General features: G+C 50.9%; 431 protein-coding genes, 9 tRNA genes, 3 rRNA genes, 8 pseudogenes and 2 riboswitches (2 of these 453 cut by a window edge). Of the genes and pseudogenes, 280 read left to right on the top strand and 171 right to left on the bottom strand.

The genetic code is table 11. From position 1 onward, the window contains the following. The 4 genes from E3U44_RS18495 to E3U44_RS18480 all read right to left on the bottom strand — a co-directional run. On the bottom strand, positions 1–1,578 hold the 5' portion of the coding sequence (locus E3U44_RS18495) for an AsmA family protein (protein ID WP_134359512.1). The gene continues 843 nt to the left of window position 1, outside the view; 1,578 of the gene's 2,421 nt are visible here — the first part of the coding sequence; its start codon is at positions 1,576–1,578; its stop codon lies off the left edge, out of view. A gap of 21 nt (positions 1,579–1,599) precedes the next feature. Beyond that, positions 1,600–2,640 carry a hypothetical protein gene (locus E3U44_RS18490; protein WP_240761658.1) on the bottom strand — a complete coding sequence of 347 codons (1,041 nt, stop codon included), beginning with the start codon at positions 2,638–2,640 and terminating at the stop codon, positions 1,600–1,602. A gap of 194 nt (positions 2,641–2,834) precedes the next feature. Beyond that, complete coding sequence (locus E3U44_RS18485; protein WP_134359510.1) at positions 2,835–4,157, bottom strand: HlyC/CorC family transporter; 1,323 nt, start codon at positions 4,155–4,157, stop codon at positions 2,835–2,837. Positions 4,158–4,305: 148 nt separating this feature from the next. Beyond that, positions 4,306–5,145, bottom strand: a complete 840-nt coding sequence (locus E3U44_RS18480; protein WP_134359920.1) for a cytochrome C assembly family protein — start codon at positions 5,143–5,145, stop codon at positions 4,306–4,308. Between the two features lie 279 nt (positions 5,146–5,424). Here E3U44_RS18480 and ffh point away from each other — a divergent pair, with 279 nt between their 5' ends. From ffh to E3U44_RS18435, 9 genes are all read left to right on the top strand, one after another. Beyond that, the gene (gene ffh, locus E3U44_RS18475) at positions 5,425–6,783 is read left to right on the top strand and encodes a signal recognition particle protein (protein WP_134359509.1); all 1,359 of its coding nucleotides are present in this window, start codon (positions 5,425–5,427) and stop codon (positions 6,781–6,783) included. 84 nt (positions 6,784–6,867) lie between these two features. Continuing rightward, the gene (rpsP, locus tag E3U44_RS18470; RefSeq protein ID WP_134359508.1) at positions 6,868–7,110 is read left to right on the top strand and encodes a 30S ribosomal protein S16; all 243 of its coding nucleotides are present in this window, start codon (positions 6,868–6,870) and stop codon (positions 7,108–7,110) included. 16 nt (positions 7,111–7,126) lie between these two features. After that, a complete protein-coding gene (gene rimM, locus E3U44_RS18465) occupies positions 7,127–7,654 on the top strand; it encodes a ribosome maturation factor RimM (protein WP_134359507.1) in 528 nt (175 codons plus the stop codon). Between the two features lie 30 nt (positions 7,655–7,684). Beyond that, positions 7,685–8,443 (top strand): tRNA (guanosine(37)-N1)-methyltransferase TrmD, encoded by a 759-nt coding sequence (trmD, locus tag E3U44_RS18460; RefSeq protein ID WP_134359506.1) that lies wholly within the window; start codon positions 7,685–7,687, stop codon positions 8,441–8,443. Next, complete coding sequence (gene rplS, locus E3U44_RS18455; RefSeq protein ID WP_134359505.1) at positions 8,440–8,787, top strand: 50S ribosomal protein L19; 348 nt, start codon at positions 8,440–8,442, stop codon at positions 8,785–8,787. Before trmD ends, rplS begins: the two co-directional genes overlap by 4 nt. Before the next feature lie 73 nt (positions 8,788–8,860). Beyond that, the gene (locus E3U44_RS18450; protein ID WP_134359504.1) at positions 8,861–9,352 is read left to right on the top strand and encodes a methylated-DNA--[protein]-cysteine S-methyltransferase; all 492 of its coding nucleotides are present in this window, start codon (positions 8,861–8,863) and stop codon (positions 9,350–9,352) included. Then, entirely contained in the window at positions 9,324–10,256 is a 933-nt protein-coding gene (gene xerD / locus E3U44_RS18445; RefSeq protein WP_134359503.1) for a site-specific tyrosine recombinase XerD, read from the top strand. Before E3U44_RS18450 ends, xerD begins: the two co-directional genes overlap by 29 nt. 77 nt (positions 10,257–10,333) lie before the next feature. After that, positions 10,334–10,816 (top strand): YajQ family cyclic di-GMP-binding protein, encoded by a 483-nt coding sequence (locus E3U44_RS18440; protein WP_134359502.1) that lies wholly within the window; start codon positions 10,334–10,336, stop codon positions 10,814–10,816. A gap of 11 nt (positions 10,817–10,827) precedes the next feature. Then, a complete protein-coding gene (locus E3U44_RS18435; RefSeq protein ID WP_240761656.1) occupies positions 10,828–11,568 on the top strand; it encodes a DsbC family protein in 741 nt (246 codons plus the stop codon). A gap of 4 nt (positions 11,569–11,572) precedes the next feature. Here E3U44_RS18435 and lpxH read toward each other — a convergent pair whose 3' ends face one another. After that, positions 11,573–12,328: a UDP-2,3-diacylglucosamine diphosphatase gene (lpxH, locus tag E3U44_RS18430; RefSeq protein ID WP_134359501.1), complete on the bottom strand. Its 756-nt coding sequence runs from the start codon at positions 12,326–12,328 to the stop codon at positions 11,573–11,575. Between the two features lie 15 nt (positions 12,329–12,343). After that, positions 12,344–12,937 (bottom strand): peptidylprolyl isomerase, encoded by a 594-nt coding sequence (locus E3U44_RS18425; protein WP_134359500.1) that lies wholly within the window; start codon positions 12,935–12,937, stop codon positions 12,344–12,346. Positions 12,938–13,078: 141 nt separating this feature from the next. On the opposite strand from E3U44_RS18425, the gene gltX reads away from it, so the two are divergent. Continuing rightward, positions 13,079–14,506: a glutamate--tRNA ligase gene (gene gltX / locus E3U44_RS18420; protein ID WP_134359499.1), complete on the top strand. Its 1,428-nt coding sequence runs from the start codon at positions 13,079–13,081 to the stop codon at positions 14,504–14,506. A gap of 107 nt (positions 14,507–14,613) precedes the next feature. Beyond that, positions 14,614–16,068 carry a cysteine--tRNA ligase gene (gene cysS / locus E3U44_RS18415; RefSeq protein ID WP_134359498.1) on the top strand — a complete coding sequence of 485 codons (1,455 nt, stop codon included), beginning with the start codon at positions 14,614–14,616 and terminating at the stop codon, positions 16,066–16,068. A 173-nt stretch (positions 16,069–16,241) separates the two neighbouring features. On the opposite strand, the gene folD is transcribed toward cysS, so the two are convergent. After that, complete coding sequence (folD, locus tag E3U44_RS18410; protein ID WP_134359497.1) at positions 16,242–17,096, bottom strand: bifunctional methylenetetrahydrofolate dehydrogenase/methenyltetrahydrofolate cyclohydrolase FolD; 855 nt, start codon at positions 17,094–17,096, stop codon at positions 16,242–16,244. Between the two features lie 175 nt (positions 17,097–17,271). On the opposite strand from folD, the gene E3U44_RS18405 reads away from it, so the two are divergent. The 9 genes and pseudogenes from E3U44_RS18405 to E3U44_RS18365 all read left to right on the top strand — a co-directional run bounded on the left by E3U44_RS18405 (position 17,272) and on the right by E3U44_RS18365 (position 26,266). After that, positions 17,272–17,348, top strand: a tRNA-Pro gene (locus tag E3U44_RS18405). Positions 17,349–17,408: 60 nt separating this feature from the next. Continuing rightward, positions 17,409–17,485, top strand: a tRNA-Arg gene (locus tag E3U44_RS18400). A gap of 62 nt (positions 17,486–17,547) precedes the next feature. Beyond that, positions 17,548–17,623, top strand: a tRNA-His gene (locus E3U44_RS18395). Between the two features lie 13 nt (positions 17,624–17,636). Then, positions 17,637–17,712 (top strand) — tRNA-Lys (locus E3U44_RS18390). A gap of 297 nt (positions 17,713–18,009) precedes the next feature. Next, positions 18,010–20,459: pseudogene (locus tag E3U44_RS18385) on the top strand (type I restriction-modification system subunit M). Positions 20,460–20,470: 11 nt separating this feature from the next. Further along, on the top strand, positions 20,471–21,697 hold the full coding sequence (locus E3U44_RS18380) for a restriction endonuclease subunit S (protein WP_166805126.1): 1,227 nt from the start codon (positions 20,471–20,473) through the stop codon (positions 21,695–21,697). Then, a complete protein-coding gene (locus E3U44_RS18375) occupies positions 21,694–22,401 on the top strand; it encodes a DUF3800 domain-containing protein (RefSeq protein ID WP_134359495.1) in 708 nt (235 codons plus the stop codon). The genes E3U44_RS18380 and E3U44_RS18375 overlap by 4 nt, the downstream gene beginning before the upstream one ends. Beyond that, positions 22,398–22,886 (top strand): hypothetical protein, encoded by a 489-nt coding sequence (locus E3U44_RS18370; protein WP_134359494.1) that lies wholly within the window; start codon positions 22,398–22,400, stop codon positions 22,884–22,886. The genes E3U44_RS18375 and E3U44_RS18370 overlap by 4 nt, the downstream gene beginning before the upstream one ends. A gap of 311 nt (positions 22,887–23,197) precedes the next feature. Then, a complete protein-coding gene (locus E3U44_RS18365) occupies positions 23,198–26,266 on the top strand; it encodes a type I restriction endonuclease subunit R (protein WP_134359493.1) in 3,069 nt (1,022 codons plus the stop codon). A gap of 218 nt (positions 26,267–26,484) precedes the next feature. On the opposite strand, the gene E3U44_RS18360 is transcribed toward E3U44_RS18365, so the two are convergent. The 3 genes from E3U44_RS18360 to E3U44_RS20455 are packed head-to-tail and all read right to left on the bottom strand — an operon-like array spanning position 26,485 to position 27,544. Then, entirely contained in the window at positions 26,485–27,210 is a 726-nt protein-coding gene (locus E3U44_RS18360) for a DCL family protein (protein WP_134359492.1), read from the bottom strand. Beyond that, entirely contained in the window at positions 27,192–27,320 is a 129-nt protein-coding gene (locus tag E3U44_RS20460) for a hypothetical protein (protein ID WP_276321948.1), read from the bottom strand. Before E3U44_RS20460 ends, E3U44_RS18360 begins: the two co-directional genes overlap by 19 nt. Then, positions 27,317–27,544 (bottom strand): carbon storage regulator, encoded by a 228-nt coding sequence (locus E3U44_RS20455; protein ID WP_134359491.1) that lies wholly within the window; start codon positions 27,542–27,544, stop codon positions 27,317–27,319. The genes E3U44_RS20460 and E3U44_RS20455 overlap by 4 nt, the downstream gene beginning before the upstream one ends. A gap of 588 nt (positions 27,545–28,132) precedes the next feature. Between E3U44_RS20455 and E3U44_RS18350 the strand changes: the two genes are divergently transcribed. After that, positions 28,133–29,020 carry an IS982 family transposase gene (locus E3U44_RS18350; protein WP_134357379.1) on the top strand — a complete coding sequence of 296 codons (888 nt, stop codon included), beginning with the start codon at positions 28,133–28,135 and terminating at the stop codon, positions 29,018–29,020. Positions 29,021–29,282: 262 nt separating this feature from the next. Here E3U44_RS18350 and E3U44_RS18345 read toward each other — a convergent pair whose 3' ends face one another. The 7 genes from E3U44_RS18345 to E3U44_RS18315 form a co-directional block, all read right to left on the bottom strand. Further along, entirely contained in the window at positions 29,283–29,498 is a 216-nt protein-coding gene (locus E3U44_RS18345; RefSeq protein ID WP_134359490.1) for a type II toxin-antitoxin system HicB family antitoxin, read from the bottom strand. A 10-nt stretch (positions 29,499–29,508) separates the two neighbouring features. Next, positions 29,509–29,694, bottom strand: a complete 186-nt coding sequence (locus tag E3U44_RS18340) for a type II toxin-antitoxin system HicA family toxin (protein WP_134359489.1) — start codon at positions 29,692–29,694, stop codon at positions 29,509–29,511. A gap of 209 nt (positions 29,695–29,903) precedes the next feature. Further along, positions 29,904–30,188: a hypothetical protein gene (locus E3U44_RS18335; RefSeq protein WP_134359488.1), complete on the bottom strand. Its 285-nt coding sequence runs from the start codon at positions 30,186–30,188 to the stop codon at positions 29,904–29,906. Next, positions 30,178–30,471 (bottom strand): BrnT family toxin, encoded by a 294-nt coding sequence (locus E3U44_RS18330; protein ID WP_134359487.1) that lies wholly within the window; start codon positions 30,469–30,471, stop codon positions 30,178–30,180. The genes E3U44_RS18335 and E3U44_RS18330 overlap by 11 nt, the downstream gene beginning before the upstream one ends. 1,598 nt (positions 30,472–32,069) lie before the next feature. Further along, on the bottom strand, positions 32,070–32,747 hold the full coding sequence (locus E3U44_RS18325; protein ID WP_134359486.1) for a hypothetical protein: 678 nt from the start codon (positions 32,745–32,747) through the stop codon (positions 32,070–32,072). After that, positions 32,737–33,159, bottom strand: coding sequence for a hypothetical protein (locus E3U44_RS18320; RefSeq protein WP_240761655.1), 423 nt, complete (start codon positions 33,157–33,159; stop codon positions 32,737–32,739). The genes E3U44_RS18325 and E3U44_RS18320 overlap by 11 nt, the downstream gene beginning before the upstream one ends. A gap of 280 nt (positions 33,160–33,439) precedes the next feature. Further along, positions 33,440–34,372: a J domain-containing protein gene (locus tag E3U44_RS18315; RefSeq protein WP_134359484.1), complete on the bottom strand. Its 933-nt coding sequence runs from the start codon at positions 34,370–34,372 to the stop codon at positions 33,440–33,442. 519 nt (positions 34,373–34,891) lie between these two features. Here E3U44_RS18315 and E3U44_RS18310 point away from each other — a divergent pair. Continuing rightward, complete coding sequence (locus E3U44_RS18310; RefSeq protein WP_134359483.1) at positions 34,892–35,854, top strand: transposase; 963 nt, start codon at positions 34,892–34,894, stop codon at positions 35,852–35,854. 1,057 nt (positions 35,855–36,911) lie between these two features. After that, positions 36,912–37,799 carry an IS982 family transposase gene (locus tag E3U44_RS18305; protein ID WP_134359482.1) on the top strand — a complete coding sequence of 296 codons (888 nt, stop codon included), beginning with the start codon at positions 36,912–36,914 and terminating at the stop codon, positions 37,797–37,799. Positions 37,800–37,816: 17 nt separating this feature from the next. Here the strand turns inward: E3U44_RS18305 and E3U44_RS18300 are convergent, their stop codons facing one another. The 7 genes from E3U44_RS18300 to E3U44_RS18270 all read right to left on the bottom strand — a co-directional run bounded on the left by E3U44_RS18300 (position 37,817) and on the right by E3U44_RS18270 (position 42,661). Continuing rightward, a complete protein-coding gene (locus E3U44_RS18300) occupies positions 37,817–39,181 on the bottom strand; it encodes a DNA primase family protein (RefSeq protein ID WP_166805125.1) in 1,365 nt (454 codons plus the stop codon). Next, on the bottom strand, positions 39,114–39,686 hold the full coding sequence (locus tag E3U44_RS18295; protein WP_134359480.1) for a bifunctional DNA primase/polymerase: 573 nt from the start codon (positions 39,684–39,686) through the stop codon (positions 39,114–39,116). The genes E3U44_RS18300 and E3U44_RS18295 overlap by 68 nt, the downstream gene beginning before the upstream one ends. Before the next feature lie 17 nt (positions 39,687–39,703). Further along, complete coding sequence (locus E3U44_RS18290) at positions 39,704–39,925, bottom strand: helix-turn-helix transcriptional regulator (protein ID WP_013032097.1); 222 nt, start codon at positions 39,923–39,925, stop codon at positions 39,704–39,706. Between the two features lie 154 nt (positions 39,926–40,079). Beyond that, entirely contained in the window at positions 40,080–40,820 is a 741-nt protein-coding gene (locus E3U44_RS18285) for a hypothetical protein (protein ID WP_134359479.1), read from the bottom strand. Positions 40,821–40,992: 172 nt separating this feature from the next. Continuing rightward, entirely contained in the window at positions 40,993–41,193 is a 201-nt protein-coding gene (locus tag E3U44_RS18280; RefSeq protein ID WP_134359478.1) for a DUF2283 domain-containing protein, read from the bottom strand. After that, on the bottom strand, positions 41,190–41,462 hold the full coding sequence (locus E3U44_RS18275; RefSeq protein WP_134359477.1) for a DUF4258 domain-containing protein: 273 nt from the start codon (positions 41,460–41,462) through the stop codon (positions 41,190–41,192). The genes E3U44_RS18280 and E3U44_RS18275 overlap by 4 nt, the downstream gene beginning before the upstream one ends. Continuing rightward, positions 41,459–42,661: a tyrosine-type recombinase/integrase gene (locus tag E3U44_RS18270; RefSeq protein WP_134359476.1), complete on the bottom strand. Its 1,203-nt coding sequence runs from the start codon at positions 42,659–42,661 to the stop codon at positions 41,459–41,461. The genes E3U44_RS18275 and E3U44_RS18270 overlap by 4 nt, the downstream gene beginning before the upstream one ends. 799 nt (positions 42,662–43,460) lie before the next feature. Here E3U44_RS18270 and E3U44_RS18260 point away from each other — a divergent pair. From E3U44_RS18260 to E3U44_RS18250, 3 genes are all read left to right on the top strand, one after another. Continuing rightward, entirely contained in the window at positions 43,461–43,658 is a 198-nt protein-coding gene (locus tag E3U44_RS18260; protein WP_134359475.1) for a helix-turn-helix transcriptional regulator, read from the top strand. 88 nt (positions 43,659–43,746) lie between these two features. Beyond that, complete coding sequence (locus tag E3U44_RS18255; protein ID WP_134359474.1) at positions 43,747–44,250, top strand: IS630 family transposase; 504 nt, start codon at positions 43,747–43,749, stop codon at positions 44,248–44,250. A 5-nt stretch (positions 44,251–44,255) separates the two neighbouring features. Beyond that, entirely contained in the window at positions 44,256–44,804 is a 549-nt protein-coding gene (locus E3U44_RS18250) for an IS630 family transposase (protein ID WP_134359473.1), read from the top strand. Here the strand turns inward: E3U44_RS18250 and E3U44_RS18245 are convergent. The 4 genes from E3U44_RS18245 to E3U44_RS20205 are packed head-to-tail and all read right to left on the bottom strand — an operon-like array spanning position 44,801 to position 48,452. Beyond that, positions 44,801–45,388 (bottom strand): HNH endonuclease family protein, encoded by a 588-nt coding sequence (locus E3U44_RS18245; protein WP_166805124.1) that lies wholly within the window; start codon positions 45,386–45,388, stop codon positions 44,801–44,803. The genes E3U44_RS18250 and E3U44_RS18245 overlap by 4 nt on opposite strands. Continuing rightward, the gene (locus tag E3U44_RS18240; RefSeq protein WP_166805123.1) at positions 45,388–46,653 is read right to left on the bottom strand and encodes a DUF262 domain-containing protein; all 1,266 of its coding nucleotides are present in this window, start codon (positions 46,651–46,653) and stop codon (positions 45,388–45,390) included. Before E3U44_RS18240 ends, E3U44_RS18245 begins: the two co-directional genes overlap by 1 nt. After that, the gene (locus E3U44_RS18235; RefSeq protein WP_134359470.1) at positions 46,650–48,200 is read right to left on the bottom strand and encodes a DUF262 domain-containing protein; all 1,551 of its coding nucleotides are present in this window, start codon (positions 48,198–48,200) and stop codon (positions 46,650–46,652) included. The genes E3U44_RS18240 and E3U44_RS18235 overlap by 4 nt, the downstream gene beginning before the upstream one ends. 9 nt (positions 48,201–48,209) lie before the next feature. Beyond that, positions 48,210–48,452 carry a Rap1a/Tai family immunity protein gene (locus E3U44_RS20205; protein WP_240761654.1) on the bottom strand — a complete coding sequence of 81 codons (243 nt, stop codon included), beginning with the start codon at positions 48,450–48,452 and terminating at the stop codon, positions 48,210–48,212. A 516-nt stretch (positions 48,453–48,968) separates the two neighbouring features. Between E3U44_RS20205 and E3U44_RS20200 the strand changes: the two genes are divergently transcribed. The 3 genes from E3U44_RS20200 to E3U44_RS18220 all read left to right on the top strand — a co-directional run bounded on the left by E3U44_RS20200 (position 48,969) and on the right by E3U44_RS18220 (position 51,349). Next, positions 48,969–49,550 (top strand): endonuclease/exonuclease/phosphatase family protein, encoded by a 582-nt coding sequence (locus E3U44_RS20200; protein ID WP_240761653.1) that lies wholly within the window; start codon positions 48,969–48,971, stop codon positions 49,548–49,550. Continuing rightward, a complete protein-coding gene (locus E3U44_RS20515; protein ID WP_338040798.1) occupies positions 49,450–50,004 on the top strand; it encodes a lamin tail domain-containing protein in 555 nt (184 codons plus the stop codon). The genes E3U44_RS20200 and E3U44_RS20515 overlap by 101 nt, the downstream gene beginning before the upstream one ends. Positions 50,005–50,383: 379 nt before the next feature. Beyond that, positions 50,384–51,349: a Na/Pi cotransporter family protein gene (locus tag E3U44_RS18220; protein ID WP_134359469.1), complete on the top strand. Its 966-nt coding sequence runs from the start codon at positions 50,384–50,386 to the stop codon at positions 51,347–51,349. A 58-nt stretch (positions 51,350–51,407) separates the two neighbouring features. On the opposite strand, the gene E3U44_RS20815 is transcribed toward E3U44_RS18220, so the two are convergent. Both E3U44_RS20815 and E3U44_RS20810 read right to left on the bottom strand, forming a co-directional pair. Beyond that, complete coding sequence (locus E3U44_RS20815; RefSeq protein WP_134359468.1) at positions 51,408–51,536, bottom strand: helix-turn-helix domain-containing protein; 129 nt, start codon at positions 51,534–51,536, stop codon at positions 51,408–51,410. A gap of 6 nt (positions 51,537–51,542) precedes the next feature. Continuing rightward, a complete protein-coding gene (locus tag E3U44_RS20810; protein ID WP_206054845.1) occupies positions 51,543–51,644 on the bottom strand; it encodes a hypothetical protein in 102 nt (33 codons plus the stop codon). Positions 51,645–52,055: 411 nt separating this feature from the next. Here E3U44_RS20810 and E3U44_RS18205 point away from each other — a divergent pair, with 411 nt between their 5' ends. From E3U44_RS18205 to E3U44_RS20750, 3 genes are all read left to right on the top strand, one after another. Beyond that, complete coding sequence (locus E3U44_RS18205) at positions 52,056–52,643, top strand: EF-hand domain-containing protein (protein WP_134359467.1); 588 nt, start codon at positions 52,056–52,058, stop codon at positions 52,641–52,643. 63 nt (positions 52,644–52,706) lie between these two features. After that, a complete protein-coding gene (locus E3U44_RS20755) occupies positions 52,707–53,249 on the top strand; it encodes a hypothetical protein (RefSeq protein WP_134359466.1) in 543 nt (180 codons plus the stop codon). Next, positions 53,192–53,563 (top strand): hypothetical protein, encoded by a 372-nt coding sequence (locus E3U44_RS20750; RefSeq protein WP_134359465.1) that lies wholly within the window; start codon positions 53,192–53,194, stop codon positions 53,561–53,563. The genes E3U44_RS20755 and E3U44_RS20750 overlap by 58 nt, the downstream gene beginning before the upstream one ends. A 26-nt stretch (positions 53,564–53,589) precedes the next feature. Here the strand turns inward: E3U44_RS20750 and E3U44_RS18190 are convergent, their stop codons facing one another. Continuing rightward, on the bottom strand, positions 53,590–53,952 hold the full coding sequence (locus E3U44_RS18190) for a hypothetical protein (protein WP_134359464.1): 363 nt from the start codon (positions 53,950–53,952) through the stop codon (positions 53,590–53,592). A gap of 186 nt (positions 53,953–54,138) precedes the next feature. Between E3U44_RS18190 and E3U44_RS20180 the strand changes: the two genes are divergently transcribed. After that, the gene (locus tag E3U44_RS20180; RefSeq protein ID WP_166805121.1) at positions 54,139–55,488 is read left to right on the top strand and encodes a hypothetical protein; all 1,350 of its coding nucleotides are present in this window, start codon (positions 54,139–54,141) and stop codon (positions 55,486–55,488) included. Here E3U44_RS20180 and E3U44_RS18180 read toward each other — a convergent pair. The 4 genes from E3U44_RS18180 to E3U44_RS18165 all read right to left on the bottom strand — a co-directional run bounded on the left by E3U44_RS18180 (position 55,485) and on the right by E3U44_RS18165 (position 57,195). After that, positions 55,485–56,255, bottom strand: a complete 771-nt coding sequence (locus tag E3U44_RS18180; RefSeq protein ID WP_166805120.1) for a PD-(D/E)XK nuclease-like domain-containing protein — start codon at positions 56,253–56,255, stop codon at positions 55,485–55,487. The two genes, E3U44_RS20180 and E3U44_RS18180, sit on opposite strands and share 4 nt — an antisense overlap. 87 nt (positions 56,256–56,342) lie before the next feature. Beyond that, complete coding sequence (locus tag E3U44_RS18175; RefSeq protein WP_134359462.1) at positions 56,343–56,588, bottom strand: hypothetical protein; 246 nt, start codon at positions 56,586–56,588, stop codon at positions 56,343–56,345. 2 nt (positions 56,589–56,590) lie between these two features. Continuing rightward, positions 56,591–57,004 carry a hypothetical protein gene (locus E3U44_RS18170; protein ID WP_134359461.1) on the bottom strand — a complete coding sequence of 138 codons (414 nt, stop codon included), beginning with the start codon at positions 57,002–57,004 and terminating at the stop codon, positions 56,591–56,593. Continuing rightward, entirely contained in the window at positions 56,950–57,195 is a 246-nt protein-coding gene (locus E3U44_RS18165; RefSeq protein ID WP_134359460.1) for a hypothetical protein, read from the bottom strand. The genes E3U44_RS18170 and E3U44_RS18165 overlap by 55 nt, the downstream gene beginning before the upstream one ends. Before the next feature lie 612 nt (positions 57,196–57,807). On the opposite strand from E3U44_RS18165, the gene E3U44_RS18160 reads away from it, so the two are divergent. Next, positions 57,808–58,083: a type II toxin-antitoxin system HicA family toxin gene (locus E3U44_RS18160; RefSeq protein WP_134359459.1), complete on the top strand. Its 276-nt coding sequence runs from the start codon at positions 57,808–57,810 to the stop codon at positions 58,081–58,083. Positions 58,084–58,087: 4 nt separating this feature from the next. After that, entirely contained in the window at positions 58,088–58,432 is a 345-nt protein-coding gene (locus E3U44_RS18155; protein ID WP_134359458.1) for a type II toxin-antitoxin system HicB family antitoxin, read from the top strand. A gap of 4 nt (positions 58,433–58,436) precedes the next feature. Here E3U44_RS18155 and E3U44_RS18150 read toward each other — a convergent pair whose 3' ends face one another. From E3U44_RS18150 to E3U44_RS18120, 6 genes are all read right to left on the bottom strand, one after another. After that, a complete protein-coding gene (locus E3U44_RS18150; RefSeq protein ID WP_134359457.1) occupies positions 58,437–58,655 on the bottom strand; it encodes a hypothetical protein in 219 nt (72 codons plus the stop codon). Positions 58,656–58,670: 15 nt separating this feature from the next. Continuing rightward, positions 58,671–58,859, bottom strand: coding sequence for a hypothetical protein (locus E3U44_RS18145; protein WP_134359456.1), 189 nt, complete (start codon positions 58,857–58,859; stop codon positions 58,671–58,673). Further along, on the bottom strand, positions 58,856–59,359 hold the full coding sequence (locus E3U44_RS20805) for a thermonuclease family protein (RefSeq protein ID WP_240761841.1): 504 nt from the start codon (positions 59,357–59,359) through the stop codon (positions 58,856–58,858). The genes E3U44_RS18145 and E3U44_RS20805 overlap by 4 nt, the downstream gene beginning before the upstream one ends. Positions 59,360–59,477: 118 nt before the next feature. Next, on the bottom strand, positions 59,478–59,801 hold the full coding sequence (locus E3U44_RS18130) for a hypothetical protein (RefSeq protein WP_134359455.1): 324 nt from the start codon (positions 59,799–59,801) through the stop codon (positions 59,478–59,480). 70 nt (positions 59,802–59,871) lie between these two features. Continuing rightward, positions 59,872–60,081 (bottom strand): hypothetical protein, encoded by a 210-nt coding sequence (locus tag E3U44_RS18125; RefSeq protein ID WP_134359454.1) that lies wholly within the window; start codon positions 60,079–60,081, stop codon positions 59,872–59,874. Positions 60,082–60,909: 828 nt separating this feature from the next. After that, positions 60,910–61,512, bottom strand: a complete 603-nt coding sequence (locus E3U44_RS18120; RefSeq protein ID WP_134359453.1) for a hypothetical protein — start codon at positions 61,510–61,512, stop codon at positions 60,910–60,912. Between the two features lie 94 nt (positions 61,513–61,606). Between E3U44_RS18120 and E3U44_RS20170 the strand changes: the two genes are divergently transcribed. The 5 genes from E3U44_RS20170 to E3U44_RS18095 all read left to right on the top strand — a co-directional run bounded on the left by E3U44_RS20170 (position 61,607) and on the right by E3U44_RS18095 (position 64,036). Beyond that, positions 61,607–62,038, top strand: coding sequence for a hypothetical protein (locus E3U44_RS20170; RefSeq protein ID WP_240761652.1), 432 nt, complete (start codon positions 61,607–61,609; stop codon positions 62,036–62,038). Next, positions 62,035–62,307: an XRE family transcriptional regulator gene (locus E3U44_RS18110; RefSeq protein WP_134359452.1), complete on the top strand. Its 273-nt coding sequence runs from the start codon at positions 62,035–62,037 to the stop codon at positions 62,305–62,307. The genes E3U44_RS20170 and E3U44_RS18110 overlap by 4 nt, the downstream gene beginning before the upstream one ends. A gap of 113 nt (positions 62,308–62,420) precedes the next feature. After that, complete coding sequence (locus E3U44_RS18105) at positions 62,421–63,122, top strand: Rha family transcriptional regulator (protein ID WP_206054843.1); 702 nt, start codon at positions 62,421–62,423, stop codon at positions 63,120–63,122. A 17-nt stretch (positions 63,123–63,139) separates the two neighbouring features. Next, positions 63,140–63,499, top strand: coding sequence for a hypothetical protein (locus E3U44_RS18100; RefSeq protein ID WP_134359451.1), 360 nt, complete (start codon positions 63,140–63,142; stop codon positions 63,497–63,499). A 168-nt stretch (positions 63,500–63,667) separates the two neighbouring features. Continuing rightward, on the top strand, positions 63,668–64,036 hold the full coding sequence (locus E3U44_RS18095) for a helix-turn-helix domain-containing protein (protein ID WP_134359450.1): 369 nt from the start codon (positions 63,668–63,670) through the stop codon (positions 64,034–64,036). Here E3U44_RS18095 and E3U44_RS18090 read toward each other — a convergent pair. Continuing rightward, positions 63,984–64,643, bottom strand: a complete 660-nt coding sequence (locus tag E3U44_RS18090) for an IS630 family transposase (protein ID WP_134357485.1) — start codon at positions 64,641–64,643, stop codon at positions 63,984–63,986. The two genes, E3U44_RS18095 and E3U44_RS18090, sit on opposite strands and share 53 nt — an antisense overlap. Continuing rightward, positions 64,622–64,933: pseudogene (locus E3U44_RS18085) on the bottom strand (helix-turn-helix domain-containing protein); the annotation flags it as partial. The gene E3U44_RS18090 and the pseudogene E3U44_RS18085, both read right to left, overlap by 22 nt. Positions 64,934–65,072: 139 nt before the next feature. Between E3U44_RS18085 and E3U44_RS18080 the strand changes: the two are divergent. The 4 genes from E3U44_RS18080 (at position 65,073) to E3U44_RS19445 (ending at position 66,930) form a co-directional block, all read left to right on the top strand. Next, entirely contained in the window at positions 65,073–65,678 is a 606-nt protein-coding gene (locus tag E3U44_RS18080; protein WP_134359449.1) for a hypothetical protein, read from the top strand. Next, positions 65,675–66,313 carry a glycine-rich domain-containing protein gene (locus tag E3U44_RS18075; protein ID WP_134359448.1) on the top strand — a complete coding sequence of 213 codons (639 nt, stop codon included), beginning with the start codon at positions 65,675–65,677 and terminating at the stop codon, positions 66,311–66,313. Before E3U44_RS18080 ends, E3U44_RS18075 begins: the two co-directional genes overlap by 4 nt. A gap of 52 nt (positions 66,314–66,365) precedes the next feature. Beyond that, positions 66,366–66,707 carry a hypothetical protein gene (locus tag E3U44_RS18070; RefSeq protein WP_134359447.1) on the top strand — a complete coding sequence of 114 codons (342 nt, stop codon included), beginning with the start codon at positions 66,366–66,368 and terminating at the stop codon, positions 66,705–66,707. A gap of 82 nt (positions 66,708–66,789) precedes the next feature. Beyond that, positions 66,790–66,930, top strand: coding sequence for a hypothetical protein (locus E3U44_RS19445; RefSeq protein WP_166805119.1), 141 nt, complete (start codon positions 66,790–66,792; stop codon positions 66,928–66,930). A 100-nt stretch (positions 66,931–67,030) separates the two neighbouring features. Here the strand turns inward: E3U44_RS19445 and E3U44_RS18065 are convergent, their stop codons facing one another. Beyond that, positions 67,031–68,752, bottom strand: coding sequence for a mechanosensitive ion channel family protein (locus tag E3U44_RS18065; protein ID WP_134359446.1), 1,722 nt, complete (start codon positions 68,750–68,752; stop codon positions 67,031–67,033). A gap of 580 nt (positions 68,753–69,332) precedes the next feature. Here E3U44_RS18065 and E3U44_RS18060 point away from each other — a divergent pair. Next, positions 69,333–69,536, top strand: a complete 204-nt coding sequence (locus E3U44_RS18060; protein WP_134359445.1) for a type II toxin-antitoxin system HicB family antitoxin — start codon at positions 69,333–69,335, stop codon at positions 69,534–69,536. Beyond that, positions 69,533–69,760, top strand: a complete 228-nt coding sequence (locus E3U44_RS18055) for a type II toxin-antitoxin system HicA family toxin (protein WP_134359444.1) — start codon at positions 69,533–69,535, stop codon at positions 69,758–69,760. Before E3U44_RS18060 ends, E3U44_RS18055 begins: the two co-directional genes overlap by 4 nt. 60 nt (positions 69,761–69,820) lie before the next feature. On the opposite strand, the gene E3U44_RS18050 is transcribed toward E3U44_RS18055, so the two are convergent. Continuing rightward, positions 69,821–70,411 (bottom strand): ORF6C domain-containing protein, encoded by a 591-nt coding sequence (locus E3U44_RS18050; RefSeq protein ID WP_166805118.1) that lies wholly within the window; start codon positions 70,409–70,411, stop codon positions 69,821–69,823. A 17-nt stretch (positions 70,412–70,428) separates the two neighbouring features. Continuing rightward, positions 70,429–70,734, bottom strand: a pseudogene (locus tag E3U44_RS20735) (BRO-N domain-containing protein); the annotation flags it as partial. Between the two features lie 401 nt (positions 70,735–71,135). On the opposite strand from E3U44_RS20735, the gene E3U44_RS18040 reads away from it, so the two are divergent. The 4 genes from E3U44_RS18040 to E3U44_RS18030 all read left to right on the top strand — a co-directional run bounded on the left by E3U44_RS18040 (position 71,136) and on the right by E3U44_RS18030 (position 74,436). Continuing rightward, a complete protein-coding gene (locus E3U44_RS18040) occupies positions 71,136–71,552 on the top strand; it encodes a TIR domain-containing protein (protein ID WP_134359442.1) in 417 nt (138 codons plus the stop codon). Between the two features lie 7 nt (positions 71,553–71,559). Continuing rightward, complete coding sequence (locus E3U44_RS18035) at positions 71,560–72,486, top strand: caspase family protein (protein ID WP_134359441.1); 927 nt, start codon at positions 71,560–71,562, stop codon at positions 72,484–72,486. 320 nt (positions 72,487–72,806) lie between these two features. Continuing rightward, positions 72,807–73,370, top strand: coding sequence for a hypothetical protein (locus E3U44_RS19730; RefSeq protein WP_206054842.1), 564 nt, complete (start codon positions 72,807–72,809; stop codon positions 73,368–73,370). Next, positions 73,333–74,436: an AIPR family protein gene (locus E3U44_RS18030; RefSeq protein WP_206054841.1), complete on the top strand. Its 1,104-nt coding sequence runs from the start codon at positions 73,333–73,335 to the stop codon at positions 74,434–74,436. The genes E3U44_RS19730 and E3U44_RS18030 overlap by 38 nt, the downstream gene beginning before the upstream one ends. Positions 74,437–74,673: 237 nt before the next feature. On the opposite strand, the gene E3U44_RS18025 is transcribed toward E3U44_RS18030, so the two are convergent. Genes E3U44_RS18025 through E3U44_RS18015 form a run of 3 tightly spaced genes read right to left on the bottom strand, consistent with a single transcriptional unit; the run spans position 74,674 to position 75,379 of the window. Beyond that, complete coding sequence (locus E3U44_RS18025; RefSeq protein WP_134359440.1) at positions 74,674–74,892, bottom strand: hypothetical protein; 219 nt, start codon at positions 74,890–74,892, stop codon at positions 74,674–74,676. Positions 74,893–74,939: 47 nt separating this feature from the next. Then, on the bottom strand, positions 74,940–75,167 hold the full coding sequence (locus E3U44_RS18020; protein ID WP_134359439.1) for a DUF4258 domain-containing protein: 228 nt from the start codon (positions 75,165–75,167) through the stop codon (positions 74,940–74,942). After that, positions 75,164–75,379 (bottom strand): type II toxin-antitoxin system HicB family antitoxin, encoded by a 216-nt coding sequence (locus E3U44_RS18015; RefSeq protein WP_134359438.1) that lies wholly within the window; start codon positions 75,377–75,379, stop codon positions 75,164–75,166. Before E3U44_RS18015 ends, E3U44_RS18020 begins: the two co-directional genes overlap by 4 nt. 220 nt (positions 75,380–75,599) lie before the next feature. Between E3U44_RS18015 and nhaA the strand changes: the two genes are divergently transcribed. Next, positions 75,600–76,928, top strand: coding sequence for a Na+/H+ antiporter NhaA (gene nhaA, locus E3U44_RS18010; RefSeq protein WP_134359437.1), 1,329 nt, complete (start codon positions 75,600–75,602; stop codon positions 76,926–76,928). 225 nt (positions 76,929–77,153) lie between these two features. Here nhaA and E3U44_RS18005 read toward each other — a convergent pair whose 3' ends face one another. Beyond that, positions 77,154–77,879, bottom strand: a complete 726-nt coding sequence (locus tag E3U44_RS18005; protein WP_134359436.1) for a response regulator transcription factor — start codon at positions 77,877–77,879, stop codon at positions 77,154–77,156. 983 nt (positions 77,880–78,862) lie between these two features. On the opposite strand from E3U44_RS18005, the gene E3U44_RS18000 reads away from it, so the two are divergent. The 4 genes from E3U44_RS18000 (at position 78,863) to E3U44_RS17985 (ending at position 81,839) form a co-directional block, all read left to right on the top strand. Continuing rightward, positions 78,863–79,270: an IS630 transposase-related protein gene (locus E3U44_RS18000; RefSeq protein ID WP_134359435.1), complete on the top strand. Its 408-nt coding sequence runs from the start codon at positions 78,863–78,865 to the stop codon at positions 79,268–79,270. Then, entirely contained in the window at positions 79,251–79,814 is a 564-nt protein-coding gene (locus E3U44_RS17995) for a transposase (protein WP_134359434.1), read from the top strand. Before E3U44_RS18000 ends, E3U44_RS17995 begins: the two co-directional genes overlap by 20 nt. 134 nt (positions 79,815–79,948) lie before the next feature. Further along, positions 79,949–81,124: a type I restriction enzyme subunit R domain-containing protein gene (locus tag E3U44_RS17990; protein ID WP_134359433.1), complete on the top strand. Its 1,176-nt coding sequence runs from the start codon at positions 79,949–79,951 to the stop codon at positions 81,122–81,124. Continuing rightward, a complete protein-coding gene (locus E3U44_RS17985) occupies positions 81,114–81,839 on the top strand; it encodes a M48 family metallopeptidase (RefSeq protein ID WP_134359432.1) in 726 nt (241 codons plus the stop codon). Before E3U44_RS17990 ends, E3U44_RS17985 begins: the two co-directional genes overlap by 11 nt. Before the next feature lie 120 nt (positions 81,840–81,959). On the opposite strand, the gene E3U44_RS17980 is transcribed toward E3U44_RS17985, so the two are convergent. Then, entirely contained in the window at positions 81,960–84,479 is a 2,520-nt protein-coding gene (locus E3U44_RS17980) for an EAL domain-containing protein (RefSeq protein WP_134359431.1), read from the bottom strand. Positions 84,480–85,750: 1,271 nt separating this feature from the next. Here E3U44_RS17980 and E3U44_RS17975 point away from each other — a divergent pair. Both E3U44_RS17975 and E3U44_RS17970 read left to right on the top strand, forming a co-directional pair. Then, complete coding sequence (locus tag E3U44_RS17975; RefSeq protein WP_134359430.1) at positions 85,751–85,954, top strand: hypothetical protein; 204 nt, start codon at positions 85,751–85,753, stop codon at positions 85,952–85,954. A gap of 148 nt (positions 85,955–86,102) precedes the next feature. Further along, complete coding sequence (locus tag E3U44_RS17970) at positions 86,103–86,720, top strand: histidine phosphatase family protein (RefSeq protein WP_240761651.1); 618 nt, start codon at positions 86,103–86,105, stop codon at positions 86,718–86,720. 153 nt (positions 86,721–86,873) lie between these two features. On the opposite strand, the gene E3U44_RS17965 is transcribed toward E3U44_RS17970, so the two are convergent. Continuing rightward, on the bottom strand, positions 86,874–87,641 hold the full coding sequence (locus E3U44_RS17965) for an NAD(P)-binding domain-containing protein (protein ID WP_134359429.1): 768 nt from the start codon (positions 87,639–87,641) through the stop codon (positions 86,874–86,876). 89 nt (positions 87,642–87,730) lie between these two features. Next, positions 87,731–87,938: riboswitch (cobalamin riboswitch) on the top strand. 115 nt (positions 87,939–88,053) lie between these two features. On the opposite strand from E3U44_RS17965, the gene E3U44_RS17960 reads away from it, so the two are divergent. From E3U44_RS17960 to hemH, 3 genes are all read left to right on the top strand, one after another. Then, the gene (locus tag E3U44_RS17960; RefSeq protein ID WP_134359428.1) at positions 88,054–89,985 is read left to right on the top strand and encodes a TonB-dependent receptor plug domain-containing protein; all 1,932 of its coding nucleotides are present in this window, start codon (positions 88,054–88,056) and stop codon (positions 89,983–89,985) included. 293 nt (positions 89,986–90,278) lie between these two features. Continuing rightward, positions 90,279–90,908 carry a hypothetical protein gene (locus E3U44_RS17950; RefSeq protein WP_134359427.1) on the top strand — a complete coding sequence of 210 codons (630 nt, stop codon included), beginning with the start codon at positions 90,279–90,281 and terminating at the stop codon, positions 90,906–90,908. An 83-nt stretch (positions 90,909–90,991) separates the two neighbouring features. Further along, the gene (hemH, locus tag E3U44_RS17945; RefSeq protein ID WP_134359426.1) at positions 90,992–92,098 is read left to right on the top strand and encodes a ferrochelatase; all 1,107 of its coding nucleotides are present in this window, start codon (positions 90,992–90,994) and stop codon (positions 92,096–92,098) included. Positions 92,099–92,134: 36 nt separating this feature from the next. Here hemH and E3U44_RS17940 read toward each other — a convergent pair whose 3' ends face one another. Next, complete coding sequence (locus tag E3U44_RS17940) at positions 92,135–92,542, bottom strand: secondary thiamine-phosphate synthase enzyme YjbQ (protein ID WP_134359425.1); 408 nt, start codon at positions 92,540–92,542, stop codon at positions 92,135–92,137. Positions 92,543–92,568: 26 nt separating this feature from the next. On the opposite strand from E3U44_RS17940, the gene E3U44_RS17935 reads away from it, so the two are divergent. Further along, positions 92,569–93,426: an isoaspartyl peptidase/L-asparaginase family protein gene (locus E3U44_RS17935; RefSeq protein WP_134359424.1), complete on the top strand. Its 858-nt coding sequence runs from the start codon at positions 92,569–92,571 to the stop codon at positions 93,424–93,426. Between the two features lie 133 nt (positions 93,427–93,559). Here E3U44_RS17935 and E3U44_RS17930 read toward each other — a convergent pair whose 3' ends face one another. Further along, entirely contained in the window at positions 93,560–94,423 is an 864-nt protein-coding gene (locus E3U44_RS17930) for a M28 family peptidase (protein WP_134359423.1), read from the bottom strand. Between the two features lie 151 nt (positions 94,424–94,574). On the opposite strand from E3U44_RS17930, the gene E3U44_RS17925 reads away from it, so the two are divergent. From E3U44_RS17925 to E3U44_RS17910, 4 genes are all read left to right on the top strand, one after another. Next, positions 94,575–95,240, top strand: a complete 666-nt coding sequence (locus E3U44_RS17925) for a protein-L-isoaspartate(D-aspartate) O-methyltransferase (protein WP_134359422.1) — start codon at positions 94,575–94,577, stop codon at positions 95,238–95,240. A 30-nt stretch (positions 95,241–95,270) separates the two neighbouring features. Continuing rightward, positions 95,271–96,155: a Clp1/GlmU family protein gene (locus tag E3U44_RS17920; RefSeq protein WP_134359421.1), complete on the top strand. Its 885-nt coding sequence runs from the start codon at positions 95,271–95,273 to the stop codon at positions 96,153–96,155. Positions 96,156–96,216: 61 nt separating this feature from the next. After that, positions 96,217–97,572 (top strand): MFS transporter, encoded by a 1,356-nt coding sequence (locus E3U44_RS17915; protein ID WP_134359420.1) that lies wholly within the window; start codon positions 96,217–96,219, stop codon positions 97,570–97,572. Positions 97,573–97,897: 325 nt separating this feature from the next. After that, the gene (locus tag E3U44_RS17910) at positions 97,898–98,782 is read left to right on the top strand and encodes an IS982 family transposase (RefSeq protein ID WP_134359419.1); all 885 of its coding nucleotides are present in this window, start codon (positions 97,898–97,900) and stop codon (positions 98,780–98,782) included. 62 nt (positions 98,783–98,844) lie between these two features. On the opposite strand, the gene E3U44_RS17905 is transcribed toward E3U44_RS17910, so the two are convergent. From E3U44_RS17905 to E3U44_RS17895, 3 genes are read right to left on the bottom strand one after another with little or no spacing between them, the layout of a single operon-like run. Further along, a complete protein-coding gene (locus E3U44_RS17905) occupies positions 98,845–99,891 on the bottom strand; it encodes a succinylglutamate desuccinylase/aspartoacylase family protein (protein WP_134359418.1) in 1,047 nt (348 codons plus the stop codon). A gap of 3 nt (positions 99,892–99,894) precedes the next feature. Next, positions 99,895–100,800: a 30S ribosomal protein S6--L-glutamate ligase gene (gene rimK / locus E3U44_RS17900; protein WP_134359417.1), complete on the bottom strand. Its 906-nt coding sequence runs from the start codon at positions 100,798–100,800 to the stop codon at positions 99,895–99,897. 13 nt (positions 100,801–100,813) lie between these two features. Then, positions 100,814–101,323, bottom strand: coding sequence for an ATP-dependent zinc protease family protein (locus E3U44_RS17895; protein WP_134359416.1), 510 nt, complete (start codon positions 101,321–101,323; stop codon positions 100,814–100,816). 224 nt (positions 101,324–101,547) lie between these two features. On the opposite strand from E3U44_RS17895, the gene ptsP reads away from it, so the two are divergent. Continuing rightward, a complete protein-coding gene (gene ptsP, locus E3U44_RS17890; protein ID WP_240761650.1) occupies positions 101,548–103,896 on the top strand; it encodes a phosphoenolpyruvate--protein phosphotransferase in 2,349 nt (782 codons plus the stop codon). Positions 103,897–103,935: 39 nt separating this feature from the next. On the opposite strand, the gene E3U44_RS17885 is transcribed toward ptsP, so the two are convergent. The 5 genes from E3U44_RS17885 to E3U44_RS17865 form a co-directional block, all read right to left on the bottom strand. Continuing rightward, on the bottom strand, positions 103,936–106,110 hold the full coding sequence (locus tag E3U44_RS17885) for an amylo-alpha-1,6-glucosidase (RefSeq protein WP_134359415.1): 2,175 nt from the start codon (positions 106,108–106,110) through the stop codon (positions 103,936–103,938). 29 nt (positions 106,111–106,139) lie between these two features. Beyond that, complete coding sequence (locus E3U44_RS17880) at positions 106,140–107,192, bottom strand: glycosyltransferase family 4 protein (RefSeq protein WP_134359414.1); 1,053 nt, start codon at positions 107,190–107,192, stop codon at positions 106,140–106,142. Between the two features lie 191 nt (positions 107,193–107,383). Further along, on the bottom strand, positions 107,384–109,012 hold the full coding sequence (groL, locus tag E3U44_RS17875) for a chaperonin GroEL (RefSeq protein WP_134359413.1): 1,629 nt from the start codon (positions 109,010–109,012) through the stop codon (positions 107,384–107,386). Between the two features lie 65 nt (positions 109,013–109,077). After that, a complete protein-coding gene (groES, locus tag E3U44_RS17870) occupies positions 109,078–109,368 on the bottom strand; it encodes a co-chaperone GroES (RefSeq protein WP_134359412.1) in 291 nt (96 codons plus the stop codon). 202 nt (positions 109,369–109,570) lie between these two features. After that, positions 109,571–111,490, bottom strand: a complete 1,920-nt coding sequence (locus tag E3U44_RS17865) for an acyl-CoA dehydrogenase family protein (RefSeq protein WP_134359411.1) — start codon at positions 111,488–111,490, stop codon at positions 109,571–109,573. A 204-nt stretch (positions 111,491–111,694) separates the two neighbouring features. Between E3U44_RS17865 and E3U44_RS17860 the strand changes: the two genes are divergently transcribed. After that, on the top strand, positions 111,695–112,063 hold the full coding sequence (locus E3U44_RS17860) for a DUF6567 family protein (protein ID WP_206054840.1): 369 nt from the start codon (positions 111,695–111,697) through the stop codon (positions 112,061–112,063). Positions 112,064–112,101: 38 nt separating this feature from the next. Here the strand turns inward: E3U44_RS17860 and E3U44_RS17855 are convergent, their stop codons facing one another. The 4 genes from E3U44_RS17855 to E3U44_RS17840 form a co-directional block, all read right to left on the bottom strand. Continuing rightward, positions 112,102–113,115 (bottom strand): ribonuclease Z, encoded by a 1,014-nt coding sequence (locus E3U44_RS17855; RefSeq protein WP_134359410.1) that lies wholly within the window; start codon positions 113,113–113,115, stop codon positions 112,102–112,104. A gap of 107 nt (positions 113,116–113,222) precedes the next feature. After that, positions 113,223–113,621, bottom strand: coding sequence for a TraR/DksA family transcriptional regulator (locus tag E3U44_RS17850; RefSeq protein ID WP_134359409.1), 399 nt, complete (start codon positions 113,619–113,621; stop codon positions 113,223–113,225). Positions 113,622–113,888: 267 nt separating this feature from the next. Further along, on the bottom strand, positions 113,889–114,458 hold the full coding sequence (locus tag E3U44_RS17845; RefSeq protein WP_134359408.1) for a c-type cytochrome: 570 nt from the start codon (positions 114,456–114,458) through the stop codon (positions 113,889–113,891). 306 nt (positions 114,459–114,764) lie between these two features. Next, positions 114,765–114,839: transfer RNA gene (locus E3U44_RS17840), tRNA-Glu, on the bottom strand. A gap of 298 nt (positions 114,840–115,137) precedes the next feature. On the opposite strand from E3U44_RS17840, the gene pcnB reads away from it, so the two are divergent. The 9 genes from pcnB to E3U44_RS17790 all read left to right on the top strand — a co-directional run bounded on the left by pcnB (position 115,138) and on the right by E3U44_RS17790 (position 122,180). Continuing rightward, positions 115,138–116,406: a polynucleotide adenylyltransferase PcnB gene (pcnB, locus tag E3U44_RS17835; protein WP_276321993.1), complete on the top strand. Its 1,269-nt coding sequence runs from the start codon at positions 115,138–115,140 to the stop codon at positions 116,404–116,406. A gap of 5 nt (positions 116,407–116,411) precedes the next feature. Next, positions 116,412–116,888: a 2-amino-4-hydroxy-6-hydroxymethyldihydropteridine diphosphokinase gene (gene folK / locus E3U44_RS17830; protein WP_134359406.1), complete on the top strand. Its 477-nt coding sequence runs from the start codon at positions 116,412–116,414 to the stop codon at positions 116,886–116,888. After that, entirely contained in the window at positions 116,885–117,679 is a 795-nt protein-coding gene (panB, locus tag E3U44_RS17825; protein ID WP_134359405.1) for a 3-methyl-2-oxobutanoate hydroxymethyltransferase, read from the top strand. The genes folK and panB overlap by 4 nt, the downstream gene beginning before the upstream one ends. Beyond that, positions 117,679–118,530 carry a pantoate--beta-alanine ligase gene (panC, locus tag E3U44_RS17820; protein ID WP_134359404.1) on the top strand — a complete coding sequence of 284 codons (852 nt, stop codon included), beginning with the start codon at positions 117,679–117,681 and terminating at the stop codon, positions 118,528–118,530. The genes panB and panC overlap by 1 nt, the downstream gene beginning before the upstream one ends. A gap of 66 nt (positions 118,531–118,596) precedes the next feature. Beyond that, entirely contained in the window at positions 118,597–118,977 is a 381-nt protein-coding gene (panD, locus tag E3U44_RS17815; protein ID WP_134359403.1) for an aspartate 1-decarboxylase, read from the top strand. Between the two features lie 146 nt (positions 118,978–119,123). Then, complete coding sequence (locus E3U44_RS17810; RefSeq protein WP_134359913.1) at positions 119,124–119,393, top strand: acylphosphatase; 270 nt, start codon at positions 119,124–119,126, stop codon at positions 119,391–119,393. 506 nt (positions 119,394–119,899) lie between these two features. Beyond that, a complete protein-coding gene (locus tag E3U44_RS17805; protein WP_134359402.1) occupies positions 119,900–120,412 on the top strand; it encodes a multicopper oxidase domain-containing protein in 513 nt (170 codons plus the stop codon). A 444-nt stretch (positions 120,413–120,856) separates the two neighbouring features. Then, the gene (locus E3U44_RS17800; RefSeq protein WP_206054839.1) at positions 120,857–121,282 is read left to right on the top strand and encodes a multicopper oxidase domain-containing protein; all 426 of its coding nucleotides are present in this window, start codon (positions 120,857–120,859) and stop codon (positions 121,280–121,282) included. Between the two features lie 460 nt (positions 121,283–121,742). Then, positions 121,743–122,180, top strand: a complete 438-nt coding sequence (locus tag E3U44_RS17790; protein WP_206054838.1) for a cupredoxin domain-containing protein — start codon at positions 121,743–121,745, stop codon at positions 122,178–122,180. A gap of 94 nt (positions 122,181–122,274) precedes the next feature. Here the strand turns inward: E3U44_RS17790 and E3U44_RS17785 are convergent, their stop codons facing one another. Together E3U44_RS17785 and pdxR are read right to left on the bottom strand one after the other, a co-directional pair. After that, positions 122,275–122,871 (bottom strand): cytochrome P460 family protein, encoded by a 597-nt coding sequence (locus E3U44_RS17785; protein ID WP_134359401.1) that lies wholly within the window; start codon positions 122,869–122,871, stop codon positions 122,275–122,277. Between the two features lie 52 nt (positions 122,872–122,923). Beyond that, a complete protein-coding gene (gene pdxR, locus E3U44_RS17780) occupies positions 122,924–124,489 on the bottom strand; it encodes a MocR-like pyridoxine biosynthesis transcription factor PdxR (RefSeq protein WP_134359400.1) in 1,566 nt (521 codons plus the stop codon). A gap of 550 nt (positions 124,490–125,039) precedes the next feature. On the opposite strand from pdxR, the gene E3U44_RS17775 reads away from it, so the two are divergent. The 4 genes from E3U44_RS17775 to E3U44_RS17760 are packed head-to-tail and all read left to right on the top strand — an operon-like array spanning position 125,040 to position 129,270. Then, entirely contained in the window at positions 125,040–126,782 is a 1,743-nt protein-coding gene (locus E3U44_RS17775) for a multiheme c-type cytochrome (protein WP_134359399.1), read from the top strand. Positions 126,783–126,809: 27 nt separating this feature from the next. Continuing rightward, on the top strand, positions 126,810–127,838 hold the full coding sequence (haoB, locus tag E3U44_RS17770; protein ID WP_240761648.1) for a hydroxylamine oxidation protein HaoB: 1,029 nt from the start codon (positions 126,810–126,812) through the stop codon (positions 127,836–127,838). A 30-nt stretch (positions 127,839–127,868) separates the two neighbouring features. Beyond that, the gene (locus E3U44_RS17765; RefSeq protein WP_134359397.1) at positions 127,869–128,591 is read left to right on the top strand and encodes a cytochrome c family protein; all 723 of its coding nucleotides are present in this window, start codon (positions 127,869–127,871) and stop codon (positions 128,589–128,591) included. Between the two features lie 19 nt (positions 128,592–128,610). After that, complete coding sequence (locus E3U44_RS17760) at positions 128,611–129,270, top strand: NapC/NirT family cytochrome c (RefSeq protein ID WP_134359396.1); 660 nt, start codon at positions 128,611–128,613, stop codon at positions 129,268–129,270. 77 nt (positions 129,271–129,347) lie between these two features. Here the strand turns inward: E3U44_RS17760 and E3U44_RS17755 are convergent, their stop codons facing one another. Together E3U44_RS17755 and E3U44_RS17750 are read right to left on the bottom strand one after the other, a co-directional pair. After that, entirely contained in the window at positions 129,348–129,905 is a 558-nt protein-coding gene (locus E3U44_RS17755; protein WP_134359395.1) for a lytic transglycosylase domain-containing protein, read from the bottom strand. Continuing rightward, on the bottom strand, positions 129,905–131,629 hold the full coding sequence (locus E3U44_RS17750) for a proline--tRNA ligase (RefSeq protein ID WP_134359394.1): 1,725 nt from the start codon (positions 131,627–131,629) through the stop codon (positions 129,905–129,907). The genes E3U44_RS17755 and E3U44_RS17750 overlap by 1 nt, the downstream gene beginning before the upstream one ends. Before the next feature lie 291 nt (positions 131,630–131,920). Here E3U44_RS17750 and ndk point away from each other — a divergent pair, with 291 nt between their 5' ends. From ndk to pgi, 6 genes are all read left to right on the top strand, one after another. Then, a complete protein-coding gene (gene ndk, locus E3U44_RS17745) occupies positions 131,921–132,352 on the top strand; it encodes a nucleoside-diphosphate kinase (RefSeq protein WP_134359393.1) in 432 nt (143 codons plus the stop codon). A gap of 20 nt (positions 132,353–132,372) precedes the next feature. Beyond that, on the top strand, positions 132,373–133,488 hold the full coding sequence (gene rlmN, locus E3U44_RS17740) for a dual-specificity RNA methyltransferase RlmN (protein ID WP_134359392.1): 1,116 nt from the start codon (positions 132,373–132,375) through the stop codon (positions 133,486–133,488). Then, positions 133,485–134,423, top strand: coding sequence for a type IV pilus biogenesis/stability protein PilW (gene pilW, locus E3U44_RS20165; RefSeq protein ID WP_240761647.1), 939 nt, complete (start codon positions 133,485–133,487; stop codon positions 134,421–134,423). The genes rlmN and pilW overlap by 4 nt, the downstream gene beginning before the upstream one ends. A gap of 2 nt (positions 134,424–134,425) precedes the next feature. After that, a complete protein-coding gene (locus tag E3U44_RS17730; RefSeq protein ID WP_240761840.1) occupies positions 134,426–135,382 on the top strand; it encodes a RodZ domain-containing protein in 957 nt (318 codons plus the stop codon). An 87-nt stretch (positions 135,383–135,469) separates the two neighbouring features. Then, a complete protein-coding gene (hisS, locus tag E3U44_RS17725; protein WP_240761839.1) occupies positions 135,470–136,702 on the top strand; it encodes a histidine--tRNA ligase in 1,233 nt (410 codons plus the stop codon). A 21-nt stretch (positions 136,703–136,723) separates the two neighbouring features. After that, on the top strand, positions 136,724–138,385 hold the full coding sequence (gene pgi, locus E3U44_RS17720) for a glucose-6-phosphate isomerase (RefSeq protein WP_134359911.1): 1,662 nt from the start codon (positions 136,724–136,726) through the stop codon (positions 138,383–138,385). Between the two features lie 2 nt (positions 138,386–138,387). Here the strand turns inward: pgi and glgB are convergent, their stop codons facing one another. Continuing rightward, positions 138,388–140,646: a 1,4-alpha-glucan branching protein GlgB gene (gene glgB / locus E3U44_RS17715; protein WP_134359389.1), complete on the bottom strand. Its 2,259-nt coding sequence runs from the start codon at positions 140,644–140,646 to the stop codon at positions 138,388–138,390. Between the two features lie 87 nt (positions 140,647–140,733). Here glgB and glgC point away from each other — a divergent pair, with 87 nt between their 5' ends. From glgC to gcvPA, 4 genes are all read left to right on the top strand, one after another. Then, complete coding sequence (gene glgC, locus E3U44_RS17710; RefSeq protein WP_134359388.1) at positions 140,734–142,005, top strand: glucose-1-phosphate adenylyltransferase; 1,272 nt, start codon at positions 140,734–140,736, stop codon at positions 142,003–142,005. Between the two features lie 292 nt (positions 142,006–142,297). Continuing rightward, positions 142,298–143,746 (top strand): 4-alpha-glucanotransferase, encoded by a 1,449-nt coding sequence (malQ, locus tag E3U44_RS17705; protein ID WP_134359387.1) that lies wholly within the window; start codon positions 142,298–142,300, stop codon positions 143,744–143,746. A 30-nt stretch (positions 143,747–143,776) separates the two neighbouring features. Further along, positions 143,777–144,169 carry a glycine cleavage system protein GcvH gene (gcvH, locus tag E3U44_RS17700; protein WP_134359386.1) on the top strand — a complete coding sequence of 131 codons (393 nt, stop codon included), beginning with the start codon at positions 143,777–143,779 and terminating at the stop codon, positions 144,167–144,169. A 42-nt stretch (positions 144,170–144,211) separates the two neighbouring features. Further along, positions 144,212–145,570, top strand: coding sequence for an aminomethyl-transferring glycine dehydrogenase subunit GcvPA (gene gcvPA, locus E3U44_RS17695; RefSeq protein WP_134359385.1), 1,359 nt, complete (start codon positions 144,212–144,214; stop codon positions 145,568–145,570). Here the strand turns inward: gcvPA and E3U44_RS17690 are convergent. Together E3U44_RS17690 and E3U44_RS17685 are read right to left on the bottom strand one after the other, a co-directional pair. Continuing rightward, complete coding sequence (locus tag E3U44_RS17690) at positions 145,534–146,664, bottom strand: anhydro-N-acetylmuramic acid kinase (protein WP_134359384.1); 1,131 nt, start codon at positions 146,662–146,664, stop codon at positions 145,534–145,536. The two genes, gcvPA and E3U44_RS17690, sit on opposite strands and share 37 nt — an antisense overlap. A gap of 14 nt (positions 146,665–146,678) precedes the next feature. Beyond that, complete coding sequence (locus tag E3U44_RS17685) at positions 146,679–148,127, bottom strand: OapA family protein (protein WP_240761646.1); 1,449 nt, start codon at positions 148,125–148,127, stop codon at positions 146,679–146,681. A 446-nt stretch (positions 148,128–148,573) separates the two neighbouring features. On the opposite strand from E3U44_RS17685, the gene tyrS reads away from it, so the two are divergent. From tyrS to E3U44_RS17640, 8 genes are all read left to right on the top strand, one after another. Continuing rightward, positions 148,574–149,791: a tyrosine--tRNA ligase gene (tyrS, locus tag E3U44_RS17680; protein WP_134359383.1), complete on the top strand. Its 1,218-nt coding sequence runs from the start codon at positions 148,574–148,576 to the stop codon at positions 149,789–149,791. A gap of 404 nt (positions 149,792–150,195) precedes the next feature. After that, a 16S ribosomal RNA gene (locus tag E3U44_RS17675) occupies positions 150,196–151,740 on the top strand. 298 nt (positions 151,741–152,038) lie between these two features. Further along, positions 152,039–152,115, top strand: a tRNA-Ile gene (locus E3U44_RS17670). A 64-nt stretch (positions 152,116–152,179) separates the two neighbouring features. Next, positions 152,180–152,255 (top strand) — tRNA-Ala (locus E3U44_RS17665). Between the two features lie 196 nt (positions 152,256–152,451). Beyond that, positions 152,452–155,356, top strand: a 23S ribosomal RNA gene (locus E3U44_RS17660). Between the two features lie 68 nt (positions 155,357–155,424). Then, positions 155,425–155,539: ribosomal RNA gene (gene rrf, locus E3U44_RS17655) — 5S ribosomal RNA — on the top strand. The 16S, 23S and 5S rRNA genes sit together here with 2 tRNA genes alongside, the layout of an rRNA operon. 80 nt (positions 155,540–155,619) lie before the next feature. Next, positions 155,620–156,147, top strand: coding sequence for a SixA phosphatase family protein (locus E3U44_RS17650; protein WP_134359382.1), 528 nt, complete (start codon positions 155,620–155,622; stop codon positions 156,145–156,147). A 1,092-nt stretch (positions 156,148–157,239) separates the two neighbouring features. After that, complete coding sequence (locus tag E3U44_RS17640; protein ID WP_134359380.1) at positions 157,240–157,998, top strand: class I SAM-dependent methyltransferase; 759 nt, start codon at positions 157,240–157,242, stop codon at positions 157,996–157,998. A 257-nt stretch (positions 157,999–158,255) separates the two neighbouring features. On the opposite strand, the gene E3U44_RS17635 is transcribed toward E3U44_RS17640, so the two are convergent. Then, the gene (locus E3U44_RS17635; RefSeq protein ID WP_134359379.1) at positions 158,256–159,128 is read right to left on the bottom strand and encodes a hypothetical protein; all 873 of its coding nucleotides are present in this window, start codon (positions 159,126–159,128) and stop codon (positions 158,256–158,258) included. 216 nt (positions 159,129–159,344) lie between these two features. Next, positions 159,345–160,010, bottom strand: a complete 666-nt coding sequence (locus E3U44_RS17630; protein ID WP_134359378.1) for a rhomboid family intramembrane serine protease — start codon at positions 160,008–160,010, stop codon at positions 159,345–159,347. A 48-nt stretch (positions 160,011–160,058) separates the two neighbouring features. Between E3U44_RS17630 and tsaB the strand changes: the two genes are divergently transcribed. The 3 genes from tsaB (at position 160,059) to E3U44_RS17615 (ending at position 162,988) form a co-directional block, all read left to right on the top strand. Next, positions 160,059–160,736 (top strand): tRNA (adenosine(37)-N6)-threonylcarbamoyltransferase complex dimerization subunit type 1 TsaB, encoded by a 678-nt coding sequence (gene tsaB, locus E3U44_RS17625; RefSeq protein WP_134359377.1) that lies wholly within the window; start codon positions 160,059–160,061, stop codon positions 160,734–160,736. A 97-nt stretch (positions 160,737–160,833) separates the two neighbouring features. Then, a complete protein-coding gene (gene arsS, locus E3U44_RS17620) occupies positions 160,834–161,802 on the top strand; it encodes an arsenosugar biosynthesis radical SAM (seleno)protein ArsS (protein WP_134359376.1) in 969 nt (322 codons plus the stop codon). 61 nt (positions 161,803–161,863) lie between these two features. Beyond that, the gene (locus E3U44_RS17615; protein ID WP_134359375.1) at positions 161,864–162,988 is read left to right on the top strand and encodes a methyltransferase domain-containing protein; all 1,125 of its coding nucleotides are present in this window, start codon (positions 161,864–161,866) and stop codon (positions 162,986–162,988) included. A 37-nt stretch (positions 162,989–163,025) separates the two neighbouring features. Here E3U44_RS17615 and mutS read toward each other — a convergent pair whose 3' ends face one another. Next, positions 163,026–165,608, bottom strand: a complete 2,583-nt coding sequence (mutS, locus tag E3U44_RS17610) for a DNA mismatch repair protein MutS (RefSeq protein WP_134359374.1) — start codon at positions 165,606–165,608, stop codon at positions 163,026–163,028. A gap of 264 nt (positions 165,609–165,872) precedes the next feature. Between mutS and pncC the strand changes: the two genes are divergently transcribed. The 9 genes from pncC (at position 165,873) to E3U44_RS17565 (ending at position 173,331) form a co-directional block, all read left to right on the top strand. Next, entirely contained in the window at positions 165,873–166,361 is a 489-nt protein-coding gene (gene pncC, locus E3U44_RS17605) for a nicotinamide-nucleotide amidase (protein ID WP_134359373.1), read from the top strand. Continuing rightward, positions 166,339–166,878: an RNA 2',3'-cyclic phosphodiesterase gene (gene thpR / locus E3U44_RS17600; RefSeq protein ID WP_206054837.1), complete on the top strand. Its 540-nt coding sequence runs from the start codon at positions 166,339–166,341 to the stop codon at positions 166,876–166,878. The genes pncC and thpR overlap by 23 nt, the downstream gene beginning before the upstream one ends. 106 nt (positions 166,879–166,984) lie before the next feature. Further along, positions 166,985–168,013, top strand: coding sequence for a recombinase RecA (gene recA, locus E3U44_RS17595; RefSeq protein WP_134359372.1), 1,029 nt, complete (start codon positions 166,985–166,987; stop codon positions 168,011–168,013). A gap of 8 nt (positions 168,014–168,021) precedes the next feature. After that, on the top strand, positions 168,022–168,474 hold the full coding sequence (locus tag E3U44_RS17590; protein WP_134359371.1) for a regulatory protein RecX: 453 nt from the start codon (positions 168,022–168,024) through the stop codon (positions 168,472–168,474). 24 nt (positions 168,475–168,498) lie between these two features. Then, entirely contained in the window at positions 168,499–171,120 is a 2,622-nt protein-coding gene (gene alaS / locus E3U44_RS17585) for an alanine--tRNA ligase (RefSeq protein ID WP_134359370.1), read from the top strand. An 84-nt stretch (positions 171,121–171,204) separates the two neighbouring features. Beyond that, a complete protein-coding gene (locus E3U44_RS17580) occupies positions 171,205–172,446 on the top strand; it encodes an aspartate kinase (protein WP_134359369.1) in 1,242 nt (413 codons plus the stop codon). 259 nt (positions 172,447–172,705) lie between these two features. Next, the gene (gene csrA / locus E3U44_RS17575; RefSeq protein WP_134359368.1) at positions 172,706–172,963 is read left to right on the top strand and encodes a carbon storage regulator CsrA; all 258 of its coding nucleotides are present in this window, start codon (positions 172,706–172,708) and stop codon (positions 172,961–172,963) included. 41 nt (positions 172,964–173,004) lie between these two features. After that, positions 173,005–173,097: transfer RNA gene (locus tag E3U44_RS17570), tRNA-Ser, on the top strand. Positions 173,098–173,254: 157 nt separating this feature from the next. Then, positions 173,255–173,331: transfer RNA gene (locus E3U44_RS17565), tRNA-Arg, on the top strand. Positions 173,332–173,455: 124 nt separating this feature from the next. Here E3U44_RS17565 and E3U44_RS17560 read toward each other — a convergent pair. From E3U44_RS17560 to E3U44_RS17525, 8 genes are all read right to left on the bottom strand, one after another. Beyond that, the gene (locus E3U44_RS17560; RefSeq protein ID WP_134359367.1) at positions 173,456–174,079 is read right to left on the bottom strand and encodes a hypothetical protein; all 624 of its coding nucleotides are present in this window, start codon (positions 174,077–174,079) and stop codon (positions 173,456–173,458) included. Between the two features lie 24 nt (positions 174,080–174,103). After that, positions 174,104–174,889: a hypothetical protein gene (locus E3U44_RS17555; protein ID WP_134359366.1), complete on the bottom strand. Its 786-nt coding sequence runs from the start codon at positions 174,887–174,889 to the stop codon at positions 174,104–174,106. Beyond that, positions 174,886–176,511 (bottom strand): YfjI family protein, encoded by a 1,626-nt coding sequence (locus E3U44_RS17550; protein ID WP_134359365.1) that lies wholly within the window; start codon positions 176,509–176,511, stop codon positions 174,886–174,888. The genes E3U44_RS17555 and E3U44_RS17550 overlap by 4 nt, the downstream gene beginning before the upstream one ends. Then, positions 176,508–177,410 (bottom strand): toprim domain-containing protein, encoded by a 903-nt coding sequence (locus tag E3U44_RS17545; RefSeq protein WP_134359364.1) that lies wholly within the window; start codon positions 177,408–177,410, stop codon positions 176,508–176,510. The genes E3U44_RS17550 and E3U44_RS17545 overlap by 4 nt, the downstream gene beginning before the upstream one ends. Beyond that, a complete protein-coding gene (locus tag E3U44_RS17540; protein WP_134359363.1) occupies positions 177,403–177,582 on the bottom strand; it encodes a hypothetical protein in 180 nt (59 codons plus the stop codon). Before E3U44_RS17540 ends, E3U44_RS17545 begins: the two co-directional genes overlap by 8 nt. A 12-nt stretch (positions 177,583–177,594) precedes the next feature. Next, positions 177,595–177,837 (bottom strand): helix-turn-helix transcriptional regulator, encoded by a 243-nt coding sequence (locus tag E3U44_RS20510; RefSeq protein WP_134359908.1) that lies wholly within the window; start codon positions 177,835–177,837, stop codon positions 177,595–177,597. A gap of 200 nt (positions 177,838–178,037) precedes the next feature. Continuing rightward, positions 178,038–178,217 carry a hypothetical protein gene (locus tag E3U44_RS17530; RefSeq protein ID WP_134359362.1) on the bottom strand — a complete coding sequence of 60 codons (180 nt, stop codon included), beginning with the start codon at positions 178,215–178,217 and terminating at the stop codon, positions 178,038–178,040. Further along, on the bottom strand, positions 178,214–178,777 hold the full coding sequence (locus tag E3U44_RS17525; RefSeq protein WP_134359361.1) for a hypothetical protein: 564 nt from the start codon (positions 178,775–178,777) through the stop codon (positions 178,214–178,216). Before E3U44_RS17525 ends, E3U44_RS17530 begins: the two co-directional genes overlap by 4 nt. 443 nt (positions 178,778–179,220) lie before the next feature. Here E3U44_RS17525 and E3U44_RS17515 point away from each other — a divergent pair, with 443 nt between their 5' ends. From E3U44_RS17515 to E3U44_RS17490, 6 genes are read left to right on the top strand one after another with little or no spacing between them, the layout of a single operon-like run. Then, entirely contained in the window at positions 179,221–181,353 is a 2,133-nt protein-coding gene (locus tag E3U44_RS17515; protein ID WP_134359359.1) for a type I restriction-modification system subunit M, read from the top strand. Beyond that, on the top strand, positions 181,353–182,156 hold the full coding sequence (locus tag E3U44_RS17510; protein WP_240761838.1) for a restriction endonuclease subunit S: 804 nt from the start codon (positions 181,353–181,355) through the stop codon (positions 182,154–182,156). Before E3U44_RS17515 ends, E3U44_RS17510 begins: the two co-directional genes overlap by 1 nt. Continuing rightward, positions 182,138–182,743, top strand: a complete 606-nt coding sequence (locus E3U44_RS17505; RefSeq protein WP_134359357.1) for a restriction endonuclease subunit S — start codon at positions 182,138–182,140, stop codon at positions 182,741–182,743. The genes E3U44_RS17510 and E3U44_RS17505 overlap by 19 nt, the downstream gene beginning before the upstream one ends. Further along, complete coding sequence (locus tag E3U44_RS17500) at positions 182,740–183,270, top strand: ATPase (protein WP_134359356.1); 531 nt, start codon at positions 182,740–182,742, stop codon at positions 183,268–183,270. The genes E3U44_RS17505 and E3U44_RS17500 overlap by 4 nt, the downstream gene beginning before the upstream one ends. Beyond that, the gene (locus E3U44_RS17495) at positions 183,267–183,452 is read left to right on the top strand and encodes a hypothetical protein (protein WP_134359355.1); all 186 of its coding nucleotides are present in this window, start codon (positions 183,267–183,269) and stop codon (positions 183,450–183,452) included. Before E3U44_RS17500 ends, E3U44_RS17495 begins: the two co-directional genes overlap by 4 nt. A gap of 20 nt (positions 183,453–183,472) precedes the next feature. Continuing rightward, positions 183,473–184,744: a type I restriction endonuclease gene (locus tag E3U44_RS17490; RefSeq protein WP_240761644.1), complete on the top strand. Its 1,272-nt coding sequence runs from the start codon at positions 183,473–183,475 to the stop codon at positions 184,742–184,744. 568 nt (positions 184,745–185,312) lie between these two features. Here the strand turns inward: E3U44_RS17490 and E3U44_RS17485 are convergent. Further along, positions 185,313–186,449 carry an SGNH/GDSL hydrolase family protein gene (locus tag E3U44_RS17485; protein ID WP_134359354.1) on the bottom strand — a complete coding sequence of 379 codons (1,137 nt, stop codon included), beginning with the start codon at positions 186,447–186,449 and terminating at the stop codon, positions 185,313–185,315. 710 nt (positions 186,450–187,159) lie between these two features. Further along, positions 187,160–188,920 carry a hypothetical protein gene (locus E3U44_RS17480; RefSeq protein WP_134359353.1) on the bottom strand — a complete coding sequence of 587 codons (1,761 nt, stop codon included), beginning with the start codon at positions 188,918–188,920 and terminating at the stop codon, positions 187,160–187,162. A 1,048-nt stretch (positions 188,921–189,968) separates the two neighbouring features. On the opposite strand from E3U44_RS17480, the gene E3U44_RS17475 reads away from it, so the two are divergent. The 3 genes from E3U44_RS17475 (at position 189,969) to E3U44_RS17465 (ending at position 191,798) form a co-directional block, all read left to right on the top strand. Continuing rightward, positions 189,969–190,349, top strand: coding sequence for a hypothetical protein (locus E3U44_RS17475; protein ID WP_134359352.1), 381 nt, complete (start codon positions 189,969–189,971; stop codon positions 190,347–190,349). Between the two features lie 266 nt (positions 190,350–190,615). Then, positions 190,616–191,200, top strand: coding sequence for a cation efflux transmembrane domain-containing protein (locus tag E3U44_RS17470; protein WP_240761643.1), 585 nt, complete (start codon positions 190,616–190,618; stop codon positions 191,198–191,200). 313 nt (positions 191,201–191,513) lie between these two features. Continuing rightward, positions 191,514–191,798, top strand: a complete 285-nt coding sequence (locus E3U44_RS17465) for a HigA family addiction module antitoxin (RefSeq protein WP_134359029.1) — start codon at positions 191,514–191,516, stop codon at positions 191,796–191,798. 388 nt (positions 191,799–192,186) lie between these two features. Here E3U44_RS17465 and E3U44_RS17460 read toward each other — a convergent pair whose 3' ends face one another. Beyond that, on the bottom strand, positions 192,187–192,516 hold the full coding sequence (locus tag E3U44_RS17460; protein ID WP_134359350.1) for a hypothetical protein: 330 nt from the start codon (positions 192,514–192,516) through the stop codon (positions 192,187–192,189). Positions 192,517–193,069: 553 nt separating this feature from the next. On the opposite strand from E3U44_RS17460, the gene E3U44_RS17455 reads away from it, so the two are divergent. The 6 genes from E3U44_RS17455 (at position 193,070) to E3U44_RS17430 (ending at position 200,594) form a co-directional block, all read left to right on the top strand. Beyond that, a complete protein-coding gene (locus E3U44_RS17455; protein ID WP_134359349.1) occupies positions 193,070–193,513 on the top strand; it encodes an Hsp20/alpha crystallin family protein in 444 nt (147 codons plus the stop codon). An 18-nt stretch (positions 193,514–193,531) separates the two neighbouring features. Then, positions 193,532–193,927 (top strand): Hsp20/alpha crystallin family protein, encoded by a 396-nt coding sequence (locus tag E3U44_RS17450; RefSeq protein ID WP_134359348.1) that lies wholly within the window; start codon positions 193,532–193,534, stop codon positions 193,925–193,927. Positions 193,928–194,200: 273 nt separating this feature from the next. Beyond that, a complete protein-coding gene (locus E3U44_RS17445) occupies positions 194,201–195,136 on the top strand; it encodes an ABC transporter ATP-binding protein (RefSeq protein WP_134359347.1) in 936 nt (311 codons plus the stop codon). Positions 195,137–195,141: 5 nt separating this feature from the next. Next, a complete protein-coding gene (locus E3U44_RS17440; RefSeq protein WP_134359346.1) occupies positions 195,142–198,057 on the top strand; it encodes a Gldg family protein in 2,916 nt (971 codons plus the stop codon). Positions 198,058–198,069: 12 nt separating this feature from the next. Beyond that, positions 198,070–199,062, top strand: a complete 993-nt coding sequence (locus E3U44_RS17435) for a DUF4340 domain-containing protein (protein WP_240761642.1) — start codon at positions 198,070–198,072, stop codon at positions 199,060–199,062. A gap of 104 nt (positions 199,063–199,166) precedes the next feature. Continuing rightward, positions 199,167–200,594, top strand: a complete 1,428-nt coding sequence (locus tag E3U44_RS17430) for a DegQ family serine endoprotease (protein ID WP_134359345.1) — start codon at positions 199,167–199,169, stop codon at positions 200,592–200,594. 110 nt (positions 200,595–200,704) lie between these two features. On the opposite strand, the gene E3U44_RS17425 is transcribed toward E3U44_RS17430, so the two are convergent. After that, positions 200,705–200,932, bottom strand: coding sequence for a hypothetical protein (locus E3U44_RS17425; protein ID WP_134359344.1), 228 nt, complete (start codon positions 200,930–200,932; stop codon positions 200,705–200,707). Between the two features lie 179 nt (positions 200,933–201,111). Here E3U44_RS17425 and E3U44_RS17420 point away from each other — a divergent pair, with 179 nt between their 5' ends. After that, positions 201,112–202,740 (top strand): IS1634 family transposase, encoded by a 1,629-nt coding sequence (locus tag E3U44_RS17420; protein ID WP_134359343.1) that lies wholly within the window; start codon positions 201,112–201,114, stop codon positions 202,738–202,740. Positions 202,741–202,921: 181 nt separating this feature from the next. Here the strand turns inward: E3U44_RS17420 and E3U44_RS17415 are convergent, their stop codons facing one another. Genes E3U44_RS17415 through E3U44_RS17400 form a run of 4 tightly spaced genes read right to left on the bottom strand, consistent with a single transcriptional unit; the run spans position 202,922 to position 206,403 of the window. Next, positions 202,922–204,064 (bottom strand): sulfotransferase, encoded by a 1,143-nt coding sequence (locus tag E3U44_RS17415; protein ID WP_206054836.1) that lies wholly within the window; start codon positions 204,062–204,064, stop codon positions 202,922–202,924. 11 nt (positions 204,065–204,075) lie between these two features. After that, entirely contained in the window at positions 204,076–204,783 is a 708-nt protein-coding gene (locus tag E3U44_RS17410) for a hypothetical protein (protein WP_134359342.1), read from the bottom strand. A 21-nt stretch (positions 204,784–204,804) separates the two neighbouring features. Continuing rightward, positions 204,805–205,044: a hypothetical protein gene (locus E3U44_RS17405; protein ID WP_134359341.1), complete on the bottom strand. Its 240-nt coding sequence runs from the start codon at positions 205,042–205,044 to the stop codon at positions 204,805–204,807. 3 nt (positions 205,045–205,047) lie between these two features. Next, positions 205,048–206,403: an arylsulfotransferase family protein gene (locus E3U44_RS17400; protein ID WP_134359340.1), complete on the bottom strand. Its 1,356-nt coding sequence runs from the start codon at positions 206,401–206,403 to the stop codon at positions 205,048–205,050. A gap of 145 nt (positions 206,404–206,548) precedes the next feature. On the opposite strand from E3U44_RS17400, the gene E3U44_RS17395 reads away from it, so the two are divergent. The 3 genes from E3U44_RS17395 to sixA all read left to right on the top strand — a co-directional run bounded on the left by E3U44_RS17395 (position 206,549) and on the right by sixA (position 207,812). Beyond that, on the top strand, positions 206,549–206,746 hold the full coding sequence (locus E3U44_RS17395; protein ID WP_134359339.1) for a hypothetical protein: 198 nt from the start codon (positions 206,549–206,551) through the stop codon (positions 206,744–206,746). 70 nt (positions 206,747–206,816) lie between these two features. Beyond that, the gene (locus E3U44_RS17390) at positions 206,817–207,335 is read left to right on the top strand and encodes a type 1 glutamine amidotransferase domain-containing protein (RefSeq protein ID WP_134359338.1); all 519 of its coding nucleotides are present in this window, start codon (positions 206,817–206,819) and stop codon (positions 207,333–207,335) included. Between the two features lie 12 nt (positions 207,336–207,347). Continuing rightward, entirely contained in the window at positions 207,348–207,812 is a 465-nt protein-coding gene (sixA, locus tag E3U44_RS17385) for a phosphohistidine phosphatase SixA (RefSeq protein WP_134359337.1), read from the top strand. Between the two features lie 413 nt (positions 207,813–208,225). On the opposite strand, the gene E3U44_RS17380 is transcribed toward sixA, so the two are convergent. After that, positions 208,226–209,335, bottom strand: coding sequence for a DUF2333 family protein (locus E3U44_RS17380; protein WP_134359336.1), 1,110 nt, complete (start codon positions 209,333–209,335; stop codon positions 208,226–208,228). A 416-nt stretch (positions 209,336–209,751) separates the two neighbouring features. Here E3U44_RS17380 and E3U44_RS17375 point away from each other — a divergent pair, with 416 nt between their 5' ends. From E3U44_RS17375 to E3U44_RS17365, 3 genes are read left to right on the top strand one after another with little or no spacing between them, the layout of a single operon-like run. Continuing rightward, on the top strand, positions 209,752–211,662 hold the full coding sequence (locus E3U44_RS17375) for a DCC1-like thiol-disulfide oxidoreductase family protein (RefSeq protein ID WP_134359335.1): 1,911 nt from the start codon (positions 209,752–209,754) through the stop codon (positions 211,660–211,662). 34 nt (positions 211,663–211,696) lie between these two features. After that, positions 211,697–212,326, top strand: coding sequence for a hypothetical protein (locus tag E3U44_RS17370; RefSeq protein ID WP_134359334.1), 630 nt, complete (start codon positions 211,697–211,699; stop codon positions 212,324–212,326). A gap of 48 nt (positions 212,327–212,374) precedes the next feature. Beyond that, positions 212,375–213,727, top strand: coding sequence for a Na+/H+ antiporter NhaC family protein (locus E3U44_RS17365; RefSeq protein WP_134359333.1), 1,353 nt, complete (start codon positions 212,375–212,377; stop codon positions 213,725–213,727). 86 nt (positions 213,728–213,813) lie between these two features. On the opposite strand, the gene E3U44_RS17360 is transcribed toward E3U44_RS17365, so the two are convergent. Then, complete coding sequence (locus tag E3U44_RS17360) at positions 213,814–214,350, bottom strand: phosphatase PAP2 family protein (protein WP_134359332.1); 537 nt, start codon at positions 214,348–214,350, stop codon at positions 213,814–213,816. A 184-nt stretch (positions 214,351–214,534) separates the two neighbouring features. Beyond that, the gene (locus tag E3U44_RS17355) at positions 214,535–214,855 is read right to left on the bottom strand and encodes a hypothetical protein (RefSeq protein WP_134359331.1); all 321 of its coding nucleotides are present in this window, start codon (positions 214,853–214,855) and stop codon (positions 214,535–214,537) included. A gap of 215 nt (positions 214,856–215,070) precedes the next feature. Between E3U44_RS17355 and E3U44_RS17350 the strand changes: the two genes are divergently transcribed. Continuing rightward, on the top strand, positions 215,071–215,808 hold the full coding sequence (locus E3U44_RS17350) for a TVP38/TMEM64 family protein (RefSeq protein ID WP_206054835.1): 738 nt from the start codon (positions 215,071–215,073) through the stop codon (positions 215,806–215,808). A 14-nt stretch (positions 215,809–215,822) separates the two neighbouring features. After that, positions 215,823–216,509 (top strand): endonuclease/exonuclease/phosphatase family protein, encoded by a 687-nt coding sequence (locus E3U44_RS17345; protein ID WP_240761641.1) that lies wholly within the window; start codon positions 215,823–215,825, stop codon positions 216,507–216,509. A gap of 19 nt (positions 216,510–216,528) precedes the next feature. Here the strand turns inward: E3U44_RS17345 and E3U44_RS17340 are convergent, their stop codons facing one another. Continuing rightward, positions 216,529–217,404: a RibD family protein gene (locus tag E3U44_RS17340; RefSeq protein WP_134359329.1), complete on the bottom strand. Its 876-nt coding sequence runs from the start codon at positions 217,402–217,404 to the stop codon at positions 216,529–216,531. A 140-nt stretch (positions 217,405–217,544) separates the two neighbouring features. Here E3U44_RS17340 and E3U44_RS17335 point away from each other — a divergent pair, with 140 nt between their 5' ends. Genes E3U44_RS17335 through E3U44_RS17315 form a run of 5 tightly spaced genes read left to right on the top strand, consistent with a single transcriptional unit; the run spans position 217,545 to position 221,471 of the window. Further along, positions 217,545–217,730 carry a hypothetical protein gene (locus E3U44_RS17335; protein ID WP_134359328.1) on the top strand — a complete coding sequence of 62 codons (186 nt, stop codon included), beginning with the start codon at positions 217,545–217,547 and terminating at the stop codon, positions 217,728–217,730. 49 nt (positions 217,731–217,779) lie between these two features. Next, positions 217,780–218,046 carry a DUF211 domain-containing protein gene (locus E3U44_RS17330; RefSeq protein WP_134359327.1) on the top strand — a complete coding sequence of 89 codons (267 nt, stop codon included), beginning with the start codon at positions 217,780–217,782 and terminating at the stop codon, positions 218,044–218,046. 56 nt (positions 218,047–218,102) lie between these two features. Next, on the top strand, positions 218,103–218,354 hold the full coding sequence (locus E3U44_RS17325; protein ID WP_206054834.1) for a hypothetical protein: 252 nt from the start codon (positions 218,103–218,105) through the stop codon (positions 218,352–218,354). Then, positions 218,347–221,052: a cation-translocating P-type ATPase gene (locus tag E3U44_RS17320; protein ID WP_134359326.1), complete on the top strand. Its 2,706-nt coding sequence runs from the start codon at positions 218,347–218,349 to the stop codon at positions 221,050–221,052. Before E3U44_RS17325 ends, E3U44_RS17320 begins: the two co-directional genes overlap by 8 nt. Before the next feature lie 44 nt (positions 221,053–221,096). Beyond that, positions 221,097–221,471 carry a hypothetical protein gene (locus E3U44_RS17315; RefSeq protein ID WP_206054833.1) on the top strand — a complete coding sequence of 125 codons (375 nt, stop codon included), beginning with the start codon at positions 221,097–221,099 and terminating at the stop codon, positions 221,469–221,471. A 180-nt stretch (positions 221,472–221,651) separates the two neighbouring features. Here E3U44_RS17315 and E3U44_RS17310 read toward each other — a convergent pair whose 3' ends face one another. Further along, positions 221,652–222,134 (bottom strand): hypothetical protein, encoded by a 483-nt coding sequence (locus tag E3U44_RS17310; protein ID WP_240761640.1) that lies wholly within the window; start codon positions 222,132–222,134, stop codon positions 221,652–221,654. Positions 222,135–222,405: 271 nt separating this feature from the next. On the opposite strand from E3U44_RS17310, the gene E3U44_RS17305 reads away from it, so the two are divergent. Next, positions 222,406–223,257 carry a DUF4743 domain-containing protein gene (locus tag E3U44_RS17305; RefSeq protein WP_134359325.1) on the top strand — a complete coding sequence of 284 codons (852 nt, stop codon included), beginning with the start codon at positions 222,406–222,408 and terminating at the stop codon, positions 223,255–223,257. Between the two features lie 375 nt (positions 223,258–223,632). Here the strand turns inward: E3U44_RS17305 and E3U44_RS17300 are convergent, their stop codons facing one another. The 5 genes from E3U44_RS17300 to E3U44_RS17280 form a co-directional block, all read right to left on the bottom strand. Continuing rightward, on the bottom strand, positions 223,633–224,286 hold the full coding sequence (locus E3U44_RS17300) for a pre-peptidase C-terminal domain-containing protein (RefSeq protein WP_134359324.1): 654 nt from the start codon (positions 224,284–224,286) through the stop codon (positions 223,633–223,635). 662 nt (positions 224,287–224,948) lie between these two features. Continuing rightward, positions 224,949–225,024, bottom strand: a riboswitch (cyclic di-GMP riboswitch). Between the two features lie 170 nt (positions 225,025–225,194). After that, a complete protein-coding gene (locus E3U44_RS17295; RefSeq protein ID WP_134359323.1) occupies positions 225,195–226,361 on the bottom strand; it encodes an ABC transporter permease in 1,167 nt (388 codons plus the stop codon). 2 nt (positions 226,362–226,363) lie between these two features. Further along, entirely contained in the window at positions 226,364–227,524 is a 1,161-nt protein-coding gene (locus tag E3U44_RS17290) for an ABC transporter permease (protein WP_134359322.1), read from the bottom strand. A 27-nt stretch (positions 227,525–227,551) separates the two neighbouring features. Beyond that, entirely contained in the window at positions 227,552–228,247 is a 696-nt protein-coding gene (locus E3U44_RS17285; RefSeq protein ID WP_134359321.1) for an ABC transporter ATP-binding protein, read from the bottom strand. 4 nt (positions 228,248–228,251) lie between these two features. Continuing rightward, positions 228,252–229,475 carry an efflux RND transporter periplasmic adaptor subunit gene (locus E3U44_RS17280; protein WP_134359320.1) on the bottom strand — a complete coding sequence of 408 codons (1,224 nt, stop codon included), beginning with the start codon at positions 229,473–229,475 and terminating at the stop codon, positions 228,252–228,254. Between the two features lie 199 nt (positions 229,476–229,674). On the opposite strand from E3U44_RS17280, the gene pssA reads away from it, so the two are divergent. The 5 genes from pssA to E3U44_RS17250 all read left to right on the top strand — a co-directional run bounded on the left by pssA (position 229,675) and on the right by E3U44_RS17250 (position 234,359). Continuing rightward, positions 229,675–230,187 (top strand): CDP-diacylglycerol--serine O-phosphatidyltransferase, encoded by a 513-nt coding sequence (gene pssA / locus E3U44_RS17275; protein WP_134359319.1) that lies wholly within the window; start codon positions 229,675–229,677, stop codon positions 230,185–230,187. Between the two features lie 65 nt (positions 230,188–230,252). Then, on the top strand, positions 230,253–230,690 hold the full coding sequence (locus tag E3U44_RS17270; protein ID WP_134359318.1) for a universal stress protein: 438 nt from the start codon (positions 230,253–230,255) through the stop codon (positions 230,688–230,690). A gap of 193 nt (positions 230,691–230,883) precedes the next feature. Then, positions 230,884–231,774, top strand: a complete 891-nt coding sequence (gene prpB, locus E3U44_RS17260; protein WP_134359317.1) for a methylisocitrate lyase — start codon at positions 230,884–230,886, stop codon at positions 231,772–231,774. Further along, entirely contained in the window at positions 231,771–232,895 is a 1,125-nt protein-coding gene (gene prpC / locus E3U44_RS17255) for a bifunctional 2-methylcitrate synthase/citrate synthase (RefSeq protein ID WP_134359316.1), read from the top strand. Before prpB ends, prpC begins: the two co-directional genes overlap by 4 nt. A 12-nt stretch (positions 232,896–232,907) precedes the next feature. Next, positions 232,908–234,359, top strand: coding sequence for a bifunctional 2-methylcitrate dehydratase/aconitate hydratase (locus E3U44_RS17250; RefSeq protein WP_134359315.1), 1,452 nt, complete (start codon positions 232,908–232,910; stop codon positions 234,357–234,359). A 166-nt stretch (positions 234,360–234,525) separates the two neighbouring features. On the opposite strand, the gene E3U44_RS17240 is transcribed toward E3U44_RS17250, so the two are convergent. The 4 genes from E3U44_RS17240 to E3U44_RS17225 all read right to left on the bottom strand — a co-directional run bounded on the left by E3U44_RS17240 (position 234,526) and on the right by E3U44_RS17225 (position 238,925). Further along, positions 234,526–235,650, bottom strand: coding sequence for a dihydrolipoamide acetyltransferase family protein (locus E3U44_RS17240; RefSeq protein ID WP_134359314.1), 1,125 nt, complete (start codon positions 235,648–235,650; stop codon positions 234,526–234,528). Continuing rightward, a complete protein-coding gene (locus tag E3U44_RS17235) occupies positions 235,647–236,627 on the bottom strand; it encodes an alpha-ketoacid dehydrogenase subunit beta (protein WP_134359313.1) in 981 nt (326 codons plus the stop codon). Before E3U44_RS17235 ends, E3U44_RS17240 begins: the two co-directional genes overlap by 4 nt. After that, positions 236,620–237,696 (bottom strand): pyruvate dehydrogenase (acetyl-transferring) E1 component subunit alpha, encoded by a 1,077-nt coding sequence (pdhA, locus tag E3U44_RS17230; RefSeq protein WP_134359312.1) that lies wholly within the window; start codon positions 237,694–237,696, stop codon positions 236,620–236,622. The genes E3U44_RS17235 and pdhA overlap by 8 nt, the downstream gene beginning before the upstream one ends. A gap of 113 nt (positions 237,697–237,809) precedes the next feature. Further along, positions 237,810–238,925, bottom strand: coding sequence for a Leu/Phe/Val dehydrogenase (locus tag E3U44_RS17225; RefSeq protein ID WP_134359311.1), 1,116 nt, complete (start codon positions 238,923–238,925; stop codon positions 237,810–237,812). A gap of 186 nt (positions 238,926–239,111) precedes the next feature. Here E3U44_RS17225 and E3U44_RS17220 point away from each other — a divergent pair, with 186 nt between their 5' ends. The 8 genes from E3U44_RS17220 (at position 239,112) to E3U44_RS17185 (ending at position 246,859) form a co-directional block, all read left to right on the top strand. After that, positions 239,112–239,975, top strand: coding sequence for a tryptophan 2,3-dioxygenase (locus E3U44_RS17220; RefSeq protein ID WP_134359310.1), 864 nt, complete (start codon positions 239,112–239,114; stop codon positions 239,973–239,975). Beyond that, a complete protein-coding gene (locus E3U44_RS17215; RefSeq protein ID WP_240761639.1) occupies positions 239,962–241,170 on the top strand; it encodes an aminotransferase class V-fold PLP-dependent enzyme in 1,209 nt (402 codons plus the stop codon). The genes E3U44_RS17220 and E3U44_RS17215 overlap by 14 nt, the downstream gene beginning before the upstream one ends. A gap of 131 nt (positions 241,171–241,301) precedes the next feature. Beyond that, positions 241,302–242,357, top strand: coding sequence for a 4-hydroxyphenylpyruvate dioxygenase (hppD, locus tag E3U44_RS17210; RefSeq protein ID WP_134359308.1), 1,056 nt, complete (start codon positions 241,302–241,304; stop codon positions 242,355–242,357). Between the two features lies 1 nt (position 242,358). Next, entirely contained in the window at positions 242,359–243,477 is a 1,119-nt protein-coding gene (locus E3U44_RS17205; protein ID WP_134359307.1) for a homogentisate 1,2-dioxygenase, read from the top strand. 97 nt (positions 243,478–243,574) lie between these two features. Next, positions 243,575–244,552, top strand: a complete 978-nt coding sequence (locus tag E3U44_RS17200; protein WP_134359306.1) for a fumarylacetoacetate hydrolase family protein — start codon at positions 243,575–243,577, stop codon at positions 244,550–244,552. Continuing rightward, complete coding sequence (gene maiA, locus E3U44_RS17195) at positions 244,546–245,193, top strand: maleylacetoacetate isomerase (RefSeq protein ID WP_134359305.1); 648 nt, start codon at positions 244,546–244,548, stop codon at positions 245,191–245,193. Before E3U44_RS17200 ends, maiA begins: the two co-directional genes overlap by 7 nt. A 161-nt stretch (positions 245,194–245,354) precedes the next feature. Further along, complete coding sequence (locus tag E3U44_RS17190) at positions 245,355–246,290, top strand: hypothetical protein (RefSeq protein ID WP_134359304.1); 936 nt, start codon at positions 245,355–245,357, stop codon at positions 246,288–246,290. 65 nt (positions 246,291–246,355) lie between these two features. After that, positions 246,356–246,859 carry a PaaI family thioesterase gene (locus E3U44_RS17185; RefSeq protein ID WP_134359303.1) on the top strand — a complete coding sequence of 168 codons (504 nt, stop codon included), beginning with the start codon at positions 246,356–246,358 and terminating at the stop codon, positions 246,857–246,859. Positions 246,860–246,924: 65 nt separating this feature from the next. Here the strand turns inward: E3U44_RS17185 and E3U44_RS17180 are convergent, their stop codons facing one another. Continuing rightward, a complete protein-coding gene (locus E3U44_RS17180; RefSeq protein WP_134359302.1) occupies positions 246,925–248,625 on the bottom strand; it encodes a SpoIIE family protein phosphatase in 1,701 nt (566 codons plus the stop codon). A 161-nt stretch (positions 248,626–248,786) separates the two neighbouring features. Between E3U44_RS17180 and E3U44_RS17175 the strand changes: the two genes are divergently transcribed. Further along, positions 248,787–249,566, top strand: a complete 780-nt coding sequence (locus E3U44_RS17175) for an alpha/beta fold hydrolase (protein ID WP_134359301.1) — start codon at positions 248,787–248,789, stop codon at positions 249,564–249,566. Positions 249,567–249,692: 126 nt separating this feature from the next. Here E3U44_RS17175 and E3U44_RS17170 read toward each other — a convergent pair whose 3' ends face one another. After that, positions 249,693–251,777: a putative bifunctional diguanylate cyclase/phosphodiesterase gene (locus tag E3U44_RS17170; protein ID WP_134359300.1), complete on the bottom strand. Its 2,085-nt coding sequence runs from the start codon at positions 251,775–251,777 to the stop codon at positions 249,693–249,695. Between the two features lie 655 nt (positions 251,778–252,432). On the opposite strand from E3U44_RS17170, the gene E3U44_RS17165 reads away from it, so the two are divergent. The 3 genes from E3U44_RS17165 to lpxB are packed head-to-tail and all read left to right on the top strand — an operon-like array spanning position 252,433 to position 255,688. Further along, positions 252,433–253,383: a Gfo/Idh/MocA family protein gene (locus tag E3U44_RS17165; RefSeq protein ID WP_134359299.1), complete on the top strand. Its 951-nt coding sequence runs from the start codon at positions 252,433–252,435 to the stop codon at positions 253,381–253,383. A 30-nt stretch (positions 253,384–253,413) separates the two neighbouring features. Beyond that, entirely contained in the window at positions 253,414–254,517 is a 1,104-nt protein-coding gene (locus tag E3U44_RS17160) for a DegT/DnrJ/EryC1/StrS family aminotransferase (RefSeq protein ID WP_134359298.1), read from the top strand. After that, on the top strand, positions 254,507–255,688 hold the full coding sequence (lpxB, locus tag E3U44_RS17155) for a lipid-A-disaccharide synthase (protein ID WP_134359297.1): 1,182 nt from the start codon (positions 254,507–254,509) through the stop codon (positions 255,686–255,688). Before E3U44_RS17160 ends, lpxB begins: the two co-directional genes overlap by 11 nt. On the opposite strand, the gene lpxA is transcribed toward lpxB, so the two are convergent. The 9 genes from lpxA to ispH form a co-directional block, all read right to left on the bottom strand. Then, complete coding sequence (gene lpxA, locus E3U44_RS17150; protein WP_134359296.1) at positions 255,655–256,425, bottom strand: acyl-ACP--UDP-N-acetylglucosamine O-acyltransferase; 771 nt, start codon at positions 256,423–256,425, stop codon at positions 255,655–255,657. The two genes, lpxB and lpxA, sit on opposite strands and share 34 nt — an antisense overlap. A gap of 261 nt (positions 256,426–256,686) precedes the next feature. Continuing rightward, on the bottom strand, positions 256,687–257,085 hold the full coding sequence (smbP, locus tag E3U44_RS17145; protein WP_134359295.1) for a small metal-binding protein SmbP: 399 nt from the start codon (positions 257,083–257,085) through the stop codon (positions 256,687–256,689). A 227-nt stretch (positions 257,086–257,312) separates the two neighbouring features. After that, complete coding sequence (locus E3U44_RS17140) at positions 257,313–258,104, bottom strand: hydroxyacylglutathione hydrolase (protein WP_134359294.1); 792 nt, start codon at positions 258,102–258,104, stop codon at positions 257,313–257,315. 3 nt (positions 258,105–258,107) lie between these two features. Further along, the gene (locus E3U44_RS17135) at positions 258,108–259,253 is read right to left on the bottom strand and encodes a flavodoxin/ferredoxin-dependent (E)-4-hydroxy-3-methylbut-2-enyl-diphosphate synthase (protein ID WP_134359293.1); all 1,146 of its coding nucleotides are present in this window, start codon (positions 259,251–259,253) and stop codon (positions 258,108–258,110) included. Positions 259,254–259,357: 104 nt separating this feature from the next. Further along, positions 259,358–260,374, bottom strand: coding sequence for an HpnL family protein (locus E3U44_RS17130; protein ID WP_134359292.1), 1,017 nt, complete (start codon positions 260,372–260,374; stop codon positions 259,358–259,360). A 147-nt stretch (positions 260,375–260,521) separates the two neighbouring features. Further along, positions 260,522–263,203, bottom strand: coding sequence for an MMPL family transporter (locus E3U44_RS17125; protein ID WP_134359291.1), 2,682 nt, complete (start codon positions 263,201–263,203; stop codon positions 260,522–260,524). Positions 263,204–263,228: 25 nt separating this feature from the next. After that, entirely contained in the window at positions 263,229–263,843 is a 615-nt protein-coding gene (locus tag E3U44_RS17120; protein WP_134359290.1) for an HpnM family protein, read from the bottom strand. 266 nt (positions 263,844–264,109) lie between these two features. Continuing rightward, the gene (hpnH, locus tag E3U44_RS17110; RefSeq protein ID WP_134359288.1) at positions 264,110–265,225 is read right to left on the bottom strand and encodes an adenosyl-hopene transferase HpnH; all 1,116 of its coding nucleotides are present in this window, start codon (positions 265,223–265,225) and stop codon (positions 264,110–264,112) included. 30 nt (positions 265,226–265,255) lie between these two features. Next, a complete protein-coding gene (gene ispH / locus E3U44_RS17105) occupies positions 265,256–266,218 on the bottom strand; it encodes a 4-hydroxy-3-methylbut-2-enyl diphosphate reductase (RefSeq protein WP_134359287.1) in 963 nt (320 codons plus the stop codon). A 304-nt stretch (positions 266,219–266,522) separates the two neighbouring features. On the opposite strand from ispH, the gene dxs reads away from it, so the two are divergent. The 7 genes from dxs (at position 266,523) to E3U44_RS17070 (ending at position 279,612) form a co-directional block, all read left to right on the top strand. Beyond that, complete coding sequence (dxs, locus tag E3U44_RS17100; protein ID WP_134359286.1) at positions 266,523–268,445, top strand: 1-deoxy-D-xylulose-5-phosphate synthase; 1,923 nt, start codon at positions 266,523–266,525, stop codon at positions 268,443–268,445. A gap of 86 nt (positions 268,446–268,531) precedes the next feature. Beyond that, positions 268,532–268,924, top strand: coding sequence for a copper resistance CopC family protein (locus E3U44_RS17095; protein WP_240761637.1), 393 nt, complete (start codon positions 268,532–268,534; stop codon positions 268,922–268,924). 13 nt (positions 268,925–268,937) lie between these two features. Then, a complete protein-coding gene (locus E3U44_RS17090) occupies positions 268,938–270,581 on the top strand; it encodes a copper resistance D family protein (protein ID WP_134359285.1) in 1,644 nt (547 codons plus the stop codon). A 13-nt stretch (positions 270,582–270,594) separates the two neighbouring features. Next, the gene (gene glgX / locus E3U44_RS17085; protein ID WP_134359284.1) at positions 270,595–272,703 is read left to right on the top strand and encodes a glycogen debranching protein GlgX; all 2,109 of its coding nucleotides are present in this window, start codon (positions 270,595–270,597) and stop codon (positions 272,701–272,703) included. Between the two features lie 121 nt (positions 272,704–272,824). Further along, entirely contained in the window at positions 272,825–275,116 is a 2,292-nt protein-coding gene (metE, locus tag E3U44_RS17080) for a 5-methyltetrahydropteroyltriglutamate--homocysteine S-methyltransferase (RefSeq protein ID WP_134359283.1), read from the top strand. Positions 275,117–275,687: 571 nt separating this feature from the next. Beyond that, a complete protein-coding gene (gene hpnR, locus E3U44_RS17075; RefSeq protein ID WP_134359282.1) occupies positions 275,688–277,217 on the top strand; it encodes a hopanoid C-3 methylase HpnR in 1,530 nt (509 codons plus the stop codon). A gap of 142 nt (positions 277,218–277,359) precedes the next feature. After that, a complete protein-coding gene (locus E3U44_RS17070) occupies positions 277,360–279,612 on the top strand; it encodes a serine/threonine protein kinase (RefSeq protein WP_134359281.1) in 2,253 nt (750 codons plus the stop codon). Here E3U44_RS17070 and mgtE read toward each other — a convergent pair. The 3 genes from mgtE to E3U44_RS17055 form a co-directional block, all read right to left on the bottom strand. Next, a complete protein-coding gene (mgtE, locus tag E3U44_RS17065) occupies positions 279,589–280,956 on the bottom strand; it encodes a magnesium transporter (protein WP_206054832.1) in 1,368 nt (455 codons plus the stop codon). The genes E3U44_RS17070 and mgtE overlap by 24 nt on opposite strands. Before the next feature lie 88 nt (positions 280,957–281,044). Beyond that, complete coding sequence (locus E3U44_RS17060; protein WP_134359279.1) at positions 281,045–281,857, bottom strand: inositol monophosphatase family protein; 813 nt, start codon at positions 281,855–281,857, stop codon at positions 281,045–281,047. Positions 281,858–281,873: 16 nt separating this feature from the next. Then, complete coding sequence (locus tag E3U44_RS17055) at positions 281,874–282,824, bottom strand: LysR family transcriptional regulator (RefSeq protein ID WP_134359278.1); 951 nt, start codon at positions 282,822–282,824, stop codon at positions 281,874–281,876. 336 nt (positions 282,825–283,160) lie between these two features. On the opposite strand from E3U44_RS17055, the gene E3U44_RS20445 reads away from it, so the two are divergent. Continuing rightward, on the top strand, positions 283,161–283,304 hold the full coding sequence (locus E3U44_RS20445; protein WP_276321945.1) for an SEC-C metal-binding domain-containing protein: 144 nt from the start codon (positions 283,161–283,163) through the stop codon (positions 283,302–283,304). A 20-nt stretch (positions 283,305–283,324) separates the two neighbouring features. Here the strand turns inward: E3U44_RS20445 and E3U44_RS17045 are convergent, their stop codons facing one another. The 3 genes from E3U44_RS17045 to E3U44_RS17035 form a co-directional block, all read right to left on the bottom strand. Continuing rightward, positions 283,325–283,789 (bottom strand): DUF2269 family protein, encoded by a 465-nt coding sequence (locus tag E3U44_RS17045; RefSeq protein ID WP_134359277.1) that lies wholly within the window; start codon positions 283,787–283,789, stop codon positions 283,325–283,327. 1 nt (position 283,790) lies between these two features. Next, positions 283,791–285,068, bottom strand: coding sequence for an NAD(P)H-binding protein (locus E3U44_RS17040; RefSeq protein ID WP_134359276.1), 1,278 nt, complete (start codon positions 285,066–285,068; stop codon positions 283,791–283,793). 170 nt (positions 285,069–285,238) lie between these two features. Then, positions 285,239–285,631, bottom strand: coding sequence for a cupin domain-containing protein (locus tag E3U44_RS17035; RefSeq protein ID WP_240761636.1), 393 nt, complete (start codon positions 285,629–285,631; stop codon positions 285,239–285,241). Between the two features lie 80 nt (positions 285,632–285,711). On the opposite strand from E3U44_RS17035, the gene E3U44_RS17030 reads away from it, so the two are divergent. Then, positions 285,712–286,293 carry a DJ-1/PfpI family protein gene (locus E3U44_RS17030; protein WP_134359275.1) on the top strand — a complete coding sequence of 194 codons (582 nt, stop codon included), beginning with the start codon at positions 285,712–285,714 and terminating at the stop codon, positions 286,291–286,293. Between the two features lie 47 nt (positions 286,294–286,340). On the opposite strand, the gene E3U44_RS17025 is transcribed toward E3U44_RS17030, so the two are convergent. The 3 genes from E3U44_RS17025 to E3U44_RS17015 all read right to left on the bottom strand — a co-directional run bounded on the left by E3U44_RS17025 (position 286,341) and on the right by E3U44_RS17015 (position 287,805). Beyond that, positions 286,341–286,592 (bottom strand): hypothetical protein, encoded by a 252-nt coding sequence (locus E3U44_RS17025; RefSeq protein WP_134359274.1) that lies wholly within the window; start codon positions 286,590–286,592, stop codon positions 286,341–286,343. 468 nt (positions 286,593–287,060) lie between these two features. Then, a complete protein-coding gene (locus E3U44_RS17020; protein ID WP_134359273.1) occupies positions 287,061–287,516 on the bottom strand; it encodes a hypothetical protein in 456 nt (151 codons plus the stop codon). Positions 287,517–287,529: 13 nt separating this feature from the next. Then, positions 287,530–287,805, bottom strand: a complete 276-nt coding sequence (locus tag E3U44_RS17015) for a cyanase (RefSeq protein ID WP_134359272.1) — start codon at positions 287,803–287,805, stop codon at positions 287,530–287,532. Positions 287,806–288,099: 294 nt separating this feature from the next. Here E3U44_RS17015 and E3U44_RS17010 point away from each other — a divergent pair, with 294 nt between their 5' ends. Then, on the top strand, positions 288,100–288,474 hold the full coding sequence (locus tag E3U44_RS17010; RefSeq protein ID WP_134359271.1) for a YajD family HNH nuclease: 375 nt from the start codon (positions 288,100–288,102) through the stop codon (positions 288,472–288,474). A 144-nt stretch (positions 288,475–288,618) separates the two neighbouring features. Here E3U44_RS17010 and E3U44_RS17005 read toward each other — a convergent pair whose 3' ends face one another. Beyond that, positions 288,619–289,149 carry a YchJ family protein gene (locus E3U44_RS17005; protein ID WP_134359270.1) on the bottom strand — a complete coding sequence of 177 codons (531 nt, stop codon included), beginning with the start codon at positions 289,147–289,149 and terminating at the stop codon, positions 288,619–288,621. A 232-nt stretch (positions 289,150–289,381) separates the two neighbouring features. Between E3U44_RS17005 and E3U44_RS17000 the strand changes: the two genes are divergently transcribed. The 3 genes from E3U44_RS17000 to E3U44_RS16990 all read left to right on the top strand — a co-directional run bounded on the left by E3U44_RS17000 (position 289,382) and on the right by E3U44_RS16990 (position 291,202). Then, positions 289,382–289,627 carry a hypothetical protein gene (locus E3U44_RS17000; protein ID WP_134359269.1) on the top strand — a complete coding sequence of 82 codons (246 nt, stop codon included), beginning with the start codon at positions 289,382–289,384 and terminating at the stop codon, positions 289,625–289,627. 341 nt (positions 289,628–289,968) lie between these two features. Next, a complete protein-coding gene (locus tag E3U44_RS16995; protein WP_134359268.1) occupies positions 289,969–290,367 on the top strand; it encodes an IS607 family transposase in 399 nt (132 codons plus the stop codon). Further along, positions 290,357–291,202, top strand: a complete 846-nt coding sequence (locus E3U44_RS16990; protein ID WP_134359267.1) for a group II intron maturase-specific domain-containing protein — start codon at positions 290,357–290,359, stop codon at positions 291,200–291,202. The genes E3U44_RS16995 and E3U44_RS16990 overlap by 11 nt, the downstream gene beginning before the upstream one ends. Positions 291,203–291,272: 70 nt before the next feature. On the opposite strand, the gene E3U44_RS16985 is transcribed toward E3U44_RS16990, so the two are convergent. After that, complete coding sequence (locus E3U44_RS16985; RefSeq protein ID WP_134359901.1) at positions 291,273–291,560, bottom strand: HigA family addiction module antitoxin; 288 nt, start codon at positions 291,558–291,560, stop codon at positions 291,273–291,275. Between the two features lie 9 nt (positions 291,561–291,569). Continuing rightward, positions 291,570–291,848, bottom strand: coding sequence for a type II toxin-antitoxin system RelE/ParE family toxin (locus tag E3U44_RS16980; RefSeq protein ID WP_134359266.1), 279 nt, complete (start codon positions 291,846–291,848; stop codon positions 291,570–291,572). A gap of 357 nt (positions 291,849–292,205) precedes the next feature. Between E3U44_RS16980 and E3U44_RS16975 the strand changes: the two genes are divergently transcribed. From E3U44_RS16975 to E3U44_RS16950, 4 genes are all read left to right on the top strand, one after another. Further along, positions 292,206–292,478: a type II toxin-antitoxin system Phd/YefM family antitoxin gene (locus E3U44_RS16975; protein ID WP_134359265.1), complete on the top strand. Its 273-nt coding sequence runs from the start codon at positions 292,206–292,208 to the stop codon at positions 292,476–292,478. After that, the gene (locus tag E3U44_RS16970) at positions 292,459–292,728 is read left to right on the top strand and encodes a Txe/YoeB family addiction module toxin (protein ID WP_134359264.1); all 270 of its coding nucleotides are present in this window, start codon (positions 292,459–292,461) and stop codon (positions 292,726–292,728) included. The genes E3U44_RS16975 and E3U44_RS16970 overlap by 20 nt, the downstream gene beginning before the upstream one ends. Positions 292,729–293,488: 760 nt before the next feature. Beyond that, entirely contained in the window at positions 293,489–293,713 is a 225-nt protein-coding gene (gene relB, locus E3U44_RS16955) for a type II toxin-antitoxin system RelB family antitoxin (RefSeq protein ID WP_013033471.1), read from the top strand. Beyond that, positions 293,697–293,972 carry a type II toxin-antitoxin system RelE family toxin gene (locus E3U44_RS16950; protein ID WP_240761635.1) on the top strand — a complete coding sequence of 92 codons (276 nt, stop codon included), beginning with the start codon at positions 293,697–293,699 and terminating at the stop codon, positions 293,970–293,972. The genes relB and E3U44_RS16950 overlap by 17 nt, the downstream gene beginning before the upstream one ends. 206 nt (positions 293,973–294,178) lie before the next feature. Here the strand turns inward: E3U44_RS16950 and E3U44_RS16945 are convergent, their stop codons facing one another. The 6 genes from E3U44_RS16945 to E3U44_RS16920 form a co-directional block, all read right to left on the bottom strand. Continuing rightward, positions 294,179–295,012: an ion transporter gene (locus E3U44_RS16945; RefSeq protein ID WP_134359263.1), complete on the bottom strand. Its 834-nt coding sequence runs from the start codon at positions 295,010–295,012 to the stop codon at positions 294,179–294,181. A gap of 141 nt (positions 295,013–295,153) precedes the next feature. Further along, positions 295,154–295,735 (bottom strand): Cap15 family cyclic dinucleotide receptor domain-containing protein, encoded by a 582-nt coding sequence (locus tag E3U44_RS16940; protein ID WP_134359262.1) that lies wholly within the window; start codon positions 295,733–295,735, stop codon positions 295,154–295,156. After that, complete coding sequence (locus tag E3U44_RS16935; protein WP_134359261.1) at positions 295,732–296,172, bottom strand: hypothetical protein; 441 nt, start codon at positions 296,170–296,172, stop codon at positions 295,732–295,734. Before E3U44_RS16935 ends, E3U44_RS16940 begins: the two co-directional genes overlap by 4 nt. Beyond that, a complete protein-coding gene (locus E3U44_RS16930; RefSeq protein WP_134359260.1) occupies positions 296,159–296,755 on the bottom strand; it encodes a Cap15 family cyclic dinucleotide receptor domain-containing protein in 597 nt (198 codons plus the stop codon). Before E3U44_RS16930 ends, E3U44_RS16935 begins: the two co-directional genes overlap by 14 nt. A 1-nt stretch (position 296,756) precedes the next feature. Then, positions 296,757–297,647 (bottom strand): nucleotidyltransferase domain-containing protein, encoded by an 891-nt coding sequence (locus E3U44_RS16925; protein WP_134359259.1) that lies wholly within the window; start codon positions 297,645–297,647, stop codon positions 296,757–296,759. A gap of 35 nt (positions 297,648–297,682) precedes the next feature. After that, a complete protein-coding gene (locus E3U44_RS16920) occupies positions 297,683–297,931 on the bottom strand; it encodes a hypothetical protein (RefSeq protein ID WP_134359258.1) in 249 nt (82 codons plus the stop codon). A 377-nt stretch (positions 297,932–298,308) separates the two neighbouring features. On the opposite strand from E3U44_RS16920, the pseudogene E3U44_RS16915 reads away from it, so the two are divergent. After that, positions 298,309–299,274: pseudogene (locus E3U44_RS16915) on the top strand (integron integrase). Between the two features lie 169 nt (positions 299,275–299,443). Here the strand turns inward: E3U44_RS16915 and E3U44_RS16910 are convergent. Continuing rightward, positions 299,444–301,618 (bottom strand): RelA/SpoT family protein, encoded by a 2,175-nt coding sequence (locus tag E3U44_RS16910; RefSeq protein ID WP_240761634.1) that lies wholly within the window; start codon positions 301,616–301,618, stop codon positions 299,444–299,446. After that, positions 301,603–305,529 (bottom strand): ATP-dependent RNA helicase HrpA, encoded by a 3,927-nt coding sequence (gene hrpA / locus E3U44_RS16905; RefSeq protein WP_134359257.1) that lies wholly within the window; start codon positions 305,527–305,529, stop codon positions 301,603–301,605. Before hrpA ends, E3U44_RS16910 begins: the two co-directional genes overlap by 16 nt. 62 nt (positions 305,530–305,591) lie before the next feature. On the opposite strand from hrpA, the gene E3U44_RS16900 reads away from it, so the two are divergent. The 4 genes from E3U44_RS16900 (at position 305,592) to E3U44_RS16885 (ending at position 309,869) form a co-directional block, all read left to right on the top strand. Further along, positions 305,592–305,861 (top strand): hypothetical protein, encoded by a 270-nt coding sequence (locus E3U44_RS16900; protein ID WP_134359256.1) that lies wholly within the window; start codon positions 305,592–305,594, stop codon positions 305,859–305,861. Positions 305,862–306,487: 626 nt separating this feature from the next. Further along, complete coding sequence (locus tag E3U44_RS16895; RefSeq protein WP_240761633.1) at positions 306,488–306,970, top strand: hypothetical protein; 483 nt, start codon at positions 306,488–306,490, stop codon at positions 306,968–306,970. A gap of 335 nt (positions 306,971–307,305) precedes the next feature. Next, complete coding sequence (locus E3U44_RS16890; RefSeq protein ID WP_166805117.1) at positions 307,306–307,551, top strand: hypothetical protein; 246 nt, start codon at positions 307,306–307,308, stop codon at positions 307,549–307,551. A gap of 29 nt (positions 307,552–307,580) precedes the next feature. Further along, positions 307,581–309,869: a Tex family protein gene (locus E3U44_RS16885; RefSeq protein ID WP_134359253.1), complete on the top strand. Its 2,289-nt coding sequence runs from the start codon at positions 307,581–307,583 to the stop codon at positions 309,867–309,869. 173 nt (positions 309,870–310,042) lie between these two features. Here E3U44_RS16885 and E3U44_RS16880 read toward each other — a convergent pair whose 3' ends face one another. Beyond that, positions 310,043–310,315, bottom strand: a complete 273-nt coding sequence (locus E3U44_RS16880; RefSeq protein ID WP_134359252.1) for a DUF2024 family protein — start codon at positions 310,313–310,315, stop codon at positions 310,043–310,045. A gap of 314 nt (positions 310,316–310,629) precedes the next feature. Here E3U44_RS16880 and E3U44_RS16875 point away from each other — a divergent pair, with 314 nt between their 5' ends. The 5 genes from E3U44_RS16875 to E3U44_RS16855 all read left to right on the top strand — a co-directional run bounded on the left by E3U44_RS16875 (position 310,630) and on the right by E3U44_RS16855 (position 316,317). Then, entirely contained in the window at positions 310,630–312,456 is a 1,827-nt protein-coding gene (locus tag E3U44_RS16875) for an assimilatory sulfite reductase (NADPH) flavoprotein subunit (RefSeq protein WP_134359251.1), read from the top strand. 13 nt (positions 312,457–312,469) lie between these two features. Further along, on the top strand, positions 312,470–314,209 hold the full coding sequence (gene cysI / locus E3U44_RS16870; protein ID WP_134359899.1) for an assimilatory sulfite reductase (NADPH) hemoprotein subunit: 1,740 nt from the start codon (positions 312,470–312,472) through the stop codon (positions 314,207–314,209). 86 nt (positions 314,210–314,295) lie between these two features. Beyond that, positions 314,296–314,934, top strand: coding sequence for a peroxiredoxin (locus E3U44_RS16865; protein ID WP_134359250.1), 639 nt, complete (start codon positions 314,296–314,298; stop codon positions 314,932–314,934). Positions 314,935–315,233: 299 nt separating this feature from the next. Further along, positions 315,234–315,755 carry a hypothetical protein gene (locus E3U44_RS16860; protein ID WP_206054831.1) on the top strand — a complete coding sequence of 174 codons (522 nt, stop codon included), beginning with the start codon at positions 315,234–315,236 and terminating at the stop codon, positions 315,753–315,755. Positions 315,756–315,774: 19 nt separating this feature from the next. After that, positions 315,775–316,317, top strand: coding sequence for a cytochrome b (locus E3U44_RS16855; protein WP_134359249.1), 543 nt, complete (start codon positions 315,775–315,777; stop codon positions 316,315–316,317). Between the two features lie 7 nt (positions 316,318–316,324). Here the strand turns inward: E3U44_RS16855 and E3U44_RS16850 are convergent, their stop codons facing one another. The 10 genes from E3U44_RS16850 to E3U44_RS16805 all read right to left on the bottom strand — a co-directional run bounded on the left by E3U44_RS16850 (position 316,325) and on the right by E3U44_RS16805 (position 329,299). Further along, entirely contained in the window at positions 316,325–317,149 is an 825-nt protein-coding gene (locus tag E3U44_RS16850) for a M48 family metallopeptidase (RefSeq protein ID WP_134359248.1), read from the bottom strand. A 235-nt stretch (positions 317,150–317,384) separates the two neighbouring features. Then, positions 317,385–320,036: an aminopeptidase N gene (gene pepN, locus E3U44_RS16845; protein ID WP_134359247.1), complete on the bottom strand. Its 2,652-nt coding sequence runs from the start codon at positions 320,034–320,036 to the stop codon at positions 317,385–317,387. Positions 320,037–320,158: 122 nt separating this feature from the next. Next, positions 320,159–320,434, bottom strand: a complete 276-nt coding sequence (locus tag E3U44_RS16840) for an RNA recognition motif domain-containing protein (protein WP_134359246.1) — start codon at positions 320,432–320,434, stop codon at positions 320,159–320,161. A gap of 276 nt (positions 320,435–320,710) precedes the next feature. Then, positions 320,711–321,787 (bottom strand): 2-aminoethylphosphonate aminotransferase, encoded by a 1,077-nt coding sequence (locus E3U44_RS16835; RefSeq protein WP_134359245.1) that lies wholly within the window; start codon positions 321,785–321,787, stop codon positions 320,711–320,713. After that, on the bottom strand, positions 321,784–322,935 hold the full coding sequence (gene aepY / locus E3U44_RS16830) for a phosphonopyruvate decarboxylase (protein ID WP_134359244.1): 1,152 nt from the start codon (positions 322,933–322,935) through the stop codon (positions 321,784–321,786). The genes E3U44_RS16835 and aepY overlap by 4 nt, the downstream gene beginning before the upstream one ends. Continuing rightward, positions 322,932–324,605 carry a phosphoenolpyruvate mutase gene (gene aepX / locus E3U44_RS16825; protein ID WP_134359243.1) on the bottom strand — a complete coding sequence of 558 codons (1,674 nt, stop codon included), beginning with the start codon at positions 324,603–324,605 and terminating at the stop codon, positions 322,932–322,934. Before aepX ends, aepY begins: the two co-directional genes overlap by 4 nt. A gap of 42 nt (positions 324,606–324,647) precedes the next feature. Further along, positions 324,648–325,409, bottom strand: a complete 762-nt coding sequence (locus E3U44_RS16820) for a phosphocholine cytidylyltransferase family protein (protein ID WP_134359242.1) — start codon at positions 325,407–325,409, stop codon at positions 324,648–324,650. A 15-nt stretch (positions 325,410–325,424) separates the two neighbouring features. After that, on the bottom strand, positions 325,425–326,189 hold the full coding sequence (locus E3U44_RS16815) for a phosphorylase family protein (protein ID WP_134359241.1): 765 nt from the start codon (positions 326,187–326,189) through the stop codon (positions 325,425–325,427). Beyond that, the gene (gene shc / locus E3U44_RS16810) at positions 326,189–328,165 is read right to left on the bottom strand and encodes a squalene--hopene cyclase (protein WP_134359240.1); all 1,977 of its coding nucleotides are present in this window, start codon (positions 328,163–328,165) and stop codon (positions 326,189–326,191) included. Before shc ends, E3U44_RS16815 begins: the two co-directional genes overlap by 1 nt. Before the next feature lie 33 nt (positions 328,166–328,198). Then, complete coding sequence (locus tag E3U44_RS16805; RefSeq protein ID WP_134359239.1) at positions 328,199–329,299, bottom strand: phytoene/squalene synthase family protein; 1,101 nt, start codon at positions 329,297–329,299, stop codon at positions 328,199–328,201. 173 nt (positions 329,300–329,472) lie between these two features. On the opposite strand from E3U44_RS16805, the gene E3U44_RS16800 reads away from it, so the two are divergent. The 21 genes from E3U44_RS16800 (at position 329,473) to E3U44_RS16705 (ending at position 350,615) form a co-directional block, all read left to right on the top strand. Continuing rightward, positions 329,473–330,318, top strand: a complete 846-nt coding sequence (locus E3U44_RS16800; protein ID WP_134359238.1) for a hypothetical protein — start codon at positions 329,473–329,475, stop codon at positions 330,316–330,318. Positions 330,319–330,370: 52 nt separating this feature from the next. Continuing rightward, entirely contained in the window at positions 330,371–330,982 is a 612-nt protein-coding gene (locus E3U44_RS16795) for an ANTAR domain-containing response regulator (RefSeq protein WP_134359237.1), read from the top strand. Position 330,983: 1 nt separating this feature from the next. Beyond that, a complete protein-coding gene (locus tag E3U44_RS16790) occupies positions 330,984–332,540 on the top strand; it encodes a sensor histidine kinase (RefSeq protein ID WP_240761631.1) in 1,557 nt (518 codons plus the stop codon). 462 nt (positions 332,541–333,002) lie between these two features. Further along, positions 333,003–333,812 carry a tyrosine-protein phosphatase gene (locus E3U44_RS16785; RefSeq protein ID WP_134359236.1) on the top strand — a complete coding sequence of 270 codons (810 nt, stop codon included), beginning with the start codon at positions 333,003–333,005 and terminating at the stop codon, positions 333,810–333,812. Between the two features lie 58 nt (positions 333,813–333,870). Beyond that, on the top strand, positions 333,871–336,192 hold the full coding sequence (locus E3U44_RS16780) for a GumC family protein (protein ID WP_134359235.1): 2,322 nt from the start codon (positions 333,871–333,873) through the stop codon (positions 336,190–336,192). A 9-nt stretch (positions 336,193–336,201) separates the two neighbouring features. After that, positions 336,202–337,749: a DnaJ domain-containing protein gene (locus E3U44_RS16775; RefSeq protein ID WP_134359234.1), complete on the top strand. Its 1,548-nt coding sequence runs from the start codon at positions 336,202–336,204 to the stop codon at positions 337,747–337,749. Positions 337,750–337,762: 13 nt separating this feature from the next. Continuing rightward, positions 337,763–339,064, top strand: coding sequence for a tetratricopeptide repeat protein (locus E3U44_RS16770; protein ID WP_134359233.1), 1,302 nt, complete (start codon positions 337,763–337,765; stop codon positions 339,062–339,064). A gap of 73 nt (positions 339,065–339,137) precedes the next feature. Next, positions 339,138–339,686 (top strand): FecR family protein, encoded by a 549-nt coding sequence (locus E3U44_RS16765; protein WP_134359232.1) that lies wholly within the window; start codon positions 339,138–339,140, stop codon positions 339,684–339,686. Positions 339,687–339,878: 192 nt separating this feature from the next. After that, on the top strand, positions 339,879–341,387 hold the full coding sequence (locus tag E3U44_RS16760) for an O-antigen ligase family protein (RefSeq protein ID WP_134359231.1): 1,509 nt from the start codon (positions 339,879–339,881) through the stop codon (positions 341,385–341,387). 248 nt (positions 341,388–341,635) lie between these two features. Then, complete coding sequence (locus E3U44_RS16755) at positions 341,636–342,592, top strand: Rpn family recombination-promoting nuclease/putative transposase (RefSeq protein WP_134359230.1); 957 nt, start codon at positions 341,636–341,638, stop codon at positions 342,590–342,592. Between the two features lie 320 nt (positions 342,593–342,912). Beyond that, positions 342,913–343,329: a type VII toxin-antitoxin system MntA family adenylyltransferase antitoxin gene (gene mntA / locus E3U44_RS16750; protein ID WP_134359229.1), complete on the top strand. Its 417-nt coding sequence runs from the start codon at positions 342,913–342,915 to the stop codon at positions 343,327–343,329. Beyond that, on the top strand, positions 343,316–343,513 hold the full coding sequence (locus E3U44_RS16745) for a HepT-like ribonuclease domain-containing protein (protein WP_134359228.1): 198 nt from the start codon (positions 343,316–343,318) through the stop codon (positions 343,511–343,513). The genes mntA and E3U44_RS16745 overlap by 14 nt, the downstream gene beginning before the upstream one ends. Positions 343,514–343,758: 245 nt before the next feature. Beyond that, positions 343,759–344,133, top strand: a complete 375-nt coding sequence (locus tag E3U44_RS19725; RefSeq protein ID WP_206054830.1) for an RpnC/YadD family protein — start codon at positions 343,759–343,761, stop codon at positions 344,131–344,133. Further along, positions 344,036–344,755 carry an RpnC/YadD family protein gene (locus E3U44_RS16740; protein WP_206054829.1) on the top strand — a complete coding sequence of 240 codons (720 nt, stop codon included), beginning with the start codon at positions 344,036–344,038 and terminating at the stop codon, positions 344,753–344,755. The genes E3U44_RS19725 and E3U44_RS16740 overlap by 98 nt, the downstream gene beginning before the upstream one ends. A 478-nt stretch (positions 344,756–345,233) precedes the next feature. Beyond that, a complete protein-coding gene (locus E3U44_RS16735; protein ID WP_134359227.1) occupies positions 345,234–345,485 on the top strand; it encodes a hypothetical protein in 252 nt (83 codons plus the stop codon). A 183-nt stretch (positions 345,486–345,668) separates the two neighbouring features. Then, positions 345,669–346,769 (top strand): polysaccharide biosynthesis protein, encoded by a 1,101-nt coding sequence (locus E3U44_RS16730; protein WP_134359226.1) that lies wholly within the window; start codon positions 345,669–345,671, stop codon positions 346,767–346,769. 5 nt (positions 346,770–346,774) lie between these two features. Beyond that, the gene (locus E3U44_RS16725) at positions 346,775–347,923 is read left to right on the top strand and encodes an NAD-dependent epimerase/dehydratase family protein (RefSeq protein ID WP_134359225.1); all 1,149 of its coding nucleotides are present in this window, start codon (positions 346,775–346,777) and stop codon (positions 347,921–347,923) included. A gap of 14 nt (positions 347,924–347,937) precedes the next feature. Then, entirely contained in the window at positions 347,938–348,162 is a 225-nt protein-coding gene (locus E3U44_RS16720; RefSeq protein WP_134359224.1) for a four helix bundle protein, read from the top strand. Between the two features lie 39 nt (positions 348,163–348,201). Continuing rightward, the gene (locus E3U44_RS16715) at positions 348,202–349,227 is read left to right on the top strand and encodes an IS5 family transposase (RefSeq protein WP_134359223.1); all 1,026 of its coding nucleotides are present in this window, start codon (positions 348,202–348,204) and stop codon (positions 349,225–349,227) included. A 114-nt stretch (positions 349,228–349,341) separates the two neighbouring features. After that, positions 349,342–349,572 carry a four helix bundle protein gene (locus E3U44_RS20730; protein ID WP_134359896.1) on the top strand — a complete coding sequence of 77 codons (231 nt, stop codon included), beginning with the start codon at positions 349,342–349,344 and terminating at the stop codon, positions 349,570–349,572. Continuing rightward, positions 349,569–350,615, top strand: coding sequence for an NAD-dependent epimerase/dehydratase family protein (locus tag E3U44_RS16705; RefSeq protein ID WP_134359222.1), 1,047 nt, complete (start codon positions 349,569–349,571; stop codon positions 350,613–350,615). The genes E3U44_RS20730 and E3U44_RS16705 overlap by 4 nt, the downstream gene beginning before the upstream one ends. A gap of 298 nt (positions 350,616–350,913) precedes the next feature. On the opposite strand, the gene E3U44_RS16700 is transcribed toward E3U44_RS16705, so the two are convergent. Further along, positions 350,914–351,801, bottom strand: a complete 888-nt coding sequence (locus tag E3U44_RS16700) for an IS982 family transposase (RefSeq protein ID WP_134357379.1) — start codon at positions 351,799–351,801, stop codon at positions 350,914–350,916. Between the two features lie 128 nt (positions 351,802–351,929). Between E3U44_RS16700 and E3U44_RS16695 the strand changes: the two genes are divergently transcribed. The 15 genes from E3U44_RS16695 (at position 351,930) to E3U44_RS16630 (ending at position 369,332) form a co-directional block, all read left to right on the top strand. After that, on the top strand, positions 351,930–353,285 hold the full coding sequence (locus E3U44_RS16695) for a flippase (protein ID WP_240761625.1): 1,356 nt from the start codon (positions 351,930–351,932) through the stop codon (positions 353,283–353,285). Between the two features lie 93 nt (positions 353,286–353,378). After that, the gene (locus E3U44_RS16690; RefSeq protein ID WP_134359221.1) at positions 353,379–354,371 is read left to right on the top strand and encodes a sulfotransferase; all 993 of its coding nucleotides are present in this window, start codon (positions 353,379–353,381) and stop codon (positions 354,369–354,371) included. An 86-nt stretch (positions 354,372–354,457) separates the two neighbouring features. Continuing rightward, complete coding sequence (locus E3U44_RS16685) at positions 354,458–355,708, top strand: O-antigen ligase family protein (protein WP_166805116.1); 1,251 nt, start codon at positions 354,458–354,460, stop codon at positions 355,706–355,708. A 628-nt stretch (positions 355,709–356,336) separates the two neighbouring features. Continuing rightward, positions 356,337–356,858 (top strand): glycosyltransferase, encoded by a 522-nt coding sequence (locus E3U44_RS19440; RefSeq protein WP_166805115.1) that lies wholly within the window; start codon positions 356,337–356,339, stop codon positions 356,856–356,858. Between the two features lie 242 nt (positions 356,859–357,100). Continuing rightward, the gene (locus E3U44_RS20440; protein ID WP_276321944.1) at positions 357,101–357,226 is read left to right on the top strand and encodes a hypothetical protein; all 126 of its coding nucleotides are present in this window, start codon (positions 357,101–357,103) and stop codon (positions 357,224–357,226) included. A gap of 328 nt (positions 357,227–357,554) precedes the next feature. Then, positions 357,555–358,454 (top strand): hypothetical protein, encoded by a 900-nt coding sequence (locus E3U44_RS16675; protein WP_166805114.1) that lies wholly within the window; start codon positions 357,555–357,557, stop codon positions 358,452–358,454. Between the two features lie 62 nt (positions 358,455–358,516). Next, a complete protein-coding gene (locus E3U44_RS16670; RefSeq protein WP_134359217.1) occupies positions 358,517–359,653 on the top strand; it encodes a glycosyltransferase family 4 protein in 1,137 nt (378 codons plus the stop codon). Between the two features lie 379 nt (positions 359,654–360,032). Continuing rightward, positions 360,033–360,929 carry a class I SAM-dependent methyltransferase gene (locus tag E3U44_RS16665; protein WP_134359216.1) on the top strand — a complete coding sequence of 299 codons (897 nt, stop codon included), beginning with the start codon at positions 360,033–360,035 and terminating at the stop codon, positions 360,927–360,929. 50 nt (positions 360,930–360,979) lie between these two features. Beyond that, the gene (locus E3U44_RS16660; protein ID WP_134359215.1) at positions 360,980–362,737 is read left to right on the top strand and encodes a carbamoyltransferase family protein; all 1,758 of its coding nucleotides are present in this window, start codon (positions 360,980–360,982) and stop codon (positions 362,735–362,737) included. A 553-nt stretch (positions 362,738–363,290) separates the two neighbouring features. Continuing rightward, entirely contained in the window at positions 363,291–364,577 is a 1,287-nt protein-coding gene (locus tag E3U44_RS16655; protein WP_206054828.1) for a glycosyltransferase family 4 protein, read from the top strand. A gap of 370 nt (positions 364,578–364,947) precedes the next feature. Then, on the top strand, positions 364,948–366,024 hold the full coding sequence (locus E3U44_RS16650) for an MraY family glycosyltransferase (RefSeq protein ID WP_134359214.1): 1,077 nt from the start codon (positions 364,948–364,950) through the stop codon (positions 366,022–366,024). Between the two features lie 261 nt (positions 366,025–366,285). Continuing rightward, positions 366,286–366,486, top strand: a complete 201-nt coding sequence (locus tag E3U44_RS16645) for a DUF2281 domain-containing protein (protein ID WP_134359213.1) — start codon at positions 366,286–366,288, stop codon at positions 366,484–366,486. A gap of 474 nt (positions 366,487–366,960) precedes the next feature. Further along, positions 366,961–367,548 (top strand): Uma2 family endonuclease, encoded by a 588-nt coding sequence (locus E3U44_RS16640; RefSeq protein ID WP_134359212.1) that lies wholly within the window; start codon positions 366,961–366,963, stop codon positions 367,546–367,548. A 1,095-nt stretch (positions 367,549–368,643) separates the two neighbouring features. After that, positions 368,644–368,880 (top strand): type II toxin-antitoxin system Phd/YefM family antitoxin, encoded by a 237-nt coding sequence (locus tag E3U44_RS16635; protein ID WP_134359211.1) that lies wholly within the window; start codon positions 368,644–368,646, stop codon positions 368,878–368,880. A 2-nt stretch (positions 368,881–368,882) separates the two neighbouring features. After that, a complete protein-coding gene (locus tag E3U44_RS16630) occupies positions 368,883–369,332 on the top strand; it encodes a PIN domain-containing protein (protein WP_134359210.1) in 450 nt (149 codons plus the stop codon). A gap of 112 nt (positions 369,333–369,444) precedes the next feature. On the opposite strand, the gene E3U44_RS20435 is transcribed toward E3U44_RS16630, so the two are convergent. Further along, the gene (locus E3U44_RS20435) at positions 369,445–369,837 is read right to left on the bottom strand and encodes a type II toxin-antitoxin system Phd/YefM family antitoxin (protein ID WP_276321992.1); all 393 of its coding nucleotides are present in this window, start codon (positions 369,835–369,837) and stop codon (positions 369,445–369,447) included. Here E3U44_RS20435 and E3U44_RS16615 point away from each other — a divergent pair. From E3U44_RS16615 to hypF, 20 genes and pseudogenes are all read left to right on the top strand, one after another. Further along, the gene (locus E3U44_RS16615; protein WP_276321991.1) at positions 369,747–369,944 is read left to right on the top strand and encodes a type II toxin-antitoxin system VapB family antitoxin; all 198 of its coding nucleotides are present in this window, start codon (positions 369,747–369,749) and stop codon (positions 369,942–369,944) included. The genes E3U44_RS20435 and E3U44_RS16615 overlap by 91 nt on opposite strands. Next, on the top strand, positions 369,941–370,348 hold the full coding sequence (vapC, locus tag E3U44_RS16610) for a type II toxin-antitoxin system VapC family toxin (RefSeq protein ID WP_134359207.1): 408 nt from the start codon (positions 369,941–369,943) through the stop codon (positions 370,346–370,348). The genes E3U44_RS16615 and vapC overlap by 4 nt, the downstream gene beginning before the upstream one ends. Before the next feature lie 453 nt (positions 370,349–370,801). Beyond that, positions 370,802–371,203, top strand: a complete 402-nt coding sequence (locus E3U44_RS16605; RefSeq protein ID WP_206054827.1) for an endonuclease domain-containing protein — start codon at positions 370,802–370,804, stop codon at positions 371,201–371,203. A 569-nt stretch (positions 371,204–371,772) separates the two neighbouring features. Then, positions 371,773–372,894 carry a GDP-mannose 4,6-dehydratase gene (gene gmd, locus E3U44_RS16600; protein WP_134359206.1) on the top strand — a complete coding sequence of 374 codons (1,122 nt, stop codon included), beginning with the start codon at positions 371,773–371,775 and terminating at the stop codon, positions 372,892–372,894. A 9-nt stretch (positions 372,895–372,903) separates the two neighbouring features. Further along, positions 372,904–373,827: a GDP-L-fucose synthase gene (gene fcl, locus E3U44_RS16595; protein WP_134359205.1), complete on the top strand. Its 924-nt coding sequence runs from the start codon at positions 372,904–372,906 to the stop codon at positions 373,825–373,827. Positions 373,828–374,410: 583 nt separating this feature from the next. Continuing rightward, a complete protein-coding gene (locus E3U44_RS16590) occupies positions 374,411–375,013 on the top strand; it encodes a polysaccharide biosynthesis/export family protein (protein ID WP_240761623.1) in 603 nt (200 codons plus the stop codon). Positions 375,014–375,176: 163 nt separating this feature from the next. Next, entirely contained in the window at positions 375,177–377,690 is a 2,514-nt protein-coding gene (locus E3U44_RS16585; protein WP_240761621.1) for a hypothetical protein, read from the top strand. Positions 377,691–378,351: 661 nt separating this feature from the next. Further along, positions 378,352–380,331: a GMC family oxidoreductase gene (locus E3U44_RS16580; RefSeq protein WP_134359203.1), complete on the top strand. Its 1,980-nt coding sequence runs from the start codon at positions 378,352–378,354 to the stop codon at positions 380,329–380,331. Positions 380,332–380,459: 128 nt separating this feature from the next. Continuing rightward, positions 380,460–380,960, top strand: a pseudogene (locus E3U44_RS20725) (hypothetical protein); the annotation flags it as partial. 558 nt (positions 380,961–381,518) lie between these two features. After that, positions 381,519–383,690 (top strand): hypothetical protein, encoded by a 2,172-nt coding sequence (locus E3U44_RS16570; RefSeq protein WP_134359201.1) that lies wholly within the window; start codon positions 381,519–381,521, stop codon positions 383,688–383,690. A gap of 13 nt (positions 383,691–383,703) precedes the next feature. After that, positions 383,704–385,029, top strand: coding sequence for an NADH:flavin oxidoreductase (locus E3U44_RS16565; protein WP_134359200.1), 1,326 nt, complete (start codon positions 383,704–383,706; stop codon positions 385,027–385,029). Positions 385,030–385,090: 61 nt separating this feature from the next. After that, positions 385,091–385,258 (top strand): hypothetical protein, encoded by a 168-nt coding sequence (locus tag E3U44_RS19430; RefSeq protein WP_166805112.1) that lies wholly within the window; start codon positions 385,091–385,093, stop codon positions 385,256–385,258. Between the two features lie 24 nt (positions 385,259–385,282). Further along, the gene (locus E3U44_RS16560) at positions 385,283–386,803 is read left to right on the top strand and encodes a c-type cytochrome (RefSeq protein WP_134359199.1); all 1,521 of its coding nucleotides are present in this window, start codon (positions 385,283–385,285) and stop codon (positions 386,801–386,803) included. A 34-nt stretch (positions 386,804–386,837) separates the two neighbouring features. Further along, the gene (locus E3U44_RS16555) at positions 386,838–387,254 is read left to right on the top strand and encodes a hypothetical protein (RefSeq protein ID WP_134359198.1); all 417 of its coding nucleotides are present in this window, start codon (positions 386,838–386,840) and stop codon (positions 387,252–387,254) included. A gap of 14 nt (positions 387,255–387,268) precedes the next feature. After that, entirely contained in the window at positions 387,269–388,720 is a 1,452-nt protein-coding gene (locus tag E3U44_RS16550; protein WP_134359197.1) for a c-type cytochrome, read from the top strand. A gap of 13 nt (positions 388,721–388,733) precedes the next feature. Continuing rightward, a complete protein-coding gene (locus tag E3U44_RS16545; protein WP_240761613.1) occupies positions 388,734–389,807 on the top strand; it encodes a lipoxygenase family protein in 1,074 nt (357 codons plus the stop codon). A 23-nt stretch (positions 389,808–389,830) separates the two neighbouring features. Further along, the gene (locus tag E3U44_RS16540; protein WP_240761611.1) at positions 389,831–391,492 is read left to right on the top strand and encodes a patatin-like phospholipase family protein; all 1,662 of its coding nucleotides are present in this window, start codon (positions 389,831–389,833) and stop codon (positions 391,490–391,492) included. A 45-nt stretch (positions 391,493–391,537) separates the two neighbouring features. Further along, positions 391,538–391,867 (top strand): hypothetical protein, encoded by a 330-nt coding sequence (locus E3U44_RS20160; RefSeq protein ID WP_240761605.1) that lies wholly within the window; start codon positions 391,538–391,540, stop codon positions 391,865–391,867. Between the two features lie 340 nt (positions 391,868–392,207). Further along, a complete protein-coding gene (locus E3U44_RS16535; RefSeq protein WP_134359196.1) occupies positions 392,208–393,257 on the top strand; it encodes a class I fructose-bisphosphate aldolase in 1,050 nt (349 codons plus the stop codon). 90 nt (positions 393,258–393,347) lie between these two features. Continuing rightward, the gene (gene hypF / locus E3U44_RS16530) at positions 393,348–395,720 is read left to right on the top strand and encodes a carbamoyltransferase HypF (protein ID WP_134359195.1); all 2,373 of its coding nucleotides are present in this window, start codon (positions 393,348–393,350) and stop codon (positions 395,718–395,720) included. Positions 395,721–395,998: 278 nt separating this feature from the next. Here the strand turns inward: hypF and E3U44_RS16525 are convergent, their stop codons facing one another. Continuing rightward, positions 395,999–398,353 carry an NADP-dependent malic enzyme gene (locus tag E3U44_RS16525; protein ID WP_134359194.1) on the bottom strand — a complete coding sequence of 785 codons (2,355 nt, stop codon included), beginning with the start codon at positions 398,351–398,353 and terminating at the stop codon, positions 395,999–396,001. 279 nt (positions 398,354–398,632) lie between these two features. Here E3U44_RS16525 and E3U44_RS16520 point away from each other — a divergent pair, with 279 nt between their 5' ends. From E3U44_RS16520 to hypE, 10 genes are all read left to right on the top strand, one after another. Then, positions 398,633–399,121 carry a phytanoyl-CoA dioxygenase family protein gene (locus E3U44_RS16520; protein ID WP_240761603.1) on the top strand — a complete coding sequence of 163 codons (489 nt, stop codon included), beginning with the start codon at positions 398,633–398,635 and terminating at the stop codon, positions 399,119–399,121. Between the two features lie 44 nt (positions 399,122–399,165). Continuing rightward, positions 399,166–400,053 (top strand): IS982 family transposase, encoded by an 888-nt coding sequence (locus E3U44_RS16515; RefSeq protein ID WP_134359193.1) that lies wholly within the window; start codon positions 399,166–399,168, stop codon positions 400,051–400,053. Next, the gene (locus E3U44_RS16510; RefSeq protein ID WP_240761601.1) at positions 399,974–400,399 is read left to right on the top strand and encodes a phytanoyl-CoA dioxygenase family protein; all 426 of its coding nucleotides are present in this window, start codon (positions 399,974–399,976) and stop codon (positions 400,397–400,399) included. Before E3U44_RS16515 ends, E3U44_RS16510 begins: the two co-directional genes overlap by 80 nt. Before the next feature lie 274 nt (positions 400,400–400,673). Next, a complete protein-coding gene (locus tag E3U44_RS16505; RefSeq protein ID WP_134359192.1) occupies positions 400,674–401,813 on the top strand; it encodes a patatin-like phospholipase family protein in 1,140 nt (379 codons plus the stop codon). A gap of 496 nt (positions 401,814–402,309) precedes the next feature. Further along, positions 402,310–402,651, top strand: coding sequence for a hydrogenase maturation nickel metallochaperone HypA (gene hypA / locus E3U44_RS16500; RefSeq protein ID WP_134359191.1), 342 nt, complete (start codon positions 402,310–402,312; stop codon positions 402,649–402,651). Continuing rightward, complete coding sequence (gene hypB, locus E3U44_RS16495; protein ID WP_134359190.1) at positions 402,651–403,511, top strand: hydrogenase nickel incorporation protein HypB; 861 nt, start codon at positions 402,651–402,653, stop codon at positions 403,509–403,511. The genes hypA and hypB overlap by 1 nt, the downstream gene beginning before the upstream one ends. A 71-nt stretch (positions 403,512–403,582) precedes the next feature. Continuing rightward, entirely contained in the window at positions 403,583–403,879 is a 297-nt protein-coding gene (locus tag E3U44_RS16490; protein ID WP_134359189.1) for a HypC/HybG/HupF family hydrogenase formation chaperone, read from the top strand. Continuing rightward, positions 403,872–404,567 carry a D-sedoheptulose-7-phosphate isomerase gene (locus E3U44_RS16485; RefSeq protein ID WP_134359188.1) on the top strand — a complete coding sequence of 232 codons (696 nt, stop codon included), beginning with the start codon at positions 403,872–403,874 and terminating at the stop codon, positions 404,565–404,567. Before E3U44_RS16490 ends, E3U44_RS16485 begins: the two co-directional genes overlap by 8 nt. Continuing rightward, positions 404,564–405,718: a hydrogenase formation protein HypD gene (gene hypD, locus E3U44_RS16480; RefSeq protein ID WP_134359187.1), complete on the top strand. Its 1,155-nt coding sequence runs from the start codon at positions 404,564–404,566 to the stop codon at positions 405,716–405,718. Before E3U44_RS16485 ends, hypD begins: the two co-directional genes overlap by 4 nt. A gap of 3 nt (positions 405,719–405,721) precedes the next feature. After that, a complete protein-coding gene (hypE, locus tag E3U44_RS16475; protein WP_134359186.1) occupies positions 405,722–406,759 on the top strand; it encodes a hydrogenase expression/formation protein HypE in 1,038 nt (345 codons plus the stop codon). 101 nt (positions 406,760–406,860) lie between these two features. Here hypE and E3U44_RS16470 read toward each other — a convergent pair whose 3' ends face one another. Further along, positions 406,861–407,082, bottom strand: coding sequence for a hypothetical protein (locus E3U44_RS16470; RefSeq protein WP_134359185.1), 222 nt, complete (start codon positions 407,080–407,082; stop codon positions 406,861–406,863). A 224-nt stretch (positions 407,083–407,306) separates the two neighbouring features. Here E3U44_RS16470 and gpmA point away from each other — a divergent pair, with 224 nt between their 5' ends. The 4 genes from gpmA to E3U44_RS16445 all read left to right on the top strand — a co-directional run bounded on the left by gpmA (position 407,307) and on the right by E3U44_RS16445 (position 414,163). Next, a complete protein-coding gene (gene gpmA / locus E3U44_RS16465) occupies positions 407,307–408,029 on the top strand; it encodes a 2,3-diphosphoglycerate-dependent phosphoglycerate mutase (protein WP_134359891.1) in 723 nt (240 codons plus the stop codon). A gap of 83 nt (positions 408,030–408,112) precedes the next feature. Further along, entirely contained in the window at positions 408,113–409,231 is a 1,119-nt protein-coding gene (locus E3U44_RS16460) for a S1C family serine protease (protein ID WP_134359184.1), read from the top strand. Positions 409,232–409,526: 295 nt separating this feature from the next. Continuing rightward, a complete protein-coding gene (locus E3U44_RS16450) occupies positions 409,527–410,579 on the top strand; it encodes a metallophosphoesterase (RefSeq protein ID WP_134359182.1) in 1,053 nt (350 codons plus the stop codon). Between the two features lie 80 nt (positions 410,580–410,659). Continuing rightward, on the top strand, positions 410,660–414,163 hold the full coding sequence (locus E3U44_RS16445) for a pyridine nucleotide-disulfide oxidoreductase (RefSeq protein ID WP_134359181.1): 3,504 nt from the start codon (positions 410,660–410,662) through the stop codon (positions 414,161–414,163). 71 nt (positions 414,164–414,234) lie between these two features. On the opposite strand, the gene E3U44_RS16440 is transcribed toward E3U44_RS16445, so the two are convergent. Beyond that, positions 414,235–415,005 carry a hypothetical protein gene (locus tag E3U44_RS16440; protein WP_240761599.1) on the bottom strand — a complete coding sequence of 257 codons (771 nt, stop codon included), beginning with the start codon at positions 415,003–415,005 and terminating at the stop codon, positions 414,235–414,237. Between the two features lie 128 nt (positions 415,006–415,133). On the opposite strand from E3U44_RS16440, the gene E3U44_RS16435 reads away from it, so the two are divergent. Further along, entirely contained in the window at positions 415,134–416,780 is a 1,647-nt protein-coding gene (locus tag E3U44_RS16435) for a MutS-related protein (protein ID WP_134359179.1), read from the top strand. A gap of 97 nt (positions 416,781–416,877) precedes the next feature. Here E3U44_RS16435 and E3U44_RS16430 read toward each other — a convergent pair whose 3' ends face one another. Further along, positions 416,878–417,543 (bottom strand): ferredoxin reductase domain-containing protein, encoded by a 666-nt coding sequence (locus E3U44_RS16430; protein WP_134359178.1) that lies wholly within the window; start codon positions 417,541–417,543, stop codon positions 416,878–416,880. Positions 417,544–417,696: 153 nt separating this feature from the next. On the opposite strand from E3U44_RS16430, the gene E3U44_RS16425 reads away from it, so the two are divergent. The 5 genes and pseudogenes from E3U44_RS16425 to E3U44_RS20155 all read left to right on the top strand — a co-directional run. After that, on the top strand, positions 417,697–418,872 hold the full coding sequence (locus tag E3U44_RS16425) for a M20 metallopeptidase family protein (RefSeq protein ID WP_134359177.1): 1,176 nt from the start codon (positions 417,697–417,699) through the stop codon (positions 418,870–418,872). After that, positions 418,856–419,995, top strand: coding sequence for a carboxylate-amine ligase (locus E3U44_RS16420; protein WP_134359176.1), 1,140 nt, complete (start codon positions 418,856–418,858; stop codon positions 419,993–419,995). The genes E3U44_RS16425 and E3U44_RS16420 overlap by 17 nt, the downstream gene beginning before the upstream one ends. A gap of 273 nt (positions 419,996–420,268) precedes the next feature. Next, entirely contained in the window at positions 420,269–420,511 is a 243-nt protein-coding gene (locus tag E3U44_RS16415; protein WP_134359175.1) for a hypothetical protein, read from the top strand. A gap of 130 nt (positions 420,512–420,641) precedes the next feature. Further along, positions 420,642–420,848 (top strand): annotated as a pseudogene (locus E3U44_RS16410) (transposase); the annotation flags it as partial. A gap of 602 nt (positions 420,849–421,450) precedes the next feature. After that, positions 421,451–421,779: pseudogene (locus tag E3U44_RS20155) on the top strand (transposase); the annotation flags it as partial. Between the two features lie 271 nt (positions 421,780–422,050). Here the strand turns inward: E3U44_RS20155 and E3U44_RS20800 are convergent. Then, positions 422,051–422,188 (bottom strand): hypothetical protein, encoded by a 138-nt coding sequence (locus E3U44_RS20800; protein ID WP_476703569.1) that lies wholly within the window; start codon positions 422,186–422,188, stop codon positions 422,051–422,053. 254 nt (positions 422,189–422,442) lie between these two features. Here E3U44_RS20800 and E3U44_RS16395 point away from each other — a divergent pair, with 254 nt between their 5' ends. From E3U44_RS16395 to E3U44_RS16375, 5 genes are all read left to right on the top strand, one after another. Then, complete coding sequence (locus E3U44_RS16395; RefSeq protein ID WP_134359172.1) at positions 422,443–423,891, top strand: ATPase domain-containing protein; 1,449 nt, start codon at positions 422,443–422,445, stop codon at positions 423,889–423,891. Between the two features lie 17 nt (positions 423,892–423,908). Further along, positions 423,909–424,274 (top strand): response regulator, encoded by a 366-nt coding sequence (locus E3U44_RS16390; RefSeq protein ID WP_134359171.1) that lies wholly within the window; start codon positions 423,909–423,911, stop codon positions 424,272–424,274. A 51-nt stretch (positions 424,275–424,325) separates the two neighbouring features. Further along, positions 424,326–426,080, top strand: coding sequence for a putative bifunctional diguanylate cyclase/phosphodiesterase (locus E3U44_RS16385; protein ID WP_134359170.1), 1,755 nt, complete (start codon positions 424,326–424,328; stop codon positions 426,078–426,080). Positions 426,081–426,311: 231 nt separating this feature from the next. Beyond that, positions 426,312–426,578 (top strand): hypothetical protein, encoded by a 267-nt coding sequence (locus E3U44_RS16380; RefSeq protein WP_134359169.1) that lies wholly within the window; start codon positions 426,312–426,314, stop codon positions 426,576–426,578. Between the two features lie 20 nt (positions 426,579–426,598). Further along, a complete protein-coding gene (locus E3U44_RS16375; protein WP_134359168.1) occupies positions 426,599–428,326 on the top strand; it encodes a DUF885 domain-containing protein in 1,728 nt (575 codons plus the stop codon). Between the two features lie 236 nt (positions 428,327–428,562). Here the strand turns inward: E3U44_RS16375 and E3U44_RS16370 are convergent, their stop codons facing one another. Next, positions 428,563–429,111, bottom strand: a complete 549-nt coding sequence (locus E3U44_RS16370) for a DUF4184 family protein (protein ID WP_134359167.1) — start codon at positions 429,109–429,111, stop codon at positions 428,563–428,565. A gap of 300 nt (positions 429,112–429,411) precedes the next feature. Here E3U44_RS16370 and E3U44_RS20720 point away from each other — a divergent pair, with 300 nt between their 5' ends. Continuing rightward, entirely contained in the window at positions 429,412–429,666 is a 255-nt protein-coding gene (locus tag E3U44_RS20720; protein ID WP_134359166.1) for a DUF2845 domain-containing protein, read from the top strand. A gap of 21 nt (positions 429,667–429,687) precedes the next feature. On the opposite strand, the gene E3U44_RS16360 is transcribed toward E3U44_RS20720, so the two are convergent. The 5 genes from E3U44_RS16360 to E3U44_RS16340 all read right to left on the bottom strand — a co-directional run bounded on the left by E3U44_RS16360 (position 429,688) and on the right by E3U44_RS16340 (position 435,116). After that, positions 429,688–430,686, bottom strand: a complete 999-nt coding sequence (locus E3U44_RS16360; RefSeq protein WP_134359165.1) for an XdhC family protein — start codon at positions 430,684–430,686, stop codon at positions 429,688–429,690. Further along, the gene (locus tag E3U44_RS16355; protein ID WP_166805109.1) at positions 430,683–431,450 is read right to left on the bottom strand and encodes an SDR family NAD(P)-dependent oxidoreductase; all 768 of its coding nucleotides are present in this window, start codon (positions 431,448–431,450) and stop codon (positions 430,683–430,685) included. The genes E3U44_RS16360 and E3U44_RS16355 overlap by 4 nt, the downstream gene beginning before the upstream one ends. A 33-nt stretch (positions 431,451–431,483) precedes the next feature. Then, complete coding sequence (lon, locus tag E3U44_RS16350) at positions 431,484–433,823, bottom strand: endopeptidase La (RefSeq protein WP_134359163.1); 2,340 nt, start codon at positions 433,821–433,823, stop codon at positions 431,484–431,486. A 1-nt stretch (position 433,824) separates the two neighbouring features. Beyond that, positions 433,825–434,175 carry an Hsp20/alpha crystallin family protein gene (locus tag E3U44_RS16345; RefSeq protein ID WP_240761598.1) on the bottom strand — a complete coding sequence of 117 codons (351 nt, stop codon included), beginning with the start codon at positions 434,173–434,175 and terminating at the stop codon, positions 433,825–433,827. A 158-nt stretch (positions 434,176–434,333) separates the two neighbouring features. After that, complete coding sequence (locus tag E3U44_RS16340) at positions 434,334–435,116, bottom strand: class II glutamine amidotransferase (protein WP_134359161.1); 783 nt, start codon at positions 435,114–435,116, stop codon at positions 434,334–434,336. Between the two features lie 139 nt (positions 435,117–435,255). On the opposite strand from E3U44_RS16340, the gene folE reads away from it, so the two are divergent. Continuing rightward, positions 435,256–435,897 (top strand): GTP cyclohydrolase I FolE, encoded by a 642-nt coding sequence (gene folE / locus E3U44_RS16335; protein ID WP_134359160.1) that lies wholly within the window; start codon positions 435,256–435,258, stop codon positions 435,895–435,897. A gap of 153 nt (positions 435,898–436,050) precedes the next feature. On the opposite strand, the gene E3U44_RS20715 is transcribed toward folE, so the two are convergent. Further along, positions 436,051–436,299, bottom strand: a complete 249-nt coding sequence (locus tag E3U44_RS20715; RefSeq protein WP_420812598.1) for a hypothetical protein — start codon at positions 436,297–436,299, stop codon at positions 436,051–436,053. A 385-nt stretch (positions 436,300–436,684) separates the two neighbouring features. Here E3U44_RS20715 and E3U44_RS16325 point away from each other — a divergent pair, with 385 nt between their 5' ends. Then, positions 436,685–436,984: a DUF5132 domain-containing protein gene (locus E3U44_RS16325; protein ID WP_134359159.1), complete on the top strand. Its 300-nt coding sequence runs from the start codon at positions 436,685–436,687 to the stop codon at positions 436,982–436,984. Positions 436,985–437,055: 71 nt separating this feature from the next. Here E3U44_RS16325 and E3U44_RS20430 read toward each other — a convergent pair whose 3' ends face one another. Then, a complete protein-coding gene (locus E3U44_RS20430; protein ID WP_276321943.1) occupies positions 437,056–437,187 on the bottom strand; it encodes a hypothetical protein in 132 nt (43 codons plus the stop codon). Positions 437,188–437,211: 24 nt separating this feature from the next. Between E3U44_RS20430 and E3U44_RS16320 the strand changes: the two genes are divergently transcribed. The 4 genes from E3U44_RS16320 (at position 437,212) to E3U44_RS16305 (ending at position 438,728) form a co-directional block, all read left to right on the top strand. Beyond that, positions 437,212–437,454 (top strand): hypothetical protein, encoded by a 243-nt coding sequence (locus E3U44_RS16320; RefSeq protein WP_134359158.1) that lies wholly within the window; start codon positions 437,212–437,214, stop codon positions 437,452–437,454. Positions 437,455–437,546: 92 nt separating this feature from the next. Then, entirely contained in the window at positions 437,547–437,753 is a 207-nt protein-coding gene (locus tag E3U44_RS16315; RefSeq protein WP_134359157.1) for a hypothetical protein, read from the top strand. Between the two features lie 199 nt (positions 437,754–437,952). Next, positions 437,953–438,351: an HMA2 domain-containing protein gene (locus E3U44_RS16310; RefSeq protein ID WP_134359156.1), complete on the top strand. Its 399-nt coding sequence runs from the start codon at positions 437,953–437,955 to the stop codon at positions 438,349–438,351. Positions 438,352–438,446: 95 nt separating this feature from the next. Continuing rightward, positions 438,447–438,728, top strand: coding sequence for a transposase (locus tag E3U44_RS16305; RefSeq protein WP_134359155.1), 282 nt, complete (start codon positions 438,447–438,449; stop codon positions 438,726–438,728). Between the two features lie 129 nt (positions 438,729–438,857). On the opposite strand, the gene E3U44_RS16300 is transcribed toward E3U44_RS16305, so the two are convergent. Continuing rightward, positions 438,858–439,244: an STAS domain-containing protein gene (locus tag E3U44_RS16300; protein WP_134359154.1), complete on the bottom strand. Its 387-nt coding sequence runs from the start codon at positions 439,242–439,244 to the stop codon at positions 438,858–438,860. A 348-nt stretch (positions 439,245–439,592) separates the two neighbouring features. On the opposite strand from E3U44_RS16300, the gene E3U44_RS16295 reads away from it, so the two are divergent. After that, on the top strand, positions 439,593–440,000 hold the full coding sequence (locus E3U44_RS16295) for an EF-hand domain-containing protein (RefSeq protein WP_134359153.1): 408 nt from the start codon (positions 439,593–439,595) through the stop codon (positions 439,998–440,000). Between the two features lie 223 nt (positions 440,001–440,223). Here E3U44_RS16295 and metK read toward each other — a convergent pair whose 3' ends face one another. The 6 genes and pseudogenes from metK to thiD form a co-directional block, all read right to left on the bottom strand. Then, complete coding sequence (gene metK, locus E3U44_RS16290) at positions 440,224–441,408, bottom strand: methionine adenosyltransferase (RefSeq protein ID WP_134359152.1); 1,185 nt, start codon at positions 441,406–441,408, stop codon at positions 440,224–440,226. 4 nt (positions 441,409–441,412) lie between these two features. Beyond that, positions 441,413–442,558, bottom strand: coding sequence for a cation-translocating P-type ATPase (locus tag E3U44_RS19720; RefSeq protein ID WP_206054823.1), 1,146 nt, complete (start codon positions 442,556–442,558; stop codon positions 441,413–441,415). A 53-nt stretch (positions 442,559–442,611) separates the two neighbouring features. Further along, the gene (locus E3U44_RS19715) at positions 442,612–444,588 is read right to left on the bottom strand and encodes a cation-translocating P-type ATPase (protein ID WP_206054821.1); all 1,977 of its coding nucleotides are present in this window, start codon (positions 444,586–444,588) and stop codon (positions 442,612–442,614) included. Between the two features lie 276 nt (positions 444,589–444,864). After that, positions 444,865–445,107, bottom strand: a pseudogene (locus tag E3U44_RS16280) (zinc ribbon domain-containing protein); the annotation flags it as partial. 99 nt (positions 445,108–445,206) lie between these two features. Beyond that, positions 445,207–445,869 carry a class I SAM-dependent methyltransferase gene (locus tag E3U44_RS16275; protein WP_134359151.1) on the bottom strand — a complete coding sequence of 221 codons (663 nt, stop codon included), beginning with the start codon at positions 445,867–445,869 and terminating at the stop codon, positions 445,207–445,209. Between the two features lie 117 nt (positions 445,870–445,986). After that, complete coding sequence (thiD, locus tag E3U44_RS16270) at positions 445,987–446,790, bottom strand: bifunctional hydroxymethylpyrimidine kinase/phosphomethylpyrimidine kinase (RefSeq protein WP_134359150.1); 804 nt, start codon at positions 446,788–446,790, stop codon at positions 445,987–445,989. 180 nt (positions 446,791–446,970) lie between these two features. Here thiD and moeB point away from each other — a divergent pair, with 180 nt between their 5' ends. Continuing rightward, on the top strand, positions 446,971–448,389 hold the full coding sequence (moeB, locus tag E3U44_RS16265) for a molybdopterin-synthase adenylyltransferase MoeB (RefSeq protein ID WP_134359149.1): 1,419 nt from the start codon (positions 446,971–446,973) through the stop codon (positions 448,387–448,389). Here moeB and E3U44_RS16260 read toward each other — a convergent pair. Then, on the bottom strand, positions 448,386–449,255 hold the full coding sequence (locus E3U44_RS16260) for an RNA-guided endonuclease InsQ/TnpB family protein (protein WP_134359148.1): 870 nt from the start codon (positions 449,253–449,255) through the stop codon (positions 448,386–448,388). The genes moeB and E3U44_RS16260 overlap by 4 nt on opposite strands. A gap of 377 nt (positions 449,256–449,632) precedes the next feature. Here E3U44_RS16260 and E3U44_RS16255 point away from each other — a divergent pair, with 377 nt between their 5' ends. The 6 genes from E3U44_RS16255 to E3U44_RS16230 form a co-directional block, all read left to right on the top strand. Beyond that, positions 449,633–451,453, top strand: coding sequence for a thiamine pyrophosphate-binding protein (locus E3U44_RS16255; RefSeq protein ID WP_134359890.1), 1,821 nt, complete (start codon positions 449,633–449,635; stop codon positions 451,451–451,453). Further along, entirely contained in the window at positions 451,450–452,250 is an 801-nt protein-coding gene (locus E3U44_RS16250; protein ID WP_134359147.1) for a citryl-CoA lyase, read from the top strand. Before E3U44_RS16255 ends, E3U44_RS16250 begins: the two co-directional genes overlap by 4 nt. A 43-nt stretch (positions 452,251–452,293) precedes the next feature. Beyond that, a complete protein-coding gene (locus E3U44_RS16245) occupies positions 452,294–453,094 on the top strand; it encodes a citrate synthase family protein (protein WP_134359146.1) in 801 nt (266 codons plus the stop codon). Between the two features lie 167 nt (positions 453,095–453,261). Next, a complete protein-coding gene (locus E3U44_RS16240; protein ID WP_240761596.1) occupies positions 453,262–455,400 on the top strand; it encodes a TonB-dependent receptor plug domain-containing protein in 2,139 nt (712 codons plus the stop codon). A 134-nt stretch (positions 455,401–455,534) separates the two neighbouring features. After that, a complete protein-coding gene (locus E3U44_RS16235; RefSeq protein ID WP_240761594.1) occupies positions 455,535–456,431 on the top strand; it encodes an ABC transporter substrate-binding protein in 897 nt (298 codons plus the stop codon). A 9-nt stretch (positions 456,432–456,440) separates the two neighbouring features. Beyond that, positions 456,441–458,555 carry the start of an EAL domain-containing protein gene (locus E3U44_RS16230; protein ID WP_134359145.1) on the top strand. Its footprint extends 2,385 nt past the window's final position, so only the first 2,115 of its 4,500 coding nucleotides appear in the window; the start codon lies at positions 456,441–456,443; its stop codon lies off the right edge, out of view.

Here is a 458,555-nt window from a genome sequence, read left to right as displayed (position 1 = left end):
CTCTTTGGCTTCCAAGGTAATGCGGATACCTTCGCTGTGAATACCACTGGCAATAAGCTCGCCTATCTTTAATGTCCCGCTGGCATTGAGGGCCTGTAAAGTCTCTAGGGGGAGTTCCCCCGCACCGGTTGCCGCGCCAGCGCCAGGAGAGACAGGAGGCTTGGGTTGGGATGCCTCCTCGGAAGATGGCGGCAGGTAGCGATCCAAGTTAATGGTGTCGAGGGCCAGGTCGAAGTGGATGGCTGGCTGTTGGAAGTTGTGTACGCTCATCGCTCCCTTCAGAGTGCTGTCATCTAATTTGAGTACTAGCCCCTGGGCGTCGAAATCCTGGGGTGAGGCGGAGAATTTCAGCGCCAAACGGGCCTGGTTGAGGGCTGATTCATCCGCGGTGGGAGGAAGTTCCAAGGCTAGCGCTTCCGCCGTACGACGAGGATTGAATTGGTTGCTGACAAGGCGGCCACTGAAACGAGGTTCAGTCAATATCTGGGTGCCATCCATATGGCCGTTTAGATTAATGCCGAGGGTGGCTAGGGCGAGGTCTTGTAGGGTTAAGGTTCCTTTATTGAGATCCATATTCGCCGTCGTGGCCAGGGTAGCGCTCACGGGCTCGGGAAATTGGGGAGTTTTAACCTGGGTTTCTAGCTGGAGGCCCTGGAAACGATAACGTTGGGCTGCAAGATCCCCTTCCAGGGAAGTGTTCAGGGCAAGTTGCACTTCTTGCGGTCCTTTCACTTGACTGGTGAGTTTGAGATCGCTCACGGTCAATTGCTGTTTAGCCAGTAAGGCGTCTACGTTAGCCCCTAGCTGTAGCGCCAGTTGTTCAATAGGCAGCGCTGGGCCGGCAGCGGTGAGCTTGAGATCCGTATCTTGGAGACGGTAATGGTTAGTTTCCATATCGGCCATCACTTCGCCACCAAAATCCAGGTGCCCATGGACTGCCGGCTGACTTAAGTCAAAGTCAAATGCCAGTTTCATCTGGGTCGGTTCCCCGGGCACCAGGGGATCGGTGGTTAAGTTCAGTTGCTTGATGGTATAGCGGACATCTTTCACCTCGTCACGCCAATGGATGCGGGCCGCTTCGACTTTGAGACCGGCGATGGCAATGCCTGCAAGAGGAGGCGGGGTTCCTCCCTCTTCGGGAGGTTTGGCCTCGGGGGGCGCTTCCTGGGGTTTCTCTGCCAGCAGATCCTCCCAGTTGGTTTTCCCTTGGGCGTTACGAGCGAGGTTGAGATCAAGGTCGCGCAGCACTACCGTGTCCATTACCACGCGCTTTTCCAGCAGGGGCAACAGCTTGACCCGAACTTCCATATCCGCCGCTTTAGCAAAGGAGGCTTTTTCAAAGCTGGGAGGGTTACTGAGACTGACATCTTTAAGGGCGACTCCTAGCCAAGGGAAGAGGCTGAGATCGATATCGCCCCCGAGGGTAAGTTCTCGACCTGTGACTTTTTTAACCTGGGCGGTAATCTGCGGTTTGAAATCATTGGGGTCAATGATAAAAGGTAGAACGGCAGCTGCAATCACAATGAGTAGAATAATCACAAGGAAGGTCGAGAAGAGAAATTTTAAAAATTTCTTCATAAATTAATTCCTTATAAATTCCTAGTTGGGTAATGACTTACCCGGGGAGGGGCGTTGGTAGGAGGCATTGAGATAAGGCGCTAGATGTCGCAGCAACTGGACATCTATTTTGGGCATTCGTTGGGCTGAGGGGTGTTCAGCCTGATGCAGCAATTCCCCCACCTTACGAAGTAGGGAATAGGTGTTAAAAAGGCGGAGGTTTTGGTTTTCTGAAGTAAATCCATGAGGGACTAAGGCCCTAGGAGGATGATCACTGTTGAGATCAACGATAAAGCAGCACTTTCTTTCGAGCCCTTCAAGAGGTCCGTGAGGGGGAGAGATTTCCACATGGGTTAATAACCGCTCTAGTAATTCATAGGTCGATAGAATTTCTCTTTCGGATAGCCGGGATGGATCAATAATAGCTAACAGCATCAAACGCTTATAGATCGTGGCGATATCTTTGTCAATGCCAGCCCGTGTGGCGGCATGGGGTAGCTGGTACAGAACTTGGTGGTGTTCAGCGTAGCGATAGAGCTGATTAAGTTCAAGATAGAGCTGGGGGGGGACTGGGTGAGCGATGCGAAATAGATGTAACAGGGCATAGCCTAGTTGTTCGCAGGCTCGGATGGCGGCGAGCAGTAGTGTTTTGTTCTTACTCGGCCTGTGATCTAGCTGATATCCTTGTTTAACAACCGTTTTATAGCCGTTTGCCAACATTAGGGGGAGCTGAGCGATATTTTGGGCAACTTGCTCCCGTTTTGCCAAGGGGACAGGGAGTTGGCGTAAGTGCAATGGATCAAAGCTAAGCAGCATAGTATTGATAGGAATGCGGTAAAGGTCGAGTAGTTGGACCCGGTGTTTCTCTTGGAGGGGCTGTTCATTTAATAAAGTCAGCCCATCTAGCAGGGCCCGGCTAGAGTGAAGCAAATTCATCACCGGCAGTTTACGGATCCATTGTCTTACTTTGCTTTCACGGGTCTCTACCAGCGGATTTTTATCATCCAACAACTGGGGAGTGGACAGCAGAAACGGGTCAGAGGAATCTGATGTCTTGGAACTGGGTTGGGGCTTGGCTTTCATTTCGAAATGGAATCCAAGCCCAGTCAGCCGAAAATTTTCCCTCATTTCACTGGACTACCATAATATTCTGACTTCAGTCAGGAGTTGTTTACAAATTCTCTTATCCCGCATTGATTTAGAGATCACTTGATTTGTTCGGTCTGGAGGGGAAAATCATGAGGGGCTCGATTGAGAAATGAGGTTATTCTATAAGTCTAGGCCTGAGGGGAATCGGAAGGGGGTGCGGGAGGGTTGCTTTCAACATCTTTTCCATTTTCATCTTGGGGAGGCCGTATCCGGGCGGTACGTACTGCATTTCCACTGGTTTGGACAATGTCAATAAAGTACCGGCCAAGGCGTAAACTGATCCCCGGATTGGGAATAGTCTCCAGATACTCAATAATGAGACCATTTAAGGTTTTTGGCCCGTTGGTAGGGAGGTCCCACTGCATGGTGCGGTTTAATTCCCGGATATTGCTGCTGCCAGCAATCAAATAGCTGCCATCAGGTTGAGGGTGTATTTCTCGTTCACTGCCAATGTCATCCACAGTGAATTTGCCCACAATCTCCTCCAGAATATCTTCCAGGGTAACCAAGCCCAAGATATCACCGTACTCGTCCACAACTAAGCCAGTCCGTCGTTTGCCTCGTTGAAAATTCAATAGTTGGAGATTTAAGGAAGTCCCTTCAGGGATGAAATAGGGTTCCTTAATGATGGCCCGCAAGCTTTCTTTATTAAAATTATTATTGGCGATGAGGTGTAACGCCTTTCTCAGGTGCAGAATACCAACAACATGGTCAATATTGTCTTGGTAGACATACAAACGGGTGTGGGCGCAGTGAGTCAGTTGATTAACAATCGTCTCTACCGGGCTGTTGATGTCGATGCCATCGATTTCGTGGCGTGGCACGATGACGTCATTGACGGTCATTTTCCCCAAGTCGAGAATACTCAGTAGCATACGCTGATGTCGCTTAGGTACGAGTAACCCGGTTTCGCTCAGAATTACCCGCAGTTCTTCTTGGTTCAGAGTAGTCGTCGTCCCCCTGTGGGGATGGACGCCGAATAGGCCAAGCAAGGCATTAGCGATGACATTGATAAGCCAGACTAGAGGATAAAGCAGTTTCAGTAAAGGGCCTAGGACATAGGCGGCGGGAAAGGCCACTCGTTCTGGGTGTAAAGCAGCCAAAGTTTTAGGGGTGACTTCGGCGAACAGTAGTACCACTATAGTGAGGACGATGGAAGCTACCGCAATTCCTTCATCCCCCAATAGCCGCACAGCGATGATAGTGGCAATTGAGGCGGCCAGGATGTTGACAAAATTATTGCCGAGAAGAATGAGGCTGATAAGCCGATCGGGACGCCTGAGTAAGCGGGCAACGCGTATTGCCCCTGGATGTTGGGCTTCTTCTCGGTGTCGCAGCCGATAGCGATTGAGGCTCATTAATGCTGTCTCTGAGCCGGAAAAACAAGCGGAGATCAGCAATAGCACTGCCAGTGCAGCAAGCAGAAGCCCTAGGGGGATTTCATCAAGCATCTACCAAGAAACTAAGACTTGTCACAAGAGGCTAAGTGGTAACGAGCGGCAATGATATAGGTTGGTTGTGTTTGTTCTCTACAAGGGTGCACCGCCGTATCCTTAAACGGTGGTGCTTACCATTATCCAATCTACAGCGATCATAAGACTAGGTGCGTTGTAATACAATTTCTAGTACCAATTTGCTGCCAAAATAGGCCAACATTAGAAAGAAAAAACCGCTAAGAGTCCAGCGGATCGCCATAGGTCCTCGCCAGCCGAAGCGCCAACGCCCCCAGAGCAAGATCCCGAACACCAGCCAAGCAATGATTGAGAATACGGTTTTATGAGCCAGATGTTGGGCAAATAAATCTTCTAGAAAAAGAATGCCGCTAAAAAGACTCAGTGAAAGTAGTACAAACCCCACCGCGAGAATCTGAAACAGGAGATTTTCCATTGTCTGCAATGGGGGCAGGGCACGGATAAAACCGCCTGGGTGCTTGTTTCGAAGTTGCTTATTTTGGACTGCCAGCAAGATGGCCTGTACGGCCGCCAAAGCAAAGAGGCTATAGGCCACCAGGGATATTAAGATATGGATTTCTAGCGGCTTGACCATGTTGGCTTCAGTCCCGAATTCAATGACAATATGCTGGGACGGAAATAGGTTTTGTACCCCTAACGTAATTGCCGCAAAAGGATAAACGGCAATACCCATGTTCTCTATAGGTTCTTTGAGGCTAGTGGCTAGTAATAGCAGGGCCATCAGCCAAGCTGCGGCGGATAGGGCATCAGTAAAACTAAGGTTGATGCCGGACGCCGTGAAGAGGCGGTTCGCTAGCACGACACCATGAAAAACGACGCCACTAAGCCCCAACAGAGCTGCTAGCCGTTTGCTAGCATTTCGCTTGCTTTTCTTGGCATTTACATTTAATAAATACCAGCCTACGGTGATGCCTGCAGCGCAATAGCAGAGAATTCCAAGCAGGCTTTCTATCGGTATCGGCAACATCTCAATCGGGTTTATTAACCAGGAAAGTCCCATCATCCCATAACGCTCGGCTTCCTTAAAGGGAACCGTTCCTTGTCATGAAGGCTTCTATATAAATGGTAAATAGCTAAATTCAAGCAGGGGTCAGCAGTCGTTTCAGTTTGAATTTTTATGAGGTCGGAGTTAACTGCTTACGTGTTGCAATTATGGAGAACTCCAATGCCTGTTGGATAAGAAATATTCACGCTATAATTATACCTCTTTTTTAAGGTTTTATAGACATTTTTATGGGGTTGTTTGATGTTTGATAACTTGACGGAGCGTCTTGGCCAAACTCTGAAACGGTTACGAGGCCAGGCGCGCCTCACCGAAGACAATATCAAAGACACCCTACGTGAGGTGCGCGTTGCTTTACTGGAGGCGGACGTCGCTTTACCCGTGGTGCGGGATTTTGTCGCTAAGGTTCGGGAACGGGCGATTGGACAGGAGGTTCTGCGCAGCCTGACACCGGGCCAGGTATTTATCAAGATCGTCCATGAAGAACTGATGGCGGTCATGGGGGAGGCTGCAGAAGGCCTGAATCTGGATGTTCGTCCTCCTGCCGTTATCTTAATGGCGGGTTTGCAGGGGTCGGGGAAAACGACCAGCGTAGCCAAGCTTGCCCGGTGGCTGAAGGAGCGGCAAAAGAAGTCGGTGCTGGTGACTAGTGCTGATGTCTATCGGCCAGCAGCGATTCAGCAGCTTGAGACCCTAGCCAAGGAAGTGGAGGTGGAATTTTACCCTAGCGAAGCTAGCCAAGACCCAGCCATTATTGCCCAGCGTGCGCTTCAACAGGCTCGTACTCGGTTGTTTGATGTGCTCATTATCGATACGGCGGGTCGTCTCCATGTGGATGATCAGATGATGGCAGAGATCAAGCGTTTACACGGGGCAGTAGAGCCGGTTGAGACACTCTTTGTGGTGGATAGTATGACCGGGCAGGATGCGGCCAATACGGCTCGGGCTTTCAATGATTCCCTGGCGCTAACGGGCGTTATTCTCACCAAGGTCGATGGTGATGCCCGCGGGGGGGCGGCTTTATCTATCCGCCAAATTACCGGCAAACCTATCAAATTTTTAGGGGTAGGGGAGAAAACGGTTGCCCTTGAGCTCTTTCATCCGGACCGCTTGGCTTCCCGCATCTTGGGTATGGGGGATGTCCTCAGCTTGGTGGAAGAGGTAGAGGAGAAGCTTGATAAAGATAAGGCGGAGAAATTTGCCAAAAAGCTGAAGAAGGGTAAAGGCTTTGATCTCGAGGATTTCCGTCAACAGTTACAGCAAATGAGTAAAATGGGTGGAATTTCCAGTTTATTGGATAAACTCCCCGGAGTTAATTTACCTGCAGGTGCCGCTGAACAAGTTAATGATCGGGATCTGGCCCGTCTGGAGGCGATTATTAATTCCATGACCCCAAAGGAGCGTCAACGGCCAGAGATTATTAAAAGCTCTCGTAAACGCCGTATTGCAGCTGGTTCGGGTACCCAAGTCCAAGAAGTCAACCGTTTACTCAAGCAGTTTACTCAGATGCAAAAAATGATGAAGCAGATGTCCCGTAAAGGAGGGATGGCTAAGTTAATGCGGGGGATGAAAGGAGGGATGCCGCCAGGGATGCCCTTTTGAACCTATGCTTCTCAAGCCTGTAAATTTCCCGTAAAATCTGTCGGTTTTCAGTAACAATAGAGTGCAAACGAGGCAAGACGTGCAATGGTAACAATCCGCTTGGCAAGAGGGGGGGCGAAGAGACGTCCTTTCTACAGTATCGTGGTAGCTGATAAACGCAATAAGCGCGATGGGCGCCATATTGAGCGGCTAGGTTATTTCAACCCCGTTGCCAGTGGGGGAGAAGTTCCTTTGCAGATCGATATGGAGCGGGTCAACTACTGGCTATCCCAGGGGGCCCAACCTTCCGAGCGGGTCGCCCATTTGATTAAGTCCCACTCGTCCTAAGAGAGCCCGCTTATCGGTGGAGCTAGTGCAGGGCCCAGCCGACGATAACTGTTATCTTTTCGTCGGGCGTATTTCGGGGGTATACGGAGTCCAGGGCTGGGTTCGGGTCTATTCCTATACGGAACCTCGGGATAATATTCTCCGTTATGGGCCCTGGTATTTGCAGCAAAACGGAGAGTGGATAGCGCGGCGACTGGTTGAAGGGCGTGCCCAAGGTAAAGGGATTGTGGTTGCCCTAGAAGGTATCGACGACCGGGATGCGGCAACCCAGTGGATAGGTTGTGAAATTGCCATCCATCGGGATCAGTTGCCTCCCCCCGAGGAAGGTGAATATTACTGGGCTGACCTTATTGGGCTGCAAGTGAGCACAGTACAAGGGGTTGAGCTGGGTCGGGTCGAGCGTTTACTTGAGACGGGAGCAAACGATGTGCTCGTTGTTCAGGGAGAGCGGGAGCGATTGATTCCCTTTCGAAAGGATACCATCATCAAGCAAGTAGACCTAGAACAAGGGCTGCTGCGGGTCGACTGGAATCCGGATTTCTGATTTTTTAATACCCTGTGAGGATAGTCAGCGGTGCGTCTCGGCGTGGTCACCCTCTTCCCCTCCATGTTCCATGTATTGTGGGATTCTGGGGTGACGGGGCGTGCATTGAAGCGGGGGATCGTGGGATTAAATTTGTGGAATCCAAGGGACTTTACCCATGATCGACATCGTACCGTGGATGATCGGCCCTATGGCGGAGGTCCCGGTATGGTGATGGGAGTTCAGCCTCTCCGCGATGCCATTCACGCCGGACGTGCCGAATTAGGAGAGGGATGTCGCGTCCTATATCTTTCCCCCCAGGGGCGGCGATTAGATCAGGCCGGATTGGAGGCATTAGCAACCCAAAAGGCCCTACTTTTCGTGGCGGGACGCTACGAGGGAGTAGATGAGCGCCTCGTCGATGTGGAAATCGATGAAGAATGGTCCATCGGGGATTATGTCCTAAGTGGCGGAGAACTGGCAGCTATGGTGATGATCGATGGCTTGGTGCGGTTATTGCCTGGTGCGCTGGGTGCAACGGAGTCGGCGCAGCAAGACTCCTTTGTGAATGGTTTGCTTGATTGTCCCCATTACACCCGCCCGGAGGTGATTGAGGGGCGTCGGGTGCCGTCCGTATTACTGAGCGGCAACCATGAAGCTATCCGCCGTTGGCGGTTAAAGCAAGCACTGGGTCGGACCTGGCTGAAGCGGCCAGATTTGTTAAGCGGGCGGATATTGAATTTAGAGCAGCAACACTTGCTTGCTGAATTTATTCGGGAGTATCAAGCAGAATATGGGGAATCAACATGAGTAACAATGTCATTAAGGCGATTGAAGCGGAACAGCTAAAGCAAGATTTACCGGAATTTAATCCAGGGGATACGGTTCAGGTGCAAGTTCGGGTGACGGAGGGTAATCGGGAGCGCCTACAGGCCTTCGAGGGAGTCGTGATTGCCAAGCGTAATCGTGGCCTCAACTCTTCATTCACCGTGCGCAAAATTTCCCATGGGGAGGGGGTTGAGCGCGTCTTTCAAACCCATAGCCCTACCCTGGCAGGCATCCAGGTCAAGCGTCGGGGCGATGTGCGTCGTGCTAAGCTTTATTATCTGCGGGGACGGACGGGTAAGGCCGCCCGTATTAAGGAAAAAATTTAACGCTAAATTGGATAAATGAGATCAAAAAGGCACTTCAACCTGAAGTGCCTTTTTGATTTTGGAGTAAGGCTATATGGCTAGGGCAGATTCTGGTTATGGAGCAATTATTACTACTCCTCTTGGTAAGTTGGGATTATTGGCTTCCGGGAATGTTTTGACTGGACTGGATTTTCTAAAGCCAGACATTCCAGAATGTCTTCCCTGTGATCCAGTTATAGAAGCAGCCCTCACTCAACTTCAGGCCTATTTTGCCGATTCTAAGAGCATGTTTACATTATCCCTCCTCCCCCAGGGGTCGTCATTTCAAAAGCGAGTCTGGCAAGTTTTGCGTACCATACCCTCAGGTTCGACGGTGAGCTATGGCATGCTGGCTAAAGAATTAAACACCAGCGCGCGGGCCATAGGCGGTGCTTGCTGCGCAAATCCTTTACCCATTTTTATCCCCTGTCACCGGGTGGTTTCTAGGCAAGGTTTAGGAGGCTACAGCGGAGCGATGGAAGGTCCTCAGTTGGATATTAAGGCATGGTTGTTACAGCATGAGGCCCAGGGTGCCCGGAAATCTTGAAAGGTCGTGTCTATCGGCTGACCAAAGACAACTAGAATGTTTTCTGGATGCCCTCTGGTTAGAGGAAGGGTTGGCTGAGAACACCTTAGCGGCTTATCGCCGGGATCTAGAGGGCTTTTCCCGGTGGTTGTACCCCCAGGGGCGGACCTTGGTTGAGGCGCAACGAGAGGATCTGCTGGCCTATTTAGCACACCGTTTGAGAATGAGTAGCAAAGCTCGGAGTGCGGCCCGTTCGGTTTCTAGCTTGCGTCGTTTTTATCGCTATCTGGTGCGGGAAAAAGTCCGCGATAGCGATCCGAGTGAGCGGGTTGAGGCCCCTCGGTTGGGGAGACCTTTGCCCGAGTCATTGAGTGAAGAAGAAGTGGAAGCTTTGCTGACTGCGCCAGAGGTCAACTGTAATCTAGGGTTGCGGGATCGGGCAATGCTGGAAACCCTCTATGCCACCGGGCTGCGGGTTTCGGAGTTGGTCCATTTAACCTTGCCTCAATTGAACCTCCGGCAGGGAGTCGTGCGTTTAAGCGGTAAAGGCAATAAAGAACGCCTCGTGCCTTTAGGTGAAATAGCATTGAGTTGGCTTGAGCGTTATTCTCGCGAAGCGCGCCCGGAGTTACTCAAGGCTCAGGTGAGCGAAACCTTATTCCTTACCCGGCGTGGGAGTGCCATGACCCGGCAAGCTTTCTGGTATTTGATTAAACGCTATGCTCGCCAGGCCGGTATTCGGAAAGCGCTCTCACCCCATACTTTGCGCCACGCCTTTGCGACTCATCTTCTCAATCATGGGGCGGATCTGCGGGTGGTGCAGATGTTGCTTGGGCATGCGGATCTTTCCACCACCCAGATCTACACTTATGTGGCGAGGGCTCGTTTACAGCAGCTCCATCAACAGCACCATCCCCGCGGATAAAGACCATCATAGGGTACCTAATGGGCTCAGTGCTATACTGCAAGATGAAGTTAACCCATTTCGAGGAGGAAATTTAAATGCCCTCATTCGACGTGGTTTCTGAAGTCGATAAGCACGAATTGCAAAATGCTATCGACCAGGTTAATCGCGAAATTGGCACTCGCTTCGATTTTCGTGGAACCGAGGCTCGGATCGAGGGGTCAGAGGAGGAGCTCACACTGATTGCTGAAAGTGATTTTCAACTTCAGCAGATGCGGACCATATTGGATACTAAGCTCGCTAAGCGAGGGGTGGACGTGGGTTGTTTGGATGCTCAAGAGCCGGAAATCTCGGGGAAACGTGCCCGTCAGTCTATCCGAGTCCGCCAAGGTATTGATAAAGAGACTGCCCGCAAAATTATCAAAATGGTGAAGGAGAGTAAACTCAAGGTCCAGGCTGCCATTCAGGGAGAGCAGGTGCGAATTTCAGGCAAGAAACGAGATGACTTACAGCAAGTGATTGCCTTATTGCGAGAGGCTAATTTGGAGTTACCATTGCAGTACGTGAATTTCCGCGATTAACTTAGGATGTAATGATGGGAAAAAAAATACTAGGCTTTCTGTTCGCAGGGGTATTGGTAACCCTTTCCTTTTCTGCGGCAGCGGATGAAGAGAAAGAGGTGGTTCGGGCATCCCTACAAAAGTGGGCACCGGGGGTGCAGCCTCAGAGTATCAAAGCTGCGCCCATTCCTGGCATTTATGAGGTAGTGGTAGAGGGGCAGGTTTTTTATATCAGTCAGGATGGCCGTTACGCCATGCAAGGGCAGCTGCTTGATCTAGCGAATCGAACCAATTTGACCGAGGAACGGTTGAAAGTGATGCGGGCTGAAGCCATTGAGGGCCTTGATGAGCAAAATATGATTGTGTTTGGGCCTGAGCAGGCAAAGCATACGGTGAACATCTTTACCGATATTGACTGCGGTTACTGCCGCCAATTGCACCGGCATATCGACGAATATAGTGAATTGGGGATCAAAATCCGCTATCTAGCTTTTCCCCGAGCCGGTATTGGCTCTTCATCCTATGACAAAGCGGTAGAGGTATGGTGTGCCAAGGATCGCCATCAGGCCATCACCCAGGCCAAAGCAGGCAAGCCGGTGGAGAATACCGCTAAGTGCGATAATCCCGTGGCTGAGCAGTTCAATCTCGGCCAATCATTAGGGGTCAACGCCACTCCCACCTTGATTCTGGAAGATGGTTCCACATTACCAGGTTTCGTCCGCCCCCAGGCTCTCGCTAATCTCTTGGAGCGAAAAGTAGCGGCTCACCCTTAAGCGGTTAAGCGGTGAGAAGATGATTGAATCGGGGTTTTGGTATCTGGGGATCAAGGAAGTGAAAACCCTCCCCAGTGCAGGTTAGGATGCTCTTCCCCCGGTCCCAATCCCCAAGCACGATACGTTGCTTGGGATGGCTATCCACAGAAAAGTAGTGTACTGCCGGGCGGTGGGTATGGCCATGGATGATTCGTTTGGCCCCGTGGGCCTGAAGGGCTGCTTCAACCGCAGCTTGATTAGCATCCATGATGGTCAAGGACTGCTGTTGGGTGTGTGCCTGGCTCTGGCGGCGTAGGTGCCGAGCAATGGCGCCGCGCCAGGATTTAGGCAGCGCCAGATAGGTGCGAAGGAATAGGGGTCGGCGCAGCCGGGCCCGGGCTCTTTGGTAGGCCACATCATCAGTGCAGAGCATATCCCCGTGGGTTAATAGAGTAGGAACTCCGTAAAGGTCGATAAGGGTAGGGTCTGGCAGGATCCGGCAACCGCTTGCTTGAGCAAAGGCCCGACCGACTAGGAAATCCCGGTTTCCAGGGATGAAATAGAGGTTGACTCCTGTATCAGATAAGCGGCGGAGGGCCTGGGTAATGGCCAAGCCCTCCGTGGTGGGTGCGTCGTCTCCAATCCAATAGTCAAACAGATCGCCTAGGATATAGAGCTCCTCTCCATGAAGTGCCTCTTGGGAGAGGAACTCTAGGACCTGGGATTGAATCTCAGTCTTACCCGATCCTAGGTGGAGATCGGAAATAAAAAATGTGGCCACGCAATCCTTTAATTATCAATCGGCCACAATGGTAGCTTGTTCGATGATTACCGGTTCCAATGGTACGTCCCGGTGGTGTCCCTTGGCGCCAGTTTTCACTTTCTTGATGGTATTGACCACCTCCATGCCTTCCACAACCCGGCCAAAAACAGCATAGCCCCAACCTTGACGGTCTTTGCTGCGATGGTTGAGGAAATCATTGTCGGCAACATTAATAAAGAACTGCGCGGTTGCTGAATGGGGATCAGAGGTTCGCGCCATGGCGAGAGTCCCTTCTTCGTTCTTAAGCCCGTTATCTGCTTCATTTTGTATGGGGGAATGGGTTGGCTTGGGCTTAAAATCGGTATCGAAACCGCCGCCCTGAATCATGAAATTATCAATCACCCGGTGAAATAAGGTGTTATCGTAAAAGCCTTCGCTGACATAGCGGAGAAAATTTTCCACCGAAACAGGAGCCTTTTCTCGGTTGAGTTCGATCATAATATTACCGAAGTTGGTTTGCAGTTTAACCCGGGGCTGCTTTTGGGCAGTTGCACCGCCGCCAGCTTCGGCTGCTAATGTAAATACACCGAGCAGAAGGAAAGCAAGTGTTTTTTGGGAAGCGTACATATGCGTAGACCTATTATTGAAGTTGAACATTTCAATCAAATTTCAGTCAGCGGTTATACTACGCGAATATTGCTATGGTGAGCAAAATCCCAAATCAATAACTTTTGTGGCGGATCGGTTTTTCTATTACTATGCCATATCATGACTAAATTGAAGACTCGTTTTGCCCCTAGTCCTAGCGGTTTGTTGCACCTGGGGAATGTGCGTACCGCTTTGTTTAATGCCTTACTGGCCCGCCGCAACCAGGGTATATTCCTATTGCGGATTGAAGATACGGATCAAGAACGGAGTGCCGAGAAATATGTGGAGGCACTTATGGAAGATCTGCGCTGGTTGGGTTTAGGGTGGCAGGAAGGGCCGGAAGTAGAGGGAGAAGTAGGGCCTTACCGCCAGTCTCAGCGGGAGCCTATCTATCGAGCCTATTTCCAGCGCTTGGAGGCTGAGGAGTTGGCTTATCCTTGCTTTTGTTCCCCGGAGGAATTAGAGCGGGTGCGCAAACGACAGTTGGCGGCAGGTCAGGCACCCCGCTATGCGGGCACCTGCGCTCGGCTGGCTCCAGAAGAAGTGGAAAGCAAACTAGCTGCAGGTTTAAAGCCTACCCTGCGCTTTCGGGTGCCACTCCTGGCTACGGTTGAATTCGAGGATTTGGTCCGGGGTCCTCAACGCTTTGCGACAGGCGATATTGGCGACTTTATTATTCGGCGCGCCGATGGTTCGCCGGCGTTCTTTTTCAGCAATGCTTTGGACGATGCCTTGATGGGGGTGACCCATGTCTTGCGGGGAGAAGATCACTTAACCAATACGCCCCGTCAAATCCTGTTACTCCAGGCCTTAGGGTTGCCGGCTCCCCGCTATGGGCATATTGCCATGATTGTGGGCAGCGATGGTGCGCCCTTATCCAAGCGTCACGGTAGCCGTAGCCTTCAGGAACTGCGAGAAACCGGCTATCTGCCAGAGGCACTGTGCAATTATCTGGCCCGGTTAGGACATCATTATGAGGATACGGATTTTCTGGACCTAGATGCCCTGGCCGCTAAATTTGACTTGGACCGGCTCGGGCGAGCACCCGCTCGTTTTGATCTGCAACAGCTCCAGCACTGGCAGCGGGAGGCTTTGGCCCACCGGGATGTTGATACCTTAGGACAGTGGTTAGCGCCAGTGGTCGCTCAGCAAGTACCGGCAGATAAATACCAGGACTTTGTTGAGGCGGTACGGCCCAATGTGGTTTTGCCTGAAGACGCCCGCCATTGGGCGAGGGTGCTTTTTGGTGAAGAGCTGGTGCTCAAGAACCATGTTCTCCCCATCATCCAAGAAGCTGGTCCTGCATTTTTTACCCAGGCGCTAGCCGCCGTTGACAACTGTGGTACTGATTTCAAAGCGCTCACCATCCAGCTAAAACAAACCACAGGGGCCAAAGGCAAGTCGCTTTTTCTCCCTCTGCGGGCCGCTCTCACTGGAGAGCTAGACGGCCCAGAACTGGCCCGTTTGCTCCCCTTGCTGGGGACAGGACGGGTACGGCAGCGGCTGCAGAACTGCATGCACCCCGAGCATTCGCTCACAACTTATTGATAACCAAGCTTCTTACGTTCTTTGCTGGGGCATTGCCGCCTTGGCGCCAAAGTGCAGTACAATTTATAGAAAATTGGTCGCTTGCTGAATATCTTAGGAAACCCCTTATGTTGCGTATCTATAATAGCCTGACCAGGAGAAAAGAAGAGTTCGTTCCCATCGAACCAGGCAAGGTGCGCATGTATGTGTGTGGCATGACGGTCTACGATCTGTGCCATGTGGGTCACGCCCGAGTCATGGTGGCCTTTGATGTGGTGGCCCGCTATCTGCGAGCCAGCGGATTTGAGGTAACCTATATCCGGAACATCACCGATATCGACGATAAAATCATTCGTCGCGCCCATGAACGGAGAGAGAGCATTCAGGCACTGACTGCCCGTTATATTGAGGCCCTCCATGAAGATGCGAAAAGCCTCCAGATATTACCCCCGGATGGAGAGCCACGGGCTACGGAATCCATGGAAGTCATCATTGCCATGGTGCAGCAGTTGCTGGATCAGGGCTATGCCTATCAAGCGGAAAATGGGGATATCTATTATGATGTCAGCCATTTTGAGGGTTATGGTGCCCTCTCTGGAAAGCAATTAGACGAATTACGGGCCGGCGAACGGATCCAAGTGAGCGAAGCCAAGACCGATCCCTTGGATTTTGTCCTGTGGAAGGCCGCCAAACCCAATGAGCCCGCCTGGGGTTCTCCCTGGGGGCCGGGACGTCCCGGCTGGCACATTGAATGCTCGGCCATGTCCACCCAAGCATTAGGCCCTCATTTTGACATTCATGGGGGGGGGCAGGACTTGCAGTTTCCTCACCATGAGAACGAGATTGCCCAGAGTGAGGCGGCCACGGGCTGCAAATTTGTCAACTATTGGATGCACAACGGCTTCGTGCGAGTGGATGATGAGAAAATGTCCAAATCCTTGGGCAATTTTTTCACCGTACGTGAAGTTTTGGAGCATTATCATCCCGAAGTGCTGCGCTACTTTATTCTCTCTAGCCATTATCGCAGCCCTTTGAATTATACTGAGCAACAACTGGATACTGCCCAGGCAGCCGTTACCCGCTTATATACAGCCCTGCGGGGGATGCCGTGGGGGGACGTCCCCATACCAGCTCAAGGGGCGGGAGGAAAATTAGCCGAGGGGGATGATCCTTTTGTCCAACGCTTCCGTGAGGCCATGGATGATGATTTTAATACCCCTGAGGCCCTGGCCCTATTAAATGAAATCCGGCATGAGCTTAACCGCGCTCGCGAGGAGGGGGATAAGGATAAGGTGCGATATTTGGCGAGGTTGTTGCCATCATTGGGTGCCATTTTAGGATTGCTAACCCAGGATCCCGAGCAGTTTCTCCGCGATCCCCGACAGGCCGATGCACCTAGCATTGTCTCAGCAGAGGGAGAAGCCGTCTTTTCCGATGATGACATTGAGCAATTGATTGCCCAGAGAACTGCCGCCCGTAAAAACAAAGACTGGGCGGCAGCAGACCGTATCCGTGAAGTTCTGAAAAACCAGGGAATTACCCTGGAGGATGCGCCGACAGGAACCCTCTGGCGGCGGGGCTAGCCCCAATAATTCGCGAAACCACCACAAAGGCATGAAAAACCCAAAGAAATCAAAAAACTTAAATATATTAAAATAGTTTACTTCCACCTTCGTGTTCTTTGTGTCCTGGTGGTGAAAAATCTCGGCTAGAGCTTTCATACCGCCAGAAGCCGTTATTGGGGAGCGTAGGATTATTAGTTATGCAGTTGCTCTGCGGCATAAAGGGTATTTTCCAGTAAGGTCGCTATGGTCATTGGGCCTACTCCTCCCGGAACCGGGGTGATCCAAGCCGCTCGTTCGCGGGCTGCTTCAAACTCCACATCGCCACTTAAGGTCCCGTCTGGTTGCCGAGTAAAGCCCACGTCAATGACCGTGGCGCCGGGCTTGATCCATTCTCCCTTGATTAAATGGGGTTTCCCAGCGGCAGCAACTAGAATATCCGCCTCTGAGACGTGCTTTAATAAATCCCGAGTCCAACGGTGGCAGACGGTCACTGTACAGCCAGCGAGTAATAGCTCCAGGACCATGGGTCGTCCCACGATATTGGAAGCCCCTACCACCACTGCTTCTAAGCTCTTGAGGTCTTGTTCTGTGGTTTTCAAAAGAGTAATGACCCCATGGGGCGTACAGGGCCTAAGAAGAGGGAGGCGCAGAGTCAGTCGACCAATGTTGTAGGGATGGAAACCATCCACATCTTTATCAGGATGGATCTGTTCAATGACTCGCTCGGGATCAATATGCTTTCCAAGGGGCAACTGAACCAAAATCCCGTCTACGGTTGAATCAGCATTTAATTGGTCAATCAGGGTGAGCAGCTGAGATTGGGGGGTTTCTGCTGGCAGATCATAGGCCAAGGATTTGAAACCCACTTCTTCACAGGCGCGCCGTTTATTACGGACATAGGCCCGGGAGGCCGGATCGCTACCAAGAAGTATCACCGCCAGTCCTGGAGGGCGTAGTCCAGCCGCAATCCTTTCTTGAACCCGTTTTTTGATAGTTTGTCGAATGTTGGTGGCGATGGCTTTACCGTCAAGGATTTTAGCGCTCATGAATGATCCTTAATTTTTTAATAATTCAGTAATAGAAGGCGTAATTTGTTATTATAATTCCATAGAAGGAAGGGCCGCTAAATAAAGACAGGTCCCTCTGCAGAAAGTCATAAGGAAAGAAGGCGGGTGGATATGGATTGACGCTTCGCTTGGCTGGCCTTAATATCAAAGGTTTCGGGGTATAGCGCAGCCTGGTAGCGCATCTGCTTTGGGAGCAGAGGGTCGGGGGTTCAAATCCCTCTACCCCGACCAATTTATATAAAGGAGTGGCGTACGTTGGCCCGCCTGTGGGTTGCGAGGATGCCATTCCATGCGCCTGTAGCTCATTCGGATAGAGCATCGGCCTTCTAAGCCGAGGGTAGTAGGTTCGAATCCTACCGGGCGCGCCATGTATTGCAATTTAGAGGCTGCACCTTACCGCATAACTGCGGTATAATTATTGGCTTTTATGGTGGGCGTAGCTCAGTTGGTAGAGCGCAGGATTGTGGCTCCTGTGGTCGTGGGTTCAAATCCCATCGCTCACCCCAAATTTTAGTGTTGGGGCCATTAGCTCAATTGGTAGAGCAGCTGACTCTTAATCAGTAGGTTCAAGGTTCGAGTCCTTGATGGCCCACCAGAGAAATCAAAGGCTTACCATCATGTGGTAGGCCTTTTTTATTTTCTGGGTATACTTTTGGGTATACTTTGGCAGGTTTCATTAAAGAAAAGGGTAGCCGTGACGATTATCCCAGAAGCTGGTAATTGACCGTCTATCTGCAAAATGTCCTCTATGCCCTCTTTGGTTCCTCCCTAGTCTGTTAAGCGTGCACTGTAGTCTAGATAAAACTAGAATCGGGCCTCGATGCGGCTTTCCCTCTAAGCACTGTTAGCGTTATTGTTCCCCTAATTATCACCAGAATAAGACCACCCACGCATGGCCATTAAAAAATCCGAACTCTATAGCTCCCTATGGCAAAGCTGCGACGAACTGCGTGGCGGCATGGATGCTTCCCAGTACAAGGATTATGTGCTCACCCTGCTGTTCGTCAAATCGTGTCCGACAAATACGCCGGCAACCGCAATGCCCTGATTGTGGTGCCCGAGGGCGGCTCCTTTGCCGACATGCTCAAGCTCAAAGGCGATAAAGAAATCGGCGACAAGATCAACACCATCATCGGCCGCCTGGCGGAGGAAAACGATCTCAAGGGCGTCATCGACGTGGCCGACTTCAATGACGAGGATAAGCTGGGCCGAGGCAAGGAGATGGTGGACCGGCTCTCCAAGCTGCTCGCCATTTTCGATGGCCTCGATCTGCGCGCCAACCGGGCCGAGGGGGACGATCTGCTAGGGGACGCCTACGAATACCTGATGCGCCACTTCGCCACCGAATCCGGCAAGAGCAAAGGGCAGTTCTATACCCCCGCCGAGGTCTCCCGCATCATGGCCAAGGTGCTGGGCATCAGCCGTGACACCCGCCAGGATCAAACGGTTTACGATCCTACCTGTGGCTCGGGATCGTTGCTGCTCAAAGTCGCCGACGAAGCGCCCCGGGGCCTGTCCATCTTCGGTCAGGAAATGGATAACGCCACCTCCGCCCTGGCCCGTATGAATATGATTTTGCACGATGCGCCCACGGCGGAGATCTGGCACGCCAACACCCTGGCCAGCCCCCATTGGAAGCACAAGGACGGCAGCCTCAAGACCTTCGACTTCGTGGTGGCCAATCCCCCCTTCTCCCAAAAGAATTGGACCAGCGGCCTGGACCCGGCCCATGATCCTTTTGGCCGCTTCGAGCTGGGGGTGCCTCCGGCCAAGAACGGGGATTATGCTTTCCTGCTGCATATCATCAAATCCCTCAAGAGCACCGGCCAGGGCGCGGTCATTCTGCCTCACGGAGTATTGTTCCGCGGCGGCGCCGAGGCGGTGATTCGCAAGAACCTGATTCGGCGCGGGCTCATCAAGGGCATCATCGGCCTGCCCCCTAACCTATTCTATGGCACCGGCATTCCCGCCTGCATTATTGTCATCGACAAGGAACAGGCCCCGGCCCGCACCGGCGTCTTCATGATGGACGCCAGCAAGGGCTACATGAAGGACGGCAACAAAAACCGCCTGCGCAGCCAGGATTTGCACAAGATCGTCGATGTATTCACCCGACAGATCGACAGGGATCCCAAATACGCCCGACTGGTCAGCCTCCAGGAAATTGAGGCCAATGAGTTTAACCTCAACATCCCCCGCTATATCGACAGCTCCGCGCCGGAAGACCTTCATGACCTCAACGCCCACTTGAACGGGGGTATTCCCGACCGGGATATCGATGCCTTGGAGGACTATTGGCAAGCCTTCCCCACTTTGCGCCCGGCGCTCTTTAAGCCCAGCGACCGGGAGGGTTGCTGCTACGCCCGCGTCCCCGCCCAGGAAGTGAAAACCACCATCCTGGGGCGGCCCGAGTTCACGGCTTTCTCCGAGCGGGTACTGGCCATTTATCGGGCCTGGCGGGAGCGGCATTGGTCCACCCTCCAGGGACTCCATATCGGCGCCGAACCCAAGGCCCTCATTCACGCCCTCTCGGAAGATCTGCTGGAACGGTTTGCCCAGGCCGAGCTGGTGGATAAATACGATGTCTACCAGCATCTGATGGACTACTGGGCCGAGGAAATGCAGGACGATGTGTACGTCATCGTCCAGGACGGTTGGCTGGAGGCCGCCAAGCCCCGCTTGCTGGTGGAGGAAAAGGGCAAGAAGACCAAGGAGACCCCGGATCTGGTCATCCACAAAAAGAAATACAAGACCGAACTCATCCCTCCAGCCTTAATCGTCGCCCGCTACTTTGCCCCGGAACAGGCGGCCATCGACGAGCTGCAAGCGGCCAAGGAGGCCCTCGCCCAGGAACTGGACGCTTTCGTTGAAGAGCACAGCGGCGAGGAGGGGCTGTTGGAAGAGGCCAAGAGCGACAAAGGCAAGGTTACCAAAGCCAGCCTCAAGGTGCGCCTTAATGAGATCAAGGGCATGCCCGATGGTGACGATGAATGGCAAGTGCTCCAGCGTTGCCAAAAACTGCTGGAACAGGAATCTGCTACGGACAAACAGGCCAAGGAGGCTCAGAAGGTCCTGGAGGAAAAAGTCTTCGCCCAATACGGCAAACTGGATGAGGCCGACATCAAGCAGCTGGTGGTGGAGGATAAATGGTTGGCCGCCATCGAAGCCCAGGTGCGGGCCGAGGTGGAGCGGGTCACCCAAACCCTCGCCGGTCGGGTCAAGGCGCTGGAAGAACGTTACGCCGAGCCGCTGCCCCAACTCACCCAGGAAGTCGAAATGTTATCGGCGCGGGTGGATGAGCATCTGAAGCAGATGGGGCTGGTGTGGGGTAGCGGCGTATGAGTAAGGAGGGGGTGGCGGTTGAGGAAGCGGCTGTAAGCTATTCCGGATTTACGGCAAAGCATGATTTGCTTTGGGGATATAAGCAGACTGAGATTGGAGTAATTCCGAAGGATTGGGAGGTGAATCGGCTTGATGAGCTAGCTGATATTGATCCTGATAATCTACCGAGCAATACAGATCCTAGCTATGAGTTTAAGTATGTCTCTCTTGAGGATGTTAACGAGGGTACCTTAGCGGGCTTCTCCGAAATCAAATTCCGCGATGCCCCATCAAGAGCAAGAAGAAAACTGAGAAAAGGAGATATTTTAGTTTCGACGGTACGTCCCAATCTCAAATCGCATTTTCTATTTGATCGCGATGAATCTAACTGGATTTGTTCTACTGGCTTTTCAGTTGTTCGGTGCCATGAAGGAAAATCGTTACCCCGTTTTGTCTTCTTCCATCTATTTGACGGCAGTGTACCAAAGCAGATAGATGCTTTGCTTACAGGTTCGAATTACCCGGCAATCAATGGCAGTGATGTGAGGGCATTGGAGATACCTGTACCGTCAACACTTGAAGAACAAACCGTCATTGCCACCGCCCTGTCGGACGTAGATGCCCTAATCGCCGCGCTGGACAAACTCATCGCCAAAAAGCGCGCCATCAAAACCGCCGCTATGCAGCAACTCCTCACTGGCAAGCAGCGACTGCCGGGGTTTGAGGGAGAGTGGGAGGTGAGGCAATTGGGAAATTTATGCGAGAGGATCACTACAGGGAAACTCGATGCAAACGCGATGGTGGAAGGTGGTGAGTACCCATTTTTTACCTGTGCCAGGGAACACTACTGGATCGATAAATACGATTTTGATACAGAGGCGCTTTTGGTTTCCGGAAATGGAGCCAATGTAGGTTACATTCATTACTATAAAGGAAAATTCAATGCTTATCAGCGAACCTATGTTCTAAGTGGGTTCAACTGCAATATTCACTTTCTGAAGTTATTTATGGAACGTAAGCTTCAAGATCGAATTCGAACGGAGGTAAACGCAGGTAATACACCATACATCGTAATGGGTACTCTCATGGAAATGAATATCTCTTTGCCTTCGAGAAAAGCCGAACAAACCGCCATTGCCACCATTCTCTCCGACATGGATGCTGAAATCACCGCCCTAGAAGCCCGCCGAGACAAAACCCAGGCTATCAAACAGGGCATGATGCAGGAACTCCTCACTGGCAGGATACGACTGGTATGAATGGACTGATTCACCTCTATTGCGATGAATCCTGCCATTTAGAAAAGGATAGGCAGAATGCCATGGCGCTAGGTGCGGTGTCTTGTCCGGCGGATGTTCGCAAGCGGGTGGAGCGGGCCATCAAGTCACTTAAAAAAGCCTATGGCATTCCAACAAGCCGAGAGATTAAGTGGGCGCAAATATCGCCGTCCAATTTGGCATTTTATCGTAAGCTCATTGAGCTTTTCTTCGATGAGTCGAGGCTTGGCTTCCGCGGTGTAGTGGTACCAGATAAAAACACACTGGAGCACGCACGCTTCGATCAAAGCCATGATGATTTTTACTACAAGATGTGGTGGTTGTTGCTGACACGGATGATTGATGACGAGCACGGATTCCGAATTTTTGTCGACATCAAGGACACACACAGCGCGCTAAAGCTCACCAAGCTGCATGAGGTGTTGTGTAATGCCCATTACGATTTCGACAACAGCCGGATCAAGAGCATCGAAGCGGTACATTCCCATGATGTTGTGCTCGTCCAGATGGCCGATGTTCTCGCGGGCGCGCTATCTCATCTTTTCCGGCGTATTGATGGCAGTAAAGCCAAACAGGCGCTTATCGCGCATGTCCAGACAAGGAGCGGGCTGACCCTTACGAAATCGACGCCGCCTGCAGTTAGGAAATTTAATCTATTCATCTGGCAACCACAGGAGAGGGCGTGATTGACCCGCCGGCGCTACTGCCGTTTCAAGGAGATTGGGCTGCATATGAAGATGCGGTCTATGAGGCGTTTCTTGCAAGTTTTGTCCGTGCGGAAGTGCGCTTCAGGGAAGTACGGGTTAAAGCGCAATACCGACCCGAAACTCGGGGCAAGGGATATAGCTTTTGGCATGTCATTTCCGAAGCCCCTCATCCTGGAAACCGAAATGAAGAGGATCGGATACCGGATTTCAACCGCTGTGCGCGGATTCGCTGGATTGCCTGGGCTATTGAGCAGGCCTCCAATGGCACAGAGGAGGGGTTCAGTTGGTGGGAAAATCGTCGCGGCCGGGAAACTCGCGTGGTAATTTGGGCGGAATTGTGGGATTTCGCCGTGATTCTGAGTAAGCGCCGGGATTATTATCTACTCAAGACGGCTTATTGCGATCTAAAGCCTCACCGCCGTAGGAGCTTTGAAAAGGAGCGGAAGGAATTCTTGAAGCTTTAGAAAGGCTGAAGCCCCGCGACATTGCTGCCGAAGGGCTTCGGATGCTCCTTCCACATCAGGTGGATGAGACTGCTTATAAATATAGCATCCACAGGGCGAGAAAATCAAGTTTATTTGTGGCGCGGCAATAGGAAATAGGACGAAGGCTCTAGCGAGAAGAATCTGCGGCAGAGGGGGCCGTTTGCCAAGCGGTTACCGGATGAGGAGATTGTCGTATCGCTGGTACGACAATTGACTTGGATGCACATTATCGCCTCGGCGCGCCGCCGCTTGGAACAGAAAGGCTTAGAAGCAGAAAAAGACGAGGAGACATGAGCACCGTCGGCCAAAAAGAACGCCAAACCCAAGCGCGGGTCATCCAGTTCTTCCGGGAGCAACTGGGCTACGATTTTCTCGGCAATTGGAGCGAGCGGGAAGGCAATCGCAATATCGAAGAGGGCCTGCTGCGGCCCTGGCTGGCCAAGCGGGGAGTCTCCAACGCCCTTATCACCCGCGCCCTCCATCAGCTCGGCAAAGCCACCGCCTTGGGGGAGGGAAAACACCTCTATGACGCCAACCGGGCCGTGTATGACCTGCTGCGCTACGGGGTGAAGGTCAAGGAAGGGGTGGGGGAGCACCACCAGACCGTGTGGCTCATTGACTGGAACCACCCGGAGCACAACCACTTCGCTATTGCCGAAGAAGTCTCTATCCGGGGCGAGCATACCAAGCGTCCCGACATCGTGCTCTATGTCAACGGGATTGCCCTGGGGGTGCTGGAGCTGAAACGCTCCACGGTCGCGGTGAGCGAGGGCATCCGCCAGAATCTGGATAACCAGAAAAAAGCGTTCATTCGCGGTTTTTTTACCACCCTGCAACTGCTCATGGCGGGCAATGAGACTGAGGGGCTGCGCTACGGCACCATCGAGACGCCGGAAAAACATTACCTGAGCTGGAAAGAAGAGAGCGACATTGAGAACGCCCTGGACCGGCCGTTGCTTCAACTTTGCAACAAGCCCCGTTTGCTAGAACTCATCCATGACTTCATGGTCTTTGACGCCGGGGTCAAGAAGACTTGCCGCCACAATCAGTACTTCGGGGTCAAGGCGGCCCAGCAGAGTGTCCGCAACCGGCAGGGGGGGATCATTTGGCATACCCAAGGCTCCGGCAAATCGCTGACCATGGTGTGGCTCACCAAATGGATACGGGAGCATATAGCAGATGCCCGGGTGCTCATCATCACCGACCGCACCGAACTGGATGAGCAGATCGAGGGGGTGTTCCTGGGAGTGAACGAGGCTATCTACCGCACCCAAAGCGGCGCCGATCTGATGGCCCAACTCAATGCCACCACGCCCTGGTTGCTATGCTCCCTCATCCATAAGTTCGGCGCCAGTGAAGAGACGGCCACCGAGGCCTTTATCGAGGAATTGAAAGCGAGCTTGCCCTCTGATTTCCAAGCCAAGGGCCAGATCTTCGTATTCGTGGACGAGTGTCATCGCACCCAGTCCGGTAAACTTCATCGGGCCATGAAGGCCCTGCTGCCCCATGCCCTGTTCATCGGTTTTACCGGCACCCCCTTGTTAAAAGCCGATAAGCAAAAAAGTATCGAGGTCTTCGGCCCTTACCTCCATACCTACAAGTTTGACGAGGCGGTGCGCGACGGCGTGGTGCTGGACTTACGCTATGAGGCCCGAGATATCGATCAGAACTTGACCTCGCCCCAGCGGGTGGACCAGTGGTTTGAGGCCAAGACTCGGGGGCTCTCGGATCTGGCCCGGGTCCAGCTCAAGCGGAAATGGGGCACCCTGCAAAAGGTGCTCAGCTCCCAGTCCCGCCTGGAGAAGATTGTGGCCGACATCCTCTTCGACATGGAGACCCGGGACCGGTTGATGAGCGGCCGGGGCAATGCCCTGCTAGTCTCCAGCAGCATTTACCAGGCCTGCAAGCTCTATGAATTGTTCGCCCAGACTCCCTTGGCGGGACAATGCGCCATTATCACCAGCTATAAGCCTTCGCCTAACGATATCAAGGGCGAGGAGAGCGGCGAGGGGCTAACGGAGAAACTGCGCCAGTATGACATCTACCGAAAAATGCTGGCCGATTGGTTCGAGGAGCCCGAAGACCAGGCCATGACTCGGACGGAAGAATTTGAAACAGCAGTCAAGGAAAAATTCGTCAAAGCGCCGGGGCAGATGAAGCTCCTTATCGTGGTGGACAAGCTCTTGACCGGCTTCGACGCCCCCTCGGCCACCTATCTTTATATCGACAAAAAGATGCAGGACCATGGCCTGTTCCAGGCCATCTGCCGGGTGAACCGGCTGGATGGGGAGGACAAGGAATACGGCTATATCATCGACTACAAGGACCTGTTCAAGTCCCTGGAGGGGGCCATTGGCGACTACACCGGCGGCGCCCTGGAGGGCTATGACCGGGCGGATGTGGCGGGCCTGCTGGAAAATCGCCTGGAGAAGGGGCGGGAACGACTAGAAGAAGCCCGGGAGGCGGTTAAGGCCCTTTGTGAACCGGTAGCGCCTCCCAAAGACACGGGGGCTTATCTGCATTATTTCTGCGCCGCTGATACTCTTGACCAGGCGGCCCTCAAGGACAACGAGCCCAAGCGGATCGCCCTCTACAAAGCCGTATCTGCTCTGGTGCGGGCCTTTGCCAATCTGGCCAATGAGATGCCGGACGCAGGTTACCGCAATACTGAAATCGAGGCCATTCGGCAAGAGGTGGGCCACTACGAGAAAGTCCGCCATGAGGTGAAGCTTGGCAGCGGCGACTACGTGGACATGAAAGTATTCGAGCCCGCCATGCGCCATCTGCTGGATACCTATCTCCAGGCCGAGGACAGTGAAGTGATTTCCGCTTTCGATGATCTGGGCCTGGTGGAGCTGATTGTGGAGCAGGGGCTAGGGGCCTTGGATAAGCTGCCCAAAGGGATTCGCGACAACCCCGAGGCCATGGCCGAAACCATCGAGCACAACGTGCGCAAGTTGATTATCGATGAGCAGCCGGTGAATCCCAAATATTACGAGAAAATGTCCCACTTGCTGGATGCCTTGATTCAGGAGCGCAAGGCCCAGGCGTTGGCATACCAGGAATATCTTAAAAAGCTGGTGGAACTGTCCGGCAAAGTGAAAAAGCCTACCGCGACTACCGCCTATCCCACCTCCCTGAACACCCCGGCCAGGCGGGCCCTTTACGATAATCTTGACTACAATGAGGCATTGGCGGTCAAGATCGACACTGCGGTGCGCTACACTAAGAAGGACGACTGGCGGGGCAACCGCTTCAAGGAGCGGGAAGTGGAAAACGCTATTCGGGAAGAACTCGGCGAGTATGCAGTGAAAACACCCGAGATCTTTGAGCTAGTGAAAAATCAGCGTGAATACTAACCCTCCTGGCGCCTGCGGCATGAGGAGTTGAACCAAATACCATTGGGACATGAGCATTGGGGTTAAGAGTACTAGATACCGGACGGAAATACTACGCTAGCAAAGAACTGGGCCGCCGCCCAAAAGCGGGCGACGGCGTCCCCATCGCTATGAGAGCTGGCTACTTACTGGCACCTCCTGGATTTCGATTTGCCAGACAACTCAGAAAATAAAGCTCATCACAAACCCGTGGGAATTACCACCGGACAGAGCGAGGGCGTGATTCTCTCCGCGCCTCCCAGGCTGAGGTTTAATCCGGCCTGAATGATTCTCAGCTCCGCTATCTTGTGATGAAAGTGTCTAAATTTCTCCTTGAGGTCTACATCAACGAAGGCTGTTTGAAACTGTCCATCTTGATGCATGGACAGCATCTCCCGTGTGATTTCAATCTCATGGGCCCCCATAAACGTTTGGACTAAGGTTTGAAAAGTCAAAGGCTTTTTATGGTCGAGATGACTTTCATGGAAAGCGATACGCTCCCCGGTGATATCACATTTCACTTTCCCCTCGGCATCGGCATGGATAGCAAAATGGTTCTGCTTCATGAGGCGCAAATCCTCATCCACCGCTTGGCGGCAGGCTTCTGCGAATTCTTGATATAAGGATTTTTCTTTGGCTCGGATCGCTTCTCGATAGGAGAAATCGGTCACGGTGCCATCCTGGCGTTCTATCCAAAAGCAGCGGGTGGTTTTCGTGGTTTTATCTTTATAAAGCCGCTTGACCCCACCACCTATTTTTGTCACTGCCCGGGGATGCCGCTCAAGCAGGGCAAGCAACATTTCAAAATCCTTGCCGAGGATCTCTTCCCCGTCTCGATACCTTCCCAGCATCGCGCGGAAATAGGTGATGGCGTCTTGTTGTGAATGAAATGGGAGACTATTAATTATCAGTGGCTGACGTGCCATAGTGGATTGACCTCATCGTGGTTGTTAGACCATAGGTAATGAGCGACACCTTCTTCCCCCGTAATGGGGGAGTCGGTGTGTAAAGCAAGAATTAATGGAGGCTCTCTCATTCTCTCGACCTCTTCAGGGGACGAGGGGAATGGATTGCCCCCGCCACTGGGGAATGGGATCGATTCTTGGGGTGTTTGCTTTTCGCCTCTTCCCGAACGATCGGAGTTGTTTTGGGGGCTTTAATCCCTATCCTCACTTGTCCGCCATGGATCTCCAGGACGGTAAGCTGGATATCCTGGCCAATGACAATGCTTTCTAGGGATCTGCGGGTCAGTACTAACATGGTTTTTTTCCTTTTTTGAATAAAAAAAGTGATGCACCTAAGGTGCTAAATCACGGTGGAACAGAGACAATGCCGCGAGCCTCCCGAGAGGCACTGGAGAAGTGCCCATCAAGGGCAAGGCAGGCATTGCAGGGTAAAAAAATGGAAAGGCTTCCGAGGCATTTGCTGTTTCACCCGAGAGACCTTCTGTGCTTTTAGGCAGCATGAAGTCATGCGACTTCGCTGCGCCGTTCGACGCACGTCATAGTGCATCTTTGGGGGGATTGCCTTTGAATAGGCAATAGAAATCACAGCCACCACCTCGTCTTGAGGTGGTAGCAAGCCTTCGTTATTTCGTTTATGGGCGTTTGCTGTTGAGAAGCACGGCGGGTGGAGCCGTTACACTATTTTGCTTTTCGGCACTGCCACTATGGTATGTCGGGTAGGTGGGTTGCTTTGCTACACCAGGTACTCATTTGCCCGGTGCTGAGAGCGTCGCGGCTTCGTAGAGACGTCAGTTCGACATAAGCGGGGGGCTGTTTTCATAGTCCTGGGTAGGAGATAGGATGTGCCTGTTCAGAGGGTTATTCAAAGAAGCAGGTGAGGGTCATGATAGATTTAGAGCGGGTTTTTTGTGAGGTCGATGATTTCTGCCAAGCGTTTGAACCCCAGTGGCATCAGCAGCTTCTACACTCAGGCGAGAGAAAGCGGCGAAAAACCTCAAGCCTGTCACTGAGTGAGGTGATGACGATTATCATTGCTTTCCATCGCTCGAACTATCGCACCTTTAAGCACTATTACACCGGCTATGTGGCGAAATACTGGCGGGGAGCCTTTCCTATGCTGGTCAGTTATCCCCGCTTTGTGGAACTGATGAGCTCGGCGTTGATTCCCTTGTGCAGTTATCTGCACACCCGTAAAGGCCAGGTCAGCGGTATTGGTTTTATTGATTCTACGCCCATTATCGTCTGCCATCGCCAACGGGCTCCTACCCATCAACTCTTTAGAAAAAAGTCCCACTGGGGCAAGAATTCCATGGGATGGTTTTATGGATTTAAGCTGCATTTGATCATCAACGATGAAGGGGAACTGCTCGCTTTCAAGCTGACCCCGGCGAATGTCGATGACCGCCAACCCGTTCCCGAGATGACCCGAGGGATGTTTGGAAAGCTCTTCGGGGATAAGGGGTATATTTCTCAGCCCCTCTTCGACCTCTTGTTTGAGCGGGACTTACAACTTATCACCAAGCTCAAGAAAAACATGAAAAACAAACTTCTTCCCTTGTTTGATAAGATCCTCACCCGAAAACGGGCCCTCATTGAAACGGTCAACGATCAGCTCAAAAATATCTCCCAAATTGAGCACACCCGCCATCGCAGCATCGCTAATTTTATGGTCAATCTAGTGGCCGCCCTGATTGCCTACACCTATCAGGACAAAAAACCCTCTCTTCACCTTCGCTTTCACCCCGATCAATCCTTACCCATCGGGATCTAGCTTATGTCGAACTGACGTCGTAGAGAAGGGCGAAGGGCTTCGGCTGCCTTTCGCGCCTGGGTTGGTATTGGCAGCTTCCGCCACTAGAAGGAGCTGGGTCCCGCGCCCCTAACGTACACGGTGCTTCTTCAGTAGAGACAGTGGAACAACGCGTTCACGGGCAGTGTTACATCGCGGCTAGAGTGAATTTATTGGCCCCTTTAATTCGATTGACCTGCCCGCGAAAACAGAAGAGTTCCCGCTTCCTAATGGACGGAAAGAGCTAGATAGCGGACACCTCCACATAGCTCGCCTCCGAATGGGGCTCGGGGAGGGGTTCGCCGTCCGCTCTAAGCTCTTCCAAGTGAAGTTCAATGGCCCCTTGGATAAGCTCTAAAACCTCCTCTTTCGTCTCCCCTACAGCGGCACAGCCGGGAAGATCGGGCACATACGCGCCCCAACTCTTGGGGCCTCGCTCAATCACGACCCTATCTCTCATCCTCTGCACCTCACTTTAGACCCGCCTGCTTCAGGATAGTGTTGAGCGTCCCCGGCGGAACATCCACGCTGGGTTTGCCGGCCACGGTGACTTTTCCGGGCTTTTTGGGATGCTTGAACTGGCGGTGGCTACCTCGTACCTGAACAAGATACCCACCCTCGTACTCAAGCATTGGAATGACCTCCTCTACTTTCATTTTTACCCTGTTCTGTCAAACGGGGGCTTTGCCGACTTTCACCTGAATATTAAAGTAGTCCTAGCGGTAAGTGGCCATCACCCATTTTGAAGGTAGCTCTCCTTACCGGGCTCTTTAAGACCTAGAGGAAGCATCCCGTTATAGACCCATATACAAAATGATGCGGGAACCCAAGAAAAAAATTCCTCAGGAGAGGTCTACACGATGACTTACCCGTGAGTGGCCTCAGTTAAAGCTTCTTCTATTATTTCTTCGCTGACACCCCGGCGTCTCAGACTCGCCACTAAGGCCGAGACTGTCTCGTTCTCGAGCCTCTCTAAATCTTCTCTGAGGCCTTGACCGATGTAAGCGCGAATCAAAGGTTGATAACCCGAAAAGCCGAGTAAGGGCGCAACACGCTTCAAATCTTCAACCACATCTTCCGGTATACGGAGCGTCACCATAGTCATCGGCCGGTTCCGATCAAGCCGTTTCTTCAGTTGCTCAATTTTCATAAAACTGTCTTTTCGTTCGAGTCGCTTTACGCGCAGAAATGATTCTAATCTTATCTTCTTCCAGAAGAACGTGAACGACAAACAGCAGATTCCATCGTTTATCCATCCCAATCAGGGCATCGCGGGCTTCTTCATGACGACTGGCATCTACAACCCGAACGAAGGGATCAAAGAAAGCCTCTGCGGCTTGTTTAAAAGCCACCTTGTGCTTGGCACGATTGGCGCGGGCCTTCTCTTGGTTCCAGATAAACTTGATCCCATTCAGTTCGAAGTCTTCGTCCATACTTAAAAGAATAAGCAGAGCGTATTGATATTGTCAATACACACCATAAGGGCATCACAAGGTAGTAGAAAAGCCCTAAAAGGCTTGATTTTAAGTGGCTTTTTAATAATAAAGCTTCAGAGGTGGATTTCACCTGAGCAACACGAAAGCCATCGTTTCTGAACTTTCGCCACTTGTGGGTGTTATTTTTCGGTTTATCATCCCAGGGCTAACGCATGAAAAAACCAGAAGCTAATTGAATCAGTTGATTATCAACCCACCTCAAAACTGGCGGTTATGGGTAATATATTGAGAAATATAGCTTCTCAGAATTTCATGCGTTAGCCCTGTTTATCATCCACCCACAGAATGGATTTATGCTTGGGCATTGGGGGGAGTTCGGAGGGTTTCAGGTCCGTTACTGCCGTGTTAGGAAGTAGGGCGGCAACTTGATTTCTGCAAATCTTCAATTTGCCAGCGTCACTGATCCGAGGCGTCCTGCACCGTCAACTCGGCGTCGCCCAATTTAATAGTAAAATTTCTAGACTCGATAATAGTTCGAAGCATTGGCCACAATTTAATAAATGCAATTCCTAGCAATGTGGGCCATGCTAGGGCGGCGAGTGCATTTAATACTTCGGCCAGTCCATTCATGATTTACTGGCAACCTAATGGGGTGTTAATCGATAGAAGGGTTCTTAGTAAAAAGCATGCGCTATCTTTCATGAGTGAGTGCTAAGGAACCATCTTCCGGCTAATACCTTGCGTTCCCATGTGCTTTCCTTAAGCAGATAGATCTCTTGCCATTTCCTTGGCGCAACCACCACCTATGAATAGCATCATTAATAACACCATTACATATATATATATATTCACCATCTTTTTACATAAAAATTAACCCAATATATTTATTCAAAGATAATAGCGCGGCTTATCACCGTGCCGACGCCGCCCTTCGCTCCCACGCCCCTTGAACGGAGCCCCCGCGAACCTCGCTGCCAAGCCGCACCACACTTCGCCATCTCGTGCCATTGATCGAAGTCACTGCGTGCCCAGTAAACAATAACCTTTACCCAGGCACAAGGTGATTGCGCTCTTAGCGACCTTGCCACATCGTCACGTCGAGCGCCGTCCAGTGTTCCTAGCCACCGAAACACTTTATCTATGAAATAAAGAGACAATGTGACTTCGTGCTTTGCAGCGAAGTCACTCGGTACCCAGCGCGAAGAACGGAGTACGAGGGGCGAAGTTCCTTGGAACCCCCACAAGGGTTATTACTTTGGGAAAAAGGTTGAGTTGGAGTGGTAGGGTGCTAGGTCTTGAGTGCTGATATTAAAGCACTTTGCGCTTCGCACGTGGGTCTTCATCTCCTCTTTCCTCTGGTTTGGATTAGGTGTATTTTTCTATGGGGCGGCGAGGGACGAGCGGCCTGGGAGAGATTGGCGAAAAATTTGGAAAAGTTTGTGGCGCTTGGGGCCCCCCGGCGGAGATCTGAAAAAGCAAAATCCGAAGGGGGGTGGCTTTCTGGGAGGCCGGGGGGAGGGGCCCAGAGGCGGTAGGAAACTAAAATTTTGTTATTGGGTTCTGCGTTCAGAATACAGCGGGACTCCTCATCTAAATCATAAATCATCATCTAGACTATAATTCTCAAACTCCTCATATTGTCTCTCTAGATCTTCATCATCTGGACCACCTAAAATCACTTCCCAGTCATTCGAATCTAAATCATTAGCTTCTCCGCCCCATTCTTCAGCTTGGTAACTGCTTTGGTATTCGTCTAAGTACGGTTGATTTAAATCATATTCTGATAGTTCATAGTCTTCGTAGTATACGGTTTCATAGTCATCTATCTGATAACTACCTTCCTCCCCTTCTTGATTTAAATCATTACTTGGATCGTAATAGCTTTGTTCAGCCCTTAAAAAATCTTCTTCATGGCGCCACTCAATCACTGTATTATTAATGTCACTAACTAACAGGCCAAGCTTTTCAAGGCGAGAGCGAATAGCACCTTTTGTTCGCAGATGCCTGCTTGATAATTCCCCAATTGATATTCCGTTTTCAAATGAACGCCTGAGGAATAAGTCCTCTTTATCCGACCAAGGTTGTCCTGCTCTTGCAAGTGGGATTTTAGTGTTATCAAAATGTATGTTATTTATTGCGAAAAGCAGAGAAAAAAGAGCGCGAACAGTATCGGGATAATGATAGGGACTATCTTCTGGAAATGGTTCTCCTGTTTTAGGATCTATACCATCAGCAAGCGATTTGATTATTCTTATTGCTTCTTCAAGTTCCATAATTTGCTGGCGCCATATTGGCGCGGTTAACCTGGTAGCTAGCTAACCAAAATTCAACATCTTTCCCTACCTCATTCACTGTGGGAAAATAATAACTTTCCCACGCGGAGCAGTCCTCTACCTGAGAAATTCCAAGCCGCTTTGACAGCCAACCAAGATGAGTGTTTATTGTGCCAGATGTGCTTGCTGAGAAAATTAGCATGAGAGTGTTTTTAGCATGAGAAGGGCGAAGTTTATCGTTGATGTCTCGAATAACACTTGGAATTTCCTGCTCACCCTTAGAGCTCATCCACCGCTTCATTTCGATAACTGCAAACCACTTAGATGCATCGTCTGGATATTTAAGTATAAGATCGTGTGATTTGATTTCAACTTCGGCGGTAAATGGAAAAGACGATACAAGGGCACGCAAGATAATAAACTGGTAGTAGCGTTCATTGTTGATTCTTAAAATTCCGCCTTTTCCGCTGGGGTAGGCAGTTTGGTTTTTCGCAATAGCTTCACGTAGAAACCTGTCTTCAGCTTCGAGAGCAGTGCCAGAGATTTTGATCAGGCGTTTTAATTCACTGTTAATTTTAATGTCTTGCAGATTTTAAAAGCGACACTTTGATAAGAAGAAGAAAATGAGATCAAATTAATTATTAGTAGCTTATTGTTGTTCTTACAGGAACTAGAATCCCTTCATTCCCTGATTAACGGGCTTGTGGTGGTGTAATCCCGCACGCCCGGTAATCTCTATCTGTCATAACGGATTTAAGCTCGCAATTGCGTCTTCCTGGGGTGCTTTCAATGGACGGGGTATGAAAGGGCAATTGTGTTTTCTCTGCCTGAGGCGAATTGATTTTGGGATATCTTCTTTCATAGTCTACAAGCAATTTATCATAGGAGGGCTGTGTGGAAGTGAATGTCTTCTGGCTAGGCCCAACCACGTACCGTACTCCAACGATGGTTGTACACACGAGGACAGTACTAATGAACACCATGCTTGAATACCTCGGCCCGCGTGTACCAATGAAGAAACGTCCTATTCCAAACAGCAAGAGACCTAGTATCATCCCGATAGCTAGCGCAGCGGCAGTAATGTCGATAGACTGCTGGGAATTAATTTGAAAAGTCAAATAACCGAATATAGCAAGAGTGGCTAGCGTCGCTCCCATATTAGCAAGGGTTACTAGAATCGCTCTCACATTGTTAAAACCTTTGCCTGCTGCCCTCCTCTCATACTCACGTACTACCGCTTGCTGACTTTGTAGCTTTTCCAGCTCTATCTGTCTTTCCCGCTCTTGCCGTGCTCTTTCCCTTTCTATTTCTTCTTGTGTTCGTTCGCTCTCTTCGTGCTCTTGGTTTTCCCCTTTATTTTCTTCCTTTTTACCTTGTGCGGCCTCTTGCTTTTTCCGTTGCTCGTGAATCCACTCGTCATGCGCTCGGCGCTTTTCAGGATCTGATAAGACCTCGTATGCCGCATTTATAATGCGCAAAATTTTTTCAGCTTTCTCACGACACTCTGGATTTTTATCAGGATGCCATTTTTGGGAAAGATACTTATACGCACCCTTGATTACTTCATCGCTAGCATTTTCAGTAACCTGGAGATTATCGTAATGAGTTCGTAGCTTATTCTTCATGACAATAGCCGTAGTATTATGCTAAATTTTTTGATGCATACCACTGATACAACCTCTGCTAGGTAAGAAAATCTGCTACCAAGATTGAACAAATATATATCTTGAAGCTCTGCTATTACACTGTTTAATAGTTAAGCTTTTTATTGGCTTTACGCTAATCCATTAACACGGCTCTGTTAATGGCTAGTTTAGACGCCTTACTTCATAAGGATCTTATAAGCTTGGTCGTTATAGCTCACATGTCTATGCATTTATATGTGCAAGCGCGCCTGCCCTGCGTGCAGAGCATGCCTAAAAATAACGGCATCAACACTGAAAACTTAAGAGTGTAGGTCTTCCTATAGGGGGATATTTTTGAGAGGGATTTATAGCAAATGCACAGTAGATGAAAGTTTGAACGCTCAACAAAACTAATCAGTTAGGGGGAGCGCACCGATTTCCTTATACTGGAAGTTAGACTCATAACTCCAGGAGGAAAATCGATGCACTCACCCCGGACTATGATGACGCCAAAGGAGGATGTATGGCCATGCGGCTGGGATGCTGTTGCCGCATTTAGGTTGGCGAGATTTGGGGCCGAAGTGTACGGTCAGCGCGTTGCTGCACCTCTTGTTCTATGCTGCCGCGCAGGTGCGTTCGTTGGCTGCGGCCTGTTCACGACTACGCAGTGCGCCGAGTGACCAGGCCACCCGTAATGCGCTGGTGAAGCTGTGTGGGGAGGTAGAACAAGTGGAGCGCCAACTCAATGCCAGCTTTGCGGCCCAACTGCCCAAGGCGGTGCTCAAGAAAGGTCGCTGCCGCTTAGCGGTAGATTTGAATCTGGGACCCTATCACGGTCAGCCGTATCGTAACCGCCAAGAGATTTACCGCAGCCAAGCTAAAAGGGGGACGAGCCATTTTCACGCCTACGCCACGTATTATCTTGCGAACAACAGCCGACGTTATACTGTAGCCCTGACGCGGGTTGCCCAAGGGACCTCCATGAAGGAGGTGCTGAAACGTTTGCTACGCCGCGCGGCCGAGGCCGGGGTTAAGCCCCGTTTAGTGCTGTTGGACCGCGGCTTTTACAGTGTGGAGGTCATCTATTACCTGCAGGCCGCGCGCCTGGCGTTTTTGATGCCGGTGATCTGCCGAGGACGCAAAGCCAGTGACCCTCGCGGTCCAAGCGGCACACGTCTCTTTGCGGTTCAGAAACGTAGCGGTTGGGCGCGCTACACGCTGACCCATGCCGCTCAGCGAAAAATCCGTATCTCGATCTGCATTCACTGTCGTAACGGGCAAGGTCGTCGCCGGCGCCGTGGCCGACAAACATTGCTCTATGCCTTCTGGGGGATCCGACCGAAAACCACCCCATGGGTCTATCAAACCTACCGGCTTCGGTTTGGGATTGAAACGAGCTATCGGCAAGTCAATGAAGCCTGCATCAAAACCACCACCCGTCATCCGGCCTTGCACTTGTTATTTGTCGGTATCGCACTGTAGCTACGTAATCTCTGGGTCTGGGTTCACTGGTCCTCTCTGGCAACGCCTCGGCGCGGCGGGCGGCGGCTCAATCTCGGCAAGCTGCCCTTTAGAACTTTGCTGATGTGGCTGGCTGACCTTGCTCAAGAAACATTGGAAATCATTGACGTTGTGATCGTTGAGCAATCCTATTCAGCTACAGTATGAACTTGGAACTACTGAATGCAGAGTAAAATGGGGATTTTAGCGTGGAAAGATCTGACAATGTGGTTTGAGGAGCTATTAGTTGGTTGGAAGGATGGGCATGGACTAGGAAGGCAGACACAAGGTCTCTATCTGGTCAGTATCGGGAACATGGATCAGTGGCATTCTTGAGAAAAATAATAATATTAACCCTAAACTACAACTAACATAATAGACCGATCTGCCAGTAGCAATAAGCAAGAAAATGTATCCTCGCCCCCAGCGACCCCGTCCCTCGTTTTGAGGAGCAAAAATCCCAAACCCCCCCCTTTTGGGCTTCACATTGGGGAGAATAAATCCAAACCCTACGCTTAACATGCTTTACTGAGGCAAACAGGGGGTCTTCATTATGCCGCGGGGGGAGGAGACCGTTTTCTACTTTGCCTTTTTGAGGGTTGTGGACATTAAGGACATTAAACCCCTTTTTAAAAACTTTCTCTAGTGAAATTAACCACCAAAAAGTTCTTAAAAAGCCCCTTTGATGTCCTTAATGTCCAATGGGGGGGTTACACCCCCCGACTGGACAACTCAAAGAGGCTAGGCCGCCCCCTTCCGGGCGTTGCGGAAAAAGCTCCTCTCCCCGGGGTCTAAGTTTTTGCGGGCGATGCCTTGAAAGCCGCGTCCTCCTTGGATCTTAATGCGGTTAAACCCCTTGGCCGCGAGTTTTCGCCCAAAGATCCGATGGTCAAGGCAGTGCTTTCTCCCTTTAATCCCATATTGATCCTCGCTCCAATCTAACGTCAGTTCGACATAAGCGGGGGGCTGTTTTCATAGTCCTGGGTAGGAGATAGGATGTGCCTGTTCAGAGGGTTATTCAAAGAAGCAGGTGAGGGTCATGATAGATTTAGAGCGGGTTTTTTGTGAGGTCGATGATTTCTGCCAAGCGTTTGAACCCCAGTGGCATCAGCAGCTTCTACACTCAGGCGAGAGAAAGCGGCGAAAAACCTCAAGCCTGTCACTGAGTGAGGTGATGACGATTATCATTGCTTTCCATCGCTCGAACTATCGCACCTTTAAGCACTATTACACCGGCTATGTGGCGAAATACTGGCGGGGAGCCTTTCCTATGCTGGTCAGTTATCCCCGCTTTGTGGAACTGATGAGCTCGGCGTTGATTCCCTTGTGCAGTTATCTGCACACCCGTAAAGGCCAGGTCAGCGGTATTGGTTTTATTGATTCTACGCCCATTATCGTCTGCCATCGCCAACGGGCTCCTACCCATCAACTCTTTAGAAAAAAGTCCCACTGGGGCAAGCATTCCATGGGATGGTTTTATGGATTTAAGCTGCATTTGATCATCAACGATGAAGGGGAACTGCTCGCCTTCAAGCTGACCCCGGCGAATGTCGATGAGCGCCAACCCGTTCCCGAGATGACCCGAGGGATGTTTGGAAAGCTCTTCGGGGATAAGGGGTATATTTCTCAGCCCCTCTTCGACCTCTTGTTTGAGCAGGACTTACAACTTATCACCAAGCTCAAGAAAAACATGAAAAACAAACTTCTTCCCTTGTTTGATAAGATCCTCACCCGAAAACGGGCCCTCATTGAAACGGTCAACGATCAGCTCAAAAATATCTCCCAAATTGAGCACACCCGCCATCGCAGCATCGCTAATTTTATGGTCAATCTAGTGGCCGCCCTGATTGCCTACACCTATCAGGACAAAAAACCCTCTCTTCACCTTCGCTTTCACCCCGATCAATCCTTACCCATCGGGATCTAGCTTATGTCGAACTGACGTCAATCTAAGTAATCCTGATAGAGGTCAGCGGTTTTGGCTTTATGCTCCGCTCCCTGCACACAGCGCTCCTCTAACCACTCTCCCAAGAGGTCCATCTCGCTCCGGTACTCCCGCGTCGCTTCCTCAACCACCTGCGGGGAGTTAAGACCCTCTTTCTGCCAGTCGAGGCACCCCTGGATGGCCCAGTTCAGAATCCCGGGCAATTCCTGCAGCAGGGCATGGCTAAGTCCCTTGTCCTGCTTTTTTCCCGCAAACGTCTGCTCAAAGGGAATCAGCTTGACTCGCCGCCAGATGGCATGGTCATCCCCGCGGATGATGGGTTTATGGTTGGTTGCCATCCAAGGCGTGAATTGAGGCCGAAACTCAATGCTCGCTTTGCCATAGGGCACCCGTCCCGTAAGGGTATCATCGCCGGTCATCCGCTTGACCAGGTCCTCATTTAGGATTTCGCCTTCCCCCAGTTCGGTGGTCAACACCATGCGGGCGTCCTTGAGCCGGACAATATCCTCCCGGGGGCCTCCCTGATTTTGGAACCGGTTGACGGTAAACAGCGCGTTTTCCGCTGCTCGCGCATAGGAGCCCATCAAGGTCTGGATAATCCTAAGGAGGGTGGACTTCCCGTTGGCCCCCTGCCCATGGAGTATCAATAGTACTTGGTCCGGGTTGCCCGCCACCAGGGTGGTTCCCACCGCCCGTTGCAGGAATGACACCAGTTCCTTATCCTCGCCCATGACTTCCAGAACGAAGTGCTCCCACCGGGGGCATTGGGCCTCGGGCTGGAAGACCACGTGCCCGTATTTCGTCAGGTAATCAGCCGGATTGGGCGGGCGCAGCTGCCCCATTCTGAGGTTCACCACGCCGTTCTCCACGCCAAAAGCGTAGGGGTCCGCATCCAATTGGTGGGGGGCGAGGGCGATGCCCTCCAGGGTAGCGGTTAGGCTGAGCATGTTGCTGATCGCCGTCTTTCGCTCCGAGTTCCGCCCGTGTTTTATCAGACTTTCTTTCCGGGCGTCGTCGGTCTCAGCGTCGGCTTCCACTTTGATCCCTCGGACCACAGCGTGGGCCAACCGCTCAATTTCCCCCTTTTCGGACATCTGCCAGTGGGTACCATTCCATAGGAGCCAGTGGTGATAGGCAGGGACGTAGCGAATCTCTTCCCCAAAGCGGTCCACGAGCCGCTCCGCATTGCCTAACTCCGTCAGTGGCCTTTGGGGAGTGGAAGAGTAGCGCCCATAGGCCGAGTCGAGGCACCGAAGGGCCTCATCCTCTGGCAGGGGCGGTTTGCAATCCCCCGCTTTATGGAGCACAAGAAGCTTTGCCTCTTCGAGGTCCATCCCCTGGTACCGTCGGCTTTGGCCCCTCATGGAGGAGTTCCAGCAGCCAATCCGGGGCCTCTGCCAGAGGCGTGCCTTCATTCAGCCAGCCATAGGCCTTCCCTTCCACTATGGAAGGCGCCACCAGCACATACCCCCCATCACCCCGAATATCAAGGCCGGGACGAAAATTGGCGCGGTTGCCGAGCCGCCCGCCCGGATGCCGGAAAAAGTAATGGAAGCCCCCGGTCGGTGTTTTGGCCTTTAACGTTTCGGGAAGTACTCCATATTCCGATTCTAGTTCCTCAAGAGATTGCTCCCCCGGCGCGTCCTTCTTGACGTCCACATCCAGGACGAAGCAACCACTGTCTTCCCCGGTGGCCAGACCAATATTGGCCTGGGGATACTGTCGCCAATAGTCTTCAAGAATTGCCGGATCCCGCGTGGCTTTTTTTGTCCATTCCTTCAGGAAAGGCACCTTGCTGTTAGGCTTAACGGGTAAGAGGCGATAGCCCTGTTGAGCATAGGTAATAGCATGACTAAGTTTCGTATCCATACGAAAAAATCTCCGTGTTACTTTTGATTACACTTTAAGGGAACAGTCTCTTCACTGTGATAAGAGACGATAGGTCGAGAGGCGCACCAGGCCTCGATTTCTTCCTCTAGCCACGCCACCGCATTGGGTCCAATTTTCCGAGGCGCTGGAAAGCGGTTGGCCCTCACATCTCGCCAGATGGAGGTGCGGCTGCGGGCAGTCCGTTTCGAGACTTCGGGGAATCGAAGATATCGTTGCATATGAAGCTCCTTTTCAATAAATTCCAATTGTTTGCAGTTGATTCCAATCAACTACAGCCATAAGCATACACGACCCCGCAGAAAAGAAAATGGGAGTAAATTCAGGTAAATAGAGCGTAAAATAGGGGGAAATCGTAACCTGGTTACCCCTATTTTAGACGGGGAAAAGTTGCTCTAAGGTATTGTTTTTTCGGGATCTTGTGCCGGGCTGGAAGCGGAGGCCAATGGCATGTAAATCGTCGGCAAGCGTGCTTTCTTTTCGTCGGGATATCTTGGGGTGGACTCGGAAGAAGACATCAAGGAAGTCCTTCTTCGTCACCGGAATATCGTCCTCTCGAATCGGACGATGCCCCTTTTCCTCCGCCCGCTTTTGGGCTTCCTCAAAGAACTCTCGGAGTTTTTGCCTACGCTCAGCCTTAGTGGTTTGCCTGGCCTGAATCGCGGCAGCATTGCGAGGCGAACCGGCCCGGGGCTCCGGACCCTGTTGCCGTGCCTGTCGTTCGAAGGTGCTTTTGGGAGGGAGACAGGCCGGATAAGGCACCTGGTGGCGCTCGCAAAAATCGAGGACCTGCTCTAGAGCGATTTCATGTTGAGCGAACCCATCTGGGAGGAATCTTGCAGAATAAAACTCGGCCTCATGAAGTTCCCTGACGCGAGCATTCGATTCGGGCCTATTCATGGGAGTAAAAAAGCGCGCCACATTAGGGTCGTATTCGATAAAGTCCCCCCGAGCATCTAGATATAGTATGACCGTCATGATATCCGCCTCTCCCTGAACCTCGCGAGCCCATGCTTCGATGATTCGCTTAATAGAGAAAGTTTGGTCTGATAGCGATTGGGACTCGTTATGCCAAAGGGTATCGGCGGAAGAGTGGAAGGTCGATTTTTCTTGCATTAGGCCAATCTTGGAGATGGGATTAAAGATGGTTCATGTGGATGGAGATATCGGCAGAAGTTTACGATTTTTAAGAACATGGCAGAATTGAACGGCGGTATCTCTTCACTACATCAGTGAAAAAACCAAAAAAAGCGGCTTTTCAGGAGCGTTTAGGCTTGGATGAAGAGCTCTAAGCGATGTGGGTTTCGACCTTATCAAACTGGACGGGATAGTAGCCCGCCTTGCGGGCTTCCAAAATGGTAATCTCACCGATGCCATCTCGGGTATAGCCAATATTGATATTCCAGTTTACGGATTCATCTCTAACAATTTTCCCCTTGCTCAGCTCAATAAAAAGGATGTCATCATCCTCGTAGTAGGTAATCTTCATGGGGCTTTCTCTCTTAACGTCCAATTCACCATGATGGTTTTCACAATGACTGCTTGTTCCACGATTACGGCAGCACAGATCAAATTATCAGTACGCTCTGGATAGCCTTTGAATATCCAAGCGTGGGCGCCTTCCTGGGGCTTAATCTCTCCCGTTTCTATCAAATCAAGCACCGAATCGAGCACGACACCGCGCTTGGCCATGGATTCAATGGCATGGTTAGTTAACCATACTTGGCGCTTGAATCGATGACTGTACCAATTGTTCATCGCACTGCGGCGAGTGAGGCAGGATTGCTTTCCTTACCCCTGATAATGGCTTCTAATTTCTTCCCCCAAGCCTCCAGTGCCTGCCGTTTTTCTGGGTCGTAGCTATGGCGATCATAGACCGCCGTGACGCCGTTTTCCGCATGATTGAGGATTTTGGAGACGACTAGACGCGAAATCCCCATACCGGTCATGTGGCTGGCGGCAGTACGGCGCAGGTCGTGGGGAGTAAAGGGAGTGATTCCAAGCACATCAAGGTTTTTACGAACCGCATGGTCAATAGAGGTATCCAAGAGAGGCTTCTCTCCATTTCTGGAGGGAAACAGGAAAAGAGGATGGAATCCCCGGAGTCCCTCGATCGATTCAAGGGCGAGGGGGGAGAGTGGCACTCGGTGTGCCAGGTGATTTTTCGTTCTCTCGGCGGGGATCGTCCACCAGCCTGAGGCGAAATCAAAATGTGACCACTCCGCCCTGATAAGCTCTCCTTTGCGCTGTGCAGTGACAAGCTGCAGCTGCAGGGCAAGCCGGATCGGGAGTAATATTCGAGCTTCCTTGAGTCCATGCCAAAAGGTTCGAATCTCCTCTTCATTTAATACCCGATCACGTTTTCGTTCCTTACCGGGCATTTTGACGGCAGAGCAGGGATTCATCTCAATGAGACTGCGCTCAAGGGCATAATTAAACATCTTACGTACGCAGGCAAGCGTTCGATTGGCGACAATGGGAGAGCCCCGGTCGATGATGTCATCGAGCAGCATTACCACGTCGCGCCGGACAATATCCTTCGCTTTGCGGTGACCCCAGCGGGGAAGGACATCTTTCTTTAGTAGGCGCTCGTCCTCGCGCCAGGAGCGTTTCTTTGCCTTAGCGTAGCGCTCAAGGTAGAGTTCAGCAAGCTGCGCCATTGTTGGAGCTTGGCGTTCCTCCTCTTTGTGGGTCCGCTCAATGTGCGCGGGGTCAAGCCCTCGGTTGAGAAGGGATCGGCGCTGACTGACTTCTTCACGCGCCTGGGCAAGGCTCATCTCGGGATAAACCCCTAAGGTAATTCGATTGAGTTTACCGCCCTTGCGGTAGGTGAAGAGCCAGGATTTGCGTCCCGCTGTCGATACTCGCAGACGTAGCCCTGTGCGCCCATCCTCGAGTACTTCATATCGTTGATCCTGTGATTTTAGCGCCCGGATGGCGCGATCGGTAAAATTCATATACAACTATTCCTCTGCTTGGGTATACTTTGGGTATACTTTTGTACTTAGCAACAGATGAAATAGTCTGAATCACTGTGGAACAGAAATCAAGATAAATTGCTGTTATATATATGTTTACACTGATATCTTTGAAGAGTCCTGAAACAGGGTGAAAAGGGTTTAGGCCTGACTCTTAATCAGTAGGTTCAAGGTTCGAGTCCTTGATGGCCCACCAGAGAAATCAAAGGCTTACCATCATGTGGTAGGCCTTTTTTATTTTTGGCTAGCAGTATGGCTAGCATTTTGGTGAAAGATACCCGTATAGCTTTGCCTCATAATTACTCAGCACAAAGTGGTTTAATTATTTAATACTCAACCAATACCAAGTGTTGGTTGGAACCTTCTTTGGCGGCATCTATGATCGCCACAGTTATGACTCCGAAAAGCGACAAGCCCTGGAAGCGTGGAAGTATCGGCTTAGGGAAATAGTAGATGGCAAGCAAAGCAGCAACATAGTGGCACTACTATTCTCGCGCTTGACAAGCGACAGAATATGATAATATTTTATTAAGACGCTTTTATGGACAAAGGCTAGAGCACTAACGTCACCCGGTAACGGGGGCGTTTAGTCCGCTGGCAAGGGAAGTCGGGAGCCCCTCTCCTGTGGTTGTGGTATTCCCGATGCGCGAACTCCGCCTAGGCGGCCAGCCCTCTTAGGGAAGCGCACCCCCCAGCGCATAGGCCACCTCTCCTTGAGGTGAAATATCCTGTGCGTATGGGGTCACCTCCTTACGCACTTAGCATGAGGATTTTTATCATGCCGAGTGTAGATCCACTCAAAATTCGCCGTATTGGCCAAACCTGTAAATGCCTAGGAGTCTCCCGCTCAACCTTGTGGCGTTGGGTGCAGGCGGGCAAGTTTCCCCAACCTATTGAACTCACGCCCGGCGGTGCCAAAGGCTTCCGCGAGTCGGACATTGAGGCCTGGCTGGATGGCCGGGCAAAGGGGGAGTAATACCAATTCTAAATTTTGTAGTTCCAAGGAGGGTGGTGACAAGGTATTGTGGTAGGACAAAGGGAGGAGGAACTGGAGACCTAGAACGATGCCTGCTTTGATAGAGTTGCCTGAGAGATTATATGCGCACGATTTTGCTGAATTGGCTCGAGGGGAGTTGGACGGTCGGGTCCGGGTACGATGGTTGGCCTTGGCGCATCTTCAGGAGGGGCGAAGCCCTCGGGAAGTGGGGATGATGCTCAAGGTCCATGAGAAGACGGTGCTAAAATGGCTCAGGCGTTTTAGGGCCGGGGGTGTAGAAGGACTGGCCGAGCAGCCGGGTGGTGGAGCAAAACGGCGGTTGAAAGCCGAGCAGGAGCCCCAATTGAAGGCGCTTCTTGCCCAAGCGCAGGCGAAGCGCTCAGGCGGACGGCTGAGGGGAGAGGAGATCCGGGCCTTACTTGCTGAACACTTTGGAGTGGAGTACTCGCTTAGCGGGGTGTATGTGGTACTGCATCGGGCCGGGTTGTCCTGGATCAGCGCCCGCTCCAAGCACCCCCAGCGAAATCCCCAGGCACAAGAGAGGTTTAAAAAAACTTCGCTGAGCAGGTAGCCGCGGTGCTGCCCGAGGGTGTGGAACGGACCCAGGTCGATATTGGGTTTCAGGATGAGATGCGGGTAGGCCAGCAAGGCACGCTCACCCGCCTTTGGGCGCCCCGTGGCACCCGCCCGCGGGTGGTCCGTCAACAGCAGTCCGCTTACACCTATGTCTTTGGCGCGATGTGCCCGGCCCGTGATGAAGCCGTGGGGCTCGTGTTGCCGGTGGCAAACACCGAGGCGATGGCCCTCCCCTTGCAGGCGATTTCGGAGCGGGTAGCTGAAGGTCGTCATGCGGTCGTTGTGGTCGATGGGGCGGGCTGGCATGGTGAGCGGGCGGCCGAGGGGAGGAACAACCTTTCGCTGCTAAAACTTCCGCCCGCTTCGCCGGAACTCAACCCCGTGGAGTTGCTGTGGCAACACCTTCGCCAGCGTGACCTCGCTAACCGGTGCTTTAAGGATAATGAGGACCTTGTGCAGGCCTGTTGCGAGGCATGGAATGCGTTCACGGCTCTCCCCGGTACGCTCCAACGATTGGGCACGCGCTCGTGGGCGACTTTGGAGCCCTAATTATTAGGAATGGTATTATTTCTTTCCCGAAACCTCTCACGCTTCTCCCTGAAGGGCTTGTTGCCATATTCCGAGTTTATGCTCCGTGAGACCAGTGCCAGATTGCCAAAGGTGTCCAATACCTCCTCGGATACGGTGTTGGAATCCACCTCCTGGGCAGTCTGGGGCGAGATATGTTCCACCGAGTTCTTCGCCGTCATGCGGAAGTTATCCCACCTGGGATCCTTCTCCTTCATCTGGGGAGATTTCAGATACCACAGCACAAACTCCATTTTGTAGAACCAATAATGGGGAAAACGAGTGCCCAGGTTTTCTTCTAGAAGACGGCAATCCAGGGGATTGCGGTGCCAGGGATTGTCCAGAAAGTCCCGGGTGCGCTCAATCAGGGAACGCTCATCGGCGGCGCAAAGCAGATGGTTATCCAGATGGCGCAGGTAAGCATAATGCTGCGACGGCTTGCCCGGGTGACGATGGAGCCACGCCAGCAGCGGGGTTAGCCAATAATGGGTAGTAATTTGCTGGGAATGGTAGAGCATGCTTTGCAGCAGGGCAAAGCCCTCATTCCCCTCGGGCTGATCTCGCACTAAGCTGCAGGACGGGCCTGGACTTTTCCGTAGCCGCAAATGAGCTGTCGTTCCTCCTCGCCGGTATTCACCCATTTGATCACCGACTGGTCAAAGCAGTAACGGATCTCCCAGAGCAGCTCGATAAACGACTTGACCTGGGCTCCCGAGGCGCCCTCTTGCAGAAAATGGGCGTCAAACAGCCTTAATAGCTCTTTATCCAAAATCCTCGGTAAATCGGCCTTACCCTGACGCTGAAGCCAAATTCTCAAGGTATGCTGGAGCAGCAGGGGAAAACTGATGATGCTGCGCACCTCATCCGACTCATAGTGTTCATCATCCACGGCCGGCGGGGCACTGTCCTTATTTTGGCGCGACCCCGTGGGGCCTTCAAGGATGGCAGCCAAACTCAACGGCTCGTCCTCTTCCGCGGTGGCCTGGGGACCGGCGAGTGCCTCGAGCACTTTCTCGGCGCTGGCCAAGTCTTCCCGACCCTCGGCCCCCGCCTTATCCTCATAGAGGGCGGAAACCTTAAAGGAGGGGTTGTCCTGGGTGAGGTCCTTGAGGTTTTTCTCCACATAGCGACCCATATCCGCACAGGCCTCCCAGAGCAAGGCATAGCGTTGCCGCTCCGTGGTGTCCAACCAACTCAACAGGCGGGCCTTGAGAATCTGGTGGTGCTGTAATTGAAGGCCCCGGTGATTGATCACCTCGAATAGCTTGTTGAGATCCGTGTGGGGAGGGACCTGAGTGAGCACCAGTTTCACCTTCTCAAACAGAAACCGAGTGAAACGAGGGAGATCGAGCCCTGGCTCTCGCGCCTCGACAAAGGACTCGAGGGTGGCGAGCGCATCCTCGATGGGGGGGCTGCCGACACACCTGCTCTCCTTGCCCTCGATGCGCTCGGCAAAGAAGGTGTTGATGTCTTGTCGAATGGCAAAAGTGATGCGGGGCCGTTTGGCAGGGCCTTTAGAACTGTCCTGGTGGTACAAAAACCGCTGCATCGCCTCCTGCTCCCGCCACACCAGGCTCATCATCCATAGGGTGTGCTGTCCATCGATGAGATCAAAGGTGGTGCCGGTTTCGTTGCTCTCCCGCTCCACCACGAGGGTCGTGCCCAGATAGAGCATCTCTTCTCCCTGCTGGTAAGCCGCCAGCACATCCTCCAGTAGAGTGTCTATCTGGTCCTCGCTCCACACATAGAGGCGCTGATAGAGGGGCACCGTAAAAAAGTAACGGTGCTCGTCAATGTCCTGCAGGGTCAGCAAGCGAGAACGGAGGGTCATGACAACTGCTCCCGAATAAAGTCTTCGGTGATCCATGTCGCTTTGCCTTTCAGGCTGCCCTGCCTGCCGTAATATTCCAGCACCCGTTCTTTGTAGCGGCCCCGCACGCCCTCTCCCGGGTTGATGTCCTCCACCTCCTCGCGCTCATAGATCGTCGGTGGATCCGCCTTGAGATAATCGATCACTTGCTCGGGCCGAAAGGCGCTGGCGATTACATCCAATAGGTTGAGGGGGTTGTCCCGCAGGTAAATCAGGGGCGCTTGGGCAAAAATCGCGCGCTTTTCAAACCGGATGGCCCCCAACACATGCTCGAGCCACAGGGCAAAATGCAGCAATTGGCGATACCCGAATTGATCCACATACATCACACTGGCCAGCAGGAACAACTCGCGCAGGTATAGCGATAGGTGGGCGATCACCGCTTCATACAGCTTCCTGAAGGCTTGCACCTCCGCCGGGTGATCCTCTTCCTTGAGTAGCTGCGTCAGCATGCGGGTGTATTTATCGGCATAGAGGAAAAAACCCAGGCCTTTGCTGATCGGCTGACGAAGCGCAAAGGGCAGTTCCGCAGGATGAGTGGTGAGCGCCAAAGAGTGGGGCAACAAGCGAAGCTCCCCCTGGGGCGTTACCGCGAGCGCCGCACCCAGGCAGTTGTAACGTGTGGGATAGAGGGGGACCTGCTCCGGCGTCTCGGGGGGGAGGGTGTCCTCCTGAAACTCCTGGAGGATATCCTCATAGGATTCGTGGGCAATCAACTTCTGCCCGGTCCAACGCCGCGCCCGCCACAGAAACTCATGAAAGAGGGTCGGGGCGAAATCGGCCCCATGGCCAAGGATCGGCGGAGTCCGCTGCAAGCGCTCCCAGCGCCCAGCACAGTCCTCTTGCAAGCGCTCGGTACGACTGTGCTCTCCTGGAATGGCCCGGAGGTGATAGGCTTTCAAGAGATCGGTGGCATTTAAGGGGACCCCCCGATGGTTTTGGGTATCGAAGAAGGTAAAGGCCAGATCTTCTGATGCCACCACGATTACGGTGAAACAGATCCGTTCGAATACATCACGGACCAGGGCATTTAGATCCGCGTCGGCCAAATAGGCCTGGGCCCGTTGGATATGGGTGACCGACTGGAAGGATCCATAGCGGAGCGCATGATGGGGGGGTAACTCTCCCCTCAGGACATGATGCAGTACCGACAACGCGGTGAGACGCTGCTGACCATCAATCACGAAAAGCCGGCCCTCTTTCCGATTCCTGTGGAGCAGCACCGTGCCCATATAATACTCCAGAGAAGGGTTCTCCTGACGCTCCCGGCTGTAGTCCCGCAAATCGGTGACCAACTGTGCGATCTTGTTCGTCTCCCAGACAAAAGGCCGCTGATAACTGTCGATCGCCAGGGGCAGCGTTGCATTCTCAAAGAGCGCGGTAAAGCGCTGTACCGAGACTTCGACGCTTGCCGTCATCGGAGTCTTAGCGGGTGGGGGATTCGTCCGCCGCTCCTCTCTGTCAAAGAAGGTCGCGGAGTGGGCCGAAGGGTAAGCAGAAAAAGGCATCACAACTCCCTAGGGACAAGGATAATGGTGTCTTAAAATCTTCATGACGGCTCCGGGGTAGCCAGCCTGAGGGCTCTGCGGGTGAGCTTTCAGGGCCTCGACCACGCCCCGCGTTACGGCTTCAAGGCTTTCCTCTTGGGGAATACACCAGAGCTGGCGGCCCCAGAGTTCCGGCCGCGTGACCAAATCATTGGCGACTTCGCCCGCATGCCGCAGGCCTTCGAGATAGCCATAGCAATAGCCGCTGGTCAAGGCCGTTTGGGGGGTGTCTGCCTTTGGGGTGAGAGCCTGTTGGCAGGCATTCAGAAACCCGCCCTGATCAAGGGTATCCTCACTGGCTACACGGGGAGTGGCCAGTACCCCCCCACAAGAGGAGCGGCAGGCCTCCCAGCCATCGATAGTCTTTCATAGGTCCATCGGGCTTCCACTAGATTGGGTAAGACTTTCTTGTTGTCGGCTTCAGGCCCGTTTTCTTCAATCCTGCCAGCTCATGGACTTCCGTGAGCGGCGTAGGGGGGGTTCTCCGGGATGATTCGGCCCGGTAAAACGCGAGCCCTATTGCACCCCTTAAGGCGTGCTATCCTGCGGATTTGAAATGCTTTTCCCTTGAAATCGGCTCGATAAAGCCGACCGCGGCCTCGGGGAAGTCCTTCAGAGTCACCGCCTCGCGCCCGCTATTTCTAAATTAAAACTCACACTAAAGGACAGCGCCGATGGGTCAACGACTCTTCCTGCTCTTTTTTCTTGGCCTACTCGGGACCTCAGCCCATGGCGAGCTGGAATGCCAAACATTTGGGATGGGGGAACCAGCGGGACTGGGCGGCCACGGCCGCCGTGGTGGCGCCCTATGATTTCGTTGCCCTCCAGGAAGTGATGAACGAGGCGGCCGTCCAGCATTTGGTTGAAATTCTGGAGCAACACACCGGGACGGATTGGTCTTCACTGGTTTCGGAGACCAGCGTCGGGCGATCCAAGCGCTACCAAGAATTTTATGCTTTCATTTGGCGTGAAGAGACCGTCGACTATAGAGGCGGCGCCGTGGTCTATTTGGACCCGGGTGATCTCTTTGCCCGGGAGCCTTTCGCCGCACGCTTTCAAAGCGACGATGGACAGTACCGCTGGACGGCGGCCACCGTCCACGTCATCTATGGAAAGAGCCGGAATGGGCGCCGTCGAGAAGCGCGACAGCTGGATGAGTATGTCCGCTGGCTGGAAGAAGCCGTCGCCGAGGGGGATCCAGTCATTACTGATGGGGGATTTCAATTTGCCCCCGGGCTCGGCGGGATTCCGAGAACTGGCCGGCGTTCTAAAGCCGGCTATCCAGGAGGGGGCGAGCACTTTATCGACTAAAGAGGGCCGGTATGCCCATCTCTACGATAATCTCTGGTACCGGCCAGAAGCCTTGAAAATCCAGGAAGCTTGGATCGATCGTTTCCCTCAGCGCCTTGGAATCAGCCATCAGCGGGCGCGAAAGACGGTCAGTGACCACGCTCCGGCGGTAATGGCCCTGGGTGAGCCGGTTTCTCCACCAGAAGCCTTAGAGGAGGGACACCCCCCCGCTTCCCCCGATAGAAAGGCCATGCTGGCAATAGTTTGTGTGCATCCCGATGCGCCGGGCAATGATAATCACCACCTGGCAGGGGAGTGGATCGAGCTCAAGAATGTGAGCCCCCGGCGTGTGGATTTGACGGGTTGGATAGTGGCGGATGAAGCCGGCCATGAAATTGCCCTCAAGGGCAGTCTCAATGCAGGCCAGACCCTGCGGGTGGATTCGACAGCCCTAGGGCGTCCTCTATGGGGTTGATGCCAACAAAGGTACGTAACGCGACATAGAAATTTCTCTAGGTAACTAAAATTTGTAGAAATTTTGATTTATCTCAGCCCCCCAATTTTGGCCGCAAAATATGGTTAAAATTTAGGAATGACAAAATGGCTGAAAATATAATTTCATCATAAGCTTATCAAATATCTTGTGTCGCGTTTCGTACTTTTATTGGAACAAAACCGTTAACATATGAAAATTCCGGCTCCAAATACATTAATGAATTATATTTAAATGTAAAAGCATTTGGTCATCGTCACCACATATCCAAAATTATGGATTAAAGATTTCAAAAGCTACTCCATACGTTAGCCCTAGAGATTGTCCTGGCTTTGAGAGAGTGCCTTCCAGAATAGCCCCGATGCTGTGGATGAACAAAATAGAATTTATTCTAATTACCTTGGGTTTCCTCACAGGGATTGCGTCGTTTATCTATGGTGTGACTCTTACCTCTAGGGGCTTAAGGGCAGTCGGTAGTGCAAGGATGAAAAATATTCTTGCCACATCAACGAGAAATGCTTTTATGGGTGTGCTCACCGGAGCACTAGCCACCGTCGTTTTAGAGTCCTCTTCTGTGACCATCATTATGGTCATTGCCTTAGTCAATGCAGGGCTTCTTACTTTCGAACAGTCATTGGGAGTCATACTGGGTGCCAACATCGGGACAACTATTGGAACTGAGATTATCGCCCTCGATATTACCACCTATTTAGCGATTCCCATGCTGTTGATCGGAGGCCTCATACTTCGTGCTAAAAAGACCAGAATAAGGCAAGTTGGAATAAGCCTTCTTGGGATGGGCTTGATATTTTTTGGACTTGCAGTCATGAGTGGCTCCCTTAACCCCTTAAGAGATTATCCGCCACTGATTGAATCCCTGTCCAAACTCGAGGATCCATTCTGGGGCGTACTATCGGGAGGATTGGTAACGCTGATGATCCAGTCTTCATCGGCCACCTTGGGAATCATCATTTCCTTAGCAGACCAGGGATTGATTACCCTGTCAGGCGCTGTTGCGGCAATACTCGGAGCGGAAATCGCCACGTGTTCAGATACGCTTTTGGCCACCATAGGTAGATCGCGGGAAGCGGTAAGGGCAGGTATTTTTCATCTATTCTTTAATATTTCTACCGTGACCTTGGGAATCTTGTTTTTCTTTCCATTTTTAGAGTTGGTTGAGTGGATTTCACTCGATGCGAGCCTACCTAGGCAAGTAGCTAATGCTCAAGTACTCTTTAATCTCCTGGGGGTGCTGTTATTCATTCAGTTTATCCCGCTGATTGCGAAAATTATAAATACCGTGATACCCAATAAATATGGCCTATAAAGGAAGTGAATCCAGTAGCATATCTGGGGTCACTCCATAGAACGGAAAATATTACACGCTAAGCCTTAAGCACTTGCTTGCCGTTCTCTCTGAGATCCCCATTGGGACCGATGTAGCGATAGAGTGTCGTTCGGGTGATCCCTAGTTCTTTGCAGAGGTCACTGACTTTAGTATCACGGTTTCCCATGGCTGCCTAAGCCAGCCGGATTTGGGCCTTGGCCAGCTCAAACTTTCGTCCACCTTTGCGCCCACGAGCGCGAGCAGCCGCCAAACCGGCCTTGGTACGTTCCCGCATCAACTCCCGTTCAAACTCTGCCAGGGCGGCGGCCCCGGCGTGGAAATTTTTCTACCGAACGGTGCCGTGTACGCGCTGCCCTATCACCAGGTCATGGAGACCGTCACCAGCCCGGAATCAACTTTGCTGGTCATCCATTGCAACACGGGCAATCTGTTTGCCGTGCATGGCCGCCATCTCGGCCCGCTGCGTACTTCTCTCATGCTGGGCCGCGTGCGAGGCACATGCCGAAGGCCCGGAGAATATCGCCATTCAGGATATTACCCTTGAACAGCCAAGCCCCGCGGAATGAGCGTGGACTATCAATAGGGGCTCTTTCCCCAAGAGATACCTTGATTCATCCCCACCTTCCCGACGCGAACGCTCTATAATTAGGTAATTAGGCCCAACAATTCCAAAAAAGGACTGCAGATGAAGCTCTCAAACAGGATTATCGCGTTGGCAGCCATCCTTGGCCTGCTTGCAACAGGATGCACGACCACGCGCAACATTACAGGATTCATCGGGCGTGACACGGCATTCAACAAGCTGGACGCAGATGGCGACGGCGTCATCAGCGAGCAAGAGGCCCTGAAGCTTCCGGCGTTGTACACTTCGTTTTCACGGGCAGATACCGACCAGGACAACAATCTCAGCAAGGCAGAATTCAAAGCATTAACCACGAGGCTCACCGCCATTGAATTCAGCCGCGCCGACTTTAACGGAGATGGTGCCATCAGCGAGCGCGAAGCTAACGCCGTGGGACCTTCCCTCAAGGAGGCTTTCGATCGCGTCGATGCAGATAATGATGGTGGCGTAAGCCAGAGCGAGTATCGCGCTGCGACGGTTAATCTGCTTAAGGACACGCAGCTCTCGGAGTTCGATCAGGATAAAGATGGCGTGCTCGACAGGGATGAGGCCAAAAACAACCCTTTCATCGCCGATAATTTCGACAGCCTTGATATCGACGGTAACGGTCTGATCAGCGCCGAGGAGTATCGTTGGGCGCAGCAAGATTGACGATCTGACCGCGCCGCTAGTCGGCGCACACGGGTTGGTTCCCATGATTGAGAAGAATGATGCTTGGGGCAGAGGCAAAAGGGAATCTATCGTGCCCGGCATAAACAGGGGCACTTCGAAGTCATTGCCGACAAGAGTGTATTGGCCTTCGAACGCGACCAGGAAGAAGGCGCGCCAGCGCCGGCCGGAAAGCGGTTTGCCTTCGTTCGAACCTTCGACACCCAGCCCAAACGGCGGGTAGTTGAGGTGCTGCGGTCGCAGGACCTGCAGGCGAACCCGCAGGTGACTTTTCTCTCTGACGGCGGCGAGGACGTCCGCAACCTGCCGCTCTACCTGAACCCCCAGGCCGAGCATATCCTCGATGGGTTCCCTGTGACGATGCGCCTCACCACGATGACCCAGACGGCCAAGGGACTGCCGGCAACCTTCGGCGAGGGCGCGGAGGCACTCGAGCTGCGGGATGAGGTGCCGGACGCGCTCGAGAGCATCAAAGGGTCTCTCTGGCACGGCAATGTCTTCCGGGCGCTGCAAGAGACCAATCCGTCGAGATGGACATGGAGGCAGCAACGTTCGACAGCCAGAACGGAACCGCACGCAAGCTACTGAAAATGTTCGAGGAATTCGACACATACCTCCAGAACAACCGCCCCTTCATTCCCAACTACGGAGAGAGGTTTCGCCAGGGCGAGACCCTCTCCACGGCGTTCGTCGAATCGACCGTCAACCAGGTGGTCAGCAAGCGGGTGGTGAAAAAGCAGCAAATGCAGTGGAGCGAGCGGGGCGCGCATCTGCTGCTGCAGGTCCGCACCCGCGTGCTGGATGACGATCTGGGGGATGTCTGCCGGGGCTGGTATCCGGGATTCCGGCCGCCAGATTCACGCCAATCACAGCCACAGGAGGTCGGACCCCCCACTTTTTAGCGCTCTCCTATATCTACCGTATCGGGTTATAAGGGTTTTTCACTTGCCCCTAATTTATGTTTAGTCATAAAGTCATCGAGACTTTGCTTGTTCCACTCTAAACCCTCATCAGTACGGTAACCATCATTATTCAAGAGACCGACTATGTCATAACGGTTGTATCCTTTCCGCAGGAGGGCATTAATAGTGTCTATTGTGACGTTAGTATCAAATGGCTTGATGGGCTTTGGATTTATCAATGAATTAAGAGTGTCTTCAGTGAACTCAAAGCCATTCTGATCCGTAAACCCTAGTTTGTTTAGGGTTTCTACCATATCCACCGTGGAGGGCTTTGAGTTCTGCGCTGAGAGCACTTTCACGTATTCTAAGATCTTGTCTCTGTCGAACATAGGATTCCAGTCCAGAATAAAAAACACCCTATATATATAGACTCCCAAAATTGCAAAAAAATTTTGTCGCGCATGCCCATGGGCTTTGTTCGTAAGAGTGCCATAGAGTCTTCAATACACGACTTGGAAAGTTAACTGCTTAAGAGGGATGATAGGGGGAAGAACAACTGAAGAAAATGCATAGAGATGTGGCTACCGTTAGTCGGTGTTCCCAGCCTAATAAAGGAGGGTCTTGAGCCTTACCGAGAGTTCTTTTGTCGGGACGCCGGGTTTGAGCATGTGAGTCGCTATATCACGGGATTGTTGCTCAGTCCCAATAAGACGCTGCAAGGGATTGACGCCCAGCAGGTTTGGGCGAAGGCTGGAGGGGTGAGCCGACGAGCGATGCATGCGGCGGTGTTTGAAGCCGGCGGGGATAGTGAGGGGTTGCTGGCGCGCCATCGAGCGGTGGTCGCAGGCGAGCATCGAGGACGGGGCTTGGAAGTCATGGTTCTGGATTGGACCTACGTACATCATGACCGGGGACCTGAGATTTACGCCACCAAGCGGGCTTATGACCCCGTCGAAGGTCGGATGAGTACCTACCCGACGCTGGTCACGGCGGTAGTGGCCCATGCCGATAGGGTCGATGGTTTAGCGCTAGAGGTTCAGTTTCCCAACTCTCAAGCCGAAGAGTTAGGCTATTTGAACATGACGGCCCAAGAGGACTACACCGCTCTGGAGCAGGCGCGAGAGCGATTTATCGACTTGCTGCATTATCAGAAGAACCGTCTGTCGTATCGCAAACGCACCGAAATCGCTGTGGAGATGGTGCGCCAACTCGAAGCCGAGGGCCATTTTCCGCAGGCACCTTATGCCTTTGATAATGGGGTGCTCTCGTTACCGTTAATCCAGCTCATTGAACAGCAGGGGAAGCATTGGGTTTCGGAGCTGGAAAGCTCTCGGCTCATTCAATGGCAGGGGCAATGGCGGCGGGTCGATGAGATCGCCGCCGAGTTGCGTCAGCAGCATCCCGAGAGCTTTCGTCGCGTCAACGTGAAGCGGCGTAGCGGTGAGGAAAAAGCGTTCTGGGCCTTTACCAAGACGGTGCGGTTGAAGCGCTATGGGCGCAAACGCCTGGTCATTGTTCATGAGCAAGCCGATCTCAGTGATACTCCTCGGTTTCTACTCACCGATGCCCTGCACTGGGAAGCAGGCCGGGTGATTCGGGTCTGGAGCGATCGCTGGCCGGTGGAGATCTTTCATGAGTTCTGCAAACAAGCCGTGGGCCTGGAAGCGTCTCAGGTACGTAAGGAGGAAGCGCTCAAACGCCACTTCCGCTTGAGTGGCGTAGCGCAGTCGTTGCTTCAGCGGACCCCGGCGGGTGGCAGAAAATCAGAACGATTTGCCTTTGCTGAAGATAATCAGCAAACCGTCGCTCAGAAGCTCTATACCCTCACCCGTGATGCCTTGAGTCAGTGGGTGCAGTTGGCACAGGGCCTCTTCGCTCAGGGGCAATCTTATCAACAGGTTTTGGAGCGACTCATGTCCGTCTAAATCAAGCCCGCTCTCAGCATGGGGAGGGTAACGTTCCAAGTCGTGTAAGTGTTCAGATCTCGCCGGTAGAGTTCCCGGCCCAAATCCACCGCGGCGGGCTCCAGGACATAGCAGGCCACGGCATGGGGCGGGGTGTTCTCCACGCAAATAAAGACAAAGTGTTCCACTGGGCAACCGAGTGCTTTCAGTCCATCTCGGTACCATCCGTCTTGGACGTGATAGCGGTAGTTGTTCACGGCACGGGCAAACGCCCCAGGGCTGGCACTGGCGCAGGTTTTCAGGTCCGCGACCAGCGTCATCTCCTCGTTCAGGAAATCCGGCCGGCACCGGCAAAGGAGGCCCGTGTCCCGGTCTTCCCAATAGGCGGTAACTTCTCGATGTCCGCCGGTGAGTAGGGCGGAGGCCGCAGGGTGTGTGCACACGCCCTCGGCCATGCGTCTCACCTTTTCATGTTCATCCGGATTGAGCAGGATTTTCCCTTCGTTTTCTTCTATGTAGGCCTCCCATCGCGCTTTACCTTCCTTGGTGCGTCGGTCTACCGTGATAAGCGGTGCATAGTCCTCTGCGAAGCGATGAGGCTCCAGGACCGCACAGTGCAGCGCTCGCCCCATTCTCAAGGATTGGGTATCTGCATCTTCTTTGTTGATAAAGTGAAAAGGGCTTTTGGCAATAAGGTCCAGCCCGTGCTTACTCATGCCGGGCCCCTGCAGGTATTCTTCGAAGGGGATATCGGCATAGAGCCCTGGGCTGAATTCATTATTCAACATGGGCTTTCTCTCCGCCGTGCAATGCAAGAATACAAAGCGAGGCGATCTCGTCCATGGTGTCGCTGACTGCATTGACTCTACCGTCGCCTAACTCTGAAAGTTTTGTTTCCTCTCGGTGATCTCTGGCGCCGCTTCACAAAGACAGCGCATCGCGTCTAACGTGATACGTGTCTTAACAAAGTAGCTGTCGATATCCTGGACTCGGAGGGTATCCCCTTCTGTCGGTATCGTGTTGATTGCCCGCAGTAGCTCCTCGATGGTGTGCTGATAAATCCGCTCCACCTCGCTCTGGGGGATCTCATCCATATCAACGACGGGTAATCTTGCATTCATAATCACACCCCCCACATATCCAACCGATAGCCATTGATCCGATCCCGCAGGTCATGCTCGTCCTCCTTGTCCGGCTCGCTCTCCATGGACTTATAATCTTCATAGGCTTCTGCCAGAGCATCAATTATGAATTGACCCAATTTCTCGGGGGTAAATAGAAGGTCTGCAAGCTTGCGGCTGTCCATGTCATGGAGGACATCAAAAACGATTTCAGGCGTATTCCTCACCCACTTCTGAAACTCAATATTGGTTTGGGGAATAACTTTGTAGCCCCGCTCTGAACGCGCCATTTTTTTCGCTAAATAGACGGCACAGCCGTCACCCTCCTGGGGTTTCTTTATCCCGATTTTCCGGGCTTCTTTCAGTCCCTCAGAGAGAAGCTGTTGGATTCTTTCGTTTCGGGTTTTGGCTGACATAAATCTGCCTCCATGTCTTGCAGTAACTTTTTCATGCGCTGAATGTGCAGCGTCATGGCGTTTTGGGTCATCACCAAACGGGCCGCCAGGCAACCGATCATGGCCTCACTATTTGGGTTAAGCTCGCGGGCCTCGGCGATGACTTGTTTACATCGTTGCTTGAAAGTGGGTGGGCCTTCTTTTTCCATCATTTTTCTTCTCCTTCCAGGCACGCTACTGCCAGGCGGGTGTCTTTGTGGTGCGTCGATAGGAAGAGATTATTACTGTTATGGTAATATTGTCAACACTAAAATGGTAATAATTGAGCAAAAAGACACGCCAACTCCACCCAACTAGGCCTCAGCCAAACATCTCTCAATTAAAGCTCAATAAATCCTCGCCGAATTAAAAGAAGAGGAAAGCGCCGTTTCCAGCAAGAATAATGATCAGCTTTATCTAGCTGTGGTGCTCGAGCCTAATCCTAATTGGGAGAAGGTAGGGGCCTTAGAACCTTGGGGCATCCGTAAACAGACCCGGCAAGCCATAGAGCCCGTCTAAGCGGGCTCACCCCAGCCACGCCGCATACTAAATAGCGGTTTACGAGTAAAGACTAAATAAGATCGTGCTGCTATTTAGTCATAAACCGCTATTTAGTATTAGGTCGCTATTTAGCGACAGCCTACTTACCTTCTAAGGCTCCACAATATCTAGGGGTTCACCCTAGCCGCTACCGGGCCGGGAAGGGGGGTGAGGGGTTTAGAGGGTAGAGTTTTGTTAAAGCCTCTATTCAGTACTATAATTTAGTACTGAATTTAAGCAGTGCTATGAAGCTCAATAAGAAACAAAAACGAACGCTTGAGGCTATCTTTGCTCGCCCAACTCCCCATCTACAGATTGTCTGGCAGGATATTGAACAGCTGATACTGGCCTGCGGTGGGAGAGTGTTAGGAGGGAGCGGTTCGGCGGTGCGCTTGGTATTAGGCGAACGGCGCGCTTATTTGCATCGCCCCCATCCTCATAAAGAGGTCAAGGCCTACCAAGTCAAAGCGGTTAGGCATTTGTTAGAGGCAGCGGGCATCACGCCGGCCACAGTGAGGTAAGTTGATGAACAGGCTTTTTCATAAAGGTTATTACGGGAGTGTGGAATACAGCACCGAGGATGATGTGCTCCATGGGCGCGTGCTCAATATCAACGATATCGTGACCTATGAAGGCATAACAGTATCCGAAATTAAGGCCAGCTTTGTGGAGGCCGTGGAAGGCTATTTACAGATGTGCGCCGAGCTTGAAGAGCTGCCAGATAAGCCCGCCTCGGGCAAATTTAACGTGCGCATCGATCCAAACTTACACCGCAGGGCTCAGGAAAAGGCGGCGGCGTTGGATGTGAGCCTCAATGATTTGGTGGCTAAGGCTTTGCGGGAGTATATCGAGGATAGCCGTCCAAAGTGAAAGCCTATCTTACCCAATTATTGTTGATACGCTCATCTATTTCGAGATCCGCGCTGTATGCCTTCTGGAATGCTCTTCTAGCACGTATCCGATGGTTCACGCACTCGACCATATGCTTATCTGATTTCCAGTGCTCACATTCTTCAGGAGGTTTATAAGCAGCCATAAATGCATTCTCAAATTCTTCCTTGCGGCGCACCTCTGACCGCTCTGCATCTGTCATAGCAGGTTCAACAGGTTAAATTTTATGAGGTCTGACAAGAGCCTGTTGCGCCTGAGACTGAATGCGACGGGCATTTTCAATAGCGTGTTCCCCCATTCTCTCTCCAACACGGGCTACTGTTTTATATAAAACTTCCTGACTGGCTGCTATTGCTACTGCCGATAAGACCGTCCACCCAATAATATTTCTCCATGGTTTTCTCATAGCTTATTACCTACATAGCGCCTCACACGGCACTCCGTCCCCATCGCCATCCAACCTGGTGAGGCCACACTGTCCAAGTAAAACCGGGCCTCCGCGCAATGTGCCATCTGCTTGCAATAGCGCTTGGCACCACAGGTGGAGGTCTGTGATGATTTCTGGAGCTGGGGTGATGCCCTTTGCTTCTTACCTTGCCGCCGCCATTCCCAAGGCGGTACCCGTTGCGCCTCGGGCAGGGACCACAGGCCACGCTTAGCCGATCTAGCTTCTGCCTCTACCTCTAGCAATGTCCTATCCTGTAGGTATTGCCGATATACCCAGGCAGCGCCCTGGCGTATCATCTCTCTATTCACATAGATATCACCCACATATACCCGGCCCACGGTGCGCCCATAGCGGTCCACATCCTGCACCTCCACGCGGGCTTGCTTCTTAAAGGCTAAGTCGGAAAGGACCTGCCGGGAGCGGGTGCCGTAGGGCTGCCGCTTCTCGGGTGTGTCGATCTCGGCTAGTCGGCTAGGGTAGTAAGGGGGAGAAATAGAAACAAGGCTAGTGTTTTCTTCATGGTACCTCTACAAAAGAAACCCCCGCCAGGGCGAACCGTAGCGGGGCGTGTGGGTTTTAGGCTTCCGTCTCGGCTAACTCTCTTTTCATAACCTCCAAGCGGTTTTTCTCTTCTTGAATAGCAACCCTCAGAAAGGCCCCCTTGATATCATCCGGGCATCGATAGACTGACCCAAAACCTTCAAACTTTTTAGACATTTTGTTGATCTTTGTCCTCGCAAGGTGAATATCTTGATTGCTGCCTAACAAATCATCTAGCACTAGAATAGTTTTCTCAGTTAGCGTTATTTTCGCCATCAAATCTTCATGGCTACGCTGTTGCTCGTAGCGCTTTTCTGACTCACGCTTTTGGTTTATCCGTGTGGATATATCTGTAATCACCTATTAACCCTCCGTCTTATAATTGAAAACCCCGCCAGGGCGGGACCATAGCGGGGTATGTGGGTTAAACTTACTCTATCGTCTCTCCTGTCCTCAAAACCGCAAGATCCTCGGCCAATTCATCAATTATGCAATTGCTTGCTATAACAAAATTATTCTCATCAGTTATGTAATATTCTCCTAGCTTCAAGTGCCCTTTGGGGTTCTTGTGCAGCATTTCACCGTCAAGCGCCAATGCTCTCCTAACCCTATCCTCTAACACTTTCACCGATACTTGCATGATTTAATCCTCCGCCTCTTCCAGTTTATTCAAAATCCCGTTCATTTCCCGTTTAATTCCCTCTAGCAGGAAATCAGCCGCGCTTTCCCCTGGGTAGTGCGTGCAATCCGGGAACTTGGATTTGCTGAGTAGCTCTTCCAGGGAGTGGAGTATATACTCCCCCTTCTCTTTAAAGGGATCTATTATCAGCAGCTGTGAATAAAACAAAAGCCCCCGCGGGCTCTGTTCTTGCAATCCCTTCACCACCCGCCCTCGGCGCTTTGTGGCGCCGGACTCTGACTGTCTTAGAATTGGATTATGAGGATATTACTCCATCTCTCCCCTCGTATCCTCAAGGATATCGTATGTCAATGCTGATAAGGTGCCCGTGGCCATTTCGGGCTGTTTTGTAACGGCACCGGCATACCCGCGCGCAGTTCGCTCTCCTTTGTAAATAGCTGCAAAAGCAATACCCACGCACTCACCTGAGCGGACCCTGTCCTCCAGGTAACGAAGTGCCGCGATCATATCATTGGAGGTGATTTTTCGTATTTGCCATTAAATTTCTTGGTGATCTTCAGATCTTTTTGGTCATTCTCAGACATCATAATTCCCCTCAAGCGCGCCCTTATTGTCTCTTTCTCCTGGCATGCATTAATAGCTCTTGATCAAGCTGCCGGAGAGCGCCCAGGGCAAAATTGGGGTCTTGCCCAGCATAGCCGGACCAACCCTTCACTACTCGTCGCCCTCTCGCAACTCCTAATAAAAGCAATTCCTATAATACGCCCCTGTTCTGCAGCTTTAAGAAGTTTTTTTAGGGTATCAACGGTTCCTTCTGATCTATGTTGCTCATTCAAAGTCGTTATTTTGGCTTTGCTGACCGTCTTCTTCTCCAAAAATGTCCTCCAAGGATTCTCCAGGGCCAAGGATTACACCTTCATCGTCTCTACGGTCTAGTCCACTCCTGCGCTCAAAGTCCACTTCATGGACATTTTTCCGTCTGTCACTTGAATGGTTACGGCGATCAGGCGCAACCTCCTTAATTTTCTCGCTTAATTTTTTGTCTATCCCAAGCAGGGTTAGCATCGCCTTAATTCTTTCTGGCGGTGCCTCTGCAATAGCCTGGGCTAGACGAATAACGTTCTGAGGCAGGTAAACAACCTCTCCCTCTTCTTCGCCATCCTCCTTTCGCCTGACCCGAGCTTTTGGGCCAACCCCATGCTGCGCCCATAACTGCTGGTGCTTTTGATCTAGCCAGCCGTGCGGTTTACTGAAAGCACCCTCAATCTCTCGCGCCGCATTATTGCCAATATTCTTCGGGCTTTTTGTTTCCCCGATCCATCTACTTACCAAAGACTGAGGTTTATCCAGCTGTTCTCCGAACGCAACTGGGCCTCCTGCTATCGCTGATAGCATCCTGGCATTTATCCGGCGGACTTCGTACACATCCATGTGCCTATCTAACAGGACAACTACCTTTTTGGTAAATGCTCTCTTTGGTAATATTTGTTGACTATGAATTACCATTTCAGTAATTTATCTCTCTATGGATACTAAATTCAGACAATTTTTCTTGGGTCTGCCTGGAGATGCGCAAGAAGAATATGCCAAGCGGGCTGGAACAACCGCGTACTACATCCGCGTGCACTTGATTTCTAAGCCGCCACGCAGAGTTCCTAGGCCCCCGTTGCTGAAGGGCTTGGCAGAGGCTAGCAACGGGCAACTGTCTTTCAATGACATTCTCGATCACTTTCTACCAGCGTTCCAGAGACCAAGCCGCATGACTCCCACCTGCCAGCACTGCCGCCACGCCAAGCCCTGGCTTGTCCATGGCGGGGTCCACGTCGAATGCCTGGCCAAAGACGAGCGGGGCTATGCCTGGGATATTGAGCGGCAGTGTGGGCAGTTTGAACGCAAGTCATTGGAGTCTCCTGATGTTTCACACGCACGAATTAAAGCCCATGGATGGGGGGGATGACAGGGGATCGCGCGGGATTTATTACCGAGGCGGATTTGCTGCGCCGGATCGCCATGACTCGCCAGAACGTCATCTCGGAGCGCACGGGCTTGAGCGACAGCCAAGTCAACCGGATAGTCTCCAGCCAGTCGGGGTTGACGTTGGGCAAGGTGGTGCCTTTTCTCTGCGCCATAGGCTACGAGGTCATCGAGAGGGAAGGGGATATGGTCAGTGTGCCCAGGGAGGAATACGAAGCCATGCGCACGTTGGCGAGGAAGGCGCTCGGATGAACAGATTACAGATTACTCACCGCCATCCCCGGGGCGGCAATGCCGGGGACACCGACGGGACCTTTGGGCTTGGCAGGAGTGGCCAGGCCCGTTTTTTTTGTGGAGGGGTGTAGGTGAAAGAATTAACCAGAACCCATTTGACGATGAGTTCCCTTGAGATTGCCAAGCTGTGCAAGAAGCAGCATGGCCATGTGATGAGGGATATTAAGGAGATTGATAAGCAGGGAATTTTATGTGCCTCCAAATTTGGTGGCACATACCAGGTAAAAGGGCCCCGGGGTGGAGCAAGGAAAGAGCCTTGCTATCACCTCCCCAAAAGGGAATGCATGATTTTAGTCAGCGGCTACAACGCCAAATTGAGAGCGGCGATTGTTGATCGCTGGTTAGAGCTCGAAGCTGGGCAATTAACCCCGGAGTTGGATGCCAAGCTTTGGAAGATTGCTCGTGAGCAAGGAAAGCTCGCCCGCCGTGAAGTCACCGACACTATCCAAAGGTTTGTCTCTTACGCCGAATCCCAGGGCAGCAAAAACGCCCGGTTCTATTACACCAACATCACCAAGGGCACTTACAAAGCGCTGTTCATGTTGGAGCAGGGCGGAAAGTGGAAGGGATTTCGTGAGCGCTTATCGAGCCTAGAACTCAATCAGCTGGCAACCGCCGAGTTCATTGCCCAGAAGCACATCGCCGAAGGGATGGAGACAGGCGCTCACTACACGGATATCTACAAAATCGCCATAGCCAAGGTAGAGGAGTTAGCAACAATTCTGGGGCGTCCAGCAATTGAAAGTAACAACATTGCCAAGCTGACTCAATGATTCCAGGAGGAAAAGAAATGCTATTAGCAGACCATCACCTCGTTGACCCGCCCACCCTCGACACTCGACGCAACGACTTCATGTGCCAAGTCGGTTACACCGTCTGCAAGCAATGGCAGGAGGGGATGTGGCGAGACATTTTACCCCATTCCGAGCGACCCCATTCGGGAATGCGGGCTTCTTATGTGTTCGGGCCCAACCTGAACGACATCGCGCGCCGGGAGTTCGCTGAAGGCTGGGATAAGCGTATCGAGGAGACCCGGGAGCGGAGGAGGCCCGTACAGGCGGCGAGGGACCGAGAGGAAAAACGAAATTTACTGGCGCTGCTGTTGGGCTGCGCTTTGTTTTGGGGAGTTGTTTTTAGGCTGATTTTTTGAGGACGAATATGGGCCACATGGGCATACAAGAAGCGATTGTTGAGGGCGCCATGTTATGGGGCGTGAAGGCCGTTGCCGTTATTGGCGTGGTAGGGCTTTGTGCGTGGGTTTGGAAGCTGTTGAGGTCCAGGCACGGGCGCGGCAATTAGGCATCGTGAGAGATAAATTATGAGTGTTAAAGCCATTTCATGGGCATGGGAGCAACCGCTGAAACCAGGAGAGAAACTGGTTTTGCTTGCGATTGCCGATCATGCCGATGGGGAAGGAACTTGCTGGCCGGGTTATGAAGGTGTTGCCGAGAAATGCGGAATGTCGCGCAGGGCTGTGATTAAGCATATCAAGTCCCTAGAGGCTGAGGGTTATATTGCGATCAAAAGGCGGCGTAATGGCAACCATCAAGGTAGCAATATTTACAGCATTTCCCGTTTAGGTCGACACTTTAGTCTGGAGAATAAAGAAGCCCATCGCGCCTTTGCGTATGAGGTTAGTCCCGGATGCCCACATGCCCCAAATAGGCTTTGGCCTGCTCTGGCGTAAGGGTGTGGAGGGCCTGAGCGAGGGCCTCATATAAGGCTTTTTTGGTTCGCGCTTGGGCTTTTCGGAGCCGGTGTTTCACCTGGGACCAGGCCATTTCAATGGGGTTAAGATCAGGGGAGTAGGGAGGTAAATAAAGGAGTTCAGCACCGGTTTGCTCAATGAGTTCAGCGACCCCCTCGACGTGATGGGCGGCGGCATTATCCAAAATCACACACTGGCCTGGTTTGAGTTGGGGGCACAAGAAATGCTCTAAGAAATAGAGAAAGACGGCCCCGTTTAAAGTGCCCTCAAAGCACATGGCCGTGACCAGCCCCGGGGAGGAAAGCGCCCCGAGGGTGCTAATGCGTTGCCCCCGAGAAGTGGGTTTTTCCCCATAGGCCCGCTGACCTTTGGGAGCCCAACCGTATTCTAAAGTCAGGTTTAACACCGCCCCCATTTCATCGAGAAAAATCAGCTCTTCGGGGGCATACGCGCAGAGGCGTTCTTGATGGGCGGCCCGCTGTCGTTGGACCGGCTCGCTCTCGCGCGTGGGCTCATAGAACGTCTTTTTTTTCGCGTGAGGTTCAGCCGCTTCAACGCGCGGTCCATAGCACTTCGGCTCATCGATACCCCAAAGTGGCGCTCATAGCGTTCACACAGCTGCACCAGCGTTAACTCCGGCCGCGCCTTGAGCCACGCTCGGATTTGAGCCCCCCCGGCTTCATCGACCTTCGGCTCCACCCAGCCCCCCATCGGCTCCGGAGCAATGCGCTCACGTTCCTGGTAGCGCTTCCACCACCGCTTGAAGGTCCTCACCGAAACCAAAAACCGTTTCGCCACCGCCTCCTGGCTCAGTTCTCCCTGCTCATAGCAGGTGATCAGTTTTTGACGTAAATCATTCGAGTAAGGGGCGGGCATTTTCACTTCCTCCTAGGTCACTGGGTATTCAATAGATAAAAAGCTAACCTCTCCCCCTTGTCGTGTCAACTTAAACGCGCATAGCAATATCCAATCCGAAATACAGCGACGTGACGTTACAAGTGGAGGGATTCTAACTATGGCCGCGCCAACAATAACCGCGCTCCCTGATGCACCCGAGAGGGGGGAGTCGTTTTCTACATTCACATCTAAGGCTAATAGTTTTGTTGATGCCTTATCAACATTCGTTAGCGAGACCAATACCGTAAGCGAACACGTTGAGGATAAAGGAACGACTGCCGAGAATGCTGCTAGTGAGGCTACCGCTTCCCGCGATGCCGCATTAGCCGTCGCTAACTTTGAGGGAGAGTGGGCCGATTTAACGGGTTCGCTTAGTGTTCCAGCGGCGGTAAGGCATGACAATATTTATTGGATGTTGCTGAATGACTTGGCGGACGTCACAGCTTCTGAACCTGCTGCTGGAAATTCTGACTGGGGTTTTATTCTCAATAATCTTTTTGATGATGTGACGGATTTTTCGATCACTTATGATGGTAATGATCGGGTAGATACGATCACAGAAACACTAAATTATGGGGCTCGAACGGTTGAGTATGCTTACAACGGAGATGGGACGGTGAATACCGCAACGATTACCGTGGCAGGAAGACAGAGAGTGGAAACCTTATCTTATTCTGGGAAGAAGGTTACTGGTATGAGTTCAACCGAAGGAGATGCGCCATGAGCTCCACATTAATTGCCCCAATTTATGGTGAATTAATGAATAAGGGGGCGAAGTCCGAAGAGTTCCTCAGTTCCGGCACCTGGACCCGCCCTCGCGGGGTGAATTGGGTCTGGGTACTATTGGTGGGCGGAGGTGGTTCAGGTTCGGTTTCAGTCGGAAGCACCAACGCCGCCGGTGCCCATGGGGGTGAGATCGTGTTTCTTCCGGTGCGCGTGACCGGGGATGTGACCGTCACCATTGGCGCGGGGGGCGCTTCCAAATCGGGCGGCGGCTATGGCAATGATGGCGGAGACACGACCTTTGGATCGCTGGCGACCGCTCGCGGGGGATTGGGCGGCAACAATACTAGCGCCCGGTTCAGCGCCGCCCCGTGGGCTTTCTGCGGTCTCATGGCCAAAGGCGGGGACTCCTCGAATAATGGCGGAGAAAGCATCCCTGGATTCGGCAACGGGGGGGCCAACGCCAATAGTTCTCTCGGCGGCGGAGGCGCTTCCGGGGGGGATGGTACTGATGCTTCCACGACGAGTTCAAGCAATGCGGCGGACAACTCAGGCGGCGGCACGGGTGCAGGCGGCAATGGGAATAGTTCCGGCGCTGGCGGCTCAGGCCGCGCTTATGTCTTTTGGATGGAGTAAGTTATGGCACAGTTTGCAATTATCAAAAACAACGCAGTAAAAAACGTGATCATTGCTGATCCTAGTTTCTCCATTCCCGGCGAATCCCTGGTTAATATCACCAATTAGTCCTCCGGCGCCACCACCGAGCCCGGCTATTCTGACGATTACCCTAGATAAAACTCTAGCAACGACAGGGGAGACAATTACTGCAACGGCGGAGATCCGTCAAGATGGTCAACTGGTAGATAAAACCGGCACCTACTATGTGCCGGTGCTGGATGTGTCGGGTAATACCGCTTTACTGCTATCGGTGACATTCACAGGCGGCCAGGGCTCGGTGAATTTTAGCTTTCCCAATGAAGGGACTCCATTGACATGGACAAGATTTGCCCGGTGCCGACCTCGCAATTAGTGGCCCCGCCTGAGATTATTGTGTCTGGCTAGGAAGCGAAATAAAAACCCCGCTAGTTGGGGTTGAGGGTAAGAACCCAACGGTGGCTATTCCCTCGAAGGCCTTGAAGAAGGCACTGAAGGCATGGGTGCGGGCATCTGGGCAGGTGCAGCATGGGATCATCCTTTCCAAGAGCCTGCAGGGATTAGAGCGGGAGGTGCGGTTTGCGTTGATGGGGAGTTAAACTCATTCTTTCTTCGCTGTTAAAGATAAAAAACTGTTGGACAATTTGATGAAGAGCGATTATAAACCAAATAAATTAAAACCAATCCCTTTGAGAAGGCCTATTTGCTGAGAATAGCTTCTAAGTTCTGGGTTCTGGTTTGTTCAAACTTATCGGCATCATGGGATTGAGGGGGCGTTCTCCAATTTAATGTTCTTTGGGGGAATGGAATTTCAATCCCGAGTTCATCAAAACGGTTTTTGAGCCGCCGCCGGTATTCCCGAGCCACTTCCCACTGTTTACTGGCTAGGGTTTTAAAACGGCAGCGAATAGTGATGGCTGATTCTCCAAAGTTTTCTAGGCCAAACATTTCAAATTCCTTGATTAGCCGCCCATATTTTGTAATCTGGCGCATTTCCTCCGCCACCGCTTTCATCACTTCCATGACCTGGTCAACATTTTCTTTATAGGCGACGCCAATGTCGAGAACCATCCGTCCATAACCTTTGGTAAAATTAACCACGGTTTTAATTTCCCCGTTGGGAATATAGATGGCTCGTCCCTCCAGATCCCGTAATTGGGTATGGCGTAAGTTCACCCTCTCGACGATTCCCACAAACTCACCGATCTGAACGATGTCATTCACGTTGTATTGCCCTTCTATCAGAATAAAAATGCCGTTAATGATATCTCGGATCAGGTATTGTCCCCCAAAGCCAAGAGCAAGACCTACAATGCCGACGCTGGCCAAAACTGGCGCCATATTAATCCCGAATTCATCCAGGATAAGATAACCGGCGGTAAGAATAATGAGAATGGTGCCTAGCCAATTGAGCAACAATACCAAGGTTCTCAATCTGGAGCTGCCTTCTTGGACTTCCTCTTTTTTAGCCGCAGCGCTTTCAAACCGATTGACGGCGAGTCTTTTTAGAAACCAAACAATCAGGGCCACTAAAATAATCCAGGCTGCAGTCGTTGCTTTCTCAAGAAAAGTCCGGCTTGCGGCTCTTTGCTTCCTTAATTCAGCAAATTCTTTGCGGAGTTTTTCAATTTCAGTTTCAGTAACCGTCGCCTTTTCTTGGGCGGCTTGCTCTTTAGCCTCCAGGGCGGCCAGCCTTTTTTTCTCAGTGGCGGCGGCTTGTTCAAGTTTTTCTGCGGCTTGCGCGAGTTTTTCAACGTCTTCTTGGTCCGCGAAATCTCCCGTCGCCTGAGCCTTGGCTTTTGCTGCCTCTAATTGTTGCTTGGCGGCCATGGCCGCTTGTGCTTTTTTTTCCACCTCCTTTTGTAGCGCTGCTTTCCCGGTGGCCGCTTGTGTGGCTTCCCGTTTAGCTTTCTCAGCGGCTTTTTTGGCCTGTTCTATTTTTCCGTTGGTTTCTTCCGCTTTCTTTTCTAGTGTCTCCACTTCAGCTTTTCTTCCCTGTGCTTCTACTGCCTGTTTTTCCTGCCCTATTGCGGCAGGAGGTTTGACTTTAAAGCTGAAGGGGGCGGAGTTTTGGCCATCTGGGTGGGTCACTTGCCCTTTCCAAGTAGAGGGTCCCGTGGAGACGTTGGCGTAAATCGCCAACTCCTCATCGTTAAGCCATTTCGTTCGTTCAGGAGGGATGGGGAAAATTCGCTCCCCAAGCTGCAGCGTAACCCTTGAGCCCGAGCTGAAGCCTGAGCCGATGATCCTGATCCATTGCCGTTGCTGAGCGCCGATAACGGGATTGGGTTTAACTGCCGTGACCGTCGGAGAAGTCCCCGCTTTTGTTACCGCCTTCGGGGAGGTTAGGGACTCTTCAGCCTGACTATTTGCCATCGTCAAAAAAATGGCAATGAGTAACAAGATCCGCCAATATCCCATTGGAAAACTTCTCCTTTATCTGAAGTTTTTACAACGTTGTATCAATAGCTTAGGAATAACCAACAGCTGGGGATTATCATCTGTAGCCAAATTTTTTATTGGTTTTAATTAATAGGGAGTACGTTGGCATTTTCTTGTAGATTTTACGAGAGTGTCTCGACTGCTTGTTGGTGATATATAAAGTTTTTGGTGATTATATTCTGGAATGGGTTTGAGTAGATAAAAGGTGAGGGCCACCAGAAACACTTCATTGCGCAGATAGAAGAGGAAAGTGGCGGCCCTCAAAAGGGAAACGCTTTTTAAATTTATAGAAAACAATAGACGCTGAGGGCTCAAATTTTTGAGAACTCGTTCACATTTTGGCTGATTGCTTGATGGCATTAGCCCCGCCACCTTAGCAGCGGGGGCGTTTTGATGATTTCTACTTCTCCTCCTCTTCCTCCTCGCTCAGCAGCCTTTTCAATTCTTGAATCTCCAGCGGAAGGATTGCTTGGCCCTTAATCTTAGCTCGCTAGTGCTTATAAATAAGATAAGGGCTGGTAATATGATGCAGTGCTCGTGAGTGTCTATGGAGGATGGTATGAAATTGACGGTTATTCTTGAACCCAGCGAGGAAGGGGGTTACACCGTATACGTTCCCAGTCTTCCTGGCTGTATTAGCGAAGGTGACAGCAAAGAGGAAGCGCTACTCAATATTAAAGAGGCTATCGAACTTTACCTTGAGCCTGTGGAAGATGATATGGACTACGGCCCGGACTCGGAAATTGCAGAAGTCGCTCTATGAGCAAGGTTCCGAGCCTGCCCTATGAGAAGGTGGTCGCCGCGCTGAAAAGAGACGGTTGGGTGGTTGTCCGTCAGCGGGGAAGTCATATTCGGCTCCAGAAACATACACGTACCGAGATATTGAAACTCACAGTGCCGGCACATCGGCCAATCAAGCGCTCTACCCTATCGCATATTCTCAAACAGGCCGATCTCTCTGTGGAGGCGTTTCAGGATTTGCTGTAGCTCAATCAGGCGGGGTGCCCATCAGCCAGACACCCCTGCCTATGGTGATTAATTCAAGAACTACTCCTCCTCTTCGCTCAATAACCTCTCTAACTCCTGAATCTCCAGCGGGATGGCGCTGAAACGCCGCTCGAAGAACCCTGTCTCTAGCTCCATCACGGCGGACTTGAACGCTGAGGCGGCTTCCTGGATATCATTGAGGATTGCCCTGGCTTGTTCGTAGCGGCTGGCGGGAATTTTGGCCGCGGACTCGGCAAAGAGCTTTTCCCGTAGCGTCGCCCAGGCGGTCCATTGGGCGGCGTTTTGGTAGTGGAAGCACGCGCCAATCAGATAGACCAGGCGCTTGAGTTCGTAGTATTGGGTGTGGGAAATGGCTTTCTCGGTGGTTTGGCGCTTTCCTGTTCTGATTTCCATCCCCGTCACATAGAGGATGGCTTCGGTGAGTTGGGTGCGGGGTAGTTGGCTGTAGCGGGCCACCCGGAATTTACGATGAACCCGGCTCCAGATTTCGGCGAGGACTTTGCCTTGAAGCTCGCCATATCCCTCCGCCCGTTTGTGGACGATTTCAGAGAGGGTTTGCTGTTCGGAGGGGGTGAGGGTTTCTTCTGCATTGTTTGGCAGTTGTGCGGTGTACTGATCGAGGATATCCAATCGAGGATATCCAATACCCAGCGGCGGAATTCAGCGGCCAGTTTAGTGCGGGCGAACATGCCGATAAGGTGAGCGCCCCGTAGGGAGAAGATGCGGACTAATTTCTCGCTATTACCGGCACCAAACCCCTTGACCCTCAATTTGGTGGTCAAGGTCATCGAGTCAGTAAATTCGTCTTTATTCCGAGTGTAAATTTCCGTTACCTTGTCGGCACGGCTGTAACCTAATGCTTGAGCAATTTCAGCAGCGGTAAGCCAGGGTTGGCCATCGCGGATGACGGGATGAAAGGTAGTATTACGAAAGGTGAGTGCTGTTGCGGTCATGGCAATATCCTGTAATAGCGGGTTATCTTTCCGCTTCCCCAATGCCAATTAGGGCGGGCGGAACCGTACGGGTTGGCATACCGGCCTACAGGAAACCGGCGCTCCCGAAGGAGCCCCGCACGGCTCGCCCATAAAGGGTTGCCATGCGCCGGACACAAAAAAACCGCACTGGTGGCGGTATGTCCGCCTGTAGATCTCGGGATGCCAAGCCCGGCAACGGATTTTGCCGTTGCGCTTTTAAAACTAGCGGAAAGTAGGGGGTATGTCAACTCAAGGATGGAGGAGAGGTGTCGATGACTTCCTGAATTAGCTTGTTTTTAGCATAAAAAGCGTCGTTTAGGACGTCTACTTTCTAGATCGGGATAACACAGGATAACACCGCTAATTAAGGAGAGAAATTTATGCCTCAGGTAAAAATATATCGGTTATTTATTAGCCACTCATGGGCATATGGTGATGCATATGACAAGTTGGTTTCATTCTTCAAAAAGCACTCGAACTTTCAATGGGTAGACTATTCTGTGCCAAAGAATGATCCAATCCATAATGCTCCTAACGATAAGGCACTATACGAGGCAATCAAGAATCAGATGAGATTCGCAAATTGTGTTGTGATATTGGCTGGTGTATATAGCACATATTCAAAATGGATAAACAAGGAAATTGAAATAGCAAAACAGGTCTTTTCAAAGCCGCTAATCGCAATTGAACCTTGGGTGTCGGAAAAAACATCAAAAATCGTCAAAGATAATGCCGATTCCATTGTTAAATGGCAAAGCTCATCAATTGTAAATGCAATTCGAAATCATTCAGTTTAGGTGGCATGTGAAAAAAGCATTAGTTATTGGAATTGATTATTACGAAAGAGTTGGCCGTTTACATGGATGTGTAAACGATGCGTATGCCGTAAAAAATGTACTTGAAAGACATGGAGACGGTTCGCCTAACTTTGGAGTTAATGCAATTGTCGCATCAGATGCAGCATCGAAAATAGAAAGAAGGCAATTTAAAGATATGATCATCGAACTATTTAAAGATGATGCTGATATTGCCCTCTTTTACTTTTCTGGGCATGGATATATCGAATCAACAGGTGGGTATCTAATTACATCAGAATGCACTGATGGAGACGATGGATTTTCAATGGATGAACTTCTTACTATTGCAAATTCCTCCCAAGCAAAAAACAAAGTTGTTATTTTAGACTGCTGTCACTCTGGAATGGCCGGAAGTCCAGCAAACACTCAGGATAAGGCTTTCTTAAGTGAAGGTGTAACAATTCTCACAGCATCGGCAAGGGATCAGTATTCACTCGAATCGGGTGGGTCTGGTGTTTTCACCACATTATTTGTTGATGCTTTGAATGGTAGCGCCGCAAATCTTGTTGGCGATATTACACCAGGTAGTGTTTATGCTCATATCGACCAATCCCTTGGGCCTTGGGAACAAAGACCAATTTTCAAGACAAACGTTAAGAGATTTATATCGTTACGAGAGGTACAGCCACCAATAGCACTGGAAGAATTAAGGCAGATAGATAAGCTATTTCCTGACCCAACATATAACTTCCCACTTGATCCAAGCTTTGAACCTACTGCTGATGTGCCAAATGAGCAGAATACCGAAACTTTTTCATTGCTACAGAAGTACAACCGTATAAATCTAGTGAAACCAATAGATGAAGAGCATATGTATTATGCAGCAATGAATTCTACTGGCTGCAAGCTAACTGTGCTCGGCGCACATTATTAGAATTTGGTACGCAAGAAGTTGATCTAACGATCACATGCACGTCCTTGAGGTCCATCCCAGTGGTCAACAGGCGCCTCAAAAAGGATCAAGCCTTGTCTGTTGCTACCTAAATATCAAACCCCCAGAGAAGCACTGAATAAAGCCAGCCATTCACCTCGTGGGGATCCAAGGGGTATCTGCGCTGCTACACCCCAAGCTGCTTGCAATCAGGAGGATGTCAACTGCCTTGGAGAGTTAAGGGGGATGGTAGAATGTGGATAGGTAAGCATGTTTGAGTTTGTAAAAAATCTACTTAATATTAGATATAATGTGAGGACAGTATGAGCATTCTTCATGTACAACAAATTCAGCGTAAAATTGAAGAGCTTTTTTCTGTCCTAGTTGATAATAGTGATATCTCGAGAACGGACTTAGCACGAGATAAAAAAATACTGACCCGTTGCTTAGCAGCGTACGCGGTGTACACCACAGTAGATTGTTCTATGAAAGAAGCCGCGGCTGCAGTCACTGATGGAGCAGACGATAATGGTATTGATGCGATTTTTTATTCGCCCATTCAAAATCAATTAATTATTGTACAATCCAAATGGATGCAGTCGGGATCCGGAGAACCTGATAGCGCTGGTGTTAGCAAATTTTGCGATGGGGTCAAGGACCTATTTAATTTAGCCTTTGACCGCTTTAACTATAAAGTCAATAATAATAGGGCAGCGATAGAACGTGCACTTGGGGAGTACGATACGCGGTATCTTCTGATTTTGGCTGACACTGGCGATCGCGAGCTTTCCGTTCACGCACAACGTCGAATAGATGATTTGCTCAAATCAGGGGCGCCTCCATTCTTCCTTGGCATTGTCGGTAGCGTCAGATCCAATAGACGTTGAGATGGGACTCAGCCAGTGGGGCAGAATGGAACAGCCGCACATGGCTTATTACGGTATGCTCGCTGGAGAAGAAGTAGCGCAATGGTGGATGAAGTATGGTCGCCGGCTGTTTGAGCGCAACATTCGACAAGTATTAGGTCCCACGGACGTCAATGAAGAGATTCGTCAAACGCTTGCAACCAATCCTTCAAACTTTTGGTATTTCAACAACGGAATCACCATTGTAGCCAATCGAGTACAAAAATCTATGGTAGGGGGTAGTAGCCGAGGACAAGGAATCTTCTCTCTTCAAGGTGCTCAAATTGTGAACGGCGCACAGACTGTAAGTTCCATCGGAAGATACTACGAAAGCGGTGGTGACGGACTGGACGAAGTATGGCTTAGCGCCCGAGTTATTTCTTTGGAAGAGGCACCCGCGGGATTTGGCCTGCAAGTAACCCGCAATAACAACCGTCAAAACAGGATTGCGAGTCGAGACTTTGTTTCCCAGGATCAGGAGCAGATTCGAATCAAAACCGAGTTGGCAATTGATGGCATTGAATATAATATTGTTCGTTCCGAAACCTTTAAGAGTTCAGCAAAATCATTTGACTTGCAAGAAGCAACAGTAGCATTAGCATGCGGTACCGGAGATGCGGTATACGCGGTACAAGCGAAAAGGGAAATCGGTAAATTCTACGAGGATTTATCTGGAAATCTGTACCGACGGCTCTTCAACACTGGTGTTGTAGGAGTTTACGTTTACAATATGGTCCGCATAGTACGTATTGTTGACGAATTCTTGGAAAATGAAATACGTAAGCTGCAGAAAAAAAGCGGTCGTTGGTACGGGTTGCTGGTGCATGGAAATCGTATGGTGGCTATGCTGGTAATCCTAAAGTTAGGATTAGAGACTAAAGCAAAGGACTCGGAATTCAAGCCTGATCAGGATCAGATTAAAGAATCGGCGGGGGATGTAACAGGGATAGTCTTCCATTATTTAGAAAATAATTATCCAGATAGTATGTTAGGCACTTTATTTAAGAACGCCGGCAAGTGCAAGAACTTAGTAAGAAATTGTGCCTAGCATTGAGGCTCATGGTTATCAATTGCGTGTGGCCAACTCGCCGGCGTTCAAATGCTCAGCTCCGATATACCCCAATCTGATTGCAAATATTCACGGAAACAATCCTTGCCTACTGCCACTTGTGGTTTACGGCAATATCCAGCTCACGAGCCGCACTTTAACCACCATTCCTGCCTCAGGTAAGTATCAAGTTCCTAGGGAAGCACTGAACAAGACCCTTCCCGATAATTATTTAGTCTATTGATGTGCCACGGGCCGAAGCTCATAGATTCGGCCATATCGCGAGGCCAAAGCTAAATCACCTCGACGGAGCGCACCGCGTGCATCATCCAGCTTGTAGGCGTCATCCACACTAAGATAGGGAGACCACTCACTCTCATCCTCTATCAGTTCGACGTCTACTTCGGCCACGTACCGCCCTTCATGCACGTATTTGGTTTTCTTTCGCCGTTTCATCGTAATTATTACACTGGACAATTATTGAACTTGTGTAAGTATTATAGCTATTGTCTCTGCAGGAAGCTTTCATCCCACCGCTCCGGATCCGGCCGGTACGCTGTGACCAAAACGGCTGGTTTGCCATATCCTTTCGGGATACCCCACACCACATGAACGGGCTGACCTGAGCGGTCTTTCTGCAATAGCAGGGCACATGGGCCCTTTGGATAATCCGGATATTCTTCCACAACTACTATAAGCTTCTTGCCTGTGATGCTAGGGAGCTTACTCATGCATTAACTGTCACCCGCTGAACCCCGACAAAGTTAAGCGGCTCGGGTGGTATGCCTTCAACTTCTAGGCAAAGCTCGATGGCCTCACGGATACGTTCCATAAGCGTATCCAGTGATTTTGCTTGCGTATGACAACCTGGTAACGAAGGCACGGAGGCTATGAAATAGCCTTCCTCATCGCGTTCAATAATGACATCAAACTGAAGGGCCATAAGCTATACCTCAACAAATCTTGCCGTTGCAGGGCTAGAAGTAGCGGAAAGTAGGGGGGTTGTCAACTGCCTTGGAGAATTAAGGATAATGGTAAGATTAATATAATCAAAAAGCAGGCGAAAATCCTGGTTCAGCAAAATTAGGCGGATCAGCTTGAAATATACCCGTAGTGATCTGCAGAAAATTTTACAATGGAATATTTTCCAGTAGCAGCAAATTATGAATGAAGAACAGCAAGCAGGTACAGGAAGCCCTCGTCTTCCTGCAGAGCTCATTGATTGGCTGACTAAGCCAATTGGGCGATTTTTGTACATTGAGGCTGCTGCTGGCTTAGTTCTTCTACTGTTTACTATTGTTGCGTTGGTGCTATCCAATTCACCATGGAGCCATCCTTTCTTGGGGGTTTGGGAAACACCGGTGGGTATTCAGATTGGTTCGCTGGAATTCACCCGCTCTCTACGTGAATGGATCAATGAGGCTTTAATGACCTTGTTTTTTTTTCTTATCGCCCTAGAACTCAAGCGGGAACTGGTGCTTGGCGAATTGCGACGTCCCCGGATGGCTGCGTTGCCCATCGCGGCTGCTTTGGGTGGTATGTTCGTGCCTGCTGTCCTCTACTTAATATTACAGCTAGGCCAGCCTGGTCAAAATGGTTGGGGCACAGTGATGGCAACCGACACCGCGTTTGTCATTGGGTGTCTGGCGCTACTGGGATCGCGTATTCCTCAGAGTCTGCGCGTGTTTATGCTGTCGTTGGCAATTGTGGATGACATTGGTGCTATTCTGGTGGTGGCTATTGGCTATGGTGGTCACCTCCGTTGGGAAGCGCTCGCTTTGGCCGTAGTGGGTATCGCCCTCGTACGCGGAATAGCTCTGCTTGGCGTACGCAACATTATGATCTATTTCCTTGTAGGTGGCCTGATTTGGCTTGCGGTGGATGCATCTGGGATTCATGCAACCGTTACCGGAGTGATCCTCGGCCTAATGACACCGGTCAGCACATGGGTAAGCGATAAGCGTTTGCGTGCTATTTTAGATCAGGTTGTGGCGTATCCACCCGGTGAACACTGGAGTGGTGACTCTGAGGATCGCAAGGCATTACGAATGGCGGAGGTTGCGGCGCGTGAAGCGCTGTCGCCAGTTGAGCGGCTTGAGATGATATTGCACCCCTGGGTTGGATTCGTGATCATGCCGCTTTTTGCATTTGCCAACGCTGGGGTGCCGATATCTTTCGCTGACCTTGGAAACTCTGTCACCGTGGCTGTGTTTGTGGGATTTGCGCTTGGCAAACCGGTGGGAGTTTTTGTCTTTAGTTGGTTAGCGGTGCGTACCGGCATTGCAATACGTCCTCCGGATCTTGATTGGATGTTTCTGGCCGCCGGCGGTCTACTCGCTGGCATCGGCTTCACGATGGCGCTGTTTATTGCCAACCTGGCTTTCAGTTCCAGCCTAATCAACGCCGCCAAATTAGGCATCTTGTCAGCATCGGTTTTTTCCGCGGCAGCGGGTATTGCGCTGTTGAGTAGATGGGCGCTTCGTGGCAAGTAATCTAGGGATCAAGCCTTGCCACTTGCGGGTTTGCGCTAATACCCGGCTTATAAACCACTTGTAATCACCATTCCTGTATCAGGCTAAATATCAGGCTCCCAGAGAAGTACTGAGGAAGCCTACCCTGGCCGACAGGCCAAAAAAAGACGGCAAGGGAAACCTCCCATGACCGCCAGAGGGCATCGGCACTGACTTGTGCCGGAAGAAGGGAACCCACCACTCTCCCTAAGAGGCACGGTCTTTTGTTGGGGGGAACTCTTGAAGCCTTTCTCTCTGAGAAAGCATAAGGTTAATGAGCTCGGCGCAATTTCTGGCCTGGAGTTTTTTCATCACCTGCGCCCGATGGATTTCCACGGTTTTGGAACTAATGTTCCACTCAAAGGCCATCTGCTTGTTCAGTTTGCCCGCTATCATCCCTTCCATGACTTCCCATTCACGCCGGGTTAACTGGGCCAGCCGAGCGGCGATTTCCGCCTCTTTTTTTTGTGCGATTTGGTTTTTCAAGGCTTGGGCGAGACAGGTTCCAAGGCGCATCTCAAGTAATTCGGTGCCATCGAAGGGCTGGATAATAAAGTCCACGGCCCCCGCCTGCATGGCCTGGACGGCTTCAGGGACCGTCGCTTCTGCTGAGATGAAGAGCAGCGGAAGGCGACTATCCCGATGCTGGAGTTGTTGCTGCAGTAGTAAGCCGCCCATATGAGGGACGTGCACATCGAGCAGCAGGCAACCGGGGAGGGTGGGGTCAAAGTCCGCTAAAAATGCTTCAGCCGTGGTATAGATAGAACAGGGGGCGCCCAGGGATTCACTGATTCGGCGTAGCGCCTGGTTCATCCCGTTATCGCCACTAACAATAAAGACAGTGGCCGGTAGACTCACAGCTTCCGGGGCATCGGCCAAGCCCCGTCGGTACTGAGTAAGGTCGATGATGGGTTTTGGATAGGACTCGCTCATGGAACACCTCCGCGCTAAGGTGAAGTTTGACTGAAGGGATTAAAAGCCGCCTCTTACTAGCCGGAGCGGAGGTGAGTGTGCGCGGTAGTGAGCGGGGCGATAACGGGCCCACCCTGACTGCAGAGCACGTGGGAGAGGCCACTCCAGGCATGCCTCTCTAATAACATTACAGTCTCCTTAGCTGATAAAGTATTCGGTGCCTCAGGACCGGCTGTGCTTACTTTATCAATTAGAGCCCTTAAATCCCATTTTTTGATACCAGGCCCACTCGTTTTCCCCAATATCTTGGGAGGAAACCTCTAGGAGGCTACTCTTTATTAGGGGGGTTTGCAATATTTACTAATAAAGTAAAGCCCAACAAATTTTGATGTACCTGATAATGAGTGAGATAAAGGAAGCGTGGATGACCCCGTGACTGATTTGGGAGAATGTGCGCGGCCAACTCATCCAGGCCGGGGAGGGCATACTGCCTTTCTGGCCACACTCCCGATAGTCTTGCAGAGCGCCAGTGGAGAGGAAGGGAGTGTCAACCATCGCTCCTCGAACGAGCCAAAAAAATTCCAAATATTGCGCCAAATGCTTTTGTAACCTATTGATTTATAAGATTTAGTGTCGAAGGTGATATTTGGCAAAATAGCAGCTTAAGCAGTTGATTTATTAGGGTTTTCCTCACAGTCTCTTAATCAGTAGGTTCAAGGTTCGAGTCCTTGATGGCCCACCAAGGAAATCAAAGGCTTACCATTATGTGGTAGGCCTTTTTTATTTTCTGGGTATACTTTGGCGGGTTTCGTTAAAGAAAGGGGTAGCCGTGACGATTATCCCAGAAGCTGATAATTGACCGTTTATCTGCAAAATGTCCTCTATGCCCTCTTTGGTTCCTCCCTAGTCTGTTAAGCGTGCACTGTATAGCAATTCCCGTTTTCATTAGGCACAATATTAAAATAGCTTGTTTTCTTCAACCCGATTGAAGGGGTTTAAATGCGATGCCTGCGCCGTATTCATTAGACCTACGCCAAAAAGTCATTGAAGCCTATGCGAACAAAGAAGGATCAATCCGTCAGTTAGCGCAACGGTTTAAACTCTCGAAGAACACGGTCAGCGGTTTTCTGAGGCGCTTTCGGGAGACGGGGACGGTCCATCCCAAGCGCCGAGAAGGGGTGGGGCATCCGGCAAAAATTGATGAGCCAAGGGCCCAGTATTTGACCGAGGTTCTCCAGGGAGCGCCCGATCTCACGCTCCACGAATTGTGCCAGCGATTTGAAGCCCGCTTTGGTGAAACGATAAGCACCTCGGCCATGGATCGAGGGCTGAAAAAGCACCGGATCACTCGAAAAAAAAACGTTCTACGATCCCAAAAAACACACGCCCCGGGTGAAACAACGCTGGCTTGAGTATTGGGTCGAAGTGAGCCTGTGTTCCCCCGAAGACTTCATTGTGCTCGAGGAAACCGGAGCGGTGTTGAATCTGACCCCGGCGTATGGCCGGGCCCCTCAAGGGCAAAGAGCCTATGGAAAAAAACCGACGACCCAAGGCGAACGCATTAGCACCATCGGGGCCCTATCCAGGGACGGAGTCCTGCCTGCGATGTGTTTTGAAGGCACGCTCAATGGCCCGGTTTTCCTCTATGATGTCGAGCATTTCCTCTGGCCTCACCTCCACGAAGGGAAGGTGGTCATTTTAGACAATGCCGCCGCTCACCGAGATGAAGAGGCGATTGAGCGAATCGAGCAGACCGGCGCCAAAGTGGTCTTTTTACCGCCCTATCCTCCTGAACTCAATCCCATTGAATACGCCTGGTCCAAGCTAAAACATGTCCTAAAGAAAAAAGCCGCCCGGACAAAAGAGCCACTTTATCACGCCCTCAGCGAAGCGCTCACGCTAATTTCCCCCCAAGACTGTCAAGCCTATTTTAAACATTGCAGACTCTGTCCCTAACTTAAGCGAGAACCGCTATATTAGGCTGGGAACACCGACTAACGGTAGCCACATCTCTATGCATTTTCTTCAGTTGTTCTTCCCCCTATCATCCCTCTTAAGCAGTTAACTTTCCAAGTCGTGTGGACAAGCTCTTGACCGGCTTCGACGCCCCCTCGGCCATCTATCTTTATATTGACAAAAAGATGCAGGACCATGGCCTGTTCCAGGCCATCTGCCGGGTGAACCGGCTGGATGGGGAGGACAAGGAATACGGCTATATCATCGATTACAAGGACCTGTTCAAGTCCTTGGAGGGGGCCATTGGCGACTACACCGGCGGCGCCCTGGAGGGCTATGACCGGGCGGATGTGGCGGGCCTGCTGGAAAATCGCCTGGAGAAGGGGCGGGAACGACTAGAAGAAGCCCGGGAGGCGGTTAAGGCCCTTTGTGAACCGGTAGCGCCTCCCAAAGACACGGGGGCTTATCTGCATTATTTCTGCGCCGCTGATACTCTTGACCAGGCGGCCCTCAAGGACAACGAGCCCAAGCGGATCGCCCTCTACAAAGCCGTATCTGCTCTGGTGCGGGCCTTTGCCAATCTGGCCAACGAGATGCCGGACGCAGGTTACCGCAATACTGAAATCGAGGCCATTCGGCAAGAGGTGGACCACTACGAGAAAGTCCGCCATGAGGTGAAGCTTGGCAGCGGCGACTACGTGGACATGAAAGTATTCGAGCCCGCCATGCGCCATCTGCTGGATACCTATCTCCAGGCCGAGGACAGTGAAGTGATTTCCGCTTTCGATGATCTGGGCCTGGTGGAGCTGATTGTGGAGCAGGGGCTAGGGGCCTTGGATAAGCTGCCCAAAGGGATTCGCGACAACCCCGAGGCCATGGCCGAAACCATCGAGCACAACGTGCGCAAGTTGATTATCGATGAGCAGCCGGTGAATCCCAAATATTACGAGAAAATGTCCCAATTGCTGGATGCTTTGATTCAGGAGCGCAAGGCCCAGGCGTTGGCATACCAGGAATATCTTAAAAAGCTGGTGGAACTGTCCGGCAAAGTGAAAAAGCCTACCGCGACTACCGCCTATCCCACCTCCCTGAACACCCCGGCCAGGCGGGCCCTTTACGATAATCTTGACTACAATGAGGCATTGGCGGTCAAGATCGACACCGCGGTGCGCTACACTAAGAAGGACGACTGGCGGGGCAACCGCTTCAAGGAGCGGGAAGTGGAAAACGCTATTCGGGAAGAACTCGGCGAGTATGCAATGAAAACACCCGAGATCTTTGAACTGGTGAAAAATCAGCGTGAATACTAAACGCCATTTTATTGAGGTCAGCGGCCTTCGGGTGGAAGTGGTCCGCAAGGCCATCAAAAATCTGCACCTGGGCGTCTATCCGCCGGTTGGCCGGGTCCGGGTAGCGGCGCCCCTGCGAGTGGATGACGAGGCTGTTCGCCTGGCGGTGATCTCTAAGCTAGGTTGGATTCGTCGCCAGCAGGCCCGTTTTCTCGAGCAGCCGCGCCAGTCCCCGCGGCAGATGGTCACCGGCGAAAGCCACTACTTTCAGGGGCGGCGCTATCGTCTCCACGTTGTCGAGGAAAATGCTGCCCCTAGGGTGCAGTTAAAAGGGAATACCGCCCTGGAATTGTACGTGCGGCCTGGGAGCGATGCCACCAAGCGCCGAGCGATTCTCAATGAATGGTATCGCCGGGAGCTGAAAGCCTTAGTGCCGAATCTCATTATCCAGTGGGAACCGGTGATAGGCGTTCAGGTGGCCGAATGGGGTGTAAAAAAAATGAAGACTAAATGGGGGACTTGCAATATCGCTGCGCGGCGGGTTTGGCTTAACCTGGACCTGGCTAAGCACCCCTTCCGGTGCCTGGAGTATATCCTTGTTCATGAGATGGTACATCTGCTGGAGCGATACCATAACGACCGCTTTCGGCATTTGATGGACCAATTTCTTCCCTCCTGGCGCCTGCGGCATGAGGAGTTGAACCAAGGGCCATTGGCCCATGAACATTGGGATTAGGAGTAAGGTCAGGCGCTGGATACGGGATCGGAGCTCCTGTTTCTACTTTTTGGAAGAAAATGCACTCGGCGTGAAAGCGTACGAAGAGCAGCAGCAAAACTTATGGCTGGTTTATATGCATTACCCGTTTTTCGCCCGTTGCCGTAGGATGTCGTGGAATAAGAAGGCTACCCGAAGGGCTGCCTTTAAATTTTTTTCTGAGATCGGTTTGTCGATAAATTTAAAGATAGCTCCCTGATTGATGGCCTCTACCTGGGTGGTTTTACTGCTTTGGTGAGTGAGCAAAATGCGTACGGTTTGAGGGTAAATTTCCCGTGCCCGGCGGAGGAACTCAGTGCCCTCCATCTTAGGCATGCGCTGGTCTGCCATCACGACGTCAACCGGATAGCGAGCGAGCAAATCCAGGCCTTCCAAAGCATCGTGGCAGGTCAACAAGCGGTAAGGCTCCTCGCGCAACAGCCGTTGCACAGTGGCTATCGCCAGGGGGTCGTCGTCCACCAGCAGGAGAGTGGGGGTATGGCTAGCGCCATTGTCAGGCACTTGCACCAAGCATCTATTTTCCCGTACCCAATGGGCAAGCTGCTCTGGCGGTAGGGGGCGGCTCACATAATAGCCCTGAATGGCATGGCAGAATTTTGTCCGCAGGAAGGCCACTTGGGCTTCGCTCTCCACGCCTTCGGCCATTACTTCCAGCTTCAGACTATGGGCTAAGGCAATAATAGCCTGGGCGATGGCCGCATCATCCGGTTCCCGAGTGATATCGCGGATAAAAGCGCGGTCAATTTTTAACTGGTCCAGCGGAAAGCGTTTGAGGTAATTGAGCGAGGAGTAGCCGGTGCCAAAATCATCGATGGCCAACTGGAGCCCTCGCTCCTTGAGGGCGTGCAAAGTAGTAATCGCCCTTTTGAGATCCTGCATCAAGAGACTTTCGGTGATTTCCAGTTTTAGGGCCGTGGCTGCCAGATCGCACTGGCCTAAGATTTGGTCGATTTGTGCAATGAAATTGGCCTGTAGAAATTGTCGGGCTGAAAGATTGACGGCAATGGTCAGGGGCAGCCCTTCTGTGGTCCGCCAAGTTTTTGCCTGGGCGCAGGCGGTGTTGAGCACCCACTCGCCGATAGGCACAATCAAGCCGTTTTCTTCGGCTAGGGGGATAAACTGGGCGGGGGAAATCCACCCCCGGTGCGGGTGCCGCCAGCGTAGCAAGGCCTCCACCCCCGTTACCCGGCCACTTTCCAGACTGACTTGGGGTTGGTAGTGGAGTTCTAGCTCCCCTCGATCTAAAGCATAGCGCAAGCTGTTTTCTAGAGATAAGCGCCGGGTGGTTTCCGTGCTCAGCGCCGGGGTATAGTATTGTAGACCGCGCCCGCCTTGGGTTTTGGCCTGGTGGAGGGCGATGTCGGCCTGGTTTAACAACGTGCGGGCTTTTTTCCCATCCTGGGGAAAGAAACTCACGCCGATACTGGCGCTGATAAAAAATTCTCGATTCTCTAACTGAAAAGGCGCCTCCAGAGTGTCAAATATCCGTTGGATAGTGGGTTCCACCGCCGCTTTCTCCGGCAGGTCCTCCAGCACCAAGACAAACTCATCCCCGCCAAGGCGGGCGGCTGTATCCCCCTCTCGGAGGCAGGCGCTTAAACGGGTGGCGATGACTTGAAGGAGGGCGTCACCGATAGAATGGCCCAGGCTGTCGTTGATTAACTTGAAGCGATCCAGATCCAACCCTAGGACGGCAATCCACCGGCGAGTCCGGTGGGCACGGGCAAGGGCATGAGAGAGCCGATCTTGGAGAAGATTTCGGTTCGGCAGCCCAGTCAGGGTATCGTAATTGACTTGGCGCTCCAGTTGGGCCTCATAGGCCTTGCGTTCGGTCACATCTTTTCCAATCCCAATCCGGCTGCCATCGGAGAGCCTGACATTGGCCCAGCGGGTTTCTAGCCTCCGCCCACTGCGCAAACGGATGCGAAAATCCCCCCACTGGGCGTGGGCGCTCTGAATGAAGGCGAGCGCTTTCTGATAATCATGGGGGTCAGGATAGCATGCGGCCAAAATATCTATCTGTTTGGCTTCTTTCAAAGACCAGCCCAACACTTGCTCAGCTTCCCGGTTAAGCCATTGCAGTTGGCCTTGGGGATCAAAGTGAGCAATCATGACAGGAATACGGTTGAGAATGGTTTGTAGGAATTCTTGATGTTGCTTAAGGGCGACCTCGGCTTGTTTGCGCTCGGTAATATCAATCCAATAGCCCACAATCTCTAAGGGTTGTCCATCCGCAGCGCGCACCAGGCGCTGCTCGTCATGCATCCAGCAGTAATGTCCATCCCGGTGCTGGAAACGGTATTCATAGCAGAGTTTATCGTGCTGGAAGAGGGCTTTTAGTTCGGTGAGGATTCGGTCCCGATCCTCCGGATGTACCCGGTTAAGCCAGAAATCAGGGGTGTCTATGAAATCCTCAGGTCTATACCCCATCTGTACCTGAAGGTTGTCGCTGACAAAAGTCGTCGCATAGGGAGGCCGGGGCATGCAGCTGTAAATAACAGCGGGGCTGGCGGTCAGTAGATGCTGCAGTCGCGTCTGTGCTACTTTCGCAGATGCCTGCGCTTTCTGGGTAGTTTTTCTTTTTTTGCGATAATTTTGCATAGTTGGCAGCTGCCGAATTAATCCAAAGGTTCAACTTAGCCAGTATCCCTACCGGGTGGTGTATTCTAGCCATTAAAGTACTTCGTCCTAATACCTGAGTCCTTTAGTATGGTTTTTCAATATAATTTTTCTTCTAACTATGGTTGGTCCATGAACATTGGGATGGTGAGCAAGGTTAAATACTCCGAGAGCGCCTAGATGGGGTAGGTCACCCTCCAGAAGCTTTTTCTCTTAGCGTCCATTTCTCCCGTTTTTATTGGGTAAAACACCGCTAATATTGGCTTAACCAATCCATTATCAGTCTGTAAGAAATAAATAAGGCTAACCCGGTGGTTAAGATAAATAACAACCCAAGTACTAAAAACCAAAATCGATATAATCGAACTTTGATTCGGCTAAATAGCCGATCTTCTGGTTCTATCTTTCTTGGAATTTCTTGAAAATTCGTTATCAATACATAGATGCAGAGAAACCACAAAAAGCCCACGAGAGAAGGTATCAATAGGATATCTTCATCAGGCGAGCTCGAACTGATCGTTATAGTCACTGCGGCCACTAATGAAACAATTGAAATTATTAGCGCTGGCCATTTTAATGGGCTAATAAAAACTGCGATTTTATTTAATTTCTCAATCACTTATCTCATCTCCCTGAATGAGGGCTGGGGGGCATTCAGGCGTTAAACCCTGGCCCTCTAGTAAGTACTAGTAGTTAAACTCTGCGCTTGATATTCGAGCAAAGACAAAGTAGGTGCAAGCTCTGATCTGAGCCTTACTCTCCTTATATGCTATCCCTGCTTCCGATCGCACTATGTTATTGAAAAGCTAACAGGGGGGCGCTGCTGTGTTTTTTGACAGACAACTTTTTAATAGCGTCGCTGTGGCAACAGATTCATTGCTTTTTCTATAAAAAAATACAATTCAGAAAGTTAAATTTTAAGTCGGAGGAGTTGGCATACCGGTTGCCTATGATCTCAAGTAAGTGCGGGCAATGGCTTCAAAGGCGAGAGCCAAAGCATGGCGCTTGAGTTAACAGCTTTGATGTTCACCCATTAAGGAGGACAAATCATGACTCATTTGGTAATCAAAGACCTAGCGAGGAACGAAGCACTTGATAAAAAAGCAATGGCCCTTGCTATCAAAGGCGGTAAAGGGAGAGTGTCTAGCATCATCTATCCTCGTCCGGGACCCACGTTTCCTAATCCCGGGCCTATTTTTTGATATCTAGGCCCCAGATAACGAATATTTTTGCCAAGCGAGGAGGATACGGCAATGACATGTTTAATTGTTCAAGATTTGGAACGGCACGAGGAACTTGATAACAAGACCATGGCCAGCATGCGAGGAGGGTCTCTCGCCATAGGCGGCCTGGTGGGAGGGATAACTGCGGCAGCGTTAGGTGAGAAAGTCGGCGAAACAGCCGCCAAACTCTGGCTTCACTATGGGGAAGGCAAAGAATGGGAAGACCTTCCTTAATCTTCTATCCCCACGAAAAATCTGATCAAAAAAGCCCTGTTCCTTTGGACGGGGCTTTTTTTTTGATCCTGGCCAATAGTGGAGTAATTTTCGTGATGGTTTGATAAAGTAAGGCCAACACTGTACAGAGCCTAATGCTGGAGGAGGGGTGTTGCAGTCAAATTCTATTCCAACGCTTGTTGATCTGATCCGCCATGGCGAGCCGGTGGGAGGGCGCCGTTACCGAGGGCATCTGGATGACCCTCTGAGTGAAAAGGGTTGGTCCCAAATGCGGGCTGCTGTCGGCGAGCATTGTCCTTGGGATCGGATCATTAGTTCTCCTCTTAAGCGCTGTGCAGAATTTGCTTATGAACTTAGCCAGCGCCATGGGCGGCCTTTGCAATTGGAGGAGCGGTTGAAAGAGATTAGCTTTGGCGCTTGGGAAGGGTACACCGCTGCTGAAGTTATGGCACGGGAGGCCGAGGCTTTTCGTCGCTTTTATGAAGATCCCGTGCAGCATACGCCGCCGGGCGCAGAACCCCTTTTGAGATTTCGAGATCGGGTTATTGCCGCTTGGGAGGAATTGCTGAGCCGCTATGGTGGAGAGCATTTGCTGGTGGTTGCCCACGCGGGGGCGATGCGGATGGTGATACGCCATGTGCTGGGCATGCCCCTAGAAACCCTCTTTCGCATTCATGTTCCCAATGCCGGCATCAGCCGGATTCAGATCGGGGGTAATGGGCCGAGAGCGGGGTCGCAGCTGATATTTCATGCGGCTAGCCTTTAGCCGAATAGAAGGGAGGAAAAACGGGTTTGCGGAACACCACCGGCTCGCTCCTAAAACACCTCATTCATAGGTAATTACAAGCCGACAAGTAGCGTGCGCTTAGCGCACGAAGAGGAAGGATGAGAGGCAGGAAAACCAACCCCTCACCGGTTGTTAAATTCGCTGGTGGGCAATTTCACGCAAAGTGGCGACTTCTAGCCCAGCTTCTCCCGCCAATTGTAAGGCCCGTTCCAGGCGGGCAGGCGCTGAGCGGCCTGTACATTTATGCTGGGGGTCCGCCTCAATAGCGGCTACCATGCCTTCAATAAGCCGTTCTCGGGGAAGGGAGGTCCCCGCTAGCCACTCCTGAAGGTCCAGGACATCCTTCGCTACCCTTTTGGCCAGGCCCTGATGCTGATTCCAGAGGGTGGCCACATCGCCTCCGGTGATGAGCCCAGCAATGTTCACCGTCAAGATATAGACATTCTTGCGCACTAGCTCAAAGAGGAGTTCTGCTTCTGTGGTCAGAACCTGGGCGGGGATGGCCAATGCCTTTAAGGCCGAGGCCAGCAGGGGGGCTCCCGGGCCATGGGCCGGAGAAGGGAGCAAAACTTTGACATCTTGCCCTGCTTTTTTCTCAAACCAGACTGAAATAATGGTCAAGTCAGCAAAAGGGTAGGGTTGCCAGTCCCGGGGTAGAAGCTCGTTTTGCAATAGGGCTAGCCGGTTTTGCCAGGACTCCGGTATCTGCTTTAGTACCGGGTGGAGATCCCCTTCTGCAACGGCGACCAAGACCAGGGCTGGGTAAGGCACTTCTTGGGCGACTTCCTCCAGGGCTAAATTCCGAGGAATGGGGTAAACCGGATGCCCCAAGCGCAGGAAGCCCCGGGCGAATACTCCGCCCATTTCGCCAATGCCGATGATAACAATAGGTGGTTTCATTGTTTTTTTAACTCTCATCCTGAACTAAATCTCTTTTCATGATAACGGTATGGGCGATAAATGTTGACAGTGAGGCACCATTTCCCTAAATTGCCCACCTCACTATAGGTGCCCCGATCCTGACCAAGGGTTAAACGGGAAGTCGGTCAAAAGCCGACGCTGCCCCCGCAACGGTAGGCAAGATTGAGGCTGATTAATAAGCCACTGCGGATTTTCGCGGGAAGGCGATCAGTCTGGCGGAGATGGTGATCTCCGTTACTTGCGAGCCCGGAGACCGGCCTAGAGTGCCATGCGATGTTGCGGAGGGCGACGGTGCTGGGCGACTCCCTTTAGTCCCTCCTGTTGTCTTCCTCTTCACCGTGCCTGCAATGACTACCGTGCGGGTGTGCACGGTCCCAGAGGAGAGAGACCGTTGAAAATATTTTCAGCGTTTGGGTTAGGCAGTTTAGTGATTTTGGGGTCCCCTGCCTATGCCGATGAGCTGCCAACCCAAAAAATATTAGAACCGATCGTGGTGACGGCAACCCGTACCCAAACTCCAGTGCGCCAGATAGGGAGCGCCATGAGCATCATCACCGCCGAAGATCTCGCCCAGCGGCAAAGAATGCCGGTATTAGACGTATTGCGGGGTTTGCCGGGAGTCGATGTGGTCCAAAGTGGGGGTTTAGGACAGCAGACTTCGGTATTCCTCCGGGGAGCTAATGCCAACCATACTTTGGTACTCATCGATGGAGTAGAAGCCAATGATCCCAGTAATCCCGGCGGACTCTTCGATTTTGCCAACTTGCTAACGGATAATATTGAGCGCATTGAGATTTTGCGAGGGCCGCAAAGCACCCTTTATGGTTCTGATGCCATTGGCGGGGTGATCAATATTATTACCAAGAGGGGGAGTGGCAAGCCCCAGCTAACAGCGCGTGCCGAAGGCGGTTCTTTCAGTACCTTCAAGGTGACCGGCGGCATCAGTGGAGGGGATGAACTGATTAATTACAGTTTGACCTTAGCCCGCCTTGAAAGTGAAGGCATTTCAGCGGCTGATTCCCGGCTAGGCAATTCTGAAGAGGATGGCTATCGGAATACTACCATTGCAGGGCGCTTGGGTCTGGCTCCTAGACCGAATTTTTCCCTTGATGTCACTTTGCGCTATAACGATGCACATACGGAAATTGATGGCTCCACAGTCGATGCCAGGGGCCGCTTTTTGCCCATTGATGATCCGAATTCAACTCTGGATACGGCGCAGCTCTTTTTTCGAGGCCAGGGGCGGCTCACTCTATTTGAGGGATTATGGGAGCAAATGCTAGGGGTCTCTTTTACCCACCACGATAGGGAAAACAAGGATCGGCCGGATCCCCAGAATCCCTTCCCCTTTCCAGGTACCTTTAACGGTGAGAAAGTTAAAGTGGATTGGCAAAACAATGTCTATCTGTCTAGGGGCCATACTTTGACTTTGGGTATTACCACAGAAGAAGAGCGACTGGAGATCGAATCACCAACTTCGACACTTCCTCGGAAAACCGCCCACACCACCGGGTACTATCTGCAAGAGCAACTGGATTTATGGGACAGGCTATTCCTTACTGGAGGGGTGCGCCTGGACGACCATAATCGTTTTGGTTCCAAAATCACCGGGCGGGTGACCGCTGCACTGGTATTAGACCCTCTTGGCACCAAGCTCAGAGGCAGCTACGGGACGGGCTTCAGAGCCCCTTCTTTGTCCGAACTGTTTGATGATCGTTTCAATACCACCACCATGGGCACTCAATTTGAATTTAATAACCCAGACTTGGGCCCCGAAGAAAGCGAGTCTTGGGAAATTGGGGTGGAGCAATCCCTTTGGGGCGATCAGCTGGTCTTGGGAGCGACTTATTTTGACAGTGAATTTACTGATCTCATCCAATTTAGCCACGTGGCTTCTGAAAAGTTCCAGTTGATTAACATCGCCGAGGCCGAAGCTCAAGGCTGGGAGGTTTTTATGGCTTTGACTCCTCTTGAAGGGCTGACCGTGCGGGGAGACTATACCCAGATGCGAACCAAAAATAAGCAAACCGGCGAGTTCTTGGTTCGGCGTCCTGAACACAAGGCGGCTGTCAATGTGAATTACCATTTTCTCGGCAAAGCGAATTTTCATCTCCAGGTGCTTTATGTGGGCAGCCGGCAAGATGTCGGAAACATTCCCTTATCCAGTTATACGGTGGTCAATCTGGCTGCTTCCTACGATTTAACCGACAATTTTCAGCTGTTTGCCCGGGTGAATAATCTCCTGGATAAGCAATATCAGGAAGTTTTCGGATTCGGCACACCGGGTATTTCCGGTTTTGGCGGTATTAAGCTTTCTTTTTGACCGCTTTAGCGGCAAAAATTGCCGGTTTGCTTGCCAAGGAGGGGCTGTTTCTTCGGCTGACAAAGGGGATTGGGCCGTGTTTTAAATGGGGAGAATTTAGCAAATGAAGGGGAGGCAAGCCTATCCGTTTCGGGCAATGACCTTGCCGGAAACGGCCTCAAGGCCTTATTCCGGCCTACAAGGAGGCGCTAATAAACAGCCCGTAGGCTGGATTAAGCGTCGCGTATCCGGCAAAACAATAGTTGGTATGTAATTTGCCAATAGCCTTATGGTTACATTCGGAGAATTTCGTGATGCCAATCCCGGTCGTAATGAACCCGCTCACCACTTCCGCTTTTCCCCAGGCCAAGGAGCCCGCCCAGGAGATTTATTCGAATCCGGAATTTAAACCCTTTGGAGAGGATGGGTTGACTTTTGGTGATCTGCTGGATGTGGTCAATCCTTTGCATCATTTGCCGGTAGTTGGCAGTCTTTACCGCGAGCTTTCCGGGGATACTATTGATCCGGCTTCCCGGGTAGCGGGTAGTGCCCTATTGGGCGGTCCCATTGGGGCAGCGGTGGCCGCCGCCAATGTGGTTCTTGAGCACTTTAGTGGCGATGATATTGAAGGACATGTGGTCGCTCTCTTGCACCAGGAGTCAAGAGAAGAGGCTTTGCCAAAGGTGGTATCAACGCACCCGATGGCCGCTTCTTCCCTGGATATCAACCCGGCTAAATCGCAGGGACAAGAGGAAAGTCTCACCGCAGGATTGGAAAACTCCTCTGTCCAAGAGCCGAGCCGGGGGATTGCCCCGGCTAATGAGCGATATAGCCATCGCCCTGGAGGGTGGCTGGTCGGTGCCGCCCATGCCGGGATTGATGCCTACCGTGAGGTGCTGACGGCGAAGAAAGAGGACCTGCTTACCATTAATAAGACGGTTTGAGTTGTGGGTATAATATAAAAATTAATGTTTTTATCTTCCCTTTAGGGGGAGTACTTCACGACCATGATAGCAGGGGTTAACACGTGGATTTTAAAGGTAATTCGGATTATCGCCATGATGTGCCTGGTTGCACAGGCGTATTAGTGACTAGCTTAGGGACTCCTGAAGCCCCGACGGCTCCTGCGGTACGGCGCTTTTTGGCGGCATTTTTGTCCGATCCTCGGGTAGTGGAGATACCTCGTCCCCTGTGGTGGTTGATTCTCCATGGCATTATCTTGCGGGTCCGCCCCTCCCGGGTGGCGCGTCTCTATCAAAGTGTCTGGCGTGAGGATGGGGCTCCGTTACTGAGCTTTGCCCGACGGGTGGGCAGTGCTCTGCAGGAGGAACTAGATACCCGGGGTGGTCCCCTCAAGGTGGGCTTGGGAATGCGCCATGGCACCCCTTCGATTGAAGAAGCTTTGGAACAATTGCGTCAAGCTGGGGTCCAGCGGCTGTTGGTTTTTCCCCTTTATCCCCAGTATTCGGGCAGTACGACCGGTTCCGCCTTTGATGCAGTAGCCCAGGTCCTTTCCACTTGGCGTTGGATACCGGAGCTGCGGATGATCACCCATTATCATGATCATCCTGGCTATCTGGAGGCCTTGGTGGAGACTATTCGGCGCAGTTGGGAGGAAGCAGGGCGTGGAGAGCGTTTGCTCTTTTCCTTCCATGGTCTGCCGAAGCGTTATTTATTGGCCGGCGATCCTTATCATTGCCACTGCCATAAGACCGCCCGCCTGTTGGCGGAACGTCTAGGATTGAAAGAAGGGGAGTGGCAAGTGGCTTTCCAATCCCGTTTTGGCCGTGAAGAATGGCTCAAACCTTATACCGATCACCTCTTGCGGGAGTGGGCTGAGGGCGGAGTGAAGCGGGTGGACATCGTCTGCCCAGGTTTTGCGACCGATTGCTTGGAAACCCTGGAGGAGATTGACCAACGGAATAGGGAGTTATTTTTAGAGGCGGGAGGGAAAGAATATCATTACATTCCAGCCCTTAACGATGAGCCTGCTCATATCCGCGCTTTGGCCGACGTGGTTGAGCAGCATATTCAAGGGTGGCCAGAGGCAAGTTCGCTTTGGGATCAGGAGGCGGTGGCGCAAGCGGCTGAGATAAGCCGCCAACAGGCCTTGGCCCTGGGGGCCAAACAGTAATCGAAAAGGGACGAGCGGGGTACCCAACAGGGCAGGTTAGGGATCACGGATAAGGGTGCATATCAGGGTTCGCTTTTTCCGTGGTCCATCGAATTCGCAAAAAAAGATATTTTGCCAGGTTGATAATCCCAGTTCCCCCTCGATAATAGGAATAGTTTCTGAAGGACCGATAAAACCGGCCTTGAGATGAGCATCACCATTGCCGTCTTGGCGATCATGTAACCACACTCCCCGTGGGATTAGTTCCTGGAGGCAGTGAATCACATCGGTGCGTACGCTGGCATCCCAACCTTCCTGAATCATCAGCGCTGCAGTCGCCCCTTGAGCATACAGTGCTGCAAGGCCATTGTCAATACCGCTTTCTTTCACTGCCCGTTTGACATCTTCAGTGATATCTACCAACTCTTCTCGATGATGAGTCGGGAACTCTATCAGCCGTCGCATGTTCAATACCTCAGTGTGATAAAAACATGAAGTATACATTCCCTGCAATCATCGTCCATGGGGGAGCAGGCCGGGTGGCTCATCACCAGGTAGAAGCAAGCCAGGTGGGATGCCAAGAAGCGGCGCTCGCCGGTTGGCGTCTGCTTCTAGAGGGTGGCTCGGCCCTAGATGCGGTCCAGATGGCTGTTGAGAGTCTAGAAAATAACCCCCTCTACAATGCTGGGACAGGGGCAACACTCAATGCTGCTGGGGAAATTCAAATGGATGCTTCCATCATGGAGGGCTCCACCCTGGCTGCTGGAGCAGTCGCAGCAATACATGGTATCCGCAATCCTGTTCGGCTTGCCCGTAAGGTGCTTGACAGGAGCCAAGAGGTGCTCTTAGTCGGAGAGGGTGCCTTGAGCTTTGCTAGAAAAGCGGGCATTGAACTATGCGCTAATGCTGAATTGACTGTGGAACACCAGCGCCAGCGCTGGGAGAAGATGCATGGTACGGTGGGGTGTGCTGCTGTAGATCAGGCAGGGCGCAGTGCGGCGGCCACTTCAACGGGTGGTTTATTCGATGCTTTACCTGGCCGGGTCGGCGATTCGGCTTTGATTGGTTGTGGGACCTATGCCAATTACTTCGGTGCTGTGTCTTGTACCGGTATTGGGGAGGCGATTATTCGCACTGCCTTGGCACGGACGGCGATGGGGGATCTACAGGCGGGTTATCATCCCATGGTTGCAGTTCAACGCACCTTGGCTGTTCTGGTGAGAGGAACCCAGAGTGAGGCGGGTCTTATTGTCATTGATCGTAAGGGAAGGGTGGGCTATGCCCACAATACCCTCCATATGCCCGTCTGTTGGTTGTCCAATGACGGTCAATTGGGTCTGGATATTTAATGGGCTGAACTTACGCAGTTTGTTATTCCCCCATAGTAGGGAATCTAAATAATTGCCTGAAAAAAAAGATATTCACCTTCGCGGGTAGGACAACTCTGGGCCTTTTGTGTAAATCCTGATGGGATTATTTTTATTAATTGGCGAGATCAGCAAAGGCCATGAAAAGACCATCAGTGAGGTGGGTGAGGGCCTCGAAACAAACCTTTTCCGGCGTATCCTGAGCACTGTGATAGTAGGCATAGCGATAAGGCGCGGTATCGGTGATCATGAAAGCCCGGTAACCGAGGTGCCAAAAGGACCAGTGATCGCTCCAACTAACGCCGGGGATGTTGGCGAAGGTGGCGGTATATTCGAGGGGAAATTGAGAATGCCGACGGAAAGCTTGAGCGGCCTGACGCATCACCTTACGAGAGCGGAAATTAGAGATAAAAGCAATAAAATCGCCTCGGTTAGGGTAAAAGAAGTTGAAGAGCGGAGGATAATGTTGACTGCCAGGCGCACTGTTGAAATAGCCAATGGTTTCCAGCGAGACCATCAAGCGAATCTTATCTTGACGGCGGTGGGCGGTTTGTGCATAGACCAAACTGCCCATATGTTTTGAGGTGAAAAAAGGAGGTTCCTCATTGGAAAAGGCAACAAAACGCACCGTATTACGGGGCGTTAAGGTAGTAAACAGCCGTGAGATTTCTAGCAGGGCAGCAATACCACTGCCGTTATCATTAGCTCCCGGGCTTCCCACGACGGAGTCATAGTGGGCACCAATGAGAATAATGTCTTCCGGAAAGATAAGACCCCGTTGGCTAATTTCTAAGTTGGCACAGGATATGCCGTTGACCTCGTAATTTTGAGCAGCGACTTGATAGCCCTGGTTCTGCCACTCTTGGGTAATGTAATCTGCTGCAGCGTGGAGTGCCTGGGGCCGAAACAGGTGACGTTCACCGATTTCGCTAGCGAGCGTTTGGACATGGGATCTAAGTCGCTCTTTAGTGGCTTTCATCCCAGAGGATCGTCTGCCGATATTAATGTTATTAATAGAACTAGCTAGTATAGCTATAGTTAGTGACCCTTGCTTCAATTAGATAGGGTGCATCTTTTTTACTTCAATTTTATGGCGTCCTTTTGGGTGGATTTTGCATAGGTTAGTCACAATGAGAGCTCGTCGGCAAATGTTACAGGAAATTCAACGGGAAGTTGAAATTACCCAGCGCTGGATTGGTAAAGGAGCTCTTGACGAGCGAGTTATGGAAGCTATAAAAGCAGTGCCGCGCTATGAATTTGTGCCGGATGAGCTACGTCCCTATGCCTATGATAATGGCCCCCTCGCCATTGGGCATGGTCAGACCATTTCCCAACCTTATATTGTCGCTTTAATGACTGATCTTTTAGGACCCACCCCCAATGATATCATCCTGGAGGTAGGCACAGGTTCGGGCTATCAGGCGGCGGTTCTCTCTAAACTAGTCAAAAAAGTTTACACTATTGAAGTTGTTGAGGAATTAGCCCAACAAGCAGCGGCTCGGTTGCAGCGGCTTGGTTATACTAATTTTGAAGCTCGAGTCGGCGATGGTTATTTTGGATGGCCGGAACAGGCTCCCTTTGATGGAATCATAGTGACGGCGGCGGCACCTTCTATTCCAGCGCCATTGATTGAGCAACTCAAGGTAGGTGCACGATTGGTGCTTCCCCTGGGGGTTGTTTTTAATCAAGAGCTTATGGTGATAGAAAAGAAGGAAAATAACGAAATCGATACGCGCAGTGTTCTGAGAGTATCTTTTGTGCCTTTAACAGGAGAACATCAAGAACATTCCCCCTAGTGTGGGGGTGAAAAGGCCCCAAAATAGGCAATGTCTGCCATCGATATCCCGGCGTCTTGGCGAACCGCTGCCGAGCAGATCTTAAAGCAGCAATGGCATCGAATCCTGGTGATTGGGGCGACCGATCGGGGTAAAAGCACCTATTGTGGTTTTCTTGGGCAGACCCTGTCTGCGGCGGGATTGAAGGTGGCCTTTGTGGATGCCGATGTGGGGCAGAAAGATGTTGGCCCACCAGCGACCATTTCCCTCGCCTATTTTGATGAGGCTCTTGAACTCAGCCAGACACCACTGGCCGCCCTCTATTTTGTGGGGGCTGTTTCTCCCATAGGGCATTTTCTGCCGGTGGTGGTGGGAACCAAACGAATGGTAGAGGCCGCACAAGCTTCCTTTGTGATCATCGATACTTCGGGTTTGGTCACGGGCAGTGGCAGGGTACTTAAGGCCTTCCAGATTGATTCCTTATGCCCCCAGGTTATTGTGGCGCTAGAAAAAGAACAGGAGCTGGGTCCTATTATTAGGGCTTGCCGCAATTATAATATGATCCGGCTCCGTTCCTCGCCCCAGACAAAAGCAAAGCCTATTCACATCAGAAGGGCGGCCCGCGAACAGGCTTTTCGAACCTATTTTAAAGATGCCAAAGAGCATCGCTTACGGTTAAGGCAGTTGGTGATTCAGCGAGGCGTCGTTTCCACTAGGCTTGCTAATCACCTGCTTTGCGGGTTGGCTGATTCTCAAGGGGAGGGGCTGGGATTGGCTATCGTTCGGAAGGTGGATTTTCGCCGCGGTACGGTTTCACTCCTAACGCCTGTTGCGAGGCAAGCAATTCGCATACTGCAATTTGGGGATCTTTATCTTAGGGCTGACGGGAGTGAATTGCCTTCATCTTCCCAGGGTGCTAGGTCATCGGCTAAGTGAAAAATTAAATAGCTAGAAGAAAGTTGGTATTCAGTGAACAAATCAGGTAAAGCGCTGCAACATGGTACGTGAGCTACAATCAATCTCTTCGCTGCTTTTCGGCATCGCCATTGTGCTATTGGGATCGGGCCTGTTAGGCACATTAATCGGTGTACGAGCCAATCAGGAGCAATTTGGTCCGGCGACTATTGGTCTCATCCAATCTGCTTTTTTTCTGGGCTATGTGCTTGGAACCTTCTTTTGCCCCCCTTTGATTAAACGAGTGGGGCATATCCGTGTTTTTGCCACCATGGCGGCCCTAGGCTCAGCAGCAGCGATGGGCTTTGCGCTATGGGTTCATCCCTTTTGGTGGGCCATCTTGCGAATTATTTCGGGTATCTCCATCGTGGGCCTTTACATGGTTGTTGAAAGTTGGCTCAATGAGCAGTCTTCCCACCATCGTCGGGGTCGGATTTTTGCTATTTATATGAGTATCACCCTGGTGGCTTTGGGGCTGAGTCAATTCCTCCTCTTAATAGAAGATAGCCGGGGTTTTATCCGCTTTGCTTTGGCCACAGTATTCATTTCTCTGGCGCTGATCCCCGTGGCATTGACTCAAATGGTAGAGCCAAAGCCGGTTCCCGCACCTCGATCAAACCTTAAAGCCCTTTATTCTGTCTCCCCCTTAGGGGTCGTGGGGGCCTTGGTTGCCGGTCTTGCGAGTAGTGCCTTCTGGGGAATGGGGGCCGTTTTCGCCCAGAGTATTGGGCTCTCAGTCTCTGGGACCTCTGCTTTCATGAGCGCAGTTATCTTTGGAGGTGCGCTGTTGTTATGGCCAGTGGGGCATTTGTCAGATCGCTGGGATCGCCGTGATGTGCTCATCGTGGTCAGCTTTGCCAGTGCCGCGATTGCCTTAGGTGCCTTCATGAGCTTAGATGGTTCGGTGGTTGTGTTGCTGCTGCTTGCTTTTCTTTACGGAGGCGTTTCTTTTCCGGTGTACGCGCTGGCTGTGGCCCATTTAAACGATCACCTTAAGCCAGGGGAAGTACTTGAGGCGACCCGAAGTATCTTATTGGTCTATGGTGCCGGTTCTGCCCTAGGGCCGGTGGTTGCCGGCTTTTGTATGGCCGCTTGGGGAGCGCCCACTTTTCTAGGGTATTTGGCAACAATCCTAGCATTGCTTGGACTATTTGGCTTTTACCGCACGCGACGGAGTGCTCCTATACCGGCTGAGGAACAGGGGGAGTTTGTTCCCATGGTACGAACTTCTCAAGCTGCCCTTGAAATGTATCCGGGAGCCGATTTGGAGCCAGAATTGGATCTAACACCAGGCGCCGGCCATGAAGAGGAATTCACAATTGATTCCCAGTCGAATTTTTCTAGGACTAACTTAGTCGATTCCTTGTCCTATGAGCAAAAGGGGAATAAGTACCTATGAATAAAATATGAGGTGTTTTAGGAGCGAGCCGGAGGTGTTCCACAAACCCGTTTTTCCTCCCTGAAAAACGGGTTTGATGCGCGCCCTCCCTGGCGCGCCCCCTGAGGGGCCTCCTGCGGATGTCCCGATTCGCTCCCGGCGAATCGGTGCGGGGACTTCCCTGTCCCCTGGCTCCACGCCACCGGCTCGTTCCAGGAATACTGCAAAACTTTTACTGAGATACTTAACTAACCTGAGTTCTGGATAAGAGAGGGGTGTCTCCCGGGCCAGGAATCTGAAAGACTCCTGGTAAGGAATAAGAGAAAACAACCAGGAGACACCTGCGATGAGCTTAGAGGCTTTATTTTGCGATGTCGATGATTTTTGCCAAGTCTTCTTACCCCAATGGGAACGAGAGCAGCTGGTTTGCGGAGAGCGGCAACGACGGCGCCCCGCCCGCCTGTCGGTGAGTGAAATGATGACAATCATCATTCATTTCCATCAGTCCCATTATCGGCATTTCAAAGGCTATTATCTGGGCTATGTCCGGCCTCATCTCAAGCGCGCTTTTCCCGGGTTAGTCAGCTATCAGCGCTTTGTGGCCTTGATCCCTTCAGTACTCATTCCCTTATGTGCTTATCTCCAGCAGCGTAAGGGTCCAGCCACGGGAATCGCCTTTATTGACGCTACGCCCATCACCGTTTGCCACAATCGGCGCATCAACCGCCATCGGGTATTCAAAAAAATCGCCAGGCGGGGCAAAACCTCCATGGGTTGGTTTTATGGCTTTAAACTTCATTTGGTGGTTAATGACCGGGGCGAACTGCTCGCTTTCCACGTGACCCCCGGCAACGTCGATGACCGCCAACCCGTGCCCCATCTCACCCAGGGCCTTTCCGGAAAACTCTTCGGCGATAAGGGTTATATTTCTAAATGCTTATTTCAGACCCTCTTTGAAAAGGGCCTCCAGCTCATGACCCCCATCCGCAAAAACATGCACAATCGGCTCTTGACTCTATTCGATAAGCTCTTACTGCGCAGGCGCGCTCTCATTGAAACTATCCATGATCAACTTAAAAATATCTCCCAAATTGAACATAGTCGTCATCGCAGTATTGGCAATTTCATGGTCAATTTAGTCGCTGGACTGATTGCCTACACTCACCAGCCTCTCAAACCCTCCCTTAACCTGACCCACCCTCAACTTATGCTCTTGAATAAGCCCAGATAGTTATCCAGAACTGACGTTAACTAGGGTGTTGCCTAAAATCACCACTGGCGGGGGGCTGAAGTTCAAGTAATCGGAGGTTCTTCGGGAAGGGGAAGACTATTTTCCGGACTATGTTCTAACTGAAAGGCTTCTAGGGCCTCGGCAACCGTTTCCGGTTTTCCAAAGCGGGCTAGATGGTAGAGGGCTTCGCCTTCGTGGACCAAGGGCAGATTAGTGCATCCCACTACAATTCCTGAAAAAGGGGCAATGACGGCTTCGGTCTTTTCCCCAAAGGGATCGGCAATCATTGCTATGGTATCCCCTTTTTTGACATGATGACCCAGGGCGGTAGGGGAATGCAAAATGCCGCTCTGGGGCGCTCTCACCCAGCTTGAAGAGCGGGCGACTACGGGCTCGGCCCGAGGTTTTTTCCTTCGGCGTGAGGGTAGCATTCCCAATTCCCGCATGACAGAGACAATCCCATTCACGCCGGCGCGGATAGCAAACTCGTTAAAGCGTAATGCTTCCCCCGCTTCATACAACAAGACCGGGATACCCTGGTCGGCCACCGCTTGGCGTAATGAGCCGTCCCGCAGATCGGAATTGAGAATGACGGGGGAGCCGAAGGCCTGGGCTAACCGTTTGGTTTCCGTATCATCCACTAAGGCCCGGATCTGGGGCAAATTGTCCCGGTGAATCGCTGCGGTGTGCAGATCAACTCCGTGGGTACAGCGGGCGACGATTTCTTCCATAAAAAGATGGGCTAAGCGGGCGGCTAGGGAGCCGGTTTTAGAGCCTGGGAAGGAGCGATTAAGATCCCGCCGATCGGGAAGATAGCGGGATTGATTGACAAAGCCGTAAACATTGACCACCGGCACGGTGAGCAAAGTTCCTCGAAGCCGCTGCAGGGCCGGAAGCTCCACTAAGCGGCGAATGATTTCAATCCCGTTAATTTCATCCCCATGGATGGCGGCGCTGACGAACAATTTGGGCCCCGGGCGTTTCCCATTAATGACTTGGACTGGCATGGAGACGGCAGTATGGGTGTAAAGGGGGGGGACGGTAAGATCAAGGGTTGTCCGTTCCCCCGGACTTACCTTATGGGTTCCGATCTGAAATGTGTGGTCCATGGCTCAGCCTTTACCGCGGGTTCGGGTTCGGCCTCGAGTAGCATTTTTTTCAATAAATTCAATTATTTTTCCGGCAATGTCCTTGCCAGTTGCAGCCTCAATGCCTTCGAGGCCCGGGGAGGAGTTGACCTCCATGACTAAGGGGCCATGGTTGGAGCGCAAGACATCAACCCCGGCCACATTTAAACCCATGGTTTGGGCGGCGCGGATGGCCGTGGAACGCTCTTCTGGGGTGATGCGGACGAGGGTGGCACTACCTCCCCGGTGGAGGTTCGAGCGAAATTCGCCTTCTGGAGCTTGTCGTTTCATTGCTGCCACGACTTTATCACCAATGACAAAACAGCGGATATCAGAACCTGCGGTCTCTTTAATGAACTCTTGCACTAAAATGTGAGTTTTAAGTCCCATGAATGCTTCAATGACGCTTTGAGCTGCTTTTTTGTTATCGGCAAGTACGACACCAATGCCTTGGGTGCCTTCCAGTAGTTTGATAACAACCGGCGCGCCCCCCACCATTTTCAGCAGATCATCGATATCGTCTGGAGCATGGGCAAACCCGGTCACTGGTAGTCCAATACCCTTCCGCGCCAGAAGTTGCAATGAGCGTAACTTATCTCGGGAGCGGGTGATAGCCACGGATTCACTTAAAGGATAGACTCCCATCATTTCGAATTGACGCAGTACGGCGGTGCCATAAAAGGTGACTGAAGCCCCCAGTCGGGGAATGACTGCATCAAAGCCAGTCAGATCTTCACCTTTATAGTGAATAGAGGGCCTGTGGGAGGCAATATTCATATAACAGCGCAAAACATCCAGGACGCGGACCTCGTGTCCCCGCTCTTTCGCTGCTTCTATTAACCGTCGGGTTGAATACAGTTTGGCGTTGCGGGAGAGGATCGCAATCTTCATGAGCGGTACTCCATTAGTTATCTTTGGGTTTTTTATGGCGATGGGGTTTTGGAGGATATTGGTGGGCCAGGGAAGGACCTGCGATATAGGAAGCGCCTGGGGCTATTTTTGTCCTCCCTGCTACCAGTGCAGTGCGTCCCAACAGCATGCGGAATTGCATGGTATCACGATTGGTGAGCGTGATTTCGATAGGCCACTGTTGATCTCCAATTTGAACTGGAGTTTGGATGACGTAGCGCTTTTCCCGGTGCCCCCCAGAATCTGCCACCACCCGTTCGTCAACGATTTCAGCGACACAGCTTAGTTCCACATCGACCCGGCCCTGAAGGGGATGCAGTCCAAAGCGGACTTTATTTTGGCGGCCTTCTTGGAATGGCTCTAGCCAAAAGGCGTGTAAAGCCGAGGTACGCGCACCCGTATCGATTTTTGCTTTAATGCCGGGGATTCCTAGTTCTGGTAGCCTCACCCACTCCCGCCATCCGAGTAAAAGCTCTTCTCTGTCTGGTTCTTGTTTTGTGGTCATTAGTTTTCCTGAATGTTAAAAGACCCTATGCAGTACTTTCTGGCTGCAAGAAAAACCTAGGAACCTTAAGAATATATAAAACCTACCGACAAATGCACCCCAAGCCTAGAGGGGAAAAGACTGTTTTTACGTTTCCTTAAACTTCTTCCAATCCATTCGGTGTAGTCATAAATTCGATTACACTTAATATCAGGTGTTATTAATAGTGTGTAACAGAGGGAGCAATGAACCCAAGCGGTGGTAAAAATACGACAGGGACCTCAACCGAGTTATCTGGTTTGAGTACCGGGTCGCCAAGTTCCCATACCCTCGACTCCCTCAGCCGTATTGTTCGGGAGGTTAGCCTTGCCGCCAGTCTGGAAGAGGTGCTGGAAGTCATCGTGGTGCAAACCCGTAAGGTGATGGCAGTAGACGTGTGTTCTGTTTATCTCACGGAGAGTGATGGTAGTCATGTTCTCATGGCCACACAAGGATTGCACCCTGAAGCGGTGGGGCAGGTGCGGCTTATTCTGGGAGAGGGATTGGTGGGGTTAGTCGCAGAACGAGCTGAACCCGTGAATCTAGAAAACGCCGCCGCCCATTCCCGTTTTAAGTTTATTCCTGGCTCAGGTGAAGAACCTTTCCGGGCATTTTTAGGCGTACCTGTACTCCACCAACGGGAGTTATTAGGGGTGTTGGTGGTGCAACAGCAAGCGGCGCGCCAATTCACTGAAGCGGATGTGTCTTTTTTATTTACGCTAGCCGCCCAACTCGGTGGCGTCATCGCCCATGCAAGGGCCAGTGGCGTCCTGCAAAAGTCACCAGGTGGCCCGAATGCGAATGCTTCTGAGCGATACCTCACCGGTATCTCCGGGGCTCCAGGCGTGGCCCTTGGCAGAGGTGTTGTCATTTATTCTGCAGCCGATCTAGAGACCGTGCCGGAGCGCCAAGCGGCAGATGTCAGGGAGGAAGAGAGGATCTTTCGATTAGCGGTAGAGCATGTCTCTCGAGAGATGCAGTCTTTAGGAAATCATCTGGAGCGGTCATTGGCAAATGAATACCGGGCTTTGTTTAAAGCCTATGCCATGATTGCGGGTAGCCAAAGTCTGGTGGAAGCCACGGTAGAACGTATCCGTGCCGGTGAATGGGCGCCAAGCGCCTTAAGTGCCGTTATCAAAGAACAAGCTAAACGTCTTGAGACGATGGAAGATCCTTACTTGCGGGAGCGAGCAAATGACCTGCGGGAGATCGGCCGGCGTATTTTGGCCTATTTGCAGAATGCAGCGCCTGTAAGCCCAAAATATCCGGAGAACACCATCTTGGTGGGTGAAAATTTAACTGCCATGGATCTTGCCGAAGTGCCCATTGAACGCCTGGCGGGAGTGCTCTCGGCCCATGGATCGGGCTTCTCCCATGTGGCAATTTTAGCCCATGCCATGGCTATCCCCGCCATTATGGGCATCAATACGGGAAACCTCGGTCAGCTTGACCAGCGAGAACTGATACTAGACGGATACCAAGGCCGGGTATATCTGGAGCCAAGTGCGCCAGTACGTCGAGAATTTACTCGCCTTGCCCGGGAAGAACGGCAGTTCACAGAAGATCTCAAACGTTTGCGAGAATTGCCCGCCAAAACGCCAGACGGTTTTCAGGTTCATTTATATGCCAACGTCGGCCTGCTGGCGGATACGGAAATTTCTCTTGCTGCCGGTGCTGAGGGAGTGGGACTCTACCGGACTGAGTTGCCATTTATGGTGAGGGATCGGTTCCCTACTGAAGAAGAACAATATGCGATGTACCGGCAACTTCTCCAAGCTTTTGCTCCCTCTCCAGTAATTCTGCGGATTCTTGATGTGGGAGGAGATAAATTTTTACCTTATTTTTCGATCCGGGAAGCCAACCCATTTCTCGGGTGGCGAGGAATCCGGGTTGTGTTGGATCACCCCGAAATCTTTTTAACGCAAGTGCGAGCAGCTCTCCGCGCCGCTGAAGGGTTGAATACCCTTAGTCTGTTGTTGCCTATGATTAGTAGTGTCTCTGAGGTAGAAGAGGCTACGCGCCTAGTGAGGCAGGCTTATGAGGAGCTCAAGAATGAAGGCATTGAGGTCGCTTGGCCGTGTATGGGGGTTATGATTGAGGTTCCTGCGGCGGTCTATCAGGTGGAAGCTTTAGCGCGGCGGGTGGATTTCCTCTCTGTGGGAACTAATGACTTGGCTCAATATCTGCTGGCGGTAGATCGGAGCAATGAACGGGTCGCGGGGTTGTATAACTCTCTCCATCCCGCTGTTTTAGCAGCTATTCTCAAGGTAGTTGAAGCCGGGCATCGACAGCACAAGCCCGTCAGCGTCTGTGGTGAAATGGCAGGGGAGCCTACGGCGACCATACTATTGCTTGGTATGGGGGTAGATAATCTCAGCGTGACTGCGGGTGATTTACCTCGGGTCAAATGGGTCATCAGAAATTTTAGCCAGCAGCACGCAAAAGAATTGCTGAACCGTGCTTTGCAAGAAGAGAAGCCAGAGCCCATCTACCAGATGTTATGCCAGGCTCTTGATGCCCGTGGGTTAGGGGGGCTCATCCGGGTGGGAAAATAAGGCTGCCTGAGCAGGATAGATCAAGGCGGAGACCTGTTCTCAAAGGATGACCGCAACTTCCACATCGCCCTCCTTGCGCAGCACATTAACCCCCACATCATGCAAGTGGCGCCTCAGTGTGAGGTCAATCACGGCATTGCCAAAGCGTAAGTTTGTGATTTCAAGGCGCTGAATATAATCCGGCAGCCGGGGGTGATGAAACCGCAATTGGGGTTTTTCTTCAGAGCAGGTTAAGCCGAGACAGGCTTGAAGCAGATAAAATACCGTACCACTTGCCCAGGCTTGGGGTAGGCAGGCGACCGGATAAAGGGTCGGCCCTTGACTAGGTTGGCGGTCAAAACCACAAAATAATTCAGGTAGATGGTGCAAATCCATCATAATACTGGCGTCGAATAAGCCCGTCAGAACCCGTAATGCCTGCGCTTTAAATCCATAGCGGGCTAGCCCCATGGCGATGATGGCATTATCGTGGGGCCAGATAGAGCCATTATGGTAGGACATGGGGTTGAAACGGCATTCAGTGCTGGCAAGGGTGCGGATACCCCAGCCGCTGAAAGAAGCCTCGTTAAGCAGCGTTTCCGACAAGCGTCGTGCATATTCAGGATTAGCAATTCCACTAAAAAGGGTATGGCCCGCATTGGACGAGATGACTTTGCAAGGACGCTTATCGCTGTCCAGCGCTAGGGCAAAGGTGCTTATCTCCTCGCACCAGAAGACTTGGTTGAATTTTTCCTTTAGTTTTTCTGCCTGTTGTGCCAATTCTACAGCGCGGTCTGTTTTACCGAATAAAGCAGCCAGTTTGGCGGCTGTTTTTTTGGCTTTATAAACATAACCCTGCACTTCACATAGTGCAATGGGGCCTTGTGCAGGGCTGCCGTCTTGGTGGAAAACTGAATCATCAGAATCTTTCCATCCTTGGTGGGTCAGACCGTCAGCGCTATGCCGCCCATACTCTACAAAGCCATCCCCATCGCAATCGCCATAACGGTCGATCCAATCAAGCGCCCGTTCTATATTAGGCCAAATAGTCTCCAAAAAGAGTCGGTTGCCGGTACGCTGGTAATAGGCTCCCGCCAACACGATAAACAAAGGTGTGGCATCTACACTGCCATAGTAGCGCCAAAAAGGCACTTCATGGAGCGCTGCCATTTCTCCTTGGCGGGTCTCATGGAGAATCTTTCCGGGTTCAGCATCCTGGGCCGGATTGGTTTCTTTTGCTTGAGTTGCCGCAAGAAAACTTAAGACTCCCCGGGCTAACTGGGGGTTGATCCATAAATATTGTAACGCTGTGATAATCCCGTCTCGGCCAAAAGGGGTGCTGAACCAGGGCACACCGGCATAAGGATAATCGCCTTGGCCGGTGCGGGTAGTTAGCATTTGTAGGTCCGCTGTTGATCGATTAAACCAGTCATTGAACTGCTCGTTACTGGTAAAAACGTGGCCTCTCTCCTTGCTAGCGGTGGCTACCTCATTATCATTACGGGTGAGTGCTGTTTTATAATCTAGAATTGAAGACTTTCTATTTTCCGTTTCGCAAGCGATAGTAAAATAAAGCAGCTTTTCCTCTTTGGGTGATAACTGAACAGAAAAGTGAACTTTGCCATTATTATCCTGTTTAAGTGGCGGCTGACTGAAGAGAATACGGGTATGGCGTGTTTTCTTATCCAGGCCTTGATAACCAAATACGAGTTCTTGCTTGGCATGCTGCACGGGCAGATCGTGGCCACGCTTTAGGCGTTTACTTCCCCGGACTTCGAAGATATCCGCATAGTCAGCACCAAAACGAAAATCTAAGTTGAGAGTGAGGGGCTTGTCTCCATAATTGAAAAGACACATATGCTCATAATGCACGCCATCCCACAGTAGCTTGCTACGCAAGATATGTATGATTCCTTTGTGAATGACAAGCTGGTCATTTTCGTAGAGGTCCGGTGTGGTGAGATCCACCGCCAAGAGGGTATTGTCTTGTTTAACGGTGGAATTGAGGAGCAGTGGTCGCCGCCCATTAATGTTGAATTCAAAGTAAGAGAGAAAACGGGTGTCTTCATGGTAAATTCCCTGCTCCCCTAAGCCTAGGTGTTGAATGTCGCCATAACGGTCAAGCACCGCGAAAGTTTCGCCGTGTTTGAGCACGGAGGTACGCTCATCGGCCCGTGATGAGTTAGCAAGGACGTACCATTGATCATTGATGCGTATAACATCATGTACTTGCATAGTTTGCCTTAGCCTATGTACGAATGAGTCTAGCTTACCAATCTAGGCTGGAAGACAGGTGCCTCGAGAATGGCCTGATATACTTCAAGGTAATCTTTGGCCATGCGTCGCGTAGAAAACCGTTTTTCAAATACTTGACGGCAACGCAGGCGACTTATTTGACCGATTCTCTCTACTGCCGTTAATGCTTCATCTAAATTTTCCACAATAAAGCCCGTTTCACCATCTTGCAGCACTTCGGGGACAGAACCTCGGCGGTAGGCAATCACAGGAGTGCCACAAGCCATCGCCTCAATCATGACTAAGCCAAAGGGTTCAGGCCAATCGATAGGGAACAGCAATGCGTACGCTTGGCCTAGAAAATCATTTTTTTCCTTTTCGCCAATTTCTCCAATGTAGTGGACGAGGGGGTGGGCTAGCAGGGGTTTGATTCGTTCTTCAAAATACTCTTTATCGGCTTTGTCTACTTTGGCCGCAATGCGGATTTCCATGCCGGTACGGATGGCGATTTCGATGGCCCGGTCCACGCGTTTTTCTGGTGAGATACGGCCAAGAAAGGCGAGGTAGCCTTTGGAATACGGGCGAAAAGTATAGAGGTTCTCGGGTAAACCATGATAGACAGTGGCTTGCCAATTCGCCAAAGGCAAGGGACGCCGTTGGTCTTGGGAGATGGATACCAAGGGCATGTCTGGAAAACTCTGGTATAAGGGAGCCAGGTCGGGGATATCGAGTCGTCCATGGAGAGTCGTAATATGAGGAATTTGAAGCGCTCGGGTCAGGGGAAAATGTAAGTAGTCGATGTGAAAGTGAACAATATCAAAGGTGGGCGCTAGCTTTGCGACCTTATCCACCAGGAGAACATGGTGTACCGAAGGATCCTGACAGCGCTGATCAAGCCGTAACGCACGGTCTACTATGGGGTAGAGCTTGGCTTTGGTGGTAGAGTCACCACTGGCAAAGAGGGTAACCTCGTGTCCTTGGTTCACAAGTTCTTCGGTTAGATAAGAGACGACTCGCTCTGTTCCTCCATAGTATTGCGGTGGAACACTTTCATAAAGGGGGGCAACCTGGGCAATTTTCATGATTTTTAATCCTGTTAAAAAATATACCTTGGTCAGGTTTCCACAGTATAGTTAACTAGAAGCAGTCTCTCCTTGCTAGATTTTATTTAATAACAGTATTTGAGAAAAAAGCTTGGGGGCTTTAGGGAACTGGAGCCTAAGCCCTGCCATAAGCAGGGCTTAGAGAGCTATCAAATCATGTGCTTTACAAATTAAAATTCTTCCATTTCACCTCCAGGCATACCTGCTCCGGCTTTTTCCTTCTTAGGCAGTTCTGCCACCATGGCTTCGGTGGTAATCATTAAACCGGCAATGGAGGCGGCGTTTTGCAAGGCGGAACGGGTGACTTTGGTAGGGTCCAGGATACCCATTTCGATCATATCGCCAAACTTATCGGTGGCTGCGTTGTAGCCAAAGTTATCCTTGCCCTCGGCGACCTTTGCCAGGATAATGGAAGCTTCCCCACCGGCATTAGAAATAATTTGCCGCAGGGGCTCTTCCATGGCGCGGCGGGCAATATTGATTCCCACCTCTTGGGCACGGTTGTCACCTTTTAGGTCTTTGATACCCTTTAACGCTCGAATGAGGGCAACACCTCCACCAGGGACAACACCTTCTTCTACGGCTGCCCGGGTAGCATGCAGGGCATCCTCAACGCGGGCTTTCTTTTCCTTCATTTCAACTTCGGTCGCGGCGCCCACCTTAATTACCGCCACCCCACCAGCCAGTTTGGCTAGGCGCTCTTCCAGCTTCTCCCGGTCATAGTCTGAGGTGGTCTCTTCTATCTGTTTGCGGATCTGGGCCACCCGGCCAGCGATGTTGTCTTTCTTGCCCGCACCGCTAACAATGGTCGTATCTTCCTTAGTGATCTGGACTTTTTTGGCGTTGCCCAAGTCATCCAGGGTGGCCTTTTCTAAGCTAAGGCCCAATTCTTCGGCGATAACGGTTCCTCCGGTCAGGACGGCAATATCCTCTAACATGGCTTTGCGCCGATCCCCAAAACCCGGTGCTTTGACTGCCGCTACCTTGAGAATACCGCGGATGGTATTCACCACCAGCGTTGCTAGGGCCTCCCCCTCTATATCCTCAGAGATGATCAGCAGTGATTTACCCGACTTGGCTACGGCTTCGAGAACAGGGAGCAGATCGCGGATATTGGAAATTTTCTTGTCGTGCAACAAGATGTAGGGATCTTCCAGCTCGACGCTCATGTTTTGCTTGTGGTTGATAAAGTAGGGGGAGAGATAGCCCCGATCAAATTGCATCCCTTCCACCACCTCCAGCTCATTTTCCAGGCCGGAGCCTTCTTCCACGGTGATGACCCCATCTTTGCCTACTTTTTCCATGGCATTGGCAAGGATTTTGCCTACAGATTCATCAGCATTGGCGGAAATCGTGCCCACTTGGGCAATGGCTTTGCTGTCTTCGCAAGGTTTAGAAAGCTTTTTTAATTCTGCTGCCGCTGCTTCCACCGCTTTGTCGATACCCCGTTTAATGTTCATGGGGTCGATTCCTGCCGCTACGGATTTCAACCCTTCGCGGAGTAGGGATTGCGCCAAGACGGTAGCGGTAGTGGTGCCGTCACCCGCCACATCAGCAGTTTTGGAGGCCACTTCCTTGACCATCTGGGCGCCCATGTTTTCAAATTTACCTTTAAGCTCAACTTCTTTGGCTACAGTAACGCCATCCTTCGTGATGGTAGGCGCGCCAAAAGCTTTTTCCAGTACCACGTTGCGTCCCTTGGGGCCTAGGGTTACTTTGACCGCATTAGCAAGAACATTGACGCCATGCAGTAGACGATGGCGCGCATCCTCACCGAAATCAATCATCTTAGCAGCCATGTTTGCTTTTACCTCGCAGCACTTAGCTTAATAATTCCAGGGTTTAGTGTAATCATTTCAGTTGCTTAACCTTCGAAGACAGCGATGATGTCATCTTCGCGCATGACCAGCATTTCCTCGCCGTCAATTTTGACTTCGGTACCCGCATACTTTCCAAACAACACTTGGTCGCCGGTTTTGACTTCCAATGGACGGAGCTGCCCCTCATGGAGAACTTTACCGTTGCCTACGGCAACGATCTCACCGCGGATAGGTTTTTCGGTTGAGGTATCCGGGATCATAATCCCACCTGGGGAGATATGTTCTTTTTCAGAACGCTTGACAATAACCCGATCGTGCAATGGTCGGATATTCATGAAATCACCCTCGAAAAATGATTTAGGACCATGTTTCTAATAAAAAAATGTTTTGGATTTAGCACCCTGTAATGGAGAGTGCTAAATAAATATAAGGTCTTTTTTGAGGGTGTCAAGGGGGAGTTATAAGTTCCCCAGGAAAAGTTTTGAGGGTGGGTTTTTCTGGCTTCTCATCCCCGCCGGTATCAATTAGTTTTTTCGCCTAGGGAGTGAACCGGCCTGAGCCGAATTGCTGGATAGGGGATTGATCGGGCTGACGGCCGGTCCCCTGTGCTTCTTTGACTGGGGTTTTTTCTGGGAGCACGTAGTCGGCGTTTGGGAGCTGGTCGACTTGGCGCAAAGCGGCTTGAGCTGCGGCATGGAGGGTTCCGTCTGGATTCTTTTCTAGGGTCTGGAAATTTTGTTCAATGGCCCGGCTGGCCAAATCAAAGAAATGTTCGACCATTGCCCTTTGAGGACCGATGTGCTCGCTTTTCGTTCCTAATCGAAAATTTCGGTCCAGATAAGACAGGCTGCAACTCATGGCGTAGAGCCAGATGGCAATCCAACTTAGCCGTGCCTGGAGCAGTTGCCGGGTGATAAGCTTTTCCCGGTGTTTATGGAACATGCGCTTGGTTTGATGGGAGAGCTGCTGGGTATAGTTTTCCAGCTTCTCTTTCAGGGGCGCTAGGGAGGGGTGAACACAGGTGATTCTCGGCCGTTGTTTTTTTATTCTTAGGAAAAGCTCGACGCTTAACTGCAGTGCCTGACCCAAATGCTTTATAGGATTTTCTGCAATTTTTAAGAGGGAATCGCCGAGTTGTTTCGAGCCATAGCCAAAAATAAAACTTAGCATCACCTCGTTAGCTCCCTCGACAATGAGGTTGATCCGGCTATCTCGCCATAGGCGTTCGATTTCGTTCTCGGTCATATAGCTTTCGCCTCCCATGACTTGGAGGGCTTCATCAATGACCCGGTAACCCATCTCCGAGCAAAAGACCTTGCAAATCCCCGTCTCTAGCATGATGTCCTCATCATGGCGATCTAGCATGCCGGTCGTCATGTAGAGCATGGCCTCCATGGCATAACAATAGGCCGCCATGGCAGCGATTTTGGCTTGAATTTGTTCAAATTCAGCCAGAGGACGGCCAAACTGATAGCGGTATTGAGCCCACTTTACCGCTTGCTCGTAGGCCATGGCAGCTGCCCCCACCATTCCAGCCGACAGGGTACAGCGACCATAATCTAGGCAAGTGAGAGCGACTTTAAGCCCTTTTCCTTCTTGGTGGAGAAGGTTTTCCTTAGGAACCCTGACGTTGTGAAAGCGGATTCTAGCTTGCCAGCTCCCTCGAATTCCGCACTTGCTGCGATTGCGGGAGTAGATATCAATGCCTTCCATATCCGGAGTGCAGATGAGGGCAGTGATTTGCTCTTTTTCTTTTCCGGTTTGTGGGTGCTGGATCTTTTGTTTGGCCAGGACGGTAAAGAGGCCCGAGAGGGCGGCGGAGGAAGCCCATTTTTTTTCGCCATTGAGGATATAAAATTGACCATCCTCAGAAAGCTCGCAGCGGGTTTCTTGACCACCCGCATCGGAGCCCACATTAGGTTCGGAAAGGCAAAAGGCGCTGAGATAGTCCTGGGCCATGGGGGGAAGGAAGCGTTTTTTTTGTGTTTCTGTCCCAAACAGGATGATAGCGCCGCAACCAATGGATTGGTGGGCAGAGACCACTACTGCGGTTGAGCCGCAATGCCGCCCAATCCGGGAGAGTACCCGATTATAGCTGGTAATTCCAAAGCCACCGCCTCCATACTCCTTAGGGACGATCATCCCCATGATTCCCATGCTGAACAGACGCTTGATCACCCACTCTGGGATTTTTTGCTCCTGATCAATGGCGATAGCAGGGTGCTCATTTTGCAGATACTCTTCCAACTCGCTAAGGAGTTGCTCGCAACGAGCGGTTTCCTCTGGATTGACTTCGGGGAAGGGGAAGATCAATTCTTCCCGGAAATTTCCCCAAAAGAGGTTTTTCACAAACCCCATGCGTTCAGGCTCTGGTCCTAGCATTGCCTGGGTTGCTTCGATTTGTTGGCGATCGGCCTCGGAAAGGCCCTTTAGACGTCCCAGTGCGCCGTTAGCCATTGATCTTCTCCTAAGGTGCGTATCAAAAATCTAACAATCCAAGCAATGAACTATAGTAGCAAGTAAAGCTTAACCCAGGCGCTTGAGGCAAATAGGATGAAAAAATACTTTGTAGTGCTGTTAACCCCTTTATTGTTCACGGGCTGTCCTTTTCCTGCCACTATGTCCGCAATGCCCCTTACCTCGGCTTCTTCTCCCACGCCCATGTGGACAGTAACCTCTGTAAATTTGTCTAAGAAGAACTATAGAATTGTGAAGGCCGATGTGACGGGTAGCAGTTGGGGGTTTAAGTTATTGGGTTTAATTACGCTAAAGCCGGTGAGTTATGCAAATGCAATAACAGAGCTTTACCAAAAGGCTGGCGTTTCTACAGGAAAAGCCCAAGCCCTTGCCAATGTGAGCCAACAGAAAAGCTCACCCTTTTTCATTCTTTTCTCTATTCCTAGAATTACTTTCCGTGCCGATCTAGTGGAATTTACAGAGGGTTTACCGCCGGAAGGTGAAATGGGTCCCTCCTCCAGGGCAAAAGAGCAAAGTTTGGGTGGAAAAGCCAATCCGTCAGCCCTCGAATAAGGCCTGTTGCTGGAGGTAAGCATTTTTTTATCCCATGGTTATCTCCATCTCCCAAATGCTTCTTGGGCTTCTGCTATTAGCTCTTGCCGCTGGTCAGAATAGCGGGGTGAGAAGTTGATGGGGATAAGTTGTTTGACTCTCGCCTCTCGGGCAATCCAGCCGGCCTGTCGGGCGGTAAGGTGATATTTTTCTGCTGCCATTTTTGCATCTTTATGGAGAAAAGTGGTTTCGATGAACAGGAGATGAGAGTCCTGAATCAATTCCACTACCTTTTGGAGGTTACTCTCTGAATAGCCTATATCCACGATGTAGCTGATTTTTTGCCCTGGTGCGATATGCAAAACACGTTGTTTGAGTAAGCCAAGGGACAGGAACTTTGGGTGCTCTTCTTTATTTTTCTGCGCCCAAATCCTTATGGGGGTTTCATCAGGCTGTCCGGTTAAGATGGCCTGTTTTAAATCCCGTAGCCAGGGGCCTACAGATAGCCCCATCTCTTCCAGACGGTTCTTCCATATGTTGATATGCTGGCTCTCCTCAACCGCAAAGCCTAGACAGGGAATGCCGTGGTCTAGGACCTTGGCACGTACCCTAAAGCTAGGTTCATCCACTAGTATACCCGCGAGAAGTTCTGGATCTTCTTGATGCTCCTGGGCAAAGGCCCGGCGACAGCGAAAAATTGCCTGCCGACCGGTTTCCTCAGGGTGTAGTTCGGTGACGATAAGGTCTAGGTTATTCTCGTAGTTATGGACTAGGTTCCAACTGTAGGCCCCCAGCTTATGTTTGAGATGGTCGATAAAACCAGGGGGGCCGAATAGCCGTAATCGCTTCTCCCTCCCCAGAACCAACCGTAATAACCAGTCAAAATCTGCAAAATGGTCCATATGGGTGTGGGAAACGAAGATCTCACTAAGGCGGAGAATCTTTCGTGCAGGAAGAGCTCGGATATCTCCTAGGTCAAACAACAGGGCTCGTTTCTCAAAGAGAAAGTCCAGATAGAGGACGGGATCATCAAAGGGATCGTTGACGACCAAAGGTTGTAGTAGGGGTTTCATTACCTATCGGCACTGGGTCTGTTGCAGCCTTGGTCAGGAAAGGAAAGAAGAAGGCTAAAATAAGCGGGGCCTGACTGCACTTCCCCGGGGGAGAAGCAGTAGCTTAGTTATAGGGTTGGATGAGCTTTTTCCGCGTGGGTCTGCTCGTGCTTGGCTTGACAATCAAGACATCGTTTTGCCGCTGGATTAGCTTGAAGGCGCTGATAATCTATGTTGGTGCCGCAATCGGTACAGGTGCCATAACTGCCCATGGGAAAGCGCATCAGCGCATGCTCAATGTCCCGAATTTCCTCAATGTGAAGGTCAATTATGGCCAGATCGAGATCTACGAGGAGATCAGCAAGGGAGGCCTCTTCTGGATCATGTACTTTACCGGCAAGCTCAATGTAGTGTTTATTGTCGCTCTCCCGAAGTTCCTGTCGTACCTGTTCCCGCAGTTCATCAAACCGCTGTTGTAGCTTTTGCTTAAGTTCACTGCGTTGTTTGTTTGAAAGGCCCTGTGCCATGGCTGCTCCTGTGAAAAACCCAGTTCTATCAAATAATTATATCTTTCCTAATAGCGATTAACCCCTTTATCTACTAAACAGTAAAGTGTAGTTATGAGTAAGTGTCAATAAGCTCCCTGCAAAATTGCAAAAGGGTTGGGGTAAAAGCCCTAGGGCAGTCCATAATTGGGCGCTTCCTCCTCGGACAGCAGTCCGAGGTTTCCGCGCTTGTGCCAAAGGGACAAATTCCGGCCCTTTTGGAGGTGGGGGTCATTGGCTATCCAAATCTTAGTGTCCGTGCTCTTGCTTATGCCCATGATCTTTTTCCGAAGCATTAGTTTCGGAATGTCCATGATCATGCTCATGCTGATGGTGATCTTCTGCCTTCATGCCTTTTTCCGAGGTGGCAGTGAGGGTGGGTAAAAAGCTTAATAGTGCCCAAATCTCCTTATCAGTCAGAATACCGTCGAAGGAGGGCATAGTTGATCCCGGGATACCATGTTTGATGGCCCAGAAAATTTCTCCTTCGCTATGATGTAACCAGGTAGGATGTGCTTGGAAATTGCGCGGAGGAGGATCTAGCTCGGCAGCCATGGGTCCATCTCCTGCGCCTGTTTGCCCATGGCAATTGGCGCACCCGCCTTTACCTTCATAAATTTTCTTACCCTTTGCGATGGCATCGGGCGATTTAGGTAAAGGATTTTCCAGAGCACGGATTTCCTCGACTTTATCGGCAGGGAGGTTTCCGAGGAGATTCCTGTGGGCAGCATGTTGATGTTGCTGTTCTGCAAAAAGGGGAAGGGCAGTAGAAGATGCAATCACCGTTGAGATTAGCAAGAGGTGTTTTGATTTCAGCACAATTAGGATCTCCTAATTACAAAGCTACAATGAGCAAAAAAGTAATTTGAGGAAGCTTATCCCTACCCCCGCCTAGAAGAGTTTCTATTCACTATGGCAGCAGCTTCTTGGAACCGAAACAACACTAGTCCCCCTATGGAGGGGAGCAAGTATGCTCAATATATTTGGATTACATTAGTTCCGCCGTAGCCCCATATTAATGGGATACTGGAGGTAAGGACTACCTTGCTGATGTTAAGGCAGATAGGGTGTGATGGTCAATTCTGGAGTATAAAACAATGATAGTAGTTAGTGACTATATATAAATGGCGCTCCCAAGGGGAATCGAACCCCTGTTACCGCCTTGAGAGGGCGGTGTCCTAACCGCTAGACGATGGGAGCTAACGACAGCAAGTGTCCAGAGTAAAAAACTGATATTATACATATCCTCGCAGGCTGCTCAAGCAGAGATTGATCTTGGGAGGGCAAATATCTATGCGTAAAATACCTATATTTCAAAGGGTGCTGATAGTGTAGGCTAGAGTCCGGGAAGGTATTTGCAAGCCTGTTAACTGAAGAGGCGAAAAATTAGGGGATTAAATGCCCTTCCATATACCAATACCAAGCGCCTAAGGACCTAATTTATTTTAATTTTTAACTTGAAAATTATAAACGAGCTATAGCTATTGATTCGCCCATAATTATTCCTCGTTCTGAGCATGTGATCTCGCGCGCCAATATTAGCGAGCCTGCTCTCAATGTGTTATATCGTTTGAAAAAAGCAGGCTTTAGCGCCTATTTGGTTGGAGGTTGCGTGCGCGATCTGTTGCTTGGCCATGAACCCAAGGATTTCGACGTAACCACAGATGCTAGGCCAGAGCAAATCCGAGATCTATTCCGCAGTTGTCGGCTGGTTGGACGCCGGTTCCGTTTAGCCCATGTCCGCTTTGGACGGGATATTATTGAGGTGGCTACTTTTCGCGGCCCTCCAGGGAAAGGGTTGAGTGAGAATGGGCGTATCGTGAGCGATAATGTTTACGGAACTCTGGAACAGGATGCCTGGCGGAGGGATTTCTCGGTTAACGCTTTATACTACAACATCAGGGATTTCTCTGTGGTGGATTACACAGGGGGTATGAAGGACCTTAAAGCCGGTCGATTGCGCTTGATCGGTGATCCGGTGACTCGTTACCGGGAAGATCCGGTGCGGATGTTAAGAGCAGTTCGGTTTGCCGCTAAGTTGGGCTTTACCTTCCACCCTGAAAGCGAGAAGCCCATTTGGGAACTTGCCCCTTCCCTGCAAGAGATACCTTCGGCGAGGTTATTTGAAGAAGTATTGAAACTATTTCTTGGAGGTTGCGCTGTACAGACTTTCGAGTTACTTCGCCATTTTCATTTGTTCCAATGGTTATTTCCGCAAACTGAGGCCTGTTTAGCTGAAGAGGAAAAGGGTTTTCCTCGAATTTTTTTAGTTCAGGCGCTGAGCAACACGGATGTTCGAATTGAAGAGGGTAAGCCGGTGACACCCGCATTTTTATTTGCGGCTTTACTATGGGAACCTACCCGAAAGCTCACCGAGCGCTATCAGCAAGAAGGGATTCCGGGGGCTCAAGCGATGCGCAACGCAGCGGAAGTTGTGTTAGCCAATCAGGCCGTCCATGTGGCTTTGCCCCGGCGGTTTTCGTTGCCCATGCGCGAGATCTGGTATTTGCAGCCGCGCTTTGCTTATCGACGGGGTAAGCGACCCTTGCGCCTACTGCAACACCCACGCTTTCGGGCTGCCTATGATTTCCTCTTGTTGCGGGCACAGTCGGGTGAAGAGCTGGCAGAGCTTTGTCAATGGTGGACTAAAATTCAAGAGATGGGGGAAAAGGAACGTTTGCGCTATGTTAAGATTGTGACAAAGTCCCGCCATCGCCGGAAGCCGAGGAAGCGTGTGGGTAAGTCTGCGACCCCAACGGAGGCTTAAGGATCATGGTTCGAGCTTATATTGGGTTAGGCAGCAATCTTAACCAGCCTCAGGAGCAAGTTTGTCAAGCCCTGGCTGAGCTCGCTGCTCTGCCTCAAACCCGCCGTGTAGCCCATTCTAAGCTCTACCGAAGCGCTCCGATGGGACCTCAGGATCAACCGGATTATATTAATGCAGTTGCGGTCCTGGACACGGAGTTGGGACCTTTTGATTTGCTAGCTAAGCTGCAAGCTATTGAGCAGAGCCATCATCGAGTGCGCAAGCGCCACTGGGGTGAGCGCACTTTGGATCTCGATTTGCTCCTATACGGTGATTTAGAGATTGCTACGGAGAAGTTGACCCTACCCCATTCCCAATTGCATGAGCGGGCCTTTGTGCTCTATCCCTTAGCAGAAATTGCCTCCCATGTGGTGGTCCCAGGGCGAGGAAGGGTGATTGATCTTGCCCAATGCTGTTCCCCTCAGGACTTACAACGGTTATGAGCCGCTTGACTTTAACTAAATTACGGAAAATGAAACAGCAGGGCGAGAAGATCGCCATGCTGACAGCCTATGATGCCAGCTTTGCTGCCTTGCTGGAAACTGCCGGAGTGGAGGCATTGCTCGTAGGTGATTCCTTAGGCATGGTCGTCCAGGGACAAGAGAGTACATTACCGGTCACTATGGATGACATGGTTTATCATTGCCAGAACGTCGTGCGAGGCAGCCACCGGGCTTTTATTCTGGCAGATATGCCATTCATGAGTTACGCCACTCCCACTCAGGCGGTTGATAACGCTGCCCGACTGATGCGTGAAGGGGGGGCGCAAATGGTAAAACTCGAAGGAGGACGCCTGCTACGCAAGACTGTGGAGCAACTCACTACACGGGGTATTCCCGTCTGCGCTCACCTAGGACTGCTGCCCCAATCGGTGCACCGGATTGGGGGTTATCGCGTACAGGGCCGGCAAGAGAATTCGGCCCAAGAGATTCACGAGGATGCGGTAATTTTGCAGCAGGCGGGGGCAGATATGTTGATTTTGGAATGCGTCCCCGCTCGCCTTGGCAAGGAAATCACACAGGCATTAGAGATTCCCGTCATTAGTTGTGGTGCTGGCCCTGATTGCAATGGCCAAGTATTGGTACTTTATGACCTGTTGGGCATTAGTCCTGGTAAGCCCCCAAGCTTCAGCCGGAATTTTCTTGATGGGGCAGATAGTATTCCAAATGCAATTCAGGCCTATGTCAGTGCGGTAAAAAAGGGTCAGTTCCCTACTCTTGAGCTGAGTTACTAATGCAAACCTTACGAACTATTGCCGCAGTGCGCAGTGCTGTAGAATGCTGGCGGGTTTCCCGGGAACGGCTAGCATTGGTGCCTACCATGGGTAATCTTCACGCAGGCCATTTGGCTCTGGTTGCACGGGCCGCTCAATTGGCGGATCGGGTCGTTGTCAGTATCTTCGTTAACCCTCTCCAATTTACTGATCAGGATGATTATGCTCGTTATCCCCGGACCTTTGAAAAAGATCAGCAATGGTTAGCCGAGCATGGGGTTGCGGTGCTCTTTGCCCCTTTGCTGGAAGATATCTATCCGCAGCAGTTGGAAAATGTCACGCGGGTTGAAGTACCCGGACTTTCAGATATTTTGGAAGGCGCTTCCCGGTTAGGACATTTCCGGGGGGTGACTACTGTGGTGACCGCATTATTCAATATTGTACAGCCTCATGTGGCGGTATTTGGAGAAAAAGATTACCAGCAACTGCTTGTTATCCGGCGCATGGTTGCCGATCTGGCGATGCCTGTAGATATTGAGGGCGTGGCTACGGTGCGGGATAAAGATGGTTTGGCATTAAGCTCCCGCAATAACTATCTTACGGAGGAGGAGCGGGCAAGGGCTCCCGCCCTCTTTGGCGCCCTCAGTAACGCTGCGGAAGTGGTGAAGGGTGGAAGATGCGATTTCTCGACTTTAGAGGAAGAAGGCTGGCAAATATTGGCAAGCGCAGGTCTTCGCCCTGATTATTTTTGTATCCGAAGGGCGGAGGATCTAGCTGAGCCGGTAGGGGGTGAAGAAAATCTGGTTATTCTAGCCGCCGTATACCTAGGAAAGGCTCGTCTTATCGATAACGTGTCTGTTCGGTTGAAGTGAATTGGCTAAGACGTATAATTATAGAAGATACATTGGGCTTTTTATCGTTAGAAGGATTGTTAATTCATGTACTTGACTCTACTCAAGTCCAAGTTACATCGCGCTTGCGTGACCCACGCCGAGTTAGAGTACGAGGGCTCTTGTGCTATTGATAGCGCTTTGCTAGATGCCTCGGGTATTCACGAGTATGAGCAGATTCATATCTATAATCTAAATAATGGGGAACGCTTTGTCACATATGCAATACAGGCTGAGAACGATTCCGGTATTATTTCAGTAAACGGCGCTGCGGCCCATAAGGCTTGTCCTGGCGATCGGCTCATTATTTGTGCCTATACGATGCTCGAGCGCTCTGAAATGAGTTCATTTAAACCACTCTTAATTTACTTGGACGATCAAAATCGTATCACTCATACCCGGAATACTATTCCTGTTCAAGCCGCTTGAGCCGTTATTTTTCGTTCTGGCACTCTTCTTGACATATCTGCCCTGGATAGAAGATTATCGTTTTTATACGCTCGTAAGACAAAATGCTATTGAGTTTATCTAGGGGTGCCTATTGAGGGCCATGAAAGGTACAGCGGGAGGTCATGATGGTGGCTTGCGTCCGATGTCTCATTGATGGTCGGGTTCAAGGAGTATGGTTTCGCGCTTCTACTCGGGAAAAAGCAATGGAGTTAGGGGTTCGGGGATGGGTGCGTAATCTTCCTGATGGTAGGGTTGAAGCTCTTTTGCAGGGAGAAGAGGAGGCAGTTGAAGCGCTTAAGCAGTGGCTGTGGCAGGGGCCAACCTTAGCAGAGGTGGCTGATATCCAGTGCGATACGGTAGAAGTTCCTGAGATTCAAGCGTTTGAGGTGCGCTAGGCAGCTAGCATACCATAACGGTTATCCATCTTTGCTGACTGTCTCATTTTACTACCCAGTGATCTTCATCATTGTTTCCGCGGGGAGGTGGTTCGCTAGCACCCTGCTCCCGAGACCATAATTAATAGCAATTAAGTGGGCAGCTTCCGCAAGCACGTGGAATTCTGAAGCTAGTCTGTTGGCAACTTGCTCTTGCCCCAATCTCCACGAATCCCTTTGCAAGGCATTAAGCTGTCGCAAGAAAATAAATTTTCTTGACATTTCTTTTAAGGGAAGATATAAATATCTTAAAGATGTATTTGATATACATATTTACCAATAAACATACATATTAAATACATCTTTTTATTTATCTATAAAGATGTAAATAAAATATATTTTATAAAGGATAAGCCACCACAATGGGATTTTAGATCGATAAATTTTTTGCCTCGGTTTTCTATGGGCCATTGTGAGGCGAGCACGATTTAGGTGATTGTGGCGTAAGCAAAAGAGGAGGTAATCAGATGAAATTTTTCAACACTTGGCAAAGTAATACCCCCCAGCCTAGATACCGCTTCTTGGCTTGGTTTGCTTTGTTTTTGCTAGGGGTAGTTTTGTCTCCCCAACAAATTCTAGCGAAAGATTGGGAGTTTGATTTTCCCATTGGCGAAATGAGTACGTTTTCTTCCGAGGAGCGGATTCAGGGACCACTTATCCATGTTGATGAAGGCGATGATCTCGTTGTTCATGTAAAGAACAATACGCCTTTTAAACATACCATTCGTTGGCATGGTGTCTATCAAATGGATAGCTGGCACAACGATGGTATGTCTGAAATGAAAAAAAGACTCTTGTCTATACAAAAGGCTGTCGAAGCAGGTGAGAGTTTTACCTATCGCTGGAAAGCAGAGAAAACAGGTACCTTTTGGTACCACTATCATATCAATGTCAACGAGCACGATGGAGTGCAAGGCGTGGCGGTGGGTTCTAAAGGGGCCATGGAACAAGAAAGCCCTAGGGCGCAGGAAGGCGCATGATGTTTTGGAGGAAAAAGCAACTTATTCTATGGCTCAAATTTTTGGTGATAGCAAAAAGTACTTAACGCTTAGACAGGAAGTTTGAGTATTTTTGAAGTAGTTCAGAGGCACGAAGACAGGTGACAAGGATGTCCCTGCAAGCCTTATGGAAGTAAATACCCTAGCCGAGCATAAAGATATTTAGTCTCGGGGGTAATAACAAAAAAATAAATGGGTATAACCAAAAAGACGCATTTTAAATGCATATTAATGAGGTAAATGGTTTGAGCGGAACGCCAGCCCGGAGGTGCTTTACCTTAGTATTGGGGCCGTTGCTCGGCTGATCCTTAATAAGTAAAGGAGGAAGGATTGCATGAGTTTTCTTGAAGTATGGCAGAAGAATGCTAGACAACCCAGACGTTAATTTCGAGACACACGGTTGCATTAATCCTGTTAGGGGTATTCTTGCCGGCTCACCAACTTTGGGCGGAAGAGCGAGAATTTGAGATCACTATTGATGAGATAAGTATGAAGGTAGCGCCTGGTCTGGACTATCAGGTATTTGCTTTTAACGGCCAAGTTCCAGGGCCGCTTATCCATGTCAGGGAGGGGGATGACGTCATCGTTCATGTAGTGAATAACACTTCTCTCAACCATACCATTCATTGGCACGGCATCTATCAAATAAATAATTGGCGTAATGATGGTGTGCCGGAGGTAACCCAGAATGCCATCGAGGCGGGGGAAACTTTTACCTATCACTGGAAAGCAGAAAAGACCGGCACGCTTTGGTATCACTGCCACGTTAATGTCAATGAACACGTGGGGATTCGTGGTATGTGGGGCCCCATTGTGGTAGACCCTAAAGAGCCGGCTGAACTAGAAATATGAATTTCCTGAGCCGCCCAGGCCAGGCAAGCGAGGAAGAAAATCTACTAAGGGCAAACCCATCGCTAAATTAAAAGATATGGCAAAGGATGCTGGTCAAATTCCGATGTGATTGCGTTTGTCAGACGATCCATTTGGGCTGCAAAGTTTTTTTCAAACTCAAAATCAACTGATAAAAGCATAAAATTGCCACGCCAAGAACTTGACTTTTTGATAAATCAGCTAGTTATGGCTGCTTAGCGTGGCCAAAGTCGAGATTGATCACCATACCACTAATAACGGGAAGTTCCCTGGCGGCCCTATGACCATTATCGAATGATTGGTATGTCTGGCAAGACAAACAATATGATCCAAACTTTTTCTACGGCGAGTCTATGCAGAAACCTTATGGCATGCATAACCATGACGGCTTTAAAGGTAAATCGTTATTGAGCGAGCGCCAGCATAGGAGGAGGCAATAAGTATGCACATGGGAGATGCGATGATTGAAAACCGTAATTGGACAGCTTCCCTTATCAACGGCAAGATCTTTCACTACGATCCAGTGCATGATGAGAACGCTACCTTGACATTACAATCCGAGCCAGGTGAACGGGTCCGAATTTACTTTGTAAATGCCAATATTAACATGCCGGTGGCCCTGCACCCCATCGCGGGTATTTGGGACCGGGTCTATGTCAATGGTAATCCGAAGAATGTGCTCTACGGAGTGCAAACCCATAATGTCGCAGTGGCAACAGGGGATATGTTGGATATTGTTTCTCCAGCCGACCGGTCAACGAATAATGCCATTGTTGATCACACCATGAGCGCTGCCATGCGTGGCGCCATTACTTTGTTGATGAACGCTCCTGGAGTGGATCCGACACTGGGAAGAGGGAATAAGATCCTCTTGCGGTAGGAAAAAAAGAGGCGCTAAGCGCCCCTTTTTTTCGTGGGTAATTACGCTTTGGTTTCTACCCCCATGAGGATGTCAAAGTATTTCCTTGCTATCCCTATTTCTTAGGTTTTGCAGCCTGAAGGACAGGATAATATTGAGTGAAAACCCAATCGTCCTTGGCATTAGCTTCATGGCATGAATTGCACTCAGCAGTGGGTTTGGGTGCAGCTTTACGAGCTAAGGGATATTCCATTCCAAACATGAAATAAGCCCAATTGCCTGGTTCGTCAGGAAACCGTTTTGAATCTTTGACTGCTGCTTCCAAACCAGTGAATTCACCCATGAAGTAACCATTACCCGTCAATGCCTTTTTGGCGCCCACGCTGAGAAGTTCTTTCACTACCATGGTCCCGTCTCGGAACTCGCCAGTTTTCTTCCAGTGAGCAAATCCTTCCGGATCGATATAGATGTTATGAAATTCAGGCACGATAGCCTTACCATCATTCATGTCATTAGGGGTGACCGGTGTGCCGACATAGACCCACTCTCTATAGTCTTTGGGTTGGAGAAGTTCGTTGTTGACATTAAAGAGGGCGGGAGATGAATCTGCCGCGTAGGCTAAGGTATTGAGGGTGACATAGCCTACAAAGGCAAAGCTGACAGCTTTCCGAAAATATTGGTTTTTTTGACGTTTAGAATCGGACTGCTTCATAGGATACCTCTTAACAAAAATTTATAGACTTTCTTTGTTGATATAATTGCAATTAGTTTGAAAGCACTTTAGATTTTGGCGAAGGGCGGCCTTTGCTTTGGCCAGCATTCGGACTGTCTGGGTGGTATTGTTTCGAATGGCCCAGAGTGTTTGTTAGTGCTGTTGCCACCCTTGCGATTCCCTCGCGAATTTGAAGCTCAGGAAGGGACGAATAACCCAAGACTAGCGTGCGTTCACTGTATTCCTTGTAGCCGTAATCGTAGGCGCCTCCGCTTTCTAGAGTGTAAATCCCAACGCCCACTTCTTGGGCAATGGCCTGTATTTCGGCAGCGGTAGGGAAATTCGGAGGTAGGTGCCAGACAACATGCATTCCTCCCTCCAAACCGGACAGAGTAACTTCCCCAAAATGTGACTTTAGGGCGGCTATAAGACAATCGCGGCGGCGCAGGTACATACGTCGGATTTGCCGCAAATGCTTAGCGTAGCTACCGCTGGAGATGAGATCGGCCAGGACGGCTTGATCAAGCCAAGGATTGCCGCTATCCAGCAAAGCCTTGACTGTTTTTGCAGGTTCCACTAGCTCTCCAGGGACTACTACGTAACCAAGGCGCAGCCCGGCACCAATCGATTTTGACACTGTTCCCATGTAAATCACGCAGCCATAAGGGTCCAACCCCGCTAGAGCCGTCAAGGGAGATCCATTATGCCGGAAATCGCTGTCATAATCATCCTCAATCAAGTACGCCCCCACTTGTCCAGCCCAGTCCAGTAGTTGGACTCTCCGTTTTAGGGATAGGGTTGATCCCATGGGGTATTGATGAGACGGGGTGACATAAGCCAAACTTACCGGTGTGGGGGGGAGTTTCGAAACTTGTAATCCATATTTATCCACCGGCACGGGATGGAGTTGGGCGCCATAGCTTTCGAATACATAAGCGGCTCCCTGGTAGCACGGGCACTCTGTAACCACCCGTGTTCCTTGGCCTACCAATAAACGGGCGACGATGTTCAACGCCTGTTGGCTACCACTCACGACAATGACTTGCTCCGGGGTAACAGCAATTCCACGAGCGGGTCCTAAGTGGTTGGCGATGGCCTCTCGCAGTGCCAAAATACCAGCAGGATCTCGATATTCTGTCAGGTTAGACCCGCCTGCACTCAAATGGCGTAAAATTAAACGTCGCCAGGTTTTGACCGGAAAAGAATGAGGGTCTAAACGTCCCACTCGAAAATCCATGGCAAGGCGATTTCGTTGAGAATTGGCCACTTTTTGGGCCCGGCCTCGAAACAATACTGGATGCCGTCTTGCCTGAGGTTTTTCAGGAAGTACCAGCGGTTGTGTTGGTGCTTTGAGGACCAAGGAGTCCATGGGTAAATGGGAATTGACATAGGTGCCTACGGCTTCCTGGGTCTGAAGGTAGTCCTCAGCAATAAGACGGTCATAAGCTAGAAGTACCGTATTGCGGGAGACCCCCAACTGTTCGCTTAAAGAACGGGTAGCAGGCATAGGCGTGCCCGGTTTCAATTTACCGCTCAGGATCAAGCCGCGAATTTGTTCGAAAAGCTGACTTTGTAAAGTCTGGTTGCTCCGGCGCTCTAGCTTCAGCGGTAGTTGCATAGGCCTTAACTCTAGTGCTTTTTTAATTAAAGACAGTTAATCTGGACCCATTATAAATCTATTTCTTGATGTTTACTATAGAACCAGTAGAGATGCCCTTGTTAGTACCATTTTTAGTGGTACATATACTTACGTTTAGGACCACAGCAAGTCTAGGTGACTCAATCTGATACCCCCTCTCCAGGGCTTTATTGCAATGATCTGTTTTGTTGTTATACTCACGCCAGTTGCAGGTGCGATACTGAGGCTTTGCTGTCCTAGATTACAGTCCTCACTTGCTCGTTTGTAAGCGGTTTGAAGGATTATATTTTCTAGGTTATCAGTTGCTGAGTTGCTCCACCCGCAGCTATTCTGGCACTGAATAGGCGCGATCATTGGTGCCATGCTGTGATACCAAACTGGCCCTAATGGTCTTTTTATTTTTTCACTAAGCGGTACTTTCCATTGAGGCCAGTAAACCCTATAACCACAAAAAACTATAGTATTTATGCTTTACGACCCCGGGTGTGAAGGAGGTCAATGTGAGTGACAGTGCAATTAGAGGTCAATTATGAGTGACAGTATAATTGGAAGGCTTTTGCGAGCCACTGCCGCGGTAGTCAGTGCAAGTCTGCTGTTCGCGGGCGGTGCCAGTGCGGATATTCCGGATGAGCTTTACGAAGCTCTAGGACTAGATAAGTATAAAACTTCGCCTAAAGAGCTATATGAGGCAGTAACAGAGCGTTATTATGATCCAGGGCAAGGACATGGAGAAGGCAAATATGCTGAATACTGGGAGCCTGTCCCGTTCAGTCAATATATGGATCCTTACTCCTACTACAAGCCGCCGAGTTCACCGGCCAAGGTCGCTACCCGCGAGGAGTGTGTCGAATGCCATGAAGATGAAACTCGGGGTTGGGTCCATGCCTGGAAAAAAAGTGTCCACGCGAATTTAGATGAAATCCGTAACCTGCCAAAAGACGATTCCCGCTATTACAAGAAGAAGCTGATAAAGGAAGTCGAGGATAACCTTCGGTCCTTGGGTAAGCTTGGAGAGAACGAAGAACTCAAAGAGGTTGGTTGTATTGATTGCCACGTTGGCGTTGGCGCTAAAAAAGGTCACCACAAAGAAGATCTTCGCCTACCTGATGCAGCCATCTGTGGAACTTGCCACCTGAAAGAGTTCGCCGAGCGAGAATCGGAGCGTGATACCATCATCTGGCCAACCACGGATGCGAAGGGTAATAAGATGGATCCGGTTTGGCCGCCGGGACGTCCATCCCACGCCCTGGATTACCAAGCTAACGTCGATCTAGCCACTTGGGCGGCAATGGAGGATCGGGAGGTTGCAGAGGGTTGCACCATGTGTCATATCAACCAGAACCGCTGCGACACTTGTCATACTCGCCATCAGTTTTCAGCGGTAGAAGCCCGCAAGCCAGATGCTTGTGGTTATTGCCATAATGGGGCTGATCACAACGAGTATGAAAACTACTTATTCTCTAAACACGGTGCTGTCTATCTGATGCTAGGAGATACCTGGGACTGGGAAGTACCGCTTAAGGATGCAATCGCAGAAAATGGGCAAACTGCGCCGACCTGTGCTTTTTGTCATTTTGAGTATAAAGGGCGGTTTGGTCATAACGTGGTTCGCAAAGTGCGGTGGGGCTTCAATCCCCAGGAAAAAATCGCCAACAATCTAGAGCATGAGTGGTATGAGGATCGTCAGGATGCCTGGGTAGAAACCTGTAACAATTGCCACTCACCTACCTTTGCCGAGGCTTATCTAGAATTCATAGATAATGGGATTATTTCTGGTCTTAAGAAACAACTCGAGGCGAAACATATCCTTGAAGGCTTATACGAGGATGGATTGTTGCCTGGCCAGAAAACTAACCGTCCTGCTCCACCGAAGCCGGAGCATGATGCCCCCGGTGAGTTCTTCCAGCTCTTTATTGCAAAGGGCAACAACCCTACCGCGGTTGAACTGCAGTATGCAAAAATGTGGGAGCAGGATTTACTCAAGCATTATAAAGCGCTTGCTCATGCAAACCCTGGATTTTGGACTTACACCGAAGGCTGGGGTCCGTTGCTGGAGCGTTACACCAATATCCAGGATGCTAATACCCAGCTTAGGGAGTTTGCCAAGCTAAAAACCAAGGTCGCCATGATGGAAGGCGATATTAAAGCTGCCGGCGTATTAGACCTGGATAATCAGGTAGAGCGCGCTGTTGTGGGTGGCCTTGGCGGCGGTATGGTGCTTGCTGGCGTGGGTTTAGTGGCTTGGCGTCGTAAGCAACAGGCGGAAGGCTAGTCCTCAGTGTCTGTGGCTGAAAAAACCATGCCATCTTCTGCAAAAGGAGTAAGCAGAGCTCCCCTGTTTATCGGGGTAATCCTGATAGCAGGGGGGCTTCTCCTCTTAGGCTGGCTGGGATGGGCAATTCTCCATTCAGCCGGCGATGGGGAAGCGCCATATCAATACAAAAAGGTGGCAGAAGGTGGGGTAGAAAAATTCCCTGATTTGGGCCTTGAGGCCTATGGGGGGATGACTATCCGTAAGTACGAATTACTTGCAGAAGAAGTACAAAAAGAACCCTTGGTAGAGTTTTATACCGGGTCTAAGGAAGATCATGCTCCCGTATTGTTGGAGTGGAAAAATAATCTGATTGAACCCGTATTAACGGTTAGCGGCAACATTAAAGATTTGACCAAATTGGCTCGGGGAATTGCTGAGCATGTGCCGCCTGAAGCGGTGGTATTGGGTTGGTGGGATACTTCCCGTCAGCTTGAGTTACTTGCTGGAGCGAACACCTTGTTTGACGAGAATCTGGCTCAACCGCTGCTTATACCTGATCCGTGGGCCAGTCAGCGGAAAGCGATCGAAACATTCGAGCACGAATTTTGGCAGGTCACTGACTCAAGCGAAGCAAAAGCTCGCCAAGAGCGTCTTGCGGAAGCGCTATTGGCTGACGAAGTGGCAGGTGCATCAATACTGAGAGAGTTGGCTGGGGGCCGTGAAGCCTATGTTGTTGTTCACTGGGCGGATGCCTACAAATTGGGGGCCATGGCGCCCGAGCGCTTTGGTATTGGCTATAATGATTTTCCCGGCAGCAAGCGGACTCATGCCTTAATTCCTCATGTCAAGGAGTGGATGGAAGAGAATGGCTATGAGGCCTACCTGGTTCAACACCAGGAGGAAGATACGGTTCGCGCTTATTTTTTGACCGATAGTGCTCATAAAGATACTTTGATAGCCAAAATGTTACCTTTTACCACCTCAAATCCGACAGAGCTTGAAAAGCTCAAACTGGTTGCTCAGTATGGAGGTTACTGGGTCTACTCCCTGCCGCCTGCTAATGATGCTGGTTAATTTTGGGTTTTCCTTCGAAGGAGAAAATTTATGAACCAGATAATTAGACATTTTTGTTTTTATGCTCTGCTTGCAGTTGCCATGGGAACAACGTGGGCCCAAGAGGAACCCCCCTACGATGGGCTCAAAAAATGCAAAAGTTGCCATGAACCCCAGTATGATTCATGGCTCGAAACGGCTCATGGGCAGGCGATGCAGTCCTTAGAGCCTGGTGAGAAAGTGGAGGCTAAGGAAAAAGCGGAGTTAGATCCGGATGAGGATTACACCGAAGATCCTGATTGTGTTGGCTGCCATGTAACGGGGTTTAGAAAGGATGGGGGCTATGAAATTGATCTCCCAAGGCGCCTAAAAAAATATTTGCAGGGTGTCGGTTGCGAATCCTGTCATGGTCCTGGATCTGAATACAAGCATATTCATAAAGATGCGGCGGATAAGTTTGAAGAAACCCAGGAAACTACTCCACGGGAAGAGCTAGCGGCTGCGGGGCAGGTCCTTACGGATAAAGAATTTGAAGAGCGCTGTAATGCCTGCCACCTCAACTATGAAGGCTCCCCCTGGCCCCATGCCAAAGAGCCTTATACCCCTTTCACCCCCGAAGTGGATCCGAAATACGAATTTAAATTCAAAGAAGCAGTGCAGAATGATGAGGCGATGCACGAGCACTATAAGCTAGAGGGCGTTTTTTCTGGTGACCCGGTGGCATCGTTCCATGAGGAATTCCAAAAGCACGCTACGCCGCCGAAGAAGAAGTAAATGCTAGGAGTAAAATAATATGCTGTCTAAATTAAAACAATGGTGGCAAGCCATTCGTGAATATTTTAAAGTTCATTGGCGCCCGATCTCAGTTGGGGCGGGTGGTTTATTCGCTCTGATCGTTATCATTTTTGGTGGTGAGGCGGCTTTGTCGACCACCACTTTTTGCACCAGTTGCCACTCTATGTCTTATCCTTATGAGGAATTGCAAGAATCTGCCCATTATGGTTCGTTTGGATTAGAACCCCAGTGTAAAGATTGCCATATTCCCCAGGGCTTAGGGAATTTCCATAAGGCGGTTTATACCCATGTGGTGGATGGGGCGCGAGAACTCTATCTAGAATTTACCAACGATTATTCAACGCTTGAGAAATTCAATGAGCGGCGGTTGGAAATGGCCCACCATGCCCGTATGAACCTCAGGGGTTGGGATAGCGTCACTTGCCGGGATTGTCATAAGGATCCACAACCCGTGGCTAAATCTGGCAAACGAGCTCACAAAAAGCTCAACGAAGGATGGACATGCATTGATTGCCATCAGAATCTAGTGCATGCACCCGTAGAGCATACTGATCTAGATGCCAGTGAGCGACGGGGTGAGATGGTCATTAGGGAAGAAATAGATTGGACAGACCGTAACCCATTGGCCTCCGTGGAGACTCGTTCAGTAAGGAATTAGCAGCAAAATAACGAGAATATTTTATTAAAAACCCCGGCCTTGGTCGGGGTTTTTAATAAATAGGATGTGAGCTGGTGTTATCGCCAACGGCGAAGGGCTTTATAAACCCGGCTTGGGTACCAGATTTTTCCAATACTGCCATTATAACGGGCTAGGGCTCGAGTAAGATTGCCTTTTTCTTGGTCAATATAGTGACGAAGAATAGTGCAACCAAAACGCAAATTAGTTGCAATATCCAAGAGATTATCTTCCCTATGGCCAATTTCTTTGCGCCAAAAAGGCATAATTTGCATAAGGCCTCGAGCTCCGGCCTCAGAAATGGCAAAGCGGTCAAAGTTACTTTCTACTTCAATGACTGCTAATACCAGTTCAGGAGGTAAACTTGCCCGGACCGCTTCGCGGTGAGCTAGGCGTAGGATTGCCAGGCGTTCTTTAAGATTAGGTAACCGGGTTTTAAGGCGGTATTCCATATCTAGCAACCAAACCTGGGCATGGAATCGATCTTTAAAACCATCCTTCATGCCCACAACGGCGATAAGTTGTTGCCTCAACTGGGTATCAAATCGCTCAGTAGTGGCCGCACCCAAGAAGGTAGAAAAGCAAGCTAGGATAAACAGTAAGCTGTAACGATTCATCACCTCCCAGGTATCGGAGTTTCTAATGCGGACTTGAGGGCGGGAATCAAGTTGTCTAACTGAATTGTGCTTGTCTTACCATCTCGGCGCCGCTTGTATTCGATAGTACCAGCATCTAATCCTCGGTCGCTAATTACCAAGCGGTGGGGGATGCCAATCAAATCCATATCAGCGAATATCACTCCGGGGCGTAATTGGCGATCATCGAGTAATACTTCGAAGCCTGTTGCTTGTAACTGGCTATAGAGTTGGTCGGCTGTTTCCCGTACCCGTACTGACTTATGGGCATTAATCGGTACGAGAGCCAACTGGAAGGGGGCAATAGGATCAGGCCAGATAATGCCGTGCTCATCATGATTTTGTTCAATAGCCGCAGCAACCACTCGAGAGACCCCAATACCATAGCAGCCCATTGTCAAGATAATAGCCTGGCCCGTTTCATCGAGTACCGTGGTATTCAGGGCCTGGCTGTATTTTTCGCCAAGCTGGAAGATATGACCGACTTCGATACCGCGGGCGATGGAGAGAAAACCTTTTCCATCGGGGCTGGGATCTTTATCAACTACTTTGCGGATGTCAGCTGTTATGGGCTCGGGTAAATCCCGTTTCCAGTTAGCCCCGGTAAAGTGCTTACCTTTCTGATTGGCTCCGCAAACGAAGTCTGTTAAATGGGCGGCGCTATGATCTGCAATAAGAGGAATGTCCAGGCCTATGGGGCCTATGGAACCGACATCTGCATTGCAGGTTTCCCGCACCTGCTCGGGAGTGGCAAACTGAAGAGGGCTAGCCACTTGGGGAAGTTTTTGTGCTTTTACCTCGTTGAGTTCATGGTCCCCCCTTAGTGCAAGGGCCACAAATCCTCCCTCGCTGCCCTCTACTAATAGGGTTTTTACGCAACGTGAGGGGGGGATGTTGAAAAATTGACTGACCTCTTCAATGGTGCGTTGCTTTGGTGTCTCTACTAAAGATAATGTCTCTTTGGGGGAGGCTCGCTCGCCGGTAGGGGGAAGGGCCGTTGCCAATTCCACATTAGCGGCATAGGGACTTTTATCTGAGAAAGCAATGGCATCTTCACCAGAGGCAGCGAGTACATGGAATTCATGGGAGGTTTGGCCACCAATGGCGCCAGTGTCCGCTTGCACTGCTCGGAAGGTCAGTCCAATTCGCTCAAAGATACGAGAATAAGCCTCGTACATTTGTCTATAGGTTTGTTCCAATGAGGTTTGGTCCAAGTGAAAAGAATAGGCATCCTTCATTAAGAATTCCCGTGCCCGCATGACGCCAAAGCGGGGTCGGATTTCATCCCGGAATTTCACCTGAATTTGGTAGAAATTGGCTGGTAACTGTTTATAACTTCGTATTTCACGGCGGATGAGATCGGTAATGACCTCTTCGTGGGTGGGACCAAAACAGAAAGGCCGTTGATGGCGGTCGGTAAAGCGCAGTAATTCAGGTCCATATTGCTCCCAGCGTCCCGTTTCCTGCCATAGTTCCGCAGGTTGCACTGCAGGCATTAAAACTTCCTGGGCCCCGGTCCTCTCCATTTCTTCACGGATAATGCTTTCAACCTTGCGGAGTACCCGTAGGCCTAAGGGCAGCCAGGTATAAAGGCCAGCCGCGAGGCGACGGATGAAACCTCCTCTAAGCATTAACTGATGGCTAATGATTTCCGCATCGGCTGGGGTTTCGCGGGTAGTCGTAAGCAAGTATTGAGAAGTACGCATGTTTAATCTCGTCAACCGTTTTATTAGCCCAAATTAGGTCATGAACTGACTATTACCAAAATTGTTTAACTTATGATGTTGGCTTGGAACTAGTTGGCTCCCTATTAAGGTAGCATGGAAGCGCTTTTTAGGTGGTTGGGGTGTTCAATTGCAATTTACATTAACAATTATTGCTGATCTTGATATTGCTCTAGGCATAAACCCTGACTAAGATGATATAATTTCTCCCCAAAAATCTCTTCTTCTTACTTATCTTTTTCTGTTTTTCAGTAAATAAGGAGCATAATATAAATGGCGATTGAACGCACCCTCTCTATCATTAAGCCAGATGCCGTCGCTAAAAATCTCATCGGGGAGATTTACACCCGCTTTGAGAAAGGGGGGCTGCGAATTGTGGCAGCCCGAATGCTCCACTTGTCCAAGGAACAAGCTCAAAGATTTTATGCTGTTCACAAAGAACGGCCTTTTTATAATGATTTAGTTGAATTTATGACCTCTGGGCCGGTCATAGTGCAGGTTTTGGAAGGAGAGGATGCCATTGCCAAAAACCGCGAGTTAATGGGGGCAACTAATCCGAAGGAAGCGGCTCCAGGGACAATTCGCGCTGATTTTGCGGAAAGCATTGACGCTAATGCGGTCCATGGTTCTGATGGGCCAGAGACGGCGGAGCAGGAAATTAACTTTTTCTTTAAGCCAGAAGAAATTTGTCCGCGGATTAACTAAAAACCGAAATCGTTTAGATAATGACCGATTCCAGAATCAATTTGCTTAATCTGGATCGGGTCGGGTTGGAAGCCTTTTTTACCCGCCTCGGTGAAAAACCTTTTCGCGCCCGCCAGATGCTTCGTTGGATCTACCAGCGGTTTGTCACCGACTTTAGCGCTATGACCGATCTTAGCAAGTCGCTACGGGGGCGCCTGGCAGAGACCGCAGTGATCGCTTTCCCGGAGATACTCCATCAGCACCATTCGGCCGATGGGACGTGTAAATGGTTGCTACGGGTATCCGGGGGTAATTGTATTGAAGCGGTATTTATTCCTGAGGAGGACCGAGGCACACTCTGCGTTTCATCCCAGATAGGTTGTATCTTAGATTGTTCTTTTTGTGCCACGGGGAAGCAAGGATTTAATCGCAATTTGGGTGTGTCGGAGATCATTGGCCAGCTATGGTTGGCGAATAAAGCCCTAGGTCGGGATCCCAAAGGTGAGCGTATCATTACTAATGTGGTGATGATGGGCATGGGAGAGCCTCTTGCTAATTTTAATAACGTAGTCGCTGCCATGAACTTGATGTTAGATGATTTTTCCTATGGACTATCTTGGCGTCGAGTGACTCTCAGTACGGCCGGGATGGTTCCCGCAATGGATCGGCTGCGCGCCATTTGCCCGGTGAGCCTTGCGGTTTCACTCCATGCCCCCACAGACGAACTTCGCGATGAACTTGTCCCACTGAACAAACGGTATCCTATTGGGGCGTTGTTGGCGGCATGTCGGCGTTACGTTGCCGGGGATAGAAGGCGTGCTGTGACTTTCGAGTATGTCATGCTGGCTGGAGTAAACGATTCTCTGCAACATGCCCGGGCTTTATTACGGTTATTACAAGGTTTGTCCGCTAAGGTTAACCTCATTCCTTTTAATCCTTTTCCAGGCAGTATTTACCGTTGTTCTGATATTGAGACCATTAATCGTTTTCGAGAGGAATTGCTACGAGGAGGGCTCATGACGGTTACCCGCAAAACTCGTGGTGACGATATTGCAGCTGCCTGTGGTCAGTTGGCGGGTCAAGTTCAAGACCGGACACGCCGTACTTTAAACCAACAGCGTATAGCGGGTTCTTTACCGCAGTCCTTGTCAGCATGAGGAAATTGGTATTTACGGGAGTACTGGCTATTATTTTGCTTGGTCTTGGTGGTTGTGCTTCAACTTCTTCTTCTCAAGCCCAAGCCTCTGGCCCCTCGGTTGATACGGCCAGGGCGGCCCGAATTAATGTCCAATTGGGAGTGGAATATTTCAAGCAAGGGGAGTTGGAACAAGCACTAAAAAAACTGGAGCGCGCAATAGGACAAGATCCTAATCTGCCCAGTGCCCATAATGCTTTGGCCTTACTCAAGCAACGTTTGGGTCAGATAGAAGAGGCGGAAAAACATTTTCAGCGAGCTATAAAACTAGATCCTAGTTATTCGGAAGCCCAAAATAACTATGGGGTTTTCCTTTATAGCCAAGGACGTTACCGAGAAGCGGAAACACATTTTTTGGAGGCGGTTAAAAATCCTTTATATGGCACGCCGGAATTGGCCTATGAGAATGCCGGCAGGGCTGCCCAAAAGCAATCCGAGCTTAATAAGGCGGAAAAATATTACCGCAAGGCTTTGCAAATCCAGCCAAGACTCCCTAAGTCCTCGTGTCGCATGGCTGAAATAAATTTTAATAAAGGGCATCTCCAGAAAGCCCAAAAATATTTACAAGATTGCCCGGAAGTCGTTGTTGTTCCGAGCGCATTAGCTTCTGCGTCAATCAAACAATTTTGCGCAGCAGAGTGGCCTAGTGACTATCGAATGCAAGAACATTGTGTAGAGCGTCAACATTCTTCAGCGCGCCGTATTAAAGAATACATGGACCGGTACAACATCAAGGAAGGCTCCAGTGGCCCCTATGCCCGGATTCTTGCCAAGTGTTTGGACGAGTGGAAAACATCAAAAGGGACCAATTACCGGATGGTCGACCATTGCGTTGAGCGTCAGGTTCAATCTTACAAAAATTTGCAATTGCGGGAGAGTATGGAAAGGCAACGGTGATAATGGTAGCCTCCGAGGAAACAACCCCCGCCCCCACCCCTAGGGAAGAAATTTCTCCGGGTGAGCGGTTGCGTCGGGCGCGGGAAGCACGTGGCCTTGAGCTTACCGAAATTGCGGCGAACCTTCGTTTACGATTGGATACGGTCCGAGCTATGGAAGAGGGCCGCTGGGATTCCCTGCCAGGAAAAGCGTTTGTTCTGGGGTACGTGCGCTCCTATTGTAAGTTTCTTGATGTGCCTCCGGATCCTTTATTGGCACAAATCCTTGACGAATGGGAACCAGAGGACTCACCTACCCTAACGCCCCGGACAAATGCTAAACCTGTTAAGCGCGGTCATGGGGCCATCTGGGGTGTGACCTATCTGCTGATAGGGTTGTTAGGTATTTTAATAATGATGGTTTGGGAGGGAAATATCCCTTTTTTTTCCAATGAGCTTCTGACGGATGAGGTTTCCACGGAGCAGGAAAAAAGTGTAGGGGAGGAAATGGTCACTCCCCTCACAGCGTCAGAAATTAATAATTCCAAGGCAAAGGAAAGGCCAATGGTCTCTCCGCAACGCCTAAATCCAGCCTCCAGGGTATCGGCAGAGGAACCAGAGTCGCTAGGGGAAGATTTCAACGAGAGGTTAGCAGAAACTGCTTCTTCCGTGGCTCCCGCTCCCATTACAGAAGATCATCCGGCGGGGGAAGAAGTCCAAGGTGTGGGGGGTTCTGTTCCTGCTCAGCTGTCCCTGCACTTAAGGGGTGATAGTTGGGTGGAGGTCTTTGATAGCACGGGTGAGCAACTTGTGTACAAACTGCTAAAGGCTGGCACCACCCTAGAGTTAACAGGCACTGCCCCTTTACACGCCATCATAGGTAATGCTCTGGCGGCAAACGTGGAGTTTAATGGTCAACCTTTGGATTTGGTGCCCTATACACAGGGAAACGTAGCTCGGTTCACGGTCGGTGAAAACTGACAGGGGAGAGGGGGGCTGTGCCTTGAGGCTTCTTCTCTGAATAAACAAGGTTTGGGTGTAGTGAAAAAGATACAAGCTATTCGGGGGATGAACGATATCCTCCCGAATCAAACCCCCCATTGGCAAATGGTGGAGGATACTTTACGCAGCGTATTGGCCAGCTATGGCTATCAGGAAATCCGCCTACCCCTATTAGAGCCCACGGAGTTATTCCAGCGCTCCATTGGTGAAGTCACCGATATTGTTGAGAAGGAGATGTATACCTTCACCGACCGGAATGGAGATAGTTTAACTCTGCGGCCAGAAGGCACGGCAGGTTGTGTGCGATCTGTCCTGCAACATGGTTTGCTCCCTCCTCAGCGCCTTTGGTATTACGGTGCCATGTTCCGCCATGAACGGCCCCAGAAAGGCCGTTATCGGCAGTTTTACCAGATTGGGGTGGAGGTTTTGGGTCCTGAAGGGCCTGATGTGGATGCTGAGCTCATCTTGATGACCGCCCGCTTCTGGCGTCAGTTAGGACTAAAGGGTCTGCGCTTGCAGCTCAATTCTCTCGGCTCCCCTGCCGCACGGGCAACTTACCGGGAACGCCTTGTGGACTTTTTTACAGCCCATCAGGACTGCCTGGATGAAGATAGCCGCCGCCGGCTTCACAGTAACCCTTTACGTATTTTGGATAGTAAAAATCCGGCATTACAGGAAATGATTGAGCAGGCTCCCCGGCTTCTCGATTATCTAGATGAGGATTCACGGGATCATTTTGAAGCGTTGCAAGATCTGCTTGATATCGCCGGTATTACTTATGAAATTAACCCCCAGTTAGTCCGGGGCTTAGATTATTACACCCGAACCGTCTTTGAATGGGTCAGTGATCAGCTAGGCGCTCAGGGGACTGTTTGTGCGGGTGGGCGCTTTGACGGTCTGGTGGAACAGTTAGGCGGGCAACCCACACCAGCGGTGGGTTTTGCCCTGGGTTTGGAACGCTTGATTACGTTGCTGGGTGAGCAAGGCTGCTTGAAAGAGCCGGCTATGGTCGATCTCTATTTGGTCGCTGTTGGCCCCCAGGCAGAACGCCAGTCATTGTTGCTTGCTGAGCATTTGCGGGAGGCCATGCCAAGTGTGCGGCTGCAGATCAATTACGGTGGTGGCAGCTTTAAAAGTCAACTGAAACGAGCTGATCGCAGCGGTGCCCGTTGGGCGCTTATCCTGGGGGAAGATGAGGTGGTCCAGGGGACGGTTAGTGTTAAAGATTTACGTAAAGCGCAGCCCCAGCAATCTATGTCTCAAAGCAAACTACCTGACTATATTCGGCAACAGCACTAAAGACAATATTTGAGAAAAATGATGAAACTTTCCCTGGTGCACTCTCCCTCTTGGGCCGCTCTTCTCCAGCATCATGGCCGCATGGGAAAGCAGCATATGCGAGATTTATTCGCGGCCGAGCCCCAGCGGTTTAATAAATTCTCATTAACTTTCAAAAACATCCTTTTTGATTATTCTAAGAACCGGATTACGGAAGAAACGCTGAAACTGCTCCTTGATCTGGCTCGTGAGCGAGGGCTCGAGCAATGGATTAAGGGGATGTTTGCCGGCGAGCCCATTAATAGTACGGAAGATCGTCCGGTTTTGCACATTGCATTACGCAACCGCTCAAATCGCCCCATTAAGGTAGGGGGTCAGGATGTAATGTCTCAGGTGAATGCTGTTTTGAGACGTATGGGGGCGTTTTGCGATGCCGTGCACAGCGGTCAGTGGCGGGGGTTTAGTGGCGAACGTATAACGGATATCGTCAATATTGGGATCGGTGGCTCTGATTTAGGCCCTGCCATGGTGACAGCAGCCCTACGTCCCTATGCTAAACCCGGCATTCGGGTCCATTTTGTCTCTAATGTGGATGGGACTCAATTGGCCGAAACCCTGAAAGTCATTCGACCTGAGACCGTCTTGTTCGTGATTTCGTCGAAGACCTTTACTACTCAAGAAACTTTGACCAATGCCCATAGTGCCCGGGAGTGGTTTCTTCGTGGGGCGCCTAGTGAGAAGGCGATAGCTAAGCATTTTGTTGCGGTTTCCACCAACCGAGCCGAAGTGGAAAAATTTGGCATTGATCCCCATAACATGTTTGAGTTTTGGGATTGGGTCGGTGGTCGTTATTCCCTTTGGAGTGCTATTGGTTTATCCATTGCGCTTTCCCTGGGCATGGATAATTTCGAGCAATTGCTTGAAGGGGCTCATGGGATGGATGAGCATTTTCGGGAAACGCCTTTCGAGCAAAATATGCCGGTAATTGCCGCTATGCTAGGAGTCTGGAATATCAATTTTATAGGTGCCCAAAGCCATGCTATCCTGCCTTACGATCAGTATTTAGAACATTTCCCTGCTTATTTACAGCAATTGGAGATGGAAAGTAATGGCAAGAGTGTAACTCGCGGTGGAGAGGCGGTGGACTATACCACAGGTAATGTCATTTGGGGTGAACCGGGTACCAATGGCCAGCATGCTTTTTTCCAGCTCTTGCACCAAGGGACTCTCTTGGTAACGGCAGATTTTCTAGCGCCGATTGAATCCCATAACCCTCTTGGAGAACATCACCGGATATTGCTATCAAATTTCTTTGCCCAGACCGAAGCCTTAATGAAAGGAAAAACGGAGGTGGAGGTGCGAGCAGAGCTGGAAGGGGCAAACCTGAGTCAGGAGAGATTGGAGCAATTCATTCCCCACAAGCTTTTTGAAGGCAACCGCCCCAGCAATTCTTTCCTCTTCCCCAAGCTAACCCCTTGGACTCTGGGGGCACTGATTGCATTTTACGAGCATAAGGTATTTGTCCAGGGGGTGATCTGGGACATTAATTCATTTGACCAATGGGGAGTAGAGCTGGGCAAGCAGTTAGCCAAGACTATCTTACCGGAGCTACAAGCCTCCGGAGAGGTCAGTAGCCATGACTCCTCCACTAATGGGCTGATGAATTACTATAAGCGCATCAGCAATACCCATTCCAAGGAATAAGCCTAAGGGCTTGATTTTTTGGGATTGAAGGAGGGGGTAGGGAGCTCCTCCTTGGTGGGAGGTTTCGGTTGCAAGACGATTCCCGCTAAGGGAGGCACCGTAATATTGATAGAATAGGGACGTCCCATCCAGCTAATCTCATCGGCTTGGATATCTTGGCTATTGCCCATGTTGCTGCCGCCATAGTAGCTAGAATCCGAGTTGAAGTACTCTACATAGACGCCGGCTTTAGGGACCCCGAGACGGTAATTAGCGCGGGGGACGGGAGTAAAATTTAATACCACCACGACAAAATCGTCCTCTTTTAGGCGCAGGTAGCTCAAGACCGATTGGGCAGAATCATGGCAGTCGATCCATTCAAAGCCTTCCCTCTCGAAATCCTGATAATGTAAGGCAGGGAGGCTACAATAGAGGCGGTTGAGGTCTCTGATGGTCATCTGCACTCCTTGGTGGAAAGGATATTCCAACAGGTACCAGTCCAGGGTTCGGGACTCGTTCCACTCCTCACCTTGTCCAAACTCACCGCCCATGAATAACAACTTTTTGCCTGGATAGGTAAACATCATGGTATAGAGCAGGCGGAGATTAGCAAATCGTTGCCACTCATCCCCAGGCATTTTGTAGAGTAAAGATTTTTTACCATGAACCACTTCGTCATGGGACAGGGGCAACATAAAGTTTTCATTAAAGGCATATAGTAGCCCAAAGGTCAAGGCATCGTGATGGTAATGGCGGTGAATGGGATCTTTACTCATGTAGAGTAGGGTGTCATTCATCCAGCCCATATTCCATTTAATGGAAAAGCCCAGGCCCCCAAGATAGACTGGCCGCGAAACCATAGGCCAAGAGGTGGATTCTTCAGCGATGACCAAGGCGCCTGGATGCTGTTCATGAAGTACTGTATTCAGCTCTCGTAGAAATTCGATAGCCTCAAGGTTTTCGCGTCCCCCATACTGGTTAGGTATCCAATCCCCTTCCTCTCGAGAGTAGTCTAGATATAACATCGAAGCCACTGCATCTACCCGTAGGCCGTCAATATGGAACTCTTCGAGCCAATAGAAGGCGGAAGAAAGCAGGAAATTTTTTACTTCATGCCGGCCGTAGTTGAAAATAAGCGTTCCCCAGTCTCGATGTTCTCCACGACGGGGATCTTCATGTTCGTAGAGAGCACTGCCGTCAAATCGGGCTAAGGCATGGGCATCCTTGGGAAAATGTCCAGGCACCCAATCCATGAATACGCCAATGCCATGGAGGTGACAATAATCTACAAAGTATCGGAACTCATCAGGTGTGCCAAAGCGACTCGTTGGCGCGAAATAGCCCGTTGTTTGATAGCCCCAAGAAGCATCCAAGGGGTGTTCAGTCACTGGCAGAAGCTCAATGTGGGTAAACCCCATTTTTAGGACATAATCCACTAGCCGCCAGACTAGCTGGCGATAGTTGAGGAATTTGCCGTTTTCATCCTGTTGCCAGGATCCTAGATGGACTTCATAGACCGAAATTGGCTGATGCAGCCAGTTGAATTTCTTGCGCTGAAGCATCCATTTTTTGTCCCGCCACAGGTAATTGCTTTTTGCCTCGACAATGGCGGCTGTATCAGGACGTAGCTCGAAATGTTGTGCATAAGGGTCGGATTTAAGATGAATAGAGCCGTAATTCCGATTACGGAGTTCGTATTTATAGAGGGTGCCTGGCTTCAGACCAGGGATAAATAACTCCCAGACTCCGGTTAGCCCCCGAAGCCGCATGGGATGGCAACGACCATCCCAGCGGTTGAAATCTCCTACTACGCTTACCCGTTCAGCTTCGGGTGCCCAGGTAGCAAACAAAATACCACTGATGCCATTCACAGTCACCGGATGAGAGCCCAGAATACGATAGGCGTGCCAGTGTTTGCCTTCCCTGAAAAGGTGGAGATCGTAATCAGAAAGCTGTGGAAGGAAGCAGTAGGGATCGTACTGGCAATAAGTTTCTCCTCTCTCATCCTTCCATAGAATTTGATAGGGTAGGGAAAGGTCTTTGACCTCGCCATGCCATTCAAATAAATGCGTTGTTGAAGATCGTGCCATTTCACGAGTGCCGTCGGTTCCAACCCAGGCTTGAGTTGCATGGGGGAGATAGGCCCGTACCACAATGCCTTTTCCGTGGGGATGGCAGCCTAGTACCTTAAAGGGATCGGGGTGGCGAGCTTTTACAATCTTTTCAAGGGCCTCTGAGAGTTCAGGAGCCATCGGTTGTGCAGAATACTGAGAATCGGTCATGGTATATCTTATTTTTAAGGTCGTACGCTATACTATACAGTTAAAGTCTACAGGCCAGTTCTGCCCTAGCTAAGGTTTTTTTTTACTATGGCAAAAAATTATAGTGCCCGTTTCGTAAGCCGTCTTACCCGTGACACTTTAGCGCTAATCCTTGCGGGGGGGCGAGGTTCCCGGTTGAAGCATTTGACCGCTTGGCGAGCTAAGCCAGCAGTACCGATAGGAGGTAAATTTCGTATCATCGATTTTCCTCTTTCCAACTGCGTTAATTCGGGTATCCGTCGTATCGGGGTATTAACCCAGTATAAGGCCCATTCGCTGGTCCGCCATATTCAGCAAGGTTGGGGGTTCATGCGGGGCTACCTTGGCGAATTTGTAGAGTTATTACCGGCCTCACAGCGAATTGAGGACTCTTGGTATGCAGGCACTGCCGATGCGGTTTATCAGAATCTTGATATTATCCGCACCCATAATCCAGATTATGTACTCGTTTTAGCGGGCGATCATGTCTACAAGATGGATTATGGGGATATGTTGGCCTACCATGTGGAGTGTGGAGCCGATATGACAGTCGGTTGTATCCATGTCCCCCTCAAGGAGGCCAAGGCATTTGGTATCATGAGTGTTGATGAAAATCTCCGGGTGATAGAGTTTATTGAAAAACCGGAGCATCCCAAACCCTCTCCAGGGCGATCTGGCGAGACATTAGCCTCTATGGGCATTTACATCTTCAATGCGCCTTTCCTTTATGAACAGCTGATCAAAAATGCGGATACTTCCAGCTCTTCCCACGATTTTGGTAAGGATATCATTCCTTCTATGCTACGTAGCAATTATCGAGTGGTTGCTTTCCCCTTCCGTGATGTCCAGGGCGGGGATCCTGGCTACTGGCGTGACGTGGGGACGGTGGATGCTTTTTGGAAAGCTAATCTGGAGTTAATTGGGGTGAGTCCAGAACTCAATCTTTATGATGAAGATTGGCCGATATGGACCTACCAAGCTCAACTGCCTCCTGCGAAGTTTATTTTCGACAACGAGGATCGTCGGGGGATGGCGGTGGATTCTATGGTCTCCGGGGGGTGCATCATTGCCGGTGCCCGGGTCCGTCATTCGTTATTGTTTTCCAATGTACGCGTGGAGTCCCATACCGAGGTGGCTGAGAGTGTGGTATTGCCGGATGTGACGATAGGGAAGCATTGCTATATTAGGAAAGCGATTTTGGATAAGGGGTGTAAAGTGCCTGATGGTATGGTGATTGGTGAGGATTTGGAAGAGGACAAAAAGCGTTTTTACGTCACGGAGGAAGAGGTCGTTTTAGTCACCCCAGAGATGTTGGGCCAAAAATACCGTTATATCCGTTGACGGTCGGCAGGGCGCTGCTTATCCTGTACTTTCGGTTTTGATGCTAGGGTGCAGAAAAGGCACTGCCCTCGATCTAGTTTCTCTCTTTATTTTTAAATCCTTAAATTGATGTCGTGGTAAACAGCTTGGCCCTTAGGGCGACAGGCGGCCTTAATTTACTGGTCAAAAAGGGGAGCTAATCGGTGCCGATTAATGGATCAGTTAATGAATAGTCCTATTACCCTTTCATGAGAGGAATTGGCGGCTTGTTGATCTTCTACTGTGGCACCCAACCCATTGAGGGGATGTTGACGTGGTAAAGGCTGAGCCATTTCGGCAGCGGCATGGGGGAATTCTACTTCATATCACGTCTTTACCGGGTAGCGATCTAGGTGCAGATGCCTACCGTTTCGTGGATTTTCTAGCGGAAGCGGGTATTACGGTTTGGCAGGTCCTTCCCTTAGGGCCGACTCACGAGGATCTATCCCCCTACCAATGCCTCTCGGTTCATGCCGGTAATCCGAAATTAATTTCCTTGCAGGCCCTGGTTGAGGAACCTTGGTTTGGGGCCTGTGAGGTCGACTTGGGCGACCGCAAGGCGGTGCTGCAACAGGGGTGTCGCCGCTTTGCTATTTATGCAAATCAGGCGATGCGGGCTGAATTTGCAGCATTTTGCCGTGATCAAGCTTTTTGGTTGGAGGACTACGTTCTATTTCAAGCTTTGCGGGAAACCTATGGTCATACCCCTTGGTTTGAATGGCCCCGCAAGCTGTTTCGGCGGGAAGGGCAGGTGCTTAAGGCCGCAAGCCAAGAGCTAGGGGCGTTAATGGATCGTAACCGTTTTGAGCAATTTATCTTCTTTCGACAATGGTCCAGGCTCAAAAATTATGCCAACTGGCACGGGGTATTGATCTTCGGTGATATGCCCATTTTTGTTGCCCACGATAGTGCTGATGTCTGGGCTCAGCCAGAATATTTTGCTTTAGATAAGGATGGCCAGTTGACGGTGATAGCGGGAGTGCCTCCTGATTATTTTTCGGCAACCGGTCAGCGTTGGGGAAATCCTCTCTATCGTTGGGATCGCATTGAAGCCGATGGATTTCGTTGGTGGCTAAGGCGAATGCGCACCCAGCTAAGGTTATGCGATATCATCCGTGTTGACCATTTTCGTGGCTTTGAAGCCTACTGGGAAATCTCTGCCAGTGCTGAAACAGCGGTTAAGGGGCATTGGGTAAAAGCGCCTGGCGAATCCTTGTTTCACACCCTGGAAGCTTACTACGGAGCTCTGCCATTGGTCGCCGAGGATTTAGGCACCATTACCCCAGAAGTAGAGGTGCTGCGAGATCAATTTCATCTACCTGGGATGAAGGTTTTACAATTTGCCTTTGATGGCGGGCCTGATAACCCTTATCTTCCTGAGAATCATGTAGAAAACTGCGTTGTGTATACGGGCACCCATGATAACGATACCATTCTGGGTTGGTTTAATAGCTTGTCTGAAGATAAACGTCACTGGGTCTACGAATGCCTAGGATTTCCGGCCGAGCCTATGCCATGGGCGCTGATTGAATGTGCCTTTCAGTCGATAGCGCAACATGCGGTTATACCGATGCAAGATATTTTGGAGTTAGGGAGCGAAGGACGCATGAATTTACCTGGAACGACTGAAGGTAATTGGCGCTGGCGTTTTAATTGGTCACAAATAAAATCAGACCTAGCGGTACGACTGCGTTGCTTAGTTGAACGCTATGATCGGTTATGAATAGAGTAATGAGTGAATAAGGAGAAAATCATGAGTGAAATTCCTGCAGAATTAAAATATACCAAGACCCATGAGTGGGCCCGGCAGGAAGAGGAGGGTGACCTGACAGTAGGGATTACTGCGCATGCCCAAGAACTGTTAGGCGATGTGGTGTATGTTGAGTTACCAGAAGTGGGTGCTACCGTCCGTGCCGGCGGGGAATGCATGGTAGTCGAATCGGTGAAGGCGGCATCCGATGTGTATGCTCCCGTAGAAGGAGAGATCATCGAGGTAAATACATTGCTTATAGACCGCCCAGAACTCATTAACCAGGAACCCTATGGCGAGGGGTGGTTATTCCGGTTGCGTCCGGATAGCACTGCGGCCTTGGACCAACTCCTGGATTCCAAGGGCTATGCTGAGATGATTGCTGCTGAGAGTTAGTGCCCTATACTCAGACCTCGTGCCCGATAGGAGACAAGTGTCATGCCATTTATCCCCCATACTGATGAAGATATCCGTTCTATGCTGGCAACCATAGGAGTGTCCGATATTGAGGCGCTTTTTGATGAAATTCCTGCCGCTTTGAGAACGACCGATTTTGGTGCTGTACCCCCTGGTTTGAATGAAATAGAAGTGACACGGCTACTACAGGGGCGGGCAGCACAGAATCACTCAGCGATTTGTTTTGCCGGCGGGGGTGCTTATCAGCACCATATTCCAGCACCGATCTGGGAAATTACCTCACGGGGGGAATACTATAGCGCTTATACCCCCTACCAAGCAGAGGCTAGCCAAGGCACGCTACAAGTTATTTACGAATATCAAAGTATGGTAGCGGCGCTGACAGGTATGGAGGTGAGCAATGCTTCCATTTATGATGGTGCTTCTGCCTTGGGGGAAGCGGTACTCATGGCGGTCCGCCTAAGTCGTCGGGGGAAATCCCCCTGTGTACTCATGCCTGCTACGGTTCATCCCGCCTATCGTAAGGTGGTGACAACCTTAGTGCAAAACCAGGGAATTTCTTTGCGGAAGATTCCCTATGACCTCACCAGCGGGGCTATAGATTGGGAAGTCCTGGAGTCTATCAAGGAGGATTTTGCGGCTTTGGTGATCCCTCAGCCCAACTATTTTGGCTGTTTGGAAGAAGTGGATGTCCTAACCAATTGGGCTCATAAACAAGGGGGACTGGTGATTGGCGTAGTTAATCCTACTTCGTTGGCCTTATTGAAACCACCCGGTGAATGGGGCGATGCAGGCGCGGATATTGTCTGTGGCGAGGGCCAACCGTTAGGGATACCGCTTGCCAGCGGAGGACCCTATTTTGGATTCATGGCCTGCAAGCAGGTCCATGTCCGTCAGATGCCAGGGCGGATTGTCGGCCGTACCGTAGATTTAGAAAATAAGCCAGGGTATACGCTGACATTGCAGGCGCGGGAGCAACATATTCGCCGTTCTAAAGCCACTTCAAATATTTGCACCAACCAGGGTTTGATGGTGACTGCAGCTACTTTGTACATGGGATTATTAGGACCCCAGGGATTAGCTCAAGTTGCCGCAGCTTGTCATGCCAACACCATGGCTTTAGTGAAACGGCTAACGGCTATCCCTGGAGTGGAGCAAGTGTTTGATAAGCCATTTTTTCATGAGGCGGTATTGCGTTTCCCTATTCAGGCATCAACAGTGTTGTCAACCTTAGGGCAACGTGGAATTTTAGCTGGAGTGAGTTTGGATCGCACTTATCCGGAATTGGGTGATACCCTGCTAGTTTGTGCCACTGAGCTACGCACCGAAGAAGATATCGAACTTTATGCGCGGGAATTAGCTGCAGCGTTGCCCGGATAAATAGCCCCTAAAATGACTGGATGCCTGGCGCCGGTCACCTCAGGCAGGTTTCCGGGGTGGCCTTCCAAGGTTTGTTTGGCTAGCCAAGCAAAGGTGCAGGCTTCAACCCATTGAGAAGGGATTCCATAGGTTGCGGTAGTGGTCACATGGCAGGGGGCCAACAGTTTCTGCAATTCCTCCATTAAGGTCTTGTTGTTGGCCCCTCCTCCGCAAACCAAAAGTTCTTCCGTCCGGGAGTTAAAGTTTTGTATGGCAAGCTTTATGCTAGTTGCGGTGAGTGCACATAAAGTCGCCTGGACATCTGCAGGGGGGAGCTCTGCTCCCATCTTGTCCAGCCTATGATCCAACCAGGCCATGTTGAAATATTCTCGGCCGGTACTTTTGGGGGGAGAAAGGGAAAAAAAGGGATCGGCCAGTAAGTATTGTAATAGTGCCTTATTAACTTGTCCTGACGCTGCCCAGCAGCCATCTTGGTCCAGGGGTTTATTTAAATGGCGGAGTATCCAACCGTCAATTAAGGCATTGCCTGGGCCCGTATCAAACCCCCATACCCGTTTTTCAGAGTCGATGGGCAGAAAGCTAATATTGGCCATGCCGCCAATATTCAGTACTGCCCGGTGATGATGGGAAGTGCTGAGAAAAGCAGCGTGGAAAGCAGGTGCCAGAGGTGCGCCTTGACCGCCAGCCGCAAGGTCGCGGCGGCGGAAATCGGCCACTGTGGTAATGCCTGTCATTTCCGCAATAGTATTGGGATCCCCTAATTGTAGAGTAAACGGGTTTGGAGCGTGGGCCCAATGGTAGATGGTTTGGCCGTGGCTCCCTATGGCCTGGACTTTAGCAACTGAAATCTGTGCTTTAGCTAATAATCCCAGGGCAGTCTCTGCAAAGAGACGTCCGAGACGAATATCCAAAGCTCCTAAGTCTTCTAGGGAGATTGTGCGGCGTTCGATCAAAGTAAATAAGTGCTGCCGCAGGGCTGCTGGCATAGGAAGGGTATGGGTGGCTAAAAGCCGAAATGGTTCTAGCTCTACCAGAGCGGCGTCGATGGCATCCATGCTGGTACCGGACAGGAGACCCATGTAACGTTGAGCCATATTATGATTTTGGCCTACTTAGATTGGGGGTTAGATGATTGGTTTAGGACCACAGTGGTGGTATCCACGGCATCCAGTTGTGCCACAAGTTTAGTTGCGTATCTTTGAAAATCCTGCTTGAGCTGAGAGGGGATCGGGTTGGCCTGGGGTAATTTTACCGTAAGGGGGTTGCGATGAACTCCATTAACCAAAAATTCATAATGTAAATGGGGACCAGTGGCAAGGCCCGTTTGGCCTACATAGGCAATGATTTCCCCCTGGGTGATTTTGGTTCCTACCTTTAGCCCCTGCTTGAAGCGAGATAAATGTCCGTAGAGAGTGCTGTACTTAGTGCCATGTTGTAGTATGACGGCTTTGCCATATCCTCCTTTGTGGCCCACGAATACGACTTTGCCGTCACCAGCGGCTTTGACTGGAGTTCCAGTTGGAGCTGCGTAATCAACTCCTTTATGAGCGCGGATTCGGTTGAGAACGGGATGTTTACGCCGGAGGTTAAAATGAGAGCTGATTCGCGAGTAATTGACAGGCGTGCGCAAGAAGGCCTTACGCATACTCAGCCCTGTGGGAGTGTAGTAGGCTGAATGGCCGTTGCCATCAGCATAGCGAATGGCCTGGAAGGTTTTGCCGCGATTGCTAAATTCAGCGGCAAGAATAGGTCCATTCTGTACTTTTTTATCTTGGAGGTAATGTTCCTCAAAGAGCACCTTGAATTTGTCCCCCGGCCTCAAATCCAATGCGAAGTCAATATCCCAACCAAAAATTTGGGTTAGCTCCATGATTTGCTTATTCGTAAGGCCCGCTTGAAGCCCATCTTTAAAAAGAGAGCTTTCAACGGTTCCCGTAACAGTTTCAATGCGGGTTTGAATATTCCGACTTATGCGTTTAGCCCGGAACTTATCATCTTTAGCCCGCACCTCAAGATACTCGATAGGGCTAAAATTAAGGCGTAAGGCGACTAGTCGCCGGCTGTCGTTATCGCCCTTAAAGGCGATCTGTAACAGCTGGCCAGGACGCAGGAGCGCCAGGGGGCGCACGGGTTTTCCTAAGGACATCACCTCATGGACCTGACGGGGACTTAGACCGAGCTGTGAAAAAATACGGGAAAGATTGTCTCCCTTTTGGATAGTGATGTTTTGCCAGCTATGGAGTTCCGGTGTAGGTGTAATTGCGCGAGGTTTGGGAGCAATGGCTGTGGGGCCTGCGGTGGGGGAGGGCTGGTGGGTAGTTATAGTCCCTAAGATTAGGTGGTCAATCTGTATCAGGGGACTGGTGGGATACGCTGATAGTTCCCGCCCATATAAAGTAAGGCCAATTCCAGTACTTAGTAGGCTAATGCAACCTAAGGTGAGCATCCAGGGCACATGCTTTTTTCTGAATCGATATTTTTTATGCCAATAAGCCTTATCGGCCTTTCTGTTCTTTGTCTTGTGGATGTAGTAGCGGTAGTCCTTGTCAATCATCATCTTGGATCCTAATCAACGCATGCCCATGGGCAGAGTTTTCTACTATCAACCGTAATTCGCTAGTAACGCTGGGTCAATAGGGTATACGTTGCTACCCAGGATTTGGTTCCAGCCCAGATGAATTAAGGAGGTTATTTGTATTCCATTGAAGCTGTTATCAACCCCGTTCGCAAGTATTTAAGTATTCTGCACTGTCTCTTTCTTACTGGATGCACGTTTTTCCCGCGCAGCTCTAGAGGTAACCAAAGGCTGTTCCATCTTACCTCTTAATCAAAGAAAACAAAAACTTGGTCGTATCTACAGGAGTTGGTGTACTCAATTTAATTCAGGAGGCCAGTTTAGGTGGGGACCAAAGCAAACTTGTAAATTTACAGAGCGATGGCAGGTGAGGCTGTGGTATAGTCAAACTTAATGAGTTGATATTGCTTAAGTGATGTGGAGGAATCATGGCATCACCGCAGCAGGTTCTCGATGAAATACTGCGGGGAACCGAAGAAATTTTGCTTGTAGAAGAACTGAAGCTAAGGTTGGAACAAGGGAGAACTTTGCGAGTCAAAGCTGGCTTCGATCCCACTGCCCCAGAGCTGCATCTAGGACATACGGTATTGCTTAATAAGCTGCGCCAGTTTCAGGTGCTTGGGCATGAAGCTTTGTTTTTGATTGGCGACTTCACTGGAATGATTGGTGATCCCACAGGAAAAAATATAACGCGCCAACCTCTTACACGTGATGAAGTCTTGGAAAATGCCCGCACTTATGAAGAACAGATTTTTAAGATACTTGATCCTGAAAAAACCCTGGTAGTTTTCAATTCCAGCTGGATGAATGAAATGACGGCTGCTGATTTAGTGCGGCTGTCTTCCCATTATACAGTGGCGCGTATGCTTGAGCGTGATGATTTCTATAGACGCTACCAAGGTGGGCAACCTATTGCTATCCATGAATTTCTCTACCCTTTACTACAGGGCTATGATTCAGTGGCACTAAAAGCTGATGTAGAGCTAGGCGGTACAGATCAGAAATTTAATTTGCTAGTGGGCCGAGACCTGCAGAAAATCTACGGTCAAAAGCCGCAAGTCATTATTACTATGCCTATTTTAGAAGGGCTTGATGGGGTGCAGAAGATGTCTAAATCCCTGGGAAACTATATCGGCATCAACGAGCCACCAAGAGAGATGTTTGGCAAGCTTATGTCCATCTCTGATGAATTGATGTGGCGTTATCTTGAGCTGTTGAGCTTTCGCCCAATGGCTGAGATTATCCGTTGGAAGAAGGAAGTTGAACAGGGAGCCAACCCCCGTGATATCAAGGTAAAGCTAGCGAAAGAAATTGTTGCCCGCTTCCACAGTCAGAGTATGGCCAAACAGGCTCATGACGCTTTTGTTGCCCAATTCCGTCAGGGCGTTCTGCCGGAAGATATCCCTGAGATTCCAATATCCACGGGAAAAGAGGGGATATCCATTGCCAGGTTACTGAAGGAGTCAGCCCTTACTACAAGTACCTCGGAGGCCTTGCGTATGATTAAACAAGGGGCTGTTAAGATAGATGGTGAGCGCATCGAGAACCAATCTCTCCAAGTATTACCAGGCGTTATCCGGGTAGTACAGGTAGGTAAACGGCGTTTTGCTCGAGTATCCATACAGCTTTCTGAAGATAATTGTTAAAAAATAGTCCAGAGTCTGTATTTTAGACTTGACAGGCAGCGCTTAGATCTTGATAATTCGCCCTTCCTTTGGCGACGACTTTGGTGTTCGCCAGGATAAGAAGCTGAGGCAGCAGAAAAAGCTTGACGGAAGTAATAAGCACTGTATAATACGCGCCTCATCACCGGCGCAGGGATTGTCGAAGGTAAAAGCGCTAGGGTGGCGTTATCAGGGAAGAACGTATAAACTATATACAGCTCTGTATTGCAGAGTTAGTTCTTTAAAAATCGAGATCAAACAGCTTGTGTGGATGCTTGCGTTGAAAGGTTATTTGTTGGATTTTTTTGGCGTGAGCAAGTTGCACTAGATTGTGGTTTGTTAGGCGTCAATTTAAGTTTTAGTCAATTTAATTGGCTTGAAAGATTCAACTGAAGAGTTTGATCATGGCTCAGATTGAACGCTGGCGGCATGCTTAACACATGCAAGTCGGACGGCAGCAGCGCTTAAGCTTGCTTAGGCGGCTGGCGAGTGGCGGACGGGTGAGTAACGCGTAGGAATCTGGCCTCTAGAGGGGGATAACCCGGGGAAACTCGGGCTAATACCGCATACGCTCTGAGGAGGAAAGCGGGGGACTTTCGGGCCTCGCGCTAGGGGATGAGCCTGCGTCCGATTAGCTAGTTGGTAGGGTAAGGGCCTACCAAGGCGACGATCGGTAGCTGGTCTGAGAGGACGATCAGCCACACTGGGACTGAGACACGGCCCAGACTCCTACGGGAGGCAGCAGTGGGGAATATTGGACAATGGGCGCAAGCCTGATCCAGCAATGCCGCGTGGGTGAAGAAGGCCTTCGGGTTGTAAAGCCCTTTCAGTGGGGAAGAAAAGCGGTGTGTGAATAGCGCATCGTGTTGACGTTACCCACAGAAGAAGCACCGGCTAACTCCGTGCCAGCAGCCGCGGTAATACGGAGGGTGCGAGCGTTAATCGGAATTACTGGGCGTAAAGGGCGCGTAGGCGGTTTAGTAAGTTGGGTGTGAAAGCCCTGGGCTCAACCTGGGAATTGCACTTGATACTGCTGAGCTAGAGTGTGGTAGAGGGAGGCGGAATTTCCGGTGTAGCGGTGAAATGCGTAGATATCGGAAGGAACACCAGTGGCGAAGGCGGCCTCCTGGACCATAACTGACGCTGAGGTGCGAAAGCGTGGGGAGCGAACAGGATTAGATACCCTGGTAGTCCACGCCCTAAACGATGAGAACTAGACGTTGGGAGGGTAAGCCTTTCAGTGTTGTAGCCAACGCGATAAGTTCTCCGCCTGGGGAGTACGGCCGCAAGGTTGAAACTCAAATGAATTGACGGGGGCCCGCACAAGCGGTGGAGCATGTGGTTTAATTCGATGCAACGCGAAGAACCTTACCTGGTTTTGACATCCTCGGAACCCTGCAGAGATGCGGGGGTGCCTTCGGGAGCCGGGAGACAGGTGCTGCATGGCTGTCGTCAGCTCGTGTCGTGAGATGTTGGGTTAAGTCCCGCAACGAGCGCAACCCTTACCTCTAGTTGCCAGCGGTTAGGCCGGGCACTCTAGGGGGACTGCCGTTGACAAAACGGAGGAAGGTGGGGATGACGTCAAGTCATCATGGCCCTTATGGCCAGGGCTACACACGTGCTACAATGGCCGGTACAGAGGGTGGCCAAGCAGTGATGCGGAGCTAATCTCAGAAAGCCGGTCGTAGTCCGGATTGCAGTCTGCAACTCGACTGCATGAAGTCGGAATCGCTAGTAATCGCGGATCAGCAATGCCGCGGTGAATACGTTCCCGGGCCTTGTACACACCGCCCGTCACACCATGGGAGTTGGCTGCACCAGAAGTAGGTGGCTTAACCTTCGGGAGGGCGCTTACCACGGTGTGGTCAATGACTGGGGTGAAGTCGTAACAAGGTAGCCGTAGGGGAACCTGCGGCTGGATCACCTCCTTTACTATAAAGCAGATAATCTGCTTCGCGAGCATCCACATAAGCTGTTTGATCGAGACATGTAATATCGATTTGTCATCACCATACCTGGTAAACAGCACCTATCGTGTTTTGAGTTGAGGTAGGGCAACCAAGTATTGGGATATTTGGATTGTTAGGCGCTTGTGATTTTTTGATTTCGATGAGCGAAGTAGGCTATAAGAGTTTTTGTTAGTATAAATTTCCAAGCGCGCTGCTGTGGATGGCCGGGTTGAAACATGGTTATTCCCAGAGTCAGAATTTTTAGGCTAGGGCGAATATCGGGTCTGTAGCTCAGTCGGTTAGAGCGCACCCCTGATAAGGGTGAGGTCGGTGGTTCGAATCCACCCAGACCCACCAAATTCAGCGTTCAGTAAATGGATGAATGAGTGTTTTGGTGGCTGAGCGCTGATACAGCCTAAAAGGGGCCATAGCTCAGCTGGGAGAGCGCCTGCTTTGCAAGCAGGGGGTCGGCGGTTCGATCCCGCCTGGCTCCACCAAGATATGAAAGATTTTAGGCACCACCAAAAATGAGCATAGTGTTCACGGTGATGTCTAAAATAAAGCAAGAGTATGGTATTATTCTCTTGCATGCTCTTTAAAAACGAGGGGAAGAGAAGTTCAAGGCGAGGCAAGCGAGGAGCTTGCGAGGTATGTTGGCGAGAATGATATAGCCCAGGTTGTTTGGGGTTATATGGTCAAGCGAATAAGCGCATACGGTGGATGCCTTGGCGGTAGGAGGCGAAGAAGGACGTGGTAGTCTGCGAAAAGCCTCGGGGAGCCGGCAAACGGGCGATGATCCGGGGGTATCCGAATGGGGGAACCCACCTAGTTGAGGCTAGGTATTGCATGCTGAATATATAGGCATGTGAGGCGAACCTGGGGAACTGAACCATCTCAGTACCTAGAGGAAAAGAAATCAACCGAGATTCCCTGAGTAGCGGCGAGCGAAAGGGGAGCAGCCCAAAAGCCTGTAGGATTTTAGTGGAACGGATTGGAAAGTCCGGCCGTAGACGGTGATAGCCCGGTACACGAAAGGGTGTTACAGGTGAAGATGAGTAGGGCGGGACACGTGGTATCCTGTCTGAAGAAGGGGGGCCCACCCTCCAAGGCTAAATACTCCCTACCGACCGATAGTGGACAAGTACCGTGAGGGAAAGGTGAAAAGAACCCCGTAGAGGGGAGTGAAAGAGAATCTGAAACCGTATGCGTACAAGCAGTGGGAGCCTTCTTAGGGAGGTGACTGCGTACCTTTTGTATAATGGGTCAGCGAGTTACTTTCAGTGGCCAGGTTAACCGAGAGGGGAGCCGTAGGGAAACCGAGTCTGAATAGGGCGGCTGAGTCGCTGGGAGTAGACCCGAAACCGGGCGATCTAGCCATGGCCAGGGTGAAGGTGGGGTAATTCCCACTGGAGGCCCGAACCCACTGATGTTGAAAAATCAGGGGATGAGCTGTGGTTAGGAGTGAAAGGCTAAACAAGCTCGGAGATAGCTGGTTCTCCCCGAAAGCTATTTAGGTAGTGCCTCATGTATCACTCCTGGGGGTAGAGCACTGTTTCGGCTAGGGGGGCGTATAGCCTTACCAAACCGAGGCAAACTCCGAATACTGGGAAGTGGGAGCATGGGAGACACACGGTGGGTGAGAAGGTCCATCGTGGAGAGGGAAACAGCCCAGACCGTCAGCTAAGGTCCCGAAATTATCGCTAAGTGGGAAACGATGTGGGAAGGCGAAGACAGCCAGGAGGTTGGCTTAGAAGCAGCCATCCTTTAAAGAAAGCGTAATAGCTCACTGGTCGAGTCGGCCTGCGCGGAAGATGTACCGGGGCTAAAGCGATATACCGAAGCTGCGGGTATGAGTCCTCTGCGGGGGATTTATGCGGTAGGGGAGCGTTCCGTAGGCTGTAGAAGGCGTGCTGAGAGGCATGTTGGAGGCATCGGAAGTGCGAATGCTGACATGAGTAACGATAAAGGGGGTGAGAGGCCCCCTCGCCGAAAGCCCAAGGGTTCCTGCGCAACGTTAATCGGCGCAGGGTGAGTCGGTCCCTAAGGCGAGGCCGAGAGGCGTAGTCGATGGGAAACCGGTTAATATTCCGGTACCTGGCATAACTGCGATGGGGTGACGGAGAAGGCTAGGCTGGCCGGGGGTTGGAAGTCCCGGTTTAAGCGTGTAGGGAGCGTTCCTAGGCAAATCCGGGGGCGCGTATTCCGAGGCGTGATGACGAGCTCTTATTGAAGGGCGAAGCAGTTGAGGCCCGGCTTCCAGGAAAAGCCTCTAAGCATCAGGTTATGTGAGACCGTACCCGAAACCGACACAGGTGGGCGGGGAGAGAATCCTCAGGCGCTTGAGAGAACTCGGGTGAAGGAACTCGGCAAATTGGCACCGTAACTTCGGGAGAAGGTGTGCCTCTGGTACGTGAAGGACCGAGCGTCTGGAGCGGAAGGAGGTTGCAGTGACCAGGTGGCTGCGACTGTTTATTAAAAACACAGCACTCTGCGAACTTGAAAGAGGAAGTATAGGGTGTGACGCCTGCCCGGTGCCGGAACGTTAAGTGATGGGGTTAGTCGCGAGGCGAAGCCCTTGAACGAAGCGCCGGTAAACGGCGGCCGTAACTATAACGGTCCTAAGGTAGCGAAATTCCTTGTCGGGTAAGTTCCGACCTGCACGAATGGCGTAACGATGGCCACACTGTCTCCACCCGAGGCTCAGTGAAATTGAAATTGCTGTGAAGATGCAGTGTACCTGCGGCAAGACGGAAAGACCCCGTGAACCTTTACTACAGCTTTGCACTGGACTTTGAACCTGCTTGTGTAGGATAGGTGGGAGGCGAAGAAGCCGGGACGCTAGTTTCGGTGGAGCCGACCTTGAAATACCACCCTGGCATGTTTGGAGTTCTAACCTAGGCGCGTTATCCGGGTCGGGGACAGTGCATGGTGGGTAGTTTGACTGGGGCGGTCTCCTCCTAAAGGGTAACGGAGGAGCGCGAAGGTACCCTCAGCGCGGTCGGAAATCGCGTAGTGAGTGCAAAGGCAAAAGGGTGCCTGACTGCGAGACGGACAGGTCGAGCAGGGTCGAAAGACGGTCTTAGTGATCCGGTGGTTCTTAGTGGAAGGGCCATCGCTCAACGGATAAAAGGTACTCCGGGGATAACAGGCTGATACCGCCCAAGAGTTCATATCGACGGCGGTGTTTGGCACCTCGATGTCGGCTCATCACATCCTGGGGCTGTAGCCGGTCCCAAGGGTATGGCTGTTCGCCATTTAAAGTGGTACGCGAGCTGGGTTTAGAACGTCGTGAGACAGTTCGGTCCCTATCTGCCGTAGGCGTTGGAGATTTGAGAGGGGCTGCTCCTAGTACGAGAGGACCGGAGTGGACGGACCTCTGGTGTTCCGGTTGTCACGCCAGTGGCATGGCCGGGTAGCTATGTCCGGAGGGGATAACCGCTGAAGGCATCTAAGCGGGAAGCCCTCCTCAAGATGAGATCTCCCAGGACCTGCGAGGTTCCTGAAGGGTCGTTGGAGACGACAACGTTGATAGGCGGGGTGTGGAAGCGCAGTAATGTGTGAAGCTAACCCGTACTAATGGCCCGTGAGGCTTGACCATATAACACCCAAGCAAGTTGGGTGGATTGCCAGAGAGAGCAGACTTCCCCCAAGAGAGAGCAGTTTTTGCCTGGTGGCCATAGCGAGTAGGTCCCACCCGAACCCATGCCGAACTCGGAAGTGAAACTACTCAGCGCCGATGATAGTGTGGGGTTGCCCATGTGAAAGTAGGTCACCGCCAGGCATCTTATATCTTCGCTAAACCCCCGATTGAAACCCTCACTCGGGGGTTTTGCTTTTTATAGGGGTATATAATATTGCATTATGTCGCGTCAGTTATTAATCCTTCGGCATGCTAAATCTGCATGGGATACGGGGAGCCCATCTGATTTTGAGCGTCCCCTAGCTAAGCGTGGAATCAGGGAAGCACCGCGCGTAGGTTACTGGATGAAAGCGCATGATCTTCATCCAGGGTATGTGGTTAGCTCACCTGCACTACGGGCAAAACAAACCACTTGCATGGTGGCTAGAGAGCTTAATATTCCTGAAAATAAAATCCATTGGGATGAACGTATTTATAAAGCTGATGTCCCTTTATTGTTGAGGGTCATTTCGGCGTGCCCAGCTTTGGTTGATACTCTCTTATTAGTCGGCCATAACCCTGGGTTAGAGAATTTGCTTGTTTTTCTCTGCGGTGAAAGAATAGCAAAGCCTGCAGAAGGGAAGCACTTTCCTACTGCCGCTTTGGCTCAGTTAAAGCTGTCTGGTGATTGGGACTGCTTAGAGGCAGAGGCTCAGGCAGGTCAACTGATCTCTCTGATCCGACCCAAGGATATTAAAAAGAGAAAATAGCTTCTTAAGGGGTGAGGCTGCCTTTCCCTAGGCAGCCAAAGAGATTATTGCTCTTAACGCCCCCGTTTACTAGGTTGGGTGATGTGAGGCGCTACTGCTCGCTGGGGAAGAGCCTTTTATTTCTTCAGCAATCTGGTTAAACTGCTTGATTTGATCGAACCCAAGACTTACCAGATTTAATCCAAAATCTCGAATAGTCGTGAAAAAATTTGGGATCTTGTAACCGGCATAAATTATCCCTGCTACCATCGCGATTGCGGTTATAGCAGCAAGAAAGGTAGGTAGTCCGAGAAAACTCAAGGCATTAGATAAATGATAAATACCAGCGAGAGGCAGAAGAAATAATGCCCCCACGTAGATGAATATGATGTAAGCATAGAATACTACAGCACTAAGCTGTATTAATCTTACTAGAGTTAAACTTAAGCATTTTACCATGGCTCTATATCAGTCATAATTTATAGTTTATCGTCTGCTGCCCTAGGCGGCTTGTCCTTTAAATAGTTAGCCCTACAATAAGGGGCTTGCATAGCTAGTAAATTATTTGAGCATACGGTCCCCTAAAAGCTACTTTGCTTGGAGGCCAAGCTTATTTAAGCATCTAGATTTTACAATTTACGGACAAAATTCTATTGGCAGAACGGAACGGCGAGTTTGCACCGGGTAGCAGAAAAACGGGTTTTTGGATAAATCCGTCAACGCTAGCTGTTGAAGCATTTCTCGCCAGGATCCAAGCGCCTGAATTTAACTTCGCTATTTTTCAGGTGCTCTACAAAGCCCAGGAAAATATTTTAAATTGTTCTTAGCGTAGCTCTCTGCCCTCTAATTATCGAATTTTCTAGAATCCTATGACGCTACTATTATACCTGTGCAGCCATCTGGTGGCTAGGGAGTTTTGAAATAATGCTACGGAATGCGGGGACTCTTTATTTAGAATAGTACTTTATTATTTAGTGCTAAAAACAACTCAAATTGTAAGCAAATGCGCTATAGTTAAAGTGGAAAACAGCGAAAATAGATTTGGAGACCCGATAATTTTTATATTAGGGGCAGCTGATTTTTCAACCAATAAAAAAGAGGTTGCAAATTCCTATGAAAAAAACAACCAATGAGCCTGATCAGTTAAAAAATACTCCTAGCCAACTGAAAGGCTCTATTAAAGAAGAAAAAAAACAACGTTCCCGCTTGGATATTGTTGCAGTACAGAAAGCCTATAAACGCTATGCAACTCTTTATGATGCCTGGTTTGGGCCGGTAATGCAACGGGGGCGGAAGGAGAGTATTGAAAAATTAAATTGCCAGCCAGGTGATAAAATTTTAGAAGTCGGCGTTGGAACTGGCCTTTCTTTGCCTTTATATCCTCCTTTTGTCCAGGTAACGGGGATTGACATTTCCCCAGAGATGTTGGAGCGAGCAAATGTTCGGAAGAAGCGCTTAGGGTTGGAAAATGTGGTTGAGCTACGGGTGATGGATGCCGAATATATGGAATTTCCTGACAATAGTTTTGATAAGGTGACGGCAACCTATGTGGCTTCTGTAGTGCCCCATCCTGAACGATTAGTCGATGAATTAAAGCGCGTCTGCAAGCCAGATGGCGAGCTTTTTATTCTGAACCATTTTCAAAGTACCAATCCAGTACTTGCTGGAATGGAACGTTTGCTTTCACCCCTTTCTCGGTTTCTTGGATTTCATCCTGATCTCTGCTTAGATTCTTTTGTAAAAGGAACTGATCTGGAAGTGATTGATATTACTTCTACTAATCTCTTTGGTTATTGGAAGTTAGTGCGGGCACGAAATAATAAGCAATTGATCAATGCAACAGCGGAAACAAAAGTAGCAGCCTCCCAATAAACAGTTACTATGGGAGAGCAGGAAATCAGGAAATATTGTACGCTGGAGGAATATAGGGACTATTGTATGCAGATAGGGCGGGAGCAAAGTGGCCCAAGGGGAAATAAAATTTTAATCGTAAATTCCCATGAGAATCACCCTACAGCAGCCTAGAGGAACAATTTTTAGCTCCCTCGATAAAGTTATGAGCTAATGGCAAGGGGGAAGAGAAATTTCCCTTCCCCCTCTATGGTTTTCATAGCTGGTTTTCCAAACCCTTAAAAATGAATGCCTAAATAACCTCCCGTTGTCCAGTGGTCGTTTTCGACACCATCCGTTTCATCTGCGGCGAGATGGTAGCGGCCATCTACCCCCACGTGAAATCCTCGAATAGGTTCATAATCGATACCTGCGGCGAATTGCACGCCAATGTCAAGCACTGTGCCAGCATCTGAAGGCGGGCTAATCACATGGAAGTCGAGACCTGCTGGAATAATCCAAGGTTGGAATTTCCCCCAGCCTGTATATTTGAGCTTAGGTGAAGCACTAACGGTAAGCATGCTAAGGGTAACCCCCTCAGTGCTAGTATTTTGAACGCCGATCGCATTTGATGCGACAGGGACTACGCGGAGGGCGTCATCTTTAGTATCTAAATTTTTATATTCAATACCTAATTCTGCAAAGACTGAAGTGTTAGGTACTAATCCCCAGACATTATCGTTCAGAAAATAGTCGAATCCAGCGCCCACATACCAACCAGAATCATCATCATTTTGAATGCCGCCGGTCTCAAAAATATCTGTAAAGACCTGGTTGCTGCGGTCGCTATTTAATTCGGTATACCCCCCGCGGAAGAAGAGCATGTTATACCCCAGGGGTTCGGGTTTGGATGGGCTAGTTCTTTCTACCACCGCTACTCGCTCTTCAAGCTGCTCTACCTGCTGTGCAGGTTCTTGAGCTTTTTCTCTAACCCGCGTTAGCTCTCTACGCAGCATCCGAAGCTCTTCTTCCATTTGCCGGACCCGTTCTTCCAACGTGGAGATAGACTGTCCCCCGAAAACCACAGTTGGAGAAAGTAATATCGCGCCAGCTAGGAAGGTGATGACTATTAGTGCCCAATTTTTAGGAAATTTCCCATGGGATTGTCTCATGCCTACCTCTCTTGCATATTTATAATATTTATATGGCATAAAATTCGCTTATGGAATCTCGGGCTAGAAAACCCTCATAAACCCCATGGTTAAAACCTAGGACAGGTTTCAAGGCAAATCAATAGAACATGGAAAAAATATGCATGTTTTTGACAGAGTTCAAATTATTCGATTCATTTTTTAACCTTTTCTAGATCATTGGCTTTATTTTTAAACTTATTTTGGCGAGCGATAAAATAAGGGCACGAAGAGCATACCAGCGGCGAAACCGCTTAAATGGACTTCCCATGCGACAGTTTCTTGCTCGGCAGTGGTGAATATTCCATATATAAGCTGCAGTCCATACCAGAATATGAGCACCCATTCTGCCGGTACCCGGGCCAGAGCAGGATAGAAACCTCGTAGATAGACGGCGACAATTCTGGAGTGGGGAAATAATCGGAGATAAGCGCCTAATACTGCGGAGATGGCGCCGCTTGCACCAATTATAGGATTTTGAGAGGTAGGGTTGAGGAGGATATACGGCATTATTGCTATAATTCCGCATAGAAAATAAAAAAGGATAAAGCGAACATGTCCAGTGGCATCTTCAATTGTTTTTCCAAAGATCCAGAAAAACAATAGATTACTGGCTAGGTGCCATATATCGGCGTGGAGAAAAAGGGATGTGATGAGGGTGAGTTCAATGGGTATCGGGCTGCCGACTAGTTCCACTTTATGAAGAAAGAATATTGGAGTAACCGCAAAACTGTAGATAGCCCGAACGGCTTCTTTCGGCTCCAATGAAAGTTCCCACAAAAAGACTAAGATACAAATGACTATGAGGCCAATGGTGATGACCGGTCGAATCGAGGTTGGATTAGGGTTTCTTACTGGAAACATAGCATCAAGTTATTTGAGGAAAAACAGTTCCTTGTATCTTAGCTCAATATGAAGCTATTGGCTCTTGATACCTCGACGGAAGCCTGCTCTGCAGCCCTGCTTATAGCTGACCAGATCCGTGAGCGTTTTGTGGTTACTCCTCAAGGGCATTCAGATCTTATTTTAAATATGCTAGAGGCCCTATTGGCGGAAGCAGGTATGTCTCTGAGCGCTGTCGATGCGCTGGCTTTCGGCCAGGGGCCGGGGTCTTTTACTGGTGTACGGATTGGTGTGGGGGTGGCGCAAGGGATCGCTTTTGCCCACGACTTGCCCGTATTGCCCGTTTCCTCCCTGGCAGCCCTGGCCCAGTCTTGTGGGGCGAAAAAGATTCTGGCGGCTATCGATGCCCGGATGGGTGAGGTTTATTGGGGTGCCTATGAACAAGGGGCTGAGGGTTTGGTTAGATTAACAGGTGCCGAACAAGTCTGCGCTCCCGAGGCAGTCCCCTTGGTGGCAGGGGAGGGGTGGTTTGGAGCAGGTACCGGCTGGGGAACTTATAAGGATAAGCTGCGCGGGCGTCTTGAGGAGAGAGTAACTGGTTGGGAAGCAGAGTGCTATCCCCGCGCTATCGCAATAGCCCAGCTCGGCGCTGCTGCTTTTGCCCGAGGTGAAGCAGTAATGGCAGAACAGGCATTGCCCGTCTATCTTCGGAATAATGTGGCGAAAAAACCTGTAAAGCCAATATGAAGGTTATCTAGCTACTGTAACAAAAGGGTCCCTAAGAAGTCTGAAAAATTTAAGTCTTATCAAAAATCTTTTCTGTTTGAGGCATATAGACAGTTCCATGCATGCAACCCTACCCTTATTGCAAGCCACGGATTTTCCAGCCCTGAGGCGTAAGCCTCTAGAAACGTTACAAATTAATCTCGGTTATCGCTGTAATCAGCAGTGTGTCCATTGCCATGTCAGCGCCGGGCCGAAGCGTAAAGAAGTCATGGTTCGGGAGACCATTGAACAAGTTGTTGCGTTTTTACAAACCTCCAGCGTCACTGCCCTAGACCTCACCGGCGGAGCGCCAGAGCTTAATCCCCACTTTCGAGATCTTGTCATCAGGGCGCGGAGTTTGGGAGTCCGAGTCATTGATCGTTGCAATCTCACGATTCTTGAAGAGCCGGGACAGGAAGGTTTAGGCGAATTCTTAGCCGCCCAGAGAGTAGAAGTGGTGGCCTCATTGCCTTGTTACTTGGAAGAGAATGTCAATCGGCAACGGGGCCGGGGGGTGTTTGAGACCAGTATCCGAGCTTTACAGAAACTCAATCATTTAGGCTATGGTGACAAGGCTTCAGGGCTAATACTCAATCTTGTGTATAACCCCCAGGGTGCGACTTTACCGCCACCCCAAAAGAGACTAGAGGCGGAATATAAGCACCAGCTTGGTGAACGCTACGGGATTGTTTTTAACCATCTGTTTAGCCTGACCAATATGCCGATCCAGCGCTTTGGCAGCATGCTTGTTTCCAAGGGACTGTTTAGAAAATATATGGCTCTTTTGCGAGAGGCCTACCAGGCAGAAAATCTAGAATCGGTGATGTGTCGCAACCTTATTAGCGTTGACTGGCAAGGATATGTTTATGATTGTGATTTTAATCAGATGCTGGGCTTGCCGTTGGTCCATGTCGGCAAATCACCCATTCATCTCTCCCAACTCCTGGAGTGGGGCACAGATTTAGAAGGCAATCCCATCGCTGTGGCCGATCATTGCTATGGTTGCAGCGCTGGACAGGGGAGTAGTTGCGGTGGCGCTTTGAGTTGATGGAATACCGATAAGGATGAAATTTTAGGGCAAGATTATCGATTGAACCAGGAGTGCATAGATGTCGCAGCAAGTTAATGTGTTGGAACGGTATTCAGAAGGGGCTCAGGCGCATCAAACTGAGTTGTGCTGCGCAGTGGAGTATGACTCACGGTTGTTGCAAATTCTGCCCCAGGAGATCATTGATAAGGACTATGGTTGTGGCGATCCTTCCCCCTATATTCGAGAAGGAGACGTGGTGCTCGATCTCGGCAGTGGTGGCGGTAAAATCTGTTATATAGCAGCGCAACTCGTTGGCGCCCAAGGGCGAGTAATAGGCGTAGATATGAATGACGACATGCTTGCTCTAGCCCAAAAATATCAAGCCGAAATGGCAAAGCGGTTGGGCGGTGAACGGGTCGAATTTAAAAAGGGGTTGATCCAGGATCTGGCTTTAGACTTAGCTGCCGTAGATGCCTATTTAGCTGCAAACCCCGTGTCCAAGAGCCGAGATTTAGCCCGTCTAGAGGCTTTTAAAACCCAACAACGCCAGGAAACCCCCCTAATCCCTGATAGCTCGGTGGATCTGGTTATTTCCAATTGCGTGTTGAATTTAGTAGAGGATGGGGCAAAGGCACAAATGGTTGCGGAAATCTTCCGAGTATTGCGTCCGGGTGGGCGGGTCGCTATTTCCGATATTATCAGTGATGAGGTCGTTCCCCAACACTTACGTGATGATCCAAAATTGTGGTCTGGCTGTATTTCCGGGGCCTTCCAGGAAAAAGAATTCCTTGATGCCTTCTTAGCAATGGGCTTTGTTGCGGTGAGTTACGATAAATGGGAGGCCGAGCCTTGGCAGGTGGTGGAGGGCATCGAGTTTCGCTCAGCGACTCTCACTGCCGTTAAACCTGAAGGCTCAGAATGTATGGATGTGGGGCAGGCGGTCATTTATAAGGGACCTTATACCCAGGTCCATGATGAAGAAGGTCATGTTTTTCCGCGGGGAGAACGCATTGCGGTGTGTGAGCGCACCTTTCGGCTCCTAACCACCGGCCCCTATAATGATGATTTTATTGGAATTTCACCGGCCGTCTCCCAAGAACCAGTGACCTGGTGTGCGCCTGCGGGGACTCGGCGCCCAGCACAAGAAACCAAAGGCGGGATCCACCAGGGAGGTTCCTGTGCAGAATCAGGTTGTTGTAGCTAAAAGCCCTGGGCCGCAAACGCCAAAAATGACTGTCGTTTTAGTTGGTAACAGCAAGGTTTAACAGCGCTTTGAGTTCATAGAGTTTCTTTAAGGCTTGCCGGGGACTGAGTTCATCTGGCTCCAAGTCCTGTAAGATCTGAACGACAGGATGATCCGCAGGTGTGGCAAATAGGTCGAGTTGGGTTTCGCCTCCATCGGTGGGGTTTTGCCGGGCATTATTTTCTAACTCCGCGAGTCGTTGCCGTGCTTGGGTAATCACTTCCTGGGGAACGCCAGCTAATGCGGCCACTTGAAGACCATAGCTTTGGTTAGCAGGCCCCTCTTTCACCGCATGGAGAAAAACAATACGCTCCTTATACTCGGTTGCCGTGAGATGAAGGTTAGCCACCCCAGGAAGATGCTCAGGGAGGCTAGTCAGTTCAAAATAATGGGTTGCGAATAGAGTCAGGGAACGCACCGTGTAGGCAAGGTGGGAAGCTACGGCCCAGGCCAGGGACAGGCCGTCGAAAGTGCTCGTGCCCCGGCCGATTTCATCCATCAGCACTAAGCTATGTTTGGTGGCATTATGTAGAATATTGGCGGTCTCGGTCATTTCCACCATAAAGGTGGAGCGTCCCCCAGCAAGATCATCGGCGGCGCCAATGCGGGTGAAAATTCGGTCAATAGGGCCAATTACCGCGCGGCGGGCTGGGACAAAGCTCCCAATATGGGCGAGAAGGACAATTAAGGCCGTTTGGCGCATGTAAGTGGATTTTCCCCCCATATTGGGACCGGTAATAATTAACGTCCGTCGTTCTTCATGGAGGGTTAGATCATTGGATACAAAAGGGGCCTCCAAAGTTTGCTCTACCACTGGGTGGCGGCCCCCTTCGATCAGAATCCCCGGCTGATCGCTCAACACGGGGGGCATATATTCCAGGGTTTCGGCCCGTTCAGCCAGGTTATTCAGTACGTCCAGTTCCGCCAAGGCACTGGCACAGGCCTGTAAAGCCGGGAGCGGATTGGCCACTTGCTCAAGCAATTCTTCGTAAAGGGCTTTTTCCCGCGCCTGCGCCCGTTCCCGGGCACTTAATACTTTATCCTCAAAGCCTTTCAATTCTGGAGTGATATAGCGTTCAGCTCCCTTTAAGGTCTGGCGGCGAGTATAGTCAGGAGGTGCTTTATGAGCTTGAGTGCGAGCGATCTCAATATAGTAGCCATGGATTTTGTTATAACCTACCTTAAGGGTCGAAAGTCCGGTGCGCTCCCGTTCCCGTTGCTCCAGTTCCACTAAAAATTGCCCAGCATTGTTACTTAGATGCCGCAACTCATCCAGTTTAGAGTCGAAGCCGGGGGCAATCACTCCTCCCTCTTGGAGGAGCACAGGAGGATTTTCGCAGATGGCTCGCTGCAGCAATTGGTAGAGTTCTGGAAAGGGGCCTAGATTTTGCTGTAGTAACCGGAGTTGGGGACTCTGGAGGGGGAATAGGGGAGCTTGAATGTCAGGTAATAATCCCAGAGAGTGACGTAATTGGACAAGATCTCGTGGGCGGGCTGAGCGTAGGGCTACCCGCGAGAGGATTCGCTCAATATCACCAATTCCCCGGAGCAGCTTTTGCAGAGGAGCGCTTAACCCAGTTTCTAAGAGAGTAGCGATCGCCTGTTGACGCTGCTTGAGTAGAGTTTGGTCCCGCAGAGGCCGATGGAGATAGCGCCGTAGCAGACGGCTGCCCATAGCGGTTGCCGTTCGGTCCAATACTGCAATCAAAGTATGGTTGGAATGACCACTCAAGCTTTCTTCTAATTCTAGGTTGCGCCGCGTGCTGGGATCCAGGATCACGCTAGTTTCTTGAGATTCTACTTGGAGTTTTTGGATATGGGGAAGCTGAGTTCGCTGGGTATCGCGGATATATTGCAGCAGGCATCCTGCAGCGGCAATAGCGGTTTTCAGATCCTCGCAGCCAAAGCCGGTTAGATCCTGGGTTCCGAATTGCTGGCAAAGCTGGCGTTGGGCGCTCTCCGTATCAAAATACCAGGGAGGTAGAGGTCGTGTCACCGTGGCTGCTTGAGGATCGGCCAGGGTAAGGGCTAGCTCCTCGCTCACTAAAAGTTCCGCCGGACGGATGCGGGCCAGTTCGCTGGCTGCTGCCGCTTCGTTATTTACTTCTAGGACGCTAAAGCGCCCACTACAAAGATCAAGCACGGCAAATCCAAAAATGTCACCCTTACGCTGGAGAGCGGCAAGCAAATTATCCTGACGGGCCTCCAACAGGGCTTCATCGGTCACTGTTCCAGGGGTAACCACCCGCACTACCTGTCGTTCTACAGGGCCTTTACTTTTGGCGGGGTCACCCATCTGCTCACAGATGGCCACTGACTCTCCCTGACGTACTAGTCTTACCAAATAGGAATCGAGGGCATGGTAGGGGATTCCCGCCATGGGGATGGGGGCGCCCGCTGACTGACCGCGGCTAGTGAGGGCAATATCCAGTAGTTCTGCAGCACGTCGAGCGTCTTCATAGAACAACTCGTAGAAGTCACCCATACGGTAAAGTAGAAGGGTGTGGGGATAGTCTGCCTTAATTCGCAGGTACTGTTGCATCATGGGAGTATGGGGTTTTCTCGGGCCATTCGCTGACATAGACAGACCTTTGCAGTCGGTAGTGAGTTGGCAAATATCGCTGAATTAAAGCTTCCGCCTCTTGGGTAGGGGCAGATTAAAATATCTGTTTGCGGGAAGAAATTTATTGGATATTGTTGTTATAGCGGCATTGATTATAGCAAGCATGTCCTGGACGATAGCAAGCACTTGTTAGGGAGTAGCGGCGACCGTATTTTGGTGACTAGCCTTAGATCATGTCATCGCAGGACATTTGCTAGATAGATTGGTATAACTATCTTTGAAATGAAGCTAGAGATGTTAGCTCAGCAGCTTGGAAAGGTCTTACAAGCACGCGGCTTGAAGGTGGTCACTGCCGAGTCTTGCACGGGTGGATGGGTAGCAAAAGCCATCACCGATATTGCCGGGAGTTCAGCTTGGTTTGAACGGGGTTTTGTGACCTATAGCAATGAAGCTAAACAGGAGATGCTTGAAGTTAGCGCGGAAACGCTGGTGCATTTTGGAGCGGTGAGTGAAGCCACTGTCAAGGAAATGGCGAGAGGTGCGTTGGCTCACAGTCGTGCAGAGATCAGTATTGCTGTCAGCGGGGTTGCTGGACCTGGGGGGGGATCTCCAGACAAGCCTGTTGGAACGGTCTGGTTTGCTTGGGCATTGAAGACAGGGGGCGAGTGGACCGCTGGGGAAGGTTTTCCAGGGGACCGCGATGCAGTGCGACGGCAATCGGTGGAGCGGGCTTTGCGAGGATTATTGGATGTCCTTGAACAGTCCACCTGAAACTCAACGTTTGTTTTTTGCCCTTTGGCCTGAACAGGCGTTTCAGGAGTCCTTGGCTCAAATTGCCCGGCAGGTATTGGGTAAGCAGGGGAAACGGGTTCGCCCAGAGAATTTGCACTTGACTTTGGTTTTCTTGGGGAGTATGACGGCGCAACAGCGTGCCTGTGTCGAAGCGGTGGCCGATACTATTGTGGGGAGATCCTTTACGCTACAGCTGGAGAAGATAGAGCATTGGTCCCGACCACGGGTAGTTTGGTGTGCTACCGAGGAGACGCCGGAGCCCTTGATAGAGTTGGTGCAACAATTGAATCAAGGGCTGACGGTATGTGGCCATCAGCCCGAGACTCGGCCTTACCGGGCCCATATGACTCTGGCGCGTAAGGTGGCCGGGCACTTTCCCGCCACTCGGGTGGCACCCCTGGTCTGGCAGGTTGACCATTTTTGTTTGGTACAATCAGTGACCTATCCCAGCGGGGCTCAGTACCAAGTGTTACGCACTTGGCCTTTAGGGATGTGAACTGATCATTTTAATGCCAGCGGACTAGGATGTCCTAGCCAGACTATGGGATAATTTTTAATTAAAGGCATAGGCTTGTACGCTGCGGAGAATTAGAGGTCAAGCAATGGACGAAAACCGGAAAAAAGCGCTGGGAGCTGCGCTTTCACAGATTGAGAAGCAGTTTGGCAAAGGCGCGGTAATGCGTCTCGGGGATGCCAGCACCGTACGCGGGGTTGAGGTAATTTCTACGGGCTCTCTAGGGCTTGATATCGCCCTCGGAGTGGGAGGATTGCCGCGAGGCCGCGTGGTTGAAATCTTTGGACCAGAGGCCTCAGGCAAGACCACTTTAGCTCTGCAAGTTGTTGCAGAAGCCCAGAAGGTGGGAGGGACAGCGGCTTTTGTGGACGCCGAACACGCCCTGGATCCTCAGTATGCTGAGAAATTAGGGGTTGGTGTTAATGATCTTCTTGTTTCCCAACCGGATACGGGGGAGCAGGCACTAGAGATTGCCGATATGCTGGTGCGCTCGGGGGCGGTGGATGTGGTTGTGATAGACTCGGTGGCTGCTCTGACCCCCAAAGCGGAGATTGAGGGAGAAATGGGCGATTCCCATGTAGGCTTGCAAGCCAGGTTGATGTCCCAGGCCCTGCGCAAGCTTACCGCTAATATTAAGCGCTCCAATACACTGGTCGTTTTTATTAACCAGATTCGGATGAAGATTGGAGTGATGTTTGGTAGCCCGGAGACAACCACCGGTGGTAACGCGCTCAAATTTTATGCTTCTGTGCGTTTGGATATTCGTCGAGTGGGCTCCCTCAAAAAAGGGGAGGAGATCATCGGTAACGAAACCCGGGTGAAAATCGTTAAGAATAAGATGGCACCGCCTTTCAAACAAATCTCCTTCGACATCCTTTATGGGAGTGGAGTTTCCCGGGAAGGAGAGATTATCGATCTGGGAGTCCAGGAGGGACTTGTCCAAAAGACGGGCGCTTGGTACAGCTATAATGGGGATCGGATTGGTCAGGGCAGGGATAATGTGCGTCAATTTCTCAAGGAACATCAAGAGCTCGCCCAGGGCATTGAAGCCAGTATCCGGGAGAGGCTCTTGCCGAGCAAAGCGGCATTGGCAGAGGTTGAGGAGGTGGAAGCCTGACTCTTCATATGGGCGATAACGGTGCAGTAAACGTTCGAAGCCTAATGTTGGAGATGCTGGCGCGGCGAGAGCACTCCAGTTGGGAATTACACCGTAAGCTTACTGCCCGGGGATATCAATCTAATTTAATTGAGGCTGTGCTGGCAGAGCTGGAACGGGATAACTTACAAAGCGATCAACGCTTTGCCGAAAGTTATATTCGTTCGCGGGCAGAACGTGGTTTTGGACCCCGCCGTATCGCGGCCGAACTCAAGGAGCGGGGTATCAGCGAGGCCTTGATTGCCGATGGCCTGATTCAGGAAAGGGATTGGGATAACCAAGCGATGAAAGCCCGGAGCAAGCGCTTTGGACAGGCACTTCCCAGCAGCCTTGGGGAACGGGCCCGGCAGATGCGTTTTCTGCAGTACCGGGGATTCACCCAGGAACAGATTAATCGCGCGTTAAGCGGAATAGACGACTGAGTCGCTCAGCGTAAGCAACCGATTATGAAAAGCAGTGCTGAACTTCGAAAAATATTCCTCGATTATTTTCGCCATCAGGGCCATGAGATTGTTCCCAGTAGTCCTTTAGTCCCCGTTAATGATCCGACTTTGCTTTTTACCAACGCGGGCATGGTTCAGTTTAAAGAGGTTTTCCTTGGCCGAGAAACCCGCGCTTACCGCCGTGCTGCGAGTGCCCAGCGCTGTGTCCGTGCCGGGGGGAAACATAATGACCTTGAAAATGTGGGATACACTGCCCGCCATCATACTTTTTTTGAAATGCTGGGCAATTTCAGTTTTGGAGACTACTTTAAGCGCGAGGCCATCGGTTATGGGTGGGTGTTGTTGACCGAAGTGCTGAAGTTGCCGCCTGAGCGGCTGTGGATTACGGTTTTTGAAGATGATGATGAAGCGGCCAATATTTGGTTAAAGGAGATTGGCGTTAGTCCTGAGCGCTTTGCCCGCTGTGGTGCCGAAGATAACTTCTGGTCCATGGGAGATACAGGACCCTGTGGCCCTTCCTCTGAGATTTTCTATGATCACGGGCCTGGCATTGCGGGAGGTCCTCCTGGTAGTCCGGAGCAGGAGGGTGACCGATATACTGAGATTTGGAATCTGGTTTTCATGCAGTATGATCGGAATAAGGAAGGCCACCTTTCCCCCTTGCCCAAGCCTTCTGTCGATACGGGGATGGGTTTGGAACGGTTGGCGGCAGTAATGCAAGGAGTCCATGATAATTACGACATCGATTTGTTCCGTAATTTAATTACTGCAATTACTGCGCTTTCGGGCATTCAAAATCAAGAACCGACTTCCTTGCGGGTGATTGCTGATCATATTCGCTCCTGTGCCTTTTTGGTGGTTGATGGCGTACAACCTTCCAATGAGGGGCGGGGTTATGTCCTGCGCCGTATCATTCGCCGAGCCATCCGGCATGGGCATAAACTAGGCCTACGTGATCCTTTCTTCTATCAATTAGTGCAGCCATTAGCTGAAGAAATGGGAGAAGCCTATCCTGAGTTGCCCCAGGCTCAGAGTCGGGTAGAGCGGATACTGAAATTAGAAGAGGAACGTTTTAATGAAACGTTAGACCAGGGGCTCAAAATCCTAGAGCAGGATATAGAGAAGCTATCGGGTCAGGTGATTCCTGGGGAAACGGTATTTCGGCTCTACGATACTTTTGGTTTCCCTGTGGACCTGACTGCCGATATTGCTCGGGAGCGGGGTCTTACGCTGGATATGAAGGGGTTTGAGCACGCCATGGCCAAGCAGCGTGAGCGTGCCCGCGCCGCTAGTCGCTTCAAGATCGAGTATGGCTCTGACCTCCAGCTAGATCTGGAAACAGAATTTATTGGTTACGAGCATCTGCGGGGTGAAGGCCAAGTGACCGCCCTATTCCGGGTGGCTGAGACCACAGAGGCTGTGGAGCAACTAAGTGCCGGTGAAAAGGGAATTATAGTGCTTGACCGGACTCCGTTCTATGCTGAAGCGGGCGGGCAAGTAGGGGACCGGGGAATGCTGCGTGGTCCCAATGGATTATTCAATGTGACGGATACCCAGAAGCAGGGGGCCGCACATGCGCACTTAGGCGAAGTCCGCTTAGGTGAGCTACGGGTCGGCGATTTAATTCAAGCCGAAGTGGAGCGAGCACACCGGACTCCCACGAGGCTCAACCATTCGGCCACGCACCTTCTACATGCGGCGCTGCGGCAGGTACTGGGGGAGCACGTAGCCCAGAAAGGCTCTCTGGTGACTTCCGAACGGCTGCGATTTGATTTTTCCCACTTCGAAGCGCTAGAACCAGAACAGTTGCGTCAAATTGAGCATTTGGTGAATGCCCAAATTAGGACAAATTTACCTGTAGAAACGCAGATTATGCCCCTGCAGAAGGCTCTGGATGCGGGAGTCGTGGCCTTGTTTGGTGAAAAATACGGCGAGCAAGTGCGAGTTTTGCGCATGGGAAATTTTTCTGTAGAGTTGTGTGGTGGTACCCATGTGGATCGTACCGGCAACATTGGTCTCTTTAAGATTGTTAATGAAACAGGTATTGCTGCCGGGATTCGCCGGATTGAGGCGGTTACCGGGGAAGCGGCGCTACGCTGGATAGAGGAGAATGAGGCCCGCTTGGAAGCGGTTACAGGTCGGCTCAAGGCTTCGCGGGAGTCGGTGATTGACAAGCTTGAATTATTGCAGCAACAAGCCCGCCAGCAGGAGAGGGAAATACGGACCCTCAAGGCCCGGCTGGCCAGCGCGGGAGGATCGGATCTAAGCGCTCAGGCCCAGGAAATCCAGGGTATTAAAGTCTTGGCAGCCCGGATTGACGGGGTTGATATCAAAACTTTGCGTAATACGGTCGATCAACTTAAAAGCAAGCTGGCCACCGCTGCCATTGTGTTAGGCACAGTGGTGGAAGGTAAGGTGGTTTTGATTGCAGGGGTGACTAAAAATGCCATTAGCCAGATTAAAGCAGGGGATTTGGTTAATTTTGTGGCTGAACAGGTGGGAGGCCGAGGTGGGGGGCGGCCGGATATGGCCCAGGCAGGGGGTAAGGATCCGAAAAAGTTGGATGCCGCCCTTAAATCAGTCCCGGAGTGGGTGGAGAGTCATCTAAAATCCAAAGGGCAATGACGTTTATTAATCCTTTCCCTTGAGGCCTTTTAGGGGATGACTTTTCGGGTAGATTAATAATTTTATTTATTTATGTCGAGGTAAATGACATTAATTGTTCAAAAATTTGGTGGTACTTCCGTCGGTACTCTCGAGCGTATCGAGGCGGTTGCTGAGAAACTTGTAGCATCCCGGCGGCAAGGGCACGACCTCGTTGCGGTGGTCTCGGCCATGAGTGGCGAGACTAACCGTCTGTTGGGCTTGGCCCATGAAATTGATACTCAGCCTAATCCCCGAGAATTAGATGTCTTGCTTTCTACGGGCGAGCAGGTCACCATTGCCTTGCTTAGCATTGCCATTGAAAAGCGTGGTATTCCAGCCCGTTCCTACACCGGAGCCCAGGTACATATCCGTACGGATAGTGCCTATAACAAAGCGCGTATTCAGGAAATTGATGCCCAGCGTATTCGTGATGACTTGAGCCATGGGCGGATTGTGGTTGTGGCTGGTTTTCAAGGGGTGGACGAAAAAGGCAATATTACCACCCTGGGGCGGGGAGGCTCTGATACTACTGCAGTGGCCTTGACAGCAGCCCTTGGGGCAGATGAGTGCCAAATTTATACTGATGTCGATGGCGTTTACACGACCGACCCACGGGTAGTTCCTGAAGCCCGGCGGCTAGACCATCTGACCTACGAAGAAATGCTTGAACTAGCTAGTCTCGGTGCTAAGGTCTTGCAGATTCGTTCAGTTGAGTTTGCTAGTAAATACCAGGTACCCTTGAGGGTATTGTCGTCATTTGAAAGTGGGGAGGGTACTCTGATTACAGCCGAGGTAGAGGGAATGGAAGAGCCACTGATTTCTGGAATTGCTTTTAATCGTGATGAAGCTAAGTTAACTATCCTTGGGGTTCCCGACAAGCCAGGTGTTGCCTACCATATTCTCGGCCCTATCTCTGGTGCCAACATTGGGGTGGATATGATCATTCAAAATGTAGGCCGAGATGGCACGACAGATTTTACCTTTACAGTGCATCGTAATGATTACCTTAAAGCCCTTAAGATCTTGCGCGAATCTTCCCGGACTTTGGGAGCCCGTGAGGTAACGGGGGATGATAAGATTGCGAAGATTTCGGTGGTAGGAGTAGGTATGCGCTCACATGCTGGCATTGCTAGTACTATGTTTCACACCTTAGCGCAAGAAGGTATCAATATTCAGATGATTTCAACTTCTGAGATTAAAGTTTCGGTGGTTGTCGATGAAAAATACCTAGAACTTGGAGTCCGGGCTCTGCATTCGGCATTTGAATTGGAAAAGACACCAGGTAGAATACCATCATCCCTCTAAGGATAGTTTCATGATCTAAGATGGATGAGTCAAATTGGTTTAGAGAGAAACTATCCAAACATAACGCTATATATTACAATTTGGTAAAAGCATAATAACAGCGTGTGCAGCAGGTAGGGAGGCGCGACACGAGCAGAAAAGCGGGATATACATTATTAGGCAAGAATCTACTATGCCGAGTTCATGATCCCGGTATGGAGGCTGCGAAACCATGGACCCATTCGGGTGGGCCCATTTTTGAGAAGAGGAGAAGGGACCTATGTTAATTTTGACTCGACGCGTCGGCGAAGCCCTGATGATAGGGGATCACGTCACGGTGACTGTACTAGGTGTAAAGGGCAACCAAGTGCGGATTGGCGTGACAGCGCCAAAAGAAGTTACTGTCCACCGGGAAGAAATTTATGCGCGTATCCAGCGCGAGAAGGAACAGGCTAACGGTAAGGGGCCAGCCACCGAGTCAGAGCTTACAGAAGCGGCACTCCAGGCTACACCCGCTATTTCTGGGGGCAGCGAATAACTGTTATTATTGATATTTAAAGTTAAAAATAGGTTTTTTCCGGAGAGATGGCCGAGAGGCTGAAGGCGCTCCCCTGCTAAGGGAGTATGGGGTTAGTAGCTCCATCGAGGGTTCGAATCCCTCTCTCTCCGCCATTTTTAGCGGGGTTATGATAAAATTTCATATCATGCTGTTGCGTAAGCCCCTTTCGAATAGGGCTAGATTCGGCGCTAGGGCCTTTAGCCCTAATTGGCACGCGATTTGCTTATTGAAATTTTTTTAAAATTCCGCATAATAAACGCTTTGTTTTGCGCGCCCGTAGCTCAGTTGGATAGAGTACCTGGCTACGAACTAGGGGGTCGGAGGTTCGAATCCTTCCGGGCGCGCCATATAAATCAAAGGATTAGAGTTATTTTCTGGATCAAGCCATTCTTGTTTTTAGCAAAAAGTCGAAAATTACCCCCACTTTTACCCCCACTCTCCAAATTGCTAGGCGCTAGCTTGGCTAATTCTTCAAATCCAGCTATCTAGCGATTTACTAAACAGGTTTAACCGTCCCGCCACCTCTGCAAGCGAAACCTGCACGAAGGCGTCATGTTGGGTAGTCAGCCGCTCGAAGGTACTCCAATGCATCCCTTTGGGCTTCCATCCTCTACCGTTTAGGATTCCTGGCTCCCAGCCCAGTTTTTCCCTGATTTTGTTTGCTCGCCGTGCCGCTCGGTCATCGGGGCTCTCCCGCTGGCTGGGATAGGCTAGCTGGTAACAGTGACGACAAGCGAAAATGCCACCGCCGTAAAGGATTGCCACGCGTCGCCCGCAGTTCCATGCCGGGCAGAGAAACCAGGGGCGTTGACCACCAAGATGGCAGGAGGTCCAATCCAGAAAAACAGGGTAGCTTTCGTCCTTCCAATCCTGGCCATAGCTTCGGTGCCGATAGGTGAGGATCACCCGGTCCGGTTCAGTGCGCATCTGGATGGATGCCACGCATTTACCGTTGCGGGACCATTGCCAGCCGAATAATTGATGGGGGTTGAGTAAGCCCTCTTTTTTCCAAAGTCGCACGTCGATGGCTCGGTAATCGGTGGTCGCCTCTTTTGCGCCAAGATACCAGTGTCGTCCGCTACCCATGCCGCCCATAATCGTCTCCAGATTTATCCGAAATCATTTGGAAAATTCACCTTTTATTTCCAGCCCTTTCCATCTCGAATGACTATCATTCGGGGCTTCCGGCCGGGGTAGATACCGCTCGCAATGGCGCCGGTCGGTATCCCACAAGCCCGAGATACCCTCCGGTTCCCCTTGGGCGCAATGGCCCAGGTGTGGGTGGTCGATACGTTGAAAATGGGCACAGCCCCCACAGCGAACCGGCTGGGGGCGCGGTATTGGCCGGTTAGCTATCCGGTTCCAACACCAGGGGCACCCCTGTACCTCGCCGGAGAACCACAGCCAGACCGGCCCGCAATGCTGGCAGCTGGCAGGCTCGGTGTATAGGGCCGGGCGTTTTCCTTTATCCATTTCCCGGCGTTGCACCAGCGCTTGGGCAAAGGTAGCCAAGGTGTCCTGGGGGAGGCAGCCATTATGCCATTCCTCGATGTCCTCCGGGGTGAAGGCCTCCCGTACTTCCCCTGGGGTAATGGGCAATCCACGGCAGGCCTCGGCCAAGGCCTCCAGCAATTGGGAATCCGCTTGCTCGGAATCTCTATTCCTAGACGCAGAATTCACATAATCCGCATAATCCGCAGAAGGGTCCGGTTCAGGGGGTTTTTGCGAATTGTGCGTAAATTGCGTCAAGGAATCCGCGGCCACAGAATCTTTATCTGCCGAAGCTGTCCTCGTTGCCGAAGGATTCGACCCCGGGGATTTCTGCGTATTGTGCGAATTGCGCGTAGAGGCATGTTCAGTGTGAGGGGTCACGCCTAGCATTCCCAGCGTTTCACGCCAACTCATCGCCACCCCTCCACAATTTCTGGCCTCACCCTGACGATGGGTGAGGGTGGACGGCCGGGGCCTTCTCGCGGCGGCTCAATGATGTCCACATAGCCACGTTCTTCCAACGCCTCCAGTGCCTCGCGTAGGCGATAAACCCGAGGGAAGGTGCCCCGCAGGGCATTAAAGGCCTCGCGTATGGAGAAATGGGGCAGTCGACCTCTTTCGATCCACTGCCATACCCGTCGGGCAGCGGCAATGCTAAGATCCGCGCCCATCATCTCCAGGGCTGCCAGACTATGGTGGGTGATGACGGTCATTATTTCCAAGGCATCGTTCAGGGTCTCGGCCGTGATCACCGCCTCCCAGGGCCGGCCATGGGCATGCTTAATGCCATGCAGCACGCCGGCGAGCCGTGCAGCGGTCCCTGGCGCCTTCCCTGCCCAGTCGGTGAAATGCTCCAGCGCGTTGCCGGGACGCATCTTTTCTTCGATGCCCCGGGCAAAAGCATGCCACTCCGCATAGGCCTCAGGGCTTAGGCGCAGCCGGTGGGGGCGCTGATCGTTCTCCCCATTGGTGAGGGCCTCCCAATCCAGCATGGCCCGTATCCCCGCCGCATAGGCCTCGCCTACCGCTTTCGGGATGGGCACGGAGTCCAAGGTACGGTAACCCAGCGGCGAGGGCGGCAACAGATACAAGAAGCGCGCTAAAAGGCCACGGCCACGGAATCCCGGCTTAGCGGCCAACCCCCGCAACACCTCCGGTTGGGGGCTGAGACCAATACTCAGGCGTGGGCTATCGAGATAGACCGGCGGGCGTGATCCCCGGTCTACTCGTTCTGAATCGCCGCTATGGGCCTTCAAGACCAGATCCAAGTTAGGAATGCCGCTGGAATACCGGCCTTGCAGTAAGTCGAAGATGCCACCTTCCGAGGAAAGCCACGCCATACATTCCCCCTGCGCAGCCAGCAGGTTGCCCAGCTGCTCGGGGGTGGCATCCGAGGTCCAGAGCTGAGGTGGCAAGGGGATTGCCGGTAATTCAGCCTCCAGATCGGCAACCTCCTGCTTGAGCGCCTCGGCCTTGCTAGGATCTTTTTCTCTAGCTGCCCGGCCGCGCCGCTCCTTGATACGTGCTTCTAGCGTCTTGTGCTCGCTAGTGAGGCGTGCGATTTCCGAGGCCAGACGCGCGGATTGCTCCCGCTCCCAATCGAGTAGCGGCCCGGTGGCGGCGGATTGCACGGCACTTTTTCGATTGCCAGGGGGCAGGGCCACCACACCCCAGAGATTGCAAGGCTCAACGTAGTCCGGTTTTACCTCCACCTCCAGGCGGCGGGCGGCCGCGGTGGCACAGGTCACCAGCACCATGCCTGCGGCCAATTCGGGCGGCGTCTCAGTGGCGGCCGCCAAGGCGCGAGCATAATCCCCTGCCCAGCTAGATAGGTGAGCCAAATCGAGGCGGGGTAGGTTGGGCGCATCCAGCGGCACCAGTGCCGGCCACGCTTCGGTGGGGGGAGCCGCCGCCGATAAGAGTTGGGCAGGGCTAGACGCAGAATTCGCATTATTCGCAGAATTCCTGGATTCAGAGGAATTTTGCGTGTTGTGCGCATGCTGCGGTTCAGGGTGGGCTAAAAAATCAGAACTCATACTCCCCCTCCTGTCTGGCGCAACCACACCGCCAAATCGTTAAAGTCGCTTAAGGTTTCTGGCGCCCCTTCAGGCCACGGGGGCAGCGCCAGCAGGGCGCCAGCGGCCATCGCGGCGGCTTGCGCTTTAGTGGCGCCTGGATTGCCTGCGGTGAGCCGGTCATCGTCACCCGCGATGATGAGCTCCGCGGCAGGCCAGTGGCAGCGGGCGGCCACGGCAACCGAATGCAGATTTCCGGCGTCGATGGCGGCTAATACCCAGGCGGTGGGTTCATCCTCTGCCAGGGTGCAGCCGGTGGCCCAGCCCTCACAGAGGATCATGCGGAGGATCACACGGGAGATTCCCCCCCTGTGGCCGGACACGGGGATGAGGCAGCCCTGCTTGCGGCCACCCGATAAGAGCCGCTTGTCGCCATGGGCATTGATGAATTGCAGACTGGTCAGCTTGCCGGTGAAATCCACTACGGGCAGCACTAACGTCCCCTTGTACCATCTCGCCCCGTGGACTTGGATGCCTTTGCGAAGGAGATAAGGATGCGTTTCGGGTGCGGGCGTCGCCGCATTCCAGATCGTGGCTGCCCGGTTAGCCGCTCTGTCTTGCCTAGCATCCCGTTCGGCTTTGGCCTGCGCCTTCGCTGCTTCGACCCGGCGTGTAAAGGCGGCCCGTTCAGCTTGTGAATAGGGCGTGCTTCGTTTTGCTTGCCAGGCCGCTTCGATTCCGGAAGACCAATCGCCAAAACAGCCCCCTAAGCCGTCATCGAACAGGAGGCACCATCCGGCCCGGTTGCTCAGGCGCTTGCCGATGCCGGGGAATCGGTGCCGTTTGCCGGGCTCGATGACCTCAGGCGGTTCCAGCCCAGCAGCGCGGATGGCATCGCGGAAGTGGGGGAGATTAATCATCGTGTGCCCTCCCTTGGCGAATAATCCAATCCGCCACTCCTATGGGAATTACGCCCCATAAAGCCAAGGTGACGATTAACGCTTTGATACGGGAAGCGAGGCTAGTAAAATTGAAGTGATTTTTAGAAGTTTTCCGGGGTGCGCCAGCGCGCCCCATGCTTGTTCTATTCATGGCCGCCTCCCCTTAAGCCCGCGTCTTGCGATCCGCGTGAAGCTTGATCACTAGCGCACGGATTTCGTCGTCGGATTTTCCAGCAATGCGGGCCGCATTGATTGCCTTCACTTCATCCTCAGGCCAGCCCACAGCGCGTGCACCCAGGGGCACCGGCTTGGGGAAGCGACCTTCGGAAATATGTAGGTAAATCGTCGATCGTGAAAGGCCAGTGCGGGCCTTCACGGCGGGAAGTCTAAGGATTATCGCACCCATATTTGTACCTCGTAGGGCGGTGTTGAACAGGGGTACGAATTGTGATGCCACCACTTCGGGCAGAATAGCCAGACAAGTCCAGAAAACCCGCCGCGAAAAATTGGGGGGGGGGTAGGCAAGTTCCCCGGTGGGGGGGAGTAAGTTAGAAACTGCGCCAGTCTTGAAAGCCAGCATTGGCGCGGCTCTAGGGGGTGGGTAGGTTACTCGCCGGGGGTCTTGGGCGCGCCGCCGCCAGGTTGCCAGTTTGCTACCTTTGCAGCTTCCTGAATACCGGCTTCGTTCAACTTCCCTTTATCATCGGTCAGACAAAATTCCGCCGCATGTTCGCGCAGCCACTTCGCAAGCGCCTGTTTCGGATGCTTGCCATTGGGATCGGTCACAGCTTGCCATGCCCGCACCGCCGCCGCCAACTTGGGAGCATAGCGGGGATTCGTCGGGTCAAGGTAATCGGGGGCATCGGTCGCTGCTGGGAAGAAAAAGCCGGTGCGGATGCCCTAGCTTTCAGCCAGATGCGCAGGTTGTCACGTTCGATAGTGGTCTTGCTCCAGTCCGGTTCTACCCGATAAATAATGCCGCGCCGCCTAGCGTATGTCGGGTCTGCTTCCCATGCTTCAGCAATATCGGATGACAGTAATTCAATATCGATTGTGAAGCGCTCGCCGTAGTCTGGCGCTTCATCCCACCCCCGTTCCCATGCAGATCGGCGAATAGTTGCTCGCAGCTTGCCTCCGTTGATCGCATTGGTCAGCGCTGCGAATGCGGTTTGAACCCACGCAATGCTATAGCTGTCGGTCAGCCCAGTTTCATTCTCAAAGTATGCTGCATCGTCGGAATTGAAGCGAACCGCATTTGGATCAAACCCAGCAATCAGCGCTGCCGCCTGCTGTACGGTCAGCGGATCAGCAAGGCTCCAAAGTGGATTGATCTCCTTAAAGTCCATGTTGTGCCCTTTCGCAATCGCCTTTGTACTAGCCAGGCTAAGGCTCCTGCTTTTCACTGTAGGGATCAGCCGAAGGCTAGATATGGCCCAATAAAAGTGTTTGTGCTCATAAACTACAGGCGATAGTCAGCCCTAGACTCTGGTCCATCTTTTACTGCCTATCACGCTATAACCACTTGGATTATACGGGACTTTACAGTACCTTACAGTATATTTGCAGTGAATTGCCGGGGGAGGGATATGGCTATCATCAAGACCACCACGCTGACCCTATCGTATCGAGCCCAGCCTGAAAGAAGCGATTCGTATTGCTGCGTCCGCGAGCACCATTCCATCGCCAATAGGGTAGAGGTGCTGTTCCGGGACTACTGCGTGAATAACGGCATCTCAATCAAATCACACAATAAGCAGCGCAGACCAAAGTAGGCATAGAGCAGGAATTTATGAACCACGCAATTTACAATAGCTTTGTCAACTTTATCTGGGGCATCGCCGATGACGTTCTGCGTGATGTCTATGTACGCGGCAAGTACCGCGACGTGATCCTGCCGATGACGGTCATCCGCCGTCTCGATGCTGTACTGGAGCCGACCAAAGAAAAGGTGCTCGGTATGAAGCAGCAGTTGGACACCGCCAAGATCGCCAACCAGCATGCCGCGCTCTGCCAGGCCTCCGGCGAGGCCTTTTACAATGTCTCACCCTTTACCCTGCGCGACCTGAAATCCCGCGCCAAGCTCCAGCAGCTTAAGGCCGATTTCGAAGCCTACCTGGACGGCTTTTCCCCCAATGTTCAGAAAATTCTCGACAAGTTCAAATTCCGCAACCAGATCCCCACGCTCATCGATGCGGACATCCTCGGCCATCTCATCGATAAATTTCTAGATGCCCGCATCAATCTCAGCCCCAAGCCGGTGTTGGATGTGGACGGCAACGAGCTGCTTCCGGCACTCGACAACCACGCTATGGGCACCATCTTCGAGGAACTGATCCGCCGCTTCAACGAAGAAAACAACGAAGAGGCCGGTGAGCACTTCACGCCCCGGGATGTGGTCAGGCTCATGGCCGACCTCATCTTTCTGCCAGTAGCCGACGATATCGAATCCGGTAGCTACCTCGTCTATGATGGGGCCTGCGGCACCGGTGGCATGCTCACCGTGGCCGAAGAACGCTTGGCGGAGCTAGCCGTAAGCCACGGCAAGGAGGTCTCCATCCACCTCTTCGCCCAGGAGGTGCAGCCGGAAACCTATGCTATTGCTAAGGCCGATCTGCTGCTCAAAGGCGAGGGGGGCGGGGCCGAAAACATCAAGTACGGCTCCACGCTCTCCAGCGATGCCTTTCCGTCCCAGGAATTCGATTTCATGCTCTCCAATCCACCCTATGGCAAGAGCTGGAAGACCGATCTCGAACGCCTTGGCGGCAAGGGCGATATCAATGACCTGCGCTTTGTAACCCAGCATGGTGGCGACCCGGAATACAAGATGATTACCCGCTCCAGCGACGGGCAGCTCATGTTCCTGGTCAACAAGCTCGCCAAGATGAAGCATGCCACCCGCCTCGGCAGCCGCATCGCTGAGGTCCACAACGGCTCGTCGCTCTTTACTGGCGACGCTGGTCAGGGCGAGAGCAACATCCGCTGCTGGATCATCGAAAACGATTGGCTGGAGGCCATCATTGCCCTGCCGGAGAACATGTTCTACAACACCGGCATCGCCACCTATATCTGGGTGCTGACCAACCGCAAGAGCGAGGAGCGCCGGGGCAAGGTCCAGCTCATTGACGCCACCGAATGGTTCGTGCCACTGCGCCGCAATCTCGGCAAGAAGAACTGCGAGCTCTCCGAGGAGCATATCTGCGCTATCTGTGATCTGGTGGTGAATCCGGCCGAGACCGAGAAATCCAAGATCTTCCCCAATGAGGCTTTCGGCTACTGGAAGGTGACGGTGGCTCGCCCGCTGCGCCTCGCCGTTGACCTGAGTTCGGCGCATCTGGAACGGTTCGAGAGAATCTGCGCCAAGGCCAAGGAAGAGCCGCTGGCCAAGCTGGCCCGCCGAGTGGCCGAGAACCTAGGTGCTGGACCGCACCTGGATTTCAACGCCTTCATGGATACCTGCGGCGCTGATGCCAAGGCGCATGGAATCAAGCTCACCGCCAAGCGCAAGAAGCTGCTGCAAAGCGATCTGTGCGACACTCGCGAGGACGCTGCGCCGGTGCTGAAGAAGATTCACAAGCCGGGCAAAGCGACGCCCGATCCCATCCACGGCCTGTTCGAGGTCGAAATAAATGGCAAGCCTTGCGTGGTCGAGTACGAGCCGGATACTGCCCTGCGCGACAGCGAGCAGGTGCCGCTGCTGGAAGAAGGCGGCATAGAAGCGTTCTTCCAGCGCGAAGTGCTGCCCTACACCCCGGATGCCTGGATCGACCCGGGTAAGACACTGGTGGGCTACGAAATCTCCTTCACCCGCCATTTCTACCAACCAGAGCCCATGCGCACGCTGGATGAAATCAAGGCTGATATCTACGCTCTGGAGCAAGAGACCGAGGGACTGCTGGAACAGATTGTTGGCGAGGCTGAGTGATGAAACTGGCCCCCTATCCAGAATACAAAGATTCCGGTAGCCCTGCGGCTCCTAAGATTCCTGCTCAATGGGCGGTGCATCGTTGTAGATATCTATTCCGTGAAGTGGACGAGCGCTCTAAAAATGGGCGAGAAACCCATCTTTCAATGAGTCAAAAGCATGGATTAATTGACAGCTCTAAAATCGACAAATGGCGTTTACAGTCAGAATCCTACGCTGGCGGAAAGCTCTGCAAAAATGGAGACTTAGTTCTTAACCGGTTGAAGGCCCATCTTGGCGTTTTTGCTTATGCAAAGCAGCCTGGTGTAGTTAGCCCGGATTATACGGTTCTCCGACCAATTACAGATGACGACCCAAAATTCTTTGAACTCCTATTCAAGACCCCACCTTTTATAACAGAATTCACCAAATCCACTAAGGGAATCGTAAAAGGCTTCTGGCGGCTTTACACAGATGATTTTTATTCTATTCGTGCCCTTGTGCCCCCACCCGAAGAACAACAACAGATCCTGAGATTCATTGACGCGCTCACCGCAAGGGCAAACACATTCATCCGCAACAAGCGGCGGCTCATCGAACTGCTCAAGGAGCAAAAGCAGGGCATCATCAGCCAGGCCGTAACCCGAGGGCTCGATCCCAATGTCAAGCACAAGCCCAGCGGTGTGGAATGGATCGGGGATATTCCGGAGCATTGGGAAGTTGCTCGACTAGGCCAGGTATCAAGAGTTATTGATCCGCATCGTCACATAGAAACCCGCCACTCGACGTTAACGGAGTTCCATTCCTGGGCGTCGGAGATCTAGACATAGATGGAACCGTCATAAGGGATGGCCATCGTGTGGCTGAAGAAGTGTTTTTGGAGCAAAACAGGCGTTTCCAAATTGAGAACGGTGACTTGGCGATTGGAAGAGTCGCCTCTGTTGGGAAAGTTGTTCAGCTCAGGAAACAAAAGATTTGCCTCTCAGGAAGGCTGGCAGTGCTCAAACCTCAGATTGATTCAATGTTCCTATTCTATTCGCTAAGCGCGCCATACGTGGTAGGGCAAATTTCCGTTGGAACAGATTTGACCACCCTAGGCGTGCTTGGGCTCAATAAACTGAAGCGAATTAACATCTTAGTTCCACCGGAAAAGGAGCAGGAGGCAATAGTAAAGTATGTAGGAACTGTTGTAGAACCGATTGAAAAGGCCGTTCTGCGCGCGGAACGCGAGATCGAGCTGATGCGCGAATACCGCACCCGACTGATTTCCGACATGGTCACCGGCCAAGTGGATGTGCGCGGCGTCCAGGTGCCGGAGATTGCCGAGGAAGCGTTGTCGGCGTTGGATGAAGACACTGCCGAGTCCGATGACGTGATCGACGACGGAGTTGAAATGAAGACCGGGACATGACCAGGCAAGCAGAGAAAAAAATCATCATCATTGCCGGACCCAACGGCGCAGGAAAGACCACCTTCGCCGAGGAATTTCTGCCGAAGGAGGCGGCTTGCCCGAGTTTTGTCAATGCCGATCTCATCGCCGCCGGACTGGCCCCATTCGAGCCGGAACGGGCAGCCTTCCGCGCCGGGCGGCTGATGCTGGAGGAAATTTACAACCACGCCCGGAAAGCCGAGAGTTTTGCCTTCGAGACCACGCTGAGCGGCCGGGGCTACGCGGGTTTGATTCCCGGCTGGCGGTCAGACGGTTATACCGTCAAGCTATTTTTTCTCCGGCTTGCCTCGCCGGAACTGGCCATTGCCCGGGTTCGGCAGCGGGTACGCGAGGGCGGCCACAACATCCCCGAGCCGGTCATTCGGCGGCGTTTCGCGGCGGGGCTGCGTAATTTCGAGAATCTCTACAAACCAGCGGTCGATGAATGGGCGCTATACGACAATTCCGGTAGCGAACCCGTGCTTATCGAGGAAGGAGTGAAATCATGAGTGATCAGTCTGTCGATTCCGGCAAGGAGAACAAGCGGCGCGATCCCGATTTGGCAGCGGCGGAAATCGCCATGAAGCGGGCGGCGGAGAAGGCCCGGCAGAGGGCCAGAGAGGTGGGCGCAGGCGTTGTGGTATGGAAGGATGGCCACATCGTGGAAGAGCGGCAGAACGCACAGCCATAAAATGGATGAAAGTGGTGCGGATGAAGCCGACTGACACCAGCGAAAAGGGCCTAGAATCTATCATCGTTACCTCCCTTGTGGAGGAGTCAGGTTATGTGCTGGGTGACTCGAAGGATTATGGCCGGGAACACGCTGTTGATCTGGCTAAGCTACTGCAATTCCTGTCTGCCACGCAGCCTGATACCCTGGAGACTCTCGGCATCGATCAAGAAGGTCCCAAGCGCACGCAGTTTCTGCACCGGCTACAAGGGGAGATCGCCAAGCGTGGCGTAATCGATGTGCTTCGCGGCGGCATCAAGCACGGCCCGGCCCATATGGACTTCTTCTACGGCACCCCAACGCCGGGCAATGTGAAGGCCGCCGAGCGGTTTACGGCCAATATCTTCAGCGTCACCCGCCAACTCCGCTACAGCCGCAACGAGACTGCACTCTCCCTCGACCTGGCTGTGTTCATCAACGGCCTGCCCATTGTCACCTTTGAACTCAAGAACAAGCTCACCAAGCAGACGGTGGACGATGCAGTTCAGCAGTACAAACGCGACCGGGACCCGAAGGAACTGTTATTTCAGTTCAGCCGCTGCGCTGTGCATTTTGCCGTGGATGACCACGAGGTGCGGATGTGCACCCATCTTAAGGGCAAGCACTCCTGGTTCCTTCCCTTTAATAAGGGCTATAACGACGGCGCGGGTAATCCGCCCAATCCTGGGGGGCTCGCCACCGACTACCTGTGGAAGGAGACCCTCACCAAGGAGGGCGTGACCGATATCCTGGAAAACTACGCCCAAGTGGTGGAGGAAAAGGACGAGAAAACCGGCAAGAAAAAGGTCAAGCAGATTTTTCCCCGCTATCATCAGTTGATGGTGGTGCGGATGCTTCTGGCCAATGCCCGGGAGAGCGGCGTCGGTAGACGTTACCTAATCCAGCATTCGGCAGGTAGCGGCAAGAGCAACTCCATTGCCTGGTTGGCGCACCAGCTCGTGGGACTGGAGCATGATCGCGGTGCACTATTCGATTCCGTCATTGTGGTGACCGACCGGCGGGTGCTGGACAAGCAAATCCGCGATACCATCAAACAGTTCGCCCAGGTCGCAGCCACGGTTGGCCATGCCGAGCATTCCGGCGATCTGCGCAAGTTTCTCAAGGCCGGCAAGAAAATCATCATCACCACGGTCCAGAAGTTTCCGTTCATCCTTGATGAAATCGGCAACGAGCATCGTAGAGCCAAGTTCGCCATCATCATTGACGAAGCCCACTCCAGCCAGGGCGGTCGCTCGGATGCTGCTTTTCCTTAGGAATGAGGAAGCGAAAGTCGATATCAGGCAGCGCTTAGGCAGTGGATGACCCGCTGGAAAATAAAAAACCCGGCTAGCCATAGGGACCAACCGGGAAAATCTGGAAGTACTTCCGGGGGGTATTTTGAAAAAAATCGGCGATTGGGTCAACGAAAACTTAGTGTTGCAGAGCGGGCAACAGAAGTCCTCAGAGAGTACGACCGAATCCACGGGTACAGCGAAGATAAAGATTGCAATGTTATCGACATCACAGGGCAGTGTTTCCGAGTTAACTGACAGAACCATCGTGTGCTTTACATATAATCTTTACCCTTTGTGACCCCAGCATCTGGACTCAAAAATTTTTCACTTCATCTCTAGTTTTGCTTTGACGCTCTTAATCACTGCGCTAATACGCTGTATTTTTTCGACGGGCACTATTAATAATAAAAACAGAACAAGAAACGTAATTCCAACTTGCAAACCGATTCCCGTATTTGCGAAGCAACCGCTCCGCTGCAAGCCTTCGTTAGGCTAAACAGTTAATTCCTGGATTTCGCTTCGCTCCATCCAGGCTACCTCGCTATCACTAGTCAAGGAAGGCACATTGTGGCGGTGCATCATTCTGCGCTGGCCCGCTCAAGCCAGGCTTAGTTTGTCCCACTAAAGGGAAAATGGCCTTGTAGAAACAATTACCTATGAAAGCGTGCGCCGCAGCGCTTGGATGTACCCGATCCCAGAACAGGTAGGCATCGGGGTTTACACAGACAGTCCCCCCACCAGTAAAAGTTAAGTCATCGCCTTGGAAGCATCGGTCTGTGACATTCTCAAAGCCATACAAATCGGGATTCTCGACCATATTTCGTAGCAGATTGTGGAAATCAAAGCGAATAATCAGTACCTTCAACCCGGCCTGTTCCAGTTTGGCCTCTACATTGTCCAATTCTGCAACCAGGCGTTGATTGAAGGCGGCAGAGATTCCACTGGCAAAGGCTCTGTAACCGGGCAGGGGTACCCCTGTTTCGGTTCCATTTTCTAATCTGATCACTGCAGGCACCACCCCCCAGTCGGGTCCATTAGGCACCAGAAAAATTCGCGCCCCGCTTGCCGCCAGGTCCTTGATAGCATCGCCAATCTCTTTAGCCGCGGTAGAGACCTTCTTGATGATGTCATCTGTTGAAGTCCGCATCGCCGTTTTTGCCTCCTCGCGATCATCGTTCGCTGCTCCAATGGCATCCTGAATATTGTTAGCCCCAGCGAATAGTACAAAAAGTGTGTCCGGATCTATCATGCCACCGGATGCAGCTAGGCCAACGGTGAAACTGTTCACTTGGCCTACTACCCCCAACAACTCTAATCCACTGCGGTGTCCATTAGTGCGAGCACCACCGTAAGCAAAATTATTCCCGTTGCCGGGCTGCCAGCCGCCGAGAAGGATGGATTGGGTGCAATCCACCGACTCGATAGGTTCCACGATCAGATCTAACAGGTCAGCCATATGCTCTATATAGACAGGACCATTGGAGAATCGACCCATGAAGTACTCTTCACTAGGAACTTGCTGTGAAGTAAAACACCCTGTTAACAGCCAGACATTACCTTGATCGGAGAGGCTGTCGCCGAATACAAAGATCTCAGGGGGAAAAGCAGTAGACACCTTCCCTTCAACGGGCATACACAGCGCTAGAGCTAAAAGAGTAATTTTTAAGCTATATAAATTTTTCACATCATCTCCTTCTTAACTAGCAACAGGAATGCAGTCTAAACATGTAAACAGACTGACTAACCTGCGTCTTAATCATACGCAACCGGATACTGGCCAATACCTATTTTTCCCTTATATCAACGGATTACTCATTCTTTCAGCCCATATGAGCTTTGGTAAATACGCACATCAACTCTATTTTTCTTCGTTTTGCGAGCTGCTCCTTATAAGACGTATACCGTCTCTTCAACGGAGCAAAAATCGCCGATATCATCTATATAGCTGAGTTGTTCGATGTTGCCAAGAAGCGTGAATTCTCTAGACTAGCAAGATGAGGAGAGACCGAACTGCAGTTCGTTATGGCGAAATTCTAATCAGTTGAAATATTTTCATAAGATTACATGTAGAGAAAAACAGGGATAAGGAAAAGGAAGGGGTAAAATTAGATGTTCGCCTTAACATGAAGTATATTCATATCTACTCATTGAAGGGCGAAAAAAATTAATGAACCGCTATGCGCTAGCCTTCTATCTGGCTCGCAAAGCGCTGATTACTCCAGCCAAAGGGCAAAAGTTGAATTTTAAAAAAGATCACAACGGAGGCGCAGGGGACGCAGAGAGAAAAAACAAGTATTGAATTTAAAAACAGAAGCAGGAATTAAGAAAATTACTGCTTCTGATTTAAATGCCTAATTCCGTGTCCTCCGCGTCTCCGGTGATATTTTGTTTTACTTATTTCACCAGTGGTGAGGCGAAAAGAAAGCCCCATATGAAATCCACCGGCAGTATGTTCAGAGCAGGCGGTGTGGCATTGGCGTAGTACCAGTCCGGATTCGGAATGCCGTGAGCGCTGCGTGCGTAACCGAATTCGCTGAGGTTATTTTCAAATACGCCCAGTCCGAAGAACGTATAACAGTATTTACCGTTGAGTACCGACTGGGACTCGCTGCAAGCTAATGTTTTGTCTTTAGGCATCGGGGTCACCTTGATACCGGCGCGCGCGTGGCAGGTGATGCAGCTGGAGCCGTCCATAAAGCCTGCTTCGGTAATCGAGTTGCCGAGCAGGTTGCTGCGGCCGGTTGAGTCGACGAAATCCACTTGTGAGCCTTTCAGGCGATAGTTGCGCCAGGCCAAGTCTTGCGGCGTAGGTTCTTTCGGGTTGACGGAAGGCTTGATGCCGATCGAAAGATCATCCAGTACGCTCTCTAATCCGGCACGAATCGGTTCCGGGGGATAAATGCTGTCGCGATCGAATACCACACTGGGCGAATTTAAGTTATCTGACTTGGTTTTCGGTGCAATGTAATTGTCGGCGACATTCTTCGGCAGGTTCGGATTGGGATTGCGGTAACCGTAGGAATCGTTACAACCGGTAATGTCACAGCGTCCCGGCATCTGAATATGCTCGAATGTTGTCCATACCCACTTGGGAATGTCTTTTGATGAAATATGGAAGGCCATCAGATAATGCGTGCCTTCTAGGTTGCAGGTTTTGTTATCACCGTAACTGATTGGGGTAATTAAATGCTTTTTAATAAAGCCGGTTTCCGGCGTGTCCTGGATACCCAGTTGCTTGGCGAGGCCTTCATGTAACCAGTTGCTTTTAATCATGATGGCGTCGGCCGGCAGGTCGATTTTCGACAACGCTGAGGTCGCGTCTTTTGAAGTGTAACCGTTAAGGCTGCGATAAGGAGCGTTTTTCTGCAGATTTTGGCTGTGTCGTAGAAATGCTTCAGCCACGCCGTCGGCATTGTATAAATTATTGCGGAATAGATAATAGTGAAAGCTGCGGTTGCGCACGGTGATTTCCGCGTTGGTCTGGCGGACGATCCGGCCAATGCTTTCGGACTCGCTGATAGTCTTCTGGGTGATAATGTCCGCTGGAGTAACGCCTACCGCTGCGCAAGCCGGTGTTTCGCCTTCTTTCAGCTTCGGTTGGCGGATTTTCTTTATCAGCCGCTCTTCCAACAGCGTAGCATCGAAGGGCATGGCGGGGTTGTGATGGGCCATGATCGACGGCCGTCCTATGCGAGCCTCGGGTTCGGCTTTTAGCAGCTTTGCGCTGGTTTGAGCCCGGGCAAGGTCCAGCGGAAACACCGGACAATGCCCGGCCGGATTTTTATCGGGGTGATTGGGAGTGCAACAGTTTTCTCCTGGTTTTTCCGGATCGGCGCACAATGGATAAGGTACGGCCGGCCAGTTTTGGGTTTCGTCGGCCCAGTTGGTCCAGAATTGATCGCGCACGACTTCGGTAAACAGCTGCCAGGAAAACATGTCAGGGCAGGTCATCGACAGGTTGCGAAGTACGCCGGGTGTAACGATCTCTCCGTTTTCTACCGACATACGGCATTCTTCCGAATCTTTCACCTCACTATGGAAATACATGGCGTAGTCCACGGAATTGAGCGCTGCGTGAACCGGCGTTTGAACTGTTATTGCAAATGCAAAAGCGGATAGCAACAGGGCGAGAATCCTGCTTTTTTTTAATTCCACTGTTATTTTCTCCATTATTCTTATTTCAATACTTCGGACAGTTTTGGGCCAACGTGCTACTAATAATCAAAGGCTTAAAAAAATACTACTGAAAGGTGGCCCTAACTTAAGATCTTTATTCGTCTTGTAACAGCAATTCATTAATTATTCTGAATAAAAGCTGTTCGAAAACAGAAGTCCCGCCATCTCAGCAGCGGGGCTGTTCTATCGTCCGTTACTCGCCTCGTCTCTCAGTGCTGAAGTGCGCCCTAATCAGGAAGGTGCTCCATTTGATATTAACGTTGCGAAATATCAGCTTGAAATGTCAGAGTTGTTGACGGTTCAACCAATGGGTCCTGCTGTAGCAGTTTTGCTGATCCTTGTAGATATCCAATCAGAAACGATTACCTTGACAAGGTTATCATTCCTGAAGAGGCAAAGTATGCGTCTAAGGGTTCTAAGATCATATATATCCCTACCTTGAATGAGATTAAGTCAACGGTTCCGAGCCTTGTCCCATTATGAGCTTTCGGAAAGAATCAGAGAGATGATGTCTAATAACAGCTTCAACCTAAACAGATAACAGCGGGCTATTTTCTACTCGTAGAGGGCTGAGCAGGTAAAAGGTGAGGACCGCCGGTGCCATTCCATTGCGCGGGTGAGAGGCAAAAGCGCGGCTCTCAGTAAAGAAGTTATCATTTCAATCCTCGCTCAAACACTATGAGCGCTATACTTGATTAAGGGATGCGCATAGGCACTATGGGCATAATGTTTCATCTGGAGGTGCATGAATCATTTTAACTTGAGTTTAGTGGAGTCTGCGCCTCTGCCTTATCTGCTTTCCGTTCCTGGTACAGTTCCGTCAGTAACTGGAACATGGCCTATCTTGTGCTTTCTCCATGGTTATGATGAAGGGCCTCCGGCGCCGATCCGGCAGGCGCTCACAAGGCATGGCCCTCTACAACCGACAAGCGCTTCAAAGGCCACAACAGAGTTTATTGTCGTGGCTCCGCAGTTGCCTGCCCGAGGTGATTTATGATATCGCTATGCGGATGCTGTCCTGGCCATCGTGCAGCAGGTACAAGCATTAAATCATGAAGCCCCTGAACAGCGGTTTCTGACGGGCTTTAGTTTTGGGGGCAACGGTGTTTTTGATCTTGCACTAGAACAGCGTAACTTCTGGGCTGCGCTCTGGGCGGTGGACCCTACCCGTGTGCCAGTGGAAGATCCAGGGCGTCCAGTGTGGCTTTCTTATGGGGAAGTATCCCGGCCTAAAAAATTGAGCTTTATCCAATGCCTTCACTTAGAGCCATTGCAGAGTGAGACGCCGGGAGAGCGCGTCTATGTCGATCAAGGCCAAGATCATGTGGGTACTGCCACATTTGCCTATCAGGATGCTAGGATTTACAGTTGGCTTCTTTCAAATTCTTTATCGAGCCCCCGTGCTTAAGTAAATGTAGGCCTATTGCGGGTAGTTGAAATCCAGCGGCAAACCTCAATGCCGGCGAGATTCAGCCCCATAAGAACAGCCGCGGAAGGGGAGGATTTGGCTGCTATACGCGAAGCGGGTTGCAGGTCGGGGGTGCCTATAGGCTATAATTTTTCTAAGGATGAAATAAACTCTCATTTTGAGCAAAGCGTCGTTTAGTGTCTACCTCATGTTAGGTTGCAAATGAGGTTTTGGGAATGAGTGGTTGCTGCGATAACAGCTGTTCGTTGGACGCTCTACGCGAAGGGCAGCGAGTAACACTCCAGACTGTGCTTGGTATCAATGCAGTGATGTTCCTGGTTATTTTGGTGGCAGCACTGTATGGCAACTCAACGGCACTGCTGGCAGACAGTCTTGACAATCTTGGAGACGCCTTCACCTATGCTCTGAGCCTATACGCCGTCTCAAGGGGCGCTAGCGCTAAGGCAAAGGTCGCGCTGCTCAAGGGTAGCTTAATTTTTCTGGCTGCTCTCGCTGTGATTGCCCAAATTGCCTACAAGCTTATTGTCCCAAGCACCCCTCTGTTCGAGGTCATGGGTGCTTTCAGCCTTCTCGGTCTTACTGCAAATTCAATTTGTCTTTTCTTGCTTTGGCGACATCGTCATGAAGACGTCAATATGAGTTCTGTGTGGGAGTGTTCGCGAAACGACATCGCATCAAATCTCTCTGTATTTGTGGCAGCTGGGGCGGTGTGGCTAACTGGCTCGGGATGGCCCGACATCTTAGTCGCACTTGGTCTAGTTTGGCTCTTAATGCGTTCGGCCATTCGTGTCATAAAATCAGCCATAGAAGAACTTCATGCGGCAACTTAATCAACCTAACCACGCTATCAATCGTAGCCAAAGGGTCAAGCCCTGTCAGGTCTTTTGCCGCTTGGGATTTGCGATAACATTCGGCTCATGAGCCACACTTTAATCACCATTCTTGCATTAGGCTAAATATCAGGTTTCCAGAGGAGCACTGAACAAGGCTTGCTCCTTTTTTGCTTCGGGTGATGGTGTGTAACACTGCTGAGAGCCTCATTTTTTTGAGAACCAATTCACATTTTGGCTGATTGCTCGACGTTATACGAATGAGGATCCGTAAGATATCGAAGGTGTGGATTCTCATTGAGGAGGGCAAGCCATGTCGAAAAACGGTATGCGCCCAATTCACCCGGGCGAGATTTTGCAAGAGGACTATCTAAAACCGTTGGGAATGAACGCGAATGCGCTAGCCAAAGCAATGCATGTGCCGGCGCCACGCATCAACGATATTGTGCTTGAGCGGCGCGAAGTAACAGCAGATATGGCGATGCGCCTGGCACGATATTTTGATACGACCGCCGAGTTTTGGATAGTCTTGCAAACAGAGTACAACTGGGATACAGCTGCAATCGAGCAGGCAAACCTCATTGACAGCAAGGCTTAGCCCCATAAGAACAGCCGCGGAAAGGGAGGATTGGCCGCTATACCCGAAGCGGGTTGCAGGGGATGGCTTTGCCGACAGGCCAAAAAAAAAGACGGCAAGGGAAACATCCCCTATTTAGTTAATTAAATCAATAACTTAAATAAAAATAAGCGAGCTAGGAAGTAGGGAATCGGAGGTTCGAATCCTTCCGGGCGCGCCATATAAATCAAAGGCTTGTCATACCAATTTCATGTAATTTTGCGCAGTATAGGTCTAATGTAAACAAACGCTTACAATCTTAATAAATTGCATTCTTTTGTTAAATTGGTATCACTACTCGCGCTGAGCTTTTTATTTCTGACCGCAGAGCGCGAGGGAGAGGCCACTCAAGGGACTTCCCTCGATAGAGTTATAAGAGCTTAAAGTGGGACTCAAAGCCGCGTAACTGGAGCATTTTCTTTAGATTGGAATGGCCCCCCATCAGCAGGAGGTCGGCCGGTGCTTTAGTGAGGCTGTCCTTTAACATCCAGAGCAGCGTATAACCGGAATCGTGAATCGCGTGGGTCCTGCTCAGGTCAATGATAATTGTCATCTCGGAATCGCGGACTTGTTGTGCCGCCTCCCAAAATTCCCGGCACAGGGAAAAATCTAGGACCTCAGGGGAAGTTAAAAAGACGGCGTGGTCTTCAACCCCAGCCCCGAAGCTATGGGCTACTGCTCGGTGAGTCGCTAAGGACATGAGAACCTCCCTTCATTGCCAAAGTACTCGTTAATCATCGGGCCACCTGTACTGAACAGGGATTTGGCCACTTGTGGTGACTTTAGAACGAGTAGCTAAGTAAAAACCAAAACCCTTGTAATGAAAATGGGTATTTCTACCTACTTTTTGGCGGTTTCCCTAGCTTCTATAATAATTAGGTTCATCAGGATTAATGCATGAAATAGTTCCAAATCTAATGAATTAATCCATTGAATGGGTAATGGGATGACCAAAAGAGGCCTTTGGTTTATTTCCTGAATTATCGTTTCTGCATTGGCGACCACTTCTTGAATTAAGTGGCCCATCGGCCATATCGCTCCAGTAGATGATCGTTTCGTATTGAATCAAACATTTTGTTCACCGAGCCGGTGTTTGAGTGGATTGGCTTCATTAAATTAGGAATCCTTATAAGTGTGTTGAAGTGGTATCGGGAAAACAGTTGTTCCAACACTCTTGAAAAACATAACCGAGTCCCAATTTTTCAACAGGAAGGGCTGATCAGATCAATCAGCATCAATAAGGAGGTATAGATATGTTCGGTAATCGGGCTAATTTTGAAGCCGGCTTATTCAATGAGTTTAGGCGTTTGGAACAGGAAATGGATCAACTGTTTGGGGCAACACCTTGGCCGAGCGGTATCCGGGCAGTGGAGAGGGGAACCTACCCGCCTATCAATGTGGGAAGCACGCCCGATCAGGTCGATGTCTACTTATTTGCCGCGGGCTTGGATCCTAAAAGTCTGGATATTTCTATTCAGCAGAATCTACTGACCGTGGCCGGTGAGCGCAAGCTAAGCACCGAGGAGGGAGTCAATTATTACCGCAAAGAGCGTTTTGACGGCACGTTTCGCCGTGTCGTGACCCTACCCGAAGATGTGGATCCCGATCAGGTGAGTGCCCGCTATCGGGACGGGGTCCTGCATGTCACTATCCAGCGGCGCGAGTCGGCTAAGCCGCGGCAGATCGAAGTGAAATAATCAGCAGGAGGGGACAAAATGGCTGAGACAAAAGAAGTGGGCAGAGAGGGCGCTAAGGCGGCTCAGGAAGTAAAGGAAATGGAACGTGCGATCCGGCCGGCGGTCGATATCTTTGAGGATGCGACGGGCATTACATTGCGGGCGGATATGCCGGGGGTATCACGAAAGCGGCTCCAGGTGCGTATCGACAGTGACACCTTATCCATTGAGGGCAGAGTAGATATTCCGGTGCCAGAAGGCACGCAGCCCCTCTATGCCGATGTTCGCTCTACCTGTTATCAACGCAGCTTCTCCCTCAGCAGAGAATTGGATGGGGACAACGCCGAGGCCACTCTGAAAGAAGGGGTGTTGACCTTGCGTATCCGCAAGCGAGAGGAGCATAAGCCTCGCAAGATCCAGGTGCATACCGAGTAGTCAGACTACTTGGCTTGCCGTCATTATAGTAGAGATAAAGAAATTGCTCCGGTCCCATGGGACCGGAGCGACTGAAACAAAGATAGCCGCTGAGGGGGCTATTGAGGGAAAGCCTATTGAAGGAGGAAGGCTCTTATATCCCAAAATTAACCTCTATTTTTACCCTTCTTTAAAAAATCCTTGCCCGAGGGGGTGGGGAAGAACTAGATCATGCATTTAGCCCTCTGGAGAGGCAATTTAACTCAATAAAGAATAAATTACAGGAGCGCTTTGATGATTCAAGTAGAAGCGTTGACCAGAACCTACGGTGATCTGACAGCAGTCGATCAGGTCTCCTTCGAAATTGGTCAGGGCGAGATTGTGGGATTGCTTGGCCACAATGGTGCGGGCAAAACCACTATTATGAAAATGTTAACCGGCTATTTGGAACCGACTAGCGGTTCCATTGAAATCGATGGCCTGGATATCGCGACCCACCGTGAAGCAGTCCAGCGCTATATTGGTTATCTGCCGGAGAATGATCCCCTTTATTCTGAAATGACTGTGATCGACTATCTTGATTACGCCGCCTCGTTGCATGGTGTTCCCAACAGTGAACGGGCTGAGAGAATCCGGGAAGCCATTGACAGAACGGAACTATCAGCCAAGGCGGCAGATACCATTGGGACCCTTTCCAGGGGGTATTGCCAACGGGTAGGTGTGGCTCAGGCGATTCTCCATAATCCTCGCCTGCTCATTCTTGACGAGCCCACCAACGGCTTGGATCCAACCCAGGTGCAACATATGCGGGATCTCATTCGGACTTTGGCAAAGCAGGCTACCGTCATCCTCTCCACCCACATTCTGCAAGAGGTTCAGGCTATCTGCGATCGGGTTATCATCATCCGCAATGGCCACAAGGCATTGGACGCCACCATGGATGAGCTGCAGGCTGGTAGGCGACTATTGGTTGCTGTTGATGCCGGGCCGGAGCAGGCGCTCGACCTATTCAAGTCGGTCGACGGTATCCAGTCCGTGGAATCATTGAGTGCATGGGGGCCGGGGCACCGTTATGCCCTTGGCCTGGACAGTCAGGGCCAGCTCGCTGACACCGCACCTAATGTTGCCAACCGAATTGCAACGGCGGGATGGAAGCTCTATGCCCTGCAACCGGAGAGCCGCGATCTGGAAACCATTTTCGGTGAAATCTCAGCACAGGAGGGGAGGTAAGCAAGATGGGGAATGCACTGAGAATTGCGCGCAAAGAGTTTGCCGGCTTTTTCTCCTCGCCTACCGCCTTTATCTTCCTCGGCGCCTTTCTGGCGGTTACTCTATTCATCTTCTTTTGGGTGGAAACCTTTTTCGCCCGCAATATCGCCGATGTCCGGCCCCTGTTCGAGTGGATGCCGCTATTGCTAATTTTCCTGGTGGCGGCCATCACCATGCGCATGTGGTCTGAGGAACGGCGTGCCGGCACCCTGGAATTTTTGCTCAGCACACCGGTCAAGAGCTACCAATTCGTGCTTGGCAAATTTTTTGCCTGTCTGGCATTGGTGGCCGTGGCGCTGCTGTTGACTCTGCCCCTGCCACTGACCGTGAGCCTTATAGGCCCCCTGGACTGGGGGCCGGTGTTTGGAGGGTACCTGGCCACCTTGTTTCTAGCAGCCGCTTATGCCGCCATCGGGTTATTCGTGAGCGCCCGTTCGCCCAATCAGATCATTAGCCTGATCCTGACGGCGGTGGTCTGCGGCTTTTTTTATTTGCTAGGTTCCGATGCCTTGACTGGGCTGTTTGGCAACCGGGTCTCGGAGTTCCTCAAACTACTAGGCTCCGGTTCACGTTTTGATTCCATTACCCGTGGCGTGATCGATCTACGGGATCTCTATTATTACTTGAGCCTGGTAGGGGTTTTTCTCTCCCTGAATGTTTTCGCATTGGAATGGCTGCGTTGGGCCGGTAACCCGAGCAATACCCACCATCGGCGCTGGGGGTGGGTGACTGGATTATTGGTCGCCAACTTCCTGGCGGCCAATCTGTGGTTGGCGCCCCTGGGGTGGGTCCGCGCCGATGTTACCCAGGGCAACCTCTACTCCATTTCCGAGGCGACCCGAAGCTACCTAGCGCAGTTGCGGGAGCCCATGCTAATTCGCGGCTACTTCAGCGCCCAGACCCATCCGCTGCTAGCGCCACTGGTGCCTCGTCTGCGGGATCTATTGGAAGAGTATGCAGTAGCCGGTGAGGGCCGGGTGCGAGTTGAATTCATTGACCCCCAGGCCTATCCGGAGCTGGAACGGGAGGCCAACGAAAAGTACGGTATTCAACCAGTGCCCTTCCAGTTCGCCAGTAAGTATCAGGCCTCGGTGGTCAATTCCTATTTCAATATTCTGCTTCAATATGGAGATCAGTACGAGGTCTTAGGTTTCCGGGATCTTATTGAAATCAAGGTCCAGAGCGAAACGGATTTGGATGTGGAGCTGCGTAATCCTGAGTACGATATTACCCAGGCCATCAAGAAGGTGCTTTACGCCTATCAAGGGGCCAGCGAACTGTTCGAGAACATCCCCCATCCGGTGAGCTTCAAAGGATATGTCTCGGCGGATGAGAAGTTGCCAGAAGTGCTCCAGTCGCTCCGTCAGGATTTGGAAGTTTTACTCGATGAGCTGCGTGAAGAGTCGGGCGGCAAGCTGACCGTCGATATTCGCGATCCGGATGCCGAAGGGGGCGCATTAGCCGAGCGGATCAGAAGCGAATTCGGTTTTCGCCCTATGGCCGCCAGTCTGCTCGACGCCAATACCTTCTGGTTCTACATGACTCTCGAAGGGGAAGGACGCACCATCCAAGTACCCTTGCCGGAGAACTACGAAAAGGCCGGGCTTGAACGTAGTATTGACGCCGCCCTTAAGCGCTTCTCCCGGGGTTTCCTTAAGACCGTGGCCCTGCATACCCCGCCCTCAGCCCCCTCCTTGCCCCAGTTGGGTATGGGGGGAGGGGGTAAGCGCTTCAACTGGCTGCGGGATACCCTGGCAGAAGAGCACAATGTCATCGCTGCGGATCTGAAAAACGGACAGATACCTTCCGATACCGACCTGCTGCTGCTGGCTGCCCCCGATACCCTGGACGAGAAGCAGCTATTTGCCGTGGACCAGTTCCTGATGCGCGGTGGTACTGTAGTATTGGCGACTGCGCCCTTCGATATCGACACTCAGCAGACGCTTGCCGCCAGCAAACACGATACGGGGCTGAAGGATTGGTTGGCCCATCATGGTCTCCAGCTTGGGGAGCACATGGTACTCGACCCCCAAAACGCAGCCTTCCCGATCCCAGTGGATCGTCAGATTGGAGGTTTCGTGGTGCAGGAGACCCAGCTGGTGGATTATCCCTATTTTATCGATATCCGCAATGACGGCATGGCCCAGAAGGGGGATATCACCGCCGGCCTCAATCAAATCACCATGACTTGGGCTTCCCCCATCACCGTGGATAAGCAGAAGAACCAGGGGCGTCAGGTAATTCGCCTGCTGGAAAGCTCGGATCAATCCTGGACCTCTGATCGCCTCAACATCCAACCTGACTTCCGCGCCCATCCTCAGCTTGGTTTTCCCGTTGGCGAGGAACAGGGCAGGCAGTTGCTGGGGGTGATGGTGGAGGGTCGTTTCGACTCCTTCTTCAAGGATAAACCTTCGCCTCTGACTACGGTGGCAGAAGAGGCGGACACCGGCAATGAGGAGACAGCAGCAGGCGCTGAGGAAAGCGAGCCTGAGAACAAGGAGAAGCCAGAACCGGTGATTACGCGGGTGATTGAGCGTTCACCTGAATCATCGCGTATCCTCCTGTTTGCTTCCAACAGCTTCCTCACCGACGAAATGTTGGATTTGGCCGCCGCCGGGTTGGGCACCCGCTATCTCAAGCCGGTGGAATTGGTGGAAAATGCCATCGACTGGTCCCTGGAAGAGGGTGGTCTGCTTGCCATCCGTGGCCGGGCCCAGTTTTCACGCACCCTTGCGCCCTTGGGCCGGGACGCCCAAGTGTTTTGGGAGTACCTCAATTATGGTCTGGCGCTGCTTGGTCTGCTGCTGGTCTGGCTGATCCGCAGGCAGGTCAACCAACAGGCACGGCGGCGCTATGCTGCGGTGCTGGGTACGACCAAATAAGAGGAGGGGTGAATGAAGATGAAGAAGTGGATTTCCATTTTGGGCGGCCTGCTGCTGGTGCAACTGGTCTTGGCGGTAGCTGTCAACTTGATGGGCGAGGACTACGGGGCCTTTGAACCCCAAGAAAAGCTGCTTGCCTTCGATAAGAAGGAGGTAGACGGGCTGCGCATTGAAGATGACGAGAATAGCCTGGTGCTGCAAAAACGCGATGGCAAATGGCTGCTGCCGGAAAGCGGGGATTTTCCAGCCGATCAGGAGACCGTGGAGCGGCTGTTGGAGAAGCTGGCCACACTGGAAAAGGGCTGGCCGGTGGCCACCACCGGGGGGGCAGCCAAGCGTTTCAAGGTGGACGATGAAGCCTTTGAACGCAGGCTGGCCCTGCTGACTAAGGAGGAGACCCAGGCGGTGCTCTATGTGGGCACCTCGCCAGGATTCCGTAAGGTCCATGTCCGGCCCGAGGGGGAGGACGCGGTCTATGCCGTGGCCTTCAATACTTGGGAGGCCGGTGCCAAGGCCGACGATTGGATCGACAAGGACATCCTCAAGTTGGATGGGGATCAAGTCACTCGTGTGGAGATGTCTGATTTCACTTTGCAACGGAGCGACGACCAGTGGCAGCTGATCGGTCTGAAAGAGCAGGAGGAGACCAATGGAGAAGAGGCCAGCGCCCTGGTAGATAAGCTGACCGGCTTGCGTATCCAGTCTCTGCTAGGCACTGAGGCGAAGCCTTCGTTCCAGCAAGAAGAGCCTGAACTTGAGGTTAAAATGGCCCTAAAAAGTGGCGATACCCTAACCTATCGTTTTTTCAAGCCTGAGGATGAGGCTCATTACGTGTTGAAGCGATCTGATTTGGATCACTACTTCAAGGTCGCTCCATTCGCTGTAGAGCCGATTCAATCGGCTGAACGGGAAAAGTTGGTGCAGACTAAGGCACAGGAAGCGCCGATGAGCGAAGCCTCTGGCGAAGATATCTCTGCTGAGGCGGGGATAGAAACAACAGAATAAAAGAATGATGAAGATCATATAACTATTCAGTCATTCAAAAGATAGAAATTGAATAGCTACAATGATTTTAAACCAGGCATAGAATATCTTTATGGGGAATTAAAATGCACAAATATCGAATAATTCTTTTCCTATGGGTGGCGTTCTTTGCGCTACCCGTGCACGCACTTGAGGGTGACGGTGGTGTTGAGAGCCTGCGTCAGACGGGCAAAGCGTTTGCTGCGGTAGCCCGCCAGGTATCGCCGTCGGTAGTCTTTATCCAGGTGGAAACCACCCAGGAGGGCCGTGCCCCGACGCCCTTTGACGATGAATTCTTCAGGCGTTTTTTCGGCGAGCCCTTCTCGCCCCCTCAGGGCCCTAGGGGAGAGCGCCGCGCTATCAGCCAGGGGTCAGGCTTCGTGTTTTCATCGAAAAAGGGTTTGTTGTCGGACAAGACCTACATTCTCACTAATAACCATGTGGTAGAAGGCGCTGATAAGATCCGAGTCCAGTTCCAGAATGGTCGCGAATTCGATGCTGAAATCGTAGGGACCGATCCTAAATCCGAGATTGCCGTGATTGAGATTGAAGCCGGCGGATTGCCTGCCTTGCAGTGGGGCGATTCTTCTAAGCTCGAGGTGGGCGAATGGGTGGTGGCTCTGGGCAATCCCTTTGGGTTGAGCCATACTCTGACGGTTGGTGTGGTCAGCGCCAAAGGTCGCACCAGTTTAGGCATCAGCGACTACGAAGATTTTATTCAAACGGATGCTGCCATCAATCCAGGCAACTCTGGCGGCCCTCTAGTGAATCTGGACGGAAAAGTGGTGGGCGTCAACACGGCCATCTTTAGCCGTAGTGGCGGTTACATGGGCGTAGGATTCGCCATTCCCAGCAGTTTAGCCCAAATTATTGCCAACCAACTGATTGAAACTGGCGAGGTGGTCCGGGGCTATTTGGGGATCGTGATCCAGCCGTTAACAGGGGAGCTGGCGGAATCCTTTGGCTTGAAACAGTCCCAGGGCATCCTGGTCGCCCAGGTATCCAAGGACTCGCCCGCGGGGAAAGCGGGGCTTAAACAGGGTGACGTCATCATCAGCTACCAGGGCAAACCGGTCAAAGATATCGGTGATTTCCGTAATCGCGTCGCGCTCACCTCGCCTGGCAGCCGCGAAACCCTCACTCTCCTCCGTAACGGCAAGCAACGGGAGGTCAAGGTGACCATTGGCGAACTTAGCAAAACTCAGACGCTCGCCGAGGGTCCTGCCCAGACCGCAGAAGAACTGGGCTTGGCGGTGCAGACCCTGACCCCGGAATTGGCGAGGCAATTTGATGCCAAAGCTGGTGAAGGTGTGGTGGTCACCGGGGTTAAGCCCGCCTCCATCGCCGCCATGGCAGGCATCAGGACTGGCAATGTGATCCTTCAGGTCAACCGTAAGCCAGTCAATAGCGCAGAAGAGTTTGATCGTGCAGTGGAGGAAAGCCGTGACGATAAGCGCGTCTTGCTATTAGTTCGCTCAGGCGATATGCAACGCTACGTCGTTTTGCGCTGGTAGACACTATGCTTCGCACCTGCCTGCGCTGATTTTGAGGGTAAGCGAATCATTGCTCGCCATTGAGTGGCGGGTGCTTGCTCCCCCGTTTCAGCGCGTGGGGGCAATGGGCCTTACACATATAGATTCCCATTTAGATGGAGCTTCATTGGGCTTGGGGTCAGCATGACCAGACCGTCGGCGGCAAGGGTGAGCCGGGACCGGGGGTCCAGGGGACCTACGTAGACCGGTGAATGCCCGTCCCAGAAAGGGGCGGGCTGGATTTGCCCGCCAGCAGGAAAGCCTGGGGTGGCAAGCCGACGTCGAACTTCCAAGGACGGAAGGGCAGCGTGTCTGGTCACGTTTTCCCCAAGCGCCTTAGGTCTCATTTAAACGAGAAATGCTATACCCAAGAGGATGACACCGGTTATTCGCGGCTGAAGCCGCTCCTACAAGAATCTTAAGAGGGGTGTCTCTGCTGTTATCCGACTTTCCGACCCCTCCCTTTGAGAATTTCAAGTTTCAGTGCCATGCTAAGAGCATGAGCACGACTTATGAAACGAAAACGATAGAGCACTTGGGCTTGGTGGCCGGGGTGTTTGATGAGCTCGGCATTGGCGAGTTGCTCGATCAAGTCATTGCTCAAGATTTTGAGCAACGCCAAGTCACCGTAGGGCAAGCCGTCAAAGCGATGGTTCTCAATGGTCTTGGATTTGCGAACCGCCGGCTCTACCTGACGCCCCACTTTTTTCGAAACAAACCCACAGAGAGGTTGATTGGAGAAGGGGTGAGGGCTGAGCAACTCAATGACGACACGTTGGGCAAAGCCCTGGATGCCCTCCATAACGCTGGGGTGAGTGAACTGTATAGCTTGATTGCCGCGCGGGCAGTGAAGCGCTTGGGACTGACCCCCAAGGTGGGGCACCAGGACATCACGAGCTTTCATGTGGATGGGGAATCTAATAGCGATAATCCGCCCTTACCCGAGGCTGGGATCGTGCACATCACTCGAGGATATAGCCGCGACAGTAAACCGGATCTCACTCAGGTGGCACTGGAGCTGATTCATGAGCACCAGGGCTGTCTGCCGGTGGCGATGCAAGTGCTTGATGGGAACCAGAACGATACTCAGACGTTGTGCCGTTCGGTGAACACCCCCATCGAGCAGCTGTGCACTGTAGGTATCGGAACGCTGGTTAAGGATAGCGCGGGGTATAGCGCTCCGGCCTTACAAGCCCATGAGCATGCCCGCCTCAAATGGGTCATGCGTGTTCCGGCCACGCTGACGGAAGTCAAAAAACGTTTGGAGGAAGTCGACCCCCAGGCGTTATCTCCCCTCGTTGAGGGTTATCGATATGCCGCGCTGAGCAGTGAGTATGCCGGCGTGCCGCAGCGTTGGTTACTGATCCATTCTGAAGCAGCTGAGCTACGGGCTGGCAAAACGCTGACCCGGCAACTGATGAAGGCCACGGAAGCCGAACGCAAAGCCTTCGAAAGCCTTTGTCGTCGAGATTTTGTTTGTGAGCCGGATGCCAGAAAGGCTCTGGAGGCCTTCCAAAAGGGGCTGAAGGTGCTGAAGGTCCATGAGGCCAGTGTCACGGAACGTGTGCATTACACTCAGCCTGGGCGACCCCCCAAAGACAGCCCTTCCCAAAGAACCCGTTACCGCCTCCAAGGGAGTCTGGCGGCGCCTGTCGCCTATTACCAAGAACGTCTTACCCGGGCTTCTTTATTCATCCTTGCGACCAATGAGCTCGATAATAAAACCCTCAGTGACCAGGAGATACTCACAACTTACAAGGCGCAGGCGATCGCAGAAAACGGCTTTAAGTTCCTCAAGGATCCCATGTTCCTCGCCTCCACCCTCTTTCTCAAAAAGGTCGAGCGCCTCATGGCGCTTTTGATGGTCATGACGGTTTGCCTCCTGGTTTACTCGGCCCTGGAACGCCGTATCCGTACCACCCTCGCCGCTCATCAGGCCAGCGTGCCCGATCAAAAGGGCAAACCGACCCAGAAGCCGACTACCCGCTGGGTATTTGAACTCTTTTTAGATGTGCATCTACTCTTGATCACCCAAGAGACCACCCAACTCTTGACCATCAATCTCAAAGAAGAACTCAGAACACTGCTGTCCTTGCTCGGCTCGCCTTATCAGGAGGCTTATCCGTGAAAAATCTCAAAGGGGGGTCGGAAAGTCGGTACGAGTCATTAGGGAGCCTTTCAGGATTGAGCCACCACTAACCTTACAGAGGAAATTCAATGCCTTGCAAATGGATAGACAGTCTTTCAGCATCAGCCGCCGATAGCCTTAATCACGCCCAATCGTGCGAACTTGGGAAACGCAGTTTGAATCAGCCAGTTTGCCGCAGGCCGTCAGCAGCAGCCATGTCGTAGCCAAAGTACATGGCCGCTTCGTGGGTTAGGCGGCGGATCATCGCGAGATCCTCGTCGGCTAGGGAGGGTGCGCTGCCGCCGCGTAGCCGTGCGGCCGCGTGTTCGAGCGTGGTTTCGTTGATGGGCAGATGGCAATGGGCGAACAACTTGCGCAACTGCTCGCGTGGCGCCGCGCAGAGGTCTTCGTGGCGCACGATGAGCGCCGCCTCGCGCAGTGCCGGCGTGGCGTCGAGGCGTTGCGCGATGTACAGATGCACGTCGCTCCAGAGCCGCGCGAAGCCTTCAACCTCGCGGCCTTCGATCCAGTCCTGTAGGATTGCTGACGCTTGCGAGTCCTCGCCGATGTGAATCGGACGGCGATCGAGCCCGAACTCGTAGTGACCAACGCGCTGCATGTAGCGCAGCGCGCGCGGGTTTTTGCAGTGCAGAGCGTGGAAGTGCTGGTGCTGGCGCATCAGCGAGGCAATATGTGCGGCCGGTTCGCGCACCGGGATCACGAAGTGTGCATCTGGGAACAGTTTCAGCAGGTATTCGAGCCGTGTGACGTTGTAATTGCCTTTTGCGAGGTAGCGTGTGCTATGGCGCAGCCACAGTATCTTGCGAATGTGGTTGCGGTAGAAGCGCTCGAAAGCCGGTGCCTCAATGTGGGCATTGAGCACGTTGCTGCGCAGCGGGTTGTGGAGTTCCGGAAAGAACGCCATCCACACCGGTTCCTCGATGGCCTCGGGGCTGTCCGGCGTTACTGTGATGCCGTCGCCGTGTGCACGCTCGACCTTGACCTCGTCGACGCGGCGCGAGCGGTCGAGGAACCAGCTCCAGAAGTACGGCGTTAGCACAAGGGGGAAGTCCTTGTAAGCATGGGTCGCGCAGTCCGGGTGTCTGGCCAAGATTTCGAGCAGGATCGTGCTGCCCGAACGGGCAAGGCCGCTGATATAAATCGGCGCCTGTACCTGGGTCGAGGCGATGCGGTCTTCGAGTACCGACGTTTCGAAGTTGCCGGCGCGGATCCAGAAGCCGGGGCGTTTATGGGCCAGGTAGCCGAGCCAGTCCATCCAACCGGGGACTTCGAACGGCGATTTCGTGCGGGTCTTGTCTCTCATGGGAGGGTCCCCTATTGGATGCGAAAACCCAACTTGAGGCCGAGCGCGCCGATAAATATCGACATAAGGACGCTAAATTCCCAGCCGCGCATCCAGTCCGGTCCAAAGCCGAGATATTCCTTCTGTGGCAGTACGAACTCGACGCTCTCGACCGGCAGATCTGGCGGTAGGTAGCCGACCGGGTTGCCGAGCAGCACGTTCCACCACTGGCGCTTGTGTAGCACTGGGACCGGCGCTGTCATTGGGTGGTTTGCGAGTCGGGTACCGGACTCGTCGGTGATTAATACGTGTGCGGCGCTGTTGCTAGCGAGCCATTCGGCCCGGAAGCCTTCAGGCGTGGTGCGGCCCTCAACTTTCTCGCCTGGTTCCGGCCAATGGTGGGCGTAGCTCGTGCTCATCCATGCGAGCAGGAACAGCACCGGCAGCATCGCAATCAGCGCCGGGATCGCCACGATTCCGACTTGCTTGAAGGCCAGGCCGAGCATGCGCTTTATCATCGGCGCGGCTTCGGCAAATTCGCCTTCAAAGCGATTCAACGCCTGCCGCGCTTCGGCCAGCTCGCACTTGTTCTGCGTAATGCGCTGCTGCGGCGACAGCAGCCAATACAGGCCCATCGAGGCAGCGCCGCCGGCCAGCCCCCACAGCCATAGGCGCCAAGCCGGCGGCAGCAGGCCGTCGATCGCGTCGAACAACGGCGCAGGCAAGTCGAACAGGCCCATCGGGTCAGGTTCAGCCTGCGCTCACGGGGTGCGCTTATCGCTGGCCTCGCGCTCGGCGGCCTTGCGCTTCATCATTTTGCGGATTGGCCACAGGACAATAAACCCGACGGCGGCGGCGATCGCCGCGACCAGTGCCCACAGAGCGCCGAGCAGGCTCAACCCGGCACCGGGGCCAACGTAGGCCTGTGCCGGTACAGCAATGATACTTAGCACTGCGGCAAGCAGCGTGCGACGAACGATATGTTTGATATTTGTTTTCATGACTTATTCTCCTGCGGAAGTTTTCAAAGTGTGGCGGAAATCCTCATCAAGGCTCGCCGGGTCGAGGCGGTGGCCCCAGGAGACGATGGGCAGATAGGCGTTCTGGTCGCCGCCGCGAACCGGGTTGATGAATTCCCAGACGATGCGCCCGTCTGGTGTGACCTCGAAGATGCGGCCGCGTTGATCCTCGGTGATCAGCGTATTGCCGTTGGCGAGTCGTTCCTGGCCGCCGCGAATGATGCTGTGGAAGGGCTTGTCCGGGGTGCCGCTGTAGCGCCAGCTGACCTCATAGGTCTTCGGATCGAATTCGAACACCTGGCTGCGTCCGCCGGGACCGAAATGACCATTGTTGTCGTATAGGAGGATATGGCCGTTCGGCAGTAAGTCCGGATCGTGCTGGCCTATCCAGTGGCCGCGAATCGCCCACCGCAGCTTGCGCGTGTCGAGGTCGATGAGTATCAGCACGCCCGGTTCCCGCGTTGACACCAGGACCTCGCCCTCTTTGGCGAAGTCAAAGTGCTGTGCGTTCTCGGCGGTGACATATTCGACATCGTTGCTATGCAAGAAGTCGCTGTTACACTCCATCGTATCCATCCAGTAGCAGGGTAAGACTGCAAGCATGCCGCGGTATTGGGAGTTCACAAAAGTTTCGAGCAGTGGAATCCTGCGAAGTTCTTCGCCGTCCGGCGACAGCTCGACCAGATCGTCGTCAATGCGCGGCGGGCTCAGGTTCGGGGCGTTCTCGATTTCATGCTGTTTGATCTCGTGGGTCAGGGTGAAGATGCGGCCGTCTGGGGCGACGTCAAGATCATGGTGCACGCGCTGGAGGTATTTCCAGATTAGCTTGGAGTTGCGATCGATCTTAATCAGGCCATAGCCGTGGGGCGTGTCGCCGACGCCGTCGTAGATCGCGAGCAGATCCCCATTCGGATATAGCCAGGTCCGTCGGAAATAGGTATTGCGGTCGTCTACCGGGTCGCTGATTGCCGAGCTTTCGTCCCAGACCTGACTATAGGGCATGGACCACTCGTGTAGCACCTTGCCCTGCATGTCAATCAGGAAGGCCTTCTGGGTATGGCCGGAGGAGTAGAGTGTGTAGCCCTCCTGGGCAGCACCCCGTTCGTAGGCTGTGACGCCGCGCGCGTCGTCGCGTGCCTTGGCCCAGAGGTCGGTCTTGAACGGGTCGAGATAGCCGGTCTTCTTATTAAATAGCGCAATGCCAGCAAAGTAGGCGTTACGGAAAACTTCGTACGGAAACTGCTTGTCAAGGATCACGAAGCTGCCGGCGCAGAAGGCCAGAAAGGCTACGCCCACCATGCCCAGGATCCGGAATACTACATCGCCGATGCGGTTAGACATTCGCCATTCTCCTTAAATGCGGGAGAGGGTATAAAGCTGGGTACCGACGGGTGTTGGGCCAGCTGCTAAAGTGCCCGCAGTATTTGAATCAAAAAATAGACGAAAAATAGACGAATTGAACGCCCCGCCCGGTGCACTATCATATTTGTATAAGTATCTCAGTAAAAGTTTTGAAGTATTCCGGGAGCGAGCCGATGGCGTGGAGCCAGAGGACAGGGAAGTCCCCGCACCGATTGCCGGGAGCAAATCGGGACATCCGGAGGAGGCCCCTCAGGGGGCGCGCATCAAACCTTTTTTCAGGGAAGAAAAACGGGTTTGCGGAACATCACCGGCTCGCTCCTAAAACACCTCATATCTTATTCATAGATACTTAGTCTGCTCTAGCTAAAGCTAGGAAGGGAAGGAGAATCGTAATGAAAGCTCTAATTATCAGCGCCGATGGCTTTGAGGATAGCGAGCTACAAGTGCCTTACCAGCAGCTTACCCAGGAAGATATTGCAACCGATGTGGCTTCTTTGCAACGGGGCATGCTTCAGGGCAAGCATGGGGATGTAGTGGAAGCGAGTCTGAGTGTCGAGGAGGTGGACTCTGGGGCTTACGACCTGCTGATTCTACCAGGTGGGCGAGCTCCGGCGCAGCTGCGAAAGGAAAAGACCGTGCTTGATCTGGTCCGTCGCTTCGTGCAAGCTGACAAGCTGGTCGCTGCCATATGTCACGGCCCGCAGATACTCATCTCTGCCCAGCTCATGGAGGGCAGGAAGGCAACCTGTTACCGGTCGGTAGCCACAGAAATGAAGCAGGCAGGTGCCTACTATGTGGATGAGGAGGTTGTGGTCGACGGCAATCTGATTACTTCCCGCCAACCTTCCGATCTTCCCGCATTTATGGAGAAAATCATAAAAAACCTCCACTCACGAGGAATTGTGACTTAAAGAGTAGCAAATATGAAACTTTATCTGGTGCAGCATGGCGAGGCCTATCCAAAAGAAGCCAACCCTGATCGGCCCTTAACCGATCAAGGTAAAGAGGATATTGATTGGCTGGCCGCATTTCTTAAGCAGGCAGATATTCGAGTGGATAGGGTGATTCACAGTGGCAAGCTCCGTGCCCTCCAGAGTGCAGAGTGCTTGGCGAAAGCGATCGCACCGGGGGTAGAGCTGGAAACCAGCGGTCTCATCAATCCAAATGCAAACCCTAAAGTGTTTGATTGGCAAAGCGAAAGCTGGGATAGGGATACGCTCATCGTTGGCCATCTGCCGTTTATGGCCAAACTGGTTTCCCATTTAGTTATCCAAGACGAAACGCGGCTCATCACTGCCTACCGGCCGGGGACTGCGGTCTGCCTGGAACTCAATAATGATGCACACTGGCAGATTAACTGGATGATCAGGCCCGAATTGCTCAGATAAAGGCAAATCAGAAACAATCCATGCCGTGGCCAACGTAGGAATGGATCCACCCCATGCACTAGGGCCAGGTCGGTAATTACCTGGCCTATGTCGGGAGCTTGCTCACGCCAGCGTTTGGCCGTCGCCACCCGAGGAGGTTGATAGAAAGTCTACTGAATTTCAACGATACCGAAATCTCTAAACGTATTCCCATGAGATTCAGCAAAACCGCAGGTGCCTACCAGGGTATTCGTTTTCATACCATTTCCAAGTCTAGTCTACATAAGAAGATGAATGGTGGTGATAGGTCGAGGCCTTCGAGCCGGTAGACAAGCCTAGGGTAGCGCCTGGTAGAATGGTTCCCCAGTGGTTCCCCTGGCGCTACCTCCTATTTCTGATTCTGAGAAAAAACTGCGTTAGAGGAGGGCTTCCCCTTAACCTTGCCGTAATAGATCCCGCAGGTCGATAATAGCAGCGTTAGCCGCGGCTAAATAGGAGGCCATGACCAGGGAGTGGTTGGCCAGCGTGCCGAAGCCGTCGCCGTTGAGTATCAGCGGACTCCAGATCGTTTCCTGGGAATTTTCTAGCCCGCGAATGACCTGCTCTAGACTGACCTCGGCGTTCTTATTTTGCAGGATAGGCTCGAAGTCCATACGCAGGGCCCGGAGAAAGTGGCCGAGGGCCCAGGCGGTACCGCGGGCTTCGTAAAAGACATCATCAATCTTCCACCAAGAGGTCTTAACCCGGATCTCCCGGGGCTCGGGCTTGGCTGAACGGCCTCGCGGCTCCCCTGCCAGGTTAACATTGAGTTGGGTATGGCCCACGGCAGAGGCTAGACGCTGGACTGTATCGCCTAGGCGTTTTTCTACCACTTCCAGGTAGGAACTTAGGTTATCCGCACGAACAAAAAACTGGCCGTCGGCCCTATTGTTGTCTGAGAGGCGTTTCTCATAATCGAGCAAGGCTTTAATGCCCTTTCGATATTGGCCTTCCGAGGAGGGGACTATCCAAGCCTCCGAGTCGAAGTTAAACTGGGGATCGGCAACCTGTAAGTCCTTATCCTCAATGGACTGGGTTTGGGAACGGGAAAAATCGTTGCGCATAGCGCGCACAAAATCCCGTAACTGGACTAATACCCCGAATTCCCAATTGGGGATATTATCCAGGTAGACCCCTGGGGGGAGTCTATCGTTGCTAAGATACCCTCCGGGCTTCTCCAGCAGGGTTTTGGCAACGAAAATAGCCGCAGCGGTGGAAGTAAGACCGGCAGGTAAGTTTTTCCGCTTGCTCTGAGGCAGTTCTATTTCTTCAGCAACTTCTTGGGTGCTGGCGCGAATGTCGAACCTGTCCGGTTCCAAAGACCACCAAATACCCAAAATCACGACGGCGACGACATAGGTGCCTAAGGCCAGGCCTATAGACCAGAGAATACCCTTTTCCTTCCAGGTCCGAGGGTGGTACAGCCAGGCTAGACGGCGAACGCTGTCCTTTGACGTGCGTGCAATATCCTTTGAAGTGCGTGCAATAGAAGAAGTAACACTCATAGCCCTATCCTTAAACATAATTATTCTTTATATTTTAGACTAACTTTACTAATTGCGTGAAAACAATATTATTGCTTGTCATGCAATATATCAAAACTTAAGATACGTTTTTAAATAAGAAAGGGTCGCCCTGAAGGGATTTGGCCATAGTGGAAAGGCAATAATTTTTTTATCCTTTAGGGCAGTTAATTGTAGAATGATCAGGATTCGCTCATAGCTTTGACCAAAGCTAGGTGGTGCTCAAAACGACTGCCATCTGGATTTCACCGCCCTACATGGTTATTTTCGGGTTTCACCCCCATATTTAATCATTCTAGAAATACTGATACCTAAAGCTCGCGCAAAGCAGTGCTTTTTGCGAGCCCTCTGGTAGTTTTCGCTTTAGATAAGGATTAAGCGAGGTTAGTATAAAGTTGATGTACCGTAAGATCCTGAGCTTTGTCAAAATAGGGCTCAATAAACAGGTTCCGGCGTTAGGGCTTGGTGTTTTTCGTATCTTTTTGGGTTTGATTATTTTTCAAGAAGTTGTTTTTCTCTATTATTTTCGTCATCTGATTTTTGATCCCATTCCTTTTCTTGATGTTGCCTCACCCTCGATTCATTTTTTTTTGATTCTATGGGGCTCTAATGCTCTTTTTCTAACTGTGGGTTACCATACCCGCTTTGCTGCTGTAGTTAATTATTTTTTCTGGGTGATCTTTACCACTTTTACTCCCATGTGGCAGGATTTTGATGGTGGTTTCGATCAATTCATGATTGGCTCGAGTTTTCTCCTTATCTTTTTACCGACAGAAAGGGCATTATCTTTAGATAATCTCAAGCTCAAACTTAAGTTTTCAGGGCTAGGATTACGTTATCATCCTCCTGGTACTGTTTCTGTCCTTAGCTACTATCTTCCCCTCGCTATCTCCTTGGGACTACTTTACTTTGACTCAGCTACTCATAAATTGTTTGCGGAACACTGGCGCAATGGGTTAGGAGGATGGTTGCCCTCAACGATGCCCTATTATATTTCCGCGATCGATATGACGTGGATGTTAAATAATGAAATTTTGCAAAAATTTATCGGCTATTCGATTATAGTTTTTCAATTTATTTTTATTTTTATTTTTTATTTTCGCCCTTTTCGTGTTCCTTTGATGATGATGGGAGCTGTTTTTCATAGTGGCATTATTTTGTCACTCAATATTTATCCTTTCGGCTTTGGAATGCTGATCTATTATTTTTTAATGGTTCCTTTCTCCTGGTGGCGAAAGCTAAAGGAATCCTTGCAGCGTAAAGCGCCAGCACTGACAGTTTTTTACGATCAACAATGTCCTCTTTGCAATCGTACAAGAATTATCGTCGAACATTTCGATGTTTTTAAAGCAATTGAATTTAAGGGGTTGCAAGATCATGCTAGGCAGTATCCTGAACTCAATAACATTTCTGACGATCAACTGCTAGAAGATCTCTATGCTCTTGATCAGAATAATTGTCTATATGCAGGTATCGATACCTACATCCAAATTCTTTTAAAAATGAAATACACTGCTTTCTTGGGTGTCATGATAAGAATTCCTGGAATCTATCATATTGGGAGACAAATATATCGGAGAATTGCAGATCAACGTGCCCGTTTGACTTGTGATGAGAACTGTCTTATTTCAACGGAAAATAACTCACAAGAAGAGTGTACCTTTAGAAACATTTATGAGCATTATGCCGGGACGTTGGAACAACGATCTAGGCGCATTGCTAAATTTTTAGTCGTGGTTATCGTGCTACAGTTAAATAGTACGATTCACTATGGAATATTTTATCGTCTTGATAATCTTGGAAAAGAAAATGAGGTTGGCCAGGTTCTAAAACAGATAAGCAACGGAATATTGTCCCTTTCTCATGTCTTTTTGGGGATAACCCCACATGCCCTTTATTTGCACGATCATCTCCACGGCTACAACCATATTTTGGCGCTTACCTATAAAGATAGCCATGGCCAGGAGCGATGGCTTCCATTTGTTAATGGGGAAGGGCGGCTAATCGCTCCGAATTGGGGAAGGGTTCAATCTATGTGGGCTAATATTGCTGTAACGCCTAATATAGAGCAGAAGTACCTTTATAAATTTATTGAAAAAGTAACCGCCTTTTGGGGGGTGAAAGTAGGACTTAATCTGCAGGATGCAGAATTTATTATAAAGATGAAAGAGGTAGAAGTTCCTGTGCATTGGCAAAAAGATGTGCGTAATCGCAATTTAAAGCAGCCCTGGGTGGATATTGGAAAAGTAGTTTGGAAAGAGGGATCGTTTCATATAGAAATAGCTGATATTGACCTTGAAACGTTATAAAAATGTAGCAGTTAATTGCTTGTGAGGCTTTAGAATGAAAAGATTAATTACTTTTTCATTGCTACTAGTTTTCTGTCTGGGGGCTACCCCCGGAGCCTGTGCTGAGAAATTATCTCCATTTGAAGTCACCGAAAAATTTTGGACAGCCGTGAAAAAGAATGATATCCAGAGTATTCGCCAATACGTTTCATCAGAATATTCAGAAAAAAAGGAGCTTACTCCTTCTCTGCTGCCCATAGCTGAGTTTGAATTAGGCAAGATCATTATTGATGGGGAGCAAGCCTTGGTTGAAACCACTGTGGTGGTTGACGGTGAGAGGCCAGTGACTGTCCCCCTTGAGACAACCCTTGTCAGGGAAAAGGGACTATGGAAGGTGCACTATGAAGAGACGGTGGCCATGCTTACGGAAGCCAGTGAATTGGCGCGCGCGCTAAAGGGTCTTGAAACGCTTGCTGAACAGTTCTCGCAGAAACTTGATCAGTCTTTAACTGAATTGCAGCAGTCATTACCTAAAGTTCAACGTGAGTTAAAAGAAATTGAGAAAAAGTTAAAGGCAGAGCTTCCTGAAATCCAAAAACAACTGGAAGGGCTTTCTAAAGAGTTTGAGGAGTTGTTCAGGTCTTTGCAACAGCCACCTTCATCTGAGCAAGAAAAAGCCATATAGGTATCAATTTAAGCCTTTTCAAGGGATCTGTTGCTTCAAGGAGATGTTGTGGGTTGGATAACCTTACTACCTGCATTCGCTGCGATTTTGATTGGAATCTGGAAAAGAGAGGTTATCCTCGCCCTGTTTGTAGCCCTTTATTTATCTGAGACCTTGCTTGCGGGCAATGACCCCGCCCAGGGGTTTATCGGACTTTTGGAACGTATCACTGCCGTATTTCAAAACGAGAGCAACACCCAGGTTTTATTATTCAGTACATTGGTGGGCGCATTATTGATTTATGTCCGGCAGTCAGGTGGGGTGGCTGCCTGTGTGCACTTGTTGACTCGAGTAGGTTTTACCCGGACACCGCGCCGTGTCAGTCTCCTGACTTCCTTTGTGGGGCTTGCTATTTTCATTGAGACCAATATGAGTATTCTGACCGCGGGAATACTTTCACGGCCGTTGTTCGATAAATTTCAGATGAGCCGTGCCCGGCTCGCTTACTTTGTGGATTCGACTTGTGCGCCCGTATCTATATTGATCTTACTTAATGGGTGGGGCGCTTATCTGCTTGGATTGCTCACTGAACAGGGATTTGATAATCCCATCACTATTTTGGTCATGAGCATACCCTTTAATTTCTATGCCATTATTACCTTAGTATTAGTTTTTTATACTGCCATTACGCAGCGCGTTTATGGGCCACTAAAACATTCTGAAACGCGACAGGATGTCAATATCGAGGAAGAAAATATTGCTCCAACGAGGGCAAGATACATGCTATTGCCTCTATTGGTTATGGTGAGCGCTGTCTTGTTCTTTCTAGGATATACGGGGAGTGGGGATTTGTTGGCCGGTTCAGGATCGAGTGCAGTCTTTTGGGCGACGGCCCTGGCCACGCTAGTGGCCTATGCTTTATTACTTAAGGATAAAATTTACTCCCACCGGCAACTGATTGAGTTAGGTTTTGAGGGAATGGGAAAGCTTCTGCCCGTGGTCACAACGGTGTTGTTGGCCCTCGCTCTGAGCGCTAGCATGGGGCTTCTGGGGACGGGGAAATTCGTCGCCCAAATAGTAGGGCCGTCACTGCCCGCTCCTTTTATCCCGGTATTAGTTTTTATCACAGCAGGAATTATTTCTTTTACTACAGGCACTTCATGGGGTACTTTTGGGATAATGATTCCCATTGCTTTACCCCTAGCCCAGGCCGCTGAGTTACCTCCTGCATTGGTGCTATCTGCCCTTTTAGGAGGGGGCGTTTTTGGCGATCACTGTTCTCCTATTTCTGATACGACTATTATTTCTTCCTTGGCGGCAGGCTGTGACCACCTTGAACATGTTCAGACTCAACTTCCCTATGCCTTAACCGCAGGGGCCGTGACCGTAGTGCTCTATCTTGTTACTGCCTGGCTGCTTTAATGAACAGGAGCTAGCTCTAGCTTCTTCTAGATAGGGACTAGAGGGTTTTGCGCGGCCTTTTCCCTTCTGGGTTAATAAGGTTGGGGCTAAATACTCCAGCTCACTACAGCAATAGTCGTTCCTATGGCTGCTCCAGCAAGCACATCCGTTGGATAATGGAGCCCAAGAACGACGCGAGATAAGGCCACCAGAGCGGTAAAGGGCACCAATAACCAGGCCAGTTCCGGGAAATATCCTACAGCGATAATGGTAAAGCCGATGGCATGCAAAGTGTGGCCGGAGGGAAAGCTATAGTGATCGAGAGGGGCGGTATAGATATAGATACCTTCATGGGTGTTAAAGGGTCGGGGCCTTTCCATACGGCCTTTCAACCCCTTATAAATTAGGAGAGCAATGGAGCCCACCATTAACATATGCAGGGATGCCATTAAACCCTGTTCGCCCCGCATCATGGGGAGTATTAGCATAAGGGTATACCAGAAGACTCCATCCCCAAGGCGACTGATTGCTGCAAATAAACGTGTGATTTGTGGCAAGCGGCAGATACGGTTAAAGCATAAGCAATACGCAAGCTCGTATTGATCCATGCGTTGAAAGATATGGGGGGCTTTAATTGTGCTCATCGTTTAGTTTTACCTTTATTCCTGTCCGTGTCTGACTAGGACATTAGGTGTTCAATATGAAAAAACGATGATCTTTCAATAAACTTTTTATTACCGTAATTTTTTTATAGAGCGCCTTGAATTGCCAGTAGCCAGCGGCTTTTTAAGAGATAAAGATTTTTCTTCTAAGGTCGATATTTTAGAATTAAAAATAAATTTCAATGGATGGACTTGGGCTTATCACATGGATTTTAGCTCCTGTTTCGGTGATGAGCGGGATTAAATGGGTGATTTCTTCCAGACCACGTATCTCCGAAATTTTTTCCAACAGTTCGGGTCCACCGGAGGTGTCGACTTTATCCACTTGTCTGGGGTTGGCATCGGGATGAAAATGAGAAAATAGGGTGTGGTGAAAATCTGGAGGAAGCTTTAATACAATATTGCGGTGTTCCCTAAGCAGCTGCTTCGCGGAGTGAATCGTCTCCATGCCATTCCAGATTAATTGCTTATTGACAGAGGATTGCATCACCTTCTTCCTTCTCTGTTGCTATTTTGGTATGCCCTTGGGGCGACATTGAGCGATTTTCCCCTTTACTCTTTTTTATTGAAAAGGGCAGCCAGTTATTATTCTAAGGTTAGCAGTCTACTTGAACTTAATCACTTTAACTTTAGTCTCAGCGTGACAAAATGCTGGAATGAGCCAACGTGGATAGTGGCCAGCGGTACTAGAGGATATTTTATTTGAATTCTAAAATTTCTATTGATTCCAATCAATTAGATAAGGTTTTGGCCGGCGAGCCTAGTCGCTATACAAGGGGACGCAGGCTAGCTTTGAGAGGGGTGCCCTTGATGTCCTTACTTGCTCTGGCGATGGCTTGGCAGTGGACACCCCTGTCAGAGTGGTTAGAGCCCGAAAAATTGGCTGTCTGGGCGCATGGCCTGGCTGATAGCCCTTGGGGAGGCATGATAGCAGTCCTGGGGTTTGTGTTGGGGAGCCTGATAGCCTTGCCAGTGTCGATGATGATTATTGCCACCGCTTTGATATTTGGGCCGGTCATGGGCTTTATTTATGCCGTGACTGGGGCTTTGAGTGCGGCGCTAGTGACCTATGCCATTGGCCATGCCCTAGGAAGGGATACGGTGCACCGTTGGGCAGGTTGTCGCACTCACCGGCTCAGCGAGCGGTTATCTAAGCGCGGTATTTTAACGGTGGTCTTTTTCCGGGTGGTGCCTTTGGCACCGTTTACTATAATAAATTTCGTGGCCGGCGCCTCCTCCATTAAGATCCGGGATTATTTTATTGGATCACTGCTGGGGATGACACCTGGAATATTTGCTATGGTATTTTTTGTTGATGGTTTAATGGCTGCATTGCGTGAGCCGGGAATAACTCGCTTTATCTTTGTGATCTTTTTGGGTCTGCTGTTATTGGTGATTGCCGCTTTGGGTGGCTATTGGCTTCGGCGAGAGAAGGCCTGAAGGTCAAGGTTTTAATGCAGCTGCGGCTTGCCACCTATAACATCAGTAGCTGCATCGGTGCTGATCGTCGTTTCAATCCAGCCCGAACGGCTTCTGTGCTCCGTTCCCTTGATGCAGATGTAATCGCCTTACAAGAGGTAGAACACCAGTCCGTAAACGGCCAAGACTTGCTTGACTACCTTGCCGGCGAAACCGGATTGGTCGCCATTCCCGGTCCGATATTTCTCCGTAAAACATTCCATTACGGGAATGCGTTGTTGACGCGAGCTAAATTACTCCAGGTACAGCGCTATGATCTCAGTGCCTCATGGCGCGAGCCTCGTGGTGCCATTGATGTGGATCTCAAATGGCGAGGGCAGAAAATACGAGTGGTGGCGACCCATCTAGGATTGACGATTCGAGAGCGGAAACTTCAGATTCAGCAGTTGCTTAGCCTGGGGCTTACTCCAGATGAAGGGCGTACAGTGCTTATGGGGGATTTCAATGAGTGGTGGCCCTGGAGTCGAGCCTTGCGTTGGTTATGTTCTGCATTTGGCCAATTCCCAGCACCGGCCTCCTTTCCCGCCCGTTATCCTCTCCTGGCGTTGGATCGTATTTGGCTACACGGACACCGACGGTTGCTAGCACTGGAGGTGGAGGCTTCTTCATTGACGCGAGTAGCCTCCGATCACCTGCCAGTGAAAGCCGTAGTGGAATGGTAAGTGCCATGAAGAGGATAATTTAGCTGTTTGGTGCGCTGTCTTTTCTCGCTACAGCTTCATAAATAGTAAACATCTGGCTAGGTTCTCCCTCGTTTGTAATATCGTAGTAAAGCGAATGCAGATTGAAGTCTGCAGCCGGATTAAGCCGTTCTCCTTCCAAAAGAGTATCGAAGGATTCCCCCCCTAAAATTCGAAGGGCGTGAGTTAAATAGAGTCGATTGAGTATTTGATCAGTCAGCAAAGTTTTTAAAACCTCGGGGCCAGCAATGGCATAAAGGGTAGTGAACCCTTCCTGCCCCAATGCTGCGATCAGCGCTTGTCCCTGAACACGTAACCCCTTGCCTGCCACAATGACTTGAATACCTTTCTCTTTGAGCTCTTGCACCCGAAGCGGATCTGCCTTAGAACCCGTAGCCACATAGATTGACCGATTAGAATTGAACAATATCTCTGGGATAGGGAGATTCAGACTGGCACTAATGACGACAATTGCAGGTTGCGGTGCCAGACCTTGCGATTGTCGCCACTGAATAAGATCCGCGTATTCTGGTTGCTCGCTGACCGGCAGAATGTCCTGCGCTACATTTTGGGCGAGTTGACGAATATAACGGCCGCTAGTAAGCAGTGCATCTGCTTGGGCAGCTAATTCTTGAAATAAGCGCCAGTCACGAGGGTTGGCAATGTTATCTGGAACAATGCGGGTTCTCTTCTGTGGATGTTCTAACGAAATGCGACCATCTAGGCTAGCAATAAAATTGGTGTAGACAAAAGGTTGGGAGTGGGTTCCCAGTCTGTGTAGCTCTTGGTTGAGATATAGCCCCTCTAGCGCTACCTGTTCTAAGGGGGCGGGAAACAATCTTAGAAGTTTATTTCTACTAGGATTTATGCTATCCATTGAGTTATCGCCCTATTTGCAATTGAATATAAAAAAAACATAGCCTTCTTGAAGCGGCTTCTTAAATTTTGGTCGAAATCTATCTGAAAGGCAGATGCTGCCCGTTGGGTGAGAGCAGCATAGCGAACAAGGAGGAAAAGATGTTTAAAGATGAAGATCTTATCGATGAACTGTGTACCGAATTGCAGCAGTTATGTACAGAATTAGAGAAAGTGAAGACGGTATCAGAAGAAAATCGGGGCAGAGGCATAACAGAAAGCCGAAGGAGGCAACATATTGATTATACTATAGACAGAACCCGAGCTATTAAAGAGCAAGAGCCGTAAGACAGTATAGAAGTCGTTTTTACTGCGCGGTCCTGCCTAAGAGAATCTGATGAGTAGGGTAAAGCGTATTGTGCTCGATGTGCTAAAACCACATCCTCCTAATGTGTTGGAATTTGCTAGAACTATTGCTGCACAGGACTCCGGGTATCGGGTCAATATCACCGTTGAGGCAGTGGATGAAAAGACAGAAACAATCACCGTGACCCTTGAAGGTGCAGACATCCAGTTTGGGCAAATAGATGAGACGATAACACGCATGGGCGGGTCTATCCATAGCATTGATGAGGTCACCGTTGCGGGAGAAAGTCAAAGTTAGTCCGGTAGAGCATGATAATGCTGCTTTAATCGCCCCATTTGCAAGACAAGCTTTATTTGAAACTGTTCCAGGAATTCCGTTTCTTATTAGATATCTCCCGGTCCCATCGTATTGCCCGCCGTTATTTTGTCACCCATGGCTTTGATGGCGCGCTGGCGATGCTAGGTTTAACGATGGGATTTTACATCATCGGCACTATGGCCATCTCTACTGTATTCAATGCCTGTATGGGGACAACCATTGCGTTGATGATGAACGGGCTAGCGAGTGCCTATGTCAGTGAGGCTGCGGAAAGGCAATATGAATAACAACCCCGAAAAAGGGCAGCGTTGGCATACCCAGGAAGCGGAGAAAGTTTTGCAACGATTAGACGTTGATCCAGAGCAGGGGTTAACGTCGGAAACGGCAAAGGAGCGGTTGGCCGACCAGGGCAAAAATACCATTCAGGAAGCTGCCCGGCGCCCCATATGGCGCATGATTCTTGGTCAGTTCACGGACTTTATGGTCATTGTCTTGATCGTGGCGGCAGTTGTTTCAGGCATCATCGGCGAACCCCAGGATGCTATTGCTATTATGGTGATTGTGGTTCTGAATGCCGTTATTGGCGCCGTTCAGGAATATCGGGCAGAACGGGCGATTGCCGCACTTAGGATGATGGCGGCGCCTGAAGCTCAAGTGCTCCGAAGTGGAAAAACCTATACCATACCTGCTGTTGATTTGGTGCCGGGTGATGTGGTGCTGCTCGAAGCGGGCACTGTGGTTCCAGCGGATCTTCGTCTTCTGAAAACCTCAGAGCTTAGGGTGGATGAAGCGGCCCTTACGGGGGAATCCCAGGCGGTTCAGAAGACCGCCAAGGCCTTGGGAGAGGAGGAGGCCCCCCTAGGAGACCGATTTAACATGGGCTACAAGGGAACCCTGGTCAGTCACGGTCGAGCCACGGGCGTGGTGGTGGCTACTGGCATGGAGACTGAGTTGGGGCGAATCGCTTCCCTATTACATCAAGAAGAAGCGGTTAAAACCCCTCTACAACAACGGTTGGCTCACTTTGGTCAACGCTTGGCCATCATCGTTCTCATTGTCTGTGGGATTATTTTTGTCAGCGGGCTGCTGCGCGGAGAAGCTATCGTTTTGATGTTTTTAACGGCGGTGAGTTTGGCCGTGGCGGCTATCCCTGAAGCCTTACCTGCAGTCGTTACCGTCTCTCTGGCCATTGGGGCCCGCAACATGAGCCGGCGCAATGCCTTAATCCGCCGCTTGCCTGCTGTGGAAACCCTCGGCTCGGTGACTTATATCTGCACAGACAAGACCGGTACGTTGACCGAAAGCCGGATGACAGCCGAGGTTTTTTGGGCAGCAGGTGAGCAGAAGAGTCAAATTCCGCCGCCGGATTCCGAGCGCTCTCCTTGGCATCTACTGGGCCAAGCCTTAGCCCTTTGTAATGAGGTGGTGCCCGACAAAAAGGAGGGTGCGCGAGGTGATCCCACTGAAGTGGCGCTCTACCAAGCTGCCGATAGGGCGGGTTATGAACGGCACTCCCTAGAAGAGGCGTTGCCCCGCATTGGCGATATTCCCTTTGATTCTGAACGCAAGCGGATGACGACGGTGCATCGGAAGTCGGAAGGGGAGGTAGTTGCCTTTGTCAAAGGGGCACCGGAACAAATCTTATCCCGCTGCTTGCAGATGCAGACTGCCGAAGGGGACGCTGAGGTGGATGCTAAAGCGCTGCTTGGGGAGGCAGAGGATCTTGCAGGGCAAGGGTATCGGGTTCTTGCCGCTGCGTTTCGGCCCCTTAAGACTGTCCCGACGGAATGGGATTCCGAAGTCATTGAAAAGGAGCTTATCTTTCTCGGACTGGTGGCGTTGATTGATCCCCCCCGCAAGGAAGTGCCCGGTGCAGTGGCCGATTGTATATCGGCGGGTATCACCCCGGTAATGATCACGGGGGATCATCCTGGAACTGCACGGGCTATTGCGGTTCGGTTGGGTATCGATAAGGAGGATGGTTCGGTTATCACCGGGCAAGAACTGGCTCAAATTTCGGAAGAGGATTTTGCCGCTCGGGTACGGCAGATCAGGACCTATGCGCGGGTGACCCCGGAGCAAAAAATCCGGATTGTGAAGGCGTTGCAGGACAGGGGAGAGTTTGTGGCCATGACCGGGGACGGCGTCAATGATGCGCCCGCCCTAAAAAGAGCCGGGATCGGAGTGGCCATGGGGCAAAAGGGGACCGATGTGGCGAGGGAAGCCTCCGATATGGTGCTGCTTGATGACAATTTCGCCACCATTGTGAGCGCCGTGCGGGAGGGGCGGCGTATCTTTGATAATATCCGTAAGTTTGTCAAATATACGATGGCCAGCAATTCAGGGGAGATCTGGACCCTCTTCCTGGCCCCTTTCTTGGGTCTTCCCTTGCCTTTAGTGCCTATCCAAATTCTTTGGATTAATCTAGTGACTGATGGCCTGCCCGGCTTAGCCCTTTCTGTCGAGCCGGAGGAACGGGGTATTATGAAGCGCCTGGCACGCCCCCCTAATGAAAGTATTTTCGCCCATGGCGTGTGGCAGCATATGATCTGGGTGGGCTTGCTGATTGGTGGATTGTCTCTCTTCTCCCAGGCTTGGGCTTATTATGGTGGCTCAGATCACTGGCAAACCATTGTTTTCACAGTCTTGATCCTGTGCCAGTTAGCCCAGGTACTCGCTATTCGCTCGGAGAAAGAATCCCTGTTTAGCCAAGGGCTTTGGAATAACAAATTGCTATTAGGAGCGGTGGCGGTAACGGTGGCTTTACAATTGGCTGTGATTTACGTGCCGTTTTTGAACCCCATATTTAGGACCTCTCCTTTGCCGCCTGGGGAATTAGCACTCTGCTTTGCCTTGCCCGTGGTGGTCTTTGTGGCCGTAGAGATTGAGAAGTGGCTGGTTCGGAAAGGTTGGATTTATGCTGAGCGGAGCAAGAAGGGACAGAAAAAAGAGGTCCCTCTTACAACTAAAGAGCAAGAGCCGTAAGGCGGTCAGTTTTAACCCATTCCGCCCATGGCAAAACAGCCCGATTGATCCCCTTACTGATTGCTTTGGTTAACGGTGGTTCGCCGTTTTTTATTGCCATGTTTATTATCTCACCCCTATGGCTTAACCAATATGGGGTTGTGCTGCCTCTGGGCCCTTGGGAAATTTCCATTGCCGTGGCATTTAGAATCATCTTCTTGCTAGGGGCTTTTCTTGGAAAAATTAGCGGTACGTTCTGGCTATGGACGGGACTTCGTACCTTGGCCATTACAGTGATCACTAGCTTACTGATTCTACTGGTGGTAGGGGCAGAAAAAGAGCCGACGCCCTCTGCGGTTTCCTCCCCAAGTCCTGAGGCGCCGACGACAACCTCTCCCCTGAGAGACGAGCAAGTGGCTGTACCCCGAGGAACCCCCTGAGGTGGCTAAACTTCCCCAAAAATCAGTAAGAGAGGAACCGAAACAGGCCAAAACAACTCCCGCAGCGCCAAAAACTGTCGTTGTCCAGCCAGGCGATACTTTTAGAAGAATACGGTCGTTTTCTCACTGCTCACCTGCCCCTACAAGCTGGCAAGTAACGTGGTCTGTCCCCTGCTATTGTCAGTCTCTAACAATAAGCGAGCCATTGGCGAAATTGTTGCAAACCACATCCGGCACTAATTTAATAATCGACATGGCCCCCGCTAACCCTTCCCCCGGAATATTGAAGCTCGCAGTTCCATTGGTGCAGTTTTGGAATTCAAAAGTCAAGGTTCCCACCTCGGTTGTAGCTACCGGTGTGGGATCATTGAGCACACCCCCCGTGGTTTCCAACAATGTGAGTTCTGCCCGATTGTCTTCAAAGGTTCCCTGCGCAGTGAACCAACGCTGCCCGGTGCCTGATATATTGAATGTAAACCAGGAGGCGACAATTTCTTGTCTTGAAGGAATTACATCAATAAAAAAGCCTTGGCCACTGGTATTAGGATTAAACCAAGTCCCGTTATGGCCAAAATTAATGGTTGTTTTTTCTTCTTGAGCTAGCGTGACCCCTGAGGCAATAAGGAGCCCTAGTGCTGTAATCCATATTTTCCTCTGCGTCATGATCACCACCCCCTGTATTCATTAATGCAGTTATACTGACTGCAATGGTTGTTTGATCGGCATTTCTTTATTCTAATTTGAGCAGTCCATTTCGGGAAAACTGTGATATTAGATTATGGCAGTCGCTGCAACCGAGATCATAAACTTAGTGGGTAGAACCTGGCCAGTAGATTCTCTACTCTGCCCCTGTGGCATTGTAGGCACATGGCATTTTTTTAATGGTAAAATTTTTATAAGGGATAATTATAGCCATGATAGACAAAGGTGCAGGATGAGCTATCTTGACCATATCAGGAACTGTAATTGCTATATTTTGAAGAATTTCCGCCCCTTTTATGTGGATGGGCTCCAGGTAGGCCATATCAAATCTGCTTTTGCTGAAAAGCTGCGAGATTGGCCGGCAATTTTCCGGGTGTCGCCGACAGCAGTCCACCTTGTTCCCGATCTCCAGTCTTTTGAGGAACGAACGCAGGAGGTGAGAGCCGTCTTGGAGGCCTTGGTAGAGGAAAAAATCATTCCCCGTTGGCATGGGGAAGAATATGCGGTGACCACTTCTTCCCGGGAAAAAGCCCTATTTGTGATTGATCGCGGTTCAGCCCCTTATTTAGGTGTCCGGGCTTTCGGCCAGCACCTGAACGGTTGTGTCAATCAAGGGGGCCAGTTAAAAATGTGGATTGGCCGGCGTTCCCGCAATAGATGGAGTGCTCCTGGCAAACTTGATAACCTGGTGGCCGGAGGCGTGCCCCACGGCGTTCCGTTGCAGGAAAATCTAGCCAAAGAGTGTTGGGAAGAAGCGGCTATCCCTGTTGAAGTGGCTTCTCAGGCAGTTCCCGTAGGTTATATTTCCTATCGCTTTGAGACCCAAGAAGGTTTCAAACCTGATGTGATGTACTGCTATGATTTAGAATTGCCGCCTGATTTCGTGCCCCAATGCCAGGATGGCGAAGTGGAGGAGTTTTATCTCTGGCCAGTGGAGGAAGTGGCAGCCCTGGTCCAGGAAACCGAGTCATTCAAGAGAAATTGCAATCTGGTGATCATTGACTTTCTGATACGACGAGGTTTTATTACTCCGGAACATCCCGATTACCTGGAGATAGTAGCAGGTCTTCGGGTGCCGCTATAAGCATAAAGGTTATTAAGGAAATAATAACAAATAGCTATCCGAGTTTTAAAGAATGGAAGGTTTTAGGCTAATGCTCAATGTAAGTCTATGTGGTTGTTGTGTTTTTTAGCTTTAAGTTACGGTTCACCGCCGCGCAGGCGGTTTAGAAAAATGGCACGCCACGGCGGTATTGTGCCGGGCAGTTCACTGCCGTACAGGCAACTTATAAGGCGTTTAGCAAAATCAATGGTAGTACCGCTTTAAGCTTTACATGGAATGGTGAATTTTTAAAGATTCCCTACCCCCTTTTCTCTTTTTCGGCGCTGGTGCTCAAGCTTTTTTTCCAGGCAAGAAAAAAGCCGGCCGCATGATGCAGCCGGTTTTTCTTTCAGCACATTATTGCCGGATAAATCCATGCCCTTTCAATTTAACCTTCAATGGCAGACTGTCAGGGGCATTGCAAGAAATCAAGAGATTGGCGGTTTTTAGCCCTACTGGGCCGAGGGGCGCAAAAGCTGGCCTTAGCGAGCATCTTTTTCTTCCCTTTAGCTGCGCTGGCTGAAGAATGTGTCCTGAACAGGTGTCATTGACTATACCAAATTGCGCGGGATTGGTGCCTGCCAGAGTAACGGAGTCAATGAACAGTGGCTCCTCGCCGGTATTTTCCAGGATAATAAGTTTACGGCGCACGTTCCTTTGAGGCACAGCACCAAAGTCCAAGCTGGTTGCAGAGAGAGACACGGCTTCCCCGGAGCAGGAGCCGGCCGGAATAAACGCGCCCGTTGTTTGAAATAAATAATCACCCACGTCGTCGTTATTGTGCCCTGTGACTTCGACGCAATAGGTGCCTTTTTCCAGTGCTTTGCTGATAAGGAAGTTGAGGTCAAAACCACTGTGGAAGTCTCGGATATTTTGGTAAGTAAACCTACCATCACTTTCATTTAATTTAAAAAGCCGGCCGGTGGTATTTGTCTCCCCTATGGTGCTCACTGTCACCCGCGCATGGGGATTTGGAACTTCAAATGTAAAAAAATCACTATCGCCGGGCATTAAGTCTCTGACAGTCTCTGAATTGAGCCCCACAAGTGTTGCTTCATACAGTTGTTGTCGTTATCCTGAGCAAATCCCCGTTCTGCAATAAGAAGTACGGGCAAGCATACCAGGAAGGCAAGAATATTTTTCTTTTTCATATTAAAGCTCCTCGGTAAAATAAATAAAGCAATAAGGGCTATATTAAAAATATCTCTTGAAAGGACAAAAAAGCCTTTTGCTAGGAGACGGACACATGGGCATGGATTAACCTCTACAAAACGCCAACTTTAAGTCGTTTTTTACGTCTTCACGCCAAAAGCATCGCTATAAGCCGATTAGAAGGCAAATACTCGAAATCATTCTTTTCTCTGAGGCTATTGCAGTTGACGGAGATAACGCGAGGAAACCCAGCCGGTAACCCCATCTCCTTCTATCTTCACCGCCTGAATCCGTTGCCATGGAGCCTCCTTTACCCAGCAAGGTTTGGCTGCCAGCGCAGGCCATGAGGAATGCAGATAAAAAGCTCACTACCAAGAAGTGATAATGAATGAGAAAAGCCATATTTCCCCCTTTTCATATATTGTTCTTATTACCCTAAATTAAGGCATAATGATATTTTTGTTTTCATAGTCGCCCACACAAAAAAGTCGGGCTACCGTGCGTGACTTTAACGCGTCACCTTCGGCAGTCCGGCCATCCTAATTGGGATCCGTGGCTTTCCGTCCCTAACTTACGGTAGGTTTGGTTTTGGTATTTATGTCAGCAAATATTTTTTCTGTGTTTTCTCTTTCCGTCCTTTTTCTACTTATATCCATAGTTTGAGCTGAAACCCATTCTCGCTATTAAAGAAATCTATGGCTAAAAACATCCCGCTGTCAACTTTTTGAATCCCGGGTAAGGCCTGCTATTTTTCGGGATAGGCATGACTAAGCCGCCCGCAGGGCATCGACGATATTCATCCGGGCGGCGCGAATAGCCGGTAAAAAACCTCCCACGAGGCCCATCACTAGGGAAAACAATACTGACTGCCATGCAATCGCTTTGGTTAAAGTGAAGCTAAAAGCCAACTCGGAGAAAGTTTGCCAATTCATGGTGGAAATGGTTAGTAGCTGCATCAACGAGGCGATGGCAAGGCCGACGACACCGCCTGTGAGACTCAGGGCGAGGGATTCCAAAAGGAAGGCTTGTAAAATGCTTTGTTGGGGGAAGCCGATAGCGCGCAATGTGCCAATTTCAGCGGTACGGTTTGCCACTGAAGCATACATGGTAATCATGGCGCCAATCACTGCCCCGATAGAAAAAATTGCGCTTAAGGATAGTCCTAAGATCTCAAGAAAACGGGACATCATTTCTGATTGTTCAGCATAGAATTGACTCTCCCGTTTAGCCTCTACCGTCAGCCGCTGATCATTTTCTATCCGGGATTGGGTTTGCTCAAAATTGGTGGGATCTGCCAGCTTGAAGATGACAGAAGAGTAAGCGTTACGCCTGAAAGCCTGCATGAGTTGATTCACATCCCCCCAAATTTCGGAGCCAAATCCTGTTTTGCCAGCATCGAAAATGCCAGTAACGGTCCATTCCCCCAATCCTAGATGAAGCTTTTCCCCTATGCCAATGCCAGTGAAACCCTGAACTATCTTATTGCCCACGATGATTTCCCGTGCGCCAGGGCGGAACATTCTTCCTTGCGTTAAATGAACTTGGGGGCGGAGCACTAAGCCGGTATCGGAAATGCCCCGGACAGTGACATTGGCGGGCTTACCGCTGTCTTTTTTGGTAAGCACCATCAGCACCATCAATTCCTTGGAGACCAGCGGTTTTCCTGCGGGACCAGAGGCGGGATTCGAGAGGCTGACAATGATGGTTGCCTGTTCACGATCGATAACACTTTGGACCTCAGTTTCAGCTGAGCGCCGAATAACAATGACGTTATCAGGGCTCCCTGTTGCCACCAAGGTTTTTTCCAATCCTTCGGAAAGCATCAGTACCGTGGCAAAGACAAAGACAACCAATGCCATCCCCATGGCTGTCAGCAGCGTCGTGAGTTTACGAGTCCAAAGATTGCGGAGAATATAGGAGAAGGAGAGATTCATGGCTAACCAATTTCGCTAAAACCCTCAGTCACGGGGATGGTGGCCCCTCGCCAGGCAGGAATAGCCGCAGCGGCAAGTCCTACCAAAAGCGCGACGCCTATTGCCAGCCAGGCAGTTTCTTGGGTGACCTTGAAGACCGGAAAGAAAGTACCGATCTTGCTTGCGAAGAGATCTGCCGCAGGGTAAAGAAAAAACAGCCCCAGCAAGCCTCCGGTCATTGCAATTATCACCGATTCTCCATAAATTAGCATGGCAATAAAACTGCCTGGAAAACCTAGAGCCTTGAGGGTAGCGTATTCCTGTTTCCGTTCCCGGGCACTCATCGCCATGGTATTGGCCGTGACCGCCATAATAATAATGATAATGACAAAAGAGACCACCTCAATGACCATGACGATGGCTTCGGTCATGGCGACAAATCCAAGTTGAAAAGCTTTTTCAGTTTCTGTGAGGGTTTCCGCCAACGAGTTTTCAAAAAGATCATCGATAGCCTGTGAGACTTCGGCGGCTTGGCTTGCGTTCTCTAGGCCGACGACATAGATACCCACATGGTCGGTTCGTTCCGATCCAACTTGTTTCAACTTTTCATTTAAATATTCCCAGTGAAAAAAGAAGAGGGTTTGGTCAACTTTTTCGCTAGTTCCCTCATAAATTCCCCGCAGGACAAAGTTCCAGTCGCCGGGGTAAATGGTGCCCTGAAGCGGGATAACATCACCGATTTCCCATCCATATGTTTCCGCTAGTTTCCTGCCGGCGATGGCGCCTCGTCGATCTTTAAAAAAAGCCCTTTTTTCTTGGGGCGAAAGCACATATTCAGGATAAAGCTTAAGGTAGCTGCGGGGTTCGATGGCGAATTGGGGGAAAAAATTTTTTTCGCTAATGTAAACACCGCCAAACCAATTGGAATAGCTGGTGGCGGCAACTCCTTCAACTTGCTGGATCTTGTTTCTGTAGCTCAAAGGTAGGGGAAAAACCAAGGAGATAGCATTGCGCGTAATCAGGCGGGTGGCTGAAGCCGCCTCCGATCCGCCATACCAAGCATCCACCGCCGTGCGCAGCAAACCAAAGGCCACTGTAGCGACAATGATGCCGGCAACGGTTAAGACGGTGCGAAGTTTCTGGCGGAAAGCATTTCTAACGATTAAAAGAACTAAGTAGCGCATTTCCTAATAGGATCTTGGAATGGGCTTTCAGGAGGGGATAGGAGGGGGTTGATCATTCAATACGCCCTTATCCAAATGCCTGATCACATGGGCACGTTCAGCAGCCAAGTGGTCATGGGTGACCATGATCACGGTTTTATGGAGTTCTCGGTTTAGCCGTTGAAGGAGGTTTAGCACCTCTCGTGCAGCGGCACGGTCCAGATCCCCGGTGGGTTCATCGGCGACGATGATGGTTGGATCAGTCACTACCGCGCGGGCAATTGCCACCCGTTGTTGTTGGCCGCCAGAAAGCTGTGAAGGGTAATGATCCATCCGATCTTGGAGACCCACAATGGCTAGCACCAGCTCCACATGCTCCCGCCGTTCTTTTCGAGATAAATCCGTCAACAGCAACGGCAGCTCTACATTCTCAAAGGCGGTTAGGACGGGCATCAAATTGTAAAATTGAAAAATAAATCCCACATTCTCGGCCCGCCATTGGGCGAGTGCTCCCTCAGATAGGGTGGCAATATCAATATGGTTGACTAACAAACTGCCCCGGTCGGGGGTATCGATACCTGCAATTAAATTCAGCAGAGTGCTTTTCCCTGAGCCGGAAGGTCCCATGAGGGCGATAAACTCACCTTCCGCTATGGTCAGGCTAATGTTGTCTAGTACGGGGATAATCTGATTGCCCCGTTGGTAGGATTTGCTGACGTTGTTTACTTCGACCATGTTTTTCATGAACTCAGTCGGTTTGATTCAACGTTACCGGGGTGCCGTCCCTCAATTTGTCTGGTGGATTCAGAACAATCTTATCGCCTTGGTTAAGCCCCCTTTGCACAATGACCTGTTCATCCAGCCTTTTTCCCAAGGTTACCGGTATTTTATGGGCCGTGTTATCGTTAACACGGAAGACATAGGGCTGATCCCCTTCCATCACCAGGGCGGAAGCCTGCACTACGGTATGGGGTTTTTGTTCCTGGGGGGATAATTCTTTTGAGAGAAAGGAGACGCGCGAGCTCATATCCGGCAAAATTCGCTCATCCAGCTCTACGAAGCGGACTTTCACTAGTACCGTGGCCTTGGTTCGATCCACGGTGGGGACTATCATATGGACCCGACCACGGAATCGTTCTCCGGGGAGGGCATCCAGTTGGATCTCGGAGGGTTGGCCGACCCTGACCTGGGTCAAGTTTGACTCCGCGACATCGGCTTCTACTTGAAGGGTATTCATATCCGCCATGGAGACTACGGCCCCCTTGGATTGCGTCGTGGAGGAGAAGGGTGCCACTACATCTCCCAGATCGGCGTGTTTTTTTAAAATAACGCCGTCAAAGGGGGCTCGGATGAGGGTATATTCCACTGCGACCTTAGCTTCTTCATAGTTCGCTTCAGCCGCCAAGATGTTGGCCTCGGCACTTTGAACGGCGGCGATGGCTTTATCATGGCGTGCCACGGCGGCATCGTAGGCTTCTTGCGGAATGAAATTTTTTTTGACGAGGTTTTTGGCTCGTGCCAGGGCGACAGTAGCGTCCTTTAATTCGGCCTTGGCCTCCGCCAGTTGGGCGTGGGCAACGGCGACATTGGCTTTAGCCCGTTCCTTGCTGGCCAAGACATCTTGATTTTCCAGTCGGGCAACGATATCGCCCTTCTTGACATGGCTTCCTTCCTCCACTTCTAGGGCTTCTAACCGGCCTGTGGCCTTAGAGGCGATATCGGCCTTGGTTTGGGGGACCACATAGCCTGTAGCATTGAAGAGGGTGTATTCCCGAGCAGGATAGCTTACCGATACAGTCCCCACCGTCACTTCAACACTAGAACTAAAGGTTCCGGTAAAAAATAAATAAATGAGGGCAATCCCAAAGAGTAAGCTGATTGGTAAAGCCAGCTTTTTTCGATGGGACTTGGAGACCCAGTGAGACTTTGTTTTCGGGACGCGTTGGATCCTGAGTTTTTCCAATTCCTCCATGGGAACGCTGAACACCTCGATTTAATTTAGAAAGAAGCCTGATGAAATCAGTGCTATCGGAGGGAAATTACTCCGTTGGACTTAAATTTTTCCACAGAATTCCTTAAAGGATGAGTGGTTCAAGCTGCAAATCGGAAAGGGAAAGCTATTCTTACCAGGGAGAGTTGCAATAGAGCCTCAGGGAATTATAGGTTTTTATATGAAGATCATTGGCTTAATAGGTGTTTCGCATCTTTTTACAGTCGCAAACTTGTGCAGTGGTATGTTGTCGATTTTTTTCTTCGCCCAAGGGGGGTTTATAAAGGGCGCATCATTGTTGTTAGTGGCAGTTGTTTTAGATACGCTGGATGGTAAAGTGGCGGAACTCATGGGACAAAAAAACGCTTTCAGAAGACAGCTTGATTCCTTGGCTGATCTGGTTTCTTTTGGAGTCGCACCAACGTTCTTATATTATATGTTGAGTTTTCCTAGCACTTTTATTACCACGATTCTTCTTTTTTTTGTCACTTGTGGCATGTTGCGCCTAGCTCGTTATAACATCTCTCAACAAAAAGATTTCGAAGGGGTTCCCATTACGATTAATGGCATTATTTTTCCCCTATTATATGCTGTATCACTTATTTTCCCTGGGAGTTTATCCTTTTGGCCTGTTGTTTTTGCGATAATGGGATTACTAATGGTATCCAGTATCAGGATTAAAAGGCTATTTTAGCGTAAATAATAGGATGCATTAGAGATAAAAATCAGTTCAAACATCTAAGTGAAGGAATTGACGCTATGAGTGCTGAGTTTAAAGTCATCATCGTTCCTGTAGACGGCTCTGAGGGTTCCCAGCGGGCGGCACGCTTCGCGGATAACCTATCCAAGGCGACGGGGCGGAAAATGAGGTTTATCTATGTGTTTCCTGCAACTCCCAGCGAGATTATGGGAATGTCCCAACTGTCCCAGGAAGATATCGAGCACACCAAAAAAGAATCCGCCCGCAAGGCTTTCGACAAAGCTCACCAAGCCATTGGCGATCAGCAACGGGAAGTGGAAGAGCAGATCCTCTTTGGCGACCCTGCCGAGGAGATCATCCGCTACGTGGGGGAGCAGACCGAACCTTTGGTCGTCATGGGGCGACGTGGCCTTTCCCGGATTAAGTCGCTGTTGCTTGGTAGCGTGAGCGGCAAGGTTATTCACCACGCTAACGCGACGGTCACCATTGTTCACTGATTTCTATGGGGATGGATACCTTGCCGGAAACAGCCCAAGGCCTCATTGATGCGCGCCTTCCCTGGCGCGCCCCCTGCGGAGGTCCCGATTTGCTCCCGGCGAATCGGTCCGGCTTACTTAGGTGTGCTAATAAATAGCCCGTAGGCCGAATTAAGCATGGCGTCTCCGGCAAAACTAGTTATCGAGAAAGCTTGTGACTGAAAACAATACCCCTGGCGCCCGTTTGCGGGTTGCTGTCAATGTGGAACGGCCCTTGCAAGTAGCGGGGGTCATTAATGCCTACGCGGCGTTGCTTGCCGAACGGGCTGGCTTCCGTGCTCTTTATCTTTCCGGGGCAGGGGTGGCCAATGCTTCCTTTGGCCTGCCGGATCTCGGTCTGACAACCCTCACCGAGGTGGCAGAAGAGGTCCGCCGTATCGTGGCGGTGACGGATTTACCCCTGTTAGTGGATGCAGATACCGGCTGGGGAGATGCCCTGATGGTTGCCCATACCGTAGAAACCCTGAGCCGGGCTGGAGCTGCAGGACTGCATCTAGAAGATCAAGAACAGGGTAAACGCTGCGGCCATCGGCCAGGTAAGACCTTGGTTAATATCGAGGAGATGAGGGCTCGGGTGGCGGCGGCAGTCAGGGGGCGCAGAGATGAACGGTTGGTGATTATGGCCCGCACCGATGCCTATAGCCTAGAGGGATTGGAGGCAGCAGTGGCTCGAGCGCAGAGCTATGTGGAGGCTGGAGCGGATATGATTTTTGCCGAAGCCTTAAGCTCCCTGGAGGAGTATCAACATTTGACCCAAGCGGTGAAAGTCCCCGTGCTGGCCAATATTACCGAGTTTGGACGTACCCCCTTATTGACTGTCCAGGAATTGGGAGAGGCGGGAGTTCGATTGGTGTTGTACCCCTTAAGTGCTTTCCGGGCTATGAGCGCCGCGGCCTTACAAGTCTATGAAACCCTGCGTCGAGAGGGGACCCAGCAAAATTTAATTGAACAGATGCAAACCCGGGAAGAGCTCTATGAAATATTAGGGTACTATGACTATGAACGCCAACGGGATGCGCGTCCGTCAAAGGAGAAAAAACCATGAGTCCAGAAACGGTCAGTAGCGGTCTAGCTGGCGTTATCGCCGGCAGGACAGCCATTAGTACGGTGGGGAAGGAAGCCAAGAGGTTGACCTATCGGGGGTATTCTATTGAGATGCTGGCTGAGCAGGCCAGTTTTGAGGAAGTTGCTTATTTGCTGATTTACGGCCAGCTTCCCAGCAGCGCCCAGCTTAGAGAATACCGGGAACAACTACAATCCCTGCGCCGTCTCCCCGAGGAACTCAAACCGGTGTTAGAGGCCTTACCGGGCAATAGCCACCCCATGGATGTGATGCGTACCGGCTGTTCAGCCCTGGGTTGTCTTGAGCCCGAAATCGATCTGGAGCAGCAAGGGGATATTGCTAATCGTTTGCTAGCCTTGTTGCCTTCCCTGCTGCTGTATTGGTACCACTTTCATCATCAGGGTACCCGTATTGGTACCCCTACGGAAGAGGAGTCTCTGGCAGGGCATTTTTTGAAACTGTTACACGGGGAAACCCCGGAGGCCATTCCCCGGCGGGTGTTGGATGTCTCTTTAATTCTTTACGCTGAGCATGAGTTTGCGGCTTCTACTTTCGCTGCCCGGGTGACGGCTTCCACCCTCTCTGACTTTTATTCCGCTGTCACGGCGGCAATTGGGACTCTGCGGGGGTCTTTGCATGGGGGGGCCAATGAAGCGGCGATGGCACTCATCGATCGTTTCCAAACCCCGGATGAGGCCGAGCGAGAAATTCTGGCGGCGCTCGCCAGGAAAGAAAAAATCATGGGCTTTGGCCATCGGGTATACAAAGAAGCTGACCCGAGGAATGCCATTATCAAGGATTGGTGCCGGCAACTGGCGGAACGGGTGGGGGACAGCTGTTTGTTTCCCATTGCCGAGCGGATTGAAGCGGTTATGAAGCAGGAGAAGGGATTATTTCCCAACCTGGACTTTTATGTGGCGCCGGCTTACCGCTTTTTAGGGATTCCCATTGACCTTTATACGCCCCTCTTTGTGTGCTCCCGAGTTGCTGGCTGGGCCGCCCATATTATGGAGCAACGGGCCGACAACCGGTTGATCCGCCCCACGGCCGAGTATATTGGCCCTGAGCCCCGGGATTTTGTGCCTATTGGGCAGCGCGGTTAGAGAGCTCTTTCCATGATCAATGACAGACGTTCAGCCCAGCGGCCGCCACCGGATAAGGTACTGACTACTCTTGCGGATTACGTGATCCAGGAGGAAATCACCCGTCCTGAGGCTTTTGAGACCGCCCATTATTGTTTAATGGACAGCCTGGGATGCGCTTTGCTTGCGCTTGATAATCCTGCCTGTACCCGGCTGTTGGGTCCTATTGTCCCCGGTGCTGTTTTTCCCGAAGGTGCCCGGGTGCCGGGAACGGTGCATACCCTCGATCCGGTGCAGGCCGCTTTCAATATTGGTTGCATGATCCGCTGGCTGGATTTCAATGACACTTGGCTGGCCGCCGAATGGGGGCATCCCTCCGACAATCTGGGTGCCATTCTAGCTAGTGCCGATTACCTCAGTCGGCGGCGGCAGAAAGAGGGAGGGTCGCCGCTGCCGATGAGCCAGGTGTTAACCGCTTTGATCAAGGCCTATGAAATCCAGGGTGTCCTGGCTTTGGAAAATGCCTTTAATCGCGTGGGACTGGATCATGTGGTGCTGGTGCGGGTCGCCAGTGCCGCCGTGGCCACTGCTTTGCTAGGGGGAACCCGAGAGCAAGTCATCAATGCCCTCTCCAACGCCTGGCTGGATGGGGGTCCCTTGCGGACCTATCGCCATGCCCCCAATACCGGCTCTCGCAAGAGTTGGGCCGCTGGTGATGCCACCAGCCGGGGGGTGCGTCTGGCTCTTATGGCCTTGCAGGGGGAGATGGGCTACCCTTCAGCCTTGACGGCTTCCGGTTGGGGGTTTTACCAGGTGCTTTTCAAGGGAAGGCCCTTTGCCTTACCCCGGGCTTTGGGTAGCTATGTGGTTGAGAATATCCTTTTCAAGGTGGCCTATCCGGCGGAGTTCCACGCCCAGACCGCCATTGAGGCAGCCATTACACTGCATCCCCAGGTGATGCCCCGCTGGCGGGAAATAGAGCGGATTGTGATTGAGACCCAGGAGTCGGCCGTGCGAATTATCGACAAGACCGGTCCTCTCCACAATCCTGCAGACCGGGATCATTGCTTGCAATACATGGTAGCGGTGGCTTTGCTGGACGGCCGGATCACCATGAATGATTACGAAGATGAGCGGGCCCGTGATCCCCGGATTGACGCCCTGCGGGAGAAGATGGAGGTCGTCGAGAAGCGGGAATTTACCCAGGATTATTTAGATCCTGAAAAACGGGCGATTGGCAATGGGGTCCAGGTCTTTTTTGGTGATGGCAGTGCCACTTCCCGGGTGGAGGTGGACTATCCTTTGGGGCACCGGCGGCGGCGTACCGAGGCCTTACCCTTGTTGATAGAAAAATTTCAGAACAGCTTGCACGGTCGTTTTCCTTCAGAGCGCTGTCAGATGATTTTGGATCTTTTTGCCGATCAAGAGCGTTTGGCGGCCATGCCTGTGGATGAATTTATGGAGCTGTTGATTAGCTCTAGGTAGACCGGACTGATTCGCCGGGAGCGAATCGGGACCTCCGTAGGAGACCCGAAGGGCGCGCGCCAGGGGGGGCGCGCAGCAATAAGGCCTTAGGTCGTTTCCGGCAGAATACATTGCCGGATACGCTGTGCTTAATCCGGCCTACGTGGTGTTTATTGGGCACTATGCTTTACTCGGCCTTTTCCAGGTCCTGAATCGCTACCATCAGAAAGCGGGTGGCTTCACCGCCGGTGACCGAGCGGTGATCGAAGGTTAACGACAAGGGGAGAATACGGTGTATTTCCGGTTTGCCGTTGACAGGAACCACCGCTTCATGGAGACGGCCAGCGCCAAGGATGGCAACGGTGGGTGGCACCACCACGGGATCGGCGTAGCGTCCGCCAAAGGTGCCGAAATTGGAGAGGGTAAAGGTATAGCCTCGTAATTCTTCGGGCGGGAGTTTCCGCTCCCGCACCGCCTGCTTAATGGCATCGAGTCCCTGGCGAAGGTTAGCCGGCTCTCGGTTGCCCACATCCCGCAAGACCGGTACGAAAAGCCCATTGGGGGTATCGACGGCAATGCCAAGATCAATCTTCTTGAGTATCCGCCGCCCGATGGCATGACTGTCATACCAAGCATTCAGGGCGGGTTCGGCTTGGCAGGCGGTGACAATGGCGCGGATGAGGCGCAGGGTGATGTCTTCCTCCGGGCCCCAGGCCTGGATGTCCGCATCATCATTGACGGTGACCGGGACCACTTCTGCATGGGCAGTCGCCATGGCCCGAGCCATGGTCCGGCGGACTCCCCGCAAGGGTTCCAGGGGACCCACCTCAGCTAGTATCTTCGCCACCCGCTGGACGTCTGCGGCGGTAACCATGCCATCAGCACCCGTCGGGGTGACAATGGAGAGATCCACGTCCAGGCGGTGGGCGAGGGCACGCACGGCAGGAGTGGCCTTAATGCCTGAAGGAACTTGTCCTACTCGGGTGGCCGCTTCTTGGACCACCTCCTTGCCTGCTTCCACCTTGCCCACGACCGTGCCCGTATCCTCCCGCTTTTCCGGTTGGGGTTGGGCCCCTTCGGTTTCGAATTCCACCAGAGGATCGTCCACGTGGATGATATCCCCTGCTTCTCCATACAGTTTGTCAATGCGGCCCTGGTAAGGGCTGGGAATGTCCACGATGGCCTTGGCCGTTTCCACCGCCACTAAGGGTTGGTCTATTTTGACCTCATCGCCGGCTTTAACGTGCCATTCGACGATTTCAGCGTCGGTCAACCCTTCCCCCAAATCCGGAAGCTTAAAGATACGGTTCATGCGAACTCCAATGTTTTCTTTGTTGCGGCCACGATAGAGTCGGTATCGGGTAGATACTGTTTTTCCAGACGAAAGAGGGGCATGATGGTGTCATAGCCGGTGACCCTTTGGACAGGCGCCAGCAGATTCAGCAGACCCTGTTCGGCCAACTGGGCAGCAATTTCGGCACCGACCCCACAAGTGCGTGCCGCCTCATGGACGATCACGCAGCGCCCGGTTTTGGTGACCGACTCCAAAATCGTTCCCATATCGAGGGGTTTCAACGTGGCCACATCAATTACTTCGGCGCTAATCCCCTCCTGTTCCAGCTTCTCGGCAGCGGCAAGGGTTTCGTGGATCATGGCTCCCCAGGCCACAAGCGTGACATCGGTGCCATCTCGCAGCACAAAGCACACATCTAGGGGGAGAGCCTCGCCATCGTCGGCAACGTCCTGTTTGACCAATCGGTAAATCCGTTTGGGCTCCAGGAAAATCACCGGGTCGGGATCCCGAATAGCCGCCAGGAGCAGGCCGTAGGCGCGGGTTGGCGAAGAAGGGATGACAACCCGCAGTCCCGGAATATGGGCAAATAGGGCCTCGGTGCTCTCGGAATGGTGCTCTGGGGCATGGATACCTCCGCCATAGGGAGCCCGGAGAACCATGGGACAGGTCAACCGGCCGCGGGTGCGATTGCGGAGCCGAGAGGCATGGTTAATGATTTGGTCAATGACCGGATAGATAAACCCCATAAATTGAATTTCGGCGATGGGCTTTAGCCCCTCTGCCGCCAGGCCAATGGACATTCCCGCAATGAGTCCTTCGGCTAAGGGGGTATCAAACACCCGCTCCTTGCCAAAACGGGCTTGAAGACCGACCGTAGCGCGGAATACGCCGCCATTGACCCCCACATCCTCGCCCAGGACCACCACCCTTTCATCCACTTCCATTTCATGGGCCAGGGCCAGGTTGACCGCCTCCACTAAGGTAATTTCAGGCATGGGCTTTCCCCCTGGCAATGGCCGCCTGGCGCTGCCCGCTCAGGGTGGTGGGCAAGGTCTCATAGAGATAATCAAACATGCTTTCCGGTGCTTGGGGAGGCGTATCCAAGTATTTCTGAACGGCTTCTTCAACTTGTTGGCTGAATTCCGTTTGGAGGGCCTGTTCCTGTGTTTCGTCCCAAGCGCCGACTTGGGTGAGATAGGTCCGCAGCCGTTGGCGGGGGTCGAAGCCCCAACGGGTTTCCACCTCTGCTTGTTCTCGGTAGCGACTGGCATCATCAGCGGTGGTGTGATCGCAAAGCCGATAAGTGAGGGCTTCAATCAAGCACGGCCCTTCGCCATGCCGGGCTTTTTCTACGGCATTATCGATGCGGTCCCGGAGGGCGATCACATCATTGCCGTCGACTTGCTCGCCGGGGATGCCGGCGGCAATGGCTTTTTGGGCTAAGGTCTGGGCATGGGTCTGACCTTCCAAAGGGACCGAGATGGCCCAGCAGTTGTTGTTAATAACAAAGACTACCGGTAAATTCCATACTCCAGCAGCATTAATGGCTTCGTAGAAATCCCCTTTAGAAGTGGCCCCATCTCCCAGTACGCACACTGCCACTCGGGGTTCACGCCGCAGTTTTATGGCATAGCCCACTCCCACCGCATGGGGGATTTGGCTGGCAACCGGAACAGAAATAGGAAAGTCTTGGCGGGACCCCTGATAGGCCATGCCGCGCTCATCACCTCCCCAATAAAGGAGCAGCTCGGTCATGGTGACGCCTCGCTGCAATTGGGCCCCATATTCCCGGTAACTGGTCAGGAGGGTATCTTCGGGAACCATGACATGGCCGATGGCCACGGAAATGGCCTCCTGTCCCAGGGAAGAAGCATAGGTTCCTAATTGTCCCGTGCGTTGTAATGACACCGCCTTCTTGTCAAAGAGGCGGGTCAGGGTCATGGCCCGGTAGAGCGGAAGCAGATTTTTAGGGTCTTCGGCAAAGGGAGGCAGGGAGTCGATAATTTCGGCTTTTTCGTTGAGGTACTGGGTATAGTGGACTTCGAAATGGACGACAGTAGCCAAGGCACTCTCCTGTTTTTGGGGTTCGACGTGCAAGCCAACTCATCGGTTTTCGTTGTCCGTTCCCTGGAGCGAAAAGGCAATGGGCACTTTAAAAAAATCCGGTATTTTTAAGTTTATTTAGTAAGTATAGTGGGTTCTCCTGGGGGTCCATAGAGGATTTCTTCCGCCATGTGATCAGCAATCTCACTGGTGGCTTGGTGGCTATTGCCCGCCCGTTGGAAGATCTCCATGAGGGTAGGGTAAATATTCTCTATCTTGGCCTTGAGTTCTGTTTCTTCTTCAATCACGGCGCGGATAGCGCCACCAGCATTAATCACATAATCTGGAGCATAAAGAATTCCTTGCTCCTGGAGGATTTTTCCATGTCGGGACTCGAGTAATTGATTATTGGCTGCACCGGCAATGATGGAGGCCTGCAGTCGCGGTAGGGTGTGATCATTGATCACCCCTCCTAAAGCGCAAGGGGCAAATACTTGGCAAGGTAAATCATAAACCGCTTCTGGTGGCACTACTTGGGCATTAAATTCATCCCCACAGCGCTGGACCGCTTTTTCATTGATATCGCAAATACTCAGGCGTGCTCCCCGCGCATGGAGTTCCTTGGCTAAATGATAACCCACGTGGCCAGCGCCTTGGATGGTCACGTGGAGACCTTCTAAATCAGATCGCTTGAATTTATAGGCCACCGCGGCTTGAATGCCGAGGCGAACGCCAAGTGCCGTGTAGGGTGAGGGATCACCGCTGCCTCCCCGGTGCCTTGAAGTACAAAGGACATGGAGAGTGCGCCGGGCGGCATAATCCATATCCGCCACTGACGTGCCGCTATCGACAGCGGTAATGTAGCGTCCCCCTAGATTTTCCACGAATTGGCCAAAAGCCTCAAAGTAGGGCTCCCGGTCCTTGATCGCCGGTGGCTGGATAAGTACCGCTTTCCCTCCTCCATAGGGCAAACGCGCCATGGCATTTTTGTAGCTCATCCCCTGGGCGAGCCGCATGGCATCTTGAATAGCGTCTTGGGTAGAGGCATAGGGAACACAGCGGCAACCGCCAAATGCCGGCCCCAAGCGGGTATTGTGAATGGCGACTACGGCCTGAAGTTGAGTAGCCGGGTCGAGATGGAAATGGAGATCACCAAATCTGAGCATTTCCGCATATTGAAAAAGGTCGAATTTATCCTCAGGAATTGGATGACCGGAGGGAGAAGTTTGTAGGGCGTGGGGTGTGGCCATAGGGACAAATACTATTGCTTGCTTACTTTGCCTTTACAGCGTGACAAATTGAATATTTGCTAGTCTAAAAATAAAAGTTGCAAAGTCTTCATTTGTCAATTCGGGGAATCCTTACCCATGTGGACACCCTGAGTGATTGAAAGTTTCTCCATTCAATGTATGTTCTTTTTAATTAAAGTGATCGTCATGTCAAACCAGAGACAAGAGACTAGCTTTGAAGGGGAAATCCAAACGGATTTCCAAAATAAAATGACCTATGGAGATTATCTCTGTTTGGATCAGATACTGAGTGCTCAAAATCCTCGCAGTGAACCCCCTCACCACGATGAGTTGTTGTTTATTATTCAGCACCAAACCACAGAACTGTGGATGAAGTTAATTCTGCATGAACTGGAGGCCGCTATTGCCTATATGGAGGCGGATACTTTAGAGCCTTGTTTTAAAATTTTTGCCCGTATCAAATTAATTCAGGCCCAGTTGTTTTCCCAGTGGGGGGTATTAGCCACCTTGACCCCTAGTGAATATGCCCAATTCCGCCATGTGCTGGGGCAGGCTTCGGGAATCCAGTCGATGCAATATCGGGCCATTGAATTTACGCTAGGGAATAAACGGCGAGCGATGCTGGAAATCTTTAAGGATGATCCGGAAAGTTATGCCAAATTGCAGGCGATGCTGGAACGGCCCAGCATTTATGATGAATTTCTGCGCCACTTGTTTCGGCAAGGTTATGCTGTGCCCCAAGAATCCATAAAACGGGATTGGTCTTTGCCCTACCAACGTAATCCTAAACTTATCCCCGTGTTCAAGGCGATTTATGAGAATCCTCGGCAGCATTGGGACCCCTATGCCATGTGTGAGAAATTTGTGGATATGGAAGAGCAGTTCCAACTGTGGCGTTTTCGCCATATGAAAACGGTGGAGCGGATTATTGGTTATAAGGTTGGGACGGGGGGATCGGCAGGAGTAGCCTATCTCAAAAAGGCCCTGGATTTTACCTTTTTCCCGGAATTGCTGGATGTGCGCACGGAGATTGGCAGTGTCCGAGATTGAGCAGGCGGTCCGGGCCTTAGGGGTGGAGCCACTGACTGAGGCGGGGTTAATTCACCATATTCATCCGCTTTTTTCCCGGGTTCTTCGCCATTCAGCAGGTGAAATCTATCTTGCCAATCACTCTTTAGGCCGGCCCTTGGATCGCACTGCCCAAGATGTGGCTACCGGTCTGGATGGTTGGTATCAGCGCCTGGATGAGGTCTGGGAAGATTGGCAAGAGGCGATCCAGACTTTTCGGGAGCGAGTGGCCCAATTGCTCCAGGCCTCCCGCCCTGACAGTATTGCGCCTAAAACCAGCGCCGGTCAGGCACTACGGGCGGTTCTCAATTGCTATGACCAAAAAATTCGGGTAATCACCACTCGAGGCGAGTTCAACTCCATTGATTTTATTTTGAAGGTTTATGCCCAGCGGGATCGAATTGCCTTGACCTTTGTGGAGCCCGATCAGGAGGGGCATTACCATCTGGAGGATGTTCTGACGGCCATGGGAGAACATACCGATCTGGTGGTGATCTCCATGGTTATGTTTGTCACCGGCCAGAGACTGGCTGATTTACAGCAGCTCACGAGGGCTGCTCAAGAGCGGGGTGCTCGCGTACTGGTTGATCTCTACCATGCTGTCGGGGTGTTCCCAGTAGAGGTGGAAGCACTGGGGGCTGATTTCGCCATCGGGGGTTGCTACAAGTACTTACGCGGCGGTCCGGGTGCGTGCTGGCTGTATTTACATCCCCGCCACTTAGACGGTTCGCTGGTTTCTTTGGATACGGGTTGGTTTGCCCAGGAGGCTCCCTTTGCCTTTCAGCGCCCCTCATCTCCCCGCTTTGCTCGGGGGGGAAATGCTTTTCTTGAATCCACGACTGCCATATTGCCCTTTTACCAGGCCAGAGCTGGACTGGATTTGACCTTAGCCCTTGGCGTGGAGCGGCTGCGGACGTATTCTTTAGCGCAATTGTCTTGCCTAAGGGGAAGATTAGCCGGCCACGCTATCAAAGTCTTTGGCTCCCTTATAGACTGTGGCGCCTTTGTAGCGATTCCCCATCCCGAGGCGGCGAAGCTGTCCCAAAGGTTGGCGGCCCAGGGTGTTCGGACCGATGCCCGGGAGGGCTATTTGCGCTTAGGGCCGGATATTCTCAATACCGAGGAAGAACTCGATACTGTCGTGGACCGATTAGTTACGGTGTGGGAGGGATTCTGAGTTTTTAATTTTAGGCCATCTCTTTTCTCTCCCGCCATCTGTTTCCTTCTTTTGGAACTCTTTCCTAGCCCTCCATGGTCTATAAAAAATAGAAGTCTTTAAGCCTATTCACTGAATTATAGGTCATTACCATGTTGACATTACCTGAGAATCCCATGGGTACCGATGGTTTTGAATTTATTGAATTCACTGCCCCGGATACCGGTGTCTTGGCCCGCTTGTTTGAGCGGATGGGGTTTGTGGCGGTGGCCAGACATCGTCACAAAGATGTGACTGTCTACCGGCAGGGCGACATTAATTTTATCATCAACCATGAGCCCCACAGTTTTGCCCAGGCGTTTGCTCGGGTCCATGGGCCATCAGTATGCGCCTTTGCCATTCGGGTTCGGGATGCTGCCGCTGCTTTTGAGCGGGCGGTGAAGCTAGGGGCTGAGCCGTTTCATGTTCCGGTTGGGCCCATGGAGCTGAACATCCCGGCGATTTTGGGAATCGGACGGAGTTTGATTTATTTCGTTGATCGCTACGGTGAACAATCCATTTATGATGTGGATTTTATGCCTGTTGCTGGTGTGCCTAGGAATCCTCAGGGGGCAGGATTAACCCACATCGATCATTTGACTCATAATGTTCCTGAAGGCCGGATGGATCATTGGGCTCACTTTTATGAGCGCTTATTCAACTTTCAAGAAATTCGCTATTTTGATATCCATGGCAAGGCCACGGGGCTCAAGTCCCGGGCCATGACCAGCCCCTGCGGTAAGATTCGAATTCCCATCAATGAACCCTCGGATAAGAAATCCCAGATTCAAGAGTACCTAGAGGCCTATCATGGAGAGGGGATCCAACATATTGCCTTGGCCACCGAGGATATTTACCAGGCGGTAGAGACTCTCCATCACCAGGGAGTTGAGTTTATGGGGGTGCCGGATACTTATTACGATGCTGTAGAAGCGCGAATACCTCAGCATGGTGAAGATTTGGCCCGCCTGCACCAGGATCGGATTTTGATTGACGGGGCGCCGCAGCAAGGGCAGGGCTTATTGTTGCAACTGTTTACTCAGACCATGATTGGTCCCATCTTTTTCGAGATCATTCAGCGTAAGGGTAATCAGGGCTTTGGAGAAGGCAATTTTCAAGCTTTGTTTGAAGCGATTGAGCAGGATCAAATAAAGCGGGGGGCGATTTGAAATGAGTCACTGGATTACATTACCGAAAATAGAAGGGGTCGCCTCAAGGCAGGCCCATGCGGATCTTCCACCTGAAAGCTACGAGCGGGAGCTCGGTAAGGAAGGGTTTTATGGCCCTTCCACCCAAATGTATCATCGTCATCCGCCAACGGGTTGGAGCGATGTGCAGGGTCCCTTGCGGCCACGAGCCTTTGATACCACTCAGCTTGAAGCCAATCAGACTTCCCCCTGGAACGCTTTCCGACTACTCAGTAACCCCCACTTACAGTTTCGCCTCTGGAAGACAGATAGCTCTATGGACCATTTGGTGCGTAATGCCGATGGTGACGAATTGTTATTTATCCACCAGGGGAGCGGAGATTTATATTGCGACTATGGCCATTTAGCGTTTCGTGAAGGGGATTATATTCTCTTGCCCCGGGGAACCCTTTGGCGGGTAGAAATCGAGAACCCCCTCTGTATGCTGTTGCTGGAGGCCACCGCAGACAGCTATCAGCTTCCAGACAAAGGGATTGTGGGCAATCATGCTGTTTTCGATCCAGCAGTATTGGATACCCCGGCGATTGATGAGAAATTTTTGGCCCAACAGACCGAAAGTGAATGGCGGGTCGTGGTTAAGCGCCGGGGCGCTTTGAGCACCATCATTTATCCATTCAATCCTCTAGATGCGGTGGGTTGGCACGGGACCTTGCTCCCGGTGCGGCTTAATTGGCGGGACATCCGGCCTGTTATGAGCCATCGCTATCATATCCCGCCCTCGGCTCATACCACCTTTGCCGCCAGCCGGTTTGTGGTCTGTACTTTCTGTCCTCGTCCTATCGAAAGTGATCCCGGGGCTTTGAAGGTTCCTTTTTTCCATAATAACGACGACTATGATGAGGTCATTTTCTATCACCAGGGAGAATTTTTCTCCCGGGACAATATTCACCCCGGTATGATGACTTTACACCCTAGCGGTATTACCCATGGACCTCATCCCAAGGCTTTTGAAGCAGGAAAGAAAGCCCTCCGTAAAGAAACCAATGAAGTGGCGGTAATGGTCGATGCCCGGGATGCCTTAGAGGTGGCGGAATTTCCTCCTGGGGTGGAGTGGACCGGTTATGTGGATTCTTGGAAGTAAACAGACCCTAAGTCTCTCCATGAAAGTTTTGAAGTATTCCTAAAACACCTCGTATTTTATTCAGAGGTACTTATGGTATCGACGAACGGAGATTTTTATGAAACTCGCCACTTTGGATAGTGGAAGCCGGGATGGGGCTTTGATGGTGGTGGACCAAGATCTTCGGTGGGCGGTACCGGTCCCCCAGATTGCCAACACCCTCCAAGAGGCCCTGGATGAATGGGCAAGCATGGCTCCCAAGCTTGAGAACATTTATCAGTCTCTCAACGGGGGCGAAATAAAGGGCGTTGCCCTGGAAGTGGAACAATTGACTGCCCCTCTACCCCGGGCCTACCAATGGTTGGATGGGAGCGCCTATTTAAGCCATGTGGAGCGGGTACGTAAAGCTCGAGGGGGGGAGATGCCGCCTAGCTTTTGGACCGATCCCCTCATGTATCAGGGTGGGTCGGACCACTTTCTGGGGCCCCAGGAGCCGATTTGTGTGGCCGACGATGCTTTTGGAGTGGATTTTGAAGCCGAAGTGGTGGTGATTACGGACGATGTGCCTTTGGGGGTCATGCCTGCCCAAGCCCGGTCTCATATTAAGCTACTCACGCTAGTTAACGATATCTCCCTGCGCAATTTAATACCCTCGGAGTTGGCCAAAGGTTTTGGTTTTGTTCAGGGCAAGCCTGCCAGCGCCTTGGCCCCGGTGGTGGTGACTCCAGATGAGCTGGGACCCGCCTGGGATGGGGCTAAGGTCCATCTTCCCTTGCGGACCCATTGGAATGGGAAGCTGTTCGGGGAACCCCATGCGGGTGAAGATATGCAATTTGATTTCCCTCAACTCATCAGCCATGCAGCTAAAACCCGTCGCTTGATTGCAGGGACCCTCATCGGTTCGGGGACGGTGTCCAATGTTGACTGGAACCGGGGTTATTCTTGCATCGTGGAGCGCCGGGTAATGGAAATCCTTGAGAAGGGAGCAGCAGTGACTCCCTTCATGAGCTATGGGGATCGGGTGCGTATCGAGATGCAGGATAGCCAAGGACGATCCATCTTTGGGGCGATTGAACAGGAAATGCGCCGGTGTTAACCCTCTATACTTATTTCCGAAGCTCGGCAGCCTATCGGGTACGCATTGCCCTTAATCTCAAGGGGATTGAATACCATTCCCAGTTCGTCCATCTTCTCCGCCACGGAGGAGAACAACGACAGCCCGCTTATCTGAAGCTTAACCCTCAAGGATTAGTGCCTGCCTTGGTGGAGGGGGAGACGGTGATGACCCAGTCCCTGGCTATCATCGAATATTTAGATGAGCTTTACCCCCAACCCCCTGTGTTGCCGGCTGATCTTAAAGGGCGGGCTTATGTCCGTTCTCTTTCCCAGTTGGTCGCTTGTGATATTCACCCTCTTAATAATCTGCGGGTGCGGCAATATCTCATTGAGCATTGGGGGCATAGTGAGGTGCAGTGGCAGGAGTGGTACCAGCAGTGGGTCCAGGAGGGATTTAGCGCCTTGGAGACCTTTTTGGCAACTCATCCAGCCACCGGTCAGTGCTGCTATGGCCATAGTCCGACGATGGCGGATATTTGCCTTATCCCTCAGGTTTATAACGCCCGCCGTTTTAATTGCGATCTCAGTTCTTATCCACTCCTTAGTGAAATTTATCGACACTGTACCGCCCTTGAGCCTTTCCGGCAGGCGGCACCAGAGTATCAATGGGACGCTACCTAAATATTTCAAGCTTCAGTGGAATTTTGCTGGAGTGGTCAGGTCTAATGATTCAAGAATCATTTGTTAGGCACAGAGTTTAATCCTCTATTGGTAGAGGTCCCCAAGACAGGATGACTGTGCTTTGCCTCCGCCCGCTAGGCGATTTCTAGGAGGTAAAATTTATGAATACATCTGCACACCAATTGCATGATTTCGCTGAGAAGCACCATCTCATTGGGTTGACAGCGCCTTCCTTACAGGCCCTGATGGAAGGAAAATTAGGCTATTCTACTTCTAAGGCGAAACGGTTTTTGTCTTTTCAAGACCGTATCAACAAAGAGCTGTTGAACCATCGGATTATTCTCCACAACCGCTATACAAAATGGTTTAAGCAAGGCGAGCAGAATCTGGAACAGGTAAAAGCTTTTATTGTGCAATTCTCCGTATTTTCAAACCGATTTTTAATCGCCCAATTGCTGAAAACCATTAATGCCGATTCTTTGGAAAGTATGCGAGCATCGAAAGAAATTCTTGCTAATGAGATTGGCGTAGTGTTCAATTCCGGTAAACGGAGAGCCCGGAAAACTTTAAACCCTGAGCATGAAGCAGACCCGGCGCTAGTTTCTACCGAAGGAAGTGTGGAAGGAGGTGTTTTCCGTTTTCAGGCGGCTCATTTTGAGTGGTTATTGCGGATTGTTCACAAGCTGGGGCTAGGTTTTAATGATGTAGGTAAGCGAAGCCATGGTACACAAGCCACCTTATTTTTCTGCGATGAACTGAATCGCCTCTATGGCAGCGAAGATTATAAAATATCCCAGGCGGCCAGTTATGCCGTGGAGAATTGGGCGGCAGCAGGATTTTGGGAAGAGCTTATCGAAGGGCTTTCCAAGTTTAATGAACGCACAGGGATGGCCTTGCCATTGGCATTTTTTACTTGGCATAGTCGGCTTGAGGCCCAGCATGCCCGCCATACCCAGGAAGAATTGGAAGAAATCTACTTTACCCAAAACATCAAAGAAGATGAATTCATCCATTATGGCAATGAAATGCTGGAGGGGGTGGCGGTATTTTGGGAGGGTCTGGAGGAGCAGCGTAAGGAGCTAGCAGCCCTCCATTGAGGTGGACGTGTTTGAATGCCTGATCGCCACTTGTTAGCAAAGCCAATGGATTTTTATATTTTGGCATGACAAAGCAGCAGTATTTTCAAGACTATATGCCTGATAAAGTTTGCTTTGGGTGTGGAACAGAAAATCCTGAGGGGTTGCACATCAAAAGCTTTTGGCAAGGGGATGAAGCCGTCTGTTTTTGGCAACCACAAGCAGCCTATCAGGGGTGGCCGGGTATTACCTGTGGCGGTATCATTGCCACCCTTATTGATTGTCATTGCATGGCGACGGCTATGGCGACTGCCGTTGGTAATGAGCATCGCCCTTTAGGTTCAGCGCCCCATTATCGCTTTGCCACCGGCAGCCTTTATATCCGTTACCTTCAGCCTACACCTATGGATAGTCCTCTGGAGTTGCGGGCCCGTGTTATAGATATTAAAAATGAACGCAAATATAGCTTAACCTGCGAAATTTTTGGAGGGGGAGAGAAAACTGCTGAGGCTGAAGTGATTGCCTTTTTGGTATACCGCAGTGATCGTCCAGAGTTGTCACCACCAACTTTTCAGAGAGAAAACAACTGATGCTCAGTTTAGTATTATACTGGAGTTTGTGGGGGGGCGCTTTTAAGAGCGATTTCCGAGGAGATTTATTTATCTCGAAAAGCACAGACTAAACACATATCATCGTTTTGTGTTTGTTGACCCATAAACAGTTTTACAGCTTCGATGAGTTCAGTGCCTATAGTGGCAGCATTTGAGGCGTGAGCCTGCAATTGAGTACGGATTCGTGTCAGGCCAAATAATTCATCTTCTTCATTCATCGCTTCATTGAAACCATCGGTAAATATTGTCAAGCTATCCCTAGGAGCAAGGGTTATCTGGAGTGCTTCATAATGATAGTCTGGAAGCACCCCTAAAGGAGGACCGGCTGTTTTTGTGCAGATAGCTTCAACTTGTCCATCAGCGTGGCGTAGAAAAGGGGGGAGATGTCCGGCATTCACCACATTGGCGGTATGCTGAAGAGGGTCGAGGATAACCATAATTAGAGTGACAAAACGATCCTCCCAGCCCCGTTGGATAAATTTTTTATTAAGCTTAGAAAGGGCTTCCGCCGGTGATAATTCAGCCTCCAAGCAGCACCGAGTCTCTGCTGAAAGTTTAGCCATGACTAAAGCTGCAGAAATACCTTTGCCGGAAACATCGGCTAAGAGAATAGCCAATTTTGATTCCGGCAGGTGGATGTAATCAAAATAGTCTCCGCCAACCTGATGGGCCGGTTGATAAAAATGAAAGAAATCGTAGCCTTCAACGGAGGGAGGTGAGCTGGGAAGGAGATCATGTTGGACCTTGTCGGCCAATTCCAATTCCCGTTCTAATTCCTGTTTCTTTAAAGTCTCTTCATGTAATTGAGCATGCTCTATGGCAAATGCTGCTTGGCAGGCAACGGTAGCCAATACATTTAAATCATCTTGCCGAAAATGTTCTTTTGGATTGGCCGTATCAAGCTGAATGGCCCCGAAAGATTTTCCAGAACTCCCAATGAGTGGAGCACACATTACTGATCGAATCTGCAGATCTAGAATGCTTTCGCTGGTGTCAAAACGAGAGTCGCTAGCGGCATCGGCTGAGAGTATCGCTGTTTTATCTCTTATCACCTGCTCGATAATGGTGTGACTAATACGAATTTTGTCTCTATCCGGCATGCGCCGGCATTTAATCACCTGGGGTTTAAAGGTTTGGTGTTTTTCATCTCGTAATATAAGGAAACCCCGATCGGCTTGAATGAAGATACTAAATAAGCTTTCAAGTACCTTATTAAAGACTTGATCCACTTCTAGGGTTGAGCTGAGATCTTTAGTAATCTGTAACAGCGCGGCTAATTTAGCTTCCGTATTGATGGTAAATTGTGTTTTCGAACGGGTGTCTCCTGCGTCTATCATCGAAATGATCTGTGATTTATAGGAGCCTGATGGCTCAGTGACGACCCGTGGTCTGCTTGGTGTACTCGCTTTGGCCGATAAAATTTCTGTTTTTGGGGCTATGGTCGTCTCTTGAGGGTCCCCTAGGTGAAATACCATCGAGATATCACCCATGGTGATTTGGTCGTTTTCCTGCAAACGATAGCGGCCTTGAATGGGTTGACCATTTACATAAGTGCCATTACTGCTATTAAGATCTTCAAGATAATATTTTTGGTCAACCTGGAGAATTTGGGCATGCTGGCGACTCACCGTTTTATCGTCGAACACGATGCTACAATCAGAATGCCGCCCTAAAACTGTTCGTTCATTAGAAATAGGGTATGATTTGTGGAACTTGAAACCGCAAAGGGTTTGAAGACATGCCATAGTAGACGGCCTCCGTAGCGGTATTCTTTGTCTCCTATGGCCAAAGAAGCGCTAGCGAGAATTAGCGGGAAGATGGTAATCTTTGGTTTCCATAGGATGGACTCTGGCGTTCTCTTATCAAGGAAGCATATAATATTCTACTCGGATGTAAAGCGCTTCTTATGTTACTTCATCATCGAATTCAGGGGAATGGCCCTCCCCTGATTATTTTGCATGGTTTATTCGGCTCTATGGATAACTGGCGGAGCTTAGCGCCTCAATTTGCCCGTCAGTTCCAAGTCGTCACTTTAGATCTGCCCAATCACGGCCGTTCGCCTCACAAGAAAGTTTTTAATTATCCCTGTTTGGCCAGAGACTTAGCCAGCTTTATGGATCAGCAAGGAATGGGTGCAGCTACTTTGCTAGGCCACTCTCTGGGGGGTAAGGTGGCGATGCAGTATGCCTTAGACTTTCCGGAACGGGTCACCCAGCTGGTGGTCGTGGATATTGCACCGCGTGCTTATCCCCCAGAGCACCATTTTATTTTTGAAGCTTTAAGTGATTTAAATCTATCTGCTTACGGTAGTCGCAGGGAAATTGATAAGGCGCTATCCAGGGCATTACCTGATCACCGCATAAGACAATTTTTGTTAACAAACCTGGATAAAGGTAAAAATGGTTATCGTTGGCGTATAAACTTGGATGATCTACATCGTAATTACCGCTCGATTTGTGCCGCGATAAAAGGGGAGGGTATGTATCTAGGTCCTACCTTATTTGTTAAAGGGAATCGTTCCGATTACCTCCAAAAGGGTGATGAGATAGACATTAGAAAACAGTTTCCTAGAGCGAACATTATGGCTGTCCCTCATGCTGGGCACTGGGTGCATGCAGATACACCCGAAGTGTTTGTTAATGCAATTTTAGAATTTCTCAATCAGGAAACTAAGCAGCCGTTTTAAAATGCTCTTTGGCGCCAAGGTGGCGTTGAGGTGCGTTTTGCAATGCTCATGTATGAGTGAATATACTGCGCTTCTCAAACGTATTTCGCCTGGTCTTAGTACAAAATTGCTATTTTAAAATGGCTTCTAGTTCACTATCCTGCGTTTAACGTTGCGTGATTCAATCAAAGGAAAAAGATTTTCTGCTGGCATCGGCCGCCCTATCCAATAACCTTGAATGCGGTGACATTGGTGATTTTGGAAGAACCGGGCTTGAGCCTCTGATTCTACTCCCTCTGCCACCACTTCTAGATCTAGGCTATGGCCTAGTAACACAATCGCCTCAGCAATAGCAGCATCCTCCGAATCATCAGAGAGCTCATGGACAAAAGAATGGTCAATCTTTAAGCTGTGGATGGGAAAGCGTTTAAGATAAGCTAGCGATGAGTAGCCAGTGCCAAAGTCATCAATTGCTAACGTCACTCCCATTGCTTTCAAATGTTCCAGTATATGGGTGGCATACTGAACATCTTGCATGACCACACTTTCGGTGACTTCAAGCTCTAGACAGGCAGGGTTTAAGGAGTGTTTTTGTAGAAGTTGGTGCACGGTATCCAATAAATACTGTTGAAACTGGTGTGCGGAACAATTAACTGCGATGCGAAGAGGATAACCGCATGCCCACCAGGCTTGAGCTTGTTTACAGGCCGTCTCTAATATCCAGTTACCCACTTCTATGATGAGGCCAGTTTGCTCCAGTAGCGGAATAAAGTCTCCGGGTGACACTAGTCCCCGCTGGGCATGTTGCCAGCGCACAAGCGCTTCTACGGTAGTAATCTGGTTAGTGCTAAGATCGAGCTGAGGTTGATAGTGAAGGATAAATTCTTCCCGCTCTAAAGCACGACGGAGGTCGGTTTCTAGTGCCAACAGTTCTCGCCCTCGATCCTTCATTTTGGGGGCATAAAACCGAAATTGATCCCGGCCTGTATGCTTGGCGGTGCACATGGCCGTGTCTGAAGATTTCAGTAGGTTTTCCTCGTCGCCACCGTCTCGGGGATAAAGAGAGGCCCCTATGCTGAGTGTGATAAAGACATCATTGCCATTGATTCTGAAAGGTTGACTGAGAGTAGCGCGAATTTTTTTTACGATGATTTCCACATCTGAGGGGGTGTGTAAATTGCTCAGAATAATTAGAAACTCATCGCCTCCATAGCGCCCTACCGTGTCACTGGTGCGAATACATTGCACTAACCGTTGACTAACCATGCGGAGGCAGCTATCACCCGCAAGATGCCCTAAAGCATCATTGATTTGTTTAAAATTGTCAATATCCAAGAATAAAACAGCAATTAAGTGCTGTTCCCGTTTCGCGTTGGCGAGAGCCCGAGACAGTCGATCCCGGAGCAAGATTCGGTTAGGAAGATGGGTTAGAGCGTCATGGGTGACTTGATGCTGCAATTCTTGCTCATAGTGTTTACGTTCTCTGATATCCCGGGCAATGGTGGAGAGAAATTCGAGTTGGTTTTGCTGATTCTGATGAGAAAGGATCACCTGGGATACGGGAATTTCCAAACCCTCAGAATCCAAGATAGCCATTTCTCCCTCCCAAACCCCTTCCTCTAGAGCGTAAGGTATGGCACTATTTTCCATTAAGGCTGCTGTCCAAGAAGGTTGGTAATCGGCCAAGAGAGTCATGGGGCAGCGATTTTCTTCGTCGAGTCCGAGCCATTGGCGGCCTGCCCGATTGATGTAGTGGATGCGGCCTTTTAAGTCCGTGATAGCGACAAAGTCTGGAGTAATCTCCAGTATAGAGCTTAGACGAATGCGCTCATTGTCTGCCGCCTGCCGTTGCCGCCGGCTTTCAGCTTCTCGTAATTCCCGCTCCACTGCCGGAAGCAAACGACTTAAATTATTCTTCATGATATAGTCATGAGCGCCTGCCTTCATGACTTCGACGGCCCGATCTTCGCCCACGGTGCCTGAGACCATGATAAAGGGAATATCTAGGCCGTGTTCATGCAGGAGCACTAGGGCTTCTAGGGTACTAAAGCGGGGCATCGTATAATCTGAGAGCACGATGTCCCAGTGTTGCTTTTGGAGTGCTTCAAGCATCGCTTCTCGGGTTTCAACCCGCTTTACGAATAGTTGATAACCCGTTCGTTGTAGTTGGTGGATAAGTAGGGTGGCATCATCTTCGGAGTCCTCGATAATTAGCGCTCGCAATTCACGCATCTTGTCGGTCCCATGCCTTATCCCAGATTGAAAAATAAAGCCCTTGCTGTGGGCTACATTCCAGGATCTTGTCAAATTTTACCGGTTCTTTCATGAATTTTTTATTTTTCCAAGCATACCATGGGAGTTTATTCCCTGATTGATGGGTCCATTCTGCTTGTCCCCTATGGCGGTGGATGAGATACCGCTATAGCGGCTACCCTTATCCCGGTTTCAGGATACTCTTGAGCCCATGCCGTTGCTAAAAGGGGTTGAAAGCCGCTTTTTTTCTATTGTTTTCGCCCACTGTCCAAAAGGGGTTGAAAGTGGTTTAGAGGCATTTAAATAATAAGTTTTTTATAAAAGATTTGTATATTTTTAATGATTTTGATGAAATGCCTCGTATTTTAGATAAGCTACAAAAAAAATTTTTTAAATAAGTATTTCTACTTACTTACTATCTAAGAGTTGTTAAAATATCCTCCAATTTTTGGCCCCATTGCGGAGTTAGCCTAAGAGAACATAGCGGCTTGAGGCGGCTTATAGGTCCTCGAATTTAAGCTCTCAATGGTGAACCTACCCCATAAAGGGTCTATTGCAATGCGCTAGACCCTTGTTTCTGCTTCATGGCCTGAATTTTACTAGCCTTTAATGACAACTATAGGTGATAGGTTCGGTGACATTTAATAGGGAGCATAAGATTAGAACTGCGGTAATTGGCGTTGGATATTTGGGGCGTTTTCATGCCCAGAAATATGCCTCATTACCCGGCTCCGAGTTGGTCGCTGTGGTAGATATAAACCCAACGGTTGCTCATCGAATTGCCGGAGAATATGGAGCGCTTGCTTTGGCCGATTATCGTGATTTATTAGGCAAAGTCGATGCAGTGAGTATTGTGGTTCCTACCCAGTTTCATTATGGAGTGGCCAAGGAATGCTTGAGTCAGGGCATCCATGTTCTGCTAGAAAAACCTATGACAGCTACCCTTGCCGAGGCCGATGAGTTGATTGCGCTTGCTAAGGATTATAATTTAGTGCTTCAAGTTGGTCATCTAGAGCGATTTAATTCCGCTACATTAGCTCTGCAAAAGTTTCTTTCCATGCCGCGCTTTATCGAGTCGCATCGTTTGGCACCTTTCTCTCTCCGAGGTACCGATGTGAGTGTCATGCTGGATCTCATGATCCATGATATTGATATCATATTGAGCATTGTCAACTCCTCGGTAAGAGAGATCCATGCCAACGGGGCGTCAGTGCTTACTAATGATATTGATATTGCTAACGCCCGTATCCAATTTGCTAACGATTGTGTCGCGAATGTGACGGCTAGCCGAGTAAGCATGAAAGCGCAACGTAAAATGCGAATATTCCAGCAGGATGCATATATCTCTATTGACTTTCAGGATAAAATATTGAGTATTTATCGGAAAGGGACTAAGGAGATGTTTCCCAGCATTCCTGAAATTACCCATGAAGAGAGCCGCTTTGGTCAAAGTGACGCCATCAAAGCGGAAATTGAGGCTTTCCTAAGAGCGGTGAGAGAGGGGACGCAGCCCCCTGTTAGTGGCGAGGAAGGGCGCCGAGCTCTGGCCATTGCCCTCCAAATCAGCGGCATGCTTAGTAGGTAATTAAAAATCAGTTTAGCAGGAATGGGTACCATGATTCCGATGGTGGATCTAAAGGCACAGTATCAAACTCTCAAGGCGGAAATAGAGGAGGGGTTGGCACAAGCGCTCACCAGCAGCCAGTTTATTCTTGGCCCTAATGTTAAAGCATTCGAAGAGGAAGCAGCGGCCTATTTGGGGGTAAGCCATAGTATCGGTGTGGCTTCCGGGACTGATGCGCTCCACCTCGCTTTAGTCGCTGCCGGGATTGGTGAAGGAGATGAAGTGATTACCACTCCCTTTACTTTCATTGCAACGGCTGAGGCTATCTGTTATGTAGGAGCCCGTCCAGTATTCGTCGATATCGATGAAAAAACATTTAATATCGATGTTGAACAGGTGGAGGCGGCGATTACCCCGGCAACCCGAGCTATTCTTCCCGTCCATCTATTTGGGCAGGCGGCTGATATGGCGGCTTTAGAGGTGATGGCCGCAAAGCATGGTTTACTGATCATAGAGGATTGCGCTCAATCTTTTGGAGCAGAGATTGCTGGCCGTCAGACCGGAAGCTTGGGGTTTGCCGGCTGTTTTAGTTTTTTTCCCAGTAAAAACCTAGGGGGTTATGGCGATGGGGGGCTGATTACCACCTCTTCTGAGCCAGTTGCCAGGCATCTTCGAGGATTGCGTGATCATGGTAGCTGGCAGCGTTATCATCATTCGGAATTAGGCTTTAATAGCCGCTTGGATGAACTACAAGCAGTTATCTTGAGGATAAAACTCAAATATATTGATCAATACAATGCTGAGCGGCGGCGCATTGCCCAATGTTACAGCACAGCTCTGGCGGAACTGCCGGATTGTGTCCCGCCTTGTGAAGATAGGGGCAGAAGCCATGTTTATCACCAATATACGTTATTGTCCCCCCACCGGGACAAAATTCAGGCAGCTCTAGCCGCTGAGGAGATTGCCTCGGCGATTTATTATCCCATTCCTCTCCATCGACAAGCGGTCTTTCAGAAAGAGTATAGGGAAATTACACTTCCCGTTAGCGAGTGGGTCGCTAGCCAGTGCCTTTCACTGCCAGTCTTTCCTGAGTTGAGTGACGCCCAGGTAGAGCGGGTTATTGAAGTTATCCGGAGTACCTTGCTTGAAAAATAATGCCCCTCTAGTTGCCATTGTGGCCGGTGAGGCCTCAGGGGATCAGCATGGAGCTTACCTGATTCGCGAGGTAAAGAAAATTGTTCCTCAGGTTCGCTTCTGTGGCATTGCAGGACCCCGGATGCGGGCGGTAGGTGCAGAGGTGTTGTTTGATTCTTCTCAATTGGCTGTGGTGGGGCTGGTGGAAGTGTTATCCCAATTTAAAGAGATTTATAGGACGCTCCAAAAGATGCGTCGTTTTCTTGAGGAAAAGCGTCCTGATCTTTTAATCTTAGTAGATTATCCAGAGTTTAATCTCCGTTTGGCTAAGACAGCCAAGGCGCTGGGTATTAAGGTACTTTATTACATTAGTCCTCAAATATGGGCTTGGCGGCAACATCGAGTTCATCAGATTCGCCACTTAGTGGATATGATGGCTGTGGTGTTGCCTTTTGAAGCGCCCTTTTATAAGCAAGCGGGAGTCCCGGTTTGCTTTGTGGGGCATCCATTGCGGGATGAGGTTAAAAGCCCCCTCAGCCGTGATGAGGCGGTGGCTGAGTTTGGTTTTGATCCCCACCGTAAAACTTTGGGGTTACTACCTGGGAGCCGCCGTAGCGAAATCAAACGGCTATTGCCTGTACTGCTGGATGCCGCAGAGCAAATTTACTTGCAGGAACCTGAAATCCAATATTTATTGCCCCTTGCTACGACCTTAGACGAAGCTGATTTAGCGCCCTATTTAAAAAGGCATCGTCTTCCTCTGAAAATTATCCCTAATCGCTCCTATGATGTTATGGTGGCTTGTGATGCCATGGTGGTTGCTTCCGGTACGGTTACTTTGGAGGCAGCCTTGATGGGCGTGCCATTGGTGGTCATTTATAAAATGAAACCTTTGAGTTATTGGATTGGGCGCCTCCTTATTAGGGTTAACCATATTGCGCTTTGCAACATCATCGCGGGCGAAGGTATCGCCCCAGAATTGATCCAACAGGAGGCTTCGCCGGAACAGATTGCTAAAGAAGCACTGAGCCTCTTAAGGGACCAAGATCGGGTTAGGGCAATGCAGCAAAAATTTCACACGATTAAGGATAAGTTGAGTGCGGGCGCCCAGCAGACAATTGCCGAACTCACCGTGGCGATGTTGGAGTGTGAAGAAGATTATTCAGTTGAATTTTTAGCGGCAAAGCGGTGAAGGCCGCGCTTTGATTTTGTGGCGAGCCAGGCTCTGAGGTAGGCCATCTCAGGAGTTTCAGGCAAATCGTTTAGGTCTGCGCCATGACGAAGCTGCCAAAAGGCCTGCTCTAAGGTCCGGTAACGTTCTCCTTTGATGCCGGCCCGGCGTAGTCCAACGGTATTGAGGCGATAGTGGCGGACAGGATGCCCTCCGACAATGCTGTAGGGTAAGACATCCTGACCTACCGAGCCATTGCCTTGAACCATGGCATAAGCGCCTACTCGGCAATATTGATGCACCACGGCCCCCCCCCCTAGGACAGCTTTATCGCCTATCTCCACATGTCCCCCCAGCAGAACGTTATTGGTGAGAATGACACTCTGACCTATAGTGCAATCATGGGCCACATGAGAGTAGGCCATAAAGTAGCAGTTATTTCCTATGTGGGTAGGGTGGTCTGGATCTGTTGAGCGGTGGATGGTTACCCCCTCCCGTAAGATATTATCATCACCAATGGATACCCAAGTCTCCAGGTTACTGAAAGAAAGGTCCTGGGGAGTGTCACCAATAACAGCATGGGCATGGATTTGATTGCGGAGCCCTATTCGTACAAAGGAGTGGATAACTGTATGGGGTCCGATGACACTTTCCTCACCAATGCTTACCGGGGAGTTGATAACCGCATAAGGCCCAATAATGACATCTTTGCCTAGCTTTGCCTCGGGGGCAACCACCGCAGTGGGATGTATTCTCATCCTTATTATCTCACTGGAAAAGTGATATTCAAGTAAACCAGCATCCTTAATAATGGTGCATGCTAAGGATGACAAATACGTTTCTGAATTTTTGGGGAGAGAAGAAGAGAAAAGAATCGCTTTCTAAAATAATCTTCCCTCAAAAGATATAAAGTGAGTACTGAGGGCTTAAATAGCCATCCATATATAAACCGGGCAGGAAATTAAATTTCCTGCCCGGTTTACTTCTAACAATCAACGGGATTTTTTATATCGGAAATTTTAGTACCCGCCGCCACTGCTACTTCCGCTTCCATGTGCTCCACCTCCATGTTTTGCTTCTGCAGCGGCTTCCAGGTGTTTTATTCCTTCCTTAATATGTTGAGTAGCGGAGTCGGCCTCGCCTTTGTTGCCTGCCTCAATCCCTGCTTCTAAATGCTTAATCGCTTCGCTGACATGCTGTTTTGTTTCGCCCTCGGCTTCTTCTTCAGCTTTTTTAGCATGCTTCAATGCTTCTTCCGCATGCTTTGCCAGGACTTCTCCATGCCCGTCTTTACCGTGGGCCTCGGCCATACCGGCATGCTCTAGCGCTTTGCCTATATGATCGGCAGCGTAGGCAATGCTGCCCCCAACAAACATTAATGCGCATGTTATTAACGCTGTGGCTAGCTTGTGCTTCATTTCTTTCTTACTCCTTTTATTTTGGGTTGAGTCGGTTGGTCTTGTTTTTCTTTTTCTTGCCCCTCGTATTCTCCTGTTGCTTCATCTAAATCTCTGATTGGAGAAGACAACGAAAGACATACTAACATCTAGCACGAGGGGGGTAGCCTGTCAAGGAAAGGTGTGTTCTTGAGCTATTTTTAGAATAGCTTTCCTGAGTCAAAAAGAACCCAAAAGGCAGGAGTTTGTCACCATTTGTTTCTAAGTTCCCTTAACTTGAGAAATACCGTCTTTGGATCCGGAGTGTTGGGCAATTCAGGAAAAGCTTCACCGAGCTTTCTGATTAAAGTGGGACTATCGAGGCGGAAGAAAATATTGATTTCTTTTTCTAATGCTAGGGTTGAAACAAAAGCGTGGTTGGGATCTTGAAATTTGACCTTAGAGAGCAGTGCTGCTGCTTGGGCATTGTCCGGTTCTCGGTCTAAAGTAAAGCGCAGATTATTCACAATATATTCATGACCCGGATAGATGCGGGTGGCATCGGGAAGTTTGGCAAGCTGTTGGGTAAAAGTGTGATAGAGGGCACTGGGATCACCCCCATGGTAGCAGTTACCTGCGCCAGCGTTGAATAAAGTATCTCCGCAAAAAAGTGCCGGGGGATCACTATGGGCGAATAAACACACATGGCTTAGGGTATGGCCTGGAGTATCTAGTACTTCCAACTCCACAGTCTTGCCTACCTTAACCACATCTCCCGCCCCTAGGCCTTGATCGAGACTCCTTATCTTATCTTTGGCATTTTTGTGGGCGAGCAATTTGGCGCCTGTTTGGGCAATCATGGCCCGATTACCCCCGGTATGGTCGCCATGCTCGTGGGTATTGAGTATCTGTCTAATCTGCCAGCCGTTGCGCTTGGCTGTGGCAAGGCATTGGCGATAATCAAGAGGGTCGATGGCAAGGGCTTCGCCCGTCTCTGGGCAGGCGATCAGATAATTGAAATTACGGTAAGCATTGGCGGTCCAAATCTGCTCGATGAGCATTACTCAGCTGGTCTCCGTTCGTTCTGCAATAATGGCATCAAGCTCTTCTTTCAGACGGGGTAAGATTTCATTATAGCCATAGCTCCCCAGGGTTTCGCTACCCCGTTTGAGGTTAACCGCCTTAGGTCCACACCAAAGACCCAAATCCGCATCGTCAGTTTCTCCAGGTCCATTGACGCGACAGCCCATGACCGCAATGGTGACCGCATGATCGGCGGCATATTCTGTCATGGCTTTCACCTGCTGTGCTAATTCGATAAAGGCTTCATTTTCTACCCGCGAGCAACTCGGACAACTAATAATATTGAGGGTTTTGAGACCGTAGTCCACCACACTGCGTACTCGTCCCGCGGCAATATCAGCAAGAATTTGGCGGCCTGCTTCGATTTCATCTCCCTTGCGATCAAAGGGTAAGGTGAGCGAGACTCGAATAGTATCCCCAATCCCCCGGCTGATAAGCTGCTCAAAAGCAATTCGGGTTTTGATGATTCCCTCTGGTGGCATACCGGCTTCGGTCACACCTAGATGAAGAGGGACATCAGGGCGCTCGGCAGCGAAACGTTGGTTCAGTTCAGCGACCTTCCTAGGGTCTGAATCTTTGAGGGAAACACAATAGCGGGTAAAGCCAAGGGTATCCAGCAGCTCACAGTGCTCCAGGGCACTCGCCAGCATTGGCGAAATGGAGTCGCCCTCAGGAAATTGGGAAGCCTTGGCCGGGTCAACCGAACCCCCATTAACCCCAATCCGTAGGGCACAATCATTCTCGCCAGCCACATCCAGCAAAAATTTCACCTTATCTTGCCAGGGTTTTTGCCGTTCATGGTGGTATAAATGCCCGGGGTTATAGCGGACCTTATCCACATAGGGAGCGACCAGCTTGGCAAGCCGATAATTCTCCTGTAGGTCCACTGACAAATTTGCCTGGGTTTGCTGCCGGATCTCTATGAGCGCTTCCACATCCCGTTTGGTGTCTACCGCGATGCGCACCACGTCAGCACCAGCCTTTACCAAGTCGTTGACCTGCTTTACGGTCGCTTCGACGTCCCGAGTGTGGGTAGCACACATGCTCTGTACCGCTATCGGGTTGCCATCACCAATAGTGATATTGCCGATGCGGACGGGGCGAGTCGGGTTACGTGGAAGGTTCAATGGTAACTCTCCTTTAAATTAAACGGATGGCGATTAGCAAAGCCTTAAATCCTAGCTGTTTCGAGCCCATGAGACAAGCAATGAGGGAGGAAGAAAGGCAGCAATTAATTACTTAGGGAAGTATCAATGGAAAGTCGCTCCTGGGCAGATTTGGTCTGCCGCCAGAGGCGTTTTCCCTCCATGAATTGCCACATTAAAAGCCCTGGAACGCCCAGGCACAGCTCTCGTACTCTTCGGGTTAAGGCTAAGGCCAAACTGGTACTATAGGGAAGACCAATAAGGCTGCCCAGTAGGATATACCCTCCCTCTAGAACCCCTAGGGCACCAGGAACCAGAAAGGCCGCGCCTTTGACGGCTTGGGCCAAACTTTCAATCATAAGGGCTTCGATCCAGCCGACGGGATGATCAAGAAAATAAAGCGCCAGCCAGACTTCACCGGCCCCCAGGAGCCAGCCGAGGAGCATCCAGGAAGTACTTCGGAATACTTGGCGGCGTTGGTGATAAAGCTGGATTACTGCGGTATCCAGGGCATCAGCGCCGCCGACCAAGGCAAGCCAATTGCGGCCGCCAGCTAAAGTCTCAAACCGCCGCGCCAGCCAGCCAAATAGGCCGCGTTGTTGAAACCAGTAAAAACCAACAATGGATAAACTACTGAAAGCGGTTACTGCCAGTATCCCCTGGGCCAGTTTACCTTCACCTAGCAACAGGGTCAGGAGCACTAGCCCCACCAGGGTAAAAATGACCTGGGTGAAGACAGCGAGGGTAAGATTGACGACGACACTGGCCCCTGCTTGGCTGCCTGGCACCTGGTAATGGGTGAGTAAACGGGTTTTGACCAACTCACCTCCTATTTGCGCAACCGGCAAAAGGGTATCCACGGATTCGCCTATCCAGCGGGCCCAAAGAATAGTGCGAAAACGGGGCCGGGAAGTGGGATCGAGCAAGACATACCAGCTGAGCCCATCGGCGGTCATGGGGATGAAGTGAAACAGAACCACTACCAATAATCCCCAACCTGCCATGGCTAGGGCGGAGGCCACTTGCGTGACTCCCTGATAGGCCACTAACATTGTAAACAGTGTCAGTCCGGCAAGAAAAGCAATATAAACAACCCGTTTCACCTAGATGAACCTTTTATATTGTTTATGGAACCGCACCAGCGTAAAGAAAAAGAAGGCAGATGCACCAATAACTGTTGCCACTAAAAACGGCAATATACCATGTAACCAGGCCACTGGACCTACCAGAAATATCCCATCCAGGTAACGCTATGCTCCTTTGCCGGTGACCAGGGAGCGACTTTGGGTTGCCATCAGTAATGCGGGCAGCAGCAGTAGGGTGCATAGCAAAGTCAGGGCAACGCCGACGGTGAGCAAAAGCCCCATACTGGCCATCCCCGGATGGGGGGCAACCAATAAATTGCCAAAGCTGCAAGCACTCACTAAGGCACTGAATACAACCCCCCGGGCGGTACTGGTTTGCAGGGGATTGCCTGTTTTTGGCGGCGCCTGGCGCATCCGCCGAACCATATGAATGCCGTTGTCAACGCCGATGCCGAGTAAGAGGGGGAGGGCAATGATGTTGGCAAAGTTGAAAGGGGTATTAAGTATCACCATCGCTGCACCTAGCAAAATCCCCGCTAAGAGGAGTGGGATCAGCACCAATATCGTATCCCAGAGGTTGCGTAGCAGAAAGAGCAATACAGCAGTGATTGCTAAAAGGGCATAGGTAAAGGCTTGCTGAAATGCCGCCACGACCGCTTCCCCCGATTTGAGGGTAAGCACCAGGGAGCCGGTAGCATCCGGCGCAACCCTATGGACTTCTTGGACAAAACGACTTAGATCGTGGGTCTTATCGATATCGATATTTTCCTGGGGAAAAATCTCAATCCGTTGGATGCCGGTGGGAGTCATCCAGCGTTGCTGGAGGGCAGATGGCAGAGTATCGAAGGTAATAAAGTTGGCTTGCAGTGAGCGCCTTAGCCGCACCAGATTATCCGGCAAGGTTGCCAGCAAGCTGTGCTGGAGAGTGAGCAGCAACTGCCGTTGGGTGGCATGATTACTTTGCTTAAGACGATTAAGCAGCTGTTGGAAATGTTCTGCCAGTTCATAGGCTGCCGGCGAGGGGGCGGCTGCAGGGTCGGCTAGATAGGACTCCAGAGTTCGCAGAAACTGTCTGAGGGTAACCCGATGCTGTTGTGATTCCAATTCCGCTGGCCCTAATAGGGGCCCTAGCAGCAACGCTAACTCATCAATCAGCGCAAGCTTTTCTTCTTGCCGTTCCGGGATGAAGTCCTGGAGCGTAATGACGGTCCCCACTGTATCCAATTGCTGGAGCTGCTCCGCTAGTTGTTGTGCTTGGTTGGCATTGGGGGTTAATACGACTGCACTCCAGGGTGGAGTAGTTTCAGTTTTAATAAGGTCACGCAAAGTCGATACCGACTCAGAAGCGGGATCCCGGAGATTGAGGGGGTTATAGTCAAAGCGCATTTGGGGGAGTAATACTAGTGCCCCCAACCCTAAGATTAGCCCGCTCCAAAGGATGCTGCGTTTATAATGTAAAGGCAATTGGAATAGAAAACCGAAAATCCCTCCTGAGGCTCTCTGGGGACCAGCGGATGGTACCGGTAGTAGGCGTAGGAGGGCAGGCAGGAACCCCAGATTGAGCCCCAAGCTGATAAACATCCCAGTACCAGCAATAAGTCCCAGCTCAGAGACCCCTGCGAAGTCGGTAGGAATAAAGGCATAGAAGCCAATGGTGGTTGTAAGAGCACATAATATTAGCGAGGTTCCTACTTCAGCGGCTGCTGCGCACAGGGCCTGTCGTTGATTCAGCTCAGCATGGGCAAGCCGCTGATAACGCAAACAAAAATGAATAGCATAGTCGGCACCTAGGCCGATATAGAGGACGGCGAAAGCCGTTGATATCAGGTTAAGATGGCCTATGGCGGCGGTGGCAAATCCAGCGGTGAGAATGAGCCCGCTGATCAAAGTCAGCAAGGTGGCAAACACGAGGGTAGGGGAGCGCAATCCAATAAGGAGCAGGGTGCCGGTCATGATGATGGCCAGGATCCCCGCAATTTTTCCTCCTTCGATAGCACTTTCTAACTCTTCATGGGAGAGAGCCGCATCCCCGGTGATTCGCACCCGGATACCGTGGGCAGGATCAAGCTGAAGTTCCTGGGCGAGTGCGCGAATGGCCTCAATGGCAGACTCTGCGGGTAGGAGTCGGCTGAAATCCATTTGGGGCTGGACAATGATAAACTGGCGCCGCTCCTCTGGTGCTGTCTGATCCGCGCTCATTAGTTCTTGCCAGGACAAGGTGTAAGACTGTCCTGAGAGGGTCGCTCCTATGGCCCGACTAATAGGATCGAGGATAGGTTGCAACTCAAGGGTGGTGTCCCCTTCATGTTTTGCTTTGATAAGCTCATTGAGCATCTCAAGGAGTCCACCCAAGGAGGGATCTTGGGTTAGCCGGCCGAGAAATGGTTGTGCTTGGGCCAGGTTATCTGTCATCTCTTCGAGCGCTGGTAAATCCAGGTACATTAAGCCGTAGCGCTCGAAGAAATCGTTTGCTTGGGGAAGGTAGACCCGCTTAAACAGTGCCTCATTTTGCTCTAGTTTAGCGGCAAGGCGCCAGGTTCCTTCCCACGCCTGTTCGGGAATCTCCCCCTCAATAACCAAGATGAGGTTATCTTCGTAATAGGGAAATAGCTGAGAATAACGCTTGTCACTTTGCCGAAAAGGAAGATCTGGAGAAAGGATATCCTCCGTATCGGTATTGACACCGAGATTTTCCGTCACGTAATACAGCACCCCCCCGGTAATCACTAGGGTAATGATCACCACCCAGGGGGCTAACCGGTAAACCCAATCCACACAACGGGCCAGAAAGTTGCCCACACTATTGATATGGTGCTGATCGGTGTCAGAAGAAGCAGAACGGAGCATGGCTACCTAACTAGGTAACGTGAGATCATGCATCTGCGGGGCCTCGGTAGAGTGCGATCTTTTGTTTAAGTTTGCTGAGTAGGCTACTAAAGCCTTCTGTTTTCATGATGTGGCGATATTCAGCACGTTTTACTGCCAGATCGCTCACCCCATCAGCAATGACGTTCACAATGCGCCATTGGCTATCCGTTTGGTGCAAGAGATAATCAAAAACGACGTTCGAGCCGTCAGGATCGATGAGTTTGCTCCGGACTCTCATCCCGCTGCGGGGCAGAGTAGATTGCTTTTCGATAGTAAAATGCTCGCCGCCATAACCGTCAAAATGGCGAGCATAATCGACCACAGAAAGTTCCCGGAAAGTCTCTATAAACTGATGGCGCTGCTCTTCGTTAAGGTCATCCCAAGAAGAACCGAGGGTATAACGGGCAATAAAAGGCAAGTCAAATTCTTGAGTAATTACGGGCAGCAGCCGTTGGTAGCGACCCTCAAAGCCAAGTTCCTCGGCTTCTTTCATCACCGATAAAAGGGTGCTATTCAAACGCTCAACTGCCGAAGAGGGCTGCTCTGCCAGGGCAGGTGGTATGACCAGTATGAGACCCACGAGAATCGTCACTATGGCCCCAATTAATACTCGTTTCATGGATCCTTAATTCCTCGTTCTGATGGGTTGCCTCTCTGGGGATATGCACCATAGCACAGCTCCAGTAATAGACAAACCGCTCTGCCTGCCAACAAAGATGAAGATTTTTCTCTATGTTTTATAGACTCGTGCTTTCCAATCCAGCCGGGGGGCAAAGATTCGCCGGCAATGATCTGGAATTGCTTGCTAGGCATGGCCGCCTGGGCAACCTCTGGTTGGCTAAGAAACCGTTTAGCACGGCTTCTTAGCTCCAAAATCTGGTGTTGTTAGGAGGTTCCCCTGCTTTTACGGCGCAGGCTATCAACGGGTATGGATACGGTATCCGGTTTTTCTGAATAATTAATAGGCAGCTCGGGGGCCAAAGGGCCTTCAAGACGTGGCCCCCGGAGAAAAACCTTGAAAGCCTTCAGAGGATGATCCAGGGTATCGTTGACGGCTGTGGCCTCATAACCGCAATGAGCCATACAATTAGCGCATTTGGGGTGATTTCCGGTACCGTATTTACTCCAGTCCGTTTCTTCCATGAGGGATTTGAAGGTGGGAGCGTAACCTTCCTCTGAAAATAAATAGCAAGGCCGTTGCCAGCCAAAAATATTGCGCGTGGGGTTACCCCAGGGAGTGCACTGGTAAGTTTGATTCCCGGCCAGGAAATCTAGAAAGAGGCTGGATTGGTTAAATTGCCATTTACGTGCCTTATCCAGGCGGAAGATATCCCGAAATAGGCGTTTACTGGCAACTCGCTGAAGGAAAATGTCCTGGCGCGGGGCGCGTTCGTAGCTATAGCCTGGGGAGATGGTGACACCTTCTATCCCCATCTCCATACAGTAGTCGAAAAAGTCAGCCACTTCTTCCGGCTTGACGCCCTGGAATAGGGTGCAGTTTACCGTGACCCGAAAGCCCCGTTCACGGCATAGTTTGATGGCAGCTACTGCCCGATCAAACACCCCTTGTTGGCAAACAGAGGCGTCATGGTGTTCCCGATTGCCGTCCAAATGGACGGAAAAAGTAAGGTAAGGGGATGGCGTATAGTCTTTGAGACGCTTGGCGAGCAGCAGGGCATTGGTACAAAGATACACAAATTTCTTGCGTTGGATGATGCCTTCGACGATTTGTGGCATTTCCTTGTGGAGCAGGGGCTCTCCGCCGGGAATGGAAACAATCGGCGCGCCGCATTCATCTACCGCATCGAGGCATTCCTGGACACTCAAGCGCTTATTGAGAATCTCCTCCGGGTGATCAATCTTGCCACAGCCGGCACAGGCCAAGTTACAACGGAAAAGGGGTTCAAGCATGAGTACCAGGGGATAGCGTTTTTCACCACGAAGCTTTTTGCCCAAAACGTAGCGGCCAACACGATATTGCTGGATTAAAGGTATACCCATGCTTTTCCCCCTTGGATCTTTGAAATAACTTTAGTTTTTCGAATGTGCTGCTTGTTTTTGTTGCAACTCAGCGCGCAGTAGCATTGCGGGTAGGCGAAAACTGACGGATTCTTTAACCCCATCTAAATCCTGGACTTCTTCTACCCCATAGTCGCGTAACTTGTTTAATACCCCTTGCACAAGCACCTCCGGTGTGGAAGCACCGGCAGTAACCCCCACTCGCGATTGGGGGGTAAACCAACTTGAATCGAGATCTTTGGTATCTTGGATAAGATGGGCAATAATGCCGTTTTGCTCACCAACTTCCCGCAAGCGGTTAGAATTTGAACTATTACGCGCGCCCACGACCAGTAAAATGTCGATTTCTTTGCTCATCTCACGGACCGCGTTTTGGCGATTTTGGGTAGCGTAGCAGATGTCATCGAGTTCTGGGCCATGGATTTTGGGAAAGCGCCTCTTAAGGGCGGCGACGACATCGCGAGTATCATCGATACTGAGGGTTGTTTGGGTCACATAAGCCACATGCTCCGGATCTTTGATCTCCAGTTTTTCCGCTTCTTCCACTGAGTCCAGGACATATACGGGCCCATCCACTCGCCCGCGGGTTCCTTCTACTTCTGGATGGCCTGAATGGCCAATGATAATTAACTCATCCCCGCGGCGATGGTACTTTTGGGCCTGGAGGTGAACCTTGGTGACCAGGGGACAGGTGGCATCAATGACTTGTAGATTATTTTCCTTGGCCGCTTCCACAACGGCAGTGGCGACTCCATGGGCGCTGAAGATGGTCACTGAGCCGGGGGGTATGGAGACTAAATCTTCGGTGAAGATGACCCCACGTTGCTGCAAGTCTTCGACAACGTGTTGATTATGAACGATCTCGTGTAAGACATAAATCGGAGCGCCGTAAATTTCCAGCGCGCGCTCGACTATATCGATAGCACGCACTACCCCGGCACAAAAACCGCGGGGTTGAGCGAGGGTAACTTTCATCGGTTTAATCCTGTTGCTCTAATAGTGCAAAAATAAGGTGTTGTCAGAATATATCTAATTACGAAAAAATACAGGCCGCTAGCGCCCTTTGCAAGTACAATCAAGAGAAACCTTATACTTAGAAAGTATTTCTAGGTTTGCCCTCAGCTTATTTAGGGCTTACCTTATTAGGAGAGGGACGTGCTTGAGGATTGATTGTTTTGATTTCCACCCAGCCATCTTTGGTAGCGACAACAAAATCCTTGCGCCTCAGTACGGTGCTCTACATAATTTAAGAATCTTACAATGCTTTCATGGATAGACCATGACTTCTGCAACTAGTTACCCTTTATTAGAACGGATTGATTCTCCAGAATGCCTGCGCCGTTTACCTGAGTCCGAGCTGGAACCGATGGCTGAGCAGTTGCGCGATTTCCTCCTCCATTCCGTCGCTCGCAGTGGAGGACACTTAGCCGCTGGCTTGGGCACTATAGAGCTGACCATTGCACTGCACTATGTTTTCAATACTCCTGAAGATCGGCTGGTCTGGGATGTTGGGCACCAGGCTTATCCTCACAAAGTGCTGACGGGAAGGCGGGAGCGGCTGGGAACTATTCGTCAGGCAGGTGGCTTGGCGCCTTTCCCTGCCCGTTATGAAAGTCCTTACGATACCTTCGGTGTGGGCCATTCCAGCACCTCAATCAGCGCCGCTCTCGGCATGGCTATTGCCGCTAAGCAAAGAGGTGAGAATCGCAAGACCATTGCGATTATTGGTGATGGCGGGATGACAGCAGGGATGGCCTATGAGGCTTTAGATCATGCCGGTGCCTTAGATGCCGATTTGCTCCTGATCCTGAATGACAATGAGATGTCTATCTCCCCTAATGTGGGTGCGATCTCCAGCTATTTAACGCGCTTATTAAGTGGTCGGGTTTATTCCACAGTGCGGGAAGGCAGCAAAAAAGTGCTTGAGCGTATGCCGCCGCCCATGTGGGAATTGGCGCGCCGCACGGAAGAACATGTCAAAGGGATGGTGGCGCCGGGGACCTTATTTGAAGAGATGGGATTTAATTACTTCGGCCCAATCGATGGGCACGACCTCACCTCGCTGGTCCGTACTTTACGAAATTTACAGAAGTTGAGTGGACCCCGGTTGCTGCATATCGTCACCCGCAAGGGCAAGGGTTATACGCTGGCTGAGGAAAATCCGGTGACCTATCATGGGGTGACTCCCTTTGATCCTAAGGTCGGGCTTCCGCAAGGTCCAAAGAAGTCCTCGCCGGCAGTGAGTTACACTCAAGTCTTCAGCCAGTGGCTATGTGATATGGCTGCTCAGGATGCCCACTTGGTGGGTATTACGCCTGCCATGCGAGAAGGTTCGGGTTTGGTGAAGTTTTCCGAATGTTTTCCAGAACGCTACTTCGATGTGGGTATTGCCGAGCAGCACAGTGTCACTTTGGCCGCCGGGATGGCTTGTGATGGGCTCAAACCAGTGGTTGCGATTTATTCCACTTTTCTGCAACGCGCCTATGATCAACTAATTCATGATGTTGCTCTGCAAAACCTGCCGGTACTCTTTGCGATAGACCGGGCTGGGGTGGTGGGACCAGACGGTCCAACTCACGCGGGCAGTTTTGATCTGAGCTATCTTCGCTGTATTCCCAACATGGTTGTTATGGCCCCGGCAGATGAAAACGAATGCCGGCAGATGCTCTACACGGGGTTTCTGCTAGAGCAGCCTGCAGCCGTCCGTTATCCTCGTGGGAAAGGCCCTGGGGTGGCGGTCGAATCAAACATGACAGCGCTACCGGTGGGTAAAGCGGAGCTAAAGCGGGAAGGTCAAGGTATCGCCATCCTTGCTTTTGGCGCCACCGTGGCGCCCGCCCTGGAGGCGGCGGAAAAGCTCAATGCCAGTGTGGTGAATATGCGTTTTATTAAGCCCCTGGATGAAAACATGATTCTGGAAATGGCCATGAGCCATGAGTTGTTGGTGACGGTGGAGGATAATGCCATTGCAGGTGGCGCAGGGAGTGCCGTAAGCGAGTGTCTCGCGAACCACGGGGTTCCGGTGCCCGTGTTCTTGCATGGTTTACCTGATTGTTTTTTGGAACACGGTTCCCGGGAGGAATTATTAGCCCACTGCCGTTTGGATGGGGAAGGTATCCTCCAGAGCATAGAAAATTACCGGACTCAATTGCCTAAATCCAAGACCGGCATAGCTCCTTCTGTAGTCGGCGCACATGGTTAACCAGGGGGATGGGGGCTTAGGGGTTTCTTGTTTGTGCTGGCAAAGAGTTCGTCCTCCGTTGTGAGGCTAAAGAGACGGGGGAGATTGTGGTCTCATTGATCGGGGAATTTGCCTTTAAGGTCTGGGTTTTACTGGTCCTGGAGGCGGTGATGACAGCGGCTTGGGGGCACGCGGTGATTGTGGAATCCTCGCCTGCGGACCAAGAGGTCCTAGCCCAGGTTCCCGAAGCCATCGTGCTTCGCTTTAACGTTAGCATAGAAAAATCTTTTGCCCAGGCGAGTCTATGGGGGACCAAGGATCGTCTGAAAAAGCTATCCATTCCTGAGAGTAATTTTGCCCTAGAGGCTGATCCAGCCCGCCTCTATATTCCACTGCCCTCCTTAGCGCCAGGCCCCTATCAAGTCCGCTACAAGATCCTAGCCACTGATGGTCATACCACGGAAGGAGTCATTCGTTTCATCATTAGTGTGCCTCAGTAAATAGCAGGTGCCGATGACCCTGTTAATCGAGTTTTTTGATGTTTTATTGCATGGTCTTGACCTCATCGCTTTAGGATTGGCCATGGGAGGGGGGGTAGTGGCTCTTGCCGTATTACGGCCTTGGCAGCCTCTCACCATCATGGGCCGAGTAGCGCTGCAGCGAAGTGCCTATTTGATCACGGTGGGAGGAGGGGGATTGGTTGCCACTCAGCTCCTCCGGCTTGCGTTTCAGTTTTGGATTTCGCTCGATGGTCTTAGGGATTGGCCGATGGCGCAGTTCTTAGCAACTGATTTTGCTCAAGCGGGGATAGTCCGGATCATGGCGGCTTTAGGGCTTACCGCAGTGTCTTGGTTCTGGCTCTCGCGGCGACCTGCCTCCTTGCCCGGTTGGGTAGGGTTGGCGCTTTTGGCTGGGGGAGTGATGATCGCGGGGGCTTGGTTGGTCCATGGGGCAAGCCGGATTGATAATCGGGTACCGCTGATGGCCATTACCGTAGTACATCAATGGGCTGCTGTCATTTGGGTGGGAGGAATCTTGCATCTATTAGCCCTATGGCGGCTGCTATGGGGAAATCTAGAAGCCTCCTATCTTTGGCCCCGCTGGATGGCCCGTTTCTCTCCTGTAGCGTTGGGCTCAGTGATACTTCTGATTGTTGCTGGAGTCTACCTGGCACTAAACTATGTGGGGAGTTGGCAAGGCCTGATAGGTACCGGCTATGGCACCATGGTGCTCACTAAAGTGGTGCTGCTGCTTTTGGCGTTGTTCTTAGCCGCGAGGAATTTCTCCCAAGTCAGGCGTTGGCGAAAGCAGCGCCAAGCGACGGGGGTGCTGGAAAAATTACCGCCTTTCCTGGGTGCAGAGGCCTGGGTATTGAGCATCGTCCTGCTCTCGGCGGCGGCCCTGACCTCACTGCCACCGGCGGTGGATACACCTGACCAACAGGCTAGTTTTACGGAAGTCGCGGACCGTTTTATGCCCCGGGTACCCCGCTTAGTACCTCCATCGCGGGAAGAATATTCTGCGGCTGCCAGCTCTGTCTTTGACATTTATGCTTTGCCCGTGGCCGTTGAAAGGGCTCAAAGTGAGTTCAATCACAATTTTTCCGGTGCGGTGGTCTTGCTCATGGCGCTGTTAGCGTTTGTGGACCGCAGCAGGTTTTTCCCCTGGGCCCGTCATTGGCCCCTGCTGTTTTTAGGGCTGGCTGTTTTCCTATTTCTGTTTGCCGCTTCTACCGTTTGGCCCCTGGGAGCGGAAAGTTTCTGGCAGACCTTACAAGTGCCGGTAGTACTGCAACATCGCCTGCTTACGGTGCTGGTCATTGCTGTGGGTTTATTTGAATGGCGGGTGCGGACGGGAAAGCTAACCCATCCCCGTGCCGTTTTGTTTTTTCCCCTGCTCTGTATAGTGGGCGGTGGTTTATTATTGACCCATTCCCATACGGTGTTTGCCCTGAAATCCGAATTTCTTATTGAAGTCAATCATGCCACTCTGGGTATTCTGGCGGTCGTCATGGGCGTGGGGCGCTGGTTGGAACTTCGCCTGGATTCTGCTGAGGGTCACTGGGCCGGTTGGGTTTGGCGAATATCATTTATTCTAGCTGGGCTGCTGTTATTATTCTATTCTGAGACTCCAGTACCTGATGGAGATAAACATTGATAGAGATAAGTCTATGAAGGTATGGCCGGGAGAATCCTATCCTTTGGGAGCAACTTGGGATGGAGCGGGGACTAATTTTGCCCTTTTTTCAGAGCATGCGACGGCAGTTGAGCTTTGCCTATTCAATGGCTCAGATGAAACTCGGATTGAACTTCCGGAAGTGACCGACTTTTCCTGGCATGGTTACTTGCCGGGGGTTGGGCCGGGGCAGTGCTATGGTTTTCGCGTCCATGGCCCCTATGAGCCTTGTGCTGGCCATCGTTTTAATCCGACTAAACTTTTGCTTGATCCCTATGCCAAGGCCATCGCAGGATCGGTGCAGTGGACTGATGCGCTCTATGGTTATCAAATCGGGCATCCCGATGCCGATCTCAGCAAAGACGAGCGGGACAGTGCTTCGATTCTACCCAAATGTGTGGTTATTGATCCCAGTTTTGATTGGGAAGGAGATCGCCAACTTTGGACCCCCTGGGACGAGACGATAATCTATGAGGTCCATATTAAGGGCTTTACCGCTCGCCATCCAGAAGTTCCGGAGCATCTGCGGGGAACTTATAGCGGCTTGGCCTATCCAGCGGTGATTGACTACCTTCACTCCTTGGGGGTGACCGCGGTTGAATTGATGCCCGTTCACCAGAGCATTTCCGAGCACCCTTTGGTTGAACGGGGGTTGAGCAATTATTGGGGCTACAATTCTATCGGCTATTTCGCGCCGGATGCCCGCTACGCCGTCAACTCTGAACTAGGCCAACACGTCACCGAGTTTAAGGCCATGGTCAAGGCATTGCATCAGGCGGGAATTGAGGTGATCCTCGATGTGGTTTACAACCACACAGCCGAGGGAAACCAGCTGGGACCAAGCCTTTGTTTTCGAGGAATTGATAATGCCAGCTATTACCGTTTAAATCCCGATAATCCCCGTTACTATATGGACTACACAGGCTGCGGTAACACCCTCAACATGATGCATCCCCGCACCCTTCAGCTGATTATGGATAGTCTCCGCTATTGGGTTTTAGAGATGCATGTGGATGGGTTCCGATTCGATTTGGCGGCAGCCCTCGCCCGGGAACTCCATGAGGTGGATCGCCTTGGTGCCTTCTTTGATATTATCCATCAAGATCCAGTGATTTCCCAGGTCAAGCTGATTGCCGAGCCCTGGGATCTTGGTGAAGGGGGCTATCAGGTCGGTAATTTCCCGCCAGGTTGGGCTGAGTGGAATGGGAAATATCGGGATTCTGTGCGGGACTATTGGCGCGGGGTGGAGCAAACATTGGGGGAGTTTGCCTTCCGTTTTACAGGAAGTTCCGATCTCTACGAGGCCAGTGGCCGTCGGCCCCATGCCAGTATTAACTTCATCACCGCCCATGATGGCTTTACCCTCCACGACTTGGTTTCTTATAACGAAAAGCATAATGAGGCCAATGGGGAAGACAACCGGGACGGTGAGAGTCATAATCGCTCCTGGAATTGTGGCGTCGAGGGGCCTACCCATGATCCTAAAATTAATAGTCTCCGGGCCCGCCAGAAACGTAATTTTCTTGCTACCCTATTCCTCTCCCAAGGGGTCCCCATGCTACTGGGGGGGGATGAAATAGGTCGGACCCAACAAGGAAATAATAATGGTTATTGCCAGGATAATGAGATCTCTTGGTTTGATTGGGACCATAAAGATAAGACTTTGCTGGAATTCACCCAGCGTCTGATTCATTTTCGAAAAAAACATCCCATCTTTCACCGCCGGCATTGGTTTCAGGGCCGTCCTATTCACGGTGGCGATATCTTTGACATTAAGTGGTTCACCCCAGAAGGGCAGGAGATGTCCGAAGAAGACTGGAATGTGGGCTATGCTAAGTCACTGGGGGTGTTTTTAAATGGGGCAGCGATTGCGAGCACTGATCGTCGTGGTGAACCGCTGGTTGATGATAGCTTCTATCTGTTATTTAACGCTCATCACAAGCCACTGGCTTTTACGCTTCCGGATGAAAAGTGGGGCCAACGCTGGGTGAAAACCCTGGCCACGGATGAGCCGCTTCCTGAGGAAGATTCAGACTTCTACCCGGCAGGCAGCGAGATAGGGGTTAAAGGTCGAGCGTTGTTGTTATTGCGTCGGGTCAGTTGAATTTATTTTCATGAGCAATATTCATGAAAATAAAAAAATAATTAAATTGTATTAATAAATTGCCTGCGCCACACTATTTCTTGTTTTTATACATCAAGAAATAAATAGGGAGGTGTTCCTCGTGATCTTGGCGCACAATTTGGGATTCCCACGGATAGGCAGCCACCGGGAGTGGAAGTGGGCACTGGAGTCCTATTGGAAAGGACATTGGAGCCAGGCAAAGCTCATTCAGACGGCGAAGGAGTTACGCGCACTCCATTGGAAACGGCAACAGGAGGCCGGCTTGGATTTAATCCCGGTAGGTGATTTTTCCTGGTATGACCATGTTCTCGATATGTCCACCCTACTGGGGGTGGTGCCGCCGCGATTTGGTGAATCTCAAGATGAAGTCGATCTGGATACCTATTTCTCCATGGCTCGGGGGCAGGGATCGGGCAGCGAGGGGGTGGCGGCCTGTGAGATGACCAAATGGTTTAATACCAATTACCATTACATTGTTCCTGAGTTTCAACCGCAACAGGATTTTCGCCTTGCAAGCAACGCCCTATTTAACCAGGTGGCGGAGGCCCAAGCGTTGGGTTTTTCCGTTAAACCGGTATTACTTGGACCCTTAAGCTTTTTATGGCTGGGTAAGGTTAAAGGCGAGGACTTTGATAAGCTCTCTTTGCTAGAGGCGTTGCTTCCGGTTTACGGTCAGCTCTTGCATCGTCTCCAAGCCCAAGGAGTTGAGTGGGTTCAGATTGACGAGCCCATTCTGGTCTTGGATTTGCCTGCAGATTGGAAGGCCGCTTTTGAAAGGGCTTACTCTGACCTGGCGAACAGGAGCCTAAAATGCCTCTTGACCACTTATTTTGGCGCTCTTGGGGATAATACTCACCTTGCTTGCCACTTGCCTGTAGAGGGCTTGCATATTGATTTGGCGAGTGCCCCCGAGCAACTGACCAAAGTATTGGATGAGCTTCCTCCCTATAAAGTGCTCTCAGCGGGCGTTGTTAATGGACGCAACATTTGGCGCAATGAGCTGGAGGCCAGTCTTAGACTGCTGGAACCGTTACAAGAACGCCTTGGGGAGCGGCTTTGGGTGGCCCCTTCCTGTTCCCTGCTCCATAGTCCCATGGATTTGACTCTGGAACCGGCACTGGATGAAGAATTGAAGTCATGGCTGGCTTTTGCAGTGCAAAAAATCGAAGAGGTGGTAACCCTCAAACAGGCGTTAGTCGAAGGGCGGAGTTCGGTGGCCAAGGCCTTGGAAATTTCGGCGGCAGCCCAATCTGGTCGCCGCCAGTCAAGTCGGATTTATCGGCCAGAAGTTAGATCCCGTATGGCTAAGGTGACTCCAGAGATGACCCGGCGTCGTCACGACTATTCCCTTCGTGCCCAAGTCCAGCGAGAACAGTTGAAACTGCCGCCTTATCCGACCACCACCATTGGTTCTTTTCCCCAGACTTCGAGCATCCGTAAGATACGACGGGATTTTAAGGCGGGCCGAATTTCCGAGCAGGAATACCAGCAGCGGATGGAAGCGGAGATCGCAAGGGCCATTAAAGCTCAGGAAAACTATGGGTTAGATGTACTCGTCCATGGCGAAGCTGAGCGCAATGATATGGTGGAGTACTTTGGCGAGCAGTTAGAGGGATTTGCCTTCACCCACAATGGTTGGGTCCAAAGCTATGGCTCCCGTTGCGTCAAGCCGCCGATTATTTATGGAGATGTGGTTCGTCGCCAGCCTATGACGGTAGCGTGGATACGCTATGCCCAGTCACTGACTTCTAGGCGAGTAAAGGGGATGTTGACCGGGCCGGTGACTTTGTTGCAATGGTCCTTCGTGCGTGATGATCAGCCCTATGCGGATACTTGCCTCCAATTGTCCCTGGCTCTCCGCGATGAAGTTCAGGATCTGGAGCAGGCCGGCATCAAAATTATCCAGGTGGACGAACCGGCTTTTCGGGAAGGGTTGCCGTTACGGCGAACAGAATGGGAGCACTATTTAGATTGGGCGGTGCGTTGCTTCCGAGTAGCTTCTACAGGAGTGGGGGATGGAACTCAGATTCATACCCACATGTGCTACTCGGAATTCAACGATATCATCCATGCTATCGCTGCCTTGGATGCGGATGTCATTACTATTGAAACTTCCCGTTCCGGTGGGGAACTGTTAGAGGCTTTTGCTGCCTTCGAATATCCCAATGAAGTGGGGCCTGGGGTCTATGATATTCATTCTCCAGCGGTGCCCACTGTCACCCAAATCGTGGATTTGATAAAAAAATCGGCTGAATATGTTCCCCCTGAGCGGCTCTGGATCAATCCCGATTGTGGTCTCAAAACCCGCGATTGGCCAGAAGTAGAAGCGGCGCTTTGCACCCTGGTGGCAGCAGCACAAGAATTACGGACTCAGGAAAGGGGTCTTGAGTAGGCTGTAGCCTTTCTTACTTGAATGAGATCTAAGGCCCATGGGGCAGGCTGTCAAGCCATCCTGGTGACTTGCCGTTGACTTACTCCGCCAGGTTTTCCTGCCTGGCGGGCAAGTCTAACCGGCCCCTTCCTGGGCTGGGCCCGGACCCACGGTTCTGGTTTACCCTTGCCGCCAACGGCCTGATCACGGTGACACCCCAAGCCTAATAAAGTTCCACCTAAGTACCTATGACTAAAATATGAGGTGTTTTAGGAGCGAGTTGGTGGTGTTCCGCCAACCCGTTTTTCCTCCCTGAAAAAAGGGTTTGTTGCGCGCCCTCCCTGGCGCGCCCCCTGAGGGGCCTCCTGCGGATGTCCCGATTCGCTCCCGGCGAATCGGTGCGGGGACTTCCCTGTCCCCTGGCTCCACACCACCGGCTCGCCCCAGGAATGCTTCAAAACTTTTACTAAGATACTTAAATAAGCTCCCTCTAAATGGCAATTGCCATAGCTCACAACCATCTGGAATAAACCAAGCGTTTCTACTAAATTTTTTGTTATCGCTTGTAGCGTGAGCAATTAAAGGTGATGCCATGCGTTTTCTCGCTGTCCATCCGGGCCCTCTCATGTACACCGAGGTTTTTTTGCGGCTGGAGCCTTTGGGGCTTGAGTTGGTTGCCGAGGCGGTTCGGCGTGGGGGGCATGAGGTCCGCATCATTGATTTGCAAGTAGAAACCCACACTGCCTATGTAAAGCTTATTGAGCATTGGCGCCCCCATGCCATTGCCTTCTCGTGCAATTTTTTGGCTAACGTTCCCGAGATTGTTGATCTGGCAAAAGAGACCAAGGAATACTTGCCCCAATGTTTTATCTTTGTCGGGGGGCATAGCGCTTCTTTTACTGTCCAGGAGCTTCTGGAGCACGGGGAAGGGGCCATTGACTGTATTCTTCGTGGGGAAGGGGAAGCTTCCGTAGCGCAGCTTATGGACGTGATCGAACAGGACAGGGAGGCTATCAACGAAGTTCCTGGGGCTGTGACTCTGGAGGAGGAAGGTCCAGCCCCTGTGATGGTGCCCAATCTTGATGAGGTGCGGCCCGCCCGAGATTTGGTACGGCACCGCCGTAAATATTTTATTGGCCAGCTTGATCCTTGTGCTTCCATTGAATTTTCACGGGGGTGTCCTTGGGATTGCAATTTTTGCAGCGCCTGGACTTTTTATGGAAGAAGCTATCGCACTCTCAGCCCGGAGGTGGCTGTCGAAGAACTGGAACGGATAAAGGAGCCGGGTATTTTCATTGTTGATGATGTGGCATTTATCCAATCAAAGCATGGGTTAGAGATCGGTGAGGCGATTGCCCGTAAAGGCATCAAGAAAAAATTCTATCTTGAGACCCGGGGTGATGTGCTCTTGCGTAACAAGGATGTTTTTAAGTTTTGGCGGGACTTGGGGGTGGAATATATGTTTCTGGGCCTTGAGGCCATCGATGAGGAGGGACTGCGTAAATTTCGCAAACGGATCCCTTTTGACAAAAATATCGAAGCTCTCGAATGTGCCCGTTCCTTAGGAATCACTGTGGCCATTAATATTATCGCGGATCCGGATTGGGACCGGGAGCGGTTTGAAGTTGTTCGCCAGTGGTGTCTTGAAGTCCCGGAGGTAGTAAACATCAGTATTAATACGCCTTATCCGGGTACGGAAATCTGGCACACTGAATCCCACCGCCTGAGGACGCGGGATTACCGTCTCTTTGATATTCAACACGCGGTACTTCCAACCCGTCTCCCCTTGGAAGAATTTTACGCCGAGCTTCTTAAAACCCAACAGGTGATGAATATGAAACATATCTCCTGGCGGACGGCGAGGCATTTAACCGCATTGGTTACCCAACGTGTGCTGAGGGGCCAATTCAATTTCTTAAAGATGCTTTGGCGCTTCAATAAGGTCTACAATTTAGAGCGCTTACTTGCCGATCATGGGCGATCACCCAAGTATGAAATGGCTTTGCCCTCTGCTCCGGGCAAGGCTGTTGATCCGAAAACGCTCTATGTTCATAGGGTACAAGAACGACGGAAGCAGGTACTTGATAGGGCCACTGCCCAATTTGTTGAAGAAACGCGATAAGCCTCAAGAATTCAGATTATTAGGTGCCTTTCATCCCGTCAGATAGATGAAAATTAATGACACCCTACTTCACGGGCACAACTATCTACCTTCTTTGGAGTCTATACCCTAAAATGTAAAAGATTTTTAGATAGGCTCAAAAATGGATTCTTCTATCACGGCGTCCCCCAGTCAGTCACTCAGTCCCTCGCTATCTGGTACTCACTCGTTCCTCCTGCAAAGACGACTTTGGCTGTGGCCCATCATTGCTGGCATCATCCTGGGCGTAATCGGTTGGTTTATGCATAGCTATGTCGAGGGTGCGCTGAAAAAGTCAATGGCGGCCAATCTCAAGACGATTCTTGATGCCGATGTTGCCGCCCTAACGCTTTGGCTGGAGGACGAGGAGATGTATGCCGGCACCGTTGCGGTTGCTCCACAAGTTCAGGCCCATGTGGAGGAGCTGTTGGAACTGGCTAAGAAACCCAAGAGTTCTGAGACAATGCTTCTGAGGGCAAGATCTTTGCGCAAGCTTCGCAAGGAAATGCAGCCTTGGTTGGTGGCTAGGAACTACAATGGATTCGTTGTCATGGATCCCAGGGGACGGGTCATCGCTGCTCAGCGGGATGCCCTCGTCGGCAAAGCCAATCTCCGGCTTCCAGAAGAGTCTTTAGAAAAACTTTTTCCAAAGAATAGCGACCGTGAGCCAAAACCGGTGATGATACTTCCTTTTCGCAGTGTGGCTTTGTTGGAAGACAAGGATCAGATCCTGCGAGCAGGGTTGCCCACCATGTTTGTGGCCGCGCCGATTTTGGAAGATGGGGATACTATTGCCGCGATTGGGCTGCGCATTCGACCTGAGGTGGTCTTTACCCGAATTCTTTCTGTGGCCCGGGCTGGTGAAAGTGGTGAAACCTATGCCTTTGATAAAAAAGGTTTATTGATTTCCCAAAGTCGCTTTGAGGAGCAGTTAAAATCTATTGGTTTGTTATCTGATTGGGAAGGGGAACAGTCGATTCTAAATATCGAAATTCGTGACCCTCAGGTCAATATGGTTGCAGGAAAACGCCCCCCCCTGGTGCGTTCAGAGCGGAAGTTAACCCGTATGGCGGCGGATGCCATCCAGGGTAATAGCGGTGTTGATGTGGAAGGCTATCGCGATTATCGAGGCGTGCCCGTTATTGGCGCTTGGACCTGGCTGCCGGAATACGGTTTTGGGGTTGCCACTGAGGTGGACATGGAGGAGGCATTTTACCCGCTGTATATCCTGCGTTATACCTTCTGGGGATTATTTGCATTGCTGAGTGCCAGTGCCGTGGTTATCTTTATTTTTACGGTGATTGTTGCTCGGTTGGAGCGGCAGGCTCGGCAGGCTGCTTTACAGGCAAAACGATTGGGCCAATACACCCTAGAAGAGAAGGTGGGCACGGGAGGGGTGGGCGTTGTGTATCGCGGGCATCACAGTATGCTCCGTCGTCCTACTGCTATTAAACTGCTGGATATTGAGAGAACCACCAATGAGACGATTGCTCGTTTTGAGCGTGAAGTCCAGCTTACTAGCCGGCTTAACCATCCCAATACGGTTGCCGTCTATGATTACGGCCGTACCCCCGAAGGGGTTTTTTATTATGCGATGGAATTTCTCGAAGGGATTAACTTAGACACGCTGGTGAAACGGTATGGGCCACAACCTGAAGGTCGTGCCATTAAGATTCTTGAGCAAATCTGCGGATCGCTGATTGAGGCCCACGGCATTGGCTTGATCCATCGTGATATCAAACCGGCGAATATTATCTTGAGCCAGCGCGGTGGGATGTCCGATATGGTCAAGCTGCTCGACTTTGGTCTCGTTAAAGCCTTAGATGCAGGTAAGCAATCGGCCCTAACCGCTGCCGACACATTGACGGGAACGCCTTTGTATGTTTCGCCGGAAGGCATTGCCCACCCCGAACGGGTTGATGTCCGCAGCGATCTCTATGCGGTGGGGGCGGTGGGCTATTATTTGCTGACTGGAAAACCCGTTTTTGAGGGTAAGAGCGTGGTGGAAATTTGCATGCATCAGGTTCACACACCGCCAGTTTCACTTTCCGAACGATTAGGCAAACCGATTTCCAAGGATCTGGAAAGGGTAATCATGAAGTGTTTGGAAAAGGACTCTGAGCAACGCCCCCAAAGTGCAAAAGAACTATTACTTGCACTGCGGCAGTGTGAGGCTGCTGGAAGTTGGAGCGATGAAGATGCCGCCCAGTGGTGGAAAGAACATCAGTCCGAGATAGAGCAAATGACCTCCCCTGAGGTAACCGCTGATTCCCAAAGTGCTCATGCCCGCGAGGCCACTTTGATAGTCTCCAAACCTGTGGAAGAACATTGGCAACCTCAAAGTGCCCACAGGCTACAGGAGAAAAAAAGTGGCTAGGCCGAGAAAAGTAAAAAATCCAAGCACGTCGGTGGTAGCCATGAGCACCACTCCACCCGCCAATGCGGGATCAATCCCTAACTTGTGTAGAGCAAAGGGGATTATGGTTCCGGCCATGGCCCCATTGAGTAGATTGATAGTCAGAGCGGAGGCAAACACCAGCCCAAGGTTGATATTCTGATACCAAATCATCGCTATAGCGGCTGCCGTTAGGGCAAATAGGAGGGCATTGATTGAAATCACTCCCAGTTCCTTCCTCAGTACCCTTCCTATGTTATTCGGTCCCACTTGGTCTAAGGCAATGCCTCGAATGACCAAGGTCAGTGTCTGGGTACCGGCAATACCGCCCATGCTGGCCACGATAGGCATGAGTACCGCCAGCGCCACCAGTTGCTTGATGGAGTTTTCAAACTGTCCGATGACCCAGGCGGCGATAAAGGCATTGACTAAATTGACGCCAAGCCAGATGGCTCGCCGTTTAGCGCTGGAGATGATGGGGGCAAACATATCGCTTTCTTCTTCCAGCCCGGCTTTGCTCATGAGCGTATGCTCGGCTTCTTCGCGGATCACATCGACCACATCATCCACGGTGATTCGGCCAATCAATTTGCCATTCTCATCAACGACCGGGGCGGAGAGAAGATCATAGTCTTCGAATAACCGTGCCACTTTTTTCGCCGGCGTCATGGCGGGAATAGGATTGATCTTGGTGTTCATGATCTCAGAGACGACGCGGTTTTCTTCCAGAGAGACCAGATCACTGAGGGAAAGGATACCCAGATACTGAGAGGCTCGGTCAACCACGATCACCGCATCCATATGTTCAGGAAGTTCTCCCTGCTGGCGGCGGGTCCGGCGCAAATAACGCAGCACTGCGTCCAGAGTGGCATCGCCACGGACGGCTATCGCATCCACGTCCATCAGACCACCAGCAGTATTATCGGGATAGCGGCGTACGGCCTCAAAGCGTTGCCGCCGCCGTTCATCCATGGTTTGCAGAACAACCGTGCGGACTTTTTCTGGTAGGCGCTCATAGAGGTCGGCCAACTCGTCTATGTCTAGGCCAGCTACCGATTTGATTAGCTCATCAGGAGTCGATTCTGCAATGAGTCCATCCTGGACTTCTTCATGTAATTCGATTAGCACCGCCCCCTTCATTTGGGGAGCCAGCAGTTGCCAAATTTGGAGACGCCTTTCCCATGGAAAGGACTCTAGGGTATTGGCGATGGCAGGAGGGTGACTGGCCTGTAGTTGTGCCGCTGCGCGGTTTAAATCTTCAGTATTGAGGGCTTCTCCCAGGTTAGTGAAGAGTTGGCTATCGTTCGCGTTATTTTGATCTGCCACGGTAAACCTCATCTAAGGCGAAAATGCCGATTTCCCAGGAGCCTTCAGGAGTGCCTGGCTTGATGCTGCTTTTCTATAAAATAGTGCGTTATTTGGCTTCCTTTGCTTGCCGAACAATCCCTAACCAAGCAAGCCATTCGTTAAATAGGGTTTCTTCTAATGCGGCGGCTACCGAGCGCGGTTCCAATGTGGCTCGGAAGACAGGGTCCCCGGCTAAGCTCAAGGCATGACCGCCCGCTTCGCTGAGTATCAAGCTGCCGGCGGCATAATCCCAGAGTTTTTGTCTCCCATGGAGGTAGACGTGACCACGGCCAGCAGCAATCCAGCACCAGTCTAGGGCCACTGAGCCCAAGCTTCGCTGGGAACTATAAGGAGGCTCCGTGGCCAGGCGGGTTGCCAACTCCGGGGAAAGGCGCTTGAAATCAATCAGCCCGATTCCTCCTCCCAAGGGAGCGCTAGGGTAGCGCTGTCCCAAAGGGTTGCCATTGAGCCATGCCCCCTGGCCTTTTTGGGCGCTGAAACACTCATTACGGAGGGGATCATAGACCAGGCCTAAAACCACTTCCTGTTTTAAGATCAGCGCAAGGGAGACGCTGAAACAAGGGATGCCGGCGGCAAAATTGCGGGTACCATCCAGGGGGTCAAGACACCACAAGCCCTGATCCGTGTTTGCCAGCAAGCGGATTTGCGCTTCCTCCTCCATTTCCTCGCTGAGAAATTCAAACTTTGGCCAGCGTGCGGTTAGAGCGCGACCTATTTGATTTTGCATCGCTAAATCGGCTTCGGTGAGCAGACTCCCGTCTGCTTTCCTTTGGCTTCCAATGGCAGCAAACCGGGGCAGCAACTGTTCCTGGGCCGTGTTGATGATAATTTCACTGAGTGATTCCAGATCAGGGGTCATAGATCCCATCCATTTATTAGAATATTGCGTGATTAGAAGGCTGGTCCGCTGAGGCGGGCAAAATTCCAGACAAGTCCTGGAAGCAGGTTTCCCGCGCCAATTTAATAAAATCTTGCATGAAGAACCGATCTTTTTCCTCCGTTCGCACGGCAGCAAAGAGGGTCGCCCACAATCCTGCTTGGCCGAGGGGGAGGGCTTTGACGTATCCTTGCTTGACTTCTTCCACTATGGCCCAGCTGGGGAGGGCCGCTACTCCTCGATTGCTGGCCACTAATTGCAGAATCATGAGGGTCAATTCTGCGGTCCGTTGGCCTGCCGGCTCAATGCCGGACGGGTCTAGAAAATCGGTATAAAGGCTCAGCCGGTTCCGCTCTACCGGGTAGGTAATCAGGATTTCCCCCTTCAGATCAGCCGGTTCCACCCAAGCTTTATTGGCCAAGTGGTGGTGAGGCGCAATAACGAGCATGCTTTGGAACCGGAACAGGGAATCATAACTAATATCGGGCAGATGAAGGGGATCGGAGGTGACGACTAGGTCAATATCGCCCCGCTGCAGGGCGGGCAGTGGCTCAAAATTAAAACCCAAGGAGAGATCCATTTCTACCTCCGGCCAGCGATTGCGAAAGGCATCCATGGAAGGCAGTAGCCATTGGAAGCAGCTATGGCATTCTACGGCAATGTGCAGCCGTCCCGCGCGTCCCTCCGCCATGCGGGCTAGATCCCTCTCTGCTGCCTCCACCTGGGGTAGGATTACCGCTGCCAATTCCAGCAGGCGCTGACCGGCGGAGGTCAGTCGCAGCGGATGGCTTTTTCTGATGAACAAAGGGCATTCAAAATACGCTTCCAGAGCCTTCAGTTGATGAGAGACCGCCGATTGAGTTAAATGCAAGCGCTCGGCAGCTTGGCTGACGCTACCGGTCTCTTGCAAGCTGAGTAGAGTTCGGAGATGGCGAAGCTCAATAAACATAACCTGAAGTATGAACCACTTTATCCTAGTAGGAAACTGCCTTGGGTTCAGGGTGGTCTAAATTTTTGATGAGTCCCCCAAGTAAACTAGGCTGGACCCTTTTTAGGGGGATATTGGGAAAAATGAGTTGGAGGGATTTTTTATACCAATTTAATCAAAGAGTACAATCTATTAAGGCTTCAAGCAATTGTTTAGACTGCACTTATACAATGCAAAATTACATGAAATTGGTATTAGAGGACAGCATGGAAAGGGAAATACGGCTTCCTAGTTATCCTTTATCCTTCTTATAATCCTGAAGAGATTCGCAAGCGGCAGGAGCGCTGGGATAGGGAAATGCTGGAAGAAAAAGAGGTGCCCATATCAGAATCCCGTACCTCTTCTGCTACTTACATACGCGCTACCCCCAAGGTTGGCCGTAATGATCCTTGCCCCTGTGGCAGCGGCAAAAAATATAAAAAAAGCTGTTTGGGAAAATAGGGGCGGTAGTTACACCCTGTTCAGAGAGGTTTGACGACCATCAGATAAAACACGATGACCATAGCAATGAAGGCAGGGATACCTAGACCGAGCCAGATGCGCCCATAACGCCAGTACAAGGGGGGCAGCGTCTGGCTGTGGCGGTGGGCAGCCTCAGCCATGTCCCGCATACGAAGCTGGAGCCAAAGGACGGGGAGCCAGCAGGCGCCGGCGAGGAAATAGAGGGCAAAGCTCCAGATAATCCAGCCTGAAAGTAGGGGAAAACCCGCCAGATAGGCTAGATAAAGGCCCGAGAGAGGTTGAAAAATGACGGTGGGCGTAGTGAACAACCAGTCCGCCCAAACCACATGCCGGGTGACCACGGCAATCACCTGCGGGTCCCTGCAACGATTAGCGAAATACATATAGTAGGCGCTTCCCAAGCCGGTCCCAAAGAGCAGGGTAGAGGACAGGATATGCAGCCACTTGACAATCAAGTATTCCATCTCACTCCTCGGTGACCAGTAAGGCGACAAGCAGGGCCAGGATGGGGATATTTTTGGCCAGGGGACCAAAAGGGTGCGCCCAGAATTCGGGGAGATACCAAGTGATAATGGTGCTGTAGACCAGAATCACGCCGATCTGAACTCGCCAAAGCCAACGGGCTCGGTTCAGGGTGAGGGTGGCCACTCCCAGGACAATATCAAGCAGTGAGGCACCATAGAGGGCAATGGGTGCCAGCATGCCGGTAATGCCGGTAGCCGCCAGCAGGGCGTAGCTTTGCTCCACGGGATAAATGCCTAGCGAGACCACGCCGGCAATCAGCCATACGAAGGCTAGGGCGAGCCGCAGCAGTGGCCGCAGCCAGGCGAGGCGTGCCGAACGGCGGACAGCGGCTTGCCACAAAGGCGGGATGAACTCGCCAATCCCACGGGGCGAGCGGCCCAGCAGACCCTTGATGGCTTCCAAAGAGGCCGTATTGCCCCGTTCGAGCATCTCCAGTGCTTCCCGCGATAGCAGCGGCAGGTTCAGTCGCTCAGCCACCGGCGCGGCCGCGTGTACCAGCCCCATAGGCATCGATAATACCACCGTAGGGGGCAACCCCAGGGCGCGGCGCAGGTTCGTGAGGAACTCACGAAGGGAAACGGGCTGGGGACCCACCAGAGGGATTCGGCAGCGGGTGGGGGCATTGGGTGCGAGCAGAGTGATGATGGCTGTCACCAGATCGTCTAAATAGATCGGCTGTACCTGTTGATGGCCTTTACCAGGGACGACTAATAAGGGCATGGCCGCCAGCATCGTGAAGAGGGAAGCGCTTTGACCACCAGGGCCGAATACCAGGGAAGGCAGAGCAACTACCCACTCAAGGTCGAGGGAAGCGAGATAATCGTCGGCCGCCCGCTTGCTGAGATGAAAGCGGCTGTGGGCTTGGGAATCAGCGCCGAGGGCGGAAATTTGGATCACCCGCTGGACGCCCATTTGGGCGCAGGCGGTGAACAAGGCCCGTGGCGCTGTGGTATGGATTGCCTCGAAGGTTTGGGTGCCTTGCTCGGTGAAAATGCCGACCGTATTGACCACCCCCTGGATACCTGTTAATCGCGGCAGCCAGTCCTCTGGGTTCTGGTCCTGTATAAAATCAACAGATATACATTCAACGGCGGGGAATAGGCGAGCAAAGCATTCAGGGTGGCGTACTGCCCCTACGATTGGGTGTCCCTGGGCAAGCAGCGCAGTAACTAAGTGCTGGCCAATAAATCCATCTGCCCCTGTGACCAAGATCTTCATGGTCTAATGCTCTTCTCTTTCATCAGCAGCGTGGGGATTAATAAGAATACCATCAAATGTCGCGTAGAATGGCAGGGGCGTCAGGATTCAAATCAATCCCAGGGGAATGGTAATTGCCATTAGGCGCGAGATAAAGCGTGTTAGCGTGTTAACGCCGTACCCACCTTCTCTTATTTCGTAGGGATAAGTTCGAAAACAACCACTTCAGCCTCCCCTGTTCCGACATTTTCCGCCGTCATGGGGAGACCGGATTCCCAGAAAACTTCGCCTGCCTGGTAGGTATGGGTTTCCCCTCCTTCCATGATTTTGACTGTGCCCTTGATAATATACCGTGGTCCAGGACCTTCATGGGTATGTTCCGGAGTCTTGAAACCAACCGGGAATCGCATATGCTTAACTACGACTTTGACATCTTTTGATGGAAGCGTTACCGTTCGCTCCAACAAGGGCTTGGGGGAAGGTTTGTTCTGGTCTTGAGCGGCAATGGCAAATGAGCAGAAACCGAAAAGAAGGAAAAACACGATAGTAAAGTAAAAGGACAACCGAATTGGTGTGAGCATCATTAGTTTTCCCCTTGATAGAGTTTATCTAAGTCTAGGACGAAGTTTGATTTTTTTAAAGCAAAAGGGAGCAGGATTTTGAGATGAGTGCCAAGAAGATCCTGATGCTAGTAGGCGATTTTGTAGAAGACTACGAGGTTATGGTTCCTTTTCAGGCGTTGCAAATGGTGGGCCATGAGGTGCATGCCGTTTGCCCCGGGAAAAAAGCAGGAGAGAAGGTACGGACCGCCATTCATGATTTTGAAGGTGATCAGACCTATAGCGAGAAACTAGGCCATAACTTTACCGTCAATGCTGACTTTGATGAGATCCAAGCCGAAGCCTATGATGCTTTGGTTATCCCTGGCGGACGGGCACCGGAATACATTCGCTTGAACGAGCGAGTGCTTGCAATAGTGCGCCACTTTGGGAGTGCCAACAAACCGATTGCCTCTGTCTGCCATGGGGCACAGCTTTTAGTGGCGGCCCAGGTAGTGGAAGGGAAAAGCTGCTCTGCCTATCCTTCGATAGCCCCCGATGTGGCCCTTGCAGGAGGGGAATTTATCAAGCTTGCAATGGATCAAGCCCACGTGGATGGCAACCTTGTCACCGCGCCTGCCTGGCCAGCCCATGCGGATTGGTTAGCGAAGCTGCTCCAACTGCTCGGGACTCGGATTGAACTATAGAAGGAATGTGGTGGCCATGATGGCCACCACCAAAACTATCTTGGTTGTTAGATAATTTCGCTGTTTTCAACTTGGCCCCTATCACCAAGGGTGAGCCGCATTTTGCCATAACAAGAGATCCGGTCAGCGACGCAGCCGGAGCCTTCCATGATCACCTCATCAAAAGTCACATTAATGACAGCCTGATCGCTCCCTTTCTCCATGAGCTCATAGCGTAGGGTTTCATTATCTATCCATCCATTTTGGCTGCAAAGTTGGGCTAATTTAGGGCTACTTTTTAAGTATTCCTCAATATCCATAAAACCTCCTGGTTTTTTTGAATTTATGGGGTGATTGCCTTTTATTCTAGGCAATTTTCATGCTTGAAACACCTATTAATAATCTCTTTTTTCTGTTCATGCAATTAAAATGTGGGGTGGGTAAATATTTAGTAGAGCAGCTATAGCCCACCCTGACTTCAAAGCTAGTTCAAAATAGGTGTCTTTTTTTGTGAACTACTCGATGCGGGTCCCCAAGCTCTGGTAATGCGGCGACAGAGGCCTAGAAGGGTCTGGCTACCCGATTAGGCATAGGTTCCTGACATTATCGCTGGTAATTTGCCTTTATCACGAAGCCACTTCACGACCTTATGTCCGCCTGCATCGAATTTATATACATTGACACCAGGAATATTTTCTATATGAGATGCATGAATGTGGTCAAGTTGATCTTCTTTTGAGACAAAGACAGAAATTTTCTGTTTCCTTTTGAGTGCAATAACAAAGGCCTTAAGTTCCAGACTTTATTTTTAAAGAAGCTTTTTTATAAGTAGCTAAAATTTGTTTTTTCCATCTAGGATCTTTATGTTTAAGACGTAGAATTGGAGAGATGAAAGTCTTTGGTGCGAATGCTATTGCTTCACCATTGCCAGTTAATTTAGCGAAGAGTATTGCAGCATATCCCCCCATAGAATTTCCAACAAAAAATATCTTTTTGGGCCTTATTTCTTCTATTTGACACCGAATGTACTTTGCAGTTGAATTAATGTTTTTACTTATCCCCGGAAGCCCGTTTTGATACCAGCACTGGGAAAAGTCTCGAATAAATATCTTGTTTTCATTAATTATTTTTGAAGAATTATAAAACTCGAATGGAGGTATTGCGATTCCAGCAGCGATTCCGCCAAAAAAGATATAAAGATTTGCACCACTAGTGGATAACTCTATTTCGACTGGTTTGCGCATACTTTTACTCATTTTAAATACTTAATAATTTATTCTCAGGAAAATATGCTAAGTTGGTGTCATCCAATAATTCACGGCCTTTTTCCATGATAATTTTTTCGCTATGATCTCCTTTGATCTTTCCAATGGAAAATTTGAAATCGATAGCGGACATAATACCATCACCAAATTGTTCGTGAATGACAGCGAGGATGGCCTCGCCATAGTGACCACACACTTCGTTCATCCGGTAAATGTGGGGTTCCTGGAGAATGCTGGGATCATAGGATCTAATCGGACATTTTCTCATTTCTGCCAGAAGTTCTTCATTCAGATCAGGGACAAGCTTGACTAGTTTAGCTTTCGTCTCTTTTTTTAACTGAGCTTGGCGATAAAAAACTGTGCAACATAGACATTACCCAACCCAAGAGCATCTGCTAACTCGCTACTCTCATTTTTTTCGAGTGGAGGCAACATTCTGCTCGCATCCTGTTTATACTACATAGAAGAAGGTAGTGACTTACACAATTATGAAATTTTTGTTCGAGGTAGTAATTTTAGGACCTTATCGTGGTTAAAGGGGCTTGAGAGTAGGAGGATATTAATGAAGAAAGCTCGATCTAGTAATAGGTTGGATGAGGTGGTTGCTGAAGCCCAGCGTAATCGTGCAAAGCGTGAGCAAGGCTACAGAGAGAAAGCGCTTCGAATGTACCCTTGGATTTGCGGCCGCTGCAGGCGGGAATTCACTCGTGCTACTGTGCATGAGCTTACGGTTCATCATCGAGACCATAATCATGACAACAATCCCTCTGACGGCAGTAACTGGGAACTGCTTTGCTTGTACTGCCACGACAACGAGCATGCGCGGTTTCTGGACGGGGAGGGCACTATGGACTCGGTTTCAAGCGGTGGGGGAAGCTCGCCTGCCGCTTACAAGCCATTCGCGGAGCTTGGGGAATTACTGAAAAGGAAAGAGTAAAATAACGCCCTTTCCCTCCCTCCGGGAGGAAAGGGACGGAAAAGAGCGTTCATTGCGGGGAGGAGTATCATCAGCTATTCTTTGCGCCCATTTGAGGTGAGTTAACAGCCTGTAGGGTTGCAGTGGATTTTTTGCCAGTGGGGGTTAGGATTTAGCTTTTCCACAGCAACGCTTGTATTTTTTCCCGCTTCCACAGGGACAGGGTGCATTTTTTCCCGTATTAGTTTGTTGGCCTACCTTGGCGATGGATTTGACTGCACCATCCAGATAATACCAGCGTCCCTGTTCTTTGCGAAAACGGCTGATTTCATTCACCACATATTCTTCGTTGTCTAATAAGTAATAGGCTTTAAATTCAACGATTCCTTTGGTGTCTTTATTTCCCCCTTTTTTCTTTTCCACAATCTCTAGGCGATTCCATTCAATCGGAGTTTTGGGAAAATCCACCTTGGGGGGGCGCTTTGCCGGATCCCAAGTCTCCAGTATATAGGCTTCGTCTTTTATGGCAAATGCCGTGAAGCGGGAACGCATCAGCGCTTCTGCCGTCGGCGTATATTTTTCACCAGAGAGATAAAGCCCACAGCATTCCTCATAGGCCATACCGGAGTCGCAGATACACTTTGTCGTTTGATCCAAATCGGTTTCCTCATCCTGCATATTATTAGCTTGCCACATCAGGCTGTCAGAATCAGTTACTTATATTCCTAGTAAGATCCTAAATTCCAATACCTGACTTTTACACTTCAATATTATGGATCGCAATACCCACTTTAAGTGGGGAGAAAGTAGGCCATCGGCAAGTTAGCAGGGTAGCCCCGAAGAGGCAGTTGATGGCCACATAAAGGGAATTGTAAGATAATTAAGTAGATTTTTAGCAGTTTTACCTCCTGCGCTATCGGGGCGAGCCGTGGGTAAGAAACGCAAACCACAGACTGCCCGACAATCCATAGACGTACTCGCTGCCCAGGCTGAATCCCACCTACAGGCCGGTCGTTTCCGAGAAGCGATGGATGCCTACAAGCAACTCCTGAAAGGGGAGCAACACCCCCCCCAATGGCGTGAAGGGCTGCCGACGCCTATCTGGGACGGGCTGAGCAGCTTGCAGCTAAGAGCCTGTACAAGAAGGCGGCAGCCTTTGCCCGGACCCTGCTAGAGCGCGACCCCATCAATCCCCACGCCAGAAATTTGCTGATTTCCTGCCACCTGGCCCACGCTCGCAAGCAGATCAAGGCGGGCAAGTATAAGCTGGCTGAGCAAGAGTTAACCGCTGCAGAAGGTTTTTCTCGTCAAGCAGATCAACGGGGCATGGTGACGTTGAATCGGTTTTTCTGGCCCTGTTGCAGGGCTCGGAGCAGGAAGGTGAAATCTGCTGCAGCAAGGCTTGCAGGAGCTGGGTAGGGGCTTGGCCGCCCAGTTCCGATTTCTGGTGGACGGCCACCGTTTGGGAATCGCCCAGCGCACCCTGATTCGGCACTACAATCGGATCAAGGGTAAATCGCCTTCTCCTTCACTGGACAACTCACTAAACAAACAGCCGTCGCCTACGCTCGGGTCAGCTCAAAAGGGCAAAAGCCGGACTTAGAGCGCCAGGTGGAATATCTAAGCGAATACGCAAGCGAGGTGGTGCGTGATGTCGGCAATGGTCTCAACTATAAACGAAAAGGCTTACGCGCCTTCCTGGAACGCGCAGTATGCGGAGAGCGTCTCAAAATTGTGGTTGCCTCACGAGACCGTATTGCACGGTTTGGCTGGGAACTCGTGGACTTTATCGTCCAAAAACCCGGCGGTGAAATCGTGGTTCTCGATCAACGTGTGGGAAGCGCAGAAGAAGAGCTCACCCAAGACCTCTTGCATATCCTCCACGTTTTCTCTTGCCGAATGTATGGGCGATGAAAGTATAAAAGTAATCAGGTCGAAGAAGATCCGGCTCTATCCTACTACAGCGCAGAAGAACTTGTTCAGGCGTTGGTTCGGCGTATCGAGAAGGATTTACAACACGACGGTCGAACACTTAGCTACTCCAGGGACCGCTCAGGGCTCACCGATTTCACCCCTATTATCGAATATCCTACTGGATGATCTGGATAAGGAACTCGAACGCAGAGCTCACCACTTCTGTCGCTATGCCGATGACGCTAATGTCTACGTCAAAAGCCGGCGTGCGGGAGAACGGGTGATGGCGTCACTAACGCACTTCCTGGAAGGCCGCTTGCGTTTGAAGGTAAATCGAGCCAAAAGTGCGGTAGACCGGCCCTGGAACCGGACGTTTCTGGGCTATACGGTGACCCACCATCGCCTACCGCGATTGAAACCCGCCCCGGCGTCCGTCAAACAGGCCAAGGATCGGATACGACAGATCACCCAGCAGGGACGAGGACGTCATATTCGCCAGGTCATTAAGGAAATTAACGAGTTTACCCGCGGATGGGTGGGCTACTTTCGGCTGGCCAGCATCAAAGCCGCTTTCGAGCAGCTGGCTCAATGGTTGCGCCGCCGGCTCCGTAAAATCTTATGGGAGCAGTGGCGTAAACCCAAGACTCGGCGTCGGAAGTTAATCGCGCTCGGGGTCGATGCGACGCGGGCACGCAAAGCGGCGGCCACCGGCCTTGGGGCCTGGTGGAACGCCGGGGCTTCGCACATGCATGCCGCAGTGACCATTCGGTTGCTGTCACAGTGGGGGCTCCGTGGTCTGCGGGATCAGCTATACGGTTGGCAGCGGTGCACTTGAACCGCCGTGTACGGTCCCGTACGCACGAGGGTGTGGGCGGAGGGGAGAGGCAATTCTCCCTCCGACCCGATTAGGTTGCTGACAACTTCCTCACTTTTAGTGACTTGCGCTTTTTCTCGGCTTCCCATAGATCATATTGGGATTGCTGATTCAGCCAGCTCTCGGAAGACGTTCCAAATGCCAAAGAAAGACGAACCGCCATTTCAGGACTAATGCCTGCATGGCCATTCAAGATAGCAGACAAAGTCTTCCTGCTAACACCAAGCGCTTCGGCAGTCTCAGTAATACTCAACCCCATTGGCTCGATGCATAGTTCCCTGAGTACTTCACCGGGATGGGGTGGGTTGTGCATCTTCATCATTACACCTCAATGATAATCTTCATAATCAATAGCTTCAGCATCCATTCCCTCAAAACGAAATGTCACACGCCAGTTACCACTAACCCAAGCTGACCAGAATCCTTTACGCCGACCACTTAGCTCATGTAGTTTGAGCCCAGGAAGGTTCATGTCCTGGGGGTTAGTAGCAGCATTCAGCCGGCCGAGTATCAGCCTCAATCGGACGGCATGTTTAGCCTGGATTCCTGACTTGGTTCCTTTCAGGAAGAACCTCTCAAGGCCTTTGTGCTTGAAGCTACGTATCATGTGATAGAGTGTAACCAATTACGTTACGGGTTACAAGTTGCGATTGAAGCATAACGCCCGCGGTGAGCCGCACCCGGAAGCTGGAGCGCAGCGTAAGCTGTAGGGCGTCGGCTCCACTGCGATGTTAGATTGCGGCGCGTGGTATGAGCGCCAGAAAGAAACTCACCGCCCCTTGAACATCTTTGTAATAGGGGTGCTTGTGTTTGGGGGAGATGTTGGCACATTACCTCCTTCTGCCTAAGACGCAAATAACCGGCCGCGAAAAGCGCGAAGCGGTTTTGGCGGCCGGTTATTTGCCTTGTTAGGGCTTTTTGCGTATATTGTACTGCATTACCGTACAACCGAGAACAACATCCCATGGACAGCGTAAGCGTAAATAAGTTTAGAGATAACCTGAAAAGCCTTGTTGAACGGGTGGTCAGCAGACATGTGCCGCTGAAAGTAACACGCCGAGGTGGCAGTGATTTTGTTGTTGTGAGTGCCGATGACTGGGAGCGTGAACAGGAAACGTTATTTATTTTGCAGAACAATGACTTAATGCGGCAAATAGCGAATTCGTTGCGTACACACGAGAAGGGAACAGGATACAAGCCTTCAACCGAGGAGATGGATGAGATCACTGGTATTTGAAGGCAATACATGGACGGCTTACGAAGACTTGCGGGGGCGCGATAAAAAATTACATAAAGCGTTGCGTAACATACTAAAAGAAATGCTGCGCGATGACCCCACTACGGGAATTGGAAAGCCTGAACCGTTGAAACATAGCCTCTCCGGCCTTTGGTCCCGGCGCCTTAGCCAAAAAGACCGCATCGTGTACAAGTTCGATGATAAATACATCTATATTTTCGCGATCGGAGGTCACTACGACCAGTTTTGACAGCCCTAACATGAATTAGGCATAAAATCCTGCTCTTTCAATAGCCGAAAAAACTTTTATACATTCATCTACAAAAAGATCAGTGGATTCATAAATAACTTGCTCTTTTTTCGAACTATAAAACAAAACTCTTCCATAAAACCTCCAACTGTTGTACCAATTCTTATCCTTTCTTCTTCACTGGCAAAGCAGACCTGCCTGTTATTTCCTCGCTGTAGGATATGTTGAGGCACGCCGAGAGGGGCAACTCGGGTTAATCTTGCCATTGCGTCACCTAATTTACGAGTCAAAAAGGCAATGATAATAGATAAATGTTACTCTGACCCCAAATATTAATAGCCTCCTTAATAGCCTTGAGAAGATGCGCTGGGATATTGCCGCGTACTGCCTTGGCGTAGATTACCGGCAACCATATTTCGCCGTTATCCAGCCGGTTGAAATAAACCACCCGCACACCGCCGCGTTTGCCCGTGCCGGAACGCGCCTAACGCACTTTGCGGCGGCCTCCAGAGCCGGGAAAGGGATTTGGCCATCCAGTTGATGAACGCCTCACGCTCCTGCTCCGGCCAGATCGAGGCTGCATAGCGCTGGAAGATCCCGGTTTCGGCGACGGTATACATGGGAGTATATTATGGCACTGACGGATACTTGCAAAAGAAGCATGAAAACCTTCCGATTCAAGCCAGTCATGGTAGTTCCACTTTGCCGACCTGCCATGCTATGATATACACGTATAGCAATCGACTGTTTGGAGGTTCCCATGTTGGCTATCCGACTCCCCAAGGAGATAGAGGAACGTCTGGAAGCGTTGGCCGCTGCTACCGGGCGCACCAAAACCTTTTACGCCCGCCAAGCCATTCTGGAGTACATTGACGATCTGGAAGACGTGTACTTGGCCGAGCGTGAGCTAGAAGAAGTTCGTGCGGGTCGCAGCATCCCCGTGCCTCTGGAAGACGTCATGAAGCAATATGGCCTGGCGGATTGAGTTGTCGGGACTGGCGCAAAAAAACCTGCACGGACTGGATAAACAGATAGCGGAGCGAATCCTACGCTTTTTGAATGATCGGATCGCCAAGCTGGACGACCCGCGCAGTATCGGCGATCCCCTCAAGGGCGCGAAGCTGGGCGAGTTCTGGAAATACCGTGTCGGTGATTATCGTATTATCGCCGAAGACAAGATCTGGCCCCTTTATGACCCCTTTACTCGTCCGTTTCTTCTGAGTAATAGCATGATGGCTCAATGATGCTGACTTCTACTATCGCCTGCGGAATAGGATCACCCTCCGAACTTGTAGCCTTCACATAGATCTTCATGGCGCGTCCTCCAGCCTAACGTACCAGCTCAGCAGCCGGGGCCACCAGAGCGGCAATGAACCACAGAAAGCCGACACGCGGCCCCGGTCTGCTGCAGCGTTTGGTTCGGCGTGCCTTTATGTCCCTCGACCACGTTTCACAACTCCGGCGGTTGTCGCGATAGGGCGCGAATCTCATCGCGTAAGGCGCTCACCTCATCCCGGACCGCGGCCAGTTGTTTGGTCCCTGCCACTTCGGCGTCGCTATTATCGGCGTCGCGGCCGACGAAGAAGGTGGCGAGCGCCGCTGTCACGTAGCCGAAGACACCGAAGGCGTACAGGGCCAGAAAGACGCACAGTACACGCCCCTCGACCGTCTGCGGCCAGTACTCCGAGCCCATCGTTGTCATGATCATGGCGGTCCACCACAGCGACTCGCCGTAGCTGTTCGGGCCGCCTGGCGCCTCGTTCTCGAAAGCGTACATCCCGGCCGCGCCGGCGAACGTGACCAGCACTGTGAGGGCGATTACATATCCGAAGCCCCGTCGGCTCAGGCTCGCGCCCAGCGCCTTCATCCCGCGGTTCATCGAACTGAGGACGCGGACCAACCGCAACCCCCGCCCAGCCCTGGCCAAGCGGAGCAGGCGAAACGCGCGGAATACGCGGAAGATCCGCAGCGCTGGGAGCAGCAGCGAAATGGCGGTCAGCCAGTTACCCTTGAGGTAAACGAGCTTGTCCGGGGCCAGGACCAACTTCACAGCGAAATCGATAATGAAGATGACCCATATAGTCGTGCCGAGAAAATAGAACAGCAGACTCTCGCCCCGAACCAGCTCCACTATCAATAGCGCCAGCCACACGAACGCGAGAACTAGCATCGGCGTTTCCAGCCAGCTCTCCAACCGCTGGAGCAGCTCGGATCGCTCCCGTTTCAGCTCCTCCGCGTCCGTGGATTTCGCGTCAGGATTTTCGTTCGTGCCCTCGTCACTCATCGGATGTCCCCGTGTTTGACCCACCCCGGAAGCCCTTCTGGCGCCGAACGCTACGCGTAACCGGCAGACGAAAGCGGTGTGGCTGGAGCGTAGCGGAAGCCGCTCCGCTTTTGGCTGTCCGAGTTAATGCGATTGTTAGATTTATTTTCCATGGCGCATCTCAAAGTGGCCGTTAGTTGCCTGATCAGTAAAATAATTGCCCTTCAGTAAGTTTTGATCGTTATGGTCGAGCTTAAGTATCGCGGCGCCTTTGTGTGGAGGGCGCGGATTCGCGACGCCTTGTGCTGATTCATTACGGTATATGTAATAGATTAGTGGCTTAGCTGACTCAGGATCTTTTTTTGGCTTTACCATTAGCGTTTCTGACTCAGACTCATCAGATATTAATTCCATGCTTAATCGAAAGAAGTCTTGTTTGATATGGGCAATGGCAGTTTTGGTTCCCTGCTTATTTTCCCGGTTCCAGTGAATCGAGACACTCCAGTCACCATTTAAATCAGGATATACCCATTCATTTAAAATCGGATACCTTGACCACAGCCTACGCCAGCCAAAGACAAAGAAAGACAAAATTAATAATTCGAGAACAAATGCTCCTCTGAAGGCAACTGAAATAGAGTCTAAGCCAGAAAGCTCAAAAATGGCAATTATTAAAACGATTGCAACAGCATAAAGAATTGCAATTGCTAAAAATATTTTTTGTATTGGGATGAGGGTTATCATTTTATCTCTATCCCATCTTCAAAGATCACAACCCCTTCTTTGTCGCTTAAGATCCCAGTATAAGATACCATTGGCAATAGAGACCCGATTTGAGCCGACATGTATCGTGCGCCACAAGTTTCTTTTGACCTTGAATATACAGACGTATTTGATGGCAATGGTGGCGCAAGATATTGATTGGTATGTGTTAACTGAAATTCATCAGATATCAAGTGAAACCCGTCATGACAAGGATTCGAAAAAAGACTAGCTTGTGCCAATTGCTCTGCCAAACTGCTTCCCTTTTGAAATTCTTGATATGAACAAAGCGGCAAGACGGGTAAACCGTCATAAATCAAATATAGCACAACACCAATCCCACAAAATTCATTTTCAGGAATGTGTGCTCTGGCGCTTTCCAGTATTTTCCGCAGTTGTTCCGATCTATGTGTTAGCATTTTCAACTCGTTTCAAATGCATTTCACCCGTCGTTTCTCGAGATGTCCAATACTCACCCTCCATTTCATTTTTATCATATCCATCGAACATCAACAAAGCAGACCCATAGTGTATTTGACTTCTGTCTCTTACCCCTGGCTTAGGAGTATTTAGATAGGAGTAGAATAGCTGTTGTTGGCCTCTATCCTTATCAATATTGAATGATGCGTCCAAGCTAAAACTTCTACTTTCTTCGGTTTTTATTCTTACCTGTATATTCAAGAACGTTTGGTCAATGGTTATTTCCATCGGGATGGGATCTTGCGTTCCATTATCCCAGTTCGACTTGATCGTTCCCTTCCATTTTCCGGATAAGTTGGGCACTTGAACCAGCCAAGGATAGAATAATCTAAACTTCCAAAGCCATTTAATGAAAACTAACCAGAAGATAATGTTTATTGATATTGTCGTCGATATATGAGAAGTCGCTTTTGAAAAGTCTATACTACTTAAATCTTGAGTCAGCAAAAATATGGCAACGTATGTACCAAAGGCCAACCCAAGTATTACGAATGCGAATACACGGATATTGTGGGCTACCATTTTAATACCCCAGATAGTTCCATGCGTCTACCAAAAATTTATTAACGTCACTTTTTGCCCATTTTCTATTTCCTCGGAAAAGGTACAACAGCTCAGACACCTCATCCCATTCATCACACTTATCTTCATCTTTAGTATGCTCATAAAGATGCACAATTGAACCTTTCAAGCGCTCCTGCCAAGTATCGCTACCATTAAGTATGCTGTTCGACACATTCCATACTAAACACTCCAGCAAGAATGACGTGATCGAATCGCCAACCGGGAACCCATCATCAATCATTTTGTAACGGAGCTTTCGGTAAATTCTTGTTAATCTCTCGAACCTTCGGTTTGTCTCAGAGTTCTTTTGTTTTCCATTTTCTATATGTTGTTTTGGATAATTCACAACCGACTCGCCAGAATCCGCCTTCAATTTTGCCCCAAGAACGTAGCCGCCACTCTTGTTATAACGTCGGTAGTTCCATGTTGGGACAACATCAGTTTCCACGCGATATGAATTACCCAAAACTGTTAAACATTTATTTTTCCTTTGTACTGAGTCAGTTCCAAATTTCCTAACGAGCGCTGTATAAACATCGTTTTTAAACTCGTTGAGTGAATATTCACTAGGGCTAGTAAGGCCAAAATCCTCTCTAGAGATTCCTTCAGGAAGGTTAAAATAGAAGCCGCCAGTGTATCTAACGTTTATATCAATATCGCTATTCAAACGGACATTAGTGTCATTCGCATAAGACCCCTGACCAAATACTTCGGTGCTCTTGTCTGAAAGGACCGGATCCTCATTAATTGCTTTTCTAATCATGCGCTCCGAATTAGATAGCTTGGTTTCTTCAGAGTCGCTTGGTGGTTTAGTCCAATTTGATAGGGTATCTTCGCTGAATCGTGGCATGTAGAGTTGCCTCCTTGTGAATCTAACGCCCTTGTTCAGCCGTGCCAGCTTGCTGGCATCGGCTGGAACAGATTGTTACGTTTGTTTGCATAGACGGCTTCAAGGAAAGCAACTGCAATGACGTGCCCCTCCCGGTAAATGATGAAACCCTCTTCATAGCTTGAACCCAAGTCTTTACTAAAGTGGTAGACCAGATCGCCCGGCTCATAAACGCCGCTGACGCACTTTACCTGATTGGTATGCCCCGCGCCCTTTAGCCGAGCTATGGCATTCTCGAAGCTCACTTGACGGGCCTGTTCCGGGCTAAAGTAAAAAACGCGCTGAGCTTCCTGAGGGTAAAACCGCAGTTTATTACGTGCTCATACTTTGTAAGGCCTTTCTCGGCTGCTTCTTCGTCGCCTTCATGAACGTAAGCGAGCGCTTCTAGGGAGAAGAGCAGTGCTATAAGCAATCCAAGTACTAGCTTATTCATAGAACGTAACATTGAGTAGATATAAAAATTCTACGTTATAACAGATAATTTTTATTCATAATAATACAAATTATTTGACCTAAAATAAATAATTTTTATTTTATAATCAACTTATTGTGAGCTAAATTACAATTGGTCGAAAATGTGTTATGTAGAATTAAGCGACATTTAATACAGCTTAATTTTTGCATGGCAAAATCCCCTTTTTTAGAGCAGGTTCGCCAAGCCATTCGTGTTCGCCATTTCAGTATCCGAACGGAACAGGCGTATGTGGCTTGGATTAAGCGCTTTATTCTCTTTCACCAAAGACATCATCCCCTTGAGATGGGCGAGCGGGAAGTCTCCGAATTTTTGACTTATCTGGCCTGTCAGGAGCATGTAGCAGCTTCGACACAAAACCAAGCACTGAATGCTTTGGTTTTTCTTTACCGAGAAGTCTTGGAACGGCCGCTAGGGGATCTCGCCAATGTGGTGAGGGCGAAAAAACCTCAACGCTTGCCGGTGGTGTTGAGCCGAGAAGAAGTTTCTCGATTACTGGGGGAACTGGAAGGAGAGCAGTGGTTGATGGCAAGCCTGCTCTACGGTTCAGGCTTGCGTTTAATGGAATGTATGCGATTGCGGGTTAAGGATATCGATTTTGAGCACCAAGCCATAGGGGTGCGGGAAGGGAAAGGGCGGAAAGATCGCGTCACCTTATTGCCTGAGCCCTTGATCGTCCCCCTTAAGCGTCACCTGGCCACGGTCAAGACGTGGCATGAGCGAGATTTAGTATAGGGCTTTGGAGCCGTGTATCTTCCTTATGCCCTGGAGCGCAAATATCCCCAGGCCAATAAGGAGTGGGGTTGGCAATATGTGTTTCCAGCGCCGAAGCGTTCCGTGGACCCCCGGACAAAATTGGTCCGGCGGCATCATTACTATGAGAAGACCTTGCAAGCCGCCATAAAAAAAGCGGTGCGGCGTGCCCGGATTGAGAAACCGGCCAGTTGTCAGACCCTGCGCCATTCTTTTGCAACCCATCTTTTGGAAAACGGCTATGACATTCGTACGGTGCAGGAATTGTTAGGCCATCAAGATATTCGCACCACCCAGATTTACACCCATGTGCTCAAACGGTGCGGGAATGCTGTGATAAGTCCTTTGGCTATGCTGTCGTAAGCTTTCTAGTGAGATATGGGTCAGGTCTTGTCTTTTTCTTTTGACCTTGTGCGCAGAAAACTCCGTATCCATTTCTCCGATTGTCTCTCTCAGTCTTTACTGCGAGTAGCCGAGCAACATCCCGAAGTCTTTACCGATCTGCGGTAACCGGAGCCTGTGGATTAATCCTCTACTTTCCAGGATCGGAACGGCGGGCTTCCATCACCCCGGGAATCCGGGTCAGGCGTTTGAGCAAGCCGTTGAGTTGTCCGGTATCGCTGACCTCAATGGTTAGCCGCATATGGGCCTGTCCCGAGGAGCGGTCGCTTAAGGTGTTGATGGTCAGGATATTCACATCCTTCTGGGCGAGGAGGCTGGTAATGTCGTGCAGTAATCCCTTGCGATCTTCCGCTTGAATCGAAATGTCCATGGAATGGGTTTCCCCTTGTTGGCTGTGCCAAGCCACGTCCACCAGGCGGTCCCGGCGCTCTGGCGAAAGCTTGGTAATGTTGGGGCAGTCGCGACGGTGGATAGCCACGCCGCCCCCTTGGGTAATGTAGCCAAGAATAGGATCGCCCGGAATGGGGCTGCAGCAACGGGCCAGGCGGGAGAGTAAATTGCTGACTCCCAGCACATGGACCGCATTTTCGGCGGTTGCGGAGGGCGCCGGGCGGGCGCTCTGCTCAGGTGTGGGCGGGGGAGCTTCCGGTCGTTGCTCCCGAAGGGCTGTATTGAGCTGGCCAAGACTGATATCCCCCCGGCCCAGGGCGGCCAGTAGGCTATCCGGGCGGGGGTGGCGAAACCGCTTGAGCAGGGGGGCCAAATCCACTTCCGTCAGTTTGACCCGTTGCCGTTCCCGCTCCAGCAGGGTCCGTCCCCGGGCCACATGGAGGTCGTGATCTCGTTGCTTGAACCAGCGTTGGATCTTGGTCCGGGCGCTAGCGGTATGGAGATAACCTAAGCGGGGGTTGAGCCAGTCCCGGCTGGGAGTGCCTTCCCGAGTGGTGAGAATTTCCACCTTTTGACCGCTGGCCAGGGGTTGGGTGAGGGCCACCATGGCCCCATCCACCTTGGCGCCCCGGCAGCGATGACCCACTTCGGTGTGAATCGCATAGGCAAAATCCAGGGGGGTGGAGCCTTCCGGCAAGTCAATGACCCGTCCCTGGGGGGTTAGGACATAGATCCGGTCATGGAAGGCTTTGGATTTGAACTGCTCGATGAGGTCAGTGTTATCCGAGCTGCCTTCTTTTCGATCCAGGAAGCTTCGGAGCCAGGCAATGCGTTGCTCAAAAGCCGTATCTAGGGCTGCTCCCTCCTTATAGCGCCAGTGGGAGGCAACCCCCAGTTCGGATTCCCCGTGCATTTGGAAGGAGCGGATCTGGATTTCCATGGGCTTTTTTCCCGGGCCGAGGACCGCGGTATGTAAGGAGCGGTAACCATTGGGTTTAGGGTGGGCGATATAATCGTCAAATTCCTCGGGGATGGGAGTCCAAAGGGTATGGACCAGACTCAGGGTGGCATAACAGGCGCTCACGTCATCCACGATGACCCGGAAGGCATGGACATCGAACAACTGGTGGAAGTCCAGATTTTTGTTCCGCATCTTTTTCCAGATGCTGTAGAGATGTTTGGGCCGGCCACTGACTTCGCCCCGGAGCCCCGCTTGGGTGAGGGCGTCTTTGAGCTGCGCTTTTATTTTGGCAATGTAGCGCTCCCGGTCTACTCGCCGTTCGTCCAGGGCTCTGGCGAGCTGTTGATAGGTCTCGGGCTCCAGATAGCGCAGGGCCAGATCCTCAAGCTCCCATTTGAGTTGCCAGATACCTAAGCGGTTGGCCAGGGGAGCGAAAATGTCTAGGGTTTCCTGGCCTAGAGTTTGGCGGGTGGCTTCAGGGGCGGTTTTGGCATGGCGCAGGCGATAGAGGTGATCAGCCAAGCGGATCAGGACGACCCGGGGATCTTCCACGATGGCCAACAGCATTTTGCGCAGTTTTTCCGCCTGGGTGGGGTCTTTTTCGCTGCTGCGGTAGTGTTTCAGCACGGCCAGGCGCTCGGCACCCCGGAGTAGCCGGGTAATCGCCGGACCTAATTCTTTGGTGATTACCGCGGGATTGAGGGCGCCCGTTTCCATTGCCGGCAGCAGCAGCCCCGCGCTCTGAGTCTCCGTATCCACTCCCAGCTCTGCCAGTAATTCCACAATGGCATTGCCTTGGGCTAGCAAGGACGCCGCTTGCTGCTCAGGGGCTTGGCTGGTGAGTAGCGCCCTGGCTTCTTCCAGCTCGGAGGCGGAGGGCAGGAGTAAATGTTTGAAGCTGCGTTGCGTTGAAACCATGGGTGATGTCTGGGGTTTAATTAAACCGCTTTCCATTGAGCGGCTAATCGCTTAGGTGAGACTGGGTGCGCTGTTCCAAGTTCCTGGGCAAAAAGGGAGATCCGGTATTCCTCTAGCATCCAGCGGTAAGTTTCCAGAGCCAGGTTGGTCTCACCTTGTGGTTCCCACCTCTGCCGGCAGGCGAGCCATAAGGGGGCAATCTCGGCCTGCCGCTGCTTGTCTCGGCCAGGGTTTTCCCGCAGCTTGGAAAGCCGCAGTCTCATCCCTTTGAGATAGCGAGGGAGATGGACCAGCCACGCCGGTGGGGTCTGGCTGATAAAGCCATGATAGACCAAATGGGCCAGTTGTTCCTTCATATCGCTAATGGAATTTAGCCAAGGAAGGGGAAGATTGCCAGTGAGCTGTTTGGCTATTTCGTGATATTCGGCCAAAATCGCTTCTATCAGGCGGCAGAGTTCATTGGCGGTCATCATCAGTTCACTACCGCCTTTTTCCTTACGGGCAGCAAACTCTTCCGCGCTGCGCACCCAGGGGTGCTCAAAAATAAAAGTGCGATCCACTATCCCTTGAACTAACTCATCTTTAAGGCTTTCGCAGGAGGGCTGGGAGGAGTCGCCTTTTTCCCCAGGGGCAGGGGGGATGCGGGTATAGTGCAGGCACATCTTCTGGATGCCGGGCAGATTTTTTCGTAAGTATTTGATTTGCTGAGGGAGTGCCAACATGAATAGGCGCCGCAGCCCTAAACGGGTGGTCTCTTGCGCCGTCTCGGCCGAATCCATGATCACCAAAGAGACCGAACTCCCTTTATCCTGCAGCGCCGGGTAGCCCTTCAGTTTTAGCCCATGACGCTCCAGCTCAACCTGTTCTGGCAGCTCACCGAAATCCCATTGGGTGATTCCTTCCCGGGTCAGGCCACTCTCATCCCAGCCCCGAAAGCTGCGTTGGGCCTTGCCGCCCCACTCCTGTTGCAGGGCAACCAAATCCCGGCTCATAGCCAGTTCCTTCCCCTCTTCATCCACTAACCGAAAGTTCATTTGTAGATGAGGCGGCAGCTCCGCGTCTTGCCAATGGTTGGCTGAGAGGGCAATCCCCGTCATGGTTTGGAGGTGGCGCGCCAGCACTTCGAGTAGGGGGCCTTGTTCGGGGTTCAAGGCTTGAATACAAGCCTCTGCAAAGTCAGGGACCGGAACAAAATTACGCCGCAGGGCTTTAGGTAAAGCTTTAATCAAGCAAGTGATTTTTTCTTTAAGCAGCCCAGGAACCAACCATTGGAAGCGGCTGGCCTCCAGTTGATTGAGCACCGCCAAGGGGACAGTGAGGGTCACCCCATCCAAGGGATGGCCCGGCTCAAAGTGATAACCCAGGGCAAGGGGGATCCCCTTGATAGTGATTTGGTCAGGAAAACGCTCTACCGTTACTGCGCTCGCCTCATGGCGCATCAGCTCTTCCCGGCTGAGGAATAATAACCGGGGGGTTTTCCGCTCTGCTTGTTGACGCCACCGTTCAAAGCTAGCGCCATTATAGATCCCGGCGGGAATCCGCGCGTCATAAAATTGGTAGAGGATCTCTTCATCTACCAGGACATCCCGGCGTCGGCTTTTGTGTTCGAGTTCTTCGATTTCTTCAAAGAGCTCTTGGTTATGGCGGAAGAAAGGGGCGCGGGTGTCATAATCCCCCTGGACCAGGGCTTCGCGAATGAAGATTGCCCGCGCTTCTTCCGGGTTAAGCGGGCCATAGTGAATACGGCGTTTGGGAATCACCGTTAAGCCGTAGAGGGTAACCCGCTCATAGGCCATCACTTGAGCAGGGCGCTTTTCCCAATGGGGATCAAAATAGCTGCGTTTAACCAAATGGGAGGCGAGGGGCTCGATCCATTGGGGGTCCATTTTGGCCACGCAGCGGGCATAGAGCCGGGAGGTTTCCACCAGTTCCGCCGCCACGACCCACTTAGGGCGCTTTTTGAAAAGGGCAGATCCGGGAAAGATCTGGAGTTTGATATTTCTCGCGCCCAGATAGTGGTCCTGTTCCGACTTAAAGGCGATATTGCCGAGCAGGCCTGTGAGTAGCGCCCGATGAATGGCCTCATATTCCGCCGGTACCTGGTTGGGGCGAAAGCCAATATTGGCCACCAACAGTTTGAGTTGTTGCTGGATGTCGTGCCATTCCCGTAGGCGCAAATAGGAGAGAAAATGCTCCCGGCAATAGGCCCGGAGCTTATTTTGTGACAGATGGGCCCGTTGGTGGTGAAAATCCTCCCATAGTTTTAGATAAGAGAGAAAATCGGAGCGCTCATCTTGATAGCGGGCATGGGCCTCATCGGCCGCTTGTTGGGCGTCAAGAGGGCGCTCCCGCGGGTCCTGAATACTGAGGGCGCTGGCGATAATCAGGATCTCGTTCAGGCAATGGAATTCATTGCTGGCGAGTACCATCCGGCTAATCCGGGGGTCGATGGGCAATTGGGCCAGTTGACGGCCTATTGCGGTCAAATTTTGGGCTTCATCTAGGGCCCCCAATTCTTCTAGCAGTCGCAGGCCATCGTTGATCATTTTGGCGGGCGGGGGATCGATGAAGGGGAAATTTTCCACCGCTCCCAATTTCAAGGCCTTCATTTGCAGGATCACCGACGCCAGATTGGTCCGCAGGATTTCCGGATCGGTGAATTGGGGACGGTTGAGAAAATCATCCTCGCTATAGAGGCGAATGCAAATCCCTTCTGCGATGCGGCCGCAACGGCCAGCCCGCTGATTGGCACTGGATTGGGATATCTTTTCAATGGGCAACCGCTGCACTTTGCTGCGCACGCTATAGCGGCTCAAGCGGGCCAGGCCCGGGTCCACCACGTAATGAATTCCCGGCACTGTCAGGGAGGTTTCGGCCACGTTGGTCGCAAGCACGATGCGTCTTCCGGCATGGGGTTTGAAGACCCGATTCTGTTCGGCAGCCGACAACCGCGCATAAAGGGGCAGGATTTCGGTGTGGGGGGGATGGTGTTTGCGCAATGCCTCGGCGGTCTCGCGAATTTCCCGTTCTCCAGGGAGGAAAACGAGAACGTCTCCCGAACCTAGGCGGGATAGTTCATCGACCGCATCCAGAATGGCTTGGGGTAACTCCCGATCCTGTTGGTCCTGTTCACCACAAAGGGGACGATAGCGGACCTCTACCGGATAGGTGCGCCCGGACACTTCGATGATGGGCGCCTGGTTAAAGTGCTGGGAAAAGCGCTCGGTATCGATAGTCGCAGAGGTAATAATAACCTTGAGATCAGGCCGTTTGGGCAAGAGCTGTTGCAGATAGCCCAGGAGAAAATCAATGTTGAGGCTGCGTTCGTGGGCTTCATCAATGATAAGGGTATCGTATTGTTCTAAAAAGCGGTCCCCTTGGGTTTCCGCCAACAGGATCCCGTCGGTCATGAGCTTAATGTAGGTATTGGGGCTGACCCGATCATGGAAACGGACTTTATAGCCCACCAGTTGCCCCAGATCGCTGTTTAATTCTTCGGCAATTCGATTGGCCACGCTCCGGGCCGCAATTCGGCGCGGCTGGGTGTGGCTGATCATGCCTGCGACCCCACGGCCCAGCTCCAAGCAGATTTTCGGCAATTGGGTGGTTTTTCCAGAACCCGTCTCACCGGACACGATGACCACTTGATGATCCCGGATGGCGGCCCCGATTTCTTCCCGCCGTTCAATGACTGGCAGGGATTGGGGAAAAGTGGGCTCGGGCAACTGATGACGGCGCTGCTCCCGCCGCAGACGAGAGTGCTCGATAGCCTGGGTCAATTGGTCTAACTTATGAATTGCATCCCCTTTCGCTAATCGCTGCAGGCGGCGCCTCAGCCGGTGCTGATCACAGCGCATACAATGGGGAATTTTTGAGGCTAATGCTTTCAGTTGTGGTTGCAAAATAACGGAGCCAATGGATTGATAAGCTGAATTTGAAAGTCTCATATTTTACTGGGCAGGATGCTATTGGCAAAGCAAACAGCTTAGCAAGAGAGTAAAGAGATTTTATGAATCAGGAACATAGACTTATTCATTTCCGATGGGTCTTGGCTTTAGCGAAATCAGGTTTGGTTTTGGTGATGATCTTAGGGGCTGCTGGCTGCCGTTCCCAGTTGCCGCAGGTCACCTACAGCGACCCTTATCAGCGGGCTATCAGGATCATGGCAGTAGGATTAAATTCTACGACGGTGGAGACATTGATGAAGTTCCCTCACTATCAGGACTTGGCGGTTTCCCAGGCCAAGTCAGTGAGTTCTACTGCCCTTCTACCGGAGTAGTCCGTCGGGCAGGGGCGTCGTTGATACCGTTGCTAACGGCGACGAATGGGTAATACCGCTGCCACGCTGCTGCTTCCAGACGAGTTAACCTTATCAGAGGTGAGGGCGGGGGCTGAAAGGACCGTTGCCGCTGGGGGTTTGGTGGATTGGAAAAATGCCCGTTTACGATGACACATGTAGGCCCAAAGACCCGGTAGTTATTTATTACCTTAATAAAGATGCCACGAGGAGAATCAATTATTTATGCATAAAAAATACATCTTTTTCTCACGTTAATTTTTCAGTTAATATCGAGGTCGGAGAGGCTTTTTAGGGCGCGCAGTAGTTGAGGGATAGCTGAATAGTCGTCTGTCGCTCACTTAATGTTGCTCCCGTAGGGCGCCGTGCTGTGATTTAGTTTTACGCAGGGCGGTAATCGGGTTGGTGATTCTCCTCTGCTAACCATCTCGCTTTTGTTGCGCCCATTGATAACGAGAGGACGGCAGCAATTAGCTTAAGACTATGGCGGCGGGCCGGTAGATCAGTGGTTTTATTCTCCGGTCCCCTATTGGCCTGGTCTAGTGAGGAACTGGCTAACTATGAAGTTTGCTAACACACATCCTATTAATAATAATAACAAAAATAATATGAATAGGAACAATATAAAAGTGATCATTGGGGGGCCTCTGGGCATTCTTGCCTGGAGTGCTTCCGCAGGGACGATGTTAATTGTTTTTATCTGGGGGTTGGAAAAATCTGTTTTTGCCGTGGTCGCTGTCAAGACCGTTTCGTGGGGAATGTGGGGAGTGGGTGTAATACGCCAATCATCCTACTTCAAATCCCTAAAAAATCCCCATAATGTATTGAACCATGGAAAAAAATCTTTGTCCTCCCTTTCTTGGGGATTCACCTTTTATTTGTGCTCCATCGGCGATCAGGGACGGCTGAATTATAATCTTCTCCCGGTGAGTTTGAGGCTTTACCGTGAGTATTATGTTCCCTCTCAATACCAACCTTCCCCGTTTGCCCATGGCTATTTTCGGGTATCGGAAAGGTTGATGAGGGATTCCCTAGGAAGGGAACAATCCCCCGAATTTGTTTTGATGCCTCAGTCCCTTAGGGGAGGATAATTGGAGCAAGAAGGTTCGTCCGAATATCTTTCTCCTATCCTCATTTTTGCATTGCCCTGGTGGTTGGGAAAGCGCTCAGGTATCAGGGTAAGCAAAAAAAGATTGATAAGCCCTTATTAAGCCCTTATATAGAGTGATGATTTCATAACTTATTGATTTAATGATATCGAAGAAGTAGAAATTCGATGCTGGTTTGACAAAATAGGGATAGACGCCTAGCCTGAGCGCTCTTTTGCTTCTTGATCCTGCCGCAGGAACTGTACACCCTTTTCATTCCCCTAGAGTGACTGATTGATATTGATAATGACTATTCTAAACTAAGAGGAGTAATGACGGTGAAATGTAGGTTAAGCGCGGTAGTGGTCGTCTTTTCGATTTTATTGCTGCCAGGCTGTAGCGAGAAAAGGGAAGAAGGGCAGGAGCAGCTTTCACGAGAAGCAAAATTGCAACATTCTCTGGATCGGATCAATAAAATTTTGGAAAGCAGCAAAGCCCATTCTTTTCAAGATACCAAGAGGCTGAAAGAAATTAAGGCTGGCCTTGAGGAAGAACTAGGCTTGCGGCAGCCCGACAATGAGTAGTAACCGTTCCGGATTTTAGAAAAAACCCCATGAAGCTTGCAAACATGATTGCCCAGGAACTGGGAATTCGACCTGAGCAGGTGGATGCTGCCATAGGTCTATTAGATGAGGGGGCCACCGTTCCCTTTGTTGCCCGCTACCGCAAGGAAGCCACCGGCGGGATGGATGATACCCAGCTACGTTACCTGGAAAACCGTTTAATTTACCTGCGAGAGCTTGAAGAGCGCCGAGAGGCTATCGTGCGCTCCATTGAGAAGCAGGGTAAATTAACAGAAGAATTAGCACAACAGCTCCAGGCAGTGACGACCAAAACTGAGCTGGAAGATCTGTATTTACCCTATAAGCCAAAGCGTCGTACTAAAGCACAAATAGCGCGTGAAGCCGGGCTTGAGCCGCTGGCATTGCAATTGTTAGAAAATCCAGAGTTCAATCCAGAAGAACTTGCCGCCAATTATTTGAACCCGGAGAAGGGTATTGAAGAGGTACAAGCAGCGCTAGAAGGCGCGCGGCGGATTCTAATGGAGCGCTTTGCTGAGGATGCTCTCTTGCTAGGCCAGCTCAGGGAATATCTTTGGCAGCAGGGTAAATTGAGCGCCAAAGTGCAGAAAGAAAAGGCAGAGCAGGGCAGCAAGTTTGCAGATTACTTCGATTACCAGGAGGCCATTCATAAGATTCCTTCCCACCGTGCCTTAGCCCTTTTCCGAGGCCGGAACGAAGGGGTGCTTAGCTTGACATTAGATATTTCCACCGAAGAGGAGGAACAGTCTCATCCCTGTGAGGCCATGGTGGCTAAGCATTTTGGGATTGAGGAGCAAGGGCGACCTGGGGATACTTGGTTACTGCAAACGGTACGCTGGGCCTGGAAGATTAAGCTTTATCCCCATTTAGAGGCAGAGCTTAAGTCACGCCTGCGAGAACAGGCGGAGGATACAGCGATTGGTGTCTTTTCGCGGAATTTACGCAACCTGCTGCTTGCTGCCCCTGCGGGTCCCCGTCCGGTCATGGGGTTGGATCCTGGCTTTCGTACCGGTGTTAAGATCGCTGTCATTGACCAGACCGGGAAGCTACTGGAAACCGCCACAATTTATCCCCACCCGCCCCAGAAGCAATGGGAGGCCTCCATGGGTATCCTTTCCGAGCTGGTGAAAAAGCATCAGGTGGAACTGATCAGTATCGGTAATGGCACGGCGTCTCGGGAAACGGAACAGCTAGTGACGGAGCTGCTAAAAAGAGACCCGGAGCTCAAGCTGCAAAAACTGATAGTCAGTGAAGCGGGAGCCTCCGTATATTCCGCCTCTGAATTCGGGGCCCAGGAGTTGCCGGAAGTGGATGTCTCCTTGCGGGGCGCTGTATCCATTGCCCGCCGTCTGCAAGATCCTCTGGCGGAGCTGGTCAAGATCGATTCTAAATCGATTGGTGTCGGCCAATATCAGCATGATGTCAATCAGATCCAGTTGGGGCGGGCGTTGGCGAATATGGTAGAAGATTGTGTCAACGCCGTGGGCGTTGATCTCAACACCGCCTCTTCGGCACTCTTGTCCTATGTATCCGGCTTTACGCCCACTTTGGCCCGCAACATGGTGGAATACCGTAACACCCACGGTTCTTTTACCTCCCGCGAGAGTCTCAAACAGGTGCCTCGTTTTGGCCCTAAGACATTTGAGCAGGCAGCTGGTTTTTTGCGTATCATGGGGGGGGATAATCCCCTGGACGCCTCGGCAGTCCATCCTGAAGCTTACCCGGTAGTGGAAAAAATCATGGATGCCACGGGGCATGACATACACCATTTGATTGGTCAGACGGATTTTTTGAACTCACTGGATCCGGCTCAGTTTACCAATGAGCAGTTTGGCCTACCTACGATTCAAGATATCCTCAAGGAGCTTGATAAGCCAGGACGGGACCCCCGTCCCGAATTTAAAATGGCCACATTTAAGGAAGATGTGAAAACTTTGGAGGATCTCAGACCCGGGATGGTGTTAGAAGGGGTCGTGACCAACGTAACCGCCTTTGGCGCCTTTGTCGATATAGGGGTGCACCAGGATGGGTTGGTGCATATCTCTGCATTGGCGGACCGTTTTGTGAAGGATCCCCATGAGATTGTTTCAGCAGGGGATATCGTCAAAGTAAAAGTCCTGGAAATTGATAATGCCCGCAAGCGTATTGGTCTAACCATGCGGCTCCGGGAAACAGCAGGGAAGCAGCAGCAGGCTGCCGCCGGGCAAGCACGGAAGCCTGAGCGCAGCAAAGCTAAACCCTCTCCCCAGCCCCAAGGCGCAATGGCAGAGGCTTTTTTGCGAGCGCAAAAGAGCAACTAGCATGATGATGTTTCACAAAAGCACCAAGCTTCTTGAAGAGATAAGCGTTTTTCTATCAACTCTGTTTGATCCATGCTTGGTGCTTTTGTGATGGAGTCCTTATTTCAGGTGGGGTGCGCGTTGCGCGGATATAAAATAAGATTAGCGCTGTTTTAAGAAAAAGAGCGAATTCATTATCTGGCAGGCGCAGGACAGCCTTCCATCTGATAAATGAAATATCCGTGCTGTTCAATATGTTGTTGTACTGCAGGATTGGCGGCTTCGCTATGACAATAAACGCAAGACTCCTGCTGGACATCTTTCACTTGGATGCCAATGCTTTCAAGCCATTCTTTCGCATATTGTTTGGCCAATTTCTCTTCCTTGCCTGTGGGAAGAAAGACATCAAAATGAAGTCGTTTTCCTTCCGTTGTGGTGACATAGGTATCAAACACATCGATTTGCATAGACTCTTGCTCCCTTTGATTAAAAAATAATCTTAATACAGGTTAATTAATAGACTCAAGCAGCTAGTGATGAGGGCGCACTACAATACGCGCTTAACCCCAATCCCAAAACTATTTTTTATTAACTCCCTCATCAAGTGAGTAAACCATCGTGCTACTTTTGATATAATAAAAATTAATAATAAATAATTTTTTATTTTTTTACATTATAAGGAGTATTTGTTAATTTTCTTAGTCTATCTAAGACTTAAATTGCCAGATCATCCCGATTCTGGTAAGTAAATAGGATAGCTAAGAAGCTAACATACGTTGCCATGGGAAACGATTTATTTAGCGTTCAAAATAGCCCCCTTACTGCAGAGCAGGCAGAGACTTTAAACCGCCTAATTCCAGCCCTGACCACTGAGCAACTGACTTGGCTTGGTGGTTATCTCGCCGGCTTTAATGCAGCCAGGCAGGGCGTGGAGAGTGGGGCGCAACCTGTGGCGCAGCCGATAGCAGATGCTAGCCCTGCTAAGGCTGTTACGGTATTGTTTGGCTCCCAAACTGGGAATGCTGAAAAACTTGCTGAAATGCTGTGCGAGCGACTGTCAGCAATGGGTTTTACCCCTACGTTACAAAACATGGGGAGTTATAAGGCTCGGCAGCTGAAACGTGAAGACTACCTTTTTGTGATTGTGAGCACCCATGGCGAGGGTGACCCACCGGATAATGCCGAAGCATTCCATGAGTTTTTGCATGGCAAAAAGGCGCCTAAATTGGACAGCCTTCGGTTTTCAGTATTGGCCCTTGGCGATAGCAGCTATGAGCATTTTTGTAAGACGGGCCAAGACTTTGATACTCGCCTAGAAGCTTTAGGAGGACAGCGCTTCTATCCCCGCGTGGATTGTGACGTGGATTACGATGATGCTGCTGAGGCTTGGATCGACGGCATCCTGAAGTCCCTTGCCGATGAACTGAGCACCCCAGCGGTGGTGACCACGGGTTCGACGGTGGCGGTACCCGCCACCACGTCTAGTTATTCTAGAAAAAATCCTTTTCCTGCGACTTTATTGGAAAACCTTAAGATTACGGGGCGGGGGTCTAGCAAAGACGTTCGGCATGTGGAACTGTCCTTGGAAGAATCCTCCCTCTCTTTTGAGCCTGGAGACTCCCTAGGGATTGTGCCAAGTAATTGCCCAGAATTAGTCACTGAACTTATGGAGGTGGCGGGGCTTGATCCCAAGGCGATTGTTTCCAATGCCAAGCAAGAAACCACCACTTTGGAAGAAGCATTATCCCATAACTATGAAATCACAACTATTACTCGGCCATTTTTAGAGAAATATGCCACCTTTGCTGAGTCCCGGGAGCTTGGCAGGTTGCTGCAAGAGGAGAACCGAGCCCAGCTGCGGGATTTCATTTATGGTCGGGAGATCATCGATGTGGTTCGGAGCTATCCCCTGCGGGGGATCACGGCCGAGCAATTTGTCGGTTTGTTGAGAAAGTTACCGCCTCGGCTTTATTCTATCGCTTCTAGCTATCAGGCCAATCCTGATGAAGTCCACCTGACGGTGGGGGTGGTCCGCTACCAAAGCCATGGGCGCTCCCGCAAGGGAGTGGCGACCACGTTCTTATCGGAACGGGTGCCTGAGGATGGGACCGTGCCTGTTTATGTCGACAGCAATAAAAATTTTCGCCTTCCGGAAGATTCGGATGTGCCTATCATTATGGTAGGGCCGGGGACCGGGGTGGCGCCTTTCCGCGCTTTTTTAGAAGAACGGGAAGTGGCTGCAGCTTCTGGTAGGAATTGGCTATTTTTTGGGGATAGGCATTTTCACACCGATTTTCTTTATCAGCGGGAGTGGCTCGATTACCGCAAGAATGGCTTATTAACTCGAATTGATGTGGCTTTTTCCCGGGATGAAGAGAAAAAAACTTACGTTCAGCACCGGATGCTTGAGAATAGCCGAGAGTTCTATGCCTGGTTAGAAGAAGGAGCCTATTTTTATGTCTGCGGTGACGCGGAGTATATGGCGCCCGATGTGCATGAGGCATTGCTTTCTATTGTAGAGAAGGAAGGCCGGGTCTCCAGGGAAAAAGCAGTGGAGTATGTCAGGGATCTGCAGCAAAGCAGGCGCTACCAACGAGACGTATATTGACGAGGTCGAGACAGTGACTCACGATTTGCAGCAAAAAAGCAAACTTAGTGCCGAGGAAAAGCTCAAGGAAGGGAGCGAGTATCTGCGTGGAACAATTAAGGAAAGCCTGGCTGATCCAGTGACAGGCGCCGTTACAGCAGATGATGCCAAATTACTTAAATTCCACGGCACCTATCAGCAGGATGACCGGGATCTGCGTACCGAGCGGATGCGCCAGAAATTGGAACCCGCTTATTCTTTCATGGTTCGGGTGCGGATGCCAGGAGGAGTCTGCACGCCGACGCAATGGCTGCAATTGGATGAATTGGCGCGTCAGTATGCCAATAATTCCTTGCGTATTACCACCCGGCAAACGTTTCAATTTCATGGTGTGGTTAAGCGTCATCTTAAAGCCACCATTGCAGGGATTAATCAGGCGTTATTGAATACCATTGCTGCTTGCGGCGATGTCAATCGTAATGTGGTCTGCCACAATAACCCCTATTTTTCCCCTCTCCATAAGACGGTTTATGAATGGACCCAGCGGTTGAGCGACCATTTTTTGCCCCAAACCCGAGCCTATCACGAAATCTGGCTGGATAAGGAAAAAGTTGCCGGTACGCCGCCTGAAGATCAGGAACCGCTTTATGGTAAGACTTACCTTCCCCGTAAATTCAAAATAGGGGTTGCTGTTCCGCCGAGCAATGATATTGATGTTTTCTCCCAAGATCTCGGTTTTATTGCTATTGGGAAAAACAACCGCCTCGCGGGCTTCAACGTCTGTGTCGGGGGGGGCATGGGGATGACTCACAGCGAGACGGCCACCTATCCTCGCCTAGGGGACGTGATCGGCTTCTGTACCCCCAGCCAATTACTGGAAGTTGCAGAAAACATCCTTAAAATTCAGCGTGATTTTGGCAATCGTTCCGACCGCAAGCAGGCCCGGCTGAAATACACTATCGATAGTCGCAGTATCGATTGGTTCAAGGCGGAACTTAACCAGCGGCTAGGTTGGTCTTTGCCACCGGCACGTCCGTTCCACTTTGAGAATAATGGCGATCGTTTTGGTTGGGCCCAGGATTCAAAGGGTCGTTGGCATCTTACCCTGTGTCTGTTAAGTGGTCGTATCAAAGATACACCAGATCAGCCTTTGATGACCGGTCTGCGGGAAATTGCTAAGATCCACAAGGGAGATTTTCGCCTTACCACCAACCAAAATTTGACTATCGCCAATATTTCCAAAACCAATAAGCCCCGTATTGAGGCGTTATTGGAAAAATATCGTATCCCCTTGCCTGAGCGGTTTAGTGCCGTGCGGCGTGATGCCATGTCTTGTGTGGCGTTGCCCACTTGCGGCTTGGCTATGGCTGAAAGCGAGCGCATCCTGCCCGGATTTCTCAGCCGCCTAGAGGCGGTCATGGAGAAGTTGGGACTGAGCAATGAATCCATCACGGTCCGTATCACGGGTTGTCCCAATGGTTGTGGTCGTCCCTACGTAGGCGAAATTGCGTTGGTGGGCAAATCATTAGGCCATTACAATCTCTATCTGGGAGCAGGGTTTGCGGGTCACCGCTTGAATAAGCTATACCGGGAATCCTTGACCGAGGAAGAGGTGATTGGGGTGCTCACGCCCATTCTTGAGCATTATGCTCGGGAACGGCAACAAGGCGAACATTTTGGAGATTTTGTGATCCGGATGGGCTATGTTGATGAAGTCAGGGCGGGACGGGAGTTCCACGACGTTCGCCCGGAAAAGGCGGTACAAAGCGCCTAATTGCAAGTCATCCTAGAACGGTAGCGATCTTTAGGCCTGTTCGGTATTATTCGCTATTTATAAAACAACTTAAAGGAGGAAGCGTCATGGCACTACATATCGGCGATGTCGCCCCAGATTTTACCCAGGAATCTACCATTGGCCCGCTCCACTTCCACGAGTGGATTGGTGACAGTTGGGTGGTACTCTATTCCCATCCTGCCGACTACACACCCGTGTGCACCACGGAGCTAGGGCTTACCGCCAAGTTGGCAGATGAGTTCAAAAAGCGCAATGTTAAAGTGGCTGCCCTGAGCGTTGATGATACGGAGTCCCATAAGGGGTGGATCAACGATATCAACGAAACCCAAGGATGTCAGGTGAATTTCCCCATCATCGCTGATGCGGATCGGAAGGTTTCCGAGCTCTATGACATGATTCATCCTGGCGCCAGCGAAACGGTGACGGTGCGCTCGGTCTATTTTATTGATTCCAATAAGAAGATCCGGGCGGTGATTACTTACCCGCCAAGCACCGGCCGGAATTTTGATGAAATCCTGCGGGTCATTGATTCCCTGCAGCTGACCGATGATTATAGTGTGGCGACGCCTGTGAACTGGAAAGATGGTGACGAGTGCGTCATTGTTCCGTCATTAAAAGATCCAGAGGTTCTTAAAGAGAAATTCCCCAAGGGCTACAAAGAAGTCAAGCCCTACCTGCGGATGACTCCGCAACCTAATAAGTAACCAAATAAAGCGATATTTGGAACAAATGCTTATCTTTTGAGTAGGCATTGTCGTCTGTGATAAATAGCTGGGTGGTTGGGGTTCTCCCCGGTCACCTAGCTATCATGGACATTAATTTGCGGCTCACTTTATGGCATCTTGCCACCACTTGCCCCCCTTTTGCCCCCCAGGCCTGCTGCCATCGCAGGAATAATTTTTGGTAAGGTCCCCTATCAAAAAAACGTTAGGTGTTGCATGGCCACATCCTTTTCCAACCTTACCCCCCTTCGTCCTCTCCAGGGCCCGCCTGGGCCAGCTGCTTGGGTGCTGTAGCGATTGTGTTGGGTGTTTTGCTAGCTGCGATTCATGGCAACGAATGGATGAAGCAGGGGGTCATCGTCCAGGCCACGCCTGCCAGCGGAGTTGTCCCCGCCGCAGAGTGTCCCGAGGATGAGCTGGAGGAAGAGAGGCTTTCGCTGGCTGAATGTAAGCAGATGGTGGCCAATGTCCAAAATTTCATTTTGTCCGCACCGGACTGGTTCTTTAGTTTTCAAATGGCGCTGGCTTGTGTCGGTACGATTATTGCTTTCGTATCCATTATCCTCGGTGTGGCACTGGTCCATTATCGTCGCTGGGCACCGACCGCCGCCGTGTTGGTCTTCGCTGCTTTAGCCATTATTGATGTGGTCGATTTTATTGCTGTGGTTAATACCGGGCCCATATTAAGGAGCATGTACCTTTGGGACATTCTGCTCTGGTTCTTCATTCATCTCGTGATGACAGTAGGTGCCATTGTGGGTCGCCAGAGTCAGATTCAGTCGAGTAGACAGTCATATCGATAAAGGAAAGCTGCGAGGTAATATGCAAAGAGAAGGTTACAGTCGGAGGGCCGTTGTCATCCACTGGGTGTTGGCGGTTTCAATTTTCTTTTTGTTCATTTCCAGCTGGTGGATGTTAGCCTTGCCCTTGCCATCTGAGGATTTGGTTTATCGGGCATTCCCCTTCCAATTGCACAAAAATATCGGCATTACGCTGGTGTTATTGCTGGGTGTGTTCCTCTATGTCCGCTTCAAGCACCGCCCCCGGATAGAAATTTCCAAGGAGTATCCCCGTTGGATGCACAGGCTCGCTGTTGTCGATCATGTGATCGTGTATCTTCTGATTTTCGCCGTCTGTATTAGCGGATATCTTTCTTCTTCATTTAGCGGCTGGGGCACAACCTGGTGGTGGACGGTCGGCTTCCCTAACTGGGGTTGGGAGGATGAAGAGCTTAATATCTTTTTCTCGGATATTCATTTCTGGACTTGTTGGGCACTCCTTGCGGTAGTGGCGGTGCACATCAGCGGGGCCCTGTATCACGCCTTCCGCAATGATCGGGTCGTGCGCCGAATGCTTCGCCTGTAGTTAACCGTTATTGTCTCGTTTCTAATTTGCACTCTGGCCGTTGGCCTTGATCGCGGGCTTGTTGATAGAGATCCAGGGCTTCGGGTAAGTCCTGTTCTAAATGGCGAATGCGGGATTGATCAGCGGGGTGAGTGGAGAGGAATTCCAGAGGTTGGGGACCACCGGTTTGCATCATATTTTTCCAAAGCTGAATACTCTGGCGGGGATCAAAACCGGCGCGGGCCATATAGCGCAAGCCCAGGATATCGGCTTCGCTTTCTTGGGCACGACTGAAAGGTAAAATAATCCCCACCTGGGTTCCCAGCCCCAGTAAGGCCATGAGTTGTTGACCAGTAGCACTGTTAGGAGTGCCGGCTAGAGTCTGGACCAGCTGGAGTCCTGCTTGGGTGGCATATTGAGTAGATAAGCGAGCATTGCCATGTTGGGCGGTGACATGACCGATTTCGTGGCCGATAACGGCAGCAAGTTGATCGGCGTTTTCAGCCACTGAGAGAAGGCCCGTGTGAATGCCAATATAGCCCCCTGGTAAAGCAAACGCATTAGGTTGGTCCGCTTTAAACACCGTGACTTTCCACTGGCCTCCACTTTGGGGAGGAGGGGCCGCCGCCGTAACAGCCTCGGCGACACAGCGCACATAGCGGTTGATGGCTGGATCTTGGGAGACCGGTGTTTCTTGTTTGATTTGGCGATAGGCCGTCTCTCCCATTTGGGCCATTTGGTTAGAGGGGAAAAACTCCAATTGGGTGCGGCCCGTGGGGGAGGTGGCACAAGCAGCCAACAGGAGCAGACTGAATAAACTCAACAGCAGATTTTTGTTTAATTGGTTTCTCATGTTGGCTGCCACGAACTAAGTACCTATGAATAAAATATGAGATATTTTAGGAGCGAGCCGGTGGCGTGGAGCCAGGGGACAAGGAAGTCCCCGCAAGCCCTTTTTTTATGGAGGAAAAACGGGTTTGCGGAACACCACCGGCTCGTTCCAGAATGCTTCGAAATTTTTACAGGATACTTAGGCAAGAATTTGGATTAGTGGATAACTATCGATAAGGGTAGACTTCAACCTCCGCTTAGGCCAGATTTTTCGATACGATCTCATAGACGTCTTTAGAGATCTGTGGTGTTTTAGCGATGCGCTCCAATTGCGCCTTCATCAGTTCTTGCCGGTTCTGGTCGTAGCGCTGCCAAGGATTAAAGGCGCTGACAAGGCGGGCAGCCACTTGCGGATTAAGGGGATCAAGCTTGAGGACATAATCTCCAAGAAAACCATAGCCCTTGCCGCTGGGGTCATGGAAGCGAGCGGGGTTGCCCTGGCTGAAGGCGCCGATGAGGGCCCGGACCTTATTCGGATTCGTTAGCTTAAAGGCGGGATGGTGGGTGAGCTCTTGCACCCTAGCGAGGGTATCCTGACGTCGTGAGAGGGCCTGGAGGGTGAACCACTTATCGATCACTAAAGAATCTTCCTGCCATTTATCATAAAAGGTCTGAAGGGCGATCTTTCTTTCAGGGCCTTCTATATCAACCAGTCTGGAGAGGGCCGCAATGACATCGGTCATGTTGTCGGCATGGTTAAATTGTTGGAGACATTGGCTGCGAATATCTGGCTCATCCAGTTCCATAAGATACCCAAGGCAGGTGTTGCGTAGCTTACGCCGGCCCATTTCTTTAGGATCTCGGCGGTAAGCGCCGGTTTTGGTGAGCGCCTGGTAAGTGGCGGCAAAAAGTTCTTGGAGGGCTTTGGCAAGGCTTCGCCGGATGAAACAACGAGTTTCATGAATGGCATCGGGATCGATGACTGCCATGAATTCGGCCAGGTAATGCTCGGAGGGTAAGGCCAAAATGTGCGCCACAAAAGCTTGGTCAGGCTCGTCGCTTTCGAGGATTCTGCCAACAGTCTCAATAAAAGCGGAGTCGAGAACGAGGGGTTTTCCCTGTTGATAATCCTTCACCAGCCCTAGGATAATTTTGACCGCCAATTGTTGACCGGCTTCCCAGCGATTGAAGCGATCCTTGTCATGGGCTAAAAGAAAGTACCGCTCTTCATCTCTAAGATCCAGATAAAGTTTAACCGGAGCTGAAAAACTTCGCAGCAGGGAGGGGGCCGGCTCGCAAGGAATATCGTGGAAAACAAAAGCTTCTTCTTCTTGACGTAATTCAAGAACTCGCGTGCCGGTGACGGCGGTGGTTTCTCCAGCCAGGCGCAAAGGCAAATCCTCTCCCTGAGAATCCAACAGGCCGATGGCCAGGGGAATATGGAGCGGCGCCTTATGGGGTTGCCCCGGCGTGGGGGGACAGGTCTGTTTTATTTTAAGGGTGTAAGTGGATTTCTCCGCGTCATAAGCGCGGCTGATCCGGAGTTCTGGGGTCCCTGCCTGGCTATACCAGCGGCGGAATTGGGATAAGTCGAGAGCATTGGCATCTTCCAAGGCTTTAACAAAATCATCAGTGGTGACCGCTTGGCCATCGTGGCGATCAAAATAGAGATCAGTCCCTTGGCGGAAGCCCTCTGGTCCCAAAAGATGGTAAAGCATGCGCACAATTTCGGCGCCCTTTTCATACACGGTCATAGTGTAGAAGTTATTAACTTCCACGTAGGATTCTGGGCGGACAGGGTGCGCCATGGGACCAGCATCTTCACGGAATTGATAGGTGCGCAGGTGGTTGACGTCTTGGATCCGCTTGACGGCGGGCGAACCCTGGTCAGCGCTAAATTGCTGATCGCGAAAGACCGTAAAGCCTTCTTTGAGGCTTAATTGGAACCAGTCACGGCAGGTGACCCGGTTGCCTGACCAATTGTGGAAATACTCATGGGCGATCACCCCTTCAATATTCTCATAATCCGTATCAGTAGCCGTTTCCGGTTTGGCCAGCACATACTTGGAATTGAAAATGTTAAGGCCTTTGTTTTCCATGGCGCCCATATTGAAATCATCTACGGCGACGATCATGTAGATATCTAGATCATACTCTCGACCATACACCTGTTCATCCCAGGCCATCGCTCGTTTGAGGGAGGCCATGGCATGTTCGCGTTTGTCCCGATTGTGGGATTGCACATACATGTGTAAGGCGACTTTACGGCCTGATCGGGTGACAAATTCATCTTCGATACGGGCTAGATCGCCAGCGACTAGGGCGAAAAGATAAGAGGGTTTGGGAAAAGGATCTTGCCATTTAGCAAAATGGTGGCCGTTATCCTCTTCGCCCTGAGCCACCAAGTTGCCATTGGAAAGCAATACCGGATATTTCTTCTTGTCCGCCACAATCGTGGTGGTGTAACGGGCCATTACATCGGGACGATCAAGGAAATAGGTAATACGACGAAATCCTTCCGCTTCGCATTGGGTGCAAAAGTTACCGCCTGAAGTATATAGCCCTGAGAGGGTGGTATTGTCCTGGGGATAAATGCGGGTTTCGATCTCTAGAGTGAAGCGCTCCGGTACTTGGAAAAGAGTCAGTGATTCTGGGTTCTGTTGGTAGTCTTTTTTATCTAAGACTTGGCCGTCCAATTGGATAGAGAGTAATTCTAATGCTTCTCCATTAAGGACTAGGGGAGGCGCTTTGGCTTCTGAGTAGCGGGAGATAGCCAGCCGAGAACGAACGGTGGTTTGTTTTTCCCCCAGCTCAAAATGGAGATCAACCGTTTCAATATAATAATCAGGAATTTTATAGTCTTTTAGGTCAATGGTTTGGGGGGAGGCGGGGGATTCTATCTCTAGCATAAATTTTTCTCCCAAGCTTGCTCACCAAGAATCAATTATGCTGTTTAAATAATAGGGAAAAGTGAATAAAAAAAACCGTGGACCGCTCTTGGTCCACGGGTGAAAATAGTCGTTTTTATTTTTTAGAAACGGCGGTTCTGACGGGGGGGACGGGAGGTGCGTTCCCGAGCCTCGTTGATGCGCAGCGGGCGGCCTTTAAAATCGGTGCCGTTCAACTGTTCAATGGCTTCAGCAGCGGCGTCATGATCCATTTCCACAAAACCGAAACCACGAGGTTTTCCTGTTTCTCTATCAGAAATCAGTTTCACGGAATTTACTGCGCCAAAAGGCTCAAACAATTCCCGTAATTCATCTTGGGAGCACTGGAAGGGCAAGTTTCCTACGTAAATGGAAGTCATATTCAATCACTCTAAAACATCGACTGCCCCAGGTTACAGGTATGTCCTAGGGCCTTCTTCAATCAAGAGGGTTGTCTAGCTAAAGGCGCTGCGCAGGGAACGAGGCAGCTTCAAGCCAAAGAACCCTTTCCAATTTTAGTTCGCTAGCCTTTTATCCCTGGCCGATGCGCAGCGTATCTGGAAGCAAGCGGTAGGAATAAAAATCAGAGGTCGAACAGCTCAAAAGCATACCCCTATCCCCCCCAGAGCACAAGGGAAAAAAATAGGTATTTCTACCTACTTTTGTCCCAATATTTTTTCCATGGTAGTGACAAAATGTTTCATGTCTTGTTCAGACACGGCCCCCATGGTGGAGACCCGGAAGATTTGGGTTTCTAACCCTCCTTGTCCCGCGTAGATAACGAAGCCTTGATGTTTGAGTTGGTCATGCAATTTCTGATAGTTGAGGGTTGCGGGTAAATGATAGGCCCGGAGGACACAGGAGGATGATTCCCGGGGCAGCAGGGATTCGATGCCTAATGAGTTGAGGCCGTCAGCGACTAGCTCAGCCAATCGGCGATAATGCTCTCCACGGGCCTGCCAATTGCCGTCCTCAGCCAGTTCACGGAGGGCTTCTAACAGCCCATAAAAAGATTGGACTGCCGGGGTGAAGGGGGTGCTGCGCCGATCCTGTTCTCGGCAGTAAACCGCAAGGTCTAAATAAAGACTGCGTTGGGGAGAGTTTGTGGGCAGGCTATCACGGCGTACCACGACAAAAGCAGCCCCGGGGATGCCATGCAAGCATTTGTTAGCAGTGGCGGCCAAGGCGTTGATTCCCCAATCCTCGAAGGCGAGGGCTTCAGCACCGAAACTGCTGACCCCATCGACGAGTAACTGGGTGTGGTGTTGGTGGCAAAGCGAGCCAATGGCCGCCAGATCGTTGAGACGCCCGGTGGTGGTTTCGTGGTGGACGACGGCCACGTGGGTGATGGCGGAATCCTCATTGAGGATTTGTTCCAGCCGCTGAATATCAATCTCCGCCCCCCAGCGATGGGGCAAGGTTCCATGAGCTATGCCGTAAATTTGGGCAATTTTAGAGAGTCGTTCCCCATAGACTCCATTTTCAATGACCAGCAATTTTCCTTGAGCGGGAACCAGACTGCTGACCATGGCCTCCATTGCAGCGGTGCCGGAGCCACTTAAAAGGACGGCTGCCCAACGCTCAGGATCAAGCTCATAGAGAGCTAACAGTCGTTCCCGGATCTCGTCTTGCAAATCGGCAAACTCAGTTTCCCGGTGACAGAGATCGGGACGTAGCAAAGCGGCTCGTACCCGCTCGCTAAGATTAACGGGACCTGGATTAAGTAAAATCATGGAATCCTCACCAAGTGGGCTATTAACCGTTCTTTAGTCTCAGCGGGGGTAAGCTGGGGGCGGGGAAGATCCCGCGGAGCGCCCGGATGAATTTTGAGCTGGGCAAAACGGGGACCATTCTGGACGGGGGCATTTAACAATTCCTCCAGTAATGCCACTTCATTTCCTTCTAGGGCTAGAGAATAGCCGCAGGCGCTGGCTACTTGGGCAAAGGAGAAGTTGCTGGAAACCGTTGCTTGAGCCCCGGTGGAGTCATGGGCTTCATTGTCCAACAGCACATGGATCAAATTGGGGCCGCCATAAGTCCCCACCGTTGCTAAGTTGCCCATGCGCATCAATGCGGCGCCATCACCATCAATCACAACCACTCGTAGATCCGGGCGGGTAAGGGAGAGTCCCAGGCCCAGTGATGAGGCGCAACCCATAGAGCCGACCATGTAAAGCTGATTAGGGCGATCCTCCAGGGCACACAATTCTCGACCGGTATAGCCCGTGGTGGCAATGACCACGGTATTGTGCTCTGGCGTTCGAGCGAGGAGGTAGGTTAAGGCCTCAGTGCGGGAGGAAAGGGACGTGGCCGGATAATGGCGGCGTAACGGGGGGTTAGGGCAGGCCCGTTGGGGGACTTTGCCGCCGCTGGACCCATAGGAGGCCACGGAGCCTTTGCGCATAATAAAGGCATAGGGGCGTTTGGCATTTTTTAAGTGCTGGCTGGCCCGCTCCAGAGCGGGGCGAATTTGGTCATTTTCCAGAGGGAAATACTCCCAGGGAATTTCCATGGCTTCCAGCAGCGATCCCGTTATCCGGCCCATGAGTTCATGTTGGGGTTCATCCCCCAGTTCAGGATCCCCTCTCAGGGTAATAATGAGAAGCACAGGGATACGGAAGGTGTAGGTCAGGGAGGTGAGTGGATTGACCGCATTACCCAGGCCGGAATTTTGCATCATGGCGATAGCCGGTTGCCCTCCCAAATGGGCGCCGGCGGCCAGGGCCACGGCGTCACCTTCATTGGCCGAGGAAACATATCTTAAATCATTGCGCTCAATGACATAATTGATAAAAGGCGTGAGCAAAGAGCAGGGGACTCCCGCATAACAGCCAAAGCCAAATTCACGGGCGCTGTCAATAAATTGATGAGCGTCTATCATTGTTGGTGACCGTGGGCAAAATCACCGGCGCGGGTCAGATCCTCCATATTATTTACGTCCAACCAGTGGCCATTAACGTAGAGAACCTTGATGGGATGGCCGTTGGCCACCAGATAATTTAGCAGATCCGGCATCCCCAGTTGGGGAAAATGCTCTTGTTGCCGCAATGCTTGGAGGGCATTGAGCAGCCATTGGCGGCCCTCACCCGCCACGCGTACCATGCCGATCCAACGACCGCTGGGCCGTCCATGGAGGGTCTCGCTTTGGGTTTCAACCCGAAGTAGATCCACATCCTGGCGAAACAAGGAGCGGTCATCCGGTTGGGAACAAAAGGCTGCGTCGCGGATATTCTCTGTTTTCCCAGGGGGCATGGCGGAGTCTACTACCGCTACAATGTTTCCCGGCATGTGACGCAGATCTCTTAAGATATAGCTGCGGAATAACAAGTCGCCATAGGTGATGATGGTGTCCTCGGATAACGCTTCAAGGGCGCAGGTGAGGGAGGAGAGTTCGCCGCTCAGGGCGTAGTCTGGGTTATGGACGAGGGAAATACCTTTCACATCAATGGCTTCTGGTTTATAGCCTGTAACCGTGGTGATGTGATTGATGTTTTGGCGCTTAAACTTATCGACCAGGCGGCGTAACAGGGGGATCCCGGCGACCGGTAACATGACCTTGGGGCGTTCCTGGGTCATGCTCTCTAGTCCTTCGCCTCGGGTTGCCGCCAAGACAATCGCCCCGGTCTCGGCATCTGGTGATGCGGTGTAGCGGCGTTCAGCAGCGAGTAGCTCTTCGGCCCCTTGGAGGCGGAAGATTTCACTGACTGGAGCCACTTGATCCTCAATGTTAACCAGGGTCTCAGTGGCATGAATTTCCCGGGCCACTTCAGCCATCGCCGCCGCAGCGGCTCGGATTAAATGATTGGCCCAGATCACGACACTAATATCCGCCTTGCGGAATACCTCGGTGGGGGTACTGTAGTATTTGGTGGGGACAATAATCAGCGGTGCCCGCCCCGCCCATTCCCGGGCAAAGGCCAGGATCTCATCGGCTTGGGACAGTTTACTATGGATCAAAATGGCGTCGGCTCCCGCCCCATGGTAGGCTTCGGCACGGCGCAAAGCTTCATCTAGGCCCCAACCTGCGATTAAGGCTTCGACTCGAGCCACAATGGAGAAATCCGGATCATTTTGGGAGTCCTTGCCCGCCTTGAGCTTGCCGCAAAATTCATCCACATCGGCCAAGGGCTGGCGCTCACCGTAAATAAAGCTGTTGGTCTTAGGGAAGACTTTATCTTCAATACAAACGCCGGCAATCTCCCTTTGCTCGAGTTTCCTCACCAGTCGGCGCAAATTATTAAAATTTCCGTACCCCGTATCGCCGTCTAGAAGAATGGGAATGCGGGTGGTATCGGACATAAACTCCAGCATATCCACTATCTGGGTCCAACTGGCTTCATTATTGTCCCTCACCCCAAACTGGGAAGACAGGGCAAGACCACTGGCCCAAATCCCCTTAAATCCGGCTTCCTCAACAATGCGGGCACTCAGGCCATTGTGGGCTTCCATCAGAAATTCCGTTGGCTTGGACTCCAGCAAGGCGCGCAATTGGGCAAATTTTGACGGCTGGCGTTTCAGGTCGGTAGTCGTGGATAGGGGTACAGTGCTCATAGATTCAGGGTTCGGTGTTGGTGTCGAAAATTAACTTTATAATTATAATAACGGTGGTGATTTGAGGGGTTCCAGTTGGGGCAAAATGATATTTTCGGCTTGGCGAATATCTTCTGGAAAATCAATTTCTATCCAGGGTAAGCCGGTAATATCCTCAATCCCAAAGCGCTCTGGAGTTTCTAATAGAAGGTCCCGTATGGCCTCTTCATGGGGAGCCTCCTGGTGTGATTGCTCCATATAATCTTGGCAAAGAGCAGCGAGCCGACCGGCAACCTTTTCCGAAAAGCGAAAGAACCCCACCGATTCTCCAATGATATCGTAGCGTAGTCCTGGAGGGAGCTGTTTGCGAAATTCCACTAGAACTCCATCTCGAAGGCAGAGCTTGACGGGTTCTTCGCCGGGGTCCAAGTGGCGGTCAAGCAGGAAGCAATTGCTATGGGGGGATTGTAATAGGCGTTGTCCTAAGCGGTAGTCATAAAGGACATCCGCATCCATCAAGAGAATCTCTCCCCCGGCACGTAACTGCTCCCGCAAGGTCCAGAGGCTGACAACGCTGCCTTTATTAAAATCAGCGTTGTATACGGTTTGAGGCCGGGGGAGGAAGGCCACCGTATCCAAAGCTTGTTCCACCTGCTCAGCCTGATAGCCTATCGCAATGGCAATGTCTTGAACGCCTAGCTGAGTCAGAATAAGTAGATGGCGCTCAAGCAGGCTTCGGCCTTCAAATTCCAACAGGCATTTGGGAAGAGCATGGCTCTCGGCAAGGCGTTTGCCTCTACCGGCGGCTAGGATAAGGGCACGCATTTGAGATTTATTGCTTCATGGGGCGAGGAGGGTAGGACCCACCTGGGTCACTACTGCCTGCAAGGTAGCTCTTGCAGCCCGAAAATGCTTGGCCAGTTGCCACAGGCCGAGGATATCCCCGGGACGGGAGAGCAGGCTTGCTAGCAAGGCCAAGGGTTGCAGCCGACCGTGGGTATTCAGAGCGGTTAGGGCCGTCGCAGGCAGGGCAATTTGAGCCGGATCGGCGATTGCCCGGATCACCAGGAAGGGGACACCCGCTTGGCTAGCGACCTGGCCCACGGCCCCACTTTCCATATCCACTGCCACACATCCGCTGTGGCGGTAGAGATGGGCTTTTTCTTCCGGCGAGGAAAGGATAGTCTCTGTGTGATGGAGTGGGGCGCTGGAGAGGAGCAACTTGCCCTCCAAGCGATTCAGAAGGCATTGCCGCCAGTGGGGATCAGCGCAATATTCTTCTCCCTCCAGGCATTGCACTCGCTGGGGTAAGAGCAGGACTCCCGAGTTCAGGTGAGGTGCCAGTCCGCCGGCAACGCCCCAGCTGATTAACGCTTGGGCGCCTGCAGACAAAAGATTCTCAGCAGCCTGGCGAGCCCGTTTAGGGCCGATACCGGAAAGCTGTAAGCGGAGCGCACCGGCCAAAGAGGTGCTACTGCCAGGGGGCAGTCTCTGCTTGGTCAGGCAACGCCCCTCCGCGGGCAAGGCCGCCACCACACCGGCTCGAATGGAAGGTAAGGGCGGTGCCGTTGCCGCTTGGCTTGCTTCCCTCTCAGAACCGGTCATTAACACTGGCGATTGAGATGGTTACGGTATCGGGCCAGGGCCCAAAGGGGAAAAACCTTATCATAGCCATGATACCTAAGATAAAACACCCGGGGAAATCCAGGGGCGTTAAAGGCGGGATGATCCCATAACCCGTCTTCTTGCTGGGTTTGCAGGAGGTAGGCAATGCCTTGCTTAACCGCCTCGCTGTCCGCCTCTCCGGCGGCCATTAGGGCAAGCAGGGCCCAAGCCGTATGCACAGGAGTGCATTCCTGATAGCGGCCAGCCAGGGAGGTGTCAAAATAAGAATAGTTGTCTTCCCCCCAGCCTCCATCCGAGCGTTGAACCTGCTTCAGCCAGTCCGCTGCTCTGCGAATAAACCTTTCTTGGGGATCGACACCTGCCTGTTCCAAGGCCGTCAGCACCGACCAAGTCCCATAAATATAATTGGTTCCCCAACGCCCGAACCAGGACCCATTGGCCTCTTGCTCCTGGTGCAGATAGTCCAGGGCCCGCTTTAGGGATTCCCCATATTGGGGCTGATTTAAACGTCCCAGCAGCGCCACACAACGGGCACTGACATCCGCCGTGGGAGGGTCTAGCAGAGCCCCGTGATCAGCAAAGGGGATTTCATTTAAGTAATAATAAGTATTGTCGGCATCAAAGGCAGCAAACCCACCATTACGGGATTGCATCCCACAGAGCCAATCACAGGCTCGTTGGATGGATTCTCCGTAGTGCTCCGGGGCTGCGGCCTGATCCATTGCCCAGGCTATCACTGCGGTATCATCCAAGTCTGGATAATAACTGTTGTTGTACTGAAAAGCCCAGCCTCCCCCTTTGAGATGGGGATGTTGTTCTTGCCAATCTCCAGGCTGTTCTAAAATTTGCCGCTCCTTGAGCCAATCCAGGGCGTGGATAACCGGTGCAGTGGTATGCCCTCCTTCGGTTTCTTGGAGCGCTAAGGAGGCCAGGCCCGTGTCCCAAACCGGTGACAGGCAGGGTTGACAGTAGGCGGAGTCTCCCTCCTCTACAACCAAGTTCTGAATCGCTTTCTTGGCTTGAACCCGTAAGGGATGGTCAGGGCCGTAACCCAGCAGGATCAGCGCTTCATGGGCATTGATCATGGCGGGGAAAATGCCACCGAGACCATCTTCACCATTTAAACGAGCGGTGAACCAGACTTCCGCTTTTTTCATAGCGTGGCGCCGCAGGGCTGAGGGGATAAGCGGTTCCAGTAAACGGGCCGTACGCTCCACATAAAGTAAAACCTTATTGAGGCGCGAGCGGATGGGAAAATAATGACGTTCCTGTTCTGGCGGAGTAGTAAATAACTCTTGAATATGCACATCCCGGGGGTTTTGGGCTTGCCCTTTCAAGCTGTAGAGGATGGACAAGGGCACCATGACTGTCCGCGACCAGTAGGACACCTTGTTCAAATGGAAGGGAAACCAATGGGGTAAGAGCATGATTTCCACAGGGATAAAGGGGACCCCACGCCAGGGAATCTGAGCAAACATGGCCAGCGCCAGGCGGGTAAAGACATTGGCGCGGGCAGCGCCTCCCTGGGCCAGGATGGCTTCGCGGGCACGGATCATATGAGGTGCGTGAGGATCATCACCGGCTAGTTTGAGAGCATAATACACTTTGACGGAGCAGCTGATATCCAAATCGCCCCCCTCGTAAAGGGGCCAGCCCCCATGGTCGGCTTGCTTAGCCCGCAAACGAGCGGCCAGTTTGCGCTCAAGTTCAGGTTCCAGCTCGCCCGTAAAATGGTTCCAGAGAATATATTCGGCGGGGATAGTGCAATCCGCTTCCAGCACAAAGCACCAATGGCCATCTGCGTGCTGTAGCTTGAGCAAGGCGTCTCGAGCAGCAGTGATAGCGGTACTGAGTTTTGTGCGGTGAATATCTTGAGGTAAGGCTTCGGTTGCCGGAGAAGCGGCAATATCTATAGCGCCGGCGGATTCCGGAGCTTGTCGAAGTGCACGGGTCATAGTGAGATCCCCTCGCGTTTAATCCCATCAGGCCTATTTTTCTGGCGATGCTTGTAGTACAGGTGTGGTTTTGCTGTCTTTTCTGGTTGTCTCTAGTGGTATAAAAGGCACACCTTTCGCCGCAAGATTAAAGAGGAATGTTAATACCTTATCGTGACTTGCTGCAATACTTGTTAAGAGTATTGTTGTTTTTACGCTACGGCGAGAGATCTTAACCTGTTGGCTAGCTGAAAAATCCCGGTGCCGATGCAGTTTGCGCAAAGTGAGGATGGCCATACCAATAGCCCAGAGGCAAAAACGCCGGATACCCACTTCATTCGGTGGAATCAGCAGGGTATAAGTTAAGGCATTGCGGAGGTGGGCATGGGCAATCCCAATAAGATGTTGGAGGCCATCACCAAAGGCGGGTTGGTAGTGGCCTGGGGTGAGTGTATCCAAATCAAAGCCCGCTTGCTCGAAGATGCTGCGTGGCAGCCAGCAGATTTCCCTTTTCCGATCATCCCAGATGTCCTTGAGGATGTTGGTCATCTGTAAACCTTGGCCGAAAGAGATCATCAGGCTGTGGAGGGCCTCCCGATTGCGGTTAGCTCCAGGGGAATAATCACAGAAAAGCTCCGTCAGCATTTCTCCCACGACGCCAGCGACGAAATAGCAGTACCGGTCCATGGTTTCCATATCGGCCAGGCCCCTCAAGCTGGCGGTATTCTGAAAGCGGGGCATACCGTCGCACATAATGCGCACACAACGTTCAAGGGCAGCCCGTTGGCGGGGAGTAAAGCTGTGGGTGATCCGGATAATCCTCGGTGCATTTTGAATAAGCTCCCGCTCCGTGGTCAAGGTATGCTCGGAGATCAGAGGGTATAGGGCCCGGGCAAAGAATTTAGCCGAGGCTTGCCCCGCGACGACGGCAATAAAGGTATTGGAGAAAAACTTCTTTTGATCGAGGGTTAGACTGGGTTCGTCCTCAATCGTATCGGCGATGCGGCACAGCAGATAACCGTTGGCCACTACCTCTTGCAGTTCCGGGGGGAGCTGGGGGATGGTGAGGGCGAACGTGCGGGAGACGCCAGGCAGGATATAATCCTGATAGGCCTTGTCGATAGAATAGCAACTTATGTTATAAGAGCCCATCATTTTTAAAAGGAGGCGCCGCTATTTTCCTATTTAAGCGCACATTTAGGAGATTACTTGAGTTATTGCGAGGCCTAATATTACCGGAACCGTCCTATTAGCGGAACCGCAATGCCGCGTCTCCATGGTGGGCATTATCTGAAGTAGTCTTTTAGTATCAACTATATACTCTAATATTGAGCGCCACAACTCCAAACTTCAGCTATCCCCTAAAAAAGCTGGGGCTGACTATTTTTATCCTCTGGCTGGCCGTTTTGGCTTGGGAGGGTAGTTTGAATGAGCAGGGGAGTGCCTACATTGACCGAATCTTCAAGCAGGCCTTGACCACGTTTGCGGTGGCGCGAACCCTGAACGGCATCATCTCTGTAGCCCAGGGGACAAAACTGGCCGTTGAACCTACTGGCGTGGGTGTGAATTTTGCCCTGGGAGAAATTTTGGACCCCATCAATGATCTCATTGAGCGTTTTTCTTGGGTAATGTTGGCCAGCACCACCTCTCTAGGCATACAGAAATTATTGCTAGAAATGACCGGCTGGGGGGGTATGCAGGTGTTGCTATTGGGCTCAGTTTTATTGTTCATCGCCCGTTTGTGGCTACCACTCCTCTCACGCTGGAATTTACCTTTTTTTATCGATAGATTGTTGTTATTGACTTTGTTCCTTAACCTTGCTATGCCTGCGGTCGCTTCCTTGAGTAGTCAAGTGTTTGAAAATTTTATCGAAGAGAAGCAACAGGCCTCCGTTAGGGTCTTGCAACAGAAAAGCAGGGAACTCAAACAATTGGGTGAATCCCTACCGTTAGAAGAGGAAGAGATACAGAAAAAAAACTGGCGCGATAAATTCTCTGCTCTGTGGGGGAATATGCGAAGCTCGCTAAATTTTGAAGCAGAGATTGAGCAATTAAAGGAGAAGTCAGAAGAAATTGCTGAACATGTCGTTAATCTGATCGTGGTTTTTGTACTGCAGACGATTCTTCTTCCTTTGGTGCTGTTTTGGTTATTACTGCGGATTATTCGTCGGTAGGGATGGTAAACGCCACACTGGGTCGTAAAAGAACAACAAAAGGGGGGTTAAAGTGAATCCATGCAAGATACTCTTAGTCGATGATGAGCGGTTTGTCCTTTCGATGCTGGCGCAGGGGTTGCGAAATGTAGGTTATCAAGTGTTCGAAGCCACTTCTGGCCAGGCGGCCATGATTTTTGCTGAAGATGTAAAGCCTGCGATTGCGGTTGTGGATATTCGGATGCCAGGGATGTCAGGTATAGAAGTGGGGCGTTGGTTCAGGAAGCAGGAGGTCCCTTTCCTTTTTCTCTCTGCCTATGATGATAGTGAGACGGTAAAAGTTGCTATCGAAGAAGGCGCACTAGGTTACCTTGTGAAGCCTATCGATGTTCCTCAATTGTTGCCCGCTATCCATACGGCCAGAGAGCGTGCTGAAGAGATTAAAAAACTTAAGGAAACAGAGGCACAATTGAGTATGGCGTTAAGGGGAAGCCGGGAAATTAGTATCGCGGTGGGGTTGCTTATGGAACGTTATCGCCTTACCGAGCGAGAAGCTTTTGAAGGTCTCCGGACCCATGCAAGGGCACAACGTTGCAAGCTGAATCACCTGGCGCGGAATATCATAAACGCTGGCGAGCAGCTTAATTGTATCAGCGTTAAGGTACGAGGGGGAGAACGTTCCTAGGGTGGAACAGAAACTGCCTAAAGACGGGGCCACCCTTAACCTGGTTGCCGATTGTGCAAAGGAGATGTGTCGAGGGGAAGGGTGGTTCGATGGAGCAGTGAGGGTCCTAGAACGCTTGGGTAAAGAATTTACCCTCAGTCGCGTGTATTTGGCAGAAAATCTTACCAAACAAACCTTCGAACTGGGAGTATCCATTCGTGCTGAGTGGCCAAAATCCGGTTGCAGCTGGCCTATTGACGAGCAAAAAAAAAGAAATTATTGGTGGGGGGAAATCAACCTCTGGTGGGAAAGTTTAGCCCAGAAAGGCCTATTATCGGCCCCTATAAATGATTTTCCGCGGGAAGCGCGGGCCGTGCTCGGTTCTGCGGACGGCGGCACTTTATTGGCTGTTCTCTTGGTGGTTGAGGGGAAACCGTGGGGCTTTTTGGCCTGCTATGAACCCTTAGAGCGTTGCTGGACAAGCGAGGAAACTACCGTACTGCGGCTTGTTGCAGGGATTCTAGCGGCTACCATCGAGCGGAGTAATAAACTTACACAGAGAACAAAACGGCGGGAGAGACTTGCGGAATTGGTCGAAGAAATCCCTGAGATTTTTTGGGCGGTAGAGGGGAATAGGCTGAAATTGTTATATGCGAGTCCTTCGTTTGAGCGGATGTGGGGTTGTTCGCAAGAAGAAATCACCAGCGATCCTTTGGGCTTTCTCAAAAATGCCTGTGCCGAAGAGGGGGACTATGCCGAGGACGTTTTTGATTTCAATTTTTTGCGAAAACAAAAAGAAGTTTCGATTCATGAAAAACAATTTCGCGTTCTGGTTCCTGGGGGTCACACCCGGTGGATTAGTATGCGCTATTCCATTCTAATGGAGGAAACCGAGGGGACCGGCCTGATTATAGGATTGGCGACAGATATCACTGAATATAAGCAACAGGAAAGGCGCTGGCTGACCCAAAGGGAGTCGTTAATTCGGGAAGTCCATCATAGGATAAAAAACCATTTGCAAGGATTGATGGGCCTGTTACAACAGCACATCCATCATTCTCCTGAACTCGCTCAGCCAATGCAGGCGGCAATTAGCCAGATTGCAGCGGTAGCGGCTATTCATGGCCTCCAGGCAATGAACAAAGGGGGACGGATAAAACTCGATAAGACGGTGAAGGCCATTTGCCATAATGCCGGTAAGATTGCTCACTGTCCGATTCACTTCAATATAGTCTCGCTAGACGCTCCTGCCGTTATTGTGGAGCAGGAAGCAGTTCCCGTCGCCCTGATTGTGAATGAATTGGTACTCAATGCGTGTAAACACCGTGCTTCAGACAGTGGGGAAATCCGGGTGTGGGTGACAGCAAGAATTCCTGAAAAGAGTGCTGAGTTGCTGATTCGAAACGAAAAAGCCCAGTTGAATAAGGAATTTGATTTTGCCTCGGGACAAGGGCTTGGTACCGGTTTGGGGCTGGTCAAATCCCTCTTGCCCCCGGTGGGTGCCAGGCTATCCATTAAAGAGCGTGCAGGGGGCGTTGAAGCTTCTTTTGAGTTAAGCCCGCCCGTCCTGCAAGCTTAATGGACACGAACATTCTAAGGACTTGACAAATTAACCTTTTTTATTAACCATAAGCAGAATGCATGTTTGCCCCAGTCCTCGGCAGCGTGCTATGAAAATAAATGAATCCTTGTACCTAGCGGAATATTTCCCCAGGTACCTCTATAAGGCACACGTCCTTTCCCTAATCCCCGGTAAGTGTGTTAATCGCAGGCGCTTCAAATCCGTATTGCTGGCAGAGCGTTTTCTGGATTCTGAAGGGGAATCCCTCAGGCATTGATCCTAAAAAAACATCTGCCATCCCCCAAGGCTTTATTGAACCTGAGATGGGTACTGATTTGCCGTGACTTGCGAGCGCAATGAATTAAAAAACCGCCGTGCTATGCCGATAACTAAAGCACCCATGCTAAAAGCGATAGAAATCTCTTACTGTATGAATGGTTCCTGTATACGGTAGGGCGGTAGCGTGCTTAAAGCTTCCCTATGATTGATTTGCATTGCCACCTTTTGCCGGGGATCGATGATGGGGCCCCCGATCGGGAAACCGCTTTGGCCATGGCGCGCCTGGCGGTCAGGGATCAGGTGACCACCATCGCCTGTACCCCTCATATTTATCCAGGGCTCTATGACAACACTCCAGAGGGAATCCAAGGGGCCATGGAGCGGCTACGCCAAGAATTGGCAGCGGCGGATATTCCGTTGAAATTGGTCATGGGTGCGGATATTCAAATTACCCCGGACCTGGGAAGAAGGTTACAGGCCGGTGCAGTGCCTACCTTGAATGGATCCCGCTACTTTCTCTTTGAACCTCCTCACCATATTTGTCCTCCCCGCTTCTCCGAGCTTGCCTTCAGCCTGTCCGCCTCGGGTTATGTGCCGATTATTACCCATCCTGAGCGGTTGACCTGGATTGGCGATCATTATGAATTGTTGGTGGATTTGGCACTAAAAGGGATTTGGATGCAGGTGACAGCGGGCAGTCTCACCGGACGCTTTGGGCGCGGCCCCCGCTATTGGGGAGAGCGCATGTTGGATGAAGGATTAGTCTCTGTGCTTGCCACCGATGGCCATGGTTTGGAGCGGCGTCCGCCTTTACTGGGTGAAGGCAGAATAGCTGCAGAAAACTGGGTCAGTGCCGAAGAGGCCAGGCAATTGGTCGAAGGGCGCCCGCAAGCGGTTCTCGCCGATCAGGCGCCTGATACTGTATCCCTGCCGCCTGCGTTGACAGAAGGCTATCCTGCAGGGAGAAAACGACAAGGAAGGCTGTTCCAATGGTTAGGGCTGGGAAGATAGGATTTGCTTTCCCTCAGAGAGGGAAGGATGTCAAACAAGACACCAGACGGAGGACTCAGTGAGCAACGAAGAAAAACCTCATCTTCCAACCCCCAACGCTCAGTCGGGTGGGGCTTTGGCCGAGCGTCCTCCTTCGTCAATCGCCGTCCCTCAATCTGGAGTGTATTACCGCCCTCCCGATGAGGATGAAATTAATCTGCTTGATCTATGGTGGATTTTGGTTCGCCGCAAGTGGACAGTGATGATCTTTTTCCTCATCGTAACCACGGCAGGGATTACCGCCAGCTTTCTCATGACTCCTATTTACCGGGCCGAGGCGACTTTACTCATCGACCGGGAGCCGCCGAAGGTGGTGGAATATCAAGATATTGCGCCGGTTGAATCGGCCTCCTCGCGGGAAGATTTTTATCAGACCCAATATGGGCTTTTGAAAAGCCGCAGCCTGGCCAAGCGGGTTTTTGAGGAATTGGATTTAGCTCGCCATCCGGTTTTTGCCGCAAACCAGAGCCCTTCCCTGTGGGGAAGGCTAAAGGCCTCCTTAAAGAATCTCTGGACGGCGCAAAGCCCTAAGGCGGCAGAAGGAAATGACGGAAATTTAAATTTAAAAATGGATGGGCTTATCAACCGCTTTCAACAGGGGATCACAGTGGAGCCTGTGAAAAACTCTCGGCTAGTGAAAGTCTATTATGACAGCCCGGATCCGAAATTGTCCGCCCAGGTGGTAAAAACGTTAGCCCAAGCGTTTATCAATGCTAATTTGGAGCGCCGTTACGATGCCACCGCCTATGCCCGTGACTTTTTGAAAGACCGGCTCCTGCAGATTAAGGCCCGCTTAGAAGAGACAGAACAAAAATTGGTCGAATATGCCAATGATCATGAAATTATCAACTTTGATGAAAGCCAGTCGCTGGTTGCTCAAAAGTTAAAAGAAATGAGCGCTTCCCTGTCCGCGGCCCAGGAAGAGCGGGCCAAGGCGGAAGCCTTTTATCAGCAGATGCAAAGAACCGCTGGCGGGGGATTACCCCAGGTATTGGAAAGCCCCATGATCCAGCAGCTCAAGGCAAGCTTGGCCCAGTTAGAAGGTAAATATGGGGAAAACCTCCATGTGTATAAGCCCGATTATCCTAAGATGAAGCAACTCCGGGAGCAAATCACCAAGCTGCAGGGGAAAATCGATGAGGAAGTGAATAATGTGCGGGCTGCCATTCAATCAAACTATGAGGCGGCGGTAACCCTGGAAAATTTACTGGCGGGAAAGGTAAAAACGGCCAAAGAGGAAATTAAGGATCTTGCTCAACGCAGCATTGAGTATCAGGTGCTTAAACGGGAAACCGATACCAACCGCCAGCTCTACGAAGGATTGTTGCAACGCTATAAAGAAGTCGGCGTGGCTGGCGGGGTAGGGCTGAATAATATCTCAGTGGTGGATCCAGCTAAAATTCCCCTGGAGTCCCATAAACCGAACATTAAACTCAATGCCTTGCTGGCCATGGTCCTTGGTCTTTTCGGCGGCATCGGCTTGGCCTTTTTGTTCGAGCATTTAGACGATACGCTCAAGCAATCGGAGGAGATGGAGCAGTTGCTGGGGTTATCCGCCCTGGGGCTTATTCCCTTGGTGCCTAACCAAAATAAAGCCCTTCCAGCGGGGGAGTCCCTGGCCTTGGTCAGTGTTGAGGATAAGCGCTCGTCGTTTGCTGAGGCCTATCGTTCCGTGCGCACCGCATTGCAGTTCTCTACCCCGGAAGGGGCCCCCAAAAGCCTGTTGGTAACAAGCGCCGGCAAGGGGGAGGGAAAGAGCACTACGGCGGTGAGTCTGGCCATCCACTTTGCCCAGGCCGGACAAAAGGTTCTGCTGGTGGATTCGGATTTGCGCAATCCCTCTCTGCACCGGGTTTTAGAAATGGATAATGGGGTGGGGTTGACCAATTATTTAGCCGGCGAAGCCACGCCGGTGGAAATCAGCCAGCCGACCACTATTTCCAACCTCTTTCTGATTACCACCGGTCCGCTACCGCCGGATCCTGCCGGGTTGTTGGGAAGTGCCAAGATGATGTCCTTGCTTTCCATGGCTAAGGAAAAATTTGATCATGTGATTCTCGATTCTCCCCCGGTGCTAGGGTTAGCCGATGCATTGGTATTGGGCAATCTGGTGGATGGGACCTTGTTCGTGGTGTCGGCAGGGGATACCCGGCGGGCCTTTGCCCAAGGGGCGATTAAGCGGTTGAGAACGGGGCAAACCCGAATTCTGGGAGGTGTGCTGACCAAATTTGATAGCCGCAGCCATGGTTATGGCTATGGATACGGTTATCACGATTATTACTATTATCCCCAGGAGGATTCCCAGACCGCTCTCCCCCCCTCGGACCAAAAGGTCGCTTAAGAGGGCTCCATGCCCGAGTTTCCGGAGGCCCTGATAGCGTTATTGCTCGCCGCCTATCGCGAGCCTTTGCGGTATCAAAAGCAGTTAAAGGGGCCCTTGCCGGCGCCCTTTCAGCAAGTTTTGCGGTTAGCCGCAGGGAAAGCGTCGCCGGAAATCCGCTCTCTCGAGGCTCGATGGAAAAGCAGTCCAGAAGAGTTACGTAAAGCGGCCATTTTTTATATTGAACAGTCCTGCCTAGCGGGAGAGAAGGATCCCTATCGGATCCTGGGGCTGAATCCCGGCGCCGATTTCCACAAAATTCGTGCCCACTATCATCTCTTAATGTTGCTCTTTCACCCGGATCGGGCTGAGGCCAGCCTAAGCTGGAGAGATGTTTATGCGGTCCGAGTCAATGAAGCCTATCGCCAGCTTCGCCAGGCGGACAGTCGGCAAGCCTATAGATGGGAAGCAAAGACCCCAAAAGCGGGCGGAAAAAATTTAGCGCCCACTTATTTTTATCGGCACCAGCAGAGCCAGCGGAAAAAGAAACATTTTCTGCTTTACCTGGTACAACGGTTTCCCAGAAGTATCCGCTACTTGCCCCAAATCATCCTCGGCAGCGGAATTGGGATCACGGCCCTATTAATGGTAAACCTTTATCTGGCCCGTACCACGGAAGAAACGGCGAGAGTCCCACTCCAGCCAGAAAAAAAAGCCCTGCCCCAGGGACTATCCTCGGGGGGGGAGAGGGCCATGAAGGGGAAAGATCTCCCTCACCCTTCCCAAGAAAAGGAGGCTCCCCTCAGTCAAGGGGATGAAAAGGGAGTTGAAACCGCACTTAGGGAAAACCCGCCCCTGAGCAAAGAGGCCAATGCCGTCGAAAAAAACAGCGTGGAAAGGTCCCTAACGGTGCCGAAAACCTCCTCTGAGAAAAAAAAGCCAGCCAGGTCTTCTCCGGATCAGGCGCTAGCGGCCAAGTCCCGGCCTGTTTCCCAGAATTCCGCGCCAGAGGGGAGATTTTCTTCAGGGACAGGGGGGGGCAGGGGGGAACCCCAGTTAACCGCAAAGGCTCAGCCTTCCTCTGTTGACAGGGAGTCCAAGCTCGAACCGTTGGTAAAAACCAAGGATTCTACAGGGGAAGGGGAGAAAGCAGCTTCTGCCACTTTATCAGGAGCAGTCCCCATGCCTGAAAAAAACCACGCTCCTGGGACTATGCTACCCCAAGCATTGCAACATCTCCTCAGGCGTTTTGTGACCACTTACCAACGGGGGGACTTGGAGGGTTTCCTCATCCTCTTCAGCGCCGATGCCAGCACTAACGATTATGCCGGTAAACCTGCGCTTCGCCAGGACTATGCCCGGTTTTTCTCTTCCACTCAGGCTCGGGAACTGCAATTGAGCAATCTCCGGTGGCAGGTCGAGGGAGATACCGCCCAAGGAAAAGGGCGCTATCTTGTCCAAGTTTCCAAAGCTAGCGGCACCGTTGAAAGTCAGGGCCAGATTCATTTTCAAGTGCAAAGCCGGGAGGGCGCCCCTCTGATCACGGGGCTTTTTAACACCGTGGATAGGGTTAGATAACGGTGAACCCCTAATGCATCTTCCTCAAATCGAGCCCAGGGAGCCAGAGATAGACTCCCCCCCGCAAGCAGCCCCTGTGGAGCCTCAAGGAAAGAACTATTTCAGCCAGGCGATGCGCTGGACTCTGGTGCTAGGCATCGGTGCCCTACTAGCTTGGCGTATCCTGGTTCTTGGCATGGCCGAGTACTATGCCATGGAGGCGCCAGAGAAAGCGTTGGCCTGGGATGGCCGGCATCCCCTGGCCCTTCGCAATCAGGCAGAACGCCTCCTGGAAAGTGCGCCGGCGCAGGCGAACCGTCTGCTGCAACAATCTCTTTGGCAAAATCCCAGTGATGGACGGGCTTATGCGCTATTAGCCCTCCTGCGGGAAAAGGAGGGCCATGAGAAAGCCGCTCGGCAGCTCATGGAGCAGGCTTCTGCGCTGGCACCCCGGCAGTGGCCGGTACAGTTGGAAGTCGCTGCCTTTTGGCTGCGGCAGCGGCGTTTGGATTTGGCGGTGCAAAGCTGGGATGTGGCCTTACAAATGCGAGGTGCCCTTTCCAAGGAACTTTTTCCGGCCCTGCTTAAAATTGCCGAATATCCCTCCCTGCGTCAGGCGTTACTTCCCTTAGCCCGCGCTGTCCCACCCTGGTGGCCTGCCTTTTTTAGCTATGCGGCGGCAAATGCTATCCAGCTTGAGACTTTGCGCGATTTATACAACGTCGAGCGGGAGGCACCTCCCACGGAGCGGGAACGGGAAGCATTTGTTGCCCGCTTGCAACGGGAAGGACGCTGGATGGAAGCCTATTTTACCTGGTTAAATGCCCTTGATGAGCCCGCCCTGCAAGGGCTAGGAAACCTTTTCAATGGCCATTTTGAACAGCCCCTTTCAGGGGGGGGATTTGGATGGCGTTTTAATCGGCCCCGGGGTGTGGAGATCAATCCTGCCTCCACCTATGGAATGGAAGGAGACCGGGCCTTGCGGGTGGCGTTCTTCGGGCAGCGAGTCCGCTTTCAGCATTTATCCCAGCCCCTTTTATTAGCACCGGGAACTTATCGGATGGAAGGCAATGTTCGCTTGGATAATTTAGAAACCGCCCGAGGCTTGCAATGGGCCGTTTGTTGCCTTGCCCCCACTCGGCAGTTGCTGGCCACCAGCGAGCGTTTTTTGGGAGCCAGCCTCTGGCGCCGATTTAACTTTTCCTTTGAAGTGCCAAAGAAAGAGTGTACGGTACAACTATTGCGCTTAGAGCTGTTGGGGCGGGCACCTGCGGATTTTGAGGCGCGGGGAGTGGCTTGGTTCGATACTTTGGCGATTGCACGGATTAAAGAATAAAAAGCCAGTGCCAACATTCCCCCTCCGGCTTTACCAAGCCGCCACTCAACTCAACTGACCCAAGGAGAAACTCATGGAAAAAAAAGGTTTTCTCATCATCATGCTGGGGCTAGGAATCAGCTTCTCAGCCCAGGCAGAACCTCCCCTGCTGACATTATCCCAGATTGAAGGGATCGTCTTAGTCAATCAGGGCAAGCAATTTGCTCGGGCCCATAATGGCATGCCGCTTAGGGAAGGCGATCGGGTATTGACCATGAAAGAATCCCAAGTGGCCCTGCGTTCCGAGGAATATAATTGTGCCTCGTTCTTGCGAGAAAACAGCCTGCTGACCATCCCCAACAGTGTGGATTGTGAAACACTCACCCAGCCGGAAACGACCAAGCAGCAATATGCCGCCTTGGGCGATGAGGTCGTCGAGTCGAGCCCCGCTAGCTCGACAGGAGGAGGGGCTGCCGCCGGGGGAGCGACAGGAGGGGCGACAACAGGAGGCGTGACAGGAGGTGCCCTCGGTGCAGGGGCGATGGGCGCCACCCAGTCACTTATCGTAGGGGGCCTTGTCGTTGGCGTGGGCGCTGGTCTTGCAGCGGGAGTGGCAGAAACCTCTAAAGCAAGCCCCGATTGAAAGTTTTTTCCTTCGATTGAGTAAGCAACCCCCACCCCAACCCTCCCCCTTATGAAGGGGGAGGGAGAGATAAGAACTCCTTCTTTGAATTAAAACCACTCTTCCCCCTTGTAGGGGGGAGATTTAGAGGGGGGTCTATACTAAATTTATGATTACTCAATTAGTTTTGACCACAGCGTAAAAATCTGAGCCATGAGTTCCAAGCATCCTTCCCTTGGCTTAGAAGAAAAACACAACCTCTGGGTTGTCTTAGCTGCAGTCCTCCTCTTTGCCCCTTTGTTTCGGGCCGGGAACAGGCCACTACCCCTGATGGTCCTCGAGTTGGCGGCTCTAGTGTTGTTTGCTCTATGGTGGACCCAACGGAAAAAACAGCGGCAAATCAGCATCGCCGAGACCGCCATGGTGGGGGGAATTCTCTCCATCCCCTTACTCCAGCTCATCCCTTTGTCTCCAGAATTCTGGGCTGAAGCCATCCCCGGACGGGCTTTTTACGCCCAAGGACTTCGCCAGGCCCTGGGAGAGCAATTTTTTTCTGAACACTGGCGCCCTCTGGCCCTTATTCCCTCCTATGGAGAAGCCGCCTGGCTGGCCTTACTTCCCCCCGTGGCAGTTTTTCTAGCCGCTCGCAGCTTGTCTGCTCACCAACTGCAAAAGCTCATCTATTTATTTTTAGGCATTGCCACGTTCCAAGCAGTGTTAGGATTGATCCAGTATGGTGCAGGCCCAAAGAGTGTCTTTCTATTAGGCAATGAACATTATAGCCACAGCGCAGCAGGTACCTACATAAATCGCAATCACTTGGCCGGTCTGCTGGAAATGGCGCTACCGGTAGTTTTGGCGTTACTCATCGCGGCGATAGGCCAACCCTCGAGGTTATCCTACTCCCGTGGAGGATGGCGGCAGCGCTTTTTAACCTGGAGCAACCGGCGAGGCAATCGCTCCATGCTGTACGCGGCCATGGCTCTGGTGATTTTGCTGGGAATCGTATTTACCCGTTCCCGGGCCGGTATTATGCTGGCCATGGTAGGCCTCTTTCTAAGTTTTTTAGCTTTTGCAGGGAAAGTGGGTAGCCGAAAAACCTATGGCACAGTCGGCGTGCTCACCTTTGCGGGGGCGATGTTAGCTTTAGAAATAGGGCTTGCCCCCGTTCTCAGCCGCTTCGCGGCCATGAATGAGTCCCTCCAAGATGGACGCTGGGCGATTTTTTCCGGAACCCTGCAGGCTATCGGCGAGTTTTTCCCTTTCGGAAGCGGCAGCGGGAGCTACGCAGAAGTCTTCCCCCGCTTTCAGGCTGATGATTTCCTTATAGGCGCATTTATTCACCGGGCCCATAATGACTACCTGGAATGGCTCTTGGTAGGGGGACTGCCGGTTGCTATCCTCATCATTGTCGGCCTTTTGCTCTACTTTCGGCAGTGGTTCAAAGTTTGGCGTGGCAAACAGGACTCCAGCTTCTCTTTTATTCAGATAGGGGCAGGGATAGGGCTGTTTCTGTTGCTGCTCCACACCCTTGTAGATTTTAATCTCCACATTCCCGCTAACGCCATCTTCTTCGCCTTTCTCTTAGGAATCTTTTTTCACCCTCCAAAAGAGCGGCGGCGTAGACGGCAAAAAGACCAAGTTTCGCCAGTGGCAGAGCCTAAGCCAGCGAGACCCCGGGAAATACCGCCGGAAAATCGGATAAATCCTTTTAAGTTTTAAGGTTAGTGGGTTGTTAAAAAATTCCCTTTACTTCTTATCCCTTCCCCCTGTTAGGGGGAAGGTGAGGATGGGGGTGATAATAGGGCGATACCCTTTACCTCACCCTCTGAAAAAACCCCTGCTCCCTTCTTAAAAAGGATAAAAGGCGAGGGTGAGAAGGTAAAACTCTGGCATTGGTAAAAAGTGTTGCAGAAGAACTCAAATAGATAGGGTCTCTTTCGTTTACCCCCTAACGGCTCTTTTTACAAATGACCCCCCATGATGCTTCCTACAAAAAGTTGTTTTCCCATCCCGAGATGGTCAGAGATCTGCTGGAGGGTTTTGTGCGAGAGCCCTGGGTCCAGCAGCTGGATTTTGCCACCCTAGAGAAAGTCAGCGGCAGCTATGTGACAGATGATTTAAGGGAGCGGGAAGACGATATTATCTGGCGCCTGCGTCATCGGGAGGGTTGGCTCTATCTCTACCTCTTGCTGGAGTTCCAATCCACGGTGGACCCCTATATGGCGGTCAGGATACTCACCTATGTGGGGTTACTCTATCAGGACCTGATTAAAGCTCAACAGGTAGCGCCTGGACAAAAGTTACCGCCGGTCTTTCCGTTGGTACTTTACAACGGGGGCCGGCGCTGGAGGGCGGCAGAGGAAATTAGCGAGCTGATAACGCCGTTAGGGGGCGGGTTGGAACGTTACCGTCCCAGTCTGCGTTATCTTTTAATCGATGAAGGCAGTTACCAGGAGGAAGTGCTCGCCCCGTTAAAAAACCTGGTAGCGAGTTTATTTCGTTTAGAGAATAGCCGCACTCCGGAAGATCTCTTACAGGTGTTGCAGAACTTGCTACAATGGTTGCAAAGCCCGGCGCAGAAGAGTTTAGAGCGTGATTTTACGCTCTGGCTAAAGCGGGTATTATTACCGGCCCGTCTGCCTGGTGTAGAACTTCCTTCCGTTGCCAGTTTAGAGGAGATGAACAGTATGTTAGCCGAACGGGTGGTGGAATGGACCCAGCAGTGGAAGCAGCAAGGTGTTCAAGAAGGTATTCAACAAGGCGAGGTCCAAGTTTTGCGCCGACAGCTTGCTCGCCGTTTTGGGCCTTTGCCCGAGTGGGTGGAAGCTCGGCTCCAATCAGCGGATACTGCTGCCCTAGAAGAATGGGCTGAGCGGGTGCTGGAAGCGGCCAGTCTGGATGAAATGTTTCAAGAAAAGCCTTAAAGACATACCGGAATCCCCTTTCTCTTTTGGGGAAGAAGGCGGAGTAGGAAGTAAAAAAGCTTGGTTTGAGTTTTAAGGGGAACGACGATATTTTGCTAGAGTGGTGCCCTTTAATATAGGCACCAACGTACTCTCCCTTCCCTAGTTAGGGGGAAGGGAAAGTACGGGGGGTCGCATACTCCTTATCCCTTCCCCCTAATAGGGGGAAGGCTAGGATGGGGGTCGGTATAGCACGCCCGACCAGCCTGTGAAGAGAAAGGAAATTTTTTTCCTGCTTCAATCCCTAGCTAAGGCTTTCCCTTAACTCTTAAAACTTAAAAATGCTATCCCCCACCCCACAACGCCTTTTATCCGCAGCACAAGAGTTTGGACTCCGTTTAGTAGTGCTGTTCGGCTCGCAGGCGAAAGGACATCCAGAGCCGGGTCCGGAGAGTGATATCGATGTGGCCGTATACGGCTGCCCACCCGAGAAATATTGGGAATGTTATGAGGCGATTGATGGGGCATTTGGAGGAGGCGAATTAGATTTGGTGCGATTAGAAGATGCCGATCCCCTTTTTCGGTATGAGATCATGCAGTCGGGCATTCTTTTGGAAGGTGACCCCGACTTCTTTTGCGAGTACCGCGCCTACGCCTACAGGGATTTCATCGACTCGGCCGACCTTTTTGCCCTCGAAAAAACACTCTTTGAGAAAAAAATGGCGCGATTGAGGAAGCAACTTAATGATTCGCCCTGAATTCGTGCTGCGCAAATTGCAGCTTATCGCCGACGATCTTGAGCGACTGATGCGCTTCAGGGACGAAACCCTGGAGTCGCTCACCGCTGACGATCTCAAGCTGGCAGCCGTGGAAAGAATTCTGGAGCGTATCGTGATGCGGGCCATCGATGTCAATGAACATCTCATTCGGGATTATCACTAGTATCTCGAATACCTTCCCTTCCTCCTCCTAGAAAGGTTAGGGTGGAGGGTCGGCAGCGCCGCTTACCCCCTTATCCCTTCCCCTGTTAGGGGGAAGGCTAGGATGGGGGTCTCATGCCACTTACCCCTTAATTCTTGAGAGAAGGCGATGATAGGAGCTGTCGGCGCCACTAATCCCTTATTCTTTCTCTCTGCTAGGGAGAGCAAACGAGACTCTCTCCTTGACATAGATACTGCTGAAGCCTGATGAGTGATTACGATACTCCCTGGAAGGAAGCCCTGGAGCGCTATTTTAGTGAGTTCATGGCGTTCTTCTTTCCCCAGTCGTATGAGGATATTGACTGGAACCGGGGCTATATTTTTTTAGATAAAGAACTGCAGCAAGTGGTAAGAGATGCTGAGCTAGGGCGGCGGCTAGTTGATAAATTGGTGCGGGTCTATGGCAAGGATGGCGAGGAAGACTTAGTGCTAGTACATATCGAGGTGCAAGGGCAGGATGAGAAGGCCTTTGCTGAACGGATGTATGTCTATAACTATCGGTTATCGGTTATTCGACCGTTACCGCAAGCCGGTGGTCAGCCTAGCGGTGCTAGGGGATACGGCGGCTGGATGGCGGCCTGATCGGTTTGGCTATCGGCGTTGGGGGTGTGAAGTCGGTATTCGCTATCCAATTGTCAAGTTGCTGGACTATCGGGAGCGGTGGTCGGAATTGGAGCAGCGCGCCAATCCGTTTGCCGTTATAGTTCAGGCCCACCTCAAGGCTCAGGAGATACGGGGAGATGAGCAGGGCCGCTACCGCTGGAAGCTGCAACTGGTCAGAAGCTTGTACGAGCGAGGTTACGCTAAAGACGATATACTGGAGCTATTCCGGTTTATCGACTGGGTGCTCCAGTTGCCCGAGGGATTGGAAGAGCGGTTTTGGGCTGAATTGAGTTCCTATGAAGAGGCGCAAAAGATGAGCTACATCACCAGTGTAGAACGTATTGGAATCAAGAAGGGAATAGAGAAAGGGATCCAACAAGGACTCCAGCAAGGCTTAGCGGCTGAGCGGCAATTGCTACTGCGCCAAATCCGCCGCCGATTCGGGGTAGAGGTAGCGGAAAGTAGCGTACCCTTATTAGAGCAGGCGGAGGCTCCTGAAGTCTTGGAAGATCTGGGCGAGTTGCTGCTGGACTGCCATGAAGGGAAGGAATGGCTGCAGGCGTTGAGTGATTGTGTCGCTCAGCTCAGAGGGGAAAAATAGCACTCGATTAACAAGGTCTTGTAACAATGTCTTGACGCAAGGTCTGACCCTTATTGTGACCTTCACTCTTTTGGGGAAGAAGGCGAGGGTAAGGGGATTAAAAAATTTGGTTTGAGTTTTAAAAGTTAAGTTTTAAGGGGAACGACGATATTTTGCTAGAGTGGTGCCCTTTAATATAGGCACCCACGTGCTTTCCCTTCTTCCTCCTAGAAAGGTTAGGATGGAGGGTCGGCAATACCCTTTACTTCTTATCCCTTCCCCCTATTAGGGGGAAGGTTAGGATGGGGGTCGGTGTGACATGCCCGACCAGCCTGTAAAAAATGCTGCCAGCAGCAGGAATCCGCCAAAGCGACTCAAAGACGACTCAATGCCGCGCCTGAACACCATAGGAATCCCCCAATTTTTAGGCAGCGGAAAATACTAAGCTTCTGGCCAAATTTAAAGCTTGGTTAGCCAAATTGAGATCTCTTAACCCGACATGGAGAGTACGATCGGCCATTATGAGCGTTCTGGTACTGGCCGTCCCCCTTTTGGAGGTGATATTTATTGCGGTGCACCGGCTTCGCTAAGGGACTCCTCCTTTTCTCCCGACAAAGTCCATTCCCCTTATCTCCTTTTCGCAGCAGGCTTTTGGCCGGAGCAGGTCAGTGGTGTGTTCTTCGCAGTGGAGGTGCCTTTGGGGGGATTGGAATCGGCGGTTGGTTACTGGACACGCCGGAACCCGCGTTAACCCTGGATTTTACCGAGATGGTGAGGGGCATTATTGGAGGGCTACTCAGGCTTTTAACCAGGGGTAAGGAAAGTGCCCGCAAAGCTTCATGGCTCACGGCGATTAGAGAATCGCTAACTTTTGTTGTGTTAACCCGCCTCTTTTTTTCACTGCTCTTACCAGAGATACCTTTTGGAAAAAACAATGGAATTTACCTATAACAAACGCATTCTAGTAACAGGCGCCTGCGGGACCGTCGGTTCCGAGCTCGTCCGTTTGCTCCTAGAGGACCCAAAGTACCAGCCTGCTGAGGTACTCGGGCTCGATAACAATGAGAGCAAACTATTTTTTCTGGATCAGACATATGTCGAAGAACCTCGGGCGCATTTTTTTCTGGCGGATGTCCGCGACTATGATGAGTTGGCCCCCAAGATGCAGGGGATCGATCTGGTTTTCCATGCGGCGGCCCTAAAACATGTAGTCCTCTGCGAGCGATCCCCCTTTGAAGCGGTCCGGAGTAACATTCACGGGGTCCAGAACATCATTCGCGCGGCCAGTGAGAACCAAGTAGAAAAAGTCATCTCCATGAGTTCGGATAAGGCGGTCAATCCCACCAATGTCATGGGGACTTCCAAGCTCATGGGAGAGCGTCTTGTCACTGCAGCCAACAGCAGCCAGCGAAACGGGCACCCCATTTTCGCCTCAACGCGCTTTGGCAATGTTTTGGGTTCCAATGGTTCGGTCATTCCTATTTTTCAGCAGCAAATCGCCCAAGGAGGACCGGTTACCCTGACCGATCCCGCCATGACCCGTTTTGTGATGAGCATTGAGGAAGCGGTTCGCCTAGTCATTGACTCGGCCGACTTAGCCCAGGGGGGGGAGGTTTTTATTACCAAGATGCCGGTAATTCGCATTAAGGATTTGGCCGAGGTCATGATTCGAGAGTTGGCCCCTGCTTATGGCTACGACCCGAAAGATATTGCGATCCGTCAAATTGGGACCAAGCCCGGCGAGAAGATTTATGAAGAACTCATGAGCCAGGAAGAAACACGTCGGGCAGTCGAACTTTCCCGCTACTTTTCCATTCTTCCCGCCTTCCGCGGTCTTTATAAAAACATTGCCTATGAGTACCCTAAAACGATCTCGACGGAGATTACCAAAGCCTATGTATCCAGCCACGAAGAGGCCCTTAGCCAGGAAGGTCTGACGGTTTTTCTTAAAGATAATCACTTGCTTTCTCCACAAAGTGGAATACCAGGACATCCGGCGAGTCGCTACTGGCCCGGAGACAAAAAAGGGGGATAAACAACATGCGAGTCGTGATTTTGGGAGGCGATGGCTATCTCGGTTGGCCCACAGCGATGCGTTTTGCCGCTCAAGGCCACGAGGTGTGGGCGGTGGATAACTATTTTCGTCGTACCATTGCGCAGCAGACCGCTTCGGAGGCGCTCATGCCAAACCCGAATCTGGCCGAGCGTGCCGCTCTCTTTGAAGCGACATCGGGCAAGCCGGTGCAAGTGGTCATTGGCGACTGTTGCGACTACCGGCTATTGGAAAAACTCTTCCAGGAAGCGCGGCCGGAAGCTGTCATCCACTATGCGGAGCAGCCTTCAGCGCCTTACTCCATGCGCGGCTTCGATGAGGCGCGAATTACGCTCAATAACAACCTCAACACCACGCTCAATGTGATCTGGGCCGTACTGGAGTACGCTCCCCACTGCCACATCATTAAGCTCGGGACCATGGGTGAATATGGAACCCCCAACATCGACATCGAAGAAGGCTGGCTGGGAGTGGAGCATAACGGCCGCCGGGACACCTTTCTTTATCCCCGCCAGGCGGGAAGTCTCTACCATACCACCAAGGTCCTGGATACGGATTTGCTCTGGTTTTATGTGCGTACCCATGGGCTCCGGGCGACTGATCTCATGCAAGGTCCCGTGTACGGGCTTTCCACGGAAGAAGCGGATCAGGACCCACGGTTATGGCCCAATTTCCACTACGACGATCTTTTCGGCACGGTGGTGAACCGCTTCCTCACCCAAGCCGTCGCGGGCATTCCATTGACCGTCTATGGCCGCGGTGGGCAGACCCGCGGTTATCTCAATTTGAAAGATACTCTCCAGTGCGTAGAGTTGGCCATGCTCAACCCCGTTGAGGCCGGGGAGCTGCGAATTCTCAATCAATTCACAGAGCAGTTCACGGTTAACCAGCTCGCCGAAAAGGTGCGGCAGGCGGGGAACGAGCTGGGGCTGGATGTGCAAGTGCGTTCCATCGACAATCCCCGCAAGGAGGCTGAAGAGCACTACTACAACCCCAAACACCATGGCCTTTTGGATCTGGGCCTCAAACCCCATTACATGACCCAAGAGGTCCTTATGGAGATGTTGCAGCAGGTGAAACGTTATCGGGATCGTATCGATGAGAAGAAGGTCCTTCCTCGGGTGAAATGGAAGTGAATGAGCAATGAGCAATGAGTAAGTCAGTGCGAAGGTTCGAGGATCTCATCGCTTGGCAGAGGGCGAGAGAATTGTCCAAGAGGATTTATCAGATCACCGGCAAGGGGGCGTTCGCGAGGGATTATGGTCTGCGCGATCAGATAAGAAGATCTGCGGTTTCCGTGATGTCTAACTTAGCTGAGGGCTTCGAGCGCGGCAGTCGATTGGAGTTCAGGGCATCTCTAAAAATTCATTGTTAGATGTAAAATAACCCGAAATCCACATACTAGAGAAGAGAGATGCAACCCAGTTTTTTTGATTTAGACGATCGCTATAAGAAGTTAAACGAGCGGGACGCTTTGATTGGGCTTGATAAGCTCATCGACTGGGAAGGGTTTCGGGAAACCTTGCAGCGATGCCGAGAGAAGGCGAGGAAAAGTGCTGCGGGCAGGAAAGGCTTTGACGTGGTAGTGATGTTCAAGGCACTGGTGCTGCAAGACCTTTATAATTTGAGCGATGAAGAGTTAGAGTTTCAGATCCGCGACCGCTACAGCTTCTGTCGTTTTCTGGGGCTTACCCCCGAAGACCGGGTGCCGGATGCCAAGACGATTTGGCTGTTCCGAGAACAGCTGACGGAAAAGGGGTTAATCAAAGCGCTTTTTGAAGACTTTGAGTGGCAACTAGATGAGAAAGGTTTCAAGGCGAAGAAGGGCCAGATTGTCGATGCCAGCCTGGTGAGTGCCCCCATCCAGCGCAACAGCCGTGAGGAGAATACCCAAATCAAACGGGGCGAAATACCCCAACGTTTTGAGGCCAACCCCCACGTGAAGCGGCAGAAAGACGTAGAGGCGCGCTGGACTGAGAAGAATGGACAGAAACACGACGGCTACAAAGATCACCTGGTCATCGACAACGAATACAAACTGATCCGCAATTTTGAGGTGACCTCCGCTGAAGTGCATGACTCCCAAGTATTTTTTGAGTTATTGAGTGAGAACACCTCCAAGGAGGTGTGGGCCGACAGTGCCTACCGCAGTGAAGAGAATGAATGGATGCTCAAAGCCGGGGGTTATCGCAGCCAGGTTCACAGAAAAGGCTATCGCAACCGGCCGCTCAACAAGCGAGCGCAACAGAGCAACCGCAGAAAATCGCGAATACGTGCCCGCGTTGAACCTGTCTTTGGTTCGATGGAAAATGAGATGGGGGGCCTCTTTCTCCGGGTGATAGGCCTGGCACGGGCCAAAACCAAAATCGGATTGATGAACCTGGTCTACAACCTCAAGCGTTGTGTCAGCCTTTGCAGGAGAGGTCTATCCGCCGCATGAGAAACCTGGGGAATAGGCCCTCAGAATGAGGGATAACGCATAAAAATGCGAAACACTAAGTGACCTTCAAACACAACATCAATTAGTGAAATCGCTGTTCAAGTCACATGAAAAATCAGCGAAGTTGATGTCGGTCATTTTTGCTTATTTTTAGAGGCACCCTTCAAGCAGTTTGTAGTAATCGTCAAGGGTTCATGCGCCGAGGTACGCTCACAATTGTTTACAGCCTTGGATGTTGGCTATCTCACTCAGAATGAGCACAGAGAACTGGATGAAATGGCCAGTGAAGTCGCTAGGATAGTTGGAGGTTTATTGGCTTCCTTGAGGAGAGGAGAAGGGAAATGACGCATGGCTCATTGCTCAATACTCGAAACTGTAATCAGCCGCTTCGCTGGCTGATTACAGGGGGGTGTGGTTTCATCGGCACCAGCCTTATCAAGCAACTGGTCTCTGAGGGCGGCCACGCCATCCGAGTGATCGACAATTTATCAGTCGGTACTCGCGATGATCTTAGTGCTGTTTGTGATTTTACAGAGGTCGCTCCCTCTCCTTCCTCTCCCCCCGTCCAATTGGTCGTCGGCGATATCCTTGACGAAACTCTAGCCTTGAAGGTTACCCAGGGTGTGGATGTAGTTGTCCATCTCGCGGCTAATACCGGCGTTGCTCCCTCCGTGGAAGATCCGCGCAAGGACTGTACTACCAACGTTATCGGTACGCTGAATTACCTCGAAGGCGCGCGTCTCAACGGCGTGAAGCGTTTTGTATTCGCCTCCAGTGGCGCCCCGGTGGGAGAGGTGGAACCGCCTATCCACGAAGAACTCGCCCCCCATCCAGCCTCACCCTATGGAGCCAGCAAGCTGGCGGGAGAAGGCTATTGCTCAGCCTACTATCGGACCTTCGGTATCGAGACTGTGGCGCTTCGCTTCGGTAATGTGTATGGGCCGGGCTCCGGGCACAAAAACAGCGTGGTAGCTAAGTTCATCCGCCAAGCTCTGAACGGCGAGACTTTAGAGATCTACGGTGATGGAAGCCAGACTAGGGACTTTATTTATATCGATGATTTAATACAAGCTATTTATTTAGCGACAACGGTCCATGGTATAGGAGGAGAAGTTTTTCAAGTCGCCAATAACGCTGAAACTACAATCCAAGAAATGCTAGATAAACTTGTTCCTCTTCTGGGCGAAAGCGGTTTTTCCGGTCTAAAGGTAGACTATACAACCCCTCGTATAGGAGATGTAAAACGCAACTACTCAGATACCAGCAAAGCCCGAGAGCAGCTGGGTTGGATCTCAAAATACGGCCTGGATAAAGGCATTGAAAAGACCGTCTCTTACTTCGTGTCCCAGAAAAAGAAGGCATTGCGATATGCTTCAACTCAAAGGTAAGGGTGCTTGAGTGAAAGGGAAAATTATACCCGTTGACCAGATCAGCTCTGGCGTTTCACCTATTCGGTTGAGATTGACATTGCGGAATGTGTGGCAAAAATAAAAATATATTGCCAGCTTTTTCAGGCCAAATGTTAGAACAACACGGTTCACTCCTGTAATTATATTTTAAACGAGATGTATAACTAATTAATGAAAGTCTGCCCGGCTAGCAGCCCGGCGGAGATCATTAGTACTTTGCTTATTCTTAGCTCAAGCTTCATAAAGCCGCCTGAAAACGACGTCAGTTCGACATAAGCTAGATCCCGATGGGTAAGGATTGATCGGGGTGAAAGCGAAGGTGAAGAGAGGGTTTTTTGTCCTGATAGGTGTAGGCAATCAGGGCGGCCACTAGATTGACCATAAAATTAGCGATGCTGCGATGGCGGGTGTGCTCAATTTGGGAGATATTTTTGAGCTGATCGTTGACCGTTTCAATGAGGGCCCGTTTTCGGGTGAGGATCTTATCAAACAAGGGAAGAAGTTTGTTTTTCATGTTTTTCTTGAGCTTGGTGATAAGTTGTAAGTCCCGCTCAAACAAGAGGTCGAAGAGGGGCTGAGAAATATACCCCTTATCCCCGAAGAGCTTTCCAAACATCCCTCGGGTCATCTCGGGAACGGGTTGGCGGTCATCGACATTGGCCGGGGTCAGCTTGAAGGCGAGCAGTTCCCCTTCATCGTTGATGATCAAATGCAGCTTAAATCCATAAAACCATCCCATGGAATTCTTGCCCCAGTGGGACTTTTTTCTAAAGAGTTGATGGGTAGGAGCCCGTTGGCGATGGCAGACGATAATGGGCGTAGAATCAATAAAACCAATACCGCTGACCTGGCCTTTACGGGTGTGCAGATAACTGCACAAGGGAATCAACGCCGAGCTCATCAGTTCCACAAAGCGGGGATAACTGACCAGCATAGGAAAGGCTCCCCGCCAGTATTTCGCCACATAGCCGGTGTAATAGTGCTTAAAGGTGCGATAGTTCGAGCGATGGAAAGCAATGATAATCGTCATCACCTCACTCAGTGACAGGCTTGAGGTTTTTCGCCGCTTTCTCTCGCCTGAGTGTAGAAGCTGCTGATGCCACTGGGGTTCAAACGCTTGGCAGAAATCATCGACCTCACAAAAAACCCGCTCTAAATCTATCATGACCCTCACCTGCTTCTTTGAATAACCCTCTGAACAGGCACATCCTATCTCCTACCCAGGACTATGAAAACAGCCCCCCGCTTATGTCGAACTGACGTGAAAACGATAAATAATAAGATGCCTGTATTGTGATTACCAGAAGCCGCTTAGCTGGTCTTCTCCAGCAGGCTCGCAGCAAAAGTCTGACCGGGCAGCTCGCCCGGGGCGGTATGGGCAGTATCGCGATTAAAGTTGCCAATATGCTATTGGGCCTAGCGTTGGCTATTATCCTGGCGCGTGTCCTCGGGCCTGAAGGTTATGGTACGTATGTCTATGTCTTTGCGCTAATTTCGATTATGGCTATTCCAGCGCAATTCGGATTGCCCAAGCTGGTGGTTCGTGAGACAGCCAAAGCCCAAGTGGATAAACAATGGGGGCTCATGCGTGGCGTGTGGCGTTGGGCCTCTGCAGCGGTCGGAGTGCTTTCGGGGGGGATTGCCGCCATTGCCCTGGGTATTATTTGGCTGTTAGCGGATCGCTTCTCTGAGCTTCAACTCGCGACCTTTCTCTGGGGTGTGGTGCTAGTGCCATTGATTACACTTGGGGCGCTGCGAGGTGCGGCGTTGCAGGGCTTGCGTCGGGTAGTGCTGGGCCAGTTACCAGAACATATCTTGCGACCCGGCCTCCTAATTCTGCTGATCTTGACGATCGTTTGGGGAGGGGGAGGCGAGCAACTAACTGCCGACAAGGTCATGAGTCTTCATGTAGTGGCAGCAGGAATCGCTTTTATTGTGGGTGCCTGGCTTCTTTATAGCAGCCGTCCTGCGCCGCTTCACGCCGGCCCGAAGCCGAATTATAAACTGCGAACGTGGCTTGCTGCTGCCTGGCCGCTGGCCTTAGTTGCTGGCATGCAGCAGGTCAATACATATACGGATATTGTTATGCTCGGAGTTTTCAGCACGGCGGAAGATGTCGGGGTTTATCGTGTGGCAGTCCAGGGCGCAATGTTGACTGTTTTCGGTTTGCAAACGGTGGCTATGTTTGTTTCGCCCTATTTTGCACGTTTGCATATCCAAGGGGATTATGAACGCCTCCAACGATTAGTAACCATGAGCGCCCGTGCCGCATTCTTAGCCGCGATTTTTGTGATTTCAGTATTCACCGTTCTGGGTAACGAAATAATCTGTTTGCTATTTGGAACAAACTATATCGACGCCTATATGCCACTGCTGATTCTTGCTTTCGGGCAGCTTATCAACGGATTGTTTGGACCTGTTGGTATCCTCCTAAATATGACCGGTCATGAGCGATATACTGCGCGAGGGGTAACTATCGCGGCGATTTCCAATGTTATATTAAATCTGGCACTTATACCGACATTTGGGATGAACGGGGCCGCCGTTGCAACTGTGATTACGCTGGCAACTTGGAATGTTCTGCTTTGGCGAGCGGTCCACAGCCGTTTAGGTATTAATGCGATTGCAATTCATTCTATTAAAAATTAAAGTGAGTTAAGAATAAATCGTGGCACCAGTAGGTTTGGCTTAATAACTGGGTTACGTTCTATGCATAATTAATATAACCAACAAGGTGAGAAGATGCAGGAAGTCTTGCAGGGTCCAAGAATCTTATATATTGCAAGCTCTTCACGATCTGGCTCCACGATTTTGGAGCATACCTTGGGTGCAGTGGAAGGTGTCTTCAACGTGGGAGAGCTTCGTCGAATAAGTGATTTTTATAATATGAATAGTCAGGCGATAAGGGATCCGGCTAACTCGCTAGCATGTACTTGCGGTGCTAAAGTGGTGGACTGCACTTTTTGGAGAGAAGTGGAAAAAGAATCGGGGCTGGCTCTTGGAGAAGCAAAATTTTCTAGTCAGCTAGATTCCATTAACCGAAGCCTCTTCAAGATAATTTTTTTTATATCTGGACCCAAAATAACAAAATGGTTTTCAAAAATTTATAAACCTTTCGAAAAAGAAATCGCTGTAGGAGAAAACTGTTTTAAGGTTTATTCAGCAATAAAGAAAATAACAAAAGCTAAATATGTGGTGGACTCATCTAAAATGATTCACCATTTTCTAGTGTTAAAAACAGTGTGTCCAGAAAGAGTAAGCTTGCTGGCATTATTCAGGGATGGTAGGGCCGTTAGTAAGTCAATGATCCGTGGTGAGCGAAAAAGATATTTCAAGAAGGGGAATTTCTCCAATAAAGAGGATTCGTCTATTGACTATACTCAGATTCTTAGGGCTGCCATTCTTTCGTGGGTAATAACCACTCTACAGATACTTTTGTTTTATATTCGGCTCTCGAAAAAATATCGACATTTTATCAGGTATGAGGATTTTTGCAATGAACCTAATTCTGTTCTTGTGGAAGTGTTGTTCAAATTTGGTTTGACTAATATTGAAAGTACGACAAGGAATCCGGAGAAATATATACATACTATTGGTGGTTCACCGTCCCGCTTCAGTTCGACCTTCAGAAAAATAGACACAGATAAAAGATGGCGAAAAGATTGGAATAAAAAGGATGCTCGCATATTTACTATTTATGCTGGTTTGATTAATAGAATGTTAGGTTACAAATGATGCACGCGACTAAACCGAATGACTGGAAGCCGGTTGGTCAAATCAAGTTTAAAGGCAGGTTCCTAGTATTCTGGGGGGGTTTTTTTATGGTGCTCGCAGCCTGTGCCCCGCTTGCCATAGCATTCTATAATATTCCAATCTATACGCCATATCTACCTTTTTTAGCCGTAGTAGTTTTAGCACTATTTATGTGGTTGCTCCGATCGCGGCGGCTAATAAGGCGGCGGGAGGAGTTTGCGTTTGTTAGTGCACAGGCGCTTATTGTTTTGACGTCTGTGGCGAGTGTAGATCCAAATGAAGCAATCTCGGCATCGATCGTTGCTATCTATGCCGCAGGGATATTTCTTATAGTTAGGTATTTTTTGACTATACAGCTTCTAAAAAAAACGGACCTGTTAGTGTGGTCAGCTATTATTTTTGCTTTACTAACTGTAGTAGCTTTGTTGCAATTTATTCTGCAAAGTAACATAGGTATAGTGAGCACCTATTTTGGGAAAAATTTCGCAGAGGGAACGTATGCAGATGAAGCTCTAAGAATTAGTAGTACGTTTGGCAATGCAAATGTTTTTTCCCAAGTTTATACAATATATGGAACAATTCTAGTTTCGTCCTGTTTGTTTTATTTCCGTTGGTTGCGTTTAGCATTGCTTCTTAGTTGCCTCATAATATTCGTGGTAGCGATATCGCTGTCGCGTAGTGGCATTATTTTTACACTGTTTCTGCAGATAGCAATCTATTTATATTGGGTAATGAGCAGCAGGAGGCGGCGGGGCGAGCGGATGGCTGTAGTCGGTATCATCGTGGTATGTGCGAGTGCGATTCTGGGTATCAGTTCTTTATATATTACGGATGATTTAATTCCAGGAGCATCAAGGTTTGCAGATTTTAGCGATAGTGGCAGGCTAGAAACATATTTTGGAGCAATGCAGCTACTACAAGATCCTTTCGTGGCGCTTTTTGGAGTGGGAAGTGGCCAATTTTTTGAAGGTTCTGCTATACATGGTATTTATTATGGCTATAAAGTATGGTTACAACCCTACGAGCTGAAATCAACAGTTCACAACTGGTTTTTACAGATTGCAACAGAGAATGGAGTGGTTGTACTGTTTTTATATGTTTACGCAATATTTAAAACAGCTAGGCGTGGGTGGTCGATTCGAAAACTTTCAGATGGATGGCTGGCGGCTTCGCTTGCTATTACTATGTTGAGTCTTTATATGACTGCCCTTCAGTTTGGTACGACCGGTACTACTCCGTGGATATTGACACCGATTGCTATCATTCTTGCATGGATTCAAAATGAGTATGATAAATCCAAAAAGAGAAACCTTGCATAATTCACCCAGACATTGGGCAATATTAATTATAAATAAGGTATTAGCGCGTCCCAGCCAAGTTCGGTACCAAAGGGTTGTGATGCTGGCTTCGAGGTTTAAGTTGATTGTCGTTACCGCTAACCCGTTTCCAGAAGAGCTAAGAGGATTCGTGCAAGAAGTCCATGTGGAAAAGAAAGGGTGGGGGATGTGGTCTAAGGCGATCGGCTTAGCCAAAAAAAAGAGGCAGCAGAATTGTCTGTTTTACATCCACACTCAATATTCGCCGAATTCGATAATCGCCGGATATCTATGCAAAAAATTAGTGAACTGTAAATGGGTATACGATCTATGGGATCATCCTTCCGTGGGCTGGTTGGGTACCAAGGGGCCGTCTCGCTGGATTAGGCGGGTCTTTTGGGTAGTCTCTCGCCAGATGTTACCTAAGGCCGACGCGTGGATCATAGCGATGCATCCGGGAATTTTGGCTCATTTGCCACCGGTCCCCATTACTTGCCAGCTGATCTTTATTCGGGCTGGATATATAAAACCAGATAGAGATGGAACCGGCAGCGATATAATTTTTCGTAATAATAGTGTGATAAAAATTGCCTATTCTGGTCCTATGGTGCTCCAGCGCGGTCTCGCGTCAATGAGAGACTGGATCATAAGCTATAGTGGACCGTCGGCAGAACTACATCTTATTGGCCCCTGCGCTGATCCGGCGTCACAGACCTTATTGAATGAGATTGAGAGAGAAAGTGAGAGCAAGCTAAATCTTTCTTTACGGATTTGGGGGGAACTTCCCCATTCTGAGGTCTTGGAGGTGCTCCGAAATGTTGATATTGGGCTTTGTCTTCTGGACACTGGTGTACTCAACTATAAGTATGCCTACCCGGTGAAGGTAATTGAATACATGAATTTAGGGTTAATCGTGCTGGCGACGGAAAGTCATGGAACCAGAGCTCTGATAATGGATGGTCAAAATGGCTTTATCGAGCGGCATAAAACCGGTGGTTTTTGTCAAACGATGGAGCGGGCTATTGCCATATGTCAGGATCCAATAACTAGTATTAAAGTCCGTGATGCAGCCCGTAAAGCGGCATGGGGATATGAATGGAATAGTGTAAACTATGAGCTTCTACAGCGGTTGGAATCGGTCTTCAATCAGTAGAATAAACATCACTACTTGATAATGAACAATGGGTGCTAGTTATTTCACAAGCTAAATTCAGCTATCGAAAGAGTCCAATGCTATTCTCCTCGACGGTCAAAACAGCGACTATAAAATCGGAGTGTGGCTGTGCCTAGAAATTACCCGCAACTTGTTGGTTGATCTTACTTAAAGTAACCGACAAGAGTGAGCATCGAGAAGATGGCTTCATCAGTATTCATTATATTTGTTGATTTTAGATCATGGAGATAAGAGCCGGTATGCCTATTCAGCAGCAGGTAGAGTTTGCTGATGATGATCTGGCGGTGATTGGACACGCCCTTGCTGTCCAGTTGTTTGGTACTGCATTCTTTACAGATTGGGCATAGCCCTCAATGTTGAAATAGTCGAGAGTCTCCAGTATTGAGGGCGCCGCGATAAAGCCCCTGTGCGTCTTGAACATTTATATTTTTATTGGAAACAGCCACATGCGTTCGGATAGTTGAGGCAACAGGCAGCATTGGCTAGCGCCGCGCTTGAAGATGATTGAATACAACGATAATTTCATCATTTATACTCGCAAAAAAGCTTGATAATAAAGTTGATTCTGGTTATGTGTTCGTACTTCAATAGCTTTTCCTTACCAGGATTGCTGCGGCACATGGCATTCTCAATTCCCTCCACTACTCCTTATTGGCTATGAGCAAGAGATTTCTAGTGCAATATAAAGCAATTAGGATGGTTTTTCTTGTACTGATAGTTGCTCTTGTGTTTACTGTGATGTTTACAGAAAACAAGTTTGTCGCAAAAAGGAAGTTATATGTATCATTTGCAAGAAGTGACTCTATTCAAGCATACATAATAAAAAAGGGGTTTAGCTTTCTCCCAGTGATATACCAAAAAAATATTGATCCTGATAATGATGGAATTTTCGATCGCCATAGATTTGTAGAGTATGCCACCGATAATTTTGTTAATTATGATGGGTTGATTGCTTTAGATTGGGAGGGGAAAGCATACCAGGATTTGATCGATATTTTTACACCAATGGAATTAAATAATACAGCCAAAAGTTATATTGACCCATTAGTGCTTCTAAAAAATATAAATTTAAGAAAAATCGAAACGGGCTATTATGGTTTGCCGTCTAAATACAGCACTAGAAATAATACAGATCACAAAGAGAAGAATCATTTGGATGAACTATATTCTTTTGTAGATGTTTTATATCCTTCTCTGTATCTAAATAAAAACTCTATATTTCCGGGTGAATCAATTGGTTTTGTTAAACAGCATCTCTTAAATGCATTAAAAACTGGATGTTCTAAAAAGAAAATATATGCATTTATAACTCATAGATGGCATCCGAATAGTAAATATTCTCCAAACGCTTTAATTCCTATTTCGATTTTTGAGAAATATATTACTACGATAAAGAATACTAACCATAAGGGTTGTTTTCTGGACGGGATAGTATGGTGGGGGGCAGATGAAATCTGGTATGACAAGAAAAAATCTGTAAGAGATAGTATCAATAAGTATGGCAGCATACAAAAATTTATCCAACAAGAAATAGAAAAGTATGCGAATGTAATTTGGAAACAGCTTAATGAATAGCTAATAATTAAGTGTTTGAGCAAGAAATCATCGCTCATATCGACAGTGATTAATTTTTTACTATGCGCGTAGCAAATATTATCGAAGAAGGACGCTTGGGTGGTCCGCAGATTCGGATTGCAAATGTAGCATCACGACTCCAACGACAGGGAGTTGATACCATCGTATTTTTACCTTCCCTTCAATCGGGTCTTTTTCAACAGAAACTAAAAGAATTAGGTATTCATTATGTAGCTTTGCCGATTCGTAAGCTAACAAAGAAAGTGCGAGGTTTGGCGGCATATATAATTTTTTTACCTTACGAAGTGATCCGCTTGTATATAGAGCTTCGGCGCTATAAAGTTCAATTGGTCCATTGTAGCGGGGGGGCATGGCAGTATAAGGGGATAATTGCCGGGCGTTTAGCGAGAGCCAAAATTATTTGGCATCTGAACGATACGTCGATGCCGGTCGTTGTGCGCAAGTTGTTTTCATGGATCGCATGGCTATGTGCAGACGGCTTTATTGTCGCCGGTGAGCGAGTACGTGAATATTATGCTAGGGCGGGGTTACCGGAAAAACCGATATTTGAGATACAGGCGCCTGTGGATACAAGTTGGTTCGACCCTGCGATCGTGGCTCCAGATGAAAGCGTGCGTAATGACAGTGGATTCAAGCTGGTAAGCGTCGGCAATCTAAGCCCCGTCAAGGGATTTGAGTATGCACTTGAAGCGGTAAGCATTCTGAATGCCGAAGGATGGGATGTAAAACTGTACATTGCTGGGGCGATTTTTGATACCCAGGGAGCCTACGAGCGCAAATTGCGAAAGTTAATGGAAAATTGTGGTACAGATAAGGTACAGTTGCTTGGTATGGTTGAGGACGTACGTTCCATACTCGCTGCCGCAGACGTTTATGTGTGTTCTTCGATAAAAGAGGCTTCCCCGATTGGCGTATGGGAAGCCATGAGCATGGGAAAACCTATAGTCGCAACCGATGTAGGGGATATTGCGCGTTTTGTAAAGAATGGGGACTCAGGTTTAATTGTTTCTCCACAGAATAGTCGAGAGTTGGCTAAAGCGATTAAGCATCTAATGAACTCTCCGAAAAGTTTGATGCGCTATGGGAATTCTGCAAGAAGAGTGGCCATACGTGACCTTGATATAGAAATGATTACACAGCTCCACTTGGAATGTTATAGAGCCATTTTGTCTAGATAGTCAGCCTTAGCTTGCTTTTCACAGAAAGAGTAAATGCCAATGCGTGCAATCGGCTATATAATGCTTTTTTAGTATGTTCCCGAGCCTAATTCAATCCTCTACTACTATTTTCTTGCTGCTTAGGCTTAAGTTAGGCTTAGGAAGAATTCCTCTTGAGCCTAGTTTTACTAAGTTTTGCACCGGTATTCTCCATTACACATGCGTCGGTCAGGAGCTTCAGCTATGGTCACGCAGATTGTTACCATGCGCGTTGGGAAAGGCTTGCAGATAAAACTGAAAAGGTGGTGTTGTGAAATATAGCCTCAAGCCAAATGCGCCTGTAGATATTGAAGGTCTATTTCAAAATAAGTGCTGTAGCATTTGTGGAGGGGAGGCGATTATGCCCCTCTATCCTATTGATAAAGATTACGCCGAGCGGATGACGGGCTTTGATTTAGAGAAGTTCAGTGTTGGCGTCGCCAACTGTGAAGAGTGTGGGCATGAATTTATTCATCCAGTTCCCACGGCGGTGTTCCTGGAAGCTTTTTACGCACGTTACATGTCGAAAGCAAAGGAGGGCTTTTATAGAGAGCGAGCGTACGCTGAAATACCAGGATCTTTTCGTGATCGGTATGAGCCTTGGTTGAGGAAGCTGGCGCAGTTAGGCATAGGCAATGGGCGCTTGCTTGATGTGGGTGCGGGATTGGGTATGTTCCTCCGTTTGGCGCAGCAGCATGGTTTCAATGTTATCGGAATCGAGCCTAATGGGGAGGCGGCGGAAAATCTTGTGCGCGCTTTCGATATTGAAGTACATAATTGCCTTTTTGAAGACGCCAAGCTCAAAGGCACCGTAGATGTGGTTACCATGTGGGATCTGCTAGAACATCTCGCGCATCCTAGGGCGGCGCTTGAAAAGGCCTGGACCTTGCTATCATCCGAGGGGGTATTGGTTCTGGAGATTCCCGCTAGAGATAGCCTATTACACTATGTGGCTAAATTGCTATTTCAGTTTACAGTCGGTGTGGTGCGCCGGCCTTTATACCTCGTTTGTGGAGTACACCATCTGCACTATTTTTCGGAAAAGGATATCTCGCGATTGCTTGAAGACTGTGGCTTTCATGTATTAGACGTACAAAGAAGTGAAACTGAATTCGGCTCGCTGTGCCGTCGCGGTGTTAGGGGTTGGCGCAGCATCCCTTCGGGTGTCTATAACGTTGGGTTAAGGGGGATGCTTTTTGCTGCACGTTTGCTTGACATGCAGAATAAGTTGATTGTGTTTGCAGGTAAGTGCTCCTGAATGAGTTTCGGGGCATGATTTTCGGCTACTGAGCCTATGCAAGGGGAACCATGCTGATTCTAGGCATAAACGCGTTTCACGGAGATTCTTCTGCCTGCATTCTGCAGGGTGGGGCTTTGGTTGCGGCGGCTGAAGAAGAGCGCTTTCGCCGCATAAAGCACTGGGCTGGCTTTCCATCGGAAGCAATCCGCTACTGTCTTGCCGAAGCTGGGGCGGTTCTCGGAGATGTGGATCACATCGCTATTAACACAGATCCTATGGCGAATATTCTGAAAAAGGTTGGCTATACGCTGAAGAACCGCCCGGATCTCCGATTTGTGCTTGATCGCATTAAGAACAAGCGCGAGCGCGCTGGCATAGACGATGAACTGAATGCGGCATTTCCGGATCATCCCATGAAGGGGAAAGTGCATTATATTGAGCATCACCTTTCGCATCTGGCGTCGTCGCATCTGGTTTCTCCATTCGACGAATCGGTTGCTGTGTCCGTGGATGGATTTGGGGATTTTTCAAGTGGGGCCTGGGGGGTCGGTCGGGACGATCGCATCGAGATCGATAATCGTGTGTTTTTCCCGCACTCGTTGGGGATTTTCTACCAGGCATTGACCCAGTTCATAGGCTTCCCAAACTATGGTGACGAGTACAAAGTGATGGGTTTAGCACCATATGGGAAGCCTGCCTTCATGGAGCAAATGCGCCAGATAGTGTTGGCTCAAGCAGATGGCTCCTATGCTCTCAATTTGGATTTGTTTCGTCATCACAAGGAAAAGATCGAATACGAATGGGCTAGTGGCTCGCCAGTCGTTGGAGAATTGTTCAATGACGAACTTATACGCTTAGTGGGGGTGCCCAAGCGCGCCAAGGATCAGCCCTTGAAGCAGGTGCATCATGATATTGCCCATTCAGTGCAGGCGATGTACGAGGAAGCGTTTTTCCATTTGTTGAACTGCCTCCACGAACGCCATGGTTTAGAGGCGGTATGCTTGGCTGGCGGGTGCGCGATGAACTCGGTAGCTAACGGAAAGATACGGCGAAAGACGCCTTTTAAGAAGGTTTATATTCAGTCGGCGGCCGGGGATGCCGGAGGGGCTATTGGATCTGCCTTCGTGGTGCATCATCAGCTCGGGATAAAGGTAAAGCGTAATTTTGTGATGGATCACGCTTACTGGGGACCACAGTTTAGCAACGAGGAGGTTGCGGCGTTGCTAAAGGAGAAGAAGTCCGAACTGGAAGCGGCGAATTGTATAGTCGAAGGTATTGCTGAGGAAGGGGAGCTGTGCCGGCGCACTGCCGAAGCTATCGCTGGGGGGAAGGTAGTGGGTTGGTTCCAAGGGCGAATGGAGTGGGGGCCCCGGGCATTGGGCAACCGCTCTATTATTTGCGATCCGCGCCGCACCGATATGAAGGATATCCTCAATCTCAAGATCAAGCGCCGGGAATCTTTCCGCCCCTTTGCTCCTTCCATCCTGCGAGAGAAAGTAGGTGAGTGGTTTGAAGAGGATGATGACGTACCCTTCATGATGAAGGTTTTCCAGATCCGCGAGGAGAAGCGTGCTCTGATTCCCGCCGTCACTCATGTGGACGGATCAGGAAGATTGCAGACAGTCTACCGTGACACTAACCGCCGCTATTATCGATTGATCGAGGCGTTCCATGATCTGACCGGCGTGCCCATCGTGCTCAACACCTCTTTCAATGAGAATGAGCCCGTGGTTTGTCGCCCAGAGGAGGCCTTGGATTGTTTCCTGCGCACAAAGATGGATAGCCTAGTCATGGGACAGTGGTACGTCGCCCGGATGGCAGGTTGATACAGGACGGCAATTTGGGTAACGCATTTACCGAAATGATAAAGCGGCCCTTGTTCCAAGATAAGCTCTTAAGCTACGTATGCCTGATCCATCAAATTCAGATCGTCTGGCTAGAATGCGTGGTATGTGACCGTTTTTGATGGGGAATAAGTCCCCCCCTCCGAGCCTTTCCCCTAAGGGGGGAAGAGATTTAATTCTGTCTCCTTATTCTACTCAGAGGCAGATCTTTTACTCGTTTTGGCCCTCAAGGGAAAAGAGCCAATCCAGTGCTTTATCTCTCTTGAGAGGAAGATGAGGATTTTATTCTCTCTTTCTTGCAGGAGAAGATCACCCCCACCCTCGTCCTCCCCCTTCAAGGGGGAGGGGATGGATAGGTAGGAGCGAGGACACGGCCCCTTACAGTGGGAGAGATGGATAAGCAGAAGTGAAGCTTCTCTCTATTTCCTTCTCTCTATTTCCTTCTCTCTATTTCCTTCCCTCCTATAGGGGAAGGCTAGGATAGGGGTTGAAATCCTGATCCAACACGTGTGTTTAGAATACGATAAACCATTTCATGATGTCCTTTTCGCACAACCGACGAATTATTTTCTGTAACCGCTACTTTTACCCCGACCATTCCGCGACTAGCCAGATGCTCTCTGATCTGGCTTTTGCGTTGGCAGATGGAAAGCTTGACGTGCATGTGGTGACGAGCCGACAGCGCTATGATGATCCGAGCGCCGAGCTGCTGGCGAGGGAGAAAGTGGCCGGGGTGGAGGTTCATCGGGTGCCCACTACCCGCTTCGGGCGGGGGCGCTTGGTGGGGAGAGCGGTCGATTATTTTTCTTTCTACGGAGCTGCGATATTTGCCTTGTGGCGGCTGCTGCGGCCGGGGGATGTGCTGGTGGCCAAAACCGATCCACCCCTCATCTCGGTGCCCGCCGCCTGGGTGGCCAAGTGGCGGGGAGGGCATCTGGTCAACTGGCTGCAGGACCTGTTTCCGGAGGTGGCGATTGCTTTGGGCGTGCGCGGCTTTCATGGTGTATTGGGCCGCGGCTTGGTGCGTGTGCGTAACGGCTCGTTGCGCCAGGCAGCGGCCAACGTGGCCATCGGTGAGCGGATGCGAGAAAAGCTGCAGGGGCTCGGTGTACCGGGGGAGGATATCCAGGTCATCCACAACTGGGCGGATGGGGAGCGGATTCGACCGGTCGCTCCGGATCGGAATCCCCTGCGAGCGGAATGGGGACTGCAGGATCGGTTCATTGTGGGATATTCAGGTAACTTGGGACGGGCCCACGAGTTTGAGACGCTGTTGGAAGCCGCTAGGCGACTCAACGGCCGGGAGGACATAGTGTTCCTTTTCATTGGTGATGGTCCACGCCGGACTGAAGTGGAGGCGGCGGTACAGGCGCAGGGCCTTGCCAATGTGCAGTTCCGTCCCTATCAGCCCCGGGAATGGTTGGCCGAAAGCTTAAGCCTACCTGACCTACATCTTATCTCCCTACGGCCTGAATTGGAGGGGTTTATTGTGCCCAGCAAATTCTATGGCGTAGCTGCGGCGGGGCGTCCTACGCTATTCGTGGGGGATACGGAGGGGGAGATCGCCCAGTTGCTGGAAGAGGGGGACTGCGGCTACGCAATCCCGACAGGGGATGGTGCAGGTCTTGCCTCGCACATTGAAGCCCTTGCGGCGGACCGGAAGCGTTGCGATGAGATGGGGGTTAATAGCCGGCGGTTTTTCGAGCAACGTTTCGACCACCCTATTGCAATGCGGCAGTGGTGTGAAATCTTGGGAGTTGCGCAAGGTATAGAAGCGGAAGAATCTGGCGAGGAAGTAGCCTCTTCTTCTCCCTCCCGCTAAAGCCTCCATCTATTAGCTTTCTCCTGCAAGGGGAGAATATTAATTTTGCTTCAAAATGAGCACTCCAAAAACTGAATCCTCCGGGCGATGTCCAGCAGTGACATTCGCTCCCTATCCCCAATGAAACTCCAAACAGCAATTCTATCAACTGCCGGCCGTAGCCCTGGCACAGAAATTTCGGCATCTCTGCCCCTGATTTCCATTCTGGCGATCCAAGTGGTTCGACAGTACGGACAGGACATCTCCGCTTTTCAAAGACAGAACCTCCCTATCGTCGCCAAAAACCACTCCTGATTTCAGGAGCATCCGAGAAAAAAAGAAAGAACAGCGCTGCAGAAGTGGCGTGATTGCTCAAAGAGGTTTTCAGCTTATGGATTCTCTGCCTTATTTCCTTGGTTTTGGAGTCACTGCACTGCTCATCTGGGTATCAACTCCACTGGCTTTTCGCATCGGCTTAGTGGACAGGCCCGGAGGGCGCAAGAATCATCGGGTTGAGACTCCCCTGGTGGGGGGGGCGGCCATGTTCTGTGGGTTCTTGTTTGCCGTCCTTTCCATCAATGATTCCCTTTCCCATCTTAGGCCCTTCTTCGCCGGCAGTGCCTTATTGGTGATTATAGGCATTCTCGACGATTTTCGGGAATTGCCCGTCTGGGTTCGTTTCCTATCCCAGGTTATTGCCGCCCTATTGATGACCGTGGGGGGCGGTGTGGTGGTAGAGAACCTGGGTTTTCTCTTCGACGCCCAGGAAGTGCATTTAGGGGCCTGGGCAGTACCTTTCACCGTATTCGGTGTGGTGGGAGTCATTAACGCTTTCAACATGAGCGACGGCATGGACGGCCTATCGGGCATGTATGCTCTGACAACCTTGTTATTCCTCGCCTGGGCTGCTGCCAATGGTGGGATGGGGGGGGACCAGCGTATCTTGCTGGTGTTAGTGTCGGTGGTCGCAGGCTTTCTTGCCTTCAATTACCGCTTCCCCGGCCGTCATAGAGCCTTGGCGTTCATGGGCGATGCGGGGAGTATGTTCTTAGGTTACGCGCTCGTTTGGTTTTTGGTGTCCCTGTCCCAGAAACCCGCCGCGCCCATTTCCCCGGTAACCGCCCTCTGGCTGGTGGCGCTGCCCCTGCTGGATACGGCTAGCATTACCTTGCGGCGTATTCTGAAGGGACGTTCCCCTTTTGCTCCGGATCGGGAGCATTTCCATCACATTTTCCTGGTGGCGGGCTGGAGTGTGCCGCTAGCGGTAAATATGATGGTGACCATGGCTTTCACTTTGGCGGGGTTGGGTTTCCTTGGCCACTATACGGGGGTTTCCCAGTGGTTGATGTTCTACGCCTTCTTGGGAGTATTTCTCGTCTATTTCTGGGGTGTGCGCCGTGCCTGGAAGGTGATGCGCGCTCTGTCCTCCAGTACTTACCAACCCAGAGAGCAAATATCCTCTAAGTGACGCTTGCCTCTGGCGGTGGTGTTGGTGAGAGTATGCCTTTGTTCCTACCCCCATCCCGACCTTCCCCCTAAAAGGGGGAAGGGGTTAGAGGGGGGCTGTCTTCCTCTGAAAAGGGGGGGAGGAGTTGTAGGGGAACTTGATGCTGGAATATGGCATGATGATCGCAGTGGTTTGTTTACAAGTGAATAGCCTGACTTGAGGAGCGGAATCTCGCTTAAACGGGTTAGGCGAGGTGATAATTCTCTGATTAAGGGCAAAGCCATGAGTACCGTCGATAAGCTCATAAAAGAAGTGCAGAAACTCCCAGAGCCGCTTGCAAAGGAAGTCCTGGATTTTATCGAATTTATCGAGTTCAAGCACGGACTGCGGGACCAAGAAATCCGTGAGCTTCAATTAACACAAGAACCCGCCATGCGGCATGTTTGGGACAATGCCGAAGACGAGATCTGGAATGACATGTAAACCCGGTGATCTTGTCCTGATTCCTTTTCCCTGTTTTTGCTCCCATCCCTTTCTTCTTTTAGCGCTTCTAGGGAAAGTCAGGGGGTATTAATGGTTCTTACCCCCATCCCAGCCTTCCCCCTAAGAGGGGGAAGGGGCTAGAGGGATTCTGCCTTCCCGTGAGAGGAAGAAGGGGTTGTAGGGGATACTTGTTTGTTTTCACCCCCCTGAGAAGAGGAAGAAGTTAGAGGGGGTCTGCTTTTCCTCTAAAAGGAGGAAGGAGTTGAAGGGGAAGGGCCTGCATCTTCTATTCCCTCCCCCTTGATGGGGGAGGGTTAGGGTGGGGGTGAAAGGGCAGTTAACGATTGTAGGGGAATTCCTGCATTTTATAGAAATCTGGTGATTGGTTTGCTGCATGCTGTAGTATTAAATTAAGGTTAGTCTCGGAGTTAGTCTCCATTCCCATCTATCTTTTGTTCAAGAGGTGCGCTTCCTATGCCAAGGGCTGCATTGAAGAAAGTTGGGCACTGGACTTATGCAGATTATTGTACCTGGTCGGAGGAGGAGCGTTGGGAATTGATCGCTGGCGAAGCTTTCGATATGAGCCCGGCCCCCTCGACGACTCATCAGCGCGTGGTGTTCAATCTCGGCCTGATTTTGGGTAATTTTTTCCGCGGTCGCCACTGCCGCGTATTGGCTGCGCCGGTGGATGTGTTGCTGCCCCGAGCCGACGAAGCGGATGGTAAAGTGGAGACGGTGGTGCAGCCGGATTTACTGGTGGTCTGTGACTCGACAAAGATAAGTGAACGCTTCATTCGCGGTGCACCGGACTTGGTGGCGGAGGTGTTGTCTCCGGCCACTGCAAAGAAAGATGAGGGCATCAAGCGGGATCATTACGAGCGGGCGGGGGTTGCGGAATATTGGCTGGTCCATCCCCTCGACCAAACGGTTTTGCGCTATTCGTTGGAAGCAGGACATTACGGTCGCCCCGATGTTTTTGGCGAAGGGGATACGATGGCCTCAACCCGGTTTCCAGATCTGGTGGTGATTTGGGACGAAGTGTTCGGTGCAGTTGAGGAATAAGGGATTCCTCCTTGGAGGGTGAGCTTAACCACGAGGTCGCACTTAGACAGTTAGAGAGCGCACCAGCCACAGCGGCTTGCCAGGGCTGAAGCGCCGAATACGTTTTTTGTGCGGGTAGGTTTGCCTACGGGATCTTCGGTCTGGATCGATTCTCTGCACGATCAGGATACGCCTGGGACCAGGGCCCTAAATACAATCTGGAGCGCAATCGGATCAGACCGTTGGGGATGGTTTTATTCTTACAAAAATTTGTCGGAAAAGTTTTACCCCCATCCCTACCTTCCCCCTGAAAGGGGGAAGGGGTTAGAGGGGGGCTGCCTTCCTCTGAAAAGGGGAAGGGGCTAGAGGGATTCTTCCTTCCCCTGAGAGGAGGAAGGGGTTGTAGGGGATACTTGTTTGTTTTCACCCCCCTGAGCAGGGGAAGAAGTTAGAGGGAGTTTCATCTTCCCCTAAAAGGGGAAAGGGGTTGTAGAGGAATTTCTGCTTTTCCTCTAAAAGGAGGAAGGAGTTGAAGGGGAAGGGCCTGCATCTTCTATTCCCTCCTCCTTGATGGGGGAGGGTTAGGGTGGGGGTGAAAAAATCCCATTTATCTTCATCTTCCCTCTTTTTGGAATTTTCTCGTGACTAATTTTAATTTGGTCCATTCAAAAGCTTATCAGTCCGATAAATTCTCGTTTCTCAGGAGTTCTTGGCGAAGGGATGACCTTGGTCTCGGGGTCTTTACCGCTCCATGCGCTTTGACTTCGGGTGCTCCCCACCCTAGGCTCCGAGAGCAAGAAAATCGTAGTGCCAATTCATCTTAGCCGGTATATTCCTCTCGTGCGCACGGCGCCCGCTACTTGCCGGCTCGTAGGGGCGGTTGAGCAGCGCAAAACCGACCATATTCTTCTCAAAATTTTGCTGAGATACTAATTTCAACACTGAAAGCCAGTGGTTGGAGTTGCTCAAACTCGGGGCGCTTAAGCTGAAATAGTCCTGGGAGGTAGGCGGCCGAGGGGGACAGCAAGAAGTCATCTATTGAGACGCGAATTCCTCCATTGACGAGGTAGGCTCATCCCTATAAAGTAGTGTACAACACTACTTTATAGGGATTTTATGAAAACAGTCTCTGCGGCTGAGGCCAATCGTCGATTCTCCCATGTGTTGCGGGAGGTCAAGGAAGGTGAGATTTTTGTAGTTGTCTCTCGTGGCAAACCCGTGGCAATCATCGGCCCGGCTGAGAAGGCGGATGCTCAACGGTATGCGGCAAAAGAGGCTTTATTAGCGCGCTTGCGTCGCCAGCGAGCCACTGGCATACGAACCTGGACCCGCGACGAGTTATATGAGGACTGACAGTGAGAGTGGCCCTTGACACTAACGTCCTTGCCTACGCTGAAGGGATTGGTGATCAAACGAGACTTGATGTTTCTCTCACGCTTCTTAGCCAACTGCCTCAAGAACTCATCCTCTTGCCCGCCCAGATCCTCGGGGAGCTTTATCGCGTGCTTACCGGCAAGGCTCATTGGGGTCACTCGGCGGCACGTGAAGCCATTCTTAATTGGGGGGATAGTTTTGAAGTGGTTGATTCTACTTGGGTGGCGTTTCAGTCAGCGATGGATCTTTCAGCTGATCACAGTTTACAGATTTGGGATGCCTTAATTCTCTCTGTCGCTGCCGAAAATCGTTGTCGGCTCTTGTTGAGCGAAGATATGCAGAATGGTTTTACTTGGCGTGGCGTTACTGTGATCAATCCTTATACACCGACGCCGCATCCTCTGTTCTTAGCCGCCATTCAATCCTCGTAATGGCCGATCTATAAATTCGCAGCAGGATCTTGCCAGGGATGCTGCCCGGATAGGCGATGCCAGACAGCAGGACATTGGTGTCCAGCACGACCCGTAGCGTGACCATGTCGGTTCAGCGTCTTTTGCGCTGTGCCCGCACTTCGGCAACTGCAGCGTCAATTTCAGCTAGCCCCTCGGCTTCGGGAGTGTTGGCAAAGCCTGCTTCAGTGGGCTTGGACAAGGCATCAAAGCGGTCCTGCAGGCGACGAATGCGCGCGAACAGTTGGGCGTCCACCAACACGGCAACGGGTTTGTCATCCTTGTTGATGACAATACTATCGTGGCGGTATTGCACCCGATTGAGCATGTCGCCCAGATTTTTGCGAAAAGTGACAGCATTTAATGTGCATAGTGAGGTGTGCGATGCGGACCAATATTGATTTAGATGACAAGCTGCTGGAAGCGGCCTTTCGCTGTGCCCCTGTGAAAAGTAAGAAAGAACTGGTGCATCTGGCGTTGAAGGAATTTGTTGAGCATCACCAGCGCAAGGACCTGCGGGAGTTGCGAGGCCGGGCCGGTATCCGACCGGATTATGACTACAAGGCATTACGTGAAGACAAGGATGATGCGTGATACTGGTCGACACGTCGGTCTGGATAGATTTTCTGCGTGACCGAGACACGCCTGGGACCAGGGCCCTAAACGGGATTTTGGATCGTGATTATCCTTTCGGCATCACAGGCATTATTTACCAGGAGATACTTCAGGGGGCGGATTCGCCGGAAAGCTTGCACGTGTTGATAGATTATTTTGCAACGCAGCGGTTTTATCATCCGTTGGATAATGTCGATACCTATAGGCGTGCCGCGGAGATATACGGGCGCCGCCGGCGCAATGGAGTGACGATACGCAGTGCGGTTGATTGCCTAATCGCGCAAATCGCCGTGGAGCATAATCTATTTCTATTGCATAGTGATCGGGATTTTCAATTGATGAAAGATTGCATCCCTGGATTACGCGAATGGTCGAATGATTAATTCTAGGGGTAGAAAAGGGATGATTAGAGCCTTTTACTCCTGGATCGTTGCGGTTGGTTTTATCCATCCTTACTGGAAAAGTTTCACCCCCATCCCTACCTTCCCCCTGGAAGGGGGTAGAGGGAGATTTTCTGCTTTCCCCTTTAGGGGGAAGGGGTTGTGGGCGGAGGCCCTCTATCTTCTATTCCCTCCCCCTTTCAGGGGGAGGGTGAGGGTGAAAAATCCCACTCATCTTCACTCTCTCTTACCGGGAGATCATAGCGTTTCCCTTGTAGGAGAAATACAGCCAGGCTGAGCAAGTAAAGTCCTGATAATTAATACTTGCGTTTTTCTATTTTCGGGAAACGCTATAGGCTTTTACTTGTTCCCTTCTTCCCCTGTATAGAGAAGGCTAAGTTCCTGTCTATTCCCTTCCTTCTTGTTCTTTTCCTCCTAGTAGGGGAAGGCTATCGGATGGGGGTTGAACCTATGTCCCACCGCACCCGCATCAGTTCGTTAGTTAAGCAACGTGTCCGAGAGCTTCGGCGTGAGCCAAGTGAGGCAGAAAGGCAGTTATGGCAGCATTTGCGCAGGCGCCAGTTAGGAGGTTATCGGTTTCGCCGCCAGCATCCCCTCGGGCATTATGTGGTGGATTTCGTATGTTTGGAGGCGCAGCTGGTTATCGAGGTAGATGGGGGACAACATAGTGAGCAGCAGGATTATGATCAGTGGAGGACTGAATGGCTAACGCAACGGGGTTTCCGCGTGCTGCGATTTTGGAATCACGAGGTGTTGAGTTCTACGGAGGCGGTGATAACCGCTATTTGGTATGCACTGCATGGGGATACTTTACCCCCATCCCCGCCTTCCCCCTAAAAGGGGGAAGGGGTTGTGGAGGAGGTTTTCCGCCTTCCCCCTAAAAGGGGGAAGGGGTTGTAAGAAGGAGGTTCTCTGCCTTCCCCTAAAGGGGGAAGGGGTTATATAGAAAAGAAGTTTTCCATCTTCTCCTTAAAGGGGAAAGAGTTGTGGGCGGAGGCCCTCCATATTCTATTCCCTCCCCCTTGATTAAGGAGACGAGCATTTTGTTTTCCATTCCCTCCCCTCTGATGAAGGAGGCGAGCATTTTGTTTTCCATTCCTCCCCTCTGATGAAGGAGGCGAGCATTTTGTTTTCCATTCCCTCCCCCTTGAAGGGGGAGGGTGAGGGTGGGGGTGAAAAAGTCCCTCTTCCCAGGGAGAAGGAATTTATACCGTACTATAATAATTATTAATTTCTTCTTTAATCTAAAGGAAAGAAGAAAGGGTTTTAAAGCCGCTGCTTACTTTTCCCCCTGAGCGAGAAATAGGGAGTGTGAGCAGGAGGCGTGCATTCCTGCCTATCACGGGCAGATTTTGGAAAAAATTTGAAGTTTATTGAGCAATGGGTTGAAAAGGAAAAGAGAAGGGATGAAAAAGGCGTTAATTACTGGGGCCACCGGCCAGGATGGAATGTATTTGGTCGAATTTTTGTTGACAAAAGGCTATGAAGTCCATGGTATCAAGCGCCGGGCTTCGCTTTTTAATACGGATCGTGTTGATCATCTCTACCAAGATCCCCATGAACCCGAGCGGCGGTTTATTCTCCACTATGGCGATTTAACCGATGCCACTAATCTCATCCGGGTTATCCAAGAAATTCAGCCCGATGAGGTTTACAACCTAGCGGCCCAAAGCCATGTGGCAGTTTCCTTTGAGACCCCGGAATACACGGCCAATGCGGATGCCTTAGGGACGCTACGTTTGCTGGAAGCAATTCGTATTCTAGGGTTAGAAGATAGAGTGCGGTTTTATCAAGCGTCTACCTCTGAGCTTTATGGCAAGGTGCAGTCGGTGCCTCAGAACGAACAGACGCCTTTCTATCCCCGCTCACCCTATGCTGCCGCCAAACTGTATGCCTATTGGATCACGGTGAATTACCGGGAGGCTTACGGCATGTATGCCTGCAATGGGATTTTGTTTAATCATGAATCCCCGGTGCGGGGGGAGACCTTTATTACCCGCAAGATCACCCGGGGATTAGCACGTATCACTCTGGGATTACACGATTGCTTGTATGTAGGTAATCTTGAAGCGCGACGGGATTGGGGCCATGCCCGAGATTATGTGCAAGCCCAGTGGCTGATGTTACAGCAGAACGTACCGGCTGATTATGTGATCGCGACAGGTGAGCAACACTCGGTGCGGGAACTCATAGAGCGGGCGGCGCAGGTGCTCGGGATTTCCTTAAACTGGGAAGGCAAGGGGGTGGATGAAGTGGCAGTGGTGACGGCAGTTGAGGGGCAAGCCGCGGAACATGGCCACATTCAGTCGGGGAATATCCTGGTGCGGATTGATCCCCGCTATTTTCGTCCTACCGAGGTGGAAACGCTACTGGGCGATGCCAGCAAGGCGTACCGGGAGCTTGGCTGGGCACCCCAGGTCACCTTCGATGAGCTGGTGCAGGAAATGGTGGTGGAAGACTTGAAGTACGCTCAGCGGGATGTGCTTTGCCGCCGGGAAGGGTATCGGACATTTGATTATTATGAGTGAGATGATGCTATGCAGCCAGCTGAACGAATTTTTGTAGCAGGGCATCGGGGTCTTGCGGGATCAGCTATCTTACGCCGGCTGAAGGCCGAGAAGTTTGAAAATTTGATTTGTAGAACCAGCCGGGAATTGGACCTGCGGGACCCCCAAGCGGTGGAGGTATTTTTTGAGCAAGAACGGCCCGACTATGTGTTTCTGGCGGCGGCCAAAGTAGGAGGAATTTTGGCCAATAGCAGTTACCCGGCCGAATTCATCCATGATAATCTCCAGATTCAGACTCATGTTATTGATGCGGCGTATCGGTGGGGGGTCAAAAAGCTCTTATTTTTGGGCTCCTCTTGTATCTATCCCAAATATGCCCCCCAGCCTATAAAAGAAGACTCTCTGCTGACGGGACCTTTGGAGCCTACCAATGAGTGGTATGCCGTGGCAAAAATTGCCGGCGTTAAAATGGGCCAGGCTTACCGGCGTCAGTATGGTTTTAATGTGATCTCCCTCATGCCCACTAATCTTTATGGACCCGGGGATAATTTTGACCTTAAAACCTCCCACGTGCTACCGGCGCTGATCCGTAAATTTCACGAGGCTAAGCGTTCTTCCGCCCCTGAAGTGGTGGTTTGGGGAAGCGGTACTCCTCGACGGGAGTTTCTCCACGTGGATGATTTGGCAGACGCGGCAGTTTTTCTGATGCGGCATTATGATGAGGAGGAAATCATCAATGTGGGGGTAGGCAAAGATATCCCGATTGCCGATTTGGCTCGATTGATAAAGGACGTCGTGGGGTATTCAGGAGAGATTGTATTGGATACCTCAAAGCCCGATGGGACACCGCGCAAGCTGTTGGACACGGCGAGATTAACGCAGCTAGGTTGGCAGCCCCAGATAGATTTGCGTGAGGGTATCGCTTCAACTTATGGGTGGTTTCTGGAGAATTAAGAGTGTTCCCCCCATCCCGACCTTCCCCCGCAAGGGGGGAAGGGGTTGTGTCGAAGGAGGCTCTCCCTCTTTATATTCCCTCCCCCTTGATGGAAGAAGGCAATGGTAGGGAGGTCCCCCCCATCCCCACCTTCCCCCGCAAGGGGGGAAGGGGTTGTGTCGAAGGAGTCCCTCCATCTTTTATTCCCTCCCCCTTTCAGGGGGAGGGTAAGGGTGGGGGTGAAAAGCGCCTCTATCTCTACCTTCCTCTCAAGGGCAAAGGAATTGTAACTAAGAACATGTCGCAGAAATCTTGAGTTGTGGTTTAGATTAGCGGATCATAATCCAAAAAAATCATCCAGAAAAAATCGCACGGTGTCATAAAAAATTTGTGCTTTAAATTAAAGAGGATGGCACGATGAAAACCAAAAGGAATCCTTGTTGGGAAAGATGGAGGTGTTGGCATGTCCTTTGCTTCTTGGTAATTGGGCTTTTGGGAGCCTGCAGTGCCAGTACTCCTTCCCGTGAAGCACCAAGCCAGTTACCAACGTCTACTATAAACACGCGTTCTGATTTAAAACCCCAGGCGGCGAAGGAAGGCGAGTTGCCCTTGTCGTCCCCTTCAGAAGAGGAGTTGACGGCGGGAAATGAGGATTACCGCATTGGTCCCTCTGATTTGCTTCACATCGATGTCTTTCAAGTGCCTGAGCTTTCCCAGACGGTGCGGGTCAACTCCCAGGGGTTTATTTCTTTACCTCTCATCGGCTCGGTACAGGTAAACGGTTTGACTAATCAGCAACTGGAAGAAGCCTTGGCTAAGCTGTTAGGGGAGAAGTATTTGCAAGACCCTCAGGTGAGCGTTTTCATTGAGGAATATGCCAGCCAGCGGGTGACGGTAGAAGGAGCAGTTATTAAACCTGGTATTTATCCCATTCAAGGGAGAACCACTCTTTTGCAGGCTATTGCCTCAGCTCAAGGGGTAAACCAGGTTGCTGATAAAGGCGGGATAAAACTGTTCCGTTCTACGGGCGAAAATGATAAACAAGTCTTTTATTATAATATTGAGGATATCCGGCAGGGGGCTGCCCCCGATCCGGAAATTCATGCCGATGATATTATTGTCGTTGAGGAATCTGGGACTAAAGTATTTTTCCGTGAGTTTTCTAATTATTTCCGTATGTTCCTTAACCCCCTTGTATTTTTCTAATTTAAAATAAAATCATCATTGTATTTTCTTGAGTTTTGCTATCAGAATGGCACTGTTCTAAGGGGTGCCGATTGGTGTTGAACAACCCTGGCTCAGACGCCATTTAAAAATGTCCTTTAGGGCCGATAGGGTGTTGAAGCATGTTGTGCGATAGGGGGCTTTAATGGCTATGTTCCAAGGGCAAGGGTTAGAACGGTCGAGGTCAGGCCGATCATTTAAAGGGCCAGTGGCCTGGCTTTTTGGGCGTCAATTGATCGCGGGCCTTAAGTGGATTGCGATTTACGCTTTTTTTGGGGATAAGCTTGACTCTCGGGATTGGATGCGGGCCGAGGTTAATGAGCGCCATGGGGAGGCGCCCGAGGGGGAGGCCTTTTGGTTTGATTATCTTGCCGATTCTGGCGACGGGCAATGTGCAACCTACAATATTGCCTACTTATGCATGCATGATCTTTGGATTCCAAAAGAAAATAGCGCGCCCGATCTCAATAAAGAAACTAAAACAGTTTCTTTAGCCGATGACACAGGAAATGCTTTCAAATTGCCACGGGGCGAATTTTTATTTGTAGGGGGGGACACGGCTTACCATATTGCGGATTATGCCACCCTGGCGGAGAGATTTCAGAGACCTTTTGATTGGGCCTATGAAGATATCTTTGGGCAAGAGATAAGACCTGACGCACGGCGGCCCATTTATGGGATACCAGGAAATCACGATTATTATGATGCCCTGGATGGATTTAATCGCCAGTTTTGCAAACCTTTTAACTTGGAAAATATTGAGGAGTCCGGGGACGCTCAACCTCAACTGAAGCTCAAGGGATTCGAGCGTGTTCAAGAAGCCACCTATGTGGCCTTGAAATTACCCTATGGATGGTGGTTCTGGGGGTTGGATGCCCAAGGGGGAAAAATTGATCGGCGGCAGGCCGCATTTTTTTCATCCCTTGGTAATCCGGAGGGTGCTGTGGAGTCGGCGCCGCGAGTGCCAGATAAATTAATTGTTGCTACGCCAGAACCTGCCGTTAAGTTTGGAAGGTGTGCTAAAGAAGATGAGGAAATTGTTGAGACTTTTGAAAAGCTGGGCCTCGAGCCCAGTTTTCTTCAATCCAAAGGGGGAAAATTGCCTTCCTCCCAATGCCGGCTTGATATCTCGGGAGACATTCATCATTATGCTCGCTATTGGGGCCAAGGTCTTGCAGAGAAGGCTGAAAATACCCGCCTTAATTATGCCTCGGTGGTTGCAGGCGGCGGCGGTGCTTTCCTTCATCCTTCCCATACCGACGTTGAGGAGATTGCGGAAAGTCGGCTTTATCCTTCCCGGAAGGATTCTCATCAGTTAATAACAAAGCGTCTTCTGAAACCGTGGAATATTTTCCAAGGCGGCTATATCTGGCTGGCAGGTGCTCTTATCGCACTGCTGACTTACTTTGCCGCTGCCATTCCAGAGAGCAGTTGGTCGATTTTTAAATTGCTTCCCGCTGAGTTAAGACCCCTTCACCAGGATGGTGATTCATTGCTCAGCCGCATTCAAGCGGCCTTGGCCATTGAGTGGGTTAATCCCAGCAATGCGTATTATTGGGATTTGGGCTATGCCGTTGTCTTACTGGCTTTGTTAATCGTTAGCGCGATTCGCACCAAGCCTTTTTTTGAAGCGGCGATGGAGAGCGATCCGGGAGCCTGGATTCGTGCTCATTATCAGTTTATTGGATTTCACTTAGCCCTTTTTGCGCCCATAGGGTTTTTTATCTATTGGGGGCCCGAGGGCCATCCACATCCCTTTTTAGCCAGTGTATTGGTATTCCTGTTTGGGATGGCTTCCCTGGTGAGTATTGTGGCTAGCCGTCGCTATAGCGATGTATTGCTTGAGCGGGCCAAAGCCCACAGGGTAGTCCAATGGGATTACACCCCCTTGTGGATTCTAATGTTATTTGCGGTGGTCAGTATCTGCTATGGCTTATGGCATTACGGTATGTATCCTGTCTCGGTAGTCTTCTCCGATACGCTGACAGCTTTAATTCTGCTGCTTACCCTTGGCGGACTGATTCTTTTTGCTGTGGTCGTGGGAAGTAATTTGCAGGAAAAAGCTGGAAAATGGCGATTTGCTGCGCTAGGAGGTTGGCATGCCGTGCTGCAAATTGGGGTTCCCTTTTTGTTGGTGGCCTATAGTTCCTGGACAATGATTTTGGCAGTGGTTGGCGGGACTATCTTGGCGACACTACTTACCGCTTGGATCATCACGCGGGATTCCCTTAAGAATGACACTCTTTTTCACCAGGAGAAGTTAGGTCGCCAGCTCTTATGGCTATGGGGACTTGTGGGTATCTCCGCAATGGTTGGGGCGGGCTGGGGCTCACCGGTGGCAGTGACCTGGGGACGCCTGGCGGCCGCGTTTCTTTTGGGAGGAGTATTAAGCTGCGTCTGGTTTGGCTGGTATCTGGCTGTGGCTCTCGCTTTTAATGGCCATAACAATGAAGCGGGGGGAGGTGCCCGGTCTGAGAGCTATCGCCACTTCATCCGCTTTAGGCTGACGCCAAAAAAATTGACGGGATATGTAATTGGAATTGACCGCCCCGTGGAATCTTTTCAAGGGGAAGGGGATTGCCCGAAGTTTCGGCTTGTGGATGTCTTCACAATCAGCCCACCCACTAATGAAGTTGACCCGGTTACATGGAGAGTTTAAAGCTTTTGCTGTCAGGCAATATAAATTGTGATAAGTGCCTCTAAACAATTCTCAGCGCTCTCTGTCTACGAGTTGAGATAATAGTAAAAAACGGAGATAGTGATTAAAGCTGATACCAATTTGCGATCAACCAAGTATTAAATATTGCTTTGAAGGTCTGGAAATAGCAGTATCGTTTGTACTCAATTGAATGCAAATTGGTATGAGGAATGAGTTTTTTTGAGTGGCAAGCCCGTTTTCCCCGCGATGGAGCATGCGCACAATTTCTGACCGAAAGGCGATTTCCCATCCGCTTACTTAGCCTCTGCGTCGATCACGCTTCGGTGTCATTCTACGCCTGATTATCCAATCTTGTCTGTCCCTTCCCTGGTCGCAAATTTTCGACGTCCCTGGGCTTCACACTGGCTTCATGACCTTGAGCGATTTTATAAGTATTTTTTTTAAGACCTTATCCCGGGATAAACAGCATTACTTTTTGAGCATTACTGTATTTCCCAGTATATACTTCAAATACACCTGTTCTCCTTGCTTGCGTTGGATTTCTTAGCCGAAGTTCATCATGCCAGGCAAATGGATGGGGCGCTTTACTTTCAACAACTTGGTAATCATAAGTCACTCTACCTAAAGATTCTGCTGAGACAGATGAAGGGAGAAAGCAGGCATGAAAAGTAAAGATACGAACAACCGGTTTCCTGATGATTGGGATGTGAAAATAAACCGAAGATCCTTTAACCGTGGGCTATTTGTGGCAGGTCTCACAGCGGCTGTGGGGCCATTTTTTTCAACTGTAGATGCGGCAGTAAGTGGCAGACATAGCAGACATAAACGGTTAGGGGTTGTTGATTACATTGTTGTGGGATCGGGTCCAGGCGGTGGCCCCGTTGCTGCCCGACTTGCGAAGGCGGGTTATACAGTGGCTGTGCTCGAGGCTGGCATTGACCCGGAGGGTAAAAAGGCACTAAGTATCGATCCGAACACGGAACTTTTTTACCAAGTGCCAGCGTTCGCCGCCGCTGCCGCGGAACACCCTCTATTGAGTTGGGACTTTTACGTGAAGCACTACAGCGATGCGGTTCAGCAAGCACGCGATTCAAAGTTTGTTCCCAACAAGGGTATCCTGTACCCGCGCGGCAGTGCCCTTGGAGGGTCGGCTGCTCACGATGCCATGCTCTTTATCTATCCTCACGATCAAGATTGGGACGATATTGCGGAGATGACTGGGGATGAATCATGGCGAGCCAGCCGTATGCGTCGATACTTTGAGAGGCTGGAGAAATGCGAATATTGCCAACCTTTGGCACCTGGTCACGGTTTTCGCGGTTATATAAACGCCAGCCTATTCGATGAACAAGTATACGAACTCGCTCCGGAAATCCAAGATCTGGCCGAGGCGGGCCAAGAGAACACTCCGATCGAGACCAATGATCCCATCGTTGCCCAGGGCGCTACAGGCTCATTCAAAACCCCCATGCATATTGCGACAAAAGTTAGGGTATCGCTCCGGGAGCATTTATTAGACATACGACGCAAACACCGGAACAAACTTTTCCTAATTACCGGGGCTTTGGCCACAAAGGTCCTAATGCGTGGTAAGCGGGCGATAGGGATCGAATTCATGCGCGGCTCCAGTCTCTATGAGGCCGATAAGTTCTACGATCCGAATGTCCAACCGAGCACCTTCAAGCTCTACGCCAGACGGGAAGTGATCCTTTCGGCTGGAGTATTCAACACTCCGCAACTCTTGAAGCTGTCTGGGATTGGTCCGGCGGCAGAATTAAAAGCATTTGGTATCAAAGTCGTGACCGATTTGCCGGGCGTCGGCCAGAACTTGCAGGATCGTTACGAAATCAGTGTCGTCGCGGAGCTCAAGAAGGCCTTAAATCTGTATAAAGAATGCCTCCCGACCGATCCGCTGATTGATCCTTGCTTGCGGGCTTGGTTGACTGGCCAATGGCCAGGTGCCGCAAGCCCATTCTATGGTCCATACGCCAACAATGCCGCCTACAATGGCCGCATCGTAAAGTCGAACCCGAGGCGCAACTTGCCGGATCTGTTTCTAGTCGGTCAAGCTACCGCGTTTAATGGCTTCGTGCCGGACTTCTCACTTATGCCTTTTGGCACAGCCTGGACGTGGCTGGTCCTTAAGGCCCGAACGAACAATACGGCGGGTATAGTCACGCTGAAGTCTACCAACCCCCGGGAGATGCCAGAAATTAATTTCAACTATTTCCAGGAAGGAGGGGAAGAAGATCTACAAGCCGTAGTCAAGGGCGTTAAGCTGGCGAGGAGCTTTCTCAACGAACCTCAGGCAGAGCAGCATGTGGCTCAAGAGCTGTATCCGGGAAGTGATATTCAAACAGATGAGGAACTCAGCCAATATATCCGAGACGAGGCCTGGGGACACCATGCAGCGTGTACGGCTAAGATCGGGTCTGACAATGATCCGGCAGCCGTTTTAGATAGCCGCTTCCGCGTACGGGGTGTGAAGCGCTTGCGGGTGGTTGACGCCTGCGTTTTTCCACGCGTGCCGGGATATTTCCCTGTTGCAGCTGTTATGATGATAAGTGAAAAGGCTGCTGACGTAATCTTAAAAGACGCTAAACGCGCACCGCGGAGGGCGCATGAGTTGGAAATGAGTTGAAGTATAGAGTATTCCGGGCACGCGAATTCAAGTAACCTTAAAGGCAGATGAGGAGAGTGTATATCGATGAATACCGAGTAGAAAGCGAACTACCCCGGGCGGGTACTCCCGACCAGGAGCGTCAACACAGTGGCTTTATTCTGGCCACGAACCAGCTCGATACCGACGCCCTCTCCGATGCCGAACTGTTGCAGGCCTACAAAGCCCAGCATCGGGTGGAGCGGGGTTGAAAGATCCCCTGTTTCTGGCCTCCTCGCTCTATCTTAAATCCCCCCAACTTATCATGGCTTTGATGCTGATGATGGCCTTTTGCCTGTTAGTCTATGCGACCTTGGAACACCGCATCCGCGAGCAGTTGCAAACCCAGGGGGATACCTTTCCCCATCAAATGGGTCAACCCATCTCTCCCATCCCACTGCGCGCTGGGTGTTCCAGTATTTCGCCGGTATTCATCTGCTTATGCTAGCTGATAGTCAGGAGCTTGTCCTCACCGATTCGCCGGGAGCGAATCGGGACATCCAAAGGATGCCCATCGGCATGCGCCAGGGAAGGTGTATGTCAATCTCGATGAGCACCATCAGTGCCTGCTAGAGGTGCTCGGTCAGGCCTATGAAGCCTTTTATTCATGAAAATAAAGGGTGTGGGGAATGTGGGTTTTATAACCGCCACAGGTACCACTTAATTCTCGGTTACCGAATCCCATAAGTCATGAGAAAGATAACCGATAGGAATTATACTTCTTCCTATGATGGCTCTCTCCTATGTTCTTCTTCAATCACCTGAAGCCGTCAAGTGCAAGATGTCAGTAGAAATACGTATTCAATTTGTTTTACAGTAGCCCACAATAAATGCTCATGCGCATTTAACTCGCCTTTCTTTTAATGTAGTGAGACACACATTCTAGCTACACCTTATAAAAAATCACACCATCACTGTTAAAAGATTTACATAAAGAGGGGGATGGCTAATCTACAATTTATCACTAGAGACTGGAATAATTTGTTTATGCTGTTATTTCATAATTTAAGAATAATAATTTTTTGTCGATAAAGGAAAAATTATTTTCGCGTACCCAGCGTCTTAGGGAATTATTGAACATTGAAATTATGTACAACAAAAAACTCGGTTAAATTAATAATAGAATGCAATGACAGAAACAACACTATTAGACAAGTGGAGAAGCATTAATGAAAAAGATAAATACGGCACTGTCTTGTCTTATTATGGCTGCCGCCATAATGATCGGTGGATGCGATAATCAGCCTGAACAAACAGGTCCGGCGTCCCAGGAACCTCAATATCCTGAGCCTTTTAAGTACCGTTTCTCCGGTTACGATAAGGATTGCGCGGGTATTCCAGGTTATTTGGATCCCCATCATTATGGTTATGACCTTACCTCTGAGGAGCAGCGGGGGGCCTGCACCTGGTATTTATGGACAGGTGGTGATCCCATGGCAGAAAATTCATCCCAGCCGAATGCGGGAGGAAATCCCCATTTTTGGCGTGAGGCTGAGGCCCGCACCTGGAAAATCGCCAAAGTCAGCGGTCTCCAGGTCAACCTTAACTTTCTTGCCTTTTTGGATACCCGCTTACGGGACGAGCGTTTCGATAAGTTTGGGGTACTCAATGACCCCGGTTGTAAAAAAGCAAGCGAGCCTGATGCCTATGGTTTGTGGCTGGATGAATGTGAAGATCCCTACTCCAGCGGTGTGATGGGAATCCGGCTCTTCCCCAATAAAAACTTTGATCCTGAGAAATGGGATGCCCAGAAATATTTAGAGGAAGATGCCACCATCGAGCCGCCTTATTTAACGGGATTAACTTGTGGTATTTGCCATATTGCGTTCAATCCGGTTAATCCGCCCAAAGATCCTGAGCATCCTGAATGGGAAAACCTTGCCGGGGCGTTTGGCAATCAATATATCCGTGAAGGGGCGCTGTTTGGACAAGGCTTAAGTGAAGAAGATTTTCTCTACTGGGTCTATGCCAAGCAGCCTGCAGGAACTTCCGATACTTCCCGTATCAGCATGGATTTTATTGATAATCCCAATGCGATTAACTCCATTTTTTACATCACCTCAGCCCGACCCACTTATGAGGAAGTAATGAATGATGGTACCACCAAGAAGGTTCCCCATATTCTTAAAGATGGTGCCGATTCCATTGGGGCAGGCGGTGCGGCGTTGCGGGTTTATGTCAATATCGGCACGTGCGGCGACTATCGGATGAGCGTTGACGATACCTTCCTCGGTATCAAACCCCAACGTCCGTTTAGCCTTGAAAAGGCAGAGGCCGAATGTGAGGACTGGCGGCTGACTGCTGAGCGCATGGATGATGCCGCTGCCTTCTTGGATTCTCCTCCTCCCTTTAAGCTCCAAGATGCTCCGAATGGCGATCAGTATCTGACTAAAGACGAGAAAAAACTGAACTTAGGTAAACAGGTCTTTGCGCAATACTGCGCCCGTTGTCATTCCAGCAAATTGCCGGAAGGCTATCGCCACGAAGGGATGGAGAAACATTCTGAAGAGGCGAAGAAAGATTGGCTGAAATTGGTCATGAGGGATGATTTTCTAGAGAATAACTTCCTCTCGGATGACCGACGTTATCCGCTTTACTCTGACGATCCCAGCATTGCCATTGGCACCAACGCCGCCCGGGCGGTCGCTTCCAATGCCACCCAGGGTCACGTCTGGCAGGACTTCTCATCTAAAACTTATAAAGACCTGCCGTCAGTAGGCAAAGTTGCCTTTTACAATCCCTTTAATCCTGATAATGCCATCGAATATGAATTTCCGGCCGGCGGTCGCGGCTATTACCGCACTCCTTCCTTAATCAGCGTGTGGGCAACAGCGCCGCTCTTACACAACAACATGCTAGGAATTTACAATCATGATCCTTCGGTTAAAGGGCGGGTCGAGGCCTTCATGGATGCGGCCGAGAAACTACTCTGGCCGGAGAAGCGTTTAGGTCCGGACTCCATTAAGCTGACCCCTAGGGACACCTATCTGCGGTTCCGTTCCTTAGAGGTTAGAGTCCCGAAGGGCACTCCCATTAAGCTCCTAGCCAACATCGATTTAAGTAAAGCATTCGATAAAAAAGAATTGCTTCAGGATTTAAAAGAGGCTTTAAGGGATCCAGCCCGCCTTGTCAGGCTAGTAAAAGCCCTCAAGGGCGAGGAGCGATTTGACGATGAATTGAAGCGGTTGGTTCCCAAACTACTGACCCATAACCAGATCCCTGACTTTGTTGAGGATAAGGGACACAACACCCACATCTGCCGAGATTTCTCCGATGAAAACATTTCTTGTCTTTCTGACGAGCAGAAGTGGGCGTTAATCGAGTACCTGAAGCTACTATAAGGGGGCCTGGATCGTGGAAAATGACCTTATTTTTCAACCTCTAGCGTTTAAGAATTTAACTGTTAAGAACCGGATTTTCCGCTCCAGCATTTCCGGTCGCTGGGATAACTATAATGGCTCGGGAACCCAGGCTCGTATTAACTGGGAAGAAAAGTTTGCCCGGGGCGGGGTGGGCGCCATTATCTCTTCCTTCGTACCGATTCATGTGCGGGGCCGGATCATGCCCAATTACGCCATGATTGATGATGACGATAAGATTCCCTTCTGGCGTCAGGTAGCTGAGAAAGTCCATGAGTATGACTGCAAATTTATCATGCAGTTGAGTCACTCGGGACGTCAGCGGGATGTTCCGGGTGTTGAAAACTTGATGAACAAAGGACTGTCATCAACCAGTAAGATGGATACGTTTCATGGCCTGCTTTGTCAGGCCATGACCCTGGGGGAAATTAAACAGGCTATCCAGCAGTTTGTCGATGGTGCTCGTCGGGCCCGGGAAGCGGGCCTCGACGGGGTGGAATTACATGCTTCCCATGGTTATCTCTTTACTCAGTTTTTAAGCTCCGGGATTAACGATCGCAAGGATGAGTATGGAGGCTCATTAGAGAACCGGGCCCGTTTCTTGTTAGACGTGATTCAGGGGATCCGTAAGGAAGTGGGGGAGGATTTTCATCTTCAAGTCAAAATCAATATTGTTGATGAAAACAATGCCCTCTATCCCTGGGAGAAATGGGGTAATAAACCGGAAGAGTATGTTCAAATCTGTAAATGGGTAGAGGAAGCCGGCGCTGATGGATTGCATGTTTCGGCAGGGAGTCTCTTCCCCCATCCTTTAGTTCCCCCCGGAGGCTTTCCTCTGGATGAGGCCAATTGGTGGTATGGCAGTATGGCCTCAAGCGGTGTGCGCGGTTACATGAATTATACGGTCTTTCATTTCAAGATCTTGAGGCCGCTCTTTCGTTGGCTCTGGAACCGCACCAAGAAAAAATACCCCATTGAAGGGGTCAGCGCTGACCTTTGTAAGCGAGTTAAAGAAAGCGTCAGTATTCCAGTCCTCAATACCGGGGGTTATCAGGATGGCAAGCTGATTCGGAAGGTGATTTCTGAAGGGTACTGCGATGGGGTAGCCATTGCCCGTCCGCTGATTGCTAATAATGATCTACCCAAGGTCCTCGAGCGGGGTCAGGATCTACCTGATAAACCTTGCTCGTTTTGCAATCGATGCCTCATTAATGCGCCTGCCAACCCACTGGGTTGCTACGATTTGCGTCGCTATGACAACGATTATGATGCCATGATTAGGGAGGTGATGACGGTTTATGATCCTCCCCCTTTCCGTTAGTTCAAAGACCTTTTCGATGGGGTGATCTAAATAGCATTTTAATTTTATAAAAGGGTTGCAAATGAATAACACCGAAACCCAAACCGTCCAAACCGTAGCAAAGGATCAGACGATTGAAGATGTGGTTCGTGAGAGTCCGGTCGACCAACATGAGCTAAAAGTCCGGAAGCGGCTGATGATCATTATCCCGGCTGTTATCCTTTTTTTATTACTGATGGTCTTACTTTGATCCTGTCACGGAGCATCGATTGACATGGCTACGCACCAGAAGCAGTCAGCGGCTAAGTCGGAAAAGCCTAGCAAGTCGCGACTCATCTTCACTATCTTGATAATCGCTATTATCCTTGTCGTCGGTGGTTATCTCATTGCTCGTTTTGTGCCGGAAAAGCCGGTGGACTATGAGGCCATTGATGATCATTTTAAATACGGTTCCATTGGTAGCGAACCTGCCAATGGTCTGCCCTATTGGATATGGAAAGTCCTTCCGGAAATGTTTCCAGAGAAGTTTCCAGGTAAGGGGGGATATGCTTCATTCGGATTCATTTACGAGGAAGGGCGGGATTTGCCCATTGGGGTATCACAACGTCGGGTGACAGGGATCGATCGGGTTTGGTTGAATTGTGCCGTTTGTCATACGGGCACCCTGCGGGAAACGAAGGACAGCCCGCCTCAGATCTTCTTGGGAATGCCTGCAAATGACTTTAAATTGTACCAATTCATCCAGTTTTTGAGAGAGGTTGCCTTAGATAACCGTTTTACCTCAGAAAATGTGATGGCAACGATTGAGGAAATGGGTGGCAATCTCGATCTTATCGAGAAAGTTGCCTATCGCTATTTCATTGTGGATCGGGTGCGCGCTGCCCTATTCGAATTACGCGACCAATTAAATTTTCTTGAGCGCCAACATCCCTGGGGACCCGGTCGGGTGGATACCTTTAATCCTTATAAGGTCATCCAGTTTAATTTCCCTATGGACCAATTACCTGAAGAGGAGTTAATTGGCCCGGCCGATTATCCTTCAATTTGGAATCAGCGGCCCCGGGAAGGGATGTACTTACACTGGGATGGCAATAACCCCTCCGTCAAGGAGCGCAATAAAAGCGCTGCCTTAGGAGCAGGCGTTACTCCGGTCACAATTGACTTGGAGCGGATCAGTCGTATTGAAGACTGGTTATGGGATTTCGAGCCTCCGGCTTATCCTAAGGAGATTGATCAGTCTAAGGCAGATGAGGGCAAGCAGCTTTATATCCAATATTGTGCTGAATGTCATGGCCTAAAAGAAAGGGATCAGTACGTGTTTGATACCGATCGATTTGCTCGCCTAGGACGGGTGGAGCCCATCGAAGAGATCGGTACAGATCCGGGACGGCTCAATTCCTATACCGAAATATTATCAGTCAATCAAAATACCCTTTATGTGGGTTATCCCTGGCGTTTCAAACATTTCCGAAAAACCAATGGCTATGCCAATATGCCCTTGGATGGTATCTGGTTACGGGCTCCCTATTTGCATAACGGGTCGGTGCCGACACTGCGCGATCTGCTGGAGCCGGTAGAAAATCGGCCGCAGGTGTTCTATCGGGGTTATAACGTCTATGACTGGGAAAAGGTGGGGTTTATCTCTGAGGTGGCCAAAGAGGGTGATCACTCATTCTTTAAATTTGATACCCAGGTGAAGGGAAATTCCAATGCTGGCCATGAAGGCGAAGCTTATGGGACCTCCCTAAGCGGAGCACAAAAGGAAGCCATTGTCGAGTATATGAAGACTTTTTAAAAGAAATGAGTGGATCAGTAGAAGGAATAAAAAAATGAGTCATTATGCTGCTTGGCACGGCCGCGTGGTGTGGTTTGGAATCATTTTGAATATGTTTTTTGTCTTTCCCTTGGTGTTGGCGCCAGGATGGTTGTTAGGACTACTTAATATTCCGTTAGATCAACTGATCTGGGCACGGGCCTCGGGGATGTTGCTTTTCATCATCATTGTTTTTTACATACCTGCTACCTGGGATCTAAAACGCTACCGGGCGACGGCCTGGTTTTCCATCTTTCCCTCTCGGACTTTTGGAGCCACCTTCTTTACGGTTGCCGTGTTCCTGTTCGGCCAGCCGGTTGGTTTTCTGTCCATTGCCATTGTGGATGGTTTTATTGGAATCACGACATTTATTTTGCTGTTGCTGGTGACTCTTGAGGAGAGAAAAATGGGCAGCCCGGTGGCGATAAAATAGGAGGACCAGAGCTAATGCAGTCAAAAATTGTTCGCTGGATCGTTGTACTGTTGGTATTAGCCCTGGTGATTGGGGCTGTTGGCTGGTACAAGCTCCTTCGCGAAGTTGAACAAACTTCTCTTAAAGAAGCTTCGGCTGAGGAATGGTTTAAGTACGGTTCCATTGGCAGCGAGGAAGAGCAAGGGGTTCCCTATTGGATTTGGCGTGTCTTGCCGAAGATGTTTCCTGAGTATTTGCCCGGCCCCGGTGGTTATGCCTCCCTCGGTGTTCCTTGGGAACAGGGCCAAGAAATGCCGGTGGGTTTCTCCAAAAAAACCGTGGGTTTTCCCCGCGTGTCATTCAACTGTGCCTTTTGCCATTCGGCTAGATATCGCCTTGAAAAAGACAGTCAGCCCACGATTGTGGTTCCCGGACCGGGGAATACCGTCAGGCCCCAAGATTATGCTCGTTTCCTAGCCGCTGCGGCGAATGATGCCAGGTTCAATCCTGACAACATTATGGAGGAGATCGGTTTGATCTACGAATTGTCCTGGTTGGACAAGCAGCTCTATCGTTACTTGATTATTCCCATGACTAAAAAAGCGCTGATCCAATATGGGCAAGATTTTGCTTGGGCCCAAGAAAAGCCACCGTGGGGCACGGGGCGTATTGATCCCTTTAATCCCATTAAGTTCGGAATCCTGGACATGGGAATCGACCCGACTATTGGTAATTCGGACATGATGCCCCTATGGAACATGAAAGTCCGCGAAGGAGATGCCCTCCATTGGGATGGTTTGAATACCGATCTTCATGAAGTCGTGATTAGTTCCGCCATTGGTGATGGTATGACTTACAAAGCCATTGCCCATGAGAGCCTGGATCGTATCGAGGCCTGGTTACAGGAGGTCCAACCTCCCCCTTCACCCTTTGATGCCGATGAGAAGCCTTCCTCTCCTTATCACTTGGATGAACAGCTGGCGGCAACGGGTGAAGCCATTTATGAGCAGCATTGCGCTAAATGCCATGCGTGGGGAGGGGAACGTCATAGGACGGTGATCCCGGTTGAAGAAGTGGGTACCGATCGCCATCGGGTGGATATGTGGACGGCTGAAGCGGCTAAACGCTACAACGCCTATCAGGAAGAGTACGATTGGGGGATGCGCCACTTTAGGGATGTAGACGGCTATGTGGCGGTGTCCCACGATGGTTTGTGGTTGCGGGGGCCTTATCTCCACAACGGTTCTGTACCTACCCTGCGGGATATGCTTAAAAAACCGGAAGAGCGGCCTCAGGTCTTTTACCGGGGTTACGATCTTTTCGATCCCGTTAATGTGGGCTTCGTGTCCCAAGGGGAAGAAGCTGAGCGTATCGGTTTCCGTTATGACACCCGCGTTCCCGGCAACAGCAATCAGGGACATCTATTTGGCACGGATCTTCCGGAGGAGCAAAAAGAAGCGTTGCTTGAGTATTTAAAGACGCTTTGATAAGGAGAACATCATGAACACTTCATTTTGCTGGGACGGTAAGCGCTTGCAGCCGGTAGCCATTCAAATTAATGGGTCGCCGAGGGGCCGGCTCTTTACTCCCCAGGATCCCGATTTAGATTGGTTTGTGGCCAAACTGTGCGTACAGATTGCCGATGCCAACCACCAGGAACTCGGTACCCATTTTGCTCGCACTCATGTGGTCATGGCCCCTTTTGCCGTGGTCACTAACCGTCAATTGGCAGAAAACCACCCCCTGCATGTTCTGTTGCGGCCCCATTTTCGGTTTATGCTCTACGACAATGACTTAGGACGGGCTAGATTTATCCAGCCGGATGGCCCAGTTGAACATATGATGGCGGGCACTTTAGAAGAATCCATTGGGATTTCTGCCGCCTTTTATCAGGAGTGGCGGCTAGATGAAGCCGCCTTTCCCGTTGAGATCGCCAGCCGCAAGATGGATGATCCGGAGGTGCTGCCCCATTATCCCTTCCGGGATGATGGGATGCTGGTATGGGAGAGTACCCAGAAGTTCGTGAAAGAATATCTAGCGCTCTATTATCAAAGTCCTGAAGGGGTGACCCGGGATCAGGAATTGCAAAATTGGGCCCAAGAGCTTGCCGCCAATGACGGGGGCCGGGTGGCGGGTATGCCAGCGCATATTGAAACCGTTGAGCAACTTGCCAACATTCTCAGCACCGTTATTTATACTTGTGCGCCCTTACATTCGACATTGAATTTTGCCCAGTATGAGTACATCGGCTACGTCCCGAACATGCCCTATGCTGCCTATCACCCCATTCCCGAAGAGGGCGGTATCGATATGGAAACCCTGATGAAAATTCTGCCCCCCTACGAGCAGGCCGCGCTGCAGCTAAAATGGACCGAGATCCTCACCTCCTATCACTACGATCGCTTGGGACACTATGAGGAAAAATTTGAAGATCCCCGGGCACAAGCCGTGGTAGAACGGTTCCAGCAGGATCTAGCGGCAGTCGAGCAGGAGATTGAGCAGCGTAATCAAGGACGCCCGCTAGCCTACAAGTACCTAAAGCCTTCGGAAATCATTAACAGCATTAATACTTGAGGTAGGAGTAAAGCTTGAACTACGTGGCAGAAAATCAGGGTTCAGAGAAGGCTCTAGAGAGCAATTTCCCTATTTTGACGGCGGAACAAGTTCTGGAGCAGGAGCGTAGGCGTCTCCAGGAGCGGCGCCGTCAGGCAAGACTTGCGGCAGGTCAGCCGGAAAAAGATGCGGTGGGCCTGACTTTCTCAGGTGGCGGGATTCGTTCCGCCACCTTTAATTTAGGGTTATTACAGGCGATGCATCGTTATGGCTTCCTCAAGCATGTGGATTATCTCTCCACGGTTTCAGGTGGAGGCTATATTGGCAGCTCTCTGACTTGGTTTATGTCTTGTCTCAAGCAAGACTTTCCTTTCGGAACTTCCCGCCGCGATAATACCGAAACACCAGGCGCCATCGTGAGCTGGCTGCGCCAGCACGCTTCTTATCTGACTCCCGGTGAGGGTATTGATCTCTGGGCTTTGTCAGCGGCGATTATCCGGGGCACCTTAGTTAACCTGTTGGTCATTATTCCGATTCTTTTTGTGGTAACCGTATTCCTGGTTTGGCTACCCGGCCCGGTGATTATGGCTGGTTATCCCCACGATGGTTTTACTGCACTGCTGTTGGTGGGGCTCGCCTCTCTGGCTTTGCTCGGTATCACTTCCATTTTCTATGCTCTGTTCTCTAGCTTTCGCCGCTTGCAGCGATTTCGTTTACGGCACCGGACTAACTTCTGGATGGGGCGGATGCTGTTTTTTGGGGCCGGGTTTGTGGTGCTGGGGACGATTCCCTTTCTGCATGGTTATCTGGATTTATATTTTGAGCACTTGATTGAAGAATTTAATACTTCTTTTTCTCTGGCAGGGGTGCTGTCCCTGGTGGCAGGTTGGATAGGTCGGGACTCGGGAAAGGAACTCAAAGGATATCGCAAGGTTTTGTTGAACGTGGGACTCGCCTTGGCAGCTTATGGTCTATTGCAATGGATGTATCATGGCGCTGATGCCATTGTGAATGATGGCGATGTAGTGAGAGATGAACTCCTGCGCGGGGGGATAATTTTATCCATTCTCATTGGCGTATTGGCCAATATTAACTACGTTTCTATCCACCGTTATTACCGGGACCGGCTGTTGGAGGCATTTATGCCGCCAGTGGATTTTACTGATTTTAGCGCCCCTAATAAATGTTTGTTAAAAGACGTTCCCCAGACCACAGCCCCTTACCAAATCATTAATACCATGATGATGACCTGGAATTCCTCTACCCCCAAGTTGCGGATCCGAGGAGGGGATAATTTTATTTTTACTCCTTTATTTTGTGGTGCTCAGTCGACAGGCTATGCCCCCAGCACTCACTATCTGGGGGGTACGATGGATCTCAGCACAGCCTTTAGTATTTCAGGGGCGGCTATCGATCCCAATACGGGGGTGACCCGCTCTCGGCCATTGTCTTTTATGATGACTTTATTGAACCTGCGGGTGGGTTATTGGGCCCGCAACCCGAAGCGACCCGCCCGGATTATGAAAGGATGGTCGCGTCCCTACTGGCTCATCTACTCCTTGCGGGAAATGTTCGGCCTCAAGATGGATGAAAACCAAATGCATATTTATTTATCCGATGGCGGGCATTTTGAGAATTTGGGGCTTTATGAACTGATAAGACGCCGATGCCGTTATATTGTGCTTTGCGATGCGGCCGAGGATTAGGATTGGAAGTTCGACGATTTAGGCAACGCCTTAGAGAAAGTCCGGGTGGATTTTGGTGCTGCTATCGACATTGATACCCAAATGTTACAGCCTCAGGGTCCCAACAGATTCTCGCCCCAGCCCTGGGTATTAGGAGACATTCACTATGCAGACGGAAGTCGAGGCACTTTACTGTATATCAAAGCTTCGGTTTTTTCTGGTCTTCCAGAGGATGTGTACGCCTATCGTCGAGCTAATCCCGAATTTCCTGATCAGTCTACAGGTGATCAGTTCTTTGATGAGCCCCAATTCGAAGCCTACCGGGAATTGGGTTTTCAAGTAGGTAAACGGGTCTTTGAGAATAAAAAGCTTAATAAAGTTTTTTCCCCTAACTAGGGGTTTATAGTGGTTCCCATTTAGATGGAACTTCATGGGCTTGGGGCCAGAGTGACCAGACCGTCGGCGGCACCGATCCGCCGGGAGCGAATCAGGACCTCCGCAGGAGACCCTGAGGGCGCGCCTCAAGGGTAAGCCAAGGTGGACTCACGTAGGCCGGTGAACGCCCGTCCCAAGCGCCTGAATGCTCATTAGGGAACCGGGAGGTTCTTGCAATCCCGTTTGGAGTTCTCGCCATCGTCGCGGGTAAGGGTCATTGACAATTTTCCTCTCCTTTCTAGTCTATGAGGTAACCTTTTATTTTAGTTGTTTTGATTGGTGAAGGCTGGAGGAGAACTCAATGATTAATATTGAAGCGCTTTTTGGTGAAGAGGCGGAATACTTATTGGGCTATCAGTGTCAGGGAGTTGACAAAAGCGCTCTCTATTTGCCGGGGCCAGATTTCGTCGATACTGTCGTGACCCAAACGGACCGGAAGCCGCGGGTGTTGCGCAGCCTGCAGACCCTCTTCAATCATGGCCGCCTGGCCGGTACCGGCTATTTGTCCATCTTGCCAGTCGATCAAGGGGTGGAGCATTCTGCGGGCGCTTCATTTGCCCCCAATCCCCTCTATTTCGACCCGGAGCGTCTTGTTCAGCTGGCCATAGAAGGAGGTTGTAACGCGATTGCTTCCACTTTAGGCGTACTCGGTGCAGTATCTCGTAAGTATGCGCACCGTATTCCTTTTTTAGTGAAGCTCAATCACAATGAATTGCTGACCTATCCAAACCGCTATGAGCAAACCCTATTCGCTAGCGTTGATCAGGCTTTTGATATGGGAGCAGTGGCAGTAGGTGCGACTGTTTATTATGGTTCTGAAGATTCTCGGCGCGAAATTCGGGAAGTCTCAGAAGTTTTTCAGCATGCCCATGAGCTTGGTCTGGCAACGGTACTCTGGGCCTATTTGCGTAATTCAGCCTTCAAACATGAAGGAACCGATTACCATACTGCAGCAGACCTTACAGGTCAGGCTAACCACTTGGCGGCAACGATAGAGGCGGATATTGTGAAGCAAAAACAAGCCGTGACCAACGGTGGCTATACGGCTATTGGCTTCGGCAAGACCGATTCCCGGGTTTATGATCAACTTACCTCCGAGCATCCCATCGACCTCGTGCGTTATCAAGTCGCCAATTGTTATATGGGCCGAGTGGGCCTGATCAACTCGGGAGGTCCCTCCGGCAAAGATGACCTTCATCAAGTAGTGCGGACCGCAGTCATTAATAAGCGAGCGGGAGGAATGGGCGTGATTTCTGGTCGCAAGGCTTTCCAGCGATCACTGAAAGAGGGTGTGGAGTTGTTGAATGCAATTCAGGATGTTTATTTATCAGAGAAAATTACGGTCGCTTGAACCATTTAAAGTGATTTAACTTAAACCACAGGCAGGGGCAGGCGCTGGTTTCTGCTTCCGGACAGAGAAAGAGCCAGGATTACTTTTATTGTGTCGGAGTCTAAGCAATGCCCCGCGGGGGAGGCTATTCGACTTCGCGGCTTGGTGCAGGGGGTCGGGCTGCGTCCCACTATCTGGCGCTTAGCGAAAGAGTATAGACTTTGGGGTGAGGTGAGCAATGACAGCGAAGGAGTCTTAATCCGCGCTTGGGGTCAGAGAGAAGCTCTGGAAACCTTTATCCATCAATTAAAATTCCAAGCGCCCCCCCTGGCCCGTATTGATGCGGTTGAACATTGGCCCTTGGAGACCAGCCCGCCAATTGGCGCATTTCGCATCCTCCCCAGTACTCAAGGTGAAGGACAGACAGGGGTGGTGCCCGATGCTGCTGTTTGCGTGTCCTGCCTAACGGAAATTTTTGACCCTACCTGCCGACGCTATCGCTATCCGTTTACCAACTGTACCCATTGTGGACCGCGTTTTTCTATCATTGCGGGGATTCCCTACGATCGCTCCAATACTACCATGGCGCCCTTTGCCCTGTGTCCCGCATGTCAGGCAGAGTATGAGGAGCCTCAGGATCGGCGCTTTCATGCTCAGCCTAATGCCTGTCCCCAGTGCGGGCCTCAGGTTTGGTTGGAAGATGCAACTGCTCGAGAAATTCCCCCAACCGCCCTAGGCTGCGCCGATCCTATTGCCGCCGCGGCACAGCTGTTGCGTAAAGGGGGTATTGTGGCGATCAAAGGATTGGGAGGATTTCATCTAGCCTGTGATGGGACGCAGTTTGCAACGGTGGCTAGGCTCCGTTCAAATAAGCGCCGCTATGAGAAACCTTTGGCCCTGATGGCCCGGGATCTGGAGATTGTCCGGCGCTATTGCCAGGTGACCGAGGAGGCCGCGCAGCTGTTGCAAAGTTCGGCAGCTCCCATTGTGCTGCTGCCAAAGGAAGGAAAAGAAAGGGTGGCGGAAAATGTGGCACCGGAGCAACGGTATCTGGGGTTTATGCTTCCTTACACTCCCTTGCACCATTTACTGTGTGCCGAGCTGGAGCAACCCCTGGTCATGACCAGCGGGAATCTTTCCGAAGAGCCTCCCTGTCTTCATAATCCGGTTGCCCGCACCAAGCTGGCGGGTATTGCCGATTATTTTTTACTCCATAATCGGGACATCATGAACCGGGTGGATGATTCGGTCGTTCGGATCCTGGGGGGACGGCCCAGGTGGCTGCGTCGCGCCCGAGGCTATGCCCCAGCCCCCCTGGTGCTGCCGCCAGGCTTTGAAGCCGCGCCGCCGTTACTCGCCCTGGGGGGAGAACTTAAGAATACTTTCTGTTTGCTCAAGGAGGGTCAATGCCTTCCCTCCCAGCACCTGGGGGATCTGGAGGAGGCCAATACTTTCGCGGATTATCAACAAAACCTTTCCCTTTATCGCCGCTTGTATCAGCATATTCCCAAGATGTTGGTGGTAGATCGACACCCGGAGTATTTGTCCGCCAAGCTGGGCCGGGAATGGGCCGCTCGGGAGGGACTGCCCTTACTGGAAGTGCAGCACCATCATGCCCATATCGCCAGTTGCATGGCCGAGAATGGACTGCCGTTGGAGACCTCGCCGGTGCTAGGGGTGGCCCTGGACGGTCTAGGCTATGGGGAGGGGGGGATTCTATGGGGAGGAGAATTTCTCCGTGCCGATTATCGAAGTTTTGAACGCCTGGCCACTTTTAAACCTGTTCCCATGATAGGTGGGGTCCAGGCCATCCGGGAACCGTGGCGTAGCACCTACGCCCATATTCTCGCCGGCTTGGGATGGGACAGGTTTCAGGAGGAGTATGGGGCTCTAGAACTGTTTCAATATCTCAAAAGTAAACCTCTAGCCACCTTAAACGCCATGGTGAAACGGAGGCTAAATTGTCCCCAGACCAGCTCTTGCGGACGATTATTTGATGCAGTGGCCGCGGCCTTGGGCGGGCACCGGGAGCAAGTGAGCTTTGAGGGCCAGGCCGCCATGGCTGTGGAGACTTGGGCAGAGGCGGGATGGTCGCAAAAAGATCGCTGCCCACCCTATCCTTTTGCCCTTAGCATGGAGAGTAGCAGCAGATTGCCTTGGATTGACCCCACCCCCATGTGGCAAAGGTTATTGAACGATCTTGGTCGAGGCGAGTCCAGGGAAAAAATGGCGGTTTGTTTTCATCTCGGGTTGGTGGAAGCATTAGTCGCCATGGTCAAGCACCTTGGGAAAGCACAAGGTATAGGGATTGTGGCCCTTTCCGGCGGGGTGTTTCAGAACCGGTTGTTGCTAGAAGGCATGATTTCAAGCTTGACGGCCGAAGGGCTGACGGTGCTTTCACACCGCTATTTGCCTGCCAATGATGGAGGAATTTCGGTGGGACAAGCCGTGGTAGGGGCGGTTTGGGCATTGGACGGCCAATGAACCTTATGGTATTTATGCCTGAGCCTACCCGTTTCCTTATTTAGGCGATTTCCGGTTGTTATCCCCCCCTCCCTTAGAGGAGGGAGAAATTAAGAATCTCAAGCATTCACCCCCACCCTTTCCCTCCCCCATCAAGGGGGAGGGGATGTTATAAGTCTCTTAGTAAAAGTTTTGAAGTATTCCTGGGGCGAGCCGGTGGTGTGGAGCCAGGGGACAGGGAAGTCCCCGCACCGATAGGTACTTATTTGGGCTGAACTTTATCAAAACCTGCAGACCGGTCAGGCGGAGCGGGTCTGAAGCTCCATTTCTTGGGCCTGTACAGCGGCAATGGCGGCAATATTCACGATAGCGTCCACAGAAGCGTCCCGTTGCAGAACATGATAGGGCTTGGATAACCCCATCAGGATAGGTCCAATGGCCTCGGCGCCCCCCAGCTCTACCAATAGTTTATAAGCAATATTCCCTGAGGTTAGATCAGGGAAGATCAGCACGTTAGCGCCCTCCTTCAACCGGCTGAAGGGATAAGTAGAATGGAGAATGGCTTCATTAGTGGCCGTATCCGCCTGCATTTCCCCGTCGATAACCAAATCCGGACGCCGACGGTGGACCATTTCCACCGCTTCTTGAACCAAATCCACCAGGGCGTGCTTCACTGAGCCGAAATTGGAAAAGGAAAGCAGGGCGATTCGCGGCTCAATATCGAAACGGCGCGCCGTGTCTGCTGCCGATAGGGCAATTTCAGCCAAGGTTTCCGCATCGGGGGTGATGTTGACCGTGGTATCGGCACAAAAGATGAGCTGGTTTTTGAACAGGAGCATATAAAGCCCGGAGGCATGACGGATTCCTTTGTCCAGGGGAAGGATTTGAAGGGCCGGGCGGATGGAATCCGGATAATGGTAAGTTTCGCCACAGACCACCGCATCCATTTCCCCTTGAAGCAATAGCATGGGGGCATAGTAATGGCGGCGCAGCATATGGCGCCGAGCTTCGGCTAAGGTGACTCCTTTGCGGGCCCGCATGGTAAAGAACCGCTGGGCAAGATCTTCCCGGAGGGGATGGGTCTCAGGGTCAAGCAGTTCCATCGGCTGCAAATTAACCCCTAGCTGCTTCGCCTTTGCCTGGATCTCGCGGGAATTGCCAAAAAGGACCGGTTCACCGATACCTTCTTCCACAATACGGCTCGCAGCGCGGATAATGCGTTCATCATCTCCTTCAGGAAATGCGATCCGAATAGGAGCAAGGGCAGCCGGCTTTTCCGTGGGGGGATGCTCCGGTTCAAGGCTTTGGACGGCCATTTGGGAGCGGCGTTTGGCCTTGTTGATGACTTGCCGCATGACTTCTTTAGAACGTCCCAGGCGGCGCTCCAACTGTTCCCGGTAGGTCTCAAAGTCCCGGATAGGGGCACGGGCAGCCCCGGATTCGGCGGCCGCTTTGGCCACTGCGATGGTCACCTGCAGCAATACCCGGGGATCGAAGGGTTTGGGAATCAGGTATTCCCGGCCAAACTCAATTTTCTCCATGCCATAGGCGCGGCAGACAGTTTCTGGAACTCCTTCTTTGGCCAGAGCCGCCAGAGCTTGGGCCGCGGCAATTTTCATGGCTTCATTGATGGTGTGGGCGCGGACATCCAGAGCGCCTCGGAAAATAAAAGGAAAGCCAAGCACATTGTTAACTTGATTGGGATAATCGCTGCGGCCTGTAGCCATAATTACATCGGGGCGGGCGGCCAGGGCATCCGGATAGGTGATTTCTGGATCGGGATTGGCCATGGCAAAAATAATGGGATTGTCGCCCATGGAGCGAACCATCTCAGGGGTGACCACATTGGCAATGGATAATCCGCAGAAAACATCAGCCCCCCTCAAGGCTTCTTCTAAAGTATGGGCTTGGCTGGGCCGGATAAATTGGGCCTTATAGGAATTATAGCGGGGATGGTCTGGCACCAGATCCTGACGTCCCTCATAGAGCACTCCCTTGCTGTCGCAGAGCAGCAGATTTTCTGGGCTCACGCCCAGGATGAGGTAAAATTTGGCACAGGCAATACCCGCCGCACCGGCGCCGTTGATGACCAGTTTGATTTCATCTAGCCTTTTGTCCACCAACTCACAGGCATTAAGCAGGGCCGCCCCGGAGATAATGGCCGTGCCGTGTTGATCGTCATGGAAGACGGGGATAGCCAGGGTCTCTTTCAGCTGTTCTTCGATATAGAAGCAATCAGGGGCGGCGATGTCTTCTAAATTGATACCGCCGAAAGTGGGTTCGAGCAGCCGGCAGGCCTGAATCACCTCCTCGGCGGTTGAGGCATTGAGTTCGATATCAAATACATCGATATCGGCAAAGCGCTTGAATAAGACCCCCTTGCCTTCCATCACCGGTTTACTGGCTAAAGGACCCAAAGGCCCCAAACCAAGCACCGCGCTGCCGTTGGTTACCACGGCCACCAAATTGCCTTTGCCAGTATAGAGATAGACATCATCGGGGGACTGATAAATTTCCCGGCAGGGTTCAGCCACCCCGGGGGAATAGGCTAACGCCAGGTCGCGCTGGGTGAGGCAAGGTTTACTGGGGGTAATTTCCAGCTTGCCAGCCCGCCCCCGGCGATGGTATTCGAGTGCTTCGTCACGGGAAATCATGAATACAATTGTATTTCTATGGTGTCTATGTTGTCGAATTTTGGAGTTTCGCGATGACTGATTTCAGTCCCTTTTTACCTTTTAAGGGTTAAATACAACAAAGACTTAACTACTTTTTCCTTACAACTTAACCCTTAAAACTTAAAACTTAAAACTTATTTCATAAGCATAGTTGACAAAGAGGGCTCTCTAACCCCTAATGAGGCCATAGAGGAAAGGTGCTATTTCGGTTATAAAAAGTGGATTTGGTTCTTAACCGTGAGGATTGAAGGAGTCTCCATGAGCCATTTGACAGAGGAGCAAATTGAAGCTTTTGAGCGTGATGGTTTTGTTGTGGTGCGGGGATTTTATGATGGCCAGGAAATAGCGCAGATTAAGCGCTGGGTAGAGGAGGTCCAAGCCTATTCCGATGCCCCCGGCAAGTATCAGCGTTACTACGAGGATTCCCTTGCCGAGCCTGGTCAGCGGCTTTTAAATCGCATGGAGAATTTCTCCCCCTATCATAGGGGGTTTGCCCAGCTGTTCCATAAGAGTAAGCTTCAGGAGGCTATTTCCGAACTCTTCGGTGAGCCGGCGGTCCTTTTCAAGGAAAAAATCAACTTCAAGTTCCCTGGCGGCGACGGTTTTAAGCCCCATCAGGACCACCAGGCAGGTTGGTGGAAATATAATAACCTCTGTATTACAGCGCTTATTGGCATTGATGAGGCCAATAAGACGTCAGTTCGACATAAGCGGGGGGCTGTTTTCATAGTCCTGGGTAGGAGATAGGATGTGCCTGTTCAGAGGGTTATTCAAAGAAGCAGGTGAGGGTCATGATAGATTTAGAGCGGGTTTTTTGTGAGGTCGATGATTTCTGCCAAGCGTTTGAACCCCAGTGGCATCAGCAGCTTCTACACTCAGGCGAGAGAAAGCGGCGAAAAACCTCAAGCCTGTCACTGAGTGAGGTGATGACGATTATCATTGCTTTCCATCGCTCGAACTATCGCACCTTTAAGCACTATTACACCGGCTATGTGGCGAAATACTGGCGGGGAGCCTTTCCTATGCTGGTCAGTTATCCCCGCTTTGTGGAACTGATGAGCTCGGCGTTGATTCCCTTGTGCAGTTATCTGCACACCCGTAAAGGCCAGGTCAGCGGTATTGGTTTTATTGATTCTACGCCCATTATCGTCTGCCATCGCCAACGGGCTCCTACCCATCAACTCTTTAGAAAAAAGTCCCACTGGGGCAAGCATTCCATGGGATGGTTTTATGGATTTAAGCTGCATTTGATCATCAACGATGAAGGGGAACTGCTCGCCTTCAAGCTGACCCCGGCCAATGTCGATGACCGCCAACCCGTTCCCGAGATGACCCGAGGGATGTTTGGAAAGCTCTTCGGGGATAAGGGGTATATTTCTCAGCCCCTCTTCGACCTCTTGTTTGAGCGGGACTTACAACTTATCACCAAGCTCAAGAAAAACATGAAAAACAAACTTCTTCCCTTGTTTGATAAGATCCTCACCCGAAAACGGGCCCTCATTGAAACGGTCAACGATCAGCTCAAAAATATCTCCCAAATTGAGCACACCCGCCATCGCAGCATCGCTAATTTTATGGTCAATCTAGTGGCCGCCCTGATTGCCTACACCTATCAGGACAAAAAACCCTCTCTTCACCTTCGCTTTCACCCCGATCAATCCTTACCCATCGGGATCTAGCTTATGTCGAACTGACGTCAATAAGGAAAATGGTTGCCTAGAAATTGCCCCAGGAAAGCATAAGAGTGGTATGTTCAAGGAATGGGCGCCTCTGAGCGAAGAAGAGATGAAGGAAATGGTGTTTATTTCTTGTCCGACTCAACCGGGAGATATGGTTTTATTTGATTCTTTTACTCCCCATGGATCTCAGCCTAACCTTACGGATAAGCAGCGTCGGCTTTTATTTATCACCTACAATCGCCTCTCGGAAGGAGATACCCGCGAGCAGTATTATGAGGACAAGCGTAAGAGTTACCCCCAGGACTGCGAGCGGGAGGAAGGAAAGGAATATGTATTCCGGGTTTAGAGGCTCTTTATTTTTCTGTTGTTTGGCAGCAATAGTGGGTTAGGGAAGGTTATCCACAATTTCTGTGGATAACTATGTGGATAAGATGGAATTTAACGGCTGCAGGTCCCATGCTAGCGGGCATCATGACAAGTTGATGACAAATTGAGCAATTCCTTCTATTTTTATAAGAATTAATAACTTATAAAAATTACTTCAGAGCCAGGAAAAACTAGATGGCGGCATTAATGAGGAATGATTAGGCAATCTGTTAGCTGTTGAAAAAATTGTCTCTATGAGCCCTAAAGAGGATGATCTTGCATTGGTGATGAGCGGTGGGGGGGCCCGTGCTGCTTATCAAATTGGTTTTCTCAATTGTCTTGCTCGGCTTTATCCCGAGCTAAAGATACCGATCTTAACCGGAGTCTCTGCCGGCGCTATTAATGCTGCTTATTTGGCCAATCAACCCGGTAATTTTGGGGAGAGAGTCGAAGATTTGACCCGGGTATGGGCGGAGCTTAACACAGAACAGGTGTTTCGGATTGATCTATTCTCCATTTTCCGTAATGTCATCCGCTGGGGGTTTCGCCTGCTGTTAGGGGGGGCTTCCCATGCTATTGAAGCCCGCAGCTTATTGGATACTACGCCCCTAGAGGCTCTCTTGGAGCAGGTTTTTGAGCCCAGTGGTGGCTATCTAACGGGCATTCAGCGTAATCTAGGGGGAGGAGAGCTTAAGGCCCTTGCCATCACCGCTTCCAATTATTCCACCGGCCAGTCTGTGAGTTGGGTACAAGGGAGAGAATTGCGGCGCTGGGAGCGGGCCCATCGGAAGGGTATCCACTGTGCCCTTAAGCTCAAGCATGTTCTGGCCTCGGCTTCTTTACCCATCTTTTTCCCAGCGGTGGAAATTGATGGTTGCTGGTATGGAGATGGGGGGATCCGCATGACTGCCCCTTTATCACCTGCTATCCACCTAGGGGCAAGCCGGATATTGGCTATCTCGACCCATTACGTCCCCAGCTACGAGGAAGATAATCTTCCTAATATTGATCATTATCCCCCCCCGATACAAATTGCCGGTGCTCTTTTCGATGCGATCTTTTTGGATGTGTTTGATAACGATGCCTTACGTTTGGGGCGGATTAACCGACTGATAGCCAGACTGCCTGAGAGACAGCGCTACGGTTTGCGTCCCGTTAAACTGTTGCTGCTGCGACCATCCCAGGATTTAGGTAAATTGGCCAACGAATATGAACCGGCACTGCCACGTTCCTTTCGCTTTATGACTCGGGGGTTGGGTACTCAGGAAACTCGCAGCAATGATGTCTTGAGCTTGCTCATGTTCCAGCCAGATTATCTCCATCGCCTCATGGAACTAGGTTGTCACGATGCCCAAAAGCAAAGTGATGAGATTCGCAAGTTTCTGGAAGGATAAACTTCCTTTACTTACGCTTCTCCAAGGAAGCGCCGTCGATCAATGGGCGTTGTATTCCCGTGGCGGTGGATCGAGGGATATATCCTTCTCACAATCGCTCCTCTACTGTAGAGGGACGTGGTGTTCTCCCCGAATTTGCGGTTAGCAAAGGGTGACAACTCACTTAAATATAAAGAATCAGAGTTATCCACAATTCTTGTGGATAACTCTGTGGATAAGATGGGGGTAATATCTTGCTAAGCCCCAACCATCAGGCCTTTCTTTCAAATTGGTGATAAAATAACCAATCTAAAACTTGATTAGAAATCAGGAAGTTATGAAAATTTTCTTAAATGACCAAGAGTTAGCGTCTCAATAAAAGGAGTTGTCCCCGATGTCAAGGCCTGCCTGTTGAAAACTTTTTTGTCAAGGGAGTTAGAAGAACTAAAAATTTTGGAATTGTCAAGTCCCTAATGATAGAAGTGGAACCCCTTAGAATTGTTGTCCAAAATTAAAAATGCACGAGCTTTCCCTCTGTGAAGGGGTGGTGCAAATATTGGAAGAGCAGGCCAGGATCCAGTCTTACTCCCGGGTCAAGACGGTATGGCTAGAGGTTGGGGTTCTGGCGGGTGTGGAGTTAGAATCTTTGCGGTTTAGTTTTGATGCGGTTACTCGGGGTACCCTGGCCGAGGGGGCGCGCTTAGAGATCCTTTCTGCCCCTGGCCGTGCTAAGTGTTTGTCCTGTGGGGAAACCGTTGTCCTCAATGAACGATTTTCCCCTTGCCCCCGGTGCGGCGGTTACCCGCTTCAGGTGACCAGCGGTGAGGAGTTGCGGATCAAAGAACTGGAGGTAGAGTGATGTGTACGGTATGCGGTTGCGGTGAAGGTGAAGTGACAATGGAGGGGGAAGCGCACTCTCACCACCCTCATCATGGGCATCATTCCCCCCATGCTCTGGCGAGGGATTTCACTCCAGGGCCGATTTGGGCCCACGCCCCTGGCTTGTCTCAAAAGCGGATGGTTCAGATCGAGCAAGATATCCTGAGTAAGAATGACCGTTATGCCCAGGAAAATCGCCGCTATTTTCAGACTCATGGGATTTTGGCATTGAACCTGGTTTCCAGCCCTGGTGCTGGCAAAACGACCTTGTTGGTCCGAACCGTTGAAGAACTCAAGACTCAGGGACCGCTGGCGGTGATTGAGGGGGATCAGCAAACCAGCAATGATGTGGAGCGCATTCGCGCTACTGGTGCTCCTGCATTGCAAATCAATACCGGCAAAGGCTGTCACCTGGATGCCCACATGGTAGGACATGCCCTAGAACGTCTACGCCCCCTGAAGGATAGTTTGCTGTTTATTGAGAATGTGGGCAATTTGGTTTGCCCTGCCGCCTTTGACTTAGGGGAAGCCCATAAGGTTGTGGTCCTTTCGGTCACGGAAGGGGAAGACAAACCCCTCAAGTATCCCGATATGTTTCATGCCGCCCGCCTCATGATCCTCAATAAGATAGATCTCTTGCCTTATTTGGAATTTGATGTGGCCCGTTGCCTGGAATATGCCCACCGGATTAATCCCCAGATGGACGTCATCCAGCTTTCCGCCCAGACTGGCGAGGGTTTAGCCGACTGGTACGCCTGGATTGGGCGGCAACGGCAAGCGTTGATTGGCCAGCAGTCGAGGAGACCGGTGGCGGCGGCGGGGGACCCCCTCGCTGTCTAGGTGGGCGCCCTCCGCTTTCTCTGGCCATGGGATTTTAACGGCTAAGCGCAGATTAGCGCAGGAGGTGCGCGATGTGTTTGGGTATCCCAGCCCAGATTGTAAACATTACCGATGCCGAGAACTTGCTTGCCGTGGTCAGTGTCGGCGGGGTTAAGCGGGAAATTAGCTTGGCCTGCGTCGTAGAAGGCGATTCCCCCTTAGAGGCTTGGGTGGGAGAGTGGGTGTTGGTTCATGTGGGGTTTGCCATGAGCCGCATTGACCCGGAGGAGGCAGAGAAGACTTTGAAATTGCTTGAGGAGCTGGGTGAACTCCAAGCCCAAATGGAAGGTCAACAGGGGCTAACCCCCAGGGACGAACAGCATGGATGAGGATCCACTCCACTCCCTTTATCCCTTTCTCCAGAAGGGGCAGAAGGCACCCGAGGAAGGCGATAGTGGGCTGTTGGAATCAGTGCGCCAAAAGGCCGCGGATAGTCTCTCGGTAAAGCAGACCTTTTTTGACGCTCACCTTCACCAAATGGTGGCGGTGGCTCATACTCTGGCTGCCGTCTACCGGGGAGGAGGGCGCCTATTTACTATGGGGAATGGGGGGTCTAGTTGTGATGCGGCCCACATTGCCGTGGAATTCCAGCATCCGGTGACCGCGGGCCGGCCTGCCCTGCCTGCCACCCACCTAGGCGCAGATACCGCTTTGATGACGGCACTGGGCAATGATGTTGGTTTTAAGCATGTTTTTGTGCGGCAGTTGCTGGCCCACGCCAAGGCTGGGGATGGCCTCATTGGTATTTCCACCAGTGGCAATTCGGAGAACCTGCTGGCTGCGTTTGCTAAGGCCAAAGAGCTGGGGTTGGCCACCATCGGATTAACCGGCATGAGTGGCGGGACCATGGCAAAAAGTCCTTTCCTTGACCACTGTTTGATTGTGCCTACTGACAGCATCCACCGGATCCAAGAATGTCATGTCGCTATTTATCATATTCTCTGGGATTTGGTGCACACCTTACTTGCCGATGATCGGGGGAAGTCCGTCACCTATCAAGGGAACTCCGTCCTATGAAATATGTGGATGAATTCCGGGATCCGGCAAAGGCCCGTTATTTGCTCGGGGAAATCAACCGGCAGATAGAACAGATTGCCACCTGTCAGGTCCGTCCCTTGCAGCTGATGGAGGTCTGTGGCGGCCATACCCATGCCTTATTCAAATACGGGATTGAGACCCTGTTGCCCGAGGTTATCGAACTGGTCCATGGGCCAGGTTGTCCAGTGTGTGTATTGCCCATGGGGCGGGTTGATGATTGTGTTGCCCTTGCCGAGCAAGGGGGAGTAATTTTCACCACCTTCGGGGATCCCATGCGGGTACCGGGTTCCCGCAAGAGTTTGGCCCAGGCCAAAGCCGAGGGGGCCGATATCCGGATGGTCTACTCGCCTCTGGATGCTTTAAAGCTGGCTCGCCAGCACCCGGAGCGGGAAGTGGTGTTTTTCGGCTTGGGCTTTGAGACCACTATTCCCAGTACCGCCTTCACCGTGCTTCAGGCCGAGCGCGAAGGGATCAACAATTTCTCGGTTTTTTGTAATCACATCACCATTATTCCCACCATTAAAGCCATTCTGGACTCCCCGGACATGCAATTGGACGGCTTTCTGGGACCGGGCCATGTGAGTATGGTGATTGGCACCCGTCCCTATGGTTTCATCGCGGAGCGTTACCATAAACCGGTGGTGATTGCTGGCTTTGAGCCCCTCGATGTGTTGCAAGCGGTAGCCATGGTGCTGCGGCAGATTGCCAAAAGACGGGCAGAGGTGGAAAATCAGTATGGCCGAGTGGTTCCTCAGGAGGGTAATCGGGCGGCGCTGACAGCCCTTAGTCAGGTTTTTGAGGTGCGGGAATATTTTGAATGGCGAGGGCTCGGCTCCATCGATTATTCCGGGGTGCGGCTGCGGCAGCGCTATGCCCGCTATGATGCAGAGCGGCGTTTTTCTCTTCCTAATCTTAAAATCGCCGATCCCAAAGCCTGCCAGTGTGGGGAGGTCCTCAAGGGGATTCTCAAGCCCAGGGAATGCAAGGTTTTTGGCACTGCTTGTACTCCTGAAACCCCCTTAGGGGCCTTGATGGTGTCTTCTGAAGGAGCTTGCGCCGCTTACTACCGGTTTGGTCGCCTCCAGCAGCAAACACCGGCCCATTCCCGAGAAACGATGGATCAAGCCTAAGGAATGAATAGTCACCCGGGGAGTCGGCATGTCACCTTGGCTCATGGCAGTGGCGGCAAGGCCATGCGTGATCTCATTGAGACTCTCTTTGTCCGTCATTTTCATAATCCTTGGCTGACTCCCCTGGAAGACCAAGCCCGGATCGGGCTTGGAGAATTGTCACCAGGGGGAAATCGGCTTGCTTTTACCACTGATTCTTTTGTGGTTGATCCGCTATTTTTTCCCGGCGGCGATATCGGTACCCTGGCGGTCAACGGCACCATCAATGATCTTGCCATGAGTGGCGCTCTGCCCCTGTACTTAAGCTGTGGGATGATTCTGGAGGAAGGCCTTTCCATAACCCTTCTGGAGGAGGTGGTGGAGAGCATGGGCCGTGCCGCCGATGCTGCCGGGGTGAGTATCGTGACTGGCGACACCAAGGTAGTGCCTCGGGGAGCGGTGGATAAGCTGTTTATTAATACCACCGGTTTAGGCGTGATTCCGGAAGGTGTTCATATTGCCAGCCACCGGGCTCAACCTGGGGATGCTATCCTGGTCAATGGCTTTATGGGGGATCATGGGGCCGCTATCGTGGATGCCCGGGGGGAACTGGCCTTGGACAATCCGGTGGAAAGCGATTGTCAGCCCCTCCAGGGGCTAGTGGCAGCGATGCTGTCAGCCTGTCCTGATATCCACTGTCTGCGGGATGCCACCCGTGGTGGAGTGGCCACGGTGCTCAACGAATTTGCTCAAGCGGCCCAGGTGGGGATGCGTCTTGAGGAAGCTTCACTGCCGGTGCGAGAGACGGTCCGGGGCGTCTGTGAAATCTTGGGATTGGATCCTCTCTACTTGGCTAATGAAGGAAAGCTGGTGGCGATAGTGCCCGGTGAGGCAGCGGAAGCTGTTTTAGCGGCTATGCGTTCCCACCCCGCCGGCCAGGAGGGGGCGATAATTGGCGAAGTGACGGCGGTCCCTGAGGGAAGAGTGGTGCTGGCGACTGCCCTAGGGGGGGAGCGTATTGTGGATATGCTGGTGGGGGAGCAACTGCCTCGCATCTGCTAATGGCTAGGATAAACAGCATCACTCATGGGGGGCTTTACCCTGGGTGATGAACCCGTGGTGGGGTAAGTGATGTTCTCCATAGGCCATGAGACCCGCATACCCTAAGCCCCTGATTTTGTCCACTTCCTGGGGATTGGCTGTGGTGACGGTAAGACCATAAATGCGTTTTCCTGCGCCACCGCCATATTCCAGCCCGTTTCCTGTTTCAACACTGCCGCGTGCGCTCCAGGTGCCAGTACGCGGGCTAGGGTTTCTTGGGCCGGGGCACCGAGGGGGCGAACTTTAATATGTACCCCTCCTGCTGTAGAGGTTTGGGCAATCACTTCAACGAGGATTGCTTTTTGGCATGGAGTTTTTCCTTTGGCATGGTCAGCGCCTATTATTCTTAAATATAGTTTACTGATAGGGCTAAGATGAAAACAAAGGTACTTGAAAAAAGGAATGTCCCTATTTTCATGAATATTGACTCCCACCCTCTAGAAGTCTTCGCGCTATACGATATGGGCTGCAACGAGTTTTCGGTGGAAAGGAGGTTATGGTGAGTAGAATTGTTTTACTGCGTCATGGTGAAAGCGTATGGAATTTGGAGAATCGATTTACGGGCTGGACGGATGTTGATCTTTCTGTCAATGGCATTGAAGAGGCCCGTCTTGCGGGCAAGATATTGAAAAATGAAGGGTACCAATTTGATAAGGTCTACACTTCAGTACTTAAGCGGGCCATTCGTACCCTGTGGATTGTAGAAGAAGTCATGGACTTGATGTGGCTTCCTACAGAAAAACGGTGGGAGTTGAATGAACGCCATTATGGCAGTTTACAAGGACTGAACAAAGCGGAAATGGCCAAACAATATGGTCCGGAGCTGGTGCATCAATGGCGCCGAGGGTATGCGATTGAGCCGCCTCCATTGGATGATGCCGATCCGCGGCATCCGCGTTTTGATAGGCGTTATGCCCATTTAGCTTCGGAAAAAATTCCGGCCTCGGAATCCCTTGAGAAAACGCTTCAGCGGGTTATTCCCTGTTGGGAGAAAGATATTTTGCCGGATATTGCCGCGGGCAAGGAGCTGATTATTGTCGCCCATGGCAATTCTTTACGGGCCTTATACAAGCATCTTGAGGGGTTGTCCGATCAGGAAGTCATGGAGCTTAATATCCCCACTGGTATCCCCTTGGTGTTTGAACTAGATGAGGCTTTCCGGCCAACCGCCCATTATTATCTTGCCGACTCGGAAAAGGGACAGGTGGCTGTCGATGGGATCGCCCATTAGACTAGGCTGTTGGTCGATAGACATACAAAGGAAACAGAACAACAAATTGGAGTAATAGGGAATGAAGATAGGTTAAAGCAGCTGTGGCGCAACGAGGACAAGTTCCTATTGGTCTCTTAGCATTGCTCCTCTTACTTGCATTCATGGGAGGGGTAGGGTGGAAAGCGTTCACAGAAGGGTTTTTGGGCACTTCTCTCCAGGCCGAGCCACGACCTGTTCTAGCCCGAGGGGGTTTGGCGGCAGATGAGAAATCAACCATTGAGCTTTTTCGTGAAGTTTCCCCCTCGGTGGTTTTTATTACTACCCTGTCCCTGCGTCGAGACGGGTTCAGCTTGAATGTGCAAGAGATTCCCCGCGGTACCGGCTCAGGCTTTATTTGGGATGAGCAGGGCCATATCGTGACTAATTTCCATGTAATCCAGGGATCCAGTGCTGCCCAGGTGGCCCTCCATGACCGCTCCACTTGGGATGCAAAGCTGGTTGGTGTCGCGCCCGAGAAGGATCTGGCGGTATTGCGGATCAAGGCACCGGCAAATAAGCTGCGGCCTATCGCCATAGGAAGCTCGAGGGAGCTTCAGGTGGGCCAAAAATCATTTGCTATCGGGAATCCCTTTGGTCTAGATCAGACCTTAACCACGGGAGTGGTGAGCGCGTTGGGAAGAAAGATCGAATCGGCTGCAAGAATTCCTATTCGTAATGTAATCCAAACCGATGCCGCCATTAATCCAGGAAATTCGGGAGGTCCTTTGCTGGACAGTGCTGGCCGCTTAATTGGAGTCAATACCGCAATTTATAGTCCTTCTGGAGCCTATGCTGGCATTGGCTTTGCTATTCCAGTGGACACCGTTAATTGGGTCGTGCCGGAACTTATCACCAAGGGCCGGATTGAGAGGCCCACACTGGGGGTCGAGCTGCTGGCTGCTCAAACCGTAGCCAATATGAATATAGAGGGAGCAGCAATTCTGCGGGTAGTGCCGGGCAGTGGCGCCGAGCGGGCCGGTCTACAGGGCTCGTGGCGAGACTCTCTGGGACGGTTCCATTTGGGCGATATTATCGTGGAGATCGAGGGTCGGCCGGTGCGGAATTATAATGATTTGGTATTGACCTTGGAGCGACGCCAAGCGGGAGAGAAAGTCCAGGTTGACGTGCTTCGTGGGGGCGAACGAAAGCGGGTAGCAGTGGAACTAGGACCGTCAGCCTAGGATGGTGTCTCTATTCTTCGCCTAGCCTGAATTTTTCACCACCAAGACACAAAGGACACGAAGGTGAGGAAATCTCAGTCAGTTGGGAGAAATTGATGGATATGCTCATTTTGATTTCTTTGTGAGCTTAGTGCCTTTGTGGTGATCTCATGAATTATCCAGGCTAACTCTAAACCCTTTGCCATGGCTCCGAGAGCAAGAAAATCATAGCGCCAATTCATGGCGAAAGGCCAGTCATGTGGCCCTCGATGCACCGTTTCGCTTCGCATTCTCGCTAGGGGGGCGCTCACCATCCATGGAAAACTTCAATGTACGGCGACCTGGGGGGCAAATGAATCGAGTATTGGGGTTATGGTTGTGTATGACCACTGGGGTTGGCGGGGTTCTCCAGGCAGAGGAGGGTTCTAGTGTCCCTAGGTCTCCTGGGGCAGAGTTTTCCTTTGCCCTTATCGGGGATCTGCCTTATGAAGATGAGCAGGTGGCGTCCTTTAACCGGTTGATTGACCACGTCAACCGGGATTGTACCGTCCAGTTTATTCTCCATGCCGGTGATATCAAAGGTGGGGGGGAACGCTGCGATAACGACCGTATTCTGGCCCGTTTTGCCCAGTATCAGAGATTCAACCGAGCGTTCATCTATACTCCAGGGGATAATGAATGGACCGATTGCCATCGCCTCAGCAGTGGCGGTTATTATCCGCTTGAGCGGCTCGATTTTCTGCGCCGGACTTTCTTCCCCGCCCCGGATCAATCCACTGGCCGTCACCCTATCCGCGTCCTCAGCCAGAGCGAGGTGCGGGGGTTTGAGGACTTTGTGGAAAACGTCATGTTTGTCAGAAATAACGTCGTTTTCGGTACGCTCCACGTGGTGGGTAGCAATAATGACTTGCGACCCTGGACTGGTTTCGATCCCTTTGATTCGGTGGATCATCCCCGTGACGATAGGCTCGCTGAATTCAAGCGGCGCCGCGATGCGGTTTTGGCTTGGTTAGATGCTATCTTTGGCCAGGCCAAGGAGATAGAGACCAGAGGTATTTTTATCACCATGCAGGCCGATCCCCGTTTCGATCTCCCGCAAGACGATCCAGATCGGACGGGTTTCAAGGAAATTATCAATCATCTTCGGGAATTGACTGCTATATTCAAGAAACCTGTGGTACTGGCCCACGGGGATTTCCATGAGTATTGGGTGGACAAGCCGTTTGATACCCCTCATGACGATCCCCGCCTGCCCCACTTCACGCGTATTCAAACCTTTGGCAGCCCCCGAGTGAACTGGGTTAAGGTGGGTATCGCCCCTCATTTGCCGGCTCTGTTCGTTTTCGAGCAAAAAATCATCAGTCCCTGATGGTGGGTATTTTAGGACCTGGCAGGTAAACTAATACGTTTAAGCAGTGATTGAGCCCTTGGTTTTTGATGAGAGAAAGGATGACAGCAGACGATGCATTGACGCTAGAGGATATCGCCTTCTCTGAGCTATTCCAGATCACCGGGTTGGAAGTTTTGGATAAGGGGTTTTTAGATTTATTAAAATGCCGGGATTCTGAACTTTATCGGCGCGCCATCAGTTATCGCCAGGCTTCCGAACCCTTGCCGCCAGTGGCAGAAAGTGAATTACTTTTGGCTCTGGCCCCCCATCTCGAAGATTTTTTGGCGCATTTCTTTGGGATTGAAGGAGAATTGGCTGCCCAGGGCAATGCCACCCTGAGCCATGATCCGGTGATGGCCTTTAAAAAAGAATGGGTGCAGCGTCGAGGGCGGCGTTATCGGAAACCCATTGGGCGGTCTTTTTATACCTTAGATCGGTGGTTGAGCGAGCGACTCCAGCAAGCTGGGTTAGCGGAGGCTGACCGGGAAGGGGCAGTTGCCCGATGGGCCCAGGGTTTACAGCAAGCTGAATCGGTCTCTGGAGAGGCCATGGAGGCCCTAACCCAATGGTGCGCCTTGGCGTTGACCGATCCGGATGGGCAGCGGGCGGTCGCCGGTTGGACCAGTTTTGATCTGCCACGAAAAGTGGACCATGCCCGTTTGGTACCCCTTGAACACCTGGAAGGGGATATGCTCCACCGGCTCCAGGCCAATCCAGCCACCTTTCGGCGGCGCGATGGGTTCAAGCTCACCGATTCCCGTATGTCGGCCCGGGCGGTTCAGGGAGAAGTGCATTACTGCATTTATTGCCATGATCATAATGGAGACTTCTGCTCCAAGGGTTTTCCAGAGAAGAAGGACCAGCCCGAACTCGGGTTTAAAGCCGATCCTTTGGGGGTTACTCTGACCGGATGCCCGGTGGAGGAGAAAATCTCCGAGATGCACGTCCTCAAGCGGGAAGGACGCACGATCGCAGCTTTGGCCGTTGCCATGGTGGACAACCCCATGGTGCCAGCCACCGGCCATCGTATTTGCAATGACTGTATGAAATCCTGCATTTATCAGAAGCAGGAACCGGTTAACATTCCCCAGATCGAGACCCGGGTGCTGACGGATGTCTTAGACTTGCCCTGGGGAGTGGAGATTTATGATCTTCTCACCCGCTGGAACCCCTTACGGCAACGACAATTTTTACCTCAACCCTACAACGGCTATAAGGTCTTGGTGTCCGGGATGGGGCCGGCTGGTTTTACCATGGCCCATCACCTGACCATGGAAGGGTGCGCCGTAGTGGGTATTGATGGGCTCAAGATGGAACCTTTGCCGGAAGCGTTGTTGAAACAGCCTGTTCGCGAGTGGTCAGCCCTCAAGGAATCCCTAGACGAGCGCATTTTGCTGGGGTTTGGGGGGGTCGCTGAATATGGGATCACCGTGCGTTGGGATAAAAACTTCTTGAAGCTCATTTATCTCAGCTTGCTCCGGCGTCCCCTGTTCCAGGCTTTTGGCGGGGTCCGCTTGGGGGGGACCATGACCTTGGAGGATGCCTGGAAGCAGGGGTTTGATCATGTGTGCATTGCCACCGGTACCGGGTTGCCCAGGGTCATTCCCATGGGCAATAGCTTGGCTCGGGGAATGCGGCAGGCGAGCGATTTTCTAATGGCCCTACAGCTCACCGGCGCGGGTAAAGAAAGCAGCCTCGCTAACCTGCAAGTGCGTTTGCCTGCGGTGGTCATCGGCGGTGGCCTCACGGCCATTGACACGGCCACGGAAGTTCAAGCCTATTACATTAAACAAGTGGAAAAAATGCTCACCCGCTATGAGAAGCTGGTGGCAGTCCAGGGCAAGGAGCAAGTGCGGGCGGGTCTTGGAGAAGAAGATGAGGAAATCTTAGAAGAGTTTCTGGCCCATGGACGTTTAGTAAGGGCCGAGCGTCAACGGGCCGCTCAGGCAGGAGAAGCGCCGGACTTTATCTCCCTCCTGCGCGCTTGGGGCGGCGTTACCTTGGCCTACCGCAAGGGGCTTAATGCCTCTCCGGCCTATCAGCGTAATCATGAGGAAGTCCTCAAGGCCATGGAGGAGGGGCTTTATTACGCGGAGGGTTTGGAACCTCTTCGGGCGGAGCTGGATAAGTACGGCCATGTGAAAGCGTTGGTGTGTCGGCGCATGAAACAGGAAGAGGGGCGTTGGCTAGGCACGCGGGAGGAGATCACCTTGCCTGCCCGCGCCGTATTTATTGCCGCCGGGGCTAAGCCCAATACCATCTACGAGCATGAGCATCCTGGCAATATTGAGTTAGAAGGCGATCACTTCTTACCCCACGTGGAGCATCCTGATGGTTTGCAGCCGGTTCAGGTGGCTGAAGATTGCAAGTCGTCGGAGTTTGGTCCCTTTACTTCCTACCACCGGGAAGGGCATATGGTCACTTTTGTGGGGGATACCCATCCGGTATTCCAAGGCAGTGTGGTCAAGGCGATCGCCTCAAGTAAGCGCAGCTACCCGCAGGTCATGGCTGCTTTGGCGTTGCGTCCGCCGGCAAGTAGGGAGGATTACAGGGCCTTTCGAGAGCAAATGGCCGACTTATTGACCCCGCGAGTGAGTCGAGTCAATCGTAGCAATCCTGGGATAGTGGAGATGTGGGTGCGGGCTCCTCTTGCGGCTCGCAATTTCCGTCCCGGACAATTTTTTCGTTTGCAGAGTTTTGAGTCCAATAGTCCGGAAGTGGAAGGGACCCGTTTACAAATACCGCTACTCACCGTCAGCGGCACGGGGGTCGAGGACGATCAAATTCGGTTGATGGTATTGCAGTGGGGGGCTGGGCCCCGTTTGGTAGGCCGTTTGCAACCTGGAGACCCCCTGGTGCTCATGGGGCCGACCGGGGCACCTACTGAGATTCCTGAGGGAGAGACGGTGTTGGTCGTGGCCGGTCGCTGGGGAGCTGCGGCGATGCTTGATCTGGGTCCCGCCCTCCGGGCAGCGGGCAACCGGGTTCTTTATGTGGCTGCTTTTGGCTCGGCCTCTGAATTAGACCGTCAAGATGAACTGGAAATGGCGGCCGATCAGCTCATTTGGAGCACGGCTCGGGAGCCGAAAATTACTCCCCGTCGGCCCCAGGACTTGAGTGTAGTGGAAACCGACATGGTTGCCCTGCTCCAGCGTTATGGGACGGGGGAATTAGTCACCGATGAGGGCAGTAGACATCTTCCTTTGAAGTCGGTAGATCGGTTTCTGGTGATGGGGTCCACCGGCCTATTGGGTGGTTTCCAAAGGGCCTTGAAAGGAGGACCCTTGAAAGACGTTTTTCGCCCCGATCTCAAAGCCATCGGCATGGTGGGAAGTCCCATGCAATGCATGTTAAAGGGCGTTTGCGCCCAGTGTTTGCAGTGGCAGATTGACCCGGAAACGGGAAAGCGCACCCGTGCTGTTTTTTCTTGCGCCGAGCAAGATCAGCCTTTAACTTGGATCGATATCGATAATCTGGTGGCGCGCCAGCTCCAGAATCGTCTTCCGGACCGGCTGACTTCCCAGTGGTTGGATTATGTCTTATCTCAAACCCATCCTAGCTAAGGTAGCTTCTGGATAGCTTAGCTTTTTATAGGGGGAGGTATTATGGGGTGATTCCAGGAGCGATATAATTTTTACTTCGCTGCCTCAAAGTTAATCGTGACAATATGGGTTTTATCCCCCAGGTTGAGGCCAAGGCGGATTGAACTTGCCGATTGGGCCTCCTCCTTACCTGGAAAAAAGAGATAGCCGTAGGCGAGTTCTCCGGGACGAATCCGTTCATTCCGCAAAGATTCTCGAAGTAAATCCTGGCGAATTTGTTGGTCAAGTGCGCCATAGCGCTTGCTTCCGCCAAAGAGCGCGCCGGCGGCGGCTCCTGCTGCAGCCCCTTTGGCGGTAATTTCACCTACACTTTCTCCGGTGACAATACCGACCGCCATACCCGCCAGGGCACCTGCGGCGCCAAGAAGGACGGCGGGTTTGCCGGTTGCTTTCGCGGTTTCTCCCAGTTCCACATGGCTGCGGACCCGTTGATAGGCTTGTTCGGCGGTTAACAAAGGCCAAGCCTGTCCTTGAGTGTCGATAAGGAAAGTCTGGTCGGTTCTGACCCAGGTTGTTGACGGGCTTTGGTTGTCGATAACAAAGCGAATGGGAAAGAGGCCAGCGCCGCGGATATCAAAGCCAAAAGCCTGATTGATTTCTTTGTCACTGGCAAAGGCCCGGGCGACCACTTTGGCGCCGTCCACATCCACATGATCGGACTGGGCCTCTGGGAAGGGAACCGGTGCTACCCGTTCTCCGTAAGTGGCACAGGCGAACAGGAGGGTGAGCAGGCTTAAAAGGAGCGCTAAACGGATTTCAACGACCCAGGCAGGAGGGCCTGACTTTTCAGCTTTTTTTGCCATCAGAGAGCTAGAGGTTTTTGAATTGGAGGATTGACAGCCCCAAGAGTCATTGAACATAGTGGTTTTATAATAATTATAAATTCGATACCCATTGAAAAGAAAGGTTCACCTATAGTTTGGAGTGATTGATGAGTAGTGCGTTAAAAGAATATCTAAGAGAAATGATACATGGAATGTACGAACCTATTTTGAAAGGCAGTGAAGCTCCGCCGTCGATTCGTTCTGCACAGCCATCACGAGTGGGGGAAGGAGTCATTGATGAATCAACATTTCAGGTGATAGAAGCTGATAGCCTCTTCGAGGCGTTAAATAGCGCCAATACAGTGGTGGGTCAGAGCACACTGTATCGCTCCATAGCCCAGCCTTTACATTCGGTAAAACTTATCAAGGCTAAGCAGGAAGCAGTACAAGAACTGGCGTCAAATGCCAACCTTCGAGAAAAGATAGAGGCGCTGCTGGAAAAAGCTTCAACGCGGGAACAAGATTTTTATCGCTTACTTTTTAGTAAATTTACCGGTTTTTTTGGTAGTTCTAGAGGGGATAGTGAAATCGAAGGATATGGCTATGCCACTTATAAAAAGGGCACTGCTTTCATGCTCGACTTGGTTAAGGATGTCCGTGCGTTACCTACACCGGAGAGCGATTATCTTAGGGTCTTGACTGATGACATTAAACAATTTGGTTCTACAAAGATTTATTCTTTGATGCAAGGACCGGTTTATTTAACTGAGGGTGGAATCAAATCCAGAGAAGAGAAAAAAAGATTTGTTCCCGCAGCAAAGTTTAGGCCGACTTTGTTTAAGCCCTTTTTTATCCTGGCGGTATTGCTCATTATTGTTGCGCTAACGACGTATGGCCCCATGGTGCTCGGTGTCTCTTTTTCCATGACCCCCCTGTTCATGCTTTTTTTCATGCCCGTGTTGCTACTATCTTATATGCCGGCAGTGGGAACATTTGACCGGGATAGTTGCATTTATCCCTTGCGAAAGCGCTACAAAGATTCGGAAGAAATGCATACTGTGCTGGAAGCCCTGGGAAAGATTGATGAATTACTTTCCTTTTACCACTATGGGAAGTCCTTTGGCAGTCCTACCTCATTGCCACGAGTCATCGAGGCAAAGACCCATATTTTGGTATTAAGGGAAGCGAGAAACCCTATCCTGGGGAAAGGCAATCCCAATTATGTTCCCAATGACATTGACCTGGACGGGCAGAAGTTAACTTTTGTTACCGGCCCAAATAGTGGGGGCAAAACGGCTCTTTGTAAAACGATTGCCCAAATTCAATTGCTTTCTCAAATAGGCTGTTATGTGCCTGCAGAAGACGCTGAAGTCTCCGTTGCCGACCGGATCTTTTACCAAGTTCCCGAAATTAGTTCCCTAGAGGATGTGGAAGGGCGATTCGGAAAGGAGCTTAAGCGGACAAAGGATATGTTTTTAGTGACGACTCCACAGAGTTTGATCATTTTAGATGAGTTGTCGGAAGGAACGACCCATGAGGAAAAATTAGAGACCTCTTTTCATGTGCTCAATGGGTTTTCCAAAATAGGAAATAATACCGTCCTGGTGACACATAACTATGAGTTAGCTGAGCGATTTAAGGAAAATAAACTTGGACGGCATTTTCAGATGCAGTTTGTAGGGGAAGCTCCCACTCACAAAATCGTAGAGGGAATCTCAAAAGTAAGCCATGCGGATCGAGTGGCAAGGAAAGTAGGATTCGCGAAAGAGGATATAGAAAGATATTTAAAGGAAAGAGGTTTTGTCAGTGGATAACTACTTCATCCCTTTCTTTTTGATGGGGTGAATATTAACAGGCTAAGGGGAAGTCGCCAGGGAAGGTGACCAACCGCCTCTGGTAATTTTTAATATCTTATTTTTCAAATATCAGTGCGTTAGGAGCAGCACCAAGCTCGACCAAGGCGCTGTTAATGTCTTTGACAAATTGTGGCGGACCGCAGATATAAAAGCGTTGATTAAAGTCAGAGATTTTCTCTTGCAAGAATTCTTTGTTGATAAACCGGTTATCGTAGCCTGCCCCATTAGCTTCGGTGCAGGTCAATATACAATTTTCATCAAAATAGTAACGGAATTCCTTCTCGCAAATAACGTCTGCTGGTGTCTTATTGGAAAAGATCAACCGGTGATCGGCAAGCTGGCCATCACGGGCGAGCTGACGAATGATGGCGATAAAAGGCGTTATTCCAGCGCCACCGGCAATGAAAAACCCGGGTCCCTGATAGGTAATGGTGCCAAAGGCTTCAGATAGGAGCAATTCTTCACCTGGCCGCAAAGTATGCAGTTTTTCTGTGACGCCGCAATGGTCCGGATATTCTTTAATAGTGAATTCCAAGACTTTATCTTCCCCTAGGGAAGTTGGCGTGAAGGGACGCCCTTGGTCTTTCCACTCCGGCTGATTAATCGCCAGTTCAACACCTTGGCCAGATTGATACTCAAACCCAAATGGCCGACTTATCAGGAAGCGCTTAACATCATGGGTAACGAATTCCGTCATTAATAAGGTCACGGTATAGGACATGGGATAGCATCCACTGACAGTGTATTAAATGGGCTTTTTAGTCTATATCAAATAATAGGGCTATCAAAAGAATAAAAGAGTATTTTCAAAGTCTAGTCTGCGGGGCCGGAGTAAGGCAACCGCTGAGGGAAAAAGACTGCGGGGTGAAGACTGATGAGCATGGTAGCGCAGGTTGAGCCAATTTTTCCGAGAATGGTGGAACTAAGGCGAATTTTCCACCAATACCCAGAACTTGCCTTTGAGGAAAAGCGAACTGCTGCAGTTATTATGAAGGAATTGCAGCGCCTTAATATTGCTTTTGAATATGGCGGAGTCGGCGGTGGGGTCCTCGCCCAGATTACCGGTAAAGAGGAGGGGCCAACCGTAGCCTTGCGGGCTGACATGGATGCTCTTCCCGGGGATGAGATGACCGGACTTCCTTTTGCTTCATTGAATAAAGGCAAGATGCACGCCTGCGGCCATGATGGTCATATGGCCATGCTGTTAGGAGCGGCCGCCTTGCTAAAGGAAAATCCCCCGCCCGGCAAGGTAAGACTTATCTTTCAGCCGGCAGAGGAGCGGGGGGCCGGGGCCAAAGTTATGATCAAAGCCGGAGCCCTCAAGGGAGTCAAGGCCATTTTTGGTGGCCATGTGATGCGTCAATTTAAGGTCGGTGAATTCATGGTGGCCCATGGCCTGATTACCGCCCACTCTGACAAATTCACCATTCGGGTGCAGGGACGGGGTGGGCATGGGGCCAGACCCCATGAGGCAGTGGATGCCATCGTGGTGACGGGGCTGCTCATCATGGCGATACAAACCTTAATATCCAGGGAAATTAATCCATTTCATCCTTCGGTGGTTACCATTGGTCAGGTGCAAGCAGGCAGTGCGCCCAATGTGATTGCAGAGGGCGCTCTGCTGCGAGGGACCATCAGGACGACCGACCCTGCCGTGAGAAACCATATTATCCATGGGCTAAAGCGTATGGCCAAGGCCACCGGGGAGCTTCATAATGCTATGATAGACATAGAAATTACGGAAGGTTACCCCCCCGTCATCAATACTGAACGAGAAGCGGAAATTGCCCGCCGAGCCGCGCTCAAGGTGGTGGGGGAGAAGGGATTGATCCCCATTGAGTACCCCAGTATGGGGTCAGAGGATTTTTCCTTTTATCTTCGAGAAGCGCCTGGCTGTTATGTCCGGATAGGTGCTTGCCGTGAGGGGTGGGAAAACATTCCTTTGCATAGTCCTACTTTCGATTTCGATGAAGAAGCTTTAAAAATGGGGGCAGCATTCTTTGATCAGGTGGCGCGGGAAGCCATAGCTGAGTATGGGAAAGAGCCATAAGCATTTGGAGTTTAAAGGCTCTAGAAGGGCTTCTTTAGGGATAGAAATAGAATTTCAACTCCTGGATAAGGAAGGATTGGATCTAGCAGACGGGATCTTACCCCTTATCGAAAGCTATCCTGAGACGCCTTATATCAAGCCGGAGATGAGTCAATGCACTGTGGAGATCAACTCCAAAGTGTGTACCAACCTGCAAGAGTTAGAAACCGATATCATCGCGGTTATGCAAACTTTAGCAGCCCGTTGTCAACAGCAAGATCTGGTCCTGTGTGGTGCGGGAACTCATCCTTTCTCGGTACGTCCTGCCACCATTACGCCCCTACCCCGGTATCGGGGGATGGAAAAACGGGTGGGCTATTTAGCCCATATTTTCAAGACTTTTGCATTTCACATCCATGTGGGCATGCCTTCAGGGGACACGACCCTTGCGGTCATGGCCATGCTTAAACCTTATTTGCCTATTCTCTTGGCCCTGTCCGCTAGCTCCCCCTTTTGGGAAGGGCACCCAACAGGATTTGCCTCTTTTCGCCAACGGGTGTTAGCCATCATGCGGGATTATGGGATTCCGCCTACTTTTCCTCAGTGGAAAGATTTTGTGACATTTTTTGAGAATACTCAAACGGCTGGAGTTTATGGAATTATCCGCGACATTCACTGGGATTTGCGCCCCCGCCCCCAGCTAGGAACTTTAGAAATCAGGGTCATGGATACTCAGCCAACGATTAAGGAGACGATGATGTTGACGGCGCTAGTCCATACCCTGGTCGTTTATCTCCAGCATTGTTGCGAGCAAAAGGAATGTGGTTATTTGCTAATGCCACACCATTGGTGGATGGAAAAGATGAATCATTTCAGAAGTTCCCACGAAGGGGTCGATGCAAATTATATTATTGATGACCAGGGCCACAGCAAGCCTATGAGAGCTATTATTCAAGAACTTTTGACAACTTTAACGCCCACTGCTGAGAAGTTAGGGACAGCTCCCTATTTGAAACGCTTAGAAACCCATATGGAAGAGGGACCGAGCTATCTCCGGCAACGGGAAGTATTTAAAAGAACCGGTTCTTTAAAAGAGGTCGCTGCTGCGCTGGCTCAAGAATTAGAGCAAGAGATTACCCAGTGAACTTTGGGGTCCAAAGTGTATTTGTTGCTCTCTATCAAACAGTAACTTGGTTTGTGTTGGGTTATCACTAGAATTTAGCGGTCATGGCATTCTCGAAGCGGTGGCCCAAAGAGAAATATCTCCTTATTTATTCAATAACTTGTTGTTTTTTTAGGAGAACTCCATCACAGTTGGCACAGGGTGTGCAGCGAGAGGGTTGAGCATAAAAGGCTCAGCGAATTTTAAATTTTAGCTTAACGACTCTTTTTAGCTTGAAGAGGAGGATCCTAGAAGATGGCTATTCTCGTACTTAAAGATCTGCCTGAAGCGCGGGAGCTCAGTCCTGAGGCCCGTGCTGCTGTGGTGGGTGGGTTCCAATTACCCAGCTTAAGCTTAAGTGAGCGAATGCAAGCTCACCCACTCTGGCCATTAACCCCTTCCCCGGAAGTGGCCCCCATGTCCACGAATGGGGAAACCCATAGTCGGACCCAGCATCACTCATTATCAAACACGGTCTCTCAAACTCTTCGTTATTAATCTCGACTGGTCAGGCGATGGGGTTTAGTTTCATCGCCTACCTTTTCAAGATTAATCTTTAGGGACTTACGCAAAAAGTCCGGAGTGGCCATACCCGCAAAGACGAATATCTAATTTTTAGGCAGTAATTAAGCTCTTGCTGCGTAGGCGCTCTCTCATTGAAACCATCCATGATCCACTCAAAAATATTTCCCAAATTGAGCACAGCCGCCATCGCAGCATGGCTAATTTTATGGTTAATTGGGTCGCTGGACTGATAGCCTACACCCATCAGCCGCTCAATCCTTCACTTAACCTGACTAACCAGCAACTTATTCTCTTGGATAAACCCATATAATTATCCAGAATTGACGTCACCTAGAAATTAGGGGACTTAGAGTAAATTTTTGCACGCCCGAGACTGGAAGCCCTACAAAACCAAAGGGTGGTTCCAAAGGGGATGTAATTAGAGACGTCAAATTCACGACAATTTGCTACCAATATATTGACGGTGAAAAGTAAAACCGTCAATTATTCGTTGATATAAACCTTATTTTTCCTACCCCAGATTAATAAATCCTTACTAATATGGCTCGCATTCCAAAAATGGTATTTTTCTTGCTCAATATTAATAGAATTAAGGCAGGGAGTGTGCGAATAAACACCTAAAGTTTGATAAAACTATTGGAGGAGAAAGATATGATCGCGTGGTATTGGTTGATAATCTCTGCTTGGATTGGGATGTTTGTGGGGGTTGGCACAATGGCTCTTTTCATCCACGGAAAAGACGATTAATGAAAGCTATTCCTGTAAATTTTCATAGTCTTTAGGCAGATTATTGCTGCGCCTCTTGAAAGTGGTAAACCCGTTTTCCCAGTGATGAAATGTGCGTGCAATTTCTGTCCGAACGACGATGGTCGAACGGATTTATTTGTTCACGCTGTGGTCATGGGAAAGCCTATGTCCAAGCTGCTGGCGATCTCCTGGCCCACGGTTCACCGAATGTTGCGCAAGTGGCGTCTCGCCATGGGGCATCGTGATAGCCTTTATCGGTTGAGCGAGTGGTGGGAATTCGATGATGCCCTGGTCGGGGGCCAACGTGCGGGAAAGCGGGGCCGGGGCGCCGAGGGAAAAACTCCCATTTGGGTGGCCTGTGAGGACCGGGGCGAGCGCGCGGGCTTTCTGGCCATGGAGGCGGTGAGCCAGGTGACCCACCCCCACGTGGCTGACTTTGTCCAACGCCGATTGGTGCCGCAACACACCGTCTTACCGATGCCTTGCTGGCCCTCACTCGCTTGCAGGGCTGCTAAATTTATTGCCCACGAGCACCCCGCCCGAGCAGGCCAGTCAATGGTGTGGAACTTGGCCCAGGGAAAGATGCTGAAACGCAGATCGGTGGTAGAAGCGTCGAGCGAGTAGAGGTTGTTTTTGAACCGGAAGCCGTGACGAGAAACCCGCCCTTGGCAGCAAGAAAATAGTTTGGCAAATAGCGTTTCGTACAGTGCATAGGGTTGTTTCTCATTAGCCCGGGTCAGAGAGGAGCGGTCGCCGTAGTAGTACCTAGATCATATAGCTTTCTACTGCGCCCCGACAGTTGTGCCAGTGCCATGGAAATAAACTGTGACCAACGGTCATCTTGCGTAACTTCCGGCCCTCATGCTGCTCATTGGCAAGGGTCTCAAATTCATGTCTCGGGATTGGTTTGGGGCACTGATAAAATAAGTATTATGATACGCAAACGCCTTCTATCAAAAAAGTCGATTTTCAGGCCTTTTTCTTTAGCCCTTAGTGAGACATCAATGATAGTAAGGCAACATAGAAAGGCTAAGAAAGGTTAATACAGGGAAGGTCCTTCTAGCAAGCGCCGGTTTTAAGCCGATTAGGAACAGAAAAATGATTCGGTTAATCACAGCCTGCAATTAAAATCACAAGAATGTAATCAGGAGAAGAAAGTGAGCAATACCTCTGAACGTATATCCACAGGGCTTGTAGAACTGGACCCTATTCTCTTTGGAGGCTTTATCAAACAATCCAGTTACTTGATACGCGGGGGGCCAGGTCAAGGAAAAACAACCCTCGGCTTGCATTTTCTTTCTGCTGCGAACCCACAGAATTCCGCGCTTTTTATTGGATTTCAAGAGACTGAAGAACAACTCAGAGCTAATGCTAAAGCGGTGGGAATCGATGTATCAAACATCCATTTTCTCCGTCTATCTCCTGACGAACACTTTTTTACCGATCAACAAGGCTATGATGTTTTTGCTGCCGCCGACGTGGAGCAAGAGCCTTTAGCACAATCGATCATTGAAGCCGTAGAGCGTGCCCTTCCTACCCATGTTTTTATTGATTCTATGACGCAGCTACGTTTTCTTTCGGCTGATATTTATCAATATCGGAAACAAGTCTTATCCTTTCTACGTTATTTCCGAGAGCGGGGCGCGACCGTATTATTTACCTCAGAACTCAGCACGGAACTTCCAGATGATGATCTGCAATTTATCGCCGATGGGGTCATCACTTTAGATACCGCGCCTACAGGTTCTTTTATCCAAGTCTCTAAATTTCGTGGGTCCAATTTCTTACGAGGCCCTCACCAGGTGCGTCTTGGCCATCGTGGTTTAGAGGTCTTTCCCCGACCTTTACCTCCCAAAGCGAATTTCAGCGAGGATGAGCGCTGGCGTTGGAATACCGATATCGAAAAGCTGGATGAAATTTTAGGCGGTGGTCTTGAAGCCGGAACGATTTCGCTCATCACTGGGCCTTCTGGCATCGGTAAATCTACACTCGCCTCCCTTTTTGTGGCTCGTGCTGCGGCGCAAGGCCGGAAAGCGGCAGTCTACTTGTTTGATGAGGAACTTAGCGCGCTACTCCATCGCGCTTCCTCCTTAAAAATAAATTTAAAAGAACCTCTGACCGATGGCCGGCTCAGCATTGAGCAGGTTGAGCCTTTGCGCTATCTCACCGATGAATTTGCGAGATTAGTCATGCGCAAAGTGGAAGAGGAAGATGTAGAGCTGGTTGTATTAGACAGCATCGCAGGTTTTGAACTCACTCTTGGTGGAAGTCATGAGTCCAAAACAGCCATTCATGCCTTGGCTAAGAGCTTGTCCCGGAGGGGGGCATCGGTATTGTTAGTCAATGAAGTCCAAGCCCTGGTCGGACAATTTAGAATTTCTGAGAGAGGCATCAGTTATCTGTCGGATAATGTCATCTTTATGCGTTTTATGGAGGTTGAAGGGGAGTTGAAAAAGCTATTAGGTGTGCTGAAAAAAAGACTCAGTGCGTTTGATACAAGAGTGTATACTTATGAGATCGGCCCCACTGCTTTGTCAATCGGCGCGCCTGTGGGAAAACAAGGTTGGCAGAATGTGCTTGGCGGTCAACAGGCTGTTCACGAATAAATGAAGGAGTAGCCGCCATGCCTGAAATTTTCCTCGTGATGCGCAAGCCGGGTAATATTCGGGTACTATGCCAAGCCTTAGAAGGGCATGGGTATACCTGTACGGGAATAAGCGATAAAAAAGCACTTGAAGCGCGATTTGAGCAGCCTTTATCCCCGGATTTAGCATTGGTCGATGTCTCTGGGTTTGGGGAATCGGTATGGTCCATGTGTGAATTGTTGCAGCACAAGGATGTCCCTTTTATTGTGCTCTCGGCCAAACAGGAGCTGGGCTTAAGCAGTCAAACTTTACGCTACGGTGCCGCTAGCATCTTGGAAAAGCCTATTGTAAAAACCTCCTTATTAAAACTCATTGAGAATATGGCGCATGCAAGCGCACGCTAGCCACTTCCCCATGTTTTCCGCCACGCATTGCGTGATCATCAAGGATTAGTGATGAAAGAACGCACTAAAGTGACTTGGGTGGAGTGGCGTGGACCGGTTCACCCTAGGACAGAGAGCACAGCAGCGGCTAATAAAAACGATGAGTCGAGAAAGAGCCAGGTCATGCTCTTAGTGGAGAGCAGTGGCAATAGAGCTCTATTGACCCAGGATTTATGCCAATTTTGTGACCTTGTGGAACCGAGTGCTCCCTCACTCAACCCACAATCCTTTGATATGGCCATTGTGGATATGGGAGGTTTACGGCGGTGGAAAGTGCAATTACTAGATGCAAAACAGCGCGAAGAACCCGTGTTTCTACCTGTGATACTGATAATTTCTCCCAGCGAGTTAAGATACCCTTTTAAAAAATTTTGGGATGTGATTGACGAGTTTATTATCTCTCCCATTAATCGACAAGAATTTACCGAGCGTGTCTCCATGCTCCTTAGAACTCGCCAGTTGGCGCTAACTCAGCGCTCACACCTGGCTTATCTCGTGAATTACGACCGCCTGACGGGATTACCCAATCAAAACCTGTTCATAGAACATTTAACCGATTCCGTGCGTGATGCTTCAATATTAAATCAGCAAGTGCACGTCACTGTGGTCCATATTCCGCTATCACGCACGATGAAATCGTTAGGCCATCGTGGTTTAGAGCGGGTCGCCTCCAACTGTTCAACACGCCTAGTGGTTTTGTTGCGTGAGGAAGTATTGGTAGCCCGATTAACCACAGAAGAATGGGGGTTAATTCACAGGCCCGGTGAAACATTGAACCGTGTTCTCGAAATTTGTGGGCGTATTCAGCTTCTGGCCGATGACTCTATCCCTGTCAGAGGGGAGCATATTCATTTGGCCCCGCGCATCGGTATTGGGGTTTACCCGGATGACAGTTCCGATGCAAATGGCACTCTCGACTGTGCCATGGCGGCTCTATCGGAGGCCAAGGGGGCTATCCCGGTTTTTTATTCGCGCCAGATTCAACACGAAGCATTACGATTTATCCGGACTGAATCGAGGTTGCATGAAGCCCTGAACAAAGAGCAGTTTGAGTTATGGTTCCAACCTCAGATAAGTTTTAAAAGCGGAATACCTGTTGGGGTTGAGGCATTAGTACGCTGGCGTCTCCCTAGCGGAGAATACGTACCGCCCAATGAGTTTTTGACAGTTGCTGCCTCAACGGGGCAAATCCAGAGGATTGATCGATGGGTGCTCGAAAAAGCCTGTGCCACCATGGATGCATGGCGCCATGATAATCTAAGGTTAGAACGTGTTTCAGTGAATGTGACCGTTGAAGATATTGATGCTCCAGATTTCGTAGAGTTCGTTCAAAAGATACTCCATCAATACCAACTACCGCCCCCTTCTCTGGAGCTAGAATTGACTGAAACGGCGCTTTTTGAGACCAACACTAAAAATCTCAAAAAACTCAATTTACTTCGCTCCGATGGTATCAGCATCGCTGTGGATGATTTTGGTAAGGGTTATTCATCTCTGAATTACTTACATAAACTGCCCATTACCACGTTGAAAATAGATAAAGAGTTTGTGGAAAATGTTATGAATAGCTCGACCAGTGCGGCAATTGTGGAGACCATTGTATGGCTCGCCAAAAAATTTAAATTAGAAACCGTAGCTGAAGGTATTGAAACTAAAGACCAGGCTGAGTTTCTTCGCTCACTCGGTGTCACAACAGCACAAGGTTTCTTTTATGGTCGGCCTATGCCTGAATCAAAATTGCGAAAATGGATTAAAGATAACCACTAACAAGTTTGAGCTACCGTGAAAAAAACAGACTCTCCTGAGGAGTACCTGGTTGATAAAGTCAAAGGAAAAGAGCTAGCGACTCCGGCCAGAATGTTCAAGAAAATAAGGAGAACAAAATAAACGAGCATGACGTCTAATATAGAAAAAATTTTCGCTGAGGGTGTTAAACGGTTACGCAAAAATTTGGGGCGATGGAAATTATTCTGGGCACACTCTTCAAGGGTGGGCGGCGTGGTTAAAGAAATTCAGGTTCGAGCGGTCCGAAAAAACCGGCCCGGCTTTTACCGGACTAGACATATTGTCAATCCGTCCCTGGAAGCTCGACGTCATCTTGCCACACTCGGCTTTCCTGCCTGGCGGGTGTTCATTGGTCTGCGTGGGCCCACCGGATCCACGGTCCCGGCTCCCCCCTGCCGTCGACGGTCTGTCACGCTGACCTCAAGCCCAACGGGAATCCATCTAAATGGGAAACGCTATAATGGTAGTAATGCTTGGTAGTAGGCGATAAGGGGGCCAAAATGAGAAAAACTTTTGCTTTCCTTTCAGGGGGGACAGTTGTTTTCTTTTTGACTTTACTCCTGTTTTTTGCAGGCACTCCAGAGGCACGAGCGGCAGAAAATAAGACCGGCTGGGAGGCCTTTGTTGACAATTTCATTGAAGGGTATTTTGTGGCCAATCCTGACTTTGCCGTTCGTGCTGGTCGACATGAGTTTGATGGCAAACTTCCTGACTGGAGTCCAGAAGCCCTTGCCAAAGAGGTCAAGCGCCTGCGGTCGAAACGTCAACGGGCCCTTGCTTTTGATTCAGATTCCTTAACGGCAAGTCAGCGCGTTGAGCGTGATTATTTAGTTGCCTGGATTGATAAGGATCTCTTCTGGCTGGAAACCTCGGAATGGCCTTATAAAAATCCAGCATTCTATACTCAAGAGCTTGATCCCAATGTTTACCTTAGCCGCCCCTATGCTCCGCTAGAAGAGCGTATGCGGGCTTATATTGCTTACACCAAAGCAATTCCCACCGCAGCCAAACAAATTCGCCATAATCTGAGGACACCGCTGCCACGAACCTATGTGGACATTGGCGAGAAGGTATTCGGGGGTCTCGCCGCTTACTATGAAAAAGATGCGCCGGCCATTTTCAGCGCCGTTGATAACGCGCAACTGCAGAGAAAATTCCGGGCAGCCAACAAGCAAGCCATTCAAGCCATGAAGGAATTGCAACAATGGTTGCAGGCACAACGGGCCAATGCTACCAATGATTTTGCTTTAGGTGCGCCTCTTTTTCGGGCCCTGTTGCGGGAGACCGAGCGAGTGGAGGTGCCTATTGAGCGGTTAGAGAAGATAGGGCGCCAGGATCTTGAGCGCAATCTGGCCGCACTGCGGAAGGCATGTGGAGATTATGCCCCCGGCAAGACAATACCGAAATGCATTGAAAAAGCCCGGGCGGTAAAACCTGAAAGAGGTCCTGTAGAGGAGGCACGTCGCCAGCTCCAAGAACTTAAAGCCTTTGTCATGGCTAAAGATTTAGTCACGATTCCAGGCACAGAGCAAGCCCAGGTGGAGCCTTCCCCCCCTTATATGCAATGGAATTTTGCCTATATTGATATCCCTGGTCCTTTTGATAAAGCGTTGCCTTCTGTTTACTATGTGGCGCCGCCTGATCCGTCCTGGTCTAAGGAAGAACAAGAGGCCTACATTCCGGATAAGGCGGATCTATTGTTTGTCTCGATCCATGAAGTTTGGCCGGGCCATTTTTTACAGTTTTTACATTCCAACCGGGTGGCTTCCCCGGTGGGAAAACTTTTCGTGGGTTACGGTTTTGCCGAAGGTTGGGCCCACTATGCGGAGGAATTGATGTGGGAGGCTGGGCTAGGCAATGGCGATCCAGAAATTCATATCGGTCAATTGCTCAATGCCCTCTTGCGAAATGTGCGCTACCTTTCCGCCATTGGCTTGCACGCTCAAAGGATGACTTTAGAAGAATCAGAACAGATGTTTCGGGAATTTGCCTATCAGGATGCAGGCACGGCAAGGCAGCAGGCAGCGCGGGGAACGTTTGATCCGGCCTATATCACCTATACCTTGGGGAAGTTGATGATTAAGAAGTTACGGGAAGAATGGACCGCTTCCCGGGGAGGCCGCGAAGGGTGGCGGACATTTCACGACAAATTTCTTTCCTATGGTGGGCCCCCCATTCCATTAATTCGCAAAGAAATGCTGGGGAGTAGTGCAGGTTCTCCCCTCTAACTTTGGCTTCTCCCGGATAATTCATAAGATCACCACCAAAGGCAGGAAGAAGACAAAGAATTTGGTGGTGAAAAACCCCATCTAACTCTTGCTCACAAACCATAAACCCCTCTATCGGGGAAGGAGTTGTGGTGTTCCGCAAACCCGCTTTTGCTTGTTAGTAAAAAGGTTTGCGGGACACCACTTGTTCAGGTGAGTTAATATCCCCTATTTTCTGCTGATTGCTTAACCCCTTGCTATTCTTTTTCTGTTTCCGTGGTGTCTATTTCTAAGACTTCTCTGGTTTCCCAGAATAACCATAAAACGATAATACCTAAGCCTCCGCACATAATACAGAACATATGCAGATGAAAATCGCTAATAGCCCCCCAGAAGCCATTGACTAATGAAAATGGGGCAAAAGGTTGCATGTCGGCGTGCATGATACTATCCATCAGGATATGACTATAAGCGCCAAATGCGGCGGCTATAGCTGCTGCTCTCCATGAAATTTTAGGCGTAACATAAAGCCAATGATAATATTTTTCTTTAAGCAAGGTGTTCCATAATTTCATTCCCCACTGGCATAGCGGTCTACCCACTAGAACGGCAAACACAATAATCAAGGTAGCGCCAAGATAGGTATGGAGGAAGCGATGAACTGGTGATTCATTCTTGATAAGAAAATATAGTGCCTCCGTATCAATAGCTAATTGGGTAAAAACAAACACGGGAAAACTGAAATACTGTGGTGTCACAGATTTCATCTGTAAGCCTAAGCCAAGATGTATGATAGTAGCTGGCATGGTCCAACTCCCTACAAATTAATGGTAAGTGCCCGTACATAAAGGCTCCTGGTATTTTGAGATGAGCCGGTGGTGGGAAGCAGGATTGCTCAGAAAATCTCAGCAGCTCACTTTCGACGGTCCCAAGAGCTTATATGCCGAGGTAATTTAGCTCACTAGATATCACTGCGATCCGCCAAAGGGAGGACCACGTTATTAGATTTTTACACCGAATTTAAAAAATTGACAACCCGCATGAGTAATGATGGTCTACCCTAAAAAGTAATCCTAGGCTTAAATCGTTTGCAGGAGGCAATAGCAATGAAAGGGTATAGCCTAATTTTTGCTGGCCTATTCGCTACCAGCATTCATGCAGGCACCAGCGTACGATGTGGGAAATGGATTCTTGAGAGCGGTGTGGGAACATCCAATTATACGGTACTGAGAAAATGTGGTGAGCCCACATTTAAGGACAGTAACCGCTGGATTTACGATACCGATTCTAGAAAGCTCATAAAAATCCTTCATTTTCACGGGGGTAAGCTAGAGTTTATTAGAGATGAGATCCGGCCTTAGCCTTCTCGGAACTGATTTTATTCATAGGTACTTATCATGGCCTGTTGCCAAAGCTTGTTTAGTGGAGGTGGTAATGGAGTGCTCCCGGGCGTGGCGTAAGGCAGTGATCTCGGCGAGGATCGAAAGCGCGATTTCAGCCGGCGTGTGGGCGTTGATAGGCAGACCGGCTGGAGTGTGAAGGCGGGAAAGTTGTACCGGAGTCCACTCAAAGCGGTGGGCGGGTGATTCCTGGGAGTGCTCATTGCTCATTGGAGCGCCGAGGGCGCCCACATAGAAAATTTCTGATTCCAGCGCTACCCCTAGCGCCATTTCATCCAGTTTGGGGTCATGAGTCATGGCCACCATAGCGCTACAGGGGTCGAGAGCGAATTCTTTTACTATATCGCCTGGCACGCGGGTGCGTAATTCTGTGCCAGGGAGATCCCAAGAATGGGCATATTCGGGGCGGGGCTCGCAGACGATTACCTCATACTCTAGGGCCAAGGCCATCTGGGCCAAGTAATGGGCAGGGGCCGTTGCGCCGATGAGCAGCAGGCGCCAACGGGGGCTATAGATCGTGATGAGGGTCTTGCCGTTAAAGTGCAGCTGGCTGTCCGGTTGACCTGGAAATGTTTCCGCATAACCACTGCCCATATCTAGATGTCGGCAGACCACCTCTCGGCGTTCAATCGCGGCAAGTATTTGTTTTAAGCTGTCCGGGGAGCGCACTGGTTCAATCACCAGTTGCAGGGTTCCCTCGCAGGGTAAGGGACGATTGCGAGGAGGCTCGGCATTGGCCCCATAAGTGATGATTTCAGGCCGACAGGGTGATTCAATAGGCAGGCGCTTACGCAGGTCCTCTTCGACCCAGCCCGCAAAGAGGGAACCGGCTGAGCGTCCCTTGCTGCTGACGGCTAACTGAGCGCTTATCGGAGGGAGTGAGGAGCCCCAAGTTTTCACTACCGTGACTAGAAATCCATGCTGGCCTGCTGCCAACCAGCGGACAAGGCGCTGTAGAATTTCCTGATGAACGTTGTTCATGAGACCATCCCGCCGTTGATATTAAGATGCTGGCCCGTAATAAAGGAAGCCTCGTCGGAAACAAGATATAAGGCGGCATAGGCTACGTCTTCGGGAGTGCCGAAACGTTGTAAGGGGGTGGCTTCGACCACTGCTTGGTAAGCCTCAGACGCCATGGCTTCTTTGGCAAAAGAAGTTTCTATCCAACCAGGCGCCAATTCATTGACCCGGACTTCTGGAGCATAGGAGCGGGCGAGGCTTTTACTAAAGCTCAACACCCCCCCTTTGACCGCAGCAAACATCTCCGGGTTAGGGTCGGGCATACCATGTAGTACGTGGTCCCAGGACATATTGAGAATCACCCCGCCGCCAGCTTTTTTCATTAAAGGCGCTATCCGCCAACAACACAGAATAGTGCCTCGCAGGTCAACGGCAATGAGCTGGTCTAGTTTTTCCCTGTGGCTAAGCTGAGGTCCTGGTCCCGTGAGGATATCGGCTCCCGCATTGTTGACCCAGATATGGATTCGACCTAGTGTTTCCAGGGCAGAGTTGACCAAGCGATCTATCTCTTCACTTTTGGAAATATCCGCTTGAATTGCCCTAGCTTGGCCGCCGTTGCGGATAATTTCCTCGACCACCTCTTCAGCTTGGGCCTTGGAGCGGCGGTAGTTGACAATCACCTGCCCCCCGTGGCGGGCAAACAGGAGAGCTATCGCCCGTCCGATGCCGCTACTGGCACCGGTCACCACGGCAGTTTTATTGGCGAGGCGTTGTTCGCAGGTCACGGGGGCATGCGATCTATAAATGTAAAATCCCCATTAGGCGGCTCCTCGGTTATGCAACCGGTTCAACTCCGGGATAGCGGCAGTGAGTACCTCTTCGATCCGTTCAGCGAGAATGAACTGGATGCTTTGCCGGACATGTTCAGGGAGTTCCCGGAGATCTTTTTCATTTTCCTTGGGAAGGATAACCTGCCGGATGCCACCCCGGTGAGCGGCGAGCACTTTTTCCTTAATACCGCCCACGGGAAGGACTAAGCCGCTCAGGGTAATTTCCCCCGTCATTGCCGTATCGTTACGCACGGGCCAATGGGTATAGGCAGAGGTAAGTGCTGTGGCCATAGTGACTCCCGCCGAGGGACCATCCTTAGGAATGGCGCCCGCCGGAACATGAATATGAACTCCCGATTCTCGGACGGTTTTTTGATTAATTTTAAATTCCTCGGTGTGGGACCAGAGATAGCTTTGTGCGGCTTTTGCCGATTCTTGCATGATATTGCCGAGCTGCCCTGTCAAAGTCAGCCCCTTACCTTCCGGCAGGAGGGCCGCTTCCACGTACAGGATATCGCCGCCGGCCTCAGTCCACGCAAGACCCGCCGCTACTCCTGGGGGGAGTTGCTGACGCACCTCTTCGGCGAAGAACCGTTCTGGTCCTAGTAATTCAACCAGTTCCTTGGGCGTGACCGTTACGGGTTGAGTTTGGCCCGCAGCGACCTGGGTGGCCACTTTGCGGGCAATCCGTCCTAATACGCGCTCTAGCTCGCGCACCCCCGCTTCCCGGGTATAGCGGCGGATAAGGTAACTCAACGTTTCATCGGGGATGGAAAGCTGGATTTCCGAGAGACCGGCTTCTCTAATTTGCCGCCCAATCAGATAACGGCGGGCAATATGTTGTTTTTCCTCGTCACTGTAGCCGGGTAGCCGTAGGACCTCCATTCGGTCCAGCAGGGGACGGGGGATGGTATCCAAGGTATTGGCGGTAGTGACAAAGAAAACCTTAGAGAGGTCAAAGGGCAGGTCCAAGTAATTGTCATGGAATTCCACGTTTTGGGCAGGATCAAGAACCTCCAATAATGCCGCCGCCGGATCACCGCGAAAATCCCGGCCTAATTTGTCAATTTCATCCAGCATTAGGAGAGGATTTTTGTACCCGGCACGGCGGATGGCGCGAACGATCCGGCCGGGCATGGCGCCAATATAGGTGCGGCGGTGGCCCCGCAGCTCGGCTTCATCGTGCAAGCCGCCAAGGCTCATGCGCTCGAATTTCCGCCCCAAGGCGCGGGCAATGGACTGTCCCACTGAGGTCTTACCGACTCCCGGAGGGCCCACGAAGCAAAGGATGGGGGATTTTGCTTCGGGGTTGAGTTTCATCACTGCCAGGTGTTCGATGATCCGTTCTTTAACATCTTCTAGGTCGAAATGGTCCTCATCGAGGATCTCGCGAGCCCTCTTCAGATCTAAGCGATCTTCGGTGGTTTTATTCCAGGGCAGTTCGAGGGCCAGTTCCACATAACCGCGGGTCAACTGATAATCGGGGGCAGCCGAAGGCATCCGTTCCAATCGGGTAAGTTCTTTTTCCACTTCTTTACGCACCAGTTCGGGGAGCTCGGTCTCTTCCATTCGCCGGCGCAATTCGCTGATTTCGGCCTGTTCAGGGTTTTTCTCTCCCAACTCTTCTTGGATGGCTTCTAACTGTTGGCGCAGCACATATTCCCGCTGCTTTTTATCTATCTCGGTCTGGGCTGTGCTGGTGATTTTTTGACGCACCTCCAAGACCTGCACTTCATGGTTGAGGTAACGGTACATCAAATGCAAGGCTTCAGCTTGGGTGGAGGCCCCCAGCAGTTCTTTCTCCTTGTCAAAATCCAGCGACAGGACAGAGGTGAGGAGATAGATCTGGTGAAGGGGTTTTTCGACGTCGGAAATGATGTGGTGAATACTGACTTGAACCTGGGGTTGTACCAGTTCGATCATTCTGCCAGCAAGCTCGATGACGGTTCGGTGCAAGGCTTCGATTTCAGTACCCGTATCTGAGGGTTCAGAGAGGGTGGCGACTTTCAGGGAAAGATAAGGTTCTGATTGGGCCACTTCCAACCGTTCCACGCGCTCTATTCCCTGCACTAGAATTTGGACCGTGTCCCCGCTGCGGGCCATCTTTTTGATTATGCCCACCGTGCCAAAGCGGAACAGATCGTCTTCTGTCGGTTCTTCGGTCCGGGGATTGGTTTGGGGAAAAACGGCAATCAGTTTATCTTCGCTGGCCAGTGCGGTCTCCACTGCAGCTATGGATCCTGAGCGTCCCACTGAGAGGGGAAGAACCAAGTGGGGAAAGAGGACAGTATTTTTTAGCGGCAGTGTTGGATAGGTGCTGTGTTCCATATCACACCCCTCCTTGAGGCGCTGTTTTTAGCCAAATGAGTAGCATGCCATCACGGTATTGGGTGGTGATACGGGCATGCTCTAAGTGGTTGGGAAATTCAATGACGCGCTTAAAGCGATTATAAGCGATTTCCATAGAGTAATATTGCTGCCCGGCCTCTACTATCCAGTCTCGGCGCAAACCCTGGATTATCAAGTGTTGCCCCTGGATACTGAGGTGGATGTCCTCGCTGCGAACCCCAGCAAGGTCCAGCTTGACCAGCCATCCTTGTTCGATGCGGTAGATATCAGCTGGGGGTTGCCAAATACATTCTGGATAGGCCCTATCTTCTGAATTAATCAATACTTGCATCACTCTAGAAAGATAAATTGCCATAGAGGTGGAAAACTGTTGGTAGCCCTGGCCCTGACTGAAGATTATTTAATAACTACATCCTAGAAGAAAACCTAAAAAAACGCTAATATCCAAATCCATCCATTACCCCTAAAGCAAAGGAAAACCTAAGCCCACTATGTATGGGAGCTTGAAATTAGCGGGAGTCCATCCTGAAAGGCGACCAGGGTTTCTGAGGGGATGGGGGTCCAGAATTCGTTGTCTGTGAGCGGCGCAGTGGCGATAACGGCGACTTGATCTCTTTCGGTAGTAACTTCCCGGAAGTCAACGGTCATGTCCTTATCCACCAAATGGGCATGGCCAAAGGGATGGCGCCGAACAATATAGCTTAATTGGGTGGAGGCATGGGCGAACAGGTGTTTTCCGTTAGAGAGCAGAAAGTTGAAATTGCCGTAAGTGGCGATCTCTGCGGCTGTAGTGCGCAGGGTTTGGTACAGGGCGGGCAGGGTTGGCATGCCTGCAGGATAGCGATCTTTCAGCTGCTGTAGCAGAAGACAGAAGGCTTTTTCGCTGTCGGTTTCCCCCACCGGGCAAAAGTCGGCTAAAGAGGGGAGTTTAAAGTTTTTTAAATCACCGTTATGGGCGAAGATCCAGTAGCGCCCCCACAGTTCGCGGACAAAAGGATGGGTGTTTTCTAAGCAAACTCGGCCGACTGTGGCTTTACGGATGTGGGCAATGACATTAAAAGACTTAATAGGATACTCCTGGACCAAGCGGGCAACCGGGGAGTGAACCGCGGGCAAAATATCCATAAAGCTCCGGCAACCTTTGCCTTCGAAGAAAGCAATTCCCCAACCGTCTCGGTGCTCATCAGTGGCACCACCGCGCTGACTAAAGCCTTCGAAAGAGAAACAGATATCGGTGGGCACGTTACAATTCATTCCAAGTAACTGACACATGGGAACAGGCCTCTATTGGATGCTAGCTCAGGCATCAGAATGGCGTAATTTTGTATACTATTAAACCTTTATTACAAGGTTGCCTTAATCATAACGACCATGGGAACGCCTAGGCGTTCCCCCTAGAGGATGAGAGCCAATGGATAAGAAATTGACCAAGGTGGTGAAGGAAGGCCATTACATTGGTAGCCTAGATGTGGCGCCGGGGGAACATTATGATCGGGAATTTGAAGCCAGCATGAAAAAAATTTTAATTCGGCTTGGCGAAGACCCTGACCGTGAGGGACTCAAGCGCACGCCACAGCGGGTCGCCAAAGCCTTGGATTTCCTCACCAGTGGTTACAACATGACGGTAGAGGAAGTGGTCAAGGATGCCCTTTTTGAGGACGAATGCGAAGAAATGGTGATTGTTAAGGATGTGGAGTTCTATTCTTTATGCGAGCATCATATGTTGCCTTTTTTCGGGCGAGCCCATGTGGGCTACTTGCCGCGAGGTCGCATTGTGGGGCTGAGCAAAATCGCCCGAGTTATTGATGTTTTTGCCCGGAGGCTTCAAGTGCAGGAACGCCTCACCACCCAAATCGCTACCGGGTTGATGTCGGTACTCAATGCCCGCGGCGTCGGGGTGGTATTGGAGGCTTGTCATTTTTGCATGGTGATGCGGGGCGTGCAGAAACAGAATAGCCAGACGGTCACTAGCGCCATGTTGGGGACGTTTCGGCAGGATTCTCGCACTCGGGCAGAGTTTATGGAGTTGATACGCCGCTACTCCGGGGGTTAGGTTTATTATTGTCCGCTTTTCCTGTAATTCGGGCCGCTTCATCGCCCACGCACTCTAGCTCGGTAATGGCTTTGGAGATAGAGATAACCAGCCGGAGATCACGGGCGACAGAGCCCGTCGGGCGAGGATCGATACTGCTTCTTCATCGGTGTTCTAGCCGTCGAGCCGAATATCCCCGGTGATGCGGCAGCCCTCCATAGTATCATTCATCCGGTTGAGATAACGTAGGAAAGTGGTTTTACCATAGCCGGGATGAAGATTATATCCTAGGCTACAACGGGCCCTAAGGGAGGGTGTTTTAAATTTATTGTTTTTCGGTAGCGGGAGGGGATTCAAGATTCCTTGTAGTTTTTTGTCCTTTTTCTTCCCGCCGTTGACGCAACCAATCACGGGTGGGCGCATCACGTTCAACCTGTTTTCCAATGTAGTAGCCTAGTAGGAAAAGGCTTACTCCAATGAATATTCGAATCCACATAAACGTGCTTCCGTTATATTACTGTTATTAAGGTTTAATTAATAGCACAACTTTGCCCAATAAAGTAAAAGCAAGAAGTCGAATTTTCATTCGTGATTACTAAAGCAATTTTTGGGATTTTTATGAAGCAATGAGGCCATTAAATTTTCCTAAAAATCCTGGTTGTTTTTTCACCTAAGATATTCTATATCTAATTTTAAATAGTTGCTGTGTTTTCAGCAACGCAGGCGATAGAGCCCAGCGAGCTGGAATTTTATTTTAAAGATATTCCTAAGAATTTTTACCTGGGAACTTTAGCGGAGATTTACCTACATGGCATCCCTAAGTGGTACAGGCAAGGGTTTAGAGATTGGTATTGGCACCTTGATTTTGGCCCCTGCCGTGGCAGCAGTGGTTCGCCCTGTGGCGAAAGCTGCGATCAAGGCCGGTATGGTGGTTTATGAAAGGGGGCGAGAGGCTGTCACTGAGATGGGGGAGGTTGTCGAGGATCTCGTTGCTGAAGCAAAAACGGAGCTTGAGGAGGAAAGGAGCATGGTAGTAGGAGAAGCGGCAGAAGCTGAGGAAGAGTCCACTTCAGGTAAAGAGACCCCTCTTGAGTCAAATTCACAATGACCCCCTCCGCCGAGTTAAGTCACGGCCTTCCAGGAAGAACAAGAATTCGTGTTCGCTCTAAGCGGGGTGACCTAGATTATTTCCTGGGTGTAGGGCAAGAGCTGGGAAAACTCTCGGTTGTCCATCAGGTTCAGGTCAATGATCAGAGCGGCAGCATTCTTATTATTCATGGGTAGGGAACCCGAGAGCAGATCATTCAACATGCTCAATCCAAGGATCTGTTGATTTTGGAAAAGGTCCAGTACGACAGGGAGTCTGTATTCCAGAAAGCCGCTACAGAATTTTCCAATCTAGATTCCAACCTAAACTGGGCGACCAGTGGCAATTTTGATTTTCGTTCGGTCCTCTATATGGTGCTGGTGATGGCGGCAATCGTCCAAATTTTGCGAGGACAAATTATGGTGCCGGCAGCTACCCTGCTTTGGAATGTCTTTGATCTCCTGAGGTTCGCCACCAATAAACAGGGTTAAATAAGCGTTCAGATTTCTACCTCGGAATGAGGTGCCCTCCAAATTTTAAAGGTTTCTGAATCCGCCACATTCCTGAAATTGAGACCGAGATTATGGCCTTGGTTCGCCATACCGTATCCAATGCGTTGACTGCCACGGGTAATGTGACTGGGGAAACGCTGACGGTGGTCAGGGATGTGGCCAGAGGAGCGGTTTCTGCTGCCGAGGAAGTGGGGACAGGCTTGCTACGACCACCAAGAGTGCGGCCTAAGGGATTGTTATGGGGGTCAGCGATGTCGGGGGTGATGTGCTCAAGGTGACTGATACCACGGTTACGGCCTTGGCGGAGACGGAGTAAAGCCTAGAGCAGGGGGGGACTAGAAGAAAGGATACCTTGCTATAAATCTGCCTTCCCCTGATCAGGGGAAGGCAGACCAAGGGAGCGGAATTGTCATAAAAATGTAATAAGGGCCTGTTTTAATTAACCTCGGTAGAAGGTTGCTTCTTGTCGAGGTGTGTATGGTTCAATACGTTCATTATGTACCCGGTCGGCTGCGGGTCAAGCTTGCTTCCCTTAAGCGGAATCCTATTCAGGCAGCGGCCATAGAGGGATTATTGAAAAAAATTGAGGGGGTAGACAAAGCCGAGATCAATCTTGTGACCGGCAGTCTCATCGTTACTTATGATCGGGCAATAACCCACCCCCAAGGAATTTTGCAAGCACTTCATGATCATGGTTTTTGCCGTCAGTTAGTGACTATACCTCTTGCAGGCACTGCTTCTTCTAAGCAAAAGGTGCAGATGACGGGCAAAGCTGTCGGTCAGGTAGGAGAGAGGTTTGGAAAAGCCGTTCTGGATGTGGTGGTTGAGAAAGTGCTGGAGCGTTCTGCCGTGGTCTTGATCGGCGCTATCCTATAAGGCGTGCTTATCTGCAAGGGTACAAAGTTCATCAAATTCTCGCGCTGTCAACCCCGCCGTTTAGGGCGGGGAGGAAAGCGCGCCTCCTGACTGTGATGCTTGCCGACCGCGCCGGTTGGCATACCATCCCCCGGTTAAGCGTGCCCGAGAACATCCGCTTAGTCCCTCAGCCGGCCCGTAGCCCGGAATTCAACCCAATAGAGCATCTTTGGGAAGAGCTGCGAGAGAAAACCTTGGCTAATATCTCCTTTTCCTCGCTTGAGGATCTGGAAAATACACTCTGCACCGGCCTCAATCAGCTCGCCGATGAACCCCACCGCCTCCGCTCCCTCACTGACTTCCCTTATTTGAGAATTACTTCTTGTAATGCAAATTAGTATTAGCCCTTCGAGGCGACATTTACTAGGAATGTGAGTGGTTGGGTATGGGGAAATCTGGCCTTTGGCGGTCTCATCGGGCTGGCAGTGGATGCGATAGGTGGAGGCATATATAAACTCACACCCGAGCTAAGGATGCGGAGGGGCGGCTGTATGTGCCGTGGGATGAAATTCAGATTCACCTTTCATTAAGAGCTTAAAGTGGGACTCAAAACCGCGTAACTGGAGCATTTTCTTTAGATTGGAATGGCCCCCCATCAGCAGGAGGTCGGCCGGTGCTTTAGTGAGGCTGTCCTTCAACATCCAGAGCAGCGTATAACCGGACTCGTGAATCGCGCGGGTCCTGCTCAGGTCAATGATAATTGTCATCTCGGAATCGCGGACTTGTTGTGCCGCCTCCCAAAATTCCCGGCACAGGGAAGAATCCAGGACCTCAGGGGCAGTTAAAAAGACGGCGTGGTCTTCAACCCCAGCCCCGAAGCTATGGGCTACTGCTTGGTGTGTGGCTAAGGACATGAGAACCTCCCTTCATTGCCAAAATACTCGTTAATCATCGGGCCGCCTGTACTGAATAGGGATTTGGCCACGGGTGATGAATTGAGAACGCGTAGCTAAGTAAAGACCAAACCCCCTGTCATGAAAATGGGTATTTCTACCTACTCCTTCGGGTCGGAGAGGGCGCTCTCTTTTCTGGCCACACTTCCGATAGCCCCCCCTGTGAGCCCTATTGCCGTTCCGCCATAGGGGTCATTGGCTCTATCCTTTTCCCTTGTGATGTGGGGAGAAAATTCTACCCTTTGATTAGGAGGAAGACATGCTTGGCATGACTTCTGTCGATGAAAAACTGAAAGGAGGAACTTCAGGATGATTGCGAAATACAAAATGATGGGTCATTCCCTCTGGCTTGGCGGGGTCTTATCGCTGGTTTTAACCCCAGCCTTTGCGGGAAACCCCTCTGGCAGTGAAGAAGGAGGGGCCGCAGGGAAGGAGAAGATGCATAAGGAGATGCACAAAGAGATGTTCCAGAATCTCGATAAAAATAGCGATGGCGTCATCGGCGAGGATGAAGTTGAACAGGCCATGAAGAAGAAATTTAAGCGCATGGACACGAATAATGACGGCTTTATAGCCCAGGAGGAGTGGCAGTCCGCCGCTGAGAAATATAAAGAGGAACATAAAGGGGAACATAAAGAGCAACATAAAGGGGAACATAAAAAAGAGCCGATGAAAGAGCACCACCGCGGAGCACAGGAAGGTAGCGGGGGATACTAGAGGGAAGGAATGTAGCCGGTGGGAGAGAAGGGGGTGCCTGTGAAAAAACTTCCTTAAAGCTGAGAGGTACCCTCTTCTTTACCTCCGATTGCAGGGAGCAGTTGATGAACCGTGCAGTCCACTATTAGCGTGACTAAATCGTGACCTTGTTTGCCACGGCGTAACTAAAAATCGCCTATTTTGTTACGTTTGAGGGTGGGTATGGCGTTTAAGTTGTTAATTTTTATAAAAGTGTGTTTGGTTCCACTTGCTCCCAGGGCAGGGTCATATCCACCCGCCCAAAATGTCCATAGGCGGCTAATTTTCGGTAAAATCCGTCTTTATGGAAACGAGGGAGTTCCCGTAGCCGAAATTGCCGAATAATTCCCCCGAGGCGGAAGTCAAGCTTTTCCTCAAGTCGTCGCTGGATCTCACTATCTTCTATTTTCCCGGTGCCGAAAGTTTCCACTTGGATGCTCACCGGCCGGGTTTGACCCAAGGTGTAACTAAGCTGAACTTCACATTCTTCCGCCAATTTAGCCGCCACCACGGTACGGGCAGCGTGGCGGGCGGCATAAGCCCCCACCCGGTCAATGCGCGTGGGATCTTTCCCGCTCAAGGCAGCTCCGCCATAGCGTGAATAGCCCCCATAGCTATCGACTGCATTTTTGCGGCCAGTGAGCCCGGCATGCAAGGTCGGTCCTCCGCCGGTGACGGGTCCATCCGGGTTGATCCAGATTTTGGTTTTGTTATCGAGGGGAAGGGCTTCCTGCTGGAAGACGGGCTCAACCACATGCTGGATTAAGGCGTCTCGCAATGTGTTTAAATTAGGAGTATGGGGTTCTTTTTGCGTTGCGACTACGGTGATGCTGTGAATGCGGTAAGGCTGACGGTTTTGATATTCCACGCCGACCTGTGTCTGTCCATCGGCAGAAAGGTAAGACAAGTGGTTCTCAAGTCTGACGGTGGATAAGTGCCGGGCCAGGCGATGGGCCAACCAGATGGGAAGTGGCATAAAGGCCGTCGTTTGATTACAGGCAAAACCAAAGAGGGTGGCTTGATTTTGCACCGTAAGTTGGTCTAATTCCTCTTCACTCATGTGGATTTCATGGGCCGATACCTGGTGCTCCAGGGGGAGTTCTTGAAAATTGGTCATGATTGTACATTCCCGAGCATTGAAGATAGGCTCAGGGTAGCCAATCTGCTGGGCCACGCGACGGGCGATACCGGGAATATCGAGGGTGGCCTGGGAGGCAAAGCGGGCGGCTAGGAACAGGACCCCAGAGGATACCACACATTCGGCAATGACCCGGGACAAGGGATCCTGGACCAGGAAGGAGTCCACAATTGCATCACTAATCTGGTCGCAAAGTTTATCAGGATGGCCTTCAGTGACCGATTCAGAGGTAAACATGAAGTTTGTTTTCATGGTATCAAGACTCTCCTTGGAGATGGGTTTCGGCTGAGGGTGAGGCGGTTTTTGGGCTGGGGGTTGCTTGAGGTTTGCCCGTGGGCTTGGTGGCTTCGTTGATCAAGAAGGGGAGAGTGGCCCCGGCGCCGATGACCAAACCGTCGGCAAGGCTAATAGGTGTGATACCTAGAATATTGCGCAGTCCCGGAATAAAGCTGGCCAAAATTTGCGCCCCAATGGAGCCCCCTACCGCCCAGTTAAGATAAGGATTGGGCGGTGGTCGGTGGCCACTCAATATACTGTGTTGGGGGGAGCGGCAGCTATAGGAATGGAGCAATTGGGCTAAAGTCAAGCTGGTAAAGGCATGGGTGTTTGCTTTGGGTTCAGGACCATAACGCCCTAAGGCATAGCCATAACTGGATAAGCTGCCGGCAGTAATCGCCACCGATTCTAGGCCCATTCGCTTGAGTTTGCGGCGTTGAATAAGGGGTTCCTGGGGATCCCGAGGAGGATTATTGAGGACCTCCGGATCGGGAGGATCAAGGGCCAGGGCGAGACCGGGGAAGATGTCCGTGATCAGATTGATCCAGAGTAACTGCATGGGATTAAGGGGTTGTCCTAGGCCCAAGGCTATAGCCACTAACATCACCTCAATTTCGCTAAAGTTGGTGGCTAGCAAGAAGTGGATGGATTTGCGAATGTTGCCGTAGATCGCGCGGCCCTGTTCTACGGCACTGATCATGGTGTGCAGATTATCATCTTCTAGCACTACATTGGCTACACTTTGGGCCACTTCCGTTCCCGTACTGCCCATGGCAATACCAATATCGGCGGCTTTCAAAGCCGGACTATCATTAATCCCGTCGCCCGTCATGGCCACCACTTTTCCTGCCCGTTGCAAGGCTTGGACAATTTGCAGTTTGTGGGATGGGCTGATCCGGGAAAAAACATGGACCTGCTGCACGAGCCCTGCCAGCAGTTCTGGATCGAGTGTTTCTAAGCGGATAGAGTCAAGAAATTGCAGCTGTTCTCCTTTAGCTAGGTGAAGTTGTTTTCCAATCGCATAGGCGGTAGCGCTTTGATCGCCGGTGATCATCATGGTATCGATACCGGCGGCATGGAAGCGATTCATCAGCTCGGCCATGCCGGTGCGCACCGGATCGCTCATTCCCACTAGACCAAGCCACGTGAGTTTCGCGTCTTTGGAGGATTGATTGGGCTCTAGCCAAGTGTAGGCAACGCTAGCACCCGCAAGGAGTCTGCCGCCATGGTTTCGTTCTGGGCAAGGAAAGCAGAGCGGTCCTCCTCTCGGATTTTAACCTGCTCTCCATTTTCAGTACGCCAATGGCACATGGTCAACACCTGGGAGGGGCTCCCCTTGATCGCTAAAAATCGCTTGCCGTTTGGAAATTCATGGAGGGCTTTCAGATAGTTACGACCCTCAGCTCGGTGCTGAATCTCAAGTCTGGGAAATTCTTGCCGCAGCTGGTGGATATCGATACCTGCCAAACTGGCGGCTTCTAGCAAGGCATTTTCCGTGGAAGATCCGTTGGCTTTGGGGGTTTCTCCTGCCTCCAATTCAGCTTCGTTACACAGAGTGATAACCTGGAAAAAGCGCAAGAGATCCTTGATTTGTGTTGGCTCGATCTGTTCTCCTGAGAGATAGAAGTGGCCATCATTAACAATAATTTCCCCTCTTCCAGTGCTGATGCTCACCACGGTCATCCGGTTTTGGGTGAGCGTACCCGTTTTGTCTAGGTAAATTACCTGCACTGAGCCCAGGGTTTCCACGGCACCTAGTTGGCGGATCAACACCTTGCGCCGGTTCATGCTCCGCATACCCAGGGCCAGGGTAGTAGTGGCTACCGGAGGGAGGCCTTCCGGTACTGCCGCAACCGCCAATGAGATGGAGGATTTGAGCATTTCTAACCAGCCGTAGCCCCGCAGCAAGCCGACGGCATAGACTCCCGCACAAACGGCGGCGCTGAGTATAGCCACTTGCGTCCCCATTTGGTCCAGTTGCCGCTCCATGGGGGTTTCCGGGGGTTTCGTTTCACCGACCATGGTCTGGATCTTGCCAATTTCGGTAGCTGCTCCAGTAGCGACGACAATGCCCCGGCCACTGCCCCCGGTCACCGTCGTTCCCATATAGCTCATGTTCAGCCGGTCGCCGAGAGGTGTATCCTCTTTGCCAAGAAACTCAGGGTTCTTGGTTACCGGTAGACTTTCTCCGGTTAATGCGGATTCATCTAGACTGAGGCGTTTTGCGGCTAGTAAGCGGATATCGGCAGGGACATAGTTGCCGGGGGTCAGCAAGATCACATCCCCCGGTACCACTTCTTCTGCGGGCAGGGACTGGGATTGGCCTTCCCGGAGCACCAGGGTGGTATGGGACTCCATATGGGTGAGGGCAGTGAGAGTCCGCTCCGCGTATTGTTCGGTCACAAAGCCGATGGTGGCATTGATCAGCACTACCCCTAGGATAACGGCAGCATCTACTAATCCCCCTGTGAAGATAGCGATCCCGGCAGAAGCGCCCAGCAACCAAACCGGCAGGCTGTTGAACTGCGACAAAAAGATCTGCATAGGGGAGCGAGCCCGGGCTTGCAGCAACTGGTTGGGTCCATAGCGGGCTAGGCGTTGGTTCGCCTCGATGGCCGTCAAACCGGAATGGGCATCGCCCTGTAAATGTTGCAGAACCTGAGCCGATGCAAGGCTGTGCCATGGTGTTCCCTTGCCAGTGGGCACGGCCGGTGGAGTGGGTGATTGCGCTTTCGACTGGTGCTCATTGCGTTTGCTCCAATACTCGAAAATCGAAGTTACTGTCGCAGAGCCTTTTGAGGATTCCGTCACTTTAGAGGTTGTGGGACTTTCTTTTTCAGGAGGCGGGGTTTCCCGCGCTACCGTGGCCACCTGTTGCTGGATTAAAGAAACAATCTCACTGAGAGGAATGGCAGGATCGAATTGGGCTAATAAGCTCCCCAGCAGAGGATTTATTCTTACGCTATGAATCTCGTTTCTTGCCTGTAGGCTCTCTTCTAGAGGCGCTTTTAAGTGCTTGGCACGATGAAGGGCGGGAATTTTAAACCGGGCCCGCCCCCGCACGGTGGTGTGTACGGGCTGTATCAGGGGAGGGTGGATAAATCTAGAAGATTGGGGCGAGGATTGGTGGTGATTTTTTCTTTGTTGATGGCTCATGGGTACTGTCCTTCCCTGAATAGCATAGCAATGTAAGAATAGCCATTTTTTTTTGGAAATCATGGGAGTGAAGGTTTAAGGGTTAAGGGTTAAATTTCTGTTTTATTTAGCCCCTATCCTTTATTGTTGGTTTGAGGGGTATCGGGTTCGGGGTTAGCAGGCTTGCTTGAGCTCGGGGTGGCTTGGCCGTTGGAGTTTCGCCATGACTGACGTTCGGTCCCTCCTCACCTGGTCAGTCTGACAAATTCGCGTTTCCTCGCGGTCCCTGGGCGGTGGCTAGGCCACGGCCCTTGGGGTCTTCACCGCTCCACGCGCTTTATCGGTTCCGGCGCTCCCCGCCGTACCCAACCTCAACACATTTTTGGCCGCGTTGATGTCCCTCTCGTGTTCCGTTCCACAGTCCGGGCAAACCCACTCACGAATCTTGAGCGGCATGGACTCTTGAATAGTCCCGCACTCAGAGCAGGTTTTGCTAGTGGGTACCCAGCGGTCCACGATCAACACTTCCCGGCCATACCACTTCATGGCAAAGGGCAAGTAATACGGTCCTCGCGCTCGACGCGCCGTTTTACTTCGCACTCTCGCTAGGGGGCGTCGTGCGTCCCTGCACTCCTTCGGTTAGCGCTTTCGTGCTAAGGTAAGTCCATCGGCAATGGGTACCATGCTCAAGGTCACCCGTTCGTCTTTGAGACGGGCTAAATTGAAAGCACGAATAGCGCCCGTATCTTCATCGGTGAAGCTCGGGTCGATGACCCGTCCCGCCCGCAGGACATTATCAACAGCGATAAGGCCGCCTGGGCGCAGTAGTTCCAAAGCCCGTTGGTAATAGTCTTCGTACTCTACTTTTTCGGCATCAATAAAGGCAAAGTCGAAAGTGCCGGCTTCCCCCGCTTCGATGAGTTGATCCAAGGTCTGAATAGCCGGCCCCAGGCGTAAATCGATTTTGTTCGCCACACCAGCCCGTTGCCAATAGCGCTGAGCGATAGCTGTCCAGTCGGGATCAATATCACAAGCTACAATTCGTCCCTCGGAGGGTAGCGCGAGGGCCACCCAAAGTGCACTATAGCCGGTAAAGACACCTACCTCTAGGGTCTTTTGGGCGCCTAACAGCTCTATGAGAAGGGCCATAAATTGGCCTTGCTCCGGGGAGATCTGCATATTGGCCCTGGGCATGGTTGAGGTTTCTTCCCGAAGTTCCCGCAAGATATCAGTCTCCCGGAGGGAAACCGAGAGCAGGTAGTCATAGAGATCATCGGTAATCTGGAGTGTTTTGTTGGACATGGACTGTTTTTCTCCTAATCTGAGGATAAATCAAGGAATGAATAATCTTGAATGATGACGACTTACTTTTGTATTAGGATAGGGGGTTATGGAAGTTTTTGGGGTATCCGCGGGAGGTTAGGCTTCCAAAGGACTCACGGTATGGGTATGGTTAAGAGGACCCTGGCCTTGCCCATAACCAGGGGCGGTGCGGATTGCCTCCTGTACATAGGCATGGGCCCGCCGAACCGCATCCAGAAGGAGTCGCTTTTGAGCAAGGCCGGTTGCAACGGCCGAAGCCAGCGTGCATCCTGTCCCATGGGTATGAGGGGTCGAGATACGCTGGGTCTGGAAGATTTCTTTATAATCCCGCATCATCAGCAGATCATAAAGGTGATGGCCAGGAAGATGCCCCCCTTTAAGCAAAACGGCGCTAGAGCCGAGTTCTAACAAGGCATTTGCCGCCTCTGGCATGGCTTCAGGATGGCCGATTTTCAGACCGGTGAGCGCTTCGGCCTCCGGGAGATTTGGCGTAATAAGGCTTGCCCGGGGAAGCAAGCGCCGTTTTAAGGTTTTGATGGCGGCTTGATCAAGGAGTGGGGTCCCATCTTTGGCTATCATTACCGGATCAAGTAGGAGCGGAATGCCCCCTGCCAGTTCTTCTAAAACGTCGGCTACCGTTTCGATGACAGCCACTGAATGGAGCATACCGATTTTGATACAGTCGGCACCGATATCCGACAGCACCCGCCGCGCCTGTTCGGCGATAAAATGAGGTGTTACCGGCTGCACGGCAAAGATCCCTTGGGTATTTTGAGCAGTGAGGGCAGTAATTGCCGTGGCGGCATAGCCCCCAAGGGCGGTGACGGTTTTAATGTCCGCCTGAATTCCAGCGCCGCCACCGGAATCCGAACCGGCGATGATCAGGATGCGACCATTCATAAGAGGCTAGAATTCCCATAAAGAGCGGTTGGTTGCCATTTAAATACCCGAGTTTTCCGATATATTTTTTTTTACCATGGCGGCATTATATCTTCCTGGATACCCCTTCAACCAGCTTAAGAAGTTTAATTATCAAGATTAAGCCCAGGATAAAAGCTTTATCGAAGAGGCCATTGAAGTATGAGCAAAATTACGGTTCACATTCCCTCTCCGTTACAGGGTGAAGTGGGCGGAGCGGAGCAAGTGCAACTTCAGGCCGATACGGTAGGCGGTGCTCTTAAGGCATTAGGGGCGGCCCATCCGGGTATTTTAAATCGCTTGCTGACTCCAGAAGGTGAAGTTCGTCCTTTCGTTAATCTCTTTTTGGGGGAGTGTCATCTTCGCACTTTGCAAGGGTTGGATACGCCTCTTAAGGACGGCGATGTCCTCACCATTATTCCCGCGGTAGCCGGGGGTAGTGGTAAGGATTATCGGCTACAGTCACTGAAACGCAGCATTCCGGAAATAACGCCGACGAAGGCATTCGCCCTGCAAGCAGGAGGTGCTGTGCTTATCGATGTTCGAGAAAGTGATGAAATTGCCCAAGGTAGTCCTGCGGGTGCTTATCGCCTAGGAAGAGGGTATTTGGAGCTGCGAGTTGAACAAAGTGTGCCGGACTTCAATTGTACCGTGCTCACCCTTTGCGGGAGTGGATCCCGTTCCCTTTTTGCGGCTGAAAGTCTCAAACAACTGGGTTATCGGGATGTTCGTTCCATTGTCGGAGGGTTTAATCGCTGGAAAGATGAGGGTTTGCCTTTTGAGGTGCCGCAGATGTTAGATGAAACGGCGCGGAGTCGTTATTCCCGCCATCTTCTGATGCCAGAAATCGGGGAAAAAGGCCAACAAAAGCTCATGGCGAGTAAGGTGTTATTGGTGGGGGCTGGAGGGCTCGGATCGCCTGCCAGCCTATATTTAGCGGCGGCGGGGGTAGGGACTCTAGGGTTAGTCGATCACGATGTGGTGGACCGCAGCAACCTGCAACGTCAGGTTCTGCATCGGGATGATCGGGTCGGGATGTCCAAGGTGGCCTCAGCCCGTCAAACTTTGGCAGCGCTGAATCCTACTGTCCGCATCAACGAATATGAATCGCGCCTAGAGAGCCGTAATGTGGAAGAGATTTTTAGGGACTATGATATGGTCATCGATGGGTCCGACAACTTCCCCACCCGTTACTTGGTGAATGATGCCTGCGTTAAATTGGGACTGCCCAATGTGTATGGGGCCGTGTACCGTTTCGAAGGTCAGGTCAGTGTTTTTTGGCCGGCCCGCTCAGGCCCCTGTTACCGTTGCCTCTATCCGGAACCGCCTCCTCCAGAATTGGCCCCCTCCTGTGCCGAAGCGGGTGTCCTGGGCGTTTTGCCTGGTGTTATCGGCCTATTACAGGCGGTGGAAGCCCTTAAAATCCTGTTGGATTTGGGTGAGCCACTGTTGGGCCGGATGCTGTATTACGACGCCCTTAAAGCCTGTTTTTCCGAACTCAAGTTGGTGCGGCGACCCCAGCGCGCCTATTGCCGCGAGGGCGCGGTATTTCCAGGTTATTTGACATCCTTCCCGCCCTAAAGGAGGGGAATTCCTTCCGCAAGACGGCGATGCCCCGCCGCGAGAATGTTCATGGCTGCTTTAGTTTTAGCAAGGCGGGAACTGCTGACATGGCCCACGACGATGAATGCGTTCTCACGAACCCCTAGTGTCGTGAATTTATGGAGGGCGTCTAAACGTCTATTTTTGATCTGGGCATGGATAGCCTTTACCCGTTTTTTCTTGTTAGCGCGTTGCGCTTTTGCCAGTTGCGCTTCCCCATTCCGGTAGAAACGATACGCTTCCAGCTTCAAACCGTTGCTGCCAGTGGCGGTATCCTTTAAACCCAGGTCGATACCCACCTGTCCGGTGGCAGTAGACGGCTCAATAGCCCCTTCGACCACGATGTTGAAATACCACCGCCCGCGGGCATCTTGTGAGAAAGAACCGGAGCGGAACACATACTGAGACAAGCCGTAGCTGTCCCCTACTTTGAAGCAGTGACCGGCAAAGTACACCTGCCCCTTCTTCCATTTGGCGGCGCCTTTCTTGAACGGTATCCAACCTAATGAACGGCGCGGACCACCCGAAACACGCCAGCGGAGCTTGTCAGTTTTGAATTGCTTGCGCGCTTTGTGATGCGCGGCAATCACTTCCTGCACGCTGGTGGAGTGAATAATAAAGCCGCGTTCCAGCTTGATGCTTTTTAGCAGCTTTTGCAGCTCGTATGCCGTGAAATTGTTGCGGATATAACCCGCACCGGGAACAGGCACATAGGAATAATCCGCCGTGATTTCGTTAGCCGCATTCCAGACCTGATTGACTTCAAAGGCCATGCGCTCAAGCACTGGCTTATGCTTATCCTTGACTCTGACTTTCAAGGTTTTTATGTTGGCCTTAAGTTTCATCACTTAATATTAACAAAACCGCCCTACCTCCCTTCCCTGAAGGAAGGGGCTTTGGGCGGAATTTCGGTAAATTACGAGCAGACTTGCAGCACTGCATAGGGCGCAATTCCTCCCTCTAGGTATTCAGCGATACCGTATCAAAACCTAAAGTTATATTCGGAAGAGCCGTTGCATAAGCCATAAAGCCAGAGTCAACGACTCACGATTAAAAGCATAGGTTTCCTCTCTGCTAAATGCTAGGCGCGACAAAATCTAGGGCTCCAATCCTAAGCGTTTTATGCTCATTAGTGGGAGGGAAAAATTCTAGCCTTTCTTTTATACCTGGGCTTGGCTCTGAAAGCAGCAAATACAGCTCTCACAAGGGGTAGATGTTGGTGATGCCAAATCGAACGGTTAACGTGGCCCAAGGAAGCGTATCTCGGTCGCAATTCGAGGCAGGAGATTTATTAGTTGCCTATTTGGCGCAATTATCTGTGGATTATGTGTTTGGGGTGCCAGGAGGTGCTATTGAGCCCTTATATAATGCCTTAGCCCGCAGCGCCCGCCGAGGGGGTCCGCGATCAGTGGTCGCCCGCCACGAAACGGGGGCTGCCTTTATGGCCGATGGTTATGGGCGTCAGACGGGTAAGTTAGCCGTTTGCTGCGCCACTACCGGCCCTGGTGCCACCAACCTCATTACAGGCGTGGCTTCAGCCTACGAGAATCACATTCCTATGCTGGTGATTACTGCCCAGACTGCTTTGAGTAATTTTGGACGAGGGGCTTTCCAAGAATCGTCTTGTACTGGAATTAACACTGTGGGGTTATTTCAGTATTGCACCCGCTATAGTACTTTAGTCTCCCACGCGGACCAATTAGAACATAAGCTCAGTACGGCGATCATGATGGCCTATCAGTCCCCCCGTGGTCCCACCCATCTGAGCATTCCCTTAGACATCTTGCGTAGTATTAGCCCCGTTAAGGAACCTTCCTATAACCTCGCCACCCTATTACATCATCCCTCCTTGCTAGATGATGATGCGGTAAAAGCACTCTGTTACCAGATTGAACAGGCAAAAAAAGTAGTGTTTGTGGTGGGGGAAGAATGTAGTGAAGCGATCGGCACTATTTTGGAACTGGCCCTTTTAATTCAAGCCGAAGTGGTTACCACACCCCATGGCAAAGGGTTAGTCAGTCCCTATCATCCTTTATTCCGTGGCGTCGTTGGCTTTGCCGGACATCTCAGTGCCAGTGAGGTTTTGTCTGATCCAAAAGTGGATGCCGTGGTAGTGTTTGGTGCTAGTCTGGGGGAATGGGCGAGTAATGGCTGGGATGCAAATACTCTTCTCAATGCTCGGCTAATCCACGTAGAGAACACAGAGGGGAATTTGACCCGTACCCCCATGGCCCGGTTGCATGTACGGGGAACAATTATCACTATTTGCGAGCGCGTATTGGATTATCTTCGCAGTCGCTCGCCAGAAAATGAAGGGCCGGTCTCTCAAATAGAACGCAGACGGTTCGGTTCCCCTATGCGGGGTGCTGCAATGCAGGAGACCAGATGCCATTTCCAACTTGATGAGGAAGCGAAGTATTGCGATGACTCTACGCCCATTAAACCGCAACGGCTGATGAGGGAGCTTACCCGGTTGTTTCCCCCCAACACCCGCTTCTTAGCAGATACGGGAAACAGCATGGCTTGGGCAATCCACTATTTACAACCTTTCGATCGGCGTTTAGCCGGCCGGCGAGATGCGAAAGGAGGAATATTCCGTAGTTGTTTAGAATTTGCCTCGATGGGGTGGGCTATTGGTGCTGCTGTGGGGACTGCATTAGGCGCGCCCGGCAACCCGGTGGTCTGTATTACCGGGGATGGTAGCCTGCTTATGAGTGGTCAAGAAATCACCGTGGCAATTCAAGAAAAATTGCCCGTGGTTTTCATTATTCTAAATGATGCGGCCCTGGGGATGGTGAAGCATGGTCAGCGATTAGCCAAGGCCGAGCCTATCGCCTTTGAACTCCCAGAAATCAATTATTGTGCCTATGCTGAAGCAATGGGAGTTCCCGGTTATGTTATCCACGCTCCTCAGGATATGCTGGAACTGGATATTGAGGCCATTTGTCAACGGCCAGGTCCTAGCCTTATTGATGTGCGAGTGGATCCGGAGGAAGTCCCCCCCATCAATAGCCGAATACGGATATTGGGGATGGCGCAATGAGCAAGGAACGGGAGGTTATCCATAGCCGGATTTGGGAGGAAATTGCAGAACCAGATAACCCTTTTGCGGCGGCGACTTGCTATTGTTCCGGGTATGATGTTTACGGGGACTTGCTAGGTAAAGTCAGTTGGATTGAATATTTATACCTGCTCTTAAAACAAGAGCGCCCCGCTCCAGGTAAGGCCAAGCTTTTGGAGGGACTTGCCGTGGCTGTCGCTAATCCAGGGCCGCGGGAACATAGCGTTCGTGCCGCCATGTGTGCCGGAGTGGGGGGCTCCACCTCCGCTTCCTCGCTGATGGCTGCCCTTGCGGTCGGTGCTGGTCAGTTAAATGGTGCCCACGAAGTGGTTGTGGCTATGACCTATTGGCAGGACTGCGGTAAAAATTTAATGGCCTGGCAGAAGCGTCTTAAGCATCCCCTGCAAGAGGAACGGGCTGATATTTGGTTGCCCTTGGAGCATCCTCCTGGTTTTGATCCCCATGGTGCCAGTTGCGCCACGCCGGTGCGGCAAACCCTCGCTTTGTTGGCAAAGTATCACTCCGAAGGTGTTTTAACGTGGTTGCAGCAACATCGGTTGGAACTTGAGGCTGTGGCCAATTGCCCGTTAGCGATGAGCGGGGTAGCCGCTGCAGCAATGATCGATCTGGATTTTAGTGTCCAGCAAGGTGAGATGCTGTATCTGTTACTCCGTTTGCCTGGAGCAGCCGCTCATGCTTTGGAGCAGCAAGAGTATGGCTGGCGCCGCTATCCGTTTTTTGCCCATGGTTTGAAACTGAGCACTGAACCGCAATTGTAAAGGCTTGCTGTTAGATTACCGGATAAATGTAGGAATAGAAACCATGCAAGGCCCTAAATATCTTTTCGAAAATGAAGACCATTGGGTAACGAACATAGGAGCCTGGTTTCCAGGGGAGCGGGTTATTTTCCGCGGCAAAGATTTATTTCACGAGCTTAAAGATCTCCCCTGGATGGGTTTACTTCTTTATGGCATTACGGGGAAGATTCCTAGTGATAAACAGCTCAGATTATTTGAAGGCATTTGGACATTATGTACTAGCTATCCCGATCCAAGATTATGGAATAATCGAGTTGCCGCGTTAGCGGGTACGGTTAGAAGCACTGCTGCGTTAGCTATAGGAGCAGCCAATGCCGTCTCCGAAGCATCGATCTATGGGCGGCGGCCAGATATTCGGGCTATTGATTTTTTACTGCGGACAAAATGCCAATTAGATAAGGGTGCCGATATAGAAGAGCTTGTCAGTAAAGAATTAAAAAAATACAAATTTATTCCAGGATATGGTCGCCCTATTACCAGAAAAGACGAGCGCATTGAACCGCTTATGGCTTTAGCTGGAGAATTAGGTTTTAACCAAGGTCCTCATTTGAAGCTTGCATTTGCTATCGAAGAAATTCTGCTAAAAGGTCGATGGCGCTTGTATATGAATATTGCTGCTGTGACAGCAGCACTAGCAGCCGACCAGGGGCTGTCTCGCCATGAATATTATCATTATGCTGTCTTGAGTTTTTCTGCAGGCATGTTTCCTTGCTATTTGGATGCACTAAAAAAGCCAGAAGGTGCCTTTTTCCCCCTGCGTTGTGATCGAATTAAATATGAAGGTAAACCTCGCTGTGCCTGGTAAGTTACGTAGCCGGGTGCCAAGGGGATTATCAGAAATTGGATGATCACTCCCGTAGAGTGCATTCACAATAAAATAAAGAAAATAACAAAGTAAAAACGCTTTAATTCAAGTACAACAACTGAAGAATAATATAAAGAGAAGTCATTTATCCGCTGAAACCCTATAGTATGTTCCCTCATAATATGTTCTTTCTCATTCGTATCGTTTTTTGCTTATTCATTCTACATACAGTCGATGCTTTAGCTTTAAGCCCAGGGATGGATGAGGAAGAAGCTTTGCTTGGCTTATATGGGGATAAGGAGATGATCAGCATTGCTACTGGCAATAGCAAGCCCATTGCCAAGGCCCCTGCAGTGGCAACAGTCATCACTGCGGAAGACATTAAAGAAATTGGCGCAACAGATCTAGACGAGGTATTGGAAACCGTACCGGGATTGCATGTGGCAAGAAATCCTCGGGGGTATAACCCTATTTACACCTTTCGCGGCATCTTCTCTCAATTTAATTCACAAGTGCTAGTATTGATTAACGGCATACCCATCACCAATCTTTTTTTTGGGGACCGAAACCAGGTCTGGGGTGGCATGCCGGTACAAGCCATTGCCCGCATTGAAGTGATTCGGGGGCCAGGTTCGGCGATTTACGGAGCTGATGCCTTTGCTGGTGTAATCAATATTATTACCAAAACCAAAGAAGATATAAAAGGCACTGAAGTGGGGGCACGTGCAGGAAGCTTTGATACCTGGGATACTTGGACGCTTCATGGAGGTGCTTGGAGTGGTTTTGATATCGCGGTGATGCTGGAGTATGGGGATACCGATGGTCAGCAGGAAACTATTGATGCGGATGCCCAAACTTTTTTGGACAGCCGGTTTGGCACTGATGTTTCTCTAGCTCCCGGTCCCGTGAATTTGCAGCGAGAGAATTTCGATGCCCGCTTAGATATTGCCCGAGGGCATTGGCGTCTGCGGGCAGGCTTGCAGCGAAGGCGAAATGTTGGCACGGGTGCCGGGGTTGCAGAGGCCCTGGATCCTAAGGGTCGCTTTGCTAGCGATCGATGGAATGCAGATCTGACTTATTATAACCCTGAATTCTTTAATGAAAATTGGAATGTTAAGGCACAACTCAGCTATTTGGATACCAGCCAGGAAGTCGAAGAAGATGTCCGACTATTTCCACGGGGAGCAGATTTTGGCGGGATTCCTGAACCAGATTTTCCAGTCGGGGTGATTGGAAACCCCGAAGTCTTTGAACGCCACATTCGCTTTAATATGTCAGCTTTTTACACAGGGTTTAAGCAACACCAGATTCGCGCGGGTGTGGGCATGCATTATGGCGATCTCTATGATGTTAAAGAAGTCAAGAATTTCACATTGGATTCTAGAGGGTTGCCCCGTCCCCTTGGAAGTTTGAGAGATGTCACGGGGGACCTGTCCCAGGCTTTCCTGCGTGAGCGAGACCGGAAGAATTATTATTTATTCTTGCAAGATGTCTGGCGTTTTTCCAATGATTGGGAACTTACCGCCGGTGTGCGCTACGATCATTTCTCGGATTTTGGTAATACCATCAACCCTCGACTCGCCTTGGTTTGGCTGACTCGATACAATCTGACGACCAAACTTCTTTATGGCCGTGCTTTTCGAGCCCCTTCTTTTGCTGAACTATTTAATATTAATAATCCAGTAGCTCTGGGTAATCCTAATCTGGATCCGGAGAACCTTGAAACCCTGGAATTGTCTTTAGATTACCACCCCACCAATGAGCTGCATTTGACCCTAAGTTTGTTTCATTATTGGTGGAATGACATTATTCAATTTATTCCTCACCCGAAGACTAACATAAATACTGCTCAAAATGCCGGCAAACAAACGGGTTTTGGGGCGGAGTTGGAGGCAGGCTGGAAGCTTACCCCTAATTTTCATCTGTTAAGCAATTATGCTTTTCAACAGTCGACGGATGAACAGACAGATGAGAATGCAGGCAATGCGCCTCATCACCAGATTTACCTCCGTGGAAATTGGGAGTTTCTACCCCATTGGCACTTAAGTCCTCAGTTTAATTGGGTTATAGATCGAGCACGCGCATCGGGTGATAACCGAATTGAAATTGACGATTACAGTATTTTCGATTTAACCCTGCGCCGGAGAGCTATCAAAGAACATTGGGAAGTTGCTTTTTCCGTGCGCAATTTATTTGATGTTGACGCCCGTGAGCCCAGTCCAGTAGGTACTCTAGTCACTCCCATTCCCCATGATCTTCCCTTAGCAGGGCGAAGTTTTTTTGGAGAGCTTCGGCTTCATTTTTAGTTGAACTAGCACTGGAAGAAAAATCAATTTAAGGATGTTGATAGCTGAGAACTCAGGTAAAGGACATCTAGTTGTCAATTAAAAAATTAAAGGTTTGCCTTCCATGCCTTTTTTTATCGCTATGGTGTATATCAATGGGATTAGGTATGGTGTCGGCAGCATTTGCCAGTCTATCCTCGGTAGCCGTTATTTATCCAGAAATCCGCGAACCGTATCGGAGCATCTTTCTCGATATCATTAGGGGCATTAAGAATGAGTTAAAAACGCCAATAAAGTCCTATGCGCTGGAGAAAAATTATAGCATTGAAATGTTAAAAGAGAAACTTGAAAAAGAGGAAATAAATGTCATTATTGCCCTCGGGGGCCGCGGCTTGTTAATAGCAAGAGAATTACAATCCCTGTTTAGGGTAGTTGTCGGTGCCGTATTGGTTGCTCCCGACGGCACCGAGTTGACAGGGCTTTCCCTGGCTCCCGATCCCCAAATTTTTTTTCAAAGAGTTAAAGAGTTTACACCTGATGTTCAGCGAATTACAGTGATTTATAGTCAAGAGCATAATGGTTGGCTTATCAAGCGGGCTGAGCAAACCATCAGGCAGTATGAGTTAGAACTCAATGCATTGCCAGCAAAAAGTCTCCGTGAAGCAGCAAGTTTGTACCGCGATGTCTTGAATAAATTAAAAAGCGGAACAGATGCCATTTGGTTGTTGCAAGACAAAACCCTCGATGAACAGACAATTTTGCCGCTGATATTACAAGAAGCCTGGGAGAGAAATTTAGTCGTATTTTCCAGTAATTTGTCTCATCTGAAAAGGGGGGTTCTTTTTGCCTTATACCCAGACAACGAGAATATGGGGCGCAGTCTCGCCGAGCTTGCCTTAAAGCAAATGCAAAATAGTGAAAATATTCCATTAGGCATCAAGCCGTTACACAATCTCTTGGTTGCTTTCAATATTCGTACCGCTGAGCACCTAGGACTTAAACTGACAAGCCAGATGAAGCGGGAATTTGGTTTGATTTTTCCGCTGCAGTAGGAGGCTGGAGTGAGGCGATTGTTACGGATTTTTCGCGGACCAATAGGATTCCGTCAGCAGTTGGTACTCACTTTTACAATCGGAATCCTTTGCTTGGCCTTGCTTTCATCTCTCGCCATCTCAACCCTATCGAGTCGCACTGTTCGGACTACCCTGATCGAGCAAGGGCGTCGTGCTACTGAGACTTTTGCTGCCCAAAGCACGCTCGCCTTACTCTATCAGAGCGCTGATAATGCCAAGGAGGCAGCTCGTGCAACGCTAGCTTTCCCGGATATTCAAGGAGTGGCTATTTATGACTTGGAATATCAAATATTGCTTTCCAAGGGGCAAAAAGCTTTGCCACCCGGGGATGATGTACAGTGGCCGAAACAGTTGTGGCTAGAACAAGAAACAGAGAAAGCGTGGTACTTTGTGGCGCCAGTTTATACTCGTCAGGGGAATAGTGAACAGGAAGAATCACCCTTTGTCGCCAATCCCCCTGATCCGGAACTGATAGGTTTTGTCCGGGTAGTTATGGGCAAAGATACCTTAAAGACTTTAGCAACGGATATCTTACATGGCAATTTGTTGGTGTCCATCGTCCTCGCGGCAGTATTACTGTTTGTCTTGCTTGGGATTACGGCGCGGATAACCACGCCCTTAAGGAACTTAGCGGAGACCATGAGGCGGGCTCAATTAGGTGAGAAGCAAGTGCGCTCTGAGATGGACGGTCCTAAGGATATTATGGACATGAAGAGTGCCTTTAATACGATGATCACTGTTCTGGAGGCACGGGAACAGGAATTGAAAAGGGCTCGCGATGCTGCTTTGGAGTCTGCCCGCATTAAAGGAGAATTTGCGGCCAATGTCAGCCATGAACTTCGTACTCCTCTTAATGGAGTACTAGGCATGCTTGAGTTGTTGCGCAATATGGGATTGACCCCTAGGCAGCGAGAGTATGTTCAGGTGGCATGCAACTCGGGAGAGACCCTATTAGAACTTATCGGCAATATATTAGATTTCTCCCGTATCGAATCAGGAAGATTTAAGCTTGATCCGACTGATTTTTACCTCCAAGAAGTTTTGGATGATGTCATCGGCTTGCTTGCTGGCCAAGCCCAGCGAAAAGATCTGGATCTAGGTTATGTGGTGGCTAAGAATGTTCCTCCATCGCTACGGGGAGATGCGATCCGGATTCGGCAAATTCTTATCAACTTAATGGGCAATGCAGTCAAGTTCACCGAGCGAGGGGAGGTGTCAGCCGAGGTTCAGCTTGTTGAGAAAAAAGAAAAAAAACTAGTGCTACAGTTTGAAGTAAAGGACACTGGCATCGGTATTCCGATAGAGTTTCAAAAACACATTTTCGAAGCCTTCTCCCAAGCGGATAGTTCCACTACACGTAAATACGGAGGCACGGGCCTCGGTTTAGCTATCTGTCGCCAGTTAGTGGACTTAATGGGGGGAGATATTGGGGTAGAGAGCAAGTTCGGCGAAGGAAGCAGCTTTTGGTTTACTGTGCCATTGGAAGAAGCGGTGGCACCTCAAGAACGGCGGGGCCTTAATAGGGCGGAGGTGGCTGGATTGCGATTATTGATTGTGGATGACAGCACTGTGAGTCGCCGTTTTCTAGAGCAGACCTTTAGCTTTTGGGGAATGTACTATGGCAGTGCGGAGAATGGGCGGCAGGCCCTCAAGATGTTACGCAGTGCGGCAACTCAGGGTCGAGCCTATGATCTTGCCCTTATTGATGAAAATATGCCAGGCATGGAGGGCGTTGATCTGGTGCACCGGATTGCCGCAGATTCTCTCATTGCCTCTGTTAAAATCATACTGATGGGACGCCAGCGTCAGCCTGCATCTGATATCTCCCACCTACCGGATGTGGTGAATTATATTGCTAAGCCGGTGCAACAATCTCCCTTATATAATGCCATTGTGACTACGGTAAAACAAAGTGGCAAGGGACAACCCGAGTTTTTGCCTGCGGCAACGGAAGAACCGGTTTTTTCCGATTACTATATCTTGGTGGTTGAGGATAATCGGGTGAATCAGCAGGTGGCTGTTGGGATGCTAGAGCAGTTTGGCTGCCATGTGGAGGTAGCGGCTAATGGGCAAGAAGCATTGGAGCTGGTGGCCCGTAAATCT

The organism is Nitrosococcus wardiae, assembly GCF_004421105.1.
In the GTDB taxonomy this organism is placed as follows: Bacteria; Pseudomonadota; Gammaproteobacteria; order Nitrosococcales; family Nitrosococcaceae; genus Nitrosococcus; species Nitrosococcus wardiae.
Note: the sequence above shows the minus strand (reverse complement) of the source record. Positions and strands in the feature narration are given on the sequence as shown.

Excerpts from the sequence above, each read along its gene's own strand:
- E3U44_RS17060 (WP_134359279.1), bottom strand. The coding sequence starts at position 281,857 with ATGACCCCTGATCTGGAATCACTCAGTGAAATTATCATCAACACGGCC.
- E3U44_RS16895 (WP_240761633.1), top strand. The coding sequence starts at position 306,488 with ATGAATAGGAACAATATAAAAGTGATCATTGGGGGGCCTCTGGGCATT.
- E3U44_RS16255 (WP_134359890.1), top strand. The coding sequence starts at position 449,633 with ATGCCAAATCGAACGGTTAACGTGGCCCAAGGAAGCGTATCTCGGTCG.
- E3U44_RS17850 (WP_134359409.1), bottom strand. The coding sequence starts at position 113,621 with ATGGCACAGGGCCTTTCAAACAAACAACGCAGTGAACTTAAGCAAAAG.
- E3U44_RS16990 (WP_134359267.1), top strand. The coding sequence starts at position 290,357 with ATGGGCGATGAAAGTATAAAAGTAATCAGGTCGAAGAAGATCCGGCTC.
- E3U44_RS18310 (WP_134359483.1), top strand. The coding sequence starts at position 34,892 with ATGTATGGCCATGCGGCTGGGATGCTGTTGCCGCATTTAGGTTGGCGA.
- E3U44_RS16415 (WP_134359175.1), top strand. The coding sequence starts at position 420,269 with ATGGCTATTCTCGTACTTAAAGATCTGCCTGAAGCGCGGGAGCTCAGT.
- E3U44_RS16420 (WP_134359176.1), top strand. The coding sequence starts at position 418,856 with ATGGGAAAGAGCCATAAGCATTTGGAGTTTAAAGGCTCTAGAAGGGCT.
- E3U44_RS17785 (WP_134359401.1), bottom strand. The coding sequence starts at position 122,871 with ATGAAGCAGTCCGATTCTAAACGTCAAAAAAACCAATATTTTCGGAAA.
- moeB (WP_134359149.1), top strand. The coding sequence starts at position 446,971 with ATGAGCAAAATTACGGTTCACATTCCCTCTCCGTTACAGGGTGAAGTG.
- E3U44_RS18435 (WP_240761656.1), top strand. The coding sequence starts at position 10,828 with ATGATGGGAAAAAAAATACTAGGCTTTCTGTTCGCAGGGGTATTGGTA.
- E3U44_RS16970 (WP_134359264.1), top strand. The coding sequence starts at position 292,459 with ATGAGATCACTGGTATTTGAAGGCAATACATGGACGGCTTACGAAGAC.
- E3U44_RS20720 (WP_134359166.1), top strand. The coding sequence starts at position 429,412 with ATGAAAGGGTATAGCCTAATTTTTGCTGGCCTATTCGCTACCAGCATT.
- E3U44_RS18220 (WP_134359469.1), top strand. The coding sequence starts at position 50,384 with ATGCTGTGGATGAACAAAATAGAATTTATTCTAATTACCTTGGGTTTC.
- E3U44_RS17435 (WP_240761642.1), top strand. The coding sequence starts at position 198,070 with ATGAAGATGAAGAAGTGGATTTCCATTTTGGGCGGCCTGCTGCTGGTG.
- E3U44_RS16665 (WP_134359216.1), top strand. The coding sequence starts at position 360,033 with ATGCCCCTCTATCCTATTGATAAAGATTACGCCGAGCGGATGACGGGC.
- E3U44_RS18440 (WP_134359502.1), top strand. The coding sequence starts at position 10,334 with ATGCCCTCATTCGACGTGGTTTCTGAAGTCGATAAGCACGAATTGCAA.
- E3U44_RS16740 (WP_206054829.1), top strand. The coding sequence starts at position 344,036 with ATGTCTATAACTATCGGTTATCGGTTATTCGACCGTTACCGCAAGCCG.
- E3U44_RS18125 (WP_134359454.1), bottom strand. The coding sequence starts at position 60,081 with ATGCAAGTATCGGTGAAAGTGTTAGAGGATAGGGTTAGGAGAGCATTG.
- E3U44_RS16935 (WP_134359261.1), bottom strand. The coding sequence starts at position 296,172 with ATGCTAACACATAGATCGGAACAACTGCGGAAAATACTGGAAAGCGCC.
- haoB (WP_240761648.1), top strand. The coding sequence starts at position 126,810 with ATGCCATCTTCTGCAAAAGGAGTAAGCAGAGCTCCCCTGTTTATCGGG.
- aepY (WP_134359244.1), bottom strand. The coding sequence starts at position 322,935 with ATGATAGACGCTCATCAATTTATTGACAGCGCCCGTGAATTTGGCTTT.
- rlmN (WP_134359392.1), top strand. The coding sequence starts at position 132,373 with ATGACCGATTCCAGAATCAATTTGCTTAATCTGGATCGGGTCGGGTTG.
- hypB (WP_134359190.1), top strand. The coding sequence starts at position 402,651 with ATGTGTACGGTATGCGGTTGCGGTGAAGGTGAAGTGACAATGGAGGGG.
- hrpA (WP_134359257.1), bottom strand. The coding sequence starts at position 305,529 with ATGAGACTTTCAAATTCAGCTTATCAATCCATTGGCTCCGTTATTTTG.
- E3U44_RS16805 (WP_134359239.1), bottom strand. The coding sequence starts at position 329,299 with ATGATGGGCTCTTATAACATAAGTTGCTATTCTATCGACAAGGCCTAT.
- E3U44_RS17005 (WP_134359270.1), bottom strand. The coding sequence starts at position 289,149 with ATGTGGCAAGCTAATAATATGCAGGATGAGGAAACCGATTTGGATCAA.
- E3U44_RS16760 (WP_134359231.1), top strand. The coding sequence starts at position 339,879 with ATGAGTTCCAAGCATCCTTCCCTTGGCTTAGAAGAAAAACACAACCTC.
- E3U44_RS17040 (WP_134359276.1), bottom strand. The coding sequence starts at position 285,068 with ATGAAGATCTTGGTCACAGGGGCAGATGGATTTATTGGCCAGCACTTA.
- E3U44_RS16515 (WP_134359193.1), top strand. The coding sequence starts at position 399,166 with ATGATAGATTTAGAGCGGGTTTTTTGTGAGGTCGATGATTTCTGCCAA.
- E3U44_RS18240 (WP_166805123.1), bottom strand. The coding sequence starts at position 46,653 with ATGACCCTCCGTTCTCGCTTGCTGACCCTGCAGGACATTGACGAGCAC.
- panC (WP_134359404.1), top strand. The coding sequence starts at position 117,679 with ATGCAAACCTTACGAACTATTGCCGCAGTGCGCAGTGCTGTAGAATGC.
- cysS (WP_134359498.1), top strand. The coding sequence starts at position 14,614 with ATGTTGCGTATCTATAATAGCCTGACCAGGAGAAAAGAAGAGTTCGTT.
- prpC (WP_134359316.1), top strand. The coding sequence starts at position 231,771 with ATGAGTCCAGAAACGGTCAGTAGCGGTCTAGCTGGCGTTATCGCCGGC.
- E3U44_RS16725 (WP_134359225.1), top strand. The coding sequence starts at position 346,775 with ATGCGAGTCGTGATTTTGGGAGGCGATGGCTATCTCGGTTGGCCCACA.
- E3U44_RS17020 (WP_134359273.1), bottom strand. The coding sequence starts at position 287,516 with ATGCGCAAACCAGTCGAAATAGAGTTATCCACTAGTGGTGCAAATCTT.
- E3U44_RS16940 (WP_134359262.1), bottom strand. The coding sequence starts at position 295,735 with ATGATAACCCTCATCCCAATACAAAAAATATTTTTAGCAATTGCAATT.
- pncC (WP_134359373.1), top strand. The coding sequence starts at position 165,873 with ATGAAGCTAGAGATGTTAGCTCAGCAGCTTGGAAAGGTCTTACAAGCA.
- folE (WP_134359160.1), top strand. The coding sequence starts at position 435,256 with ATGGATAAGAAATTGACCAAGGTGGTGAAGGAAGGCCATTACATTGGT.
- E3U44_RS17055 (WP_134359278.1), bottom strand. The coding sequence starts at position 282,824 with ATGTTTATTGAGCTTCGCCATCTCCGAACTCTACTCAGCTTGCAAGAG.
- E3U44_RS17010 (WP_134359271.1), top strand. The coding sequence starts at position 288,100 with ATGAAGAAAGCTCGATCTAGTAATAGGTTGGATGAGGTGGTTGCTGAA.
- E3U44_RS17380 (WP_134359336.1), bottom strand. The coding sequence starts at position 209,335 with ATGAGTGTTACTTCTTCTATTGCACGCACTTCAAAGGATATTGCACGC.
- E3U44_RS18160 (WP_134359459.1), top strand. The coding sequence starts at position 57,808 with ATGAAGCTCAATAAGAAACAAAAACGAACGCTTGAGGCTATCTTTGCT.
- E3U44_RS18260 (WP_134359475.1), top strand. The coding sequence starts at position 43,461 with ATGCCGAGTGTAGATCCACTCAAAATTCGCCGTATTGGCCAAACCTGT.
- dxs (WP_134359286.1), top strand. The coding sequence starts at position 266,523 with ATGACTTCTGCAACTAGTTACCCTTTATTAGAACGGATTGATTCTCCA.
- E3U44_RS17760 (WP_134359396.1), top strand. The coding sequence starts at position 128,611 with ATGCTGTCTAAATTAAAACAATGGTGGCAAGCCATTCGTGAATATTTT.
- E3U44_RS17440 (WP_134359346.1), top strand. The coding sequence starts at position 195,142 with ATGGGGAATGCACTGAGAATTGCGCGCAAAGAGTTTGCCGGCTTTTTC.
- lon (WP_134359163.1), bottom strand. The coding sequence starts at position 433,823 with ATGGAACACAGCACCTATCCAACACTGCCGCTAAAAAATACTGTCCTC.
- E3U44_RS18060 (WP_134359445.1), top strand. The coding sequence starts at position 69,333 with ATGAAATTGACGGTTATTCTTGAACCCAGCGAGGAAGGGGGTTACACC.
- E3U44_RS16485 (WP_134359188.1), top strand. The coding sequence starts at position 403,872 with ATGGATGAGGATCCACTCCACTCCCTTTATCCCTTTCTCCAGAAGGGG.
- E3U44_RS18145 (WP_134359456.1), bottom strand. The coding sequence starts at position 58,859 with ATGAGAAAACCATGGAGAAATATTATTGGGTGGACGGTCTTATCGGCA.
- hpnR (WP_134359282.1), top strand. The coding sequence starts at position 275,688 with ATGCGTTTTCTCGCTGTCCATCCGGGCCCTCTCATGTACACCGAGGTT.
- ptsP (WP_240761650.1), top strand. The coding sequence starts at position 101,548 with ATGAACCCAAGCGGTGGTAAAAATACGACAGGGACCTCAACCGAGTTA.
- hypD (WP_134359187.1), top strand. The coding sequence starts at position 404,564 with ATGAAATATGTGGATGAATTCCGGGATCCGGCAAAGGCCCGTTATTTG.
- E3U44_RS19720 (WP_206054823.1), bottom strand. The coding sequence starts at position 442,558 with ATGAGCGATCCGGTGCGCACCGGCATGGCCGAGCTGATGAATCGCTTC.
- E3U44_RS17490 (WP_240761644.1), top strand. The coding sequence starts at position 183,473 with ATGAAGCCGACTGACACCAGCGAAAAGGGCCTAGAATCTATCATCGTT.
- E3U44_RS16655 (WP_206054828.1), top strand. The coding sequence starts at position 363,291 with ATGATGTCCTTTTCGCACAACCGACGAATTATTTTCTGTAACCGCTAC.
- E3U44_RS16645 (WP_134359213.1), top strand. The coding sequence starts at position 366,286 with ATGAGTACCGTCGATAAGCTCATAAAAGAAGTGCAGAAACTCCCAGAG.
- alaS (WP_134359370.1), top strand. The coding sequence starts at position 168,499 with ATGAAAAGCAGTGCTGAACTTCGAAAAATATTCCTCGATTATTTTCGC.
- E3U44_RS16720 (WP_134359224.1), top strand. The coding sequence starts at position 347,938 with ATGAGTAAGTCAGTGCGAAGGTTCGAGGATCTCATCGCTTGGCAGAGG.
- E3U44_RS20810 (WP_206054845.1), bottom strand. The coding sequence starts at position 51,644 with ATGCGGGAACGTACCAAGGCCGGTTTGGCGGCTGCTCGCGCTCGTGGG.
- E3U44_RS20460 (WP_276321948.1), bottom strand. The coding sequence starts at position 27,320 with ATGAGAGAGCCTCCATTAATTCTTGCTTTACACACCGACTCCCCCATT.
- E3U44_RS18375 (WP_134359495.1), top strand. The coding sequence starts at position 21,694 with ATGAATGGACTGATTCACCTCTATTGCGATGAATCCTGCCATTTAGAA.
- E3U44_RS19440 (WP_166805115.1), top strand. The coding sequence starts at position 356,337 with ATGAGAGACTGGATCATAAGCTATAGTGGACCGTCGGCAGAACTACAT.
- mutS (WP_134359374.1), bottom strand. The coding sequence starts at position 165,608 with ATGTCAGCGAATGGCCCGAGAAAACCCCATACTCCCATGATGCAACAG.
- xerD (WP_134359503.1), top strand. The coding sequence starts at position 9,324 with ATGAGGCCCAGGGTGCCCGGAAATCTTGAAAGGTCGTGTCTATCGGCT.
- E3U44_RS18340 (WP_134359489.1), bottom strand. The coding sequence starts at position 29,694 with ATGAAAGTAGAGGAGGTCATTCCAATGCTTGAGTACGAGGGTGGGTAT.
- E3U44_RS17790 (WP_206054838.1), top strand. The coding sequence starts at position 121,743 with ATGCACATGGGAGATGCGATGATTGAAAACCGTAATTGGACAGCTTCC.
- E3U44_RS17190 (WP_134359304.1), top strand. The coding sequence starts at position 245,355 with ATGAATACATCTGCACACCAATTGCATGATTTCGCTGAGAAGCACCAT.
- E3U44_RS17280 (WP_134359320.1), bottom strand. The coding sequence starts at position 229,475 with ATGGAGGAATTGGAAAAACTCAGGATCCAACGCGTCCCGAAAACAAAG.
- E3U44_RS16235 (WP_240761594.1), top strand. The coding sequence starts at position 455,535 with ATGGGATTAGGTATGGTGTCGGCAGCATTTGCCAGTCTATCCTCGGTA.
- E3U44_RS17940 (WP_134359425.1), bottom strand. The coding sequence starts at position 92,542 with ATGCGACGGCTGATAGAGTTCCCGACTCATCATCGAGAAGAGTTGGTA.
- E3U44_RS16885 (WP_134359253.1), top strand. The coding sequence starts at position 307,581 with ATGAAGCTTGCAAACATGATTGCCCAGGAACTGGGAATTCGACCTGAG.
- nhaA (WP_134359437.1), top strand. The coding sequence starts at position 75,600 with ATGAATGAAGAACAGCAAGCAGGTACAGGAAGCCCTCGTCTTCCTGCA.
- E3U44_RS17200 (WP_134359306.1), top strand. The coding sequence starts at position 243,575 with ATGAAACTCGCCACTTTGGATAGTGGAAGCCGGGATGGGGCTTTGATG.
- rimK (WP_134359417.1), bottom strand. The coding sequence starts at position 100,800 with ATGAAGATTGCGATCCTCTCCCGCAACGCCAAACTGTATTCAACCCGA.
- E3U44_RS17650 (WP_134359382.1), top strand. The coding sequence starts at position 155,620 with ATGTCGCGTCAGTTATTAATCCTTCGGCATGCTAAATCTGCATGGGAT.
- E3U44_RS17765 (WP_134359397.1), top strand. The coding sequence starts at position 127,869 with ATGAACCAGATAATTAGACATTTTTGTTTTTATGCTCTGCTTGCAGTT.
- E3U44_RS17415 (WP_206054836.1), bottom strand. The coding sequence starts at position 204,064 with ATGAGAGACAAGACCCGCACGAAATCGCCGTTCGAAGTCCCCGGTTGG.
- E3U44_RS18295 (WP_134359480.1), bottom strand. The coding sequence starts at position 39,686 with ATGGATACGAAACTTAGTCATGCTATTACCTATGCTCAACAGGGCTAT.
- E3U44_RS18015 (WP_134359438.1), bottom strand. The coding sequence starts at position 75,379 with ATGGCCCTTCAGTTTGATGTCATTATTGAACGCGATGAGGAAGGCTAT.
- E3U44_RS16690 (WP_134359221.1), top strand. The coding sequence starts at position 353,379 with ATGCAGGAAGTCTTGCAGGGTCCAAGAATCTTATATATTGCAAGCTCT.
- E3U44_RS17510 (WP_240761838.1), top strand. The coding sequence starts at position 181,353 with ATGAAACTGGCCCCCTATCCAGAATACAAAGATTCCGGTAGCCCTGCG.
- E3U44_RS17525 (WP_134359361.1), bottom strand. The coding sequence starts at position 178,777 with ATGGACTTTAAGGAGATCAATCCACTTTGGAGCCTTGCTGATCCGCTG.
- E3U44_RS17445 (WP_134359347.1), top strand. The coding sequence starts at position 194,201 with ATGATTCAAGTAGAAGCGTTGACCAGAACCTACGGTGATCTGACAGCA.
- E3U44_RS16700 (WP_134357379.1), bottom strand. The coding sequence starts at position 351,801 with ATGATAGATTTAGAGCGGGTTTTTTGTGAGGTCGATGATTTCTGCCAA.
- E3U44_RS17885 (WP_134359415.1), bottom strand. The coding sequence starts at position 106,110 with ATGCAAGTACATGATGTTATACGCATCAATGATCAATGGTACGTCCTT.
- E3U44_RS17495 (WP_134359355.1), top strand. The coding sequence starts at position 183,267 with ATGAGTGATCAGTCTGTCGATTCCGGCAAGGAGAACAAGCGGCGCGAT.
- E3U44_RS16315 (WP_134359157.1), top strand. The coding sequence starts at position 437,547 with ATGGCCTTGGTTCGCCATACCGTATCCAATGCGTTGACTGCCACGGGT.
- E3U44_RS20170 (WP_240761652.1), top strand. The coding sequence starts at position 61,607 with ATGGATACTAAATTCAGACAATTTTTCTTGGGTCTGCCTGGAGATGCG.
- E3U44_RS17975 (WP_134359430.1), top strand. The coding sequence starts at position 85,751 with ATGACATGTTTAATTGTTCAAGATTTGGAACGGCACGAGGAACTTGAT.
- E3U44_RS17320 (WP_134359326.1), top strand. The coding sequence starts at position 218,347 with ATGAATAACAACCCCGAAAAAGGGCAGCGTTGGCATACCCAGGAAGCG.
- E3U44_RS18095 (WP_134359450.1), top strand. The coding sequence starts at position 63,668 with ATGAGTGTTAAAGCCATTTCATGGGCATGGGAGCAACCGCTGAAACCA.
- E3U44_RS19725 (WP_206054830.1), top strand. The coding sequence starts at position 343,759 with ATGAGTGATTACGATACTCCCTGGAAGGAAGCCCTGGAGCGCTATTTT.
- E3U44_RS18300 (WP_166805125.1), bottom strand. The coding sequence starts at position 39,181 with ATGAGGGGCCAAAGCCGACGGTACCAGGGGATGGACCTCGAAGAGGCA.
- E3U44_RS18285 (WP_134359479.1), bottom strand. The coding sequence starts at position 40,820 with ATGCAAGAAAAATCGACCTTCCACTCTTCCGCCGATACCCTTTGGCAT.
- gmd (WP_134359206.1), top strand. The coding sequence starts at position 371,773 with ATGAAAAAGGCGTTAATTACTGGGGCCACCGGCCAGGATGGAATGTAT.
- E3U44_RS16430 (WP_134359178.1), bottom strand. The coding sequence starts at position 417,543 with ATGTCCTATACCGTGACCTTATTAATGACGGAATTCGTTACCCATGAT.
- E3U44_RS16375 (WP_134359168.1), top strand. The coding sequence starts at position 426,599 with ATGAGAAAAACTTTTGCTTTCCTTTCAGGGGGGACAGTTGTTTTCTTT.
- E3U44_RS20515 (WP_338040798.1), top strand. The coding sequence starts at position 49,450 with ATGGGGGATTTCAATTTGCCCCCGGGCTCGGCGGGATTCCGAGAACTG.
- E3U44_RS18165 (WP_134359460.1), bottom strand. The coding sequence starts at position 57,195 with ATGATGGAAAAAGAAGGCCCACCCACTTTCAAGCAACGATGTAAACAA.
- E3U44_RS17045 (WP_134359277.1), bottom strand. The coding sequence starts at position 283,789 with ATGGAATACTTGATTGTCAAGTGGCTGCATATCCTGTCCTCTACCCTG.
- E3U44_RS18335 (WP_134359488.1), bottom strand. The coding sequence starts at position 30,188 with ATGAAAATTGAGCAACTGAAGAAACGGCTTGATCGGAACCGGCCGATG.
- E3U44_RS16950 (WP_240761635.1), top strand. The coding sequence starts at position 293,697 with ATGGCCTGGCGGATTGAGTTGTCGGGACTGGCGCAAAAAAACCTGCAC.
- E3U44_RS17755 (WP_134359395.1), bottom strand. The coding sequence starts at position 129,905 with ATGAATCGTTACAGCTTACTGTTTATCCTAGCTTGCTTTTCTACCTTC.
- E3U44_RS17330 (WP_134359327.1), top strand. The coding sequence starts at position 217,780 with ATGAGTAGGGTAAAGCGTATTGTGCTCGATGTGCTAAAACCACATCCT.
- ffh (WP_134359509.1), top strand. The coding sequence starts at position 5,425 with ATGTTTGATAACTTGACGGAGCGTCTTGGCCAAACTCTGAAACGGTTA.
- E3U44_RS17070 (WP_134359281.1), top strand. The coding sequence starts at position 277,360 with ATGGATTCTTCTATCACGGCGTCCCCCAGTCAGTCACTCAGTCCCTCG.
- E3U44_RS17290 (WP_134359322.1), bottom strand. The coding sequence starts at position 227,524 with ATGCGCTACTTAGTTCTTTTAATCGTTAGAAATGCTTTCCGCCAGAAA.
- thiD (WP_134359150.1), bottom strand. The coding sequence starts at position 446,790 with ATGAATGGTCGCATCCTGATCATCGCCGGTTCGGATTCCGGTGGCGGC.
- E3U44_RS16245 (WP_134359146.1), top strand. The coding sequence starts at position 452,294 with ATGCAAGGCCCTAAATATCTTTTCGAAAATGAAGACCATTGGGTAACG.
- E3U44_RS17545 (WP_134359364.1), bottom strand. The coding sequence starts at position 177,410 with ATGATTAATCTCCCCCACTTCCGCGATGCCATCCGCGCTGCTGGGCTG.
- E3U44_RS17465 (WP_134359029.1), top strand. The coding sequence starts at position 191,514 with ATGTCGAAAAACGGTATGCGCCCAATTCACCCGGGCGAGATTTTGCAA.
- E3U44_RS17690 (WP_134359384.1), bottom strand. The coding sequence starts at position 146,664 with ATGGCTCAACGTTACATGGGTCTCCTGTCCGGTACCAGCATGGATGCC.
- E3U44_RS18345 (WP_134359490.1), bottom strand. The coding sequence starts at position 29,498 with ATGAGAGATAGGGTCGTGATTGAGCGAGGCCCCAAGAGTTGGGGCGCG.
- E3U44_RS17025 (WP_134359274.1), bottom strand. The coding sequence starts at position 286,592 with ATGGATATTGAGGAATACTTAAAAAGTAGCCCTAAATTAGCCCAACTT.
- E3U44_RS17235 (WP_134359313.1), bottom strand. The coding sequence starts at position 236,627 with ATGCCTGAAATTACCTTAGTGGAGGCGGTCAACCTGGCCCTGGCCCAT.
- E3U44_RS16985 (WP_134359901.1), bottom strand. The coding sequence starts at position 291,560 with ATGAAGATGCACAACCCACCCCATCCCGGTGAAGTACTCAGGGAACTA.
- E3U44_RS18190 (WP_134359464.1), bottom strand. The coding sequence starts at position 53,952 with ATGTTCGACAGAGACAAGATCTTAGAATACGTGAAAGTGCTCTCAGCG.
- E3U44_RS17090 (WP_134359285.1), top strand. The coding sequence starts at position 268,938 with ATGACCCTGTTAATCGAGTTTTTTGATGTTTTATTGCATGGTCTTGAC.
- E3U44_RS16730 (WP_134359226.1), top strand. The coding sequence starts at position 345,669 with ATGGAATTTACCTATAACAAACGCATTCTAGTAACAGGCGCCTGCGGG.
- E3U44_RS18255 (WP_134359474.1), top strand. The coding sequence starts at position 43,747 with ATGCCTGCTTTGATAGAGTTGCCTGAGAGATTATATGCGCACGATTTT.
- E3U44_RS17895 (WP_134359416.1), bottom strand. The coding sequence starts at position 101,323 with ATGACCACAAAACAAGAACCAGACAGAGAAGAGCTTTTACTCGGATGG.
- E3U44_RS17965 (WP_134359429.1), bottom strand. The coding sequence starts at position 87,641 with ATGAAACCACCTATTGTTATCATCGGCATTGGCGAAATGGGCGGAGTA.
- E3U44_RS17120 (WP_134359290.1), bottom strand. The coding sequence starts at position 263,843 with ATGAAACGAGTATTAATTGGGGCCATAGTGACGATTCTCGTGGGTCTC.
- E3U44_RS18180 (WP_166805120.1), bottom strand. The coding sequence starts at position 56,255 with ATGTTGAATAATGAATTCAGCCCAGGGCTCTATGCCGATATCCCCTTC.
- groES (WP_134359412.1), bottom strand. The coding sequence starts at position 109,368 with ATGAATATCCGACCATTGCACGATCGGGTTATTGTCAAGCGTTCTGAA.
- E3U44_RS17540 (WP_134359363.1), bottom strand. The coding sequence starts at position 177,582 with ATGAATAGAACAAGCATGGGGCGCGCTGGCGCACCCCGGAAAACTTCT.
- rplS (WP_134359505.1), top strand. The coding sequence starts at position 8,440 with ATGAGTAACAATGTCATTAAGGCGATTGAAGCGGAACAGCTAAAGCAA.
- hypA (WP_134359191.1), top strand. The coding sequence starts at position 402,310 with ATGCACGAGCTTTCCCTCTGTGAAGGGGTGGTGCAAATATTGGAAGAG.
- E3U44_RS17205 (WP_134359307.1), top strand. The coding sequence starts at position 242,359 with ATGAGTCACTGGATTACATTACCGAAAATAGAAGGGGTCGCCTCAAGG.
- E3U44_RS18205 (WP_134359467.1), top strand. The coding sequence starts at position 52,056 with ATGAAGCTCTCAAACAGGATTATCGCGTTGGCAGCCATCCTTGGCCTG.
- E3U44_RS16555 (WP_134359198.1), top strand. The coding sequence starts at position 386,838 with ATGAGTCATTATGCTGCTTGGCACGGCCGCGTGGTGTGGTTTGGAATC.
- panD (WP_134359403.1), top strand. The coding sequence starts at position 118,597 with ATGTACTTGACTCTACTCAAGTCCAAGTTACATCGCGCTTGCGTGACC.
- E3U44_RS17950 (WP_134359427.1), top strand. The coding sequence starts at position 90,279 with ATGCCAATCCCGGTCGTAATGAACCCGCTCACCACTTCCGCTTTTCCC.
- E3U44_RS17175 (WP_134359301.1), top strand. The coding sequence starts at position 248,787 with ATGTTACTTCATCATCGAATTCAGGGGAATGGCCCTCCCCTGATTATT.
- aepX (WP_134359243.1), bottom strand. The coding sequence starts at position 324,605 with ATGAGCACTGTACCCCTATCCACGACTACCGACCTGAAACGCCAGCCG.
- E3U44_RS18305 (WP_134359482.1), top strand. The coding sequence starts at position 36,912 with ATGATAGATTTAGAGCGGGTTTTTTGTGAGGTCGATGATTTCTGCCAA.
- E3U44_RS17180 (WP_134359302.1), bottom strand. The coding sequence starts at position 248,625 with ATGGCATGTCTTCAAACCCTTTGCGGTTTCAAGTTCCACAAATCATAC.
- E3U44_RS16325 (WP_134359159.1), top strand. The coding sequence starts at position 436,685 with ATGGCATCCCTAAGTGGTACAGGCAAGGGTTTAGAGATTGGTATTGGC.
- E3U44_RS16535 (WP_134359196.1), top strand. The coding sequence starts at position 392,208 with ATGATTAATATTGAAGCGCTTTTTGGTGAAGAGGCGGAATACTTATTG.
- E3U44_RS18290 (WP_013032097.1), bottom strand. The coding sequence starts at position 39,925 with ATGCAACGATATCTTCGATTCCCCGAAGTCTCGAAACGGACTGCCCGC.
- E3U44_RS20180 (WP_166805121.1), top strand. The coding sequence starts at position 54,139 with ATGTGGCTACCGTTAGTCGGTGTTCCCAGCCTAATAAAGGAGGGTCTT.
- E3U44_RS17805 (WP_134359402.1), top strand. The coding sequence starts at position 119,900 with ATGAAATTTTTCAACACTTGGCAAAGTAATACCCCCCAGCCTAGATAC.
- E3U44_RS16855 (WP_134359249.1), top strand. The coding sequence starts at position 315,775 with ATGCAAAGAGAAGGTTACAGTCGGAGGGCCGTTGTCATCCACTGGGTG.
- arsS (WP_134359376.1), top strand. The coding sequence starts at position 160,834 with ATGCATGCAACCCTACCCTTATTGCAAGCCACGGATTTTCCAGCCCTG.
- E3U44_RS17860 (WP_206054840.1), top strand. The coding sequence starts at position 111,695 with ATGTGGACAGTAACCTCTGTAAATTTGTCTAAGAAGAACTATAGAATT.
- E3U44_RS16875 (WP_134359251.1), top strand. The coding sequence starts at position 310,630 with ATGGGAAACGATTTATTTAGCGTTCAAAATAGCCCCCTTACTGCAGAG.
- E3U44_RS16910 (WP_240761634.1), bottom strand. The coding sequence starts at position 301,618 with ATGGAAAGCGGTTTAATTAAACCCCAGACATCACCCATGGTTTCAACG.
- E3U44_RS16435 (WP_134359179.1), top strand. The coding sequence starts at position 415,134 with ATGAGTAGTGCGTTAAAAGAATATCTAAGAGAAATGATACATGGAATG.
- E3U44_RS20815 (WP_134359468.1), bottom strand. The coding sequence starts at position 51,536 with ATGGGAAACCGTGATACTAAAGTCAGTGACCTCTGCAAAGAACTAGGG.
- E3U44_RS20715 (WP_420812598.1), bottom strand. The coding sequence starts at position 436,299 with ATGCGCCCACCCGTGATTGGTTGCGTCAACGGCGGGAAGAAAAAGGAC.
- E3U44_RS17295 (WP_134359323.1), bottom strand. The coding sequence starts at position 226,361 with ATGAATCTCTCCTTCTCCTATATTCTCCGCAATCTTTGGACTCGTAAA.
- E3U44_RS17500 (WP_134359356.1), top strand. The coding sequence starts at position 182,740 with ATGACCAGGCAAGCAGAGAAAAAAATCATCATCATTGCCGGACCCAAC.
- E3U44_RS17140 (WP_134359294.1), bottom strand. The coding sequence starts at position 258,104 with ATGCTCATCGAGCAGATTTGGACCGCCAATGCTTACCGTAATTTCAAT.
- E3U44_RS16300 (WP_134359154.1), bottom strand. The coding sequence starts at position 439,244 with ATGTCCTTAGCCACACACCAAGCAGTAGCCCATAGCTTCGGGGCTGGG.
- E3U44_RS16660 (WP_134359215.1), top strand. The coding sequence starts at position 360,980 with ATGCTGATTCTAGGCATAAACGCGTTTCACGGAGATTCTTCTGCCTGC.
- E3U44_RS16250 (WP_134359147.1), top strand. The coding sequence starts at position 451,450 with ATGAGCAAGGAACGGGAGGTTATCCATAGCCGGATTTGGGAGGAAATT.
- E3U44_RS16240 (WP_240761596.1), top strand. The coding sequence starts at position 453,262 with ATGTTCCCTCATAATATGTTCTTTCTCATTCGTATCGTTTTTTGCTTA.
- E3U44_RS19730 (WP_206054842.1), top strand. The coding sequence starts at position 72,807 with ATGAGCATTCTTCATGTACAACAAATTCAGCGTAAAATTGAAGAGCTT.
- tsaB (WP_134359377.1), top strand. The coding sequence starts at position 160,059 with ATGAAGCTATTGGCTCTTGATACCTCGACGGAAGCCTGCTCTGCAGCC.
- E3U44_RS17015 (WP_134359272.1), bottom strand. The coding sequence starts at position 287,805 with ATGAGAAAATGTCCGATTAGATCCTATGATCCCAGCATTCTCCAGGAA.
- glgX (WP_134359284.1), top strand. The coding sequence starts at position 270,595 with ATGAAGGTATGGCCGGGAGAATCCTATCCTTTGGGAGCAACTTGGGAT.
- E3U44_RS16545 (WP_240761613.1), top strand. The coding sequence starts at position 388,734 with ATGAACACTTCATTTTGCTGGGACGGTAAGCGCTTGCAGCCGGTAGCC.
- E3U44_RS17240 (WP_134359314.1), bottom strand. The coding sequence starts at position 235,650 with ATGAACCGTATCTTTAAGCTTCCGGATTTGGGGGAAGGGTTGACCGAC.
- E3U44_RS16835 (WP_134359245.1), bottom strand. The coding sequence starts at position 321,787 with ATGATTTTACTTAATCCAGGTCCCGTTAATCTTAGCGAGCGGGTACGA.
- E3U44_RS16560 (WP_134359199.1), top strand. The coding sequence starts at position 385,283 with ATGGCTACGCACCAGAAGCAGTCAGCGGCTAAGTCGGAAAAGCCTAGC.
- E3U44_RS16370 (WP_134359167.1), bottom strand. The coding sequence starts at position 429,111 with ATGCCAGCTACTATCATACATCTTGGCTTAGGCTTACAGATGAAATCT.
- gcvH (WP_134359386.1), top strand. The coding sequence starts at position 143,777 with ATGAGTGAAATTCCTGCAGAATTAAAATATACCAAGACCCATGAGTGG.
- E3U44_RS17455 (WP_134359349.1), top strand. The coding sequence starts at position 193,070 with ATGTTCGGTAATCGGGCTAATTTTGAAGCCGGCTTATTCAATGAGTTT.
- fcl (WP_134359205.1), top strand. The coding sequence starts at position 372,904 with ATGCAGCCAGCTGAACGAATTTTTGTAGCAGGGCATCGGGGTCTTGCG.
- E3U44_RS17340 (WP_134359329.1), bottom strand. The coding sequence starts at position 217,404 with ATGGATAGCATAAATCCTAGTAGAAATAAACTTCTAAGATTGTTTCCC.
- sixA (WP_134359337.1), top strand. The coding sequence starts at position 207,348 with ATGAAACTTTATCTGGTGCAGCATGGCGAGGCCTATCCAAAAGAAGCC.
- E3U44_RS18170 (WP_134359461.1), bottom strand. The coding sequence starts at position 57,004 with ATGTCAGCCAAAACCCGAAACGAAAGAATCCAACAGCTTCTCTCTGAG.
- E3U44_RS17250 (WP_134359315.1), top strand. The coding sequence starts at position 232,908 with ATGATCAATGACAGACGTTCAGCCCAGCGGCCGCCACCGGATAAGGTA.
- E3U44_RS16975 (WP_134359265.1), top strand. The coding sequence starts at position 292,206 with ATGGACAGCGTAAGCGTAAATAAGTTTAGAGATAACCTGAAAAGCCTT.
- E3U44_RS17880 (WP_134359414.1), bottom strand. The coding sequence starts at position 107,192 with ATGAAAATTGCCCAGGTTGCCCCCCTTTATGAAAGTGTTCCACCGCAA.
- E3U44_RS17515 (WP_134359359.1), top strand. The coding sequence starts at position 179,221 with ATGAACCACGCAATTTACAATAGCTTTGTCAACTTTATCTGGGGCATC.
- E3U44_RS17630 (WP_134359378.1), bottom strand. The coding sequence starts at position 160,010 with ATGTTTCCAGTAAGAAACCCTAATCCAACCTCGATTCGACCGGTCATC.
- E3U44_RS17930 (WP_134359423.1), bottom strand. The coding sequence starts at position 94,423 with ATGAAAGCCACTAAAGAGCGACTTAGATCCCATGTCCAAACGCTCGCT.
- E3U44_RS18175 (WP_134359462.1), bottom strand. The coding sequence starts at position 56,588 with ATGAATGCAAGATTACCCGTCGTTGATATGGATGAGATCCCCCAGAGC.
- E3U44_RS18325 (WP_134359486.1), bottom strand. The coding sequence starts at position 32,747 with ATGGAACTTGAAGAAGCAATAAGAATAATCAAATCGCTTGCTGATGGT.
- E3U44_RS16770 (WP_134359233.1), top strand. The coding sequence starts at position 337,763 with ATGCATCTTCCTCAAATCGAGCCCAGGGAGCCAGAGATAGACTCCCCC.
- E3U44_RS17910 (WP_134359419.1), top strand. The coding sequence starts at position 97,898 with ATGAGCTTAGAGGCTTTATTTTGCGATGTCGATGATTTTTGCCAAGTC.
- E3U44_RS17370 (WP_134359334.1), top strand. The coding sequence starts at position 211,697 with ATGAAAAGATTAATTACTTTTTCATTGCTACTAGTTTTCTGTCTGGGG.
- E3U44_RS17410 (WP_134359342.1), bottom strand. The coding sequence starts at position 204,783 with ATGGGCCTGTTCGACTTGCCTGCGCCGTTGTTCGACGCGATCGACGGC.
- E3U44_RS16640 (WP_134359212.1), top strand. The coding sequence starts at position 366,961 with ATGCCAAGGGCTGCATTGAAGAAAGTTGGGCACTGGACTTATGCAGAT.
- E3U44_RS18150 (WP_134359457.1), bottom strand. The coding sequence starts at position 58,655 with ATGACAGATGCAGAGCGGTCAGAGGTGCGCCGCAAGGAAGAATTTGAG.
- thpR (WP_206054837.1), top strand. The coding sequence starts at position 166,339 with ATGTCCTTGAACAGTCCACCTGAAACTCAACGTTTGTTTTTTGCCCTT.
- E3U44_RS16520 (WP_240761603.1), top strand. The coding sequence starts at position 398,633 with ATGAGCCATTTGACAGAGGAGCAAATTGAAGCTTTTGAGCGTGATGGT.
- E3U44_RS17920 (WP_134359421.1), top strand. The coding sequence starts at position 95,271 with ATGTCTGCCATCGATATCCCGGCGTCTTGGCGAACCGCTGCCGAGCAG.
- E3U44_RS16305 (WP_134359155.1), top strand. The coding sequence starts at position 438,447 with ATGCTTGCCGACCGCGCCGGTTGGCATACCATCCCCCGGTTAAGCGTG.
- tyrS (WP_134359383.1), top strand. The coding sequence starts at position 148,574 with ATGGCATCACCGCAGCAGGTTCTCGATGAAATACTGCGGGGAACCGAA.
- pilW (WP_240761647.1), top strand. The coding sequence starts at position 133,485 with ATGAGGAAATTGGTATTTACGGGAGTACTGGCTATTATTTTGCTTGGT.
- panB (WP_134359405.1), top strand. The coding sequence starts at position 116,885 with ATGAGCCGCTTGACTTTAACTAAATTACGGAAAATGAAACAGCAGGGC.
- E3U44_RS20440 (WP_276321944.1), top strand. The coding sequence starts at position 357,101 with ATGGAGATAAGAGCCGGTATGCCTATTCAGCAGCAGGTAGAGTTTGCT.
- lpxA (WP_134359296.1), bottom strand. The coding sequence starts at position 256,425 with ATGAGAATACATCCCACTGCGGTGGTTGCCCCCGAGGCAAAGCTAGGC.
- E3U44_RS17285 (WP_134359321.1), bottom strand. The coding sequence starts at position 228,247 with ATGAAAAACATGGTCGAAGTAAACAACGTCAGCAAATCCTACCAACGG.
- mntA (WP_134359229.1), top strand. The coding sequence starts at position 342,913 with ATGCTATCCCCCACCCCACAACGCCTTTTATCCGCAGCACAAGAGTTT.
- E3U44_RS16490 (WP_134359189.1), top strand. The coding sequence starts at position 403,583 with ATGTGTTTGGGTATCCCAGCCCAGATTGTAAACATTACCGATGCCGAG.
- E3U44_RS17905 (WP_134359418.1), bottom strand. The coding sequence starts at position 99,891 with ATGGACCACACATTTCAGATCGGAACCCATAAGGTAAGTCCGGGGGAA.
- hisS (WP_240761839.1), top strand. The coding sequence starts at position 135,470 with ATGAACGATATCCTCCCGAATCAAACCCCCCATTGGCAAATGGTGGAG.
- E3U44_RS17915 (WP_134359420.1), top strand. The coding sequence starts at position 96,217 with ATGGTACGTGAGCTACAATCAATCTCTTCGCTGCTTTTCGGCATCGCC.
- E3U44_RS16775 (WP_134359234.1), top strand. The coding sequence starts at position 336,202 with ATGCCCGAGTTTCCGGAGGCCCTGATAGCGTTATTGCTCGCCGCCTAT.
- E3U44_RS17430 (WP_134359345.1), top strand. The coding sequence starts at position 199,167 with ATGCACAAATATCGAATAATTCTTTTCCTATGGGTGGCGTTCTTTGCG.
- relB (WP_013033471.1), top strand. The coding sequence starts at position 293,489 with ATGTTGGCTATCCGACTCCCCAAGGAGATAGAGGAACGTCTGGAAGCG.
- E3U44_RS18315 (WP_134359484.1), bottom strand. The coding sequence starts at position 34,372 with ATGAAGAATAAGCTACGAACTCATTACGATAATCTCCAGGTTACTGAA.
- ispH (WP_134359287.1), bottom strand. The coding sequence starts at position 266,218 with ATGAAAGTTACCCTCGCTCAACCCCGCGGTTTTTGTGCCGGGGTAGTG.
- E3U44_RS17375 (WP_134359335.1), top strand. The coding sequence starts at position 209,752 with ATGTACCGTAAGATCCTGAGCTTTGTCAAAATAGGGCTCAATAAACAG.
- E3U44_RS17775 (WP_134359399.1), top strand. The coding sequence starts at position 125,040 with ATGAGTGACAGTATAATTGGAAGGCTTTTGCGAGCCACTGCCGCGGTA.
- E3U44_RS20200 (WP_240761653.1), top strand. The coding sequence starts at position 48,969 with ATGGCGAGCTGGAATGCCAAACATTTGGGATGGGGGAACCAGCGGGAC.
- pgi (WP_134359911.1), top strand. The coding sequence starts at position 136,724 with ATGAAACTTTCCCTGGTGCACTCTCCCTCTTGGGCCGCTCTTCTCCAG.
- E3U44_RS16685 (WP_166805116.1), top strand. The coding sequence starts at position 354,458 with ATGGTGCTCGCAGCCTGTGCCCCGCTTGCCATAGCATTCTATAATATT.
- E3U44_RS16815 (WP_134359241.1), bottom strand. The coding sequence starts at position 326,189 with ATGACCGGTTCTGAGAGGGAAGCAAGCCAAGCGGCAACGGCACCGCCC.
- E3U44_RS16440 (WP_240761599.1), bottom strand. The coding sequence starts at position 415,005 with ATGGCAAAAAAAGCTGAAAAGTCAGGCCCTCCTGCCTGGGTCGTTGAA.
- E3U44_RS17390 (WP_134359338.1), top strand. The coding sequence starts at position 206,817 with ATGAAAGCTCTAATTATCAGCGCCGATGGCTTTGAGGATAGCGAGCTA.
- E3U44_RS18450 (WP_134359504.1), top strand. The coding sequence starts at position 8,861 with ATGGCTAGGGCAGATTCTGGTTATGGAGCAATTATTACTACTCCTCTT.
- E3U44_RS16785 (WP_134359236.1), top strand. The coding sequence starts at position 333,003 with ATGATTGATTTGCATTGCCACCTTTTGCCGGGGATCGATGATGGGGCC.
- E3U44_RS17865 (WP_134359411.1), bottom strand. The coding sequence starts at position 111,490 with ATGGCTAACGGCGCACTGGGACGTCTAAAGGGCCTTTCCGAGGCCGAT.
- E3U44_RS17980 (WP_134359431.1), bottom strand. The coding sequence starts at position 84,479 with ATGCAAAATTATCGCAAAAAAAGAAAAACTACCCAGAAAGCGCAGGCA.
- E3U44_RS16580 (WP_134359203.1), top strand. The coding sequence starts at position 378,352 with ATGAAAAGTAAAGATACGAACAACCGGTTTCCTGATGATTGGGATGTG.
- E3U44_RS17560 (WP_134359367.1), bottom strand. The coding sequence starts at position 174,079 with ATGGGCGGCATGGGTAGCGGACGACACTGGTATCTTGGCGCAAAAGAG.
- E3U44_RS17730 (WP_240761840.1), top strand. The coding sequence starts at position 134,426 with ATGGTAGCCTCCGAGGAAACAACCCCCGCCCCCACCCCTAGGGAAGAA.
- E3U44_RS16820 (WP_134359242.1), bottom strand. The coding sequence starts at position 325,409 with ATGCGTGCCCTTATCCTAGCCGCCGGTAGAGGCAAACGCCTTGCCGAG.
- E3U44_RS17935 (WP_134359424.1), top strand. The coding sequence starts at position 92,569 with ATGAAGTATACATTCCCTGCAATCATCGTCCATGGGGGAGCAGGCCGG.
- smbP (WP_134359295.1), bottom strand. The coding sequence starts at position 257,085 with ATGAAGCACAAGCTAGCCACAGCGTTAATAACATGCGCATTAATGTTT.
- E3U44_RS16735 (WP_134359227.1), top strand. The coding sequence starts at position 345,234 with ATGGAGAGTACGATCGGCCATTATGAGCGTTCTGGTACTGGCCGTCCC.
- E3U44_RS16585 (WP_240761621.1), top strand. The coding sequence starts at position 375,177 with ATGGCTATGTTCCAAGGGCAAGGGTTAGAACGGTCGAGGTCAGGCCGA.
- gltX (WP_134359499.1), top strand. The coding sequence starts at position 13,079 with ATGACTAAATTGAAGACTCGTTTTGCCCCTAGTCCTAGCGGTTTGTTG.
- E3U44_RS17345 (WP_240761641.1), top strand. The coding sequence starts at position 215,823 with ATGCAGCTGCGGCTTGCCACCTATAACATCAGTAGCTGCATCGGTGCT.
- E3U44_RS17225 (WP_134359311.1), bottom strand. The coding sequence starts at position 238,925 with ATGGCCACACCCCACGCCCTACAAACTTCTCCCTCCGGTCATCCAATT.
- E3U44_RS17635 (WP_134359379.1), bottom strand. The coding sequence starts at position 159,128 with ATGAGACAATCCCATGGGAAATTTCCTAAAAATTGGGCACTAATAGTC.
- E3U44_RS17030 (WP_134359275.1), top strand. The coding sequence starts at position 285,712 with ATGAGTGCCAAGAAGATCCTGATGCTAGTAGGCGATTTTGTAGAAGAC.
- E3U44_RS18275 (WP_134359477.1), bottom strand. The coding sequence starts at position 41,462 with ATGAACAATTGGTACAGTCATCGATTCAAGCGCCAAGTATGGTTAACT.
- pssA (WP_134359319.1), top strand. The coding sequence starts at position 229,675 with ATGAAGATCATTGGCTTAATAGGTGTTTCGCATCTTTTTACAGTCGCA.
- E3U44_RS16755 (WP_134359230.1), top strand. The coding sequence starts at position 341,636 with ATGACCCCCCATGATGCTTCCTACAAAAAGTTGTTTTCCCATCCCGAG.
- E3U44_RS18100 (WP_134359451.1), top strand. The coding sequence starts at position 63,140 with ATGCTATTAGCAGACCATCACCTCGTTGACCCGCCCACCCTCGACACT.
- E3U44_RS17125 (WP_134359291.1), bottom strand. The coding sequence starts at position 263,203 with ATGCTCCGTTCTGCTTCTTCTGACACCGATCAGCACCATATCAATAGT.
- ndk (WP_134359393.1), top strand. The coding sequence starts at position 131,921 with ATGGCGATTGAACGCACCCTCTCTATCATTAAGCCAGATGCCGTCGCT.
- E3U44_RS18080 (WP_134359449.1), top strand. The coding sequence starts at position 65,073 with ATGGCCGCGCCAACAATAACCGCGCTCCCTGATGCACCCGAGAGGGGG.
- E3U44_RS20510 (WP_134359908.1), bottom strand. The coding sequence starts at position 177,837 with ATGGGTGCGATAATCCTTAGACTTCCCGCCGTGAAGGCCCGCACTGGC.
- E3U44_RS18360 (WP_134359492.1), bottom strand. The coding sequence starts at position 27,210 with ATGGCACGTCAGCCACTGATAATTAATAGTCTCCCATTTCATTCACAA.
- E3U44_RS18270 (WP_134359476.1), bottom strand. The coding sequence starts at position 42,661 with ATGAATTTTACCGATCGCGCCATCCGGGCGCTAAAATCACAGGATCAA.
- E3U44_RS16715 (WP_134359223.1), top strand. The coding sequence starts at position 348,202 with ATGCAACCCAGTTTTTTTGATTTAGACGATCGCTATAAGAAGTTAAAC.
- E3U44_RS16450 (WP_134359182.1), top strand. The coding sequence starts at position 409,527 with ATGGAAAACTTCAATGTACGGCGACCTGGGGGGCAAATGAATCGAGTA.
- E3U44_RS18040 (WP_134359442.1), top strand. The coding sequence starts at position 71,136 with ATGCCTCAGGTAAAAATATATCGGTTATTTATTAGCCACTCATGGGCA.
- E3U44_RS17360 (WP_134359332.1), bottom strand. The coding sequence starts at position 214,350 with ATGAGCACAATTAAAGCCCCCCATATCTTTCAACGCATGGATCAATAC.
- pepN (WP_134359247.1), bottom strand. The coding sequence starts at position 320,036 with ATGCTAGAGATAGAATCCCCCGCCTCCCCCCAAACCATTGACCTAAAA.
- E3U44_RS20445 (WP_276321945.1), top strand. The coding sequence starts at position 283,161 with ATGCTGGAAGAAAAAGAGGTGCCCATATCAGAATCCCGTACCTCTTCT.
- E3U44_RS17400 (WP_134359340.1), bottom strand. The coding sequence starts at position 206,403 with ATGTCTAACCGCATCGGCGATGTAGTATTCCGGATCCTGGGCATGGTG.
- E3U44_RS18365 (WP_134359493.1), top strand. The coding sequence starts at position 23,198 with ATGAGCACCGTCGGCCAAAAAGAACGCCAAACCCAAGCGCGGGTCATC.
- E3U44_RS16360 (WP_134359165.1), bottom strand. The coding sequence starts at position 430,686 with ATGAACAACGTTCATCAGGAAATTCTACAGCGCCTTGTCCGCTGGTTG.
- E3U44_RS16705 (WP_134359222.1), top strand. The coding sequence starts at position 349,569 with ATGACGCATGGCTCATTGCTCAATACTCGAAACTGTAATCAGCCGCTT.
- E3U44_RS16980 (WP_134359266.1), bottom strand. The coding sequence starts at position 291,848 with ATGATACGTAGCTTCAAGCACAAAGGCCTTGAGAGGTTCTTCCTGAAA.
- pdxR (WP_134359400.1), bottom strand. The coding sequence starts at position 124,489 with ATGCAACTACCGCTGAAGCTAGAGCGCCGGAGCAACCAGACTTTACAA.
- E3U44_RS16925 (WP_134359259.1), bottom strand. The coding sequence starts at position 297,647 with ATGCCACGATTCAGCGAAGATACCCTATCAAATTGGACTAAACCACCA.
- E3U44_RS17925 (WP_134359422.1), top strand. The coding sequence starts at position 94,575 with ATGAGAGCTCGTCGGCAAATGTTACAGGAAATTCAACGGGAAGTTGAA.
- E3U44_RS16390 (WP_134359171.1), top strand. The coding sequence starts at position 423,909 with ATGCCTGAAATTTTCCTCGTGATGCGCAAGCCGGGTAATATTCGGGTA.
- hpnH (WP_134359288.1), bottom strand. The coding sequence starts at position 265,225 with ATGGGTATACCTTTAATCCAGCAATATCGTGTTGGCCGCTACGTTTTG.
- E3U44_RS16880 (WP_134359252.1), bottom strand. The coding sequence starts at position 310,315 with ATGCAAATCGATGTGTTTGATACCTATGTCACCACAACGGAAGGAAAA.
- E3U44_RS17420 (WP_134359343.1), top strand. The coding sequence starts at position 201,112 with ATGAGCACGACTTATGAAACGAAAACGATAGAGCACTTGGGCTTGGTG.
- recA (WP_134359372.1), top strand. The coding sequence starts at position 166,985 with ATGGACGAAAACCGGAAAAAAGCGCTGGGAGCTGCGCTTTCACAGATT.
- E3U44_RS16550 (WP_134359197.1), top strand. The coding sequence starts at position 387,269 with ATGCAGTCAAAAATTGTTCGCTGGATCGTTGTACTGTTGGTATTAGCC.
- E3U44_RS17160 (WP_134359298.1), top strand. The coding sequence starts at position 253,414 with ATGATTCCGATGGTGGATCTAAAGGCACAGTATCAAACTCTCAAGGCG.
- hppD (WP_134359308.1), top strand. The coding sequence starts at position 241,302 with ATGTTGACATTACCTGAGAATCCCATGGGTACCGATGGTTTTGAATTT.
- E3U44_RS17615 (WP_134359375.1), top strand. The coding sequence starts at position 161,864 with ATGTCGCAGCAAGTTAATGTGTTGGAACGGTATTCAGAAGGGGCTCAG.
- E3U44_RS18065 (WP_134359446.1), bottom strand. The coding sequence starts at position 68,752 with ATGGGATATTGGCGGATCTTGTTACTCATTGCCATTTTTTTGACGATG.
- groL (WP_134359413.1), bottom strand. The coding sequence starts at position 109,012 with ATGGCTGCTAAGATGATTGATTTCGGTGAGGATGCGCGCCATCGTCTA.
- E3U44_RS16850 (WP_134359248.1), bottom strand. The coding sequence starts at position 317,149 with ATGAGAAACCAATTAAACAAAAATCTGCTGTTGAGTTTATTCAGTCTG.
- csrA (WP_134359368.1), top strand. The coding sequence starts at position 172,706 with ATGTTAATTTTGACTCGACGCGTCGGCGAAGCCCTGATGATAGGGGAT.
- E3U44_RS18055 (WP_134359444.1), top strand. The coding sequence starts at position 69,533 with ATGAGCAAGGTTCCGAGCCTGCCCTATGAGAAGGTGGTCGCCGCGCTG.
- E3U44_RS17550 (WP_134359365.1), bottom strand. The coding sequence starts at position 176,511 with ATGAGTTCTGATTTTTTAGCCCACCCTGAACCGCAGCATGCGCACAAC.
- E3U44_RS18280 (WP_134359478.1), bottom strand. The coding sequence starts at position 41,193 with ATGAAGATTACCTACTACGAGGATGATGACATCCTTTTTATTGAGCTG.
- E3U44_RS17405 (WP_134359341.1), bottom strand. The coding sequence starts at position 205,044 with ATGAAAACAAATATCAAACATATCGTTCGTCGCACGCTGCTTGCCGCA.
- E3U44_RS18075 (WP_134359448.1), top strand. The coding sequence starts at position 65,675 with ATGAGCTCCACATTAATTGCCCCAATTTATGGTGAATTAATGAATAAG.
- E3U44_RS16745 (WP_134359228.1), top strand. The coding sequence starts at position 343,316 with ATGATTCGCCCTGAATTCGTGCTGCGCAAATTGCAGCTTATCGCCGAC.
- E3U44_RS16765 (WP_134359232.1), top strand. The coding sequence starts at position 339,138 with ATGGAAAAAAAAGGTTTTCTCATCATCATGCTGGGGCTAGGAATCAGC.
- E3U44_RS19430 (WP_166805112.1), top strand. The coding sequence starts at position 385,091 with ATGAATAACACCGAAACCCAAACCGTCCAAACCGTAGCAAAGGATCAG.
- E3U44_RS16445 (WP_134359181.1), top strand. The coding sequence starts at position 410,660 with ATGACAGCAGACGATGCATTGACGCTAGAGGATATCGCCTTCTCTGAG.
- E3U44_RS18020 (WP_134359439.1), bottom strand. The coding sequence starts at position 75,167 with ATGAGTAAGCTCCCTAGCATCACAGGCAAGAAGCTTATAGTAGTTGTG.
- E3U44_RS16670 (WP_134359217.1), top strand. The coding sequence starts at position 358,517 with ATGCGCGTAGCAAATATTATCGAAGAAGGACGCTTGGGTGGTCCGCAG.
- E3U44_RS17580 (WP_134359369.1), top strand. The coding sequence starts at position 171,205 with ATGACATTAATTGTTCAAAAATTTGGTGGTACTTCCGTCGGTACTCTC.
- E3U44_RS18330 (WP_134359487.1), bottom strand. The coding sequence starts at position 30,471 with ATGGACGAAGACTTCGAACTGAATGGGATCAAGTTTATCTGGAACCAA.
- E3U44_RS17855 (WP_134359410.1), bottom strand. The coding sequence starts at position 113,115 with ATGAAACCCCTACTACAACCTTTGGTCGTCAACGATCCCTTTGATGAT.
- E3U44_RS17355 (WP_134359331.1), bottom strand. The coding sequence starts at position 214,855 with ATGCAATCCTCTGTCAATAAGCAATTAATCTGGAATGGCATGGAGACG.
- E3U44_RS17305 (WP_134359325.1), top strand. The coding sequence starts at position 222,406 with ATGAGCTATCTTGACCATATCAGGAACTGTAATTGCTATATTTTGAAG.
- E3U44_RS20750 (WP_134359465.1), top strand. The coding sequence starts at position 53,192 with ATGGACATGGAGGCAGCAACGTTCGACAGCCAGAACGGAACCGCACGC.
- E3U44_RS16260 (WP_134359148.1), bottom strand. The coding sequence starts at position 449,255 with ATGAAACTTAAGGCCAACATAAAAACCTTGAAAGTCAGAGTCAAGGAT.
- hypE (WP_134359186.1), top strand. The coding sequence starts at position 405,722 with ATGAATAGTCACCCGGGGAGTCGGCATGTCACCTTGGCTCATGGCAGT.
- E3U44_RS17335 (WP_134359328.1), top strand. The coding sequence starts at position 217,545 with ATGTTTAAAGATGAAGATCTTATCGATGAACTGTGTACCGAATTGCAG.
- E3U44_RS18120 (WP_134359453.1), bottom strand. The coding sequence starts at position 61,512 with ATGGATGTGTACGAAGTCCGCCGGATAAATGCCAGGATGCTATCAGCG.
- E3U44_RS18005 (WP_134359436.1), bottom strand. The coding sequence starts at position 77,879 with ATGAGCGAGTCCTATCCAAAACCCATCATCGACCTTACTCAGTACCGA.
- E3U44_RS17450 (WP_134359348.1), top strand. The coding sequence starts at position 193,532 with ATGGCTGAGACAAAAGAAGTGGGCAGAGAGGGCGCTAAGGCGGCTCAG.
- E3U44_RS16900 (WP_134359256.1), top strand. The coding sequence starts at position 305,592 with ATGAATCAGGAACATAGACTTATTCATTTCCGATGGGTCTTGGCTTTA.
- E3U44_RS17590 (WP_134359371.1), top strand. The coding sequence starts at position 168,022 with ATGGGCGATAACGGTGCAGTAAACGTTCGAAGCCTAATGTTGGAGATG.
- E3U44_RS17300 (WP_134359324.1), bottom strand. The coding sequence starts at position 224,286 with ATGCCCGGCGATAGTGATTTTTTTACATTTGAAGTTCCAAATCCCCAT.
- folD (WP_134359497.1), bottom strand. The coding sequence starts at position 17,096 with ATGAGCGCTAAAATCCTTGACGGTAAAGCCATCGCCACCAACATTCGA.
- E3U44_RS17170 (WP_134359300.1), bottom strand. The coding sequence starts at position 251,777 with ATGCGTGAATTGCGAGCGCTAATTATCGAGGACTCCGAAGATGATGCC.
- E3U44_RS16570 (WP_134359201.1), top strand. The coding sequence starts at position 381,519 with ATGAAAAAGATAAATACGGCACTGTCTTGTCTTATTATGGCTGCCGCC.
- gcvPA (WP_134359385.1), top strand. The coding sequence starts at position 144,212 with ATGCCATTTATCCCCCATACTGATGAAGATATCCGTTCTATGCTGGCA.
- E3U44_RS17685 (WP_240761646.1), bottom strand. The coding sequence starts at position 148,127 with ATGATGATTGACAAGGACTACCGCTACTACATCCACAAGACAAAGAAC.
- E3U44_RS17555 (WP_134359366.1), bottom strand. The coding sequence starts at position 174,889 with ATGAGTTGGCGTGAAACGCTGGGAATGCTAGGCGTGACCCCTCACACT.
- E3U44_RS17310 (WP_240761640.1), bottom strand. The coding sequence starts at position 222,134 with ATGACGCAGAGGAAAATATGGATTACAGCACTAGGGCTCCTTATTGCC.
- E3U44_RS17270 (WP_134359318.1), top strand. The coding sequence starts at position 230,253 with ATGAGTGCTGAGTTTAAAGTCATCATCGTTCCTGTAGACGGCTCTGAG.
- E3U44_RS16385 (WP_134359170.1), top strand. The coding sequence starts at position 424,326 with ATGAAAGAACGCACTAAAGTGACTTGGGTGGAGTGGCGTGGACCGGTT.
- glgC (WP_134359388.1), top strand. The coding sequence starts at position 140,734 with ATGGCAAAAAATTATAGTGCCCGTTTCGTAAGCCGTCTTACCCGTGAC.
- metK (WP_134359152.1), bottom strand. The coding sequence starts at position 441,408 with ATGAAAACAAACTTCATGTTTACCTCTGAATCGGTCACTGAAGGCCAT.
- E3U44_RS17460 (WP_134359350.1), bottom strand. The coding sequence starts at position 192,516 with ATGTCCTTAGCGACTCACCGAGCAGTAGCCCATAGCTTCGGGGCTGGG.
- E3U44_RS17185 (WP_134359303.1), top strand. The coding sequence starts at position 246,356 with ATGACAAAGCAGCAGTATTTTCAAGACTATATGCCTGATAAAGTTTGC.
- E3U44_RS18025 (WP_134359440.1), bottom strand. The coding sequence starts at position 74,892 with ATGAAACGGCGAAAGAAAACCAAATACGTGCATGAAGGGCGGTACGTG.
- E3U44_RS20455 (WP_134359491.1), bottom strand. The coding sequence starts at position 27,544 with ATGTTAGTACTGACCCGCAGATCCCTAGAAAGCATTGTCATTGGCCAG.
- E3U44_RS16605 (WP_206054827.1), top strand. The coding sequence starts at position 370,802 with ATGGGGGTTGAACCTATGTCCCACCGCACCCGCATCAGTTCGTTAGTT.
- E3U44_RS18235 (WP_134359470.1), bottom strand. The coding sequence starts at position 48,200 with ATGCCTTTTTCTGCTTACCCTTCGGCCCACTCCGCGACCTTCTTTGAC.
- E3U44_RS16525 (WP_134359194.1), bottom strand. The coding sequence starts at position 398,353 with ATGATTTCCCGTGACGAAGCACTCGAATACCATCGCCGGGGGCGGGCT.
- E3U44_RS16345 (WP_240761598.1), bottom strand. The coding sequence starts at position 434,175 with ATGCAAGTATTGATTAATTCAGAAGATAGGGCCTATCCAGAATGTATT.
- E3U44_RS17035 (WP_240761636.1), bottom strand. The coding sequence starts at position 285,631 with ATGATGCTCACACCAATTCGGTTGTCCTTTTACTTTACTATCGTGTTT.
- E3U44_RS16295 (WP_134359153.1), top strand. The coding sequence starts at position 439,593 with ATGATTGCGAAATACAAAATGATGGGTCATTCCCTCTGGCTTGGCGGG.
- E3U44_RS16275 (WP_134359151.1), bottom strand. The coding sequence starts at position 445,869 with ATGTCCAACAAAACACTCCAGATTACCGATGATCTCTATGACTACCTG.
- shc (WP_134359240.1), bottom strand. The coding sequence starts at position 328,165 with ATGACCCGTGCACTTCGACAAGCTCCGGAATCCGCCGGCGCTATAGAT.
- E3U44_RS16310 (WP_134359156.1), top strand. The coding sequence starts at position 437,953 with ATGGTTCAATACGTTCATTATGTACCCGGTCGGCTGCGGGTCAAGCTT.
- rpsP (WP_134359508.1), top strand. The coding sequence starts at position 6,868 with ATGGTAACAATCCGCTTGGCAAGAGGGGGGGCGAAGAGACGTCCTTTC.
- E3U44_RS16635 (WP_134359211.1), top strand. The coding sequence starts at position 368,644 with ATGAAAACAGTCTCTGCGGCTGAGGCCAATCGTCGATTCTCCCATGTG.
- E3U44_RS16840 (WP_134359246.1), bottom strand. The coding sequence starts at position 320,434 with ATGACTTCCATTTACGTAGGAAACTTGCCCTTCCAGTGCTCCCAAGAT.
- E3U44_RS17810 (WP_134359913.1), top strand. The coding sequence starts at position 119,124 with ATGGTGGCTTGCGTCCGATGTCTCATTGATGGTCGGGTTCAAGGAGTA.
- glgB (WP_134359389.1), bottom strand. The coding sequence starts at position 140,646 with ATGACCGATTCTCAGTATTCTGCACAACCGATGGCTCCTGAACTCTCA.
- E3U44_RS18350 (WP_134357379.1), top strand. The coding sequence starts at position 28,133 with ATGATAGATTTAGAGCGGGTTTTTTGTGAGGTCGATGATTTCTGCCAA.
- E3U44_RS18000 (WP_134359435.1), top strand. The coding sequence starts at position 78,863 with ATGCCTGCGCCGTATTCATTAGACCTACGCCAAAAAGTCATTGAAGCC.
- E3U44_RS16505 (WP_134359192.1), top strand. The coding sequence starts at position 400,674 with ATGAGCCCTAAAGAGGATGATCTTGCATTGGTGATGAGCGGTGGGGGG.
- E3U44_RS17750 (WP_134359394.1), bottom strand. The coding sequence starts at position 131,629 with ATGCGTACTTCTCAATACTTGCTTACGACTACCCGCGAAACCCCAGCC.
- E3U44_RS19715 (WP_206054821.1), bottom strand. The coding sequence starts at position 444,588 with ATGAGCCATCAACAAAGAAAAAATCACCACCAATCCTCGCCCCAATCT.
- E3U44_RS18110 (WP_134359452.1), top strand. The coding sequence starts at position 62,035 with ATGACAGGGGATCGCGCGGGATTTATTACCGAGGCGGATTTGCTGCGC.
- E3U44_RS17220 (WP_134359310.1), top strand. The coding sequence starts at position 239,112 with ATGTCAAACCAGAGACAAGAGACTAGCTTTGAAGGGGAAATCCAAACG.
- E3U44_RS18425 (WP_134359500.1), bottom strand. The coding sequence starts at position 12,937 with ATGTACGCTTCCCAAAAAACACTTGCTTTCCTTCTGCTCGGTGTATTT.
- E3U44_RS18480 (WP_134359920.1), bottom strand. The coding sequence starts at position 5,145 with ATGTTGCCGATACCGATAGAAAGCCTGCTTGGAATTCTCTGCTATTGC.
- E3U44_RS17640 (WP_134359380.1), top strand. The coding sequence starts at position 157,240 with ATGAAAAAAACAACCAATGAGCCTGATCAGTTAAAAAATACTCCTAGC.
- E3U44_RS16945 (WP_134359263.1), bottom strand. The coding sequence starts at position 295,012 with ATGAGTGACGAGGGCACGAACGAAAATCCTGACGCGAAATCCACGGAC.
- E3U44_RS18485 (WP_134359510.1), bottom strand. The coding sequence starts at position 4,157 with ATGCTTGATGAAATCCCCCTAGGGCTTCTGCTTGCTGCACTGGCAGTG.
- E3U44_RS16650 (WP_134359214.1), top strand. The coding sequence starts at position 364,948 with ATGGATTCTCTGCCTTATTTCCTTGGTTTTGGAGTCACTGCACTGCTC.
- E3U44_RS16930 (WP_134359260.1), bottom strand. The coding sequence starts at position 296,755 with ATGGTAGCCCACAATATCCGTGTATTCGCATTCGTAATACTTGGGTTG.
- E3U44_RS16340 (WP_134359161.1), bottom strand. The coding sequence starts at position 435,116 with ATGTGTCAGTTACTTGGAATGAATTGTAACGTGCCCACCGATATCTGT.
- E3U44_RS20430 (WP_276321943.1), bottom strand. The coding sequence starts at position 437,187 with ATGTTGAATGATCTGCTCTCGGGTTCCCTACCCATGAATAATAAGAAT.
- E3U44_RS16865 (WP_134359250.1), top strand. The coding sequence starts at position 314,296 with ATGGCACTACATATCGGCGATGTCGCCCCAGATTTTACCCAGGAATCT.
- E3U44_RS18490 (WP_240761658.1), bottom strand. The coding sequence starts at position 2,640 with ATGAAAGCCAAGCCCCAACCCAGTTCCAAGACATCAGATTCCTCTGAC.
- folK (WP_134359406.1), top strand. The coding sequence starts at position 116,412 with ATGGTTCGAGCTTATATTGGGTTAGGCAGCAATCTTAACCAGCCTCAG.
- E3U44_RS18155 (WP_134359458.1), top strand. The coding sequence starts at position 58,088 with ATGAACAGGCTTTTTCATAAAGGTTATTACGGGAGTGTGGAATACAGC.
- E3U44_RS16425 (WP_134359177.1), top strand. The coding sequence starts at position 417,697 with ATGAGCATGGTAGCGCAGGTTGAGCCAATTTTTCCGAGAATGGTGGAA.